General features: G+C 45.5%; 369 protein-coding genes, 5 tRNA genes and 4 pseudogenes (2 of these 378 running past the window's edge). 184 read left to right on the top strand and 194 right to left on the bottom strand.

Features of this window, described 5'->3' with window-relative positions; genetic code table 11:
• Together EHV08_RS08420 and topA are read right to left on the bottom strand one after the other, a co-directional pair.
• Window positions 1–255, bottom strand: the beginning of a protein-coding gene (locus EHV08_RS08420) for a shikimate kinase (RefSeq protein ID WP_126678882.1). 273 nt of this gene lie to the left of the window's left edge; 255 of the gene's 528 nt are visible here — the first part of the coding sequence; it begins with the start codon at window positions 253–255; the stop codon falls past the left edge of the window.
• Window positions 252–2,666 (bottom strand): type I DNA topoisomerase, encoded by a 2,415-nt coding sequence (topA, locus tag EHV08_RS08415; protein ID WP_126678881.1) that lies wholly within the window; start codon window positions 2,664–2,666, stop codon window positions 252–254. Before topA ends, EHV08_RS08420 begins: the two co-directional genes overlap by 4 nt.
• A gap of 706 nt (window positions 2,667–3,372) precedes the next feature.
• Here topA and EHV08_RS08410 point away from each other — a divergent pair.
• Entirely contained in the window at window positions 3,373–4,071 is a 699-nt protein-coding gene (locus EHV08_RS08410; protein ID WP_126678880.1) for a hypothetical protein, read from the top strand.
• 38 nt (window positions 4,072–4,109) lie between these two features.
• Window positions 4,110–4,931 (top strand): RsiV family protein, encoded by an 822-nt coding sequence (locus tag EHV08_RS08405; protein WP_126678879.1) that lies wholly within the window; start codon window positions 4,110–4,112, stop codon window positions 4,929–4,931.
• 34 nt (window positions 4,932–4,965) lie between these two features.
• Here EHV08_RS08405 and EHV08_RS08400 read toward each other — a convergent pair whose 3' ends face one another.
• From EHV08_RS08400 to EHV08_RS08390, 3 genes are all read right to left on the bottom strand, one after another.
• Window positions 4,966–5,520, bottom strand: a complete 555-nt coding sequence (locus EHV08_RS08400; protein WP_238988049.1) for an NUDIX domain-containing protein — start codon at window positions 5,518–5,520, stop codon at window positions 4,966–4,968.
• A 117-nt stretch (window positions 5,521–5,637) separates the two neighbouring features.
• Window positions 5,638–6,054: a GxxExxY protein gene (locus EHV08_RS08395; RefSeq protein WP_126678878.1), complete on the bottom strand. Its 417-nt coding sequence runs from the start codon at window positions 6,052–6,054 to the stop codon at window positions 5,638–5,640.
• A 194-nt stretch (window positions 6,055–6,248) separates the two neighbouring features.
• Window positions 6,249–7,400, bottom strand: coding sequence for a thioredoxin-like domain-containing protein (locus EHV08_RS08390; protein ID WP_126678877.1), 1,152 nt, complete (start codon window positions 7,398–7,400; stop codon window positions 6,249–6,251).
• Window positions 7,401–7,994: 594 nt separating this feature from the next.
• On the opposite strand from EHV08_RS08390, the gene EHV08_RS08385 reads away from it, so the two are divergent.
• From EHV08_RS08385 to EHV08_RS08370, 4 genes are all read left to right on the top strand, one after another.
• Window positions 7,995–8,984 (top strand): YitT family protein, encoded by a 990-nt coding sequence (locus EHV08_RS08385; RefSeq protein ID WP_126678876.1) that lies wholly within the window; start codon window positions 7,995–7,997, stop codon window positions 8,982–8,984.
• A 27-nt stretch (window positions 8,985–9,011) separates the two neighbouring features.
• Window positions 9,012–10,037, top strand: coding sequence for a porin (locus EHV08_RS08380; protein ID WP_126678875.1), 1,026 nt, complete (start codon window positions 9,012–9,014; stop codon window positions 10,035–10,037).
• Between the two features lie 292 nt (window positions 10,038–10,329).
• Window positions 10,330–11,418 carry a hypothetical protein gene (locus EHV08_RS08375; RefSeq protein WP_126678874.1) on the top strand — a complete coding sequence of 363 codons (1,089 nt, stop codon included), beginning with the start codon at window positions 10,330–10,332 and terminating at the stop codon, window positions 11,416–11,418.
• 19 nt (window positions 11,419–11,437) lie between these two features.
• Window positions 11,438–13,330 (top strand): hypothetical protein, encoded by a 1,893-nt coding sequence (locus tag EHV08_RS08370; RefSeq protein WP_126678873.1) that lies wholly within the window; start codon window positions 11,438–11,440, stop codon window positions 13,328–13,330.
• Window positions 13,331–13,741: 411 nt separating this feature from the next.
• Here the strand turns inward: EHV08_RS08370 and EHV08_RS08365 are convergent, their stop codons facing one another.
• Window positions 13,742–14,884 carry a hypothetical protein gene (locus tag EHV08_RS08365; protein WP_126678872.1) on the bottom strand — a complete coding sequence of 381 codons (1,143 nt, stop codon included), beginning with the start codon at window positions 14,882–14,884 and terminating at the stop codon, window positions 13,742–13,744.
• Window positions 14,881–15,270, bottom strand: coding sequence for a hypothetical protein (locus tag EHV08_RS08360; protein ID WP_126678871.1), 390 nt, complete (start codon window positions 15,268–15,270; stop codon window positions 14,881–14,883). The genes EHV08_RS08365 and EHV08_RS08360 overlap by 4 nt, the downstream gene beginning before the upstream one ends.
• 350 nt (window positions 15,271–15,620) lie before the next feature.
• Between EHV08_RS08360 and EHV08_RS08355 the strand changes: the two genes are divergently transcribed.
• From EHV08_RS08355 to EHV08_RS08305, 11 genes are all read left to right on the top strand, one after another.
• A complete protein-coding gene (locus EHV08_RS08355; RefSeq protein ID WP_126678870.1) occupies window positions 15,621–16,769 on the top strand; it encodes a fibrobacter succinogenes major paralogous domain-containing protein in 1,149 nt (382 codons plus the stop codon).
• An 18-nt stretch (window positions 16,770–16,787) separates the two neighbouring features.
• On the top strand, window positions 16,788–18,599 hold the full coding sequence (locus tag EHV08_RS08350) for a leucine-rich repeat domain-containing protein (RefSeq protein ID WP_126678869.1): 1,812 nt from the start codon (window positions 16,788–16,790) through the stop codon (window positions 18,597–18,599).
• A gap of 186 nt (window positions 18,600–18,785) precedes the next feature.
• Complete coding sequence (locus tag EHV08_RS08345; protein WP_126678868.1) at window positions 18,786–20,099, top strand: hypothetical protein; 1,314 nt, start codon at window positions 18,786–18,788, stop codon at window positions 20,097–20,099.
• A gap of 67 nt (window positions 20,100–20,166) precedes the next feature.
• Complete coding sequence (locus tag EHV08_RS08340) at window positions 20,167–21,495, top strand: imelysin family protein (RefSeq protein WP_126678867.1); 1,329 nt, start codon at window positions 20,167–20,169, stop codon at window positions 21,493–21,495.
• 134 nt (window positions 21,496–21,629) lie between these two features.
• On the top strand, window positions 21,630–23,342 hold the full coding sequence (locus tag EHV08_RS08335) for a di-heme oxidoredictase family protein (protein ID WP_126678866.1): 1,713 nt from the start codon (window positions 21,630–21,632) through the stop codon (window positions 23,340–23,342).
• 291 nt (window positions 23,343–23,633) lie between these two features.
• Window positions 23,634–25,820 carry a cytochrome c biogenesis protein CcsA gene (gene ccsA, locus EHV08_RS08330; protein WP_126679467.1) on the top strand — a complete coding sequence of 729 codons (2,187 nt, stop codon included), beginning with the start codon at window positions 23,634–23,636 and terminating at the stop codon, window positions 25,818–25,820.
• A gap of 208 nt (window positions 25,821–26,028) precedes the next feature.
• Window positions 26,029–28,383 carry a polyribonucleotide nucleotidyltransferase gene (gene pnp / locus EHV08_RS08325; protein ID WP_126678865.1) on the top strand — a complete coding sequence of 785 codons (2,355 nt, stop codon included), beginning with the start codon at window positions 26,029–26,031 and terminating at the stop codon, window positions 28,381–28,383.
• 103 nt (window positions 28,384–28,486) lie between these two features.
• A complete protein-coding gene (locus tag EHV08_RS08320; RefSeq protein WP_126678864.1) occupies window positions 28,487–28,762 on the top strand; it encodes a hypothetical protein in 276 nt (91 codons plus the stop codon).
• Window positions 28,763–28,767: 5 nt separating this feature from the next.
• Complete coding sequence (locus tag EHV08_RS08315) at window positions 28,768–29,175, top strand: hypothetical protein (RefSeq protein WP_126678863.1); 408 nt, start codon at window positions 28,768–28,770, stop codon at window positions 29,173–29,175.
• A 459-nt stretch (window positions 29,176–29,634) separates the two neighbouring features.
• A complete protein-coding gene (locus EHV08_RS08310) occupies window positions 29,635–30,474 on the top strand; it encodes a GLPGLI family protein (RefSeq protein WP_126678862.1) in 840 nt (279 codons plus the stop codon).
• A 42-nt stretch (window positions 30,475–30,516) separates the two neighbouring features.
• Window positions 30,517–33,033 (top strand): carboxypeptidase-like regulatory domain-containing protein, encoded by a 2,517-nt coding sequence (locus tag EHV08_RS08305; RefSeq protein WP_126678861.1) that lies wholly within the window; start codon window positions 30,517–30,519, stop codon window positions 33,031–33,033.
• Between the two features lie 50 nt (window positions 33,034–33,083).
• Here the strand turns inward: EHV08_RS08305 and EHV08_RS08300 are convergent, their stop codons facing one another.
• Genes EHV08_RS08300 through dut form a run of 4 tightly spaced genes read right to left on the bottom strand, consistent with a single transcriptional unit; the run spans window position 33,084 to window position 37,857 of the window.
• Entirely contained in the window at window positions 33,084–34,733 is a 1,650-nt protein-coding gene (locus tag EHV08_RS08300) for a murein hydrolase activator EnvC family protein (protein ID WP_126678860.1), read from the bottom strand.
• Complete coding sequence (locus tag EHV08_RS08295) at window positions 34,730–35,617, bottom strand: DUF4292 domain-containing protein (protein ID WP_126678859.1); 888 nt, start codon at window positions 35,615–35,617, stop codon at window positions 34,730–34,732. Before EHV08_RS08295 ends, EHV08_RS08300 begins: the two co-directional genes overlap by 4 nt.
• Window positions 35,614–37,392: a tetratricopeptide repeat protein gene (locus EHV08_RS08290; RefSeq protein ID WP_238988048.1), complete on the bottom strand. Its 1,779-nt coding sequence runs from the start codon at window positions 37,390–37,392 to the stop codon at window positions 35,614–35,616. The genes EHV08_RS08295 and EHV08_RS08290 overlap by 4 nt, the downstream gene beginning before the upstream one ends.
• Before the next feature lie 27 nt (window positions 37,393–37,419).
• On the bottom strand, window positions 37,420–37,857 hold the full coding sequence (dut, locus tag EHV08_RS08285; RefSeq protein ID WP_126678858.1) for a dUTP diphosphatase: 438 nt from the start codon (window positions 37,855–37,857) through the stop codon (window positions 37,420–37,422).
• A gap of 237 nt (window positions 37,858–38,094) precedes the next feature.
• Here dut and dgt point away from each other — a divergent pair, with 237 nt between their 5' ends.
• On the top strand, window positions 38,095–39,462 hold the full coding sequence (gene dgt / locus EHV08_RS08280; protein ID WP_126679465.1) for a dGTP triphosphohydrolase: 1,368 nt from the start codon (window positions 38,095–38,097) through the stop codon (window positions 39,460–39,462).
• Window positions 39,463–39,705: 243 nt separating this feature from the next.
• Here the strand turns inward: dgt and EHV08_RS08275 are convergent, their stop codons facing one another.
• Together EHV08_RS08275 and EHV08_RS08270 are read right to left on the bottom strand one after the other, a co-directional pair.
• Entirely contained in the window at window positions 39,706–40,695 is a 990-nt protein-coding gene (locus tag EHV08_RS08275; protein ID WP_126678857.1) for a GNAT family N-acetyltransferase, read from the bottom strand.
• A 21-nt stretch (window positions 40,696–40,716) separates the two neighbouring features.
• Window positions 40,717–41,544 carry a 1-acyl-sn-glycerol-3-phosphate acyltransferase gene (locus EHV08_RS08270; protein ID WP_126678856.1) on the bottom strand — a complete coding sequence of 276 codons (828 nt, stop codon included), beginning with the start codon at window positions 41,542–41,544 and terminating at the stop codon, window positions 40,717–40,719.
• 355 nt (window positions 41,545–41,899) lie between these two features.
• Here EHV08_RS08270 and EHV08_RS08265 point away from each other — a divergent pair, with 355 nt between their 5' ends.
• From EHV08_RS08265 to EHV08_RS08200, 14 genes are all read left to right on the top strand, one after another.
• Window positions 41,900–42,364, top strand: a complete 465-nt coding sequence (locus EHV08_RS08265) for a division/cell wall cluster transcriptional repressor MraZ (protein ID WP_126678855.1) — start codon at window positions 41,900–41,902, stop codon at window positions 42,362–42,364.
• Between the two features lie 39 nt (window positions 42,365–42,403).
• Complete coding sequence (gene rsmH, locus EHV08_RS08260; RefSeq protein WP_238988047.1) at window positions 42,404–43,435, top strand: 16S rRNA (cytosine(1402)-N(4))-methyltransferase RsmH; 1,032 nt, start codon at window positions 42,404–42,406, stop codon at window positions 43,433–43,435.
• Window positions 43,432–44,055: an FtsL-like putative cell division protein gene (locus tag EHV08_RS08255; RefSeq protein ID WP_126678854.1), complete on the top strand. Its 624-nt coding sequence runs from the start codon at window positions 43,432–43,434 to the stop codon at window positions 44,053–44,055. The genes rsmH and EHV08_RS08255 overlap by 4 nt, the downstream gene beginning before the upstream one ends.
• Entirely contained in the window at window positions 44,052–46,199 is a 2,148-nt protein-coding gene (locus EHV08_RS08250; protein WP_126678853.1) for a penicillin-binding protein, read from the top strand. Before EHV08_RS08255 ends, EHV08_RS08250 begins: the two co-directional genes overlap by 4 nt.
• Before the next feature lie 66 nt (window positions 46,200–46,265).
• Window positions 46,266–47,717, top strand: a complete 1,452-nt coding sequence (locus EHV08_RS08245; RefSeq protein ID WP_126678852.1) for a UDP-N-acetylmuramoyl-L-alanyl-D-glutamate--2,6-diaminopimelate ligase — start codon at window positions 46,266–46,268, stop codon at window positions 47,715–47,717.
• A gap of 15 nt (window positions 47,718–47,732) precedes the next feature.
• Complete coding sequence (locus tag EHV08_RS08240) at window positions 47,733–49,004, top strand: phospho-N-acetylmuramoyl-pentapeptide-transferase (RefSeq protein ID WP_126678851.1); 1,272 nt, start codon at window positions 47,733–47,735, stop codon at window positions 49,002–49,004.
• Between the two features lie 7 nt (window positions 49,005–49,011).
• Window positions 49,012–50,355, top strand: coding sequence for a UDP-N-acetylmuramoyl-L-alanine--D-glutamate ligase (gene murD, locus EHV08_RS08235; protein WP_126678850.1), 1,344 nt, complete (start codon window positions 49,012–49,014; stop codon window positions 50,353–50,355).
• Between the two features lie 64 nt (window positions 50,356–50,419).
• Window positions 50,420–51,706 carry an FtsW/RodA/SpoVE family cell cycle protein gene (locus EHV08_RS08230; protein ID WP_126678849.1) on the top strand — a complete coding sequence of 429 codons (1,287 nt, stop codon included), beginning with the start codon at window positions 50,420–50,422 and terminating at the stop codon, window positions 51,704–51,706.
• Between the two features lie 57 nt (window positions 51,707–51,763).
• Window positions 51,764–52,879 (top strand): undecaprenyldiphospho-muramoylpentapeptide beta-N-acetylglucosaminyltransferase, encoded by a 1,116-nt coding sequence (gene murG, locus EHV08_RS08225; protein ID WP_126678848.1) that lies wholly within the window; start codon window positions 51,764–51,766, stop codon window positions 52,877–52,879.
• Window positions 52,880–52,882: 3 nt separating this feature from the next.
• A complete protein-coding gene (murC, locus tag EHV08_RS08220) occupies window positions 52,883–54,283 on the top strand; it encodes a UDP-N-acetylmuramate--L-alanine ligase (RefSeq protein WP_126678847.1) in 1,401 nt (466 codons plus the stop codon).
• A gap of 57 nt (window positions 54,284–54,340) precedes the next feature.
• A complete protein-coding gene (locus EHV08_RS08215) occupies window positions 54,341–55,342 on the top strand; it encodes a cell division protein FtsQ (RefSeq protein ID WP_238988046.1) in 1,002 nt (333 codons plus the stop codon).
• Window positions 55,343–55,397: 55 nt separating this feature from the next.
• Window positions 55,398–56,858: a cell division protein FtsA gene (gene ftsA, locus EHV08_RS08210; RefSeq protein WP_126678846.1), complete on the top strand. Its 1,461-nt coding sequence runs from the start codon at window positions 55,398–55,400 to the stop codon at window positions 56,856–56,858.
• 41 nt (window positions 56,859–56,899) lie between these two features.
• The gene (gene ftsZ / locus EHV08_RS08205) at window positions 56,900–58,219 is read left to right on the top strand and encodes a cell division protein FtsZ (RefSeq protein ID WP_126678845.1); all 1,320 of its coding nucleotides are present in this window, start codon (window positions 56,900–56,902) and stop codon (window positions 58,217–58,219) included.
• Between the two features lie 9 nt (window positions 58,220–58,228).
• Entirely contained in the window at window positions 58,229–58,678 is a 450-nt protein-coding gene (locus EHV08_RS08200) for a GatB/YqeY domain-containing protein (protein ID WP_126678844.1), read from the top strand.
• Between the two features lie 426 nt (window positions 58,679–59,104).
• On the opposite strand, the gene EHV08_RS08195 is transcribed toward EHV08_RS08200, so the two are convergent.
• Complete coding sequence (locus EHV08_RS08195) at window positions 59,105–60,226, bottom strand: AAA family ATPase (protein WP_126678843.1); 1,122 nt, start codon at window positions 60,224–60,226, stop codon at window positions 59,105–59,107.
• Window positions 60,227–60,500: 274 nt separating this feature from the next.
• Entirely contained in the window at window positions 60,501–61,226 is a 726-nt protein-coding gene (recO, locus tag EHV08_RS08190; protein WP_126678842.1) for a DNA repair protein RecO, read from the bottom strand.
• 119 nt (window positions 61,227–61,345) lie between these two features.
• Here recO and EHV08_RS08185 point away from each other — a divergent pair.
• From EHV08_RS08185 to EHV08_RS08170, 4 genes are all read left to right on the top strand, one after another.
• A tRNA-Glu gene (locus EHV08_RS08185) sits at window positions 61,346–61,420 on the top strand.
• Between the two features lie 182 nt (window positions 61,421–61,602).
• On the top strand, window positions 61,603–61,857 hold the full coding sequence (gene rpsT, locus EHV08_RS08180) for a 30S ribosomal protein S20 (RefSeq protein ID WP_126678841.1): 255 nt from the start codon (window positions 61,603–61,605) through the stop codon (window positions 61,855–61,857).
• Window positions 61,858–62,012: 155 nt separating this feature from the next.
• Window positions 62,013–63,983, top strand: a complete 1,971-nt coding sequence (gene gyrB, locus EHV08_RS08175; protein ID WP_126678840.1) for a DNA topoisomerase (ATP-hydrolyzing) subunit B — start codon at window positions 62,013–62,015, stop codon at window positions 63,981–63,983.
• A 25-nt stretch (window positions 63,984–64,008) separates the two neighbouring features.
• Window positions 64,009–64,887 (top strand): helix-turn-helix domain-containing protein, encoded by an 879-nt coding sequence (locus tag EHV08_RS08170; protein WP_126678839.1) that lies wholly within the window; start codon window positions 64,009–64,011, stop codon window positions 64,885–64,887.
• Between the two features lie 81 nt (window positions 64,888–64,968).
• On the opposite strand, the gene EHV08_RS08165 is transcribed toward EHV08_RS08170, so the two are convergent.
• The 3 genes from EHV08_RS08165 to gpmI all read right to left on the bottom strand — a co-directional run bounded on the left by EHV08_RS08165 (window position 64,969) and on the right by gpmI (window position 67,958).
• Entirely contained in the window at window positions 64,969–65,589 is a 621-nt protein-coding gene (locus EHV08_RS08165; RefSeq protein WP_126678838.1) for a DUF3109 family protein, read from the bottom strand.
• Complete coding sequence (gene ung / locus EHV08_RS08160; protein ID WP_126678837.1) at window positions 65,583–66,248, bottom strand: uracil-DNA glycosylase; 666 nt, start codon at window positions 66,246–66,248, stop codon at window positions 65,583–65,585. Before ung ends, EHV08_RS08165 begins: the two co-directional genes overlap by 7 nt.
• 192 nt (window positions 66,249–66,440) lie before the next feature.
• The gene (gpmI, locus tag EHV08_RS08155) at window positions 66,441–67,958 is read right to left on the bottom strand and encodes a 2,3-bisphosphoglycerate-independent phosphoglycerate mutase (protein WP_126678836.1); all 1,518 of its coding nucleotides are present in this window, start codon (window positions 67,956–67,958) and stop codon (window positions 66,441–66,443) included.
• Between the two features lie 593 nt (window positions 67,959–68,551).
• Between gpmI and EHV08_RS08150 the strand changes: the two genes are divergently transcribed.
• Window positions 68,552–70,747 carry a M6 family metalloprotease domain-containing protein gene (locus EHV08_RS08150; RefSeq protein WP_126678835.1) on the top strand — a complete coding sequence of 732 codons (2,196 nt, stop codon included), beginning with the start codon at window positions 68,552–68,554 and terminating at the stop codon, window positions 70,745–70,747.
• A 146-nt stretch (window positions 70,748–70,893) separates the two neighbouring features.
• Here the strand turns inward: EHV08_RS08150 and dusB are convergent, their stop codons facing one another.
• From dusB to EHV08_RS08130, 4 genes are all read right to left on the bottom strand, one after another.
• On the bottom strand, window positions 70,894–71,943 hold the full coding sequence (gene dusB, locus EHV08_RS08145) for a tRNA dihydrouridine synthase DusB (RefSeq protein WP_126678834.1): 1,050 nt from the start codon (window positions 71,941–71,943) through the stop codon (window positions 70,894–70,896).
• Between the two features lie 33 nt (window positions 71,944–71,976).
• Complete coding sequence (dprA, locus tag EHV08_RS08140) at window positions 71,977–73,104, bottom strand: DNA-processing protein DprA (protein ID WP_126678833.1); 1,128 nt, start codon at window positions 73,102–73,104, stop codon at window positions 71,977–71,979.
• Window positions 73,105–73,273: 169 nt separating this feature from the next.
• Window positions 73,274–73,726 (bottom strand): acyl-CoA thioesterase, encoded by a 453-nt coding sequence (locus EHV08_RS08135; protein WP_238988045.1) that lies wholly within the window; start codon window positions 73,724–73,726, stop codon window positions 73,274–73,276.
• A gap of 36 nt (window positions 73,727–73,762) precedes the next feature.
• Complete coding sequence (locus tag EHV08_RS08130) at window positions 73,763–75,064, bottom strand: DUF2851 family protein (protein WP_126678832.1); 1,302 nt, start codon at window positions 75,062–75,064, stop codon at window positions 73,763–73,765.
• 427 nt (window positions 75,065–75,491) lie between these two features.
• Here EHV08_RS08130 and EHV08_RS08125 point away from each other — a divergent pair, with 427 nt between their 5' ends.
• The 3 genes from EHV08_RS08125 to coaD are packed head-to-tail and all read left to right on the top strand — an operon-like array spanning window position 75,492 to window position 79,104.
• A complete protein-coding gene (locus EHV08_RS08125) occupies window positions 75,492–76,640 on the top strand; it encodes an N-acetyltransferase (RefSeq protein WP_126678831.1) in 1,149 nt (382 codons plus the stop codon).
• Between the two features lie 60 nt (window positions 76,641–76,700).
• A complete protein-coding gene (locus EHV08_RS08120) occupies window positions 76,701–78,671 on the top strand; it encodes a DNA topoisomerase IV subunit B (RefSeq protein WP_394366041.1) in 1,971 nt (656 codons plus the stop codon).
• Complete coding sequence (gene coaD, locus EHV08_RS08115) at window positions 78,664–79,104, top strand: pantetheine-phosphate adenylyltransferase (protein ID WP_126678830.1); 441 nt, start codon at window positions 78,664–78,666, stop codon at window positions 79,102–79,104. Before EHV08_RS08120 ends, coaD begins: the two co-directional genes overlap by 8 nt.
• A 72-nt stretch (window positions 79,105–79,176) precedes the next feature.
• On the opposite strand, the gene ybeY is transcribed toward coaD, so the two are convergent.
• From ybeY to EHV08_RS08095, 4 genes are read right to left on the bottom strand one after another with little or no spacing between them, the layout of a single operon-like run.
• Window positions 79,177–79,587, bottom strand: a complete 411-nt coding sequence (gene ybeY, locus EHV08_RS08110; protein WP_126678829.1) for an rRNA maturation RNase YbeY — start codon at window positions 79,585–79,587, stop codon at window positions 79,177–79,179.
• Between the two features lie 41 nt (window positions 79,588–79,628).
• On the bottom strand, window positions 79,629–81,206 hold the full coding sequence (locus tag EHV08_RS08105) for a S41 family peptidase (RefSeq protein ID WP_126678828.1): 1,578 nt from the start codon (window positions 81,204–81,206) through the stop codon (window positions 79,629–79,631).
• A gap of 49 nt (window positions 81,207–81,255) precedes the next feature.
• Window positions 81,256–82,290, bottom strand: a complete 1,035-nt coding sequence (gene ruvB, locus EHV08_RS08100) for a Holliday junction branch migration DNA helicase RuvB (RefSeq protein ID WP_126678827.1) — start codon at window positions 82,288–82,290, stop codon at window positions 81,256–81,258.
• 14 nt (window positions 82,291–82,304) lie between these two features.
• On the bottom strand, window positions 82,305–83,522 hold the full coding sequence (locus tag EHV08_RS08095; protein ID WP_126678826.1) for an FprA family A-type flavoprotein: 1,218 nt from the start codon (window positions 83,520–83,522) through the stop codon (window positions 82,305–82,307).
• 83 nt (window positions 83,523–83,605) lie between these two features.
• Between EHV08_RS08095 and EHV08_RS08090 the strand changes: the two genes are divergently transcribed.
• Together EHV08_RS08090 and EHV08_RS08085 are read left to right on the top strand one after the other, a co-directional pair.
• Window positions 83,606–84,913, top strand: a complete 1,308-nt coding sequence (locus EHV08_RS08090) for a M16 family metallopeptidase (RefSeq protein ID WP_126678825.1) — start codon at window positions 83,606–83,608, stop codon at window positions 84,911–84,913.
• Window positions 84,914–85,142: 229 nt separating this feature from the next.
• Complete coding sequence (locus EHV08_RS08085; RefSeq protein WP_126678824.1) at window positions 85,143–86,510, top strand: ATP-binding protein; 1,368 nt, start codon at window positions 85,143–85,145, stop codon at window positions 86,508–86,510.
• Between the two features lie 59 nt (window positions 86,511–86,569).
• Here the strand turns inward: EHV08_RS08085 and EHV08_RS08080 are convergent.
• The 8 genes and pseudogenes from EHV08_RS08080 to EHV08_RS08045 all read right to left on the bottom strand — a co-directional run bounded on the left by EHV08_RS08080 (window position 86,570) and on the right by EHV08_RS08045 (window position 93,611).
• Window positions 86,570–87,485: pseudogene (locus EHV08_RS08080) on the bottom strand (IS982 family transposase).
• A 109-nt stretch (window positions 87,486–87,594) separates the two neighbouring features.
• Window positions 87,595–88,824: a site-specific DNA-methyltransferase gene (locus tag EHV08_RS08075; RefSeq protein WP_126678823.1), complete on the bottom strand. Its 1,230-nt coding sequence runs from the start codon at window positions 88,822–88,824 to the stop codon at window positions 87,595–87,597.
• A gap of 10 nt (window positions 88,825–88,834) precedes the next feature.
• A complete protein-coding gene (locus EHV08_RS08070) occupies window positions 88,835–89,698 on the bottom strand; it encodes a bstEII (RefSeq protein ID WP_126678822.1) in 864 nt (287 codons plus the stop codon).
• Between the two features lie 12 nt (window positions 89,699–89,710).
• A complete protein-coding gene (locus EHV08_RS08065) occupies window positions 89,711–90,487 on the bottom strand; it encodes a hypothetical protein (RefSeq protein WP_126678821.1) in 777 nt (258 codons plus the stop codon).
• Between the two features lie 6 nt (window positions 90,488–90,493).
• On the bottom strand, window positions 90,494–91,570 hold the full coding sequence (locus EHV08_RS08060; protein WP_126678820.1) for a helix-turn-helix domain-containing protein: 1,077 nt from the start codon (window positions 91,568–91,570) through the stop codon (window positions 90,494–90,496).
• A gap of 3 nt (window positions 91,571–91,573) precedes the next feature.
• Window positions 91,574–92,212 (bottom strand): hypothetical protein, encoded by a 639-nt coding sequence (locus EHV08_RS08055; protein ID WP_126678819.1) that lies wholly within the window; start codon window positions 92,210–92,212, stop codon window positions 91,574–91,576.
• A 474-nt stretch (window positions 92,213–92,686) separates the two neighbouring features.
• Window positions 92,687–92,760 (bottom strand) — tRNA-Ile (locus tag EHV08_RS08050).
• A gap of 164 nt (window positions 92,761–92,924) precedes the next feature.
• On the bottom strand, window positions 92,925–93,611 hold the full coding sequence (locus EHV08_RS08045) for a DUF4840 domain-containing protein (RefSeq protein ID WP_158676069.1): 687 nt from the start codon (window positions 93,609–93,611) through the stop codon (window positions 92,925–92,927).
• Between the two features lie 307 nt (window positions 93,612–93,918).
• Here EHV08_RS08045 and EHV08_RS08040 point away from each other — a divergent pair, with 307 nt between their 5' ends.
• The 5 genes from EHV08_RS08040 to aspA all read left to right on the top strand — a co-directional run bounded on the left by EHV08_RS08040 (window position 93,919) and on the right by aspA (window position 99,279).
• Window positions 93,919–94,404, top strand: coding sequence for a TlpA family protein disulfide reductase (locus EHV08_RS08040; protein WP_126678817.1), 486 nt, complete (start codon window positions 93,919–93,921; stop codon window positions 94,402–94,404).
• Between the two features lie 48 nt (window positions 94,405–94,452).
• The gene (locus tag EHV08_RS08035; RefSeq protein ID WP_126678816.1) at window positions 94,453–96,111 is read left to right on the top strand and encodes a DUF6029 family protein; all 1,659 of its coding nucleotides are present in this window, start codon (window positions 94,453–94,455) and stop codon (window positions 96,109–96,111) included.
• Window positions 96,112–96,158: 47 nt separating this feature from the next.
• Window positions 96,159–96,944, top strand: coding sequence for an Omp28 family outer membrane lipoprotein (locus tag EHV08_RS08030; RefSeq protein ID WP_126678815.1), 786 nt, complete (start codon window positions 96,159–96,161; stop codon window positions 96,942–96,944).
• 24 nt (window positions 96,945–96,968) lie between these two features.
• Window positions 96,969–97,607: a hypothetical protein gene (locus tag EHV08_RS08025; protein ID WP_126678814.1), complete on the top strand. Its 639-nt coding sequence runs from the start codon at window positions 96,969–96,971 to the stop codon at window positions 97,605–97,607.
• 253 nt (window positions 97,608–97,860) lie between these two features.
• Window positions 97,861–99,279, top strand: a complete 1,419-nt coding sequence (aspA, locus tag EHV08_RS08020; protein ID WP_126678813.1) for an aspartate ammonia-lyase — start codon at window positions 97,861–97,863, stop codon at window positions 99,277–99,279.
• A 253-nt stretch (window positions 99,280–99,532) separates the two neighbouring features.
• Here aspA and EHV08_RS08015 read toward each other — a convergent pair whose 3' ends face one another.
• A complete protein-coding gene (locus EHV08_RS08015; RefSeq protein ID WP_126678812.1) occupies window positions 99,533–100,258 on the bottom strand; it encodes a nitroreductase family protein in 726 nt (241 codons plus the stop codon).
• A 740-nt stretch (window positions 100,259–100,998) separates the two neighbouring features.
• Here EHV08_RS08015 and EHV08_RS08010 point away from each other — a divergent pair.
• From EHV08_RS08010 to EHV08_RS08000, 3 genes are all read left to right on the top strand, one after another.
• Window positions 100,999–101,751 (top strand): fibrobacter succinogenes major paralogous domain-containing protein, encoded by a 753-nt coding sequence (locus EHV08_RS08010; RefSeq protein ID WP_126678811.1) that lies wholly within the window; start codon window positions 100,999–101,001, stop codon window positions 101,749–101,751.
• Between the two features lie 105 nt (window positions 101,752–101,856).
• Entirely contained in the window at window positions 101,857–102,603 is a 747-nt protein-coding gene (locus EHV08_RS08005) for a hypothetical protein (RefSeq protein ID WP_126678810.1), read from the top strand.
• Window positions 102,604–103,041: 438 nt separating this feature from the next.
• Window positions 103,042–104,937 (top strand): Omp28-related outer membrane protein, encoded by a 1,896-nt coding sequence (locus EHV08_RS08000; protein WP_126679460.1) that lies wholly within the window; start codon window positions 103,042–103,044, stop codon window positions 104,935–104,937.
• A 127-nt stretch (window positions 104,938–105,064) separates the two neighbouring features.
• Here EHV08_RS08000 and EHV08_RS07995 read toward each other — a convergent pair.
• Window positions 105,065–105,138 (bottom strand) — tRNA-Asn (locus EHV08_RS07995).
• A 193-nt stretch (window positions 105,139–105,331) separates the two neighbouring features.
• On the opposite strand from EHV08_RS07995, the gene EHV08_RS07990 reads away from it, so the two are divergent.
• Window positions 105,332–107,029 carry a S41 family peptidase gene (locus EHV08_RS07990; RefSeq protein ID WP_394366040.1) on the top strand — a complete coding sequence of 566 codons (1,698 nt, stop codon included), beginning with the start codon at window positions 105,332–105,334 and terminating at the stop codon, window positions 107,027–107,029.
• Between the two features lie 608 nt (window positions 107,030–107,637).
• Here EHV08_RS07990 and EHV08_RS07985 read toward each other — a convergent pair.
• The 6 genes from EHV08_RS07985 to EHV08_RS07960 all read right to left on the bottom strand — a co-directional run bounded on the left by EHV08_RS07985 (window position 107,638) and on the right by EHV08_RS07960 (window position 116,653).
• Window positions 107,638–108,816 (bottom strand): hypothetical protein, encoded by a 1,179-nt coding sequence (locus EHV08_RS07985; RefSeq protein WP_126678809.1) that lies wholly within the window; start codon window positions 108,814–108,816, stop codon window positions 107,638–107,640.
• A 96-nt stretch (window positions 108,817–108,912) separates the two neighbouring features.
• Window positions 108,913–110,268 carry a DUF4302 domain-containing protein gene (locus EHV08_RS07980; protein WP_126678808.1) on the bottom strand — a complete coding sequence of 452 codons (1,356 nt, stop codon included), beginning with the start codon at window positions 110,266–110,268 and terminating at the stop codon, window positions 108,913–108,915.
• 29 nt (window positions 110,269–110,297) lie between these two features.
• Window positions 110,298–111,233 carry a zinc-binding metallopeptidase gene (locus EHV08_RS07975; RefSeq protein ID WP_126678807.1) on the bottom strand — a complete coding sequence of 312 codons (936 nt, stop codon included), beginning with the start codon at window positions 111,231–111,233 and terminating at the stop codon, window positions 110,298–110,300.
• A 21-nt stretch (window positions 111,234–111,254) separates the two neighbouring features.
• The gene (locus EHV08_RS07970) at window positions 111,255–112,820 is read right to left on the bottom strand and encodes a RagB/SusD family nutrient uptake outer membrane protein (RefSeq protein ID WP_126678806.1); all 1,566 of its coding nucleotides are present in this window, start codon (window positions 112,818–112,820) and stop codon (window positions 111,255–111,257) included.
• A gap of 20 nt (window positions 112,821–112,840) precedes the next feature.
• A complete protein-coding gene (locus EHV08_RS07965; RefSeq protein ID WP_126678805.1) occupies window positions 112,841–116,167 on the bottom strand; it encodes a SusC/RagA family TonB-linked outer membrane protein in 3,327 nt (1,108 codons plus the stop codon).
• A gap of 195 nt (window positions 116,168–116,362) precedes the next feature.
• Window positions 116,363–116,653, bottom strand: a complete 291-nt coding sequence (locus EHV08_RS07960) for a hypothetical protein (RefSeq protein ID WP_126678804.1) — start codon at window positions 116,651–116,653, stop codon at window positions 116,363–116,365.
• A gap of 101 nt (window positions 116,654–116,754) precedes the next feature.
• On the opposite strand from EHV08_RS07960, the gene EHV08_RS07955 reads away from it, so the two are divergent.
• Together EHV08_RS07955 and EHV08_RS07950 are read left to right on the top strand one after the other, a co-directional pair.
• Window positions 116,755–117,360, top strand: a complete 606-nt coding sequence (locus EHV08_RS07955; protein ID WP_126678803.1) for a ribonuclease HII — start codon at window positions 116,755–116,757, stop codon at window positions 117,358–117,360.
• A 204-nt stretch (window positions 117,361–117,564) separates the two neighbouring features.
• Window positions 117,565–118,461, top strand: a complete 897-nt coding sequence (locus EHV08_RS07950) for a helix-turn-helix transcriptional regulator (protein ID WP_126678802.1) — start codon at window positions 117,565–117,567, stop codon at window positions 118,459–118,461.
• Between the two features lie 100 nt (window positions 118,462–118,561).
• Here EHV08_RS07950 and EHV08_RS07945 read toward each other — a convergent pair whose 3' ends face one another.
• Window positions 118,562–121,363: an outer membrane beta-barrel protein gene (locus EHV08_RS07945; protein WP_126678801.1), complete on the bottom strand. Its 2,802-nt coding sequence runs from the start codon at window positions 121,361–121,363 to the stop codon at window positions 118,562–118,564.
• A 310-nt stretch (window positions 121,364–121,673) separates the two neighbouring features.
• On the opposite strand from EHV08_RS07945, the gene EHV08_RS07940 reads away from it, so the two are divergent.
• The 5 genes from EHV08_RS07940 (at window position 121,674) to EHV08_RS07920 (ending at window position 128,515) form a co-directional block, all read left to right on the top strand.
• The gene (locus EHV08_RS07940) at window positions 121,674–123,758 is read left to right on the top strand and encodes a M6 family metalloprotease domain-containing protein (RefSeq protein WP_126678800.1); all 2,085 of its coding nucleotides are present in this window, start codon (window positions 121,674–121,676) and stop codon (window positions 123,756–123,758) included.
• A gap of 297 nt (window positions 123,759–124,055) precedes the next feature.
• Window positions 124,056–125,126, top strand: coding sequence for an AAA family ATPase (locus EHV08_RS07935; protein WP_126678799.1), 1,071 nt, complete (start codon window positions 124,056–124,058; stop codon window positions 125,124–125,126).
• A 138-nt stretch (window positions 125,127–125,264) separates the two neighbouring features.
• Window positions 125,265–125,771, top strand: a complete 507-nt coding sequence (locus tag EHV08_RS07930; protein WP_126678798.1) for an SH3 domain-containing protein — start codon at window positions 125,265–125,267, stop codon at window positions 125,769–125,771.
• A 117-nt stretch (window positions 125,772–125,888) separates the two neighbouring features.
• Complete coding sequence (gene metG / locus EHV08_RS07925; RefSeq protein WP_126678797.1) at window positions 125,889–128,000, top strand: methionine--tRNA ligase; 2,112 nt, start codon at window positions 125,889–125,891, stop codon at window positions 127,998–128,000.
• Window positions 128,001–128,443: 443 nt separating this feature from the next.
• Window positions 128,444–128,515, top strand: a tRNA-Arg gene (locus EHV08_RS07920).
• Window positions 128,516–128,725: 210 nt separating this feature from the next.
• Here the strand turns inward: EHV08_RS07920 and EHV08_RS07915 are convergent.
• The 21 genes and pseudogenes from EHV08_RS07915 to EHV08_RS11940 form a co-directional block, all read right to left on the bottom strand.
• The gene (locus tag EHV08_RS07915) at window positions 128,726–129,175 is read right to left on the bottom strand and encodes a DUF4252 domain-containing protein (RefSeq protein ID WP_126678796.1); all 450 of its coding nucleotides are present in this window, start codon (window positions 129,173–129,175) and stop codon (window positions 128,726–128,728) included.
• The gene (locus EHV08_RS07910) at window positions 129,172–129,720 is read right to left on the bottom strand and encodes a hypothetical protein (protein WP_126678795.1); all 549 of its coding nucleotides are present in this window, start codon (window positions 129,718–129,720) and stop codon (window positions 129,172–129,174) included. The genes EHV08_RS07915 and EHV08_RS07910 overlap by 4 nt, the downstream gene beginning before the upstream one ends.
• Window positions 129,707–130,219 (bottom strand): RNA polymerase sigma factor, encoded by a 513-nt coding sequence (locus EHV08_RS07905; protein WP_126678794.1) that lies wholly within the window; start codon window positions 130,217–130,219, stop codon window positions 129,707–129,709. Before EHV08_RS07905 ends, EHV08_RS07910 begins: the two co-directional genes overlap by 14 nt.
• Window positions 130,220–130,232: 13 nt before the next feature.
• A complete protein-coding gene (locus EHV08_RS07900; protein WP_126678793.1) occupies window positions 130,233–130,703 on the bottom strand; it encodes a DUF4252 domain-containing protein in 471 nt (156 codons plus the stop codon).
• A gap of 152 nt (window positions 130,704–130,855) precedes the next feature.
• On the bottom strand, window positions 130,856–132,208 hold the full coding sequence (locus EHV08_RS07890; protein WP_238988044.1) for an aminotransferase class V-fold PLP-dependent enzyme: 1,353 nt from the start codon (window positions 132,206–132,208) through the stop codon (window positions 130,856–130,858).
• A 158-nt stretch (window positions 132,209–132,366) separates the two neighbouring features.
• The gene (locus EHV08_RS07885; protein WP_126678792.1) at window positions 132,367–138,105 is read right to left on the bottom strand and encodes an alpha-2-macroglobulin family protein; all 5,739 of its coding nucleotides are present in this window, start codon (window positions 138,103–138,105) and stop codon (window positions 132,367–132,369) included.
• A 277-nt stretch (window positions 138,106–138,382) separates the two neighbouring features.
• Complete coding sequence (locus EHV08_RS07880; protein ID WP_126678791.1) at window positions 138,383–138,790, bottom strand: putative toxin-antitoxin system toxin component, PIN family; 408 nt, start codon at window positions 138,788–138,790, stop codon at window positions 138,383–138,385.
• Window positions 138,791–139,009: a hypothetical protein gene (locus tag EHV08_RS07875; RefSeq protein ID WP_126678790.1), complete on the bottom strand. Its 219-nt coding sequence runs from the start codon at window positions 139,007–139,009 to the stop codon at window positions 138,791–138,793.
• Between the two features lie 194 nt (window positions 139,010–139,203).
• Complete coding sequence (locus EHV08_RS07870; RefSeq protein ID WP_126678789.1) at window positions 139,204–140,694, bottom strand: hypothetical protein; 1,491 nt, start codon at window positions 140,692–140,694, stop codon at window positions 139,204–139,206.
• A 272-nt stretch (window positions 140,695–140,966) separates the two neighbouring features.
• Complete coding sequence (sufD, locus tag EHV08_RS07865; protein ID WP_126678788.1) at window positions 140,967–142,331, bottom strand: Fe-S cluster assembly protein SufD; 1,365 nt, start codon at window positions 142,329–142,331, stop codon at window positions 140,967–140,969.
• 34 nt (window positions 142,332–142,365) lie between these two features.
• Window positions 142,366–143,121: a Fe-S cluster assembly ATPase SufC gene (sufC, locus tag EHV08_RS07860; protein WP_126678787.1), complete on the bottom strand. Its 756-nt coding sequence runs from the start codon at window positions 143,119–143,121 to the stop codon at window positions 142,366–142,368.
• A gap of 22 nt (window positions 143,122–143,143) precedes the next feature.
• Window positions 143,144–143,509, bottom strand: coding sequence for a hypothetical protein (locus EHV08_RS07855; RefSeq protein WP_126678786.1), 366 nt, complete (start codon window positions 143,507–143,509; stop codon window positions 143,144–143,146).
• 13 nt (window positions 143,510–143,522) lie between these two features.
• Window positions 143,523–144,980, bottom strand: coding sequence for a Fe-S cluster assembly protein SufB (sufB, locus tag EHV08_RS07850; protein ID WP_126678785.1), 1,458 nt, complete (start codon window positions 144,978–144,980; stop codon window positions 143,523–143,525).
• 170 nt (window positions 144,981–145,150) lie between these two features.
• A complete protein-coding gene (gene infB / locus EHV08_RS07845; protein WP_126678784.1) occupies window positions 145,151–148,018 on the bottom strand; it encodes a translation initiation factor IF-2 in 2,868 nt (955 codons plus the stop codon).
• Between the two features lie 181 nt (window positions 148,019–148,199).
• On the bottom strand, window positions 148,200–149,456 hold the full coding sequence (gene nusA / locus EHV08_RS07840; RefSeq protein ID WP_126678783.1) for a transcription termination factor NusA: 1,257 nt from the start codon (window positions 149,454–149,456) through the stop codon (window positions 148,200–148,202).
• A gap of 100 nt (window positions 149,457–149,556) precedes the next feature.
• Window positions 149,557–150,021 carry a ribosome assembly cofactor RimP gene (rimP, locus tag EHV08_RS07835; protein WP_126678782.1) on the bottom strand — a complete coding sequence of 155 codons (465 nt, stop codon included), beginning with the start codon at window positions 150,019–150,021 and terminating at the stop codon, window positions 149,557–149,559.
• A gap of 359 nt (window positions 150,022–150,380) precedes the next feature.
• A complete protein-coding gene (locus EHV08_RS07830) occupies window positions 150,381–150,920 on the bottom strand; it encodes a hypothetical protein (RefSeq protein ID WP_126678781.1) in 540 nt (179 codons plus the stop codon).
• A gap of 451 nt (window positions 150,921–151,371) precedes the next feature.
• Window positions 151,372–151,782, bottom strand: a complete 411-nt coding sequence (locus EHV08_RS07825; protein ID WP_126679458.1) for a Fur family transcriptional regulator — start codon at window positions 151,780–151,782, stop codon at window positions 151,372–151,374.
• A 295-nt stretch (window positions 151,783–152,077) separates the two neighbouring features.
• Window positions 152,078–154,081 carry an OPT family oligopeptide transporter gene (locus tag EHV08_RS07820; protein WP_126678780.1) on the bottom strand — a complete coding sequence of 668 codons (2,004 nt, stop codon included), beginning with the start codon at window positions 154,079–154,081 and terminating at the stop codon, window positions 152,078–152,080.
• A gap of 31 nt (window positions 154,082–154,112) precedes the next feature.
• The gene (locus EHV08_RS07815) at window positions 154,113–154,817 is read right to left on the bottom strand and encodes an SIR2 family NAD-dependent protein deacylase (RefSeq protein ID WP_126678779.1); all 705 of its coding nucleotides are present in this window, start codon (window positions 154,815–154,817) and stop codon (window positions 154,113–154,115) included.
• A 202-nt stretch (window positions 154,818–155,019) separates the two neighbouring features.
• A pseudogene (locus EHV08_RS11940) lies at window positions 155,020–155,172 on the bottom strand (IS982 family transposase); the annotation flags it as partial.
• 211 nt (window positions 155,173–155,383) lie between these two features.
• Here EHV08_RS11940 and EHV08_RS07810 point away from each other — a divergent pair.
• Window positions 155,384–156,106 carry a Fic family protein gene (locus tag EHV08_RS07810; protein WP_238988043.1) on the top strand — a complete coding sequence of 241 codons (723 nt, stop codon included), beginning with the start codon at window positions 155,384–155,386 and terminating at the stop codon, window positions 156,104–156,106.
• Between the two features lie 175 nt (window positions 156,107–156,281).
• Here the strand turns inward: EHV08_RS07810 and EHV08_RS07805 are convergent, their stop codons facing one another.
• The 4 genes from EHV08_RS07805 to EHV08_RS11550 all read right to left on the bottom strand — a co-directional run bounded on the left by EHV08_RS07805 (window position 156,282) and on the right by EHV08_RS11550 (window position 163,459).
• Entirely contained in the window at window positions 156,282–159,914 is a 3,633-nt protein-coding gene (locus EHV08_RS07805; RefSeq protein WP_126678778.1) for a choice-of-anchor J domain-containing protein, read from the bottom strand.
• Between the two features lie 370 nt (window positions 159,915–160,284).
• Window positions 160,285–161,202 (bottom strand): PDDEXK nuclease domain-containing protein, encoded by a 918-nt coding sequence (locus EHV08_RS07800; RefSeq protein ID WP_238988091.1) that lies wholly within the window; start codon window positions 161,200–161,202, stop codon window positions 160,285–160,287.
• Window positions 161,203–161,636: 434 nt separating this feature from the next.
• Window positions 161,637–163,049, bottom strand: a complete 1,413-nt coding sequence (locus tag EHV08_RS07795) for a peptidase (RefSeq protein WP_238988042.1) — start codon at window positions 163,047–163,049, stop codon at window positions 161,637–161,639.
• A gap of 32 nt (window positions 163,050–163,081) precedes the next feature.
• Window positions 163,082–163,459, bottom strand: coding sequence for a hypothetical protein (locus EHV08_RS11550; RefSeq protein ID WP_203227062.1), 378 nt, complete (start codon window positions 163,457–163,459; stop codon window positions 163,082–163,084).
• Between the two features lie 241 nt (window positions 163,460–163,700).
• On the opposite strand from EHV08_RS11550, the gene EHV08_RS07790 reads away from it, so the two are divergent.
• The 11 genes from EHV08_RS07790 to EHV08_RS07740 all read left to right on the top strand — a co-directional run bounded on the left by EHV08_RS07790 (window position 163,701) and on the right by EHV08_RS07740 (window position 176,665).
• Window positions 163,701–164,306, top strand: coding sequence for an FKBP-type peptidyl-prolyl cis-trans isomerase (locus EHV08_RS07790; RefSeq protein WP_126678777.1), 606 nt, complete (start codon window positions 163,701–163,703; stop codon window positions 164,304–164,306).
• A 116-nt stretch (window positions 164,307–164,422) separates the two neighbouring features.
• The gene (locus EHV08_RS07785; protein ID WP_126678776.1) at window positions 164,423–165,301 is read left to right on the top strand and encodes an FKBP-type peptidyl-prolyl cis-trans isomerase; all 879 of its coding nucleotides are present in this window, start codon (window positions 164,423–164,425) and stop codon (window positions 165,299–165,301) included.
• Between the two features lie 203 nt (window positions 165,302–165,504).
• Window positions 165,505–166,416 carry an FKBP-type peptidyl-prolyl cis-trans isomerase gene (locus EHV08_RS07780; protein ID WP_126678775.1) on the top strand — a complete coding sequence of 304 codons (912 nt, stop codon included), beginning with the start codon at window positions 165,505–165,507 and terminating at the stop codon, window positions 166,414–166,416.
• A gap of 3 nt (window positions 166,417–166,419) precedes the next feature.
• Window positions 166,420–166,887: an Lrp/AsnC family transcriptional regulator gene (locus tag EHV08_RS07775; protein ID WP_126678774.1), complete on the top strand. Its 468-nt coding sequence runs from the start codon at window positions 166,420–166,422 to the stop codon at window positions 166,885–166,887.
• Window positions 166,888–166,989: 102 nt separating this feature from the next.
• Window positions 166,990–168,744: a membrane dipeptidase gene (locus EHV08_RS07770; protein ID WP_126678773.1), complete on the top strand. Its 1,755-nt coding sequence runs from the start codon at window positions 166,990–166,992 to the stop codon at window positions 168,742–168,744.
• Window positions 168,745–168,815: 71 nt separating this feature from the next.
• Window positions 168,816–169,778 (top strand): M28 family peptidase, encoded by a 963-nt coding sequence (locus tag EHV08_RS07765; protein ID WP_126679455.1) that lies wholly within the window; start codon window positions 168,816–168,818, stop codon window positions 169,776–169,778.
• A 224-nt stretch (window positions 169,779–170,002) separates the two neighbouring features.
• On the top strand, window positions 170,003–171,235 hold the full coding sequence (locus EHV08_RS07760) for a nucleoside recognition domain-containing protein (protein ID WP_126678772.1): 1,233 nt from the start codon (window positions 170,003–170,005) through the stop codon (window positions 171,233–171,235).
• 57 nt (window positions 171,236–171,292) lie between these two features.
• Entirely contained in the window at window positions 171,293–172,765 is a 1,473-nt protein-coding gene (locus EHV08_RS07755; RefSeq protein WP_126678771.1) for a polysaccharide biosynthesis C-terminal domain-containing protein, read from the top strand.
• A 130-nt stretch (window positions 172,766–172,895) separates the two neighbouring features.
• Window positions 172,896–175,022: a S46 family peptidase gene (locus EHV08_RS07750; protein WP_126678770.1), complete on the top strand. Its 2,127-nt coding sequence runs from the start codon at window positions 172,896–172,898 to the stop codon at window positions 175,020–175,022.
• Between the two features lie 137 nt (window positions 175,023–175,159).
• On the top strand, window positions 175,160–175,876 hold the full coding sequence (locus EHV08_RS07745) for a hypothetical protein (RefSeq protein ID WP_126678769.1): 717 nt from the start codon (window positions 175,160–175,162) through the stop codon (window positions 175,874–175,876).
• Window positions 175,877–175,939: 63 nt separating this feature from the next.
• Window positions 175,940–176,665: a hypothetical protein gene (locus tag EHV08_RS07740; protein ID WP_126678768.1), complete on the top strand. Its 726-nt coding sequence runs from the start codon at window positions 175,940–175,942 to the stop codon at window positions 176,663–176,665.
• A gap of 63 nt (window positions 176,666–176,728) precedes the next feature.
• Here the strand turns inward: EHV08_RS07740 and EHV08_RS07735 are convergent, their stop codons facing one another.
• The 5 genes from EHV08_RS07735 to EHV08_RS07715 form a co-directional block, all read right to left on the bottom strand.
• Complete coding sequence (locus EHV08_RS07735; RefSeq protein ID WP_126678767.1) at window positions 176,729–176,935, bottom strand: hypothetical protein; 207 nt, start codon at window positions 176,933–176,935, stop codon at window positions 176,729–176,731.
• Window positions 176,936–176,937: 2 nt separating this feature from the next.
• Window positions 176,938–177,975 (bottom strand): galactofuranosyltransferase, encoded by a 1,038-nt coding sequence (locus tag EHV08_RS07730; RefSeq protein WP_126678766.1) that lies wholly within the window; start codon window positions 177,973–177,975, stop codon window positions 176,938–176,940.
• An 86-nt stretch (window positions 177,976–178,061) separates the two neighbouring features.
• On the bottom strand, window positions 178,062–178,913 hold the full coding sequence (locus EHV08_RS07725) for a hypothetical protein (RefSeq protein ID WP_126678765.1): 852 nt from the start codon (window positions 178,911–178,913) through the stop codon (window positions 178,062–178,064).
• Between the two features lie 144 nt (window positions 178,914–179,057).
• Window positions 179,058–179,900: a hypothetical protein gene (locus EHV08_RS07720; protein WP_126678764.1), complete on the bottom strand. Its 843-nt coding sequence runs from the start codon at window positions 179,898–179,900 to the stop codon at window positions 179,058–179,060.
• Between the two features lie 144 nt (window positions 179,901–180,044).
• Complete coding sequence (locus EHV08_RS07715) at window positions 180,045–180,887, bottom strand: hypothetical protein (protein ID WP_126678764.1); 843 nt, start codon at window positions 180,885–180,887, stop codon at window positions 180,045–180,047.
• 514 nt (window positions 180,888–181,401) lie between these two features.
• Between EHV08_RS07715 and EHV08_RS07710 the strand changes: the two genes are divergently transcribed.
• From EHV08_RS07710 to EHV08_RS07680, 8 genes are all read left to right on the top strand, one after another.
• Complete coding sequence (locus tag EHV08_RS07710; protein ID WP_126678763.1) at window positions 181,402–182,052, top strand: hypothetical protein; 651 nt, start codon at window positions 181,402–181,404, stop codon at window positions 182,050–182,052.
• A gap of 5 nt (window positions 182,053–182,057) precedes the next feature.
• Complete coding sequence (locus EHV08_RS07705) at window positions 182,058–182,348, top strand: winged helix-turn-helix domain-containing protein (protein WP_126678762.1); 291 nt, start codon at window positions 182,058–182,060, stop codon at window positions 182,346–182,348.
• Window positions 182,349–182,361: 13 nt separating this feature from the next.
• A complete protein-coding gene (locus EHV08_RS11470; RefSeq protein WP_158676068.1) occupies window positions 182,362–182,520 on the top strand; it encodes a hypothetical protein in 159 nt (52 codons plus the stop codon).
• A gap of 295 nt (window positions 182,521–182,815) precedes the next feature.
• Window positions 182,816–183,037, top strand: a complete 222-nt coding sequence (locus tag EHV08_RS07700; RefSeq protein ID WP_126678761.1) for a helix-turn-helix transcriptional regulator — start codon at window positions 182,816–182,818, stop codon at window positions 183,035–183,037.
• Between the two features lie 3 nt (window positions 183,038–183,040).
• Window positions 183,041–186,313, top strand: coding sequence for a helicase-related protein (locus tag EHV08_RS07695; protein ID WP_126678760.1), 3,273 nt, complete (start codon window positions 183,041–183,043; stop codon window positions 186,311–186,313).
• Window positions 186,314–186,319: 6 nt separating this feature from the next.
• Window positions 186,320–187,714 (top strand): RNA-binding domain-containing protein, encoded by a 1,395-nt coding sequence (locus tag EHV08_RS07690; protein ID WP_126678759.1) that lies wholly within the window; start codon window positions 186,320–186,322, stop codon window positions 187,712–187,714.
• A 9-nt stretch (window positions 187,715–187,723) separates the two neighbouring features.
• Window positions 187,724–191,242 carry an Eco57I restriction-modification methylase domain-containing protein gene (locus tag EHV08_RS07685; protein ID WP_126678758.1) on the top strand — a complete coding sequence of 1,173 codons (3,519 nt, stop codon included), beginning with the start codon at window positions 187,724–187,726 and terminating at the stop codon, window positions 191,240–191,242.
• A 1-nt stretch (window position 191,243) separates the two neighbouring features.
• Window positions 191,244–191,840 (top strand): AAA family ATPase, encoded by a 597-nt coding sequence (locus EHV08_RS07680; RefSeq protein ID WP_238988041.1) that lies wholly within the window; start codon window positions 191,244–191,246, stop codon window positions 191,838–191,840.
• Here EHV08_RS07680 and EHV08_RS07675 read toward each other — a convergent pair.
• The 5 genes from EHV08_RS07675 to EHV08_RS07655 form a co-directional block, all read right to left on the bottom strand.
• Window positions 191,756–192,955 carry a hypothetical protein gene (locus tag EHV08_RS07675; RefSeq protein ID WP_238988040.1) on the bottom strand — a complete coding sequence of 400 codons (1,200 nt, stop codon included), beginning with the start codon at window positions 192,953–192,955 and terminating at the stop codon, window positions 191,756–191,758. The two genes, EHV08_RS07680 and EHV08_RS07675, sit on opposite strands and share 85 nt — an antisense overlap.
• A 471-nt stretch (window positions 192,956–193,426) precedes the next feature.
• The gene (locus EHV08_RS07670; protein WP_126678757.1) at window positions 193,427–198,229 is read right to left on the bottom strand and encodes a carboxypeptidase regulatory-like domain-containing protein; all 4,803 of its coding nucleotides are present in this window, start codon (window positions 198,227–198,229) and stop codon (window positions 193,427–193,429) included.
• Between the two features lie 190 nt (window positions 198,230–198,419).
• A complete protein-coding gene (locus EHV08_RS07665; protein WP_126678756.1) occupies window positions 198,420–199,649 on the bottom strand; it encodes a hypothetical protein in 1,230 nt (409 codons plus the stop codon).
• Between the two features lie 123 nt (window positions 199,650–199,772).
• Complete coding sequence (locus tag EHV08_RS07660) at window positions 199,773–200,330, bottom strand: hypothetical protein (RefSeq protein ID WP_126678755.1); 558 nt, start codon at window positions 200,328–200,330, stop codon at window positions 199,773–199,775.
• A 106-nt stretch (window positions 200,331–200,436) separates the two neighbouring features.
• Window positions 200,437–201,264 carry a tRNA threonylcarbamoyladenosine dehydratase gene (locus tag EHV08_RS07655; protein WP_317125840.1) on the bottom strand — a complete coding sequence of 276 codons (828 nt, stop codon included), beginning with the start codon at window positions 201,262–201,264 and terminating at the stop codon, window positions 200,437–200,439.
• 171 nt (window positions 201,265–201,435) lie between these two features.
• On the opposite strand from EHV08_RS07655, the gene EHV08_RS07650 reads away from it, so the two are divergent.
• The 4 genes from EHV08_RS07650 (at window position 201,436) to nrdG (ending at window position 204,947) form a co-directional block, all read left to right on the top strand.
• Window positions 201,436–201,885: an HU family DNA-binding protein gene (locus EHV08_RS07650; protein ID WP_126678754.1), complete on the top strand. Its 450-nt coding sequence runs from the start codon at window positions 201,436–201,438 to the stop codon at window positions 201,883–201,885.
• A 10-nt stretch (window positions 201,886–201,895) separates the two neighbouring features.
• Window positions 201,896–201,997 carry a smalltalk protein gene (locus tag EHV08_RS11465; RefSeq protein ID WP_158676088.1) on the top strand — a complete coding sequence of 34 codons (102 nt, stop codon included), beginning with the start codon at window positions 201,896–201,898 and terminating at the stop codon, window positions 201,995–201,997.
• 352 nt (window positions 201,998–202,349) lie between these two features.
• A complete protein-coding gene (gene nrdD, locus EHV08_RS07645; protein WP_126678753.1) occupies window positions 202,350–204,464 on the top strand; it encodes an anaerobic ribonucleoside-triphosphate reductase in 2,115 nt (704 codons plus the stop codon).
• Between the two features lie 15 nt (window positions 204,465–204,479).
• Window positions 204,480–204,947 (top strand): anaerobic ribonucleoside-triphosphate reductase activating protein, encoded by a 468-nt coding sequence (gene nrdG / locus EHV08_RS07640; protein ID WP_126678752.1) that lies wholly within the window; start codon window positions 204,480–204,482, stop codon window positions 204,945–204,947.
• Window positions 204,948–205,066: 119 nt separating this feature from the next.
• On the opposite strand, the gene EHV08_RS07635 is transcribed toward nrdG, so the two are convergent.
• The 8 genes from EHV08_RS07635 to dapB all read right to left on the bottom strand — a co-directional run bounded on the left by EHV08_RS07635 (window position 205,067) and on the right by dapB (window position 214,036).
• Complete coding sequence (locus EHV08_RS07635; protein ID WP_126678751.1) at window positions 205,067–206,953, bottom strand: leucine-rich repeat domain-containing protein; 1,887 nt, start codon at window positions 206,951–206,953, stop codon at window positions 205,067–205,069.
• Window positions 206,954–207,103: 150 nt separating this feature from the next.
• A complete protein-coding gene (locus EHV08_RS07630; RefSeq protein WP_126678750.1) occupies window positions 207,104–208,399 on the bottom strand; it encodes an NCS2 family permease in 1,296 nt (431 codons plus the stop codon).
• Between the two features lie 22 nt (window positions 208,400–208,421).
• Entirely contained in the window at window positions 208,422–209,165 is a 744-nt protein-coding gene (locus EHV08_RS07625; RefSeq protein ID WP_126678749.1) for a nucleoside-specific channel-forming Tsx family protein, read from the bottom strand.
• Window positions 209,166–209,250: 85 nt separating this feature from the next.
• Window positions 209,251–210,468: a uracil-xanthine permease family protein gene (locus EHV08_RS07620; protein ID WP_126678748.1), complete on the bottom strand. Its 1,218-nt coding sequence runs from the start codon at window positions 210,466–210,468 to the stop codon at window positions 209,251–209,253.
• A gap of 151 nt (window positions 210,469–210,619) precedes the next feature.
• Entirely contained in the window at window positions 210,620–211,225 is a 606-nt protein-coding gene (locus EHV08_RS07615) for a WbqC family protein (RefSeq protein WP_126678747.1), read from the bottom strand.
• Window positions 211,222–211,620 (bottom strand): signal peptidase I, encoded by a 399-nt coding sequence (gene lepB, locus EHV08_RS07610; RefSeq protein WP_158676067.1) that lies wholly within the window; start codon window positions 211,618–211,620, stop codon window positions 211,222–211,224. Before lepB (EHV08_RS07610) ends, EHV08_RS07615 begins: the two co-directional genes overlap by 4 nt.
• 50 nt (window positions 211,621–211,670) lie before the next feature.
• On the bottom strand, window positions 211,671–213,110 hold the full coding sequence (gene lepB / locus EHV08_RS07605) for a signal peptidase I (RefSeq protein WP_126678745.1): 1,440 nt from the start codon (window positions 213,108–213,110) through the stop codon (window positions 211,671–211,673).
• Between the two features lie 149 nt (window positions 213,111–213,259).
• Window positions 213,260–214,036, bottom strand: coding sequence for a 4-hydroxy-tetrahydrodipicolinate reductase (gene dapB / locus EHV08_RS07600; protein ID WP_126678744.1), 777 nt, complete (start codon window positions 214,034–214,036; stop codon window positions 213,260–213,262).
• A 413-nt stretch (window positions 214,037–214,449) separates the two neighbouring features.
• On the opposite strand from dapB, the gene EHV08_RS07595 reads away from it, so the two are divergent.
• Window positions 214,450–214,875, top strand: coding sequence for an FMN-binding protein (locus EHV08_RS07595; protein ID WP_126678743.1), 426 nt, complete (start codon window positions 214,450–214,452; stop codon window positions 214,873–214,875).
• A gap of 147 nt (window positions 214,876–215,022) precedes the next feature.
• Here EHV08_RS07595 and serB read toward each other — a convergent pair whose 3' ends face one another.
• On the bottom strand, window positions 215,023–216,249 hold the full coding sequence (serB, locus tag EHV08_RS07590) for a phosphoserine phosphatase SerB (RefSeq protein WP_126678742.1): 1,227 nt from the start codon (window positions 216,247–216,249) through the stop codon (window positions 215,023–215,025).
• Between the two features lie 153 nt (window positions 216,250–216,402).
• Here serB and EHV08_RS07585 point away from each other — a divergent pair, with 153 nt between their 5' ends.
• The gene (locus tag EHV08_RS07585) at window positions 216,403–217,653 is read left to right on the top strand and encodes a THUMP-like domain-containing protein (RefSeq protein ID WP_126678741.1); all 1,251 of its coding nucleotides are present in this window, start codon (window positions 216,403–216,405) and stop codon (window positions 217,651–217,653) included.
• Window positions 217,654–217,749: 96 nt separating this feature from the next.
• On the opposite strand, the gene EHV08_RS07580 is transcribed toward EHV08_RS07585, so the two are convergent.
• Window positions 217,750–219,612 (bottom strand): DEAD/DEAH box helicase, encoded by a 1,863-nt coding sequence (locus EHV08_RS07580; RefSeq protein ID WP_126678740.1) that lies wholly within the window; start codon window positions 219,610–219,612, stop codon window positions 217,750–217,752.
• Between the two features lie 234 nt (window positions 219,613–219,846).
• On the opposite strand from EHV08_RS07580, the gene EHV08_RS07575 reads away from it, so the two are divergent.
• Window positions 219,847–220,383, top strand: coding sequence for an LOG family protein (locus EHV08_RS07575; protein WP_126678739.1), 537 nt, complete (start codon window positions 219,847–219,849; stop codon window positions 220,381–220,383).
• A 37-nt stretch (window positions 220,384–220,420) separates the two neighbouring features.
• Here EHV08_RS07575 and EHV08_RS07570 read toward each other — a convergent pair whose 3' ends face one another.
• The 5 genes from EHV08_RS07570 to EHV08_RS07550 all read right to left on the bottom strand — a co-directional run bounded on the left by EHV08_RS07570 (window position 220,421) and on the right by EHV08_RS07550 (window position 225,450).
• Entirely contained in the window at window positions 220,421–221,014 is a 594-nt protein-coding gene (locus tag EHV08_RS07570) for a LemA family protein (RefSeq protein ID WP_126678738.1), read from the bottom strand.
• 286 nt (window positions 221,015–221,300) lie between these two features.
• Complete coding sequence (locus EHV08_RS07565; RefSeq protein ID WP_126678737.1) at window positions 221,301–221,813, bottom strand: N-acetyltransferase; 513 nt, start codon at window positions 221,811–221,813, stop codon at window positions 221,301–221,303.
• A gap of 139 nt (window positions 221,814–221,952) precedes the next feature.
• Entirely contained in the window at window positions 221,953–222,708 is a 756-nt protein-coding gene (locus tag EHV08_RS07560; protein ID WP_126678736.1) for a succinate dehydrogenase/fumarate reductase iron-sulfur subunit, read from the bottom strand.
• A 4-nt stretch (window positions 222,709–222,712) separates the two neighbouring features.
• Window positions 222,713–224,695, bottom strand: a complete 1,983-nt coding sequence (locus tag EHV08_RS07555) for a fumarate reductase/succinate dehydrogenase flavoprotein subunit (RefSeq protein WP_126678735.1) — start codon at window positions 224,693–224,695, stop codon at window positions 222,713–222,715.
• Window positions 224,696–224,760: 65 nt separating this feature from the next.
• Complete coding sequence (locus EHV08_RS07550) at window positions 224,761–225,450, bottom strand: succinate dehydrogenase/fumarate reductase cytochrome b subunit (RefSeq protein ID WP_126678734.1); 690 nt, start codon at window positions 225,448–225,450, stop codon at window positions 224,761–224,763.
• 428 nt (window positions 225,451–225,878) lie between these two features.
• Between EHV08_RS07550 and mnmG the strand changes: the two genes are divergently transcribed.
• The 6 genes from mnmG to deoC all read left to right on the top strand — a co-directional run bounded on the left by mnmG (window position 225,879) and on the right by deoC (window position 232,423).
• Window positions 225,879–227,831 carry a tRNA uridine-5-carboxymethylaminomethyl(34) synthesis enzyme MnmG gene (mnmG, locus tag EHV08_RS07545; RefSeq protein WP_126678733.1) on the top strand — a complete coding sequence of 651 codons (1,953 nt, stop codon included), beginning with the start codon at window positions 225,879–225,881 and terminating at the stop codon, window positions 227,829–227,831.
• Window positions 227,832–227,957: 126 nt separating this feature from the next.
• Window positions 227,958–228,488 carry an adenine phosphoribosyltransferase gene (locus EHV08_RS07540; RefSeq protein ID WP_126678732.1) on the top strand — a complete coding sequence of 177 codons (531 nt, stop codon included), beginning with the start codon at window positions 227,958–227,960 and terminating at the stop codon, window positions 228,486–228,488.
• Window positions 228,489–228,568: 80 nt separating this feature from the next.
• Complete coding sequence (gene uvrC, locus EHV08_RS07535) at window positions 228,569–230,395, top strand: excinuclease ABC subunit UvrC (RefSeq protein ID WP_126678731.1); 1,827 nt, start codon at window positions 228,569–228,571, stop codon at window positions 230,393–230,395.
• Window positions 230,396–230,592: 197 nt separating this feature from the next.
• On the top strand, window positions 230,593–231,045 hold the full coding sequence (gene dtd, locus EHV08_RS07530) for a D-aminoacyl-tRNA deacylase (protein ID WP_126678730.1): 453 nt from the start codon (window positions 230,593–230,595) through the stop codon (window positions 231,043–231,045).
• A gap of 132 nt (window positions 231,046–231,177) precedes the next feature.
• Window positions 231,178–231,513 carry a nucleotide pyrophosphohydrolase gene (locus EHV08_RS07525; protein ID WP_126679453.1) on the top strand — a complete coding sequence of 112 codons (336 nt, stop codon included), beginning with the start codon at window positions 231,178–231,180 and terminating at the stop codon, window positions 231,511–231,513.
• A gap of 19 nt (window positions 231,514–231,532) precedes the next feature.
• The gene (deoC, locus tag EHV08_RS07520) at window positions 231,533–232,423 is read left to right on the top strand and encodes a deoxyribose-phosphate aldolase (RefSeq protein WP_126678729.1); all 891 of its coding nucleotides are present in this window, start codon (window positions 231,533–231,535) and stop codon (window positions 232,421–232,423) included.
• 221 nt (window positions 232,424–232,644) lie between these two features.
• On the opposite strand, the gene EHV08_RS07515 is transcribed toward deoC, so the two are convergent.
• Both EHV08_RS07515 and EHV08_RS07510 read right to left on the bottom strand, forming a co-directional pair.
• Window positions 232,645–233,250 carry a hypothetical protein gene (locus EHV08_RS07515; protein ID WP_126678728.1) on the bottom strand — a complete coding sequence of 202 codons (606 nt, stop codon included), beginning with the start codon at window positions 233,248–233,250 and terminating at the stop codon, window positions 232,645–232,647.
• Between the two features lie 79 nt (window positions 233,251–233,329).
• Window positions 233,330–234,307, bottom strand: a complete 978-nt coding sequence (locus EHV08_RS07510; protein WP_126678727.1) for a polyprenyl synthetase family protein — start codon at window positions 234,305–234,307, stop codon at window positions 233,330–233,332.
• Window positions 234,308–234,392: 85 nt separating this feature from the next.
• Here EHV08_RS07510 and polA point away from each other — a divergent pair, with 85 nt between their 5' ends.
• The gene (polA, locus tag EHV08_RS07505) at window positions 234,393–237,158 is read left to right on the top strand and encodes a DNA polymerase I (protein ID WP_126678726.1); all 2,766 of its coding nucleotides are present in this window, start codon (window positions 234,393–234,395) and stop codon (window positions 237,156–237,158) included.
• A gap of 41 nt (window positions 237,159–237,199) precedes the next feature.
• Here polA and EHV08_RS07500 read toward each other — a convergent pair whose 3' ends face one another.
• On the bottom strand, window positions 237,200–238,330 hold the full coding sequence (locus EHV08_RS07500; protein WP_126678725.1) for a CapA family protein: 1,131 nt from the start codon (window positions 238,328–238,330) through the stop codon (window positions 237,200–237,202).
• Between the two features lie 193 nt (window positions 238,331–238,523).
• Between EHV08_RS07500 and EHV08_RS07495 the strand changes: the two genes are divergently transcribed.
• Both EHV08_RS07495 and mutS read left to right on the top strand, forming a co-directional pair.
• Window positions 238,524–240,098, top strand: a complete 1,575-nt coding sequence (locus EHV08_RS07495; protein WP_126678724.1) for a beta-propeller fold lactonase family protein — start codon at window positions 238,524–238,526, stop codon at window positions 240,096–240,098.
• A gap of 330 nt (window positions 240,099–240,428) precedes the next feature.
• Window positions 240,429–243,056, top strand: a complete 2,628-nt coding sequence (gene mutS / locus EHV08_RS07490; protein WP_126678723.1) for a DNA mismatch repair protein MutS — start codon at window positions 240,429–240,431, stop codon at window positions 243,054–243,056.
• A gap of 83 nt (window positions 243,057–243,139) precedes the next feature.
• On the opposite strand, the gene lgt is transcribed toward mutS, so the two are convergent.
• From lgt to EHV08_RS07465, 5 genes are all read right to left on the bottom strand, one after another.
• A complete protein-coding gene (gene lgt, locus EHV08_RS07485; protein ID WP_126678722.1) occupies window positions 243,140–243,988 on the bottom strand; it encodes a prolipoprotein diacylglyceryl transferase in 849 nt (282 codons plus the stop codon).
• Between the two features lie 6 nt (window positions 243,989–243,994).
• The gene (gene ychF / locus EHV08_RS07480; RefSeq protein ID WP_126678721.1) at window positions 243,995–245,098 is read right to left on the bottom strand and encodes a redox-regulated ATPase YchF; all 1,104 of its coding nucleotides are present in this window, start codon (window positions 245,096–245,098) and stop codon (window positions 243,995–243,997) included.
• 102 nt (window positions 245,099–245,200) lie between these two features.
• Window positions 245,201–245,536 carry a DUF6922 domain-containing protein gene (locus EHV08_RS07475; RefSeq protein WP_126678720.1) on the bottom strand — a complete coding sequence of 112 codons (336 nt, stop codon included), beginning with the start codon at window positions 245,534–245,536 and terminating at the stop codon, window positions 245,201–245,203.
• A 67-nt stretch (window positions 245,537–245,603) separates the two neighbouring features.
• Window positions 245,604–246,236, bottom strand: a complete 633-nt coding sequence (locus EHV08_RS07470; RefSeq protein ID WP_126678719.1) for a radical SAM protein — start codon at window positions 246,234–246,236, stop codon at window positions 245,604–245,606.
• The gene (locus EHV08_RS07465) at window positions 246,226–246,867 is read right to left on the bottom strand and encodes an energy transducer TonB (RefSeq protein ID WP_126678718.1); all 642 of its coding nucleotides are present in this window, start codon (window positions 246,865–246,867) and stop codon (window positions 246,226–246,228) included. The genes EHV08_RS07470 and EHV08_RS07465 overlap by 11 nt, the downstream gene beginning before the upstream one ends.
• Before the next feature lie 645 nt (window positions 246,868–247,512).
• Between EHV08_RS07465 and leuS the strand changes: the two genes are divergently transcribed.
• Genes leuS through EHV08_RS07435 form a run of 6 tightly spaced genes read left to right on the top strand, consistent with a single transcriptional unit; the run spans window position 247,513 to window position 257,585 of the window.
• Window positions 247,513–250,389 carry a leucine--tRNA ligase gene (gene leuS, locus EHV08_RS07460; protein WP_126678717.1) on the top strand — a complete coding sequence of 959 codons (2,877 nt, stop codon included), beginning with the start codon at window positions 247,513–247,515 and terminating at the stop codon, window positions 250,387–250,389.
• A 58-nt stretch (window positions 250,390–250,447) separates the two neighbouring features.
• Window positions 250,448–251,416, top strand: coding sequence for a YitT family protein (locus tag EHV08_RS07455; protein ID WP_126678716.1), 969 nt, complete (start codon window positions 250,448–250,450; stop codon window positions 251,414–251,416).
• 14 nt (window positions 251,417–251,430) lie between these two features.
• Window positions 251,431–252,039, top strand: coding sequence for a non-canonical purine NTP diphosphatase (locus EHV08_RS07450; protein WP_126678715.1), 609 nt, complete (start codon window positions 251,431–251,433; stop codon window positions 252,037–252,039).
• A 60-nt stretch (window positions 252,040–252,099) separates the two neighbouring features.
• Window positions 252,100–252,996, top strand: a complete 897-nt coding sequence (locus EHV08_RS07445; RefSeq protein ID WP_126678714.1) for a glycosyltransferase family 2 protein — start codon at window positions 252,100–252,102, stop codon at window positions 252,994–252,996.
• 18 nt (window positions 252,997–253,014) lie between these two features.
• Window positions 253,015–255,153, top strand: coding sequence for a type IX secretion system anionic LPS delivery protein PorZ (gene porZ / locus EHV08_RS07440; protein WP_126678713.1), 2,139 nt, complete (start codon window positions 253,015–253,017; stop codon window positions 255,151–255,153).
• Between the two features lie 11 nt (window positions 255,154–255,164).
• A complete protein-coding gene (locus EHV08_RS07435) occupies window positions 255,165–257,585 on the top strand; it encodes a CotH kinase family protein (protein WP_126678712.1) in 2,421 nt (806 codons plus the stop codon).
• 76 nt (window positions 257,586–257,661) lie between these two features.
• On the opposite strand, the gene EHV08_RS07430 is transcribed toward EHV08_RS07435, so the two are convergent.
• On the bottom strand, window positions 257,662–259,056 hold the full coding sequence (locus tag EHV08_RS07430) for an ArnT family glycosyltransferase (RefSeq protein WP_126678711.1): 1,395 nt from the start codon (window positions 259,054–259,056) through the stop codon (window positions 257,662–257,664).
• Window positions 259,057–259,499: 443 nt separating this feature from the next.
• Between EHV08_RS07430 and nadA the strand changes: the two genes are divergently transcribed.
• From nadA to ispG, 7 genes are all read left to right on the top strand, one after another.
• Window positions 259,500–260,489 (top strand): quinolinate synthase NadA, encoded by a 990-nt coding sequence (gene nadA / locus EHV08_RS07425; protein ID WP_126678710.1) that lies wholly within the window; start codon window positions 259,500–259,502, stop codon window positions 260,487–260,489.
• A 19-nt stretch (window positions 260,490–260,508) separates the two neighbouring features.
• Window positions 260,509–261,597 (top strand): acyltransferase family protein, encoded by a 1,089-nt coding sequence (locus EHV08_RS07420; RefSeq protein ID WP_126678709.1) that lies wholly within the window; start codon window positions 260,509–260,511, stop codon window positions 261,595–261,597.
• A 94-nt stretch (window positions 261,598–261,691) separates the two neighbouring features.
• The gene (locus EHV08_RS07415) at window positions 261,692–262,336 is read left to right on the top strand and encodes a hypothetical protein (protein WP_126678708.1); all 645 of its coding nucleotides are present in this window, start codon (window positions 261,692–261,694) and stop codon (window positions 262,334–262,336) included.
• A 5-nt stretch (window positions 262,337–262,341) separates the two neighbouring features.
• Complete coding sequence (gene rpoN, locus EHV08_RS07410) at window positions 262,342–263,847, top strand: RNA polymerase factor sigma-54 (RefSeq protein ID WP_126678707.1); 1,506 nt, start codon at window positions 262,342–262,344, stop codon at window positions 263,845–263,847.
• On the top strand, window positions 263,844–264,473 hold the full coding sequence (locus tag EHV08_RS07405) for a phosphatase PAP2 family protein (RefSeq protein ID WP_126678706.1): 630 nt from the start codon (window positions 263,844–263,846) through the stop codon (window positions 264,471–264,473). Before rpoN ends, EHV08_RS07405 begins: the two co-directional genes overlap by 4 nt.
• A 34-nt stretch (window positions 264,474–264,507) precedes the next feature.
• Window positions 264,508–265,014 carry a 5-(carboxyamino)imidazole ribonucleotide mutase gene (gene purE, locus EHV08_RS07400; protein WP_126678705.1) on the top strand — a complete coding sequence of 169 codons (507 nt, stop codon included), beginning with the start codon at window positions 264,508–264,510 and terminating at the stop codon, window positions 265,012–265,014.
• Window position 265,015: 1 nt separating this feature from the next.
• Window positions 265,016–266,413 carry a (E)-4-hydroxy-3-methylbut-2-enyl-diphosphate synthase gene (gene ispG / locus EHV08_RS07395; protein ID WP_126678704.1) on the top strand — a complete coding sequence of 466 codons (1,398 nt, stop codon included), beginning with the start codon at window positions 265,016–265,018 and terminating at the stop codon, window positions 266,411–266,413.
• Here ispG and EHV08_RS07390 read toward each other — a convergent pair.
• From EHV08_RS07390 to EHV08_RS07330, 13 genes and pseudogenes are all read right to left on the bottom strand, one after another.
• Window positions 266,406–267,200, bottom strand: coding sequence for a hypothetical protein (locus EHV08_RS07390; protein WP_126678703.1), 795 nt, complete (start codon window positions 267,198–267,200; stop codon window positions 266,406–266,408). The two genes, ispG and EHV08_RS07390, sit on opposite strands and share 8 nt — an antisense overlap.
• A gap of 305 nt (window positions 267,201–267,505) precedes the next feature.
• A complete protein-coding gene (locus tag EHV08_RS07385) occupies window positions 267,506–270,370 on the bottom strand; it encodes an RNA-directed DNA polymerase (RefSeq protein ID WP_126678702.1) in 2,865 nt (954 codons plus the stop codon).
• 70 nt (window positions 270,371–270,440) lie between these two features.
• Window positions 270,441–271,328, bottom strand: coding sequence for a nucleotidyl transferase AbiEii/AbiGii toxin family protein (locus EHV08_RS07380; RefSeq protein ID WP_238988039.1), 888 nt, complete (start codon window positions 271,326–271,328; stop codon window positions 270,441–270,443).
• 73 nt (window positions 271,329–271,401) lie between these two features.
• Window positions 271,402–272,430, bottom strand: a complete 1,029-nt coding sequence (locus tag EHV08_RS07375; protein WP_115152983.1) for a site-specific integrase — start codon at window positions 272,428–272,430, stop codon at window positions 271,402–271,404.
• Window positions 272,417–273,424, bottom strand: a complete 1,008-nt coding sequence (locus tag EHV08_RS07370) for a tyrosine-type recombinase/integrase (protein ID WP_004343771.1) — start codon at window positions 273,422–273,424, stop codon at window positions 272,417–272,419. Before EHV08_RS07370 ends, EHV08_RS07375 begins: the two co-directional genes overlap by 14 nt.
• Window positions 273,417–274,091 (bottom strand): site-specific integrase, encoded by a 675-nt coding sequence (locus EHV08_RS11695; RefSeq protein WP_238988038.1) that lies wholly within the window; start codon window positions 274,089–274,091, stop codon window positions 273,417–273,419. Before EHV08_RS11695 ends, EHV08_RS07370 begins: the two co-directional genes overlap by 8 nt.
• Before the next feature lie 314 nt (window positions 274,092–274,405).
• The gene (locus EHV08_RS11690) at window positions 274,406–274,585 is read right to left on the bottom strand and encodes a hypothetical protein (RefSeq protein ID WP_238988037.1); all 180 of its coding nucleotides are present in this window, start codon (window positions 274,583–274,585) and stop codon (window positions 274,406–274,408) included.
• A 207-nt stretch (window positions 274,586–274,792) separates the two neighbouring features.
• Window positions 274,793–275,011 (bottom strand): annotated as a pseudogene (locus EHV08_RS07360) (nucleotidyl transferase AbiEii/AbiGii toxin family protein); the annotation flags it as partial.
• Window positions 275,012–275,015: 4 nt separating this feature from the next.
• A complete protein-coding gene (locus tag EHV08_RS07355; RefSeq protein ID WP_238988036.1) occupies window positions 275,016–275,657 on the bottom strand; it encodes a DUF6088 family protein in 642 nt (213 codons plus the stop codon).
• A gap of 610 nt (window positions 275,658–276,267) precedes the next feature.
• Entirely contained in the window at window positions 276,268–278,094 is a 1,827-nt protein-coding gene (locus tag EHV08_RS07345; protein ID WP_126678700.1) for an ABC transporter ATP-binding protein, read from the bottom strand.
• Between the two features lie 137 nt (window positions 278,095–278,231).
• The gene (locus tag EHV08_RS07340; protein ID WP_126678699.1) at window positions 278,232–278,609 is read right to left on the bottom strand and encodes a RidA family protein; all 378 of its coding nucleotides are present in this window, start codon (window positions 278,607–278,609) and stop codon (window positions 278,232–278,234) included.
• Between the two features lie 303 nt (window positions 278,610–278,912).
• Window positions 278,913–279,872 carry a phosphatase PAP2 family protein gene (locus tag EHV08_RS07335; protein ID WP_126678698.1) on the bottom strand — a complete coding sequence of 320 codons (960 nt, stop codon included), beginning with the start codon at window positions 279,870–279,872 and terminating at the stop codon, window positions 278,913–278,915.
• 72 nt (window positions 279,873–279,944) lie between these two features.
• Window positions 279,945–280,937, bottom strand: a complete 993-nt coding sequence (locus EHV08_RS07330; RefSeq protein WP_126678697.1) for an NAD-dependent epimerase/dehydratase family protein — start codon at window positions 280,935–280,937, stop codon at window positions 279,945–279,947.
• Window positions 280,938–281,175: 238 nt separating this feature from the next.
• Here EHV08_RS07330 and EHV08_RS07325 point away from each other — a divergent pair, with 238 nt between their 5' ends.
• From EHV08_RS07325 to EHV08_RS11935, 8 genes are all read left to right on the top strand, one after another.
• The gene (locus EHV08_RS07325; RefSeq protein WP_126678696.1) at window positions 281,176–283,413 is read left to right on the top strand and encodes a ribonuclease R family protein; all 2,238 of its coding nucleotides are present in this window, start codon (window positions 281,176–281,178) and stop codon (window positions 283,411–283,413) included.
• An 18-nt stretch (window positions 283,414–283,431) separates the two neighbouring features.
• Window positions 283,432–284,274, top strand: coding sequence for a hypothetical protein (locus EHV08_RS07320; protein WP_126678695.1), 843 nt, complete (start codon window positions 283,432–283,434; stop codon window positions 284,272–284,274).
• Window positions 284,271–284,924, top strand: coding sequence for a PAQR family membrane homeostasis protein TrhA (gene trhA, locus EHV08_RS07315; protein ID WP_126678694.1), 654 nt, complete (start codon window positions 284,271–284,273; stop codon window positions 284,922–284,924). Before EHV08_RS07320 ends, trhA begins: the two co-directional genes overlap by 4 nt.
• A 429-nt stretch (window positions 284,925–285,353) precedes the next feature.
• Window positions 285,354–286,391 carry a transposase gene (locus tag EHV08_RS07310; protein WP_126677588.1) on the top strand — a complete coding sequence of 346 codons (1,038 nt, stop codon included), beginning with the start codon at window positions 285,354–285,356 and terminating at the stop codon, window positions 286,389–286,391.
• Window positions 286,392–286,488: 97 nt separating this feature from the next.
• Window positions 286,489–287,592, top strand: coding sequence for a TonB-dependent receptor plug domain-containing protein (locus EHV08_RS07305; RefSeq protein ID WP_238988035.1), 1,104 nt, complete (start codon window positions 286,489–286,491; stop codon window positions 287,590–287,592).
• Window positions 287,593–287,662: 70 nt separating this feature from the next.
• Window positions 287,663–289,738, top strand: a complete 2,076-nt coding sequence (locus EHV08_RS07300; RefSeq protein ID WP_238988034.1) for a TonB-dependent receptor plug domain-containing protein — start codon at window positions 287,663–287,665, stop codon at window positions 289,736–289,738.
• A complete protein-coding gene (locus tag EHV08_RS07295; RefSeq protein WP_126678692.1) occupies window positions 289,722–290,861 on the top strand; it encodes a sirohydrochlorin cobaltochelatase in 1,140 nt (379 codons plus the stop codon). The genes EHV08_RS07300 and EHV08_RS07295 overlap by 17 nt, the downstream gene beginning before the upstream one ends.
• Window positions 290,862–291,087: 226 nt before the next feature.
• A complete protein-coding gene (locus tag EHV08_RS11935; RefSeq protein ID WP_455430456.1) occupies window positions 291,088–291,756 on the top strand; it encodes an IS256 family transposase, variant Zn-binding type in 669 nt (222 codons plus the stop codon).
• 494 nt (window positions 291,757–292,250) lie between these two features.
• On the opposite strand, the gene EHV08_RS07285 is transcribed toward EHV08_RS11935, so the two are convergent.
• Together EHV08_RS07285 and EHV08_RS07280 are read right to left on the bottom strand one after the other, a co-directional pair.
• Window positions 292,251–293,732 carry a leucine-rich repeat domain-containing protein gene (locus EHV08_RS07285; protein ID WP_126678691.1) on the bottom strand — a complete coding sequence of 494 codons (1,482 nt, stop codon included), beginning with the start codon at window positions 293,730–293,732 and terminating at the stop codon, window positions 292,251–292,253.
• A gap of 65 nt (window positions 293,733–293,797) precedes the next feature.
• Complete coding sequence (locus tag EHV08_RS07280) at window positions 293,798–293,995, bottom strand: hypothetical protein (RefSeq protein WP_126678690.1); 198 nt, start codon at window positions 293,993–293,995, stop codon at window positions 293,798–293,800.
• Between the two features lie 497 nt (window positions 293,996–294,492).
• On the opposite strand from EHV08_RS07280, the gene EHV08_RS07270 reads away from it, so the two are divergent.
• Together EHV08_RS07270 and EHV08_RS07265 are read left to right on the top strand one after the other, a co-directional pair.
• Window positions 294,493–295,728 carry a site-specific integrase gene (locus EHV08_RS07270; protein WP_007366539.1) on the top strand — a complete coding sequence of 412 codons (1,236 nt, stop codon included), beginning with the start codon at window positions 294,493–294,495 and terminating at the stop codon, window positions 295,726–295,728.
• Window positions 295,729–295,741: 13 nt separating this feature from the next.
• On the top strand, window positions 295,742–296,104 hold the full coding sequence (locus tag EHV08_RS07265; RefSeq protein ID WP_007366538.1) for a hypothetical protein: 363 nt from the start codon (window positions 295,742–295,744) through the stop codon (window positions 296,102–296,104).
• 91 nt (window positions 296,105–296,195) lie between these two features.
• Here the strand turns inward: EHV08_RS07265 and EHV08_RS07260 are convergent, their stop codons facing one another.
• Together EHV08_RS07260 and EHV08_RS07255 are read right to left on the bottom strand one after the other, a co-directional pair.
• Window positions 296,196–296,501 (bottom strand): helix-turn-helix domain-containing protein, encoded by a 306-nt coding sequence (locus EHV08_RS07260; RefSeq protein WP_014224629.1) that lies wholly within the window; start codon window positions 296,499–296,501, stop codon window positions 296,196–296,198.
• 39 nt (window positions 296,502–296,540) lie between these two features.
• Window positions 296,541–296,834, bottom strand: a complete 294-nt coding sequence (locus tag EHV08_RS07255) for a helix-turn-helix domain-containing protein (protein ID WP_007366536.1) — start codon at window positions 296,832–296,834, stop codon at window positions 296,541–296,543.
• 250 nt (window positions 296,835–297,084) lie between these two features.
• Between EHV08_RS07255 and EHV08_RS07250 the strand changes: the two genes are divergently transcribed.
• The 6 genes from EHV08_RS07250 (at window position 297,085) to EHV08_RS07225 (ending at window position 308,123) form a co-directional block, all read left to right on the top strand.
• Window positions 297,085–297,477: a helix-turn-helix domain-containing protein gene (locus tag EHV08_RS07250; RefSeq protein ID WP_014224631.1), complete on the top strand. Its 393-nt coding sequence runs from the start codon at window positions 297,085–297,087 to the stop codon at window positions 297,475–297,477.
• Between the two features lie 3 nt (window positions 297,478–297,480).
• Window positions 297,481–297,831 (top strand): helix-turn-helix domain-containing protein, encoded by a 351-nt coding sequence (locus EHV08_RS07245; RefSeq protein WP_007366534.1) that lies wholly within the window; start codon window positions 297,481–297,483, stop codon window positions 297,829–297,831.
• Between the two features lie 19 nt (window positions 297,832–297,850).
• Complete coding sequence (locus EHV08_RS07240; RefSeq protein ID WP_007366533.1) at window positions 297,851–299,428, top strand: DUF3945 domain-containing protein; 1,578 nt, start codon at window positions 297,851–297,853, stop codon at window positions 299,426–299,428.
• Window positions 299,429–299,487: 59 nt separating this feature from the next.
• On the top strand, window positions 299,488–301,578 hold the full coding sequence (locus tag EHV08_RS07235; RefSeq protein ID WP_007366532.1) for a type IA DNA topoisomerase: 2,091 nt from the start codon (window positions 299,488–299,490) through the stop codon (window positions 301,576–301,578).
• A 238-nt stretch (window positions 301,579–301,816) separates the two neighbouring features.
• Window positions 301,817–302,269 carry a DUF1896 domain-containing protein gene (locus EHV08_RS07230; protein ID WP_007366531.1) on the top strand — a complete coding sequence of 151 codons (453 nt, stop codon included), beginning with the start codon at window positions 301,817–301,819 and terminating at the stop codon, window positions 302,267–302,269.
• Window positions 302,259–308,123: an N-6 DNA methylase gene (locus EHV08_RS07225; RefSeq protein ID WP_007366530.1), complete on the top strand. Its 5,865-nt coding sequence runs from the start codon at window positions 302,259–302,261 to the stop codon at window positions 308,121–308,123. Before EHV08_RS07230 ends, EHV08_RS07225 begins: the two co-directional genes overlap by 11 nt.
• A gap of 187 nt (window positions 308,124–308,310) precedes the next feature.
• Here the strand turns inward: EHV08_RS07225 and EHV08_RS07220 are convergent.
• Window positions 308,311–308,589: pseudogene (locus EHV08_RS07220) on the bottom strand (DUF418 domain-containing protein); the annotation flags it as partial.
• A 117-nt stretch (window positions 308,590–308,706) separates the two neighbouring features.
• Here EHV08_RS07220 and EHV08_RS07215 point away from each other — a divergent pair.
• From EHV08_RS07215 to EHV08_RS07175, 9 genes are all read left to right on the top strand, one after another.
• Window positions 308,707–309,084: a nuclear transport factor 2 family protein gene (locus tag EHV08_RS07215; protein WP_007366528.1), complete on the top strand. Its 378-nt coding sequence runs from the start codon at window positions 308,707–308,709 to the stop codon at window positions 309,082–309,084.
• Window positions 309,085–309,095: 11 nt separating this feature from the next.
• Window positions 309,096–309,953: a GNAT family N-acetyltransferase gene (locus EHV08_RS07210; protein ID WP_007366527.1), complete on the top strand. Its 858-nt coding sequence runs from the start codon at window positions 309,096–309,098 to the stop codon at window positions 309,951–309,953.
• Between the two features lie 256 nt (window positions 309,954–310,209).
• On the top strand, window positions 310,210–312,135 hold the full coding sequence (gene tet / locus EHV08_RS07205) for a tetracycline resistance ribosomal protection protein (RefSeq protein WP_007366526.1): 1,926 nt from the start codon (window positions 310,210–310,212) through the stop codon (window positions 312,133–312,135).
• Window positions 312,135–314,453: a hybrid sensor histidine kinase/response regulator gene (locus tag EHV08_RS07200; protein WP_007366525.1), complete on the top strand. Its 2,319-nt coding sequence runs from the start codon at window positions 312,135–312,137 to the stop codon at window positions 314,451–314,453. Before tet ends, EHV08_RS07200 begins: the two co-directional genes overlap by 1 nt.
• Window positions 314,446–315,768, top strand: coding sequence for a sigma-54-dependent transcriptional regulator (locus tag EHV08_RS07195; RefSeq protein ID WP_007366524.1), 1,323 nt, complete (start codon window positions 314,446–314,448; stop codon window positions 315,766–315,768). Before EHV08_RS07200 ends, EHV08_RS07195 begins: the two co-directional genes overlap by 8 nt.
• 281 nt (window positions 315,769–316,049) lie before the next feature.
• On the top strand, window positions 316,050–316,463 hold the full coding sequence (locus tag EHV08_RS07190) for a dihydrofolate reductase family protein (RefSeq protein ID WP_007366523.1): 414 nt from the start codon (window positions 316,050–316,052) through the stop codon (window positions 316,461–316,463).
• Window positions 316,464–316,674: 211 nt separating this feature from the next.
• Complete coding sequence (locus EHV08_RS07185; protein ID WP_007366522.1) at window positions 316,675–317,292, top strand: RteC domain-containing protein; 618 nt, start codon at window positions 316,675–316,677, stop codon at window positions 317,290–317,292.
• Window positions 317,293–317,442: 150 nt separating this feature from the next.
• Window positions 317,443–318,906 (top strand): Fic family protein, encoded by a 1,464-nt coding sequence (locus EHV08_RS07180; protein WP_007366521.1) that lies wholly within the window; start codon window positions 317,443–317,445, stop codon window positions 318,904–318,906.
• A complete protein-coding gene (locus tag EHV08_RS07175; RefSeq protein WP_007366520.1) occupies window positions 318,899–319,291 on the top strand; it encodes a hypothetical protein in 393 nt (130 codons plus the stop codon). The genes EHV08_RS07180 and EHV08_RS07175 overlap by 8 nt, the downstream gene beginning before the upstream one ends.
• Before the next feature lie 41 nt (window positions 319,292–319,332).
• On the opposite strand, the gene mobC is transcribed toward EHV08_RS07175, so the two are convergent.
• From mobC to mobA, 3 genes are read right to left on the bottom strand one after another with little or no spacing between them, the layout of a single operon-like run.
• Window positions 319,333–321,342: a conjugal transfer protein MobC gene (gene mobC / locus EHV08_RS07170; protein WP_007366519.1), complete on the bottom strand. Its 2,010-nt coding sequence runs from the start codon at window positions 321,340–321,342 to the stop codon at window positions 319,333–319,335.
• Window positions 321,343–321,373: 31 nt separating this feature from the next.
• The gene (mobB, locus tag EHV08_RS07165; RefSeq protein WP_007366518.1) at window positions 321,374–322,624 is read right to left on the bottom strand and encodes a conjugal transfer protein MobB; all 1,251 of its coding nucleotides are present in this window, start codon (window positions 322,622–322,624) and stop codon (window positions 321,374–321,376) included.
• Window positions 322,603–323,028: a conjugal transfer protein MobA gene (gene mobA, locus EHV08_RS07160; protein ID WP_005944180.1), complete on the bottom strand. Its 426-nt coding sequence runs from the start codon at window positions 323,026–323,028 to the stop codon at window positions 322,603–322,605. Before mobA ends, mobB begins: the two co-directional genes overlap by 22 nt.
• Before the next feature lie 422 nt (window positions 323,029–323,450).
• Here mobA and EHV08_RS07150 point away from each other — a divergent pair, with 422 nt between their 5' ends.
• The 18 genes from EHV08_RS07150 (at window position 323,451) to EHV08_RS07065 (ending at window position 337,348) form a co-directional block, all read left to right on the top strand.
• Entirely contained in the window at window positions 323,451–324,500 is a 1,050-nt protein-coding gene (locus EHV08_RS07150) for a ParA family protein (protein ID WP_007366517.1), read from the top strand.
• A 2-nt stretch (window positions 324,501–324,502) separates the two neighbouring features.
• Complete coding sequence (locus EHV08_RS07145) at window positions 324,503–324,943, top strand: DUF3408 domain-containing protein (protein ID WP_007366516.1); 441 nt, start codon at window positions 324,503–324,505, stop codon at window positions 324,941–324,943.
• A 2-nt stretch (window positions 324,944–324,945) separates the two neighbouring features.
• Window positions 324,946–325,293, top strand: coding sequence for a DUF3408 domain-containing protein (locus tag EHV08_RS07140; protein WP_028899187.1), 348 nt, complete (start codon window positions 324,946–324,948; stop codon window positions 325,291–325,293).
• A gap of 20 nt (window positions 325,294–325,313) precedes the next feature.
• Window positions 325,314–326,048 (top strand): hypothetical protein, encoded by a 735-nt coding sequence (locus tag EHV08_RS07135; protein WP_007366514.1) that lies wholly within the window; start codon window positions 325,314–325,316, stop codon window positions 326,046–326,048.
• 202 nt (window positions 326,049–326,250) lie between these two features.
• Window positions 326,251–326,562, top strand: a complete 312-nt coding sequence (locus EHV08_RS07130; RefSeq protein WP_009016663.1) for a DUF4134 domain-containing protein — start codon at window positions 326,251–326,253, stop codon at window positions 326,560–326,562.
• Window positions 326,563–326,572: 10 nt separating this feature from the next.
• Window positions 326,573–326,905, top strand: a complete 333-nt coding sequence (locus EHV08_RS07125) for a DUF4133 domain-containing protein (RefSeq protein WP_007366512.1) — start codon at window positions 326,573–326,575, stop codon at window positions 326,903–326,905.
• A complete protein-coding gene (locus EHV08_RS07120; RefSeq protein WP_005850488.1) occupies window positions 326,902–329,406 on the top strand; it encodes a TraG family conjugative transposon ATPase in 2,505 nt (834 codons plus the stop codon). The genes EHV08_RS07125 and EHV08_RS07120 overlap by 4 nt, the downstream gene beginning before the upstream one ends.
• A gap of 49 nt (window positions 329,407–329,455) precedes the next feature.
• Window positions 329,456–329,836 (top strand): DUF3876 domain-containing protein, encoded by a 381-nt coding sequence (locus tag EHV08_RS07115; RefSeq protein WP_007366509.1) that lies wholly within the window; start codon window positions 329,456–329,458, stop codon window positions 329,834–329,836.
• 23 nt (window positions 329,837–329,859) lie between these two features.
• Entirely contained in the window at window positions 329,860–330,489 is a 630-nt protein-coding gene (locus EHV08_RS07110; protein ID WP_007366508.1) for a DUF4141 domain-containing protein, read from the top strand.
• 3 nt (window positions 330,490–330,492) lie between these two features.
• Window positions 330,493–331,497 carry a conjugative transposon protein TraJ gene (traJ, locus tag EHV08_RS07105; protein WP_007366507.1) on the top strand — a complete coding sequence of 335 codons (1,005 nt, stop codon included), beginning with the start codon at window positions 330,493–330,495 and terminating at the stop codon, window positions 331,495–331,497.
• 31 nt (window positions 331,498–331,528) lie between these two features.
• Window positions 331,529–332,152, top strand: a complete 624-nt coding sequence (gene traK / locus EHV08_RS07100) for a conjugative transposon protein TraK (RefSeq protein WP_007366506.1) — start codon at window positions 331,529–331,531, stop codon at window positions 332,150–332,152.
• A gap of 6 nt (window positions 332,153–332,158) precedes the next feature.
• Window positions 332,159–332,467, top strand: a complete 309-nt coding sequence (locus EHV08_RS07095) for a TraL conjugative transposon family protein (RefSeq protein ID WP_007366505.1) — start codon at window positions 332,159–332,161, stop codon at window positions 332,465–332,467.
• Window positions 332,448–333,797 carry a conjugative transposon protein TraM gene (traM, locus tag EHV08_RS07090; RefSeq protein WP_007366504.1) on the top strand — a complete coding sequence of 450 codons (1,350 nt, stop codon included), beginning with the start codon at window positions 332,448–332,450 and terminating at the stop codon, window positions 333,795–333,797. The genes EHV08_RS07095 and traM overlap by 20 nt, the downstream gene beginning before the upstream one ends.
• A gap of 55 nt (window positions 333,798–333,852) precedes the next feature.
• Entirely contained in the window at window positions 333,853–334,839 is a 987-nt protein-coding gene (traN, locus tag EHV08_RS07085) for a conjugative transposon protein TraN (protein WP_007366503.1), read from the top strand.
• A 2-nt stretch (window positions 334,840–334,841) separates the two neighbouring features.
• The gene (locus EHV08_RS07080; protein WP_007366502.1) at window positions 334,842–335,417 is read left to right on the top strand and encodes a conjugal transfer protein TraO; all 576 of its coding nucleotides are present in this window, start codon (window positions 334,842–334,844) and stop codon (window positions 335,415–335,417) included.
• A gap of 8 nt (window positions 335,418–335,425) precedes the next feature.
• Window positions 335,426–336,295, top strand: a complete 870-nt coding sequence (locus tag EHV08_RS11870) for a toprim domain-containing protein (RefSeq protein WP_007366501.1) — start codon at window positions 335,426–335,428, stop codon at window positions 336,293–336,295.
• Window positions 336,296–336,320: 25 nt separating this feature from the next.
• Window positions 336,321–336,824, top strand: coding sequence for a DUF3872 domain-containing protein (locus EHV08_RS07070; RefSeq protein WP_007366500.1), 504 nt, complete (start codon window positions 336,321–336,323; stop codon window positions 336,822–336,824).
• Entirely contained in the window at window positions 336,821–337,348 is a 528-nt protein-coding gene (locus tag EHV08_RS07065) for a glycoside hydrolase family protein (protein WP_007366499.1), read from the top strand. Before EHV08_RS07070 ends, EHV08_RS07065 begins: the two co-directional genes overlap by 4 nt.
• Before the next feature lie 63 nt (window positions 337,349–337,411).
• On the opposite strand, the gene EHV08_RS07060 is transcribed toward EHV08_RS07065, so the two are convergent.
• The 9 genes from EHV08_RS07060 to EHV08_RS07020 form a co-directional block, all read right to left on the bottom strand.
• Window positions 337,412–337,633: a DUF7688 family protein gene (locus EHV08_RS07060; RefSeq protein ID WP_007366498.1), complete on the bottom strand. Its 222-nt coding sequence runs from the start codon at window positions 337,631–337,633 to the stop codon at window positions 337,412–337,414.
• Window positions 337,634–337,750: 117 nt separating this feature from the next.
• Entirely contained in the window at window positions 337,751–338,059 is a 309-nt protein-coding gene (locus EHV08_RS07055) for a hypothetical protein (protein WP_007366497.1), read from the bottom strand.
• Between the two features lie 45 nt (window positions 338,060–338,104).
• Complete coding sequence (locus tag EHV08_RS07050) at window positions 338,105–338,350, bottom strand: DUF6956 domain-containing protein (RefSeq protein ID WP_007366496.1); 246 nt, start codon at window positions 338,348–338,350, stop codon at window positions 338,105–338,107.
• Window positions 338,347–338,580 (bottom strand): DUF3873 domain-containing protein, encoded by a 234-nt coding sequence (locus EHV08_RS07045; protein ID WP_007366495.1) that lies wholly within the window; start codon window positions 338,578–338,580, stop codon window positions 338,347–338,349. Before EHV08_RS07045 ends, EHV08_RS07050 begins: the two co-directional genes overlap by 4 nt.
• Window positions 338,581–338,600: 20 nt before the next feature.
• Window positions 338,601–338,858, bottom strand: coding sequence for a hypothetical protein (locus EHV08_RS07040; protein ID WP_007366494.1), 258 nt, complete (start codon window positions 338,856–338,858; stop codon window positions 338,601–338,603).
• 24 nt (window positions 338,859–338,882) lie between these two features.
• Window positions 338,883–340,172: a PcfJ domain-containing protein gene (locus EHV08_RS07035; protein ID WP_014224642.1), complete on the bottom strand. Its 1,290-nt coding sequence runs from the start codon at window positions 340,170–340,172 to the stop codon at window positions 338,883–338,885.
• 2 nt (window positions 340,173–340,174) lie between these two features.
• Entirely contained in the window at window positions 340,175–340,597 is a 423-nt protein-coding gene (locus EHV08_RS07030; RefSeq protein ID WP_007366492.1) for a PcfK-like family protein, read from the bottom strand.
• A gap of 13 nt (window positions 340,598–340,610) precedes the next feature.
• A complete protein-coding gene (locus EHV08_RS07025) occupies window positions 340,611–340,832 on the bottom strand; it encodes a hypothetical protein (RefSeq protein ID WP_007366491.1) in 222 nt (73 codons plus the stop codon).
• A gap of 11 nt (window positions 340,833–340,843) precedes the next feature.
• A complete protein-coding gene (locus EHV08_RS07020; RefSeq protein WP_007366490.1) occupies window positions 340,844–341,059 on the bottom strand; it encodes a hypothetical protein in 216 nt (71 codons plus the stop codon).
• Window positions 341,060–342,386: 1,327 nt separating this feature from the next.
• Here EHV08_RS07020 and cobJ point away from each other — a divergent pair.
• From cobJ to EHV08_RS11865, 8 genes are all read left to right on the top strand, one after another.
• Window positions 342,387–343,814: a precorrin-3B C(17)-methyltransferase gene (cobJ, locus tag EHV08_RS07005; protein WP_126678689.1), complete on the top strand. Its 1,428-nt coding sequence runs from the start codon at window positions 342,387–342,389 to the stop codon at window positions 343,812–343,814.
• The gene (gene cbiE / locus EHV08_RS07000) at window positions 343,811–345,043 is read left to right on the top strand and encodes a precorrin-6y C5,15-methyltransferase (decarboxylating) subunit CbiE (RefSeq protein ID WP_126678688.1); all 1,233 of its coding nucleotides are present in this window, start codon (window positions 343,811–343,813) and stop codon (window positions 345,041–345,043) included. The genes cobJ and cbiE overlap by 4 nt, the downstream gene beginning before the upstream one ends.
• A complete protein-coding gene (gene cobM, locus EHV08_RS06995; RefSeq protein ID WP_126678687.1) occupies window positions 345,040–346,806 on the top strand; it encodes a precorrin-4 C(11)-methyltransferase in 1,767 nt (588 codons plus the stop codon). The genes cbiE and cobM overlap by 4 nt, the downstream gene beginning before the upstream one ends.
• Before the next feature lie 74 nt (window positions 346,807–346,880).
• Window positions 346,881–348,890 carry a cobalt-precorrin-5B (C(1))-methyltransferase CbiD gene (gene cbiD / locus EHV08_RS06990; RefSeq protein ID WP_126678686.1) on the top strand — a complete coding sequence of 670 codons (2,010 nt, stop codon included), beginning with the start codon at window positions 346,881–346,883 and terminating at the stop codon, window positions 348,888–348,890.
• Window positions 348,887–350,023, top strand: a complete 1,137-nt coding sequence (locus EHV08_RS06985; protein ID WP_158676066.1) for an ABC transporter substrate-binding protein — start codon at window positions 348,887–348,889, stop codon at window positions 350,021–350,023. The genes cbiD and EHV08_RS06985 overlap by 4 nt, the downstream gene beginning before the upstream one ends.
• A 29-nt stretch (window positions 350,024–350,052) precedes the next feature.
• Window positions 350,053–351,042 carry an iron chelate uptake ABC transporter family permease subunit gene (locus EHV08_RS06980; protein WP_394366048.1) on the top strand — a complete coding sequence of 330 codons (990 nt, stop codon included), beginning with the start codon at window positions 350,053–350,055 and terminating at the stop codon, window positions 351,040–351,042.
• 221 nt (window positions 351,043–351,263) lie between these two features.
• Window positions 351,264–351,959 (top strand): outer membrane beta-barrel protein, encoded by a 696-nt coding sequence (locus tag EHV08_RS06975; RefSeq protein ID WP_126678683.1) that lies wholly within the window; start codon window positions 351,264–351,266, stop codon window positions 351,957–351,959.
• Between the two features lie 394 nt (window positions 351,960–352,353).
• A complete protein-coding gene (locus tag EHV08_RS11865) occupies window positions 352,354–354,459 on the top strand; it encodes an HRDC domain-containing protein (protein ID WP_126678682.1) in 2,106 nt (701 codons plus the stop codon).
• Window positions 354,460–354,808: 349 nt separating this feature from the next.
• Here EHV08_RS11865 and EHV08_RS06965 read toward each other — a convergent pair whose 3' ends face one another.
• From EHV08_RS06965 to pckA, 3 genes are all read right to left on the bottom strand, one after another.
• Window positions 354,809–355,810, bottom strand: a complete 1,002-nt coding sequence (locus tag EHV08_RS06965) for a 2-oxoacid:ferredoxin oxidoreductase subunit beta (RefSeq protein ID WP_390892069.1) — start codon at window positions 355,808–355,810, stop codon at window positions 354,809–354,811.
• A 5-nt stretch (window positions 355,811–355,815) separates the two neighbouring features.
• Window positions 355,816–357,666, bottom strand: coding sequence for a 2-oxoacid:acceptor oxidoreductase subunit alpha (locus tag EHV08_RS06960; RefSeq protein ID WP_126678680.1), 1,851 nt, complete (start codon window positions 357,664–357,666; stop codon window positions 355,816–355,818).
• Between the two features lie 218 nt (window positions 357,667–357,884).
• A complete protein-coding gene (pckA, locus tag EHV08_RS06955) occupies window positions 357,885–359,498 on the bottom strand; it encodes a phosphoenolpyruvate carboxykinase (ATP) (RefSeq protein WP_126678679.1) in 1,614 nt (537 codons plus the stop codon).
• 357 nt (window positions 359,499–359,855) lie between these two features.
• On the opposite strand from pckA, the gene upp reads away from it, so the two are divergent.
• Window positions 359,856–360,515, top strand: coding sequence for a uracil phosphoribosyltransferase (gene upp, locus EHV08_RS06950; protein ID WP_126678678.1), 660 nt, complete (start codon window positions 359,856–359,858; stop codon window positions 360,513–360,515).
• A 109-nt stretch (window positions 360,516–360,624) separates the two neighbouring features.
• On the opposite strand, the gene EHV08_RS06945 is transcribed toward upp, so the two are convergent.
• The 4 genes from EHV08_RS06945 to EHV08_RS06930 form a co-directional block, all read right to left on the bottom strand.
• The gene (locus EHV08_RS06945) at window positions 360,625–361,140 is read right to left on the bottom strand and encodes a Dps family protein (protein ID WP_126678677.1); all 516 of its coding nucleotides are present in this window, start codon (window positions 361,138–361,140) and stop codon (window positions 360,625–360,627) included.
• Between the two features lie 236 nt (window positions 361,141–361,376).
• Window positions 361,377–363,167: an ArnT family glycosyltransferase gene (locus EHV08_RS06940; protein ID WP_126678676.1), complete on the bottom strand. Its 1,791-nt coding sequence runs from the start codon at window positions 363,165–363,167 to the stop codon at window positions 361,377–361,379.
• A 64-nt stretch (window positions 363,168–363,231) separates the two neighbouring features.
• Window positions 363,232–365,208: an LTA synthase family protein gene (locus EHV08_RS06935; RefSeq protein WP_126678675.1), complete on the bottom strand. Its 1,977-nt coding sequence runs from the start codon at window positions 365,206–365,208 to the stop codon at window positions 363,232–363,234.
• A 361-nt stretch (window positions 365,209–365,569) separates the two neighbouring features.
• Window positions 365,570–366,121, bottom strand: coding sequence for a DUF3332 domain-containing protein (locus EHV08_RS06930; protein ID WP_126678674.1), 552 nt, complete (start codon window positions 366,119–366,121; stop codon window positions 365,570–365,572).
• Window positions 366,122–366,358: 237 nt separating this feature from the next.
• Between EHV08_RS06930 and EHV08_RS06925 the strand changes: the two genes are divergently transcribed.
• Genes EHV08_RS06925 through EHV08_RS06905 form a run of 5 tightly spaced genes read left to right on the top strand, consistent with a single transcriptional unit; the run spans window position 366,359 to window position 375,422 of the window.
• Complete coding sequence (locus EHV08_RS06925) at window positions 366,359–369,070, top strand: TonB-dependent receptor (protein ID WP_126678673.1); 2,712 nt, start codon at window positions 366,359–366,361, stop codon at window positions 369,068–369,070.
• 17 nt (window positions 369,071–369,087) lie between these two features.
• Window positions 369,088–370,542, top strand: coding sequence for a DUF4876 domain-containing protein (locus EHV08_RS06920; protein ID WP_158676065.1), 1,455 nt, complete (start codon window positions 369,088–369,090; stop codon window positions 370,540–370,542).
• Window positions 370,543–370,569: 27 nt separating this feature from the next.
• Complete coding sequence (locus EHV08_RS06915) at window positions 370,570–370,965, top strand: hypothetical protein (protein ID WP_126678672.1); 396 nt, start codon at window positions 370,570–370,572, stop codon at window positions 370,963–370,965.
• The gene (locus EHV08_RS06910) at window positions 370,962–372,602 is read left to right on the top strand and encodes a DUF6850 family outer membrane beta-barrel protein (RefSeq protein ID WP_126678671.1); all 1,641 of its coding nucleotides are present in this window, start codon (window positions 370,962–370,964) and stop codon (window positions 372,600–372,602) included. Before EHV08_RS06915 ends, EHV08_RS06910 begins: the two co-directional genes overlap by 4 nt.
• 18 nt (window positions 372,603–372,620) lie before the next feature.
• Window positions 372,621–375,422: a M16 family metallopeptidase gene (locus tag EHV08_RS06905; RefSeq protein ID WP_126678670.1), complete on the top strand. Its 2,802-nt coding sequence runs from the start codon at window positions 372,621–372,623 to the stop codon at window positions 375,420–375,422.
• Between the two features lie 300 nt (window positions 375,423–375,722).
• Here the strand turns inward: EHV08_RS06905 and EHV08_RS06900 are convergent, their stop codons facing one another.
• Complete coding sequence (locus EHV08_RS06900; RefSeq protein ID WP_126678669.1) at window positions 375,723–376,268, bottom strand: hypothetical protein; 546 nt, start codon at window positions 376,266–376,268, stop codon at window positions 375,723–375,725.
• Between the two features lie 384 nt (window positions 376,269–376,652).
• Here EHV08_RS06900 and EHV08_RS06895 point away from each other — a divergent pair, with 384 nt between their 5' ends.
• Together EHV08_RS06895 and EHV08_RS06890 are read left to right on the top strand one after the other, a co-directional pair.
• Window positions 376,653–377,411, top strand: a complete 759-nt coding sequence (locus tag EHV08_RS06895; protein ID WP_126678668.1) for a lipopolysaccharide kinase InaA family protein — start codon at window positions 376,653–376,655, stop codon at window positions 377,409–377,411.
• Between the two features lie 4 nt (window positions 377,412–377,415).
• Window positions 377,416–378,189, top strand: coding sequence for a DUF5672 family protein (locus EHV08_RS06890; protein ID WP_126678667.1), 774 nt, complete (start codon window positions 377,416–377,418; stop codon window positions 378,187–378,189).
• A gap of 23 nt (window positions 378,190–378,212) precedes the next feature.
• Here the strand turns inward: EHV08_RS06890 and EHV08_RS06885 are convergent, their stop codons facing one another.
• Both EHV08_RS06885 and EHV08_RS06880 read right to left on the bottom strand, forming a co-directional pair.
• Entirely contained in the window at window positions 378,213–379,265 is a 1,053-nt protein-coding gene (locus EHV08_RS06885) for a glycosyltransferase family 4 protein (protein ID WP_126678666.1), read from the bottom strand.
• A gap of 60 nt (window positions 379,266–379,325) precedes the next feature.
• Window positions 379,326–380,042, bottom strand: coding sequence for a glycosyltransferase family 32 protein (locus tag EHV08_RS06880; RefSeq protein ID WP_126678665.1), 717 nt, complete (start codon window positions 380,040–380,042; stop codon window positions 379,326–379,328).
• Between the two features lie 436 nt (window positions 380,043–380,478).
• On the opposite strand from EHV08_RS06880, the gene EHV08_RS06875 reads away from it, so the two are divergent.
• Window positions 380,479–382,827: a TonB-dependent receptor gene (locus EHV08_RS06875; protein WP_126678664.1), complete on the top strand. Its 2,349-nt coding sequence runs from the start codon at window positions 380,479–380,481 to the stop codon at window positions 382,825–382,827.
• Window positions 382,828–382,997: 170 nt separating this feature from the next.
• On the opposite strand, the gene EHV08_RS06870 is transcribed toward EHV08_RS06875, so the two are convergent.
• Window positions 382,998–384,350, bottom strand: coding sequence for a hypothetical protein (locus EHV08_RS06870; RefSeq protein WP_126678663.1), 1,353 nt, complete (start codon window positions 384,348–384,350; stop codon window positions 382,998–383,000).
• 497 nt (window positions 384,351–384,847) lie between these two features.
• Here EHV08_RS06870 and EHV08_RS06865 point away from each other — a divergent pair, with 497 nt between their 5' ends.
• The gene (locus EHV08_RS06865) at window positions 384,848–387,022 is read left to right on the top strand and encodes a leucine-rich repeat protein (protein WP_126678662.1); all 2,175 of its coding nucleotides are present in this window, start codon (window positions 384,848–384,850) and stop codon (window positions 387,020–387,022) included.
• A 121-nt stretch (window positions 387,023–387,143) separates the two neighbouring features.
• Here EHV08_RS06865 and EHV08_RS06860 read toward each other — a convergent pair whose 3' ends face one another.
• Window positions 387,144–391,628: a carboxypeptidase regulatory-like domain-containing protein gene (locus tag EHV08_RS06860; protein WP_126678661.1), complete on the bottom strand. Its 4,485-nt coding sequence runs from the start codon at window positions 391,626–391,628 to the stop codon at window positions 387,144–387,146.
• 220 nt (window positions 391,629–391,848) lie between these two features.
• On the opposite strand from EHV08_RS06860, the gene EHV08_RS06855 reads away from it, so the two are divergent.
• A complete protein-coding gene (locus EHV08_RS06855; RefSeq protein ID WP_238988032.1) occupies window positions 391,849–392,202 on the top strand; it encodes a PAS domain-containing protein in 354 nt (117 codons plus the stop codon).
• 36 nt (window positions 392,203–392,238) lie between these two features.
• On the opposite strand, the gene EHV08_RS06850 is transcribed toward EHV08_RS06855, so the two are convergent.
• The 3 genes from EHV08_RS06850 to EHV08_RS06840 all read right to left on the bottom strand — a co-directional run bounded on the left by EHV08_RS06850 (window position 392,239) and on the right by EHV08_RS06840 (window position 394,369).
• A complete protein-coding gene (locus EHV08_RS06850) occupies window positions 392,239–393,468 on the bottom strand; it encodes an FtsX-like permease family protein (protein WP_126678660.1) in 1,230 nt (409 codons plus the stop codon).
• Complete coding sequence (gene rbfA, locus EHV08_RS06845) at window positions 393,465–393,800, bottom strand: 30S ribosome-binding factor RbfA (protein WP_126678659.1); 336 nt, start codon at window positions 393,798–393,800, stop codon at window positions 393,465–393,467. The genes EHV08_RS06850 and rbfA overlap by 4 nt, the downstream gene beginning before the upstream one ends.
• Window positions 393,801–394,096: 296 nt before the next feature.
• Entirely contained in the window at window positions 394,097–394,369 is a 273-nt protein-coding gene (locus EHV08_RS06840) for an HU family DNA-binding protein (protein ID WP_126678658.1), read from the bottom strand.
• A 207-nt stretch (window positions 394,370–394,576) separates the two neighbouring features.
• On the opposite strand from EHV08_RS06840, the gene EHV08_RS06835 reads away from it, so the two are divergent.
• From EHV08_RS06835 to secDF, 3 genes are all read left to right on the top strand, one after another.
• Window positions 394,577–395,470, top strand: a complete 894-nt coding sequence (locus EHV08_RS06835; RefSeq protein WP_126678657.1) for a rhomboid family intramembrane serine protease — start codon at window positions 394,577–394,579, stop codon at window positions 395,468–395,470.
• Window positions 395,467–396,555 (top strand): endonuclease/exonuclease/phosphatase family protein, encoded by a 1,089-nt coding sequence (locus EHV08_RS06830; protein ID WP_126678656.1) that lies wholly within the window; start codon window positions 395,467–395,469, stop codon window positions 396,553–396,555. The genes EHV08_RS06835 and EHV08_RS06830 overlap by 4 nt, the downstream gene beginning before the upstream one ends.
• Before the next feature lie 106 nt (window positions 396,556–396,661).
• Entirely contained in the window at window positions 396,662–399,724 is a 3,063-nt protein-coding gene (gene secDF, locus EHV08_RS06825) for a protein translocase subunit SecDF (RefSeq protein ID WP_126678655.1), read from the top strand.
• A 544-nt stretch (window positions 399,725–400,268) separates the two neighbouring features.
• On the opposite strand, the gene EHV08_RS06820 is transcribed toward secDF, so the two are convergent.
• Entirely contained in the window at window positions 400,269–400,457 is a 189-nt protein-coding gene (locus EHV08_RS06820) for a hypothetical protein (RefSeq protein ID WP_126678654.1), read from the bottom strand.
• Between the two features lie 441 nt (window positions 400,458–400,898).
• On the opposite strand from EHV08_RS06820, the gene EHV08_RS06815 reads away from it, so the two are divergent.
• Together EHV08_RS06815 and EHV08_RS06810 are read left to right on the top strand one after the other, a co-directional pair.
• Window positions 400,899–403,697 (top strand): hybrid sensor histidine kinase/response regulator transcription factor, encoded by a 2,799-nt coding sequence (locus EHV08_RS06815; protein WP_238988031.1) that lies wholly within the window; start codon window positions 400,899–400,901, stop codon window positions 403,695–403,697.
• Between the two features lie 67 nt (window positions 403,698–403,764).
• A complete protein-coding gene (locus EHV08_RS06810; protein ID WP_126678653.1) occupies window positions 403,765–404,187 on the top strand; it encodes a hypothetical protein in 423 nt (140 codons plus the stop codon).
• Between the two features lie 110 nt (window positions 404,188–404,297).
• Here the strand turns inward: EHV08_RS06810 and EHV08_RS06805 are convergent, their stop codons facing one another.
• The 30 genes from EHV08_RS06805 to EHV08_RS06645 form a co-directional block, all read right to left on the bottom strand.
• Complete coding sequence (locus EHV08_RS06805; protein WP_126678652.1) at window positions 404,298–405,806, bottom strand: succinate CoA transferase; 1,509 nt, start codon at window positions 405,804–405,806, stop codon at window positions 404,298–404,300.
• A 249-nt stretch (window positions 405,807–406,055) separates the two neighbouring features.
• On the bottom strand, window positions 406,056–406,613 hold the full coding sequence (locus tag EHV08_RS06800) for a Fe-S-containing hydro-lyase (protein WP_126678651.1): 558 nt from the start codon (window positions 406,611–406,613) through the stop codon (window positions 406,056–406,058).
• Window positions 406,614–406,761: 148 nt separating this feature from the next.
• On the bottom strand, window positions 406,762–407,604 hold the full coding sequence (locus EHV08_RS06795) for a fumarate hydratase (RefSeq protein WP_126678650.1): 843 nt from the start codon (window positions 407,602–407,604) through the stop codon (window positions 406,762–406,764).
• A gap of 53 nt (window positions 407,605–407,657) precedes the next feature.
• On the bottom strand, window positions 407,658–408,602 hold the full coding sequence (locus tag EHV08_RS06790) for a P-loop NTPase family protein (RefSeq protein WP_126678649.1): 945 nt from the start codon (window positions 408,600–408,602) through the stop codon (window positions 407,658–407,660).
• 99 nt (window positions 408,603–408,701) lie between these two features.
• The gene (locus tag EHV08_RS06785) at window positions 408,702–409,022 is read right to left on the bottom strand and encodes a DUF4387 domain-containing protein (RefSeq protein WP_126678648.1); all 321 of its coding nucleotides are present in this window, start codon (window positions 409,020–409,022) and stop codon (window positions 408,702–408,704) included.
• 11 nt (window positions 409,023–409,033) lie between these two features.
• Window positions 409,034–410,413, bottom strand: coding sequence for an acyclic terpene utilization AtuA family protein (locus EHV08_RS06780; protein ID WP_126678647.1), 1,380 nt, complete (start codon window positions 410,411–410,413; stop codon window positions 409,034–409,036).
• Between the two features lie 61 nt (window positions 410,414–410,474).
• Window positions 410,475–411,713 carry a methylaspartate ammonia-lyase gene (locus EHV08_RS06775; RefSeq protein ID WP_126678646.1) on the bottom strand — a complete coding sequence of 413 codons (1,239 nt, stop codon included), beginning with the start codon at window positions 411,711–411,713 and terminating at the stop codon, window positions 410,475–410,477.
• 88 nt (window positions 411,714–411,801) lie between these two features.
• On the bottom strand, window positions 411,802–413,265 hold the full coding sequence (locus EHV08_RS06770) for a methylaspartate mutase subunit E (protein WP_126678645.1): 1,464 nt from the start codon (window positions 413,263–413,265) through the stop codon (window positions 411,802–411,804).
• A gap of 24 nt (window positions 413,266–413,289) precedes the next feature.
• Entirely contained in the window at window positions 413,290–414,672 is a 1,383-nt protein-coding gene (glmL, locus tag EHV08_RS06765) for a methylaspartate mutase accessory protein GlmL (protein WP_126678644.1), read from the bottom strand.
• Entirely contained in the window at window positions 414,669–415,082 is a 414-nt protein-coding gene (gene glmS / locus EHV08_RS06760) for a methylaspartate mutase subunit S (protein ID WP_126678643.1), read from the bottom strand. The genes glmL and glmS overlap by 4 nt, the downstream gene beginning before the upstream one ends.
• Window positions 415,083–415,338: 256 nt before the next feature.
• Window positions 415,339–416,082, bottom strand: coding sequence for a hypothetical protein (locus tag EHV08_RS06755; RefSeq protein ID WP_203227061.1), 744 nt, complete (start codon window positions 416,080–416,082; stop codon window positions 415,339–415,341).
• Window positions 416,083–416,155: 73 nt separating this feature from the next.
• Window positions 416,156–416,425: a hypothetical protein gene (locus tag EHV08_RS11545; protein ID WP_148108149.1), complete on the bottom strand. Its 270-nt coding sequence runs from the start codon at window positions 416,423–416,425 to the stop codon at window positions 416,156–416,158.
• 476 nt (window positions 416,426–416,901) lie between these two features.
• Window positions 416,902–417,411 (bottom strand): hypothetical protein, encoded by a 510-nt coding sequence (locus EHV08_RS06745; RefSeq protein WP_126678640.1) that lies wholly within the window; start codon window positions 417,409–417,411, stop codon window positions 416,902–416,904.
• Window positions 417,408–418,355 (bottom strand): RHS repeat domain-containing protein, encoded by a 948-nt coding sequence (locus tag EHV08_RS06740; RefSeq protein ID WP_126678639.1) that lies wholly within the window; start codon window positions 418,353–418,355, stop codon window positions 417,408–417,410. Before EHV08_RS06740 ends, EHV08_RS06745 begins: the two co-directional genes overlap by 4 nt.
• Window positions 418,356–418,493: 138 nt before the next feature.
• Window positions 418,494–418,964: a hypothetical protein gene (locus tag EHV08_RS06735; protein ID WP_126678638.1), complete on the bottom strand. Its 471-nt coding sequence runs from the start codon at window positions 418,962–418,964 to the stop codon at window positions 418,494–418,496.
• A 266-nt stretch (window positions 418,965–419,230) separates the two neighbouring features.
• Window positions 419,231–419,377 (bottom strand): integrase core domain-containing protein, encoded by a 147-nt coding sequence (locus EHV08_RS11660; protein WP_238988029.1) that lies wholly within the window; start codon window positions 419,375–419,377, stop codon window positions 419,231–419,233.
• Between the two features lie 270 nt (window positions 419,378–419,647).
• Window positions 419,648–420,100 (bottom strand): energy transducer TonB, encoded by a 453-nt coding sequence (locus tag EHV08_RS06720; protein ID WP_126678637.1) that lies wholly within the window; start codon window positions 420,098–420,100, stop codon window positions 419,648–419,650.
• Between the two features lie 51 nt (window positions 420,101–420,151).
• Complete coding sequence (locus tag EHV08_RS06715) at window positions 420,152–421,045, bottom strand: RHS repeat domain-containing protein (protein ID WP_126678636.1); 894 nt, start codon at window positions 421,043–421,045, stop codon at window positions 420,152–420,154.
• Between the two features lie 96 nt (window positions 421,046–421,141).
• Complete coding sequence (locus tag EHV08_RS06710) at window positions 421,142–421,804, bottom strand: hypothetical protein (RefSeq protein WP_126678635.1); 663 nt, start codon at window positions 421,802–421,804, stop codon at window positions 421,142–421,144.
• Window positions 421,805–421,833: 29 nt separating this feature from the next.
• The gene (locus tag EHV08_RS06705; protein WP_126678634.1) at window positions 421,834–422,307 is read right to left on the bottom strand and encodes a hypothetical protein; all 474 of its coding nucleotides are present in this window, start codon (window positions 422,305–422,307) and stop codon (window positions 421,834–421,836) included.
• Between the two features lies 1 nt (window position 422,308).
• Complete coding sequence (locus EHV08_RS06700; RefSeq protein WP_126678633.1) at window positions 422,309–423,028, bottom strand: hypothetical protein; 720 nt, start codon at window positions 423,026–423,028, stop codon at window positions 422,309–422,311.
• Window positions 423,029–423,098: 70 nt separating this feature from the next.
• Window positions 423,099–423,587, bottom strand: a complete 489-nt coding sequence (locus tag EHV08_RS06695) for a hypothetical protein (RefSeq protein WP_126678632.1) — start codon at window positions 423,585–423,587, stop codon at window positions 423,099–423,101.
• 99 nt (window positions 423,588–423,686) lie between these two features.
• Window positions 423,687–424,076 carry a hypothetical protein gene (locus tag EHV08_RS06690; protein WP_126678631.1) on the bottom strand — a complete coding sequence of 130 codons (390 nt, stop codon included), beginning with the start codon at window positions 424,074–424,076 and terminating at the stop codon, window positions 423,687–423,689.
• Window positions 424,077–424,168: 92 nt separating this feature from the next.
• The gene (locus EHV08_RS06685; protein WP_238988028.1) at window positions 424,169–425,869 is read right to left on the bottom strand and encodes an RHS repeat domain-containing protein; all 1,701 of its coding nucleotides are present in this window, start codon (window positions 425,867–425,869) and stop codon (window positions 424,169–424,171) included.
• Window positions 425,870–426,411: 542 nt separating this feature from the next.
• Window positions 426,412–427,017 carry a hypothetical protein gene (locus tag EHV08_RS06675; protein ID WP_126678629.1) on the bottom strand — a complete coding sequence of 202 codons (606 nt, stop codon included), beginning with the start codon at window positions 427,015–427,017 and terminating at the stop codon, window positions 426,412–426,414.
• A gap of 10 nt (window positions 427,018–427,027) precedes the next feature.
• Complete coding sequence (locus EHV08_RS06670; protein WP_238988027.1) at window positions 427,028–427,792, bottom strand: RHS repeat domain-containing protein; 765 nt, start codon at window positions 427,790–427,792, stop codon at window positions 427,028–427,030.
• Window positions 427,793–427,975: 183 nt separating this feature from the next.
• Window positions 427,976–428,668 carry a hypothetical protein gene (locus EHV08_RS06665; RefSeq protein WP_126678628.1) on the bottom strand — a complete coding sequence of 231 codons (693 nt, stop codon included), beginning with the start codon at window positions 428,666–428,668 and terminating at the stop codon, window positions 427,976–427,978.
• A gap of 5 nt (window positions 428,669–428,673) precedes the next feature.
• Window positions 428,674–429,432 carry an RHS repeat-associated core domain-containing protein gene (locus EHV08_RS06660; RefSeq protein WP_238988086.1) on the bottom strand — a complete coding sequence of 253 codons (759 nt, stop codon included), beginning with the start codon at window positions 429,430–429,432 and terminating at the stop codon, window positions 428,674–428,676.
• Window positions 429,433–430,204: 772 nt separating this feature from the next.
• Window positions 430,205–431,623, bottom strand: a complete 1,419-nt coding sequence (locus tag EHV08_RS06650) for a L7/L12-related protein (RefSeq protein ID WP_126678625.1) — start codon at window positions 431,621–431,623, stop codon at window positions 430,205–430,207.
• 655 nt (window positions 431,624–432,278) lie between these two features.
• Entirely contained in the window at window positions 432,279–435,164 is a 2,886-nt protein-coding gene (locus EHV08_RS06645; RefSeq protein ID WP_126678624.1) for a thiol protease/hemagglutinin PrtT, read from the bottom strand.
• A 195-nt stretch (window positions 435,165–435,359) separates the two neighbouring features.
• Here EHV08_RS06645 and miaB point away from each other — a divergent pair, with 195 nt between their 5' ends.
• From miaB to EHV08_RS06620, 5 genes are all read left to right on the top strand, one after another.
• On the top strand, window positions 435,360–436,718 hold the full coding sequence (gene miaB, locus EHV08_RS06640) for a tRNA (N6-isopentenyl adenosine(37)-C2)-methylthiotransferase MiaB (RefSeq protein WP_126678623.1): 1,359 nt from the start codon (window positions 435,360–435,362) through the stop codon (window positions 436,716–436,718).
• A gap of 32 nt (window positions 436,719–436,750) precedes the next feature.
• Window positions 436,751–437,662: a site-specific tyrosine recombinase XerD gene (gene xerD, locus EHV08_RS06635; RefSeq protein WP_126678622.1), complete on the top strand. Its 912-nt coding sequence runs from the start codon at window positions 436,751–436,753 to the stop codon at window positions 437,660–437,662.
• A gap of 56 nt (window positions 437,663–437,718) precedes the next feature.
• Window positions 437,719–438,966: a peptidase U32 family protein gene (locus tag EHV08_RS06630; RefSeq protein WP_394366047.1), complete on the top strand. Its 1,248-nt coding sequence runs from the start codon at window positions 437,719–437,721 to the stop codon at window positions 438,964–438,966.
• 4 nt (window positions 438,967–438,970) lie between these two features.
• Complete coding sequence (locus EHV08_RS06625; RefSeq protein WP_126678621.1) at window positions 438,971–439,399, top strand: SufE family protein; 429 nt, start codon at window positions 438,971–438,973, stop codon at window positions 439,397–439,399.
• Window positions 439,400–439,497: 98 nt separating this feature from the next.
• Window positions 439,498–440,055 (top strand): RNA methyltransferase, encoded by a 558-nt coding sequence (locus EHV08_RS06620; protein ID WP_126678620.1) that lies wholly within the window; start codon window positions 439,498–439,500, stop codon window positions 440,053–440,055.
• Window positions 440,056–440,218: 163 nt separating this feature from the next.
• Here the strand turns inward: EHV08_RS06620 and EHV08_RS06615 are convergent, their stop codons facing one another.
• Genes EHV08_RS06615 through EHV08_RS06605 form a run of 3 tightly spaced genes read right to left on the bottom strand, consistent with a single transcriptional unit; the run spans window position 440,219 to window position 442,223 of the window.
• Window positions 440,219–441,049 (bottom strand): hypothetical protein, encoded by an 831-nt coding sequence (locus EHV08_RS06615; RefSeq protein WP_126678619.1) that lies wholly within the window; start codon window positions 441,047–441,049, stop codon window positions 440,219–440,221.
• Window positions 441,046–441,726, bottom strand: a complete 681-nt coding sequence (locus EHV08_RS06610; protein WP_126678618.1) for a hotdog family protein — start codon at window positions 441,724–441,726, stop codon at window positions 441,046–441,048. The genes EHV08_RS06615 and EHV08_RS06610 overlap by 4 nt, the downstream gene beginning before the upstream one ends.
• Window positions 441,723–442,223 carry an RNA polymerase sigma factor gene (locus tag EHV08_RS06605; RefSeq protein ID WP_126678617.1) on the bottom strand — a complete coding sequence of 167 codons (501 nt, stop codon included), beginning with the start codon at window positions 442,221–442,223 and terminating at the stop codon, window positions 441,723–441,725. The genes EHV08_RS06610 and EHV08_RS06605 overlap by 4 nt, the downstream gene beginning before the upstream one ends.
• 194 nt (window positions 442,224–442,417) lie before the next feature.
• Here EHV08_RS06605 and EHV08_RS06600 point away from each other — a divergent pair, with 194 nt between their 5' ends.
• On the top strand, window positions 442,418–442,876 hold the full coding sequence (locus EHV08_RS06600; RefSeq protein WP_126678616.1) for an RNase H family protein: 459 nt from the start codon (window positions 442,418–442,420) through the stop codon (window positions 442,874–442,876).
• A 77-nt stretch (window positions 442,877–442,953) separates the two neighbouring features.
• Complete coding sequence (locus tag EHV08_RS06595; RefSeq protein ID WP_126678615.1) at window positions 442,954–443,649, top strand: ComF family protein; 696 nt, start codon at window positions 442,954–442,956, stop codon at window positions 443,647–443,649.
• A 188-nt stretch (window positions 443,650–443,837) separates the two neighbouring features.
• Here the strand turns inward: EHV08_RS06595 and EHV08_RS06590 are convergent, their stop codons facing one another.
• The 8 genes from EHV08_RS06590 to EHV08_RS06555 all read right to left on the bottom strand — a co-directional run bounded on the left by EHV08_RS06590 (window position 443,838) and on the right by EHV08_RS06555 (window position 450,591).
• Window positions 443,838–444,842, bottom strand: coding sequence for a DUF4369 domain-containing protein (locus tag EHV08_RS06590; protein ID WP_126678614.1), 1,005 nt, complete (start codon window positions 444,840–444,842; stop codon window positions 443,838–443,840).
• Between the two features lie 34 nt (window positions 444,843–444,876).
• On the bottom strand, window positions 444,877–446,571 hold the full coding sequence (locus EHV08_RS06585) for a tetratricopeptide repeat protein (protein ID WP_238988026.1): 1,695 nt from the start codon (window positions 446,569–446,571) through the stop codon (window positions 444,877–444,879).
• Between the two features lie 18 nt (window positions 446,572–446,589).
• Window positions 446,590–446,674 (bottom strand) — tRNA-Leu (locus EHV08_RS06580).
• Between the two features lie 387 nt (window positions 446,675–447,061).
• Window positions 447,062–447,625, bottom strand: a complete 564-nt coding sequence (locus EHV08_RS06575; RefSeq protein WP_126678613.1) for a hypothetical protein — start codon at window positions 447,623–447,625, stop codon at window positions 447,062–447,064.
• A 298-nt stretch (window positions 447,626–447,923) separates the two neighbouring features.
• Window positions 447,924–448,499: a hypothetical protein gene (locus EHV08_RS06570; protein WP_126678612.1), complete on the bottom strand. Its 576-nt coding sequence runs from the start codon at window positions 448,497–448,499 to the stop codon at window positions 447,924–447,926.
• 13 nt (window positions 448,500–448,512) lie between these two features.
• On the bottom strand, window positions 448,513–448,935 hold the full coding sequence (locus EHV08_RS06565; RefSeq protein ID WP_126678611.1) for an SRPBCC family protein: 423 nt from the start codon (window positions 448,933–448,935) through the stop codon (window positions 448,513–448,515).
• A gap of 26 nt (window positions 448,936–448,961) precedes the next feature.
• Entirely contained in the window at window positions 448,962–449,594 is a 633-nt protein-coding gene (pyrE, locus tag EHV08_RS06560) for an orotate phosphoribosyltransferase (protein ID WP_126678610.1), read from the bottom strand.
• A gap of 145 nt (window positions 449,595–449,739) precedes the next feature.
• Window positions 449,740–450,591 (bottom strand): DUF4595 domain-containing protein, encoded by an 852-nt coding sequence (locus tag EHV08_RS06555; protein ID WP_126678609.1) that lies wholly within the window; start codon window positions 450,589–450,591, stop codon window positions 449,740–449,742.
• Window positions 450,592–450,895: 304 nt separating this feature from the next.
• On the opposite strand from EHV08_RS06555, the gene EHV08_RS06550 reads away from it, so the two are divergent.
• From EHV08_RS06550 to EHV08_RS06540, 3 genes are all read left to right on the top strand, one after another.
• Window positions 450,896–452,680: a helix-turn-helix domain-containing protein gene (locus EHV08_RS06550; RefSeq protein ID WP_158676064.1), complete on the top strand. Its 1,785-nt coding sequence runs from the start codon at window positions 450,896–450,898 to the stop codon at window positions 452,678–452,680.
• A 149-nt stretch (window positions 452,681–452,829) separates the two neighbouring features.
• Window positions 452,830–453,321 (top strand): T9SS type A sorting domain-containing protein, encoded by a 492-nt coding sequence (locus EHV08_RS06545; RefSeq protein ID WP_126678607.1) that lies wholly within the window; start codon window positions 452,830–452,832, stop codon window positions 453,319–453,321.
• The gene (locus tag EHV08_RS06540; RefSeq protein ID WP_126678606.1) at window positions 453,318–454,631 is read left to right on the top strand and encodes a hypothetical protein; all 1,314 of its coding nucleotides are present in this window, start codon (window positions 453,318–453,320) and stop codon (window positions 454,629–454,631) included. The genes EHV08_RS06545 and EHV08_RS06540 overlap by 4 nt, the downstream gene beginning before the upstream one ends.
• A gap of 375 nt (window positions 454,632–455,006) precedes the next feature.
• On the opposite strand, the gene EHV08_RS06535 is transcribed toward EHV08_RS06540, so the two are convergent.
• The 5 genes from EHV08_RS06535 to EHV08_RS06515 form a co-directional block, all read right to left on the bottom strand.
• Window positions 455,007–455,507 carry a regulatory protein RecX gene (locus EHV08_RS06535; protein ID WP_126678605.1) on the bottom strand — a complete coding sequence of 167 codons (501 nt, stop codon included), beginning with the start codon at window positions 455,505–455,507 and terminating at the stop codon, window positions 455,007–455,009.
• Window positions 455,508–455,509: 2 nt separating this feature from the next.
• On the bottom strand, window positions 455,510–456,403 hold the full coding sequence (gene prmC / locus EHV08_RS06530; protein ID WP_126678604.1) for a peptide chain release factor N(5)-glutamine methyltransferase: 894 nt from the start codon (window positions 456,401–456,403) through the stop codon (window positions 455,510–455,512).
• Window positions 456,403–457,437: an iron ABC transporter permease gene (locus tag EHV08_RS06525; RefSeq protein ID WP_126678603.1), complete on the bottom strand. Its 1,035-nt coding sequence runs from the start codon at window positions 457,435–457,437 to the stop codon at window positions 456,403–456,405. Before EHV08_RS06525 ends, prmC begins: the two co-directional genes overlap by 1 nt.
• Window positions 457,434–458,606 (bottom strand): ABC transporter substrate-binding protein, encoded by a 1,173-nt coding sequence (locus EHV08_RS06520; protein WP_126678602.1) that lies wholly within the window; start codon window positions 458,604–458,606, stop codon window positions 457,434–457,436. The genes EHV08_RS06525 and EHV08_RS06520 overlap by 4 nt, the downstream gene beginning before the upstream one ends.
• Before the next feature lie 412 nt (window positions 458,607–459,018).
• A protein-coding gene (locus tag EHV08_RS06515; RefSeq protein ID WP_126678601.1) for a DUF4465 domain-containing protein crosses the window boundary here: on the bottom strand, window positions 459,019–461,373 show its final stretch. 4,209 nt of this gene lie beyond the right edge of the window; 2,355 of the gene's 6,564 nt are visible here — the last part of the coding sequence; its start codon lies beyond the right edge, outside the window; its stop codon occupies window positions 459,019–459,021.

Below are 461,373 nucleotides of genomic sequence, written 5' to 3'. Positions count from 1 at the left end.
GAGATAACACGGCGTTCCTCCGCCACAACTTATTATGACATTCTCAAACTCCGCCACTTCGTGCAGCATGTTATGCTCTATCTTCCGAAATCCTTCCTCGCCTTTCTCGGCAAAAATACGAGGAATGGAACTGTGCATACGGGTTTCGACATACCAGTCAAGGTCGTAGAACATCATACCGAGTTCCACCGAAAGAGCCTTGCCAATGGTGGTCTTCCCCGCCCCCATGTATCCGATGAGAATTATCCGTTTCATTTCTTGGCTTTGTTCACCACCTCCATACATTGTTCGAGAGTGAGTTCCGCAGCCTTGGCATGCAGGGCTTTGGGCAGGCGGTAGTTCTTACCATTATATGCGATATAAGGGCCGAATCTTCCGTTCATCACCTCCATGTCCGATTCTTCGTCGAACTTCTTAAGGTGGCGTTTTTCCTCCTGCTTGCGCTTGTCTTCTATCAGTGCCACAGCCTCTTCGAATGTTATTTCCATCGGGTCGATGGTCTTGGGCACAGAAACGTATTTGCGGTTGTTGAGCACGTATGGGCCAAAACGTCCCGCACCAATCACCACATCACTACCTTCAAACTGACCCAAGTTGCGCGGCAACTTGAACAGTTCGAGTGCTTCGTCGAGCGTTATCGTCTCAAGACTCTTGTCGGCGGGCAACTGTGCAAATCGCGGTTTCTCCTTATCGTCGGCCGTACCAATCTGAACCACCGGCCCGAAGCGTCCTATCTTCACGAATACCGGTTTGCCGCTGGCATTGTCAATGCCTAATTCACGTTCACCGGCCTTATGCTCTTCGCGCTTTTTCATTGCACTGTCAACAGTCGGTTCGAACTCGTTGTAGAACAGTTTCATCATGCTCTTCCACTCCTCATCGCCCTCCGCAATCTTGTCGAACTGCTGTTCCACGCGTGCAGTGAAGTTATAATCCATTATTCCGGGGAAATTCTTCTGTAAGAAGTCATTAACAACGATACCGATGTCTGTCGGCAACAACTTTCCTTTTTCGTTCCCCACCATCTCCTTTCGGTTCGTTTTCACAACGCTTATGCCGCGCAGTGTGAAGACGCTATACTGTCGTTCGTCGCCTTTCTTATCGCCTTTCTGCACATATTCGCGCTGCTGTATGGTAGATATTGTCGGTGCATAGGTTGACGGTCGGCCTATGCCGAGTTCCTCCATTTTATGCACCAGCGAGGCCTCGGTATATCTCATCGGCCCCTGACTGAATCGTTCGGTCGCCACAATCTCACGATGTTTCAGTTCTGCTCCCCGCTCCATTGCCGGCAACAGGTGCGATGTATCTTCCCCATTGTTGTCCTCGTCGCCATTGCTTTCACGATAGACTTTCAAGAAACCGTCAAACTTCACAACCTCACCGGTTGCTATGAAGTGGGGCATTTGACGTTGAGTGTTGAGGGTTGAGTGTTGAGGGTTGAGCGAGTTTTGTGCCTTATCGGCAGAAGCATCAACGTTCAACGTCCCTCCATTTTCGTTCAACGCTCCACCCTCAACACTCAACGAAATACTCACTGTTGTCTTTTCTATCTGCGCATCGGCCATCTGCGAGGCTGCCGTGCGTTTCCAAATGAGTTCATAGAGACGACGCTCCTGAAGCGTTCCCTCTACGGTATGATTGCTCATATATGTTGGACGGATAGCCTCGTGAGCCTCCTGTGCCCCTTTGGAATTTGTGCGATACTGGCGCGGATTTGAGTATTCCTGCCCCCAAAGTTTCCCTATCTCCTCCTTGGCGGTGTTTATGCACAGCGAAGAAAGATTAACAGAGTCGGTACGCATATATGTAATAAGTCCGTTCTCGTAGAGATGCTGCGCAACCATCATTGTCTGACTGACGGTGAAACCGAGTTTTCTTGCGGCTTCCTGTTGCAACGTAGAGGTGGTGAATGGCGGTGCCGGAACACGCCGTATCGGCTTTTTCTGTATTTCATTAACGATAAAATGGGCTTTTTTGCACATTTCAAGGAAATTCTTTACCTCCTCTTCTGTCTTGAAACGAGTGTCGAGTTCGGCCTTCACTTCACTCTGCGAACCATCGGCATTAAGATGTCCGAAAAGTGCGCTCACTCTGAAATACGGTTCGCTTTTGAAAGCATTTATCTCGCGTTCGCGCTCAACGATGAGTCTCACGGCAACGCTCTGCACCCTTCCGGCCGACAAAGCGGGCTTCACCTTGCGCCAAAGCAGGGGCGAGAGCGAGAATCCAACGAGACGGTCGAGCACACGACGTGCCTGCTGGGCGTTAACAAGGTTCATGTTGATATGGCGCGGAGCATCTATCGCAGCAAGTATGGCAGGCTTCGTAATCTCATGGAACACGATGCGGTTTGTCTTCTCCTCATCAAGTCCGAGCACCTCGCACAGATGCCAACTGATGGCCTCTCCCTCGCGGTCTTCATCGGAAGCGAGCCACACTTTCTCAACATTCTTGGCACTGCTTCTCAGTTCGCCCACAAGTTTTTTCTTATCTTCAGGTATCTCATAGTCAGGCTCCAGCGTCTTGGTGTCTATACTCAACTCTTTCTTTTTAAGGTCGCGTATATGACCAAAACTTGACATTACCTTGAAGTCTTTTCCCAAAAACTTCTCTATGGTCTTTGCCTTGGCAGGGCTCTCCACTATAACCAAATTCTTATACATAACTATATTGATGTTTTATTTTGGGCGACAAAATTAGAATAAAAAGTTTGCATGCACCTTATTATATATACTTATTTTTACTTTTTTAACCATAAACACAAAAAATGTGTCATTTTCCGACTCTCCGAAACAGATATTTCAGACAAACAAGATCTTTGCAAACAAAATATATCTGCATAAAAACAACTACCGGCATGATCAACATTCTACTTTTATCTTGTACCGTCCGTCGGCCCTACGCGCCGCAACAACCTGAAAAGCAGAGCAGTTACCGCAGATTCTCCTTCCCTCTCTTACACCAAAGGAGCAATCTGAATTAAAGAGAAAGAGACTGCTGTTGCTAAGTGTAAAGGTGCTTTTTATGTAAATACAGACTTCTTAATCCCGAACGGAATGAAATATAACTGAAAACAAAATGGGCGAAATTGGTCGGCAATCTCGCCCATTTTGCTGACCAAATTCGCCCATTTTGCATCACGAAAGATATGCTTTCAGAGTCCAATCCTTGCCTCATTGCGTGCATTATTCCGATGAAATGGCGAAAAAAAGAAAACAAAGACTACTACACAGTGAATTAAGCATATCAGATTGACCATACCGCATACTTACATTATTAGAAAAAAATAATGGCAAAAAGATTTTGTTATTCCAATTATTTAGTATCTTTGCCGCAAAAATAAAACAATCAAATAATAATATACGAAAAATGAAGAAATTATTGATTTTAACATTAGTGCTTTTCTCTTTGTCATCGTGCTCCAAAATAAAAGAAAAGATTAGCAGGGGCATATTTGAAGGAAAGAATAAAATAGAGCAATCAGACAACGATGAAATGGACGATTTCAACTATGATGACGACCATAATAGTAACGACGAAGACGACTCTTTAGATGATGAAGAGTTGATTGATTTCAACGATGCCGGATACTGCGGAACAATAGACCAAAAATTAATGTACAATAACATGACAACGGAGTTCGATTTCGACTTCGACCGAGACGGTATGGACGACACATTCGTGGTGGGTAATGACCATCCCAATGGGACACGTATCGTTTGGTTGAATAATAAGACAAATAACGCGGTGAACATTTTCTACGAACTCCCCGAAGACGAGACGACGAAAAGAAGTTTCGACGAGTTTGGTTTTCTGAAAGAAGGATTGATGATACAACTTTCTATTTCATCTGCAAACAATAAAAGACAAAATGCTGCGTTGATAAGTATCGGCAAAAAAGAAAAGTGGTCTCATACTTACGTTTTTGTGCATGACCCCAATAGTGAGTCGGCTGTGAAACTGGTAGATGACTTTGATTCGGGGAGCGACTGCGAGTTCAATCCCAAAGACCAAACTTTCTATGTGCGCTCAAACGGAACAGTAAAGAAACACAAGTTTAAAATATAATAAAATCATAACCGGTAATAATAATAGGAGAAGAAAAAATGAAAAAGATTATGTTTTTTGCTGCAGCAATAATGTTCTTGGCTGCATGCAGCAACGTAAAGGGTGACGGCAAAAATGCCAACAACGGAACTGTTGAGAAAGACAGCGTGAGTGATTCTGTCACATTCCGTGAAGGCAAGCAGGATATAACCGCCCAGGTAAAGATTGTTTTCCCCGTAGGTAACGAAGCCTTGGAGAAGAGTGTGAAAGAATTTATCAAAGAGAGCGTAGGGGCAAACGATAGCGTTGATTTGAAAGACGTGAGGGCAATGGCTCACTACTACGTAGAAACAAAGTCTAAGAAACTGAAAGGAGAAGCCGAGTACGAAGGTACTGACTCTGTAGGTCCGGCTCTTTACAGTTCACTGGAAATTGGTATTATGTATGAAAACGACCAGATTATAACCATGTCGGTGAAGGAAAACATCTACCTTGGCGGACCACACGGAGCATACACCGAGAAAGGTGTAACATTCAACAAGGCCGACGGTAAGGTGATTGGCATGAACATCTTGGCACAGGATAAACTCGGAGATGTGAAGAAAGCCGTAAACGACGAACTTGTGAACGTATTCAAGAGCATTATGGGCAAAGACTATAAAGAGGCCGAATCAATGTTGAAAGACGAGAACGGAAAGGAAAAACTTGCCGAACTGCCTAATTCAGGATTGTTCATCCAGAATGATAGCGTGGTATTCATTTACCAGCAATATGAGGTAGGGCCTTACTATTTCGGTACTCCTACAGTAAAAATCTCTTTGAAAGACATGAAGAAAAAAGGCTTGCTTGAGACCGAATTCGCAAAATCAGTAAAGGAATAAATATTTAGACAGACAAAGATTTCAAATATACCGGTTATGATTTCGACCTTGACAGGTGTTGGTCAAGAAGTCGTTTTACACCACTACTAATGCTTTGGAGCCCGAATTTTTCGGGCTTCAATTCGTTTATGGGAATCCATACGGCTTCGTCCACATCATCGTCGGGGACTAAAATGGCGGTGTCTGCGACCTCGCAACGGTAGAACATGTCGATGGTGGGGATTGTCATGCCGCTGTAATGGTAGGTGTTGGGAAGAGAAAATAGGAACTCTACCGATGTTATCGTCAAGCCCGTTTCTTCCTTAACTTCGCGGATGACAGTTTCTTCTGACGTTTCTCCGATGTCACTGAAACCTCCGGGGAGGTCGAGTGTACCTTTGGCCGGCTCCCGTCCGCGCCTGACAACAAGCACACGACCTTTGTTATCGAAGATAAAGGCTGCCGTGGCTGCCGATGGGTTCATGAACAACTCGAAATTACATGATGCGCACTTTTTGCTCTTTTCGGAAGATGACATGAAAGACGCGGAACCACATAAAGGACAATACTTGAATTTATCTAAAGGGTGGGACATCATTTGTTTGGACATAAAGACTTGTTTTTAGACAGAAAGACAGAAATTGTTTGGACATAAAGACAAAAATGTTTGGACATAAAGACAGAAATTTTTAGACGGAAAGACAAAAAGAGGGAGAGTTTTAAGAGGTTATTGGAAAGGGAGTTTATATTTTCTGAATTTACGTTTACACTCAAGTTTTTCACCTCCGAAGTTGATAAGGAGGCCGTTGTCTATGTGTAAGGCGTTTAGGTAGTTCACGAGTTGCACCTCGTTGGCAGGACATAGCGAATGGTTTGCTTTTAGTTCGATGATGACAACATTATTAACAATGATGTCCGCACGGTACTGTCCCACTATTATGTCATCGTAATATACGTTCACCGGAACCTCTGTTTTAACCTCCAACCCGCGCTTACCCATCTCTATACACATCGCATTCTTATATATTTTCTCCTCAAATCCCTGACTCAACTGCCCGCGAACATGATAGGCACAATCAACCACTTCCCTGATTGTTGCCTCCACATCAACACTTACCCCCTCTTCATTAATACCATTATACATTATATTTATATTTGATTTCTCCCATTTTTTCTTTCTATAAAACTTTTTTGTCTATCCCTCCAACAAATTATGTCTTTCTGTCTAAACATATTTGTCTTTCTGTCTAAACATATTTGTCTTTATGTCAAACAAAATTTGTATTTATGTCCAAACAATTTCTGTCTTTCTGTCAAACAACATTTTGTCTTCCTTTCCTAAAGAAGTGTCTGGAGTTCCTTCTCAAAATCATTCATCTGCACATCCCTCTTATAAAGAGCATTATTGCGATCTACAAGGAAGAACGTGGGAATATTTCTCACATTATATTTCATAAGGAGAGCCTCTGCTTCTTCTCCCGAGGCACGCACACTGATCCAAGGCAGTGCAGCAGTTTGTTGTTTCCAGAAGTGTTCATCCTCATCAAGACCAACTTGGAAAATCTCCAATCCACGCTCATGGTACTTATTATACAGTTCGCGCAGCATCATTATCCTCTCGGTGCTCTTCTCCGAGGAGAACAGATGAAAGTCGAGAAACACCACTTTGCCTTGCAGGTCGGTCAGTTGTCTCATCGTACCGCGGTTATCCACTAATGCAATATTTATGATATTAGAAGTATTCACTTTCGAGGCATCAATCTCCAAATCTCTATTCTTCAATATTCTTTGGTTCTTCATACCCTCAATGGTTATGTTATGAAGATTCTGTCCGCGCAGCGTATTAGGGTGATACGTGTCCCAACTTGTGGCAACCGCCCCGAACACCTTAACGTCGTCGGCATCATTCCGAGGGTTGAATATAAACACATTACCCAAAGTCTGGAACAGAGCGAAGTACGAGTAAGCCTTCATCGGTTCCTTGAATATATAATTCCTCTTAACATCTTCTTTGTAAGCATCTACCAAACTTTGTATCGAATCCTCGGTAGCCCTAACGCCCAACATAGGATTTTGACTGATTTCTATTACTTTCTGTTGCAGCGACATCTGTCGCAAAGCAAGTTCCTTTATCTTAGAACAGTTCTCCGAACCTTCCACAGTATATTGCGAAGCCATTTCCGGATAGCGTGCCTTCACCGTCACCGTTTCTGTTGAGTCGATGCTTATGTTTATTATCTGTGCAGCGATGCGAAGCCGGTAAAACTCCGGAGCCTCCGGTTTCTCACCACAGAAAGAAAATGCACCGTTCTCATCAAGTTTCACCGAGTCGGTCTTCACCGGTCCGTCAAGACTCATATTCTCAAGATAAAGCATAGAATCCTTGGCGTTAGCAATACTTCCTTCAATACGGAATTTACTTTCATTACACGCCGTGAAAGTTACTACAGCCATCGCGCAAATGGCTATTATAATGGAGTTACGTTTCATACCAATGTTATTTATTTCTCTTATTTTGATTGCAAAAGTACTGGAAAATGATTGTAACACAAAATAAAAAAGCATTTTTTTGCTCACGGCATAAGTAACGGATAGGGCATTTGAGTATTCACATCACAGCGTTGTTACTCTTTATGTTGCAAAAAAGTGACGTAACAACACATCATAACGTCAGAAACTGCATAGTTGTTTTTTAGAGCAAAAATATACAAAAAAGTAACACTTTAAAACCAATCTTGTTACACGGCAACAAAAAACGGCATACTGACATTATGAAAGGAATACAAAACACACTACAATACAGCAAATTACAAACAACAAAATCACAAACTTATAATTTGAAACCAAAATACAAAAACACCCCATAAAACGAGGTGTAAAGTGAATATTTTTGCACCTTCACATAGCAATAATTGATGATTTACACAAAAATATTAAAAATTTTCGGCCGAAACATTTTCCATTTCATAATAAAGCCTTAATTTTGCAGCGCCTAACGTGAAATTAACATAAATCGTATAAGGATGTGACATGTATTTGTCAACAATCATGAATGAAAAACAAATAAAAAACCACAAATAGAATATGGATAAAAAAATGAAAGGCAAGAACATTTTCTCTGCCGAAAACGTAAAATCGCAAGTGGCTCAAATAGGACACCTATTGACCACAAAGAAGTTCTGGGTAGAACTTATCATCATGACTGCGGGCATGTTCGTTGCTGCAGTGGGAGTACATTTCTTCCTTATCCCGAGTAAACTCATCGTTGGTTCTATCACCGGTCTCTCTCTGGTATTATCCCAACTGATGCCGTTCATCTCTGTCGGAACAACGATTTTCGTCATCAATGCCGTGTTGTTGGTAATGTCGTTCCTGCTCATAGGAAACGAGTTCGGAGCAAAGACCGTATATACCGCGCTGATACTTGGCCCTATGGTCGATATCCTTGCTAAAGTAGCACCGATAGACGAGTCGATGTTCACCGAACACATTGCCGGCCAAGCGTTAGCAAACCCTTGGTTCGACTTGCTCTGCTTCGTTGTGATTCTCAGTGCATCACAGAGCATCTTGTTCAGCATCAATGCCTCTACCGGCGGTCTTGACATTCTCGCAAAGATCCTGAACAAGTACACCGGCCTGAACCTTGGCACCGCTGTAACCATATCAGGAGGTGCAATCTGCTGTACCGCTTTTTCCATAAACCCGGTAAACCTCGTTATAATCGGACTCATCGGAACATGGCTCAACGGACTTATTCTCAACCGTTTCATGCTCGACATGCACTCAAAAGCCCGCGTGCTCATAATATCCAATGAATATGAGAAGATACGCGAATATGCCGTTAAGACAATTAAAAGAGGCGTAACGATGCACGAAGTGATGGGCGGATACAGCCATGAGAAGAAGATGCAACTTGAAATCATCATGACCGGCGACGACCTTTCAAAGATGATGGAATGGCTGGGAGAAAACAAGATTGATGCTTTCTGCACCACGGACAACATTCGCGAAGTGCACGGACTATGGGCAAAGAAAGGGAAACTGAACAAAGGTACAAACAAACAGGAGGCATAACGCATCTAAAAAACACATATAAATATAATGAAAATAAAAAGCATCTTGGCTCTGTTGTGCATCTGCGCATCTACGGCATACGCACAGGACAATAAACCTGTGAGCCTCGATTTCGAGGCAAGAGGCGACTACGAATATCGCGACATCGACGGAACGAAGATAAAGAATGACTGCGGATTCAAGGGCAACGTGGTGAACGTCATCATAAAAGGTGAAATATCGCCGCAGTTCTCATTCGCTTTCAGAAACCGCCTGAACGGTATTCACAAAGACTACTCGTTCTTTGATGCCACCGACTGGTTGTATCTGATTTACAAACCTACGAACAATTTCTCGGTCATGGCGGGTAAATTGATAGTGAATGTGGCAGGCAGGGAACTCTACCCTGCCCCCATCGACTGCTATTTCCTTTCAGAGTTCTGCTATAATTTCCCATGCTACCAATGGGGTATGACCGGACAATACACGACAAACAGCGGTAATGACTCTTTCTCTTTCCAAGTTTGTCAAAGCCCATATCAGAAGCGATACAACGCACTCGCAGGAAGAGGTGAGGACATGTATGCCTACAATCTGGAATGGACGGGCAGACACGGTTCATACGAACCGATGTGGTCGGCAAACCTATTGGAATATGCCCCGGGCAAATTTATCAACTACCTATCGCTCGGCAACCGTTTCCATGTCAGCGACAACGTGCAAGTGGAACTCGACTTCATGAACCGTGCTGCTTCAGGTCAGACATTTTTCGGCAAAGACTGCTCGGTGGTTTGCCAAGTGTCTTACCAACCAAGCGAGAAATTCAACATCTTTGCAAAGGCAAGTTACGAGGTGAACAAGTCGGGCACTGCTGCTGATGTGGCAGTGATGAACGGAACAGAACTGAAACGAATAAGCGGAGGCGTGGAGTTCTTCCCACTAAAAGACAAGAACGTCCGGATACATGGCAACTACGGTTATGCTTTCGGCAAAAATGGCAATCCGAACGGAACGGTACACGACAAAGAGTCGAACGTGAACATCGGAGTAACATGGAGAGCAAAGGTTCTTTAATACAAAGATAAAAAAGACGGGCAAAGGAAAACCCACAACGTTTCCTTTGTCCGTCTTTTTGTTTTGGCAACAGGCATAAAAACATTGAAGCAAACAAGTGCTTACATCACACGTTATACCTATTAATAGGTATTGCGTATTTATACAGACATCAGTAATTTTGCAGGCGAAAAAACTAATAAGAGGTTGTTTCAAAACGTATGATTTGAAGCATCCTTTTAAAATACGTCTAAAAAAAATAATGCCTAAAGGCATATTTATCGAACAATATTCAAATAAAAAAAATAAAAGTATGAAAACGAATTGTTTTGTTGCGTTTGCATTACTGGCAATTGCCGTTAATGCTAACGCACAGTTAAGTAAAGAAGTGAATAATGAAGGGGCGGCAGAACTGGCCAAACCTATTGTAAAACCTGCCACGACAATAACCGACAAGGGCTTCACGGCGAACTGGGAAAAAGTGGAAGGAGCAGAAGGCTATTCCGTAAGCGTGTATGAGAAATTCGTAATCGACAAGGCAGACGATTACAAACTGATTGACGAAGACTTCAACGGCATCACCAGCGGTTCGTTTCTGTCGCCACTGGGAGGCGAAGAGAATTACGTGAATTTCGATGACTACGGATATGCACACAGTGCCGGTTGGTCGGCATACGCATTCCCTACATTCGTACCAAGCATGGTGGCCGGAAAGGTTTACTCCCCATACATAAACCTGCAGCACAACAATGGGCGTTATAAACTAATCTTAACAACATACAGCAACAACAAGGATACAATACTGGTGGAGAGCCACGGCAAGGGCGAGAAACAGATTGTGAAATACGAGGTGTCGATAAGTGGCGGTGGAACAGGAAAATTCGAGAAAGAACTGGAGTTCGAGAACGGATGTGAAGACCTGTTCTTCAGCGTGATAAACATCACCGCAAAACCGGGAATGGGCGACTATCTCGACCGAGTGCGCGTGATTCAGCACCTTGAGAAAGGAGACATATTCTACTCACTCGTTGCCATTGATGAGAAAATAGATGCCCAGACACCGAGTGGTGAAGATGTAACGGCGAAGAAATTCATCGATGCAACAAAGTATGCTTCAAACGATGTGCGTGAACTTTACTACACCGTTCAAGCCGGAGCCTACAACTTCAAACCGGACGAGAACGGCGGCACGACATATCATTATGTGCAGTCGCCGAAGTCAGACATGGTAAGAGTGAATCTCGCTGACAAGACCTCGGAAATCGTGACAGGAATCAACCAACCCTCAACGACCATGCCGGAAATTTCGTCAGATATCATATACAACCTCAACGGACAGCGAATAGATACGCCGAAGTGTGGCATATACATAAAGAATGGCAAGAAGATAGTCATTAAATAACAATTAATCTTATAAAGGAATGAAAACAAAACATTTACTCACGGCACTGTTACTCGGTACCACATTCTGTACGGCATCGGCACAGAAACTATCACTCGGCAACTATGCCGAGTTGGAGGAGGGCGGAGAGAAACCCGAAAACCTCTATGAAACAGGGAACTACTACGAGATAGCACCCATAAATTACTATCTGGAGAATAGCGGTTCGCAAACGATTCTGCCAAAAGCCGACATCGCGGCAATGGCGGGAAAGAACATCACTACGCTGAATCTGAGAATGTATAACAACGGATATTACGGTGAAGACCTTACTCGCGACATCACGATATACATCGGTGAGACAAATAGGGAGGCTTTCAAGAAAGAAGAAAAAAGATTCAGATTCTTCGACACAAGTTGGCAACAGTCCGTATATCAAGGCACACTGACACTGAGCGAGATATACAACTGGGACGGTACAATGGGACCGGAGTTCACCATTACGTTCGACCGTCCGTTCTATTACAGCGGAGAGAACAACCTCGTGGTGACTGTGACAGCCACCGGTGAGACCTGCACCGATGGTGGATTCATTATTGATTTCCCAAAGGTAAAGAAAACATCTAAGAGCACATTGACTTTCCCGGAGAGCAGAAACCCGGCAGAAGTACTCAACGGAGACCTGAAACCGGCAGGAAACCTGGGACTGGTGGACATGCCGGCAGTGGCCTACGGATATGCCGATACTACTGCACCCGACAGCACTTGGAGAACATTCACGGCGAAGTATGACACCGATCTCAACATCGCCGGACTTGATGCGCTCAAGGTTACTGCCACAACAGATGGTAAGATAACTTACGAAAAAGTTACCGAAGCACCGACAGGGGCAAACCTTATAATTCGCTCGCTCGTGGCTCCGGTATTCTATTCGACTGACACAGAAGCCTCTCCCATTGCCGATAACCTGATAAAGGTAAGCGACGGAACAGTGGCTAACGGTGACACAATCTATGTATTCGGCGAGAAGGAAGGAAAATATGGATTCTATCATCAGGCAGAACCGGCAACGCTTGAGGCCGGAACGTTCTATGTGATAGTAAAGAAATCTACCGAACCAGACCCCGATCCGGACGGAGTGCTTACAATAGGCAACTTCTACGGAAAAGGCAACGACAAGGTGGCATACGATGGATTCAACAATCACAACTCGCCAATGACATTCAACTATAAGAACAGCGGTACGCAGACAATCTATCCTGCCGCATGGTTGGAAAAACTCAATGGCAAGGCCATAACATCACTCACGTTCTCAGGAATGTCCGGCGCATATACTCAAGATGCATATAAGAGCACGGTAAAAGTGTATATCACAGAAACCGACAAAGAAACATTCCCTTACAACGATGAGTTGTCTAAGTACGAGTGGATTCAGACCGAGTATGCAGAGCCTTCAACAACCTACGACATGACTGCAAACTTCGTGCAGGCATTCAATAACGGTGAAGACTTCCACCTCGCTTTGGACATCAAGGACAAGCCTTACAAATATAATGGCAAGTCGCTCGTGGTGACGATAACGAACGAGAGCGAGACTTATTTCGATCCATCTACAGACATTTTCCAGTTCTACTTCGTTTCGCGCGAGCCAAAAGAACCATACCGCTCGGCTATATTCGCCAGCGACAAGACTACTTTCATGGAGAATTATGCAAAAGACCACGTGTTAAATATTCATGATAACGAACTCCGTTGCGCTGAAGCCCCAGCAATACAGTTGACATATATCGATGCAACAGATATCCCTACCGGCATCAACATCGTAAATAACGAGACCACTGATAATGCTTGGTACAACCTGCAAGGACAGCGTGTGGCACAACCACAGCACGGACTGTTCATACACAAGGGAAAGAAAGTGTGGATAAAATAAGAATTAAAAGGCTCTATTATTCCCAAATCGGGAATTAGAGCCTTCATATTTTTTTTCAAAAAAAGAAATCAGGAATAGCCGAAATCAATAGGATGCAGAGAAACATCAGTATGATAACGGATTAGGATATAACATGAAACGCCTACCGGAGAACAGCACTTTGCATTGCAATTTCGCCCAAATTGGAAACCAAAATCGCCCATTTTACTCGGCAATTTCGCCCAATTTGCTCGGCAAAACAGCCTGTTTTGGTTTCGCATCTGATTCCTTTCGTCGCCCCAATCGGCCATTATTGCCTGATTGCCGATGAAGATTAAAGAAATGAAGAAAAAAATTTAAGGAGTTTAGTAGTGACTTTATAAACTATGTCACCACTAAACTCCTTAATACATTCTCCCCTATCTCTAATTTTCAGAAGGCCAATATCGGTCGTGCATAACAGTCTCCGTTATACCACTCCGCCATACATTCTATCAGCGACTTACCCTTATAGTTTCCCGATTTGTGCTTCGTGCCAACAATGAAAATATCCATTGCGTCTTCACTATAACGCGTACTGGTCCACAACGGACAATAGTTGTGGAAATCACTATCTAACTCAAGCAATTCCTTATCGATCTCAGCCACTTTATCAAGGGTGCTGTTGAAGTGCGACATCGGGTCGTCGTAGATATATGCCGTGCAGTTTATTGTGGCATCTTCAGTGACTGTACGCCACCCTTTCATGCGTTGTGCGGCAGTGTTGCCACACAAGTTTGCCAACACATCCCACATCTGTCCGGTGGAAGGGATAAACCACTCGCTTGATGTTGACGGATGAGCCATAATGTTGGTGTAGTAAACTGTGGGACATTGCGTCACGAGCGCGTTCCCATAATACGCGATTACTTTTCTGCAATGCTCACGACCTTCAATGTCTTCATACCACGACTTACCGGTTTTCCTCACTTTTATATCACACTCGAAATTGTCATCGAAAGAGAATTTCGTGGTTGCAAAAGGCTCTCCGTTGTTCGGATGCTTGTTGTTCGGGTCGTGTACAAACTTACTGCAAACCACATACCCATGCTTGAATCCTGCGTCACGATCGCTCTGTGCCATGCGCAATGTGTCGGTCACGGCCACTATACCAATCACCGTCTTCCCTTGAACAGGAGCAGGTTTCACCTCTGCCCACACCGGCTTTGTACCATCATCGTTGATACTTACAAGTCCGCCGTCACTCCATGTGCCGTCACTATAATAATAGTCGCCCACTTTGGGGGCTTTGTCTGGCAACACAACATTCTCTTTCACCTTCCGGAACACCACGTTCTTAATGTTCGAGAAATACATCCGGACATCCGCTCCGGTCTTTCTCTTCAGGTTTACATATTTATATTTCGGTGTTGTGGTTGTTGTACTGTCAATCGTTGCATACTCCAGTTCGTCTATATAAAACTTGGTAGAGTCATCGCTATGGTCAACAAAAATCACCTGTCGCCTCTCTTTCGGTTGAGCCATTGCCACACAACCGACGCTTAAAATAAGGCATAAAAACAAAAATCGTTTCATCGCTTTATGAATTTAGTGACCTTTGTTCCGTTCTTGATTATATACACACCGCCGGGAAGTTTATCGCCATTCATTCTATGTCCGGACAGGCTATACACCTCTGCCCCCTCGGCATCAATAGGAAGCGCGTCGAGAACAGGAACGGCATCCAGTCCGGTGGCAATATAATCGAATGTGATTTCGTTGATTACATCATATTCAAAAGGAGTTTCTTTGCCCGATTTCTCGACAAACGTGATTATATCCTCTCCGAATTTGATTTTCTCAATATCGTTTACTGCGAATTGCGTTGTCTGTGTCCCACTTGCCACAGTTACGAAATCGTCTGCATTGACTGACGCTGCCGAAAAGAACATGGCAGCAAAAGAAAGTAGTATTTTTTTCATGGTAATTAGTTGTTGAGAATCAAACGCAAAAATAATCATTTAAAACAAGTTTGCCAAATATAAACCCAAAAAACACTGTTTATTAAAATAAATTAATACGTTCATGTAACAAGGTAAACTTACATAGTATGATTTGCCCATTTTCTTCTAATTAATTATCAACGAAAAAGACTCATAACAATCCCAAGAAACAACAAAATAGTGAAGAACAAGGAGTAAAAACTGTGCATTGACAACGATATGGTTAGTTTTTAAAGGAAACTTGTTGTCTTATGAAATAATTTCACTACATTTGCATAAACGGATAAAAACATTATAAATTCTATTAAACCTGACAAGACCTACACCTTATGAAAAGAAACATTACAGCACTATTACTCCTCATGGTAATAACAATGGCATGGGGACAGACAGAGAAAAGGAAGATGATTCTCAACATGAAAGACGGCACAACGCACTCTTTCCATACCGAAGACATCGACTTTGTGAACTTCGTAAAGGTAGAAGACAACCCTACCGACGAACTGAACATTGAAGGGACGTTGAGCATCGAAATTCCGGAAAAGTTCAAAGAGAGTTATGTAATGAATGTGATGCAGGGTGAAAACAAGATTGCCGAGATTTGCCTTGAGTACATCAAACCAATAAAGAAACAAACGGTTGTGGTGTATCCTGTTGACAGAGCGACACGTAAAGTTGATCTCACAAAGGGAATTTCGGCCACAGATGGAGGTTCTGTGGTATGGGACGAGAATACAAACAAAGTAGTTTACACGGCAGGAACAACACCGCTCACCACTCTTTACATCAGCAACGAAGGACTGACTGCCACCACTCCGGCAGAGGTTACGGGTGCTGCAACGGTAAGTCCGGATCTTCTGAAAGACACTCGTGGCACTGAGGCGAACGAGTATAAGATTGTGAAAATCGGCACGCAATACTGGATGGCGGAAAATCTGAAAACAAAACGCTATGCCAACGGCATCGAGATAACACAATATTCGGCAACCGAGACTGTGGAATGGAACGCTAACACCACCGGAGCATGCCACATATATGCCGACAACGAGGAAAATTCATTGCCCTTGTACGGCAGACTATACAACGGACATGCCGTGCTAAGCGAAAACGGACTGGCACCGGAGGGTTGGGAAATACCATCAATAGACCAATGGAAAATGCTGAAAACCTACGCCGGTTCGAGTGCATTAATATATAAGGACAGTACGCCAATGTCATGGGTTGACGGTGGCGAAGGAACCAACCTCACCGGCTTCTCCGCATTGCCGGGCGGTTATTTCTCGTCAGCGACAGGCGACTCGCACGAAGGATTGGACGCTTACTTCTGGAGCAACACCATCATTTACGACCCATTGACAAAAACAAACTCGCTGTGCATGGCTCGTCTGAACAACAAAGCAACAGGATTCGCGATATATAAAAACAACGGACACGACTATAATTTCGGACATAGCGTGCGTTGCGTAAGAAAACAATAATAAAAGAAAGGAGTTAATATGAAAAAAATTTTATTATCATTGCTCATACTGGCAGGCATCAACGTGCAGGCACAGGATGCACAGGAGTTCACGGACGGGAAATACAAGTTCGTAAAAACAAGTGAGAATACAGCAGAGATAACAGGCTTTGCAACCGGAACGACCGAAGCAACAATAGTCATTCCGTCAACGGCGAACGACGGAAAAACCACCTACAATGTCACATCGATTGGCAACAGGGCATTCTCGGCATCCTATTCGGGAGGAGCCACTGAGGTCACTATTCCGTCATCGGTGAAGCGTATAGGCAATCAAGCGTTCTTTGGCTCTACATCGAAATTCTTCTTGAAGACACTGAACCTGAGCGAAGGACTGGAATATATAGGCGAATCGGCTTTCTATGGTAACGGCATAGAGCATCTCACCATACCGGCTTCGGTGGATACGATAGCGAAAAGTGCGTTCCTGTACAGTCCGAATTTGCAGACAATAAATTTCAACGAAGGACTAAAATACATCGGTAAAGGTGCTTTCACATCGGGAACATTCGCCTACGACACCAACAAAGTGCTAAAGAAAGTGACACTGCCATCAACGGTAGAGTATATCGGCGACGAGGCTTTTCTCAACAACGCGGCTCTCGAATCAATCAATCTTCCGAAAGCACTTACCTCACTCGGCGAATGCGTGATAGGCGGAACGGTGGTGAAAGACCTCACCATTGACAGCGGATGCGAGAACTTCGTGAGAGTGGGCGACGTGGTTTATAATAAGGAAAAGACCATTCTCTTCATCGCTCCGATTAAAGGTATAACGAAACTCGCGGTAGAACCGGGCACATTGGTAATCAACGGAGGCACGTTCTGGAACTCTGACATAGAAGAGGTGACACTCCCTGACGGTCTTCTGGGTATCGGCTATGGTGCGTTCGAAAAATCACAACTGCACTCTATCAATTTTCCCAAGTCGCTCATATTTATCGACGAACAGGTTTTTGCACAAACAAAACTGACGGAAGTGACACTTCCTGAGAACGTGCCATACATCAACGATGCTCAGTTCTACGGCTGCAAATTGCTCACAAAGGTTGTCATGCCATCTTGTGTAAAGCAAATCTACAACCGCGCTTTCAGAGATTGCAACGCACTGAAAAACATAGTGTGCCTATCGTCAGTGGCTCCGGAAATAATGGATATGTACGAAGAATACGACCATCCGTTCTACAACTTCACACCGTCAGTGCTCACAATAACTGTTCCTAAGGGAGCAACCGACGCATACAAAAGTGCCGGATACGACAATTACATGAAAATCGTGGAGGGCGATAAAGGTACAATACTTCCTTTAAGCATCACTCCGGAAAATGGAAGCAAATTATATGCACAAGGAAATCTAATGGAGTACACACTAACTTTCGACCGCAACGTGACTTTATTGGATGCCACCCCCGACATACATATTCGCAAAGGAACCAATTATAGCGTATCGCAGATATATGCAGAAGGCGGATGGACAGTAAAAGTTGATGGCAATAATGTCGTGATAAGAGGTCTTGGAACAAACGGTGACACCACCGCAACGTTCGACAGTGAGGCAGAAACAAATTACCACCTCATAATTCCGGAAGGCCTTTTGACCAATGATTTGGGAGAGAGAAGCGAGTGGCTCGACATCACTTATATCGGGTCTGATAAAGTGAATGCAATAAGAGACATCTCGACAGAAACCGAAAATCAAGACACACCGGCATACAACATTGCCGGACAACGTGTCACCCCGGACACTAAAGGCATCGTAATACAGAACGGAAAGAAACGCCTGAACAGATAAACGCACAACAATAATATTAGAACAACATCTTATTCGGAAGTCGCAACATACCTACATATTGCGACTTCTGTTTAATGACATCCATAATATCTGTACAAAAATACCCACTATTGGGTATTGCCATATATCAGGATTACATTTACCTTTGTCTTCATTAATAAAACACGTAAAAATCTCAATTCTTATATGAACAAATCTATCATGGCATTATGTCTGGGTGTTCTTGGTTGTATGTTGAATTTCAGCATTGCCAAAGCCCAGGTGTCGGCATCAGACAGCGTGATGATGCATGCTAAAGGCAACCGTCTCAGCGTAGGTGGTTATGGCGAAGTGGCTTACAGCCGCAATTTCTATAGTGACAACCAGTACCGTTATCGCAATCCGGCAAAATACAAAAAAGACCCGAGCAACGGGCGTTTCGACATTCCGCACGCCGTGATTTATTTAGGCTACGACTTCGGAAAAGGCTGGACTATGGGTACAGAAATAGAGTTCGAGCACACCGGAACAGGTAGCGCAATCGAAATAGAAGACGACGAGGGCGGCGAGTTTGAGCACGAAATAGAGAAAGGTGGAGAAGTGACATTGGAGCAATTCTGGATTCAAAAAAGTTTCTCCGGTGCTGCTAACCTGCGTTTCGGACACATCATCGTTCCCGTAGGTCTTAATAATGCTCACCACGAACCGCTGCATTTCTTCAGCGTTTACCGTTCGGAGGGCGAAAACACTATCCTCCCTTCTGCATGGCACGACACGGGAGTAAGTTTCTGGGGACGCTCGGGCGATTTCAGATACGAAGTGCAAATGACTGCCGGACTCAACGCAATGCTGTTCAGTCGCGACGGTTGGGCACACAATGCGGTAAGGTCGGCTTACGAGTTCAAGCCTGCCAACAAGTACGGCTTTGCCATGAGAGTTGACAACTACACCGTTCCTGGACTGCGCCTTGCAATAAGCGGATATTACGGACAGGCCATGCACAACACTTTCCCCAACGAAATGGAGGGCGAAGGAAAGACTTATAACAATGTGAAAGGCAATGTGTTCATCGGTTCTTTCGACTTCGACTACAACCGTCACAACTGGATAGTACGCGGACAAGCCGATTTCGGAAGCATTTCAGACACACCGATGCTTAACAGCGCCAAGACCAATGCGCCGAAGACTTCGCCTTACAACAAGACATACGTTGGCAAGAACGCGGTGGCCATGGGTATTGAAGCGGGCTACGACATCTTCTCACAATGTGCCAAAATGCGTGCAGACAACCGCAAACTATACATCTTCGGACGTTACGAATACTATAATTCTTACATAAAAGAGGAGTCGCAACCTTCTTACGACTTTACCGCAAGACAACGATTTGCATTCGGTGTAAACTATTATCCGATAAAACAAGTGGTTTTCAAAGCAGAATATGCTAACCGCATACTGAAAGGTAGATATAACAACGAACCGTCTATTAACATCGGTGTGGCCTACGAAGGATTCTTTATGTAGAACACCTTTGGGCATATTTAACAAGAATATTATTCACTAATTACAGAAAAGCATAACAACAATCAAGATGAAAAAGATTTTCAATTTCGCACTGTTATTTGCTGCAGCATGCACAGTGTCTGTCAACCTGACCTCATGTAGCAGTGACGACGACAAACCGATGATTACCATCACCGAACAAAACGATGCTATCAAAGCACTCTCCACCGACTATCTGAACGACGTGGTTTACCCTACTTACAGCAACTTGGCTAACGAAACCGAGAACTTATATCAAAAGATTAGTGCGCTGAAAAAGAAACTAAAGGCAGGTGAAGCCGTTTCTGACGCAGATATTGCAGCAATATGCGACTCGTATAAGACAGCACGCAAATACTGGGAACAGAGCGAGGCATTCTTGTTTGGCGCAGCAAGCGACTTCGAAATTGACCCGCACATAGACACATGGCCTCTCGACGTGGTAACACTCGCAAAGGACTTGCAGGACGACAACAAAATAAAGGCTTTGGACGCAGCCGAGTCTAACGGTGAAGCACGCAAGTATCTCACAAAGGAGAACCTTGGCTTCCACGGCATAGAGTTCATCTTCTTCCGTGATGGCAAGAACCGTTCGAAGGAGATATTCAACAACGATGCAGTGGAATCGTTCGAAGATTATTTCAAAGGTATGAACGTGACCGGCAAAGAGGAGGTTATCTTCGCTGCTGCCGTAGCTTGCGACTTGCGCGACAAGTGCTACCAACTTGAGGTGGCTTGGCTCGGCAACAAAGCCCCGAAGGCACACAGAGAACGCGTAGCCGAATGCGCGAAGAAGTTTGACGACTACAAGGTGACTGTGGCAAAGAACGGTTTGTCGTATGGAGAAGACATCTTGGCGGCTTCAACTCCGACAAGTACTCACACCACATGGAAGAAGGTTATGGAAACAATCTTCGTGTCTGGTTGCTCCGGTATCTGCGCAGAAGTTGCTGACCAGAAGATGGGACAGGCATATCGTTCTGCAGTAGGCAAACCCGAAGAACATAAAGACGAGGACGGTAATATAGTGAAAGACGACCCGAACTACATCGAGTCGCCATACAGCCACAACTCTTACAACGACTTTTACGACAACATAATGAGTATTCAGAACAGTCTTTACGGCAACATTGAGGCTCCAAGTGGCAAATGGGACAACACTTCGGCTATGGGTTATCTCGTGAAATACAATGCTACGGCTGCTGCTGAACTTAACAGCAAACTGCAGGCTGCATTAATGGCACTGAACAATTGCAGAACCAGTGGCAAGGCGTTTGTTCAGAACCCGGGCGACGGTATGGTGAAAGTGGCAATGGACGCGGTAAGCGAACTTGACGACTGTCTGAACGAAACATCTAAGTGGATTCTCGCTAACTAATACGTAACAGACACCGAGTTGCTTTGATGCAACTCGGTGTCTATGAACATTTGGGGAGCGAGCCTTTCGCTTTCGCAATCCCTCTTCTAAAAACTATACTACAATAATATATTTGAAATATTTTCAATAACATTATGAAGAATCACAAGATAACAGCACTGATGATGTTCGGACTACTGGCCGGAACAACTATTGTTTCGTGTACCGACGACAATATCGACATCATCAGCACTACAGGCGAAGACGATTACAAATACGTGGGTAAGCAGGTTGAGGGCTTCCTGCCGGAGGAATGGTATCCGGGAGGTGAACTCGGAACCACGATGAACACAACCGCATCTTGCTATGAAGATGAGGCTCCGGCTGTTCCAAAGTCTGACCTGATTTCGGCTTTCAAACGCGGAGAAATGCTCTTCGAGCACGACTTCACAGAGAAAAGCACCGCTTCGTTCAGCGGTCTGGGCCCTGCTTACGTGCGAACATCGTGTATTGACTGTCACCCGGGCTACGGACATGGTAAGCGCATGACCAAATACAATGCCGACCAACGCGGCAATGGTTACCTGCTCGTGGTGTATCACCCGGTAGATGGCGCTAACAGCGACGACGGCCCATACATCAAGGAGGTTACCGGCATGCCGCAAACAAGAGCCGTGTCGCCGTTCCTTCCACCAATCGACGAGTCCGGCATCAATATCAATTGGCAGAAAGTGACAGCAATGGAAAGCGGGCTGCCTCTTCAATTCCCCGATGGAGAGAAGTATGAGTTGATTTATCCGGAAGTGAATATCGACATCGCAGCATTCAACGTGGATCCGAAACCTACTAATCTTGCGTTCCGTCTGGAGTCAACGATTGGTATTTACGGTAGCGGATTGCTTGACGCTATTCCCGAAGACTCAATCAAAAAGCAATATCAGAGAGAGGCACGTTTCGTAGAACTGAACCCGGGAATGTGGGACAAGGCAAAGAACGACTGGGCCGGCGACCCTTCATTGGGAAAGACCAACGGAGCATGGTATCGTCTTGCTGATGGCACAATGAAGATAAAGCGATTCACATACGCCATGACTCGCGCATCACTACAAGACGGTGCAGGAGCCAACGCGATGTGGAACATTCCAAACGTGAGCCGCAGCGACCGCCGATTCCTTTACACCACGACGGCATGGGCTACTGCAATGTCGAAAAATCCGGACGTGATTGCAAAGATAAAGGCCGATCCTAAGTCGCCTTACTATAACGATGGAACCGACGAGGGAATAGCAGCAGCCGTAAAGACATTGCTCGACCCGACCACCGATCAGTTCAACAACCCTTATCATAAGTTTGCTCCGGAAATGACTGACAACAACTTCTGGCAGTTCATGGTATGGCATCGCGGACTGGCTGTGCCGAGAGCACGCGACCTGAACGATGCTACGGTGCAAAGAGGAAAGAAGGTGTTCAACGAGATTGGTTGCGCAACATGTCACCGTCCGAAATGGACAACAGGACCGGACAACTATTGGGCACCGTCAATGCTGATAAAGGAAAATCTCAGTCTGCCACGTTACCCATATCAGAACATATACCCATATACCGATATGGTGCAGCATCGTCTTTTCATGAAGAACGGTATTCACGGTTCATGGTGTCGTACCACACCTCTGTGGGGACGCGGACTGTCAATGCTGAACACCGGTGCTGAAGACCGACTGCACGACTGCCGAGCTCGTAACGAGATCGAGGCTATCATGTGGCACGGCTATAGCAAGAATTCTGATGCCTACCATTCGGCGGAAAAATTCTACAACCTGACCAAGAGCGACCGCGATGCAGTGGTCAAGTTCTTGCGCTCAATCTAACTACTTAACGATATATGCCCTCTTTCTGCGTCCGCTTTCATTTAACGCCAGCGGGAAGGAAAGAGGGCTTTTTAAATCGAATGGGTCATTAGAATCCTTGACTGATTTTGTCGATTGCCAGTCAGATGTGCCGACGTTTTATCTAAGGAATTGCACGTCACGTCAATATGCGATGTCATATCAGATGTCGGCGAACTGACTAAAGCAGTAAGCAGGCATACCGGTATAATAACAAATCTAAGCAAAAGTGTCATAATGGCCGATTGAGGTTTAATGAAACAGAAACAACAGATGCTGAAGAAAATTATTCTTTTTTTCTACCTCATGGTGCTGATATACATGGGTGTAGCGACGGTTATAGAAAAATATCATGGCACAGACTACGTTTCGCAACACGTCTATGGCTCGTGGTGGTTCACCACATTATGGGCGATACTGACTGCCGTAGCCGTTATTTACTTCGTAAGACGTAAAGTGAAGAAAGCCTACATCGTGCTTATGCATCTCTCGTTTGTCATCATCTTGGCAGGAGCATTGCTCACCCATATCACAGCACAACGCGGAGTGGTGCACCTAAGAATGGGCGAAACATCAAATGTATATATAGACAAAGGTGCTGACAACGGGTTAAAAGAAAAAACATTGCCGTTCTCTATAAGACTGAATCGCTTCAGCGTGAAATATAACGAAGGCACACGCGCTGCCACCGATTATGTTTCTGAAATCACAATCATCGACAATAGCGGAAAACGAGATGCCACCGTGTCGTTGAACAAAATCTATTCGCACTCTAATGTAAGAATCTATCAGAGCAGTTACGATGAGGATGCCGGAGGGAGTTATCTCTCAGTAAACAACGACCCCTATGGCATTCCCGTCACTTATCTCGGATATGCCCTGCTGTTCGTTACTCTTGTGTGGATGCTTCTATCGCCCAAAGGCACGTTCCGTAGCCTGCTCCGCACCACCACGACAAAGCGTGCCATGATGCTGCCGCTACTGATGTGCTCCACGCTTTTTATGCCCGCAGAGAGCGGTCAGACAGCCAATGCAGCACCGGTTCTGCCAAAGGAAAGCGCAGACAGATTCGGCAAACTCCTTATTCTATACAACGACCGCATCTGTCCTTTAGAAACTTTCGCCATAGACTTCACAAAGAAACTTTACGGAGAGCGACAATACAATGGCTACACTGCCGAGCAGGTGCTCACTGGTTTTATATTCTGGGGAGTGGAATGGAGCAAGGAGCCTATCATAAAAATAAAAAACGGTCCGCTGAAGGAGTCGTTACAACTGCCCGACTATTGTTCGGTGAACACTTTCTTCAATAACGACATGGGCGGATATATCATCGGTCCGTATCTGAACGAATACTACCACGGCAACAACGACAAGTTTCATCAGGACGTGGCACAGACCGACGAACGCCTGCAACTTATCATGGAAGTGAGGCAGGGAAAACTCATGAAACTCTTTCCATACACCAAAGGCAGCACCACATGGTATGCCCCAACCGACAAACTGCCCGATTATATTCCCGAAGAACAGAAGCAATACATACAGGACATATTCTCGCTGCTTTACGAAGACGCACTTGCCGCCAACTACGGACAGTTCGACGAGATAGTACAGAAGATGCAAAAATATCAGATACGCTACGGAGCTAAGTCTGTGCCGGCATCACACAGAGTGACAGCCGAGCATTTATACAATGCCGTGCCCATGCCCACAATACTCTTTATGATTAACCTAACCATGGGCATACTCTGCTTGTTTCTCACCATATTCAACCGCAAACAAAGGCTGCCGCTATTGGTCATGGCATTATCCTTTGCCGCTCTTACGTTCTTTATCATCTTGCGCTGGTTGGCAAGCGCGAGCATACCGTTATCCAACGGCTACGAAACGACACTTTTCATGGCATGGATAATCATGCTTGTCACGTTCGTCACCTACCGGCGTTTCAACATCATTCTCACCTTCGGATTTCTCATGTCGGGCTTCTTCCTCTTGGTGAGCCACATATCCTACATGGACCCGCAAATCACACCCACCATGCCGATACTTATTTCGCCGCTGCTCACGGCTCATGTCAGCATCATCATGATGTCATACGCCTTGCTGTCGTTGACATTCATCTGCGGTGTAATGGCGCTGTTTATGCGGTCAAGAGCCTCAGAGTTGCAATTGCTGTCACGCATTTTCCTCTACCCGGCAATAACATGTCTCGGACTTGGCATCTTCATCGGTGCCATTTGGGCAAACGTATCGTGGGGAACCTACTGGAGTTGGGACCCCAAAGAGGTGTGGGCACTGATCACGTTGATGTGCTATGCTGCAGCCCTGCACACCTCGTCAATACCAATGTTCCGCCGACCGATGCCTTACCACATCTTCATGATAGTGGCTTTCCTGACAATCATAATGACCTTCTTCGGCGTAAACTACTTTCTCGGCGGGATGCACTCATACGCATGACATCACAACATTCAGGAAAAGAAGATTCTGAAGTCGTGTAATCAAGTCAAACTTTTGAACCTCTGTTCAAAAGCAACCATTCATGTGCCTTCCGACTCGCAATCTTCATTTCATAAAAAAGAGTAAAAATACCCCACGTTATTCTTTTATTTATATAATAATGAGTACCTTTGTGCGAATTTTTATTTTATAGATGTTTATAAACAAGATGAACGTAATTACGAAAACAGTTCAATTGCCTGATGGAAGAGCCATCACTATTGAAACCGGGAAAGTTGCAAAACAAGCCGACGGTTCGGTCATGCTCCGAATGAACAACACCGTACTGCTCGCAACTGTTTGTGCAGCAAAGGATGCAGTTCCCGGAACAGATTTTATGCCTTTGCAAGTGGATTATCGCGAGCAGTATGCTGCCGCAGGACGTTTCCCCGGTGGATTTACAAAGCGCGAAGGCAAACCCTCCGACAATGAAATTCTTACATCACGCCTCGTTGACCGCGTGCTGCGTCCGCTGTTTCCGGCAGACTATCACGCCGAGGTATTCGTTAATGTGATGCTTTTATCTGCCGACGGCGTTGACCAGCCCGATGCCCTTGCAGGCCTCGCTGCCTCTGCTGCTCTGGCATGTTCAGATATTCCATTCGAATGTCCTATCTCTGAGGTGCGAGTGGCACGCGTGAACGGAGAATACGTTGTAAACCCGACCACGGAACAGATGAAGCATGCCGACATGGACATCATGGTAGGCGCAAGTGCCGAGAACATCATGATGGTGGAAGGAGAAATGAACGAAGTTTCCGAACAAGACCTCCTCGACGCACTGAAGGTGGCAATGAATGCCATCAAACCTATGTGCGAGGTTCAGGTGGAACTGAGCAAGGAACTCGGAAAAGACATAAAACGCGAATTCTGTCACGAAATAAACGACGACAACTTGCGCGAACTTGTACGCAAAGAATGCTACGCAAAGGCATACGAAGTCGTAGGTCAGGCTCTCGAAAAGCATGCACGTGCCGAAGCCTTCGAACAGATTGTGGCTGATTTCAAGGAAAAATATTTCGCAGAAAACGAAATCGCAGAGGACGCAGAGATTTCAAAAGAAGACACCGAGGCACTGATAGACAAATACTACCACGACGTGGAGCGCGACGCAATGCGCCGCTGCATTCTCGACGAGGGCAAGCGTCTTGATGGTCGCAAGACTGACGAGATACGCCCGATATGGTGCGAGGTAAGCCCACTGCCAATGCCTCATGGAAGCAGCATATTCACACGTGGCGAGACACAGAGCATCACAACATGTACGCTTGGCACAAAACTCGACGAGAAACTGGTTGACGACGTGCTCGACAAGAGTTACATGCGATTCCTCTTGCACTACAATTTCCCTCCGTTCTGCACCGGCGAGGCCAAGGCACAGCGTGGCGTTGGTCGTCGTGAGATTGGCCACGGCCATTTGGCATGGCGTGCACTGAAAGACCAGATTCCTGCAGAATACCCATACACGGTTCGCTTGGTGAGCCAAATATTGGAATCTAACGGTTCTTCGTCTATGGCAACGGTATGTGCAGGTACTCTCGCACTGCTCGATGCAGGTGTGCCGATGAAAAAGCCGGTCAGCGGTATTGCAATGGGGCTTATCAAGAATCCGGGAGAAGACAAATATGCCGTTCTCTCTGACATTCTCGGCGATGAGGACCACCTCGGCGACATGGACTTCAAGACAACAGGTACACGCGACGGACTCACCGCCACACAGATGGACATCAAGTGCGACGGACTGTCATTCGACATTCTCGAAAAGGCTCTCATGCAGGCCAAGGCCGGACGCGAGCACATTCTCGGAAAGATTACCGAAACAATGTCTGAACCGCGTGCAGAACTCAAGCCACAGGTTCCACGCATCGAACAGTTTGACATTCCGAAAGAATTTATCGGAGCCGTAATCGGCCCGGGCGGAAAAATCATTCAGCAGATGCAGGAGGACAGTGGCGCAACCATCACCATTGACGAGATTGACGGCAAGGGAGTGGTTCAGGTTTCTGCTCCTAACAAGGAGAGCATAGGTGCCGCAATAAGCAAGATTCGTGCTATCGTTGCCGTACCTGAAGTTGGTGAGGTTTACGAGGGAACGGTGCGTTCTATCATGCCTTACGGATGCTTCGTTGAGATACTCCCCGGCAAGGACGGTCTGCTGCACATCTCTGAGATTGACTGGAAACGCCTTGAGACTGTAGAGGAAGCCGGAATCAAAGAGGGTGACAAACTTACCGTAAAATTGCTCGAGATCGACCCGAAGACGGGCAAATATAAACTGTCTCACCGCTGTCTCATACCGAAACCGGAAGGATATGTTGAGCGCGAACGCCGTCCACGTCCCGAGCGCGGAGACAGAGGCGAACGCCGTCCACGTCCGGAGCGCAGTGACAGAGGTGACCGCGGAGAGCATCGCCAGCCAAGATTCAACGAGAATCGTCAGGACAGAGGCAACGATTTCTTTGACCCGATGGAAAACCGCGAGCCGAAAGGCTTCACTGATGCCCTTGACAACAAGGATTTCTAAAAACATAATAGTGAAGTGCCCCCCTAAAGTTTTTTGTCTAACTTTCGGGGTTCATATCACTAGGCACTACTTATTTATTCTATTCCGTAAATAAAAAAGACACATGAGTATATCTAGCAAGGATTTTGAGCAATTTCGAGAGGAATTACAAAATAAGATAGACGAAGTTTATAAGACATTTGAAGAAATGAAACAGAAGTATAACGAATGTGATGATTTTTCTAATAATGTGTTAAAACCAAATAACTGGCATATAAATAATAATCAAAAAGCCAAAGAAGAAAAGTTGCTCGAAGAGTACAAAGACACAATTGAAAAATGTCAGAAGGCAATTGATGATTTAACCATTTTCTATTATAAACATATAGGCATCAATTAGAGTTTATGCAAACATCAACTCTTGACTTCCTCCACAACGCCCGAACAACTTATACAGCAGTAAAGCATTTATTTGAGATGCGGCGGACAAAGTTTTCGAGCGTGAAACATGATGATGACTTGTTCATTGTTGAGGCAAGGCATGGCTCGTGGATTTCTCCTTTCTCGGAAAAAGTAAAGATGAAAGTGGTTGCAACAAGTAGTAATACATGTAAGGTGGTTGTGGAATCATCGTCACGTTCAATCCTTAACATTCTGAATTTCGGAGCAAACAAAGGAAACGTGTCTGACATAAGCGACTATATAAACAATGAGGTATATAGATTGTGCAACCCGGGGGAGATTGCTATGAAGCATCAACAGAATGAGCATTCTGAGATTAGGATTGCTGCACCGTCTATAAAATTCAAGTGAAGCATTCAACCCAGATTGTTCAACAAGACGCATTTGCTTGGTTTTGTTCTTGACGGACTGCTTCCTTACTGTTTTAGTCCGATTGCCGACATCTACGCTGCCATCACATCTCGACGTACTATGTTACGCCTTCGATGAGATGGCAGCACATCTTTTCGACAATCGAACAAAATCAGTCAAGGACTCTAATGAAGCGATTTGGATTAAAAAAAAATTTTATTGCTTCATATTACAATAATACAATACCGAGATACGTTCTTAGTATAAGAATGAATTTGCGACTATTCATTCATGATATTAAATCGCCGTGCAAGATTGTTTAAATATCATAAAGACAATGCTAAAACCTTTATTTTTACGCAAAATAATATCTTAGTAACTTTTTTTTGCAAGCCATGCGGCAACACTATTATGCTTTTTTCTTAACTTTGCGGCATAAACTTTCAAATTATAATATATATGAAAAATATTTTTTCAATTATCGCATTGCTTGCTGTCGGAGTTATTACTGCCAATGCACAGATTACTATTGTCACTGATGACGACTTCGTAAACCGTGACACTTGCGACATTATTAAATATGTGGTGAATTACGACATGGAGTTTGTTGAAAACTTAAACAAAGTTCCATACGAATATGAAAAGGATCGCATGGTGCTGCAAATAGGAGAGAAAGCCACACTTTTCTACAGTTATGATAAGTACCTCGCAGACTCTACCAACTTGGAAATAATAAAGCGCAACGGTACAGAGTACGTTGGAAGCCAAGGTGCATCATGGTTTCTGTATAAGAACTACCCAAAAGAAAAGTATTATTCGTATTTAGATCAGATAGTTCGCGACAGATATGTATGCCATGAAATGGTGGAAGAACCCGGCTGGCAGTTGTTGTCAGACAGCACAACAATCATAAAGGAACACCCATGCGTGCTGGCAGTGGCCGACTATCGCGGGCGCAAATGGTATGCGTGGTATGCAGAAGACATTCCTTTGAGCGAAGGTCCATGGAAACTATGCGGACTGCCCGGACTGATACTGCGAGCCTACGACTCAGAAAACCAATATCGCTTCGAACTTAGCGGAATAAGGAACGGTCGTCCCGAAGAGGTCATCACGTATATAGGTTCAGAATATGAGACGGTGGACAAGAAATCGCTTGACAAAATCTATGAGCGTTATTACAATGACCCGATAAGTTTTCTTACAACCAGTTCTAACGTGAAAATAACAATAATGGATAATAATGGGAATAAGATGGATAAAATGCCAGCCATTCCCAGAAACCCTATTGAAAGATAAGTCGATAAAAAAAACAAACGTATATCTTATTTCTTTTAACCCATGAAAAGACGTTTATCGACACTTTGCATCTGTCTTGTCTGCTTCCTCACTGTTCACGCACAATCCACAGTGAAGGGAACGGTGAGTGATTCAGTCACCGGAGAATATCTGAAAATGGCCAGCGTAATCCTTATGCGCCGTGGCAAGTCGCTGACATTCACCAAGACTGATGCTCACGGACGATTCTCGTTGCAAACGAAAAGCGTAGAGAGTGACGACCGTCTCGTAGTGACCTACATGGGGTACAAGAAATGCACGATGCCTATCGTTGTGGGAAAAGACTTGCACGTGAAGATGGAACCGGCGGAATTTGAACTTAAAGAGATTTTGGTGAAAAGCGGTCCGATAACGAACAAAGCCGATACCATAACCTATGACCTCACGAGATTTGCCGACTTGCGTGACAATTCTCTGAAAGATGTGCTGCAGAAACTGCCCGGAGTGTCGATTGACAAGGGCGGGACAATAAGCGTTAACGGCAAGCCTATCAATCGTTTTACGGTGGAGGGGCTTGACCTTACAGGCGGGAAATACGACAAGATAAACGAAACCCTGAAAGCAAAAGACGTGAAAAGCGCAGAGGTCATAGAGCACGACCAACCCGTTAAGGCCTTGCAGAAAAAGGTTTACTCGGACAATGTGGCTATGAACATCAACCTGAAAGACGATGCGAAGGACAAGTTCATGTTCACTATCTCGCCTACCGCACTCGTTAGTTTCCCGTTGAAAGAGTCTGCCGCAGGCGGAAAGGCCAATGCTTTGCAGATAGGAAAAGTCGGGCAGAAGATGTATGACGTGGAATATGACCATACCGGAAAAGACCTCTCGTCGTCTCACCAACGCCTCGTAACATTCTCGTTATCGGCACAGGACTCGGAAATATCCGCTCCACAGTGGTTTCATATTCCGTCGTTACAAACTCCTATCGATGACGAAAGACTGAGATTCAACAACTCGCACGACTGGAATTTCAGACGAATAGACAAGAACGATAATGACGAAGCGACGCGTATATCCGTGGGTTATCTGCACACAACAGAATATCAGACCACCTCAAACACCTCGCATTATTACATTAACGGCGAGAAACCTACAACAACCGAAGAGAAACGGAGACTGCATCTGAGCAACGACCGTTTGCTATTAGACTACAACCGCAATCTGAACAAGGAGAATATATACGGAAATCATTATATCTCGGCAGACGCTTCGCTTACCGATGCACTGGCCATTTTCAGCGGTTCGAAAGGCGACAGAATTTCACAACGCGTGAAATCGCCCGAAATACGCCTGCAACACACTCTTGACCGTATGTTCGTGCGCAACCGCTACTCGTTGGAACTACATTCCGACGCGGAATTCTTCCACTCGCCTTCAAAACTTATGGTAAACGATTGGGCGAATAAACTGAACACCACATTATGGTACACAAACAACCACCTCACATGGATGCGCAATCGCTCGTTCACAACAACATCGCTCAAGCTCGGATTCTCGGCAGAGCATCTCAACGTGAACGGCGGGAAATCGCATATTTCCCTTGAAGCCTCACCATATCATGAGATACGCAAGGGAAAGGTCACATTGCATTTATCTCTGCCAATAATGTGGGACATGTATGTCAACCACAAACGTTATTTCCTGAATCTGTCTCCCCAAATAAATCTTAACTTCAAGAAAAGCAATCGTTCACAATGGTATTTATACGCAATGATGTTGCAGAGAACAGGAAACATAAGCGATTTCGCACTTGACGAATACCGCTACGACTACCGCACAACGATGCGAAACAATGGTGTAATACCGCGCAACACAACACTTTCCACGTCGATGGACTACAACTACAAGCGCACCGTAAAGGAACTGTTCGGAAACTTCAAAATATACTATAACCACTCGTGGTCAAACGTAATGCAGGATTTGCAGATAAAGAGTGGGGAATATGTTTACAACAGCGTGGAGCGCAAACATCACAACAGCATATTCGGCATGAGTGGCAATTTGTCCAAAGGTTGGTATTCGCTGCATCTGAAAGCACAGGCAGGGGTGGAATACCGACACGTAAGAGGGCAACAACTGTCGGGCGAAACATTGACAGGATACAGGAATAACATAGTGACGATGAAGCCCAATATAATTTTCTCCCCCTCTTGGTGCAACATCTCTTATTTGGCTTCTTTCTCTGCATCGCGCACAAGTACCGATGCCGTTTCACTACAGACATTATGGAATTGGCGGCAAAGTCTTTCGCTAACCAAGACCTTCGACCGTATTGACCTTTCGCTCTCGGCAGTGCATTATCACAACGAACTGCAGTCCTCGCCCACCCTAAACACCATCATCGCCGACGCATCGGTGGTGTGGAGAATGAAAGGTGTAAGACTATCGGCAGAGTTGCGCAACATGTTCGACCGTCGCGAATATATCGTGACATCCTACAACGGCGCAGTTTCCTCAACGAGTTTCTACCATCTCCGTCCCCGCGAGGTGTTCCTTAAAGCACAAGTATCGTTATAAGGCATCGCTGCCTATCCGGTACGTCATAATGTATCAAGGTCTTTCCGGCACTATCTGCCGAGCCAAGACTCGGGATTGAGTTTCGCCGTTTCCTTGCGCAACTGGAACTGCAATATATTATCCGTACCCACGGTGCCGAGAGTCTGGCCGGTCTTCACTTTCTGTCCGCGATGCACGCTCACCGACCTCAGATTGCAATACACAGAGATATAGTTTCCGTGGCGCACCATAACCACATTCGAACCACTGAAACTGAACACCGCGCTCACCTCGCCATTGAATATACTTCTCACCGAAGCACCCGGTTGTCCTTGTATGTTTATACCCTTGTTGTCAAGCATCACGTTGCGCAGACCTTCCACGTTGTATTGTCCGAAACGGCTCACAATACGGCATCTTCCCGACAATGGCATAGGCAGTCGTCCTCGGTTCTGCTCGAAACTGCCGCTCAACTGGCGGTCAACTGTCGCCATGGTCACCGCAGCCTCATTCTCTTTCTTGGCACGTGCCACCTCTCTTGCCGAGCGTTCCTCGTCGGCCTTGGCCTTACGCTCTATTGCAATACGATTTTCCTCAGCCGCCTTTGCAGCACTTTCGGCACGCGCTTTCTCCTCTGCACTTTTCCTTTCGGCAGCCCGGCGTTCTGCCTTCGCCCTCTCTTCGGCAGCCTTTGCTTCTGCCAATCGGCGAGCATTTTCACGCGCGGCAGCCTCGGCAGCGGCTTTCTTTCGTGCCAACTCTTCCTCTCGTTTCTTCTTTGCGGCGGCAGCAGCGGCGGCCTTTCTGCGCGCCTCTTCTTCTGCCCTTGCCTTAGCCTTCGCCACCTCAATGGCCACAAGGTTATCTATCATGGCATTCAGTTGCGCGTCTTTCTGCTTCTGTTCTGCCAACACCGATTGTATTGTTTTCTGCTGCTGTTGTAACGAGGCAACCACTTTTTGCTGCTCCTGTTGCTGTCCTTCGAGTGCAGCATGCTCTTTCTTTCCTTTATACAACAGAGTGTTCTTGTCCTGCTTCTGTTTGGCAAGTTCCTGTTGCTTACTCGTAACCTGCTCCTGTTTCTCCCTCACCATCTCGCCTTGCGCTCTCTGATAAGCGGCATATTCGCGCATGAATCGCAGTCGGCGGTACATCTGCGGCAGATTACCTGCACTGAAAACAAACATCAGTTGCTCCTGTACCCCACGATGCCGTGCCACATATCTCATCGACTCCACATATTTCTTCTTGCGCTCTTCCAACTGTTCTTCAAGCGTTTTCAGTTGTGAGCGCAGCAAGTCCATGTTTCCTTCGATAGATGTTATCTCGCCTGTTATCTCTTCTATATTGCGCTTCCGCGTCTCTATCTCGCTGTTTATCTGCACCAGACTTTTCAGTCTGTTCTGAACATCGGCCTTGTTGGCACGCAACTTTTGCTCCTGCTCCTTTATGTTTTTCTGCACCTGCGAGCGTTGGTTCTGCAGTCCGCGTATCTCCGCCGTACTGTAGTTCTGCTTTTTTCCTTTCCCCTGCTGTTTCTTTTTTGTGGTATTACCACCTTTCCCCGACTGCTTTTTCTTCCCTTGTTGCTGTCGTTGGTTCTTTTTTCCGCCCTGTGTCTGTGTGGTGCGTGCCTTCCCTTTCTGCCCACTCCTTCGCTGTTGGGCGTATGGAGCGAGCGTGAAAGCCGCCATCATGACAATCAGTATCAGTCTTTTCATTTAATACTCATTATTTTGTTCAACACTTCCTCGGCTGTCACGGCAGAATATTTGCTTGACAGTTGTGTGCGCGACTCCCATTTTCCGTTGTTAGATAGTTTGTCGAGAATCAGTTCGATTGTTATGCGCTGTCCTCCTTTTAGTGCCGACGAAGCCCCTGTAATGGTTATCTGCGATGGAAATTTGCGTCCTCCGAAAGCCTGAAAAGCATCGTATTTCCATTCCAGCGAGGCATCGCTACCTTTGCTGTCAGAGTATGCCACGTCTGCCTGTTTTATCTCGAACGACCTATTGTCTGCCTGCCATTTGTAGTTCATCTTGTCACGCTTCAGTTCTATTACACTGCAAAGAGCCTGCGGTAGCAGTTTCACGTCGAAATCTTTCAGTTCCGAGTCGCGCATACGGTCGCTTCCGGGGATAAACAATTGATTCCAGAAAAGTGCCTGCAATGAATAGAAGTTCAGTCCGTTGCGTTTCAGGAAGTCCACCTCGTTATAGTCGGCTTTCAGGTATTGCTTGTTTATTCTGTCCACTATCATCACATAGTCTTTCGTGAGTTCTATGCGTCCGGCCTCGAAAAGCCCCATCGGAGTGAGCTGAATACGTATCACATCATCGCGTCTCATATACAGCGAACCTGCCACCGAGATGTCTTTAGACCCTTTCTTAACTCGGAATTTCAGTTTTGCCGTGATGTTATTCTGTAACACCGAGCGGTCGGAAACGCTTCGCACGAATTTCAGTCGTCCCGCCTCGGTGTCCACTACTGCTGTTGGCACGGTATTCTTGTCAGTGTTTACCACCGTCTTTGTTGTCCCACAGGCAGCCAACATCATCACCACCGCCACCGAGAGGGTATGTATAGTAAGTTTCCTCGTATTCATTTATTCAAATATTTTTTCTGTTTCAGTTTCTTTTTCAGCACACTGTCGCTGCCTCCCGCATCAACAGCCTTTTTCCAATATTCCACTGCGGCGTTCCTGTCTCCACATTTCCAGAATATGTCTCCGGCATGTTCTATCACATCGGCACTTGGCGTTTTATAGTTTTTCAGTGCCTGTTCTATATATATCTTTGCCTCCTCATATCGTCCCTGCATGAACAGAATCCATGCGTAAGTGTCGAGATACGTACCATTGTCAGGCTCTGCCTTCACCGTCTTATAACTCATCTGTTCGGCCTTTTGCAATCCGTTACCTGTCAGACTGAGATAATAAGCGTAGTTGTTCAGGCATCCTATGTTCTCGCTATTCCATATAAGACAACTGTCGTATGCGGCGAACGCTTCTTTGTCCATGCCCTTTTCGTGGTACATCTCGCCCATCAGTCCGTAGAGGTCTGACACGAGTTCCTTGTTGGTCTGTTCGTTGGCCACTGTCACTCCGCGGCGTATAGTCACCAATGCATCGTCTATGTTGTCCTGTTGGTTGTAAGCCATTGCCATGAAATAATAGAACGCCAATTCATCGGGATTATACTGCTGCGCCGGACGGGAGAGTTCTATCACACGGTCGAAGTCGCGCTTTCCCCATGCCGATTGTATCAGTTGCAGTCGCGCCCCTGCCTCATCGGGTGCAATTTCGAGCACTCTCTCAAGCACCACGTCTATCGAATCTTGCGGATATTCTTTCAGTTTCAGATAGGCTGCATATAGCGCTGCCATTTCGGGAGTTGTCTGTGGTTCTGCGAGTATGCGATTGAAGAGATGTATTATTTCCATGCTTCCGGCTCCGATATGCTCGTTTTCATCGACAACTTTTCTCAGAAGTTGAATCTTATCGGCAGACGGTGTCTTGTCGCTTATAAGTATTCTCTCCACCGTTGCCTGTGCCAGTGAGTCCTCACCCGACTTTTTATAGTAGTCGAGCATCGACATCTGGGCCGACACATTGTCGGGTTCTTGTTCCAGCACTGCATCATATTCGTCGAGAGCCTCGTCCTCACGTCCGTTCTTCAGCAGCCAGTTTCCCATCATCACACGATAGTTCAGGTCGTTGGGATATTTTTCCGCGAGTTGTTTCAAGGCGTTGAATTCGGCTTTTTTGTCCCCTTTCATCGAGTATGCATGCATCTTCAACAGCGTTATCTGCTCGTTGCTGCCCTCCACCTGCTCAATTTTCTCGAGCGTGCTCACCACCTTGTCGTAATTCTTCTTTTGGTTATACAGTTGCGCCAGCATGCTGAGCACATCGGTGCGGTCGAGGTTGTTGGCATAGAGACGTTCGTAAGTGTCTATCGCTTTGTCGAAATTTCCGGTGTTGATATATGACACAGCGAGCCTTTCGATATATCTGTCGTTCTTCGGACTAAGCACTGCGGCTCTTTCCATCGACTGCATCGCCATACTGTCCTGTCCCAATTCGGAATAATAGGAGGCAATGGTGAAATAAACCTCGGCAGCATTGGGATTGATTGTGAAGCAATGGCTCAACAAGTCGAAAGCAGCATCATAGTTGCCTTTGTTCTGCTGCGACACCGCCTCGAAGAAGAAATATTTCAGGCGTTGCTCGTCGTTGTGACTCAATTTCGGTATCACTACGTTCTTCTCTCCGCCTATCGCCTGCTTCACCGAAATTGTCTCCGGCCCTCCACAAGAAATATTCAGAGCGGTCAACATAGCCACCGCAATGACAAAAAATACGGATAGTGCTTTTCGCATTTTATTAATTTTGGAGTTTCTCATCTGTTATTTCACTCCCGTATGACCATAGCCTCCTTCGCCACGTTCTGTCTCATCGAGCATTTCCACTGCGATGAAATCGGCTGTTTCGTGCCTTGCTATCACCATTTGGGCTATACGTTCACCATCGTTTATCACAAAATCGCGGTCGCCGAGGTTAATCAACAACACCATCAACTCGCCACGATAGTCGGCATCTATTGTACCCGGACTGTTGAGTACCGTCAGCCCATGCTTCAGTGCAAGTCCGCTGCGCGGGCGCATCTGTGCTTCAAAACCGGCAGGAAGTGCTATATGCAGTCCCGTGGGAACAAGATGACGCTCCATTGGGCGCAATGTAATCGGTTCGTTGATATTTGCACGAATATCCATCCCGGCACTTTGCGGTGTGGCGTATGCGGGAAGTGGCTGATGCCCCTTATTCAAAACTTTTACCTGTATCATATCTTGTATTTTAGTATCTGTTCTTTTCAGAACAAAGTTTCTATCTTAATTATAACGTGCAAAAATACTAAATAAAGATTGTTTAATGAAATTTTCAATGCTAAATTAGTCGAAATTACTGCATTTTATATTACTTTTGCACCATCACGTGACATTTCCACCGGATTTGACAAACGGTCTGATTCTTCGGAATTTCCGACATCCGGGGCGGGAATGGCAAAAACACACAATGAAATCATGGAATGGACACAACTTCTCACAAACAAACGGCTCGGACAGGAACATCGTCACAGCGAGCGACACGATGACAGAACGGAATTCAAACGCGACTACGACCGCCTTATTTTCTCCGCTCCGTTCAGACGCTTGCAGAACAAAACGCAGGTATTCCCGCTCCCGGGCAGCATCTTCGTGCACAACCGACTCACCCACTCGCTCGAAGTGGCAAGCGTGGGAATGTCGCTCGGCAACGACGTGGCACGGCAAATATTGGCAAGAAATCCCGAATTCATCGAGACGATGCTACCCGAAATAGGCACCATTGTAAGTACTGCGTGCCTTGCTCACGACATGGGCAACCCACCATTCGGACACTCCGGCGAGAAAGCGATACAGTCATTCTTCACCGAAGGAAAAGGTATGCACCTGCAAGAGAAAGTCTCTCCGGAAACGTGGGCAGACATAACCCACTTTGAGGGTAATGCCAATGCCTTCCGACTGCTTGCTCATCGCTACAAAGGACGGCGCGAGGGCGGTTTCGTCATGACATATACCACACTGTCATCGATAGTGAAATATCCCATTTCATCGACATGTGCCGACAAGAAAGGTAAGTTCGGGTTCTTCCGAGAGGAACTACCCATCTATCGAAAAATTGCTTCAGAACTCGGAATTCCGCAACTGCCAATAGACAGCAATTCGGCAAACGGAACGCATGAGAACATCGAAAGATTGGCATACGCACGCCATCCATTGGTATATCTCGTGGAGGCTGCCGACGACATCTGCTATGAGATAATGGATATTGAAGATGCTCATAAACTGAAAATCCTGAGTTTTGAAGAAACAAGCGAACTGCTCTTGGGATTTTTCGACGACGAAACGCAGAATCTGATAAGGCAACGTATCACCGATGAAGGTATAACCGACGACAACGAAAAGGTGACTTATATGCGTGCAAGGGTTATCGGAGTGCTTGAGAAATGTTGCGTAGAAACTTTCATGGCCAATGAAACAAAAATCATGGAAGGCACATTCAATGGCTCTCTCATCGATGAAATCGCAGAAAAACAGCGATTGGCATACAAAAAATGCACCGAGACATCGCGCAGAAAGATATACAACAGCAAGCCTGTCCTCGATGTGGAACTGAGCGGTTTCAAGATAATGGACACCCTCATGGAAACATTCATCGAGGCGGCGAACTACCCCGAACGCTTCTATTCACGACAACTTATAGGTCGCGTAGGCAGTCAATACGACATCAACTCGCCCGACCTTGAAACACGAATCATGGCCGTAATCGACTATATCAGCGGAATGACCGATGTATATGCACTCGAAATATATCAGAAAATAAATGGTATCTCACTACCGATTGTATGATACGGAAAAACAATTTGGGCGAAATTGCTGACCAAAATCGCCCAAATTGCAAACCAAAATCGCCAAATATGAAAAACAATTTCGCCCAAATTGGTAAGTTAACATTTGCTACAATCAAAGTTGATGTTGTGTTATAACATTATGTTTTTATATTAAACCACAATTCGGTCATCAGATTCATTCTTATCGTAAAGGCATATAAAAATCGTAATTATCGAATTGTTATTAATGTCGAGAGCATTTTTATTTATCCTTGTAGATGATTTTATTTGCTCCGCTCGTTATATGCAACGCCTCCGGATGTTCTTTTATGAATGAGTCGATATGGCGGACGCGCTTCTGTTCAAGGATTTCGTCAACGGCTATCAGGATGCCTGTTTCCTCCACATCTCCGAAACCATTGTTGATGGCTGTGCCGAAAAGTTTCATCGTGGGACTCAGATTCATATAGGCATTTACAAGAGGCGGAATGTTATAGCCCATATTTCGCACCTCGCGATTAAGAATTTTATAGTCTTCACGGAAATCTTCCGCACAGAAGAGTTCTGCCAACTCTGTGGCATCGGTCTCAATAACGAGCGATTTCATCGGCGTAATAAGATTATCCTTGTCATGAAAATGCTTCTTCAGGAAAAACAGAATCATATCCCTGCCGCGACGGATATACGAGGGGTACATCGTCATTTTGCCAAAGAAATATTTCACGTTGGGCATTATCACGGTCAGTGCTCCAAGTCCGTCCCAAAGGTTATCGAGCGCGAATATGCTTTTGCTGTTCTGTTTCACGTTCTGATATTCGAGCGAAACAAACGAGCGTCCCAATTCTATGGTATATGGCATGTATTCCTTTAAGAAACGGTCGGAGAAATGGAACATGTGGCTCGTGGCAAGCAGAGGTTGTCCGTTGTCATCGAGTTTCCAATCGGTGCCACACATATAGCGGTAGCCTCCTATTATATCTTCGGCCTCCGGATTCCACACCACCAATTGTTTGTAGCAGTTCTCGCATGTATCGAAGTCATCGATGTCCATGCTTTTCCCTGTTCCACCACCAGCCTCACGGAAAGCAATCTCGCGCAAACGCCCTATCTCCCTCATTACATAAGGGGAATCGTGAGCCGTAATGATATATATTTCATTATGACTCTTGTTTGTCATTCTGAGTTGTTTATCCTGCGTAAACTCCGCTTTCAGCAGTTCGCGACTGACAGGTTGGATAATGTCTTGCTCCATCTTCAATTATTGAAAATTATTTCATAACTCATACACACGGTCGTAAACGAATTTCGCCCATTCCATCGGGGATTTTGATTTGTCGAATGTCTGCCAAGGGATAGGTTTCCCAAACTTCATCCGAAACTTTTTATGAACGTTTTTATACATTTCATCAACGAGGAAAAGCATTGCCACGTTGACTTTCTTCAGATAACTGTCGCTGAAATTTGCCAGTCGGTAGAAGAAGTCGGAGTTCTGCCCTCCGAAATGTATCGGCACCACATCACGATGATATTCCACACTCTTTGATATGAATGTTTTCTTCCAAGTGAGATCGCGTACAATTCCCTTCTTTCGTCGCGAACACAGTCCTGCGGGGAACATCAGCATGTGGTTATCGCTCTTGAAACCCGCCTCCACCATTGCCGGGAAATTGCGACTTTGGTTTCCGGTCTTGTTTATTGGTATGCAGAGAGGCGCAAGTCCGGGCAGATTCATCAGCAGGTCGTTCACGAGATAACGAAATTTGTCATCGTATTTCCGTCCGATTATCGAACCGAGAGCCACTCCGTCAATACCTCCCAAGGGGTGATTGCTCACGAAGGTATATAGTTTTCCGTCGTCTTTCGGCGGCAGATTCTCTTCTCCTTCGACCTCGAGCGTCATATCGAGATAGCGCATGCACTCCTCAAGCCACGGCGTTCCGACAAGTTCCCTGTTGTCCCAAAGAAACTTATTCACCTCGTCTTGATGCGCAATACGTTTGAGCCAAGAAACGAGTGGAGAGGGAACAAATCTTGCTTTCGCACCCATTTTGCTTCTAAGTATTTCGCCTACGTCTATCGTTTTCTCTGTTATTTCCCTCATTTTTTACAGAAAGTAATTGCAAAAATACACTTATTTTTTGGAATTGACGGCGTTTTTTACGAAAAAAATACAAAAAACATAAAAATGCAGAGTTATACAGTGGGACGGACTTTCAGAATATGGGTGTTTTGGCATGAATATAAAACCGCACACAGTGCCAAGGCAATATGATTCAGTAATAAAACCAAACAGTTTTCAGAGGCATAAACTATGTGGCCTACAAAGTCCTCATCAAGGATATCAGATGTTAAGAATTATTAAATTAAAAATATTTATTTACTTTTGTGGAGGAAAGTGGAGGAAAGTGGAGGAAAAATGTGTATCTTTGCCCCAAGGTATTTTTAAATAAGAACACATGAGGTTTTTAGGCAACATAGAGGCAAAGGTTGATGCAAAGGGAAGATCCTTTCTGCCGGCCGTTTTCCGCAAGGTGCTACAGGCATCGGGCGAGGAAAGTCTCGTGATGCGCATGGATCCTCACCAGAAGTGCATCGTGCTATATCCCGAAAGCGTATGGGATGCCGAAATGGACACGATGGAAAGCCGACTTGAGCGGTGGAATCGGGCAGAACAACAGATTTATCGACAATTCGTATCGATGGCAGAATTAGTGACGCTCGACGGCAACGGCCGCTTCCTTGTACCGAAACGTTATTTGCAAATGGCAGGTATCGGGCAACAAGTGAGGTTTATCGGTGTTCGCAACACCATAGAGATGTGGAACTTGGAAGAACTTGAAAGTCAGTTCATCGAACCAAAGGCTTTCTCTGAATTGTTCGGAAAGATGATGTCGGAAGACAACACAAGCACATCTGAATGATGAGTTGCGACAAGCCGCAAGAAAAAAGAAACATTTGGAATGACCTTCTCCGGAAATAGCAATCGCGACAAGCGAACAACAATACTAACAGCAACGTCAATGCAGGAAGAAAAAAAGAAAAACAGCAATGTCTTCACGGGCAATGCGAATGGTGAGGAGCATTGTGTGTCCTACCACATTCCTGTGCTGCTTACCGAGAGCATTGACGGACTGAACATTCACAGTGGCGGCATATATGTCGATGTGACCTTCGGAGGCGGGGGGCACAGTCGCGAGATACTGTCACGCTTCAACGGAGGCGAACATCTGTATAGTTTTGACCAAGATGCCGATGCGGAGAACAACATCGGGCACATCGACTCGGGGCAGTTCACGTTCGTGAGAAGCAATTTCAGGTATCTGAAGAACTGGATGAGATACCACGAAGTGGATTCTATAGACGGTCTGATAGCCGACCTCGGCGTGTCAAGCCACCATTTCGATGATGAAACACGCGGATTCTCTTTCCGCTTCGACGCGCCACTCGACATGAGAATGAACAAAAGAGCGGGCAAGACCGCCGCGGAGATAGTGAACAACGCCACAGAGGAGCAACTCGCCGACATCTTCTACATCTATGGCGAACTGAAAAACTCAAGGCGCATCGCTGCTGCGATAGTGAAAAGTCGCGCACAGAAAAGCATCGAAACAACTAACGACCTACTCTCTGTCGTGGAACCGATGTTCCGCAAAGAGCGCGAGAAAAAAGAAATGGCACGCTTGTTCCAGGCACTGCGCATAGAGGTGAATCACGAAATGGACGCACTGAAGGAGATGCTGAAAGCGGCAACAGAACTGCTCGCACAGGGCGGACGACTGTCGGTAATAACATATCACTCGCTGGAAGACCGCATAGTGAAAAACGTAATGAAAACCGGAAATGCCGAGGGCAAGATAGTTCAAGATTTCTTCGGAAGGATAGAAACTCCTTTCACGCTCGTAAACAACAGGGTGATAACACCACAGGAAAACGAGATTGAGAGCAACCCGCGCAGCAGAAGTGCAAAACTAAGAGTGGCAGAAAAGATATGAGGAACGAAGATATAGAGAAGAAAATCCTCGCAGAGGCAGAAGAAACGATAGTCAATACCAACGCGGAGGAAGGGGACATGACAGAAGAAGACTTGCCTGAAAGCGAGTCTCAACTTGCTATTGAAGAAAACAAAGAGGAAGATAAAGAGAAAAAAGAGAAAGAGGCGAAAGAGGAAAAAGAGAGGGAAGAAAAGGAGAAAAAGGAAAGAGAAAAGAGAGAAAAGGAGGCGAAGGAAATGCAGGCGTTTGCCTTGACGATACAGAGTCAGGCGCGCGAGGACGAGAAACCGCTCTCAAAGATATTGTCGCTAAGAATGATTCTCGGTGGCGATTTCTTCACTGCGGAGTTCATGAAGAAGAATGTGGGGCTTATACTGCTCATCGTGATTTTCACGCTTATCTATGTTGGCAACAGATACAGTTGCCAAAGCGGGCTGTTAGAGATTGACAAACTGAACAAGGAACTTCAGGACTCGAAATACAAAGCACTGTCTTCTGCCAGCGAACTGACAGAGAAATGCCGTGAGACGCACGTGCTCGAAATGTTGAAATACAACAAGGACAGTGTTCTGAAACAAGCCAGTCAGCCACCTTATATAATTAATGTAGAAGAGAAATGAGTAAGTTCAACAATAAGAAGATTCTTCCACGATATAAAATCATCGCATATTTCATTGTGCTGGTGAGTCTCGCCGTGCTGGTCAAAGCGGCATATATAGGCACGGTGAAGCGCGACTATTGGATGGCGGTGGCAGACCGACTGAAGAAAGACAGTGTGGAGGTGAAGCCTGTCAGGGGTAACATCTTGAGCAGCGACGGACAGTTGATGGCAAGTTCTCTACCGGAGTTCAAAATGTATATGGACTTCGAAGCGGGCGGCGAACATAAGGACTCCCTGCTTGTAGAGAAGATGGACAGTATCTGTGATGGACTGCATGAGATATTCCCCGAACGCTCTGCTGCACAATTCCGTAAAGATCTGGAGGAGGGACGGGCAAAGAAGTCGCGCCACTGGCCTATATGGAAATACCGCGTTGACTATAACACCTACACACGAGTAATGTCGTTGCCGGTGTTCTCGCTACCCCCGAACAAAGGAGGATTCCACAAAGAGGAGTTCAATGCACGACAGCACCCTTTCACATCACTTGCCTCAAGAACCGTGGGCGACCTGTACGGAGCGAAAGACTCGGCACGATTCGGACTGGAATTGTCGTTCGACTCGGTGCTGCGCGGTGAGTCGGGAAAGATGCAGAAGCAGAAAGTGAAGCGTCGCTTCATAGGTCTGATGCAGAAAGAGGCCATCGACGGCGCAGACATAGTTACTACAATTGACGTGCAGATGCAGGATATTGCCGAGCGTGCCGTGATAGAAGAACTGAAAGAAATAAACGGACAGGTGGGCGTGGCGATAGTCATGGATGTGCCAACGGGCGACATAAAGGCTATTGTGAACATGACACGATACCCCGACGGACGATTCCGCGAGGCTAAGAACAACGCCGTGAGCGACCTGTTGGAGCCGGGTTCGGTGTTCAAGACGGCATCGTTGATGGTGGCACTCGACGACGGAGTGGTTGACACTACGAAACTCATTAATACCGGAAACGGCAGAATGGATATGCACGGTGCTACGATGAAAGACCACAACTGGCATAAAGGCGGCTATGGCACCATATCATTTGCCAAGGCGCTTGAGGTGAGTTCGAACATCGGAATCAGTCGTGTAATAGACGAGAACTACGGCAAAAATCCGGAAAAATATATCGAAGGACTGAGACGAATAGGTATTGCGAGCGATTTGGAGATACCACTCGCCGGAGCAACTCCGCCACGAATAAGGATGCCTAAGAAGAACGCTAAGGGGCAGTATGTGAACTGGAGCAAGACCGCATTGCCGTGGATGAGTATAGGATATGAGACACAGATTCCGCCAATCTCCACCCTGACGTTTTACAACGCGATAGCCAACGGCGGAAAGATGATGCGCCCAAGATTCGTGAAACAGGTGGTGAAAAACGGGGAGGTGCTGCACTCTTACGAGCCTGTGGTGATGATACCGCAGATATGCAAGACTTCGACGTTGGAGAAAGTGAGAATTCTGCTCGAACACGTGGTGAGCCGAGGTACAGGAAAGGCGGCTCGTTCGCAACTCTTCCGTGTTGCCGGCAAGACCGGAACGGCGCAAATATCACATGGTACATCGGGCTATAAGAGTGGAGGTATGAAATATCTGCTAAGTTTCGTAGGCTTCTTTCCTGCCGACCAACCACGCTATAGTTGCATCGTATGCATACAGAAAAGCGGACATCCGGCATCGGGAGGCATGAGCGCGAAAGTGTTCCACAACATTTCGGAAGGCATAATGGCAAAAGATTTAAGGCTTGATGCCAGTGACTCGAGAGACTCTCTGTCGATAACAATGCCGGAAATAAAGAACGGAAACATGATTGCCGCATGGTTTGTACTGAAGCATTTCGGAATAGAAACGAATACCTCGTGGGACGGCAGTTACGCCAACGGCAACCCTATCTGGGGTAGGGCTACGCATAAGAACAACCGCATAGAAATGACGGAAACACCGAAATACGGCAACGATTTGGTGCCCGATGTCACGGGGATGGGTGCTCGAGATGCGGTATTTCTGCTGGAGAAACGCGGAGTGAAAGTAACTCTCGTTGGCAGAGGTAAGGTGAACTCGCAAAGTCTTCCTGCCGGACACAAGATAAGGAAAGGTGAGGCTTGCGTGCTAAGAATGAGTTGATACGGCTTACACTATGGCCGAAAATCTGAAACAGCAATCCCCGCAAGGGAATAAAAAGAAAAAGACATGAAACTCAACGAGTTGCTAAGGAACATCAAAAACGTCGCACTCACAGGCAGTGACAACGTAGAAATAACGGGAGTCAATATCGACTCGCGCCGCATTGGCACAGGACAATTGTTCGTTGCAATGAGGGGAACGCAGGTTGATGGTCACCGCTTCATAACAAAGGCAACAGAACAAGGGGCTGCGGCGGTGCTCTGTGAGGAACTGCCGGAGGTGCTTTCCGAAGGCGTGACATACGTAAAAGTGCCCTCAACAGAGGATGTCGTGGGTCACGTAGCCACCGCTTTCTACGGCAATCCGTCGGAGAAACTGAAACTGGTGGGTGCTACCGGCACAAACGGTAAAACCACAATCGCCACCTTATTATATAATATGTTCCGCAAGTTGGGATATAAGTGCGGTCTGTTGTCCACCGTGTGCAACTACATAGAGGAAGAAGTCGTGCCGGCAGACCATACCACGCCCGATCCTATTGAACTCAACCGACTGCTCGCGCAAATGGTGGATGCCGGTTGTCAGTATGTCTTCATGGAGTGCTCAAGTCACGCCATTGCACAGAAACGCATAGGCGGACTAAAGTTCTCCGTGGGAATATTCACCAATCTGACACGCGACCACCTCGACTATCACAAGACATTCGAGAACTATCGCGATGCAAAGAAAGCGTTCTTCGACATGCTGCCGAAGGGCAGTTATGCCATTATCAATGCCGATGACAAGAATGGCAGCGTAATGGTTCAGAACACCAAAGCCACGGTGAAGACATATTCCACAAGACAGATGGCCGACTATCGTGCCCGCCTTATAGAATGCCACTTCGAAGGAATGTATCTGGAAATAGACGGATATGAAGTCGGGGTGCAGTTCATCGGTAAATTCAATGTCAGCAACCTGCTTGCAGTATATGGCACGGCAAGGGTTCTCGGCGAAAAGCCGGAGGATATTCTCATTGCCTTGAGCACGCTGGGCAGCGTCAGCGGAAGACTCGAGCCAATCCGTTCGGCCGATGGCTTCACCGCCATCGTTGACTATGCGCACACTCCCGATGCGCTTGAGAACGTGCTGAATGCCATTCACGAGGTGCTCGATGGGCGCGGAAAGGTGATAACGGTATGCGGTGCAGGCGGTAATCGCGATAAAGGGAAACGACCGCTGATGGCAAAGGAGGCCGCAAGACAGAGCGACCGCGTCATCATAACGAGCGACAACCCCCGTTTTGAGGATCCGCAGGAGATAATAAACGACATGCTTGCCGGACTCGACCGACAACAGATGAAGAAAGTGTTGTGCATCGTCGATCGTCGCGAGGCTATCCGCACGGCGTGCATGATGGCACAGAAAGGCGACGTAATACTCATTGCCGGCAAAGGACATGAGGACTATCAGGAAATAAAAGGAGTGAAACACCACTTCGATGACAAGGAGGTGGTGCGCGAGTTTATAACAAATTAAAAAGAAATTCGAGATATGTTATACTATATTTTCAGATTTTTAGAACAGTTCAACATCCCCGGGGCACACCTCTGGTCGTATGTTTCGTTCCGCGCATTGCTCACTCTGATTCTGTCGTTGCTCATCTCTGCATGGTTCGGCGAGAAGTTTATCAAGTGGATGAGGCGCAGGAAAATTTCTGAGAAACAGCGCGATGTGAACATCGACCCATTCGGAGCAGATAAGAAAGGGGTGCCAACGATGGGCGGTATCATAATAATAGTATCCATTCTTCTGCCTGTGGTATTGTTGGGACGCATGCGCAACATATACCTCATACTGATGATAATAACCACCGTATGGCTCGGTTTCCTCGGTTTACTTGACGACTATATCAAGATATTCCGTAACAACAAGGAAGGACTGAAAGGGAAATACAAGATTGTGGGACAGGTGAGTATCGGGCTTATTGTGGGCTTGGTGTTATGGGCAAGTCCGGATGCCAAGATACGTGAGAACGTCGAGACGTTCAAGCAAGGACAGGAACTGGTGGTAACTCACAAGTCGGAACTGACAAAATCGCTGAAGACCACGATTCCATTCGTCAAAGATCACAACCTCGACTACTCGAAGATAATGGGATTCATGGGAGAATATGCCAATGCTGCAGGTTGGATTCTGTTTGTGATAATGACAATAGTAGTGGTGACGGCAGTGAGCAACGGTGCTAACCTCAACGACGGAATGGACGGTATGTGTGCCGGCAACTCGGCCATAATAGGTGTGGCATTGGGAATCTTTGCATATGTAAGTTCGCATCTTGAGTTTGCCTCATATCTTAATATAATGTATATTCCGGGGTCGCAAGAACTTGTGGTGTTCCTCTGTGCGTTCATCGGTGCGATGATAGGTTTCCTTTGGTATAACGCCTATCCGGCACAGATATTCATGGGTGACACCGGTTCTCTCACAATCGGTGGTATCATCGGTGTTTGTGCAGTGATAATACATAAGGAGTTGTTGGTGCCCATTCTCTGCGGCATTTTCCTCGTCGAGAGCCTCAGCGTTATGATTCAAACGTTCTGGTTCAAGACAATGAAACGCAAAGGGCAGCGCGTGCGAGTGTTCAGAGCCACGCCGATACACGACAATTTCCGCAAGTTGGACGAGCAACTCGACAAGACAAGCCGATATGTTTTCAAGAACTGGCCAAGACGACAGTTCCATGAATCCAAGATAACATTCCGCTTCTGGATTATAACTATAATCCTTGCGGCGATAACTATAATAACATTGAAGATCAGATAATCAGAAGATGAAAGACGAGAGAAGACGCATTGTGGTGCTTGGCGCAGCCGAAAGTGGTGCCGGTGCAGCCGTACTTGCAAAGAAGGAGGGATTCGATGTGTTCGTGTCTGACATGGGCATGATAAAGGATCGCTACAAGAAGATGCTCGATGACCATGACATAGAATGGGAGGAAGGACAGCATACGGAGGAGAAAATACTCTCTGCCGACGAGGTTATCAAGAGTCCCGGTATCCCCGACGAGGCTCCGATGGTGCAGAAAATAATTGCCAAAGGCATTCATATAATAAGCGAGATAGAGTTTGCAGGGCGTTACACCGACTCCAAGATGATTTGTATCACCGGCTCGAACGGCAAAACGACGACGACATCGCTGATATATCATATCTTCAAGGCGGCCGGCTACGATGCAGGACTGGCCGGGAACATCGGCAAATCATTGGCTCTGCAGGTTGCAGAAGACCCGCACAAGTACTACATAATAGAGTTGAGTTCGTTCCAACTCGACAATATGTACGACTTCCGTGCCAACGTTGCGGTGTTGCTAAATATAACCCCCGACCACCTCGACCGTTATGACAACTGCATGCAGAACTATGTTAACTCGAAGATGAGGATTGTGCAGAACCAGACGGCAGACGATGCTTTCATCTATTGGAACGATGACCCTATAATAAAAAACGAACTCGAAAAATACGACATAAAGGCCATAAAACTACCCTTCTCCGAACTGAAGGAGAGAGGTTCTATCGGATATATCGAGGAGGGAGAGTACAAACTTGAAGAGCCCACGCCGTTCAACATGGAACAAGAGGCTCTCTCGCTCACCGGCAAACACAACATATACAACTCTCTCGCGGCTGGACTGGCCTCTTCGGTTGCCGGAATAAAGAATGAAGTGATACGCAAGAGTCTTGGCGATTTCCCCGGTGTGGAGCACCGATTAGAGAAAGTGACGCGTGTGGCAGGTGTGGAATATATCAACGACTCGAAAGCAACCAACGTCGATGCGTGCTGGTATGCACTTGAGAGTATGAAGACACCGACCATCCTTATCATAGGAGGAAAGGACAAAGGGAATGACTACGAGCCGATAAAGGACTTGGTAAAGAAGAAGTGTGCGGGTATTGTGTATCTCGGAGCAGATAACACCAAACTGCACGAGAACTTCGACTCACTGGGCATTCCGGTGCGTGACACTCATTCGATGAAGGACTGCGTGGCTGCATGTTACGAGATGGCAGAGCCGGGAATGACCGTATTGCTATCGCCTTGCTGCGCAAGTTTCGACCTGTTCAAGAACATGGAGGATCGCGGAGAACAGTTCAAGCAACTCGTGCGCTCACTCTGAACACAAAGAATAGCCCCCAAGCGGGAAAAGAAATTTATCTCTATAGAATAAAAATAATACAGACATGGAAGAAGATAGCAAGAAGACAAAAGGCAGAATGAAGGGCGACACCATTATATGGACTGTCTTCTTCTTCCTGTGCATCGTGAGTATTGTCGAGGTGTTCAGTGCCGCGAGCGAACTCACGAACGACACCAGTTATCTTGATCCGATGATCAAACACACCATGCTGATTGGTGTGGGTGTGGTGTTTCTCGTCATCACAATGAACATCGACTGCCGATATTACAAGATAATATCACCTTTTGCATTGATTGTGTCGTTTATAATGCTACTGATTACGTCCCTAACAGGGGGCGAGATAAACGGTGCGTCACGATGGTTCGATATTGGTGGCATACAGTTCCAGCCCTCCGAATTGGCAAAGGGGGCAGTAGTTCTCGCAGAAGTGATGATACTCAGTGCATTGCAAGACGGCGACACAGTAGATAAAAGGGCATTCAAATATATCCTTATTATTTCCGTTCCGTTTATATTGCTAATCTTCCGCGAGAACTTTTCCACCGCGGCACTGCTCGGACTGGTGGTGATACTGATGATGTTTATTGGTCGTGTGCCAATGAAACAGATTGGAAAACTGCTCGGCGTGATAATGCTGATGGGACTGCTTGGCTTCGGTGCGATATGGACTTTGGGCGAGAACACCGAAGAAGAAGCACTCGCAAAGAACGACCCTCGCGTCAGAACGGAGACCATAGACAAACCGGAGAAAAAGAAAGGTGGCGGCATTCTACACCGCTTCGGCACATGGAAGAATCGCATAAAGAAATTTGTAAACGATGAGGAGGTGGCTCCGGAGAAGTTCGACCTCGATAAAGACGGACAGGTGGCGCATGCAAACATCGCCATTGCATCGAGCAATCTCGTCGGTAAAGGCCCCGGCAACTCGGTTCAACGCGACTGGTTGCCGCAGGCATTCAGCGACTTCATCTATGCCATAATCATCGAAGAGATGGGACTGTGGGGCGCGGTCGGGGTGTGTTTGCTATACCTCATACTGCTGTTCCGCACCGCAAAGATTGCCAACAGGTGTGCTTACTCCTTCCCCGCACTGCTCATCATGGGACTCGCACTGCTTATGGTGACGCAGGCCATATTCAATATGATGGTGGCAGTGGGACTCGCACCCGTTACCGGACAGCCGTTGCCGCTGATAAGCAAGGGCGGAACATCCACCATAATAAACTGCGTTTACATCGGAGTTATTATGAGTGTGAGCAGTAAGGCCAAAAAACGCGATGAGTGTTTGGCCTTGAACAATGATTGTTCAAGGTTGAGTGATGAGGAGTGAACGATGGAATGTGAGATGTGGAGAAGATGATAAAGTTAGAATATTAAAGGAAAAGATATGGACGAAGAACTTAGAATAATAATCAGCGGAGGCGGAACCGGCGGGCACATTTTCCCGGCCGTGTCCATCGCCAATGCCATACGACACAAGCGTCCCGATGCAAAGATTCTCTTTGTAGGCGCAGAAGGACGTATGGAGATGCAGCGAGTGCCGGCGGCAGGCTATGAAATAAAAGGCCTGCCTATATGCGGATTCGACCGCAAGAACATGCTGAAGAACATAAAAGTGCTGTATAAGATATGGAAAAGCCAGCGCATGGCGAAACAGATAATACAGCAATTCCGTCCTATGGCGGCAGTTGGCGTGGGAGGATATGCCAGCGGTCCGACACTGAACAAATGTGCAGCAATGGGCATTCCATGCCTTATACAGGAACAGAACTCATACGCCGGTGTCACCAACAAACTGCTCGCGAAGAAAGCAAGTAAGATTTGTGTGGCATACGAGGGCATGGAACGTTTCTTCCCTGCCGACAAAATAATGGTTACGGGAAACCCCGTAAGACAGCAACTGCTCGACTGCCGACTCTCACAAGAGGAAGCACGCAGCAAAATGGGACTCGACCCGCAACGCCCGGTGGTGCTGATAATCGGCGGAAGTCTCGGTGCACGAACCATCAACGAGAGCGTTATGGACAACCTCGAGATGATTTCGACCCACGACATTCAGTTCGTTTGGCAGACCGGAGGCTACTATTTCCAAAACATAATGGAATCTCTCAAAGCGAAAGGCTGCCCCGAAAATCTCAAGCCTACTGACTTTATAAGCAACATGGACGAGGCTTACCGCGCCGCCAACCTTGTAATCAGCCGTGCCGGAGCAAGTAGCATAAGCGAACTTTGTCTGTTGGGCAAGCCCTCGATACTCGTTCCTTCGCCTAACGTTGCAGAAGATCATCAGACACACAACGCAATGGCATTGGTAAACAAACAGGCCGCACTGATGGTAAAGGACAGCGAAGCACGACAGAAACTGATTCCGTTGGCAATAGAAACACTCACGGAGAAAAAAGCAGATTACATGAACCTTGGGACTAATGCCAAGAAAATGGCACTACCCGACTCTGCCGACATCATCGCCGACGAAGTGATAAAACTCGCATCAAGAAGATAGAACATGACAATAAAAGATATTAAATCGGTATATTTCATCGGTGTAGGAGGCATCGGAATGAGTGCCATAGCCCGATATTTCGTAAGCCGCGGATTCGTTGTGGCAGGCTACGACAAGACTCCTTCTGCACTGACACAGCAGTTAGAGAAAGAGGGTGTGCTGATACATTACGAAGAAAACACGGAGCAGATACCACATGCTTGTCGCAACAAGAATACGACACTCGTGGTATATACACCCGCAATACCCGATACTCACCGCGAACTCGAATACTTCAAACAGAACGATTTCACGGTGATGAAGCGCGCACAGGTGCTCGGAATACTCACCGAGGCACACAAAGGATTGTGCTTCGCCGGAACACACGGCAAGACAACAACATCGGCAATGTGTGCCCATATCATGCACCAAAGCCACACTGACTGCAACGCTTTCCTCGGAGGAATATCTAAGAACTATGCCACTAACTACATACTGAGCAAACAGAGCGACTATGTGGTAATAGAGGCCGACGAGTTCGACCGCTCTTTCCATTGGCTCAAACCTTGGATGACGGTAATCACAAGTACCGATGCCGACCATCTTGACATCTACGGCACGAAAGAGGCATATCTCGAAAGTTTCGAACACTACACCACGTTAATACAACAAGGTGGTGCACTGATAATGCGTCGCGGATTGGAAATGAAGCCAAAGGTGGCCGACGGTGTGCGCGTCTTTGAATACAGTATCGATGAGGGCGACTTCCATGCAGAGAACATACGCATAGACGACGGAGAAATTACGTTCGATTTTGTATCGCCAATAGAAAACGTGAAGGATGTGCGGCTCGGACAACCGGTGACGATAAACATCGAGAACGGAGTGGCAGCAATGGCAATGGCGCAACTGAACGGTTGCACGGCAGAGGAATTGCGCTACGGAATGGGGACATATAAGGGTGTTGACCGACGCTTCGATTTCAAACTGAAGACCGACAAAATTGTCTTCCTAAGCGACTACGCACATCATCCGAAAGAGATTTTCCACAGCGCAAAGAGCATGCGTGAACTCTATCGCAACCGTCGCATCACCGCAATCTTCCAGCCTCACCTGTACACTCGCACCCGCGATTTCTACAAAGACTTCGCCTCTGCACTAAGCCAACTCGACGAGGTGGTGCTGACAGAGATTTACCCTGCACGCGAATTGCCAATAGAGGGTGTCACATCAAAACTGATATACGACAACCTCGCCGCAGGAGTAGAGAAGCATCTGATATGCAAAGACAATGTACTGAAATTCATAAGCGAGCACGATTTCGAGGTTCTGTTGCTGCTCGGAGCAGGCGACCTGGACAATCAAGCATCCGAAATAGAGAAAATATTGAGGCAGAAATACGGCATTGCCGAGAAGAACAGATAAAATAACGAAAGTAAGGACGGCGATAAGCCGCCTGCAAAAATAAAGAAGGAGAAAAGTATGAAGATTCATATAAACTGGAAAAAGACCATAATCGCGACACTCGATGTGCTGCTCGCGATATATCTTGTCTTTGCCTTCACCTCTTTCAACGAGCCGGCAAATTCGGCAGTGGTGTGCCGCAAGTGCAACATAAGGATTGCCGATGAGAACACCAACGGCTTCCTTAAAGCCGAAGATGTGACCAAAATACTTACTTCTTCGAAAATGATGCCGGTGAACAAGAAGACCGGAGACATTAGCACACGCGCCATAGAGGAGAAACTAAAGAGTATGGCTTTCGTGAAAACGGCACAGTGTTTCAAGGCCGAAAACGGCGATGTGACTATCAATATCACGCAACGACTGCCTCTGTTGCGCGTCAAGAGCCAGAAAGGCGACGACTACTACATCGACGAGCGGGGAGGAGTGATGCCCAACTCAAACTATGTGTCAGACCTGATAATCGCCACCGGGAACATCGACAAGCGTTATGCCACCGACTATCTCATGCCGATGACAGAAATGCTGATGGACAACGAACTGTGGCGAAACCTTTTCGAGCAAATCAACGTGACCGAGAAAAGAGGCATAGAATTAGTGCCGCGACTGGGCGACCACATCATTTTCATCGGTCAGTTGCCGGTGGAGAGAATTTCTTCTGTACGCAAGCAGGCAATAAACAAGATGCTCGAAACCAAACTTTCACGACTTGAAAAGTTCTATCGGTACGGACTAAGCAAGGCCGGATGGAATCGGTACGACTACATCAACCTTGAGTTCGACAACCAGATAATATGCCACTACCGTAATTCTGCGCGGCAAATAAAGCCGGAAATGGCTGATGTGGAGAAGATTGAGGTGACGAAACCTGACTCCGTGGCGAAAGAAAAGAAAGAAAATACGGAGAAAACCACTCCGCAAAAAAAGGAAAAGAAGAAAGAGCCGGAGAAGAAAGAAGTAAAGAAAGAAAAGAAAGAGGTAAAGAAGGAAAAAGAGAAAAAGCCGGAAAAGAAGAAATAAGAAGCTTATATATATAATGTAATAGAAAAAAGAAATAATATAAATTGATAAGGGTATGTCAGCAAGGGAATTTATCGTAGCAATCGAATTGGGGTCGTCAAAGATGACCGGCATCGCGGGAAAGAAAAATCTCGACGGTAGCATCAGTGTACTTGCCATCGTGAAGGAAGACTCCTCGTCGTTCATTCACAAGGGCGTGGTTTATAAAATCGACAAGACGGCACAGTGTATCTCGAACATTGTGAAGAAACTCACTGCCACACTGAAACAGGAAATAACACATGTATATGTGGGAGTGGGAGGACAGTCGATAAGAAGCGTCAAGAATAACATCATCAAAACACTTCCCGCAGACACCATCGTCACACAGATGATGGTGAACGAACTGATGGATGCGAACCGTAACATGAGTTACCAAGACCAGGAAATCCTTGATGCTGCAACACAGGAATACAAGGTTGACAACCAACTTCAGATTGACCCTGTGGGCATACAGTGCAACCGTCTGGAAGGAAACTTCCTCAACATCTTATGGAGATATGAGTTCTATCGCCGTCTGAACAAATGTTTCGAAATGGCAGGAGTGGCCATCGCCGAGATGTATCTTGCACCGTTGGCTCTCGCCGATGCCGTTCTCACCGATGCGGAGAAACGCTCCGGATGTGTACTTGTTGACCTCGGTGCCGACACCACAACCGTTTCTGTTTACTACAAGAACATTCTGCGCCACCTCGCCGTTATTCCTCTCGGCAGCAACAACATCACCAAAGACATTGCGTCGTTGCAGGTAGAAGAAGACGTTGCCGAGAAAATGAAACTCGAACACGCAGTGGCCTTCACAGAGAACGGCGACATCGACAGCCAGACAACATACCCTCTCGATACAGACAGGAACGTTGACCAACGAAGGTTTGTGGAGATTGTGGAGGGCAGACTTGAAGAAATAATCGAGAACGTGTGGTATCAGGTGCCTTCAGAATTTGCCGAACGACTGCTCGGAGGACTGATTCTCACCGGTGGTGGCTCAAACATGCCCGGCATAGAAACGGCATTCGCAAACCATACACACATTGACAAGATACGCATTGCGAAGTCGGTAAACATATCAATAAACGCAAAAGACCCACTCATCACGACGCACAACGGTATGATGAACACTGTTCTCGGTATCCTTGCAAAAGGCGACATGAACTGCGCGGGCAAAGAGGTTGACCCGACAAAAGACTTGTTCGAGGAGCCGAAAGCCGACATCACTACCACTACCGTAGAACTTCATCGCGACCCACGACAACCTAACGAACTCGCCGAGGGAGTGGTTCTCACCGAAGCAGAGAAACGCAAGGCTCAGGAACTGCGCGAACAGCAGGAAGAGGAGGAGAGAATACAGCGAGAATTGGAACTGCAACAGCAAAAGGAAAAAGAAGAGGAGGAGAAGAAAGACAATGGTATAAAGAAGTTCGGAATGCGCGTAAAATCGCTCGTGAAGAAACTACTCTCTGAAGACGAAGAACAATAAGTGAAAATCGATTACTAACAAACATTTAAAAATAGAATAACATGCCAGACAATATGATATTGGATTTCGGTGAGCCCGAAAAAGATAACAGCATAATAAAAGTGATAGGCGTTGGCGGCGGTGGCGGCAACGCAGTGAACCACATGTACAGAGAAGGCATTCACGATGTGTCTTTCGTCCTTTGCAATACCGACAATCAGGCTCTCAACGACTCACCCGTGCCGGTGCACCTGCAACTCGGAAAAGAGGGACTCGGAGCCGGGAACAAGCCCGACAAGGCACGCGAGGCCGCAGAAGAGAGTCTCGCTGACGTGAAGAATATGCTCAGTGACGGCACTAAAATGGCATTCATCACGGCAGGAATGGGTGGTGGTACAGGCACCGGAGCAGCACCGGTGATTGCCCGAACAAGCAAGGAAATGGGCATACTCACCGTGGGCATCGTAACCATTCCGTTCCGTTTTGAAGGCGATCGCAAGATAGACCAGGCTCTCGACGGTGTTGAGGAGATGGCCAAACATGTAGATGCGCTTCTCGTTATCAACAACGAAAGACTGCGTGAGATATATCCCGAACTGACAGTGCTCGACGCTTTCGCCAAGGCCGACGACACTCTGAGCATTGCTGCGAAGTCGATAGCAGAGATTATCACCGTTCACGGACTGATAAACCTTGACTTCAACGATGTTAAGACGGTGCTGAAAGACGGTGGAGTCGCTATCATGTCAACAGGATATGGCGAAGGAGAAGGACGAGTGAAGAAAGCCATTGAGGATGCACTGAACTCTCCGTTGCTCAACGATAACGATGTCTTCAACTCAAAGAAGATACTGCTGTCTATCTCTTTCTGCTCTGACAAACAGAACAACGCAAGCCTTACGATGGAAGAAATGAATGATGTCAACGAGTTCATGGCTCGCTTCGGCACCGGATTTGAACTGAAATGGGGACTTGCCACCGACCCGGAACTGGGACCTAAGGTGAAAGTGACGATTCTCGCAACGGGCTTCGGCATAGAGAATGTGGACGGAATGGACGGCCACTTCAAGAAACGCACCATGGAAGAGCAGAACCGCATAGCAGAGGAAGAGGAGAAAGCGGCAGAACGACAAGACCGCCGAAACAGATACTACGGCAAAGACGGAAAGACATCGCAGTATAAACGTCGTCCGCACATATTTATCTTCCGTCACGAAGACCTCGACAACGACAACGTTATATCTGCCGTGGAACAGACTCCCACATACAAGCGCACGCGACAGATTCTCGACAACATTCGCTCACAGGCCACCGGTAAAGGCGATGGCGAAAAAGAAAGCGACGAACAGAAAATTGACGTAACAGGAAAAATAGTTTTTTAAATATCAATAATTATGCTATTCGATCAAATAAGTGAAGACATCAAGGCGGCAATGAAAGCCAGAGACAAAGTACGGCTTGAAACGCTGCGCAACATAAAGAAAGTATTCCTTGAGGCGAAGACTGCACCCGGTGCAAACGACACTCTCGAAGATGTTGATGCGCTGAAAATCATAGCCAAACTGGCAAAACAGGGTCGCGAGACTGCCACCACTTACACCGGTGCCGGCAGACAAGACCTTGCCGAAGCCGAATTGGCACAGGTGGAGGTGCTTGAAAGTTATCTGCCAAAACAACTTTCCGACAGCGAAATAGAGGAGGAAGTGAAGAAAATAATTGCTGAGACAGGTGCCACATCAATGAAAGATATGGGAAAAGTGATGGGCATTGCAAGCAAACAAATGGCCGGACGAGCCGAGGGCGGCAAGATTTCGGCAGTGGTGCGCAGCCTTTTGGCTTGAAGCAGTAGTTAAACCCAAATCAGTCCTTAGACCGCATTTGCTTATTTTTGCTATTGCCGGTATGCTTCCCTACTGCTTTTGTCCGCTTGCCGACATCTGCACTGCCATTACATCTCGACGTAGCCCGCTACGCCTTCGATGAAACGTCAGCACATCTGCCTGGCAATCGAACGAAATCAGATCAGGGTTCTAACGACCGATTGGGGTTTAAACTCACGTCAGGCATATATGCCGTGACAAACTCCTAAATCCTAAAACCGGCGAGATTGGTTTGCAAATTCGCCTAAATTGCAAACCAATCTCGCCTATTTTGTTCCTCAATTTCGCCCAAATTGCAAACCATAACATCTCCTTTCACATTGTTCTATGCGACTTATAAGGCTCTGAAACATTATATTGCGCACATCGGTTTGCACTTATCGGCTGTCACTGTCTCAACAACCAATCGGCAAAGAACTTGTCATATACGGTGAATGTGCCAAGGTCTGACGTTATAAAATCCTTTTCAAGCAAACCCTTTACAGCGGCCTGCACACTGCTTGCCGTGAGGTGGTGACGTTGCAAGAAATCCTTTGATGAAATGTTACGAGCCTTTCCCTCACGACAGATGGCAATCAATACCTCTTTCTGTTTTGCCGGCAACTGATAGAGAAGAGACGAATATGCAAAGCTCTGCTGCACCACAACCTGTTCTATCGCCTGCGAAACATCTCCGACATCACACCGACCACCAACCGGAGTGGTAGTGAAGAGAGAATTGAGAACCGACTGCACATACCATGTGATGCCCTCATAACGGTTATATATCTCAACAACCGCTTCACGGTCTATCGCCTTGTCGTATTCTTTGAAAAGACGTTGTGCAAAATCAACGTAACGGTCACATTCTATGGGAAGAATCGTTATCATCTTGGTGCTCTGATAGAACGGTCGCGAAGCACTAAGAAAAATCTCAGTCATCACATGTCGTTCCGACCCTGCAAAGATGAAATTGCAATTACGGCAGTGCTGAATATGGGTGCGCAACAAAGCCTCAACGTTTTTCTCGGGATATCCTGCTATGGCTTGAAACTCGTCTATCGCCACGATGCAACGGTTGTCTGCTCCTTCCAGATAGCGGAAAATCTCATCGAGAGTTACTATCGGCGTTGCTATCTCACCGAGGCTCATCGTCCATTCCGGTTTGCCATTCATATCGAATGACAGGCTGCCACGCAACGATGTGAGACAGTTAACAAACATTTCCCACGCCTTTCTGCCACGCGATTTGAGCACATCTACAACCGTTTTCCCAAGTTCGTAAACAAACTCTTGCAGGTTTTTCGTTGCGTAGATGTCAACAAGAAACGTGTAGTAATTCTCTTTTATTTGTTCCTGTTGCATACAATGACATATCAGTCCGGTCTTTCCCAAACGTCGCGGAGAAATCAACGCCACGTTATTTCCGTTGGTAAAAGCATTTGTGAGCAACTTTGTCTCCTCCTCACGATCGCAGAAATAATGAGGAGAGTGATAGCCATGTATTATGAAAGGATTTGTTAGTTCCATAACTCATATTATTATATAATCAGATGTTCACTATTAAACGTATTTCTTATTCTCTTCACTTGCCATCCCATAGAATTTATAACATTTAATTATGGACAACTGATTATGGTTACAATTTTATGCAAAGATAATTATAATATTATTATAATATTCTCTTTGCATCATATATTTAACTTAATTTTGACTATGAAAAGCATTGTAGAACATTTTCTGATGCCAATGGTAAAGAGATATAATAAAGGTAGAGCGTTGTGGAATAAGGCTCGACAGAGGGTTATCGCCACAATTCTTTCAGTACAGCCAAAGAGCGCAGTTCGGGAAAACCGGCAACGTGAAGACGGTAGTATCTTACGATACCCTCAGCAATACGCACACGGTCGGAATGTGACATACGGAACAGGTGCATAGTGTTATAGCCCATACGCACCAACTGCGACAACCTTTGGGCATCAGGAGCCGAGAGATAATCGCTGTGCCGAGGCGCATCACTCACGAACATGGCATCACGCAAGTCGAAGAAATCGCCCTCCATATAGTCCTCCACATTGGGATAGAAACCGATGAAGCGCGCCATACGCATCATAAATACAAGGTGAAAATTGGCAAAGGGAGGCTCGCATCCATCGAGCCATGTAATGCTGTTCTCAACATAGTCGAAGAGCAACTCGTTGCGCTGCTCGCCACGCGTGGCGTTATAAAGAAACTCGGAAATAAACAATGCTATCGACAATTTCTCGGCCGAGAAAGGAATGGAAGAGAATGGTAACGACATGCGAACATCTCGGAGATTCTGCAACTGCACGTTGGGGCGTATGTCAAGTTCCACATCAAGCAGAGTAAGTGGTTGCAATGCCTGCTTCTGTACCCTACCCTTCTGTGTCTTTGGCATCACAACGATACATGCGGTGCGTCCCGTCTCACGGCACAGCAGTTCCACAATCACCTTCCGCTCGCCATATTTCAGCGTATGCAATACTATCGCTTTTGTCTTTACTATCATACCTTCAGAGGACAAAAGTACGAATAAAAAAGATAAAAATGCGAATAAATCGAAAAAATATTGCAGAAAATTTGCAGGATATAAATAAAAGGAGTACCTTTGCACCCGCTAATAATGACGGTCCCTTCGTCTATCGGTTAGGACGAGAGATTTTCATTCTCTAAAGAGGAGTTCGACTCTCCTAGGGACTACCAAGAATATTCTGTCATCATCGCAGCGATGCGATAGCAAAGTTTCCTCAATGCAAGTGAGGTGCAAAGCGAAACGGTGGCAGAGGGTTTTCAGAAGCGGGCAACCGCAAAAAATCCGCCCAGGGCAGCCGTAGTGGCGCAAGACCCAAAGGCTATCAAAAAACTTTTAAAACAAGAAAAAAGAAATGGCAAACCACAAGTCGGCAGAGAAAAGAATACGTCAAACCAAGACTCGCACTCTGCACAACAAGTACTACGCTAAGACAATGCGTAACGCAGTGCGCAAATTGCGCGCAATGACAGACAAGGAAGAGGCTCTTCAACTGTTCCCAAAAGTACAGAAGATGCTTGACAAACTTGCTGTTAAAAATATCATTCATAAGAATAAGGCCGCAAACCTCAAGTCAGGTCTTATCAAGCATATCAATGGATTGGATTAAAAAGGCAAAATAATAAATAAAATTTTTCATAGGATTAGACTGAGACCGTTGCCCGTGAGGGTAGCGGTCTTTTATTTTATTATTTTTAGCAATTCGCATTTCGTTATATGAGTATTATTTATTAACTTTGCAAACTATAATATACGAAACAGAAAATGGCAGAAAATCAGAACAAGCAGAATAACTATTCAGCCAGTAACATACAGGTGTTAGAGGGTCTTGAGGCCGTCCGTAAACGCCCGGCGATGTATATCGGAGACATCTCCGACAAAGGTTTGCACCACTTGGTGAACGAGACTGTGGACAACTCCATCGACGAAGCGATGGCAGGATACTGCACACACATTGAAGTCACGATAAACGAAGACAACTCAATAACAGTACAGGACAACGGTCGAGGAATACCGGTCGATGAACACAAAAAACTGCACAAGTCTGCACTCGAAGTTGTAATGACGGTGCTACACGCCGGAGGTAAGTTCGACAAAGGCTCGTACAAGGTCAGTGGAGGTCTGCATGGCGTTGGTGTGAGTTGCGTTAACGCCCTTTCAAGCCGTATGAAGTCGCAAGTGTTCCGCGACGGAAAGATATACCAACAGGAATATGAGCGGGGAATACCGCTATACCCGGTAAAGGTGATTGGCGAGACCGACAAGACCGGAACACGACAGCAGTTCTGGCCGGATGCCACTGTTTTCACCACAACAGAATACAAATACGATGTCATTGCAAAGCGAATGAGAGAATTGGCATACCTCAATGCCGGTATCACAATTACGCTTACAGACCTGCGTCCCGATGAAGACGGAAAGACAAAGCAGGAGGTGTATCACGCAAAGGACGGACTGAAAGAGTTCGTGAGATACGTTGACCGTCACCGCACACATCTTTTCGACGATGTAATATACCTGAAGACCGAGAAACAGGGCATACCGATAGAAGTGGCAGTGATGTATAACACCGACTACACCGAGAACATTCACTCTTACGTGAACAATATAAACACCATCGAGGGCGGTACACACCTCACCGGTTTCCGTATGGCTCTCACACGCACACTGAAAACTTACGCCGACGCAGACCCGCAAATATCGAAGCAGATCGAGAAGGCAAAGATTGAGATTGCGGGTGAAGACTTCCGCGAAGGACTTACCGCCGTAATATCAATCAAAGTGGCAGAACCTCAGTTTGAGGGACAGACAAAAACAAAACTCGGCAACTCCGAGGTGTCGGGAGCAGTGCAACAAGCCGTAGGCGAAGCACTGGCATACTATCTCGAAGAGCACCCGAAAGAGGCCAAACTGATATGCGACAAGGTGGTGCTTGCTGCAACAGCACGTATCGCAGCGCGTAAGGCACGCGAGAGTGTGCAGCGTAAGAACCCGATGACGGGTGGCGGACTGCCCGGAAAACTTGCCGACTGCTCTAACAAAGACCCGAAAACAAGCGAGATTTTCCTTGTCGAGGGTGACTCCGCAGGCGGCTCGGCAAAACAGGGACGCGACCGATACACACAGGCCATTCTGCCTCTTCGCGGAAAGATTCTTAACGTGGAGAAAGTGCAATGGCACAAGGTATTCGAGGCCGAGTCGGTAATGAACATAATACAGAGCATCGGAGTGCGCTTCGGTGTGGAAGGAGAAGGCGACAAAGAAGCCAATATAGACAAACTGCGTTATGATAAAATAATCATCATGACCGATGCCGATGTCGATGGCTCACACATCGACACACTCATAATGACACTCTTCTACCGCTTCATGCCGCGCGTTGTGCAAGAAGGACACCTGTATATAGCTACACCGCCGCTCTACAAATGCACGTTCAAGAAAGTGAGCGAATACTGCTATACCGAGCAGCAACGCCAACAGTTCATAGACAAGTACGTGGCCGGCGACGAGAACAGCAACCTGTTGCACACTCAACGCTACAAGGGTTTGGGAGAAATGAACCCCGAACAACTTTGGGAAACGACAATGGATCCGAAGACACGATTGCTCAAGCAGGTGACAATAGAAGACGCAGCAGCAGCCGATGAGGTGTTCTCAATGCTGATGGGCGATGACGTTGAGCCGCGCCGTCAGTTCATAGAGAAGAACGCCACATACGCAAATATCGACGCATAAGCAGCGGTGTCACGACGATAAGCCAATGAAAATAAAAAACATCAACGACATAACAATCGATAGTGCGCGAAAAATTTACAATGGAAGCCACATCGACAACGATTTGTTGCTTATCGACAACATAGAGAACCTTCCGTTGCCAAACGAACCGCGGCGGATGAAGTGTATCCTTTTGGGAATCTGTCTGCACGGCAAGGTGCAGTATAGTGTTGATACAGAAGAGCATCTTGTCAAAGCCGGCGACGTGATAATAATAAACGAGGGCACCGTGACCGATAACTACATGCTATCGCCCGACTGCAAAGGTATTGCCATATTGATGTCGTATGACTTCTTCCGCGAGACTATAAAGGGCATGCACGAATTGTCGCAACTGTTCTTGTTCAGCCGTACTCACCCGGTATTCTCTCTCAGTCAGGACGAGATAACGGCGATAAAAGCATACTTCAGAGCTATCAAATATAAGGTTGACGATAATGCCCACCACTTCCGTGCAGACGTTGTACGCTCGCTGATGATGTCAATGATTTACGACATTAGTAACGTCATTTATCGCATACAGGCGGCAAACGACAAGCGACAGACGCGGGCAGAAGCAATCTTCGCATCGTTCATAAAACTTGTGGAAGATAATTTCAGACACGAGAGGCGCGTAGGTTGGTATGGAGAACAACTGTGCATAACACCCAAATACCTCTCCGAAACGGTGAAAATGGTGAGCAAGCGCACACCAATAGAGTGGATAGACAACTACGTGACACTCGAAATGCGAGTGCTGTTGAAGAACACCAACATGAGCATAAAGGAAATAGCACAGGAACTGCACTTCCCCAACCAATCGTTCCTCGGCAAATTCTTCAAGGAGCATGTCGGCATGTCGCCCACCGATTACAGGAAATCGTAGATACCACCGGCATCACCTTCCTTTGATGTATTTTCTTTTCAGAATAGTGATAACTGCCTGTCGCAAAGCCGACGGGCTTTATTATTTTGTCTTGAGCAGTTGCTCCGCGACCTCTTCCAGTTCTTTATACCACTTCTCTCCGAAGCGTTTTATCAGCGGCTCGCGCAAGAAACGATACACAGGAACATTCAGTTCCCTACCCTTTTCACGAGCGCAGTCGCACACATTCCAGCGATTATAGTTCAGTCCCACAAGTCCTCCATTGAACGTCTTAACACGAATAGGATAAAGTGCGCAACTCATCGGTTTACAGAACGACGACTTGCCGTCACGGTAAGCCTTCTCGAGTCGGCAAAGACAGCATCCGTTTACTTTTAAACCGTTATCCAAATCAATATCGTCATAGTAGGTAAACACACAATCCTTGCCGTCAACAATGCTCGTAACGAGGTCGCCCTCGCGGTCGTTATAGACCACTCCTTGCTCGAGAATCACCTCCTGCGCCTTTTCCGAAAGGTCTTCAAACACAATATCGAGCACATTCTCAATCTCCATCACCTCGTCCATAGTGACAGGAGCACCGGCATCTCCTTCCACGCAACACCGCCCCTTGCATTTCTCAAGGTCGCAACAGAAACGCTCGAAGATTATGTCGCTTGATATAAGAACACCGGAAACATCAATAATTCCTTGTCTCACCATTCTATTTCTTCTATTCCTTGTTGTCTCAAATATTCATTGCAACGCGAGAAATGGTGGTTGCCAAACCATCCGCCACGGTTAGCACTGAGTGGCGAAGGGTGAACACTCTGTAACACAAGATTAGCCTGCGAGTCTATAAGTTGCGCCTTGCTGCGAGCAAATCCGCCCCATAACATATACACGATATTCCGTCTGTCATGTGCCAATTTGCGTATGCAGGCATCGGTAAACTCCTCCCAGCCGTGACGCTGATGCGATGCTGCCTGATGAGCACGCACCGTCAAAGTGGCATTAAGCAACAACACGCCTTGCTCTGCCCAACGCCTGAGACTGCCATTGGCAGGTATCGGCCTGCCCAAATCTCCCTGTATCTCCTTGAAGATATTAACAAGCGAGGGCGGCGGCATCACCCCTTCCTTCACCGAGAAGCACAATCCTTCAGCCTGTTCCGGCTCATGATAAGGGTCTTGTCCTATTATCACCACCTTCACCTTGTCGAAAGGACAGAGGTTGAAGGCATTGAAAATCTCGTGTCCGGGCGGGTAACAGACAGTGGAAGAATATTCTCTACGCACAAAATCTACAAGACTTGCGAAATAAGGCTTGTCGAACTCCTCTCCCATACATGCCGCCCACGACGGTTCTATCTTCACATTCATTTCAATAAGGCCAATAAAATCATTCCTTCAAACGCAGAATATCAATAATTCAAAGAGTTTTGAGAGCATAAGAACAAACAAATACTGTTATCTAAACCCCATACTCCCAAAACTCCTATACTTATCAAAAGCATTCGGATTCAGAGCATGTTGCACAAAACAACAACACTCCCCCCTACTCCTAAATTACTCCTAAGAACAAATCAAATTCTCTCCCGTCATCTCACTTGGCTGTTCCAATCCCATGATATGAAGGATAGAAGGCGCAACATCGGCAAGTCGTCCGTTCTTCACCGTAGCCGAGTTATTATCGGTTACATAAATGAACGGCACCGGATTGAGCGAGTGTGCAGTGTTCGGTGTACCGTCGGCATTTATCGCATTATCTGCATTACCGTGATCGGCGATGATAATTGTCTCATAACCATTGGCCTTTGCAGCCTCCACAACCTCACGCACACAGTTATCAACAGCCCACACTGCCTTTGCAATAGCATTATAAACACCGGTATGTCCCACCATGTCGCCGTTAGCGAAATTCACCACAACGAAATCATACTCCTGTGTCTTTATCGCAGCAACGAGTTTGTCTTTCACCTCCGGTGCCGACATTTCGGGTTGCAGGTCGTAAGTCGCAACTTTCGGAGATGGTACGAGAATACGGTCTTCTCCATCATAAGGTTCCTCACGACCGCCATTGAAGAAGAACGTCACATGTGCATATTTCTCGGTTTCGGCCGTGTGCAACTGTCGCTTGCCCTGCTTAGAAAGATACTCGCCCAAAGTGTTCTCAACATTCTCTTTCGGGAAGAGTATGTGAACACCGGTGAACGAAGCATCGTATGGTGTCATGCAATAATATTGCAAGTCCTTTATCGTGTGCATACCCTCTTCCGGCATATCCTTCTGTGTGAGTACGGTGGTGAGTTCCTTTGCACGGTCGTTGCGGTAGTTGAAGAATATCACAACGTCGCCCTCCTGAATAGTTCCGTCAACACCTGAGTTCTTTATTGGCTTTATGAACTCATCCGTAACACCCTCTAAATAACTCTCCTCCATGGCTTTCACCATGTTGTCTGCCGCCTTTCCTTTAGCCTCAACGAGCAAGTCGTAGGCCTCTTTCACGCGCTCCCAACGTTTATCGCGATCCATGGCATAGAAACGTCCCACGATGTCGGCGATTGCCGCACCATTGGCATCACAATGCTCCTGAAGTTGTTTTATGAAACCGGCACCGCTCTTCGGGTCAGTGTCACGACCGTCCATGAAGCAATGCACGAAAACATTCTTCAATCCATACTCCTTACCAATCTCTATCAATCGGAAAAGATGTTCGAGCGAAGAGTGAACACCGCCATCGCTCGTCAGTCCCATAAGGTGCAGACGTTTGCCGGTCTTCTGTGCGTAACTGTATGCCGAAACAATTTCGGCGTTATTCATTATAGAACCGTCCTTGCATGCACGGTTTATCTTTACAAGGTCTTGATATACAATTCGTCCGGCCCCGATATTGAGATGTCCCACCTCCGAGTTACCCATCTGACCGTCGGGCAGACCAACGTCCTCGCCCGATGCCATGAGTACCGAGTGAGCCGATACTGCGTTAAGATAGTCGAGATAAGGCGTGGGAGTGTTATAAATAACGTCACCCTTGCCATGTTGTCCGATTCCCCAACCATCGAGAATCATAAGTAGTGCTTTCTTTGCCATATGTCTAAGTTATAATATATTATGTAAATTGAGTTTCATTATATCAGTTGCAAAATTACAAAGAAAACTGACAAAGACAAAGTTTTGCACCGTATAAATCACCTGAACACCCCAAAACTTGATTTTTATCTCCTCTTACTGTCACAACATGACACCCAATTGCCAGCCGGTTAATAACTGAGCACAAAACAATTTCGCCGAAATTGGTCAGCAAATTGGGCGAATTTGGTCAGCAATTTCGCCCAATTTGGTCTGCGAAATATGCCCTAATGCAGAGAATAAGGAAATGAATGACGATGCAGATGAAGGTATTGTAAGAAAAAGAACAAAACCAATAATATAATAACGCTTAGAAAAATAGGCACGATTAACCATACTTATTTTTCCAAGCGTTTCATAATCCGTATGCAATATGCGCATTTGTCAACATATTAATTATTTCATAACAACTTTCAAAACCCAAAAAGAAAACACCAAGAATGTATTTAACATTCACAAAATGAAATTTCTCATAAAATACACCAAGTAATAAAGAAACATTTCGTATATTTGCAGCAGAATATTCTTATAACAATCTTAAAATCAATTTTATAATGAAAAAATTTTTACTATTAACATTGGCCATTTTCTCAATGGCATGGAATGCACAGGCTATCCGACCGATAAGGAAAGCCGAACTGATCAAACAAAGCGACGGCACGACCGTACATGCGTTTAAGCACGGTGACCAATACTGTGCATACTATACAACTCTTGACGGAAAAGTACTTTATTCAAACATTGCCGGAGACCTCTGCTACGCAAGATTGGAGAAAGGAGAACTCGTGGCAACAGACATGATTGCACACGACCTGCAACTGCGCACAACAGAAGAAAAGGCGTTCATCGAATCACTACAGATAACCGAAAAAACTCCAGAAGTTACAAAACTGGCTATGAGAAAAGAGCCGAGAAAAATTATAAGCGCATCAACTCCTGACGGACTCGGCAAGAAAGGACAGAGCGCATTGGGTGCAGTGAACAGCATCGGAGAAATTAAAGTGCCTGTGATATTGGTATCATATACTGACGTTGATTTCATGCCGACATCGACAATAGAGAAATATGACAGATACTTCAACAAGGAAGGATACGACGAAGAACCTAACACCGTTGGCTCGGTAAGAGACTACTACCTCGCACAGAGTAACGGAATGTTCTCACCCAAGTTTGAAATCGTGGCAAAGGTGAAACTCTCACAAAATAGAGCATACTACGGAGCGAACAAAAACGGAAAGTCTGGAAATGACGTAAGAGCCGGCGAGATGATAAAAGAGGCCATAAAACTGGCTAAACAAGAGAAAGGCGACACATACTTTGACCAGTTTGTGGTGGATGGAGCAATTCAAAATGTGACAGTTCTGTATGCCGGAGAGGGAGAAGCGAATTACGGAGCACCGGCTGAAGCGATATGGCCGCACGAATTCGACATCAACCAAAACATAGAAGGATACCTCTTTAAGTCATACTTCGTAGGAAATGAGGTGGGAGCATCTGCAAATACCATGGCAGGTATTGGCGTATTCTGCCATGAGTTCGGACATGCACTCGGACTGCCCGACTTCTATCCTACAAACTACAACTATGACGATGATTTCGCATTCGGCTCATGGTCGCTTATGGAAGCGGGATGCTACGTACACGGAGGAAATGCTCCTATTGGCATGATGGCATACGAGAGAAGTTATCTTGGTTGGCTCGACATTCCGGCATTGCAGGAAGAGGGCAACATTTCACTTGACGATATCAACAAAAAAGACGGTGTGCCGGCAAGATTGATTCGCAATCCTAACAACCAAATGGAGTATTTCATCGTGGAGAACAGACAGGTAGGAACATGGTATCCGAAAGAATTCGGCAGCGGACTTATGCTGACTCATTTCTGCTACGACAAGTTCAAGTGGATGTCTAACACGGTTAACAATATCAAAAACAGCAAACGTGCACACATCGTAACAGCAGACGGAAGCAAAATAGGGCATCAATTACCCTCGCAAACCCACTTCTTCGGAAACGGAGTACCAAACATTGAAAGCGCAAGATATAAACTCTATTTCGGTTCTACACTTGCAAACAGCGAGATATACAAGGTGATGGAGCACGGAGACGGTACAATAACATTCAACTTCCGCAACAAAGACTTGGCTGACAGTTATGAAATTCTGGGCACAGAGATTTTCGAGAAGGTTACAGACGTGAACAATCTTAAGAACGATGACCGCATCATATTCGTAAACGAAGAGGCAAAGATGGCCATGACAACAAAAGATGTCACCGGGAAAAGAACTGCATCAACAATGAAAGTAAGCAACAACAGCAACTTTATCACTGACAATAACGCTGAAATACTTACTATCTCTGTAAACAATGATGTCTTCACGTTCAAGACAACCGAGAACAGATACCTTGGTATGAAGAGAACAGGAATGACCACTTCATCAAGCATCAACGAGAACAGCAAGGCTAAAATAGAAATAAATAACGGTGAGGCAACGGTGAAGTTTACCGGAAGATTCAAGAAATACATTGCATACGATTCTGACAAATACTTGTTCTTCGCTACCACAACCGAACCAGTGAAACTGCAAATCTATCGCTCTACAAACTATACCAACAGCATAGAGGGCATAGAGACTCAACCGGACAACAGCGTGGAAACAATATACAACCTGAACGGTCAGCGCGTTGAAAGGGAGAATATGCAGAGAGGCATATATATCATCAACGGCAAGAAGGTTATGGTGAAATAAATAATCCCTGAATAAACTCTGATAATTTCTTTCCGAAGCATTTACCGAAACAAAACGTAATGCTTATTAAAAATCGGAAAGAAATTATCAGTTTTTTTGTGCTATAACCTAAATGAGACATCATAGTTCTAATGTCCCACTGGGGTTTACAAAGAGGAACAGTCATTGCCGACACCTGTTCCGGACTCTTGTATATCGTTCAGTCGCTTGCGACATTCCTCCAATATCCCTATCAATTCTACCGATGTCTCCGCCCGGAGCATCTCGATGCGCGTCCGACGGAAGTCTGGGATACCCTTGAATATGGGCGACGAGGCGAGATGTCGGCGTGTGTGGAGTATGGCACGCAGTTCGTTGCGCGGGTCATCATCGCCTCTCTCCTTGCGTATGTGCTCCATATTGATGTGCAACTGTTCTATCAGAATGTCTATTTTATCGTCAATAGAGAGTTCAGGCATCTTGGGATAATCATTAATCTCTTTGAATATCCACGGTCTTCCGAAAGTGGCACGCCCTATCATCACAGCATCTACACCGTAACGATTGAACGCACGGTGCGCCTCTTCGGCCGATGTAATGTCGCCATTGCCAATTATCGGGATATTGATGCGCGGGTTATTCTTCAATTCTCCTATCAAAGTCCAGTCGGCATTGCCTGTGTACATCTGCGAGCGTGTCCTTCCGTGTATCGTCAACGCCTGTATTCCGCAGTCTTGTAATTGTTCGGCAAGAGTGGTTATTACAATCTGTTCGTTGTTCCAACCTAATCGGGTCTTCACCGTCACGGGAGTGTTCACCGCCTTTACCACCTCTCGCGTGATGTCGAGCAGCAAAGGAATGTTCTGCAACATACCGGCTCCCGCACCTTTTCCTGCCACTTTCTTCACCGGACAACCGAAATTAATGTCAATGACATCGGGATGAGCCGTTTCCTCAACGATTTTCGCAGCCTCGACCATCTGCGGCACATCTCGCCCATAAATCTGTATTCCCACCGGCCGTTCGGCATCGTCTATGGCGAGTTTGCTCACCGTACTCTTCACCGAGCGTACCAAAGCCTCTGCCGATACGAACTCGGTATATACCATTGCTGCGCCGAAACGCTTGCACAAACGTCTGAAACCGATGTCCGTAACATCCTCCATAGGAGCAAGGAACAACGGACGGTCGGCAAAATTTATATTACCTATTTTCATTAATTTACCTAAAAAGTCAAATACACTCCCATTTCAACCCAACAAATGATATACTCCTCCGGCCAGCGGTTTCAGCACCCCTTTCAGTTCCATTTCAAATAGAATGGCGGAGAGTCGGGCTATAGGCAGATTCGTCTTTACCGAAATCATGTTTATCTGCATATCGTTTTGCTGTCGCAGAGCGTCAACCACCACGGTCTCGTCGGGCGACAACGAGGGAAACAGTTGGCGTTCAATACCTTTCTGTCGCGCCTCACCCAGTTTTGCATCTACGCTCCACCCCATTATTTCCACAAAGTCTTGAGCCGATGAAATGAGTGCCGCACCGTTATTTCTGATAAGGTCGTTGCAACCCTCACTATACGTATCGCCCACCCGTCCGGGAAAAGCGAAGACATCACGGTTATAGTCACGCGACAGCCGAGCCGTTATAAGTCCGCCTCCTTTGGCAGCACTCTCCACAAGAATACAGGCATCACTCATTCCTGCCACTATGCGGTTGCGCCGCACAAAGTTCACTTTGTCGGCATTTGTCTGCGTGAAAAACTCTGTCAACAGACCGCCTTGGCCTATCATCTGCACCGCAGTGTCACGGTGTCGTGACGGATAGAGTTGGTCTAACCCATGAGCCAGCACACCCACGGTCTCGTAACCGTTTAGCAGAGCACTGCGATGAGCGTTAATGTCAATGCCATACGCCAGTCCGCTCACTATCAGCACCTTCGGACAAAGCCGTTTCAGGTCGCTGACAAACCTATTTATCAAGTCCTTGCCGTATGCCGTGCACCGTCGTGTCCCCACGATATTAACCACCCGTTGTTGGTTCAAGTCGGCATTGCCGCGATAGAAAAGCAACAGCGGAGCATCATCACACTCACGCAGTCGGGCAGGATAACGTTTGTCGTTCATTACCAACGGCTCTATGCCATGCTTCCGGCAGAACTCCATTTCCACCTCGGCACGCCTCATTGCCTCATCAAGTCCGCGCAGTCCGTTCACCAACTTGTCCGATGCTTCGGGAAACACCTCTTTTATATTGTTGCGATGCTCCACTATTACCTGCGCACTGCCCAGTTCTTGGTACATCAACGACAGTCCCGAAAGACTGAAATAGTTGATGCGCATAAGTGCAAGTGCCGACAGAATTTCTTTCTCGTCCATTACCTCTGTTGTTCTCTATCCATCTGTTTTCAAGCGAAGCAAGTAGCGTTCAACGATACATTGCAAACCAAATTAGCCTGTTTTGCAAAGCAATTTCGCCGAAATTACTCGACAAATTCGCCCAATTTGGTAATCAAATTCGCCCAATTTGCTTTACATAATAAACTAATTATTCTTCAAAATAGTCATTGAATGCCGCATCATATTCCGCAGACCGGCCTAATTTACCATCTATAAGACATACCAGTTCCACCTTTGCCCGCAGGCTGAGTTTGTTGTCCGAGGCGCGTATTATGTCTTGGTTAAAAACATATCTTACACCCTCTCTCGTTATGCTTAGTCGCGAAACGAACTCATCATCACAGCGCAACGGCACCTTGTACTGCAACGCCATTCGCGCCACCACAGCATCAACGCCCTTGCGGTGCATCTCGGCGAAACTCAATCCACACTGCTTCAAGAAAAGATGTCGCGTGTGTTCCAGATAATGCAGATAATTGGCATTGTTCACAATTCCCTCTATATCGCACTCGTAGTCGCGCACCTCCATGCGTGTCTCGAATATTTTACTTACTTTGTCCTGCTTTTGGGACTTTTCTTTTTCATTGAAATTGTTGTTCATAATTTTATGTTTTAAAGAACATATTTGTTCTCTCCTTCACTCCCCCACTCCTTTCAAATATTCATATCCTATTCTGCATCTCAGACAGTCTTTGCGGTCGCAATATTCCTTTTTCAGTTGTATCAGAGCCTGACTGTCACCGGCATTTGTCACTTCAATGCCGCACTCGCGCCACATTTTGGTAATGTGATTGTTCTCTGCCCGCATTTCTTCGAGCATTCTCATCGCCCTTTCGCAGTAGGCCTCTTTCTGTTTATGCCGACCGTAGGCAAAGAGCACCGGCACGGCGGTATTGATAATGAGCAGATTAAGCGATGCCTGTGACAATGCTTTCTCTGCCTTGCAACTGCTGCTGCCGAATGTGTAGTGCGTTTCCCAGTATGGTGTCACTCTCGTCTGAAGCATAGACAGGATTTCCTTTGACGTCTCACACTCAAGCAGTCGGCTAAGTTCCGACCGGCGTTCGTAGTAGAGCCGTGCCAGTTGGGAGAGTCTTATGTGTGGGAAATTCTGCGGGCGTAGTCTGAGGAAACGCCATAATGCGGCATCCATTGGCTGCAACGAGAACTTGCGTGAGAGGTATAGATATTCGTTGCGAAGCCTCGTGAAATAGTCTTCGGTTTCCACCTCGCCTTGTGAGTGCTCCGAAATGGCCGATTTTTCAAGCAGTCCGGCCTGCCCCATGAAGAACGCCTCTATCTGAAAAAGGTCGTCGCGATGGTGTCCTACCTGCGACAACGAGATGTTCTTTGCCCATGCCTCGAAAGTATCGCCATTCACTCCGAAGCCGAAATTGCGTGCAAGGGTTATGAAATAGGCGGCTTCCCACGAGCCGTCTGCCTGTTTCAATCGTTTCAGAATGGCTTGTGTCTTATGCTCGAGACGCTCTGTCTGTAAGGCACTCAGCCAACTGTGTATCATCAGGCGCGACAGGCGTGGCAATATCTTGTGGCATGGCGGGTATTTATCTATGCTCAACAGTTCTGAGTAGTGCTCACGAACATACTGCGGTATGGCGAGTTGTATTTGTGGAACAAGATTTCCGGAGGATGTTCTGACATCGCTGTTCGTCGTCTCTGCCACGTGAAGGATAACGTTGTTGTATGCCGCATCACTGTCATGACCATGCCGATACCAGTCTGACGAGCGGTCGTGTATCTCCACATTGCCCACCCATAGCGTGCCCCCAATTTTCATTTTGGCGTTGAAGAAGTCGGGACCGGCATTGCTGTTCGACAATCCCGGATCTATCACGTCAACGGTTTTTCCATCTGTCGTGACCAAATCTTTCAAAGGAAACAACTTATGCTTCCAGCAATAATGCAGCAATAACTCCATTTCTCCTTTTCTCTTTCTTGCGTTTTGCAGATACAAAGTTACGAAAATAAGACATAAAGACAAAACTCTTTAGACAAAAAGACGTGTTTTTAAGACATAAAGACACAAAACTTGAGACATAAATACAGAAAAGGTTGGACATAAAGACAGAAAAACATTAGACAGAAAGACATAAATATATTTTTTGTATAGTTGTTATTCTAATATATCAATGCGCTCACTACTCATTTTTGTCTTTATTTCACAGCCTTTTCTGTCTTTATGTCTCATATTTTTATGTATTTCTGTCTAAAAAACTTATGTCTTTATGTCCCCCAAAAGATGTCTTTATGTCCTAAAAACACGTCTTTTTGTCTAAAGAGTTTTGTCTTTATGTCTTATTTTCGTAACTTTGCAACCTATAATTATTCAATACTCATAAGACATTATGTCAAATGTAGAGATTAGGAAAGTTTCTTCAAAGAAAGAACTGGAGGCTTTTATCGACTTCCATTACGACCTTTATAAAGGCAACGCATACGACACACCGGCACTGTTCCTTGACGATATGAAAACTTTGAGCAAGGATAAAAATGCTGCTTTCGAGTTCTGCGAGGCAGAGTATTACCTTGCCTACAAAGACGGAAAGATTGTGGGAAGAGTGGCTGCCATCATCAACAAAAGGGCAAACGAGAAATGGGGTGATGATAGTGTAAGGTTCGGATGGATTGACTTTATCGACGACATAGAAGTGTCGGGAGCACTGCTCAAGGCCGTGGAAGACTATGGCAGGGAACGGGGCATGAAGAACATCGTGGGGCCGCTTGGGTTCACAGACATGGATCCGGAGGGCATGCTCACATGGGGATTCGACCAACTCGGCACGATGGCAACAATATACAACTACCCTTACTATCCGGAACACATGGAGAAGTTGGGTGGGTGGGAGAAAGATAACGACTACGTGGAGTTCAAACTGCCCATACCAAAGGATATTCCGGAGAAATACACCAAGGTGGCGCAGATGGTGGAGAAACGTTATAATCTGCACGTGAAAAAGTTCACGAAGAAAGATGTTTATAAAGGCGGCTACGGACTGAAGATGTTCCACCTTATAAACGAATCATTCAAAGATCTGTATGGATATAGTGAGATGAGCGACAGACAGATAAAACAATATATCGATATGTGGATGCCGCTTGTTGACTTCAACCTCGTGACAGGAATAGAGGATTGGAACACGCCCAATCACGAACTCATAGGAATCGGCATAACGATGCCTTCACTCGCAAGGGCTTTGCAGAAATGCCACCGCGGTCGCCTGCTGCCATTCGGATGGTGGCACGTGTTGAGAGCACTGAAATTCAGAAAAACCAAAATTGTCGATTTGCTACTAATCGGCGTTAAACCGGAATACCGCAACAAAGGAGCAAACGCTCTGATGTTCGCCGACCTCATTCCTTGGTATCAGAAATATGGTCTCGAATGGGGAGAGAGTCAGGTTGAAATGGAAACTAACGACAAGGTGCAGGGACAATGGCAGTACCTGGAACATGTTCACCACAAGAGCCGCAGATGTTATAAGAAGGTGTTATAACAGGAAAAGACAGATGCCACGGTGGGTAAAACCTAACCGTGGCATAAAAAAGGAAGTATAATGGAAGAGAAAATGAAAGAAAGCGACATGCCGATTACGGACAACGGCAATAATGTGCAGTATGACGAAGAGAACATCAGACATCTCTCCGACATGGAACATGTGCGCACCCGACCCGGCATGTATATCGGAAGACTTGGTGACGGATCGATGCCGGAAGATGGTATCTATGTTTTGCTGAAGGAGGTTATCGACAACTCTATCGACGAGTTCAAGATGAACGCAGGTAAAAGAATAGAGGTTGACATCGAGGACGGCCTGAGAGTGTCTATCCGTGACTATGGTCGAGGAATACCACAGGGTAAACTCGTCGAGGCGGTCAGCGTGCTCAACACCGGTGGAAAATACGACTCGAAGGCTTTCAAGAAGAGCGTGGGACTGAACGGAGTGGGTGTCAAGGCGGTCAATGCACTGAGCACACATTTCGAAGCAAGCAGTTATCGCGACGGAAAGGTGCGCTCTGTGGTGTTCAGAAAAGGCGAAATGCAGAACGACAGCACCGAGAAGACACAAGACGAGAACGGCACATATATATTCTTTGAACCGGACTCGACACTCTTCAAGAACTATCACTTCCATGACGACTTCGTGGAAACGATGCTTAGGAACTATACCTACTTGAACACCGGCCTTATAATAATGTATAACGGGCGCAGGATACAGAGCCGCAACGGACTAAAAGACCTGCTCACGGACAACATGACAAACGATGGGCTGTACCCGATAATCCACCTGAAAGGCGAGGATATAGAAATTGCTTTCACACATACAAACCAGTACGGAGAGGAATATCACTCGTTCGTAAACGGACAGCACACCACGCAGGGTGGTACACACCAGAGCGCGTTCAAGGAACATATAGCACGCACAATAAAAGAGTTCTCGAACAAGAACTTTGAGTATGGAGACATCAGAAACGGTATGGTGGCGGCCATTGCGGTGAATGTGGAGGAGCCGATGTTCGAGAGTCAGACAAAGATAAAACTCGGTTCGCTGACAATGAGTCCGAATGGCGTGAGCGTGAATAAATACATAGGAGACTTCATCAAGACCGAGGTGGATAACTTCTTGCACAAGAATCCCGACATCGCCGAGCAGATGTTGCAGAAAATTTCGGAAAGCGAGAAAGAGCGAAAGGCAATGGCAGGGGTAACGAAACTTGCCCGCGAACGTGCCAAGAAAGCAAACCTGCACAACAGAAAATTGCGCGATTGCCGCATACATTATAGCGACGCGAAGAACGATAGGAAGGAAGAAACCTGCATATTCATCACTGAGGGAGACTCGGCAAGTGGTAGCATAACCAAGAGTCGCGATGTTAACACACAGGCGGTGTTCTCGCTTCGCGGAAAGCCCCTTAACTCTTTCGGACTTACAAAGAAAGTGGTATATGAGAATGAGGAGTTCAATCTGTTGCAGGCCGCACTCGACATAGAGGAAGACCTTGATTCGCTGCGCTACAATAAAGTGATAGTGGCAACCGATGCCGATGTCGATGGCATGCACATACGTCTGCTCATAATTACCTTTCTGCTGCAATTCTTCCCAGAACTGATAAAGAAAGGGCACGTTTATGTGTTGCAAACACCACTGTTCAGGGTAAGAGCAAAACGCACCAAGATAAAAGACAAGGCGGTGATAGAAGAGGCCGACAACAAGGCTACGGGAAAGAAAAACGACTATATAACGCGCTATTGTTACAGTGACGACGAACGTCAGCAGGCCATAACAGATCTTGGTCCCGACCCGGAAATAACACGATTCAAGGGACTTGGTGAGATTTCACCCGACGAGTTCGCCGGATTCATTGGTCCCGATATGCGTCTTGAGCAGGTCACACTGCATAAGACGGATCAGGTACAGCGTCTTCTTGAATATTATATGGGCAAGAACACTATGGAAAGACAGAACTTCATAATAGATAACTTGGTAGTCGAGGAAGACAAACCGGAGGAGGATAAGTATGAATAGAAAAGGTATTTTCGTTGGCAGTTTCGACCCATTCACGATTGGTCATGCCGACATATTGAGCCGCGCCCTGCCGCTCTTCGACACCATTGTCATAGGAGTGGGCGTGAATGAGCGTAAGCAGTACATGCAGTCGGCAGAGGAAAGAAGTCGGAAGATAAAGGAAATATACAAGGACGAGCCAAGAATAGAAGTGCAGACATACGGCGACCTTACCGTGGATTTCGCACATCGCGTAGGTGCCAACTTCATAATAAAAGGGGCACGTACGATAAAAGACTTTGAGTATGAGCGCGAACAGGCTGTCATAAACCGCCGCATAGGCAACATTGAAACACTCCTGCTCTATGCCGACCCGCAGTATGACAGTATCTCTTCGAGCATGGTGCGCGAACTGATTCACTTCGGAAAAGACATCAAGGAATTTCTTCCTTAACAGCAATTCTTTTTGTTATGCATTGGGGGTTGATAATGTTCAATCCCGATAATGGTGTGCGCGGCATTACCGTCAGCGCATGGCAAGAGCCTTGTTTTCGGCCTGCTCCATTATCTCACGCTCTCCCGGCCCTTTGTCGTTGATACCACAAAGGTGCAGAATGCCGTGAATAATGACGCGATGAAGTTCTTCATCATAGTCTTTTCCGAACAGTTCGGCATTGCTGCGCACGGTGTCGAGGCTTATAACAAGGTCGCCGCTAATGGTATCACCCTCGCAATAGTCGAAGGTGATTATGTCGGTGTAATAGTCATGACCGAGGTATTCACGATTTGTCTCGAGAATACCCTCATCGCTGACAAACATATATCCTATATCGCCTACGGTCTTACCATAGGTCTTTGCCACGGCTTTTATCCATGCCGTTGTCTGTCGTTTCTTAATAGTCGGCATCTTAACGCCGTCAATATTGTAGGTTATCATAGCCGATTACACATATTTATTAATGTCCTGCGGAACGAATTTCAGAGTCCCAACGTTTTCAATCCCTCTTTAATAATGTCGCTGTTCTCGTTGACAATTCGGAAATACTCGTTCATGTCCCACAGGTCGCGAGCCACAAGACCCTTCAGTTGTATGCGCAGAACTTTTAGTGTTCGTTTCAGTTCGTCATCATCTTTCGGTTTCACCCCCTGCTTCTCTCCTTCGGCCACGATGCCGTCAATCATCTGTTGAGACACTTCGAACGATTTTTCAAACTGATCGAAAGTGTCATACTTACGCTTCAACGACTTGCGTTCGTTGTCGATATACTTCAACGATGCATTTATAATAATGTTCTTTGCTGCCAATTTGCGGTAATAATTGGAATATTGCAACGTATCGAGCGGCACGAACACATCCGGCATTATGCCTCCTCCACCATATACGGTGCGGTGTTCGCGCAGAGTGTAATAACGCAGCGAGTCGTTGAAATGAATGCTGTCGCGATTGGTCAGTTCGCCATGTTTCAGTCTCTTTTCAAAGTCAAGAGCATATTCTTCCGGCTCTCCCTTGCGGTAAGGTTTCTGTATGCAGCGACCTGCCGGCGTGTAATAATGAGCCACGGTGAGACGTATCATAGAACCGTCGCTGAAGTCCACCGGACGCTGAACGAGTCCTTTAGCAAAGGTACGGCGACCCACTATCACGCCTCTGTCTTGATCCTGTATCGCTCCCGATACTATCTCGGCGGCCGATGCCGTCAGTTCGTTAACCAACACCACCACCTTTCCCGATGCCATTATACCACCTCCGTGTGCGTTATACTCCATTCTTCTCACCGCACGTCCTTCGGTATAGACAATCAGGTCACCTTTACTCAGAAACTCATCGGCAATGTCCACCGCAGCCTGAAAATAGCCTCCGCCGTTGTCTTGCAGGTCAAGAATCATGTCGCGCATGCCTTGTTTTTCCAGCATCCGCGCTTTCTCAACGAACTCGCGATATGTCGTTGCTCCGAAACTTTCTATTCTGATGTAACCCACTCCGGGGCGAATCATGTAGGCTGCGTTGATTGTATGCAATGGTATTTTGTCGCGCTTCACACTGAATGATAGAACTCCGTTCACTCCGCGACGTATTATTCCCAACCTTACCGTTGTACCCTTGGGGCCTCGCAGGCGTTTCATTATGTCAGTACGCGACATCTTCACACCGGCAATGGTGGTATCGTTCACGCTCACTATGCGGTCGCCGGCCATAATTCCCACTTTTTCAGACGGACCGTTCACTACCGGTTGCATTACGAGCAAAGTATCTTCAATGATGTTGAATTGCACTCCGATGCCTTCAAAGTTGCCTTGCAGCGGTTCGTTCATGGCTTTCACCTCTGCTGCCGTGGCGTATGTGCTGTGTGGGTCGAGTTCTTTCAACATTCCGCGTATAGCACTCTCTACCAATGCACTCTCGTTCACGGTATCCACATAGAGATTTAAAATGGCCGCTTCTGCCATTTTTAACTTGTTCACCGGCCTGTCTCCGGAGAAGTTTATCTTTAATTGTGCCTGCGCAGCAATGCTTATCAGCATCAGCATCAACACGAAACCCTGTCTTTTAAACATTCTTATTACCAATCTTTCGTTTATTCTTATATTCTTTATCAACAACACTCTACCCGAACAAATCGGGCTGAGTGATGTTACTGCCGTGTATGTTTCTGCCGTAGTGACGGTATGCCAATTCGGTTGCCATACGTCCTCGCGGTGTTCGTTTTATGAAACCTTCCATAATGAGGAATGGTTCATAGACCTCCTCTATCGTACCGGTGTCTTCCCCTATGGCGGTGGCAATGGTTGACAATCCTACCGGACCGCCTCGGAACTTGTCTATTATCGTGAGCAGTATCTTGTTGTCTATCTCGTCAAGACCGTATTGGTCGATGTTCAGTGCGGTGAGTGCGATGCGCGTAATCTGCGTATCAATACGCCCTGTGCCTTTCACTTGTGCAAAATCGCGCACCCTGCGGAGCAACGCGTTGGCTATTCGAGGCGTACCGCGTGAACGCCTTGCTATCTCAATGGCTGCCTCATCGCTTATCGGGACATTCAGTATTGACGCGCTACGCTTCAATATTCTCATCAGTGTTTCCGGCTCGTAATATTCAAGGTGCATGTTGATACCGAAGCGTGCGCGCATTGGTGCTGTCAACATTCCGCTGCGCGTGGTGGCTCCTACGAGTGTGAACGGATTAAGGTCTATCTGTATGGAACGTGCCGAAGGCCCTTTGTCTATCATGATGTCAATGCGATAGTCTTCCATAGCCGAATAGAGGTATTCTTCTACCATGGGCGACAGGCGGTGTATCTCGTCGATGAAGAGCACATCGCGTGGTTCGAGCGAAGTGAGTATGCCTGCAAGGTCACCCGGACGGTCGAGCACCGGACCGCTTGTTATCTTGAAACCCACACCCAGTTCGTTGGCAATAATGTTTGAAAGAGTAGTCTTGCCAAGTCCCGGAGGACCATGAAGAAGAGTGTGGTCGAGCGGATCACCACGATATTTCGCAGCCTCTACGAACACCTCAAGGTTCTCCACAAGTGTTTTCTGACCGCTGAAATCCGAAAAATTCAGCGGTCTTAGTGCGTTCTCGAACTCTTTCTCTACGTTCGGCAGTTCCTGTTGTCTGATGTCAAATGTTTCGTCCATCTGGTATTGCAAAGTTATCTATCAGCAATAAGCCGTTCGGCCATAGCCTTTCCTAACGCTTCGCAATTTGCCTTTACCTCCGGAGTCATGGCCTGTTTCATGTCAACCGGCGTGCCCACCGGCTCGAATTTCAGTGCATTGTCATTCCATTCCTGTATCTTGCCAACGGCTTTCGATGCCCAACCATGCGAGCCGAACCAGCCTAAGTAGTGATTCTTTATGTCTTTACCTGCAAGTTCTGACAGTAGCACTTCCATTTCATGATACAACGCCGTATTGTATGTGGGAGCACCCACGATTAGCCCCTTGTAGCGGAACACGTCGCGAATGATGTACGAATGGTGTGTCTTGGATACGTTATACATCACGATGTTCTTGATTCCTGTTTTCGATGCGGCGGCGGCAATATGCTCTGCCATGCGCTCGGTGTTACCATACATCGTTCCGTAGCAAATCACAATTCCCTCTTGGGTTTCGTATCGGCTCATGCGGTCGTACTCAGCCACAACACGGTCGATATGCTCATGCCACACAGGCCCATGCGTAGAGCAGATGTAGTCGATGTCGATGCCTGCGAGTTTTTTCAACGCTCCCTGCACCGGAACACCATATTTACCAACGATATTGCTGTAATAACGCACCATTTCGAGCCAACATGTATCGCAGTTAATCTCCGAGTCAATGATACCTCCGTTCAAAGCACCGAAGCAACCGAAAGCATCACCACTGAACAGGGTTGAAGGTTGAGGGCTGGGGGTTGAAGATTGGGGTGTGCATAAGGTTACCATTGTCTCCGGCCAGTGAACCATTGGTGTGAACACAAACTTCAACTGATATGTGTCAAGGTCTATGGTGTCGCCATTGTTAACCTCAATGTCGTTATCGTCTTGCAAGCCATAGAACCCTGAAAGCATACCGAAAGTCTTCTTGTTGCCAATGACTTTCACATCAGGATAGTATTTTTTTATCAATGCTATCGAACCGCTGTGATCGGGCTCCATGTGGTTTATCACAAGATAATCTATCTTACGGTCGCCCAAAACTTCGCGTATATTTTCTATGAATTGAGTAAAAAAGTCAACCTCTACGGAATCTATAAGGCATACTTTATCGTCGTCGATAAGGTAAGAGTTATAACTCACGCCCTCCGGCAACGGCCACAAACCCTCGAAAAGAGACTTTACACGGTCGTTAACACCGACATAGTAAATTTTGCTTTTAATTTCTTTCATTATGTATTTGTTTTATATATCTGCCTACAAAATTACAAAAAAAATAGTTCTTATGAAAAAAAAGAACTACTTTTGTGCCCATAATGGAGTATAATACATATACATTAGACAACGGGCTACGTATAATACACCTGCCATCAGCGTCAAAAGTGGTTTATTGTGGCTATCAGATTGCAGTAGGCTCACGCGATGAAGAAAAAGGAGAAGAAGGGCTGGCGCATTTCTGTGAACACGTAACTTTCAAAGGAACGGAGCGTCGCAACTCGCTAAAAATAATAAAGGAACTGGAGTGCGTGGGCGGCGACATCAACGCTTTCACTAACAAGGAAGACACTGTGTATTATGCTGCAGTGTTGCGCGAACACATGCCAAAGGCCATAGACTTGCTTACCGACATCGTGTTCCACAGCACATACCCACAAACGGAAATAGAAAAAGAAGTGGAGGTAATCTGCGACGAGATAGAGAGTTATAACGATTCGCCGGCAGAATTAATATATGACGAGTTCGAGAACATTCTTTTCGGTGGTCATCCGCTTGGACATAACATTCTTGGTACGGCAGAACAGGTGCGCCGATTTACGTCTGATGATGCGCTACGTTTCACCCGCAAGCATTACAGACCCGACAACGCTGTGTTATTTATATACGGCGGAGAAAAACTACCGAAAGCCTTTAAATCGCACAAACTCATACCAAACCCACAAAAAAACAGAACGCCTGAATCTCATTCGGACAATAACACTGACGAAAGTTTGAAACGACATGACGGTCGTGATGACCACAACTCCATTACAGAGAATAACAACACGTGTCGCTCAGGAGAAACAGAGGCCTTATCCTCAGGCACTTTCACGATTTGTCGTAACACTCATCAGGCTCATGTGATGATAGGCAACAAGACATATAATGCAACCGACCCACGTCGATGGGCACTTTATCTGATGAACAATATAATAGGAGGGCCGGGCATGAACACCCGCCTGAACATTGCACTAAGAGAGCGTCGCGGTCTTGTTTACACGGTGGATAGTTCGATGGTGGCATACGGCGACACCGGAATGTGGTGCACATACTTCGGCTGCGACCCTGCGGATGTCAAGAAATGTCTTGGCATCGTCAGGCGAGAACTTGACCGCTTCATCACCAAACCGCTCTCCTCTGCACAACTTGCAGCCGCAAAGCGTCAGTTGAAAGGACAACTCGGAGTCGCTTCAGACAATCGTGAGAACTTCGCTTTGAGTTTCGGAAAAAGTTTCTTGCACTACGGCAGCGAACGCAATCTTGACCTCACTTTCCAATACATAGATAACGTTTCGGCCGAAGATATCCGGCAGGTTGCCTCCGAAATATTCGCTCCCGAGAAAATGACAACTCTTATATACAAATAAAACCTCGGCACAATCTCAACTTTTTTGCGAGATTACGCCAGATTATAAACTTTAAAAAGGAATAAGTGCATTTATTTAAAACCTAAAAAAAGGAATAAGTTGACTTATTGATATCTATAAAAAACAGAATAAGTTATTAAAAACACACTCAATAATACAGAAGAAGTGGTTTTTCTTTGTTAAACAAGGGAAATATTGTAACTTTGTATCGGAATTAAACAAAAGAATTATGCTTGAACGTAAATTCACACAATTTCTAGAACACTTCCTAATGGAAGAGCCTAATAAGATTCTGCTCGTTAATGGTGCGCGACAGATAGGTAAGTCTTATCTTATACGTTATGTAGGACAGAAACTTTTCTCGCATTTCGTTGAAATAAACTTAAGGGAAGACGTGGAAGGAGATCAGGTTTTTGCTGATGTGCATTCAAGCAATGATCTCTATATGCGTTTGAGCAATTATTACTCAAAACCTTTAGGTAATAAATCCAATACATTGGTGTTCTTGGACGAAATTCAAAGTTATCCACATTTGATGACAATGCTAAAATTTCTCAATCAGGAATCACGCTACCGGTTCATCGCAAGCGGGTCACAATTAGGCATTGCCTTATCGGAAACGCCATCGGTTCCACTTGGCAGCGTTACCATAGAACAGATGTATCCTCTCGACTTTGAGGAATTTCTCTGGGCCACAGGTATAGGTAAAGAGTGGATAGATAACATACGGGAACACTTCATTCACGAACAAGCCTTGGATGAGAGTACACATAACATTTTGCTTAAACGTTTCCAGTATTATTTGCTTGTAGGTGGATTGCCCGAAGCCATAAATAATTATCTGGCAGATAGGAATATGGTTCGTGTCAGACAGACTCATCGGGATATACACAATCTCTATCGCATTGATGCCTCACAATATGACGAAGAACATAAACTGAAGATTCGCAAGATATACGACCTAATCCCAAGCAATTTGGAAAACAAGAAAAAACGCATTGTATATAAGAATATTGAAGATAAGAAAGGAAAAACATTCTCTGATTATGCGGATGAATTTGAATACCTGACCAATTCAGGTGTGGCTTTAGAAGTGTCTGCCATCAGTAATCCTCGTTTTCCACTTGCAGAATCGGATCAAAAAAAGTTGGTGAAGTTATACCTTAACGATGTAGGGTTGCTGACCAATCTCCTATATGAATTGAACGTTAATGCGGTATTACAAGACATCAAGAGTATCAATCTTGGTACAGTGTATGAGTCCGTTGTTGCGCAGGAACTTGTTGCACATGGTTTCAAACTACATTATTATGACAACAAGAAAAAGGGTGAAGTTGATTTTCTTGTAGATGATCATGATAATTTGACAGTTCTTCCCTTGGAAATAAAATCAGGAAAGAACTATACTGAGCATAGTGCGCTCACCAATTTCCTCGAAACAGCAGATTACGAAATAAATCGGGCAGTTGTTTTCTCTAATGAACGGGAAATATTCAAGAAGAAAGGTGTAACCTACCTTCCTATCTATTATTGTATGTTTCTTAATAATAAACATAGCGACAAACCAGTAATACTGCCAGAATTGGACGTTATCTGATATACTTGTAAACTCATGAATGAAAAAACACTATTACAATACGCGAGTTCGGGATAATTTTAGCATGAAAAGAGTTCCAACTGCCTTGATTTAGGCAGTGCCTCCGGCTTATTCTCAAAAAAAGCAATATGCCGTAAGGGCAGAACATAAGTTCATGATAAAGTTATGTATGGAACGGTGTCTTGAGTGTACAAGGTTAACTTTGTTCTTGAGCAGTTCGTTAATGCACTCGATGATGTACCTTTTTCTCAGCATGATCTTGTCCCACATAGGCATAAGTTTATTCTTCATTCTTGCTTTAAGTCCATGCACAAGTTGAATACCTTGACTGAACAGATTCTCGAAGAGTTCCTGTTTGATGTATCCTCTGTCAGCAAAAACCTTTCCATAGAGAACCTTAGCAAATACCGTCCACACTCTGCTATCCCTGTCATCTACGTTTGCTCCTGTAAGACAGAATGTTATCACTTCACCAGAATCATTGCAAAGCAGATGCAGTTTGAATCCATGACACCAACCCATGGTACCCTTTCCACTCTTGGCGAACCCTGCAAAGACCTTGTTAAAGTATCGTCTTACATTGTGACATACCGGAATCATCGTACTGTCAACGAACGTTATACCTGTACATTTGCCGAAGGCATAGAGTTTCATGAACAACATCATCTTAAAGAACACACGGGGCATGAGTTCCACAAAACGATTATAGGAGACGGCAGCAGGGAATTCATGCCTGAGCCACCCACGGATACAGTTCCGGTAATACTCCTTGAAATTACGATATGTACCGAAGTGATAGCATACAAGGATGGTCATGATTTCACTCTCGGAAAGCCTTCCCTTACGATTCCTAAAACGTTTTCCATTGCTATTATAGGAAGGTAAACATAGGTTTTTACTCAGTTCAACATTCAAATTCTTGTCAAACTCATCAATAATACAGAAAATTTCTATAATTTTGTCCTTGGTAATCATCGCTTAGTTATTTTGTAAGTTTTTGATTTACAACTATAAAGTTACAAAAAACTAACGAGATTACCAACTTTTATAGAGACTTTCTTAACCCGAACTCGCGTAACAAATATTAAAGTTCTTCAAACATCTGATATTGAATATTACATTTAGTAATATTATTATCTAATGTGCTATCACCATTATCGGAATCTAGACCATCAAAAAGAGATTGTGATATGATGTCCTTCTTATTCTTTCGCTGTGAAACATAATCTCCAAGAGGTTTAGTCCCATTCACAAATCGATTTTGAATAATTTTTATTGCTTCTTCTCCAATATCAACACCTATCCATTGTCTGCCAAGTTCTTCGGCAGCTACTAAGGTTGTGCCTGATCCAGCAAAGCAATCAAGTACAATATCTCCTGGATTTGAAGAGGAATTGATAATTCGCTTCAACATATCAATATTTTTCTCTGTAGGATAACCTGTCAAATGAGTATTTTGATTATTCACATCTAGGAAATCTAGCCAAATGTCCTGTACAGCTATTCCTTTACTTTGATCCAAATAAACTTTTCTTCTGGGATTGCCATTTGAAGACCAATAAATTTCACCTTTAGCATCCATCTCATCAAGTTTGTCTGGTGTATATTGCCAATGCTTTCCCTCTGGAGGCATCATTCCACGCCAAGATCCACCCGTTGCACCATTACGTGTGCCAGGCGCATGGCATGGAACTCTTTTGTAACGTCGGCCTGTTCCTTCTTCTATGAATGGATATTCTTTAAGAATTTTCTCGTCATCCCACTGCTCATAGGGTCTATTCCATTTTGCGGAATCCGATTTTGTGTAGAAGAGTATATAGTCAGATATATTCCCGTAAGTTGTTCTTGTAAAATTCTTTGACTTACATTTCTTGCGAGTTATCATCCCCCTAAAGTTCTTCTCACCAAAAATCGAGTCCATCAAGATTTTTATATGGAAGACCATATTACTGTCTAAATGAACATAAATAGAACCTGAAGGAGATAATAATTTGTGCATCAGGCCAAGCCTGACTTCCATAAATTTAGTATATCCTTCGGTGGTAAAATTATCGTTATATGCGTGTTTCTGTTCTCTCGTTTCAAAGGCACCACCTGTATTGTATGGAGGGTCTATATATATCAAGTCTATCTTACCGCATACTCTTTCATCTTTAATAAGACAATTTAGTACGTCTAAATTATCTGCATGATATAGCCTTTTGATGAAATCTCCACTATAATCAGTTGTACATCTAAAACGAATTTTGTCTTGTGGAACAAGCGATATGGATGATACCGTTGAGCATGTGTTTGATGTTACGCCTACTGCCATTTCTAAAGAATTAAGATTTCAACCATTTTTCTGTCAACCGCTCATCAAGCATGCGAAGAGTCAGAACCATTATTCTATCAGAGTTTATTTTTTCCAGTTTTGAATAATCATCCCACATTGAACCAAGTAATAACCCTGGCCCATCATTCAGAAATATAACTTTTGTTTTAAGTTTTTTTGTGGATGTATATGCCAAAATCTCTTTAGCACAATTATTATAGCCACCAGTTCGGTCATCTTCTTGTGCACCGCCTCGGTCACTATCATATCTGGCTAAACCAATAGCTAAGACATTTTTGTTATTATCTCTAATAACAAAATCAACAGGTCTTGTAGGGTTGGGATAATCTGGAAAAACACTTTTCAACTGAACATCCGCTCCTGCTCTTTTAGGACCCTCTATAGTGTAATTCGGGAATTTTGACTGAAACATGTCGAAAAAAGTTTCTGTCAGTGAATATCCTTTTTGTCCTCTGTCTTTATATTCCCAAAGCACAGCACATAACGCTTCGTCTGGCAGCGGCCTTTCATTGAATTTCTTCTGTACAACATTGATTGGTCTAAAGTCTTTCCCAAATGTCGCGCAAACCATCGGAATTTTATTCTTTGATTTAAGCATTTCGACAGAAGTGTCTGGGGAAACGTATTTTCTGAATACACGCAGTAATTGTATTCTCATCCAAGTTTGGGTTAGCTTTGTTATCTCTTTCAGAAGCATTTCTGAAGAAGGAGAAACTTTAAGGAGTTGACCAAAATATACTAACACCGGCTTATATAGTTCACATGCTTGCGCCAAAATATCAGGATAAAACGCACCATTTGCCATGGTAATTTGATTTGGTGCGTCATTTTTATAATCTTCAAACAATTTCATTTTGCTAATATATCAGTTATTCAATTCTTGCTTCCAATGATTGTAATATTCTTTTAAATAAGTTTTCTGGCCCCCTTTAAAAGTTCTGCCATTTTTCAATCGTTGCAACAATTCACCTACTTCAGATGAATTGCGATTTTCCCATCCTAGTTCTGTTACTAAAATATCTTCAATGTCTGAAGGCATTACTTCAGGGAGATACTTATGAATAGTACGAATATAAGTCTTACATGTTTCTTCGTCATCTGAGTGAATTAAATTCTTTGAATTAAACATACGATTATCCATTTCACGAAGAGCAATTTGTAAGATTGGATTTATCTCACATTTAGAACTTTTATCAGTTTTCGATTCTAACACGTTCTTAGCATACCATCTTGTCTTCCATTTTTTTAATCCTTCCATAGTCCATGAAAGAGCAATAATGTATTTGGCTGTCATATAATCATCTACTTTAAAGACCGCCTTAGAATCCATATGGCAGCATATCACGACATCTTTTGGGGTATTTCTATACTCGCATTCTTTTTTATATGTAATTTCTGTTGCACATTTTATAGGTTTTGTACATTCATTAAACTTCATAGGACAAGAAAACATTTGTGTCACATTATCTGCACCAAATATTTTATCAACTTGCATGAAGTTGTTTTTAGTATAACTATATAAAACTACACGTTCCACTTCATCATCAGAATCAGCAAGTTCAAATGCTTTACGAATACATTCAGCTAAAGCCTTTGTGTCAGGGCCATATGCATCGGCATAATATCTTGTTTTTGAATTCATGTCATTTTAAAAATTAAGCATTATTTTATGTGGTTTTATTGATACAGAATTGTTTTCACTTAACAGTTCTGAATTAATCTCATCAGGCATTAACCCAACTATGTCTGATAGTTCATCCATTGAGTAGTTGAGTTCAGAAATGTGTAATTCTAACATTCTATTTACAATCTTAGGACTATCTATTGGAACTTGAACTGACTCATTTTTTCTTTCTCCATAACGTCCAAGAGTTACATATAGGTATTTTGATGTTTGATCTGAAATACATTTTAGTTCTTTAGCTCTATATATAATCGCAGCTTTCGAAACCTTCCAGTAATATTTCTTCATTCCTAAATCTTTGTATTTCAGATTAAAGAAATCTTCTTTGCATTGGCTTTCTGGCATTAAAAACTCTCCTGCAAATTCATTTGCTTCGATTTCTTTTTGTTTTTCTGGTTTCTCAAGGTCCTCCGAACGTAGATGCATAACAAGATGACCTAATTCATGGGCAATGCTAAACCGTTTTCTATCATTGGAGATGTTACTATTTATCCAAATCACAGGAGCCTGATTGGTTGTGAACATTGTTAGGCCATCAAACTTTTCCATATCATCAACGTCCAAGAACATTACGATAACACCATTCTTTTCAAGTAATGAAACTATATTATCAATTGGCCCTGCTGGGACGCCTAAATAATTCCTAATCTTATAAGCTATTTCTTGTGGACTATTTTCTGCTGTAGGCTCAACAGAGGGGATTCTCAAATCAGGAATATTTATTGACTCCAACATTTCGTCTATACTTTTGCTCAAAATACTAATTTTGCTTTCAAGAATAGAAAGATCTTTTACCGTCATTGACGCTCTTTTCCTATAAAAGAGACTGGTTTCGCCTGCAATACGAATGTCCTTTTCAAAAAACGATGCCGGATAGTTAAGTGCCTGAGCTATTTTGGAGACAAATTCTGGGGCAACTGTTAGTACACCCTTTTCGAATCTCGAAAGAGTAGCTTGGGTAACTCCCAATAATTCGGATAACTTACTTTGGGAAATACCACGACTTTCTCGTGCAATTTTTATACTTTTTCCGTTAATCATATTTTATATGACCTTCTTGCCTTTTTGTTTTTTTTGCTTCACTGTTACTATTGGTTCATCATTAGAAGAATTTGGTGTAATTAAGACTTGGTTAGAGGCTGCAATATCACCAAGATCTATAGGTGCCCAAAGATGTTGGTGCCCTTCCAAGTATAATATGTAAACATGTGAAATTCTCTCAATTTCATCTAATTGATATCCAAGAATTAGCATTGGCATTGTGTCTTCACCTTCTGCCTTTTGGTATATTCTCTTGGTAGAAGATTTCGTAATATTCACCCATGGCATTCCTTTTGTATCAAGTTTTTTTATCCATACTTTATAACTTCCTATCTCTAAAATAGAGTTGCCTTTGCTGATTTGAACTATCCGAATGCCTTCTACTTGTGATAAATATTCAATTATTAATCCATGCATATTACTTGCGCAAAATGTGTTTTCACGACGGGCGACAGCATGTTCATCTGCATACTGTAAGTAACAATCGCCTGCTTCAAGTATTTTAGCAATAAGATTATTAGCTAACGGGGTAAATGCTTTCGATACTTCGTCCCTATTGGCATCTTGACGGGGATTCATTTCCTCATCTGAAAAGAGAAATAACGACCGATTTCTCAACTGTGAAATGTTATTTCTTGTCATAACTCAATTTATTTTGAGTGCAAAGATACAAAAAACATCATAATCCGCATAATATTTTCAAATAAATGCGCATAAAAATATTAAAATTTTATGTATTTGTATTTCGGACTTATAGACAAAAGGCAAAAAAGGGTTTGCTTCTACGCAATATATATGGCATACGGACTAAATATATTCTTTAAGCTGCCAGTAGATGAATTGTTGTACTAACGAAAAAAGAAAACCATATTCATCTTTTATTGTTAGGTGAATTATCCGTTTTTATGATGTTGAAAGTATTGTCTTGCTAAAACATGCACTATGTTTTTTCAAAATAAGTCTGGTAGTAAGATAAAAATCCATAAAAATTCTCTGCAATCCCATGAAATTTCAAAAGGTCACTCTTGCTGAGTTTCGCTTCAAAAAGGTCACCTGAAGGTCACCAATAAAAGAAAAAGCACCTACGAACTGATTGTAAGTGCTTGATTTTTAGAGTGGACCAGCCTGGGCTTGAACCAGGGACCTCCAGATTATGAGTCTGTTGCTCTAACCAACTGAGCTACAAGTCCGGCAAAAACAGCATAGGGCTGTAATGTGGGTGCAAAGGTAAGTGTTTTTCACGTAATTTGCAAATAAAACGCGAATTTTATTTTTGTTTTTTGTTTTTTGTCCTTACTAAGTTCAATAATATGGGACGATTATATGGCCTCATGGTTAGTTTCAAGCAGTCGTTTCATTTTTCAATATCGAACGTCACATACATTCCATTGCCCTCCCAAATGTCAAATTTCTGCACGAGTTTTGCCCCGTCGTATATTGCCACTACATTCATTACTATATCGTTTGCAGACTTAAAGGCATATTGTTTTTCAAGGTCTTTTGGACTGAAACAATATACACGGTTGCTGTTATTGAGTTCAATTCGTATGTGATGGTCTGCTCCACGGTAATTCAAGGTAAGATATAACACATTGGGCTGTATGTAGAATAAAATGTCTGTGTAGTTGGTATCGTAAGTGATATGATACTTGGCAGAGAGATCCATGTCCTGCAATGATGCGAGAGCCTTGCTTAGGTCGGCATCAGCATCCACGATGTTCGAAAATATGCTTACTGGGAATTTATGCATCGCTATCGTCTTTAAATCGTAATCGCCGACAGACATCATGGCATTTTCTATTCTCACATCTTTCCCGGTCTTAGTCACCTTGCCGTTTTCATCAGTCGTGAAACCAGACTCCGCATCGGTATAATAAATAATGTATTTACCTTTATATTCACCCTTTATCGTATTTCCGAAATCCTCTTTCTGTTTTTCTGTAAGTTTTTTCTCAACGTGGTATTCATTATTGAGACAAGACGAGAATGCCAATGTCACAATCATCGCCACCATCACTCTCAGCAAACTGATATTTTTCATATTCATATAAAATTTGGAATTACTTAAATAACGCTTTATTATATGATATTATTGTGCATGTTCTTAATAATTATATAAGGTATTCAAATTTTCATTCCGACATGAAAAATCATAAAACATACGTCTTAATGTGATTTTTTTAGCCTTTTTTTTTGCTGTTACAAAAGAAAAAATTAAATTTGCAAACGAACTTGGATTTACCTTTACTGATTTGTAGGTGATAAAAGTATTGAATACTATATTAAAACCATTAATCGGTTCTTTGACTAACTATAATAAATTCTGACAAAAATAATTATTAACTACAATGAAACGTTACATTATCGCATTGATGCTGACTATATTGTTTGGCACAGCAGCAAAGGCACAACTGCCGAAAGTTAATCTCAAGAGTATGAACGGAAAAGAGGTTCGCACCGACACTATTAATAATCAAGGCAAGCCGATAATCATAAGTTTTTTTGCCACATGGTGCAAACCCTGCAACCGCGAACTGAAGGCAATCAACGAGGTATATGAAGACTGGGTAGAGGAAACCGGCGTGAAACTTATTGCCGTTTCAATAGACGAGGCTCAGAATGTAAATAAGGTGAAGCCATTGGTAGATTCTAACGGATGGCCTTACGAGGTATTGCTCGACCCGAACCGCGATTTCAGCCGTGCACTCGGTATTCAGACAATTCCTTTCACACTTATTGTTGACGGCAACGGCAACATTGCTTACAAGCACAACGGATATACCGATGGTGCAGAGACCGAACTGATAGAGAAAGTTCGCGAAATGGTAAAATAACATCTTTTGGATAACAACTAATTTAACAAGAATACGTTCACAATACCAATGAAACAATACAAGACATTATTCTTAGCCTGTTGTTTGGCTTCCTCTGCGTCCGGTGTTTGGGCACAGAGTGCCGACGACGGCAAGAAAGTAACCTTGAGTGGAAGTGTGCAGAGCGACATGCTCATCCCTACTACAAGCAAGCAGGATGATGGCTCCAACGAGGACTTCCGCACTAACACATACGTAGAGGCAAACGTGATGAACAAATACGTTGATGCAGGTCTGCGTTTCTCTTACCTTGACCACCCGCTTCCCGGCTTCGAAAAAGACTTCAAAGGCTGGGGCGTGCCTTTCTTCTACGTAAAAGGTAAAATAAAGAATGCCGAACTAACACTCGGACACTACTACGAACAGTTCGGCTCGGGATTCATTCTGCGCACTTACGAAGAGCGTTCGCTCGGCATTGATAACTCGTTGTTTGGTGCACGATTGGTAGTGAAACCGTTCAACGGTATTCAGATAAAGGCTGTCACCGGCAAGCAACGCCGCTACTGGTCGTTGAACAAGGCTTGGATGACAGGTGCCGACATGGAATTGAATCTCAATGAATGGTCTAAGGCAATGCAGGAGAGCGGCACATACGTGACACTCGGTGCATCGTGGATAAACAAACACGAGTCTGCCGGCTACGAGGAGGTATTTGTAGATGCAACCCACAAACTCAATTTCCCCGACTATGTCAACGCCTACGATTTCCGTGTGAACTTCCAAAAGGGCGGATTCAACGTACTGGCAGAATATGCCGGCAAGACACAAGACCCATCGTTCGACAACGGATATACATACAGAAAAGGATATGTGGCAATGCTTTCCACATCCTATTCCCAAAAAGGAATGAGTCTTCTGTTGCAGGCAAAGCGTTCTGACAATTTTGCATTCCGCAGCCGTCGCAGCATGACAGGAACTTCGTCGTTCCTCAACCACCTGCCGGCATTCACCGAAAGTCACACCTATGCCCTACCGGCCATTTACCCATACGCCACCAACCCGGCAGGCGAATGGGCATACCAGGCACAGTTCGGATATAAGTTTAAGCGTCACACCACATTCGGCGGACGATATGGCACAAGCATGAAAGTGAACTTCTCTCACGTTCATGGCATCGACCGCAACCCACATCTGCTCAACGGCACATTCACGAAAGGTTCAGACGGATACGGCTCAAGTTTCTGGAAATGGGGCGACCAGACCTACTATCAGGACTTGAACGTACAGATAGAAAAGCGCATCACCAAGGGATTCAAACTCACTGCGATGTATATGAACCAATTCTACAACAAGACAGTTGTTGAAGGAAAAGGTGGCATGATACACTCAGACATTTTCATCGCCGACGGTTTGTTCACATTCAGCCCTAAGATGTCATTGCGTGCCGAGGCACAATACCTCTCAACCAAGTACGATGAGGGCGACTGGCTATTCGGATTGCTCGAACTGTCTATTGCGCCAAACTGGATGATCACACTGTCAGACATGTATAACAGCGGCTCTACAAAGTCTCACTATTATCAGACATTCGTTACATATAACCGTGGTTCACATCGCGTACAGTTGGGTTGGGGACGCACCCGTGCAGGCTACAACTGTTCAGGCGGAGTTTGCCGATATGTTCCGGAGTCTAAAGGATTCACAGTGTCATATAACTATAATTTCTAAACAAATGTCATAACCTCCATCAACGTGGAGGATAAAAGAACATAACAATGATAAAGAGATTTGTATATATATTAATAGGTGTAGCGATGACTTTGGCATCGTGCAGCGAGATTGACGAGAACGACCGTCTGACGACGATAGACAAAGTCGAGGTGCGCAAAAAGGTTCTTATCGAAGATTTCACAGGACAGAAATGCATCAACTGTCCAAAGGCCGTTGAAACGATAGAAAGCATGCAAAAAGAATACGGCAAGGAGAATATCATTGCCGTGGGAATACATGCAGGACCACTCGCATATAAGGGCTCAAGTAGCAAAATAGGACTTTTCACCGAAACCGGACAGAAGTATTACGAGCACTGGGGCATTGAGGCACCGCCAATAGGACTTATCAACCGTCAAGGTGGCAAGTTGAACATTACCGATTGGCCTAAGGCTGTAAGAGAAGCCATATCTCAGACCGCTCCGATAAATATTGAGATAAGCAATACTTACGATGAAGCAACAAAGTCTGTAAAAATAGACATAAAAACAGTTGGTATCACAGATGCCACAACAGGAAAACTGCAGGTATGGGTGATAGAAAACAATATCACAGCCATGCAGTTGATGCCAGATGGCACAAACAATCCTAACTATGTTCACAACCATGTTTTCCGTGCAACGGTAAACGGATTGTGGGGTGACGATTTTGCGATAAACAAAGACGAGACAAAGACAAACCAATATACATTGACTTTAGATGAGAAATGGGTTGCCGACAATGTCTCAATAGTAGCATTTGTATATAATGACAATGGCGTACAACAAGTTGAGTGCAAACCAATAAAATAATAACAATAAAAAAGAAATAACAATATGAAAAAGATTTTTACTTTATTCTTAATGCTTGTTGCGGGAACAACATTTTCTTTCGCACAAGGGGTGGATAACATTTTACAATTCACAGACAAGGAAGGTAATGTGCTTGAAGACGGTAGCACTGTCACACGAAACGATGTTGTTTCTGACGGCTTCGACGAATCGATGATTAATGCCGACATATCTGTCATAAACACCTCAACAGAAGAGCAAACAGTTTATGTAAAGTGGAATATCACAAGAATTGATGGTGGTACTGTTCAGACATGTTTTGGATCATGCTGGAGACAGACTACTGTGGGAGAATATACAACATCTTCAGTTATACTTCAACCCGGCGAATCACTAAGTCTCGCCACAGAATGGATACTTCCTGAAGATGCAAAGGAAGGCCAAACTTGCATAGTTACCTACCAGATAGTAAGAGTAAAAGGCTTGACAGAACATCAGGGAAGTAAAGTTACCGTAAACTATGTGAACGGTAAATCTGCAAGTATCGACAATGCCGATGCAGACCGCAACGTGGAAGTAGTGGCACGCTACAATGCCAACGGACAGAGAGTGGACGCCAATACCAAGGGCGTGAACATCATTAAACTCTCTAATGGCAATACATTGAAATCAATAAATTATTAATTAGCCATCCCTATTAAACACTTTAAGCGGGAGACCATTTGAAAATGGTTTCTCGCTTAAAGTGTTTAATAACCCTGATAAGCCATTAACTCCCGAACTCCATATTATCCGCACTTACAGTTAAACATTGTTAAGTTGCAGGAAATGTCCTGCTTTTTCTATGCGAGTCATGTTTTATTGCTTAACTTTGCATCGTAACTTTATTAATACTATGGGCATCATTGATGTGCCGTAATTTAACTAATAACCAATCATGGCAAACGATTCAAAGAATTTCAGAGTAGAATCTGACTTGCTGGGCGAACTTCAAGTTCCCGCCAATGCTTATTATGGCGTGCAGACTCAGCGTGCAATCAACAATTATCAAATCTCTAACAGCAAGATGATGGACTATCCCGAGTTTGTCATCTCTATCGCTTACGTGAAGAAAGCCGCAGCAATGGCAAACGCAGAAGTAGGCGAACTCGACCCGAAAATAGCAGATGCCATCTGCCGCGCTGCCGATGAAATAATCGCCGGCAAGCATTGGGAGAACTTCCCTGTAGATATGATGCAGGGCGGTGCAGGTACTTCGGTGAACATGAACGCCAATGAGGTGCTTGCTAACCTCGCCTTAGACATCATGGGTTATGAGAGAGGCGACTATCAGCATTGCTCTCCTAACGACCACGTAAACTGCGGACAGTCAACAAACGACGCTTACCCCACAGCCATACACTATGCCGTAATCCGCATGAACAAGAGTTTGGTGAAGAGTCTTGAGAACCTAATCGCTGCAATACGTGTAAAGGCAGAAGAGTTCAAAGACGCAGTGAAGATGGGTCGCACACAGTTGCAGGATGCAGTGCCAATGACTTCCGGACAGGAGTTCAACGCCTACGCCAACACCTTGCAGGAAGAGATTGAAAACATTGAGCGCAACGTAATACTGCTCAACAAAATCAACATGGGTGCCACAGCAATCGGTACCGGCCTCAATGCTGCACCGGGCTACGACGACATCTGCACACAACGCCTGAGCGAACTCACCGGCGAGAAGTTCGAGAAAGCATCAGACATGATAGCAGCAACACCGGACACCGGAGCATTCGTAAGTTATTCTGCTGCGCTGAAGCGTCTGGCAGTGAAACTGTCGAAGATGTGCAACGACCTGCGTCTCATGGCTTCCGGTCCTCGTTGCGGTCTCCATGAAATAAACCTCCCACCGATGGCTCCGGGTTCGTCAATAATGCCGGGCAAGGTGAACCCTGTAATCCCCGAACTGATGAATCAGGTATGCTTCAAGGTTATCGGTAACGACACTACCGTTTGCTTCGCTGCAGAGGCCGGACAGTTGCAACTCAACGTTATGGAACCGGTAATTACCGAATGTCTGTTCGAGAGCATGACATGGCTCGAAAAAGCAATGGACACTCTTCGCGAGAAGTGTATCAAGGGCATCACCGTTAACGAGAAACATAACCTCGACATGGTGAAGAACTCAATCGGTATCGTTACCGCCCTTAACCCATACATCGGATATAAGAACAGCACCAAGATTGCTAAGGAAGCACTCGAGACCGGAAAGAGTCTTGAACAGGTGGCACTCGAAAAGAAACTCCTCACAAAGGAACAACTCGACGAGATGCTAGACCCGAAAGCAATGCTTGAGGTTCACAAGAAGGTAAACTAAAAATAACCACCACCCTATGTTCCTTATTAACAAAGAAACATAGGGTGGTTTTTTAGTGGCAGTTTTTACACTTTCGTCAAACAAGAGAAAGCGTTGATTAAACCAAAACAGAATCTGTAATATGAATTATACCGATGCAAATTGGGCGAATTTGAAAAGCAATTTCGCCCGTTTTGGTTTCCAAATTGGGCGAATTTGGTTTGCAAAACAGGCGAAATTACTTTCTAAAATGTTTTCTTTTTGTTGCTCATCGTCACACTTTATGGTAGAACTCCGATAGCGGCAGGCGGTAACGGTCGCCTCTTACCCCGCCTTTGGCACGCACTCCGCAGGTTATTACCATGTTGATACCACAGTCGTATGGCAGTCTGAGGACTTTCTTTACCCGCAAACTGTCGAAGCCTTCAAGCGGACAGGTGTCGTATCCCTGTTCACTCATGGCCAGCATGAAGGTCTGCGCTGCAAGTGCACAACTCTTATGAACAACAACTCTCATATCTGTCTCTGAAATCTGACGCTTAACGGGACGCTTCAAGCCTTTCAGCTGAATGAGAATCTTGCGGTAGAATCCGAATAGTCCGAACAGTCGTTTATAGTTATAGGGCATCAACTTGGCATAGTAATCCTCCTGCATTGCGATGCGGTGAGCCTTCCGTTCCTCCGGACTGTTAAGGTTTATTTCCTCTATATTTGCTTTCAGTACGGCCTCGGCATGGCTCTTCCATCTGTCTTGTCGTGTTACGAATACCACTATCTGACGTGCCGTTCTTGCCGAACCCTGACCCAGGCATGCCGTGGCCAACTGCTTCAGCACTTCCGGATTGGTGACATGAAAGCACTCCCAGAGTTGCATGTTAGAACTCGTGGGAGCCAACGTGGCAAGTCGTATGCACTCTTTCACCTTATCATCGTCGAGCGGTTTCGCCGCATCATATTGTCTTACGGCGCGCCTGTGCTCCAAAATCTCTTGTAATGACATTATTTTTCTATTATTTGATTTTATTATTAATCTTTTCCGGTAAATAACCGATACAAAGATATTGTTTTTTTATTAATTCATAACGACTCTCTATGTTATAAATATATAATTACATAGGTTCAGGATAAGCACCGATTCAAAAAATTTCTATCATACTCTATTTTTCCATTATACTGAACAAAAAAGATCCGGCATTTTTACGCTTTTGAAGGAAAATGTCCGATTAGAGCAACTTTTTGTCCGATTAGAGCAAGTCGCTTATGGACAATTTTACTTAACTTTGCAAAAAGAAATGGCAAAGCAATGACTGAAGAACATAAAGAAAAAGAAACGGGAAAAGTTTCACAGGAACAACAGTGGGGGGCAGAACTTTTTCGAGGATTGCTTCGAACGCTTGGAGTCCATTCGGGAAATGCTCGACTATGAATTAGAGTGCAGCACAGATGAGTTTTCTGCCCATCCCGAAATTGCGGATAAGAATCAGCCGAAAGATACTGTAGATGGAAACGAAAGCAGAACTCTCTGTGTACTTGAAGGGTGGCGATTACGCCATCATTATTCCCAAGTGAACGTATTAGAAGGAAATTCAATAAAAGAAAAAAATTGTAATACTCTCTTCTGTGCATCCTGTGCGCGACTAAATTTGTCTTGCCCCAATGGGCATAGCATGATAAGATAGCAACAAAACCAGAAATGCTGTGAGTAGAATAATCAATGTTTCACCAATAAAATAACAAGTAATGGAGACTAAAAATTTCAGGAAACAATATGTGGCATACAAGATGTTTGCCATTGCAACAGTAGTGATGATGAGCATGGCGTTCACCGCATGCTCGAGTGACGATGATGATTCGAAGCCCAACCCCGATGCAGTAGAATACGTAAATCTTGGCCTACCAAGCCGTATAAAGTGGGCAAAGTGTAACCTCGGTGCCAATAAGCCTGAAGAATATGGAAACTACTACGCTTGGGGAGAGACAAAGCCTAAGACTACTTACAATTGGAGCAACTACAAGTGGATGCAACAAGGAAAATACGAATGGATATACATTACCAAGTACACCATCAAAGACGGCAAGACTGAAGGTATATGGTATGACTCCGGTGGAAAGTTCATCGGAGACGGCAAGATACTCCTTGAACCCGGAGATGACGCAGCCACCGCCAAACTCGGCTCACCATGGCGTATGCCGACCCTCACTGATATGCAGGAACTTATAGATAACTGCAAATGGGAATGGACGGAGGTAAACGGTGTAAAAGGCTGTAAGGCAACAGGTCCTAACGGCAATTCCATATTTCTGCCTGCCGCAGGCTACTACGCCGATTCCAAACTGAATGACAAAGGAACAAGGGGTGCTTACTGGTCGAGTTCGCACTCTGGGAGCATCACTTATAACGCCAACGACCTCGACTTCTTTTCCAACAACCCGCCAAGTTTGAATCACGATAGCCGTATGTTTGGCTTATCTGTACGCCCGGTAAGCGACTAAATTTGTCCAGCCCCAATGGGATAGCATAATAAAAAGCAACAAGATTTGTAATGATGTTAATAGGATAATCAATAATTTGTATTTCACAATTAAAATAACAAAACTATGGAAATCAAAAAGTTCAGGAAACAACATCCGGCATACAAGATGTTTGCCATCGCAACAGTAATGATAATGGGTGTGACGTTCATCGCCTGCTCGAGTGACGACGACGATTCTAAGCCCATCCACGATGCCGTTAAATATGTAGATCTCGGTCTGCCCAGTGGCTTGAAGTGGGCAACCTGCAACCTTGGAGCCACGAAGCCCGAGGAATATGGCGACTACTATGCTTGGGGCGAGACCAAGACCAAGGCTACTTACGAATGGGGCAACTACGAGTGGATGCAACAGGGAAAATCCGAATGGAAGTACATTACCAAGTACACCATCGCTGACAGTTGGATTGAAGGTATCTGGTATAACGGTATGAAATTCATCGGCGACGGCAAGAGTGTCCTTGAACCCGGGGATGACGTTGCTACCGCCAAACTCGGCTCACAATGGCGTATGCCGACCATCGCTAATATTCGGGAACTTATAGATAACTGTACATGGGAATGGACGGAGGTAAACGGAGTAAAAGGCTGTAAGGGAACAGGTCCTAACGGCAAATCCATTTTTCTGCCTGCCGCCGGTTTCCGTACTGGTTCCAAACTCCTAAGTAAAGGCAATAGTGGCTCTTTCTGGTCGAGTGAACTCTCTGCGTACAGCCGTAGTGCCTACAACTTCGAGTTCCTTGTCAACGAATCGCCAACTATGCCTCACTGTATCCGTATGTTAGGCTTCTCTGTGCGCCCGGTACGCAAATAAATTTACCTTATCCCGAACTCGCGTATTAGATATTGGCAAGCCTACGGGCGTTTGTTGAAGATTCGGCATACATTGTCCCGATATTGGTTTCTATTGTTTCAAGTGCATATGTTAAACCCCAATCGATCATTATAACGCATTTTGCTTAGATTTGATATTGTCGGCATGCATACCTACTGTTTTAGTCCGCTTGCCGACATCTGCTCAACAATCTAACATAATCAGTTAAAGATGCTAATAAACGATTGAGGTTTAAAATGGAAAGAATACTACAAAAACAAGCATAAAAGTTAAAAAATAACGATAAATTTAAAATAACGTACCTGTTTGTTTGTTCTAAAAAAAAAAAGTATTATTTTTGTAGGGCAATGTAAACTGATAAATTCGGTCATAAAACAATAAATTAACAATATCTATTAACTTAAAAAATTAACCCTTATGTTTAAAAAATTACTTACATTGGTAGCAATAGCGTTGCCGTTGAGTATTAGTGCACAAGTTTCAAAACTTGAGCCGGTATTGAAAAGTTACAAACTTTCAAACAAACCACAATACGTGGAAACAATCAACAAAATAAACCCGACAGAAAACCAAATCTGGTGGGGATATGTTTCAGGAAATGAGGCTCGCGGAGCTTTGGGAGTCGAGGGAACGGGCTCATTGGATGCAGCAATCTTTGTTCCGGGAACAAACACACTGGCTGTTGGAAAGACAATAAAAGCCGTTCGTTTCTATCTGCGTGACAAATCAGTCCTTGCAAATCTCAAAATCTGGGTATCCAAGAAATTGCCAAATAAAGGTTCAGCCGCTGATGTTCTTGTACAGAATGTAGATCTTGCCACACTGCAAGGTGGTGACGAGGCCAACAATAATCTTGGAAAAGTGAACGATGTGGAATTAACCACTCCTTACATGATTACCGGAGAAGGTGTATATGTAGGTTATTCTTTCGATGTCACTTCTGCTTCAACAAGCGCAGGCAAGTACCCTTGGTGTACTGTAGAAGGCTCTGATAAGAACGCTTTGTTCGCCGGCTGGGGAAAAGGTATCCAAGATATTTCCGGAGGTAAATATGGAAACCTCGCTTTCCAGTTGCTGCTTGAGGGTGATTTCATCGAATGCGGTGCAACTCCGTCTGATTTCGGGCTGATTGGAAGCGGCGTTGGAACAGTGAACAAAATAGATGTAAATATCATGAATGTCGGCCAAAAAGACATCTCAAATATAGATTATACTTTAACTATTGACGGAACTACAGGCGAAGAAAAACATGAAACATTTGCTACTCCTATCAAAGCAGGACAAAGCGGACAGATAAAAGTGACGCTCCCCGCTTACGATGAGGCAGGAAATCATAACATTGCAGTGACCGTAACTAAAGTTAACGGAAAAGACAATGGTGCAGAAGACAAAGTTGGCGAAGGCACTCTGAACGTTGTTACAGACTTCTTCTCACGCAATGTAACCATAGAAGAATTCACCACAGAAAAATGTCCGAACTGTCCGCGTGTTGCAGGATTCCTCCACGAATATCTTAAAAATGCAGATCGCGATCGCGTATTTGCCGTTTGCCACCATTCAGGATATTATACCGATTGGTTGACCACAAAGGCAGACCAAGATCTGGAATATTTGTACAATGATGGTGGTTCTACTTATGCTCCGGCATTTATGTTCAACCGTCAGCCTTATTTCACTGCATCATATCCTCAAGGTACAACCAACAAGGACAACGTGTACATTCCAAGTTCTGCCGGTGATATCAAGAGAATTGTCAATGAAGAATTAGGCAAGTTCTCTAACATGGAATTGAGTATCGATGTGGCTCCTAATGCCGATAATACACAGGCTGTGCTTACAATTAAAGGAAAATGTAATGACGCTTTTGACAAGACAAAAGGCCTGCTCACAGTATATGCTACAGAGGATGACGTGAAGGCCAGAGCACAGGCCGGCGCATCAGGTACATACTATCATCAGCACGTAATCCGCTACAACAACAGCACATGGGGTGACAATATCACATGGAACGGCAATGAATTCACTACAACTTACACTGTGACTCTGGATGCGAAATGGAAAAAGAACAAGATGTGGTTCGTAGCATTTGTGAACAAGCACAACACTTCTAACAAACTTGACAACATGATTGAAAACTCAATCGGTAAACAACTTCCAGTAAGCACAGGTGTGGAAGGCGTTACTAACGATGCCGAGAATGTTATAATGACAGACTGCTACACAATTGACGGTCGCCAGGTTTCTGCTCCGCAGAAGGGTCTTAACATCATCAAGATGTCTGACGGTACAACCAAGAAGGTTGTTATCAAATAATCGGAACTTCTTAAAAACAACAAACAGGGGCATTCTTCACGGATGCCCCTGTTGCTTATATATAAAAATAACGATATATATAAAAAAGAAGTCCCCACAAACCGAATGATTTGTGGGGACTTTTCTGCGCTCCAGGATGGGCTTGAACCAACGACCCCCTGATTAACAGTCAGGTGCTCTAACCAACTGAGCTACTGAAGCAGTGTTATAAACATTCCTCCGAATGCGGATGCAAAGGTAGAAAGTTTTTTGATAACTTGCAAATTTTTCCTTGTTTTTTTTGCATCAAAGGCAAAAAAGAATAAAAAAGAATGTGAAATGAGATTGTTTCACATTATAATAATGTATCTTTGCATCTATGTTTTTTACCTATTATTTGAACAATATTATTAATATGAAGATAAATACAAAGATGATTGCCCACGGGTTAAGAAGTATGGTACTGATGTTGGTGTTACTGCTCCCTACTGTCGGCATGGCACAAGACTCTCGGGATCATAATTTCCAAGTAGCAAAGAACCTTGAAATTTTCAATGCAATATATCGCAACCTCGACATGATGTATGTTGATACGCTGAATGCCGACGAGGTAATCGGAACGGGAGTGAATGCCATGCTGCGCTCGCTCGATCCATATACCGTTTACTATCCGGAATCGGAAGTAAAAGATTTGAAGATGATGATTACCGGCAAATATGCGGGAATAGGTGCGCTGATAAGATATAACGCAAAACTGAAGCGGGTGGTCATAGACGAACCATACGCCAACACACCAGCCGCTGATGCCGGCCTGAAGAAAGGAGACATCATTCTGAGCATAGACGATTCGATAACGGTGAATAAGGATGTGGCATACGTCAGCAGCCACTTGCGTGGCGATGCAGGCACAACATTCGCCTTGAAGATACTGCGTCCGAGCACAGGCAAGACGCTCACAAAGAAGATAACACGCCGCCCGATACAGATGCCGGTCATACCTTACTATGGAGTGATGGAGGGCAACATCGGTTATATTAACCTGAACAGTTTCACGGAGGGTTGCTCGAAAGACATGCGCCGTGCATTTGTCGAACTGCGCGAGCAAGGTATAAGCGGCCTGCTGCTTGACCTGCGCGGCAACGGTGGTGGCTCACTTGATGAGGCTGTGCATATTGTAAACATGTTCGTGCCAAAGAATATTACGCTGGTAACGACAAAAGGAAAACTGGTAAGAGCCAACCGTGAGTATAAAACAACAAAAGAACCGATAGACACCGAGATGCCGATAGTGGTTCTCGTGAACGGAGAGACGGCATCATCGAGCGAGATAACGGCAGGTTCGCTGCAAGACCTTGATCGTGCTGTGGTGCTTGGAACACGTACCTACGGCAAGGGATTGGTGCAAACACCGCTCGAACTGCCGTATAACGCTAATCTGAAAATAACAACAAGCAAGTACTACATACCCAGCGGACGATGTATTCAGGCCATAAACTACAAACATTCGCGCGGCGGATATACCGAGCATATTGCCGACTCACTTACAAAGGTGTTCCATACATCGTGCGGAAGAGAGGTTCGCGATGGTGGCGGAATCAAGCCTGACGTGGAGATACAACCGGACTCTCTGCCCAACATCGCATTCTATCTCGGCTCAACAGGACGCGACACAACAGAAGTAATGTTCGAATACGTACTCGATTATATCAACAGCCATCCCACGATAGCACCTGCGGGAGAGTTCGATCTCACTGACAGCGACTATGAGGAGTTTAAGCAGCGCGTCATAAAAAGCGGCTTCACTTACGACCCTGAAACAGAAAAAGCACTCAACTCACTAAAGAAACTTGCCACCTTTGAGGGATATTACGAGGGCGCAAAAGCAGAGTTCGATGCACTTGAAGCCAAACTGAAGCACGACATCGGGCGCGACCTCGACCGCAACAAGGAAGTGCTGAAGAACTTGATGCGTGCCGACATCGTGGCAGCATACTATTTCCAAGCAGGCGCAATAGAAAATTCCCTGCCAACAGACAAGCAACTCAAAGAAGCAATTGCCCTACTGCGCAATACCGAGAGATACAAATCTATACTCGGCAAACCCGCGAAATAGAATCAATCATCTGAATATTTTATACCAACTTACCCTTTTGTTGGTAATGCATAATAATCAGGAAAGGGATACATTTACGACAGAACTTACTGCCTATGCTATGCAAACTCAGAAAGAACTGACAAAACCACAAATCTCTTTGCCGCTGAAATAAAATTAGATGCAAAGAGATGTGTGGTTTCCTAAATGAAAGGGATTGTCAAGTCTGGCAGTGTCGGACTTAATAACATCTACACCCATGAGGTCAGACGTTATGCACAGAGATTATAAACCCCAATCTGTCATTAGAACGCATTTGCTTAGATTTGTTATTAACGACATGCTTCCTTACTGCTTTAGTCAGCTTGTACCGACATCTGCGCTGCCATTACATCTCTACGTAACTCGCTACGTCTTCAATGAAACGGCTGCACATCTGCTCAACAATCGAACAAAATCACTCAATGACTCTAATGAACCGATAGGGATAAAGGAATATAGATGAATTATGAACTCCTTTATTAATGCCTACAAAATTCCTTTTACTCTTTCCCCTTCATCTCCTAAAAACAAAAAGAGCCGCGACACTACTGTCGCGACTCTCATAATTGAAATTGATTGAAGAAAGATTACTTCTGAATCTTTTTAACACCATTCTGAATAACGATGCCCTTATAGTCATTGCCAACCTGCTGACCTGCGAGGTTAAAGATGCGGTTGTCTTTCTTAGAAGCGTCTGTAGCAACGTCCTCGATACCTGCAGGATTATTACCATAATTTATAATTACGTTTAAGAAATAACCGTAACCATAACGACCGCCATCTGCAGCAGCAGAAGTTACGATCTGATAAACACCGCTGTAATCACCTTCCTGAGGAACATTGAAAGTGATGAGGTTTTCTGTCCAAGTACCTTTCACAGGAACATTATCCTGGAAATAACCGTTATTGTCGGTACCACGGATGTAGTAATACTTTCCGTAACCCTCGTCCTGTAGTTTCTTTGATGTAGCAGCAACGTTCTGAGGAGTCGTGATTTTGAAAGTACCGGCAGCCTTATCAACTTCGAGAGTCATTTTCAGATTAATGAATGCATTGTATATACCATAGTTACCTTCCTCATCTTTTACGAATACCGGCAGGTTAAAGTCTTCTTCACCACTTTGACCAAAGCGACGAGTACCGGTCATTGTACCGTTTGAACGGTTCCATTCCGGATCAACACCAAGATCCCATCCCTTGCCTTGATAAGTGCCTTCGGTCATGTAAATGTACCAACCAGAATACGCTTCCTCCGGAACAAGAGCACCATCTTCATTAACAGTCATTTCATACTTGTCGTTGTCAAGGTTCTGTCCGTCAGCCTTTATACCACAGAAATACATTTGGCTGTTAACAACTTGTGTTTCCTTAGCACCATCGCTAACCAACTGACCGGGGATAGTAAGTTTGCCATCAGCAAAAGTACCATATACCCAAATCGGGAATTTATATTCACCCAATGTAATCTTTACATTTGCATCAGGCATATTATTAACATTGCTTGCTGCTTCAATTTTCACAAGCTTGCAACTAAACAACTCTGTTTCCTCAGAGTATGTGCGCTCAATCCAAGATCCAACTGCACCATCACCGGGAGCGTGCAAGATAGGAGCATTTGCCTTTGATGTGTTGTTGAAACTAAGATTTTCAACTCGGTTGGTGTTTGACTTAACCGAGTTGTCAAGATCAATCTTTGCGAACTTAACCTGTGCGTTTGCAGAGAAAGAAATCATGGCTACAAAGGCCAAAAGTAATGATTTTTTCATAACTGAAATAATTTATTAATTAGTAAATAAAAAAATGTTTTAAAAAATTTTATACTCTCCTGCCCAACTTCGAGGCAGGAGAGTTAATAGTCCGTATTAATGATTGAACGGATAGTTCACCTGTTCAGCAGACAATGTGAATACGTTCGTAGGCTCGTTCAAGTCAGTAAATTTAATGAACGTAGGTTTACGTTTATTGTCTGTTTCGAGTTTGAAACGACGTGGATTTGAACCTGTACCTGCAAAAGCCTCAACGATTGGCTTCAAAGCATGCTTCTTCATGTAGTCCTTACCTGTACGGTTGGTAGGCTTTTCGAGCGTATATTTCACTGAAATCTCGTTACCCTCTTCATTTGGATCTGTGAACTGGAACGAAATAAAGCCCTGTTCACCACCGGCAAAGAAGTGGAAGCCTGTCTTGTTCTCATATCTACCAATAAACACGTTGTAAAGCGTAGCCTCTTTACCATTAGCTCCTGCAGTCTTCAAAGCCTCTTTGAAAGCATCCCAAAGCGGCATCTGATACTGGCCTATCTGTGAATATGCAGCAAACCACATACCATCGCGAAGTGTTTCCCACAATGGAGGCTCTTCTGTCTCAAGCCAAACATTTTTATTATTGGCAAGATAGAAACGCTCATAAGTGTCACCCTTTGCGAAGTCACCAATCTTAACACCTCTCACAGTAAGAGTGTCATAAAGAACAAATCCTGCCGGTGTCACGATGAACGGGGCAGCAACAGCATGTGCGTCACCTTTTTCATCAAGATATTGGAATACCAAAGAACGATAACTCTGACGAACTTTGATTTTTACTGTGTCAGGAATTCCCTCACCCATAAGAGTGTAAGAGCGTGAAGACATGTACTTTTCGGTTTCCATAATAGTATTAAGATAATCTTGCCACTGAAGATCAGCAGGCATAGCATACATAACAATTCTGCGGCCATGCTTACGTCCCTTAAGTTCAATCTTTTCAGAAGAAGCAGAAAGAACGCGGAACTCGAAGTCTCCGGCAAATCCATCACCGGCCTGACCGTAATCATCGTTCTTGGGCTTAGAGAAATAGTGGAACACTTCGTTGTATCCATCGAAAGACAGCACAGTACCCATGCTCTGGATAAGTCTGTAACTTGACTGCTGGTTAACACCTACAAGGTTACCGGAATCATCAAGACCGGCATTATGAGTCTTACCAACTTTCTCTGAAGCGAAAGTTACCTGACCGTTTTCAAACTTACAAAGCACGTTGTATCCACCATACGTCAAGTTTCCGTAATATTCAATACGCCAACCATTAGGTGCGGAAGTGAGAATCTTCTGTACCTTCTCTATATCTTTTGCCGAACGCTCTGAGGAACTTTCGGGAAAATAATTATCCACCTCACTAGTGCAGGATGACAATGCCAAAAGCGACACTATGAGTGTTAGAAAATAATTCAACTTTTTCATTTCTTAATTACTAGTGTTAAAGCGTTCAATTAATTTTTTGACAAATCACGCAAGTCCAAGCCACCTACCTCTGAAGAACGACGGAGAACGATAGTACGGAAAGCATCCAAATCAAGTCCCCATTGCTCACTAAAGTATTTACGTATCAATTCCAACTTCTTCTCAAGAAGCGGTTTACCCGTATCACCTGCGGTTTCCAGAATCATATTCCAAGCCTCAGGAGACATTGTTACGTAAGTTGAGAACATCTCGGCAAAGTCTTCATTATACTCACTTGAACCGTAAGCAGTAACAAATCCTTCTTTCTGAACTTTATCATTCTTGAGATTTATCCAGTCTTGAGAGTGATAACTACCTGCCGTGATTGTCTGATAATCTGTAGAGTAGTTCTTTATCTGAGTCAGAATATGACAGAACTCATGATGCACGGTATGGAACATCCAATGGTTCAAGTCGGCCGGTGTAAGACCGGGATCAGCATATGGGTCGTCAACATTGATACGAGGATTGTCAATATCAAATTCGTTAACTCCGTAAAGCATAATCTTCAGACCGCCCTCAGCAGTTCCGAGAATTACAGAACCATTTGGTCCATACTCGCGAGAACCGATAAGTTGTATTTGACGCGGAGAGTATTTTTTAAGGAAGTCAGCACCAAGAGCCTCTTTGTAAGCATCAAGCCATATATGTTTGAACATAATGCAGAGAGCCACAGAGTGATCATACCTTGCAGGAACTACGTTATACACCAAGTCAGTAAGACGGTCGTTATAACGATATTGCAAGTCTATGTTATACTCCTGCAAGTAGTGCTTATCAATCCACTGGTCAAGTTCATTCTTTGGTTCAGCCTGTTCACCATCGAATACACTTCTGCTGCTAAGTTCATCATCATTTCCACAACTTGTTAGTCCGAGACTTGCACAAGCCAAAAGTATGGACGCAAATAAATATATCTTTTTCATTTTACTTCTATTTTAAAAGGTTTAGCGAGGATTCTTTTGCATACCGGCTTTAACAACATCGGAAGGAATCTGTATGGCACCTCTAAGGTCACCGGCCTTGAAAACAGCCGGCTCTTCACCAGTCAAGAAGTGAGCATACTCGATACCGTAACGCTTAACATCGTAGAAGCGATAGCCCTGCTGACGCACTTCAAGACGGCGCATGTGAAGAATGAGCTGAATTATATTCTCCTGCGTATTCACTTCGTTCGGAGCCACTGTATTAAGTTTAAATCCTTGCGGATGGAAGATCTTGCGGATAGAACGGTCGCGGTCTCCATCAGGAATTACCGGAGCATAATCCAACTTTGTATAGAAAGTATCAACAAGTGCGGTTGTCAGCACAGGACGCAGGTTTTTGCCTGCTTTCTCCTTACAGTGAGATACAACCCAGATGTTCATATCCTCAAGAGCCTTTGAGATATCATTCTTAAGAGCGTAAGCCTCTGCACGAACAAGCAGTGTCTCATCTCCTGTGAACGCCTGGTCGATAACGTGAACGTAACCTATACCGGCCACCTTATCAGTATATTCAAAGAACTCGTACATCTTCGGGTATGTTACACCAGACTGGTTTCCATACATTTTGTTACTCCAATAGAGAGGATTGTCATCAGAACCACTTCCCCAAGGTGCACGAGCCCAATAAGTCTCATAAGAGCACATTGTTGCGTTGTGGCCATAACGCTGGTTGAACACATAGCGTGAAGCACTTGAGTAACTCGGTATCAACAGGAAGTTTGCAGCCTCAGAAGCACGGTTGTACAAGTTGTTAATATCTACAGCACCAAGTGGTTCGTAGTTAGCATAGTTGCGCAATACAGTCTGAGGGTTAGTACCAAGAGCCTTGTCAGCATATTCAATTGCCTTGTCGTAGTTCATGTAATACAAGTTGAAACGAGCGGCGAAAGCGTATGCAGCACGATAGTTCCAGTGATACTTAGGCTGAGTGTAGATACCGTCATTAACGTTGGGGAGAGCCTCCTCAATGTCACGATTGATTGTTTCATACAACTGGCGCAGTGTTCCACGGGCATTAGAAGCCTCACCCGTTTTAAGAGGATAAGGCAATCCAAGATATTCGTCTGCCTTGTCCGGATTCCATGCCATACAGAAAACGTTTGCGAGCATGAACATACTGTATGCACGACAAAGTTTTGCCTCTGCAATCTGTGCGCTCAATCCCTTCGGATCGTTGAGTCTTTCAGCAGCACCCAATGCCTCATTTGATTTAGCGACTGCACGATAATAGTGATCCCACAAATAATAAGGAGTCTCATTACCGGTTACGTCAACATCCTGGAAACGATAGAGTTGGTCAAGCATGATGTCTGCATTATACGTTCTACCGTTGTTACCCATGTTGTCAGAACTTGTCTCTCCTACTACAGAAATGTTGCAGGAAGGATAACAAGATGTCAGGAACTGGGTAAGTTTTTCTTTATCAGAAAGTTCAGCACGGTCGTCTGGTGACTTGTCCAGATAGCTATCACAAGAAGTAAAAGCCAATGAAACCGCTGCCCCTAAAATTAAATATTTGAATTTCATATTGTTTGTCTATTAAAAGTTTAGATTCCAAGACGTACTGTGAATGTAAATTGACGTGCCATAGGAACGGCAACACCACCAGAGTTAGCAAACTCAGGATCCTGTCCGTAGAGTTTCTTGTCTGAGTAAATCAAGAAGAGGTTAGTTCCCTGGAGTTTCAGACTTGCAGAAGAAAGGCCAAGATGTCTTGCGAAGGCCTGTGGAACCTCATAGCCCAAAGAAATCTCCTTCATGCGAACAAAGTCACCCTTTGCAACGCGGTTCTGCGAGTAGTTATAAGCACTGTATGCGCGAGAGAGATAAGGATCGCTCTGCATCTGACGGAAGTCAGCGATGGCAGGGATGTCTGTCTTAGCCTCGTCTCCTGGCACAGTCCAACGGTTCTTGAACTCCTTCGGCATAGCGGTGAGGTCAGAGTAACCAAGACCGAATGTCGGATCAAGACGAACCTTGTTGCCTGCAGCGTAGGTTATGAACACATTAAGGGTAAGTCCTTTGTATGTGAACACGTTACCAAGAGAACCTGTAATAGTCGGGTCAACCGGACCATTGTATATCAAGCGGCTCAGATTATAAGACTGGAAATCCAAACTCTTGTAGCCGGTATCGCTTGTTACCAACTCGCCATCCTGATTGATGAATGTTGGCAGACCTTTGTTGTCCAATCCACGGAAATCCATTGAGAACAATGCGCGGTAAGGATAACCTTCACCGGTAAAACCGGAACCACCGAGCATATCGATGATACGTGTACGTGAGTCAAGAGATGTAACCTTGCTCGTGTTGTGAGAGAAGATGAAGTCAGTGCTCCAAGTGAAATCTTTTTTCACGATGTTGCGTGAAGAAAGTGTGAGCTCGAAACCACTTGAACTCATCGAAGCGACGTTTGCATATTTGATAACACCACCTTCGATACCGGTTGTACGCTTCGGACCGATAAGGTCATAGTTGTTACGCTTGTAGTAAGCCAACTCAAGGTTCAATCTGTTGTTCAAGAAACCAAGATCGAGACCAAGGTTAAACTCATGCTTCTTCTCGTAAGTCAAATTCGGGTTAGCGAAATCATCAACATCAAGACCTGACTCTCTATCATTGCTGAATGGACGCCATGGGTTATAACTTGAGATGATTACCTCGGCATTTGTAATAGCAGGCTTATCACCGGTCAGCGAGTAACTGGTTTTAAGTGTTGCGTGAGTGAGGTACGGATTCAACTTAGAAAACCAAGGCTCTTCATGAGCGTTCCATGCGCCTGACAAGTTCCATGTAGGCAACCAGCGTGCGCTGCGAGCCTTACCCAGGCGGTTGCTACCTTCGTAACGTGCTGTACCGTTAACAGTGTAACGACCCTTCCAAGAGTATGTTGCTGTTCCGAAGAACGAAGCCTCACGGCTGTAACCATTGTTCAGAGAGTAGTAGATAGAGTTTTCCTCTGCTGCCTGCTTGAAGTACTTATAGTCATAACTTCCGAGCAGACCCATACCAAACTGCATACCTACACCGTTGAAGTAAGAACGGCTACGCTTAACGTTGTTCACCTCCATACCTCCGTAAAGGTTCAAGATGTGACGATCGTTGAATACATCATTATAAGAAGCAGTGGCACGGAAGTCCCAACTGTTCATCTTATACTTTGTTTCGCGGTAGAAACCTCCCTTAGGAAGTACGCTCTGACGGAGTGAGTTAGGCACATCCGGGTCAAGATAGAGCCATGGGTTGGCATCACGCATTGTAGCATCGTCCATCATACGGAAAGCGATGGCCTGATTACTCTTCTCTGTGATGCTGTGGCTCTGAGTAGTTGTAGAGAACTTGTAAGCACCGAGTACGCTCAACTCGACCTTAGAGATAGGCTTGTATTTCAACTCTGCCTGGAATTTCATGTCAACAACATCATAGTTCATGTAGTTGTTATTCAACTCATTGAAGATGTTGAACGGAGCATAACTACGTACATAGAATTCGTTAGGATCGAGTGTACGTGAAGAGTTCAACGAGTAAGAGTACGGGTTGATATCAAAGTCACGAGATACAACACCGTTCACTACGTCGGTTGCACGGTTTGTAGTACCCGGAGACTGCTGCTTACGATAACTTGCGTTACCAATCATGTTCATAGTAACCTTATTGTTCAGGTTATAACTTGCATTGATATTTGCAGTATATCTCTGAACGCGGCTCTTCTTTGTCCATCCCGGGTCATCGAGCATAGAGAAAGAAGTATAGTACTGCGCTTTGTCAGAACCACCACTCATACTGATAGAATGGTTCATCTGTATAGAGTTAGAGAACAACTGATCGAACCAATCAGTATTACGATACTCTGCCTGACGCAGATAAGAAGCCATAGCCTCCGGAGTGTTAGCCAGCAAGAACTGACCTGTTGACGGATCTAATGTATTCATCAAGTGGTACATCTTACCAAATACACCACTGTTAGATGCACGGAACGCGCTTGTGAAAGAGAAGAACCCGCTCTTCATCATTTCGCGATAAACCGACATCTGCTCCTGCGAGTTCATTATATTGAACTGTGAGTAGTTCGGCTTCATGCGCATTGTGAACTCACCTGTATATGAAATACGAGAAGAACCCGCCTTACCACGTTTTGTAGTAACAACGATCACACCCGCCATAGCGCGTGCACCATAGATAGAAGTAGCAGAACCGTCTTTCAAGATATCGAAACTGGCGATGTCATCAGCGTTCAAACCTGCGATGGCATTTGAAATCACTGTCGCAGCGTCACCGGAAGAAAGAGCATCGGCATCAACCTCTGTAACATCTTCCATGATTACACCATCAACCACCCAAAGTGGCTTAGACGAACCATAGATAGAGGTGGCACCACGCACACGAATCTTCGGTGCAGTACCGAAAGTACCTGACACGTTCTGCACACTGACACCGGCTGCGCGGCCTTCGAGCGAACGAGAGATGTCAGAGACACCATCGAGTTTTGCTTTTTCGGCATCAACCTTGGTGGCAGCACCGGTGAACAATCGCTTGTCCATCTTCTGCATACCGGTCACAATGACCTCACCAATCTGCTGAGCCTTGTCTGGGTTAAGCACTACCTTCATGTTACGTCCACCCTTGAGGGTAGCAGTTTCCATGCCGATAAAGCTAACTACGATTTGAGGGTTACTAACTTGCGTGGTAATTGAGAAATTACCATCAAAATCGGTTGTAGTACCAACTTTTGTACCCTTAATCATTACAGAGGCACCAATCAGTGGTTCGCCATCCTCTGCCGAGGTGACAGTACCAGAAACAACCGTTTGCGCATTGGCCATTCCCAAGAATAATGTCAGGCTGACCAAAATCATACAAAGTCTTAATTTCATAAAAAGTTGACTTTTCAGTGTTTTTTAATTAATAAAATTAACTTTTTCACGTTCCGATTGCAAATTTAAGATATTTTTTTGTTACGAACAAAGGAAATATAACAAAAATGTTTCAAAAAGCCCCATTTTTAACAAAATCACCTTAATAAGTATGTTTTCGACTGCCGTTCCTACATTTTCACTCACCAACGAAAATCACGTACCCAGCCTACGGCGGCATCGAGCGACCGCCACAACGGTCCAAATGGTGAAAAACAAGCGCAAAAGAATGGGCATATCCATCGGCATAATGCCAAAAAGGAAGGCCGTCTGTGCTTCAAGAAGGGCGATAGTTTGCGACCTGTCAATCCTGCGCTCCAACATGCTGCTGTAGAAATCTGCTATGATGTCTGTCATCTTGCCGAAAACATTTGCAGCGTTTCTTACTGCCGTTGCGAGACCCTTCAATAAGACAGAGCCGTCGCGCGTAATCATAATATTATTCATATCTTTCTTGTTTCTTTTATTTTTCCTGTTGCAAAATTATCCCTATTCTGTGCACAATAAGTTCAATATATGTGCGTTTTTAGTTAAAAGAACAAAAGGATATGCTTAAGGAATACTACAAAGAGGGTGTGACGGAGGCAGGATGCGACGAGGCCGGGCGTGGCTGTCTGGCAGGAAGCGTGTATGCGGCGGCGGTTATTTTCCCTGCCGGTTACACCAACGAGGAACTCAACGACTCGAAACAACTAACCGACCGCAGACGCAAACGATTGCGTGAAATAATCGAACGCGACGCGCTCGCATGGGCAGTGGGCATAGTTACGCCCGAAGAAATAGACCGTATCAACATTCTCAACGCTTCAATACTTGCCATGCACCGCGCCCTCGACATGCTGAAGGTAAGGCCGGAGTCGATAATAGTTGACGGCAATCGTTTCAAACCATACCACGACATTGAGCATACGTGCGTAGTGAAAGGTGATGCGAAATATCTTTCGATAGCAGCGGCAAGCATCTTGGCAAAGACTTATCGCGATGACTATATGGACAGTCTCGCAAAGGAATACCCGCAATACGACTGGACAAACAACAAGGGCTATCCCACCAAGAAGCACCGCGAGGCTCTGCGCCTATATGGCATCACGCCTTATCACCGCAAGAGTTACAACCTGCTCGGCAACGGTCAGTTGGAATTGGATTTCACTTGAGCATAAGCAACTTACGAAATAAAGAAATCATTTTCAAGCCGATTTCATTACGACAGACAACCATAAGACGAACAAAACATGCTGAATTGCCGACCAATTTCGCCCAATTTGCCGACCAATTTCGGCGAAATTGCAGACCAAAACAGGCGAAATTGGTTTGCGAAACAATATTCAACGTTCAATATTCAACTTCTGAACAAAGACATGAGGCACGACAAACTCGAACGCGAACTGAACCTGCTGCTACTGCTTGCGGGAAACAGGGGCTACACATTGGAACAGATATGCGACAGAATGGAAATCAGTCGCCGTAACCTATACTACTATCTGGAGTTCTTCCGCGACTGCGGATTCATCGTGGAGAAACGCGGAAGGATATACAGCATAGACCGACAGTCGCCTTTCTTCACAAGATTACAGGAGCGCATCGACTTCACCGAAGACGAGATACTTACCATGAGGCGACTGCTCGAGGCTGCGAACAAGCACGATGCGGTGGCAGCAAACCTGATGAAAAAACTCGACCGGTTCTACGATTTCAACATTCTTGCCGACAGCGACCTGCGCGAACACGTTGCTCATAACGTGTCGGCTCTCTACAAGGCGATAAAGTTTAAGCGCATGACCGTGCTGCGAAACTATCACTCACCTCACAGTCAGACGGAGAAAGACCGCCTCGTGGAACCGTTCATGCTGATGAACAACAACAATGAGGTGCGTTGCTACGAACCGAGGTCGCAGATGAACAAGACTTTCAAGGTGTCGAGGATCGGCGATGTCGATGTGCTTGACGAGGAGTGGCTCAACGAAAAGCAGCACCGAACCGTGCATACCGACATCTTTATGTTCTCGGACGAGGAACAGCATACGGTGGAAATGACTCTCGGCACGTTGTCGTATAACATGATTAGGGAAGAATACCCTTCCTCCCATATATATATTAATAAGGTGTCGGAACGGCAATGGCTGCTACGGTTGCCCGTTTGCAGTTATGTCGGCATCGGTCGTTTCGTGCTCGGACTATATGACGACATCAAGGTTACGGGCGATGATGGATTCAAGGAATACCTGCGAGGGAAGATTGAGAAAATGAGAAAATGAAAATATTCAATACAATAAAAAAAGGGTTTCGCCACGAATGACGAAACCCAAATAGTATTCTTTTTTGTAGTGCAGACTACACATTAACTCCCCACAAGCATCATTTCCCCTTCGGCATGATATCTATCTTATACGCAGCGGTGAGCATAAAGTAGCGGGGTATGCAGTTGGTCCAACTCTCGGTTCTGCCTTGCGCGTTCACCACATACTCTTTGTTGCTCAACTGTCGGAGAATGTCGAAGGCCTGAAATTTCAATGTGAGATGTTCTTTCATGAACGAACGTGACAGTTGTGCATTCCAAACGAGGTCGCTGGTGTTCATCTCACGAGTGAAATATCCACGGCGGCAGAACATCTTTATGTCGGTGGCAAGGCTCATATTTATCAGCGGAATCTTATATTGCAGCGTCGCACCGTAACTAAAGTCAGTAGCGTTGAGCGTAAGGAACGTTGCTTCGCTACCTTTTGAACGCCGCCAAGCCACCTGCCCGGACACACTCGTAGTGAGGTCGCCAACGGAATATGAGAGTTGTCCTTTTTCAGTAAACCTCAGCGTAGTGACCCTGCTCAGTGACGCGGGGTTATTATCATAGACAATGCCGAAATCCACACTGCGGTTAATCAAGACAACAGATGCGACATCGTATCTTAGTTTTTTGCTCTTGCCTATCGACCCTTCAATCCCTGCATTCATACTACAGGTCAGGTTTCCGTTCACGTTGTCGTTCATATATGTGTATGCGCCGGTAGTGCTGTTGTATGTAGTCCGTGTGCCCCACGCATTCCTCGCCAGCAGCAAATGCCCCGCCACATTCCACTGTAAGTCTATACTGTCGCATGAATGCGTCCGACTCAGAAAAAGATTATATGTTTCCGACGGCTTCAGACGCGGATTATTCAACCTTATCTGCAACGGATTTACCGAATTTACGGCGGGCATAAGGCTGGCGAATGGCGGCTGAGAAATATTCACATTGAATTCAAAGTACTGATGAGACTTGCCCCATTTCAGCCATATCATAGATGGTGAGAACTCCACATAACGCCGCCTTGCCACGGTATCTACAACCGCACTGTTGTAACACATTCTCTCATTCTTGAAATGAACGGGCAAAACCACATGAAAATAACCTCCTTCGCCGTTGATAAAGTATTGCAATTGTGTCGATACCCCTCTCGTAAGATTGCGGTGACAGTTGCTGTTCTCTGCGTCTATGGCCATATTCAGAGCCTCCTTAGTAGAAGGCAGCCAGCCTATTTCGTGCGGCGTGGCACCGCCGAGGAGATCGAGCCGATAGTTGCTTTGCCGCTCGTCCTTCCACTCTTGCGAATATTCCAACTTTAAAGAAAGTCCCATATTGGTGGCCAGACTGTATCGGTAACTCAACGAAGTATTGTATTGGTATCCCGATGTGCTTAGGTCGGAGTATTGCTCCCGCCTCTCATCGCTCGCTGTGGTATAGCGTATGTTGGTGTTGTTGAAAATCTCGTTGGGTATTGTTCTGTCGTAAGACAGCCCCGCTTCGAGCGACAAATGGTCGCCCCACGGCATTTTTCTAATTGCATACAGTCGTGCAGAGGTGTTCAGCGTGGAGTAATTTACCATGCCGGTCTGTTCTCTGAGGTTTATGAGATGTTGCCTGAAGGTGCTGTCTTTACTGAATGTACTGTGCTTTCCGTTGGTGTAATCCACACCCAGTTGAAGCGAAATATTTGTCGGTGCAATCTCAAGTTCGAATTCGTTAGTGGCATTCAATCTAAAGTTTTTCTGCCTTACGTTAGAAAACGAGCCTCCGAAGATATTCCCGTCTGTGGCAAAGGATTCTTTTGACGAGCGCGTGATGTTCTCACTGTCAGTCCATTCGAGCACCCCTTCTAATTTCTCCTTGTATTTCTCATCAGGGTGTTCGTTATGTAAGAGCATACCTATCTGTTTCGTAGTCTGCGTTCCCTGCGGCATGTTAGACGGCGACCAGTCGCCCTTTTCGCCCGGTTTTCGCGACTCGTTCACATTATTCGCGTTGGCATATACCGACATTTTGTTGTGGTCGTCGAAGTAAAGCGCGAACAGTCGCGACATATATCTTTCGCGCGTCCCACCGCCTGCTTCCACGTTAGCCATAATTCCTCGGTTGTATTCTCGTTTCAGACTCACGTCCATAACATAATCCTTCCGTTCCACATCCTTGCCGAGTTTGCGACTCAATTCCGTGCTTTTGTGATAAACCTTCAGGTCTTTCACCGTGTAATATGGCAGGTTGTCGAGCATCACGCGGTTCTTTCCCTTGAAGAAGTCTTTGCCGTTAAGTGTCAGGTAATCAACCTTCGTTCCGTTCACGTATATGTCTCCGTTGTCTTTCAGTTCTGCCCCCGGCAACTGCTTCACCAGCGCATCGAGCATCGACCCTTCCGGAAGTTTGAATGCCGAGGCATTATACACTATCGTGTCGCCACGGTATGCTATCTTCACTCGCGTTCCGGTTATCATCACTTCGTCAAGTTCTGCCGCTCCCGCAGTATCGTCACCCTTACGTTTCATCAGTATTTTTGGCACATCAAAATAGGAGTTGCGTGCCAATGGGGGCATTTCGTAGTTAAGGAAAGTATCCTCATAACCGTCGAGAGTGGCCTTGAAGATGTATTTCTCGCGCCGCGACGGTACGCCGATATAGAATGAGGAACTATCGAATATCCTGCAACTCGTGGTGTCCACCACCGTAGAGTCGGTATTCATCAGTGTTATCTTTGCTGCCAGTTTTGCCTTTGTGAAAGAGTCGAAAGCACCGCCACAAAGCCATATTTTCTTCTCTTTTTTCTTTTTTTGAGACTTGCCCTGCTCCTGAGAACTTGCCGACAACATCCCGACTACACACACAAGAATCAAAAGAATACTTTTTTTCATGATAAGATAGATTAAAGGATTTATCAAGACGAACACGATGCCGTGTCGCAGAAAACTGCAGACGTGCAAATATACATCATCTTTTTTAAAGACGCAAGAAATCCAACAAGCATATAAAAAATTAAAATAAAATAATCTTTTTTATACAAATTAACAAATAGTTAAACGTAATTCGACTTTAAATCAGCGACTTCGAAAATGTTATAAAATCATAATTTCAAAAAGAAACACTATCGACTTTTAATGGAAAGTGTTACCTTTGTGACCTTGAATATTATTTTGATTATAACAAAACCATAAAAAAAGAGATATGAAAAAATTATTATTTTCGCTGGTAATGGTGCTGACAGCACTTACAGCGGCGGCCATCCCTGCAAAGAAAGGGGTGAAGGTCACATTGACATTAACAGACGGCACGCAGGTCGTTACCGAACTGCGAGGCGATGAGTTCGGACATTTCTACGAGGCCGAAGATGGCAGAATATTCGTGGAATCAGAAACCCCGAACGTTTTCATGCTTGCCGACAAAATGCAAGTAATAAAAAAAGCGAACTCAAGAAGGGAAGCGCGCAACATGAATCGCAGCAAGCGTCGCAAGGAGTTCGGCGTACCAACGTCATACACCGGACAGAAAAAAGGAATCATCATACTTGTCAACTATACCGACAAAAGTTTTTTGTCTGAAAACGACAAGCCACGTTTCGACAAAATCGTAAACACCGTTAATTACTCTGAAGGCAAATTCACCGGTTCGGTACACGACTATTTCCATGCACAGAGCAATGGCCAGTTCGACCTTACATTCGATGTTGTGGGTCCTGTAACAGTATCACACGGACATGCATACTATGGAGGAAACGACGCTTATGGCAACGACAAGCGTCCGCAAGACATGATTGTAGAGGCTTGTAACCTCGTGGCAGACAGTGTTAATTTCAAAGATTACGACTGGGATAACAACGGAGAGGTTGACCAAGTATATGTAATCTATGCAGGCAAAGGCGAGGCTGACTCAGGTATCGCCAATACTATCTGGCCTCACGAATGGGAACTTTCTGCAACCGGTAATGTAATAACCATAGATGGTGTGCGCATCAATACATACGCCTGTGGCCCTGAGTTGAACGGCGGTGGCAGTATAAACGGCATCGGAACTATATGCCATGAGTTCACACACTGTCTCGGACTACCTGATTTCTACGATACCAGAGGTCAGAACAATTTCGGTCTTGATTCATGGTCGGTAATGGACTATGGATGCTATAACAACAACGGTTTCACACCGTGTAACTATACCGGCTACGAGCGTATGTTCTGCGGTTGGGTAAAGCCTACCGAACTGAAGAATAACACTACAGTAACAGACATGAAGTCATTGGCTGACTTCGGCGAAGTTTTCATCATGAGAAACCCTGCTCACGCAGACGAATACTACATTCTGCAAAACGTTCAGCAGAAGGGTTGGGACATCTATGCCGGTGGCAAAGGACTGCTCATCATGCACGTTGACTATGACAAATCAGTATGGCAGAACAACTCTGTAAACACTACATCGACCCGTCAGCGCTGCACTATCTTCCCTGCAGACAACAAACTTTCGCATTATTCTGTTTCAGGTGACCCATTCCCATACGGTGCGAAAAAAAGTTTTGGCAACACCACTTCACCCGCTGCGAAACTGTACAACTTTAATACCGACGGAAAAAAACTGATGAACATCGAGATTACAGATATCAAGAATAACAGCGACGGGACAGTTTCGTTCAACTTCGTGAACAACAACGACGGTGGCAACGACCCTGAAGAACCGGAAGGTGACATTATTTTCAAGGAGACATTCGACAAGTGTAACGGCACCGGAGGTAACGACAACAGTTGGGATGGCACGGTAGCAAGTGCTGCATTCACGCCGGACAACAAGGACTGGACTTCTACAAGTTCGTTCGGTGGAAACAAGTGCGCACGCTTCGGCACAAGCAATATTGCCGGTTCGGCAACAACACCACAGATAGCAATAAACGGTATGACCACCATGACATTCAAGGCAGCACCTTGGAGCAACGACCAAAGCACTTTGGAAGTGACATCCTCGAACGAGAATGTTGTCGTATCAAAAACCGATTTCGCAATGAACAACAACGTATGGAACGAAATTACCGTAACACTGACCGGAAACGGCGACACCAAACTAACGTTCGCAGTTAAAGGAAAGCGTTTCTTCCTTGACGACATCACCCTGATTAAAGAAGCCACAACAGGTATAAACATCATCAACACCATGAAAGACGACAAGAGCATGCGCGTATATAGCATCGACGGCCGCTATCTCGGCAATGACATTAACGCTCTCGGCAGAGGACTTTATATCGTTGGCGGAAAGAAAATCGTGAAATAAGAAAACGGTAAAAGCATGGTGTTAAATGAAACGTCACTTATCAAAACCTATATATCATCGGGCTCGACACTCTGTCGGGTCCGATGTTTTTTATCATCATTCCTGCTATCTTGCCATAGCATATCACTACACCTCCATCACAATTCATTAATCAGACGAAACCAACTGCAACTCCGCAGACACACATATCTTACCACGTAAAACGCAACAAGACAAAAAAATAACGCGCTATGTTTTCTTTCTATCAAAAGAAATCACTATATTTGCGAAAAATTTCGCAACAAACATCTTCGCAATATGAGAAATCCATTTAAGTTCGGTACCGTGGTTGACGGCGAGTTCTTCACCGACAGGGTGAACGAACTGGAGCAGATAAGGCATATATTGCAGAGCGATAATCATCTCGTACTCATCAGTCCGCGCAGATATGGCAAGACAAGTTTGGTGATGAAAGCCGTTAAACTGTCAGAGATGCCATACATCATGCTCAATATGCAAGACGTTGTGAGCACGGAAGACCTATCAGCCAAACTGATAAAGGCTGTCTTCAAAATCTATCCTTGGGAACACCTCAAACACCTTATGACGCACTTTCGTGTAACGCCGACAATCTCGGTAAATCCCGTAAGCAACGCAATAGATGTGTCGTTCCAACCAAGAATAAACTCTGATACAGTTCTTGAAGATGCCATGTCGATGCTCGCAAAAGTGGCCGACAAAGACAAACGACTTGTAGTGGTACTTGATGAGTTTCAGGAAATAACATCAATAGATAAAGGACTCGACAAAAAACTGCGTAGCATAATGCAGTTACAACAAAACATAAACTACATTTTCCTTGGAAGTCAGGAGTCGATGATGGCAGAGATTTTCGAGCATAAGAAATCTCCTTTCTATCATTTTGGTATGTTGATGCGACTGAACAATATACCCGAAAGCGATTTCCAAGAATATCTCACGACAAGGTTAAAACCCATTTTAGAAGAAAAAGCGGATGCCGTAACACACAATATAATAGAAACAACAAGATGTCATCCGTACTATACTCAGCAACTTGCATCCAGAGTATGGGAATTGGCGGAATACCAAGGAATAGAAGATAACGTCGCAGAAGAGGCCGTAAAGGGCATTGTATTGGCACATGACTTAGACTTCGAGCGTCTTTGGATGGCACTGAACAAGACCGACAGGCACACAATGATTGAAATATGCCAAGGAAAAAACCCCATACATTCACTCGATAAAGCAACAAGCACAACTTTCAGCAGTTTGAAACGACTACTGAAAAGCGGTTTTATTATCCGTGAAAATCGTTACGACATAGAAGACCCGTTCTTTAAACAGTGGATTACAGAAAGACAAAAATAATAACAACAGACAGTAATATAAATCCCACATCTCATTAATTGCGAAATTTTTCGCAACGAAATTTTTCGCAACGAACAACATTTTGAAAATCAAAGAAATATATAACGAATAATATTAAAACAAATAAACATTTTATTTATGAAAACTATCGGATTAGTATTTACATTCATGCTTATTGCCATTTGTGGCAAGGCACAGTCATTAACAGTTTTTATTCACGACACCAACGGAAAATACACTAACCTCAGAAGTACTCCTAACGGAAAGATAGTGAAGAAATTGAGTACCAAAGGAACATTTATTCTCGAAGTGGAAGACCCGCGAAACGGCTGGTGGGAGATAGATGACGACATATTCGACTGCGATGAAGAGAAAGAGATAGATCTTGATAACTCGAATCACGATTACTTTATCCACTACTCCACAATTGCTGTAGGTACGCGCAACTATGGAGGGCAACGTCTCTATCTGCGTAAAGCGGCAAACGAAAAATCGGCTGTGGTATATACTTTCAACGAAGAAATAGAACTGCGACCAATGGATATAAAAAACGGTTGGGTGAAAGTACAGACACTCGACAAGAAACATACGGGATGGATAGAGGAGGAATGGCTGTGCGGCAACCCGTTTACAAACTGCTGTTGAACGCGCAATCGCCTTATTTCAGAATATAATTATTCCGAATTTCAGAATTTCTTTACTCTCAAGGACACTATTTTTCATAGTAATTTCGTATCTTTGCGCACAAATATTTTAATTGCAATGGAACAGAAGAAAAACTTTAAGCGCACAACGGTAACATCGGCATTGCCCTATGCAAATGGCGGAGTGCACATCGGACACTTGGCCGGAGTGTATGTACCGGCCGACATTTATGTGCGCTATCTCAGGCTGAAAAAAGAAGAAGTGGTGTTCATCGGAGGCTCGGACGAGCACGGTGTACCGGTGACAATGCGCGCAAGAAAAGAGGGCATTACACCGCAAGATGTGGTTGACCGCTACCACAAAATGATAAAAGACTCATTCGAGCAGTTCGGCATATCATTCGATGTGTATAGCCGCACAACAAGCAAGACGCACCATAAGTTCGCCTCAGAGTTTTTCAAAAAACTGTATAACGAGGGCAAACTGATAGAGGAGACAACAAAACAATACTATGACGAGGAAACCCGTCAGTTCCTTGCTGACAGATACATCATAGGTGAGTGTCCATACTGCCACAGCGAGGGGGCTTATGGCGACCAGTGTGAGAAATGCGGACGCGACCTGTCGCCGACAGAACTCATCAATCCCAAGAGTACGATAAGTGGCTCGGAACCGGTGCTTAAAGACACCAAGAACTGGTATCTGCCGCTCGACAAGTATCAGGACTGGCTCAGAAAGTGGATTTTGGAAGGACATAAGGAATGGCGACCGAACGTTTACGGACAGTGCAAGTCATGGCTCGATATGGACTTACAGCCGCGAGCAATGACGCGCGACCTCGACTGGGGCATTCCGGTTCCGGTGGAAGGGGCTGAAGGTAAAGTGCTATACGTATGGTTCGATGCGCCTATCGGTTACGTATCAAACACCAAAGAACTCTGCGAAAGCAACCCTGACAAGTGGGGAACATGGCAGAAATGGTGGCAGGATAAGGATACACGACTCGTGCATTTCATCGGAAAAGACAACATTGTGTTCCATTGTATCATCTTCCCGACAATGATGAAGGCGCACGGCAAGTATATCATGCCCGACAACGTGCCGTCAAACGAGTTCCTGAACCTTGAGAACGACAAGATAAGCACAAGCCGCAACTGGGCCGTATGGCTGCATGAGTATCTTGTGGAAATGCCCGACAAACAAGATGTGCTGCGCTATGTGCTAACAGCAAACGCTCCGGAGACGAAAGACAACAACTTCATGTGGAAGGACTTTCAGGAGCACAACAACTCGGAGTTGGTGGCGATCTATGGCAACTTCGTGAATCGCGCATTGCAACTCACCAAAAAATATTTCGATGGTGTGGTGCCGGAGCGTGGCGAGTTGCTCGACATAGACAAGACTACTCTCGAAGAACTCGGTTGCGTGAAAGCAAAAATCGAAACGTTGCTCGACCAGTTCAAGTTCCGCGAAGCACAGTTCGAGGCAATGAATCTTGCACGTCTCGGCAACCGTTATATCACGGAATGTGAACCATGGAAAGTGTGGAAATCTGACCCGAAACGCGTGGAGACGGTACTTAATATCTGTCTGCAACTCACTGCAAACCTATCCATCGCCTTCGAACCGTTCCTGCCGTTCTCGTCAAAGAAACTTCAGGACATGTTGAACATCGACATGGCCGACTCTTCTGCCACAACACAAGCAACGACAACGGAGACACAACTCACATGGGAATGTCTCGGAAGCGCCGACATTTTGAAGCCAGGACATCGCTTGGCAGAACCTGCTCTGCTCTTCGAGAAAATAGAAGATGAGACCATAGAAAAACAAATCCGGAAACTCGAAGATACAAAGAAGGCCAACGAGGCTGCCGAATATAAGGCCGAACCGATAAAGGCTGACGTTGACTTCGACACTTTCGAGAAGATGGACATACGTGTAGGAAAGGTTTTGAGATGCGAGAAAGTGAAGAAGTCCAAGAAACTTCTGCAGTTCGCAATAGACGATGGCAGTGGCGTGGAGCGCACCATTCTCAGTGGTATTGCTGCCTACTACGAACCGGAACAACTCATAGGGAAACAGGTGTTGTTCGTTGCCAACTTCGCACCGCGCAAGATGATGGGCATCGAAAGTCAAGGCATGATTCTCTCTGCTGTAAATGCTGATGGTTCGCTACATGTGACAACGGTTCATGATGAGGTGAAGCCGGGTAGTCAGGTAGGGTAGTTTGGTTGAGCGGTAAGTGTTGAGCGTTGAGCGTTGAGCGATGAATGTTTAGCGTTCTTTCTCCGCTTCGCTTTGAAAGCGTTTCCTGTCGGAAACGAGTGGAGTGATGAACGGTGAGCGGATTAACCTCTTATTTGCCAACGACTTATGCCACAAAAGCAAACCAAGAAGCAACTTATATAATGCAAAACAGGCGAAATTGCTCATCAATTTCGCCTGTTTTGGTTTTCAAATTCGCCCAAATTGATTTGCAATTTCGCCCATTTTGTTCTGCGATTTATGGCAGATAGTATTTTCCACGATATTCAAGCACTTTCATATCCACAAACTTTTGGAAAATAAAAGTGTAGCAAATTTGGATATAAAGCATAAAAACAGTAACTTTGCAAGCGCAAATGCAACATTTTTTATTTATGCCACGGTTGCAGTTGCAAAGTCATAACGGTCCCATAGTTCAATGGATAGAACAAGTCTCTCCTAAAGATTAGATCCGAGTTCGATTCTCGGTGGGACTACTATATAACAAAAGTTATGAGTAATATCACTGCATACCATCTGCTATTTTCTTGCCCAAAATATCAAAAATGGGGCTTGATATTGAATAATCCTTGGACTTATGTATTACATACCTCACACACAATCGTAGTAACTGATGCTCTGAAGAAAGGCATTAGCATATTCTACGAATGTGTGTGAGAATAATCAGATCAATGGTGCAAACATCACTATTGATTGAAAGCCTGGATGTCCTGAAGCGAAACTGTGCCCGACATGTTTATCACCGTGACTTCATCACTTTCAACGTTCAGCAGATAGAAGTCGTTCTTATTTCCCGGCAGGGACTTATGATAGATTGTAACGTCTTCGCCATCGTCGTTGACAGTCATCGCAACCTCATATTTGTTTCGTTTCATGTAAGAAACCACATACGCCTTGATTTCTCCTAACAGTCTCTTTTTCTCGCAATCCAAAATGTATATTTTGTCTATCCCGGAACTGATTTTCCCTGCGTCATATTCGCCGATTTTTTTGTTTTTCATCATCGACAACATCGCCTTACCTATGTAAACAACAGATACGTCTTTGTTGTTCTTATACTTGTCAAACACAGTTGCCTGCGCGAATGTCATGCTGCAAATCATTGCAAGCATTGCAATAACCATTATTCTTTTCATTGTTTTACGTTTTTATTAGTTGTTTTATCCATTATGTCAAACCCTTTGTTGATACAGTCAGAGAATTTTGCGAGTGCTTTCTCCGCCTCTCTCTGTGCCATTTCGGGGTCGTTATATGTTTCCTGTTCCTCGGCATACTTCACGGCATCGGGTTCACGTAGTGTCGGAATGGCTATTCCAACGATGAGGGCGATACCGGCGGCAATGCCTATCGTCCAGCGCATTACTGCTATTCTGACACGCTTTTCCGACCTTCTCTCAATGCTGTTCCATTGGTCTATCTGTCTTGAAAGTCGATGTTCCAGTCCGAGGGGAACCTCAGGTTGGGGGGTGAGGGATTGGAGGAGCGATGAGCGGTGAGCGTTGAGTGTTGAGCGTTGAGCGATGAGCGATGAATGTTCTTTCTCCGCTTCGCTTTGAAAGAGTTTCCTATCAGAGCCGAGAGGAGCGTTGAGCGATGCTTCATGAAGCAGTTTTTCCTCCTCTTCGGTAGTTTCTCCGTTGAAGAATTTCTCTACCAGTATGTCCGTTTCAGATTTTTTCATCTTCATTGTTTGTTTTGAATTGTTGTCTTATGGTTTGTCGTGCGCGGCTCAGCGAAGTCCTCACCCCTGCCTCAGACAGTCCTATCTGCTGTGCTATCTGCTCGAACGTATAGCCTTCGAGGTCTTTCATCGTTATTATCCGGCGCTGCTGTTCGGGCAGTTTTTCTATCAATAGGAGTACGCGTTGCATCGTTTCCGCCGCAATCATATTGCTGTCGGGAGTGCTGTTCTCCTTTACTACGATGCTTGCCGGGTCGCAGTCTCGTTCTTCAATATGCCTTCTCCGTTGCTTGTCAAGGAATATGTTGCGCATTGTACGTATGCCAAAAGAGAGCGGACTCTCAAGGTCATGAATATCGTTGCGCTTCAGCCACAACCTCATAAAAGCCTCCTGCACCAAGTCTTCAGCCTCTGCAGTATTAGCGGTGAGACGCATTGCTACCCAATACATCTGCTTATGACAGGGCAGGAAAAGGTATTTAAAATCTGAAGCGGTCATCAGATGAATGGTTCTATTGGTTCATCAAACTTTCAAGATTCATCTTGCCGCACATCCTGACCACCGTAAACGATTCGTCTTCCTTGTCTGTAGCGATGACCACGAACTCATTAGCATCGTTCATTTCTCCGCGTGCAAGAATCCTTACGTAATCTCCATCGCTAATAGTATTTATTACTTCGCTGTAGCCATCGGCCTCAATATTGAGTTTCTTGGCATCTTTAACGAACTTCTTAACGCGCTTTCCGGCTTTTTCCATAGTAAGAATATTAATGGAATCGAGCCTCACCATTCCCGGCATTTTGTCTATCGGACCTATATTGATACCACTTTTACTAAAGCCGTTTTTAAGCATTTCCGGGCCTAAATTCACTAATTCCACTCCAGATATGGCACTGTATTTGTCGATAAATTTCTGTATGCTCTGCGCCATCATAGGCATTGCCAAGACCATAATCACCAAAGTTACAAATAGTTTCTTCATTGTTTTTCTTTTTTTCAGTTAATAAAAATACGTTGTTTGAAGCGCTTTCTATATCAAGGACGCATTTTTTCGGATTTTGTTTCAGTAAAAACAATAAAAAAATCCTTTCCTTACAAGAAATCGTATGGAAAGGATTTGTAATGCTGTCAATGTCAGAACATTTTAGCCACTCTGGCTATTCCCGCCGCAAGTATATCTACCTCGTCTTTCGTATTATAGAGTGCGAAAGAAGCACGCACGGTTCCGAGTATGCCGAGACGAACCATGATAGGCTGCGCGCAGTGGTGTCCGGTGCGCACAGCGATGCCGAGACGGTCAAGGAGGGTGCCGATGTCGAGGTGGTGGATGAGGGTTGAGCGTTGAGCGTTGAGCGTTGAGCGTTGTTTCTCTGCTTCACTGTTAAAGCGTCCATTGTCGGAGCCGAGCGGAGCGTTGAGGGATGATGGTTGAGCGTTGAGGGATGAGGTGGGGTTGAATAAATTGAAAGAGACTACGGCATCGTGAGTTCCCGCAGGTGCGGAAAGTGGCAGACCGTAGATTTGCAAGCCTTCAATCTCGCTCAGTTTTTCCATCGCATAGCGTGTCAGTTCGTGCTCATGGGCAGAGATATTGTCCATGCCGAGAGTCTCGATATAGTCGATTGCACGCGACAGTCCATGCGTAGCGATATAGTCGGGAGTGCCGGCCTCAAACTTGAAAGGCAACCGCTCGAAAGTGGTATGCTCGAAAGTGACACGGTCTATCATCTCTCCCCCACCCTGATAAGGCGGCATCTGCTCAAGCCACCGCTCCTTTCCGTAGAGCACGCCGATACCGGTGGGGCCATACATCTTATGTCCGGAAAATGCGAAGAAGTCGCAATCGAGTTCCCTGACATCAATCTTGAAGTGCGGAGCACTCTGCGCACCGTCTATCATCACCGGCACATCATGTTCGTGGGCAATGCGTATTATTTCGGCAACAGGGTTAACCGTGCCCAGAGCATTGCTCACATGGGCCACGCTCACTATCTTAGTGCGATTAGTGAACAGCCGTTCGTATTCGTCAATTACCAGTTGTCCGTCGTCGGTCATTGGTATGACGCGCAGTTTTATACCGCGTTTCGCAGCCTGAAGTTGCCACGGAACGATGTTGGAATGGTGTTCCATTGTCGATACTATCACCTCATCGCCCTCTTTCATGAACTGCTCAGAGAACGACGAAGCCACAAGATTAAGACTCTCTGTGGTGCCGCGGGTGAAGATAACCTCCTCTATCTTTTCTGCATTGATGAACTTACGAACATTTTCACGGGCAGCCTCATGCAGGTCGGTGGCCTGCTGCGAGAGGTAATGCACACCGCGGTGAACATTCGCATTGACGTTGTAGTATTCTTCAGTCATCGCATCCACCACCATACGCGGCTTCTGCGTGGTAGCCGCATTGTCGAGATATACCAGCGGTTTGCCATACACCTCGCGGCTCAATATCGGGAAATCTTCCCGCACTTTATTTATATCGTACACTTGCTATATTAAAAATAAAATGTTAAACACTAAATGTTGAATATCAAAAGACGAAGAGACGGCAATATCATTCGCTGTATCTCTTTGCACTTATCATGACTGCAAATTTAATACTTTTCAGCGAAAAAGGCAACAATGCACCATATTTTTACGCTCCGTCATTCGTCAACTACCACCGTTACAGCCGTCCCCGTGCCGGTGTATTCGGGAGCATAGGCGCACTGTGCGGTCACTGTTCCCGACTTGTAAGTTCCGACACGGTCAACATAGAACATCTTCTCTATCACCCACTCGCCACGTGGCATTTGGGCAATGAAATAGTCCGTACGTGTATCGCGCGAACTCACATAGCATCTCAGAGTATAGTCGTAACCACTGGTCTGCATCACCGGTTCGAGACAAGCGGGCCTACGGTCGGACACTTGCACGAAATCGAAGTCGCGCACGGCTTTCACCGTGATGCGCACCGTAACCCTGTCGCCAAGTCGCAGATGGTCTGCAGGCTTTCCGTCTTTCAATATCTCTCGCTTCACCGTTATGTCACTGCCTGACGATTCCACATCATCGACATCGCATATCATCTGTGCATACACCGCTCCCCACGATGTTCCGTCAGCCGGTTTGTCTATAACAACCTGCCGCTTCCCCTCTGCCGGCATCGTAACTTTCACATAACCCTCGGCACGTGTGACACCCTCCATCGGCAATGGGTCGCCATCCACGGTGATGCTTGCCGGCGAACCACCCAATCCAAAGGCATTTTCACGACCTGTAATGAAAGCATTCACTGCATCTACTGCGGCAATCGACGACTCCCACATCTGTGTACGCTTCTCTTGCAACAGCCAGCGTTGCATCTCGCCAATGGTCTCACGGTCGTCGGGTGTTATCAATGCGAGAGCCTCTATAGCCTTTGTCTGCGTCGGAATCTTATAACTACGCCATGAATACAACGCCTTTCCGGTATCGAAATAACGACCTCGCTCCGGATCTGATATGGAATATTGTTTCACACTCTCGGCATAGTCGCGCGCCAAAGAGTCCTTACCCATGTCATGGAATATTATAGCACAGAGCGCACGTTCGTATATAGAACCGTGTCGGAAGCATCCGTCGAGCAGCGAGACAAGATAGTCCTTGTCTTCGTTCTGTTGCTGCGTTAGTTGCGGTTTTGCCTTGGCACAAAGATAAAGATATTCCACCATGAAGCGCGATGGTACCTGCCGTTCCTCCTTTTTCAATGCCTTGACATGCTCTTCCATTGCCGAGGCGAGATAGGCGAACGCTTTAGTTTGCATCGTATTCATCTTTATTTTATTGTCTGTGAGACCTACCATCTGTGCGTTTACAAGCGCATCGAGTGTCAGCAGAGTTATGCTCTCACTGCCATTCATTCCCGGGAACCACCCCCACGAACCGTCTTCATTTTGCCTATCGTCTATACGTTCCATGTCTTTATCTATTTTCTTCGTCAGCGACCTGACATTCAGGAATTCGGCAAGACGGCGTTTCTGTTCCGTCTCGTTCTTTGCCGCCATTGCCCAAGGTGTTTCTTGCAGCACAATGTTTAACAGTTGTTCGTTGCGTTGCAGGTTTCCGGTCGGTGTGTCTGCCTCGCTATCGGCCTTGTTCCATGCCACGAGCGAGTCGGCAAGTGCCGGATTTTCGGTAACAAGACGCTTTCCGAAACTGTTCACGAACAACGCTCCGCTCTGACAAAGTATGCAATCGTCAAACGGAGTGGTATAAGCATGAAGAGACTGTAGCATTAACATCGATGGGTTATTAGTGTATTCGATTGAGAGTGATGCGTCGAGTGATGAAGGAGAGAGTAAAGAGGCGATGTCAATAGTCTTCTTTCCGCTGCCATACATAGTGAAAGGCCGTGTACGCATAACGAGTTCGCGACGACTGAGCAACGGCAGATAGTGTTGCTCGCCGTCTGAAGAAATGCCATCGGAGGCCATCATCTTACAAATAAGCAATGTAGGATCGTCAGCCTGCGGGGCATAATGGAACGTTGCTACTGCGGTCTGCTCGGCCGCTGCGTCAAACTCCACATCCTCCGTATAGACCTCACGTTCCGTCTCCGGATCTATGAGCACGAGGCGCGCTGTGCCCTTTACGTTGCGGTCGGAGATATTGAGGATGCGGGCAGAGAGGTGCGCATCGTCGCCTACACGCAAGAATCGCGGCATGTTAGGCTGTAGCATGAAGTCCTTGGCCGCCACAATACTGCAATCCATATTACCGACATATAGATCCTTGGTATGTGCGAACATTTTCAGTTGCCATTTTGTCAGACTTTCCGGCATGGTGAATCCTATTGCCACATTGCCACGGTCATCGGTGCGCAGGTTGGGATAACAGAATGCAAGTTCGTTGAGATTTTCACGCACCGGAACTGCACTGAAATCGGTTGAGGCAGTCTTATCCGGCGCGGATTTTGTCGGTTCGAAAGACACTAAATTGCTAATGGCTATACCGGCAGTGGCTCCGAAAAGGGCAGATTCTATTTCATCGTTGCTATAACAGCCATATACACCATCTGCAACGATAGATGATCTGCCCCGAACACGCACTTCACTTCCTTTGAAACTCTTATTTGTGGCAATTGCATAAGCCGACACCACCACTTCATCTATCGGAACTCCATCGTTGTCAAGACGAATGAGCATATTGTTGGGAGTGCTGATTCCCGTCCAAGTTGCACACCCTATAAACTTCACCATAAAAGGCGTTCCCACAGGAATATCAATCTTGAAATTACCGTCTATATCTGTAAAGGTACCGACTTTTTCGTCCATCGACATCACTGTGGCACCAATCACTGGCTCTTTATTTATATCTATTACCTTTCCATAAACGTAAGGTCTCACGCTGTTCACCATCAGAGCCGTTCCATGAAGAAAATGTTCGGGCAACAGCACTAACGGCAATGCGTATGAAAACATGTTCTCGCCTACCAATATCTCACTTGAAATGACACTAATATTAGGAACATCATGACTATTGTTTTCCAAATAATGCGGCCACCAATGACTCTCTATCAAGTCGAGCGCAGCATCATACATCGTTGCAAAGACATTGGCTCGTGCTGCAGTACCGTCGGGCTTCGTCACGTTGAGCATCCATTGTTCGGTCTGTCCGGGCTGCAATCTGTCGCGGAAGGTTTCCCATTTCATTTTCAGATGGTAATCGTCTTTCTTCTTCGTAATCCTGAAATTATGCTCGTAGAGTTTTCCGTCACGATACCACATCACAGCCACCAGTATTCCGTCGCCATAACGTTTCTGATAGTATATATCCCGACTCACTATGCTGTCTGTCATATCAAAGCGCCCTTCCTCAAGGACTTTATTGCCGGAAAATATTGCGTATGCAACGCTGACATCGGCATCGCTCGAACCAATCTGTATCGTTACGGGGGTCTTTCCGGTCGGGTCTAAAACGGAGCTCGTGGCATAGAACCATGAACGAGTGTCGTAACAAGGGCGTTTGTTGGCAATGTCGAACACTATCACTTCGCGCTTCAGGGTGTCGCCCATACAAGTGGCATAGAGCCAATACTTGCCGTCGGGCACCTCTGCCGGTATTTCCACGCTCACCTTTTTATTACCCTGCTTTGTCACGGAATATTTCTCATAGCCCTCGAACCAATAGGTAATTGGCAGCGACTGCACAACCTTGTTGCCGTTGACACTCCACAATTTGAGGTTGCCGATGCTCTTACGTTCATACACATTGTCGTAAAAGATATTGCACATCATGCTTACCGGCTTCTCGGAAAGCGTCATCTGATAATATCTTTGGCTGTGCGTTTCGCCTGCCCTGTCGGTCACTTTCGCCGTGACATTAATATATATTGGCGACTTATCATCGCTTTCCTTACTATATATGGCGGGAGTCACCACGGCATTAAAGCACCCTTTAGAATCGGTGACTACCGTAATCAGCGTATCATTTTTACATACTTTACTCTCACTCGACATACTGATACAACTCAATTCAAGCACCACCGTAGCGTCCTGTACCGGCGAGCCCATCAGCGTTTCGGTTTTTCCCGACAAGTGTATCGTGTCACCGAGGACATAGGGAGCAGATTCTTCGTCAAGCGAAACGATGAAAGTGGGCCGTTTGTATTCCTCCACAGAGAACGATTTATATTCTTCCTCATCTTCCGTCTCTACACAAATATCATATTTTCCTGTCGTTCCTGACTTAGGTATAGTGAATTTAACGCTGCAGCAACCATACTCGTCGGTCTTCCCCTTTGCCTTAAAAATTTCCTTACCATTGGTGTCTTCCACTGTAAACACTACCTTTTCTCCCTTTATCGCTTTGGCATTAGGATACTCGAAATTTCGGTATATCAATGCCGTTACATTTACTTCCTGTCCCGGACGATATATGTCACGGTCGGTGAGAACGAGCAGTTTCTGATCATTGTCACGCTCCGCTTCGGTGAAAATATACATGTGACATAATGTTGACCAGCGGTCGGTGGTGGTCTGTGGCATAATGGGCGACTGCATTTTATATTCCACCTTTGCCTCCCCTTTACTGTCGGTCACAGCAACTTGCGTCTGCACATCATCTTCAAAAGCAATCAAACTGACACCGGAAACGGGCTTGCCACTATTAGCATCAACCGCCATAATTCGCGCCACATCATGTGGATAACTCATCATAATAAGTCGCAAGTCGCTGACCCTCACCGGAATTTTGAACGCTTTAAGCGTGTCGGCCATTATCTCCAAGACATATCCGCCCAACGGCAAGGGCGGCATACACAGTTTAGTCTTTCCCCTAAGGTATGGCTCCAACGAAGGAAGCGTGAAAACATTCTCTGCTGCAATCTGTCCTTTCGTTATATTATCAAAATCATAATCGCTTTCAAGAGTCTTGACATTGAGTGACTCGTCAATCTTGTATAACGTAATCTTCACTTCCTTGACATTGACATATTCCATGTTAAGTTCGATGGAATCGCGCGACGAGAACAACGACTTGTCGAGTTTGTAATATACGCTCGGAACGGTAATTGCCGACAATATGTTGCGCAGAACATCCATACGAGGATAGGTAGCATTGCGATTGATGGTCTCTACTATGGCATCATAAGTTTCTTTCACAGAGTATATTTTGTCGCTTCGCATCTTTATACACCGGCGAATGTCAATCTCCGGTGCTATACTCAAATCTCCATATAAGTTCTGCAAAGAATCAAGTATTTCGTATGTTGATAGGCTGGCGTGTCTTCCCTGAGTAGTTTCGGTAGCGTTTCCTGCCGTAACCGAGCGAGGAGCAGACGTGGATTCGTCTAAAATATCGAGTGCGGTGAGTAGTGCTGCCCTGCGGTTTCCTTTCCTTGTATAGTAGTCGTTAAGGAAACGAGTCTTGCCAACGGCGTTGCCGATGAGATAAAGCAGGTCGTCACTCCCTGAAACATTATCCGCTTCACGCAATATATTCACCAGCGGTTGATAGTCTGACGCTTTCTTGCTTGCGAGCAAGTCGGGATTGGCAAGTGCCTGTCGCGAATACACAGTGTCGCCAATTATCGACTGATGCAGGAAAACACAGTAGAAAGCCGATGCCACACCATCTTTCTCTCTCCACTTCAGTTCTTCTTTCTTCATGTACTCCAGAACGTCGTTTACAACTTCCGGACTGAGCAACACACGACAAGAGGCGATGTCGAAATCGGCTTTCAGCAGTTGCGGCATATTGCCTTCCCTCTCTGCTTTCGCCTTTATTTTCTCCATTGTTGCAATATACGACTGCGGTTTGAAACCTCGCTCCTTCTCTACCTCGCCCCACAACTCATCATAACTCTGCGCCGATGCCGACAGACAAGAAACCGTCAGCAACACCAACAATATAAACTTCCTCATATCAACAAAAATTCAATGTTACTCTTTTTTATACTTGCATTCCCTGCATAACATGTGCAAATATAAAATATTTAAACAATAAAACCAATAGTACGCCACACTTTTCTGAACAAGAAACCTAATACAAGCCAATCATTAATACCGTCTTAGTTTCTCATACATCACCTTTACCTCAGCAATCTCGCCCAATTTGCAGACCAATTTCGGCGAATTTACTTTTCAAAATCGCCGAAATTAAAAAGAAGTTCTTAGCAAATAGCAACGAAAACGATTATGTTCACAAACCACACAACAATTTAAAATCCATAAGTTTTATCATTTTTGTCTGTCCATGACGTTCCAAAACCAATAGATATTTATCGCCGGACACGATATAATCTGCCCCGACCGTTTCTGACAATGACAGAAGATATAAGTCTTTTGCATCTCTTATCTGACTTGCAGCAACATGCTGTATTTCTGCATAAATGCAAAAGTCATGAATTAAATTCAATAAATCATCAATATCAGATATGTCTATGTATTTGCGTATTTTTTCCCTGCTGGCCACGTCCTTTATCTCTGTTAGAAGTTCATGACATACAAAGATATCAAACGTCGGGTTTATCAAAATCTTTCGCACAAGAAAAGTTTGATGACCCAGCAGGAATGAAATCCAAATATTACAATCAATGATAACTTTCATTTACTTGCCATATCTTATAGCATTTACCTCGTTCATGATGTCGTCTTCAGACAGTTCCAATGCTTTCGGACGACTCTTAACAAATGCGTCTAATCGCTGTTCACTTGTTTCTGCCTGCCAACCTAATTTCTTAGAAAGGTCTTTCAACAGTTGCCAATCGCTCCGTGGTATATTTAGATACACGAATTGTGTATTTCCATTTTTTGTTGTAGTATTCATATTTTACCTCCTTATCCATTAATATTGTTTCGGTGCAAATATACAACTTTTCATTGGCAACTCCAAATATCAGCACAAATTTTCATTTTTGTCAAATATTACGCGGGTTACATATACCTAACTCACATTAAACCTCAATCGGTCATTAGCTTGTGAACTAATGACCGATTGAGGTTTAATCTCTTATTTGATGCTTATTTTATTATTACTTTTGAGCCTTTTGAACCTTGCTTTTTGATGTATATGCCAGGTTTTAAAGATTCTTTCTCTACTTTCATGCCTTCGAGAGTGAAAAACTCAATTGGAGATGTATTGTCATTATCTACAGCAGATATATCGGCAGTTACATCTACGGGAAGAACGAGTTTGAATGATCCTTTAAGATTTGCCTTATACCATACATCCCTAACATCAATAAAATTGATGCACAAAGCCCCATTCGGGAACGTTATCACCTTGCCATTACATTTACCGTAAAGATTCATTTCCTCCACCTCTTGCTTTGTTTTCAGTCCCTCGGTAATGTATCTGTCTGCCCTGCTCCAAAGTAGCATTTTTCCAACATTAAAAACAAGACCACAGCCATCTTCCATTTTATGAATTACAACACGTTCGGGATCGGTCACATCAATCTCCATATAATAAGGACGGCTGGTGTCATAGTTTTGCACTGTGGAATATGGATAGTTCAAGCCATAGGGGTCAATAAGGCGGAACAAACGCGGATGCTCTGTACTTTCCTGAACTTGGACTTCTGTGGTTACAACATCTACGCCAATTCCAACTTCAGAATCTGCAAGGAAACCATCGGTATAAGATGCGGTACCGATATCTTTCCATCCTGCATGGAAGAATGATAATTCCTTGGTTAAATATACTGCCTCCATAGCATTTCCTTTATAATAAGGAACAGCCACAAACGTAAATAATCCGTCTTTATCTAATGGGAAAAGATGATCGCCACTTGCTGTCATCTCGGAAGATTCGATAGTACCATTAACTATGCCAACAGCCATATTTTGTTCATATTCGCCTTCAAACATCGCTATTTTTATCTTCTCCAGATCTTTGCCAATCGTGAAATTAACATTTACGTACGACTTGTCTCCTTCATCAACCTTGCCTTTTATGGTAGGCACGACATCAAGATCAGGAGTTCCGGGAAGTTTCAGGCGAAACTTGTTGTTGGCATTGGCAATTTTATAATTATTTTCACCGGCCACTGTTTCGTCTTTTACAAGCAAAGTACGCTCCGGGAAAGTGATAATACCATCTTTGAGGACACCGCAAAGTCCCTCTTCTTTGGCTTCATCAAACCTTCCTGAAACATAATAGTCACCGGCTATGGAATTGATAATGATATTTCCATTACCCCAGTTCATACCGGTGTCATATCTACGGAAGAAGACATGATCCGGATCTGTCGCGTCAACTTCCATATAAGTATCGGTGGTAAGCGTTGCCGGATTCGTCGGGTAATTTTTGTAAGGTGTTACCAAACGATAAAGTCCCGGGGTGGACAAACTTTCTTCCATATCCACCTCAAACTCGTAATTATCCACCAAGTACAAAGCGGTTACCATGTCGTCACGGAACAATCCCTTACCAAGAGGTTTCCACCCTCCTTCTTGGCCTTTCACTGTCTTTTTCCGTGCAGCACAGACATAAGAGTCTGTTTCCGCCATGTGCTTTCTTACAGGGTTTTCTTGTGCGCCGACTGCTTGAAACATGAAAACAGCCAACACGAGCATTAAATTTTTAAGTAAAAAGTGATTCATTAGTACTACGAATTTAAATATGATTAATCTTGTTAACTTTTAAATTAATATAGTCATTAAAACCAGGTGGTAAAAGTATTTAATATGATTTTCTTTTGCGACTAAAAATATATCTTTTTATTTCTAATTCGAGAAATCGTAACTGTTTTTAGGAAACATGTTTTTTTATTACTTGATTCCTATCGGCACAGATTACAGCCGGAGCATTTGCCCAACTGTCCTCTAAAACGCTGTTCCACAAGATGATGCAAGCGATCGCGTAGTGGCTCGAGTTCCATTTTATCAATTACTTCGTTTATAAAAGCGAGTTCGAGTAAGAGTTTCGCTTCATTTAAAGGAATACCACGCTGACGCATGTAGAACAATGCTGCATCGTTGAGTTGGCCTACGGTGCTGCCGTGGGCGCACTTCACATCATCGGCATAAATCTCCAACATCGGTTGCGAGTACATGCGTGCCGTTTTCGATGCACACAGGTTTTGGTTTGTTTCCTGTGATATTGTCTTCTGTGCTCCGTGTTCAACGAGAATCAGACCGGCGAATGCTCCTACGGCATTGTCGTCAAGAACATATTTATATAGTTCGTTGCTAATGCAATGAGCGGCACGATGGTCAATGACCGTATTGTTGTCCACATGCTGACGCTTGTCGGCTATGACACACCCGCAAAGGTTACATTCCGCCCCTTCACCGTTGAAAACGAGATCGGTACGATTGCGTGTGACACCGTTGTGCAGCGTTATGACGTTGTGATTGACGCTGCTGTTGGCCTGCTGGTCGATATACACATTGCTCACTCTGACATTCTTTGCATGAGTTTCCTCAAGGCAATAGAACTCCAGATGCGCACCCTCGGCCACACTTGCCTCCACAACCTGTGTGGTAAGGAAATTGCTATCATCGGCAGTATGGTCGCAGAAGAGCAGTTTAATCTCGGCGTTTTCCTCCACAACTATAAGCACACGGCGGTTTATCATGAAGTTCATTGACGACGAGCCAGTGCCCGAAGGCGATTTCAACATGTTTATAACCTGTATTGCACGCTCCACTTTTACGCCCCGTGGCACATAAACGAAGAGACCGTCTTGTGCCAGCATGGTGTTAAGAGCGGTAATACCGTCCTCGGAAGACTTCGCCATCTTGCCGTAATATTTTGCCACCAAATCAGAATGTTCGGCAGCAACCTTCGACAAACTATTGACTATCACTCCTTCCGGAAGATGGCTCTTTGGCAATGCCTTGTCGTAAAAGCCGTCGTTCAGCACGAAATATAGTGATGTGCTGAGGTTAGGAACATCGCAGCGGAAAGCATCATACGGATTAACCGAAATGCCTAAGCGTTTCAAGTTCAGTCCGTAGTCAGGTTCGAATAGCGACGGTATGTCAGTATATTTATATCTCTCCACCTTCTTGGTGGGAAATCCCAATCGTTGGAAATCGCCGAAAGCCTCATCTCGCAGGCTGTTCATCACATCGGTGCTGTAAGCCTTTATGAGGTCGGCAGACTGTCGATACAGGTCTATGTATTGCTGTTCGCTTCTCATAATTGTCAATCCTTTATTTTAAATTGTCAATTATTCAGTCTTCTCCAACTTCTTCCTTTATCCAGTCGTAGCCATGTTCCTGAATGGCTCGCGCCAGTTCAGGACCGGCGGTCTTCACGATTTTTCCCTTATAGAGCACGTGTACGAACTGCGGACGAATCATTTCGAGCAGGCGGTCGTAGTGGGTTATCACTATGCACGAACTCTCCGGAGTTGCCAGTTTGTTCACTCCCTCTGCCACAATGCGCATGGCATCGACATCAAGACCCGAATCTGTCTCGTCGAGAATGCTCATCTTGGGTTCGAGCATAGCCATCTGGAAAATCTCGTTACGCTTCTTCTCACCGCCGCTGAAGCCCTCGTTGACCGAGCGACTTGACAGTTTCGAGTCAAGGTCAACGACCTTTCGCTTCTCTCGCATCATCTTTAAAAACTCGGCAGCGTTCAACGGTTCTTCGCCGAGATACTTGCGTTTCTCGTTCACCGCAGCTCTCATGAAGTTTGTCATTGACACTCCGGGGATTTCCACCGGATACTGAAACGAGAGAAATATTCCCTCGTGTGCGCGGTCTTCGGGCTTCATTTCAAGCAAATTCTTTCCGTTGAAGAAAGCCGAACCCTCTGTAACTTCATACAGCGGATTGCCTACGAGCACCGCACTGAGCGTTGATTTTCCTGACCCGTTAGGCCCCATTATGGCATGAGTCTCACCATCGTTTATAACGAGGTCAACGCCTCTAAGTATTTCTTTGTCGCCGATACGGGCGTGTAAGTTTCTTACCTCTAACATCTATTGATTTGTTTTATATCCATTATAATAAAAGCATATTAACCAATGTTTCAAAAATGCACTCTCCAAGCGACTGATTTCTCGACATGCGATAGTACCTATCTTCCTCCTCGAACAATGAAGGCGGGTCGGGAACCCAGAACGGCCCGGCAATGAACTGCCGTGTATTGACTTTCGGACACATCTTCTTTCCCGCAAACATTACCGACTGCTGCATACCACCGTCGGTCTTGGGGACATAAAGGCGGTAAGGGTCGAAGCGTATTCGGAGCATTGTCATGGCAGAATCTGTTGCGTTCGCTGTGGGCTCAAACACTCTCGGCATTTGTGCAAAGGAAAGCGTTATCACGTTGAACCATACGAAACAAATGGCAATAACTTTTTTCATTCTCTGTTATTCTTTATCCTACCGTGCCCTCGAGCGATACAGATAGCAGTTTCTGCGCTTCCACTGCAAACTCCATCGGCAGTTTGTTGAGCACCTCCTTGGTATATCCGTTGACTATCAATCCTACGGCTTGCTCGGTCGTTATGCCTCGCTGGTTGCAATAGAAGAGTTGGTCTTCCGATATTTTGCTTGTCGTTGCCTCGTGCTCGAAGATGGCGGTATCGTTATGCACATCCATATAAGGGAATGTGTGAGCACCGCAGTCGCTACCCAGCAGCAGTGAGTCGCACGAACTGTAATTACGTGCATTCTCGGCCGTTGATGCCGCACGGACAAGTCCTCGGTAAGAGTTCTGCGAGTGTCCGGCAGAAATTCCTTTTGATATTATCGTGGATTTGGTGTTCCGTCCGAGATGTATCATCTTCGTTCCGGTGTCTGCCTCCTGATAGTTATTTGTCACTGCGACACTGTAAAACTCGGCTTGAGAGTTATCACCACGCAATATGCACGATGGATATTTCCACGTTATGGCACTACCTGTCTCAACTTGCGTCCACGAAAGTTTCGCCCCTTCGCCACGCAGGTCACCTCGTTTGGTGACAAGGTTGAGCACTCCGCCCTTTCCGTTCTCATCTCCCGGATACCAGTTCTGCACCGTGGAGTATTTCACTTCGGCACGGTCTTTCACTATTATTTCCACTATTGCGGCATGGAGTTGGTTCTCATCGCGCATCGGAGCGGTGCAACCTTCAAGATAAGACACGTAGGCATCATCATCTGCAATAATCAATGTTCGTTCGAACTGACCCGTATTGCGGGCATTGATGCGGAAATAACTGCTCAGTTCCATCGGCGAACGCACCCCTTTCGGGATATATACGAACGAACCATCGCTGAACACCGCACTGTTAAGAGCGGCAAAGAAGTTATCACGATACGGCACCACCGTCCCAAGATATTGCTTTACGAGGTCGGGATGTTCCTTTACTGCCTCGCCTATCGAGCAGAATATTATGCCTTTCTCGGCAAGTTTCTCTTTAAAAGTGGTCTTCACAGACACCGAGTCCATTATGGCATCGACGGCTGTCCCGCTAAGTGCGAGACGTTCTTCGAGCGGAATGCCCAGTTTGTCGAACGTCTTCATCAGTTCCGGGTCAATGTCATCAATGGTTTCAGGCCCTTTCTTTTTCGGCTTTGCTAATGGGTCGGCGTAGTAAGAAATGGCCTGATAGTCAATCGGTGGCAGATGCAGATGCCCCCATTCCGGCTGCTTCATCGTCTGCCAATGGCGGAAAGCCTTCAGTCGGAAGTCGAGCATCCAGTCGGGTTCGCCTTTCTTTCCTGAGATAAGACGCACCACATCTTCGTTAAGTCCCCTTTCTATTATATCCGTATGCACATCGGTGGTGAAGCCGAATTCATATTTCCGCTCCGCCACCTCGCGCACAAATTCATTATTATTTGGACTCACAATGTTTTTATTAACAATTAAAATTTATAAGTAGTTGTCCACAATATAAAGTATAATGGTGAACGCCTACTTAATTGACAAATTAAAAATGGATAATCCACAACTGTTGTCTGCCCTGCAATTCATGCCCGACAAAACTTTCGGTTGTCAACTACCCATTTCCAATTATACTAAAGTTTCTGTTCAACTTCTATCTCAGTGAACGTCTCTATGATGTCACCGGTCTGAATATCGTTGAAATTAACGAGTGAGATACCACACTCCAATCCTGTAGCAACCTCCTTGACATCGTCTTTATAACGCTTCAAAGCATCGATAGGAGCGGTGTGTACCACGATTCCATCGCGAACAACACGTGCCTTGTCCTTGCTGTGCACCTTGCCCTCGATTACGAGTCCGCCGGCTACGGTACCAACCTTTGAAATCTTGAACACCTGCTTAACCTCTATCTCTCCGGTCACAATCTCTTTCATAACCTTGTCGAGCATACCCTCCATCGTAGATCTCACCTCATCGATAGCATCGTATATAATAGAGTAGGTATTGATTTCCACGCCTTCACGCTCGGCAACTCTGCGAGCATCGGCAGAAGGACGCACTTGGAATCCCACGATAATGGCATCTGACGCACTTGCCAGCATAACGTCGTTCTCGCTGATTTGTCCCACGGCTTTGTTGATCACGTTCACCTGAACTTTCTCGGTTGAGAGTTTTATGAACGAGTCAGAGAGAGCCTCGATACTACCGTCGGTATCACCCTTGACGATAATATTAAGTTCGTGGAACTCGCCAAGAGCAATGCGGTGACTGATATCGTCGAGTCCGAGTGTCTTGGTTGTGCGCAGACTTTGTTCACGCTGCAACTGTGTTCGCTTGTTGGTAATGTCACGTGCTTCCTGTTCAGAGCCCATCACATGGAACAAGTCGCCGGCTGTCGGCGCACCGTTAAGACCAAGTATTATTGCCGGTGCGGCAGGTCCTGCCTCCTGAATGCGCTGGTTGCGCTCGTTGAACATGGCCTTGATGCGTCCGTATGAAGTTCCGGCCAGCACCACATCGCCAATCTTCAGCGTACCGTTAGACACAAGTACCGTGCTGACATATCCACGACCTTTGTCGAGAGATGACTCTATAATAGAACCTGATGCGTTGCGGTTGGGGTTTGCCTTGAGGTCGAGCATCTCGGCTTCGAGAAGCACTTTCTCAAGCAGTTCATCGACACCGATACCTTTCTTTGCCGATATTTCCTGACACTGGTATTTTCCACCCCACTCTTCCACAAGCAGGTTCATGTTCGCAAGGTCTTCTCGTATCTTGTCCGGATTGGCTCCGGGCTTATCTATCTTGTTTATCGCAAACACCATCGGCACATTGGCAGCCTGTGCATGGGCGATTGCCTCCTTAGTGGTGGGCATCACCGAGTCGTCTGCCGAAATGATGATGATTGCGATGTCGGTTACCTGAGCACCACGAGCACGCATGGCCGTGAAGGCCTCATGTCCCGGAGTATCGAGGAATGTGATTTCTCTTCCGTCGCTAAGCGTCACACTGTATGCACCGATGTGCTGCGTTATACCTCCCGCCTCACCGGCAATAACGTTCGCTTTGCGGATATAGTCGAGCAGAGAAGTCTTTCCGTGGTCAACGTGTCCCATCACCGTAACGATAGGAGCACGCGACACAAGGTCGTTCTCGTCGTCCACCTCTTCTGTGATAGCCTCCTGTACTTCGGCACTTACATACTCGGTCTTGAAACCGAACTCTTCGGCAACAATGTTGATTGTCTCGGCATCAAGACGCTGGTTGATACTAACCATTATGCCGATTGACATACAAGTACCGATTACCTGGTTCACACCAACGTCCATCATCGTGGCGAGTTCGCTCACGGTAACAAACTCCGTTAGTTTCAGAACCTTGCTCTCTGCGCGTGCCTCTGCCTTCTGTGCATCAATCTTTTCCTGCACGGCATCACGTTTCTCCTTACGGTATTTCGCGCCTTTCTTGTTCTGGGTCTTCGATGTCAGACGTGCCAAGGTCTCCTTTACCTGACGTGCTACGTCTTCCTCGTTTACCTCAAGTGGCTTCTGCGGACGGTTTCTCTTCTTTTTCTTGCCTGCGCCTTGCTGTTGTTTATTGCCGCCACCCTGCTGTCCTTTGCCTCCACCGCTTTGCTGCTGTGAGGCCTGACGTGCTGCGGCATCTATATCCACACGCTCTTTGGTGATGCGCTGACGTTTCTTTTTCTCGCCATTCTGTGGTTTTGCCTGCGCGGCTTTTTCCTCACGTTCACGACGTTTCTCCTCCTTAGTTTTCTTCTTAGGACGAGTGCTTTGGTTTATTTCATCGAGGTTTATTGATCCGAGAACCTTAACCTGCGGTGCAAGTTTCTTCTCGCTCTTCAGCGTGAATATTCCGCTGTCCTCGCGTTCCTCCTTCTTATTTTCCGGTTCGGCAACAATTGGTTGCTCTACCTTTGGCTGTTCTTTCTCTGCATGATGCTTATCATGCTTCTTCTGTTCCGGTTGTGCAATCTTATGTTGCTTCGGAGTCTCATTATGCTTGGGTTCCTCCACGGTCTTTGTTTCCGTTTTAGGCATGACCTTTTCTTCAGCCTTCGGTTTGTTCTCTGGCTGTCCCACCGGTTTCTCCACCGCCACTGCCGATTCTTTCTTCTCTTCCACAGGCTTCTCCGGTTTCTCCTGCTTAGGTGCAGGCTTACCGATACTGTCGAGATCTATTTTTCCGAGCGGCGTATATTTCTGATGCTTTGCCGGCTCTGCCTTAGGTTCAGCACGGTGTTCGCTTTTCCGCTTTTCTTTTTCTTTCGACTTCTTCGGGAACAGTTTGTTGGCATCCACTTTCACTTCCTTGTCTTTCTTAAAAGCCTCAACTAATGCACTATATTGCGCATCACTCAGTTTGAAACTCATTTCGGGTTTCACTTCACCGAGGTTGGGCTTTTTCTCAAGGAATTCAACTGCCGTTTGAAGCCCTATGTTTAATTCTCTTATTGCCTTATTTAATCTTACGCTCATCTATACTTATCAGGTTTCTTGTTCTTTTTTGTTCTTCGCTATTTACACTTGAGCCGTTCTTCGCGGCCGTTGTCCCTTGAGAGGTATAAAGTTCCATTTCCGAAATGCTCGACATTCTGCCACTCTCCACCGGGAGAGTATTTCATGACGAAACACGGAAAGAATGCTCTACATTCAACGCTTACTGCTCGAACTCGGCCTTCAGTATGCGCACAACATTATCAACGGTCTCTTCCTCAAGGTCTGCTTTTTCGATAAGCATTTCTCGCGGAGCATTTATAACCGCTTTCGCCGTGTCAAGACCAATTCCCTTTATGGCTTCGATAACCCACTGGTCTATTTCGTCAGAGAACTCGTCCAAGTAGATATCCTCATCGGCCTCATTCTCATCTACTTCACGGAATACGTCGATTGTATATCCCGTAAGCATCGAAGCAAGTTTGATGTTCAGACCGCCACGACCTATGGCAAGTGACACTTCCTCCGGCTTCAGATAAACTTCGGCTTTCAAGTTCTCGTCGTCGAGATTGAGACTTGACACCTTTGCCGGACTGAGCGAACGCTGTATGAACAGTTTGGTGTTCGCCGTGAAGTTGATAACGTCAATGTTTTCATTGCAAAGTTCACGAACAATTCCGCGAACGCGACCGCCATTCACGCCGACACATGCGCCGACCGGATCGATACGTTCATCGTAACTCTCCACTGCAACCTTTGCTCTCTCTCCCGGCATACGTGCCACACGGCGTATTGTTATCAGTCCGTCGGCAATCTCCGGTACCTCTGCCTCAAGCAGACGCTCAAGGAAAATCGGACTGGTACGGCTCAGTATAATCTTCGGATTGTTGTTTTCGTTATCCACACGAAGTATCACGGCACGCACCGTCTCTCCTTTGCGATACGTATCTTTCTGTATCTGTTCGCTCTTAGGGAGCACCAATTCATTGTTCTCATCGTCAACAAGCAGCACCTCACGCTTCCAAATCTGATAGACTTCGGCACTTATCACCTGTCCGACACGATCCTTATACTTATTATATAATGAGTCGTGCTCCAGTTCGAGAATCTTGGATGCGAGGGTCTGACGCAGGTTCAGTATCGCACGACGGCCGAACTTGGCAAAATCCACAGGCTCTGATACATCCTCACCGACCTCATAGTCAGCCTCTATCTTGCGTGCCTCGGTGAGAGCAATCTCCTTGTTCTCGTCCTGAACCTCGCCATCTGCAACCACCACGCGATTGCGGTAAATCTCAAAGTCGCCCTTGTCGGGGTTTACGATGACATCGAAATTCTCGTCAGAACCGAAAATCTTCGCTATCACATTGCGGAAACTCTCCTCAAGCACGCTAACAAGAGTTGTACGGTCTATGTGTTTCGACTCGTTGAACTCTTTAAAAGTATCGACCATGCTGATGGTCTCTTTCTTTATTGCCATTGTATATTTGTTTTTATTTTATCTTTATCATTTGCCACGCGAACCGCCGTGCGTTTATCATACCGACAGCACCCGCGCCTTTACAAGGAAAGTCCGGGCTTCAGAACTTTATCAGATACTTGCAGTATTTCACCTCGTCCATGCAGTATTCATGATCCACATCCTGCAACACGGGGCGTTTCTTGCCCTCAACTTTCACTTTCTCCTGAACGCTCACGGTGAACTTTCTACCGTCAACAGCCTTCAACACTCCTTTAATTTTCTTACCATCGGCAGTAAGAACCTCTACTTCCTTGCCAATGAAGTTCAGATACTGCTGCTCAACCTTGAACGGCTGACCCAGCCCAGCCGAACCAACCTCAAGTTCGTAGTCCTCGTCATCACGACTCAGATGACTCTCTATGAAACGGCTAAGTTCCACACAGTCCTCAATCCACACGCCATCGGCATGGTCTATCTCAACCACAATCTTGTCGCTGGCATTCACATCAATGTCCACAAGGAAATACTCCTTACCTTCCAACCATTGGTTTACAAGTTCTTCTACAATCTTCTTGTCAATCATTCTCTTGTTTTACAATCTGTTATTTAAATGAAAATGTGGGACTCCGAGAAGTCCCACATTCCACCGAACGGGTGCAAAGGTACAAAATTATTTCTTATTAACCAAGAATTTCTGTAAAATATTGCTATTGAACGGTTAAACTATTAACCTCCAATCGTTCATTATAACGCATTTGCTTAGATTTTCTATTGCCGGAATGCCTGCTTATTGCTTCACTCCGCTTGCCGAAATCTACTCAACAATCGAACAAAATCTGCCAAGGAATCTAATGCCGGTTGGGGGTTTAATAAGTAGAAATATAATAGCACGGGGGTATGCCCATGTATCATAAATCACAAATAAAATGTATATTCGTTTCTTTACATCTTAGCTGATTTGGCTGTTTCTATCATCTTCTTTATGATTGAAATCCTTGCGCTTGACTCTTCAACCAAAATAGGATAAACATCTGTTGTAAAGCCAATCGCAGTAGCAATCTTAACAGCCTTTAGTGGGTTCTTGTTTTCTTTTGATGACTTAATCGCCGCTTCTGCGCCTTTGCCCGCCTTTGCAATAGATGCAGCTTCTTCTGTCAGAGTTTCACCCAAGGCCACCAATTCTTCTACTGTAGGCTGATTACTGTTTGCGTCAGTCACACCATCCTTCGTTTCGCCAATCTGACGATAATAAAGATTATGGAGAAGTTCAGAAGATTTTAATGAAGCAATAGCGGCTTTGTAAACACCCGATACGTATGCATCTACATCAGAAACACCTGTTTCCTTTGGCTGCTTGGCACATAATTTTTGCAATTTGGCATTACGGTCAACGCTTGCCTGAATCTCTGCCTTTGTTTGGGCAAAACTGAATGATACCGACATTGTGAATAATGCGACGGTTAAGAATAAAAACTTTTTCATCTTCTACTTGATTATTAAGATGACAGTACGGCTACCACAACTGAAAAACAATTTAATTTGTAATATACAAAACGCAAGAACGTGGAGCCAATCTGCCACTCGTTCTACGATCATAGACTTCCTCATCACCTATTTATTGAAATGAGTTTGTAAAGTTCATAAATCGTCAAAAGCAAAGTGTCAGAACGCCTTTTATTATGTATATGCCTACCCAGCCTTTACCATCTTAGGAGTTCGTTACGAGTATGACGCGGCAAAAATACATTATATATATTATATATCACTCCTCTCTTTGTTAATAAGCATTAATATAGTTGCAATTTGTGTATATAATTTAAATATTGGATGACAAAACCATTAAAAACAGAAAGAATTTCAGGATACTATGGGAGACCTATTGCAAAAAATATTTTCTCAAATAATAAATAAGGAGGGGGAGGCAGAATGTGGATTATTTGTATTGGGACTTCATACTACATTCGGGGCAGATGCCTTTGAGTACATAATTGATGCTTTGCAATTGGAAACCGTTGGGGAGTTCTACTATCGGCACATGAATCTTCGTAAGACAGAAAGCGCGGTGACAGATAGTGCAGTAGAAATGCGTGTGCTCGTCCTCTATAACCTCTTCACATTCGCAATCGACAGGACAAACATTATACTTTATCGAGCCGCTTCCATCGTCAACGGCATGTATGAGTCCATGTGCAAGAAAGAGATTGAGAGCACGCGAGATAGTGCTTTTGTCAACAGTTGGCAGCAACCGCTCTAATTCGGGCAGCGAAACCATTTCATCACCACGATACATCTGACGAAGAATGAGGATACGGGTGGCGGTGGGGTTTATGTTACGGCGGAGCATAATCTCCTCTATACCAAACCCATGCCTTGCCGAACCTTTAACATGTTCATTGTAAGAAGACGTTTTCTTTTCACACACATGTTCTGCTCTCGTTAAATCCTTGTTGTTTCTATCGTTATTCATCTTTTTCTTTCTGCAACTCTTGATATTGCTAACCTGTGGGGATATGTTCACGGCGCGTGTCAGTTATAATACATTCTTTCAGACACGCGGGGCGTGTGTCCCTACAAGTTAGCAGACTGTCAAAGTATAACAGGACGTGCCGTGACACGTCCTGTTGATGGATTTCATATTATTATTTCTTTGTTGCCCTGATGAAATAGACTATCAGACAGATATATGCCGCAAGCGAAAGAACCTCCGACAGACTATTCTGAAGCCATTCATTGTTTAGCATATTCAGACCGGCAAAACGCATCAATGCACTCACAACGCCCATAAGCGCACCACCGGCGATGAATCCGGAGGCAATGAGTGTTCCTTTCTCGCCGCGTTCTTTGTTCACGTCCTCATTCTTCGAACGTGACGTAACGTACCAGTTTACGGCACCGCCCACGAGCAAAGGGATGTTCAACTGTATAGGAATGAACATACCAAGGGCGAACGGCAGAGCCGGTATCTTGCAGAAAGTGAGCACTATGGCTATCACTGCACCAATGGCATAGAGCACCCAAGGAGCACCAACGCCGCTCATAAGTGGCTCTATCACAGCAGCCATGGCATTTGCCTGCGGTGCTGCGAGTTCGCCTGATGCGAAGTTATAGGTTTGATTAAGCACTATCATCACACCGCCTACGGTAGCCGCAGAAACCAATGTGCCGAGGAATTTCCAAGTCTCTTGTTTCTTTGGAGTGGTACCAAGCCAGTATCCTATCTTAAGGTCGGTAATGAAAGAGCCGGCAACCGAGAGTGCGGTACATACCACACCACCCATTATCAATGCCGCAAGCATACCACCCGGGCCTTCCATTCCCACGGCAACCATCACCACGGAGGCAAGGATAAGCGTCATGAGTGTCATGCCGGAAACGGGGTTAGAGCCGACAATGGCAATGGCGTTTGCCGCAACAGTAGTGAAAAGGAACGCGATGACAGCGACGAGCAATATACCCACAACTGCGAAGAGGAGATTGTTCATTACACCTAACCAGAAGAATATGAACGTAACGATAAGCGTCAATACCGTACCAACAGCGATTATCTTAAATGGAAGATCCTTGTCTGTTCTCATCTCTTCGGCAGTCTCGGCACTCTTGCCGACTTCGTTCTGTACCATTGCCGTTGCGCTGTTCTTCGGATTAAGTCGCATTATCGCAGCCTTTATTATAGACCAACTCTTTATTATGCCAATCACTCCCGACATCGCAATGCCACCGATACCGATACTCTTGCCATAGGCTTTGAATATATCTTCGGGAGACATATCCCCCACTGCGACAGAAATGGTTGGATCCCACTGATTAAGGACGGTGTCAGGGAAGAGCAATGCCATACCCGGCACAATAATCCACCATACCGCAAGTGAACCGATACAGATAATGAACGAATACTTCAGACCGATAATAAAACCAAGACCGAGAACCGCTGCACCCGTATTCACCTTAAATACGAGTTTTGCTTTCTCTGCCAATGTTTCACCAAAGCCTACCACGCGGGTTGTGAAATTCTCATTCCACCAACCGAATGTACTTACGATGAAGTCATAAAGACCACCGATAATTCCGGCCAAAAGCAACGGTTTGGCCTGCGAACCACCTTTCTCACCGCTCACAAGCACCTGTGTTGTGGCCGTGGCTTCGGGGAAAGGATACTTTCCGTGCATGTCTTTCACGAAATATTTGCGGAACGGAATGAGGAACAGTATTCCCAATATACCACCGAGAAGTGATGCGAAGAATACTTTGAAGAACGATGCACTCATCGCATCACCATACTTGGCCTGAAGTATATAGATAGCCGGCAGGGTGAATATTGCACCCGCAACTACTGCTCCGGAACATGCTCCGATGCTCTGTATTATGACATTCTCGCCCAAGCCTTGCTTGCGTTTGGCTGCCGTACTCACTCCCACGGCAATGATAGCGATCGGTATTGCCGCTTCGAACACCTGACCTACCTTCAGTCCGAGGTATGCCGCAGCAGCCGAGAACAGCACCGCCATCACGATACCCCATGTCACGCTCCACGCATTTACCTCCGGATATTGGCGGTCGGGAGACATCAACGGTTTATACTCCTCACCCTCTTTCAGTTCCCGAAAGGCATTTTCGGGAAGTTGTGTTTGCTCTTTTTTGTTCATGGTTTTTATTGGTAATTATTTGTTTTATCTTTTATTGCCCTTCCATAAGTTCCGCAAAAAGTTGCTCCATTCCTGCCGTTGCTCCTTTCTTTATATGCGTTATTTCGCACTTTCTTCTACCCATCACATCGTTAGGGTCGATGAGATAGATTGGCACATCGCGGCGTGCATGCTGCACCAAACCTGCGGCGGGATATACCACCATAGATGTTCCGATGATAATGACAATGTCGGCATCGGCAACTATTCCGGCAGCGATGCTGATATTAGGCACGGCTTCGCCGAAGAACACGATGTACGGGCGCAACAACGAACCATCGCCGGCACGTTCTCCGGGCTTTATTTCGAGTCGTTCCGCTGACAGTTTCACGTGGTAACGCGGGTCGTCAACGTCCCTACAAGAGCATGCTTTCATCAATTCACCATGCAGATGAACCACCTTTGTGCTACCCGCCATTTCGTGCAGATTGTCCACATTCTGTGTTATCACCGTCACGTCATACTGTTCTTCGAGTTTAGCCACGAGCAAATGTCCTTTATTCGGAGCAACATCCGAGTATTTTTTGCGCAGCATGTTATAGAAAGCATTCACGTATTCAGGATCGCTCTCCCACGCCTCATGCGTTGCCACACGAGACACCGGATTGTTCTCCCAAAGCCCATCCTCGCTGCGGAACGTGCTCAATCCGCTTTCCACAGACATTCCGGCACCTGTCAATACAACTATCTTTTTCATATCATCAGAATTAACTTGGCTTATTCGGTATGTTTCCCACGCTCCTCGCGTAGTTTATTATCATGTTTTTCCGTTTGCAAAAATAACGATAAATTTTATTAATAGCAAACAAACCACCGCATTATTTCGCATAAATAAAGAAAACAAAGCCGTGTGTCAGCGGAAGTCCGAAATGACAACATATCATAATGGTCATTATTCAACTTTCTGACATTTGACTTTTGCGGTTACGATAACGTCTGCCGATGCCATCTAACGATGGTAAAAACAGATTTTTATCAAGTTCGGCATTAAAATTCTTGTTAAATTCGTTGATAATACAGAAAAAATCTATAATTTTGTCCTCGCTAATCATAGCGGATTTTGTTTATATTTTGCTGACTTATAACACTATAAAGTGCACAACAATTTCTGCAGATTACCAAATTTATGATGAGTTTTATCCCGAACTCACGTAATGATAATGTTCAAACAATGAAAGAATCTGATGATTAATATAATGTCATTTTCAATTCTATGATAACAAATAAATATGAGAGAGTCAATTGCATTTATTAATCAGACATGTGAATATTTATAAAATATATGTCAACATCACACAAGAGCGAGAGTTCAGTTACAAGGATATTTCATCAGATGAGATGGTACAGCACGTCACTCGCTTCGTGTCTAAATTGTGGCAGATACATGCTTTTGGTGAGGGCAATACCCGGACAACAGCAGTTTTCACAATACTCTATTTTCGTTCAATTGGATTTGAGGTAAGCAATGATCTCTTTGCTCGCCACTCATGGTACTTCAGAAATGCTTTAGTTCGTGCGAACTACAAAAACGCAAGACTGGGTATAGACTATACGATTGTATATCTTGAGCGCTTCTTCCGAAATCTTCTGTTAGGAGAGCAATGGGATCTTCGTAATAGGTATCTTCATATCAACGCTACAGAAGAGTGGAAAATGCAGCCAAACCTTGCAAGCCAATCAACCAGAACAAAAGTAGAGCATAAGTGCAAGACAAGTACAGGACAAGTACAAGACAACTTCCATACAGACAATGCCAATATCAAGCGTTTGGTCATTGCCATCGGCAATCAGCAGTTGTCGGTAAAAAATATGATGAATGCTTTGGAACTAAAGGGAAGAGACAACTTTATCAACCTTTATCTTAAGCCTGCTGTGACTGAAGGCTATGTTCGTTTGCTTTATCCAAAATCTCCTCGACATCCTCGACAGAAATATCTGTTGACAGAGAAAGGGTTGGCTGTGTATAACGGATTGAGTTGTATCTAAAATGTTGGCTTAAGTGACAAAAGTGTGCTTATTTGGCTTATATGACAAAAATGTGCTTATTTTAGAGATGTTCGCTATATATACGCCTTATTTCCTACTTTACACAACACAATAATGCCCGACCATTTTCACGGCCGGGCATTATTTCATGTGTTTTCGAGTGTCTGTCCCTTACTTATTTCAGTTGGAACGCGAACGATTTGGTGCCTTCTTCGGTAACGAGTTGCAGTATTGCGACGCCTCCGGTGAGTCCAAGAGTACTTATGTTCTCCTGATAGCTGCCCTGCTTCAACAGTTGTCCTGCTGCAGAGTAGATGCGGAAAGTCTTGTACTTGCCGTTGATGCGGATGCCATCGGTGGTAAATACAGGTGCGAGAGCGTCATTGCTGTCGCCTGCTGCAGTATCAACACCGTTTGTACCAACAAGTTGTGCAAGCAACTTTATAATCACAGGTTCTGCACCACGTGTCTGAACCAGCAGTGCCGCAGCACGAGTGTTATTATCTTCGCTCTTGAATCTCACATCAACAAAACCTCCCTCTTTTGGAAGTTGTTCATTGTTGAACTTGAAGTAACTCTTCATCTTCGATGGCAACAGCGTAACGGTAACAGGAGCAGTGGCACGTTCTGTTGTGATGTTCACTCCCTGCGGATCTGTTGTGATACCGGTCTGGAAAGAGAAACTGAGAAGATTCTTGTCAACGTTTATCTTCGGAAGGTCTGTACGTCCGAACGTAAAGTCGTCAATCATGAAGTTGAGTGATGTCTCATTTCCGCCCACCGGACTGTAGAACGAGTATGCAACGTGGAATTTATCGTCAATCTGCAAACCATTTATTTTTGACAGGTCTATGCGATAGTCATACCATGTTTCAGGTTCTATGGTCACTCCGATCGGACCATGGTCAACGAGATTGATATAGTGCTGCTTAGCCTGACCATCCTTCTCGGTGATCACATAGAGTCCGAAAGCCTCCTGAGCATCCTGTGTCGGATTGTTGAAGCGCAGGCTGAAGGTCAGCACCTTGCTCTCGGCGTTGTTGTATGAGAGTGTCGGAGAGATGAGCCATGTCTCGTGTTCGCGTCTGTCGGTAGTAGCCCAGCGGAAGAAAGAAATCTGTGCAACTTCATTCTCTATTTCTGTCTGTGCCTGATTCTTCTGCTGCCATGCATAGAATGGGCGTTCGCCTCTCACTGCAATGTTCTGCCATCCTTCAAGACCAAGTACGCGGGTGTGACGCAGTCCGTTGAATGTCTCCGTGATGAGAGCCTTAGCCTCAGCATCAGCCGACTTAATCATAGCGTCTTCAATCTTGCTGAATTCCTCTCTGTCCTCAGCCTTATTGAGGTTGAATGAAACAGATGTAACGTTGATTTCGTTGTTGGCAACGAAGCGAATGAAAGTAGGACGGTGAGTGTTCACGGTGAACTTTCCTTCGGCATCGGCACTACCGGCATCCATCCAGTGTCCGCCACCATCTATTGAGTACTGCGCTTTGCAGTCAGCAGCGTTTGCGGCAGGTTCCAAAATTATGTTGTTCACACCGTTTGCGAAAATTTCGTCAAGGTACAGAACGCCGTCCTTGTTGAGTGTTACGTTGTTTGCGGCATTCCATTTTCCGTCGAGTTTCCAGTATCCGAGATCGAATTTGTGATAGTTTTTCCATGCCTCACCTGTGTAACGAGGATCCATTTTTTGGTCTTCACCGAATTTCTCTATCACATCTGCATCCGGATTAGCACTGCAAACACCCTTCAAACTGATTCTCAGAGTATCTGCCAATGCGCTTGTAAGCATCAGTGTGGCATTGAATTCACCGGCCTTCTTAGGTTTGAATGTAACCTTTACCGGACCATTATAGAGTTGTTCTTTAGGTTGTGAATAATAGAACTGTGACTTATCTATAATGAACGTACCTGCAACATCCTGAACAACGGCAAGATTTACGCTTGTTATAACATCATTTATATCGAACTCAAGAGTCTGCTCGTCGGTCTTTCCCTGTGCTGCCTTCATTTCACGTACAGTAACTCCTTCTTTCAATGCGATTTTAGGAGTAGCGCCTTGTCCCTTGAAGTAAGCCATAAGTGTGAGCGAACCACTGTTCTCTGCCTCTGCTCCACTGAATTTCATCGAGTACGAATCACTTCCCACGAATGCTCCTTTCTTTGTCGGAGTCATTGTCAGTGTTGCCTTTTTAGTGCCGTTATCCGGCAGTTTTGCAACGCTCAGTTTCATTACATTGTCTGCATCGGTACCGCCGAAGTTAGGCTCTTGCTCTGCACCGAGGTGCATTCCTTGTATTGCCACAGGGTATTCTGCCGGCACGCCGACCTCTCCCATGATTGTGCGATACTGCGGAAGGATAGCAACGAGCGGAGTCTTGTCTTTGTTAGCCAGACGTGTCACGCTGAAATCGTCCATGCGCACCTTGCTATTAGGTGCCACAACAATGTTGAATACGAGTTTCTCCGCACCTGCCGGACAGATTGTGCGGAACTTCAATTCGCCCCAAGCCTTCCTTCTTCCGAAGTAAATGTCAGGGTTGCAGATGAAGTCTTTCTCTGCACTTTCTATGATATTGCCGGAAGCGTCCAGCCAGTTCAGCGCAAGACGGAACGGCCCTTCTTCGCGTGCAGACTCAACGGTGAGGTAGTGTATGAGACATTCCAGTTCGTCACCCTGTACTACGGCCTTTCCTTCTGCCTTGAGATCAATTTCCTGTTTCAGGAATCCCATAATGGCATCGGTTTCGATACCCACTCCGAAACCGGTGTCGGAATTATATCTTTCCACGCCTTCGAGTTTCGTCACAGTGCCTGCTGTCTGCCATTTTTCGGGTGTATTGCCATTGAAATTGTAGAAGAACTGGTCTTCGAGAAGTTGCACGGTCGGGCCGTCAGGTGCAGCTCCGCCAACAGCCGAGCCTGTCAGCGTAACGGTAGCAACGGCATCGCCTGCGGTTATGTTAATCGTAGCGTTCTTTGTTCCATTGGATTTCGGTGTCAGATAAACGTCTATTGTTCCGCCGGTAGAGGTCAGAGCATCGGCCACGATGGTGAAATCGGTAGCATTGTTTCCTGCAAGTGTTGCGGTGGGAGTCTCTGTGAAGTTTGCTATCAACACGTTCACACTCTTCTTGTAACTTGTCTCTCCTACGTTTGTCTCGCTAAATTCGAGTTCCTGCGGAGTAACCGATACCGTAACAGGAAGAGCACCTGCCACAGTCTGTATGTTTCTAACTCGGAACTGCGCACGGTTGGCATTGTTTCCCGATGTGGCAAAAGCAACGAAGCCCACGCCACTCAAGTCTGCCGGTATGGTGGCGTCGAACACTTTCCAGTCGCCCGGCTTCGAGCCAACCACTCCTGTTATCTCGCCGATAGTGGCCTTGGTTGCGCCGGTCTTGTCGATAACAAGCATCTGCAACTTGATGTCTCCCTTAACCAAAGTGGCCTCATACTCGAACGTGAGTTTCTTACCGGAAATATCACTAAGTGTCAATGCCGGCGAAACAAGGTAACTCGTATAGGCATTCTTGTCTATTGCAGAGTTCGATTGTTGGAAATAAATATTCTTATACGGTGCCATCCATTTCTTTCCGGCATACGTGAATATTGATTTCCAAAGATTCCCATCGAGAGCCTCCTTGTAATTTTCGTTTATCGAGATGCCGGACTGCGGATTATCTTCGCTTAGCGACGAAAAGTCCAACGTCTCTTGTGCCTGTGCTTTTACCAGACCAAAAAGGCATAGCCACAGGCATAGTGCCAACACCTTTGTTGTCATTGAATTTAATTGTTTCATTATAATTTTTTAATTTAGATTTAAAAAATCATTAGATGATGCAGCCTTTTTTACACACAAAAATACTCTCCGAACAATTTAAAAAATAGTGCGGAGGGCATACCCAAACAAAGATGTTGCCATTTAGAGCTGCAATACTAATAAAGGTAAATCCTTGATAGGGGGAGCAAAGTTAGCAATAAATCATTACAATTCAAGACGGTTTTACCCATTTTAACACTTTTCAGAACACGTTATATTCCACAATCAAATGTTAAGCTACACTTTTTCGATTTACTTAGGAAGTATCTCAAAAACCTTCAGAAAAATACAACTATTTTATTATCAAGGCAATATGTTACGTAAGTTCCGGATAAGAACTCGAGTATATTCATTTCTTTTCTTTTGTGTTATCAAGCAACAAATCTAATTGAGTTTGAAGTTCTTCGCGATTAGGCAGGTAGAGTTGATAACGTGCAGCAAATAATTGGTTATCTATGTCTTGAAGAGCATATTCCATCAACAACTCATCTTTCTTTGCTCCCAAAACAATACCAATTGGTGGGTTATCGTCTGGCTGACAAATCTCATTTTTAAAATAGTTCAGATACAGATTCATCTGACCTATATCTCCATGCTTTATTTCTGCTCGTTTCAAATCAATCAAAACATAGCATTTCAGAATCGCATTATAGAAAACCAAATCAATCTTAAACCGCCTACTTCCTATCAGTATGACATACTGGCGTCCCATGAATGCAAAGCCTCTTCCCAACTCTAACAGGAATTTCTCCATATTAACTTTCAAAGCCTCCTCGAGTTCTGACTCTTTATAGTGTTTCTGTTGTGGAATGCCAGTAAACTCTAATATATATGGATCGCGTATAATATCAGATGCCGACAGAACTTGATGTCCTTCATTTGCTAAAGCAAGTACACCTTCTTTGTCTGTACTGAGAGCAAGCCTCTGAAAGAGAGAAGAGTTAATCTGACGCTTCAGGTCTCGGACTTTCCAACCCTCTTTGATACATTCTTTCATATAGAAATGCATCTCCATAGGGTCATCACATTTGAGAAGTTCAAAGTAATGACTCCAAGTCAATTTGTGAGACAGCGTCTCACATTTTGGGAACAACAGATATAACTTACGCATGTATGTAAGATTCGAGCGACTGAATCCACGACCTTTTAGCCGTGTTAAGTCCTTGGATAGATTAGCCAATAACCTATCTCCATACTTTGCCTTAACGTTACCCCCTTGCTCAAACTCAACAATATACTGACCGGTTAGCCAGTTTGCAACGAGCAGTTCTGCATTTACCGCATATACAGCCTTATTCTTTGCATTCCCCCAAGATCTGAGATTTGTGAGACAAGTATCACATATTCGGGATCATTGGCTTGCAGTTGACCTAACGTTTGCTTTATTATATCATTATTCTCCATATCGAGTCTTATAAAATATACGCGAGTCGAGATAAAAACTCATCATAAAATTTGGTAATCTATGGAAATCATTGTACACTTTATAGTGTTCTAAATCAATAAAACACAAACAAAATTCGCTATGATTACCGAGGACAAAGATATACAAATTTTCTGTATTATCTACGGATTTTACAAGAATTTTAATCCTAAACCGGTCATTAGAGCCCCAAACTGACTTTGTTCGATTGTTGAGCAGATGTGCTGACATTTCATAGAGTCTAAGAATTCGATGTTCCGTACCCCTGCAAGCCTTATCTATGGCTTCACTACTTTCTTACCGTTCACGATGTAAACGCCCTTTGGAAGGTCTTCCGGTTCACCGGACAGGCGGATACCGCTAAGGGTATATGTGCCTTGTACGCCTGTATTGTCGGAAACAGGAGTTTCAACGCCGGCAGGAATTTCATCAATCACCACCTTGCTCTTTACTATTTCTCCATTCAGAACTACAGCGTGCTTTGATTTACTGAACCATGCTCCCATAGGCTCGGTGATGCAACAGCCTATCATATTGAGTTCGGAGAAGTCGCGGATAGAACCTTTTTCTGTACCTAAGGCTGTTACCTTGGCATTTCTGATGGTCAACTTCTCGTTTTCTCCCTCTAATCCTGCTATGCCGCAATCTATACCCTCAGCATTCACGGTACAGTTTTCGATTGTAAGATCGGTTCCTTCTACATAAATAGCACATTCGGCATTGCTCTTCACATTAAGAACTCCGCTGCCTATGATACTCATCGGCTTATAGGCTTTAACAGTTGAACTGTTTTCTGTTGTAATGTTGTTTGTACCAATAATCTTTATCGTCAAGCCGTCAATGTTAGAATGAATGGCATCGCCGCTATAACAACTGATTGTAGCATCATGCAGCGTAAGAACCCTGGCAATCGGGTCATACTTCACTGTTCCGCTGACACCGTCAATCACAGAAAGGTCGTTAAAATTTACATAAGTTACATACTCGCCATAGATTTTAAGGTTATATACCATATAATTCAGTATCATCACCTCGCTTTTTACTATTTCTCCGTTCATAACTACAGCGTGCTCTGATTCATTAAACCATGCTATTGAAGGCTCAAAAATATTACAGTCCTCCAGATATAACTCGGCGATGTGGCAGATAGAACCGCATTCTTTTCCTATGGCTTTTACCATAGCATTTATGACAGACAATTTCTCGTTATTGCCATACTTTCCCGCTATGCCCCATTTCCCACCTTCAGCATTCACGGCACAGTCTTGGATGGTGAGGTTGGTGCTCTCTAAAATAATAGCACTGTCGTCAACGCTTCTCACTTCAAGTAATCCGTCACCTGTGATACTCAGCGGCTTATAGGCAATGACAGTTGTTTTGTCTGTAGTTTCAAGGTGGTTTCTGTCAATAACCTTTATCGTCAAGTCGTCGATGAACGAAACAATGGCATTGTAGTCAGAACTACTGATTGTAGCATCTTGCAGCGTAAGAACCTTGTTGACCGGGTCGTACTTTACCGTTCCTCTTACACCTTCAATCACGGAAAGGTCGTTACAGTTGTCAGAAGTTACAGCCGTGCCACAAATTTTAAGGTCGTAAGTCTCTGCCTGCACCATGGTGGGCATGGCGAACAGTGCGATGAACAGTGCAGCGATGGTTGCATACACATTCTTTAGTATTTTTGATTTCATTGTTAGTAATATCTCACTATTGAAACTACCCATTAAAGCCAACGCCAAATCGGAGGATCGGGCATTTGTTTGCTGATTAGGATATTTGTTTTTCTGTATAGATTAATGTATCTAACTTTTGCAAATATAGTAAATTTATTTCTTAATACCAAATATTTCTTAATGTATTTCTTTGATGGTGCGATTAGAAGAGCAAGGACATGAATTGCTAACGCTCCTGCCATAGTTTCTATTACCTGATGTTTAATTATAACACATTTACTTAGATTTGCTATTGATGTAATGCTTCCATAATTCTTTTGTTCGATTGCCGGCAGATGTGCTGCCGGCAATCGAACAAAATCAGTCAAGGCTCTAATGACTAATTTGGGTTTAAAGAAAACCAAATGGTTTCTCTTCGGGTTTCCCAAAGCATATGTTTAGCAGAGCAAAATGGGCGAAATTGCTGACCAAAATGGGCGAAATTACTTTTCAAATTCGCCCATTTTGCTTTGCAATTTCGCCCGGATTGGTTTTCCATGGCATATCTTTCGTCATAGAAAAGATTGCTAAATGATTATAATAAACAGATTATTGTTTGCATGTAATGAATTTTATTACTACTTTTGCAACCTATATTTATATTAACAATCTTATTTTTAAAGCAAAAGAATGAACAAACTTAGTTATGGGCTCGGACTCGGTATAGGCCGACAGTTGGCACAGATGAACATAGAAGGCTTGAACATCGACGACTTTGCAGACGCAATCAGAGATGTAATAGAGAACAAACCACTGAAGATGGAACACCGCGAGGCACAAGAAATCGTGCAGAAACACTTTGCGGCACAGGAGCAGAAATTGCAGGCTGAGCGTGCAGAGAAAGGCAAGGTGGCAAAGGCAGAGGGTGAGAAATATCTCGCAGAGAATGCCAAGAAAGAAGGAGTGACAACCACAGAAAGCGGCTTGCAGTACACCGTACTGAAAGAAGGCACCGGCAAGCAGCCGAAGGCTACCGACCAAGTGCGCTGCCACTATGAGGGATTCCTAATCGACGGAACAGTGTTCGACTCGAGCGTTCAGCGCGGCGAGCCGGCAGTATTCCCACTCGACGGTGTGATTGTGGGCTGGACCGAGGGACTGCAGTTGATGAAAGAGGGTGGAAAAACACGTTTCTTCATTCCTTACAGACTGGCATACGGCGAAAACGGAGCAGGTGCAAGCATTCCTCCATTCGCAACACTCGTGTTCGATGTAGAACTGCTTGAGGTGCTGTAACGCCTACGGCATACTGTTCACATATCGTGGCTGCTGACGGCCGGCATATTAATGTCAGTCAGAAATCCATCGGAAACAAAAGAAAATAAACCAATAAAAATAAAAAAAACAGAACAATGAAAAAATTATCTTTCGTGGCTGTAATTGCCATTGCTGCCGCTTCTTTTACGGCTTGTGACAACGCGGCACCAAAAGCCGACCTCAAAACAGACCTCGACACTCTGAGTTATGCCATCGGTATGGCACAGACAAACGGTCTGAAGGACTATCTCGTAATGCGCCTCGGCGTTGACACCGCTTATATGGACGACTTCCTCAAGGGTGTGAACGAGGGTGTGAATGCCGGTGACGACAAGAAAAAGAATGCCTATATGGCAGGTCTGCAGATTGGTCAGCAGATCAGCAACCAAATGGTGAAGGGCATCAATCAGGAACTCTTCGGCGACGACTCCACACAGACAATCTCTCTGAAGAACTTCATGGCAGGTTTTGCCACAGCCGTTCAGGGTGGCAAGGGACTCATGACCCAAGAGCAGGCTATGCAGGCCGTGCAGGTAAAGATGGACAAAATCAAGGCCGTGAGCATGGAGAAGCAGTATGGCGACAACAAGAAAAAGAGCGAAGAGTTTGTTGCCAAATATGCAAAGAAAGAGGGTGTGAAGAAACTCAACAAGGGTATCTACTACACCGTTATCAAAGAGGGCAACGGTCCTCTGCCTAAAGACACCTCTTTAGTCACTCTGCAATATGAGGGAAAACTCATCGACGGAACAGTATTCGACAGTTCTTACCAGCGCGGACAGGCAGTGCCGATGCGCGTAAATCAGGTAATCCCCGGATTTACCGAGGCTTTGCTCCACATGCCTGTGGGCAGCGTATGGGAGGTTTGCATACCTCAGGATCAGGCTTACGGACCACGTGAGGCCGGCCAGATAAAGCCATTCTCGGCTCTCGTTTTCAAGATTGAACTCGTTTCGCTGGGAGAAAAGAAATAAGAAAACACTAATTTAACCCAAATCGGTCATTAGAGTCCTTAACTGCTTTAGTCCGCTTACCGGCATCTTCGCTGCCATTACATCTCGCCGTAGCCCGCTACGCTTTCGATGAAACGGCTGCACATCTGCTCAACAATCGAACAAAATCAGTCAAAGACTCAAATGACCGATTTGAGTTTAACAATAAAAAACGAAATAGAAACATGAAAAAGACATTACTTTTGGCAATGCTCATCATTGCCGGTGCGACCGTCACAACGGCGACAGCAGCCAAGAAAGACAAGAAAAACAAGAACTGCAAGACTACGACATTGCAACCGGTGATTCTGACAAACGGCATCGACTCTCTGTGCTATGCACTGGGATTCTCACAGAGCAATGGACTGAAATCGTACATCTCAAACCAACTAAAGGTGGATACTACATATATGGACGCTTTCATCGAGGGATTCCTGAGTGTGGCAAACACACAACTCACAGAGGAGGAAGCGGCACGCTTTGCAGGCCATTCGATAGGATTACAGGTGTCAAAAACAATGATTCCATCGATGGAGAAAGACATCAAGGCTGCCGACGCGACACTCGTTTTCGACCGCAACGCATTCCTCTCGGCATTCGTAAGCGGAATAAGCGATAAACAGGCACTGATTACAAACGAACAGGCACAGCAGATTTCGCGCGAGAAGATGATGCAGTTGAAAGAGCAAGCAAACGAAAGAGTAAAGAAAGCAGGCGAAGACTTCCTTGCCGAGAATGCCAAGAAAGAAGGTGTGGTGGTTCTGCCAAGCGGACTGCAATACAAGGTGTTGAAGGAAGGAACGGGCATTGTGCCGAAGGAAGACGACAAGGTGCGCGTAACCTATGAGGGACGACTCATCGACGGAACAGTGTTCGATGCCAGTGCAAGACATGATGCCACAGGCGTTACTTTCAAACCAAATCAGGTGATAAAAGGCTGGACAGAGGCTCTCACAATGATGCCGGTAGGCTCTAAGTGGCAGTTGTTCATTCCTCAGAACCTTGCTTACGGACAGCGCGGTGCAGGCCAAGACATCAAGCCTTATGCCACGCTCATCTTCGACGTAGAGATATTGGGCATCGAGAACAACGATTAAGGAATGGAGAAAATAGATGCGCTCGATACTAAGATATTGAGCCTCCTCTCAAGCAATGCACGCATGCCATTCAAGGATGTGGCAGCAGAGTGTGGCGTGAGTCGTGCCGCCATTCACCAACGCGTTCAACACATGATTGAAAACGGGGTGATTACAGGCAGTGGTTTCGACGTGAACCCGAAGTCGCTCGGCTACAACACATGCACCTACGTGGGCATTACGCTCGAACGCGGGAGTATGTATAAGACGGTGGTTGAGCGACTGCTGCATATCCCGGAGATAGTGGAGTGTCACTTCACTACGGGGCCTTACACAATGCTTGTGAAACTATACGCACGCGACAACGGACAACTCATGGACTTGCTCAACAACAAGATGCAGAGCATTGACGGAGTTGTGGCTACGGAAACGCTCATTTCGCTCGAACAAAGCATCAAGAGGGAAGTGCCGGTAGTAACCGAGGGAAAATAAATTCCAATCGGTAATTAGAACGTCAGCACATCTGCTCAACAAGCGAACAAAATCAGTCAAGGACTCTGATGAACGATTTGGGTTAAACAAAACAAAGAAAACATGCGCACATACGACTTGAAATGCCATTTGGAGAAATTCTATGCGCAGTATCCGGAGGGCAAACGCCGGCCTGTGATAGGCATCACGACAAACTATGCAGAGCGTGATGCGCGACTTGCAGACCGTTATTACCTGTCTGTTGTGGAAGCAGGCGGAACACCGGTGCTGATACCTCCGGTGGATGACAGAGATGTTATAGTGTCAACACTGGAACATATCGACGGACTGATGCTTACCGGCGGGGCCGACATCAACCCGCTATGGGCAGGAGAAGAGCCGGTGACGAATCTGAGCAACATCAACAGCATGCGCGACCTTCCGGAACTTCTCATCACCCGACTGGCATACAACAGACAGATACCGATACTCGGAATATGCCGCGGCATACAGACATTGGTGGTGGCACTCGACGGGAAAGTGCAGCAGCATGTGATCTCGAACATAAAACATTCGCAAGATGCGCCGCGCGAAGAACTGACACATAGTGTGAATGTGGAGCCGGGAACAGTGTTGCAGCGGATATTCGATGGCGAGAAAAAGTTGTTCGTAAACAGTATTCATCATCAGGCAGTGGCCGACCCGGGTAAGCGTTTCTACGTGTCGGCACGTGCCGCCGACGGTGTGATAGAGGCGATAGAGAGCAGCGAATACAAACCGATACTCGGTGTGCAGTGGCATCCCGAATGGCTGCCGGAGGGCGCACCGCTGTTCAGGTGGCTTGTAGAAGAGGCCGAGAATTTCTATCTCGCCAAACAGATACACAGCCGCGTGCTTACGCTCGACACCCATTGCGACACCCCGATGTTCTTCCCGAAAGGAATAAACTTCGGACAACGCGACCCAAGAATACTCTACGACCTGCATAAGATGACCGAGGGCAGGCAGGACGCGGTGATAATGGCGGCCTATCTTCCACAGCCCAAGATTGGGGAGATGTTCTCGCAAAAGGTGGCTTTCGATGTGGCAGGTCCTACGCAATATGCCGACCTTATCTTCGACAAGATAGAAGAGATAGTGAAGAACAACCGCAATTATCTGAGTATTGCACGCACCGCTGCCGACCTTTACGAAGATAAGCGGAAGGGCAGACGGTCGGTGATGTTCGGCATAGAGAACGGATTGGCACTCAGTCACGACCTTCAGAACGTGCGTCACTTCGCACAGCGTGGCGTGGTATATATTACCCTTTGCCATAATGGGGACAATGACATCTGCGATTCAGCCAAAGGATGCAACACGCATGGCGGCCTGAGCAAGTTCGGTAGAGATGTTGTGAGGGAGATGAACGACTACGGACTGATGATAGACCTTTCGCATGCCGGCGAGAAGACATTCTATGATGTGGCAGAATTGAGTCGCCTGCCGGTGGTGTGCAGTCACAGCAACTGTCGCGCATTGTGCGATCATCCGCGCAATCTCACCGACGACCAGTTGCGCGTGCTTGCCGACAAGGGTGGCGTGGCACAGATAACGCTCTATCCGGGATTCCTCCGTTCGCAGGGCGAGGCCACCGTGACAGATGCTCTCAGGCATCTTGAACATGCCATTGATGTAATGGGGATAGACCATGTAGGAATAGGAACCGACTTCGATGGCGACGGTGGAGTGCGCGGTATGGCAGATGCGTCGGAGATGATAAACTTCACCCGCCACCTCATGGCACACCGATACAGCGAACGCGACATACAGAAGATATGGGGCGGAAACTGGATCAGGGTGATGACACAAGTACAATCAGCAGCAACAAAGAAATGAACACCATGTATATATGTAATAAGTTAAAAACAGCAGGGCTTGCTTTCGCCGTGTGTGTGGTAATCATATTCATGCCATTGATGTACGGATGCAGCACCAACAAGCAGACCAATGATGGGGAAACACTCGTGAAACAGACACCGGTGGGACCCGACTTCAACGCCGACAGTGCCTATAACTTCTGCAAGGTTCAGTGCGACTTCGGGCCGAGAACGATGAACTCGGAGGCGCATGACAAATGCGGGAAATGGATAGCAGACCGGTTCCGGCAGTACGGTTGCACCGTGACAGAACAGAAGTTCGACATCAAAGCATGGGATGGGAAGACTCTTAAATGCACCAACATCATTGCTTCCTACAAACCGGAGAACAGCACTCGCGTGTTGCTGTGCGCACATTGGGACAGCAGGCCGTGGGCTGACAACGACCCTGACTCTGCCAACCGGCATACGCCGGTGATGGCAGCAAACGACGGAGCATCGGGAGTGGCGATGATGTTAGAGATAGCACGTATAGTGAACAAGGCCGACTCGCTCAACATGGGCATAGACTTTGTCTGCTTCGATGCCGAAGATTATGGCATGCCGCAGTGGAGTGACGTACCCGATCCTGGCGACACATGGGCATTGGGGGCGCAGTACTGGTCGAAGAATCCGCATCGTAGCGGTTATGAAGCGACGTATGGCATATTGCTCGACATGGTAGGCGGACAAGGTGCACAGTTCTACCAAGAGGGCATGTCGATAAATTTTGCACCTATGATAGTGAAGAAGATACATGCCGCATCAAAGGTTGTGGGCTTTGGAAGTTATTTCCCCGACAAGGTCGGTGGTTACGTAACCGACGACCATATACCCGTGAATGAAAACATGAAGATACCGACTGCCGACATCATTGCTCATTATCCCGACTGCGAACAGAGTTCCTTCGGCCCGACGTGGCATACCATCAGCGATGACATGAGCCACATCGACCACAACACTCTCAAAGCGGTTGGCCAGACATTGATTCAAGTCTTGTTTTCAGACAACTGAACATCATGAAGCATAGAATTAAGAGCAGAGATGTAGCACACATCCCTGCTCTTAATCTTTATATATTTACGCGTCAATGACCTATTGTGGTTTAAGTCGGATTGGAGTTTTACAACGTTTACCTTGAAATAGCAATTGCAGGCCGAGTCTTTACTTCGCGACAAACAAAAAAACATGATATTTTCTTTTTTATTTGCTTGTCTTGCAGTATCTTTGCACTCGGTATGGTGCTTAATTACATTTGGATTGCATTTTTTATCATTGCTTTCGTCATAGGAATAGTAAAATTATTGTTCTTTGGCGATGTTGAAGTATTCCCTGCAATGATGGATTCCACATTCTCATCGTCCAAGACCGCCTTCGAGATTTCACTCGGACTGACCGGGGTATTATCGCTTTGGCTCGGCATTATGAAGATTGGTGAGAAGGGCGGAGTTATCAATGCCTTCGCCCGTGTGCTGTCACCGGTATTCTGCAAGTTGTTCCCTGACGTTCCGAAAGGGCACCCCGTGACGGGAAGCATATTCATGAACATTGCGGCGAATATGCTGGGACTTGACAATGCCGCAACTCCATTGGGACTGAAAGCAATGGAACAGTTGCAGGTACTGAACACAAAGAAGGATACGGCGAGCAACCCGATGATTATGTTCTTGGTGCTGAACACGTCAGGGCTGACAATCATCCCGGTGTCGGTGATGGTGTATCGCGCACAACTTGGGGCTGCACAGCCCACCGATATATTCGTGCCCATACTGCTTGCCACATTCTTTTCGACACTTACCGGTGTTATCGTGACATCGCTCTATCAAAGGATAAACCTGCTGAACAAAGTAATGCTGCTGACACTCGGCGGACTGTCGCTTGTCGTGGCCGCAATAATATGGGGATTCTCTACCATCGATAAGGCCGCGATGAACACCATAAGCACGTCGGCTGCCAATATTCTGCTCATGACAATCATTGTGGTGTTTATCATAGCGGGCATTGTTAAGAAAACAAACGTATATGAATCGTTCATCGAAGGGGCAAAAGACGGCTTCTCGACTGCCGTGAGAATCATTCCTTATCTTGTGGCAATACTCGTTGCCATCGGGGTGTTCCGCGCATCGGGAGCAATGGATCTGGTCATCGACGGCATCGGATGGCTCATCGGTTTATGCGGAATAGACAGCGACTTCGTGGCGGCACTGCCCACGGCTATCATGAAACCGCTCTCCGGAAGTGGTGCACGCGGCATGATGGTGGACACGATGACCACTTACGGAGCCGACTCTTTCGTGGGTCGATTATCGTGCATTTTCCAAGGTTCCACCGACACCACGTTCTATATACTTGCAGTATATTTCGGTAGTGTGGCGGTAAAAAACACCCGACATGCCGTTACATGCGGACTGCTTGCAGACCTTGCAGGTATTATTGCGGCGATATTCATCGGGTATATGTTCTTTGGATGAGGAGCGAGAAACAAGGACTGAAGGAGTTTTGGAGTACTGAAAAAAAGACAAAGGGAAATGGCTAATCTGAAATCACTGGCAAAAGATACTGCCATATACGGACTTCCGAGTATCGTGGCACGCTTCATCAACTATTTGTTGGTGCCCATACAGACGGAATGTTTTGCCGCGTCGGGTGGCGAATATGGTATCATAACCAACGTATATGCCTATGTGTCGCTGATAATAATACTGCTCACATACGGCATGGAGACTGCTTTCTTCCGCTTTATGACAAAGGAGGGGGAGTCGCCCGGACGTATATATTCCACGACATTGCGCATGGTGGGCTTCACTTCGCTCACTTCAACGGCACTCGTTTTGCTGTTCCTGACACCCATTGCATCAGCTGTGGGATATGCCGACCACCCCGAATACGTCGCCGTGATGTATGCAACGGTGGCAATGGATGCCTTCACTGCTATTCCGTTCGCCTATCTGAGAATAAAGCACAGACCGATTAAGTTTGCCGTACTGAAGATTGCCAACATCGGCATGAACATCATTCTCAACCTGTTATACCTTGTTGTCTTACCGGCATTGGAGTTGAATCCGTTCGGGATTTACGACAGTAATTTCACGCTCGATGTGGCTTTCGTGTTCTATATCAATATCTTATGCTCGGCGTTCACACTGCTGTTGCTATATAAAGAACTGCGCGGCATAACAGTAGGGTTCGACAAGGGAGCGTGCCTCAGAATGCTTTCATACGCTTGGCCATTGCTCGTGATGGGACTGGCAGGGCAACTCAATCAAGCAGCATCGCAGATATTGTTCCCGCATTTTTATGACGGCAGCGTGGCAGAAGCACGCACACAACTCGGAATATACGGCGCAAGCATAAAGATTGCGATGATAATGGTGATGATAACGCAGGCATTCCGCTTCGCTTACGAGCCTTTCGTATTCGGTAATAAGGATGCCGATAAGCGCGAAACATACGCCAAGGCCATGAAATATTACGTCATATTCACCCTACTTGCATTCCTTGCCGTAATGGGTTATATGGATGTGCTGAGGTTCATCATCGGCAAGACTTACTGGGAAGGACTGCGTGTGGTGCCCATAGTTATGGCTGCCGAGATAATGTTCGGCGTGTTCTTCAACCTCTCGTTCTGGTATAAACTCACCGACCGCACCATTTGGGGGGCTTATTTCTCCGGCATAGGGGCAGTGGTGCTCATAACGATAGACATACTGCTGATACCCCACTTCGGTTACATGGCATGCGCATGGGCCGGTTTTGCGGCTTACGCAGTGTCGATGCTCTTGTCTTATTTCATCGGACAGAAGTACTACCCCATCAACTATCCGGTGGGCGAGATACTCTTATACGTCGGCATTGCAATAGTGCTATATGCCGCAATAAGCGTCAGCAACAGTAATCTGAATATGTGGGCAGCACTTTCGGTGAACACCATCTTAGTGCTTATCTTCACAGCAATGGTGGTGAAAAGGGATTTGCCACTAAGAAAAAGGAGGAAGAATTGAGGAGCAGGAGAGAATAAGAGAGAATGAACGTAGTGGTGGAGAGAATCGGACAATACCTAAATACCATACTCCCCTACTCATAAACTCCTTTAATAAAGATTCATCATTAATAATAAATAACAATAAAAAAATGAAGAAATTATTCTTATTAATCTCAATGGTAACCATGTTCTCATGGCAGCAAGCACGCGCCGATGAAGGAATGTGGACATTGTACAACCTGCCATCGGCAGTGTATGAACAGATGAAGGCCGAGGGATTCGAAATGCCTTACAATGCCTTGTATCAAGGACCGGACGCACTGAAAGGCTGCGTTGTCAATTTCTCCGGCTTTTGCTCGGGTGTTGTGGTAAGCCCGGACGGTCTGGTTTTCACCAATCACCACTGCGGTTTCGAGAGCATACGCAGCCATTCGACTTTAGAACATGACTATATGCTGAACGGATTCTATGCAGAGAAACCGGAAGACGAACTCCCGAACAAAGGAATGTTCGTGAGTTTCATGATTGACCAGCGTGACATCACCGACCAACTCAATGCAATTGCCAAAGCGAAAGGCATCGCAGAGAACAAATGGGACGAAATGATTGACTCGCTGCAGAACGCCATGACTGACTCGGTGAAGAAAATAGACAGTTCATACCACATGGAAATCGATGCTTTCTACGAGGGAAACAAATACTACGCAACGACATATCAGATGTTTACCGACCTGCGTTTGGTGTTCACAATCCCGAAGTCTATGGGTAAGTTCGGAGGTGAAACAGACAACTGGATGTATCCACGCCAGACGTGTGACTACGCCGTTTTCCGCATCTATGCCGACCCAAAGACAAACAAACCGGCCGAATACAGCAAAGATAACGTGCCTTACAAGCCAAAACGTTGGGCAAAGGTGTCTATGGACGGATATAAAGAAGGCGACTTCGCCATGACAATAGGCTATCCGGGAACAACACATCGCTATCTGTCAAGTTTCGGAATACAGGAAATGCGCGATGCAGAGAATGCCGTGAGAGCACAGGTGCGCGGTGTGAAACAGAAGATAATGAAGAGACACATGGACGCATCGGAGGCTGTGAGAATCAAGTATGACTCAAAATATGCACAGAGTTCTAACTACTGGAAGAACTCTATCGGCATGAACAAATGTATCGACTCGGTGGGCATCGTGAACCTCAAGCAGCAGCATGAGGCAAAAATACGCGACTTCCAAGAGAGAACCGGCTACCTGAAAGGAGAACTCGACATCGACGAACTGGGCAATCTCTACAAGCAACGCTTCGAGACAAAACGCGCGATGAACTACTTCATCGAAACATTCTACCGCTCTAACGAACTCGTATCGCGCTCACTGAACGTAAATTCAGGTCATGTTGAGATGCAGGGACCGGCCGACAAACCCCAAAAACAATATTGCGTATTGGAAGATAACAGCGAACAATGGGATGCCGCACTCGACAAAGAGGTGCTGGCTGCACTGATGAAAAACTATCGCGAGAACGTGAAACCGGACTATCTGCCCGACTTCTACGAAACGATAGACAAGAAATTCGGTGGCAACTACAACAAGTATGTTGATTATCTGTATAGCAAGTCTATCCTTATGAAGAGCGGCAAGAAACTCTATCCTAACAAAAAGAACTTCGTGAATGACCCGGGTGTGAACATGGGAATCGACCTCTTGGCCGAACTGGGATTAATGTATGCTGACATGGGAGATGTCAATGACAAGATTCAGAAGCAGGAGAAACTGCTCTGTGCAGCAAAACTGCGCATGGAAGAGGAGATGCCTCACTACTCTGACGCTAACTTCACCATGCGACTCAGTTACGGCCAAGTGGGCGGATTCATGCTCAACGGCTCGCCTTCGGGCTACTACACCACAGCCGAGAGTCTTCTCGCAAAGATGAAGCGTGCCAACGAGGTGGAAGACTATTATGCCGAACCTATAATGCACGAGTTGTTCAGCAAGACCGATTACGCGCCTTATTCTGACAAACGAACAGGCAAAATGCAACTGTGCTTCCTAACAAACAACGACATCACGGGCGGAAACAGCGGTTCGCCGATGTTCAACGGCAAGGGAGAACTCATAGGACTGGCTTTCGATGGCAACTGGGACAGCCTGTCGAGCGATATCTTCTTCGACACAAAACTGGCTCGTTGCATCGGTGCCGACATTCGCTACGTGCTCTATATGATGGACAAGTGGGGACATGCCGACAGACTGCTGAAAGAAATTAACGCTCAATAAGAACCATCTTTCTCACGGATTCTGACAATTCGGTATCACAGAGAACGTTCCTTATAGGTTTTACCGCCTTTGTAAAGGCTATTTTATGAAGGCGGTAAAACTAAAAATTAACACAAATCTTAAAATACAATGCAACTATGAAGAAAATTATTTTTTTAGGGCTTTGTTTGGGAATTATGATTTCATGCAATACCAACAAGAAAGGGGAAAATGATAAGTCTAAGTCTGATAGTCTCTCAAACATTAACGGCAAGGCCATATTAGCCTTTCTCGACGATGCCGAATTCATTACCTCTGACCTTTTGCTATTCGAGGTGAAAGGCCATGTCAAGGAGGTAAAATATCATCGTGAAAACCCATACGTCATTACTTTCGACAAGAATGGTATGCTTGCTTCATGCAATTATAATAACGAATACAAGGACTTCAAGTTCGAGAACGGAAAGGCTGTGGGCAAATATTTCTCGTCTAAGCGCAACAACAAAGGCCAACTTACAGAATATGCTTACAGACCGGAAGGCGAATTATGCTACTTCCTTGATGTAAAGGAAATAACTTATAATGCCGACGGACGAGTTTCTAAACTTCTAACTTCCGGCTGGGAAAGCATGTGCGAAACTGAATATAAATATAATAACGAAGGCCTTTGCATCGAAGAAGTAGATGATGCACAAATGGAATCATTAGTCTATAAGGCTACGACAACTTACACTTACACCAAATTCGACGAACAAGGCAACTGGACAGAACGCAAGTGCAAGCAACACAGTGAGGAATGGACATTCGATGAAGAAGACGACAAGACAATAACCAATGAGGAAAAGATAGAGAAACGAACAATCACCTACTACTGATTATAAATCATACAGGCATTAGCAACCTACCAAATAACACCAATATATAAATTTAAAGTAACTATGAAGAGAATTATTTTTTTAGGGCTTTGTATGGCGGTTATGACTTCATGCAATCTCAACAAGAAAGTGGAAAATGACGGCTCAAAGTCGGATAGTATTTCAAACAAAAACGACAAGGTGGCAAAAAGTGCTACCGACAACGCCAAATTCGTTAGCCCTGACCTTATGCTCTTCGATGTGAAAGGTCATGTCAAGACAGTGAAATACGATGGAGAAGAAACATATACCGTGACCTTCGATGAGAATGGCATGCTTGTTTCATGCCCGTGCAATGACGAAGAAAAGGACTTCAAATTCGAGAACGGAAACGCTGTGGGCAAATATTTCTCGTCTAAGCGGAATGCAAAAGGACAACTTATCAGATATGCTTACGAACCGAAATTAGATGATAGGCACTGGTTTCTCGATATCAAGGAAATTACTTATAACGCCAATGGGCAAGTTATTAAACTTTTGAGCAATGGCTGGGAAACCGGAAGCGAAATTGAATATAAATATAATAGCGATGGTCTTTGCATCAAACAAGTAGAAGATTGGCTAATGTCTGCGGATATCGGGAAGTTTACGAGAACTTACACTTACACCAAATTCGACAAGCAAGGCAACTGGATAGAGCGCAAGTGCAAGCAACACAGTGAGCAATGGGAAGAAGGCGAGGAAAAGAACAAGACAATAACCAATGAGGAAGAGGTAGAGAAACGTACTATAACCTATTACTCATTATAGAAAATACAGGTATTAAAAGAATTCTACCAAAGGGCTGTAACATGGATTTTTTCACGTTGCAGCCTATTTTATTGCCGTTCCATCAATCTCTGCCATGACATTTCCTAAAGCCCAAATCGGTTCGTTAGAGTCCTTGACTGATTTTGTTAGATTGTTGAACAGATGTGCTGACGTTTCATCGAAGGCGTAGCGGGCTACGGCGAGATGTAATGGCAGCGCAGATGTCGGCAAGCGGACTAAAGCAGTAAGGAAGCATACCGATAATAACAAATCTAAGCAAATGCGTCCAAACAACCGATTTGGGCTAATGCCCTTCGCATCGACATTCCGTTGGCAAGGTCGCGCGAGACGCGCTCCACGTTGTCGCGCATCAGCCTCATATCATTCACCGTGAGGCTTCCAAGAACGTCTTCGATATTATCTATCCTATCCACAACGATGCCGATACCCTCGCGTTCCACTATCTGTGCTATGGCAGAACCGCTCCAAACAATCAGCGGCAAGCCTGCACGCAGGTAGAACGATGCCTTGTGTGGAGTGTTCACACGCAGATACTCACCGAAATCACCGGTGCAACCGGTAAGTGAGCCGCCGTCCCATACAAGTCCGAAATCGCCTGTTGCCGTTGCTATAAAGTCGTCAGACTCCATCGCACTGTGAAGAATAAGATTCTCAGAAGGTTTCAGGTCGGCGATATGGTTGCTCCCATAAACGTGTATCTCGCAATGTTTTATAACTCCTGACAACTTCACAAGAAACATATTCTTACGCTCTGCAATTGAACCGGCATAGACAATCTTACTCGGAGCAGACTCATACTGCCGCTTCTTAGGCTCCGACTCCGAGCGATAGTCATGCAGTCCGAGCCCTATGCAGGGTTGCTTCAGCCCTTTTTTCTTCAGCCATTGAGCCATCACATCGTTTGCCGCTATTATGTAGTCGGCGTTCGACAAGCGGCGCAGTTCCTGTTCTACGCTGAGACGCTTGCGGCGGAACGAGCCGAGGTCGTGTATGAAAGCCACCGTGCTCGCGCCGCGCCATCGTGCAATTCGGCATATAAACGAGAAATATTTCTTTATCGGATATTGCAGAAACACCACATCGTCCTTCCTCACCGAGAACGTATATACCACTATTCCGGCTAAGTCTATCAGGAAAGCAAGAATCTTTTCCTTGCAGTAAGTGCGTCGAAGACCCAAGTTATGCGCTCCGGCCTGCGCCACTATATCCTCATAATCCCCTTTAGCCTTGTTTCCGGCACTATGCCGTCCTTTATAATTGCGCGATATGTAGCAAAGTCTTCTTTCCATTGCTATATAAACCCGATTTATCGGATATTATTGTTTTTTCCTACATACAGTTTATTCGCGAATTTAAAAAACCTCCGCTCCAAACACTACTTCACCACAAACTTCTTTCCATTGCGGATATATATTCCACGTGGCAGTGATTGCATATCGCTCGCATCAACCTCTGTTCCATATACCGTGTATGTCTTCCCGCACTTCTGTCCGTCGTCGTTTTCAACCTTATCAATACCCAATATCTTGTCCACATCACGATCCCATTTATATATCAACTGATCATTTCGGGTGAAACTGATAAGTTTGTAATCTCTATACCGTAAGGAAAGAAAAAAACCATCGGCACCATCAAAAATCCCTTCGTATAGTCCATCGTAACCGGTGTAACCAATTCCATTTATCTGGAATATATCCGTACGTTCCGGAGCACCCTCAACTTGATATCTAATGTAAGCATAAGTGTTACCATCAAGCAATTTGACCTTATAGATTTTTTTTAATTTCTCATAATAATATTTATTTTCATACCAATCATAATATATAGGAATCTGTTTTCCTATATGCCAGTCGAAATCATAGCGCAGGGCTTCATGGTCTTTTCCCGGCCTAATATAGTATATCGAATCGCCTTGTTCGCGAATGAGAATTTTCGGCTGTTCAATCCAATTCCATGTTTCAATAGGGTCGTAATAGTCTTCCGAATTGGCCAACTTACGATAATCCACATTGATTATCTTATATTTCTTTCCGTTGAAATCCGTTCCCCCATCCACCCTGTATTTACGGAATTCGGAAAAGAATCCATCATTATATGTAACGTAGAATTTCTCTTCAATCCATGTTGTTCCTTGTGGATAATACTCCCCATGCTCCTGACCATTAGCATGAGACAATGGCAAAAATGCTGAAAATAAAAACAACAAATAAAATTTCAAATGTTTCATTACCCAATCTCCTATATATAAATTAGTAAACACACAACTTCTTTGAATCCGTATCTTGACCATCGGAACCACGAACTACATAAACCTCAGTTCCAAACACCATGTAAATGCTACCTGCAAAAGCACAATAGATAACTAAAAAGCCTACTTCACCACAAACTTCTTTCCGTTGCGGATATATATTCCACGTGGCAGTGATTGCATATCGCTCGCATCAACCTCTGTTCCATACGCCGTGTATGTCTTCCCGCACTTCTGTCCGTCGTCGTTTCCAACCTTATCAATTCCAAGAATTTTGTCCACATCACGATCCCATTTATATATTATCTTACCATTGCGGATGAAAATTCTTACTTTGTAATCTAGGTATTTTAAGGAAAATGAATAACCTCCGGGGACATCAAAAATACCTCTAAAATTATCAACAAAACCGACTCCTTTTATCTGGTATAATTTAAAGGAAACAGAATCTGTCAATGTATGATACCCTATGCAATCATACATCTGACCATCATATAACACAACCTGATGTATATCTTTTATTTCCTCATACTGATATTCTCTTGACCACCAATCATAATATGTGGGAATTTTTTTTCCTATACTCCAGTTGAAATCATAGCGCAATGCTTCATGATTCTTTCTCCATCTGGTATAGAATATAGAATCGCCTTGTTCGCGAAAGAGAATTTTCGGCTGTTCAACCCAATTCCATGTATCCATTGGGTTGAAATAGGTTCTCTCATCAAGAAGATTGGAATAGGTCACTTTGATTGTCTTATATATCTTTCCATTGAAAGTCGTAACGCCATCCACTTTATATTTCCGGTATTCGGCAAAGAGCCTACCATCGTCTGTAACATAGAATTTCTCTTCTTCCCATGTTGTTCCTTGTGGATAATACTCCTCATGCTCCTGAGCATTGGCATGAGACAATGGCAAAACTGCAGAAAACAAAAACAACAAATAAAATTTCAAATGTTTCATAACCAAATCTCCTATATATAAATTAGTAAACACACAACTTCTTTGAATCCGTATCTTGACCATCGGAACCACGAACTACATAAACCTCAGTTCCAAACACCATGTAAATGCTACCTGCAAAAGCACAATAGATAACTAAAAAGCCTACTTCACCACAAACTTCTTTCCGTTGCGGATATATATTCCACGTGGCAGTGATTGCATATCGCTCGCATCAACCTCTGTTCCATACGCCGTGTATGTCTTCCCGCACTTCTGTCCGTCGTCGTTTCCAACCTTATCAATTCCAAGAATTTTGTCCACATCACGATCCCATTTATATATTATCTTACCATTGCGGATGAAAATTCTTACTTTGTAATCTAGGTATTTTAAGGAAAATGAATAACCTCCGGGGACATCAAAAATACCTCTAAAATTATCAACAAAACCGACTCCTTTTATCTGGTATAATTTAAAGGAAACAGAATCTGTCAATGTATGATACCCTATGCAATCATACATCTGACCATCATATAACACAACCTGATGTATATCTTTTATTTCCTCATACTGATATTCTCTTGACCACCAATCATAATATGTGGGAATTTTTTTTCCTATACTCCAGTTGAAATCATAGCGCAATGCTTCATGATTCTTTCTCCATCTGGTATAGAATATAGAATCGCCTTGTTCGCGAAAGAGAATTTTCGGCTGTTCAACCCAATTCCATGTATCCATTGGGTTGAAATAGGTTCTCTCATCAAGAAGATTGGAATAGGTCACTTTGATTGTCTTATATATCTTTCCATTGAAAGTCGTAACGCCATCCACTTTATATTTCCGGTATTCGGCAAAGAGCCTACCATCGTCTGTAACATAGAATTTCTCTTCTTCCCATGTTGTTCCTTGTGGATAATACTCCTCATGCTCCTGAGCATTGGCATGAGACAATGGCAAAACTGCAGAAAACAAAAACAACAAATAAAATTTCAAATGTTTCATAACCAAATCTCCTATATATAAATTAGTAAACACACAACTTCTTTGAATCCGTATCTTGACCATCGGAACCACGAACTACATAAACCTCAGTTCCAAACACCATGTAAATGCTACCTGCAAAAGCACAATAGATAACTAAAAAATAACACGCGAGTCTTTTTACTTTCTGCAACAAACAGAGTTAAGATAATTCATTGAATTTCTCATAATCATTAGTGTTATTATGTTATTTTCACAAAAATAGTCTTTTTATTTTAAACGAACAAATATTTTGAAGAAAAAATAACAAACAAGTTGTTTTGGTAAAGCAAACATCTAACGGTCAGGCACATGACGTAACGACTATGCCTGTATAAAACCGACAAGGAACATACAAAAATGCTATGCGAAATGTTAAAATTAATGGGTTCAAGCAAAATATTTATGAAATAATTTGGTTTATATCATAAACTTATTTACTTTTGCAACGTGATCACAATCTGAATAGTAGAAAACCTTTTAAAAAACAAGAATTATGGAAGAACAAAACAACATGACTGCAGAACGCAGTTTGGAGATTATAACCCGCAGTATAGAACAGGCTCGACGTGATATTGAGCGCGGAAGTTGGAAATTCATGCTACTATGGGGCGTGGCAGTAACCATCATCGCACTAATAGTGGGACATCTGTGGGCACACTATCCTATGGGACCGGCGGCCAACGGACTGTGGGGAGCGTTGGGAATAATTGGGCTCGTGGACAATTTTATGAGGAAAAGAGAGAAGAAGAAACCTTCCACTTTCTTAGGAAAGAACATTACCTATGTGTGGACATGCCTTGGAGTAATGACTGGAGCCATGGGACTCACCACAGGTATTATCGCCGGGTTCAACCACATTCTACCACAAGCCGTGCAGGTTGTCTTCGCCGAAGGATTAACGAGAATCAGCCACTTCCCTATCACTTGCATCATTATTTTTTCAATGGGAATAGCAGGGATGATAACCGGCTGCATGCTCAAAAGCAAGATAATAATAATAAGTTGCTTACTTGCCGGAGGCGTTGGCAGCATTCTCTCGATAATTTATGCCGGTCCGTCTGAAATGATAGTATTCGCGGCGTCATCTGTAGTGGCACTTATTATCCCGGCACTGATAATAAGAATGAAAGAAAACGAAATTTAAAGCGTATGTTTGAGAAATTGGACCCGCTGTTACACAGCGAATTAAGATTAGCGGTAATGTCGATACTGATAAACGTGGGGGAAGCCGATTTCACGTATATTCGCGAACATACAGATGCTACCGCGGGCAACCTTAGCGTACAAATAGACAAACTGCAACAGGCAGGATACATCGATGTGACAAAGGGTTTTGAAGGGAAACGCCCCAAAACTTCCTGCAAAATCACAAAGAAAGGCCTGAAAGCGTTTGAGGAATATGTAGAGGCTTTGAAAGGATATATTATCGGTATCAAGTAACATTTGCAGTTTTTTGGGACAGAAAGACAGAAAGTTTAGGACAGAAAGACAGGTTCCGGGGACAGAAAAACAAAAAGGACATAAAGTTAAAAAACAAATCGGTCATTACAATCCTTATGAGATTTATGCAATGTTAATGCGTAACCGGAATGAAAAAGATATTGAATGGTAAATCAAAACAGGCGAAATTGCTCACCAATTTCGCCTGTTTTGGTTTGCAAATTCGCCCATTTTGGTCAGCAAATTCGCCTATTTTGGTTTTCATTGTAATACGGTAAAAAAAACAGTTAGAATGTAGTTGAATGGGAAATAAGCTCTACTACCCTCTTGACTACAATCTAAGCTTGCCAAATGCACTATACATTAAAGTGATGCAATGCAAAAAACGGATTATAAAACAATTTAAGTACAAAACTTGTATTTTTTCAAATAGTTTATTATCTTTGTAAGCAATATATTGTGATAAAATGTCAAATAATGAACATACAAGCGTTGCAAATCGCTTAAAAATTGTCCTTGTTGAACAAGGAAGAACAAACAGATGGCTTGCAGAGCAATTAGGTAAGACAGAACATACTGTTTCCCGTTGGTGTCAAAATAAAACACAGCCATCAATTTCTATATTGGTGCAAATCGCACAGATATTGGATGTGGATGTAAGAGTACTGATTAAATCAACAAAACAATAAGCCATGGTAACTAACTTTTTTACCAATGAGGGACAAAATACGCTTTTGAAGAAAATCGAAGGAGTATTCAAGTATAAGAAAGTGCATTTTTTTGATGTGCTTGTTGGCTATTTCCGTGCTTCCGGCTATTTTAAAATTAGAAAGTTCATAGAGCAAACACCCAAGATTAGGTTTCTCGTGGGTATCAATGTTGATAAACTTACGACACAAGCCAATCTGCAAGGGCTTCTTTTTAATCCAAACGAAGAAGAAATCCAGGAAGAATTCTTTCATGAATTGAAAAAGAACATACAAGAAGCACAATATGATAAGGATGTAGAAGAGGGTATGTATCAATTCATAGAAGACATTGTGTCTGGCAAAATAGAAATGCGTATTCACCCCAAGCAAAATATCCATGCTAAAATCTATATTTTCAGGGAAGAAGAATATCATCCGCACGGATATGGTTCTGTCATAACGGGATCAAGCAATCTTACTGACGCCGGACTTGAAAAGAATTTTGAGTTCAACGTAGAACTGCGCTATGATGACGACATTCAATTTGCTACCGAGACTTTCGAAAAGTTATGGAACGAAGCTGTGGAAATAGACTTGTCGCACATAGAATCCATAAGGAAAAAATCCTATCTGAACCCAAACTTTACACCTTATGAAGTGTATCTGAAGTTTTTGTTGGAATACTTTGGAAAGAGCATCGACTTTGATCCTAATTCTGTCTCTGATTTACCGAAAGGCTTTAAGAAGTTGTCCTATCAGGTCGATGCTGTAAACGATGGTTTTTCCAAGATGATGAAACATAATGGTTTTTTCCTCTCGGATGTCGTTGGATTGGGGAAAACCGTAGTAGCAGCCTTGATAGCCAAGAAGTTTTTCTTTGCCAATGATTTTCCTACATATCGCTCCAATACATTGGTTATAGTTCCACCTGCATTGAAAGAAAGTTGGGACGAAACCCTGTCTAAATTCAAGATAGATAATTATAGTATTATTACAAATGGAAGTCTACACAAGATAAAAGATGCTTCTCTTTACGACTTGATAATTGTTGATGAAGCACATAAGTTCCGTACTGACACTGCAACTATGTATAACGAACTCCAAAAGTTATGCAAGACTCCCACTCGACACCTGCGTACAGACGGAACCCCATACGATAAAAAAATAATTCTCGTCTCGGCAACACCATTGAACAACAGGCCCGAAGATATTGCTAACCTTGTATATCTGTTTCAAGATTCTAAGGACAGTACACTCGAAGAAGGAAACCTGCAACGTTTCTTCAGGGAGCAGATTGATGCTTATAAGAAAGTGAAAGCTGAGAAAAACAGTTCAGTCATTGCAAATAAAGTAAGGAGCATCTACGAGAAGATACGTATAAAAGTGGTAGAGCCATTGACAGTTCGCCGTACACGCACAGATCTGTTGGAAAACGAAGCCTACAAAAAAGATTTGGATGAACAAGGGATTGAATTCCCGACAGTGCATCAGCCACAGCCATTGTATTATGAATTGGAAAAAAATTTGAGTGCCCTTTACGACAAGACCATCAACGTGTTGAGCAATAAGAAAGAAGGTCTGACATATTTCCGATACCAAGCCATTAAATATCTTAACGAGGATAAAAAAAAGAAATATAAAAAAGCCGATCAAATCTCGATTCAGCTGACAGGAATTATGAAGACCTTGCTCGTTAAACGACTCGACAGTAGCTTTTACGCTTTCAAGCAGTCGTTGAAACGATACTATGAGGCAAACTGTGTGATGCTCAAAATGTTTGAGAAAGGAACTATCTACATAGCTCCTAATTTGAAGGTAAACGAACTATTGAGCAATGGGAAGGAAGACGAACTGATTAAATTAATTGAACAGTCGGCATATACAGACCCCACGATAGAAGTATGTACGCCAGACGATTTTGTCAAACCAATTTATCTAGATGGGTTGAAGCAAGATGATGCTTTATTGAAGAATTTGGTAGCCGAATGGGACAAGATAGACTATGATCCGAAGTTGGATGTATTTCTTGATAAACTGAAGAATCAATTATTCGATAAATCTATTAATTTTGAAGGGAAATTGGTAGTATTCTCTGAAAGCAAGGAAACTACGAAATATCTCTCAGAAAAGTTAAAACAACAAGGATACAACAAGGTCTTATCGGTCGGAAGCAACAACCGTACAGAAAACATGCCTTTGCTGAACGCCAATTTTGATGCAAACTATAAAGGAAATAAGAAAAACGATTATAATATTGTACTGACAACAGAAGTCTTGGCAGAAGGTGTCAATTTGCATCGAGCCAATATCGTTGTGAATTATGATACTCCTTGGAACTCCACACGCCTAATGCAGCGCATAGGTCGTGTGAACCGCATTGGAAGTGTTGCAAAAGATATCTATGTTTACAACTTTTTTCCTACGGAAAAGGTGAACAATGATATAGAACTTGTGAAAAAAGCCAAGATGAAACTTTTTGCTTTCCATGCTGCCTTGGGAGAGGATAGTCAGATATATTCTGATGAAGAAACCCCAGAAAGCTTTGGTTTGTTTGACAAGAGCCTTGAAGAAGAACGCGATGAGAAGTTAAGCTATTTAATGTGGTTGAGGAAACAAAAAGAAGAATATCCCGATTTATTGAAAGCAATAGCAAAAATGCCTTTGCGTGCCCGTGTAGGCAGACGAACCGCTAATACAGACAAATCAACATTGGCATTTATTCGTAACAACAAAAGAGATGCCTTCACACTTGTTCATAAAGATGGAAAAATGGAAGAACTTACTTTCCTTGAAGCAGTAAAAATATTTAAGGCAGATGTGAATGAGCAAGCGATTCCGCTGCATGAACTTCATCATTTCCAAATTGGTAAAGCACTTGAAAATTTTTCTGAGGGAGCAGAAGCAGAAAAAGGGAATACACTTAAAGTTAATCCCACACAGGGACCAAACGAGAAAAAGGCTATAGCCTATCTTGACAGTTTCTTGACCATACCAAATATTGCAGAAAAGGAAATTGAACTAATCCGACAAGCGAAGAGAGCGATTACAACAGGTAAGTTCCAACAGCTGCAACGAGAAGTGAACAAACTGAAAACAGCAACAAAGAATACGCCTGTAAAGTTGCCTGTCCTTCTAGAACAAATGATAAAAATTCTTTCATCGTACCCTTTATTAGCAGATCAGAATATTACCTCTGACGATGTTACAGTAAATAAACAACAGCAAAGAGAATTGTTTAATCCCGAAGTTATAATTTCTGAAAGTTTCTGTTCTTGATAGATTATGAGTGAAACTAATCGTATAGAATACAAGTTGGAGTTTACCCCCGATTTGGATATAGAGAAAGAAGTGATAGCCTTTCTGAATTACAAGGAAGGGGGCTACATATATATAGGTGTTGATAAAAACGGAAACACAGTAGGAGTCGATGACGTAGATACCTGTATGTTACGATTGAAAGATCGCATCAAAAACAACATCTCACCCTCGGTTATGGGACTTTTCGATATATCAGCAGAAGACCGAAACGGCTGCCCAGTCGTGAAGATTACCATTGCAAGTGGTATAGAAAAACCTTATTTTAAGTCCAAGTATGGTATGACTTCCAAAGGAACTTTCATTCGGATAGGTACTTCTGCAGAGCCCATGCAGCAACAACAGATTGATCGTCTGTTTGCTATGCGTACACGAAATTCCATTGGGAGGATTATCTCCAATAGGCAGGATTTATCTTTCGAGCAACTTCGTATTTATTACGACGAGCGTGGCAAACGGCTGAACGAGAATTTCAAGCATAGCTTGGAACTATTGACAGAGGACGGAAGACTTAACTATGTGGCTTATTTGCTGGCCGACGAAAACAACAACTCTATAAAACTTGCCAAATATTCAAGCCTTGACAGATGCGACTTAATAGAGAACAACGAATACGGATATTGTTCATTGATAAAGGCAACAAAAAGTGTATTGGCAAAATTAGATATAGAGAATAAAGTCTTTGCAACCATCACCTCCGCAGAACGAACCGAAAGCCCTTTATGGGATAAGATAGCTTTGCGCGAGGCTGTTGTCAACGCCATTGTACATAATGACTATTCGTTTGAGACACCACCCAAGTTTGAAATTTTCCCAGACCGCATTGAGATAACTTCTGCCGGAAGACTTCCAGAATCGCTAAGCCGTGAAGAGTTCTTTAACGGAATATCTATTCCGCGAAATAAAGAATTAATGCGCATCTATCGTGATTTGGAGTTAGTAGAGTCGTTGGGGTCAGGAGTTCCTCGCATACTCAGAGCATACGGTGAAGATCGCTTTACATTTACAGATAATTTTGTCCGTATTACTTTCCCCGTCTCCAAGAAAACTAAGCAACAGGTTACCACTATTGATGTTGACGAAAGTGTACAAGTTAGCGGACAAGTTAAATCACTGATAATCAGTATAAGTAAGCAGGTTCTATCTGTTGATGAAATCTTGCAAGTGTATAAGCAAGTGTATAAGCAAGTGTATAAGTCGCACTGGTATTTCAAAAAGAAATTCATTTTCCCGGCTATGCAGCAAGGCTGGATAGAGATGCAATATCCCGACAAGCCCAATCACCCCCAACAGAAATATAGGCTTACGGAAAGGGGGATGCTGTTGCTCAACACTTTTATTCAACAAAACGAACAAAAATAAAGAAGATATATGGATAAGACTGAACTAAGAAATAAATTGAAAGAGAATTTCAATCTTGAAACGTGGAAAAACATTCTTGGCAAAATGTTTCATAAGATTGACTATCTTTCTGTTCCGAACTCGATAGAAGACAAGTCTGTAAAAAGTGGCGGACAAATAGGAACGATACGTCTTGACAACAACCGTTCGTTGGCACTCTTTGCAATAGAAGTTGCCGACAATATCGACATTGCCCGCAACAGAAAAGGACTACGCAATATAGCCATAAGATATATTGACCAAGACATCATTCACGGCATATTGGTTTTCTATTATTCGAAGAAACAGATTGACTATCGCCTCACTTTCATCTCAAAGGAAACTACACTCAATGAGATGGGAGAGTTTCAAACAAAAGAAACGGCTCCTAAACGTTACACTTTCTTACTGGGCGGGAACGAGCCATGCACTACTGCAGCCATCCGCTTATATGAATTGGTGAAGAAAGAAAACATACTGTTATCGGATATTGCCGATACTTTCTCAGTAGAGCGACTCAACAAAGACTTCTTCAAAGGGTACAAAGACCGTTATAAGAAATTCTGTGATTTCCTTACAGGAAACGCAAAGAACAACCGCGACTATGTGAAAAAACTACTCGGTCGTCTTGTATTCCTACAATTCTTACAGAAAAAAGGCTGGATGGGCGTACCTGTAGGTAGCAAAGCATGGGAAGGTGGAGAAAAAGCATATATGCAAAAACTTGTCGAGCATTATAAGAACAACAACAGATTATTGAGCGATGTACTGGAACCTCTTTTCTTCAATACGCTAAACGAAGCCAGACCCAACGACATTGCCGACGCACGTCTTGGCGACAACATCAAGATACCTTACTTGAATGGCGGTCTTTTCGACAAGGATGCTTTGGATAATAGGGATATAGATTTTCCTTACTCTTATTTTCAGGACTTGATGGAATTCTTTTCAGAATACAATTTCACCATTGACGAAAACGATCCCGATGATGCAGAAGTAGGCATCGACCCAGAGATGTTGGGACATATCTTCGAAAACCTGTTGGAGGACAACAAAGACAAGGGAGCATTCTATACGCCAAAGGAAATAGTACAGTATATGTGCCGTGAAACCATTGTGCAGTATCTGAAATCTCATGTTGCTGAACAATTATACCCAGCTGTTGAAACACTGATTAAAAAGGGAGTAGTTAATGCCGAACTTCAAAACAAGACTAATGCAAATAAAATATACAACCTTCTTAAGACAGTAAAGGTATGCGACCCAGCCATCGGCTCAGGTGCTTTTCCTATGGGCGTACTCAATGTGCTTTATCATGCTCGTATGCAACTATACGGCTTTCTAAAGTCCACCGAAGACTTTTCTCATGCAAAGGTGAAACGAGACATTATACAGAATAATATCTTTGGAGTAGATATAGAACAAGGTGCTGTAGATATAGCGCGCCTTCGCTTCTGGCTGGCTTTGGTGGTCGACGAAACAGAACCACAACCATTGCCCAACCTTGACTATAAGATTATGTGTGGAAATTCACAACTATGTCGCTATCCTCTTGATATGCCCATAGAAGGTGTCTTTGTAGAATATAATCGTAAAGGGAAAGAAAAAGCATCTAAGGAGGGGCAGCAATGGGAAAACTTTACACTTGATACTTACAAAAGTTTGGTAGCATCATATACAGAAGAGCATCTGAACAAAACAACTCTGCGTTCTAAAATAGCGGAAATAAAAGATTGCTTTAAGACAACACTTGCTCGTGGTGACATAAAGAAGCGACAGGCAGCAGAACGGTTAGTCTCTGAATATGAAGAAACTCCTATGTTTGGAGAATGCAAAGCAATACTTGATCCAGATGGTTACAAGAAAGCCAAAAGCAGTCTTGCCAGAATGAAAAAGATGGAAGAGGAGGTGTTGAATAATAAATACTATCAAAACTCTTTTGAATGGAGATTTGAATATCCACAGTTGCTTGATGACCAAGGCTACTTTACTGGATTTGATATAATTATTGCAAATCCTCCCTATATCAAAGAAGGAAGAATGTCTAAAACTTTCTTTGAACCTTACAAGAAATCCCCTTATTACAAAGGCAAAATGGATATATGGTATCTTTTTGCATGTAATTGTATAGACTTGTTGAAAGATAACGGCTCGTTATGTTTTATTGCCACCAACAACTGGACTACAAGTTTTGGGGCAAGCATCTTGCGTAATAAAGTAATAAAAGAAACGCGCATTTGTAAACTTATTGATTTCGGAGCTGTAATGATGTTTGAAAGTGCTAGCATTCAAACAATGATTATGCTGTTTAATAAAGATAAGGTTACAGATGATTATTCCTTCGATTATAGAAAACTTACGACAAACAATGCAACAGAAAAAGACGCTATTGAATTATTAGACGGAACTTCTTCTAACTCAGTATCCTTTCAGCCAGTTGTTAGAAGGGGAAATTATATAAATAGTTCTCTAACTTTTTCCATGAATAATGATATTTTTACTTTACTTAGCAGTATAAATGATAAAATTTATTTGCAAAGAAAAGAGATAGCCCAAGGTATAGTATTTCCACAAGACGCATTAAATGCAAAAAGCCAAAGATTATTAGGTAACCAATATCGTGTTGGGCAAGGTGTCTTTGTATTATCTGACACAGAAATAGAAGAACTTGATTTAAGTGATATTGAATGTGACCTAATTAAACCTTATTATACAACAGAACAAATTGAACGGTATCGAGTGAATCCTCATAATATTTTATGGACTATATATACAAATTCTTCATATAAAAGTATCCATAGTTTAGATAATATGCCCCATATCAAAAATCATTTAGATCAATTTCAAGAAATTATCACTTCAGACAATAAACCTTATGGCCTGCATAGAGCTCGTGAGGAACACTTCTTTGTAAATGAAAAAATTATTGCATTAAGAAAATCTGTAGATAGACCGAAATTTGCTTTCTGTAATTTTCCATGTTATGTTTCACAAACATTCAATATTATCCAGACAGATAGAGTAGATATGAAATACCTAACAGGTCTTCTAAACTCTAAGCTGATAGAATTTTGGCTAAAAAACAAAGGCAAGATGCAAGGTTCAAACTTCCAATTGGATAAGGAACCGTTGTTGCAAATCCCTATAGCTGTGCCATCAATAGAAATGCAAAGTTTAATTGCTAAGTTGGTGGATTGCATTATCCTTATCAATAATGTTCATGATGTACGTATCAACAAGTTTGTCTCAAATGAGTATTTAGCCAAGATGTTTGAACAACTCATTGATGGATGCGTTTATGACATCTATTTGGCTAAAGAACTACAACGCATAGGTATTTATGTGTTCGATGCGATAAGAAATATTGTTGAGAATTGCAATTTAGATAAAGATAATTTGGTATCTGTATCTGAGTTGTATGAATCTATTAAAAAAACAGGTATTTTACAGAAATTAGACAACTTAGAATATTTAAATCCCGATATTTTCAAACCTATAATAATGAACTAATATGGCAAGTATTCAAGAAATAGAGATAGAAGGTTTCAAGGCTTTTCCTAATAAATTTAATCTTGCATTAGATAAGCATCTACTGCTGTATGGTGAAAATGGAAGTGGCAAATCTTCTATTTATTATGCACTCCACTCTTTGTTGCAAAGTGTCTATAAATCAGACCAAGGAGCAAAGTATTTTAACCATGAAGATAGCGAAGAAAATCTCATCAATATATTTAAGCTGGGTGAAATTGGGAATAATGGGTTTATGCCTCATGTGAAAATAACACTTGATAATGGTCATCAGTGGAAACTTAACCGCAATGGCCTTTCATGTATTCCTAACACTGATGATGATTCAGAACTGCGATTACTAAATAAAACAAGTGCATTCATTAATTATTCTTATATATCTCGGTTTCGTTCTGCAAGAAATTCCGAAACAATGGATTTGTGGAATGTTTTTATTAAGGACATTCTACCTTTCTATGTTCCTTCTGGTAAAGATAAAACACTTGCCGATACCTATTATGAACTTGTGTCAAATCGATACCCATATAGAGTACAAAAAGATATATCCAAGTTTAATGAAAATTTATCAGATTTCTCATAGTTTTTCTCATAAAACTTCTTAAGTGTCGTATTATCTGTTTTTTTAGGAGAACTTGTCCCATTATTATCGACAGTAAATTCTATCTTACCTTTTGAAACATAAGAAGGTTTCCCCTCTATTTGTATTAAGTACACATCTTCACATAAAGTTATGTTGAACTTATATGATATTTTTTCTACTGTACTTAACTCTATTCTGACTTTTTGACCTTTTGAAAGGAGCGGGCGAAGTGATATTTGTGTCAAGGAAAGTAAAGTTTTATAACATTGCTTAATCTCGTATTCGTATTTTCCAATATCATAGCTATCGTGGCTGGCAGGATTCAATATAAATTTACGATGATTATCAAGTTCATCGAATAAAGTTGTATCAGATATTCCACTTTCCTCTGCAAATTTCTTACTATTATTTATCAATCCATTTAAATCTAAAAGACAGTATTCCTTTGTGTATTGCCACTTTAAAGGAAGGAAACGTTTACAGAAAGCTTCTGCTTCTTTCCTCAAGAAATTGCCCGCAATTTCGTATTTATGTTGCTTAATATAATGGTCAGCTTCTTCTAGATACGTTCTGCTTATTCTTATGTATGGTTCTTTGGAATCTTGCATATAAAGTTCCCTATATGACCATTTGGAAGATGATTTTTTACTTTTATGCTTCAAGTATTCAAAAAACAATTTATCATGTGTAAAAAGATATATTTTATATTTATCAGCCATATCATCCAATAAATATCGAATCACTTTCATGCGGTTACTCATATCAAGGCTGATAAGCATATCATCAAGAGCAAGAAATTGTCCATCTTGTGGATTGCCGCCTTGTAGGCAGGCAAAACGAATAGCTAAAGCTATTGCTGTCAAACGTGCTTCATTGAAGAAGGATTGAGGTTTCTGAATAATGATATTATTAACTTCTATATGAAGACCTATTTTTGGATAACGCCAATCATAAGCACTCTTTTGGGTTCGCCTTTTAAAAGACAGTCGAAATTCTTCATTATGCGGATTATTTGGTTTATCATCATCCTCTGCATATTTGACTTGTATTACTATATCCGCTTCATCATTTTCCTTGAAATATTGATTATATATATCAGATGCTTTACTGTTCACCCTATCAATGAAATCTGATAAAACAAATGATAAAAATTTTTTAGTTTCTATTAGACTAGATGACGGAAGACCTATAGGAAACTTACTTTAATAAGAAGCGAGATATGAAGATAGAAGACTTCTCACAATTTCTCCAGATAACAGATAGGATTATCCTTTCTGCCAAGTTTGGAGATGGGAAGACTTAGCGGCTGAATGATGGAGGAAGATAAATAATTATTGCTGTCCGGTAAAACTTAAATTGCATAGAAATCCTTGCGGAATTGCCTTCAAATAGTCCTTCCTTAAAAAGCCCACTTCACCGAAAAGTTATCCCGTTTAGACATTTCGTTGAAGTGGGCTTTTTAAGGAAGGACTAATTATCGATTAACTTTTTTATTAGAAATCGGTCATTCGGATTTCTCACTGCCATACAAAACCGAGAAATCCAAATGACCGATTAAGGATTACGATGTTCTGATGTTAAATGATTTACTTCAGAACTACTTTCTTACCATTTACGATATATACCTGACCACGTTTCAGATTCCGTGTGTCGCCGTTAATATTAACGAGACGACCATTGAGGTCGTAGATTTTGGATTTGGTGATTTCATCAGTATCAACAGAGTCTATGCCATCAGCCAGTTGCTCCAATTCAAAGTTATATTCCATATCCTCAAAGAATGGTTGCATCACAACAAAATCAGATAAGTAGCCCTTTAACCTTGCACCGAGTGTGAAAGGAAGAGAGGTATCCTCCATCAGCAGTTCATACTTACCATCGGCATCGGTATGTACTATCATCTGATCTTCTTTACCTCTTGAATAGAACACTTCGGCACCGGCCAAAGGCTGCATTGTATTCATGTCACGCACAACGCCGTATATCCTCTTGGCAATGGTTTCAAGAGCGAAGTTCTTCTCGACATTTGCAACGAGTGCTGTTATCTCGGCCTCAGCCTTAACGAACTTGTCTGCCTCTACAGTGATTTTATAATCGGCATCGAGGAGCCTTACATTGAAACTATACATACCATCTTCGGCTGTCGTTGCCGTTGCCACCACCTTCTCTGCGGCATCTGTCAGAGTGACCGTAGCACCCGATACGATGCTTTCGTCGCGAGCAGAAGTAATTTTACCACTGACGGTGGCAGCCTTGCGCAGAGCAGCGTCCTTGACCATTCCTTCCAGAATCTTACCAACAGAGACTGTTCTCATCTCGTACTCGTCGGTAGCCTCAACCTCCATTACATAGTCTTCTATTTGAAGTTGGTTTACTCTGATGTCATATTTTCCATCATTACCTGTGGTCGCACTATACAGAACGTCACCGCTCTTCAACTTGACCGAAGCACCGGCCAGCGGTTCTGATGTCACGGCATCGGTCACCGTTCCCGTAACATTTGTACCAACTTTAATGGTGAAATAAGCCACCGGTGTAGATACCGACGTAGTTGTGCCCAAGCCTTCCGGAACTACATTGTCGTTCCTGTTGACGTAAGCGGTTTTGTATTTACTGTCGTACGCGAAATTACATCCGCCTACCCATGAAGAAGACGACTTCTCAATAATCACTCTTACACTGTGCAAGCCATCGAATACTATCGGATTTTCTGACAGGTCAATCTCTATCTCCGTCATTGCAGGCTCTGTGGCACTAATTCCGTCTGGCGTGAAATTGTCGTATGTCTTATCCACAACGGCGTGAGTGAGAGATTCTTTTGCAGCAGTCTTTTCTTCCGCAGTTATCGCCTTGATATTTGCAGGGTCACCATCTGTCGTTCCTACCCATGCGTTCAGAGTGAAATCTATATTCTTCTTAGGAGACGAAGCCCACATCTTATACATTATCTTAGTAATAGTACCTCCTACGGGAACACCGAATGCCGTCAGCATTTCAGGTGTGTAATAGACATCGCTAACCGAATTATTATAGTAAAGGTTTATCGGAGCATCGGTGGTCTTCGCCGTACTATCGCAAACCTGTATAATACCTCCAACGCTTTCTGCGCTGATTACGATGTTCTGTATCTCGGTAGCAGTGGTATTCTCTCCCTGTACGAACTCGATGTATGCAGGGAATGTACCCTCGGCATGCGGTGTGAATGAGAATTTAAAATCTGCGCTTGCGCCTTTCTTCATCTCCACGGCCTCTGCTTCGGCCACAGCCTCGTTATTTACATAGAGTTTTGCGGTGTAACTTCCGGCAGCAAAGTCATTCATTGTATAGTTAGTGGCCTTTGCCTTAGCGTTGTATTTGAAATTCACCATACCATTCCGGTCAATCTCCGAACTCTCGATGAACAGTCCTTTGGCCTCCTGCAATTCGATATTCTTATTCTCTATAGAACCTGCGCTAACGTTGATGTTCTCCTTTTTTGGAGCATATCCTTCGGCATGAACCCTGAGTTCGTAATCCAGTACGGGTTGTAAGATGCTGATAGAATACTTACCCTCGTCGTTGGTTGTGGTTTCATATATCACATCACCTGAAGTTGCCGTAACTTGAGCACCATTTATTTTTTGTCCGTCGGCCTTGTCGGAAACGACACCACTTATTACGGGTGCTTCTGCCAAAACTCCAAAATAGACAACAGGCAGCGTCTTCGGTGTTGTGGTGTATGCGCCTGATGACGATACCGTCCACGCTTTACTATCCAAATCCCCGTTATCTACACCACGACGTATTGACTTGGTAGTCTCGCAAACGCTGTAACCTATACCGAACGACATATTGTAACTCTCGGCTTCTGTTCGCACACCCACAACGATGTTGCCACCTTGATAAATGTATGGTTCGGCAAAAGTGAACACCATAAGGTCGTCATTATCTTCAGAAGTCTGTGTCTGGTTAGGTTTTATTTTACCGTCAAACACTTTTTTGAGAGTGGACTTGTCAACCGGTTCCAATGTTGCGAACTCATTGAGTGTAGTCTCGCCAATCCATACCTGTGTATCATATTCTGAATCGCCCACCTTGGTATTATGACCACGATATGTTATGCTCGTAATCTTGCTACCCGATGTAAGTCCTTTCAGGTCGGCAGGAAGATATATCGACTGCGATTCGCTCTTCTTGTAGTATGTTCCGAAAGGTGCAAGATAACTCTTGCCTGTTGCCGGTCCGCCTGCTTCAAGCACAGAAGAGAATGTTTCCTCGGCTATTGTTACGCTTTTCGTTTCAGACTTCGCCTCGTTGCCATCGGCAAATACGAATTTCACCACTGCATCGAATGTTCCGACCACATGCGGAGTAACGTCGATATTGAAATTAACGTTTCCGCCTGCCGGAATCGTTATTCCCGGCATTTCCTTAACAACCTTGTCGCCAAAGAGCACCTTTGCAACATAGCCACTCCCGCTTTCCGACTTGCCGAGCAGGTTAAACGCATTGACAGTTATTGTCATTTTGCCATTTACCATTCCGCTTTCAGGTATCGTGGCATTGATTTTCACATCGTGAGCAACATCAACCCTCTTGTATCCAAGAATATTGTCTATGAATACCGGCTTATTGTTTCCGCCCTCGAAAGCGACATACCATTCTCCTGCCGGGATATTGTTGATGGTGTAGCGTAGGAACTTCTTTCCGTACTTCGGTGCATTCTCGTCAGAGAACATGTCTTCAGGTGCGGTGCCCTCGGCAGTGCTCAGGGTGCGCACAAGATTCCATGTGCTGCGGTCGGCAGAGTAATAAACCTTAAGTTCGGCCTGTTGTACATAGTAACGTGCGGCCTCAAAACTCAGAGTTTCTCCGTCAGCAACCTTAAGCAACGGCGTGATCAGTTTGAAAGGACCTTGTGCCTTTTCGCTCACATCCGTCTTCAAGAACGCATTTTTCTCATTGCCCGGATAGCCGGCTTCGTTTGTATTGTTCGTAATCCAGCCGTATGAGTAGAATCCGTCGGCAATCTTTTCGGCAATCATACCGACAGCGGAATCATCGGTTTCGAAGTTCACGAAATACTTATCTGCCGCTGCAATGACGGCACTCATCTTCAGCGTGAAGTCTCCAGCATTGCTTTTGATTACGAGATTGCCCTCTTTCACTCCGGCACTTTCGGTTGTTGCGATGTTGAACGCAATGCGGTTGTGCGGAGCAATGTTTTGTGCTGTCAGCGTTGTTGTGAACCCTTCAGGAACGGTCACGCCCGTAATTTCCAACGGTGCACCACCGCTGTTGACGATTTCCATATCTTGAGACAATGCCGACAGCGAAGTTCCCAAATAAAACTCCTCACCGTCAACATAGGTCTTTGTTGAGTTGCCTATCTTTGTCTGCAAACTAAGAATCGGCACGTATGGCACAACCTTCACTGACTTTGTTGATTTATATGTCCCCGAAATATTTTCGTAGATACGGAAACTTATGCCGTTAGTCATCGCAGTCTCATAGTCTGACGTGTTCAGTGTTGCTGTCAGTGTGAGTTCTCCGGAAGTTGCTTTCCGTGCCAAGTCCTCTGTAATGGGCACAGTGACAAGGTGAACATGATCGGCCTTGTCTGCACTTCCTCCGGCATTATATTTATACAGCGACACGCTAAAGTTTTCTGTACCTGCCGCGATGTCGAAGTCTCCATTATTGGTTACAGTAGTGGTGAATGTGACATCGAACTTTCCTTCTGCGTCAGCATCTACCGTAGTGTCGGTGTTAGGCGATATGTTGTTTATCTTCAGGCTCGACATTTTCTTGAAATTCGCTGTCGTGGCTTTGAAATTATCAACATAGCAATGCACCATTCTGATACCTATGTAGGTATATTTTGTCAGTTCGGGAAGGGTGTATGTTACGAAATTCTCAGTGTTCGGCAGAACAATTGCCGTGGCATTTAGCAGCACACCGACTTCCCATTTGTCGCCATTTTTCTGCATTGTGCAGAACTCAATAAAACCATTTGCATTCGCTTTTTTCATGCTGATGGTTACCGTACCTTTTACGAGAGGTGTTACAAGATAGTCCCAGATGTTAACATAGTCCTCGTTCCATGAGTCATAAACAGAACCGGCACCGGCCTGCAGACATCCGCTATCATCCACTCCGCCTGTGGCATTGTAGGTGTAAGGCACGTATGTCGGTACATTTCCGGCACCTATTTCCTGCATTCCTACCAAATGCCCCCATCCCGAACTAACGATAAAATCACGGTTTTCGACACCATGTGGACTCGTGTTCGTTGTTATGGGGGAATTGAAATCCACCATGTAGTCGTTTACAATGTCATCTTGGGCAACGACAGGAATATTTGCCAACAGTCCAAGAATCAATAACAAAAAGATTTTTAGATTCTTCATAAGCAAAAGATTTAGGATTAATATAAAAATAAAAAAGGATTTGTCTAAAAAGGATGTGAGGTGTGACAGTCAGACATGATTGTTTGAAGTCAATTTGAAACAGATGTTCAGAAAACATCTACTCATAATAATCAAAAGGGAAACTCTCCGTTATCGAAGATTGTTTCCCTTTTGATTTCAGTGTCGTGTATTATTTTAGTACGTATTTTTTTCCGTTACGGATGTAGATGCCCTTAACGGCCTTCTCTACGCGCTGACCTGCGATGTTGTAAACAGGTGCATTGTTGTCATACTCTGCGCTGATGTCGCTGATAGAGTTTGTTCCGTTCTTCTCGAATGCTGTAACAGCAACTACCGGGACATTTTTACGGAAAACAACAATACCGGTCACAGTCGCATTATCACCTGCTACGAGAGTAGAGATGTCAGTACCTTCGAGTTTTTCCCACTTGCGGTAGAACTGAACAGTGTTCTGATCCCCATCCTCAAGGAAATAATTGGTGCGTTTTTTAGTTTCACCGTTCTTATCTTGATATTCTTCCTCTGCTGTTGTCACCTTTCCTGAAACCTTAACGAGTTTGCAAGCCATAGCCTCGCTTACGCTCTCGATAGAAACCTCGTTTGGTGTAACCTCACCTTCGGTAGCAACAAGATTGTTGTCGGCAATCACGGTTACTTCAGGCAATTTGTAGTAGAGTTTGTACTCTTTTACCTTTATGGTTCCGTTGAGTTTCTGACCTGCAGTATATGTGAGTCCACAGTCATAGAAATTGATTGCACCTGTAGCATCCTCAATAAATACATCTTTGCCATTAGCGAAATTGACATGAGCATCGGTCAATGTAAGTATGGCTTTCGCACCAACACCAAGAGCCTTCAGTGCAGCAATGTTCGCTACTTCCGGATAAACTTCTTCTGCTGCACCGGCTACGAGCTTGATGTCGTCGATACGGCCGTTGAAAGTAATAGTGTTTTTAAATGTAAGAACAAGGTTTGCTGTTCCTTCCGGAACATTGATTTTCGCTCCTGTCTTACTAACCTCAGTAATAGTTACACCGGCGGTTGAACTTGTGATTTCAAGTCCATCCTTATTGTAAGCGAATGTAAGAGTAAGATCACCGCTCTTGCCTTTCAAATCGTTGATTGTTGCAGTCCAAGTTTCTTTATTACCCTTCTTAGGAAGGAGTAACTCAAGGTTTTCTGTGCTACCGGTCTTGTAATACAACTTGGTGAACTTAGGAGCTGCACCACCCTCTGTGTTGATAGTGTAAACAGCATTTGGATTCTGTACTTCATTGACAAGTGTCTTTTCTGCTGAAGACTGCCAATTCTCCTCCCAAAGAACAGTCTCCTGTGCGTATGCACCAAGTGTCAATGTTGAAAATAACGCCACGAGGGCAATGTGTAAAACTTTTCTCATAATCATTTATTTTTAAATTAGCAAATATATTGACTTGCAAAGGTAGTCAAAAAAACTCATAACAACAGGTATGCCATGAGTTTTTTAGTTATCTTTAAGTTATTTGTAACGAAACAATTATCTTTAGTCGATATAATTATAGTTAGCCACCATTTTCTTTACAGACTCTGCTATCGAAATTATTTCTTTAGGAGTTCTGATATAATAACTTTTCACGTTGTTGGGAACGGCTTTTATTAGTTTCCCATTGTCATAATAAAAGCGCACTTCTCCGACATCACCATTTGATAATGGAGCACGCTGATAACAAAAAAGGAGTTTGCCCGTGACCTTGTCAAATAGCATCTCGCGATAGATTCCGGCAGAATAAACGATATTCTCACGGGTCAACCACGGTCTGAAAGTATTGAAATCATCAGTATTCTCGTTAGTCTCGGCGGCACGCGTGAGCAACATTTTCGTATCATGCTCCACCTTTCCTCTGCCGGCATAGTTTATCTTTGACTTAAAAGTCAGCGTATGGCATTCGTTTTCCATCCACTCGTCATCGTTCATGAATTTTGCAATTTCTTGTGCCGAGTTATACTGTTCGCGTATGCGGCTGACTTTCTTCTCTGTTGACTGCGCCAAGGCAAACTGCGATATAGATATTGCCATGGCTATAAAAATCATTTTCTTCATGACTCATTATTTTGTTTAAGTTTGACTAATGCTTTATGTGTTAAAGTACTCAGTTTGCAAATATATATATAAATAATGAAAAGAGAAAATAATACGTTATAATTTATCAAATAATTTTATCCCGGTCTTTTTGTGAAACTATGTCTTTGATGACAAGTCCGGCAAGAGTGAAGCCGAAGATTGCGGTAATGTGAGCCACCGCTCCGTTGGTCTGTGCCTTACGGAATGTGGTTGTTTCTATGGCATCGGCTGCGTTATTGCCAAGATTTGGCAGGAGTTCATCGCTATACACACAGAGGAATTTTCGTGTAGGATGACGGCCAAGAGACTTAAAACGCTTACGCAGGGCACGAGCCAACGGACAACCTTCCACTTTCATGAACTCCTTGACACCGATGCGCGTGGGATCCATCTTAAGCGCAGCACCCATCGAGGAGAAAAGGGTTGCACGGCTCTCGCATACCTTATATATTAATAACACCTTATCTTTAAGTGAATCTATCGCATCTATGACATAGTCGTAATCGTCGAAACGGTATTCCGGAAGTGTCTCTTCGCAGAACACCTGTCTGCGAGCGACTATATCAGCCGTTGGGTTTATCGAAAGAAGACGTTCGCGCAAAGCCTCAACCTTGGGGCGGCCTATCGTTTGTGTGGTGGCCATGAGTTGACGATTGATGTTTGAGACACACACCTCATCGCTATCGACAATGGTAAGGTGGGTTATGCCTGAGCGCACAAGGCTCTCTGCACACCATGAACCGACACCGCCGACACCGAAAATAATGACGCGCCGTGCGGATATGTCGGCAATAGCATCATCTCCGACAAGCAGTCGGGTGCGCGTAAGGAAGTCGTTATTATCAGTCATTTCGAATGCAAAGATAAGCATAAGATGTTTAAGAAACAAGCAAAGTAGCATATATGTAGCCATATAAAGTTTGATTTCGCCTTTCTTATGCAGTACCTTTGCAACCGCAATCACGGAGACGAGGCTGCGGCTCGAGACACGGTAACGACGAAGTGAAGGCACACCGCGCGGTAAAAATATTTCAGTGATAACAAAAAAACATTAACCATTAATTAAAAAAGAAAGGAAAAAACAATGGCAGTATTTTATAAACTTTATCAGGACAACAGAAAGAACAGTAAGCACAAGGGCTCATGGTATGGCAGGGCAAAGCACATAGACACCGTTAGCACAGAGCAACTCTCAGAGGAAATGCAAGAGAACTGTACGGTGAAGCGTGCCGACATCTTGGCGGTAATCTCGGAGTTGGTGACCACAATGCAGAGAAAACTTCAACAGAGCATGAGTGTAAAGATTGACCGCCTCGGAACATTCAAGATCGGAATCAGTACTACATCGGCATCAAGCGTGAAGGAGTTCAGCGCACAGAAAAACGTGAAAGGAACTCACCTTCTGTTCCGCCCGGAGACGAAGATAGACAAGAACGGCTATCGACATCGTGCAATGCTTAGCGGCGTAGCGGTCAAAGAACTCCCGAAAAACGACGTGAAAAAAGAAGATGAAAAAGAAACAGAAACACCTTAACAGAAAAAATATGAACAAAGAAAACTGGAAAACAATATTAAAAATTGTAGTAGCCGTGGCAACAGCATTGCTCGGTGTGTTTGGAGCGAATGCCGCAATGGGGGCTTTTTAAGGCAACGTGGCGTGAATGGTTCTCCCCTATAACCATCACTGCTTAAAACCCAATCGGCAATTAGAACGCAACAGAATCAGTCAAGGACTCTAATTACCGATTTGGACAAAAAAAAGAATGTTCTCGCACCATGCGGAGAAAAAATCTCCGGAAATGATGCAAGGACATTTTTTTTCATTTTTTATTTGTTCAATTAGAAATAATTTGTATCTTTGCAGCACTAAAACTTTTCCAAAACGGAAAACTTTTTAAGAAGCAAAATAAAAAATGTTTTCCAAAAAAGAGAACTTTGATGATACACAGGGGTAAATAAGAGAACTATTGAAATTATGATATACTAAATAAAATACTAATGGAAAGTAAACTTTTCTCTATTACCAAACGCGACGGACAAAAGGTCCGTTTTTCGTTAGATAAGATTATGAACGCCATTATAAAGGCGTTCGAATCAGTAAACGAACCCGTTGATTTGACGGTACTTAGCAAAGTACTGGCTCACCTTGACATCCATGAGGACATCAAGGTAGAGGAAATCCAGAACCAAGTGGAGGAATCTCTGATGAAAGAAGGATTCTACCATGTGGCGAAGTCGTTCATGCTCTATCGTCAGCGCCACACGGAAGATCGCGAGACAATGGAGAAGTTGAACTTTTTGGTTGACTACTGTCAAGCAGAGAATGCTGCAACAGGTTCAAAGTATGATGCCAATGCCAACGTGGAACACAAGAACATTGCAACGCTTATCGGCGAACTTCCAAAGGCAAGTTTCATACGTCTGAATCGCCGTCTTCTCACCGACAGGATAAAGAAGATGTATGGCAAGGAACTATCAACCAAATACATCGACCTGCTAAACAAACATTTCATATATAAGAACGATGAAACGAGTCTTGCGAACTATTGCGCCAGCATAACGATGTATCCGTGGCTTATAGGAGGAACAGCATCAATCGGAGGAAATTCCACTGCACCGACAAACCTGAAATCGTTCTGCGGAGGATTCGCAAACATGGTGTTCATGGTGAGTTCGATGCTCAGCGGTGCATGTGCAACGCCGGAGTTCCTTATGTATATGAACTACTTCATCGGACTTGAATATGGCAAAGACTATTGGCAGAATACAGACAAGGTAGTGGATCTTAGCCTTAAAAATCGCACGATAGATAAAGTGATAACCGACTGTTTCGAGCAAATTGTATATACATTGAACCAGCCTACCGGTGCACGTAACTATCAAGCGGTGTTCTGGAACGTGGCATACTATGACAAATACTATTTCCAAAGCCTGTTCGGAGAGTTCTATTTCCCCGATGGAAGCCAGCCCGACTGGAACGGATTGTCTTGGTTGCAGAAGCGTTTCATGAAATGGTTCAACAAAGAGCGCACAAAGGCTGTGCTGACATTCCCCGTGGAGACTATGGCTCTACTCACTAAAGACGGTGACTGCATGGACAAGGAATGGGGCGACTTCACCGCCGAAATGTATGCCGAAGGACACTCATTCTTCACTTATATGAGCGACAACGCCGACTCGTTGAGTTCGTGCTGCCGACTGCGCAACGAGATACAGGACAACGGTTTCAGTTATACTCTTGGTGCAGGAGGAGTATCGACCGGCTCTAAGAGTGTGCTGACGATAAATCTCAATCGCTGCATACAGTATGCCGTTAACAATAAAATGGTATATACCGAGTTCCTAAGCGAGATAATAGACCTTTGCCACAAGGTGCAGATAGCATATAACGAGAATCTGAAAGAACTACAGAAGTCGGGCATGCTGCCACTGTTCGATGCCGGATATATAAACATCAGCCGACAGTATCTCACCATAGGAGTTAACGGTCTGGTGGAAGCCGCTGAATTCCTGGGAATAAAAATCAGCGATAATCCGGAATATCTGCGTTATGTGCAGACGGTGCTCGGACTGATAGAAAAATACAACAAGCAATATCGCACGAAAGACCTGCTCTTCAACTGCGAAATGATACCGGCAGAGAATGTCGGCGTGAAACATTCAAAGTGGGATCGTGAGGACGGATATTTCGTGCCGCGTGACTGCTACAACAGTTATTTCTACATCGTAGAGGATGACTCGCTGAACATAATAGACAAGTTCAAGATGCACGGAGCACCGTATATAGAACACTTGACAGGTGGCTCGGCACTGCACATGAACCTTGAAGAACATCTCACAACGCAGCAATATCGCAACCTGCTGAAAGTGGCGGCAAAGGAGGGATGCAACTACTTCACGTTCAATATTCCAAATACTATATGCAACGAGTGTGGTACGATAGACAAGAGATACATTAAGGAATGTCCGCACTGCCATAGTCGCAACGTGGACTATATGACACGCATAATAGGTTATCTGAAGCGAGTGAGCAACTTCAGCGAGCCTCGACAGGAAGAGGCAAAACGCCGCTTCTACTATGAAACAGAACCTAAAGAACTCATCGAGACATAAACAGGATTTACAGTAATGCTGAAATATGTAAATACAGGCGTGGTCTTTCAGGAAATTCCTGACGAGACCACGCTTTCAATAAACATTTCAGGATGCCCCAACAGGTGTCCCGGTTGTCACAGCCGCTATCTATGGGAAAACATAGGTACGGTGCTTGATACGGACGCTATAGATGCGTTTGTGGAGGAATATCACGGTGACTTCACTTGCGTATGCTTCATGGGAGGAGACAACGATCCGGAAGAGGTGGAGCGACTCGCCCTATACATACGTCATCATCACCCACGATTCAAAGTGGGCTGGTACAGCGGCAAGCAATATTTCCCACATCATATAGACCGAAATTCGTTCGATTATATAAAACTCGGTCCCTACATCGCTCATCTCGGAAGCCTTAAAGAACGCACCACAAACCAGCGCATTTATAGAAAAACCGCTACCGACGACTTCGATGACATAACCGAGCGGTTCTGGAAAAAATAATAAATTAAAGATTTTGGTCATCATAGACTATCCATTAAGAACAGTCTATGATGACCAATAAATTTGCTTTAAAAATCAATTCACTGCAAAATTATACTCAAATTGCAGATTGATATTTATCAGAACACTATTTTTTCCTTTACCGAGGAGCCATCATTATATTGCTTAACAACGATGTTTAGACCTTTGAAAGGTTTTTCGCTCTCAATACCTTGAGAATTGAAATAAGATGTTTTAATGGTTTTGTCTGTGTTTTCCAATGTATCGATAGCGGTAACAATGCCTCCGTATGGGTTATATCCTCCATTCTCATTTCCACAATAGTCATATACATTCCAGTTAGCATTCATTGCGGTTTCCACATCTACGGAAGTACATTCATTGCCTTCGTCAACGCCTTTCGTATCAACAACAAACAAAGCCCCTTTCTTGTCTGCATTGCGCACAGGCAGGTTTCTGCAAACTTCTGACATTGCCTCGCCTTTCAACTGATTTCCGAAGCAATACACAGATGAGAGCATCGGACTATTGGGCAGTTTCAAAGATTGAATTTTGTTGTTCTCGCAGGATAGGGTAACGATTGCGTTGAGGGCAGAGAGGTTCAGTGCAGAAAGATTGTTTCCTTTGCAGTAGAGAGTTTCGAGTTTGGTATTTCCGGAAAGGTTTATTTCCTCTATTTTGTTGTTTTCAAAAGCCAGAGCAGCAAGTTCTGTGCATGCTGAAACATCAAGCGTCGATAGTTGGTTTTTAGACACGAACAGTACGGAAAGTTTGTTATTGTTAGAAAGTGAGATGTTTTCGAGTTTGTTACTGTTGAGTGAAACATTTGAAAGCAACACATTGGCTGAAAGGTCAATATTATTGATTTGATTTTCATAAGCAAACAGGTTGGTAAGTTTGGTGTTCTTACTCAAATTCAGTTCGCTGATAGCGTTATGTGAACAGTCTAACATCTGCAGGTTTTCCATTCCTTCAACATTGAGAGATGTCAGCATAAGTTTCTTGCAGACGAGTTTATTAAGGTCGCCATATATATTAACCACATTATTGGTAACAGGGAAATGTACTTCCTCATCGAATATTGCCTGCTCCTCACCATAGTCATAAAGGTCGTTTCCATTAAAGTCAATCCACACCTTATCGCGGTTTTCGTCATCAGCATTTAATACAAATGCCCATTCTGCACCATCTTTCAGCGAGGTAGCCAGGGACGCTTTTGGCAAAGTAGTGACATAGCGGCTATGGTCAGAGCCTTCATAATCGGTCTGTCCATTGAAATACTTAACGTCCCAATTCTTTTTCTTTGCCAATAATACCGTACTCTTTAGTATCTCGTTCTCCTCCGGCTGGCCGACACTCTTTAATACAAACATCTGCCCTTTCTTTTCCATTCCTGAACGATCCACGAGTCCGTCAACGATATTCTGCATTGCAGGTGCCGCTAATTTATTGGAGAAACAGAAAATCTTTTCAAGTTTCGGGCATCCGTTCACATCAATGGCAGTAAGTTCGTTATCATTCACATCAAGCATTTCGAGTTCCGCATCACTTTCCGGTAGTTTCACCAAATTAAGTTTGCAGCCATATAGACTAACTTTCTTCAGGCTTTTATTGGCAGAAAGATCTATACTTGTGAGACCCTTACTGTATGTACATTCTAATTCCTTAATTGTAGAGTTATTCTCTAATTTTATCTCTATGATGTCATTGAAACTGCATGACAGTTTACTTATCGGACCATAAATTTTCAATCTATCACCATTGCGGGGTTTGCTGTAACTGTACCATTCCCACATTCCGATAGACTCATCCTCCTCTCTCGTACCATTATTGTTCAGGTCAACCCAAACCAATGGTTTTTCTTCGTCATCTTCAACGTTAAGAGTAATTCTCCAATCTCCTGTTGACTTTGAAGAAACAATCTCTACGAATTGTTCCGATTGTGCATTTGCTGCATTCGCACATAGTGCCATTGATGCAACTGTAACAAGTAAAGTTTTTTTCATAATAGTTTAAAATAAAATAACGTAATTCTAAAAAGGTTCGTAAAAATACAAAAAAAATCAGCATGGTAGATAACGTCCATGCCGATTTTATATATTTTAACCTAACTTCACACATTAACACGTGTGCTACCGTATTGGTTTAACTAACATTTATTTGAATAAGAAGTTGATTATGAATAGTAGCGAAAGCACTATGAGTGTAGGATTGAGAGCCTTCCATTGTGCGGTGCATACCTTTATTATTACGAAACTAAGTATTCCGAGACAAATGCCATCGGCAATGGAATAGCACAGAACCATTGTTATCATGGTGATGAAGGCAGGGAATGCTTCACTGACATCACTTAGGTCAATCTTCTTAACAGAGTCGAGCATCAATACTCCTACCAATACCAATGCACCACTGGTTGCCGAACCCGGAATAAGCAAAAAGAGCGGTGACAGCAATAATGAAACCACAAAGAGCATTCCCGTAACAAAGGATGTCATTCCCGAACGTCCTCCCTCGGCTATTCCCGATGCACTCTCAACGTATGTAGTAATGGTGCTGCTGCCAAGTACTGCGCCACAGGTGGTGCCGATTGCATCACTCATCATTGCCTCGCTGACACGCGGTATACTACCATCGGGTTTCACAATGCCGGTCTTTTCGGCAAGACCGACAAGTGTTCCTATCGTGTCGAAGATGTTTACCATAAGCAACGAGAACACTACGAGTACGGTTTGCAAAGAAAAGAATCCGTTGAAATCAAACTGGCAGAAGATTGGTGAGAGCGAATGTGGTGCCGAAACAGGCAGCCAGCCCTCAGGAATATTGGTCACTCCCATAGGTATTCCGGCAATCGTTGCGATTATAATCGCATAGAACAATGCGCCTTTCACGCGTCGTGCCATAAATACACCACTCAAAACAATGGCAATTATACCAAGTGTTGCCGTGGGGGTGAATTTGCCCAGCGTCACGAAAGTAGCTTCGTTTGATACGATGATACCGGAGTTTTTCAGTCCGATGAACGCGATAAACATTCCGATACCAGCCGAAACTGCAAACCTAAGATTCTTTGGAATGCTGTTGAGTATCAGTTCACGCACATTAAAGAATGTAATTATTATGAACAGTACTCCCTCGATGAGCATTATCGCCAGCGACTGTTGCCACGAATACCCCATTGCCTGACACAATGTGTAGGCAAAGAAAGCATTCAAACCCATTGATGGTGCCTGTGCAAAAGGCAGTTTTGCCATGAATGCCAGCAGCAGTGTTGCTATGGCAGAGGCTATGGCCGTAGCGGTGAACAGTGCACCCTTATCCATTCCTGTGGAAGAAAGAATAGCCGGATTCACCGCGAGAATATAACTCATCGTGAGAAAAGTAGTTGCGCCGGCAACTATTTCCGTGCGCATCTTCATTGTTTTCGGGTCAAAACCCAGTAGTTTTGTCAACATAACCTATTGATGTGTTTGATTATCAGAATGTCCATTTTGCCGCAATCGTAGGTATGGCATAGAACTTATCGTTACGTCCTTTATCGTTCCACACGAAATTGTTTGAGATTTCAACCTCGGTACCAAGACTAAGATTTACTCCCTCCATTCCTTTTAATGCGTTAAGATTCAGCCATAGTTGTGGCTCTGAAAGGAATATAAGTTTTCCTCTTACGTTCGGGTCGTACCATGTATCACAGAATCCGTTGAACGTGATCAAATTGTCTGCCATCTGTATTCCCCACACTCCAGTAATCTGAAATCCGCTGAAAGGGTTGGCATTATAGTGTCTGTTCTTGAAGTGATACTTATACATTGCCTGCAAAGAGAAGGTCTTGGAGAAGTCGGCAGAGTGCCAGTTCCATGCTCCACCGGCAAGGAACGCATGACGGAAACGAGTGGCGTTCCATGTTTCTTCATGCGATGTCAGGCCACCGTTATACTCAATATGAGCAACCCACTGCTTGTTGGAAGTGAGATTGAACTCACGGGAGATTTCCCAATAGGCACCCGCAACGCCGTCGCGCTGATAGTCGATGTCTGTGAAGAGGAACGTACTACCCCATTTGTCGGGCTTGAACATCTCAACGGTTGTGGTCACACTTGGGCGCGATGAAAGTTCTTGGTTAATCGAATGACCCAAATCATAATGCAACTGCACATTCTGAGCACGACCGATTCCCGCCGATGCGAGAACGATTGTGCAAGTAAGTAAGAAACGATTCATGATTTTATTTTATTAAAAGTAAAGGTTTACGGCACATGCATAAGCATATACCTGATGATGGATTATTTAATATGATTAAGTTTTTCTACTTCTCTTGAGCCTCTTCCTTGGTGGTTTTCGTCTTCGGCAGAAGCAGATTGAGCACCACTCCGATGATAGCCGAGAGACCTATTCCCGACAAAGTGAAGCCGTTCGAAGAAAGCACTGCACCACCAATGCCCATTGTCAGCGTAACAGATATGATGATAACATTGCGCGTATCGCTCATATTCACCTTATGCTGAACGAGGTTTTGAATACCAACGCTGGCGATGGTTCCGAACAACAGCAACATTATTCCGCCCAACACGGCCTTCGGGATAGACTGAAGCAGTGCGCTCAACTTGCCGATTACCGAGAAAACGATAGCCGTTGCTGCAGATATTCTGATTACGGCTGGACTTGTAACCTTGGTTATAGACATCGCACCGGTCACCTCAGAATAGGTCGTTTCGGGAGGACCTCCGAGGAAAGCGGAAGCCAAACATGCCAAACCATCACCCAACATGGTGCGATGAAGACCCGGCTCCTTGATGAAATCTTTCTCTGCCACCGCACTCACAACATAGACATCGCCGATGTGTTCAATAACAGGTGCCACGGCAACAGGAATCATATAAAGGAACGGTGCCCACTGAAAATGAGTGATTGTGGTGAAAGACACTGGATTAGTAAACCACGGTGCGGCAACAACAGGATCAAAATTCACCTCTTTCATAAAAACTGCAGCGATATATCCTGTGATGATTCCACAAATAACAGGAACCAATTTCAGCAGTCCGCGAGCAAAGGTAAGCACGAGAATAGCCGTAACAAGTGCAATAAAAGCAAGCGTCCAATTAGACTTTGCCATATCAACAGCACTGCCCGAAAGCGATAGTCCGATGAGAATTATTACCGGACCGATTACTACCGGTGGGAAAACGCGGTTGAGGAAATGCCTTCCCTGCCATTTCACGAGTGCACTCATCAGGAAATATACCAACGAAACGCTCGTCAGTCCTGCCAATGTACCGGGCAGTCCCCACTCTTTAGTGGCTTCAATGATTGGTGCGATGAAAGCAAAAGAACTCCCCAGAAAAATAGGAACCTTGCCTTTTGTTACCAGATGGAAGATAAATGTACCAATGCCTGCGGTGAAAAGAGCGGTAGAAGGATTGATGCCTACGAGCAGCGGTACGAGCACTGTTGCACCAAAGGCAACGAAAAGGAATTGCACTCCGACAATTGTCTTTTTGGAACTTGTAAGTGTTTCTGTTCTCATTTCTTTATTATAAGATGATAATTTTCTCTGAACAGGGATACCGTTTAAACGGCACAAAATTACAAAGAAAAGTTGAAACAACAATATTCCATTTATATATTTATAACATTTGTAGTAAAAAAATGTTTTATTATCGCCGGCGTTGGCATTTTTAAAGGTAGAAAACAGCCTCGTTTCCCATATTGAAAAGCAAGTCAAGAATGCTTAGATTGGGAATGAAACCGTGTCGTTGACGATATACCTGATAATACTGAACAGGTTCGAAATCTCTATCCGGCAGCGGGTGTTTCGGCCGAATGGCATCGCGGAAATCATTCTCAGCCTCATCTACATAACTTGTAGTGAGGCTTATTTTTGGTCGTATATCAAGCAGTTCGCACAACACCTCGGTCATCTCCATGTTGAAATCGAAAAGAAACTCTCGCTTTTTCGCGAAGAGAGGATGCAGGTCATCAACATAATAGTCGAAAAAAGGACTGTCACCGTATGCCGTTGCCAATGCGTTCCAATGCAGTCGTCGCCAGTTCCCGTGGTCACTGATACGCACATCGCGCATCAGACATTTCTCCCCGACAGGCCTCTCCACAGGTATTGTCAAAGCCTGCGTACCATTGGCCGTGGCTATTATACATCGGTTGCGATAGGTTTGTTTCTGGAAATTGTCATATTGCTCCACCATCACCATGTCATAGCGGTTGAGTTTCTGAAACCACTGCACCGGCGCACAGTAAGCAGAAGAAAGCAATGCTGTGGTCATCGTTTTGTTAGTGATAGTCTGTAAGCCTTCCCGATTATATCATCCTTGTGTATCAACGCTCGTTTACTGCCTTGCCATACAAGGAATACCGCTCTCTCACTACAACCGCAACGCTGACAACCGCAACGCTCAGGCAACACATAATGCTTGCCGTCGAGCATCACTGTATCGCCGGGGATATTGCCTATCACACCAAGATACGACGAGTCGGCGGCAAACACCACAATGTCTCCACGCGATAAACGCCCACAGTACAACTTGTTTACCACTATACGGTCGTTTTTTTTCAACACAGGTTCAAGGCTTGAGTTCGACACTTTATATATGGTAAACGCGTATGTCCTCACGACCAACATCAAAACCAATGCGATCGCTACGGCCAATATGAACTTCACGGCGTTACGCATATTTAATTACCTCCCTACTCCCAAACTCCCAATTAAAATCATTTTATATCATCAACCCATCTGAACAGCCTGCTCCAGCGAATACCGGAGAAGAAACTGCGGTCAGGGTCGCTACTCCACCAGATGAATATAGGCTTTCCTACGATGTGGTCTTCGGGCACAAATCCCCAGTATCGTGAGTCGGCAGAGTTATGCCTGTTGTCACCCATCATCCAGTAATAATCCATCTTGAAGGTGTATTCCTTTGCTTCCTTGCCATTTATGAATATTTTTCCGTTCCGCACCTCGAGTTCGTTTCCCTCATATACACGTATCGGACGCTCATAAATGGCGATATTATCCATTGTCAGTTTTATGCTCTTGCCCTTCTGCGGAATCCATATCGGGCCATAATTATCACGTGTCCATCCATAATGTCCGTTCAAAGGATACATATACATATCGCCGTTTACATCGGTATTTATGGTGACACTCTCCGCTATTTCCTTATGTTTGCGCAACTCATCGGCAGCATGTTTCGTCAGTGGCATATATCCGTTCTGATTCAGACTTATCTTGTCTTCCATGCTTATTCCGAGTTCATACATCATTGCCTCGGGAATATCGGCCTTTTTCTTGATGTTATAAGTGTACTGCACATTGTCCGGTTCCTTGTTTGCCTTGCCGTTAATGTAAACGATACGGTTCTTTATCTGCAATGTCTGTCCGGGCAATCCTACGCAACGTTTAACGTAGTTTTCACGGCGATCCACAGGTCGAGAATCAATATCACCGTATGTGCTACGGTTCTGTCGGATATATTCACGTCCCAGTGAGAATATCTTCCGGTCGTAGTCCCACCGCTGTTGGGCAGTAAGCGAATCTACGTTCATTTGACTGTTATATACCTGACTGCCGTAAGAATAGCACATCTGATAATAGTCTTGAGCCTGCCATTGCGATGAAGAGCAGATTGTGTCGCCTGCCGGATAGTTGAAAACAACGATGTCGTTGAGTTCTACTTTACCCAATCCTTTCACTCTTCGGTAGTCCCATTGCGGAAACTCAATATACGATTTGCACTCGAAAAGTGGCAGCGTGTGCTGTGTGAGTGGCAGCGTGAGCGGTGTCTGAGGGATGCGCGGGCCGTAACTTATCTTTGAAACGAAAAGATAGTCGCCCGTGAGCAACGACTTCTCAAGAGACGATGACGGTATGACATAGTTCTGAAAGAAGAACAGATTGATGAAATAAACTGCCACAAGAGCGAACATCAACGCATCGACCCACGACATGATGAAGCGCGTAGGCCCTTCAGAGTCTTTCCACCATTGCCATTTTATCTTCTTGCTAATATAGATGTCGAAAATGAACGGCACCACAAGTAGTCCCAACCAACTCTCTACCCAGAAGAGAAAGAGCAGATAAAGCACCGTTACCACAATGAACTTGGTCCATTGCAATTTCATGTTAAGTTTCTTCTTTGACTTGTCAATCATATCTTTTCTTTAATTAAATTTCTCTTTTTTCAAGGAATTCCATTTCTTTTTCTATCCAATGTCCGGACAACATATACATCAATTTGTTGTCTGGACATTTTTTTCGACACCTCTCATCTCAAAAAACTTTCTCGAGGTCTCTGCCCTAATCATTTTTTCATCCAATCGAACATATCCTCGATTGTCAGCAATCCACTGTGATTCTTGGTATATTCGGCAGCAAGCACAGCACCCATTGCAAAGCCCTTGCGCGAGTGTGCATCATGACTTATCGTTATGCAGTCGGCCTCCGAGTCGTACCTCACGGTGTGTATTCCCGGCACTTCGCCACGTCGCAACGAGTCTATGCGCAGCAAATTCGCATCGTAAGGCTGATTCTCCTGCCCTTTCACCCAACCATCCTTACGGTCAAGTTCGCCAATAATACCTTCTGCCAGCGTTATTGCCGTACCGCTCGGTGCATCAATCTTATGCACATGGTGGGTCTCCTCAAGGTGAACATCATACTGTGAGAAACCATTCATCAACTTCGCAAGATAACGATTAACGGCAGAGAAAATCGCAACTCCAACAGAGAAATTGCTCGCCCAGAACAGTGTACGACCGCTCATAGTCCCATTTTCTGCTCCCGACTGCACCAATGACGAGCCACTGCACATGCGTTTCACGTCATCGCCATGCTCTTTCTGCCAACCGGTGCTCCCGCTAACCACTTTCACATTCTTCTCGAAAGCACGCAGGATATTACCGTATGCTGACTGCGGATTGGTGAACTCTATGGCAACATCGGCACTCGCGAAAGCCTCGCTGTCAAAATCCTCTTGGTTATCAACATCGATAATACTCACTATCTCGTGGCCACGACTCAGCGCAATCTGTTCTATCATCTTGCCCATCTTGCCATAACCTATCAATGCAATTTTCATATCATTACGAATTAAAACTCTGCAAAGGTAAAAAAAAATATGCATATACGATTGGTTTTCAACTTAAAATAACATTTCAAACATGTCTTCACAATCAATTATCATAATATTCATGTTTCTTTTTCAATTAATCAGACGGACAGTAAACGGCATATTATAGCCTATTAAAAATAATAGTGCGGTGCAAAATGGGCGAAATTGCTCACCAATTTGGGCGAAATTGCTGAGTAAAATGGGCGAAATTGGTTTGCAAATTGGGCGAGATTGCAGTTCTCTATACGACTTCTTAAATTATCACTGATGCCTACTTATAAAAAAAACTAAAATCCTTTGCTGTGAGTTTTATTTCGACTAATTTTGCAGTCGATAATAAACCACGCATCGCAAAATGCGTCGTAAAAATAAAAACGCAGATGAAGAAAGTTTTCATTAACACGGCAACGGCGGCTATATTGCTGTTGTCATCGGTGGTTGTGTTGCAGAATGCACACGCAACAGAAGTACAAGATGGTGTCATGACGAAAATGGCTGATGGCACATACGTAGTAAACACCACATCATTGGCAAATGATGTGAAGGGCTATAAATCAGCAACTCCGCTGAACATACACATAAAAAACAACAAGGTGGTTAAGATAGAGGCTTTAAGCAACCGCGAAACACCAAAATATTTCGCCATTGTGAAAAGTCAGGTTATGCCGAAATGGGAAGGCAAAACGGTGGCAAAGGCACGCAAACTTAAAGTTGATACAAAAACAGGTGCAACAATCTCCGGCAATGCAGTGGTAGAGAACGTGCACCGCGGACTCGACTATTATGTGAAGAACGTGAAGCGATGAGGGTTGAGGGTTGAAAGTTGAGCGATGAATGTTGAGCGTTGAGCGATTAGTGTGTTCTGTTAAAAGTGGACACATTATCTTCGCTCAACTTTCAACATTCAACGCTCAACTTTCAACCCTCAACGCTCAACATTCAACGATAATCGTTCAATCGAGGTATGAATCCTTGAACCCAAGGAAGTACAGAACGCCATCAAGACCAATGGTATTAATGCTCTGCTCGGCATTTGCCACAACTCTCGGCTTGGCATGGAAAGCAATGCCGAGTCCCGACTCTGTGAGCATGGGCAGGTCGTTGGCACCATCGCCCACGGCGATTGTCTGTGCAATGTTCACCTTTTCCACCTGTGCAATGATGCGCAGCAGTTCGCGCTTGCGCTGACCATCCACTATGTCGCCGGTGTAACGTCCCGTTAGTTTACTTTCGTTGTCAATCTCCAGTTCGTTGGCATACACATAATCCACCCCCCAACGCTTTTGCAGATATTCACCAAAATAGGTGAATCCACCGCTGAGAATGGCTATCTTATACCCATATCGTTTCAAAACGCTCATCAGACGGTCGGCTCCTTCGGTAATAGGGAGATTCTCCGCAATGTCTTTCATCACATTCACATCAAGCCCCTTCAGCAGTGCTACGCGTTCTGTAAAACTCTGCTTGAAGTCTATCTCGCCACGCATTGCACGCGCCGTTATCTCCTTCACCTCGTCACCAACACCTGCTCGTATGGCCAGTTCGTCGATACATTCGGTCTGAATTAGAGTAGAGTCCATGTCGAAACATATCAGTCGGCGCATACGGCGGAACATGGTGTCCTCTTGAAACGAGAAATCCATCTCCATCGTGTTAGACAGTTCCATGAGTTTTGCCTGCATTGCATTGCGATCCTTGGCGTTTCCTCGCAACGAAAACTCTATACATGCACGTGCGTCCTTGCGGGGATTGCGAATAGAAGGACGACCCGTGAGTCGGCGTATATAGTCGATGTTGAAACCCTGTTCGGATATTACCTGCGTTGCAGCCTCTATCTTACGCGCCTCAAGATACTTTCCGAGTATAGTCAGGATATATCGGTTCTTTCCCTGGCGGTTCACCCACTCTTCATACTCATCATCGCTAATGGGCGAAAAGCCGATGTTCACTCCGAGTTCGGTGGCCTTGAAAAGCAGTTCTTTCATAACATGACCGGAATTCTGTTCGTCAATCCTGAACATCACTCCGAGCGACAATGAGTTATGTATGTCTGCCTGACCGATGTCGAGAACCGTAGCATCATATTTCGCCAAAATGCTCATTATCGAGGTCGTCAGTCCCGGCAGGTCGCTACCGGTGATGTTAGCCACTATCTGTTCCTTGCGTCCTGTTTGTTTCATTATTCTTGTTTTTTATGTGTATTTTTAATGCACAAAGATAGAAAAAAAAGTGTATATATCGTCATTCGTGTATCGTCGTTTAACAATTTTTGTTCTCAATGCCGCTTTTTAATCCCCGAAAATGCCTATCTTTGTGGTGTACAGAGTAGAGCAATGATAAACCAAGCGACTTTAGAATTTTCACTTCAACACCGCAATGACGACCCGAAGAGTCTGGCATTGAGCGTCAGACCGCCGGCCGATGTTGACTTTGCCGCCGCACTACAACAGATTACAGGGTGGCAAGCGGCACGCAAAAAACTGCCTTCTTGGGCAGAATGTGACGATATAATATATCCTCATCATCTCGCAATGGAACAATGTTCGTCTGAACATACTGCACGATACAAGGCGCAGGTGGTGGCACGACTGTTGGGCAAACGTGCTAAAGAGGGCACGATGTATGACCTTACGGGCGGTCTGGGCGTTGATTTCTCTTTTCTGTCACCGCTTTTCGGCAAGGCTGTCTATGTGGAACAGCAGCACGAACTGTCTGAAGTGGCGAGCCATAATTTCAAGATGCTCGGACTGAAAAATGTTGAAGCAAGATGCGCCACTGCAGCAGAAACTCTCCATTCCATCGAACATGCTACGATGATATACCTCGACCCGGCGCGGCGTGATGCCCACGGCGGGCGCACTTTCGCACTGAGTGACTGCACTCCCGATGTGCTGTCAATGAAATCGGAACTGCTTGAAAAGGCAGATATGGTGATGATAAAACTTTCGCCCATGCTCGATTGGCACGAGGTGGTACGACAGTTGGGCGACGTGAGGGAGTTGCACATAATATCAATAAAAAACGAGTGCAAGGAGATTACACCCGTTCTGTTGTCTGCCTCTTGCCGTGACAACTTACAGAGAACGGCAGACAGTAGGACACCGGAAACAAAGATATATTGCATCAACGACAATCAGGAATTTTCATTCACATTTTCTGTCACAACCGCAAATAACGACACTCGGAATGAAAGAGCCGTTGATGACCAAGCAGACTGCGTAGCGGGCGATTTTCTTTTTGTCCCCAATGCCTCTGTAATGAAAGCCGGGTGTTTCGAGGAAATGTCTTCGCGTTATGGCATAAGACAGATTTCGGACAACAGTCATTTGTTTGTTTCGCCCCGTTTCATCGACGACTTCCCCGGTAGGGCATTCCGCATTTCCGCCATTTCATCGATGAATAAGCGCGAACTGCGCCAAACGTTGGGTAATATCACCAAAGCCAACATCGCCGTGAGGAATTTCCCAATGACAGCCGAACAACTACGGAAACGACTCAGGTTGTCTGACGGTGGCGAAGACTATATATTCGCAACGACAGATGACAAAGGCAAGCACATTCTCTTAGTCTGCAAAAAACCTTGACAAAACAATAATGGCACTGACCGCGCTACTTATTGAAGTATAAATATACTTGCGCGATTAGTGCCATTAATGTAAATCAAAGATAAGAATCGTTGATTATTTCTTCTTCTTCGGTCGGCGACGTGCCCAACCTTCTTCGAAGCCGGCATCGTTGCTGTTTATGCTGCCAGGATTAAGAAACTTCATCCAGTCGTTTTTGCTGAATTTTGTCTGCTTCTCATGCTTAGGTTGCTGTCTGTCATCACGGCTGCGATTAGGTCTCAAGTCGCGTTTCCTTCCTTGAGGTTCGAACTGTTTCTTTCCCGAAGAACCGGACTTGCCACCCGTATCGGCATCGTTGCAACGCACTTCGCGGCCTTTGAACATCACGCCGGAGAGTCCGCGCATCACCCGCTCGGCATCTTCGCTCGGCACCTCGATGAAAGAAATGGTGCTTTGCAGGTCGATATGACCTACTTCCACGCGGCCTTTCACGTTGCGGTTGATGAACTGCATCACCTCGCCGGGGAAGAATCCGTCTTTCTTTCCAAGATTTATGAAGAGTCGGCTGTAGCCTTCCTCTGCCTGCCTGCGGCCGCCCTTTCCGCGTTCCTTGCGGTCTCTGCGTTGCTCACCGTTCCCTTTCTTTCCTGACTCGATGCGCACTTCCGGAGCATCGGCATAGTAAGCAAGGAACTTACCGAACTCCACGCTGACGATTTTCTTTATCAAGTCGTCTTTTTCCACGAACTCGAAGAATCGGTTTATGTCCTGCATGAAAGGAGCAATCTGGTTCTCATCGACATCTGTCTTGACTATTTGATCCATCACCTTGAATAGTTGTTTCTTGCAGATTTCCTGCGGTGAGGGCATTTCTCCCACCACAAATTCTTTTCCAAGTTGACGCTCCACCTGTCTTATCTTTCCCTTCTCGCGAGTATGAACGATAGCGATGCTCGTTCCTTTCTTGCCTGCACGTCCTGTTCTTCCCGAACGGTGTATATAGTTCTCGATGTCATCGGGCATTCCGTAGTTGATGACATGTGTCAGGTCGTCAACGTCAAGACCACGTGCTGCCACGTCTGTCGCCACGAGGAGTTGCGTCATGTGGTGTCTGAATTTCTGCATCGTGAGGTCGCGTTGCTGCTGCGACAGGTCGCCATGCAGCGATTCGGCGTTGTATCCGTCCTTTATCAGTTTGTCGGCAATATCCTGTGTCTCTATCTTTGTACGACAGAAAATTATCGCAAAGATGCGGGGGTGGAAGTCAACGATGCGCTTCAGGGCAAGATATTTGTCCTTTGCGCTCACCATATAGTAGATATGGTTTACGTTCTCTGCACCCTCATTACGGCTTCCGACTACTATTTCTTTCGGTTCGCGCAGGTATGTACGCGCTATTTTATCAATCTCCTTGCTCATCGTTGCAGAGAAAAGCAGAGTGTTACGCTCTTCCGGCACGCCGGCAAGTATGGTGTTCAGGTCTTCTGAAAATCCCATGTTGAGCATCTCATCGGCCTCGTCGAGCACTACATTGCTCACTGCTCCGAGTTTTGCCACGCCTCTTTTCATAAGGTCGATGAGTCGTCCCGGAGTGGCAACGATGATATGCACACCTTTCTTCAATGCGCGAATCTGTGTTTCGATGTTTGCACCGCCATACACCGGTATGACATGCACGTCGGGGATATACTTTGAGAAGTCTTTCAGGTCATCGGCAATCTGCAAGCAGAGTTCGCGTGTCGGCGATAGTACTATTGCCTGTGTCTGTTGGATACGGGTATCAATGCGTTGCAACAAAGGTATTCCGAATGCGGCGGTCTTTCCTGTGCCGGTCTGCGCGAGGGCAATTACATCATTTCTTGTTCCCAATAAATAAGGGATAACTTCTTCCTGAACGGGCATCGGTTTTTCGAAACCCATCTCTTCGATGGCGTGGCGAATCTCTTCGCTAACGCCCAATTCTTCAAATGTCTTCATTATAAATTTTACGTAATCATTAGAAGTTTAGGAGTAAAGAAATTCAATAGTTCAGACACCGCCATGCTGCATTACCACATAGGAAATCACTTCCTATCAATGCTAAAATTGCCTAAACTTCTGCTCTTCTTAAATCCTGAACATATAATTTATGGGTGCAAAGTTACTGATTTTTTTGCATTTACGGAATTTTTAAGTAAATATTTTGTATTTTTGCGCATATTTTTTCTGATTATGAACATAGGAATATTCTGCAGTGCTAACAACAATATCGAAAAGACTTATTTCGATATGACGCGCGAATTGGGTGAATGGATAGGCAAAAACGGGCACGAAGTGGTGTTCGGCGGTTGCGACATGGGACTTATGGAACACATAGCGCGTGCCTGTCACGATGCCGGGGGACGGAACATCGGTGTAATCCCATCAATAATAGAGGAGAATGGACATGTGAGCAGGTACGTCGATGTGGCGATACACTGCGACAATCTGAGCGACAGAAAGGACTTGCTGCTGGCTCACAGCGATGTAATCGTGGCTCTGCCCGGCGGTATCGGTACGCTCGACGAGGTGTTTACGGTTGCCGCAGCGGGCACAATAGGCTACCACGGCAAACAGGTAATACTATACAACATGAATGGTTTCTGGGACAAACTCGTGGAATGTCTCGATGATTTGCAACAGAAAGGAATGATAAGAGGCTGTTACGGCAAGCAAATAAAAACCGTTAGCAGTCTTGAAGAACTTGTAACGGTTATCAACTCCTTATAAATCGGGGGTTACGGACAGACGGTATGATGTATTACATTCATTGATTGTTGCTGAACAAATCAGGATTTCCCTGCTTTTGTTCCTCGTCGGTCTCAAGGTACTCGCGCTCCTCGAAATGCAGAAGAGAGGCTATAAAGGACGATGGCCAACTGCGCACTTTACGGTTCATCATCGTTACGGTGTCGTTATATACCATACGACTGAAGCGTACATTTTCCTCATACTCTTTCACACTTTCCTGCATATTGCTGAAGAGTCCCGATGCTTTAAGTTCGGGATAAGCCTCTCTGACCACCATTAAGCGACTCATCACTTCGGCCAACCCTGCCTGTTGGTTGTTGATATTCTTTGCCGTGGGCATCATACCACCCTCTTGTCGGCGTGCCTGAATGGTCTGTATTATTGTGTCTCCTTCGTGTTTGGCATACGTGGACACGGTCTTGGCGAGCGAAAGGAGTGCATCCCAACGGCTGTTCAGTTGTACCTTTATCGTGCTGAGCGAGTTTTTGCATTTCTCGTCCATATCGACCAACTGACGTTGCATATAAAAAACATAACCTATCGCAGCCAATATCATGGCAATAACAATAAGCACCAAGAAACTAATTATCATTAGGAAAATTAAAGTCATAAATTAATCAAGTTTTCTATGTTAAATAATAAAGTTTAAAAGTTTGGCATTCATGAACCTGTTGGCAAAGATAATAACTTTATGCGGAACTGCAAAATTAAACTGAGAAAAACTTATTGTCGCGATTAATCGATCTATAATATTTGCGAACCCGAAGTTTGAAATGATTAATGAAAGTGGCAAAATGCTCTTTTCTCAGTTTCTTTTTATCCGAAAAATCCGACACATGGGTACATAAAACGGATTACGGGAATTATAAAACATGATGTTTTTTTAGCCAAAATGTTTATTTATTAGGACATAACACGCGCTGATAGGCGAGCCGTTCGGCACCGTCAAGAAGATAGATTATGCCACAATAGAGGAAACCATTCGACTTTAAAGCCTGCCGCATTATGGTGTTTTGACGGTGGGTGTCCACGCGTATGTTATTAGTGCGGCACGAACACCAGTCGAGTATGGTTCTCATGATGCCGTGAACGGACGGCACAGAGGCGGCACGATGTATCACATGATAAGGCGTGACGCTGTCTATCCATCGGCCTTCATAAATCTCACGATAGGTAATATCAGGCCCTTCAACAAAGGCGAAAGTGGCGATTGCAACGCCATTTTCGATGACGAGATAACTATTACCGTTTTCGATGTCTTGCATTATGACCTCTTCTTTCGGGTATCCGTCGGCCCATTGCTCAATGTTTCCCATCGCACGCATCTTCTGCCTGCCACATTCTATCAGTTGCATTATGCGTGGCAGTTCGTGCTCTTCGGCCTTTCGTATGTGTCTGTCGCTTCCCATAGTTGCAAATTTAGCAATTTATTCTGATGTTGCAAGAGTCTGTTTGAGAAAAATTTCGTTATATGTTACGAGCAAAAATATATGGGTTCCCGTGATGAGAACCCATATATTATATATGTCTGAATATCCAAGTATTCGATTAATCCTTGAACTTGGCACAGATGAACTCGCGGTTCAGGCGTGCGATGTTGGATATTGACTCGTTCTTCGGGCACTCTGCCTCGCATGCGCGAGTGTTTGTGCAGTTTCCGAATCCGAGTTCTTCCATCTTCATAACCATTGCCTTGGCACGCTTTGCAGCCTCCGGACGACCCTGTGGGAGCAGTGCAAGTTGGCTGACCTTTGAACTCACGAAGAGCATAGCAGAACCATTCTTACATGCTGCAACACAGCAACCGCAACCGATACAACTTGCAGCATCCATTGCTTCATCAGCATCGGGCTTCGGAATGAGTATTGCGTTAGCATCCTGAGCCTGTCCTGTGCGGATAGTGGTATATCCACCCGCAGCGATTATCTTGTCGAAAGCGGTGCGATCTACCATACAGTCCTTGATAACAGGGAATGCAGCAGAACGCCAAGGTTCTACCCAAATGTCCTGTCCATCCTCGAAACGGCGCATGTAGAGTTGGCAAGTGGTTGCACCAACGCCCGGTCCGTGTGGGTGACCATTAATATATAGCGAGCACATACCGCAAATACCCTCGCGGCAGTCGTGGTCGAACACGAACGGTTCTTTACCTTCGCTGATGAGTTCCTCGTTGAGAATATCGAGCATTTCGAGGAAAGAGGTGTCATCCGGAATATCCTTCATTTGACGGGTATCAAAGTGCCCTTCCTCTTTTGGACCGTTCTGACGCCAGAAATGTAAAGTGAATGAAATATTTTTTGCCATGATATTAATTCTTGTAATTACGTGTTTGTACCTTTATCGCTTCATACTCCAGAGGCTCTTTCACCAACTCGGGAGCGGTGGTGTCGTCGCCTTTGTATTCCCAACAACCAACGTAGAAGAAGTTTTCATCGTCGCGTTTTGCCTCACCTTCCTCTGTCTGATACTCCTCACGGAAGTGACCGCCACACGACTCGTTACGGTGGAGTGCATCGTAAGCCACGAGCTGACCCATCAAGATGAAGTCGCGCAGGTGGATTGCCTTGTCAAGTTCCACGTTGAGTCCTTCTTTACTGCCCGGCACGAAGAGGTTGGTGTCAAACTCTTTCTTAAGTTTCTTCATAAGTTCGATACCTTCTTTCAGACCCTCGGCGGTGCGTCCCATACCTACGTGTTCCCACATAATGTGACCCAATTCCTTATGTAATGAATCTACAGAACGCTTGCCCTGAATACCCATCAGACGGTCGATTTCTTTCTGTACGGCATTCTCTGCCTCTTCAAACTCCTTAAGGTCGGTTGATACTCGAGGCCAGATTTCCTGATTTGAAAGGTAATTCTGTATGGTATAAGGCAGCACGAAGTAACCGTCTGCAAGTCCTTGCATAAGAGCAGATGCACCAAGACGGTTGGCACCATGGTCAGAGAAGTTACACTCGCCGATAGCGAACAAACCGTCGATTGTGGTCTGAAGTTCATAGTCAACCCATATACCACCCATAGTATAGTGGATAGCAGGGAATATCATCATCGGGTTATAGTACTTAACGCCGTTTATTTCGTTTGCCATTTCACCCGGATTAACGTCGGTGATTTCCTCATACATATCGAAGAGGTTGCCATAACGCTGGAGAACCACATCGATACCGAGACGTTCGATAGACTCGGAGAAGTCGAGGAATACGGCAAGACCTGTATTGTTTACGCCGAAGCCCTTGTCGCAACGCTCCTTTGCTGCGCGGCTCGCAACGTCACGAGGCACGAGGTTTCCGAATGCTGGATAACGACGCTCCAAATAATAGTCGCGGTCTTCCTCCGGAATATCCGAGCCTTTCTTTGTGCCGGCCTGCAATGCCTTGGCATCTTCAATCTTCTTCGGAACCCAGATGCGTCCGTCATTACGCAGCGACTCGGACATCAATGTCAGTTTAGACTGCTTGTCACCATGCACCGGAATACATGTTGGGTGTATCTGAACATAAGAAGGATTAGCAAAGTATGCTCCCTTACGATAGCACTGAACGGCTGCCGTACAGTTACAACCCATAGCGTTTGTAGAGAGGAAGTAAGCATTGCCATATCCACCGGTAGCAATTACAACGGCATTGGCAGAGAATCGTTCCAGTTTTCCTGTTACGAGGTTCTTTGCAATAATACCGCGTGCTTTGCCGTCAACGATAACCACATCTTCCATCTCGTAGCGAGTGTAGAGTTTCACCTTGTTGGCATTAACCTGACACATCAGAGAAGAATAGGCACCGAGCAACAACTGCTGACCTGTCTGTCCCTTTGCATAGAAGGTACGACTCACCTGCGCTCCACCGAAAGAACGGTTGGCAAGCATGCCGCCATATTCGCGTGCGAAAGGTACTCCCTGAGCCACACACTGGTCAATGATACTGTTTGAAACCTCTGCCAAACGATACACATTTGCCTCACGAGCACGGTAGTCGCCACCTTTCACGGTGTCATAGAACAGACGATAGATCGAGTCTCCGTCGTTCTGATAGTTCTTTGCTGCGTTAATACCGCCCTGTGCCGCGATAGAGTGAGCGCGACGCGGAGAGTCCTGAATACAGAAATTAAGCACATTGAAGCCCATCTCACCAAGAGAAGCGGCTGCACTGGCACCGGCCAAACCCGTACCTACGACGATAACATCGAGTTTAAGTTTGTTCTTTGGGTTTACAAGGCGCTGGTGTGCTTTATAATTAGTCCATTTCTCGGCAACTGAGCCTTCTGGAATCCTTGAATTTAATGTCTTTGTCATAATGTAATCTACGATTTTCGAATTTACAATCTACAATAGTTCATAATCTTCACGCCGGCATATTATCAGCACATTCCGCAGCAAAGGCTCGGAGCAACACCGAAAGCAAAGGCGAGAACAACAATCAGGAACGCTAGCATGAGGACGGTAGTATATACAATACCGATAACCTTCCAGCGATTGAACCATACCCTACCGTTGATACCGAGGGTCTGCATGGCACTCCAGAAACCGTGAGAGAGATGAAACCAGATAGCAATAAGCCAGATAACATAGAGCACAACATAAACAGGATTCTTGAAAGTCTCCTTAATCCAACCGAAACCATCGGTAGGACCGGGAACTGTGTGCATGCCTACTATCTCGGCAAACATCATGTTGTACCAGAAGTTGAAGAGGTGAAGGAGCAAGCCCAAACCAATGATGATACCCAAAACGAGCATGTTCTGAGAAGCCCAAGACACCTCACTTCTGCGTGCTGTCTCGTGATAACGCTCAGGACCGCGAGCACGGCGGTTCTGCATAGTCAACCAGAAAGCATAGAAAATGTGAAGCAATGCCAAACCGGCCAGACCACAGGTGGCGGCTACGGCATACCAATTGGAACCCAACAGTTCGCAGATAGTGTTATAAGCCGCTCCGGAAAAGAGAGCCACAACATTCATTGCACCGTGGAAAGTCAAGAATAGGATAAGGGAGACGCCCGTGACAGACATGACAACCTTCCTTCCAATAGATGAATTAGTTAACCACATAAATGATTGATTTTGAATTATTTAATATTAAAATTATTTTAGATTCAAATTTAACTTACACACTTATAATAGCGTTTTTTAACAGCCCAATACCTTGTTTTAGGTATCGCAAGGCTCGTTTTAGGCTGCAAATATACCATAAATTAATGATATTTCAAACATTTAACAGAGAAAAATGAAAAAATAAATAAATACTCATACCTAATCGACATTATCTTTATGTTTCTATCTACCATGTCGGTATGAAGAATTTAAGAAGAAGCATGGTTGGATTACCACTTCCCCACCCCGATATTTACTATATAGCGAAAAAAATATAACCGTTTACCATTCGTTAACACTTTCGTCTGAATTGTTCAAAAAATGAGAATAAAATGCTTATTTACAAAACTTTTAGTAATTTTGCACGGCATAAGGCTTAAGCAAATATGATTTTAAGATATGATGTTATTGTCATAGGCGGTGGGCACGCCGGCTGTGAGGCGGCGTGTGCAAGTGCTAATATGGGAGCGAAGACGTGCCTCGTGACAATGGAGATGAACAACATTGCACAGATGAGTTGCAACCCCGCAGTAGGCGGGATTGCGAAAGGACAGATTGTGCGAGAAATTGACGCTTTGGGTGGACAGATGGGACGCGTGACCGATGCCACCGCAATACAATTCCGCATGCTGAACCGTTCTAAAGGGCCGGCAATGTGGAGCCCGCGTGCACAATGCGATCGAGGGAAATTCATCTGGCAGTGGAGAACAATCCTTGACAATACCCCTAACCTTGACATTTGGCAAGACCAGGCAGACGAACTGATTGTCGAAGAAATCAAAAGAAACCATGCTCAAATTCAATCGGAATCATCGGTAAGCACCACCCTACCCACCAAAAGAGTTATAGGGGTGCGCACAATATGGGGAGTGGAACTGCAAGCAAAAGCGGTAATAATCACCGCAGGCACTTTCCTCAACGGATTAATGCACATTGGAAACAAGATGGTGGCAGGAGGTAGGATTGCAGAGCCTGCAGTGGAACGTTTCACCGAGAGTATAACGCGCCACGGAATAACATCGGCACGCATGAAAACCGGCACGCCGGTGCGTATAGATAGCCGTTCGGTACACTTTGAGGACACGGAAATGCAACCCGGAGAAACCGACTTCCATAAGTTTTCTTACATGGGCGAAGCGCGACAACTACCACAACTGCCATGCTGGACATTCTCCACAAACGCCGCAGTGAACGAGGTGTTGCGACGCGGACTGAAAGAGTCACCATTATATAATGGACAGATAAACAGCATCGGACCACGCTACTGTCCTTCAATAGAGACAAAACTGATGACATTCCCTGACCGCGAGAGTCATCCGCTTTTCCTCGAACCGGAGGGCACAGACACCAACGAGATGTATCTCAACGGATTCTCTTCGAGCATGCCGATAGAACTACAGATAGAGGCTTTGAAGCAGATTCCGGCACTGAGAGACGTAAAAGTGTATCGTCCGGGATATGCAATAGAATACGACTTCTTCGACCCCACACAACTGAAACACTCGTTGGAATCGAAAAAAATAGAAGGTTTATTCTTCGCCGGACAGGTAAACGGTACTACCGGATATGAGGAAGCGGCAGGACAAGGACTTGTTGCCGGCGCGAATGCTGCACTGCTTGCAGGTTCTGACAAGAGCATTTCGGCAGAAAACAGCCAATTCATCATGCACCGAGACGAATCTTATATCGGCGTGCTTATCGATGACTTGGTGACAAAAGGGGTTGATGAACCGTATCGCATGTTCACGTCAAGAGCAGAATATCGCATACTTCTCAGACAAGATGATGCCGATGCACGACTGACAAAGCGGGCATACGAATTAGGAATAGCAAAACGCGACCGTATGGAATGGTGGGAAGAAAAGAGCCGTCACATCGAACATATAATAGAAATATGTAAGAACACATCGCTGAAACCAAAAGAAACAGAAAGTGCTCTCGAATCATTCGACACCACTCCACTGCGCACCGGTTGCAAGGCAATAGAACTTTTAGGACGACCACAACTCGACATAAATAAACTCGCAACAATCATCCCTGCATTACAAGAGGCCCTCGAAGCTCCCGAAAACCGAAAAGAGGAGATTGCAGAGGCCGCAGAAGTAAGAATGAAATATGCCGGATATATCGAGCGCGAACGAGAGGTGGCCGACAAGATGCACAGACTTGAGAATATCAGAATAAAAGGAAAGTTCGACTACATGTCAATGAACCATATTTCAATAGAGGCTCGGCAGAAACTCTCAAGCATCGACCCGGAAACCCTCGCACAAGCATCGCGCATACCGGGGGTTTCGCCCAGCGACATTAACGTGCTGCTTGTGCTGATGGGAAGGTAATGGGGTTGAGCGATGAGCGTTGAGCGATGAGTGTTGAGTGTTGAGCGATGTGGAAAGATATATAATGTTTCACGTGAAACAAAGAGGCTGCAAACAATTAAATATCAATAATATATAAGATTATTTATGAACAACAAATTATTAATGGACAACCTGCGGTGCATTCCCGATTTCCCTGTTAAGGGTGTGAATTTTCGCGATGTCACCACACTGTTTAAGAGTCCTGAATGTCTGAAAGAGATGGTAGAAGAAATGTACGAACTCTACAAAGACAAGGGAATAACAAAAGTTGTAGGTATCGAAAGTCGCGGATTCGTACTGGCATCTGCCCTTGCACTGCGTCTCGGTGCGGGTGTGATACTGTGTCGTAAGCCCGGCAAACTACCCACAGAGACAATCCAAGAGAGTTACGAAAAGGAATATGGCACCGATACCATTGAGATTCACAAGGACGCTATCACACCGGACGATGTGGTATTGCTCCACGACGACCTTCTCGCAACAGGTGGAACCATGAAGGCATCATGCAATCTCGTGAAGAAATTTCATCCGAAAAAGGTATATGCAAACTTCATCATAGAACTCGTTAACGAGGGTTTCGAGGGTCGCAACATCTTTGACAAGGATATCGAAGTAAGTACTCTTATACAAGTTTAGTACCTGCAAATCATGTCTATGGTTGCGTAAAAGCGACAGAAACAAGATATGTTCCACGTGAAACGAGCGCAAAACATCTGATGAAGAAAGAAGAAAACGAAGCCAGATTGGCTCATCTCAAAAGCATAGTGTCATCCCTCCCTTCTCAGCCTGGTAGTTACCAGTATTACGACAGGGAGGGAACAGTTATCTATGTAGGTAAAGCCAAGAATCTGAAAAATCGCGTTTCGTCTTATTTCCACAAAGAAGTAGATCGTTTCAAGACAAAAGTACTCGTGAGCAAGATATGGAACATCACCTACACCGTAGTGAATACAGAGGAAGATGCCCTGCTGCTTGAGAACTCCCTGATAAAGAAATACCAACCGAAATATAACATTCTGCTGAAAGACGGGAAGACTTATCCGAGCATCTGTATCACAAAAGAACTGTTTCCAAGAATATTTTCCACACGAAACATTAATAAGAAATGGGGGCAGTACTACGGACCATATTCAAGTATCAGCACCATGTACGGCCTGCTTGACATCATCAAGGAACTGTGTCGCCCCCGCACTTGTCGCTTCCCTATCACACACGAGGGAATAAGAGAAGGAAAATACAAGCCTTGTCTCGAATATCATATACACAACTGCGCGGCGCCATGCGTGGGAAAACAGACCTACGAAGACTATAATCAAAACATTCTTCAGGCACACGAAATACTGAAAGGGAATACGCGAGAGGTTCAGAAACTGATATACGAAAAGATGATGCAGGCCGCAGAAGAACTGCGTTTTGAGGAAGCAGAAACACTGAAACGCCGATACTCTTTGCTTGAAAAATTCGCTGCAAAGAGCGAGGTGGTGAGCCACAGCATTACCAACGTCGATGTATTCACCTTAACAAACGATGAGACAAAGGCGTATATCAACTATATGCACGTGACTAATGGTGCTATAAATCAAGCCCTTACATTCGAGTTCAAGAAGAAACTCGATGAGAGCGAAGACGACATTCTTACCACCGGAATAATGCAGATACGCGAACAGGTGGGCAGTGATGCAACCGAGATAATATTGCCTTTCAAGCCAGAAACACAAATACCTAATGCCACTATTACCGTGCCACAGCGCGGCGAAAAGAAGCACCTGTTGGAACTGTCGGCAATGAACGGAAAACAGTATCGTTTCGACCGATTGAAACGTGCAGAAAAACTGAACCCCGAACAGAAACAGACACGACTCATGAAGGAACTGCAGAAGGCTCTCGGAATGCAGAAAATGCCATATCATATAGAGTGCTTCGACAACTCAAACATTTCCGGAACCGATGCCGTGGCAGGTTGCGTGGTATTCAAAGGAATGAAACCAAGCAAGAAAGATTACCGGAAATATAACATCAAAAGCGTAGAAGGACCGGACGACTACGCCTCAATGAAAGAGGTTGTGCGTCGCCGATACAGTCGCATGATAGAAGAAGAACAACCACTACCCGACCTCATCGTCACAGACGGAGGTAAGGGACAGATGGAGGTGGTGAGACAGGTGGTGGAGGACGAACTGAACCTTGCAATACCAATAGCAGGCCTTGCAAAAGACAATCGCCATAGAACCAACGAACTGCTCTACGGTTTCCCACCGGCCACCATTGGCATGAAACCCGACTCGGAATTGTTCCACATCCTCACACGGATACAAGACGAAGTGCACCGCTATGCCATAACATTCCACCGCGACAAACGCTCAAAACATGCACTACATTCGGAACTCGACAACATACATGGCATAGGATCGAAAACAAAAGATATTCTGATAAAGAAACTTAAAAGCGTCAAGCAAATAAAATCCGCTGATTTACAGATACTTACAGATATTATCGGACAAAAGAAAGCCAATATCATATATGTACATTTTCATAAGCAATAGTTCGTATAATACTCTATAAATCAACATTTTATACTAAACAAGCAATCAAAGGATGAAATAATAAAAAGCAAAATGGGCGAAATTACCTTGCAATTTGGGCTAATTTGCAGTGATATTCAGAATCTTCGGGAAAGAGAAAAGAGAGAAAAGACAATCTAAAAATTGCACAATCAGATAAAAAGCAGTAACTTTGCACTATGAGAATAGTTATACAGAGGGTCAGTCGTGCGAGCGTTACCATTGACGGTAACATTAAGTCTGCTATCGGGAAGGGTTATCTGATACTTGTCGGCGTGGAAGAAACCGACTCCGAGGCCGATGCGGAATGGTTGGTGAAGAAAATCATCGGACTGCGTGTTTTCGACGATGAAAACGGCGTAATGAACCTCAACATCGGTCAGATTGGCGGAGACATACTCGTTGTAAGCCAATTTACGCTATTTGCAAGCGTCAAGAAAGGCAATCGTCCGTCATGGCTTAGAGCAGCCCGCCACGAGATTTCCGTGCCCTTATACGAGTTCTTTTGCCGCCGATTAGAGGAAGAAACCGGCAAGAGAGTGGGTACCGGCGAGTTCGGCGCCGACATGAAAGTGGAACTTGTGAACGATGGACCGGTAACTATTTGCATGGACACGAAGAAAAATGAATGAGGAAACAATAGTCCTTCGAGGGCATTTTCCCTGCTTTCAAACGTGTTTCACACGCATTATACAAACATCATACGCATGGAATATAAGGAACAAGAAACGCAGCATATTGCCGATTTTATTGACGGTAAGAACATGTCTCTCACTCTTGACCAAGTGCAAGCAGCAGTAGATGAGTGGATTAAGAAATATGGCGTGCGCTATTTTTCAGAACTTACCAATATGGCTTGTCTTACCGAAGAAGTGGGAGAATTGGCACGTGTTATGGCGAGACGATATGGCGACCAGAGTTTCAAAGAGGGCGAGAAACCTAATCTCGGCGAAGAAATGGCCGACGTGTTGTGGGTATTGGTGTGTCTTGCAAACCAGACCGGGGTTGACCTTAATGATGAGTTGAGAAAGAGTTTCATCAAAAAGACAGCCCGCGACAATATGCGTCACAGACAAAATCCGAAACTGAAAGAACAATAATTTATTAAATATACAGACAATGAACCAGGAAAATAAGTATGAGCAGGCACTGGCAAAGTATAACTGCAACATCAGTGATGCTGAGGTAAAAGAAGCGGTAAAGAAGATTATCGAAGAGAAGGTACATGAGAATGACACACTTGAGGTGAAGAAATTCCTCTTTGGAAGTATCGAACTGACAACACTTAAAACCACCGACTCGGAGGAGAGTGTTATGGCATTTACCGAGAGAGTGAACAAATTCGACGAGGAATATGTTGATATGCCGCACGTTGCGACAATTTGTGTATATCCATGTTTTGCCAAGACAGTGGCTGAAACACTTGAGGTGGAAGGCGTTGAGGTTGCTTGCGTGAGCGGCAGTTTCCCCTCTTCACAGGCTCGTATCGAGGTGAAAGTGGCAGAGACGGCACTCGCAATAAAGGACGGTGCAACCGAGATAGATATGGTTATGTCGGTTGGTAAGTTCCTCTCCGGCGACTATGAGGGCGTTTGCGACGATATACAGGAGATGAAGAGTGCCTGCAACGGCCACGACCTGAAGGTTATCCTCGAAACCGGAGACATCGTTACGGCATCCAATATCAAGAAAGCATCTATTCTGTCGATGTATGCAGGTGCAGACTACATCAAGACTTCCACCGGCAAGGAGAAGATTTCTGCCACTCCCGAGGCTGCTTACGTGATGTGTCAGGCAATAAAAGAATACTACGAAGAGACAGGCATCCAGATTGGTTTCAAGCCTGCAGGGGGCATCAACACCGTCATGGACGCTATGACTTACTATACCATAGTGAAGGAAGTGCTTGGAGAGAAATGGCTCACAAACAAGTGGTTCCGTCTCGGTACAAGCCGTCTTGCCAACCTTCTGCTTAGCGAAATAGAAGGACGAGAGGTTAAGTTCTTCTAATTTAATGAGGATTTTAACTCAAACATATATAAAAGCCATTTTATATTTGTTTGGGTTTAATGGAGTTTGGACAACACACCTGTTTATTATGATAATAAATCGTGATGCTATCAGCAAAGGTGTTGTCCAAACTCCTAAATCTTTTTAATAATAAAATCATTAAGAAATCCCCACACATCGCCAAATAAATCAAGGAAAAAAACATAAGGGATTCACCTTCGTCAAGCGTCAATCTTCTCAAAAGACCACCCTGTATTCGCACTGATTCTCCCTACCGTATCATCGCTCCCAATAGCGATAAGAACAAACAAGGCGAAGGTAAGCATTGTGAGAAACAGTTTCAGCGAACTCGTACGTCGCCGCCCTACCCTATTCACATTCTTAAATCCAAGCCTGTCAACAACATAAACATACGCACACCCTACCAAAATAGCGAGTATATAAGCAAAGACATCGTTAGGATCGTAGGTACCATGCATAATACCCAAGCCCTGCATAAACTCATGAGAGATTGATATTAAAGGCATTACAAGAATAAACATCCAACAGTCTTTTATCTTGAAATTCCATATACAGCCGATTATTATAGAGTAGGCAAACAACCAAACACCATCAGGAAGATTATAAAGCACCCACGAATAAAGAATTGAAGGGTCGCGTTTCATGTTCTCCAACATATCGAGAACACCGATATACTTAAAGAAATGGAACATCTTCAGTGTGTCCGGACGAAAATAAACATACATCATTCCACAGACAGACACACACAGGAAGGCTATAACAATGGTTATAGTCTTAAATAGGCTAACTTTTCTCTTCGCTGTCATCTTGTATTATTGTGATGCACAAAGATAGGCATTTTTTGTAAAACAACAACGCGAGAGATACTAAAATTCTACGTTTTTGCTATTTATTGCGCTGCACAATGAAGTCGATATATGCCGTCAGCGCGTTCTTTATATCCTCTTGTTGCACATTACGGTTAATGAATTGCTGCGCCAGACTGCGGAAATGTTCCATCTTCTGCTCCGCATACTCCATGCCTCCGTTTTCCTTTGTGAAGGCCACCAAAGTGGCGATTTCATCGGTTGTAACGGTGCGTTGTTTCACTTTTCTTGCCAATTCGAGCATCTCGGCATTACCGGTGGAATTGAGAGCATAAATCACCGGCAACGTAAGTTTACCCTCCGCCATATCATTTCCTGTCGGCTTACCAATCTCCGCAGAGTCGTAATAGTCGAAAATATCGTCCCTTATCTGGAATGCAAGACCTATGTTGCGGCCAAAATCTCTCACTTCGGCTATCTCTTCCTCTCCCATTCCTGCCGAAAGCGCACCCATTTCGCAACAAGACTCGAACAGTGCGGCCGTTTTCTGCATAATCACCTGATAATAAACCTCTTCAGATATTTCATTATTATCAATATTAATCAACTGCAACACCTCTCCGGCAGATAATGTCTGACCGAGTCGTGCGAGGTTTCGTATGATGAGTTCGTTGTTTGTTTCCGATACCCTAAGCAGTGCCGACGAGAGTATAAAGTCGCCCACAAGCACCGCCACCTTATTGTTATATGTTGCATTCACCGATGCCTGACCGCGACGCTCGTTGCTTTCATCCACCACATCATCATGAACAAGACTCGCTGTGTGCAGCAATTCCAGTCCGACGGCAGCATTTTGAGTCACTGCATTCACTCCACCGTAATTCTTGGCAATGAGCAATATAAGCATCGGACGCATGCGTTTGCCACCACGCTGACGTATGTGGTCAAGCACGTTCTGCAACAGTTCATAGTCATGCTCCAATGTAGAATTGAACAATTCTACAAAGACATCAAGTTCGTTACTGATAGGTTGTTTTATGATTGACAAGAAGTCCATAAATATTAAATTTGCGACAAAATTAGTGTTTTTATCGCATTTATGGAAAAGTTTTTGTAATTTTGAACTTAAAATAAGTAGATTTATGGAGAAATTGTTTCTTTTAGACGCATACGCACTTATCTATCGGGCATATTACGCCTTTATTAAAAATCCGAGAATCAACTCAAAAGGCCTCAACACATCAGCCATATTAGGCTTTTGCAACACCCTTCACGAGGTGATTGAAAAGGAAAAACCGACACATCTTGGCGTGGCATTCGACCCTCACGGACCAACATTCCGTTCAGAAACATTCCCGGAATACAAGGCACAACGCGAGGCAACACCGGAGGATATACGTGCTTCGGTTCCTATCATAAAGAACATTCTCACCGCAATGAACATCCCCATACTCGAAGCAGAAGGCTTTGAGGCAGACGACGTAATAGGCACATTGGCACTGAAAAGCGGAGAAGCAGGTATAAAAACATATATGCTCACACCCGACAAGGATTACGGTCAACTTGTTAGCAACAATGTCTTCATGTACCGTCCGCGACATGGCGGAGGCTATGAGGTGATGGACTCTGAGGCCGTCTGCAACAAATACGGCATCACTACCCCACTCCAAGTCATAGACTTATTAGCACTAATGGGCGACAGTGCCGATAACTTCCCCGGCTGTCCGGGTGTCGGTGAGAAGACTGCGGTGAAACTAATCGCCCAGTTCGGCAATGTCGAGGAATTGCTGCAACGAACAAACGAACTGAAAGGGGCATTAAAACAAAAAGTAGAGTCGGCCGTTGATGACATACGGATGTCGAAGTTCCTCGCAACGATACGTACCGATGTCCCAATCGCTTTGGATTTGGAAAAACTGAAAACCGTGGAGCCTGACGAAACCGCTCTGTGCAAAATTTTCGACGAACTGGAATTTCGCAGCCTTTCAAAGAAGTTTTTGAAAGACCAAATAAAACCGAAAAAAAATAACATTATACAGCAAGATTTATTCGGCTTTTTCACGGACGAAACTACGGGAACAGAAAAAATATCGCAGAAATCGCAGTTAAATTCCGTTAAAACAGATTACCAACTCATTGAAGATGAGGATAAAGCACGCGAAATTTGTGATTTTTTATTAACACACAAGATATTAAGTTTAGACACAGAAACCACATCTACCAACGCCATTGTGGCCGAATTGGTGGGTTTGAGTTTCTCTGTCGAGCCAAACAAGGCATTTTACGTTGCGATACCTGACGACAGAGAAAAGGCTCAAAGACTCGTTGATATTTTCAAACCTCTATACGAAAATCCCGACATACTGAAGATAGGACAGAACATAAAGTACGACCTTGAGGTGCTGGCCGGTTATGGTGTCACCCTCGCCGGTGATATGTGGGACACCATGATTGCCCATTATCTCATTCAACCGGAACTGCGTCATAACATGGACTACATGGCAGAGGTCTATCTTAACTATAAAACGATACACATAGACGAACTCATCGGGCCGAAAGGCAAGAACCAACGCTCTATGCGTTCACTGCCTCCGAAAGACGTTTATTTATATGCCTGCGAAGATGCCGACATCACATTGCAGTTGAAGAACGTGCTTGAACCGAAACTGAAGGAGGCCGGCGTTGACAAACTTTTCCATGAAATAGAGATGCCTTTGGTAAGGGTGCTCGCCGACATGGAAATCAATGGCGTGAGAATAGATACCGACTCACTCGCCGAAACATCACTGGCTTTCTCTAAAAGAATGCACGAACTAGAACAGAAAATATACGCCTTGGCGGGCGAAGAATTCAATATCGCTTCGCCGAAGCAGGTGGGCGATATCTTGTTCAGCAAGATGAAGATAGTGGAAAAACCAAAGAAGACAAAGACCGGACAGTTCGTCACCGGCGAAGAGGTGTTGCAAACGCTGAGACACAAACATGAAATAGTGGATAATATCCTGCAACACAGAGGTTTGAAGAAACTCCTCGGCACTTATATCGACGCTCTTCCTAAGTTGATAAACAAGAAAACCGGACACATACATACGTCTTTCAATCAGACTATTACAGCCACCGGACGACTCTCATCGTCAGAACCTAACCTGCAGAATATCCCGGTGCGTGGCGAGGACGGAAAGGAAATCCGCAAGGCTTTCATTCCCGACCCGGGCTGTCTGTTCTTCTCTGCCGACTACAGTCAGATAGAACTGCGCGTAATGGCACATCTGTCGGGCGACCAGAACATGATAAACGTGTTCAAAGAGGGTAAAGACCTGCACACAGCAACAGCAGCAACGATATACAAAAAGGAAATAGGCGATGTGACACGCGACGAGCGAACGAAGTCGAAACGTGCTAATTTCGGCATCATCTACGGCATCACGGTATTCGGACTTGCCGAGCGATTGGAGATAGAACGCGGAGAGGCGAAAATGCTCATAGACGGATTTTTCGAGACATTCCCACAGGTTCACGACTACATGGAACAATCGAAACAAATGGCACGCGAGAACGGATATGCCGAGACAGTGTTCCATCGGCGACGCTATCTTTCCGACATCAACTCACAGAATGCTGTGGTGCGCAATTTTGCCGAGCGCAATGCCATAAACGCTCCGATACAAGGCTCTGCCGCAGACATTATAAAGGTTGCCATGATACGCATTTACAGGCGTTTCCAAGAACTCGGACTGAAGAGCAAAATGATTCTTCAGGTGCACGACGAACTCAACTTCAACGTCTTTCCGGAGGAGAAAGAAACGGTAGAAAAAATCGTTCTTGAGGAGATGCAAAATGCTTATCAACTCCGTGTTCCCCTCATTGCCGACTGCGGTTGGGGAGAAAACTGGTTGGAGGCGCACTGATATAAACTACCCCCTTCCCTGCATCGGGAAGGGGGTTATTTTTATTTCAACTCCCCTACTCCTTTATTATACTTGTCGTACAAGGCTTTCATGTTGTTATAGAAGAGGTTACGCTTTGCTCGTTCGGTTGCGTTCAGCATACTGTCGGGCACGTGAATGGGATATATTCTGAAGTTTTTATGCCCCGAAATTGCAGGCCTTGACACCCATACAAAACTGTAACCGCAGTCTTCGAGAGTGACCACCCTACCCCGTTTTTTGAAATCCAAACGTACCATTGCACCACCATCAGTGTTCGTCTTCGCCATATTGCTGACATAGTTTCCAAGCGAATAAGCCACCAAGTTACCACCTCGTTTCTCCTTGTTGAGCAATTCCATCGGTTGCAACACATGAGGATGTGCGCCAATGACATGGTCAACGCCTTTTCTCAACAGCCATGCCGCGATGTCACGCTGCTGCTGATTGGGTTGCAACACATATTCTATACCCCAGTGAGGCATTGCTATTATGATGTCCGGATTCATCGACTTTGCTTTCTTTATGTCGCGTGCTATCTCTGTGGTATCCATATAGTTAACCACATTAGGAGCCTGCACTTTCAGTCCGTTTGTGCCGTATGTGAAGTTCAGAAGCACCACCCTGAATCCGTTTTTCTCTACAAGCAACGGATAATCCTTATCCCTTGCAGCCTTATTCTTATATGTTCCGAGATGCGGAACACCGGCCTTGTTCATCATGTCAATGGTGCGCTCCAATCCTTTCTGCCGCGAATCAAGACAATGGTTGTTGGCTGTGAGCAACACATCGAACCCCGCATCTATTGTTGCTGCCAGGTATTCATCGGGCGCAGAGAAGCATGGATAACCCTTGTATGGCTGTCCGCCGAGAGTCACTTCAAAATTGGCTATGGCCAAATCGGCACTGCTCACCTCCTCTTTTACATATCTGAAAGTTTCTTCATAACTGTATGTACCGTTGCCGTTGCTTGCCGCATTTATCTGTCCTTGGTGCTGCATGAGGTCACCTGCCACAAGTATCGAAAGGGTATATTCCGCCGAGTCTTCATCGGGAGTCTGCCCATTCATGGCGTTCGGACGTGCATTGGTGGTACAGGCACATGCCATTATGAGCATCGCCCCGAACAATGTAGTGGATAAAAATTTCTTCATTATAATAATTGTTTTTATAGTTTTGCGGCCGTAAAATTACAAAAAAGAAACGTAACAGTCATTATTTCGTATAAAAAATTTTGCCATTTCCCTTTTTTAAGGTACTTTTGCAACATTGTCACTATCATTTGCGATACATTCGCAACAATAAAAACAGACAAGACATATTAGCAAAAACAAAACTATTCACACAATGAAAAAAACACTTGCAACAGCATTCGCACTTGCCATTGCCGCACTATCGTTCGCCGATGTATCACCGGTTTCGCACCCAAAGATTGGCACCACCGCTCAATCTACCGATGGAGCACTGACAATGACACTGATAGCAAAGAAACAAAACTATGGCGGCGGAGCAGACATACGCGACACCGACATAAACAGTCCGAAGTCAATCAACATCCATCCTGACGGCTCAAAGTACTACGTCAACTCGCTTGAGGGCTGTACAACAATAAGTTACGATTTCCGCACACACAAGAAACTGGCTGTGATAAACCATAATTTCAAGGACGGACGCGACGATCATCTGTGGTCGAAACCATCGGGACTATACCCGTGGAGGCATTACCATCACAACGTGAACACATTCTCGGGAAAACCGGTGGAAAGCACTTTCAGCCACAATGGACGCTACCTCTGGGTGCCTTACTACCGCCGTACTTTCGACATCAATGCCCAAGATCCGTCGGCAGTGGCAGTTATAGACACCAAAACAGACAAGGTGGTGCGACTCATGGAAACCGGTCCGCTGCCAAAAATGGTAAGCACATCGCCCGATGGCAAGATTGTGGCCATTTCACACTGGGGAAACAACACCATCGGACTTATCGACATATCGTCTGAAAAGCCTGAAGAGTGGCATCATAAGATGGTGCTCGTGGTTGACAAACAACTCGAACTCAACTATCCGCTGAACCGTGCCGTTGACCGTGACAGTGGCAGCGGATATGCCCTTCGCGGCACGGTATTCACTCCGGACAACCGATATCTCATCGTGGGTTGCATGGGGGGCGGAGGAGGCATCGCCGTAATCGACATACAGCAGCAGAAATATCTCGGCAGGGTACTTGGCATGATGAGCAATGTGAGGCATCTTGTAATCTCGAACGGATACCTCTATCTCAGCATCAACGGTGGTGGAATGGTGCAGCGAATGCCACTGAAAGATTTCATGGCAGTGGCAAAAAGCATGGACGGAACAACAAAGAAAACCGCCACGGCAAGCAACTGGGAAAATTGCAAGGTTGGTACCGGTGCACGCACCATAAGCATCTCGCCCGACGGACGATATATCTTCGCTGCTTGTAATAATGTAAGTCAGGTGTATGTGGTTGATACCAAGACGATGAAAACCATCTGTCAGATAGCCGTTGACAGTTATCCCGTAGGACTCGACCTCTCTTCCGATGGCCGTTATGTCTTCGTGACATCGCAAGGTCGCAGCAACCGCGGAGGAAATGCGGTGAATATCTACGAAGTGGAATACAAGAACCCGCCCACCGCGCGCTTCTGTCCGGCATGCGGAGCAACGCGAAACAACGACATGAAAAAGTGTCCGGAATGCGGACTACAATACGAAGGGATGACCGTTATGAACGATTCGACAGACTCTCCCAACTCTCCATTTGACCCTGAAAAGGGACTCTTCGGTGGAGGTTTGGCAAAATGCCTTTCAACCACAAATACACTATACTATGCCGGAGGAGCACTTGTTGCAGTGCTCGCCGGCACATTTTTCTTTGTACGCTCACGCCGAAAGAAATAACATCCGCCAACATTCCGCCCACACGCAACTCTCCCCTATCCACGCAAAGGCACACTTTCCGCACACACATCGCAACATCGTAGAGAGTAATTTCGCCCAATTTGTTCACCAATTTCGCCCAAATTGCAGAGCAAAATCGCCCAATTTACTTTCCAATTTCGCCTGTTTTGCTCTCCACATCATCACAAAATGCAATAAAGACAAATAAAAAACATAGCGCATAAAGAGAAAAAACGGAAAACGAAAACCGTCCGGAATGAAAAAACGACTTATCTTTTGGCATTCTCAAAGGAAAAAAGTATCTTTGCATGTTACAAAAAAGCAAAGACAATGGCTACCAAAAAGGAAGAGTTGACACCGATGATGAAGCAGTTCTTCTCGTTCAAAGCGAAGCATCCTGACGCACTACTACTGTTCCGATGCGGCGATTTCTACGAGACATACTGCGATGATGCCATAGCATCAAGCAAGATTCTTGGCATCACACTCACCAGACGCAACAACGGTGCAAGCGAAAAACCACCCATCGAAATGGCAGGATTTCCGCACCATGCACTTGACACCTATCTGCCGAAACTTATCAGAGCGGGTAGGAGAGTGGCCATTTGCGACCAACTGGAAGACCCGAAACTCACAAAGAAACTTGTCAAGCGAGGCATTACAGAACTCGTCACGCCGGGCGTGGCAATGAGCGATAACGTGCTGAATTACAAGGAAAACAACTTCCTTGCATCGGTACATTTCGGCAAAGGCAGTTGCGGTGTAGCATTCCTCGACATCTCTACGGGAGAATTTCTCACCGGAGAGGGAACACCGGACTATGTAGAGAAATTGCTCGGAAACTTCCAACCGAAAGAGGTTCTGTATGAACGTGGGCGCAAGAATGATTTCGAACGTGCTTTCGGTTCTAAGTTTTTCACTTTTGAAATGGAAGACTGGGTGTTCACAGAACAGACCGCACGACAGAAACTGCTGCGCCACTTCGAGGTGAAAAACCTGAAAGGCTTCGGCGTGGACAATATGCACAACGGTATCACGGCAAGCGGAGCGATACTGCAATACCTTGAGATGACACAGCACACGCAGATTGGTCATGTAACATCTTTGGCACGCATTGACGAAGAGAGGTATGTAAGGCTCGACAAATTTACCATACGTTCGCTCGAACTGCTGCATCCGATGCAGGATGACGGAGCAAGTCTGATGGACGTTATCGACCGCACCGTGTCGCCGATGGGGGCACGACTGCTGAAGCGATGGACAGTGTTCCCACTGAAAGAGGAACGTGCCATCAACGAACGATTAGACATAGTGGAATATTTCTTCCGCCAACCGGAATTCCGCATGCTCGTAGATGAGAAGTTCCATAGCGTTGGCGACCTCGAACGCATCATATCAAAGGTGGCCGCAGGGCGTGTCACTCCGCGCGAGGTGGTGCAACTGAAAGTGGCTCTGCAAGCACTGCAACCGGTGAAGGCTGCGTGCATGCAGGCGGAGAACGAGGCTCTAAGAAGGGTAGGGGAACAACTCAACCTGTGCGAAGAATTGCGCGACCGCATAGGGCGCGAAATAGAAAACGACCCTCCGCAAATGATAAACAAAGGCGGAGTGGTGAGAAACGGTGTGAACAGCGAACTCGACGAACTGCGCAAAATAGCTTACAGCGGAAAAGACTATCTGCTGAAAATACAGGAGCGAGAGACCCAAGAGACCGGCATTTCGTCGCTGAAGATAGGCTATAACAACGTCTTCGGATATTATCTTGAGGTAAGAAACACATACAAAGACAAAGTTCCGCAGAGTTGGGTACGCAAGCAGACACTCGCCCAAGCAGAGCGATACATCACTCAGGAACTCAAAGAGTATGAGGAAAAAATACTTGGGGCAGAAGACAAGATACTGTCACTTGAGGCACGGATATTCGGTGAATTGGTGGCTTCGATGCAGGAAGACATACCCGCGATACAGATAAATGCCAACCTCATAGCGCGTCTCGACTGCCTTCTGTCGTTCGCAAAGGCCGCCGAGGAGCATCGCTACGTGCGACCGGTAATCGACCAAAGCGACGTGCTGGAGATAAGTCAGGGGCGACATGCCGTAATAGAGACGCAACTGCCTTTAGGCGAAACATACGTGCCGAACGACATCTTTCTCGACACCGAGAAGCAGCAGATAATAATAATAACAGGTCCCAACATGGCCGGAAAGTCTGCCTTGCTGCGCCAGACCGCACTCATAGTGCTGATGGCTCAGATAGGTTGTTTCGTGCCGGCAGAGAGTGCCCGCATCGGTATGGTGGACAAAATATTCACCAGAGTGGGTGCGTCTGATAATATATCTCTCGGCGAATCTACATTCATGGTGGAGATGACGGAGGCCTCAAACATACTAAATAACGTCACCCCACGCTCGCTTGTGCTATTCGATGAACTGGGACGCGGCACGTCAACCTACGACGGTATCAGCATCGCGTGGGCCATAGTGGAATACCTGCACGAACATAAGAAAGCACAGGCACGCACACTCTTCGCCACCCATTATCACGAACTGAACGAAATGGAGAAGAACTTCAGTAGGATAAAGAATTACAACGTGTCGGTGAAAGAGGTTGACAACAAAGTTATTTTCATGCGTAAACTGCAGCGTGGAGGCTCTGAACACTCTTTCGGTATTCATGTGGCGCAGATTGCCGGAATGCCTAAGAGCATCGTGAAGCGTGCCAACAGCATACTGAAACAGTTGGAGAATGACAACAGTGGGGTAGGGACGGTAGGCAAACCGTCGGCAGAACAACTCAACAAAAGCCGCGACGGTTTCCAACTTTCGTTCTTCCAACTCGACGACCCGGTGCTTTCGCAGGTGCGCGACGAAATTCTCAACATCGATGTAAACAACCTCACACCACTCGAAGCACTGAATAAACTCAACGAGATAAAGAAGATTGTGAAAGGCAAATAAGGGCTTTACCGGCCGCTTATAATAAAAAGAACACGGATAATGTCATGCCGGCATTATCCGTGTTCTTTATTTTTAAATTCATTTCAGTTCTTTACTACCTTGAAACTGCGCCAGATACAGAAGATACCGATTATCACGAACGGTATGCTCAGTTGCTGTCCGAGGTTAAGGGTCATGGTCGCTTCTTTCGCCACTTGTATGTCTTTGGTGTATTCAACAAAGAAACGGAAAGTGAAGATCAGCGTCAGGCACAGTCCGAAGAAGAACCCGGTGCCCACACGTCCGGGATATTTGCGATAGAAATACCAGCCGATGGGGAAGAACAAGGCGTATGCTATGGCCTCGTAGAGTTGTCCCGGGTGGCGCGGACTCATATCAACACGCTCGAAAATAAATGCCCAAGGCACGTCTGTCACCTTGCCTATTATCTCTGAATTTACAAGATTTCCGAGTCGTATGAAGCACGCAGTGATGGGCGTTACTATGGCAATGTTGTCAAGTATCTGCCATATACCAAGACCTTCTTTGCGCACTCTGAGCCAGTAAATGAAAAGCGCCAAGGTCAGTCCTATGGTGCCTCCGTGACTTGCAAGTCCCTCATATCCTATGTATTTCCAACTGCCATCGGCCATAAATCGGATAGGTACGAAAATCTCTAATACGTGTTCCGGCGAACTAAGCCAATATTCCCGCTCGTAGAAAAGGCAATGGCCGAGTCGCGCACCAATCAATATTCCGAAGAAACAATATATGAGAAGCGGGTCGAAGAGTCCTTCTTTCACCTTCTGTTCCTTATACAGTTTCTTCACGAGGAAGTATGCAAGAGCCACTCCCACGAGCCAACACATAGAATACCAGCGCACCGCCAAGCCTCCGATACGGAAAATCTCGGAATCGGGATTCCATGTTATGTAACCTAAAATATCTGTCATAAGTCTTTATACATTAAATCTGAAGTGCATTATATCACCGTCCTGCACCACATATTCTTTTCCTTCTATTCCCATTTTTCCGGCCTCACGCACCGCCGATTCAGAGCCATATTTGATATAGTCGTCATACTTTATCACCTCTGCACGAATGAAACCCTTCTCGAAGTCGGTGTGTATCACTCCGGCACACTGCGGTGCTTTCCATCCCTTATGGTATGTCCATGCCTTCACTTCCATTTCTCCTGCGGTTATGAATGTTTCAAGATTCAGCAGGGCATACGCTTTCTTGATGAGTCGATTGACACCACTCTCCGTCAGTCCCAGTTCTTCAAGGAACATCTGTTTGTCCTCGTAGGTCTCCAACGAAGCAATGTCTTCCTCGGTCTTCGCCGCAATCACCATCGCCTCGGCATCTTCCTGACGCGCTATTTCCTCCACCTTCTTACTGTATTCGTTGCCTTCCTTGGCCGAAGCCTCATCAACATTGCATACGTAGAGCACCGGTTTTGCGGTGAGCAAGAACAGGTCGTGCGCCGCTTTTTGTTCCTCCTTGCTGTCGAAAGTCACCGTGCGGGCGTTCTTACCCTGCTCCAACACCTCCTTATAAGCCAGAAGAACGGTCATCAACACCTTTGCATCCTTATTGCCTGCGGCGGCTGTTTTCTGTGTCTTTGCCAGTTGTCCCTCTATTGTTTCGAGGTCTTTCAGTTGCAGTTCGGTATCTATTATCTCCTTGTCTTGCACCGGATTCACTGCCGCTCCGCCCTCTCTCACGATATTATCATCATTGAAGCATCGCAGCACATGTATTATAGCGTCGGTCTCACGGATATTTCCGAGGAACTTATTTCCCAGTCCTTCACCTTTAGATGCTCCTTTCACGAGTCCTGCTATATCCACAATCTCACACGTGGCAGGCACTATACGCCCCGGGTTAACAATCTCCGCGAGGCGTGTAAGCCGCTCGTCGGGCACTGTTATCACACCCACGTTAGGTTCTATTGTGCAAAAGGGGAAGTTTGCCGCCTGTGCCTTCGCACTCGACAGACAGTTAAAAAGCGTTGACTTGCCCACATTAGGCAGTCCTACAATACCACATTTCAATGCCATCTTATTATCTTTCTGTTTTTTGTCTATTTCTTAACTGCGTGCAAATTTACGCAATTTATTTAGAATATTGGCTATGTATCGGAATAAAAAGAACAACAACGGTTACTCCGATAATATATAATTGATACGTTTTTCAGTGTTCCAAAGTGTCGGGAACGACTGTCTCGTATGATAACATCTGTATTCTTCCTCCTTAGTATTTGACTTAGCACAAATGAAAGCGAGACATATAGGGTCAAGAGTTCTCATCTGTTTACATTCTTCGACAATCTTATCAAGACCATAATAAGAATGTATTATCCTCCAATCCTCAAGTGTACCATATTCCAAGACACGCTGAATGATATGACGCGGATACTTATCCATATCAGCCTGTTCCATATCCATATCCCAGAATAGCATCTTTGACAATCTTGATATACACTCTTTGCTGCTCATTATTAAATTCTTTTCGGTTGCAAAGTTAGTACAAATTAGGCGGATAACAAAAAGATTTATATCATTTTTATTCTCTTTTCGGAATGATATAAGAGAACTCATCAAAGTTTTTCACACCCATTTCTGTAAGTTGTTCACGGCTGCAGGCGATGTCTTCAGGAGTATTATAGTCGGGGATATGAGGCAGGCGCACGGTTATTTTCTCCGCCATTCCTTCATGGGACAGAAGCCACTGCAGGTTAGAGAGCATTCGACCGATTGGGCGCGAGGTGTATCTCTCGTAAATTTCGGCATTCAAATCCTTCACGTCGATGAAGTAATGGTCTATGTATGGCAGCAACCTTTCTATATCATGTCGCTCCACATTGAGTGCGGTTTCGAGCGTTATGTTCCACTCCTTCGGCATAATACGACAGAAATTCTCTATGAACACGCTCCTCAGACACGGCTCACCACCGCCGAAAGTGACACCACCCCCGGAGGCAAGAAAATAGAGGTTGTCCTGCATCACTTCACTAAGCAGTTCTTCGGGTGTGATCTTCTTGAACACACCATCAGCACGAAGACACTCCACATTGAGACAATAGCGACAAGCAAGCGTACACCCATGAAATGCCACGAGCGTCACAACACCCTTACCATCAATGCCGAGCCTATGGCGGCAGATGCCTATCAGAGGTGCTTGAGCATCACTCATCATGTAAATTTATTTTGTATGGCAAATTATATGTACAACGAATCTTCTCTCCAAGACGCGTACCCGGTATCCATTTCGGCATTCCTTTCACCATTTCCACAACAGCCTTGTCAATAGGAGGATATACTGATTTCACCACCTTTATATCAGAAAGAGAGCCGTCTTTCTCAACAATAAAACTCACGACAACCTTTCCTTCCCCATTAAATTCATTCAAAACAGAATTGTCTATACGGACATTCTCAGATATATACTTCATGAATGCTTCATAACCTCCGGGAAACTTAGGCTTCGTTTCAGACACTTTACCTAAAACCATGTCCTTCATAAATGTCGAATCGGGTTCTTGATTTGGCACGAGTCCGCTCAAACGATTGTCTTTATTAAGACCCGACCCGCACGACAACGCAGTCAGACTGGCACCAAGTCCGGCCACAACAACAGCCTTTCCGAGCATACGTCTGATGCTGAGTTGTTGCTCGATATACTTCACTTCCTCTTCGCATTTGGGGCATGTTCCGGCGCAGTCGCCCTCAAAGTTACACACTTCCGGCTCATACTTAATATCGTTCGCATCGGCTATCCGCTTGCGTATATCCTTCAGCGTCTTGCATATTCCTTTTCCTTTGTTCATCGTTCTGTTATTTTAAACAATCGCACTTTACAAACGCAAATTTATAAAAAAAATCGCATTAGTCCAAATATCCGTACAAAAAACGATGCGGTGCCAACCGCTGTCGACACCGCTTTCTTAATCAAAAGAGAAATCTAACCTAATCATAATCATTCATCAGTCGTCATTTAGTTAAATGTGCCATACGGTTTTTCTTATTTGCGAGTTTCGTAATAATCTTAAACCATCTTTGTTTCTTGATGCAAAGATAGTGATTTTTATGTTCGGTAGCAATAGGGAAGTTCCTATACTATAAGGGGATTTTCCCTATTTGTATAGATGAGAGACTAAAAATCTACATTCAGATAACAACATACTTGCAAGCATTATATAACAACCGGTAGAACAAAACGGCCGAATTTGCAAAGCAATTTGGGCGAATTTGCTGACCAATTTCGGCGAAATTGCAGAGCAAATTGGGCGAGATTGGTTTCCAATAAGCCAACTAATGGAGAAAAAAAAGATGCCGTCAGGGCGTAATAATGATGTGAATTTGTTTACAGAATGCTTGAAATTAAGAATGATTTTCTTTTGTTTTTTTCCTTATTTGCAGTATCTTTGCAGGCAGATTCATTCAGAACAATAGAAAAATCATAACGAAATATAATGGAATACGATTTCAGAGCCATTGAAAAGAAATGGCAGGCGCGTTGGGTGGAGCAAAAAACCTACCGCGTTACAGAGGATAAGAAGAAGAAAAAACTATATGTGCTCAATATGTTCCCATACCCTTCAGGGGCCGGACTGCATGTTGGTCACCCTTTAGGATATATAGCCAGCGACATCTATGCACGCTTCAAGCGACTCGAAGGATTCAACGTACTCAACCCGATGGGGTATGATGCCTACGGACTTCCGGCCGAGCAATACGCCATACAGACCGGACAACATCCGGCAAAAACAACGGAAACGAACATCAAACGCTATCGCGAACAACTCGACAAGTTGGGATTCTGTTTCGATTGGGAGCGCGAGGTGCGCACCTGCGAGCCGAATTACTACAAGTGGACGCAGTGGGCATTCATGAAGATGTTCGGCTCTTTCTACAGCAACCGCTCTCTCTCGGCAACCGACGGTGAGGACAAACCGAAAGCAAGGAGCATCGACGAACTCGCAGAATATTTTCGCCTGAATGGTACCGACGGACTCGACCGTTACGGAGTGGCATGCTCGGAAGAACTTACGTTCACCGCCAAAGAGTGGAACTCATGGGACGAGAAACGCCAACAGGAAACATTGATGAACTACCGCATTGCCTATCTCGGCGAAACGATGGTGAACTGGTGTGCCGAACTGGGCACGGTGCTCGCCAACGATGAAGTTGTTGACGGCGTGAGTGTGCGCGGTGGTTATCCTGTGGTGCAGAAAAAGATGCGCCAATGGTGTCTGCGCGTGTCGGCATACGCACAGCGTTTGCTCGATGGTCTCAACACCGTAGATTGGACAGAGTCGCTGAAAGAGACACAGAAGAACTGGATAGGGCGCAGCGAAGGAGCAGAAGTGGAGTTCCGGGTGAAAGATTCTGATAAGTCTTTCACAATCTTCACCACCCGCGCAGATACCATGTTCGGCGTTACGTTCATGGTTCTGGCACCGGAGAGCGACCTCGTAAGCATGCTCACCACCGACAACCAACGAAAGGAAGTGGAAGATTATGTGGCATACGTGAAGAAACGTACCGAACGCGACCGCATCTCCGATAAGAAAGTGACGGGAGTGTTCTCCGGCTCGTATGCCATAAATCCGCTCACCGACGAACCTGTGCCGATATGGATTTCGGAGTATGTGCTGGCCGGTTACGGTACCGGTGCGATTATGGCCGTGCCTGCTCACGACTCACGCGACTATGCTTTCGCCCGCCATTTCGGACTTCCGGTTATTCCGCTTATCGAAGGTGCTGACGTTTCGGAAGAAAGTTTCGATGCAAAGGAAGGAATCGTTTGCAACTCCGAATCGAAAAAACTCTCGCTCAACGGACTCACCGTGAAGGATGCGATTGAAAAGACAAAGCAATATGTTACGGAACAAGGATTGGGACGCGTAAAGGTGAACTTCCGTCTGCGTGATGCCATTTTCTCGCGTCAGAGATACTGGGGCGAACCGTTCCCGGTGTATTATAAAGACAACATGCCATACATGATACCGGAGGAATGTCTGCCACTGGAACTGCCGGAGATAGACCAATATAAACCCACCGAAGACGGACAGCCGCCATTGGGACACGCAAAACTATGGGCATGGGACACCAAGACAAACAGTGTTGTGGAAAAGACTCTCGTAGATAACACCACCGTGTTCCCGTTAGAACTTAACACCATGCCCGGATTTGCCGGTTCAAGCGCATACTATCTGCGATATATGGACCCCAAGAACAACAACGCATTGGTGGGCAAGGAAGCCGACGAATACTGGCAGAATGTTGATCTCTATGTGGGCGGAACGGAACATGCCACCGGTCACTTGATATATTCCCGATTCTGGAACAAGTTCCTTTTCGACATGGGAGTATCGTGCAAGGAAGAGCCATACGAGAAACTTGTGAACCAAGGAATGATACAAGGACGAAGCAACTTTGTTTATCGTGACAACATCGCCACGGCCGAAAAGGGACATCCGGTGTTCGTTTCGCTCAACCTGAAGAAGGAATGCAAGGATGTAACTCCAATCCATGTGGATGTGAACATCGTATCTAACGATGTGCTCGATATAGATGCTTTCAAGTCATGGCGACCCGAATACAGCGATGCCGAGTTCGTGACAGAAAACGGAAAATACATCTGCGGATGGGCAATAGAGAAGATGTCAAAGTCGATGTTCAACGTTGTAAACCCAGACATGATTGTCGAGAAGTACGGCGCAGACACTTTACGACTCTACGAGATGTTCCTCGGACCGGTTGAACAGTCGAAACCTTGGGACACCAACGGTATTGACGGGTGTCATCGTTTCTTGAAAAAACTATGGAATCTGTTCGACAATGCCATTAACGCAACAGGGCCGTCGGCAGCAACGAAAGAATCGCTGAAGAGCCTGCACAAACTCATAAAGAAAGTGACACAGGACATTCCGCTGTTTTCTTACAACACAAGCATCTCGGCATTCATGATATGTGTGAACGAACTCTCGCAACAGAAGTGTAACGACCGCGAAGTTATGAAGACCCTCAGCATACTCATCGCACCATTCGCACCACACATTGCGGAAGAACTATGGGAGCGTATAGGAGGGCTGGGAAGCGTATGCGATGCTGCATGGCCGGCTTTCGACGAGAAATATATGACTGAAAGCAGCATTATGATGGGCGTGGCTTTCAATGGTAAACGACGCTTCGAAATGGAGTTTGCGGCCGATGCTGACAACAAAACCATAGAAGAAACGGTGAAAAACGATGAGCGCACGACGAAATATACCGATGGAAAGAAAATAGTGAAGGTAATAATCGTGCCGAAAAGAATGGTGAACATCGTTCTCGGAGGATTATGAGAACAGATGAAAATACAATAAAACAAATAGTGAATCACTGAAAAATCATTTGTCAACAATGAAAATGAACAAAACATTAATAAGGGCTGAGTTGAGGGATTACATAGGAATTACCCTCGCACTCATATTGTATTCTTTCGGGTTTACATTCTTCCTGATGCCATACAATATCGTTACCGGTGGCGTGGCAGGTATCGCAGCGATTGTGTATTATGCCACATCGTTCCCCAACTCATACACCTACTTCCTTATCAATGCCTCACTTCTTATAATGGCACTGAAGATATTGGGTGTGAAGTTCCTTATGAAAACGATTTATGCCACATTCATGTTGTCGTTCCTTCTGTGGCTGATGAAGGACATAGCACCGGTCGATGATGTCGGGAATATGGTAAAGATACTTGGAGAGGGACAGGATTTCATGTCACTGCTCGTGGGCTGTTTGATGACGGGAACTGCTCTCGGACTAACATTCCTGTATAATGGTAGTACGGGAGGAACCGACATTATCGCTGCGTCTGTGAACAAATACCGTGATTTCTCGTTAGGAACAGTACTTATATTCGTAGATTTCATAATCATCGGAAGTTGTCTTTTCATACCAAAGTTCGGTCCTTTCATCGACCGCATGACAATGGTAGTGTTCGGTTTCTGTACGATGATTATCGAAAACTTCATGCTCGACTATATCATGAATCGTCAGCGACAATCGGTACAGTTCATGATTTTCTCGAAGAAATATAATGAGATTTCCAAAGCACTTGCAGAGGAAACAGACCATACCATGACAATTCTCGATGGCCACGGATGGTACACCGGCAAGGAAATGAAGGTGATAGTGATGCTCGCCAAGAAACGTGAGAGCGCGATAATATTCCGCATCGTGAAGATGATAGACCCCAATGCTTTCGTCAGTCAGAGTGCTGTAATAGGCGTATTCGGTGAAGGATTTGACAAGATAAAGGTGAAAATAAAGAAAAAACATCTTGAAAAGGCAAACAAAACGCTCGAACAACAAATTGAATAAGGAGAGAGAAAAAGATGAAAATAGTATTCGCCACGAACAACAAGAACAAACTGTCGGAGATACGCGGAATACTCGGAGCAGGCTTCGAGGTTGTATCGCTTGCCGAGATAGGGTGTAACGATGACATTCCGGAGACAGGGGCTACACTGATTGACAATGCCATTCAGAAAGCACAATATGTGTTCGACAAATATGGTTACAGTTGTTTTGCCGATGATACGGGTCTTGAGGTGGATGCACTCGGTGGCGAACCGGGCGTACACAGCGCACGATATGCCGAAGGAACCGACCACGACAGTAATGCCAATATGGAAAAACTGTTGCGTAAGTTGGGCGATAACACCAATCGCAAAGCACGTTTCCGCACCGTTATAGCACTGCTTGAGAAACAAGAAAATAAAGAGGGGGGGGTAGGAATTGCCACATTACATACCTTTGAAGGAAAAGTAGAAGGTACTATAATAACCGAAAAACGAGGCAATGAGGGTTTCGGATATGACCCGATTTTTATGCCGGAAGGCTACGATAAGACATTCGCCGAACTCGGTATAGACATGAAGAATATAATTTCTCACCGTGCAAGAGCAGTAAAGAAACTTGCCGGTTATCTTATGAAAAATTAGAAATTCAAAAATAGAAAAAGAGAATATTTCAACGGAAGAACAGAAAAGTATCTTGAATAAATGAAGCATGAACTATCCGTTTTGATACCAATATTCAACTGCCGATGCCGAGATTTGGTTGAATCTCTGCATCGGCAGTTGCGTGTTTTGTCTGTTGATTATGAGATAATCGTTGCGGACGATGGTTCCACAGACGATGATATAATGGGAGAAAACCGGAGCATCACATCATTGGAAAACGTGATACTCATAGAACGTGGTTTCAATTCAGGACGTGCAGTAATAAGGAACTTTCTTGTTAAAAAAGCGCGGTATAACAATCTTTTGTTTCTCGACGGAGACATGAGTTTGAGAAAAGAGGATTTCATAGAATGTTATCTAAACCATAATTCACCCGTCGTTTATGGCGGCTACGACATCATTCACGATGATAATAGGATGATGTCGAACCTGCGATACAGATATGAACGGAAAGCAGAGGGGAACCACAGTGCTGCGATACGAAGCAGAAAACCATATCAAGACTTCCACACGAGTAATTTCATGGCTTCAAAGGAGGTGATGATGCGTTTCCCTTTCGACGAGCGTTTCAGACATTACGGCTATGAGGATGTGCTCTGGGGTAAGACACTTCGCGACAATGACATTGCCATTAAGCATATAGACAACCCGCTGACCTTTGCCGATTTTGAAACAAACCCACAATTCGTGCATAAGACCGAAGAGGCAATGCGGACACTGCGGACATTCTCAAACGAACTGAAAGGATATTCTTCATTGCTCGAATACGAACAAAAGATACGAAAGTTTCATCTCACTCCACTCATGCGAAGCATATACAAACTTCTGCATAAACCATTATTACGCAACTTGGAAAGCAATAATCCGAGCATTTTAAAGTTTAATCTATATAAACTTCTTTACTTCATCGGTGAAGAGAAGCGAAATATTAAATAACATCCAAACCACATTTTTATGAGGAAATACATATTATTGGTTGTCGGAATGATTTTATCGGCAACGCCAAATGCAGCAAGCACAGGACAATGGAATGCCTATATGTCATACAGTAAAATCACTGATATAGAACCGGCAGGTAACAAGATTTATGTACTTGCAAGTGATGACCTCTTCTCCTACAACCTCAATGATAACAGTATCGAGACATACGACAAAGTGAAATCTCTCTCAGATTCAGGAATTTCGTATATAGCATGGTGCAAAGCAGCAAAGAAACTTGTTGTTGTATATAGCAATCAGAACATCGATCTCGTGCATAACGATGGTACTGTGGAGAACAACAGCAGTTTCTATAGAAAGATAATGACCGAAAACAAGAAAGTGTTCTGTCTAATTCTGAATGGTAAATATGCTTATCTCGGCACCGATTTCGGTATCGTTAAATTTGATGTTCAGAACAATGAAATAACCGCTACCTATAACATCGGGCATAAAGTAGAAAAGATAGAGGTGATAAACAATGTCATATTCTGTGAAACAGAAATCGGTATAAGGCGCGGAGACATGAAAGATAACCTGCTCGACCCTGCCAAATGGACAGGTCTGATAAGCGGAGATAATCCTACATTCAAGGACGATAATGGAATAACAACAAACACTGAACAGGGATATACCGAACTGATTGCCTACGACGAGAAGAACAAGTGCTATTGGAGCACTCAGAAAGACGGAAAACTACAGTCGTGGAAACTTGACAACAATGGCAACAGAACAATCACTGTGAGTGGTATTCTGCCGGAAGGTCCTGCATATAATTATTTCACCACGATGCGCTTCTATGGCGACAAACTATATAGTTGCGGAGGAAGTTTTACACGTTGGGGAGACCTGTATCGTCCCGGGTGCATACAGACATTCGACGGAAAAGAATGGTTCAATTATGAAGACAATCTCGAACAGAAAACAGGAATAAAGTATATCGACATTATGGACTTCGACATTGACCCTACATATAAGGACGGTGTTCGTCTCATGGCCGGTGGAAGAACAGGAATGTATGAGTTTATAGATGGAAAATTCGTGAAACTATACAACACCGACAATTCTTTGTTGCAGTCTGCCTATACCGTTTTGAAAAATTCTTTCGTAATAGTATCGGGACTGAATTACGACAAAAAAGGAAATCTCTGGGTACTCAACGGAATGACATATAATACATGTCTGCTGAAATACGGAGCGGATAAGAAATGGGAAAGAATTATTAAACCTCAGTTGATACAGGAATCGGATAAAAACGTTGCACTTCACTATCCGTCACATTCGTTTATAGACAGTAACGGACTGCTGTGGTTCACGAACGACTTCTGGCAACTGCCAAGTTTCTATTGTTTCAATCCTGAGAATAATGCACTCTTACAATATAAAGAAGAATTCAAAAATCAAGATGGAACAAAATATAATGTAAACGCCATAGAGTCGATAATGGAGAGCAGAGACGGTAATATATGGATTGGAAGTAGCGGAGGACCGGCATATCTTCCGAAAGATCTGATTGGAAAACAAGGCCAAGTACTCGTACAAATGAAAGTACCGCGCAACGATGGAAGTAATCTTGCCGACTACCTGCTCAACGGAGTAAACATAAACTGCATGGCAGAAGATCCTGCCGGACGTAAATGGTTTGGCACTTTCTCTGACGGAGTGTATCTCATTGACAGCGACAACATCACCGAACTGAAGCACTTCACTGCCGAAAACAGCAGTCTTCTTGACAATGCGATAGAGTCAATAGCTATAAACAACAGAACCGGAGAAGTGTTCTTCGGAACGCCAAAGGGTCTTTGTTCGTACATGAGTAATGCTTCGCAGAGCAACGACGAAATGGACGAAGACAAAGTATATGCCTATCCAAATCCTGTTAAGCCTGACTACAACGGACTGATAAGTGTGGTAGGGCTTACGTTTAATGCTGATGTGAAGATAACAACAAGCAATGGTGTACTCGTCAATCAAGGGCGAAGCAACGGAGGTATGTACACTTGGGATGGTCGCGATCTTAACGGTAAACGTGTGGCATCTGGCATCTATATGGTACAGACGGCAACTGCCAGTGGCGAGGTGGGCACGGTGTGCAAAATTGCCATTGTCAACTGACAGACATTTTCATGGAAAGGAAACAATGGATTGATACGTTACGAGGACTCTGTATGATTGCTATTCTGCTGTATCATACGGAGATTTACTATTCCGGTAACTACATCATTCCATACCAATGCTATGTCCATAATGCGCTGACTGTATTCTTTTTCGTCTCCGGTTATCTGTTCTGCGGTAATATTTCAGGCGGTTTCAAGTTCTCTTTTACCAATAAAATAAGGTCGATATTCAAGACATTTATCGTCCCTTATTTCATTTTTACGACTCTAATCGGCATTATGAAAATTGCGGTAGGCAACGAAGAACCGCTCGAAGTATTTCTGAAAATAATTCTCGGAAAGGCTTCATGGTTTGTCGCTGCCCTCATTGTGGCAGAATTGTTGCTCTCGGTCACGATGTTGATAACGCGTGGAAAAATCATTCTGTTATCAATAGTTGTCGCTCTATCATTTGCCATGGCATTCATTCTCGGTAATAAACACATGCCAAGTCCACTATTCTATGAACAGAACTTATGGTATATAAACGATGCCTTTCTTGCTTTAGGGATAATGATTTGTGGGATATTCTATCATCGGTATGAAGCACTTTTCAACCGTTTCAACAATATATTATATACATCATTACTATTTATTATTTCATTAATATCAAAAATTATTATTATGTACTATGATTTAAACACAGTTATCGGAAGTATTGAAATATCTAACATTCCGTTATTCATTGCAGATATAGGTATCGTTACATTATTCCTTGTGAATATCAGTAAATTATTGGGCAAACTTAATATTATAAGTTGGACGGGAGCACATTCTCTGGTTTATTATTTCTTTTGTGGTGCAATACCATTTGCAGTAACCATGGTTTTCAATAAAATAGGATTCGAATATCATAACTATTGGCAGATACCGATTGCATTTTTTACCATATACTCCCTCTGTACCATTGTTGCATTTATCATATACAGATATTTTCCGGTATTGGTAGGTAAAAACAAGAAGGGAATTTTGGCTATTATTGTACTTATGTTTACATTCTCTACAGAAATATCAGCACAGACTTTCGATGAAATGAAAGCAAACATAAACGAAAATTCATTGCCACTGATAAATATTAAAGTAGATGTGAACAATATAAAAAAAGAGACATACACAGATGGAGAAATAGAAATTTTTGATCCTAAAGGAAATTTCTCCCAAAGTCATAAATGCAAGTTACGTTATCGTGGTTCGTCTTCTTTGAAATACGAAAAGAAATCGTTTGCCGTGAAAATGATTGACGAAAAAGGCGAAGATTTGGACTGTAATCTCTTCGATATTCGTGAAAAAGGAAACAGTTGGATTCTTGATGCAATGGCAATTGATAAACTACGCATGCGCAATATTCTATGTTTCACTATATGGAATGAGTTTGGAAAAACACCATACGAAACAAAATTTGACAACCGTAACGGCATAAAAGGAAGATATGTTGAGGTTTGTCTGAATGGAAACTACCATGGTTTATATTGTCTTTCTGATAAAATAGACCGAAAACTCTTAGGTCTAAAAAAATATAAGAAGAAAGACAATAAAATTCATGGCCTACTTTATAAAGGTATTTCATGGGGAAGTTCTAGCAATCTTGAGTCGTATGATGAGGCTCCTACAGATCAAGTAAAATGGAATACATGGGAACTTAAATATCCTGAAGACATGCCTTCTGAACTTACATGGCAACCACTTATCGATTTCATAAATTTTAATTCTAAGTCAACAAGTGATGAAGATTTTCTTAGTAATTATAATGATTATTTTTATGTGGATAACTTTCTTGATTATCTCATATTCATAAATACTCTCGGAATTACAGATAATTTATACAAGAATTCCTACCTTTCACTGAAAGATATTGACGAAGACCATAAAATTATGATTACTCCATGGGATATGGACAGCAGTCTTAGAAGGCTTTATAACAGTGAAGAAAACAATAATGTATTTGATGTTGTCTCGTGTATAAAGAACGTTTCTCCTACGAAAAGACTTTATAAATATAATAAAGATAATTTCTTGAACAAGATGACAAATCGTTGGAATGAATTGTCAGAGACTTCTCTGAAACCTGAACATGTGAAAAGTTTGATGGAGAGCAATGCTGAAATACTAAACAAATCTATGGCATGGCAACGCGAAAGAACGAAATGGAACAATAATCCTGTGGAACTTTCAACAACTATTCAAGACGAGATAAATTTTATAATGGAGTGGTATACAATGAACTACCATATTGTCAATTCTACAATGAAAAACATTATAACAGGAATTGAAGAAAAAATTACTGAGCAGGAACAAAAAAATAATGCAATTTTTGACATGCAAGGAAGGAAAGTAACAAATCCGAAACATGGTATATATATAAAGGATAACAGTAAATTTGTAGTAAAATAACTGTTTTTGAAAAAATAATTTTCACTTAAATATTTCCTTAAATAGCTAGACTGTAATATCGCAGTCTAGCTATTTTTCATTTATTTTTCTGAGAAAATACGGTGTATTGCCTTTTCTTATACAACTCTGTTCTGACTCCCATTTTGCTGAACTGCTTCACCATTCGATAGTCACGATTGATGAGTTCTATTTCTTCATCCGATAGATTGAAAACGTTGGAATAGAATACATATTGCTCCTTTCCGGTAAAATCGGCCCATTGTCGATGGTCATTGTTCAAATCTACACCGTCTATTTCTCCGTTGTTGGGAAAGAAAGTAGCGACATTCTTGACATCAATTTTTCTATCATCTATATAGTCTATCATATCACGACGAACATCCCAGTAATTTAATTGTGCCAAAGAAGAATCCCATCCTTGCGCCATTTTATCGGGATAAACAATGAAATTGCCTGCTATTAAGGCCAAGAGCATAAAGAAATAAATCGCTTTACGGTGCACATATTCGCGCAACATCATAACAGCAAGCAATGCCAACAGCAAATAACTAACCGTGAAATAACGGTGACCAATGGGATTCACTATAAACAAACTTATACCCCAAACCACAGAAGTGGAACCGATGGCGACAACCAATATATTGCGATATTGAATGTTCTTCCAACCTCGACGCAACAGAAGAGTAATTACTATGAACAATAATGGTACAATCCTACCAAAATCAATAAACCGCTGAACAACAACAGCAATATTCCAAGAGAAATTCTTGAAAAATCCGATGAGAGAGCCATAACCGGTAGCATCACCCCAAGTGCTTTCAGGATTTGATATTATCCAACCTTTGAATATCAGTCGCCAAACAATGAAAATAAGCGCAGGCAAAGAACCAATTACGTATGATTTCCACTTGATAAAACCTCGATGAAGAAAAATATCAACTAAAAACAGTCCTCCACATAGCATCATTCCACGCAAGGATACAATGCCGAGAAAAGCCAGTCCCAATGATTTCTTCCACATACAACCACGTAACATTCCGTTCAAGGCAAGCAGAAAAAAGAATATAAGTGGCACTTCTGTCGTTACAAGTGTCATCTGAGACAGCAGCGTAGCATCGGCAATGACAAACAAAAATGCTGCAATAGCATCACTTCTCCTATTGAAATAATAACTACATAGATCCCAAACCTGCCATAATATACCGAAAACAAATGGTAAGAGAACAAGATGAGAAACCATTAACGACCTCCCAAAAATACTCCATGAAGCAGCCATTAACGTCGCAATGAACGGTGGATGACCCGGATCGGTAGCCGTAGGAATACTTCCCCAAGTAAATATCCCGTTTTCATATAAAGCGTTTCCCATCGCAGACACAAACGTTGTGTTGTCCCAGAATATTCCTGTCTGTAAACCTGCAATACCTATCAATAATGTGAGTAGTCCGAATATCAATATCTTTTTTGTCATCTCTTTCTTCTATAACGCAAATGCAAAAATAATAAAAGAATTCCTTAAACCTACCAATATCATAAAAAATATGTGTTGATAACCATGTGGAAAACCATGTTAATAACTTATCTTATATCCACACATATAACATAGCACTATTAATTATGCGTATAACTGTGGTTTTATTTACGCTTTTTGAAAAACTTTTCCACAGAAAATTGATAGAAAAAGATATAAACTTATTAAATTTGCAGACAGAAAATAAAATTGTGGATAAACCACTTAAATTACTAATAAATAAAGAATAATACTCTTGATAAACTGTTTATAAAAGCGAGCAAGGTGTTGAAAACAAAATAACAGAAAACAAACTGAAAAGTTTTCCACATTTTCCACACCATATCATACTCATATTCTATCTTATTTTGAAGAAAAAAAGAAAAAGATAAAATAATAATGTTATGTTGAAAAACGAATGGAAGGAGAAAGGGTTCGTTGACGAACCGATAGCAGAAGGAACTGATTTGAAGACTGAGATAAGACGTCTTTGCAAAGAAAAAGATGCTGTGATTCTTGCTCATTACTATACTGTGGGCGAGATACAGGAGGTTGCCGATTTTATCGGTGATTCGTTGGCATTGGCTCAGAAGGCTGCAAAGACTGACGCTAAAATAATAGTGATGTGTGGAGTGCATTTCATGGCAGAGACCTGTAAGATACTTTGTCCTGAGAAAATGGTTCTATGTCCTGATCTTAATGCCGGTTGTTCGCTTGCCGATTCATGTAAGGCAGAAGACCTTAAGAAATACAAAGAGGAACATCCGGGATATAAAGTGGTGAGTTATGTAAATACAACCGCTGACGTGAAAGCACTGACAGACATTGTTGTTACAAGCGGAAATGCCAAGAAGATAGTTGACAGTATGCCGAAAGATGAAAAGATTATTTTCGGTCCCGACTATAATCTTGGGTCTTATATCAATTCTGTAACCGGTAGGGAAATGTTGTTGTGGAATGGCGGTTGCCATGTGCATGAGCGTTTCTCGGTGGAAGGTATAATAAGATTGAAGAAAGAACATCCGGATGCTTTGGTACTTGCACATCCCGAATGTAAAGGTTCGGTGCTTACACTTGCCGATGTTGTTGGTTCCACTGCGGTTATATTGAAGCATTGTATAGAGAGTGATAAGAAAGAGTTTATCATTGCTACGGAGTCAGGAATACTTCATGAAATAGAACGTCAGTGTGAAGGAAAAACATTCTATCCCGTTCCTCCGGAAATGAGTGAAGACACTATCGGATGTTCTTGCAATGAATGTAATTACATGAAACTAAATTCTCTCAGTAAGATATATAATGCTTTGAAATACGAGTGGCCTACGGTTGATGTTCCTGAAGATATACGCAAAGAGGCCGTGAAGCCTATTGAGCGTATGCTGGAATTGAGTTGAAACAGCATTTATATCATATATGGGAAAACGTATAGAAAGCCTTGATTTTCTTAAGGCTTTTCTTGTTCTTACCGTACTTACCGAACATTATTTCGGAACTTCGTGTTTCGATAATGTCGGTAAGCACGATTTCCCCATGCTTTTTTGGTTCTGTGAAATTACGAATGCTTTCTTCAGAGGACAGAGTGTTCCTGTTTATTTCTTCATTTCAGGTTATCTGTTTTTCCTTGGAGGTAATTTTTCTTTTGATAAATACTTCAAGAAAATAAAGAGTAGGGTAAAATCATTGTTGTTTCCTTATATAATATGGAATACTATTGCCGTAATAATGTTGGTCGCTGTACTTTCTTCCACATTAATATCAATGATGAAATTCGGCAATCATATTGATTTTTCTATACTTAATTTGCTGTCATGCTATTGGATATATGATGGCCATCTCGCAGGAGTTGATATTCCTTCATCTAATGCTCCTCTGAATATGCCGTTATGGTATATCCGTGACCTGATAGTAATGGTTGTTATATCACCTGCAATCGGTTGGCTTTTAAGAAAGGTCGGAGTCATATTTCTTCTTATTGTGTTCGGATTATGGATATATACTTCGATAGAAATACCTTTTATATATTACCCGAAAGAAGCGATGTTTTTCTTTTCATTGGGTGCTTTCTTTTCTTTAAAAGGAAAAGACATTATGCTTTTTTCTACTTGCTGGTTCAAGTTTTTATTGTTAATATATATTCTTATAAGTATTTTATTGACAATAGGAGGATATTACGAGATAAAGAATATATTCCTTCTGAAATTCTTGAATATAATGGTTGGTCTGTTGTTATCAATTTCATTTGCTTCATATATTTCCAAAGGAAAGTTAATTACAGGTACGAAAAAATATTTTGGCAGTGCTTTATTCATATATCTTTCACACGGACTAATAAACAGCAAGATAATAAAAATATTCATCTTGCTTATCAATCCGGATAGCGACATGGGATATATAACGTTGCTGCTTCTTTCTTATTTTTCGAGCATATTGCTCCTTTATTCGCTATATAAAGCACTTGACAGATTTGTTCCTCGTGTGTTATCGGTATGCATAGGACGGTGAGTGGTTATGAAAAGAATTGGCAAGAGATTTTTTTCTCATATTATTTTATTGTTATCTGATTTTTGTATATCTTTGTATTCAAAAGAAAAAGGTTATGGCAAGGGATTATTTATGGCGTGATGAATACTGGCTTTTGCTGATGCAACTATATCTTAAGAAGCCGGCGGGAGTGAAGCCTTTGTATAGCAAACCGCTTGTTGACTTGAGTATAGAATTGCACATACCGCCTAAGGTGTTGCATGAAAAGATGTTCAGGCTGCGCAGTATTGACACTCCGAGAATAGAAAGGCTTTGGAGTACCTATGGTAACAGTCCCCAGAAACTTGCCAAGGGAGTGAGAATGTTGCGCCAGATGAACGGATTCAGCAATGCAGAAGAATTCTATGACGGCGTTGAGGTGAATGAAAGTTTTGAGAAATATTTTCGTCCGATAGACGGAAGACCGGATTTAAAACCGGTGATGTTGGTGATGATTCTAAATCTTTATTTCCGATTAACACCGATAACTATGGTTGAGGACACACCGGAGATACAGCATTTGGCAAAAAAAATGAAGATAAAACCGAGTGTGGTGGTTGAAGTGATGGATATATTCCGGATATTCGACCCATACTTGAAAAACGAAGAAATGATATTCAGCAATCTTCTCAACCCATGTCAACAAGTGTGGCAACGGTTCGGGAATGATAATTTGGAAGAACTGTCGGCATTGTCGGCACTATTGGTGGAGTATTTTTAATCATTATGTCGCAAAGATTAATACAGACTCAGGAACAAAAACTGGTGCAGCAACAGAAACTTACGCAACAGCAAATGTTGCAGGTGAAGTTGCTGGAGATGCCTATTGCCGAACTCGAACAGAGTGTTCAAGCCGAAATAGACGATAATCCGGCATTGGAAACGGCCTCTACCGATAACGAAGAATATGCTGATGAATCATCTCCTATCGATATAGAAGAAGATGATGAGAATTTTGAACAGCGCACGGAGAGGGAGGAAAGAAAAGACGAACTCGACAATGTGCTGCAGAATATGGTTGGTGATGATGAGATGCCGGAAGCGAGTGGTCCGTCGATTGGGAGTTATGCAAATGCAGATTATGAGGAGATAACCTACGGCGATCGTACTTCTTTCTACGACAAACTGAAAGAACAGATGGGTGAACTTGACCTCAACGACCAACAACGGGAAATAATGGAGTATATCGTGGGGTCTCTCGACAACGACGGATTACTGAGAAAAAAGACAGATATTATAGTTGACGAACTTGCCATATACCATAATATATATACTTCTGAAAATGAAGTAAACGAGATATTGGAGGAAATACAGGAGTTCGATCCTGCCGGAATAGGGGCGCGAACACTGAAAGAATGTTTGCTGATACAGATAGAACGCAAGCAAGCGAATCCTATAAGACTGATATTGCGCGACATAATAGACAACCACTATGACGACTTCATCGGCAAGCGTTGGGACAAAATAGCGCATACAATGGGCATCAGCGATGATGATATGGCACGTATTCACGAGGAAGTACAGCGTCTTAACCCGAAACCCGGTGCATCTTTGGGAGAGGCAGAGGGACGAAACATGCAGCAGATAACGCCCGACTTCATCGTAGATACTTCCGATGACGGCACTATAACATTCTCGATAACGAAAGGAAGAGTGCCCGAACTCTATGTGAGCGACTCTTTCTCAGACCTCGTAAAGATGTATCAGAAAGACAAGGGCAGTTTGAACACCAAAGAGAAAGAGGCTTTGATTTATGCAAAAGAGAAAATAGATAGGGCACAAGGCTTCATTGAGGCTATAAAACAACGTCGCAATACGTTGTATGTTACCATGCGTGCAATCATCGATATACAGAGAAAATATTTCAGAGATGGCGATGAAGGCGACCTCAAGCCGATGATACTGAAAGATGTTGCCGACCGAACGGGACTTGACATAAGCACCGTATCGAGGGTGAGCAATCGTAAATATGCACAGACAAGATGGGGTACGTTCAGACTCAGACACTTCTTTAGTGACAGCATAAAGACCGAAAGCGGCGAAGAACTGTCCACAAGGAAACTGAAAACAATTCTCCGTGAGATAATCGATGGTGAGGATAAGCGCAAACCATTGGGTGATGAGGCTCTTAGCAAAGAGATGAAACGACGTGGATTTCCCATTGCACGACGCACGGTTTCGAAATATCGTGAACAGATGGGAATACCGGTAGCAAGATTGAGAAAGTCATGACAGAGAAGAGATTGATACTTGCTTCTAGGGTGATAAGTTCCATTATATCACCGTTCTATCTGCCTGTATTCGGCATGATAGTACTGTTCATGTTCACATATCTCGGCATGCTCGATACTTGGATAAAGTTGCGCGTGCTGTTCATTGTCTATCTATTCACGGTGGCAATTCCCACGTATCTTATTCGTTTGTATCACTATTACCACGGCTGGACACCCATTCAGATAGGTTCTAAGGAACGACGCATGGTGCCATACGTTATAGCAATCGTTTGTTACTTTATATGTTATTACATCTTAAACCTGCTCCACATGCCGCATTTCATCGGTACGGTGATTGTTGCGGCACTCGTTTTGCAGGTGGTGTGTGCTCTCGTCAATCTTCGTTGGAAGGTATCCACCCATTCTGCAGCCATTGGCGGCGTGATAGGTGCGCTCATAGCGTTCTCGTTCCTTTTCACTTTCAATCCCACATGGTGGCTGTTTTTCCTGTTCTTCATGGCGGGATTGGTGGGCACGAGTCGCATGATACTCCGCCAGCACACTCTTTTAGAGGTGTCTATGGGTTTCCTAATTGGTATAGTGGTGGCTTTCCTCGCAGTGATGTATTACAGAAATATAGTATAGAATATAATTTTAATGAAATAGAAATATATAACTTATGAATCCACAGGTAAGTATAATAATGGGCAGCACGAGTGATATGCCTGTTATGGAAAAGGCAATGAAGTTTCTCGATGAGATGGAAATACCGTTCGAGGTGAATGCTCTCTCGGCTCACCGCACACCGAAAGCAGTAGAAGATTTTGCACTAAATGCCGCCTCTCGTGGCATAAAGGTTATTATTGCCGGTGCAGGCATGGCTGCGGCTTTGCCCGGTGTCATCGCGGCACAGACCACATTGCCGGTAATCGGTGTGCCTATAAAAGGTTCGGTGCTCGACGGTGTCGATGCGTTATACAGTATTCTACAGATGCCCCCGGGCATTCCGGTAGCCACGGTTGCCATAAATGGTGCTATGAATGCCGCAATACTTGCAATGCAGATGATTGCACTCGACGATGAAGTGGTTGCAAAGAGATTTGCTGATTATAAGTCGGGACTTGGCAAGAAGATTGAAAAGGCAAACAAGGAACTGGAGGAAGTAAAGTTTAAGTATAGAGTTTAGTATGGGTTCTAATCGTAGATTAACTTCTGTAACTAAAGTCGGTAAGGTTGCTATCGGTGGTGATAATCCTATCCGTATTCAGTCGATGGCAACCACAGACACCAACGATACTGAGGCATCGGTGGCGCAGGCAAAGCGTATTATTGATGCCGGAGGCGAACTGGTGCGCTTCACCACGCAGGGTGTTCGTGAGGCAGAGAACATGAAGAATATATCTGCCGCACTGCGCACAGAGGGATATGACACTCCTCTTGTTGCCGATGTTCACTTCACTGCGCATACTGCCGATGTTGCGGCGCAGTACTGCGAGAAGGTGAGAATCAATCCCGGAAACTATGTTGACCCGGGTCGCACGTTCAAACATCTTGAATATACGGATGAAGAATATGCCGACGAACTGAAAAAGATAGAGCGTAAACTCGTTCCGTTCCTGAACATCTGTAAGCAACATCATACGGCAGTGCGCATCGGAGTGAATCATGGTTCGCTGTCAGACCGCATCATGTCGCGCTACGGAGATACTCCTGCGGGAATTGTGGAGAGTTGTATGGAGTTTCTGAGAATATGCCGACGTGAGGATTTCAACGATATTGTAATATCCATCAAGGCATCTAACACGGTGGTGATGGTGACTACCGTGCGGTTGCTCGTGGAAACAATGGACAAGGAAGATATGCACTATCCGTTGCATCTCGGTGTAACCGAGGCGGGCGAAGGTGAGGATGGGCGCATAAAGAGTGCAGTAGGCATAGGTGCTTTGCTTACTGAAGGAATCGGAGACACTATCCGTGTGTCGCTCTCTGAAGAACCGGAGGCTGAAATTCCTGTTGCCCGTAGTCTTGTGGAACTTGTGCCTGAGTGTGCAGAACTGCGCCGTAATGCCATTATAAAAGATGACACTCTATTCCTTGACATCACAGCAAAGACGTGGGAGGAACTGCAACTTAAAGCATCAATGGCTTCCGGAGCAATACTGATAGACAAACGTGCACACAATCTTTGCATATCGTGTGGGGCATTCGCCGACGGAAACAACGCTCCTACGAAAGATGAACTTATCTCTCTTCAGGATTCTATCCTACAAGCGGCACGCATCAAATTCACCAAGACAGAATATATCTCATGCCCGGGTTGCGGTAGAACGCTCTATGACTTGCGTTCCACAATAGCACGAATAAAGGAGGCTACCAAGGGCATGGTGGGTGTGAAGATTGGCATAATGGGCTGCATCGTGAACGGCCCGGGTGAGATGGCGGATGCCGATTACGGATATGTCGGTGCAGGACGTGGCAAAATAAGCCTCTATAAAAATAAAGAGTGCGTATTGAAAAACATTCCTGAAGAGGAGGCCGTTGACCGTCTTCTTGAACTGATTGCTGCCGACCGAACTACTACTTAAACAACATTTGAATAAAGGTATGGCTGCCCATCACTTCTTTCACTTTGGCAAGCGAACCGCGAAGTGATACGAACTCGCTCAGTCCGACATGTGTATCGGTGGGCGAATGCCAGTCGTATGTATATCCGAGTTGTGTCCAAGGATATGGATTTTCCGGTTTATAGGCGAGTGAGAGGTTATACTCAAACCAGTCACGATGATTTTCCGACACTCCTTCGGGGTATGTCAGTTGTGCTGTGTTGTCGTTAGTTTCCGGGTCGCGCGATGGTCTGAACAGTGTTTTTGCGTCAATATACATCAGCACCACTTGCGTGTTCTGCGACTCCATAGGCAGTCCCAGCATCTGAATCATTCTCATTCTGCTCTCCACAGAGTCCATTTCCGCAAAGCACCCTGCTTTCTTTTTCCATTCCGAAGGCACCGTAACCCACGATTCGTTTGCTGCAAGGCGGAACGTATCGGTGGAGTTTCTATACAAAGCAGCATATTTTTCTTTCATGAATGAGGCAACGAGCACCATATCGGTATCGCCAATCCTTATCCATTCTTGCCCGTTATTGTCATCTGTTTTGTTGATAATCACCAGCGTGTTGACCAATTTTTCAGGTGTCGGTGTTGATGCATCTTCCACTGCTTGCTTGTAAAGTGCATGCAGTGTTACCGTATCTTCATGCCAAACGCTCTTCTTCTGCTGCCTCTCTTCACCATTACTTGCCAAGCAATAACTAACCGACAGCATCAGCATAACCGATAAAACAAAACTCTTTTCAATTCTTTTCGTTTTCATAATCTTCATAAATCATTTAGTTTTCATTTCAATTTCGTGTTCACACCAATATTAGTTTCCACGTTACAAAGATACAAAATAAAAAAACCGAAAGCAAGGAAATATTATTTTTTCTCCATTTTTTATTATGACACATATTATTAGGCATAATGAACATTTTATATGCTAAAAAGCTCTCTAATGTCTATTACGCCTCTTTTTTTGGTTGTTTTTCCTCTTTCGATTATCTTTAAAATGTATCTTATCGTTATTTTATTGAATTGTACTGATTTGAGTAAATTAGGCTCAACGGATAATTATAGTCGTTAATAAATGAATCTTTTTTTTGATCTTGTATCTACCATTTTCTTTTTATAATCTGGTGGTGTCTTCTTAAAGTTCTTATCATTTTTTTGTTGACTCATTCTCTTCTTTTGGAAATGTCTTAGTGAGTCAATGTCAAGCGTTGCTGACAAAACCACAGCTTTGTTATCAACCGTATTTCCTCCCTTCGCCTTCAGAAGGTCCATCTTCATATGAGGGCCTGGCATCGTTACACGACTGTCACCAAAATGCGACACATTACTCAATATAAAGTAGCAGTGCATATCACGAGCCATTGATTCTGCAATATTGTTAAAATAATAAGTATCTTTATTGAATACTGGACTATATATGGCATCTATTTTTGAATAGAAGTACGATCGTTCCACTATGCTCGCCAACTCAAAGCAATAATAACTAGTAAATACATGCCCATGCCAATGATACAGATTTTGCCACGCTTTTGTAGAATTAGGTATCTTTAGTTTCTTTTTATTAACTATACAATCTATCTCATCGGGTGCATAGTGGTTCTTTAGTCTAATTACAGGCACAGCATCCCTTTGCCCAAAAAGCGTTATCGGCAAACAAGTTATTACATAGTTATAAACTACACGCTTTCTCACAACATATTCTATACCAGAAACAAATGCTACTTCATGATTAGCAGAATAAAGGCAATATCCCATAAGTTCGTAGATTGGCAATGCAAGTTCTGGCAAGACAAAAATATCAGTCTTGTATATTTTAGTTATCTGGTCTAAAATATTGTCAAAAATATCAAACTTTTTGGTATCAACAATACCATATTTGTCAATAACATCTATAGCATCTTTTTCCTTAATATCCATTTCCACTACTGACACAGTTTGTTGATTATTTTTCTGTGATGTAGGGGAGAAATCAACATTGAATTCCGTCACTTTATCATCATAACTTTTAGGCGGTCGGCAGAATTCCTTCCAATAGGATTTTTTCTCAACATGATTTAGTTCACAATATATTTCAAATGCCCGTTTATAAACATAATCTGGTTTATATACTTCGCCCAAACTCAATGCACTCACTATGGCATAATACTTCACATAATATGGCATCCATCGGTAACTCTGCAACTCTTCCCGATACTTTAAATTATTTATGGTCAACCTTACACCCTCATAAGTAAAACGATCTGCAAATTCCTGAAGCGGTAGTTGGTTATAGTGCATACGCACCATAAATGTTTCAAGATAAACGGAATCTACCTTTTGACTAACTCGGTGTAAACTCATGGCCAAATTACGTGATTGTTCCAAATGGAACGTTAGGCTTTTCTTTAAACACTCCATCCCAGCTTCTTTGTCTTCTCCAAACAAACCATTTTCTGACTCTAATAATTCAATCTGCCGTTGTACGTTTTTTACAAAGTCTGAAACATATTCTTCCCTGTCTGCTAATACGAATACTGTCATCAGTCGTTCCCACAACTGATAATGTTTTATCAGATATCCTTCTTTGAAGTAGTTATAAACTTTCTCTACCTCTTCAAAATGCTTGTAATCCTTACCATATTTCGCTAATCTGGAAGCCAGTTTTGCAAGATAAATGGCCAGTTTATACCTGTTCTCTTCTAGAATGTTGAATCTGCGTCCTGGTTCCTCTTCTGAATCAAAGGTATTAACCAGAGTCACAAATTCCAAGTTCACATTGCCTGTATCAACGTCGTCTGTCAAGAATCGGAATTCACTACTTCGCTCCATCTGTCCTTGTGCAAATTCGTCAAGTGACGATTGAGACAACAAACAGTTAAAGCGGTAAACATATAGTTTGTCTTTTTGTAGTTCAAATGTGCGTAACCGTTTATATTCTTTTTTAGACGCAAAAGCAAATATGAACTTACCGTCTTTGTCTTCTATTAGATCAGGAAGTTCATTATTAACATTATCTATCAAAGTTTCTGCTGCAGGTTTGGATTTTAGAACAACCATACAGTCATCAACATATCTTCCGTAATAATATGGTTTTTTTTCATTTTTGGTAATAAAATCATCAAGCGGACTTAGATACCAATTGGCTAACACATGGGCACTCATCAGCGTTAATGGCAAAGTTCTTTTTTCATCATTATTACCCTTAAACACATCTATATCCGTTTCTTGGACGATTTCCCAATATCTTTGATAAACCTTGACAATGGCTTTTGTCAGCATATTTTCACTTAGTTTGTCATCTGGCCAGTACTTGTCATAATAAGAAAAGAATTCATTAAAGTCGAAATCAATGGAATGATAGCAATTGCTAATATCAAAATTGATAATTGTTATATTTTCTTTATTTTTAATATGTTTGTTAGCTTCCTTGATACCATTCCCCCACCATTTTTTATATTGACCATGATACTTTATGAACAAAGCATTTCCATTCCGTACTCTACTATTATTGTGTGTGAGATCCATTCTATTACCATAACTATGGCTATAAAGTTTACTATCAACCTTAAATCCATATAACAGAAGCCATGCAACATCAAGTATACAGAGTTCAACAGGAATATTTGCCTTCACCAATAATTTCTCAACTTTCATTATATGGGGCGGGATATTAGTTATAACATGGTTGTCTATATTTTTATTATTGTTTGAAACTTTTTTAGGATAGAATGACAGTTCCATCTCATCGAGCCAACTATTAAGAATATTGTCGTTATTCCCTTTTGCCACACTCAACAAGTTATTAAAAATGCGTTTTTCTTCATTCTTAGAAGATATTTTTTTTGCAAATGTAGCTACGCGATACCGCATTACCATGTCCGTCTTATCGAAATAAGTGGCTGTAAGAAGCTTTCTGAAAGCTGTTTTTAAAATAGCAGTGGTTATTGTTGTCATAATCGTTACTTTTCTATTATATTATAGTTTCCACGTGAAGGCATGTCTTCATTATTTTTTCGCTTTATTATTAGCCAATTTTCTTTTTGTATAGATATTTTGCCATGTTTCTTACTCTTTCTTGCAACTCAATCATCTTTTGCATCAATTCTTCGAAATTTAACGAGTTACCATAGATGAAAAAGCGTCGCATGTCTGTATAGTCGGCTTTCCATGCTTCTATTTCTTGCTTAGGTATCATAAAATTAATTGTTAAAGGATGATGAAGGTCGTAATTTACATATTTCAAAGCATAGTATGCTCTGCGATGCTCGACTATGGCCTCATAGAGCGCATGGTCAGCCAGCGCATCTTTTCCATATTCGGTATCCATAAGTTTCTCCAAATCGTACAAATGGCGAGACATACGAACACTTCTAGGTTTTTCTTTTTGGAATTCTTCAGCTAGTAAGAATAACTTTTCCAAGAACGTGCGGGTTGGAATCACGGTTCTTATTGTACAATTAGTATCAGTATCTTCATCTTCAAACGTATCTCCAATTAGTGAACGGATTTGACGTTCCTCGGTTGGTTCGTCCATTGAAAGACAACTGATTTCAATCTTAACACGAGGTGGAATATAGTTAATAGTATCTTCTAAGATGGAAGGATAATGCAGTATAATTACCGTAGGATCTTTGTCTGAGTCAAATGGCTTCCATTCCCCATTTTTATCCTGTAATTGGGTGACATTCTTAATGGTATATCCCTTGATACCCATTTTTTTTAATTGTGTATCTAGTTGAAGAGAAAGAGTCTCTTGGATGTACTTTCGAGATAATTTCTTTAATTTGTCACGCTGATTTTTGTTTGTCTTTTCAATTCCGAAGAATGAGTGGCTAATAGCCAGGTCGATGTCTTCAGAAATTTTATCACAACTTGCGATAATTTTTCTTATCGCAAGTAAAATATTATCCAAAGTACGACTTTTGCATGACTGATTATTAATTGCTTATCAGGGATACTTTTTGCCATCACTTTGGATAATATTACTACCGTCCTAAGTTTTTTAACCAACTTTTCAGTTCAGAATCAGATTCCCATGAAGGTTTGTTATCTTCCTCTTGTGGAAGGATTGAAGTATATGTTTTCTCCAAAGCTTCCCGCTTTTGTTTGGAGTCTGCACGTGCATATACTTCAGTTGTCTGGATTGACACATGACCTAAAATATCTCTTATATAAACGAGATTCACTCCTGCCTGTAACAGATGCATAGCTTTACTATGGCGAAGACAGTGAGGACTGATTTTTTCAGGGATGAGATTTTCTGAGGCAGTTCTGGCCATCGTTGCATAGTTTTTTAAGATATAGGTTATGCCTGCTCCTGTCAGTTTTCCTCCACGACCATTCTGAAAGAGAGGGCGCTGATTCATTCTCAGTTCAAGCAGATGGTTTTCTTCCATATATTTGCGTAGGATTGATACTTGGGCATCTTGGATGGGCACCAATCTTTTCTTGTTTCCTTTGCCAAAGAGTGTTACATAGTATGGCTTGGACAAACAGACATCAACCGGTCTAAGGTCTATGAGTTCCTGTACTCTGGCTCCGGTTTCATACAGCAGGGAGAGCATGGCGAGGTCTCTACGCCCCCGCATGGTAGTCTGCGGTATATGCGCTAACAATTCTTTGACAGCATCCATCGTCAGATAATTCATGGTACCCTTGATTGCCTTTTTCATCTTGACACCAAGTATTTCCTGCCATTGATATAGGCGCGTGACATCCTCGTACTGCATATATCGGCAAAAAGCATGGATTGCAGCCAGCCTCTGATTCCTGGTCGATACAGAACTGGACTTGTCAGTTTGCAACCAGTCCAAATAGTCAAGGACATTTTTGCGGCCCATATGTTCAAGTGTAAGTTTCTCAGCATCCACTTCTCTCTTAACCCTCATAAAGTCAAGATAAGAAGCGAATGCGGTTCCATATGAACGCAATGTATTGGAGCTTACACCCCGTTCAGCCGAGAGATATTCAGTAAAGAATCCCTTCAGAAATTTAGCAAAGTCATTCTTCGTCATATTCTCTTACCATTTTTTCAAGTGAGGGGAATACATAAGATGATATGGCACCGATTTGCAGGTTCAGTTCAGGGAACATCTCAGAGGTTAGACGTATATAGGACTCTGTTCCCAATAAGGTTTTATGCCCCATGAACACGGAAAGGATCGGGAGCAGGCAATACATGTCCTTACCAGACTTTACCTGCTTCATTAGAGAATGGACTGCAAAAGTGTGTCGCAAATCATGAACTCTTGGACCACGGTTTCCTCCAATAAAAGGAATATCACACAATTTGAGTATTTTCCTGAACCACTTGTAAGCAGTACCTTTCAGTACCCTTCCTCCTGTATGTGAAATGAACAATGGTGATTCTTTGTGCCGTATGCTCTTGAGAGGCATTCTGTCTCTGTAGGATATATACTGGTGTAGTACAGCGTCCAAAGAAGGCGTAATGGGAACAATACGTTGCCGTTGGTTTTTTGATTTTCTGATGAGTATCGTACCCTTTTCAAGGTTGACATCCTCAATGTTCAAATTCAGAGCCTCGCCTATCCTGATTCCGGTAGCATATAATACACGGAATAAGGTGGGCATGGAAAACAGACATAAGGTGGGTTGAATGTTATGGAAGCGGAGGCTGTCTGCTGCAATGAAAAAACGTTCTATCTCCTCATGGGTGAAAACCCTTGGGATAAAGGACTTGTCTTTCTGCCTTGGCATGGGAGGAACATAGCAGACAAATCCGCAATGACACATATACCGGGAAAACTGACTTATTATGGACCATTTATCATACAACGTCCTCTCGCTGTCATTCAACCGGCTTTCACGCCATGCCTTCACCAGTTCTTTAGTCAAGACTGGTTCGTGTAGGGGCATGATACGATAAATTTCGTCAAGCTCTTTGAATATGTACTCTATCTTGGATATTGTAAACCCCATCGCTGCTTTCATTTTCACAAAACTTGTAAAATAAGGAGCGAAGATACTCTTGAAGGTATAATTAATCATAGAATGCCCCTCCTTTCTGTAAATAAAAAGCTTCGTCAACTAAAGGGGTATCAAGAACACATTCACGCAAGTTCACAATGTCCACCCGGAGATATTCCATTGTGGTCTGCGTACTCTCGTGCCCTAATATACCTGATATGACAGGTAAGGATGTCCCTTGGCGGAGCATATTGCTGGCAAGTGAATGACGCATGGAGTGAGGCCCGAACCTGCGACTGGATATGTCAATTCCCGAGGACTGCATTATTCTTGTAATCACACCATTCAGACTGATGCGTGTCATCGGACGGTATGGTGCCGATGCCGTTAAGAAGACTTCTTTTAGATGGGATTTCGGACGGGAGTCTCTTGCATAGGTGACCAATGCCTCTCCAATTTCCCTCAGAAGTGGAAGTTCCATTGGGGCTTTAGTTTTGTATTGGTAAAGGGTGATTTTGCCATTGTCCCAATCTATATTGTCCCATGTCAATGAGGCTATGTCTGAGACCCTCAATCCCAGTCGTGAAGCAAGGAGGAAGATTGCGTAATCACGTTTACCGACTGCCGATGACTGTTCTATAGAACCTTCTATTTGCTTGATTTCATCGCAACTGTAAACAGAAGGCAGTTTCTCGTGTTGCGGAAAATTGCTTCTTGTAAGCACATAACTAAGATTTGTTGATGTCATCCCTCTTTCATATAGAAAGGAGCAAAACTGCCGGATGGCATAGAAGTGTTCGCTTTTACATGTCTGCGCATGATCAACAAATTCCACAATGACTTTCTCTGTTATACCACATATGCTATCAATTCCTTTTTGACTGAGACCAGCTATGAAGTAACTCAATAGACGCCTGTGGTTATGGATTGTCGGCTCGCACCGTCGCTGTTCCCGTAAAAAGTCGAGATGTTGGAGAACTGCGTTGCCTATTTCTCCATCAAGAGGAAATTCGTGAAGCTTGACTATTCTTCGGCGAATTATTCCCGTTTGCATAAATTCCGTCAAAAGATGTATGCTCCTGCGATGGGCTCGTTGCGTAGAAGCTGCCAATCCCGGCAAGACATCTGCGAGAAATGACGTTCCAACTTCTGGAGAAAACAGGGTTGTCCCAGTTTTGTGCATGTACGTGACAATACCTTTCTGCCACCTTCGTTGATGCGTTTCAATACATTTCTCATCATAGCCATCCAAACGCATCTGCAAAACGCAATTGGCTATTAGAGAGTTGATTTCTGTACTTTTCATGTTACATTGAGAACACCATTTGAGGTGCACAAGTACAAAGTAACACAAATATTATCTGATAATATTATCAAAAGTGTTATTGATAATCAAATAAATGGAAATATATATCTATTAGCACTTTGGATAATATTTTACTTGTGATAAGAAAAACGCTCGATAATGTTGAAGCCTTTAGAGAGCGATGTGCCACCTTTGAATGTCAGTAATTCATGACAGTCAGTCTGAAATAGGGCTTTTAGAGTGACTGTTACCCACCAGTCCTTTTCTATTGCCAATTGATTTATTTTAGGATGATTTATTTCTGTCTGTTGCAACATTGCAAGACGATCAACAAGTTCATTGTTTAACCACAGTTTACCCATTGTCTTAACTTTGTTTAATTATTGGTTTAACAATTCGTTTCATCCATGCAGGCATCAAATCCACGTCCCTCATCAAAGAATCTTTATCAGGCTCCTTTGATATTAGTGAACGTATCGTCTGTATTTCCTCGCTATTAACATTCTCTTGTTTTAAAGTTCTAAGAGCCTGCACTAATAGTGCAATAAGGCGGGTCTCATAACAAAAATTCTTAGGCACTCCACGTTTTAATGTAACCTGACAATTTGCAAGTTTGACCATTCTCTCACTACCTGTAGTCAGATATGTGTAATTCATTGGCACTTGAGTAGATAGCCCCAAAACATTTAACGCAGTAATGCCCGAGGGTAGCACTTCTGCATTGTCGCGGGTAGCGATAGCTTGTACTACCTTGTCAACCGTAGGGAATAACACTCCAAAACGGCTTTTTCGAGGTTTTACATAGATGCCTTGTGCAATTTTTGTCAGGAAGCCCTTAGTAACTAGTTCTGACAAAGTGCCACCAACAAACTCAGAGTTATACTCAGGAAAGTCAGAACGGAAGAGAATGCTATCCTCTGGTAATGTTTCTATTTTATGTCTTAGAGTATTTCTATCATTAGAATGCGCATTTATCATACTACCTTTGAAATTTTGATGATTTTTCAAGTGCAAAGATAAGAAATCTTTTTAATATAAAGCAAAAAGTCGGAACAAGTTTACAACTATAAAGTATATTCTTCTTGGACGGCTGTATAATATACGCCAGTTCGGGATAAGTTTAGTATGCAAATAGTTCTAACTTCCTTGATTTTCCACATATACTGTCAGTGCCTCCGGCTTATTCTCAAAAAAGAAAATGCCTTAAAAGGTAGATGATATATACCTTTAAGCGAGAAATCCTCCAAATAGAACAATATAACAATGGATTAGATACAATAAATAATGGCACGTTAGAATGCTCTGCAACCTCTCTATGACAGAGACAGGGAATTGCCTAAACATCGATTTATTATTGACTTCAACTATAACAGCAATCATATAGAGAGCAATATACTGACATACGGCAAAACAGAGATTCTTTTCTGTTCCTGACATTACAATTCAGTAACTATCAAGTGAAGAGGGTATCTACTTTGTGGCTGTTAATAAACAACTGAAACAGTTAACTACTAAGGGCTACAAGGAGTAGAGAAAGATAGCACATGGTGAGTTATTATCACACCATCAGTTTAACCCAAATCGTTCATTATAGTCCTCAACTCATGCATCCTCATCCTCAACTCTGCATCTCATGCAGTTTCTTATAATACCCGTTTTTAGCGAGAAGTTGTTCGTGGGTGCCGCGTTCAACGATTTTTCCCTCGTGGAGCACGCATATCTCGTCGCTGTTTTTTATTGTTGACAGGCGGTGAGCGATGGCGATTGTAGTTCGTGTTTTCATCAGACGTTCGAGTGCGTCCTGCACCAATCGTTCGCTCTCGGTGTCGAGAGCCGACGTTGCTTCGTCGAGAATAAGGATGGGTGGGTTCTTCAGTATGGCGCGGGCGATGCTCAGACGCTGTCTCTGTCCACCCGAAAGGCGGCCGCCACGGTCGCCGATGTTGGTTTCGTAACCGTTTTCCGAATTTTCTATAAACTCATGAGCATTGGCAATCTTTGCCGCTTTCACTATCTCCTCTGTTGTGGCGTTGTCAACGCCGAAAGTTATGTTGTTTGCGAAAGTGTCGTTGAATAGGATTGCCTCTTGGTTCACGTTTCCGATTAGTTGTCGCAGGTCGTGTAGGCCAAGGTCTTTCACGTTGATTCCATCGATGAGCACCTCGCCCTCCTGTACGTCGTAGTAGCGCGGAATGAGGTCAACCATTGTAGATTTTCCGCCACCGCTCTGTCCCACGAGAGCCACCGTCTTTCCTTTCGGTATAGTGAGGTTTATGTTTCGCAGCACCCATTTCTCGCCATATCTGAACGACACATTGCGGAACTCAATCTCTCGTTCGAACGACGAAATATGCTTCGGATTTTCTGCCTCCACGATGTTATTCTCTGCCAGCAGAATCTTATCCACGCGCTCCATCGATGCCAATCCTTTCGGTATGTTATAACTTGCCTTTGAAAATTCCTTAAGAGGATTGATGATAGAGTATAGTATCACCATATAATATATGAACACCGGCCCTGACAATGCCATGTCATTCAGCACAAGGACACCACCGAACCACAGCACTATTACTATCATCAGTGTGCCGAGAAACTCGCTCATGGGGTGAGCCATAGACTGCCTTATGTTCACCCGCATTATGTTGTTGCGGTAATCGGAGTTCACCTTGTCGAACCTATTGTTCATCTTCTCCTCGGCATTGAAAGCCTTGATGATGCGCAGTCCGCCGAGAGTTTCCTCCACTTGGCTCATCGTGTCGCTCCACAGTCCTTGTGCCTTGATGGAGTTCTGTTTAAGTTTTCGCCCCACAAAGCCCATAAACCAACCGAATATCGGCACGAAAACTATTGCGAAGAGCGTGAGTTGCCACGAGGTAACAATCAGCGTTATGAAATAGGTAAGTATCAGAATAGGATTTTTGAAAAGCATGTCGAGGCTCGACATTATCGAACTTTCTATCTCCTGAACGTCCCCGCTCATGCGTGCTATGATGTCTCCCTTGCGCTCTTCGCTGAAAAATCCCAGCGGCAGCGAGTTTATTTTCTCATACAGTTGGTTTCGTATGTCGCGCACAATACCTGTTCTTATCGGCACAATCGTTGCCGACGATAGGAAATAAGAGCCGGTTTTCAGTGCTGTCATCAGTGCGAGAAACAGTCCTATTACGAGTAGTGTGGCAGTGGGGCCGAGACTGTTTATCATTTCTTGCATGTAGTAGTTCATGTTGTTCATGAACACATCTTTCACCTCTCCGCTGTCCCATGCCATGCGTTCGAAGTGTTCTGCCGTTTCTTTCGTTTGGAAAAGGATTTGCAGTATCGGCACCAGAGCCATGAATGAGAATATGTTGAGCACAGCCGACAAGGTGTTGAATGTCACCGTCAGCATCAGATATTTCTTATAGGGTGGCACGAATCGCCTCAATACATGTAAGAATTCTCTCATTGTGTGTTATTATAATGCTTCTCTGCAAATCTTGTTTCTATGAATAGCGTATGTAATACGGCAAAAATCACCTTTGCAGACAGAAATTCGTTTCTGCCTGCAAAAGTAACCAATAAATAGTTTCTTACAAAACTTTTTCAGATTTTCTTTGCCGCGATGCACTCTATCTCTACCAGTGCTCCCTTTGGAACCGACTTCACGGCGAATGCGCTGCGTGCCGGATATGGCTCGCTGAAGAACTCGGCATAAACCTCGTTCATCTCGGCGAAGTCAGCGATGTCGGCGAGCAGAACAGTGGTTTTTACCACGTCGTTGAGGCTCAGTCCTGCCGCTTCCATGATAGCCTTGGCATTGAGCAGTGATTGGCGTGTCTGTGCCTTGATGCCCTCCGGGAAAGTTCCTGTTGCAGGGTCGAGCGGAAGTTGTCCGCTGGCATATACAAAACCGTTTACTTCAATGCCCTGGCTGTATGGCCCGATGGCTGCCGGAGCGTTCTTTGTGCTTATTGCTTTCATAAATGTCAGATTTTTATTTTTAACAAAAAAATTATTTTTCTCTCGTTGCAAAGTTATGCAAAAATCCCATAACGGCCAACAATAATCACTTATTTTGTTGGCATTAAAGGATATTTTTCCGATTGTTTTATCCTCGGCTTACCATTGTTTAACTCTAACCGCTCATTAGAACGCATTTGATTTATAATGTAAATTGGGCGAGATTGCAGAACAATTTCGCCCAATTTGGTTTCCAATTTCGCCGAAATTGCTTTGCAAAACAGGCTATTTTACTTTTAGGGATGTGGTGTTTGGGGTTACATTTCACTTGCAAACGCGCTTTGAGAGGGCGTAAAGCATGAAATAGAAGACGATACCGGTTGCGAGTCCGGCAAAGGCATCGATGGCGTAATGTGCCTGTATATACACCGTTGCGAAGCAAAGCAGCACATAGAGCGGCATCAGCGTCCAAACGAGCCAGCGTTTTTTGGTGTGCCATGCGAGAAACATCAGCACCGTGCTGCAACCAACGTGGCTGCTTGGGAATGCTGCCGTGGGGCGTTCGCCGGCTTGCTTGGCCGATTCTACAAGATGATAGAACACGCCGTTGGGGTCGCCAGGCGATGGCAGGCACTCTTGGTTGCTGCTGAAATACGAACCCATGTCGGGGAATATGCCTTGCGAAATGGTGTCAATACCTACGGCGTGGAAGTAGAAAGTGGGTCCCACTACCGGCACGAAGATAAAAATGACGTAGTACAGGAAGAACGAACCGAGCACCACGAAAGCCGCATGGTGAAACTCCTCATATCGTGCGATGAAATAGAACACCACCACGAGTGCTATCATCGGATAGTATGCCGCATATCCGAGATCCATAAGTTCGCTGAAGATATGGCTCGGCATGGCCTGCGAGAACAGCAGTGCGGGTTGGTAACCGAAGAGAGACTGCTCCCATGAGGCGAACAAGTGGTCGAGGTTAGGGAACATACGGTTGATTTCGTAGGTGTCGGGATACCACCATGAGAGCAATGCCAACTGTCCGGCAACGCGCAGAAGACGTGTCACGCGGCACGGCCACATGCGATAGACAAGCCACAGTGCAATCGTCATTGCCACCACTCTGGCGCGTCCCCAGAGCATTGCCTTGGGGTTTACGGCATCGGTGTAGCAGAAGAGAATCACTATTGTGGTGAGTACGAGGTAGGCCATAACGACCCATTCCACGGCCATAAGCCCTTTCAGAGGTTTCTCTGAAGAGAAATATTTCTTTATATTTTTCATTTCCTTTGTTTTGTTTCTCGGAGCGAGAAGAGAGGTTTTAAAATTCTGTTCGCCAAATCCACTCTTCTCAAACTAAATCCATTTGTTCTTCTTATACCACTCCACCGAGCGGCGCACGCCCTCTTCCAGTTCCACGGTAGGCTTATATCCGAGTTCCTCGCGTGCCGGATTGATGTCGCACAGCCAGTTGCGCTGGCGCATGATGTTGTATTTATCATCGTTCAGGGCGGTTATCTTTCGTGTTATTCGGCTGTATCTCTCGCCTATGAAAGTCACTGCGCGTAGCACTGCCAATGGTGCCTTGATGCGCAGAAGCAGTCCCACGCCAAGGTGTTTTTTTAGCAGGTTGCTGAACATCTGCGAGGAGTAACTGCGTCCGTCGGTAAGGAAATAACGTCCTCCCACGCGTCCACGTTCCATTGCGAGGAACACAGCCCGGACAACATCATCGACATATACAAACGTGAGAATCTGCGGGCGGTAGCCCACGGAGAAGTCGATGTGGTTCTTTATGCTCTTCGCCATCATGAAATAGTCGCGCTCGCGCGGCCCATAAACCCCTGTCGGGCGCAGTATGACGTATGGCAGCGACTGTTGTTCTTTGAGGAAATTCTCTGCCGCCAGTTTGCTTTGTCCGTATGCCGTGTTAGGTACGGGGGTATCGTTATCGGTTATCTCGCTGTATGGCATATTCTCCCGAGCCGGTCCGAAGATGCTAAGACTGCTGAGATATACGAATTTCTTTATCGGCATTTCAAGCGATAACAGTGCGCGTACAAGATTTTTTGTGCCTTCTGTGTTTACTCGAAAGAAGTCGTTTTGGTTTATACACTTTGTCACTCCTGCGGCATGAACCACGAAGTCGAATTTATGTGGCGCGAGAGCATCTCGCATTTGTTTCTCGCTGTCGAGATCAAGTTTTATGAGGTTGATGCGCGGGTCGGCAAGGTATTTTGTCGAACTGCTACCTCTCACGGCCGCCCATGTCTCCATGCCTCGCTTCAATGCCTCTTCGGCAATGAAACTTCCGATGAACCCGGAGGCTCCTGTTATGAGAATTTTCATGGGTGCAAAGTTACTTAGAAAAAATGAGTTGGAAAATAAAAAGTGTGGAATTTTTAAAGTAGTAGAGGGTGGAAACCTTTTCAGAGAATATACTTTTGCGCCCATATTCCTAAAAATATTCCACCATCGGACAGTGTATGCCACGCTTTGAATTAAAAAAGTGAAATAAATTAAGTATTTTACTCTAAATTCAGGAAAAATCGTTATCTTCGCAGTTGATAATCAACTCTATCGGCTTATGGCAAAGGGAAAAAACAAAGGCAAACGCCTTACTAAGAAAAGATTAGTGGAAATGCTTTCCACATTGTTCCAAGCAAATCCTAACGAGACATTCAGTTTCAAACAGATTTTTAAGCAACTGCATCTCACCAACCACCCTGAGAAGATGCTCGCCATCGACATCATGGAGACAATGGCGTGGGACGACTATCTCAGTAAGGTGTCGGACAAATCATACAGGCTGAACACTCATGGACAGACCATGGAGGGAAGGTTTATCAGAAAGGCAAACGGAAAGAACTCTTTCATTCCAGATGGTTCGGACAAGGCCGTGTTCGTGGCAGAGCGAAACTCTCTCTTCGCACTCACGGGCGACCGTGTCAAGGTGACGATGATGGCTCGACGCGAGAAGCATATAAAAGAGGCGATGGTGATAGAGATAATTGAACGGGCACGCGACCAGTTCGTAGGGCAACTCAAGGTGGAACGGGATTTCGCGTTCCTGATAAGCGACTCCAACATCTTCGTGCATGACATATTCATACCGAAGCGCAAACTGAAAGGCGGAAAGAGCGGCGACAAGGCCGTGGTGCGCATCACACACTGGCCTTCGAAAGACGACAAGAACCTTGTGGGAGAGGTTGTCGATGTGCTCGGAAAGATGGGTGAGAACAACACCGAGATGCATGCCATACTTGCACAGTATGGACTTCCGTATAAATATCCTAAGATTGTGGAGACTGCGGCAGAGAAAATCAATGCCACGATAAGTGCCGAAGAGATAGCACGCCGCGAGGACTTCCGCGATGTGATGACATGCACCATTGACCCGTATGATGCCAAGGACTTCGATGATGCGCTGAGTATCAGGCAGGTGGGCAGCGACTGGGAGGTGGGTGTGCATATCGCCGATGTGTCACACTATGTGAAAGAAGGTTCGATAATAGACAAAGAGGCTTACAAGCGGGCAACAAGCGTATATCTCGTTGACCGCACCATACCGATGCTACCGGAACGTCTGTGCAACTTTATCTGCTCGTTGCGACCCGACGAGGAGAAACTCTGTTACAGTGCAGTGTTCGTAATGGATGACGAGGCGAACATAAAGTCGTGGCGGTTGGTGCACACGGTGATAAAAAGCGACAGGCGTTTCGCCTATGAGGAGGTGCAGGACATTCTGGAAAAAAACGGCGTGAAAGAAGGCACGGGCGAACCATCGCCCATCCGTGTGAAGAGTCTGGCGGAGGCAAAAACCAACAAACCCGTGAACTGTGGTGATGCAAAGGTATCGCCTCAACTTGCTTGCGGACTGCTGGTGCTCGATGCTCTGGCAAAGAAACTGCGCGACAAGAGATTCAAAGGAGGTGCGGTGAAGTTCGACCGTGAGGAACTTCACTTCGATGTTGACGAGAAAGGAAAGCCCACAAGGGCATTCTACAAGAAATCGAAAGATGCCAACAAACTCATCGAGGAGTTCATGTTGCTTGCCAACCGTAATGTGGCAGAGAGCATAGGAAAGGTGGAAAAGGGCAAAAAAGCAAAGACGCTGCCTTATAGAATACACGACCGGCCGGATCCGATAAAACTGGATAATCTCTCGAAATTCATCGCACGGTTCGGATATAGGATAAATACCGCCGGCACAAAAGGGCAAATATCGCGCTCGCTCAACAAACTTATGGACGATATTAACGGCAAACGAGAGCAGAACGTGATAGAGATGGTGGCTCTGAGGGCAATGATGAAGGCCAAATACAGCGTGCACAACATAGGGCATTATGGTTTGGCGTTCGACTACTATACGCATTTCACGTCGCCCATACGCCGCTTCCCCGATATGATGGTTCACCGATTGCTCACACGTTATCAAGATGGTATGCGCTCGGCAAACAAAGACCACTATGAGGAAATGTGCGAACACTCGAGCGACATGGAGGCTCTGGCACAGCAGGCGGAACGCGATTCCATTAAATATAAGATGGTAGAGTTCATGGGAGACAAAATAGGTAACGAGTATGATGCGCACATCAGTGGAATAACGAGTTACGGAATATATGCCGAGATTGACGAGAACCATTGCGAGGGAATGATTTCGATGCACGACCTTGACGATGACTACTACGACTTCGACGAGAAAAACTACGTGCTTATAGGCCGTCGCCGACATAATAAATATCAACTTGGTGACCCGATACGCATTGTGGTGGCACGAGCGAATATAGAGAAGCGTCAACTCGACTTCACTATAGCCGACTGACATCAACAATCAAAATAAATGGACACAAGACAAATTATTAATTCACTAAAAGAGCAACGACTGTGGGTTCTCGCCACAGCGGTTGCTCTGTGCCTGATTATCGCCATATTAACGGTTTCGTTATCGAAATGCTCTTCGGGAGGTTCGTATGACGAGAAGTCGCTCGCCGTGGCCGAAGCACTCGACAGTATGGAGCAGAGATTGCCCGGAGGAACGGGTTTCGTGGTGAAGTTTCCGTGCGAACGCCGTCACTGTCTGTTCTATCTTAACGGCGGACATTTGTATAAGTTCGATGGTATAACTAAACGGCTCGATGAGGTTGTATTCACCGGTCTTACAGAAGAAACGGCGATATACTATAACGATGATGATCTCAATGCCGGTATTCGTGAAGCGGTGTTGTCGCCAGACAAGGAGTATATCATGCTTACTGCTGCGGTGTCGCCTACCGGAGCGGACGGTAAGGCGAATACCGTAAATCTCACCATTGATGCTCTTGCGCAGGGATATGTGAGTCGTGAGGGCGACCTCTTCTTCGTTTCCGTGATTGATAAAGTGAGCGGAAAACCGCGTGCAATGCTTGGTTTCGACAAGTGGGGAAAACAAATCTCGCGCGAGAAACAACAGGCAATTCTTAGGAAAAATAATTCTGATGTGGCACAGGAAAGCGGTGTGGAGAGTACGGAAGGCGACAATTCCGGCACTTCCGGCGATTCCGACAATGCCACTCCGACAGGAAATAACGGTGCGGGAACGGTTTCTTCTACAGACGCATCGAAATCGGATGCTCAGGAGTCGCATGCAAAACCTACCCCTCCTCCTGCCACAACAACACCAACATCGGTATCTGATAAAGAATGAAAAAGATTTTCTATAGCCATAAAGAGGAAATATGGAACAGTTGGAGCCATGCCGGTGGCATTTTCATAGGTGTCATCATTGGCTCGATATTTTTATATATGTGCTTTGCGAAGGGCAACGGTTGGGCAACGGCAGGTATAATACTATATCTTTTCGGTATGCTGATGTCGTACATCGCGAGTACCGTATATCATAGTGTTAGTGCTTGGTCGAAGTGGAAAGAGCGGTTAAGGAAATGGGATCATGCCGCAATCTACTGGCACATCGCCGGCAGTTATTCGCCCATAACACTTGTTGCCTTGCGACAAGAAGATTATTGGGGGTGGTCATTGTTCTCGTTTATATGGCTTGCTGCGATAGCAGGGACGATAGTGAGTTTCTGTAAGTTGAAGGAACACAGTATTGTTGAAACTATTTGTTTTGTGCTTATGGGGCTTTCGGTAATCGTTGCTTTCGGACCGCTTCTGCGCAGCGTGAGTACCGCTTCGGTTGTATGGCTGCTTGCTGAAGGTGTTGCTTATATCACCGGTGCTGTGTTTTATTGTATTAATAAGCGGAGATATATGCACACGGTGTTCCATTTCTTTGTGCTCTTAGGATCTGTTTGCCATATCGTGGCGGTCTGGGATATGTTGATTGACTATCTTTGAGAGAGTGAAAGGAAGGAGTTGCCGGTAGTTGTTCGGGTTTTTTATGTAGGTCTTTGGAAGATATAAGGATATAAAGAAAGGAGTTCAGAAAAACTCGTTAATGGTTTTCTGAACTCCTTTAACCCCAATCTCTAAGTTTGCAATATGAATTGCAATAAATAAAGAGATTGCATCGAATAAAAAGTTTATCAATTTATAAAAGTAAACTTTTATTCCGGGATTAATTTTCTTACCTTTGTTGTAAAAAGGAGAAAATTAACCTGACAAGGAACAAGACAAGAACCCCAAATGGGCTTAAAAGCCCTATGACTGTATTTGTCCCCTTGTCAAAGCTGCATAGACCGGATAGAATGCTTAGTCTTCGAGACTATTTAGAGTTGTTGAGTCAAGCTGCTTCCGGTTAATCTCTCCATTTATAACTACAAAGATATGAAAAAAATTATTATTGGAATTGATTTTTCGAAAGAAACTTTCGATGCGACCTTATTGGACTGTCGCAACTCAGAACTTTCAGAAGCAGTGCAATCTGCTGTCCATGAAAAGTTTACCAACAAGAAAGAGGGTTTTAAAGCATTTGTCACATGGATAAAGTCATCTGTAAAGAAGATAAACGCTGATGAACTACTCTTGTGTGGAGAAAAGACCGGTAAATACTCTTTGCCTTTAAGCAACTTCTTGTACGCCAAAGGTTATTCAATATGGCTCGACAGCGGACTTCGCATCAAGAGATCTTTGGGTATCAGCAGAGGTAAGAGTGATAAGGCTGACTCGTTAAAGATAGCCCTCTATGCTTATCGTTATCAAGATATGGCAGTATGTTACGTTCCTTTATCAAAGAATGTTTCCCGACTCAAAGAGTTGTTTCTGTTCCGCCAGCATTTGGTATCTCAAATGAAAGCAATGGCTGTTCGTAAAAATATCACGGATGACTTCAAGAAAGAATTAGGCGATGTAAGATTCATTGTTGATAGTTCAACCAAGATAATTAAACAGATAAAAGCCATCATTAAAAAATGCGAGGAAAAGATGCAGGAACTTATCGAAGAGGATGAGGAACTCAAGACAACCCACGATAGTATTACTTCTGTCAAAGGAATATCTTTGATTAATGCCGCAGCCTTTATCGCTTACACAAATAACTTTAAGGACTTTGGAGGCAATGCAAAGAAGATAGCCACATATTGGGGAGTAGCAGCATTTGCACAAGAGTCCGGAACAAGTGTACATAAGGTGGCAAGAGTAAGTAAGATTGCAAACAAAATGCTCAAATCCTTACTCACACAGGCTGCAAGAATTGCTGTTAGATGGGAACCCAAGTTCAGGCAATATTTTGAACATCTCATCAGCAGAGGAAAACATCAAGGGGTAGCACTGAATAATGTAAAAAACAAACTCATACACGTAATAACGGCATTAGCCGTATCAAAGGAAAAGTATAATCCCGAATACGAATGTATCAACAGATAAATGTAATAAAAAAATGAATAAAATGAATGGATAGAGAATAATCGGAATTCTTGGAACGCAACTGTTAAAAGTAACGTTAAAAACAAGATTTTATTTGGTGGGAAACATAGAATGCTCTAAGTACGATTATTTCGTTGATGTAAAAAACAAGAAAGGCGAAATAACTATACCGAATGGAACATCGCTGCTGAGAAAGCGCACACGATTCCACGAGGCTACACTCAAGGGAGTGTTCATTCTTGGCGAAGGAAACAAAATGTCTGTAGGTGTTGACTATCAGATTGATGCTCTCAAGAGCGCGACTGATAACATCAGAAAAAAGATGGCAAGCACATTCGCCCTGTTCGTTCAGGACGAGATGAAGATATCCGGCGGACTGCATGCGCTGCTCGGAGTGAGATACATCTATCATCAGAACTTCCACAACTACGCCACACCGAACGTGGCACTTATGTACAGAGTGGGCGGATTAAACCTGCGTGCAAACTACGCAATGGGTTACAAAGCACCGACACTGAGCGAAATCTTTGCCACAGACATAGCCAAGAACACCGATCGCCTGACGATTGGTAACAGTGCATTGAAGCCGGAGAAGAACAACTATTACGGACTGAATGCAGAATACCAGACTTCATGGCTCACGGTTTCGGGCAACGTTTTCCTGAACAAGGTGCGCGACATGATTGACTATGTTACCATTGCACAGGGTGCTGATGCTATTGCGAAGTATGGACACAAAACCGTCAGACAGCGTCAGAACATCGACCGCGCATCTGTGCTCGGTACAACTCTCTCTATGAATGCCAACCTCGGATACGGTTTCTCGCTCAACGCTGCATACACACACTTGAAAGCAAAGGACGATGAAACCGAGAAAACTCTCGACAAAACAATAAAGAACGCATGGACAATGGGAGCACAATGGGCACGCTCATGGGGTCTATATACACTGCATGCAAACTTCAATGGTCGCATATACAGCCGCCGCTTCAGCGAAAGTTACGGTTATGCGCCAAACTATAACATGTGGGACTTCTCTACTCGCCACGCATTCAACCTCAAAAAACTTGTCGTAGAACCAGGCTTCGGCGTGGAGAACCTGCTCGACTGGACAGACGACCGTCCATACAACAGCAACTACGCAACACTTAGCCCGGGTCGTACTTTCTACGTAAGTTGTGCAATCAAATTCAAATATTGATAATAAAAGATAAATGCGCAAGCAAAGATTAATAATATTAATAACGTTCTTCGTCTTGGCAATAACCGCCATGGCACAAGTCGAGAGTGACAAGGAAGTCACCCTCGACGAGGTGGTTATTACCGGTACGGGAACAGAACATCTGCTGAAAAACGCACCTGTGCAAACAGAAGTGATAAGCGGAAAGCAGTTACGCAACTACGGAGCACGCAGCATAGAGGACATACTCGGAATGTTGTCGGCATCGTTCGATTTCAGCGAGAGCGACATGGGGTCGAGAATGCAGATTAACGGACTGGGAAACTCCTACATACTGATACTCATCGACGGAAAGAGAATACACGGCGACAACGGCGGAGAGAACGACCTTGGGTTGATAGACCCGCAAAACATCGACCACATTGAGATTGTGAAAGGTGCGTCGTCGGCTCTCTATGGCAGTGATGCAATAGCGGGAGTGGTGAACATCATAACCAAGAAACGTAGCGAGGGAATGCTTATGGAGAACTCCACCAGAGTGGGAAGTTACGGCGATGTGAGACAACACAACGGCTTGGGACTCACTCTTGGCAAACTGCAGTCGTTCACCAACTTCCAATGGCAGCACAGCGATGGTTGGCAGAACACTTCGGTAGAGGATATACACCAAACGGAGTTCCTCATTACCGACTCGCGAAACAAGACCGTAAACCGTCACACGAATTGGCAGATTTCCGAAAGACTGACATATCAGGCCGGCAGAAATCTGCAACTCTACGCTGACGGAAGTTTCTATTGGAAACGAATATACAGACCGTCAGGCAAGTACGCTTCGACAGATGTCCATACCTACGACCTCATGTATCGCAACGCTTCGGCCGGAGCAGGAGCCAAACTGAACTTGTCTAAGACAGATTATATCACGTTCGATGTTAATTGGAATCGTCACGCATACTATTATCTGTTTACCGATACCACGCTGACAGACGGATATTACAAGGGAAAACTTACGCATTACTACCCATATTTCCCGACGCAACAGTTGTTGCAGAGCGACCAACAGCGCACAATAGTCGATCTTAAAGGCGTGTTCGCTGTGCCTTACAACAATCGACTGTCGGCGGGAATGGAATACAGATACGATTGGCTGAAAGCACCCGTAAGAGTGAAAGGCGGACGAGCAAGCGCAAACCACGAAGCGATATACGTGCAAGACGAGTTCGACATGATACGGTGGATTAACATCAGCGCAGGACTGCGACTGAACCATAACCACATGTTCGGATTCAGACTGACACCGAAACTCTCGGCAATGATACACACGGGCGAACGGTTCAGGTGGCGAGCCACATGGAGTCAGGGCTTCAAAGTGCCGACAATCAAGGAGATGTACTACCAATATGTGAGAAAAATGGTGGGCACATATCTGTATCTCGGAAACACCGAACTGAAACCGCAGACAAGCAACTACTTCTCGCTCGGAGGAGAATATAACGGCCACGGACTGTCAATTACGCTTACGGCTTACCACAACAGCGTGGATAATATGATTACATTGGTAACGATTCCAAAGTCTGAAGCACCCGGAGAATACATCGTAGAGTATGACCCCATTGCCGTAAGGCAATTCAGGAATGTAGAAGATGCCAAGACAATGGGCATCGACTTCACCGCAAGATACCGCATTCGTGAGGTCAGCATGGGCATGGGATATAGTTATCTCAACACCCGCGCAAACCTATATGACACCGAAGAGAACACGCTAAAACGCGTTGTAATAGACGGCATGGCACGCCACAAGGCCAATCTGTTTGCCACATGGAACCACAGGTTCACGCCCGGCTACGCATTCGGAATAGGACTTTACGCAAAGATGTCGTCCAAACGTTACTACCAAATCAATGGTGACGGAAAGGGATATAACATTTGGAGAATTAATACCACACACGATTTCGGACGCAGCAAGAGCATGGGTTACAGCCTTGAGGCCGGAATAGACAATATCTTCAACTATGTTGACCGGACACCGCACGGCCTGCATCTCGGCACGACCACGCCCGGTACTACGATATATGCCAAGTTTACTATAAAATTCTCTAAAGGTAAGAGAACCTCTAATAAATTCAATTCTAATTTAAAACAAAATTATTATGATGAAGAAGATTAAGTTTTTGATGATTGCCATGATGGCGATTATCGGTTCAGTGTCTTTCACTGCTTGTAGTGATGACGATGACAACACCGGTGGACAGTCTAACTACGACCGTTACCAGAAAGTAGTAAACGAAACCGTAAAGAAACACAAGAAGAGTGACAAGGTGATTCTTCTCGTGGCATTCGGTGCTACATGGCAGCAGGCTTTCGACACATTCGACCATGTAAAGAGCGAATACGAAAAAAGCTTCAAGGATTATGACGTTTATCTCTCATTCTCTTCTGCTATCTGTATCAACAATGCACGTGCCGGAGAGCACAAGGCTGAGGGAGCAGAGGTGCGCGAATACTTCGACCCGGAGCACTGGCTTACCGCTATCGGTATGGCAGGTTACAAGCAGATTGTTGTTCAGTCATTGCAGGTTACACCGGGTGAGGAATATCGTCGTGTGCGCGACTCTTACGTGAAAGACTTCATGAACAACCGCAACAACGACTTCACCAAGGAGTACATGAAGAGCCTTGACAAACAGGTAGTGGTAGGAACACCGCTGATGGCAGAAGGTGGAGACGTTCAGAAACTCGCACAAGTACTCGTTAATGAGCCGGATATCTTAGAAGCACTCAATTCAGGAGCAGTTGCTTTCATGGGTCATGGTAACCCTGAAGGATACGACTATTTCGGCGCGAACATACGTTACACCGAACTTGAGAATGTTCTTCAGATGATTAAACCGAAAAAAATGTTTGTTGGTACGGTAGATATGGAAAACAACTTGGTTGCTGATGTTTACGACCGCATGATTAAAGCAGGTCTTAAGAAAGGCGATAAGGTTCAACTTTATCCGTTGATGTTCATCGCAGGTGACCACGCTCACAACGATATGGCCGACCCGGAAGACAAAGCAAGTTGGTTCTCTTTCCTCAATGACAAGGGTCTCAATGCTTCTGCATACGTGAAAAATTATCCTAAGTCAGAGGCTTGCTGGAAGAAATACAAAGAAGGAGAAGACTATATTCCGGCTCTCGGTGAACGCTCTGCTGTCCTCAAGTTGTGGATAGAACACACCAAGGATGCTATCAAGAAACTCGGAACAGAGGATGCTATGTCAACTCCTACAACAGCAGGTGATTAATCTCATCCCACAACATTTCACGCCGCTCATGACGTAGGCAGTGAAATGGAATGAATAATAATCCGCATCGGGAAGTTCGAAAGAACATAAATATCTCCCGATGCGGATTTCTTATCCCAAATCGGTATAATGGACATTTGAGAGATTTATGCCTGCCAAATGTCCATTACACCTAAAGTTCGGGCTTATATGACAAAAATGTGCTTAAAATCCTTGCAACTGTCTAATAATCATTATCTTTGTTCTATTTATATTTTTATGGCAAAAAATCTGCTTTTATTGTGGCTCAAAATCGACTATAAAACGTGGTCATCTTAATGGTTGTCAACGCTGGTATTGTAAGTGCTGTAAGAGGAGCTTTGTCGGACATAAGCGTCTTACAAATACCATTGTTAACAATCGTTATTCCAAGGGTAATCTTACAATCAAAGATCTATCAGAGGAGTACGGAGTTTCAACCAGGACTATTTATAGGAAGCTCACCAAATCTTATAAAGAAGACCTGCCCAACCTTCTTGTTCGTCCGGTAGTGGTTTTAATGGATGTCACCTATTGGGGACGTAATTTTGGTGTAGTTATTATGAAGGATTCATTGTCTGGTGATGTACTTTGGTTTAAGTTTATCAATAGGCATGAACGTCTTGAAGATTACAAAGAGGGCATAAACTACTTGGAATTACTTGGATATACCATTCAAGGTCTTGTATGCGATGGTTTTAAGGGACTTAGACAAGCTTTCCCCAATTATAAATTCCAATTATGCCAGTTCCATCAAGTAATGACTATAAAGACAAAACTAACCTCAAGACCCAAACTTGAGGCTTCTAAAGAACTGCTTGCAATATCCAAGATGTTATGTCATACGGACAAAGAGTCCTTTATTGGGGCTTTATAAGAATGGTATACTAAATGGGAGGATTTTCTTAAGGAACGAACAACAACAGAAGATGGTAAATCACATTATACTCATAAAACTCTACGTAGTGCTTTTTTGAGCCTTAAAAGGAATATGTCGTGTTTGTGGACATACTATGATTACCCTGAGTTGGAGATACCAAATACCAACAATGCTATTGAATCACTTAATGCAGATTTAAAGACAAAATTGAACCTACACAAGGGAATCAGTACGGAAAGAAGAAAGATCTTCATTCAGGACTTTATAAAGTCCCATTCCCCTAAAAAATAAAAGGGGAATGGGAGTTTTTAAGCACATTTTTGTCACATAAGAGAGAACGACTCTAAAATAAGCACATTTTTGTCATATAAGCCAAAGTTCTGATAAACCACAAAATAATTCACGTCTCATTCACGGCAATAGCGTTCATATTATATCAAGAATGCCGACAACCGTGAATGGGACGTGAATTATTTTATATCATTACCATTTTACAATGATACTTTATGAGCCGTCTTTCCCACACGAACAATATATAAGCCTTTTGGCAATGATATTGATACGTTGTCTGTGATACGTCCATTCCAATATGATGCTCCGCCGATGTTACATACATTTACAATCACAGGTTCTCCACTTTCATTGCCGTCAGACTCAATATGCAACATGCCGTTGCTACAATAAACACGATACCGGTCGGTCTGACTCATCGGAGTATCAACAGAAGACGGCCATTGCCAAGACTCCAATTCTACGATATTCTCGAACTCCGAGAACACCATGGATTTGCGGTAGGCTTCGGCAGAACCCTTTGGAACATAGAGAATAGCAGTTTCAGTCGCACTAGAATGGAATGGCAAATATGGGCCTTCACCATCTCCGTCAGTGGTCACTGGTGGCACAATTGGGCGACAATATACCTTTTTTAGATGATCATTATTCCAAAATGCATTTCTGCCTATAAATGTTACACCGGCCGGTATGTCAATGGAATCCAAAGGATCACTGTCGAAAGCTTTCGCCTCTATACGTGTGACCGTAGAAGGAATTTTCGCTTTACGAAGTCTTAAATTCCAAAAGAAAGCACTTTTGCCGATACGAGTGATTCCGTCGGGAATATTTACTTCTTCAAGGGCACTGCACCATTCAAAGGCAAAATCACCTATCTCCGTCAATTTATCGGTAAGAATCGTAGCTTTGCGTAATCCAGGCATTCCGGAAAAAGCATCTCTTAACACTTTTACATTGGGCGGAACTACCACTTCTTCAATTGTATTAATCCCATAATATGCTGCACCATCCAATATTTCAACCGTTTCGGGTAAGATGGCGACAGTAGGTGTAACTTTAGTGCAATAAATAAAAACTCCGTCATGCATTTCTCTAAGTTTAGAAGGGATATTTACTTCTTTCAGCTTGCTACAACATGCAAATAACAAATCATTGAGCACTTTAAGATTGTCAGGAAGTTTAACCTTCTCAATTTTTACACAGTAATAAAGCAAATTCTCTCCAATTTCCTCGACGCTTTCAGGTATAATCAACTCTTTGAGCAACACGTTGTAACTAAAGGCCGAGGCACCTATTTTCTTGAGTGTTTTGGGTAATTTTATCTCTTCTAGGAAACTTCCGGCAAAGGCTCGATTTGGCAAGGCATCGTTAACCATTCGTGCATCCTCAAAGTCAAGATGTCGAAGGTTTCCTCTAACGTTATCTTTCTTCTCCATCATTAATTTCACATAGGTTTCGTCTTTCATACTTGCAGGCTTTGGGAAGTTAAGAGAGCAAAGGTAATGTAGAAAGTCAATGTCTCGACCGTTAAGAGTTCCGGTCACCCGAATATGGGTTAATTCCTCGGCACCTTCGCCAACAACCTCTTGTAGTGTTCCCGGAGTTTCCACATGATACTCTTGTCCCTTGGCAGAGACAAAACACAGCAGCAACAATGTTGCAAAGTAAAATCTTAATCTCATACTCATTATCTCCTTATTATTATGTTTAAATAATTCCTTATTATATAGATGAGTCACAAGCAGGCTCAATGTCCCTTGGAAGACAAGAAACCTACGTTTCCGCTTGCAAAGATGCCCGAAATGTTCGTGCCCTCGTCATTATCGAAAGTAAGAATTGTTTCGTCTTGCGACAACACATTCGCAACTGTAGTCTCAAAACTTTGAGCCTGCATGGAAAAAACGCAGACAATAATAAGGAATAAAATAATAAAATTTTTTTTCATAATAATATGATTTCATTATGTTAGACATTTACGAAACTACACCGTGGCAAAATTTCCTCCTTTCTTAGCCGATGGATTAAGGTTTTAGAAATAAAACAAAGCCAAAATATTCATTATAGAACATCTTTTATTCTTTGCAGAATATTACGTATTAGATATTTGCTGGCACAAAGTTACTACAAAAAAGTGAAATGCGGAAAGATATAGTGATAGAATTGAGTTACAAGGGTTTCAGTTGTGCTTCCGATTATTCGTGAAGCCATCGCAATCACCCCTAAAGCCAAATCAGGACGCCGCTACGTTACTTGTCCGTAACCATGCCCGAAAAGGCGACAAACGGACACGGATAACGAAACAAGGCGTTAAGGATTAGTGAGTTATTGACAACCCACGCAACAAATCCGGTTACGGAAAAAGATTGCGCCGTTCCTCCCCGTTTTGCGTACCGGCGACGGACTCTTCACCGACTAATTTTGAACCTAAAAAAATTAAGGACGATGAAGAGTACATTTTCAGTAATCTACTACCTCAAACGTCAGGTAGTGAAAAAGGACGGGACAGTACCCGTCATGGGACGCATCACGGTGGACGGCAGCCAGACGCAGTTCAGTTGCAAACTGACCGTCGATCCCAAGCTGTGGGACACCAAAGGGGGACGTGTCACGGGCAGAAGCACGGCGGCACTCGAAACGAACCGCATGCTCGACAAGATGCGTGTGCGCATCAACAGACATTATCAGGAAATCATGGAGCGTGACAATTTCGTCACGGCGGAGAAGGTCAAGAACGCCTTTCTCGGACTGGAACACCGCTACCACACGCTGATGCAGGTGTTCCGCCAGCACAACGAGGACTACGAGAAACAGGTGGAGGCTGGCATGAAAGCCAAAGGCACGCTCCTGAAGTACAAGACCGTTTACAAGCACCTGCAAGAATTCCTCACCATCCGCTACCGCGTGAAGGACATCGCGCTGAAAGAGCTTACGCCCGCTTTCATCTCCGACTTCGAGATGTTCCTACGCACGGACAAGCACTGCTGCACCAATACCGTGTGGCTGTATGTCTGCCCCTTGCGGACGATGGTGTTCATCGCCATCAACAACGAGTGGCTCACACGCGACCCGTTCCGGGAGTATGAAATCAAGAAGGAGGAAACGACACGCAGTTTCCTGACGAAAGAGGAAATCCGGCTGCTGATGGAGGGCAGGCTGAAAAACGCCAAGCAGGAGCTTTACCGCGACCTCTACCTGTTCTGCGCCTTCACGGGCTTGTCGTTCGCCGACATGCGCAACCTGACGGAAGAGAACATCCATACCTACTTCGACGAACACGAGTGGATAAACATCAACCGCCAGAAGACGGGCGTGGTGTCCAATATCCGCCTGCTCGACATCGCAAAGCGCATCATCGACAAATACCGGGGTCTGTGCGGGAACGGCAGGATTTTCCCCGTTCCCCACTACAACACGTGCCTTGCCGGAATCCGTTCCGTCGCCAAGCGTTGCGGTATCACCAAGCATATCACGTGGCATCAGAGCCGCCACACGGCAGCCACGACGGTGTTCCTCTCCAACGGCGTACCCATCGAAACGGTGAGTTCCATGCTGGGACACAAGAGCATAAAGACGACGCAGATATACGCGAAAATCACCAAAGAGAAGCTCAACCAAGACATGGAGAACCTTGCCGCAAGGTTGAACGGCATCGAGGAATTTTCATGTTGCACCATCTAAAAACAGAGAAGCCATGACACGAGGAACCATCATCATAGAGGACAACACGGTCAGCGTAACCGGTAACGAGATATGGATGACCGCCACAGAAATCGCCGGACTGTTCCACACGGGCGTCCCGGCTGTGAACGCCGCCATCAGAGCCGTCCGCAAGCCGGACGTGCTGAACGACTACGAGGTGTGCCGCTACATGCGGCTTGAAAACGGGCTGCACGCGGATGTTTACTCGCTTGAAATCATCATCCCCGTTGCCTTCCGGCTGAACACCTACCATGCACACGTGTTCCGCACGTGGCTGGTAGAGAAAGCACTCTCGAAGGAAAAGCGGCAGGCATACGTGATGTTCATACAGAACGGAAAAGCCGGGTATTGCTGAAAACGCAGAAGACATATAATAATAAGAATAAAAAGGAAACGGACAGCCCCGTGAAGGAGTTGCCCGTTTCCTTTTTTTTCATGCAGCCGCCTTATTCCATCGGCTTGCGGTAGTTCGCCTCCAGCAGCTCACGCAACCCCGATTCGGGGTAAAGCACCTTCCCTCCCAAAAGGATAAAGGGCAGCACCCTGTTGTTGCGGTACTCCTGCAAGGTGCGGCGGCTGACACGGAGCAGTTCCGCCACCTCCCTGTCCGTCAGGTAACGTTCCCCGTCCAACGGCGGGCGGTAACTTTCCAGAAAGGCGGAGAGCCATTTCGAGCCTTTGCGCATGTTCTGCACGACGGAGGCAAGCGGCTCGTCCTCCATTGTAAACACTTCATTGTTCTCGTTCATCATCATTTCGGATTCAGTGGGTTGTGAATAATAAAAATCAAATCATTTCCCGCAGGGATAGAGCGTGCCGACAAGCGGAATGAGCTTTTTGACCTCCTCCGGCTTGTAATAGAACCTGCGGTTAATCTGCGAGTAGCCGATAAGCCGCCTGTCACGCAAGGTCTGCAACGTGCGCGGGCTGATCCTCAACTGCCCGCAGACCTCCTCGCCCGTGAGCCACCTTTCCATCCGCCCGCCGTCGCTCCTGCGCCTCAGGGCGGCTACCTTCTCCGCGAGGGCGTTGAAGGACGCCACCATCATCTCGAAGGTCTTTTTCTCGATAGATACTATTTCCATAAGCAAAACATTTCAGAGTTTGCCGCAAAGGTAACGAAGCCGCCTTGAACACGTGCCGTTTCCCACTAAAAGGCAGCTTGTTGCGTCGTCTGTCCGGGTTACGGAGCCATTATCCGTAAAAATCTTACGTGAGCCACGTAGTGAGCTGTTAAAGCCCCTTTGGTTTATTGCCGAATTTTGTCGCAGAAACATAGCGCAAGCCGAGCGCAGCACGTCAAGCTCGCTTGAACGGTATGCCGAGGCGCAGCCTATGTTCATGCAAATAAACCAAAAGAAAGGACTGAATATGAAAGTGATAACGATGGAAAGTTCCGCCTTCACCGCATTGACGGAACAGATAGCCGAGATAGCGGCACACGTGCGTGCCGTTTCCGGCGGTAGGAAGGAAGAATCCCCCGACAGGCTGCTCACCACCCGCGAGGCGGCGCACCTGCTGAACGTGAGTTGCCGCACCCTCCAGCGCATGCGCAGCGAACAGCGCATCGCCTATGTCGTGCTGCGCGGCAAGTGCCGCTACCGGCAGTCTGAAATAGACCGCCTGCTCGAAGACAGCACCGTCACGGGCGAAGCCGCGACACCGGAACAGCTGAAACGCAACCACACGCTGCGCACGGGCGGCAGACCCAAAGGAAGGAGGACGTAGGACATGGAACTGCTTACCCGCAACAATTTCGAGAACTGGATGCAGAAGGTGATGGAACGGCTCGACCGTCAGGACGAGATGCTGCTCTCCATGCAGCCGTCCGGCAAAGCCCCGAACCCGATGAACGGGATCAGGCTTTTCGACAACCAAGACCTGTGCATGCTGCTCCAAATCAGCAAGCGCACCCTGCAACGCTACCGCAGCATCGGCGCGCTGCCTTACAAGACGCTCGGCAAAAAGACCTATTACAGCGAGGCGGACGTGCTGACGTTCCTCTCCGAACATGTAAAGGACTTCCGCAAGGAAGATATAGCCTTCTACAAGGCCCGTATCCATAATTTCTTTCAAAAATAACCATTAAAACATTTTTCAGATGGCAAAGAAAAAAGACGAAAAGGACGTGCTGGTTGTCCGTGACGAGAAGACGGGCGAAATCAGCGTGGTAGCCGGGCTGAACGCCGACGGCTCCCCCAAGCGCATCCCCGCGAAAGCGGAGAACGCGCAGAGTTTCCTGCAATTCGACCGGCACGGCGACGTGCTGGACAACTTCTTCAAGAACTTCTTCCGGCAGTGCAAGGAACCCAGCCGCTTCGGTTTCTACCGTGTCGCGGCGGACCAAGCCGACAAGCTGCTGGAGGTTATCAAGGACTTGCTGAAAGACCCCGACGGCAACAAGGAACTGCTTGCGCCCCACAAGGTGGACACCTCCGGCTACGAAAAGAAAGTACAGGAGGAGCAGTCCGCCGAAAAGCAGGAACAACCGGAACAGAAACAAGATGACGAACCTAAAAAACAGGAAGAGATGGAACAGAAAAACGAACAGAATCAGGAAAGCCCGCAGCAGACGCAGGGCAACCGGGGCTACCAGCCCATCGACGAGAGCAAGATCAACTGGCAGGAGTTGGAGGAGAAATGGGGCGTGAAGCGCGACGACCTTGAAAAGTCGGGCGACCTTAACAGAATGCTCAACTACGGCAAGTCCGACTTGGTGAGGGTGTCGCCCAATTTCGGCGGAGAGGCTTTCGAGCTGGACGCCCGCCTCTCCTTCAAGAAGGACGGCGAGGGCAATGTCAGCCTTGTGCCGCACTTCATCCGCAAGGAGCAGAAGCTCGACGAGTACAAGGAACACAAGTTCTCCGACGACGACCGGAAGAACCTGCGCGAAACAGGCAACCTCGGCAGGGTCGTGGACCTCGTGGACAGGGAAACGGGCGAGATCATCCCCTCGTTCGTCAGTATTGACCGCAAGACGAACGAAATCACGGATGTCCCGACGAACAAGGTGCGCATACCGGAACGCATCGGCAAGACGGAAATCACCAAGCAGGAGCAGGACATGCTGCGTGCCGGGCTGCCCGTGCGCGACAAGCTCATCGAGCGCAAGGACGGCAGGAAGTTCGTCACCACCCTGCAAGTGAACGTGGAGCAGCGCGGCGTGGAGTTCGTGCCGGGAACCGGCAGGTCGCCCCGTACCGCCCGGACGCAGGAAACGAAGAACACCCCCGCACAGGGACAGGCGCAGGGTACGGAGAATGCCGGAGGCACGAACAAGGAGCAACGCCGCAACACGTGGACGAACGCCGACGGCAGCATCCGCCCCATCAGCAAATGGAGCGGCGTGGACTTCACCGAACAGCAGAAAGCCGACTACGTGGCTGGCAAAGCCGTGAAATTAGAGAACGTGACCGACAAGCAGGGCTTCCACGCCACGATGTACATCAAGTTCAACCCGGAGAAGGGACGCCCGTACCGCTACGACACCAACCCCGACAACGCGCAGAAGGTCGCCCCTTCCAACGAGAGCCGCACGCAGGTGGCGGTGAACAGCGAGGGCAAGACCAACGAGGCTACCAAGAACCTGAAAGAGCCGTTGCGGAAGGGACAGACCGCCCCGAAGGACACCGCACAGCAACAGCAGCAGAAAAGAAACAACAAGGGCATGAAGATGTAATCCCGTGTCCGCCACTAAATCCGAAGTAACATTTGTAAAATTCAAAACGACAGAAGAATATGAAGACAATCATTGCAGAAAAGCCGTCTGTGGCACGTGAGATCGCCCGTATCGTGGGCGCGACAAAGAGAGAGGAAGGATATTTCGAGGGAGGCGGCTACGCCGTGACTTGGGCGTTCGGACACCTTGTGCAGCTTGCCATGCCCGACGGCTACGGCATACGCGGTTTCGTCCGTGACAATCTGCCCGTCATTCCCGACACCTTCACGCTCGTCCCCCGTCAGGTAAAGACGGAGAAGGGCTACAAGCCCGACAGCGGCGTGGTGGCGCAGATCAAGACCGTTGCCCGGCTATTCAAGGAAAGCGAACAGATCATCGTGGCGACCGATGCAGGGCGCGAGGGTGAGCTTATCTTCCGCTACCTCTACCATTATACCGGATGCACCACCCCGTTCGTCCGCCTCTGGATAAGCTCGCTTACCGACAAGGCTATCCGCGAGGGACTGCGCAACCTCGAAGCGGGCGGCAAATACGACAACCTCTATCTTGCCGCCAAAGCGCGGAGCGAATCAGACTGGCTCGTGGGCATCAACGGCACGCAGGCACTCTCCATCGCCGCCGGACACGGCACGTACTCCATCGGGCGGGTGCAGACACCCACGTTGGCGATGGTGTGCGCACGCTATTGGGAGAACCGCCGCTTCACGCCCGAAGCCTTCTGGCAGCTCCATATCGCAACGGACGGCTGCGATGAAGGAACGGTGAAGTTTTCCTCTTCCGAAAAGTGGAAAGAGAAAGAGCCTGCGACGGAACTATATAATAAGGTGAAGTCGGCAGGCACAGCCACCGTCACGAAAGCCGAACGCAAGGAGAAGACGGAGGAAACACCGCTGCTGTACGACCTGACGACGCTCCAGAAGGAAGCCAACGCCAAGCACGGCTTCACGGCGGAACAGACGCTTGAAATCGCGCAGAAGCTTTACGAGAAGAAGCTCATCACCTATCCGCGAACCGGAAGCCGCTACATACCCGAAGACGTGTTCGCCGAAATCCCCAAGCTGCTCGCCTTCATCGGGGCTTTGCCCGAATGGAAAGGCAAGGTGCAGCCGAAATGCGTCCCGACACGCAGAAGCGTGGACGGCGGCAAGGTGACGGACCACCACGCCCTGCTCGTCACGGGCGAGAAGCCACTATTCCTCTCCAAAGAGGACAGCACCGTCTATCAGATGGTTGCCGGACGCATGATCGAGGCTTTCTCCGAAAAATGCGTCAAGGACACCGCCACCGTCACGGCGGAGTGTGCCGGAGTGGAGTTCACGGTGAAAGGCAGCGTCATCAGGCAAGCCGGATGGCGTGCCGTCTATAGCGTGGAGGACAAGGAAGAAACCTCCATCCCCGATTGGCGGGAAGGCGACACGCTGACGCTGAAAGGCTGCTCCATCACGGAGGGAAAGACCAAACCCAAGCCGCTGCATACAGAAGCGACACTGTTGTCGGCAATGGAAACGGCGGGCAAGGACATAGAGGACGATGCACTCCGTCAGGCGTTGAAGGACTGCGGCATCGGCACGCCCGCCACCCGTGCGGCGATTATCGAAACGCTCTTCAAGCGCGGCTACATGGAACGCTGCAAGAAATCGCTTGTGCCGACTGAAAAAGGGCTTGCCCTCTATTCGGTCGTGAAGACGATGCGCATCGCCGACGTAACCATGACGGGCGAATGGGAGAAGAATCTGGCACGCATCGAGCGCGGGGAAATGCCCGCCGAAACCTTCCGCAGGGAGATAGAGGCGTACACACGCGAAATCACCTCCGAACTGCTCTCGTGCGACAAACTGTTCGCCCGCAGGGATTCCGGCTGCAAGTGTCCCAAGTGCGGGACGGGCAGCATGCAGTTCTACGGCAAGGTGGTACGCTGCGACAACGCGGAGTGCGGGCTGCCCGTGTTCCGCCTGAAAGCGAACCGCACCCTTTCCGATGACGAGATCAAAGACCTGCTCACCGACGGGCATACGAAGCTGCTCAAAGGCTTCAAGAGCAAGCAGGGCAAGAGCTTCGACGCCATAGTCGCCTTTGACGGGGACTATAACACGACTTTCGTGTTCCCCGAAAGGAACACGAGCAGGAAATTTTCAGGACGGAAGAAATAGTATTAACTTTTGAGAAAGTAGGCTGCACCTCAACAATAGAAATAAACGGGTTTATTTCGTATTGTCTTCGATTTGCACTACCTTTGCCACTTGTTCAGAGTAATGAATTGTTCTTCGATACCGGATTACACTCATACTTTGGATTTAGTGGTGGCACTCGGAGGGATACCGAGTGCCTTTTCTTTCTCCTTTTCAGACGACTATCCCCGTCATTATCAATCCACTAAATTCCAAAGTAATGAACAACAAGAAGAAAAACGAGGGTCAGACCGACTTTTCCTATTACGGTCTGTACCTGCTGGACTACCTCCGCACGAACAGGTTTGAACAGGCTTCCGACGATGCCTTCATCCGGGAGCGTGCCGACCGTGCCGCCGAAACGTATGAGCGTGCGCGGCTCGAAGGCTATCCGCCCGAAGGGGCGCAGGAGTTGGCGATGGACACGCTCCTGCGGGGGCTTCGCTATTCCAAGTACGCCATCCTCCGCGAAGTCGTGGAAAACGAGTTTGCCGACGAAGTGCCGGGAAAGAAACGCGAAGCCTTCATCCGAAAGTTGCTGCCGCCGGTCGGCAACGTATTCTCCGCCTATGACCTTTCGGACGACAATTTCGCCCTGTCGCCCGAATACGACCTGCTCTACACGGAGCTGACGGGAGCCGCCGTCCTTTATATCGGGGAATATGGCGTTTAACCGCAAACAACGGCTGCGGGACAACATCGAGGCGATACGGACGGCATTCATCCTTGACAGGGAACGGAGGACGGCAACCGCCGAGGAACAAGCCATACTTCGGAAGTATTGCGGTTTCGGCGGGTTGAAGTGCATACTGAATCCTGCAAAGGAACTGACGGATGCCGTGCATTGGGCGAAATCGGACCTCGAACTGTTTACCCCTACGGTAGAACTGCACAGGCTGGTGCGTGAAAACAGCAAGGACGATACGGAGTACAAGCGGTACGTGGATGCCATGAAGCAGTCCGTGCTGACCGCTTTCTACACCCCGCCGGAGATAACCGGCACGATTGCGGAGGCTCTGCATGAACACGGCATACGTCCCGACCGTGTGCTGGAGCCGTCGGCGGGCGTGGGCGCATTCGTGGATGCCGTGCTGGAAAACAAGCCGGACGCGGACATCATGGCTTTCGAGAAAGACCTGATGACGGGCAAGATATTGGGACACCTGCATCCCGACCAAAAGGTAAGGGTGCAGGGATTCGAGAAGATAGAGAAGCCCTTCACGGACTATTTCGACCTTGCCATCTCGAACATCCCGTTCGGCGACGTGGCTGTGTTCGACCCGGAATTTACAGGAAGCCAAGACCCGGCAAGGCGTTCCGCACCGAAGGCAATACACAACTACTTCTTCCTGAAAAGCCTTGACGCGGTGCGTGAGGGCGGCATCGTGGCGTTCATCACCTCTCAAGGGGTACTGGACGCACCGTCCAACGCGCCCATACGCGAGTATATGATGCGTAATGCCAATCTGGTGGGAGTCGCACGCCTGCCGAACAACCTCTTCACGGACAACGCGGGTACGGAAGTGGGCAGCGACCTGATTATCCTGCAAAAGAACAGCGGCAAGAAACGGGAGCTGTACGATTATGAAGAGTTGTTCGTGCAGACGGAAAAGACACCGATAGGCAGTTTCCAGAACGGGTATGTCGGCAGCATCGGCATGATTCCCCACTCGGATCTGATAAGCGGCACAGACCCTTACGGGAAACCAGCCTATAAAGTCATGCACCGGGACGGCATCGGGCAAATGGCGGAGGATTTGCGGGAACATATGGATATTGAGCTGTATAAGTTGGACAAAAAGCTGTATGAAATGCACAGCCTGCATCCGGCACAGGGGAAAAGCACGGTAACAGAAACCATTTCCACACCGGTTGTCACTCCTGAGATACAGCCACGTCATGAAATGGCAGCGAAGCCCGAAGCGGCAACACCGCAGCCGGAGGAAGAAAAGTCGGAGATAGAGCCGCGCCGCCCCGATTATTCGGAGGGCGTGCAGCTCTCCCTGCTCGACCTCTGGGGCATGACCGAGGAAGTACGCAAGCAGGAAGCCCCCGCCAAGAAGAAAAAGACGGCGAAAAAGGAAAGCCCGGCAAGGCGTATGCCTCCCAAACCGCAGGCGCAGGTTACGCCGAAGGTTACGACTGCACCGCCACAGCCGTCTGTTGCACCACTGACGGAGAAGAGGGACAGCCATGAAACAAAGCCGGTGAGTTTCGCAGCCAAAGGCGATCTGGATGATATTTACGCCTCTTTGGATTGGGACACCAATCCGCCCATCAACGGTTTCTATGAAATGATGATGGACCTCACGCCGGAGCGACGCAAGGAACTTCGCAGGCTGGCGGCACAGCATCAGGAGAAGCAACGGGTGGACGGGACGGCGGTGAAAGCCGCTCCCGCCATTGACATGCCGGAAAAGGAAGCGACAAAACGCCCCGAAGCACAGACGGAAGTCGCAACCGTTCCCGTTACGGACAATAACGCAAGTGAGACAACAACTTCCCTTTTCCCTGAATTTGAAACGGAAAAGCCGAAGGAGGAACCTCTCGACCTTTCTCCCCGTCCGTTCAACGGTATGCTGGAGCCGCACTACCGTGACGGCTCTATGGTACTGGATGCTTCACGCAATCTCGGTTATTTGAAGGGCCTCACGCCTTACGGCGCGACATTCCAACCGCTTGACCTGACCGGCTACCAGAAGGAGAAAGCGATGTTGTATGTGTCACTCCGTGACGCATACGAGCGGCTTTACCGCTACGAGGCGGAGTATCACGATGAAGGGTCTGCGCAACGCGGAGCGTTGAACACCTGCTACGATGAGTTTGTCATGCGCTACGGCAACCTCAATGCCAAGCATAACGTGAAACTGTTGATGATGGATGTCGCCGGACGCGACATCCTTTCGCTGGAACGGGCGGAGGACGGCAGGTTCGTCAAGGCGGACATTTTCGAGCGTCCCGTTTCCTTCTCTGTGGAGAGCCATGCCAACGTAAGCTCTCCCGAAGAGGCACTCTCCGCGTCGCTCAACAAGTTCGGCACGGTCAATCTCGACTATATGCGGGAGATAACCGACAGCACGGAGGAGGGATTGCTTGACGCCCTCAAAGGACGCATCTTCTACAACCCGCTCGTAACCGGTTACGAGATAAAGGACAGGTTCATCGCCGGGAATGTGATAGAAAAGGCGGAGCGCATCGAGGCATGGATGGGCGACAACCCCGAAAACGGACGTATGCCGGAAGTGAAGCAGGCGTTGGAGGCTCTGAAAGAAGCCGAGCCGCCGCGCATCGCCTTTGAGGACCTCGACTTCAATTTCGGGGAACGCTGGATTCCGACGGGCGTGTATGCCGCCTATATGAGCCATCTTTTCGACACGGACGTGAAAATCGCCTACTCCGCAAGCATGGATGAGTTTTCGGTGGCGTGCGGCTGCCGCACCATGAAAATCACGGACGAGTTTTTAGTGAAGGGCTATTACCGGAACTATGACGGCATGCACCTGTTGAAACACGCCCTGCACAACACCTGCCCGGACATGATGAAATCCATCGGTAAGGATGAGCATGGCAATGACATCAAGGTGCGTGACAGCGAGGGCATACAGCTCGCCAACGCCAAGATTGATGAAATCCGCAACGGGTTCTCGGAATGGCTGGAAGAGCAGTCGCCGCAGTTCAAGGAACGGCTGACGACGATGTACAACCGCAAGTTCAACTGTTTCGTGCGCCCAAAGTATGACGGCTCTCACCAGACATTTCCCGACCTCAACCTCAAAGGGCTGGCAAGCCGGGGTATCAAGAGCGTCTATCCGTCACAGATGGATTGCGTCTGGATGCTCAAACAGAATGGCGGTGGCATTTGTGACCACGAGGTGGGAACCGGTAAAACGCTGATAATGTGTATTGCAGCGCATGAGATGAAGCGCCTGAACTTGGCGCACAAACCGATGATTATCGGGCTGAAAGCCAATGTCGCGGAGATTGCCGCCACCTATCAGGCGGCATATCCCAACGCGCGGATTCTCTATGCCTCGGAGAAGGACTTCTCGACCGCCAACCGCGTGCGTTTCTTCAACAACATCAAGAACAACGACTACGATTGCGTCATCATGTCGCACGACCAGTTCGGCAAGATTCCGCAGTCGCCGGAGTTGCAGCAGCGCATCCTGCAAGCGGAGCTTGACACGGTGGAGGAAAATCTCGAAGTCCTGCGGCAACAGGGCAAGAACGTGTCGAGGGCGATGCTGAAAGGGCTGGAAAAGCGCAAGCACAACCTTGAAGCGAAGTTGGAGAAGGTGGAACATGCCATCCAATCGCGCACGGATGATGTGGTGGACTTCAAGCAGATGGGCATCGACCATATCTTCATTGACGAGAGCCATCAATTCAAGAACCTGACTTTCAACACGCGGCACGACCGTGTGGCGGGATTGGGAAACTCGGAAGGAAGCCAGAAAGCCCTGAACATGCTCTTTGCCATACGTACCATACAGGAACGCACGGGCAAGGACTTGGGGGCTACGTTCCTGTCCGGTACGACCATCAGCAACTCGCTGACGGAGCTGTACCTGCTCTTCAAGTACCTTCGCCCTAAGGAACTGGAACGGCAGGATATTCGTTGCTTTGACGCTTGGGCGGCTATCTTTGCCAAGAAGACGACCGACTTCGAGTTCAACGTGACGAACAACGTGGTGCAGAAGGAGCGTTTCCGCTACTTCATCAAAGTGCCGGAGCTTGCCGCCTTCTACAACGAGATAACCGACTACCGCACGGCGGAGGACGTGGGCGTGGACCGTCCGCACAAGAACGAGATACTGCACCACATACCGCCGACGCCGGAGCAGGAGGACTTCATCCAAAAGCTGATGCAGTTCGCCAAGACGGGTGACGCCACGCTGCTGGGCAGACCACCCCTGTCGGAAACGGAGGAGAAGGCGAAGATGCTTATCGCCACCGACTACGCCCGCAAGATGGCTCTCGATATGCGCATGATAGACCCGCATTACGAAGACCACCCCGACAACAAGGCTTCGCACTGCGCCAAGACGATTGCGGAGTATTACCACAGGTATGACGCGCAGAAAGGCACGCAGTTCGTGTTCTCGGATCTGGGAACGTACCAGCCGGGCGACGGGTGGAACGTGTACAGCGAGATAAAGCGGAAACTGACGGAGGACTACGGCATCCCGGCAGGCGAGGTGCGCTTCATTCAGGAGTGCAAGACCGACAAGGCACGCAAGGGGGTGATAGACGCCATGAACGCCGGAACGGTGCGCGTGCTGTTCGGCTCCACCTCCATGCTCGGAACGGGTGTGAACGCGCAGAAACGGTGTGTCGCAATCCATCATTTGGATACGCCGTGGCGTCCGTCCGACCTACAACAGCGTGACGGACGGGGAGTCAGGGCAGGCAACGAGATTGCCAAGCATTTTGCCGGGAACAACGTGGATGTCATCATCTACGCTGTGGAAAAGTCGCTGGACAGCTACAAGTTCAACCTGCTGCACTGCAAGCAGACATTCATCTCGCAGCTCAAAAGCGGGGCGATGGGCGCGCGTACCATCGACGAGGGGGCTATGGACGAGAAATCGGGCATGAACTTCTCGGAGTACATGGCGTTGCTCTCCGGCAATACCGACCTTTTGGACAAGGCGAAACTGGAAAAGCGTATCGCCTCGCTCGAAGGGGAACGCAAGTCGTTCAACAAGGGCAAGCGCGATTCGGAGTTCAAGCTGGAAGCCAAGACGGGGGAACTGCGCAACAATACGGCGGTAATCGAAGCCATGACGGAAGATTGGAACCGCTTTCTTTCCGTTGTCAAGACCGATAAGGAGGGCAATCGCCAGAATGCTGTCAAGGTGGACGGTGTGGATTCTACCGATGAAAAGGTTATCGGAAAGCGTTTGCAGGAAATCGCCAAGAACGCCACGACGGGCGGTTTGTACAAGCCTGTCGGGGAACTTTACGGTTTTCCGATAAAGGTGGTCAGCGAGAGAATACTCAAAGAGGGGCTGGAGTTTACCGACAACCGTTTCGTGGTGGAGGGAAACTACAAGTACACTTACAATAACGGGCATCTGGCGATGGCTGATCCGGTAGCCGCCGCACGTAATTTCCTGAACGCATTGGAGAGGATTCCGTCCATCATCGACCAGTATAAGGGAAAGAACGAGGTGCTGGAAAAGGAAGTCCCACAGTTGCAGGAGATAGCAAGTAAGGTATGGAAAAAGGAGGACGAACTGAAACAGTTGAAGTCCGAACTTGCCGCGCTTGACCGCAAAATACAGTTAGAGCTTGCGCCGCCTACACCCGATGTCGCCGAAAAGGAGAACGACGGACAGGAGGTCAAGCCTGTTTCGGAAGGTGTACGGAGCATATCGCCACAACAAACCGATGATGCACCACCGATACGCAGCCCGATGGATAAACGAAGTCCGTCTGGCAATTTCATTGCCAATCATATCATTATCGGGCGTCCGGGTTTTCAGTTTAAGGATGAAAACCGATCGAAAGGGATAAAAATTTAAAATTATGAATTTTATATAAAATATTAATAGGGGCTATCCAAAAGGTCTAAAAGTAAATCTTATCCCCTCTGCAAGTATCTGTAGAAGAGTGATTGTAAGGATTTCTTTCTTTTTGGGCAGCCTCTATTAAATTTATTTATTCTTTCTTGATTTATGTTTATAAACATTATACCAAAAAATATTCCAACTAACCTTGTTTATGTTTTGTCAGCCACCATTTGCACAACCATATTTGACTCCCAAAGAGAGTGAATTCGATAAGATAACTTGCTGCATACCCACAATAAGGGGCTAAATAGAATACGAATGGGAAATAGATAACAGTACCGACAACAGATTGCGTTATGTAGTTGGTTAAACTCATTTTACCATAAAGCTGTAATGTGGAAACCGCTTTTTTGACACGTTCCTTATGACACAATAATATGAACGAGAATATTTCTACAGAATCATCAGTAAAACAGAAAAAAATACTAATTTTGTTTTTGATGATCATTTCAAAAGGAATTAGAAAAATATCTAATTCTAACTTATAGAGGAAAAAGCAACAATTAAATATTAAAGAATAAAAGATACGAAAAATATGACGCCAAAAGAGATACTACAAGAATGGATTGACTGCTTCAACGCCGCCGATGCAGTCGCTTTGGCAAACTTATACGCTCAGGATGCCATAAACCATCAAGTCGCAAACACCCCGGTTATAGGAAAAACAGCTATCCATAAAATGTTTGTAAATGAATTTGCAACCTCAAAAATGGTTTGTATTGTTGAGCATATATTCGAGGATGGAGAATGGGCTATCATGGAATGGAAAGATCCGCTCGGGTTGCGAGGATGCGGATTCTTCCATGTGCAAAACGATAAAATCGTTTTCCAAAGAGGTTATTGGGATAAGCTCAGCTTTCTCAAACAGCACGGTTTAACCGTAGAGAATAGTGATAAAAATCCAAACACATAACACCGTCCGATATGGGAATCATCATTCATTCTTTAGAGTCCGTTTCTTTCAAAGATTTGTATGCGGCATTCTCATCCGCATTCAAAGATTATGATTTCTCTTTGAATGCGGATGAATTGCGACGCATGCTCGACCGACGAGGATACAATCCACAACTATCTTTCGGAGCATTTTTCGAAGGACGGCTGATTTCTTTTGTGTTTAACGGAACAGGCATGTACAACAACATCTTGACGGCTTATGACACAGGGACGGGAACCGTACCTTCATTCCGGGGATTACACCTAACCCAAAAAATATTCACTTTCAGCCTCGAATTGATATATCAACAAGGAGTTCGGCAATATGTACTGGAAGTTTTGCAACACAATCACAAAGCAATAAAAATATATCGCAAATTAGGCTTTGAAACACAGAGAAATTTCAACTACTACTCTGCCAAACTGAGCGATATTGTTCCTGTATTGCAAGTAAACCATACTGCATGTCGCATACTCCCATCGGATTTAAAAAACTGCCTTAACCAAACGGCCTGGTTCGATTTTCATCCTTCATGGCAAAATGACAGGGCTTCACTGGAACGCGGAATCGACAATTTGGACATATTGGGAGCTTATGAAAGAGAAGAACTTGTCGGATTTGTTATCTTTGAACCGGCATCAGGCGATATTTCATCCCTCGCAGTTGCAAAAGATTACCGGCGTAAAGGAATAGGCAAGTCCTTGCTTAAAAGTGCTGTCAGTCATTTTCAAAGCGATGTACTCAAATTTACTAATGTTGATTGCGATTGTGAATCAGTCACTGGTTTCTTGTCATCATTAGGACTTACCCCAAAAGGACAACAGTTTGAAATGGTCAGAAAAATTTAACCTACATTTATATGAATAGCCCTCATCATCAAATAACAAATTAATAATACCAAATAAAAATACGTATAGATTAAAAAAGTTCTTTGTGCTTTTGTCAGGGAACTTTTTTTTCGTAAATTTGCGTTCAATTATGCGGCAGTAATAATATACATATTAATACGAGTTAAGAATCCTGTAGTTTTCCACATGCTACGAGGAGGTATTAAAAGGTGCGTTTCGGCAATGCATCTATTGTAGTATATTATTGCTTAATCAAATGAACATTATAAATTTAGGAATTCTTGCTCACATTGATGCAGGAAAAACTTCCGTAACCGAAAATCTGCTATTTGCCTGCGGAGCAACGGAAAAGCGCGGCAGTGTTGATAAAGGTGACACCATAACAGACTCTATGGATATAGAAAAACGTAGAGGAATTACTATTCGGGCTTCTACGACATCTATTGTTTGGAATGGTGTGAAATGCAATATCATTGACACTCCGGGACACATGGATTTTATTGCAGAGGTGGAGCGGACATTCAAAATGCTTGATGGAGCAGTCCTCATATTATCGGCAAAGGAAGGCATACAAGCACAAACAAAGTTGCTGTTCAAGACTTTGCAAAAACTGCAAATCCCGACAATTATATTTATCAATAAGATTGATCGTGCCGGCGTAAATCTTGAGCGTTTATATCTGGACATAAAAACAAATCTGTCGCAAGACGTCTTGTTTATGCAAACGGTTGTCGATGGAGTAGTTTACCCGATTTGCACCTCAACAGATATAAGGGCAGAACACAAAGAATTTGTATGCAACCATGACGACGATATATTAGAACTATATTTGGCGGATAAAGAAATCTTACCGGCAGATTATTGGAATGCGATAATCGCTCTTGTGGCAAAAGCCAAAGCCTATCCGGTCTTGCATGGATCAGCAATGTGCAATATTGGCATCAATGAGTTGTTAGACGCCATCATTTCTTTTATATTTCCTCCGGCATCAGTCCCAAATAGACTTTCAGCTTATCTTTATAAAATAGAACATGACCCCAAAGGGCATAAAAGAAGTTTTCTAAAAATTATTGACGGAAGTCTGAGACTTCGAACCGTTATAAAAGTCAATGATTCGGAAAAATTCATCAAGATTAAAAATCTAAAAACCATTTATCAGGGCAAAGAGATAAATGTTGATGAAGTGGTTGCTAATGATATCGCAATTATAGAAGATATAGAAGAATTAAGAATCGGAGATTATTTAGGTGTTAAACCTTGTCTGATTCAAGGATTATCTCATCAGCATCCCGCCCTCAAATCTTCTGTCCGACCAGACAAGCCCGAAGAGAGAAGCAAGTTGATATCCGCTCTAAATGTATTGTTTATTGAAGACCCGTCTCTGTCCTTTTCCATAAATTCATATAGTGATGAATTGGAAATCTCGTTATATGGTTTAACCCAAAAAGAAATCATACAAACATTGCTGGAAGAACGATTCTCCGTAAAGACCCATTTTGATGAAATCAAGACTATCTACAAAGAACGACCTAAAAAGAAGGTGAATAAGATTATCCATATCGAAGTCCCTCCCAACCCTTACTGGGCCTCAATAGGACTGACTCTGGAACCTTTACCGATAGGGTCAGGGGTGCAAATCGAAAGTGAAATCTCCTTTGGTTATCTGAACCATTCTTTTCAAAATGCCGTTTTTGAAGGAATCCGTATGTCTTGCCAATCGGGATTGCATGGATGGGAAGTGACGGATTTGAAAGTAACCTTTACTTATGCCCTTTATTATAGTCCGATAAGTACCCCTGCCGATTTTAGACAATTGTCTCCTTATGTCTTCAGGTTGGCTTTGCAACAATCAGGAGTGGATATTCTCGAACCGATGCTCTATTTTGAGTTACAGATACCACAAGTAGCAAGTTCCAAAGCTATTACAGATCTGCAAAAAATGATGTCTGAGATTAAAGGTATCAGTTGTAATAAAGAGTGGTGTCTTATTGAAGGGAAAGTTCCATTAAATACAAGTAAAGACTATGCTTCAGAAGTAAGTTCATACACTAAAGGCTTAGGCACTTTTATGGTTAAGCCGTGTGGGTATCAAATAACAAAAGGCGGTTATTCTGATAATACCCGTATGGAAGAAAAGGATAAACTTTTATTCATGTTTGAAAAATCAGTATCATCAAAATAATGGAACGATCCAGGAATTTCTATAAGACAATACGGTTGGGGTATATACTTATCTCCGTTCTTATCGGATGTATAGCATATAATAGCTTCTATGAATGGCAGGAGATAGAAGCATTAGAACTTGACAATAAAAAAATAGACGAGTTCCGAAAAGAGATAAACAATATCAATATTCAAATGATAAAATTTTCTCTATTTGGTGAAACAATACTGGAATGGAACGATAAAGATATCGAACATTACCATGCACAGCGTATGGCAATGGATAGTATGCTCTGCCGTTTCAAAGCTACCTATCCGGCAGAGCGTATAGACAGCGTACGCCATCTTCTCGAAGATAAGGAACGGCAGATGTGCCAAATCGTTCAAATACTTGAACAACAACAAGCCATCAACGATAAGATAACCAGTCAAGTACCTGTAATCGTGCAGAAGAGTGTGCAGGAACAGCCCAAGAAGTCCAAGCGCAAAGGTTTCTTGGGCATCTTCGGCAAAAAGGAAGAAGCGAAACCAACTGTGACTACCACGATGCACCGTTCCTTTAACCGGAATATGAGAACCGAACAACAGGCGCAAAGCCGCCGCTTATCGGTTCATGCCGATAGCCTTGCCGCACGAAATGCGGAACTTAACAGGCAACTGCAAGGACTGGTTGTTCAAATAGACGGGAAAGTACAAACTGACCTACAAAAGCGGGAAGCCGAGATAACAGCCATGCGGGAACGGTCGTTCATTCAGATTGGGGGCTTGACAGGGTTCGTTATACTGCTACTGGTCATATCATATATCATCATACACCGAAATGCCAACCGCATCAAGCGATATAAACAGGAAACCGCAGATTTAATCGAGCGACTGCAACAAATGGCAAAGCGAAACGAGGCACTGATAACCTCCCGCAAGAAAGCCGTACATACCATTACCCATGAATTACGCACACCGCTGACTGCAATAACGGGCTATGCCGGACTGATACAAAAAAACTTCAATGCGGATAAAACCGGGATGTATATCCGAAATATTCAGCAATCCTCCGACCGTATGCGTGAAATGCTTAATACTCTTCTGAGTTTCTTCCGGCTGGACGACGGCAAGGAACAACCTAATTTCTCCACGTGTAGGATTTCATCAATAGCGCATACGCTCGAATCAGAGTTTATGCCAATTGCCATAAACAAGGGACTTGCTCTTACTGTGACGAATCACACGGATGCTGTTGTACTGACCGATAAGGAACGCATTCTACAAATTGGAAATAACCTGCTGTCAAACGCCATCAAGTTCACTGAGAACGGTGCCGTTTCTCTGACAATGGGGTATGATAACGGTATGCTGAAACTTATCGTCAAAGATACGGGTTCGGGTATGACCGAAGAGGAACAGCAACGTGTGTTCGGTGCGTTTGAACGTTTGTCAAACGCTGCCGCAAAGGACGGCTTCGGATTAGGTCTTTCCATTGTTCAGCGCATTGTGACAATGCTCGGCGGCACAATCCAGCTGAAGAGCGAGAAAGGCAAGGGCAGCCGTTTCACGGTGGAGATACCCATGCAGTCAGCCGAGGAATTGCCGGAACGGATAAATAAAACACAGATTCATCATAACCGAACACTCCATGATATTGTTGCCATCGACAATGACAAGGTACTTCTCCTAATGCTGAAAGAAATGTATGCACAAGAAGGGATACATTGCGATACCTGTACCAATGCGGCGGAACTGATGGAAATGATACGCCGGAAAGAATACAGTCTGCTTCTGACCGATTTGAATATGCCGGATATAAACGGCTTCGAGCTGTTGGAACTGCTACGCACCTCCAATGTGGGCAATTCAAGGATCATTCCGATTATTGTAACAACCGCTTCGGGCAGTTGCAACAGAGAGGAACTTTTAGAACGTGGATTTTCTGATTGCCTTCTCAAGCCGTTTTCCATATCGGAGCTGATGGAAGTTTCCGACAAGTGCGCCATGAAAGGTAAACAAAATGAAAAGCCTGATTTCTCCTCCCTACTGTCTTACGGCAATGAATCCGTCATGTTGGATAAACTGATAGCGGAAACCGAAAAGGAAATGCAGTCGGTCAGGGATGGGGAACAACGGAAAGACTTTCAAGAACTGGACGCCCTGACACACCACCTACGTAGTTCGTGGGAGATACTGCGTGCCGACCAACCATTAAGGGAACTTTATAAACAGCTTCATGGGAGTGCCGTTCCCGATTATGAAGCATTGAACAACGCCGTGACTGCCGTATTGGATAAGGGTTCGGAGATAATCCGGCTGGCAAAAGAAGAAAGGAGAAAATACGAAAATGGATAAAACAAAAATCATCGTGGTGGAGGACAACATCGTATATTGCGAGTTTGTCTGCAACCTGCTGGCACGGGAGAAATTCCGTACCGTGCAGGCTTTCCACCTCTCGACAGCGAAGAAACTTCTGCAACAAGCCGCTGACAATGATATAGTAGTTTCTGATTTGCGTTTGCCTGACGGTGACGGCATCGACCTATTGCGCTGGATGCGCAAAGAAGGCATGACGCAGCCGTTCATCATCATGACCGACTATGCCGAAGTACATACGGCGGTTGAAAGCATGAAACTCGGTTCGCTGGACTACATACCCAAGCAACTCGTGGAGGACAAACTCGTGCCTTTGCTCCGCACCATACTGAAAGAGCGGAATATCGGGCGAAGCCGCATGCCCGTATTTGCCCGTGACGGTTCAGCCTTTCAGAAAATCATGCACCGGATAAGGCTGGTAGCTCCTACCGACATGAGCGTACTGATATTCGGGGAGAACGGTACTGGCAAAGAGCATATTGCCCATCTACTGCACGATAAAAGCAAGCGTTCAGGCAAGCCTTTCGTGGCGGTGGACTGCGGCTCACTCACCAAAGAACTTGCGCCATCGGCGTTCTTCGGACACGTTAAAGGAGCGTTCACTGGTGCTGAAAACACAAAGAAAGGCTATTTCCACGAGGCGGAAGGCGGCACATTGTTTTTGGATGAAGTGGGTAATCTCGCACCGGAAACCCAACAGATGTTACTCCGTGCCATACAGGAACGGCGGTTCCGTCCCGTTGGCGACAAGTCCGACCGCAGTTTCAACGTCCGCATCATCGCCGCCACCAACGAGGATCTGGAAAAGGCGGTCAATGAAAAGCGTTTCCGACAGGATTTGTTATACCGCCTACATGACTTCGAGATAACCGTTCTGCCCTTACGTGACTGTCAGGAGGACATCATGCCGCTGGCGGAGTTCTTCCGTGAGATTGCCAATAAGGAATTGGAATGCAATGTTAGTGGCTTCAGTTCCGAAGCGCGGAAAGTGTTACTGATCCATTCATGGCCGGGTAACGTGCGCGAACTTCGGCAGAAAATCATGGGTGCGGTGTTGCAGGCTCAGACGGGACTTGTCACGAAAGAGCATCTGGAACTTGGAATAACCGAAACAACCTCTGTTGTCGGCTTCTCCCTACGCAACGAAGAGGAAGATAAAGAGCGGATTATACGTGCTTTGAAGCAGGCTGGCGGGAACCGGAAGGTTGCTGCCGAATTGCTTGGAATAGGCAGGACAACACTCTATAATAAACTGGAAGAATATGGATTGAAGTATAAATTTGAGCAACCATAGCCCGCAATTCGCTGAAAATGGCTATCTTTGCATGACATATTAGAAGGTAACGGCGACTGGCAGAGCCTTTTGCCGCCTATATATAACATAAGACCGCAAGGCGTTTCGAGCGAAAATCTGGTAAATTGACACTACGGAGACGATTGCGTGATGCTTATGCTATGCCTACGCATAGCGTGCATTCACGTACTCTCCGTAAAAGGCTTTACCAGAGCCGTCGCTTGAAAGTAGTGTGATTTGCACGCTACTTTTTTGCCCTTGCCCAACGAAAGGAAACGATAATGGGTAAAGTACAGATTCTTGCCGTCCTCACGATAGACGGTTGTCAAAGCTCCGAGTTATATTGCAAAGCGTATAAGGAACTGCGCCTTGAAGATTGCGGCATCAATGAGATAAGGGAAAACGCCCTTTATCATATCACACCGGATTATTCCATCTCCATGCTTGACGAATGGCGGAAATCCACAACAGACATCTGCTATCTGGCGGAAGTCACTCCTGAAAAAGCGGACTACATCAACGGGCTGCTGCGTATGCGTGTGGTGGATGAAATCATACTTTACACGATTCCTTTCATTGCCGGAACGGGAAAGCGTTTCTTCCAATCCGCCTTGCCGCAGGAACAATGGACGCTGACCTCACAGAAGGTGTACCGCAACGGAGTGGTCCGCCATATCTATAAAGCGTGCGTTTGATGTCCATAAAATGGACGAATGTTCAGTAAATGAACACTTTAAGCTGAATACAATTCCTTTCAGATAAATAAATCGCGAAATTATCACTCTGAAATCCAGCACCTTGCAGAGAGCGTGCCGGATTTTTTATTTTATGGACACGCTTTTTGCCAATCATATTCATGTGCGCATACCGAAAAAACAGAGTGTAAAATTTCAAAATTGACAGGACATGAATTATTTCTTATTGACGGAAACAGAGTTCTTCCGCCGTATAAACGAAGCCGGGGACTGCAATATGGAAACGGCATACACGGCTTTCGCCACGCAAGTGATCGAACTATGCAACGGCAATGTGGACACCACCCGCACCATCATCGCGCTGGCTTACATTGAAATCGAGTTGCAGCACCATCCCGTGCGCAATCTTCCCGAAGAAAAGAGGGAGGTTGCAGCCTACATCAGCAAGGCACTCTCTTTCGTTAGGAAGATGCAGAAGTTCCTTGCCGCTCCCCAAGTGTCACCACTAATCCCCATCCGTACATCCTCCGACAACACAACCGAAAATCCCGCCTCACCCCTGCAATGGACGGGCAACGCCATCGACCTCGTGGAACTTATCTACGGCATCAACGAGATGGGCTGCATCAATAACGGCAACATGCCGCTCAAACAGCTCGCCCCGCTCCTCTACAAGATTTTCGGTGTCGAATCAAAGGACTGCTACCGCTTCTATATCGACATCAAACGACGGAAGAACGAAAGCCGCACCTACTTCCTTGACAGGATGCAGGAGAAACTGAACGAGAAGATGCTCCGCGACGAGGAAATGGAACGTTTGAGAAAATAATCCTGTACCAATGATGAATCAGGGGGTGACGTTATGCCACTCTCTGATTTTTTGTAGGTTTTGTACCTGCCGTGCAGATACATTTCGTTATCTATTCGCCCGAAAACCAGCGAAAAGCACTATCTTTGTACCCACCTTACAGAATTGTATATGAGCATAGACAACCTCGACATAGTAAAACGGCTGATAGCCGAAAAAGAATGCGGACGGGTGGAGTTCAAGGAAACCACCGGACAGTTGGAGCGTGGCATGGAAACGCTTTGCGCTTTCCTTAACGGAGAAGGCGGCACGGTATTGTTCGGTGTTACCGACAAGGAAAAAATCATCGGACAAGACGTGAGCGACAAGACCAAGAGGGATATAGCGGACGCGATCAACCGGTTGGAGCCTGTGGCAATGGTACAAATATCTTATGCACCGCTGCCGGACAGTGAGAAGAAAGTAATTGTTTTTCGTGTTGAAGATTCAAGGCTCAACCGTCCGTTCTGCTATAAAGGAAGACCATATATGCGGGTGGAAAGTGCGACCACAACGATGCCACAATCAAAGTATAATGAACTTCTTTTGCAGCATGAAAAAGTCTGGCATAGCTGGGAAACCTACCCGAATACCGATTTGAAGATTACGGATTTGGATGAAGAGGAAATCCACAAGACGGTACGTTTAGGAATAGAGTACGGACGTTTACCCGAATCGACAGGTGACGAAGTTCCTATCATACTTGAAAAACTGAATCTTCTTGAAGGCGGTGTACTTAAAAATGCAGCCGCCGTATTGTTCGCCAAAAAGAAACTGGTACATTATCCGCAGAACTTGCTGCGACTTGCCCGATTCAGAGGTACAGACAAAACCGTATTTATAGACAACAAACGGGTACACGGGAACTTGTTCCATCTGCTTGACGAGGCAATGGCTTTTGTGTTCAGACATCTTTCATTATCCGGAACAACGGACGCATTGGAGCGTGAGGAACATTTGGAAATACCGCATAAGGCTATACGAGAAGCTGTAATCAACTCCCTATGTCACAGGAGTTACCGTGATATTGGAGGTTCGGTAGCCATAGCCATCTATGATGACCGTGTTGAAATAGAGAATCCCGGTTCGTTTCCGTCCGAATGGGATATGAATAAAATCAAATCCGAACATGGTTCAAAGCCCCATAATCCTTTAATTGCAGACACGCTTTATGTGCGAAAAGTATTGGAGAGCTGGGGACGCGGCATAAATCTCATAATAGAAGAATGTCAAAAGGTTAATTTGCCGGAGCCTGAATATCAAATAACAACCAATGAAGTGAAACTTGTCTTCAGATATAAGGTGGCAGGACAAGAAACAGGACAAGAAACAGGACAAGTAGCAGGACAAGTAGCAGGACAAGTAATGTCGCTTGTATCAGCTTTGGGAAATGATATTTTGCCGTTGAAAGAAATCATGGAGCGTTTATCTTTGAGGGGACGTGATAATTTCCTTACCAGTTACCTAAATCCTGCATTGAGAGAGGGACTTGTCGAACAAACCCATCCGGAAAATCCCAAGCACCGCAACCAAAAATACAGGCTTACTGAAGCTGGAAAAATCATTTTGTCAAAAGGCAACAGGAAGGATGGCTAAGAAGAAACATAAGAAAGATTCAGATGCAGACTTGCCTGTAATCATGGATTACGGCATCGGTTGCATATCCATTTATGACCCGGTTGATATGATGCCATACAATGACCCGCCTGTCACCGAGCAAACCCGTTTCAAGAAACTCCGCAAGGAAATGAAAGCGGAGTTCAAATGGTTGGCGTCTTCTATAACAATAGAGTATTGGAAAGAAAACCGGCAGATACCTTTCGGTGAGGAAATGTCGAAACTCAGAATCCGACTGTTGAGAATCTTCGCCGAAGAATACAGCATACTACTAAAAGATGATACAGAACTGAAAAACTATCTGCTCATGCTTGTCATTACCACCATCAACAAGCATCTCCAATCTGAAAATAAAAATCCGTAACCGGTCGTCGGCTACGGATTTTCCATATATAAACGGATATACTATTTCTGCTGCAACAGATGTTTCAGATTTTCGTCACCCGCGATGCGTTCCAGCTCGTCGGCGACAATCTGTTTCACCTCCTCCTTGATACGCCTGTAATTCGCCTGCACTGTTTCCTTCATGCAGTCTTTGCCATCCTCGTCCGTGAAGTCAGTAATTACGGGTATCGGCTTGTAGGCTTTCTCCTCGCGCTTGACCTTCTCGGCATCCACGACAATCTCACAGTGGAAAATCTTCTGTTCTATACGTTCGTTGAAGTTGTCGGACACCGAACCGACAAACATTCCCTGCGTCAAGCCGGAAATCTTGCTCGGCGGGATAAGCGCGTCCATCTGCGTGTTGATGGAGGTGGAAACATCCTGCCTGTTGATGGAAATGGACTGCCGTTTCTGCAACACCTTTCCGAACCGTTCCGAGAGCGTCTTGGCGGTTTCGCCCACCACCTGACCGGAGAAAATATTGCCGACGGTGTTCATCACCACTTTCGCCTCCTTGTCCCCGTAGTCACGCACCAACTGGCTGAAATCCTGAAATCCCAGACATACGGCAACCTTGTTGCTTCGTGCGGTGGCGATAAGGTTGTCCAGCCCCTTGAAATATATCGTCGGAAGCTCGTCGATGATAACTGACGACTTCAACATCCCTTTCTTGTTGATGAGCTTCACGATACGGGAATTATACAGACCGAGAGCCGCCCCGTAAATGTTCTGACGGTCCGGATTGTTGCCCACGCAGAGTATTTTCGGCTCTTTGGGATTGTTGATGTCCAGCGTGAACTCACTGTCCGACATCACCCAATAGAGCTGCGGGGAAATCATGCGTGACAGCGGGATTTTCGCCGATGCAATCTGCCCCATCAACTGCTCGGCAGCCCCTCCGAGCCACGCGTCCATGAACGGTGAGAGATAGTTCTCCAATTCCGGGTAAGATGTCAGTATCGGGAAGATATCCTCGTAACGGCGGTTCAGGAACTCGATGGCATGGGGGAACGTGCAATACTTGCCATTTTGGAAAATTTTAAGATACCAGATGATAGCCGCGAAGAGGATGATGGGCGATTCCACAAAGAAGTCGCCCTGCTTCTGCACCCAACTCTTGTTTAAGTTGAGCATGATGGTGTACGCGCTTTCGTAAGCGTCCGTAATATCCTCCATGAAGTCCGGGTGAATGGGATTGCAACGGTGCGAGCGTCGCGGGTCATCGAAGTTTATCACGTAGAACTTCGGCTTCACCTTGTATCCCTCCGGGTGGTTGAGCAGATGATTATAGGCTATCGTGGACAAGTCGCTGAATTTGAAGTCGTAAACATACATCGAGAAGCCCTTCTCAATCTGCTGCTTGATAAAATTGTTTACCACCGCGTATGACTTTCCGCTGCCCGGCGTACCCAATACGATGGAAGCCCTGAAGGGATTCACTACGTTAATCCAGCCGTTGTTCCAACGTTTCCTGTAATAAAAGCGGGTGGGCAGATTGACCGAATACTCGCTTTCGATGAGCCGTGTTTCCTGCATGAAGCTCTCGTTCTCGTTGTTGAACACGTCATCCATGAGGTTGTGTTTCAACAGGCGGCTCATCCACAGACCGCCCATCAGCAGGCATACATAGCCCGTGCCTACGGTCAGCACGTAAAGCCCCGTCACCGCTTCAACCGGTAGCGGCAACGCCAGTATCCACCAGTTGAGGAAGAACAGTACGAACCCTGCGGCAAGAGCCGTCCAGATCCGTCCCCAAGTAATTTTCTCTCCCTTGACGCCCTTCGTTCCCAGACAGGACAGGGCAAGGAGGAGGACGGCAAACAGTTTCGTGTAGAGGATGGAACGGAACAGCCCCGCCGTGCGGTTGAAATTCATCAGGATTCTGTCCACCACGCCGATGTCCACGCTCCAGAGCCGTATGGCTTCATAGCAGAACCAGTACACGTTCATGACCACTAAAATAATACTCACGGCACGCAGAAAATCCATGATTTTCGCCAATGCCCTCAAATCGTCTTCTTGTTGTGACATAGATTGAAAAATTTTGATGTTGATACCTCGATTACATTCCCAAACCCTTGCGCCTTTTCTTTTTCTTCTTGCGCTGCATCGCCCGGATAAAGGCTTCCTCCTCGGCATCCACAGCCGGACCTTCGGGAGTGAGCAGACCGATACCTCCCGCCGTGTTCTCGTGGTCGGATGCTGTCTGTTCGCGCATATCCTCTACTGTTTCCACCGGAACGGAAAGCGGAATCGGTGGCTGTCCGGCATAAGGCAGCGTGAAGTGTTCCTGCAAAGCGTTGGCGGAAAGTTCCTTGCCCATGCGCGAGCCGTTCAGCACGCAGCCCGTGCGATGGTCGATAAACGTGGCTCCGTAGATGCGCCCTTCCTCCGTGTAGCGCAGCACGGTGTCGATACCCTTCTCCCTGAGCCGCGAAACGAACTTCTCCTTGTCATACGTGCCTTCAAGCACGGAAAGGACGGTGCGTTTTGTCATGTCGGCGAGTTTCCGGTCCTTAATCTCCTGCTTGGAACGGGCAAACTTCTTCTGCACGGCTTCATAGCCTGCGGACTTCCCGAAAAGCGAGGACTTGAACGGGTTGCCCGTCTTGTTCCCGGCATCATCGGTGACGGAATAGACCAGCCCGTGATACTCACGCCCGCACACGTTTCCCCGCGCTTCCTCCACCGTCATATTATATAAGGAAAGGAGGGCGCGATATTCGCCCATCGTCTGGAAACGGTACTGTCCACTCAGAGCCTTGACGGTATTCCCGACCTGCCTTTTCACGTCGCCCGCCGAAGCGTCCACCTTTCGCAGAGGGTTCTCTATCCGTTGATTCTTACGTTCCGCCGGGTGCAGCCCGTACTTTTGTTCCAGTTCCCGCCGGATGCGGTCGCTGCGGCGGAAAAGGAAATCCTGATTGAGCCGCCTGCCTTTCTCGTCCACATTGATTGTCACGATGTGCAGGTGGTGGCGGTCTATGTCCTCGTGCTTTACAATAAGATACGGCTGGTCCCCGTAGCCGAGTTTTTCCAGATACTCGCGTGCGATGTCCTGCAATTCCGTATCGGTCAGCACATCGTCGGGATGCGGGTTGAGCGAGATATGGAGTACCGGTTTCTCCACCCTCGTATGCTCCGGCATACAGGCGAGAAAACCCTCCATCGCCTTGCGTATGTCCACCGTCCCCGTGCCGTCATTGTAGATGCGGTTGGTGGTGAGCAGACGCCCTTTCGCCTCGTTGATCTTTTCCCCGTTGTAGGCAAGTGCGCCGTACAGCGACTTTCCTACACTGATTTTTGCGACCATTTCGCCTCCATTTCCCTTGAAAGTTCCACAATCTGACGGCTCAGTTTCACGAGTTCGACGGTCTGTTGCTCCAGCTTGTAGAGCAACGCCATTGCCTTTTTCTCGGAAAAATGCAGCCTGAGTTCCTTCACGACTTGGTTGTAGTTCGTGCCTACCGCGCGGAACTGCGCATGGAAATCGGACAGTCTGGTGTAGTAATCCACCAGCGTCCTGTCCACTTTCAGCACCCTGAACGGCTGCCCGAAGAAGTGCGCCTTGATGAAAACCGACTTGGCGTAAACGCCCGACTTCTCGAACATGGCGAGGAAACGGTTGTGTTCCTCCTCGTTGAAACGGACGGTGTAGCGGAATACCGCCGGATCAAGTTTGGGATTTCTCCCGGTCTTGTTTCTTTTCTCTTTCATATAAACTTTGGATTTAGCGGATGGACGGCATAAGCCGCCGCTTGGGGTCACAGACACCGCAGGTTTGAAAAGCTTCCCGACTTCGGAGAGGAAGCCCGCCCCCTGCAAGGGCAAGTGCTTTTCGTGGCTGCTCAAAACGTTTTGAGCGGCTGAAAAGACATCTTGCTATGTTCAGGCGAACATAAAAATCCGTCGGGGCCGGATTGGGGGAATGCCTTTCAAACTCCGGGCTGCGCCACCTGCGGCGAACCCTGCCGTTCGGGTGCAAAGTTACGCCCTTAAAGCGGTATCGGACAGAGGCTTGACCCGGACAATCAGTGCCAACCGGCGCAACATGCCGCCACTTGTCGGGGAAGTGATACAGGTTCAAAAATATCCTTGTTTATTTGCAGCATGATTCAAGAAACGAACGATTTGAAGATATGAAAAATGAGGCTTTCAAATACCCGGCAAACCGCTTCGGCGGCTATTTGCCTGACCGGATACCCGAACCTTCGGATACCCGGTTTTACAATGACGCGGTGATTCACGGATTCAATGACTTCATGACGCAATGTCGTCATTCATCAGTTATCCGAATCCCTGCCCCACCGTTGAAGCGGATACGTGACGAACCGGACAGTCAGAGATTCGCGGACGCGGATATACATGTCACCGATTCCGTATCGGAGCAGGAAAACAATTCATCAACCATTAAAACCAACAGAACCATGAGTAATGAAACATTCGTTGCATTCGCAACACAGAAAGGGGGTATCGGCAAATCCACCGTCACGGCACTTGCCGCCAACTACCTCCACAACGTGAAAGGACACAATGTCGCAGTCATAGACTGCGACACCCCGCAGCACAGCATACACGGGTTGCGTGAACGTGAAACGGGACTTATCGGCGGGAGCCTCTATTTCAAGGCACTCGCGTGTGACCACTTCCGCAAGATAAGGAAGAACGCCTACCCGGTCATCGCAAGCGACGCCCTTAACGCCCTCGATGATGCCGAAAGGATGCTTGCCGAAGAAGAGGTGAAACCCGACATCGTGTTTTTCGACATGCCGGGAACCCTGAAAAGCAACGGCGTGGTCAAGACCCTCTCGCAGATGGACTACATCTTCGCGCCCATGAGTGCCGACCGTTTTGTCGTGGAAAGCACCCTGCAATTCGCTGTGATGTTCCGTGACAACCTCATGACGACGGGACAGGCGAAAACAAAAGGGCTGTACCTGTTCTGGACGATGGTGGACGGCAGGGAGAAGAACGGGCTTTACGACCTGTATGAGGATGTGATCGCCGAGATGGGGCTGCCGGTGCTGTCCACCCGCCTGCCCGACAGCAAGAAGTTCCGGCGCGACCTCTCGGAAGAGCGCAAGAGCGTGTTCCGCTCGACCATCTTCCCGATGGATGCGTCCCTGCTGAAAGGGAGCGGCATCCGTGAGTTCTCGGAAGAGATAAGCCGTATCATCAGACCTCAATAATCATGGGCAGCAGGAAAGTGAACACCGAAGGCATTGACGAGGAACTGTTGATAGCCTCCATCGGCAGACGCAGGCAGGACGGGACCCTGTACCACGCGCAGGAGCCGCCCGCGCCTGCTCCCGAAGAAAAAAGCGTCCCTGAAACGGAACCGCCGCCCGCGCAATACACGGCAAAGGAAAAACCGCAGAGGGACACTGTCCGCCGCAAACGGCAGGAGGACGACTATTCCGGGCTGTTCCTCCGCCGCAACGAGATAAAGACGCGCCAGTGCGTCTATATCAGCCGCGATGTCCACAGCAAGATTCTCAAAATCGTGAACGACATCGCCGGGCGTGAAATCTCGGTAGGCGGCTACGTGGACACCGTGCTGCGCCAACATCTGGAACAGCACAAGGAGAAAATAAACGAACTGTACAAGAAACAACGTGAAGACTTGATTTGAATATGGAAAAGAACCAGAAAAACAGAAGTCCGCAGCATGACGGCGGCGGTATGCTTGCCCAAGTGCAGGCGAGTGTGGAAATCCTATCCCCCGTGCCGTTAGGCGGCAAATGCGGTGAAAAGGACTATGAACGGCTGTTCATCCGTGAAGCCGAAGTGAAGGCACGCGAGGGAAAGATGGCGTATGTGCGTCCGGAGTACCACGACCGCATCATGCGCATCACCCGTGTGATCGGGCATGACAAATTGTCGCTGTCCGCCTACATCGACCATGTGCTTACGCACCACTTCAACCAGTGCGAGGAGGCGATAAAGAGCCTTTACGCCCAGAATTACGACGCAGTATTTTAACCCTCAAAAAGAGAACGTGCATGAGTGAAACAATAAGCATGACTGATATTCTGCTGACCGTATCGGTCGGCTGCAACCTGTGGTTCCTGTTCCTGCTCCTTTATGACAGGATCATGGAAACCAGACTTGTCCGCTTCCTAAGAAGCATAGCCGGAGTGTGGCGGTCGTTGGGCGGCACGGCGGCAAAGCCCGAAACGGTAAGGGACACACCGCCCGCAGACACCCCGGACATCATCGGCAAGAGCCGTTTCAGGATGGCATCGCCCCGGACAACCGCTGCCATACCGACGCAAGAAGCCGCCACTTCGGAAAAAGGCATTGAGCTGACGGAGGAAGAGACTACTTTTGACGACGGAAACACGGAAACCGTGTCCCGTCCCGCACAAGTCCCGGAGGATAAACTCGACGAAACCTTCACGAGCCTCACGCCTTCGGAACTGGAGTTCGGGGAGGACGAGCCGGAGGAAGAAACGCCCGACGCGCCGAGGGCATCGGGAAGCAGTTTCGACGAGATAGACGATGCGGTCAGAACCGCCAAGAACCCGGAAGCGACAACGACGGAACGGGAGCGGGCGGCAAAGGTCTTCACCGACATGGAAGGGACGGAGCTGTACGAGAAGCTGATGACCGGCTCGTCTGAAATGAGCATCCGCATCAAGGGACTTATCGAAATCCGGCTGAAGAAGAATAAACCGAAAAAGGATTTTGTCGTCCCGGACAGTATTGAGAACTTCGACATCCGCAACTATGTATAACGACTAAAAAAGAATGAGAATGAAAACGTAAGACGGCATCACCCACGCGCACGGCGGTACAAGGTACAGCCAATTCGCAACGGACACACCCAAGTCCGTAGAAACAAACGGGCAACCCACTAAACCAAAGTAAAGTAATCGAGTATCAACCGCCCGACAAAGGACCATCCACCCTTTGGACGGCACAAAACAAGAACAGTTTATGAACAAGAACAACAGACAGAAACTTATCCTCTCTGCGGCACTTCTGGTTGCCGCAACCGCCTCCGCCTTCGCGCAGGGAAACGGCATCGCGGGCATCAACGAAGCCACCTCTATGGTGAGTTCGTACTTCGACCCCGGCACGAAACTCATCTACGCCATCGGCGCGGTAGTCGGGCTTATCGGGGGCGTGAAAGTGTATGGGAAATTCTCGTCCGGCGATCCCGACACATCCAAGACTGCCGCCTCGTGGTTCGGGGCGTGCATCTTCCTGATTGTCGCCGCCACCATCCTGCGCTCATTCTTCCTTTAATAAACAATGTATGGCTGAATACCCGATAAACAAGGGTATCGGCCGTCCGGTAGAGTTCAAGGGTTTGAAGGCTCAGTACCTCTTCATCTTCTGCGGAGGTCTGCTGGCTCTCTTCGTCCTGTTCGTCATCCTCTACATGGTCGGCATCGACCAGTGGGTATGTATCGGCTTCGGCGTGGCATCGTCTTCCATCCTCGTATGGCAGACCTTCGCGCTGAACGCCCGGTACGGCGAACACGGACTGATGAAATTAGGGGCAACAAGGAGCCATCCCCGATACCTTATCAACCGGCGGCGGATCACCCGATTATTCAAACGGAAACGAAAGGAAGAAACGACATGAGGAATACATCCAAAATGACAACACTGGAAAACAAGTTCCCGCTATTGGCGGTGGAGCAAGGTTGCATCATCTCCAAAGACGCCGACATCACGGTGGCTTTCGAGGTGGAACTGCCGGAGCTTTATACCGTGACGGGTGCGGAGTACGAGGCTATACACGGCTGCTGGTGCAAGGCGATCAAGGTGCTGCCGGACTTCTCCGTCGTCCACAAGCAGGACTGGTTCATCAAGGAGAAGTACACGCCGGAACTTCACAAGGACGACATGAGTTTTTTGAGCCGCTCTTTCGAGCGGCACTTCAACGAGCGACCGTACCTGAAGCACACGTGCTACCTCTACCTGACCAAGACGACGAAGGAGCGTAACCGGATGCAGAGCAATTTCAGCACGCTGTGCCGGGGGCATATCATCCCGAAGGAACTGGACAAGGAAACAGCCGCGAAGTTCATGGAGGCTGCGGAACAGTTCGAGCGCATCATCAACGACAGCGGCTTTGTCAGGCTGCGCCGCCTCTCCACCGACGAGATCGTGGGGACAGACGGCAAAGCCGGACTGATAGAGCGTTACTTCTCGCTCATGCCCGAAGGCGACGCCACGTTACAGGACATAGACCTCTCGGCACGGGAGATGCGCATCGGCGACAATCGCCTGTGCCTGCACACCCTGTCCGACGCGGAAGACCTTCCCGGCACGGTGGCTACCGACACACGGTATGAGAAACTCTCCACCGACCGCTCGGACTGCCGCCTCTCCTTCGCCTCCCCGGTGGGGCTGCTGCTCTCCTGCAACCACATTTACAACCAGTACGTGATTATCGACAACAGCGAGGAGAACCTTCAAAAATTCGAGAAGTCCGCAAGGAATATGCAGTCGTTATCCCGATACAGCCGGAGCAACAGCATCAACCGCGAGTGGATAGACCGCTACCTGAACGAGGCGCACTCCTACGGGCTGACCTCGGTGCGGGCGCACTTCAACGTCATGGCGTGGAGCGACGACGCGGAAGAGCTGAAGCACATAAAGAACGACGTGGGCAGCCAGCTGGCAAGCATGGAGTGCGTGCCGCGCCACAACACCATCGACTGCCCGACACTTTATTGGGCGGCTATGCCCGGCAACGCGGCGGACTTTCCGGCGGAAGAGAGTTTCCACACCTTCATCGAACAGGCGGTGTGCCTCTTCACGGAGGAAACCAACTACCGCAGCTCGCTCTCGCCCTTCGGCATCAAGATGGTGGACAGGCTCACGGGAAAACCGCTGCACCTCGACATCAGTGACCTGCCGATGAAGCGGGGCATCACCACGAACCGTAACAAGTTCGTATTAGGTCCTTCGGGCAGTGGCAAGTCGTTCTTCATGAACCACCTCGTGCGGCAATACTACGAGCAGGGCGCGCATGTGGTATTGGTGGACACGGGAAACTCCTATCAAGGGCTATGCGAGATGATACGGCGCAAGACGGGCGGCACGGACGGCGTGTATTTTACCTACACGGAGGAGAAGCCCATCAGCTTCAACCCGTTCTATACCGACGACTACGTGTTCGACGTGGAGAAAAAGGACAGCATAAAGACGCTGCTGCTGACGCTCTGGAAGTCGGAGGACGACAAGGTGACGAAAACCGAAAGCGGGGAATTGGGCAGTGCCGTGAGTGCCTACATCGAGCGCATCAGGGCTGACCGGAGCATCGTCCCCTCGTTCAACACCTTCTACGAGTACATGCGCGACGACTACCGCAGGGAACTGGCGGAACGCGACATCAAGGTGGAGAAGGAGGACTTCAACATCGACAACATGCTCACCACCATGCGGCAGTATTACCGGGGCGGACGCTACGACTTCCTGCTCAACTCGGCGGAGAACATCGACCTGCTGGGCAAACGGTTCATCGTCTTCGAGATCGATTCCATCAAGGACAACCGCGAACTGTTCCCGGTAGTGACCATCATCATCATGGAAGCCTTCATCAACAAGATGCGGCGTCTGAAAGGTGTGAGAAAGCAGCTTATCGTGGAAGAGGCTTGGAAGGCTCTCTCGTCGGCGAACATGGCTGATTACCTGCGCTATATGTACAAGACGGTGCGCAAATACTTCGGTGAGGCAATCGTGGTGACGCAGGAGGTGGACGACATCATTTCCTCGCCCGTCGTCAAGGAGAGCATCATCAACAACTCGGACTGTAAAATCCTGCTTGACCAGCGCAAGTACATGAACAAGTTCGACCAGATTCAGGCGTTGCTCGGACTGACGGAGAAGGAGAAGTCGCAGATACTCTCCATCAACATGGCGAACAACCCCTCACGGCTCTACAAGGAGGTGTGGATAGGCTTGGGCGGCACGCAGTCGGCGGTCTATGCCACCGAGGTGAGCGCGGAAGAGTATCTGGCGTACACCACCGAGGAAACGGAAAAGGTGGAGGTGTACCGTCTGGCGGAGCAATTGGGCGGCGACATCGAAGCCGCCATCCGACAGCTTGCCGAAAGACGGAGAAACAAGCAGTAAGTAATCAATAATCGGTAAAACAGATTTATCAACGAAAAAAGAAAAGCGTATGAGCATATCAAGAATGAAGATGCTGCAAGTCAGCAAGTGTCTGATCGGATTGGCGGTCATGGTGCTGCAATCCTGCGACGTGGCGGAGAACCGCCGCGACCTGCTGTGCGGGAATTGGGAAAGCGTGGAGGGCAAGCCCGACGTGCTTATCTACAAGGAGGGCGAAGCCTACAAGGTGACGGTATTCAAACGGAGCGGCATCCGCCGCAGGCTGAAACCGGAAACCTACCTCTTGCAGGAGGAGAACGGCAACCTGTTCATGAACACCGGCTTCCGCATCGACGTGGCGTATAACGAAGCCACCGACGTGCTGACCTTCTCACCGAACGGGGACTACGTGCGTGTGAAGCCGCAGCCGGAAACTCCGGCAGGAAAATAAGAACCGCTAAAATCCAAAGAAACATGAGAACAAGAATAACATTCGTCATCTGCCTGTGCCTGCTTCTCGCGGGCAGGGCTTCCGCCCAATGGGTCGTGAGCGATCCGGGCAATCTGGCGCAGGGCATCATCAATGCCTCGAAGAACATCATCCACACCTCGAAGACCGCCACGAACATGGTGAATAACTTTCAGGAAACGGTGAAAATCTACGAGCAGGGCAAGAAGTATTACGACGCCCTCAAATCCGTGAACAATCTGGTCAAGGACGCCCGCAAGGTGCAGCAGACCATACTGATGGTAGGCGACATCACGGACATCTACGTGACCAGCTTCCAGAAGATGCTGCGCGACGACAACTTCACGGTGGAGGAACTCGGAGCCATCGCCTTCGGGTACACGAAGCTGCTGGAGGAATCCAATGACGTGCTTACGGAGTTGAAGAACGTGGTGAACATCACCACGCTCTCCATGACGGACAAGGAGCGCATGGACGTGGTGGAACGCTGCCACTCCAAGATGAAGCGTTACCGCAACCTCGTGAGCTACTACACCAACAAGAATATCAGCGTGAGCTACCTGCGTGCGAAGAAGAAAAACGACCTTGACCGCATCATGGGGCTGTACGGGAGCATGAACGAAAGATACTGGTAGCCTATGGAGTTCGACAACCTTCACCAGATTCTCCGCTCGCTCTACGAGCAGATGATGCCGCTGTGCGCCGACATGGCGGGCGTGGCGAAAGGCATCGCCGGGCTGGGCGCGCTCTTCTATGTCGCCTACCGGGTATGGCAGTCGTTGGCGAGAGCCGAACCGATAGACGTCTTCCCGATGCTCCGTCCCTTTGCCGTCGGTCTGTGCATCATGTTCTTCCCTACGGTGGTGCTTGGCACGATAAACAGCGTCCTCTCGCCCGTCGTGCAGGGTACGGCGAAACTGCTCGAAACGCAGACTTTGGACATGAACAAGTACCGGGAGCAGAAGGACAGGCTGGAATACGAGGCGATGGTGCGCAACCCCGAAACCGCCTACCTCGTGTCCAACGAGGAGTTTGACAAGCAACTGGAGGAATTGGGCTGGTCGCCCTCCGACATGGTGACGATGGCGGGGATGTATATCGACCGGGGGATGTACAAGATGAAGAAGGGCATCCGCGACTTCTTCCGCGAGATACTGGAACTGATGTTCCAAGCCGCCGCCCTCGTGATAGACACCATCCGCACCTTCTTCCTCGTGGTGCTGGCGATACTCGGTCCGATAGCCTTCGCCATATCGGTGTGGGACGGCTTCCAAAGCACGCTCACGCAGTGGATATGCCGCTACATTCAGGTCTATCTGTGGCTGCCCGTGTCGGACATATTCAGCACCATACTCGCCAAGATTCAGGTGTTGATGCTCCAGAGCGACATCGAGCGCATGCAGACCGACCCCAACTTCTCGCTGGATTCCAGCGACGGGGTGTATATCGTGTTCATGATAATCGGCATCATCGGCTACTTCACCATTCCGACGGTGGCGGGCTGGATCATCCAAGCCGGGGGCATGGGCGGCTACGGGCGCAACGTGAACCAGATGGCGGGACGCGCCGGAGGCATGGCGGGAAGCGTGGCGGGTGCTACCGCAGGCAACATGGTCGGACGTGCCGGGAAACTGCTGAAATAATCAATGTGGAATTATAAACGGAAAAAGTAAAATGGAATTCAAGTCACTCAAAAACATCGAATCATCGTTCAGGCAGATACGCCTGTTCGGTATCGTCTTCCTCTCGCTGTGCGCAGTGATAACGGTATGGAGCGTGTGGAGTTCCTACCGCTTCGCGGAGCGGCAGCGGGAAAAGATCTATGTGCTGGACAACGGCAAGTCGCTGATGCTGGCACTCTCGCAGGACCTCTCGCAGAACCGTCCGGCGGAAGCGAGGGAGCATGTGCGCCGCTTCCACGAGCTGTTCTTCACGCTCTCGCCCGAAAAGAGCGCGATAGAACACAACGTGAAGCGTGCGTTGCTGCTGGCAGACAAGAGCGTGTACAACTACTATTCGGACTTCGCCGAGAAGGGGTACTACAACCGCATCATCGCCGGTAACATCAACCAAGTGCTGAAGGTGGACAGCGTGGTGTGCGACTTCAACGGCTATCCCTACCGCACCGTGACCTACGCCACGCAGAAAATCATCCGGCAGAGCAACGTCACAGAGCGCAGCCTCGTGACCACGTGCCGCCTCTTGAACTCGTCCCGTTCGGACGACAACCCCAACGGGTTCACCATCGAGGGATTCACCATCATCGAGAACAAAGATTTACAAACCATCAAAAGGTAAACGGACATGAAGAAAATCAAGAAATCACTGTGGAGTGCGTACTGGAAACTCCACGACAAAAAGAAAATGCTGGTGGAACGGCTCAAAGGGTATCTGGACGGCTTGCCGCCGAAGACACGCAGGCGCATCGTGCTGGCGATGCTCATCGCATTCGCCGCACTTGCCCTCTACACCTTCGGTAAAGCCGTCTATGACATCGGCAGGAATGACGGCAGCCGGATGGAGATAGACCATGCCGGACAGGTGGAACTGTCCGTGAAGCCGGATAACAATCACAATGTAATACCTTATTTATATGGAACAGACGAAGAATGAACCCAAGAACGAAAACAAGGCGGCTCCCGGCAACGACAAGCCGAAAAAGGAGCGCAAGCCGCTGACCGAAGCCCAACGGCTGAAACGCCAGAAAATGATAGTGCTTCCCGCTATGGTGCTGGTATTCATCGGGGCTATGTGGCTGATATTCGCCCCGTCCTCCGGCAAGGAGCAGGAGCCGGGAACAAGCGGCTACAACATCGAGATGCCCGATGCGGACAAGGAGAACCGCCGGATTATCGGTGACAAGGCGAAAGCCTACGAGCAGGGGGCAATGGAGGAACGGCAGGAGAACCGCAGCCGCGCCATGCAGCAGTTGGGCGACCTGTTCGACCGCGAAACGGTGGAAGCGGATGGGGACAGCGACTTCGACCTTGCCAATCCCGGCGGAACGGAAGAGGCGGTGAAGCCAGCACCGAAGACCATCCAGTCCTCGGCAGCCGCCTACCGTGACCTCAATGCCACGCTCGGCAACTTCTACGAGCAGCCGAAGAACGACAATGCGGAGATGGACGAGCTGCTGGAACGCATCGCCACCCTCGAATCCGAACTGGAAAGCGGAAAAGAGAGAAGCTCCACGATGGACGAGCAGGTGGCACTCATGGAAAAATCCTACGAACTGGCGGCGAAGTACATGGGCGGTCAGAACGGCACGCAGGCGGCAGCGGGACAGACCGCAGAGCCGTCCCCCGTGCAGAAAACCGGAAAGAACACGGCAAAACCCGTCAGGCAAGTGACGCATCAGGTGGTGTCCTCGCTCGGACAGCCCATGAGCAATGCCGAATTTGTCGCTTCCTTCTCGCAGGAACGCAACCGCAGTTTCAACACGGCGGTGGGCGTTACAACCGTACCGGACAGGAACACCATACCGGCATGCGTCTATGGGGCGCAGAGCGTGACGGACGGGCAGGCGGTCAGGTTGCGGCTGTTGGAGCCGATGGCGGTAGCAGACCGGATCATCCCCCGTAATGCGGTGGTGGTCGGCGCAGCCAAGATTCAGGGTGAACGGCTCGGCATCGAAATCACCTCGCTGGAACACGACGGTACGGTTATCCCGGTGGAGTTGGAGGTCTATGACACGGACGGGCAGCCCGGCATATTCATCCCCAACTCGATGGAGATGAACGCCGTCAGGGAGGTTGCCGCCAACATGGGCGGTTCGCTCGGCAGTAGCATCAACATCTCCACCAATGCCGGGGCGCAGCTCGCCTCCGACTTGGGCAAGGGGCTGATACAAGGCACGAGCCAGTACATTGCCAAGAAGATGCGCACCGTCAAAGTGCATCTGAAAGCCGGGTACAGGGTCATGCTCTATCAGGAGAAGAACTGATGTATAATCATAAGAAATCCAATCAATAACAACAACCCACTAAATTCAAAGTAAAATGAGAAAAGTAATCATGATGTTTGCCCTCGCTATGGGCATCGCAACTGCCAACGCGCAGGAAAACGTAACCGTTGAAACGACCAACGGAAGTGAAGAACTGACCTTGACAAAAGAGGTCTATCCGCAGAAGGAGGCGGACGGCGACCTGTATCACGGTCTGACGAGAAAGCTGGGCTTTGACCGCATGGTTCCCCCGCACGGCTTGGAAGTGACCTACGACAAGACCGTGCATGTCATCTTCCCGGCGGAGGTGCGCTATGTCGATTTAGGCTCGCCCGACCTGATTGCGGGCAAAGCCGACGGAGCGGAGAACGTCATCCGTGTGAAGGCTACCGTGAGGAATTTCCCGAACGAAACCAACATGTCCGTCATCACGGAGGACGGGAGTTTCTACACCTTCAACGTGAAATACGCCGCCGAACCGCTGCTGCTCAACGTGGAGATGTGCGACTTCATCCATGACGGCGAGGCGGTGAACCGTCCGAACAACGCGCAGGAAATCTACCTGAAAGAATTAGGCAGCGAAAGTCCGATGCTGGTGCGCCTTATCATGAAGTCCATCCACAAGCAGAACAAACGTGAGGTGAAGCATATCGGCTGCAAGCGTTTCGGCATCCAGTACCTTCTGAAAGGCATCTACACGCACAACGGGCTTCTGTATTTCCACACGGAAATCAAGAACCAGAGCAACGTGCCTTTCGATGTGGACTACATCACATGGAAAATCGTGGACAAGAAGGTGGCGAAGCGTACCGCCGTGCAGGAGCGTATCATCCTGCCGCTCCGCGCGCAGAACTACGCCACGCTCGTGCCGGGCAAAAAAAGCGAACGCACGGTCTTCACGATGGCGAAGTTCACCATACCCGACGGCAAGTGCCTCGTGGTGGAGCTGAACGAGAAGAACGGCGGCCGTCACCAGTCCTTCGTGATCGAGAACGAGGACTTGGTGCGCGCCAATACCATCAACGAACTTCAAGTGCGCTGACCATGAGAAAGTACATCGCAATAATCATCGCGTCGCTTGCCCTGTTCACGGGGCAGGCGCACGCCCAGCGATGCCTGCCGAAGATGCAGGGCATCGAGGTCAGGGCGAATCTGGCGGACGGCTTCAAACCCGGCGGCAACGACGGCGGGTACAGTTTCGGGGCGGCTCTCTCCACCTACACGAAGAAGGGGAACAAATGGGTGTTCGGAGGTGAGTATCTCCTGAAAAACAACCCGTACAAGGACACCGCCATACCTGTGGCGCAGTTCACGGCGGAAGGCGGCTACTATTTCAAGATACTTTCCGATGCCCGTAAAATCGTGTTCGTCTATGCGGGGGCTTCGGCTCTCGCCGGGTATGAATCGGTGAATTGGGGCGAAAAAGTGCTGCATGACGGTTCGACACTGCACGACCGGGACGCCTTCATCTACGGCGGTGCGCTGACGCTCGATGTAGAGTTTTACGTGGCTGACCGTATCGCCCTGCTCGCCAACCTCCGGGAGCGTTGCCTGTGGGGTGGCGACACGAAGAAGTTCCATACCCAATTCGGGGTGGGCATCAAGTTCGTCATCAACTGACACGCGGCATGGAACGGACGGATATAGACACCATGAGGCAAATATCCCTCGCGGACTTTCTCGCGCGGTTGGGGCATGAGCCTGTCCGAAGGAGCGGAAACGAACTTTGGTATCGTGCGCCGTACCGCAGTGAGCGCACGCCCTCTTTCCGTGTGAACGTGGCGAAACGGCTCTGGTACGACTTCGGTTTGGGCAAGGGCGGTGACATCTTCACGCTTGCCGGGGAGTTTGCCCGAAGCGGTGACTTCATGGCGCAGGCAAGATTCATAGCGGAAACCGCCCGTATGCCGTTTGTCGCATCGGAAAAGCCGTTGTACCTGCCGGAACCGTCCGAACCTGCCTTTGAGGGGGTGGAAGCCGTCCCACTGCTCCGCTCACCATTAACAGAGTATCTGGCGGAACGGGGCATCCCTTATGCCGTTGCATCCCGTCACTGCTGCCGCTTGAACTACGGCGTGCGTGGAAAACGGTATTTCGCAATCGGTTTCCAGAACGTGGTTGGCGGCTATGAAATCCGGAGCCGTTATTTCAAGGGTTGCGTGCCGCCGAAGGATGTGTCGCTGGTCAAAATGGAAAGTTCTCCGACTGGCGTGTGCAGTTTATTTGAAGGATTTATGGACTTCCTTTCCGCTGCCACGCTTGGATTGGAAACAGGCGACAGCCTTGTGCTGAACTCCGTCGCCAACGTGGGTAAGGCGGTAAAACACTTAGACGGGTACGGGCGCATCGACTGCTTCCTCGACCGTGACGAAGCCGGGCGGAGGACGCTGGAAGCCCTCAAAGGACACTACGGCGGACGTGTCTGTAACTGTTCCGCACTCTATGACGGTTGCAAGGACTTGAACGAGTATCTGCAACTGACAGCAAAAAAGAAATGAACAATAACTTAAAAATCAAAGGACAATGAACATACTGAACAACAAGAACAAGAGAATATCCATCTTCAAGGCGTTGGCACTCTGCCTGTTCGCCGCCGTGTCGCTCACGCTCGCATCGTGTGACGATGACATGGACATCCAGCAATCCTATCCGTTCACGGTGGAAACGATGCCCGTACCGAACAAGGTCACAAAGGGGCAGACGGTGGAAATCCGCTGTGAACTGAAAAGGACGGGCGATTACGCCAACACGCTCTACACCATCCGGTATTTCCAGTTCGAAGGGGAAGGCACGCTGAAAATGGCGGGCGGCATTACTTTTCTGCCCAATGACCGCTACCTGCTCGAAAACGAGAAGTTCCGGCTGTACTATACGGCTGAGGGCGACGAGGCGCACAACTTCATCGTGGTGGTGGAGGACAATTTCAAAAATTCCTACGAATTGGAATTTGACTTCAACAACCGGAACGTGAAGGACGACATTCAGACCGTCATCCCCATAGGCAATTACAAACCTCTGCCAAGATGATGCGTGTATTCATGGCTATCCTCTGTTCGCTGCTGGCGGTCTGCTCCGTGTCCGCACGGGACAGCCGTCGGAAGGGGACGGACAGGCAGGCGGCAATCTACCGCCTGCCGCCTTTTGAGCGGGCGGTTCGCTGTACGAAGTATTTTGAAGGCTGGCACTCGGAGAAACACCACCCATACGTGGGCTGGGGTCATCAGGTGCAGCCGGGGGAAAGGTATTCGGCACGCACCATGACGAAGCGGCAGGCGGACGCACTCCTGCGGAAAGACTTGCGTAAGTTCTGCGCCATGTTCCGTAAGTTCGGGCGTGACAGTCTGCTCCTTGCCACGCTCGCCTACAATGTCGGTCCATACCGGCTTTTGGGGAGCGGGAAGATACCCAAAAGCACGCTGATCCGAAAATTGGAGGCGGGCGACAGGAACATTTACCGGGAATATATCGCTTTCTGCAACTACAAGGGGAAACGGCACGCCATGCTGCTCAAACGGAGAAAGGCGGAGTTTGCGCTGCTGTACATTCCGTAACATGGCAAATGCCTGACAAATGAAACTCCGATGAAGCCGCAACTTCATCGGAGTTTCCGCTTTTCATACATTCGGGATTTTTCCTTTGCCGATTACTTCACCGTCCCTGCAATGCTCTATGATGCCGGGCGAAAATCCCATCTCCCCGATTGCGATATGCCGGATATACTCCACATATTCCTGACCTTGAAAAATCCTGCCCGTGAGGTTTTTGAAAATCATCCTTATGCTTGTTCCGTCATCGCTGTGCAGGATGATTTTTCCGTTCTGTCTGATTTCTTCCATGATTGAAACTTGTTTTTGTGAATACTATCGTAGATTGGGACAGCGGTTTCTTTGCTACTTTCTTTGTCCGCCGTCATGCTCACCGAAAGAAAGTAGGGCGGCTTTGTCCGCCGCCACTCAAAAATGGGTGTAGAGTCCTGTTACCATCGTGAACATTTCTTCCAGCATATCGCAATATATGCCATCGTGTGTTTCGATGTCCTTCGTCTTGCACTCGAATGTCTTTTTGCTGAACGTCCTGCGGTAGAAACGCATATTGTAGAGGTCTAAGCCGGCATCGTAGATGATGTCAAGGCGGTTGGCACTCGTCTTGTTCCTCGCAAGGCTCATGCGCAGTCCGTTACCCATATCTATAAAGTCCTTGCTTCCCGTCATGGCGGCAAAGCGTCTGCCGCCTATCTGCTGTAAAATAGTCTTCGCTATCATGCTTTTCTTGGTTGTAGGTTGGCGGTGCGGACACCGCCAACTTGTTTAACATTCTGTTATCTCGGCAATGGGTGTGTTTCGTTTCAACCATTCCATCAGGCACTCCATATTGTACTCGCTTGTGATGACTGCCGTATGGCTGTTGATGGCGGTAAACCTGCTGCTCTCGTAGTCGTCTATCCACCCTTTTAGGGTATCAACTCCCCACGCTTCGGCATCGTCAAAGATGCCGTCCAATACTTTGATAGGCTCACTGAACTTCACTATCAGCGTTTGATAGGCTGCGTTCATCGTCTGTCCTCCTTTCCTTCCTTTGCCGTGAGCCACTCATCCCGTGCTTCTCGGCACTCGTCCAATGTGGGTTTGACACAAGAGAACAACTCTCCGTCTGTGGGGTGGCGGTAGTCGTACTGCACAAGTGTCCGCTTGCGTCTGCCGATACCTAATTGGAAACGCTCGTATTTCTCCGTACCTGCTTCCGTGCAGGTGCTTACTCCGTTGATGGTCATCCGTGTTGCCATAATCGTTGATTTTAGGGTGGTTAAAAATGTACTGACAAAACTCTGTTCTTCATCACCATTTCGGGGTCGCTCGTGTAGCGTTGGTGCAGGTAGAAATGGTGGGAACCGAAGCCGTAAAGGAAAAACCTGTCAAGTCCGTGCTTCTCGGCAAAGTTCTTTACACTCCGTCTTAACTGCTCCTCACTCGTTGCAAGAGTGAGGAGGTTCACAAATTCAAGGAACATCGTGGGGATTTTATCGTCCCACAGACAAACCATGCTTTCAATTTTTACTTCCATACTATTGGGTATTATAGGTTGATACTATGCCGCTTCCATCCGCTGGCGGATAAGGTTCACGTTGCTGTTCACAAGGTTTACAATGCGGTCGTGGTACTCGGTATTGGAATTGTGCAAGCCACGACTTTGCACCACTTCCAATGTCTTCAAGGAAACCTCCACCGTTTCTATGCGCTTGCCGTCAATGGTAGCGGATAGGATAAGAGAGTTCTTTTCAAGGAAATAGGAGTTGGAAAACACGCAATGGTGCAGTTCCGTCCCTTCCGCTGCAAACTCCGCAACGCTCTCCAACACACGCACCTGCAAAGTGCCGTCCGTGAAGGCGATGCCGAAGAATATGCCTTTGAGTTTGCGGTATGCCTTCTCGTGTTTCTTCGCTTGGCGGATGCGTTCCTCCAACTTCTTGCGTTCTATCTCCTTGTTGCGCTTGTGCATAAGTCTGTCGTGTTCGGCTTTGAGGTCGGAGGGACAGACGTACTTCGGGCTGTTCGTGTCCTTGCCGAAATGCCGCAGGAGGTCTATGGTGTCACGCCACATGGAGCCGTCAGCAATGGTGTAGCCGTTGCGGATACATATCTTTACGGATGCCCAATACCTCTCTATGTCAAAGGAACTGCGGATATAGTGGCGCAACATGGGGTATTGCCCTGCCTTCAACAGCGTTTCGGCTCGGCTGTCGGAAAGGATAGCCGTGAAAAGGTCGTAAGGCAGTATGTTGTGGTATTCGCCATTGAAGCCGTTGCGTTTCAGTTCGGGTATGAAACGCTGTCGGGGATAGGTGCAGACGGGGTTTATATCGTATGCACGGAGTTTGTTGTTCTTGCGTACCTCCATGTCGCTGTATTCCGCCCATAGGTCGTAGTAAAGTATGGACATTCCACGCAGTCGGGCAATGGTGACGGTTGTGCCTTTGGGCGAAATCCACCTTTGCACCACTTCATAAATGGAATACCCGGCTGCCTGCCCTGCCTTGTATTGGGACTTGACGAAGAAGAAGCGTATCACTTGGTACTGCTTGCAGGTGGTGATGATGCAGAAATACTCGTTCTCGCTGAACACGCTCTTTCGGGTGCGCAACGCTTCCAACTCCATGCCGCAATGCGGGCAGGTGCATCCGCAAACGGTGTCCGCAAGGTTGTGTTCACTCCTCCACGAATGTCCGCACTCGGTGCAGATGTTCGTGCCGTCCGCCCTCTTGATGGCGTAATGTTTGAAGCAATGGCGGAAAGCGTAAGCCCTCTGTGTGGCGGTCAATTTCGGCAGTCGCTCGCTCAATCGTGCGACTTCCTGCTGTATGGGTGTTCTCGGTTTCATAATCAGAAATTGAATAGGTTGGGTTGTTGTACTTCTTGTGCGGTCGCTTTGGTGGCGGTTCTCGGCTTGCTGCGGTTCTGCAACTTGCGGAGTTCCTCCTCTTGGTATCTGCGGACTGCGTTCTGCCGTGCTTCCGCCTTTTCCTCTGCCGTGAGTTCCACAACGTGGTTCACCGCCACTTGGCACTGAATGGGCTTGCCTACCTCTATCTCGTTCTCGTCATAGTAGTGGACGGCTTGCCCGAATATCTCCCCGTCCGTGAAGCCGTTGCAACCGCTCCGCTGCACGTAGTTGAGAATGTAGGTGACACAATCGTCTATGTTCTTGGCAGGGTTGCGGTAGTTCCTCGCAAAGAGCGTATCTTCCGCTGCACGCTGCTCCAGATACATCTGTATCGTTCTCTTGAAATGTTCTGTTCCTTTCATATCGCTGTCTTTTTTAGATTGTCTGTTTCAGTATTTCTCTCCAATAGGTCGGCTCTACCTCGCTCAGAAGGAAGTCTGTAAAGTCCCTCCGTGCGTCCTTGTTCAGTTCTCGGTAGAGTTCACGGAACACGGATATGTTGCCGTTGATGTACGTTTCCACCATGTACACGAAGATGTTGTCCACCTCGTAGTATCTGCACTGCTGCGCTGCCGTTTTGCTGCTTCTCTTTGCCATGTCAGTAGGGGTTAAAGGGTGAATAACCAAAGGATGAAGCCGAAGAAGGCAATAGTGGAAAGGATAGCCACGATTACACCTATCGCCACTCGGAACACTCCGTTTACAATCTCTCTAATAATGCCCCAAAAGATGCCGAACATCCCGAAGGCGGTGCGTACCATCAAGCCGCATATCGCAAGCCCTATGTACTGCGCCATTTGTCTGAAATTTGCCGTTGCCGTCATATCTTCGCTGTTTTTGATTTTTTTGTTTTTTAATGCGGATTCAAGAGCTGAGGGAGTTGAGTTTCAAACTATCTTATCTGCCTCTCGTTTATCCGACATTTTTTTTATGCGTCTTTCTGTCGCATCGGTCGTTTTCGTTTCGGGTGCTTGAAAAGGTAGGGATTAGGGAATGCAAGGTTTTTCGGGAAAAATACTACCCGCAGGGCTGGAGATTTTTTCCGAAAACAGGAGGCTTGACCTTGCATTCCCGTCCAATCCCGGAATTACCTTTGCGCCCAGAACGGAAATGACTATCTGATGCGGCTCACTGAAAGACGCGAAAATGGAGGTAAACGGAAGTGGAGGCAGATTGGACAGGAAAACTTCAAAAGAGAAATCCGTAAAAAAGGGAAAACGCCAAAAGGAAAAGGGACATAGCCGGAGGCGTGAAACCGGGCAAACCACCGGCAAGGAAGTATGATTTTATATGTCTGGCCGAGCGTGTACGGTCGGACGGATAAAATCATTCTTCCCGGTTTGCCTGCCGTGTGTGACGGCTTGTTCCATTTATGGATCGGGCGGTCAGACACGGCTTTCCGCTTACGGCTCAAAGGAACAGTGGAAAAAGAAAAATCGTCAGAAACCCGTAAAAGCACCTCTTTGGCATAAGCACAAAAGAAATGGGCCTTGCATCATTAGTCTAAACTGTTGTTTAGGCGTGAGGCAAAGCCCTTTTCTCCGCTTATGCGTAGTCGGCATACGTTCGACCAAAATCCTTTTGGGCGATGGTGTGCCGACGGACAAAACCGCTTTTACGGAAAAACTTGTATGAGAAGAAAAAATTAGGGAGATTCATTTCAAAATCTCCCGTTTTATTGTTACTTTTGCATACGAAGAGTTCTTTGAAGGTTACGCAACGCGCAGAAGGATGATGCAGTAGATAACTAACTAAATCGTAACCTATTACTATCATGAGCAATTAACCTACGCTCAGTTCCAATAAATTACACTCTTTTCGTAACTTCATGCCACAAATATACAATTATTTTTTCTAAACGCAAGACAATTTTACTTTATTTTTCAAAAAATAATCAAAAAACCACTCAAAGGCAAACAATCTTGTCACAACAGATTATTGTCAGCGATACAAAATGGGCGAAATTGGTCAGCAATCTCGCCCATTTTGCATTGCAATTTCGCCTGTTTTGTTTTTCAATTTAGCCCAAATTGCTGATATTTACAACGCCGAACTCGTTATAAATAAAAAAGATTTGAGAAATAAAACATGCTTGGACTTTTTTTTGTATTTTTGCATTCGGATAAACAGATAGGAATTTAATCAAGAAATATGGGTAAGGCAAGGATTACCGTTGCAGGTATAGGACCGGGCAGCGAGGCCGACATCACGCCGGCAGTGATAAAGGCCATCAGCGAGGCTGACGTGGTGGTGGGATATAAATACTATTTCCGCTTCATAGAGAATTATGTAAAGGAAGGGTGTCGGTGCATAGACACGGGAATGAAACGTGAACGCGACCGTGCACAACAGGCATTCGACATGGCGATGAAGGGCCGGCATGTGGTGGTGATAAGCAGTGGCGATGCCGCCATTTATGGCATGACACCACTCATCTACGAGATGAAACGGCAGTATGCCGATGCCGACATAGAGATTGTTTCGCTGCCCGGCATATCGGCTTTCCAGAAAGCGGCTTCACTGCTTGGTGCTCCGGTAGGTCATGACTTCTGCGTAATCTCTCTCAGCGACCTGATGACCCCTTGGGCAACGATAGAGAAACGCATCGCTGCGGCTGCCGAAGCAGACTTCGTCACTGCCATCTACAACCCCAAAAGCAATGGCAGATACTGGCAATTGTACCGCCTTCAGGAGATATTCCTCATGCACCGCTCACCTGAAACACCTGTGGGATATGTGCGTCAGGCAGGCCGTCCGGAAGAGGAAGTGTTCCGAACGACACTCGGAGAGTTTGACCCGGAAAAGATAGATATGTTCACCGTGGTGATAATCGGCAACAGCCAGAGTTACATTCACGACGGTTCGATGATAACGCCGCGCGGATATTACCGTGAGACCGATGCTGCCAATGCCGGCGAAAAGAAAGAGATGGGCGTGGGACAGGAGATAATGATGGAGAGTTTCCGCACCATACATTCGGAGATGAGCAACCCCGACATTCCGCTCTATCGTCTTTGGCCGATGCTGCATGCCATTCATACAACTGCCGATTTCTCTATGGAAGAGGTTGTATATACCACCGAGAAGGCCGTGCCACGAATGTTCGAGGAGATGAAAAAAGGCCGACTGAACACCATCATCACCGACGTTACGATGGCGGCGGCAGGCATTCGCAAGGTGGCTTGCAGCAGAATGGGAATAGAGGTGAAATGCTATCTCGCCGACCCTCGTGTGGCAGAAATGGCAAAAGAGAAAGGCATCACACGCACTCAGGCAGGCATAAGACTCGCAGCAGAGGAGCATCCCGATGCGCTGTTCGTATTCGGTAATGCCCCTACGGCACTCATGGAACTATGCGCCCTGATGCGACAAGGCAAGGCAAAGCCCACAGGCATCATCGCCGCACCGGTGGGTTTTGTGCATGTGTGCGAGTCGAAGCACATGGTGAAGGTGTTCCGCGACGTTCCGAAAATAATAGTTGAAGGGCGCAAGGGAGGAAGTAACCTCGCCGCAACATTGGTAAACAGCATCTTGGCATGGGACGATGCACAACAGTTAATGCCCGGCAGAGACGTATGACACAAGGAAAAACCGACTATATAGTAATAGGCATAGACGACCACCGCGAGCCGTCATTGTCGAAGGAAGCACTGCTTGCGATTTCCTCCGGCAATGTTTTCTCGGGCGGAAAGCGTCACCACGACATCGTTGCCCATCTGCTTCCGCAGCATGCAAGGTGGATAGACATAACGGTGCCGCTCGATGATGTGTTTGCCGAATATGCAAAGATAGACGAGACCATAGTGGTGTTTGCCTCCGGCGACCCGCTCTTTTTCGGCTTCGCCGCTACGATACAACGGCGCATTCCGGAGGCCGTGATAAAGACAATGCCCACACTCAACTTGCTGCAAACACTTGCACACCGATTGCTTTTGCCTTATCACGATATGCACACGGTGACACTGACAGGTCGCCCGTGGCACGAATTTGACGCTGCACTGATAAGGAGGACACCGAAAATAGGAATCCTCACCGACAGAAATCACACACCGGCGGCCATAGCACGGCGAATGTTGGAGTATGGGTATGACAACTACGTGATGCACATAGGCGAACTGCTCGGCAATGACAGTGGTGAGCGGGTGTGCTCGGTATCGCTCGATGAGGCTGCCGAATATGATGCCGCCATGCCAAACTGCGTTATTATAACGGCCGTAAAGGAGCGCGAAAAGATAATGCCTATTCCCGATGCAGAGTTTGTTCCGCTGCCCGGCAGACCGCTGATGATAACCAAGGCGGCGATACGTCACCTCACACTCGCCGCCCTCGAACTGCAACAACGACACTCGCTGTGGGACATCGGGTTCTGCACCGGCTCGGTTTCGATAGAGGCACGGCAGCAATTCCCTCACCTGCACGTTACGTCTTTTGAGACACGAAGCGAATGTGAAGACATCATAAACACCAATGCACGACGTTTCGGGACACCGGGAATAAACATCTCGATGGGCGATTTCCTCGCTGCCGACACGTCGCAATGGCCCGCACCTGATGCCGTATTCATTGGCGGACATGGCGGACACCTGCGCGAAATGGTGCTGAAAGCAGCGCGGGAGATGATTGCAGGAGGAGTGATGGTGTATAACTGCGTGGCGGTGGAAACCACTACCGACCCGCGCATTCCGCGCGACAGCATCGAGATATTCAACAACGCTGCCGCAGAAGCGGGAATGAGCGTGGAACAACCCATGCGCGTTACCATAGATTCATATCACCCGATAAACATTCTTAAAGCAAGAAAAAAATGAGAATATCAATCATAACCGTTACCCAAGAGGGTGACAACATAGCCGAAACCTTGAAAAAGACAATCGGCGGAGACATTGACATGATAAGTCGTCAGGATGTTGAACGACTCTTTACCGAGCGCGAGGCGTTTATATTCATCGGTGCAATGGGCATCTGTGTGAGAACGATAGCACCGCTCATCGGCGACAAACACACCGACCCGGCTGTGATATGCATTGACAGTACGGGGCGCAACGTTATCTCGGTGTTGTCGGGACACGTGGGAGGAGCAAACCAACTGACGCGCGAGGTGGCTGCCGCAATAGGTGCTATGCCTGTCATCACCACGCAGAGTGACAACCAAGGGCTGTGGGCTCTCGATACCATTGGCGAGGACTTCGGCTGGAAAGCGGTGCCCAATAACGGTATGAACGATATTATAACGACATTCGTAAACAGGCGGCCAACGGCTCTATGGCTTGAAACACGCGACCGCGGAACAGACCATTTGGAGGAAACACGCCCCGAACATGTCACCATAGTGAGCAGTGAGGAGGAACTCTCGCAACAGGATTTCGCGCTGTGCATCATCGTTTCGCCATTCCGTCATGCCGTGCCGGATGGTATGCTGTGCCTACATTTCGTTCCAAGTGCAGTTTCGGTGGGCATCGGATTGGCACATCAGGCAGGACCGACAGAGGAGGTTATCGATAATATACGCTCGGTGATTGCTGCAAAGGGTATAATGAATGAGTCCTGCCGATATGCCACGATAGACATAAAAAGCGATGAACCGGTGGTGAAACGACTTATTGCCGACGGCGAAAATTTCACCTTTTTCACAGCAGAACAACTTTCAGAGATTACTGTCCCCACGCCAAGTGATGTCGTGGCGAAGCATGTGGGAACGCCAAGTGTCAGCGAGGCTGCGGCATTGCTGATGTCGAATGGTGGCGAAATGTTGATGGAAAAGCAGAAAGGAAGCAACTTCACCGTTGCCGCAGCGATTGACCGCAAGTGGCTTAGGCGCGGACATATCGAGATTGTCGGTGCCGGTCCGGGCGACCCTGACCTCGTTTCTGTGCGTGGAAGGAGAATGCTCGAGCGTGCCGACCTTATATTATATGCCGGCTCGTTGGTGCCGCGCGAACTCACTCTCTGCGCCAAAGACGGTGCCACGGTGCGTTCGTCGGCAGACATGAACCTCGACGAGCAGTGCTCGCTGATGAAGAGTTTCTATGACCGCGGTGCGTTCATAGTGCGCCTACACACCGGCGACCCCTGCATTTTCGGGGCGATACAGGAGCAGATGGCTTTCTTCGATGAGCACGGAATGAGTTATCATATCACGCCCGGAATATCGTCATTCCTTGCCGCCGCCGCCGAACTGCGGTCGCAATTCACGATTCCGGAGCGATGTCAAACAATAATACTGACACGCGGTGAGGGGCGCACACCGATGCCGGAGCGTGAGAAACTGCACCTGCTGGCTCGCTCGCAAAGTACGATGTGCATTTTCCTCAGTGCGTCGATAGTGGACGATGTGCAGGCGCAGTTGCTGGAAGAATATCCCGAAGACACACCCGTTGCCGCCTGTTATCATCTCACATGGAAAGATCAGGCGATATATCGCGGTAAGTTGAAGAACCTCGCAGAGATAGTAAAGAGTCACGACCTCACGCTGACAACGATGATTGTGGTGGGCGATGCGATAGATAACCGCTCAAATACGTCGTTGCTATATGACAGGAAATTCACACATTTGTTCAGGGAGGGGGTATAAGTAGTGTGCTCCTCGATTGCTAAACTTGCGTAACACTATCATTTGAGAGAAATATAAAACAGTAAAAAATAGGTATGATTCTGGTTTTCGGTGGCACAACAGAGGGACGGAAAGCGGCCATTGCGTTGGAAGATGCGGGCAAGACTTTCTACTATTCCACTCGTGGAAGCGAGCAGGAAATAGACCTCGTGCACGGTATTCGCACCACAGGAGGAATGGATGTCGATGACATTACACGCTTCTGTGACGAGAAAGGTATTGCCCTTCTCATTGATGCCGCTCATCCGTTTGCCGAAAATCTGCATAGCAATATAATAGAAGCGGCACGCCGAAAACAGTTGCCGGTGATAAGATATGAACGGCAATATCCTCCGCGAAGCGACGATATGATTTGGTGTGACGACTATAACGATGCCGTGGAGAGGATGGAACGGCATGGTGTTGAGCGACTTCTCGCCCTTACCGGTGTGCAGACGATAGGAAAACTAAAACCTTTCTGGGAACAACATCTCACTTGGTTCCGCATATTGAACCGTGCCTCGTCTGTGGAATTGGCGTTACGCAGCGGTTTCCCGAAGGAATATCTGACCTTCTATGACGACGAACCTACAGCGGCAACGATAGAAACACTGCACCCCGATGCCATTATAACAAAGGAGAGCGGCGAGAGTGGAGGCTTTGATGAGAAAGTGGAAGCGGCGCGTAAGGCCGACATTCCTGTCTTCGTTGTCTGCCGACCGGTGATTGATACCGCGCAAGTGGATTTCAAGAAAGTGAACGGTCCGCATGGTCTGCGACTTAAAACTCAGGAAATATTGCCCGACTTCTACGAACTGAAGACCGGCATAACCACCGGGACGTGTGCCACTGCGGCCGCTGTTGCGGCACTCACAAGACAGGAAACGGTGACCGTACGTATCCCCGACGGAGAAGATATTGAGGTGCGTATCACCGCTCTCGGTGAAAATTCCGCTACCGTTACGAAGACCGCAGGCGACGACCCCGACATCACCGACGGCCTTGACATCGTGGCAAAGATAGAGTTGTATAATACCACAGAGGAAGAAACTGAAGAAACTCAGCCCCACACTCACCCCTCATCGCTCCCCATTCCCCGCTCCGCTCGGCTCCGACAGGAGACGCTTTCGGAGCAAAGCGAAGAAAGAACGCTCATCGCTCAACGCTCATCGCTCATCCCTCCGCTCGGCTCCGACAGGAGACGCTTTCGAAGCGAAGCGAAGAAAGAACGCTCATCGCTCATCCCTCATCCCTCATCGCTCAACATAACAGGAGGCGAGGGAGTAGGCAGAGTAACTCTTCCGGGTCTCGGTCTGCCTATCGGTAGTGCCGCAATAAACGAGGTTCCGCAGCGAATGATACGCCACAATGTGCTCCCATTGCTCCCGAAAGGCATGTCAGCCACGGTCACTATCAGCGTTCCCGACGGTCGTGAGACAGGCAAGCGCACATTCAATCCGCGCATCGGAGTGGTAGATGGCATAAGCATCATTGGCACGAGTGGCATCGTTAAGCCTTTCTCATCAGAGGCTTGGATAAGTTCCATACGCAAAGAGATGTCGGTAGGCTTCTCCATCACCTCCCCCAATCGCTCAACTCTCACCGCTCATCGCTCCGCCCAACCCCCTCAAATCGTAATAAACAGCGGTGCAAAGAGCGAGCGTTACATGCGTCAACTCTACCCCGAACTGCCCGAACAAGCATTCATCCACTACGGCAATTTCATCGGTGAGACGATAACCATAGCCCGCGAACTGGGTGTTGAGAGGCTGGCAATGGGAGTTATGATAGGTAAGGCGGTGAAACTGGCAGAGGGAAAACTCGACACCCACAGCCATAAGACAACGATGAACATAGCCTTCCTGAAGCAGATGTTGTCAGAAGCAGAGGTGCAAAAAGACATCGAAGGCTTGAACATGGCACGCCAACTATGGTCTATTCTGACATCCGAAGAGATGCAACGGTTGGAAAAAATAATAATAAAACACTGTCACGAGCACTGCGATCCGCTGCTGCCCGATGGCAATATAGACATAATATTAATATCGGAAAACGTAACGAAATGAAGAAAATCATTATCTTCGTTTGTCTCGCGACATTACTTGTGGGATGCGGACAGACAACAGGAAACGGTAAAGAAAATGCTGAAAACGGTAACGACACGGCAACAGTGGCAGTGAGATATGCACAGGGATTCAGTGTGGAAGAGAAGCAAGGATTCCGACTGTTGGAAATAAAAGACCCACAGAGAACAGACAGTGCGGCGGTTTATAAATTCGCACTCGTACCACGCGGAACATCGCCGGAAGGAATACCGGATGGCTACGCAAAGATAGAAACACCGGTGAAGAGCGTCATCTGCATGACCACACAGCAACTCGGAGGATTCATAAAACTCAATGCCCTCGACTTCGTGACCGGCATAGCGAGCGCAAAAAGACTCTTCGACAAGGAACTGAAACAGCGCATCGAAGACAAACGTATAGTGAAGATTGGCAAAGAAGGAAACTTTGACGAGGAACTGATACTGGCCTCACAGCCTGACGTGATACTCATATCTCTCTCGAAACGCGGAGGATTTGAGAAACTACAAGATTCCGGAGCACCGCTTATGCCATATATGGGATATGAAGAAGTGTCACCTCTTGCACAAGCCGAATGGATAAAGTTCGTAGGTCTTCTCATAGGTAAGACAGCCGAGGCGAACGCCATTTTCGCTGAGGTGGAGCGCAACTATAACGATGCTATGGCGATGCTTCCCAAGTATGAAACGCTGCCGCAGGTGCTTTACGGAAAGATGCACGGAGACAACTGGTATGCAATGGGTGGCAAGAGTTTCATCGCAACGATAGTGAATGATGCCGCAGGGCAGTATTTCATGACTGAAGACAACCGTGCCGGCGGTGTCAATCTCGACTTTGAGGAGGTGTACTCAAAGGCCGAAAAGGCCGATTTCTGGATAATACAGAACAAGGAAAAAGAGAAATTCTCCTACCAATCGCTCATTGCCGATGACCCTCGATATGCCGACTTCAGTGCCTGCAAGAATAAAAAGGTGGTGTGCTGCGACATGAACAGTACGCCGCTTAACGAACTATCGGCAATGGAACCGGACATCCTTCTGAAGGATTTTATCCAAGCCTTTCACCCCGGAGTATTGAAAGATCATACCTCGAAATATTATAAACTGATAGAATGAACAATAAGCACCTTCATTTCTTCCTACTGATGACGTTGGTCATCGTTGCGATGTTCTTAGTCAACCTAATGCTCGGAACGGTTCATATACCCGTTGCCGACCTTTGGAACATTCTCGCCGGCGGTGATGATGAGCCGGTGATATGGCAGAACATCATACTGAAATCGCGCCTGCCGCAGGCTCTCACCGCAACGGTTGCCGGTGCAGGACTTGCCATTGCCGGTCTGCAGATGCAGACGGTGTTCCACAATCCGCTGGCAGGGCCGTCTGTACTGGGTATCAGCAACGGTGCTTCGCTTGGGGTGGGACTCATGGTTCTCGCCTCCGGGAGTATCGGCGGAGTGGCCATGAGCAGCCTTGGCATCGCCGGAAACGCGGCCTTGTCGGTCGGTGCCATTGTCGGTTCGCTCTCCGTGATGTCGCTGATTGTCTATGTGGCGCAGAAAGTAAAGGGCAATGTCACACTGCTCATCATAGGCGTAATGATAGGCTATGTCGCAACGGCGATAATCGGCGTGCTGAAATATTTTGCCGCCGAGGAGGACATCAGGGCATACGTGGTGTGGGGACTGGGCAGTTTCTCGCGCGTCTCGGCCGGTCAGGTATGGCTCTTTGTCGGTCTTATGACGGTGCTGATACCGCTGTCCATGCTTCTTGTCAAGACCATGAACCTGTTGCTTTTGGGAGAAGACTATGCCCGCAACCTCGGTCTTAACATACGGCGCGCGCGTCTTATGGTAATCGGTTGCAGCGGTGTACTCGTGGCAATCGTCACCGCCTATTGCGGTCCGGTAATGTTCCTCGGGCTTGCCGTGCCGCATCTCTGCCGCTCGATATGGCGCACCGGCGACCACCGAGTGCTCATGCCGGCCACCATGCTCACCGGTTCGGCTCTTGCTCTTGCCTGCTGCATCATTGCCCGCATGCCCGGTTTCGAGGGTGCTTTGCCAATCAACTCGGTCACTGCACTCGTCGGTGCACCCATCGTAGCAATGGTTTTGTTTAAAAGGAAGGGATGAGACACCCAATAATACAGAAAAGCAACATCTCTGCCGGTGTTGCTTTTTGTATTCATAAAACATCCAAAGAAACACCATAATAGTGTATAATTATCTTATAAACTTGTATGTTTCTGTCAAAAGTAGGGAATTTCCTACAACAAATGGGTGTTATCCCTTTGCCGTTTGCAGGAAAAACAATATCTTTGCGGCATAGTTCTAATCTTAAAAACGTTTTTGATATGAAGAAAATCATTGCAACAATCGCATTGGCGGCATTTGTTATGATGCCGTCATACGCACAGAGTTACAAGCGAAGCAAGTATTATAACCGCAATACGCGACACCTTGATTATGGTAGCAGAACACGTGGTGGATTTGGTAACAATGACGTTTACTACGGCTTCCGCGTAGGACCGGCATTCACAACGGTAAATTCTGATAATGCGTTGCTTGACGGAGGAAAGACAAAGACCGGACTCAACGTGGGATTCGCTGTCGGCGTAGAACTTACCGACCGTGCTCCGCTATATTTCGAGACGGGAGCCTACTATATCGAGAAGGGTGGAAAGAATCAGAAAGGACCTCTCGATTTCACCTATAACTTGGGATATTTGGAATTGCCGTTCGTGATTAAATATATCTATAGCATTGATAACACCTTCTCCATACAGCCGTTCTTCGGAGGCTATTTCTCATGTGGCGTGGCGGGAAAGATAAAGAACTATCAGAACCGCAAGGCGTATAGTTCGTTTGACGGAGATTATGATGGTGCTTTCGAACGTCTTGATGCCGGTTTGAGAATGGGTGTAGGCTTAGGAATAGATATGTTCTATACCGATTTGACCTACGACCTCGGCCTTTCAAATATCGGTCACGACGCATTCGATGAGTGCAACAACAGTGCCGTAATGCTTACTTTCGGTGTAAACTTCTGATATATACGATAATGCAAAATGGGCGAAATTGGTCGGCAATTTCGCCCATTTTGCTTTTCAATTTCGCCCATTTTGGTCAGCAAAATGGGCTGTTTTGCTTTACACAAGGATTTCAATCAAAAACGGTTATTAGCCCGCAAAGACTGTAATTCCTTATTTGTAGTTTTGCTTCCTGACATCTTTTATTTTCTTGTCGCCATCTTGTCTGTCTTTCCAACTCATCGTAGCCCGCTACGTTTTAGGTTCAATATTACTCTTTTCGACGTTTTTCGCTTTGCCGAAAGGAAATAAATAGTTATCTTTGCCATCACGGACAATGCTGCCTACCTACTGCGGTATTTGTCTTGCGTGCTGCGATTGTGTTGCGGCATTTGAACGAAAGCAAGAAAAAAGAATGGAAGAGAACAGAGAACTGCAACTGGCATGGGACTTCGTTGAGAACACCGGTGTGAGCATTTTCCTGACGGGAAAGGCCGGGACGGGTAAGACTACGTTCTTGCGCGAAGTGAAAAGTCGCTCGCCGAAGCGCATGGTGGTGGTGGCACCGACCGGCGTTGCAGCGATAAATGCCGGTGGGCAGACAATCCATTCTTTCTTCCAATTGCCGCTGTCGCCATACGTTCCGGAGGCACGCTACAAGAAACGTTTCGACTTCTCGAAAGAAAAGAAAAAACTGTTGCGCACGCTCGACCTGCTGGTAATAGACGAAATATCAATGGTGAGGGGCGACTTGCTTGATGCCATTGATGACGTGATGCGCAGATTTCGCGACCCGCGCCGGCCGTTTGGGGGTGCGCAACTGTTGATGATTGGCGACCTGCAACAACTCACGCCGGTAGTGACGGCGGCCGATATGCCCTTGTTGCAGGCTTACTATGACACGCCTTATTTCTTCGGTTCGAAGGCTTTGCAGCAGACACCGTATGTCACGCTGGAACTGAAACACGTATATCGGCAACAAGACCCTGTGTTCATCGGTCTGCTGAATCATATCCGCGAGGGGCAGGTTACCGGACAAGACATCGCCCTGCTGAACCAACGCTGCAACCCGAACTTCCATCCACGACCTGAAGAGGGATATATCCGACTGACAACACACAATCATCTCGCCGACTCGTATAACGAGAGCGAACTCGCAGGTATTCATTCAGAGGCGTACCGTTTCAAAGCCGAGGTGGAGGGAACATTCCCCGAATATGCCTATCCCACGGATGTGGAACTGACTCTGAAGGAGGGTGCGCAGGTGATGTTCGTGAAGAACGACCCCGCAGGGAAATTCTACAACGGACGCATAGGGCGCATAACGAGCATTGACGAAAGGCACGTCAGCGTGTTGTGTCCGGGCGATGACTGTGAGATTGAGGTGGAATATACGGAGTGGGAGAATGCGAAATATGAACTGAACGCGAAGACAAAGGAGATAGAGAGCATAGTGCAGGGCGTGTTCAGACAACTCCCGCTGCGCCTCGCTTGGGCCATAACGATACACAAGAGTCAGGGACTCACTTTCGAGCATGCCATAATAGATGCTGCTTTCTCGTTCGCGGCAGGGCAGGTTTATGTGGCACTGAGCCGGTGTAAGTCGCTCGACGGACTGGTTCTGGCGAAGCCGGTGATGAAAGAAAGCATAATGAACGACCATAGAGTGGGCAGTTACATTGCACAACAAGGAGAGGCGGCGCGGCAGAGTATCGATATGTTGCCGGTGCTGAAGGAGCAATACCACATTGAGCAACTGCGCCAACTGTTCGACTTCAGCGACCTGCAACTCAGCGACAATCAACTGTCGCGCGTGCTCGAAGAGCATTTCTCTTCGTCCTATCCGCGCCTTGTGGCTGCGCATAGGCAGGCACGCACCGACATCGGGGATAAGATTGTGGAGGTGTCGCGCAAATGGATGGCGGTGTTTATGGGTATGAACGGTGAGCAACTCCGCGACCCGCAGTTTGTGGAACGTGTGAAACGCAGTGCCACTTACTTTCTCGATACCGTGACAGATGTGCTCGGCGATTTGCTGCCTGCCACCGTTGCCGATAGCGACAGTAAACCGGTGAAGAAGCGTTTTGAAGATGCCTTGGCCGATATGTGTATTATATATGAAATAAAAACGGCAATTCTGAAGGAGGTCGCGATGAACGGTTTCGACCCTGTAACGTTCATGCGGCTGAAGCAGAAAGTGACGCTCGGAGTGCTGGACGGAAGTAAGGAGAAACCGTTGAAGCGCAGCAGAGGCAGCAAACGCGAGTCGGAGAAAGCGGAAGTGAATAACGAGGATGTGCAGAATCAGGAACTCTTCGAGTTGCTTCGCAAGTGGCGGTGGCGCAAAAGCGTAGAACTTTCTCTCCCGCCTTACACCATAATAAAACAGAAAGCACTCATCGGGATAGCGAACAGTAGTCCGCAGACTATCAAAGAACTGATTGCGATTCCTTATTTTGGAAAGAAATCGGCAGAGATGTATGGTGAGGAGATATTGGAGGTGGTGAGTAAAGGAGTTTAGAAGACAATGAGAGATAGGGAGGATTTTTGTTTATTATGAGGTGGTGCGCGTTATTCTCCGTCATGCCGGTATAGCAATTCTTTTATTTACCCAGTGCCTGCTCTACCTCCGAGAGGTTTGTTTTTTCGTTAATTCGTCGCCTCCGCCTTTACGATAAGCAAAGATGCACTTTGTCTTCGCTTGGAGAAATGCGGTTTCCTTTTACCGGACACCAATAATTTAGTATATGGTTTTCCGTACTATGGAGAGGCCGGTAGCATAAGAGGGGTAAAGAAAGAGGGGACATGAGAATCCGATTCTCTTGTCCCCTCGCATCTTTTTTATAATGCTTTCGCGATGTAGGTGAGGCTTATTTCACCTCCCAAATATCGTTAGTTTCGAGCAATTCGTTGAAATTGTGATACTTCTTCTTTGCCGAAACCTCTTCTATCTGAGCATATACAGAGTCGTTGTAGGTCGGTGCTTCAACGTCACGGATAACTCCGAGGGCAACGGGGAAGCCGTTCTCGTTGGACATCTCGGCAATTTTCAGTTGCAAGGTGTTGTCCTCGCAGTGTGCGTCATGCACCAGAATATCGTCGAGCGTATAGCCATCTTTACCGATTTCCACAACCTTCAGACCGAATCCCTGCTGTACGAGGCCGAACTCATTGTTCTCTCCGAACACTAATTTCTCGCCGTGACGCACGTAGATACAGTTCTTCTTGCGCCCCTCGTTGGTATATACCGAGTCATATACGCCGTTGTTGAAGATGACACAGTTCTGCAGAATCTCACATACCGCAACACCTTTGTGCAACTTAGCAGCCTTCAGAATTTCCTGAGTACCCTTTGCATCGGTGGCAACCGAGCGTGCAAAGAAGTGTCCGCGTGCACCGAAGCATAGTTCGGCAGGGCGGAACGGGTCTTCAACTGTTCCGTAAGGTGATGACTTCGACACGAAACCGCGCGGCGAAGTGGGACTGTACTGACCCTTTGTAAGACCGTAGATGCGGTTGTTAAGGAGTATGATATTGATGTCGATGTTACGTCTCATGGCGTGGATGAAGTGGTTACCGCCAATGGCAAGTCCGTCGCCATCACCCGAAACCTGCCATACGGTGAGGTTCGGATTGACAACCTTTGCGCCTGTTGAGATAGCCGCTGCACGTCCGTGAACGGTCTGCATTGCGTATGTATTAACGTAATAAGGCAGTCGGCTTGAGCAGCCGATTCCCGATATTACTGCTGTTTCGTGTGGTGCAACGCCTATTTCTGCCATTGCCTTATGAAGCGATGCAAGGAAAAAGTGGTCTCCGCAACCCGGACACCAACGGGGTTGTCCCTTTTTATAATCGTTTGCTGTGTACATTTTGATTAGAATTTTTGGGTTACGTAATCTACTATTTCATTCACTTGGAACGGCTGTCCCTTCACTTCATTATATTGATAAGGTACGAAGCCGTCAATCTTTGTGCGCAGATAAGAAGCGAACTGTCCGAGGTTCTGTTCTGCCACCAATACTTTCGGGTAGCGTCTCATCACCTCTTCGGTGTTCTTTGGCAACGGGTTGATGTATCGGAACTGTGCGAGAGCAACCTTTCTGCCCATCTTCTGCAGTTGTTCCATAGCAGAATAGAGATGTCCGAAAGTAGAACCGAAGCCCACGAGGAGCAGTTCGGCATCGTCTTTGTCGCCGAATACCTCTACATCGGGCACTTCTATGCGTGCCACTTTCTCTGCACGCAGGCGGCACATCATGCTGTGATTTTCCGGGTCTGTTGATATGGCACCGGTCTTACCGTCCTTCTCCAATCCTCCGAGGATGTGTGTGTAACCCTCCGTTCCCGGTATTGCCCAATAGCGTGCGCCTGTTTTCGGGTCGCGTTCGTATGGGGTATATTTGCCTTTTTGCTCCGGCAGGGCATAGTGAGGCTTAATTTCCGGCAACTTGTTGATGTCGGGAAGCATCCATGCCGCCGAACCGTTTGCTATGAATGCATCGGTAAGCAGTATCACCGGAGTGAGGTGCTCAACGGCAATTCTCGATGCATCGTAGGCCGCATCGAAACAGTCGGTGGGTGAAAGTGCGGCGATGACGGGCATAGGACTTTCTCCGTTTCGGCCGTAGAGAGCCTGTAGCAGGTCGGTCTGTTCGCTCTTCGTGGGCAAACCTGTTGATGGACCGCCGCGTTGAACGTCAACGATGACGAGCGGAAGTTCGTCGATTACGGCGAGGTTCATTGCTTCGCTCTTGAGACATATACCGGGTCCTGATGTCGATGTCACGGCAAGGGCACCGGCGAAAGAAGCACCAATCGCTGTTGCGCAGCCTGAGATTTCGTCCTCACACTGCACCGTTATCACTCCGAGAGACTTATGCTTCGACAGTTCGTGCAGAATGTCGGTGGCGGGAGTGATGGGGTAAGAACCGAGGAACAGGCGCATGCCGGCCTTTTCGGCAGCGGCAATGAGTCCGTAGGCTGTTGCCTTGTTGCCGGTGATGTCCATGTATCGGCCTGCAACCTTGTGCTTCGACTCAATGCGGTATGTTGCCGGTACGCTTGCATGAACGTTGTGTCCATAGTCATAACCAGCCTGCACCACTTTGATGTTGTTCTCAGCTATTTCCGGTTTCTTCGCGAATTTCTCGCGCAGGAAATTGTTCACGAGACTGATGTCACGATTGAACAGCCAGCACACTATGCCCAGAGCGAACATGTTGCGACACTTCAGTTGTGCCTTGTTGTCCATTCCGGTGTCCTTCAGACAGTCTTTCACCATCTTTGTCAGCGGGCATTGGATTACGCGGTCGGGGTCTATGCCCATCTCGCCGAGATAGTCCTCTGTCTGGAAAGCGGCTTTTTTCAGGTCGCTTGCGCCGAAAGAATCGGTGTCGATGATGATAGTAGCCTGTGGTTTGGCATACTTGTACTGTGTTTTCAGTGCTGCTGCATTCATTGCCACGAGCACATCGCACTTGTCGCCGGGGGTGTAAACCTTACCCTCTCCGATGTGGACTTGGAATCCTGAAACACCGGTGAGTGAGCCTTGCGGGGCGCGAATGTCTGCAGGGTAGTCCGGGAACGTGCTTATGCCGTTGCCCACTGTAGCAGAAACTGTAGAGAAAATGTTACCGGCGAGTTGCATGCCATCGCCGGAGTCTCCGGAAAATCGAACCACTACCTGTTCGAGTTCCTTGACTTCTAATTTGCCTTGTTCAGCCATTTTAATTGTTTGACGTTTACTTAGATTTAAAGAATATAGTGCTTGCAAAGGTCTGAAAAACAATTCAAATAACAAAATAAAAACGCATAATTTTCTACTTTTATTGATTTTCTTGGGAAATAGTGATGTATAATATGCAATTTGTGGTGTGGATGTAAAATAAAAAGTCCCACAGACAAAGGTCTGCAGGACTTTTCGTTTCTATATTTATTCCTTATTTAGAGTTTCGGACCGGCTGCTACAAGAGCCTTTCCGGATTCGTTTGTTTCGTACTTCTTGAAGTTCTTTATGAAACGTCCGGCGAGGTCTTTTGCCTTCTCATCCCACTGTGATGCGTCAGTGTAAGTGTCGCGTGGGTCAAGAATTGCAGGGTCAACACCTTCGAGTTGTGTAGGAACTGTGAAGTTGAAATAAGGTATTTTCTTGGTCGGAGCCTCATCGATAGAGTGGTTGAGGATAGCATCAATGATGCCACGTGTGTCCTTGATGGATATACGTTTGCCTGTTCCATTCCAGCCTGTGTTCACCAAGTAAGCCTTGGCACCGCTCTTCTGCATCCTCTTTACCAGTTCCTCTGCATACTTTGTTGGGTGCAATTCGAGGAAAGCCTGACCGAAGCAAGCAGAGAAAGTAGGAGTAGGCTCGGTGATTCCGCGCTCTGTCCCGGCAAGTTTTGCTGTGAAGCCTGAGAGGAAGTAGTACTTCGTCTGTTCCGGATCGAGGATAGAAACCGGAGGAAGCACGCCGAAAGCGTCTGCGCTAAGGAAGATAACTTGCTTTGCAGCAGGGCCTGCGCTCTTGCCGTTCACCTTCTTCACGATGTTTGTAATATGCTCTATCGGGTAAGAAACGCGGGTATTCTCTGTTACGCTCTTGTCTGCGAAGTCTATCTTGCCGTCTTCTGCAACGGTAACGTTCTCAAGCAGTGCGTTACGCTTGATGGCGTTGTAGATGTCAGGTTCGCTCTCTTTGTCGAGGTTGATAACCTTTGCATAGCAACCACCTTCGAGGTTGAACACGCCCTCATCGTCCCATCCGTGCTCATCGTCACCGATAAGAAGACGCTTCGGGTCGGTAGAGAGTGTGGTCTTTCCTGTTCCTGACAGACCGAAGAAGATAGCGGTGTTCTCACCATTCTTGTCGGTATTTGCCGAACAGTGCATTGATGCGATGCCCTGCAATGGCAGGTAGTAGTTCTGCATTGAGAACATACCTTTCTTCATCTCGCCACCATACCATGTGTTTATGATTACCTGTTCGCGGTTTGTGGTGTTGAAAGCAACGCAGGTTTCAGAGTTCAGTCCGAGTTCCTTATAGTTTTCCACCTTTGCCTTTGAAGCGTTGTAGATAACGAAATTAGGCTTGAAATTCTCCAGTTCTTCTGCGGTAGGGCGGATGAACATGTTTGTTACGAAGTGTGCCTGCCATGCCACTTCCACAATGAAGCGCACTGAAAGACGTGTCGCCTCGTTAGCGCCACAGAATGCATCAACCACGTAGAGATTCTTGTTACAAAGTTCCTTGATAGCGATGTCCTTTACCTTGCCCCATACTTCTTCGCTCATGGGGTGGTTGTCATTCTTGTATTCTTCCGTTGTCCACCATACCTTGTCGTGGCTCTGTGCATCGTCAACGATGTACTTGTCCTTAGGAGAGCGGCCGGTATAGATTCCAGTCATAACGTTTACAGCGTCTAATTCGGTTACTTGTCCCTTGTCATAGCCTGTGAGTTCGGGTTTCATCTCTTCATTGAAGAGTGTTTCAAAAGACGGATTGTGGGCAATTACCGTACTTCCGGTTATGCCATACTGTGTCAAATCTAACTTTGCCATAAATAAAATAAAAATTTAAATGTTCGTTGTTTCCTTAAAACCAAGTTTTAAATATACTTTAATCTTTCGGGCACAAAGGTACTTTATTTTTTCTTAACGAGCAGTTTTTGGCACAATAAAAAAGTTCTTGGCTTACAATTTTTGGTTAAAATGTGTAAAAAACGCTCGTGCAAAACATTTTTGCAACACGGAGTTGGCAAAAAAAACGTAATTATTCGTATATTTGCGCACTGATTACTTAACCATAAGATTATGAAGACATTAACGACAAGTGGAATGGCTTTGTCTTGTTGTACGTGTCTTCTAAGAACGTGTGTGGATATTAATTAATAATATAAGTATAATAACATATATACAATGGAAATAATAAATCTTAGTGAGCAGCAGAGTATTCTCGGGCAATATCTTGCAGAAATTCGTGACAAGGACTATCAGAAAAACCGCACTTTGTTCCGAAGAAACATCCAAAGAATAGGCGAAATAATGGCTTTCAACATCTCCAGACTGCTTACCTACGCCCCCATTCAGGTGGAAACTCCGCTGGGAACAGCCACGGTGGAAGTGCCTGAAGACAAAATAGTTATTGCTACGGTGCTGCGTGCCGGACTTCCGTTCCATGAGGGATTTCTGCATGTTTTCGACCATGCCGAGAACGGTTTCGTGTCGGCGTTCCGCATGTACACCAACCGTGAGCACACCGAGGTGGGCGTACATACCGAATACATGGCATGCCCTTCTTTAGAGGGTAAGACCCTTATCATTGTCGATCCGATGCTTGCCACGGGCGGTTCTATGGCTGCTGCCTACGAGGCTCTTATCAAGAACGGCAAGCCAAAGCAGGTTCATGTGGCATGTGTCATTGCCACTCCCGAAGGACTTGAAGTCTTGAAGCAATCGCTTCCGCCGGAGAACACCACCGTATGGGCCGCTTCTGTTGACCCCGGAATGGACGAGCACAAATACATCGTGCCCGGATTCGGCGATGCCGGAGACCTTTGTTACGGCGAGAAAATCTGATATAATGGTGCCGTATGTAACCGATTTGAGTTGAAAAAATCATTGAAAACAAAAATAATCCCCCGAAAGTTCATCGTCAAACTTGCGGGGGATTTCTGTTTTTGTATAATTATTTGTTGCCGCAACCGCAACTTCCGCTGTCTTGTCCGTGTCGTTTGCTGTATGCAACGAGCATCCATACTGCTTTTTCCTGTCCTTTCAGGTAGTCGCTCATCAGTGATACCGTAACATCATCTCCGGCTTCTGTTGCCAGTGCAAGCACCTTACGCTCCTTCTCAATCAGAGATTTCAGCCAACCGAGCAGCATGTCGCGTGCCTCACCACCGCATCCGATACCGGCAACTTCCTTAATATCCGAAACCTTGAGATACTCGCTGAAGCGGCTCTCAGGCACTCCGCCAAGTTGCAGCATACGCTCAGCCACCTCGTCGATTTTCTCTGCCGCGTCATTATAAAACTCTTCATACTTCTGGTGCATGATATAGAAATTACGACCGCTCACATTCCAGTGGAAACCGCGAAGATTGGTATAATAAACCTGAAGGTCGGCAAGCAGTCCCGAAAGACCATTCACTACGTTCTGAACTTTTTTCTCATCTAACCCTAAAAAATCTAATGTTCTCATAACTTTTCTATTATTTAATTGTTATACTTTTTTTATTTCTGATGCAAAGGTAGCAGTTAATACAACAATAAACAACAGAAAAAAACTATCCTCGGATAGGTTTCTTCTATATTTTAGGTTAAACTTTTGAAAATCAGTACTTTTCTTCCGCAAAACATATTTCCTCAAAATCAATAATTATAGGTCTGTTCCTATCCTGTCTTTTATATCTTCATGTCTGTCCTGCCCTCGTTAAATCACTTGGCATTAAACTCATAAAAATAAATTATCTGTTTAAGTTCAGTCGCAGGATGCTCCGTTCGGCTAACCTCCTTGAACTCATATTCCTTATGTCGTGCAAAGAAATCGGTGCGGTCGCCATCGGCAATCATCAGATATCCGGCATCGGGTCGTGACTTCTCAAACTGTTTGATTCGGTCTCCGAGATAGAAATTTGTGCAAAAGAAGTGCAGCATCGGCTCTGCAACAAAAGAATAAAGTCTGTCTGTGGGCAGTGTACGGCTGATCTTTTCTGCAAGCGGGCGATCGCTCTTCACGTTCTGTATTGCCGGAAGAATCAAGCCGTATAGACAGAAGTATAAGGCGATGAGCGGTATTAGCGTTGGGTGTCCTTGCTCCGCTTCGATATGAAAGAGATTCCTGTCGGAGTCGAGTGAAGAATTGATTATTCTTTCTGAGTGAGACGAAGAAAGAGTATTCCGTTGCGGTTGGGTTTCACGACGCATTAGTTTTGCCAACGTAAATACACCGGCAGCAATGGTAAAGAGCATCAGAGCGATGCTTATCGGAGTGAAACCGATGTCCTGAAGTGCCGCAAAAATCTGTTGATTCTGCCACGCATGCTTCCCATGAAAAGAGTCAAGAGCCACAGGGTGGAACTGCAACACCACGCAAGTAACGCCCAAAAGCAATGCTGCGACACCAAGAATACCGGAAAATATTTTCATTACAACAGGTTTCCAGTACTTAATCCGCATCATCCATTCTGCCAACAGCCACGCCATGAACGGATAGGCCGGCAGCAGATAGACGCTGCGCTTGCTTTTAGGAACGCAATAGAATGCAACAACGATAATGAACGCAAGCCAAGTGTAGAGTTCCAACGGCTCCATACCGCGCACTCTGTTCAGCCAACCGCGCGGTTTGTTGCAGAACTTTCGCAACGCACCGAAGTGCCTTCTCCGAAGGAAAAAGAGTGAAATGAGTGGCAACAGCGACCAAGGCAGCCACCCCACTATCAATGTCTGGAAATTATAGAACGCGTTATGCACATGACTTTCATACGGCATCTTGCCCAACATTCGCAATACGTTCTCCTCATAAACAAGAGCAAGGAACTCATCACCACCCTGCCGGTAGGCCGCGAAATACCAGCACAGAGGCAGTACAAGGGCGAGAAGCGATGATAAAAAGATGTAAAGCAGCGGAACGATTTTCTTTTCGCGAAGCATAACGAACACTCCCGCAACCACACAGGGCAGTATTATCCCAACAGGACCTTTCGTCAGCGTGGCACCACTCATAAAGAGCACCGCCAACAAGGGTATGCCACGACACCCTCGTTCTATCCAACGATAGAAAAACAGCATAGCAAGCACGATGAACATAGTGAGCAACATGTCCACCCGACAGTTCACACCGGAGCGATAAACCTCAAAAGATGTCAGCGTGAGCATGGCGGCGAGGAATGCCGTAGAGGTGTCCCTGCGCTTGGAGTAGAATAGAAACATCACACCGATCATCACTATCAGCGACAGTGCGGAGGGCATTCGCGATGTTGCCTCGCTGACATATCCCTGTGGCAGCGAGCACAAGGCCACCGCCCAATGGAAAAGTGGTGGTTTGTAAGCGATGTCGCCTCCGTTGTTCACAGGCAATATCCAGTTGCCGGTGTTCAGCATCGTCACTGCCACTATTGCCTCGCGCGGCTCTCCTTTCGAGTTATATTCCGTCAACGGAAGAAACGTAATGAGCATTGCGGCACATATCGCCACCACCATTGCAAGTATCGTTTTCCTGCTCTTCATATATTTTATTGTATCGTTCTTTATTATCTTCTTATTTCAATCCGATTCTCCTTTCAACCCTAAATCATCGGTTTCGGCTCTGTCGTTCGTTAAACTCCGCCGTTTCTATCATCGCGAAAACATAACGCTTCAGCAGTTGGGTGCTTTCCACCGGCTTCATTTCGGCAAGTTGCCGACCCGGCATCACACCATATACGAAACTCTTCTGAAGTTCGGGAGAATAGATAAAAACCTGTTCTTTACTGCGCGCCACAATCTGATTGTCGGCACTGTAGAACACCATCTCGCGCGGTTGCCGCAACAAGTCCTGACCGAACCCGTCGAACGTATATCCTATTCCCATCATTCCGAGCAATGTCGGCATCACGTCTATCTGGCATCCCAACCCCTCATACACCTGCGGCTGTATGCCTTTACCGAATATCATCAGCGGTATATGGTTGTAACTCTGTGGCAGTTCGGCATCTGCCTTGCCCACAAGTTTTCCGTGGTCGGCGAGGACAACGAATATCGTGTTGTCATACCATGCCTGTCGGCGTGCCGCTTTAATGAAGTCGCCGATGCAACGGTCGGCATATTCCACTATCTGCATTTCCGGCTCCTTGCTCTTACACTTGAACCCTTCGGGTATCACGTATGGCGGATGATTGCTTATCGTAAGCACCGTTGCCATGAACGGTCTGCCTGTCTTCGCCTGAAGATTTATCTTTTCGAGGGCGAAATCGAACAGGAAACCATCGCTCACACCGAACGCATTTACCACCTTATTGGCCGGATAGTCCTCCTGTGCGTAGATGTCATCGTAACCATTCTGCGCGAAGAAAGCCTTCATGTTGTCGTATTGCGACTCGTGTGTCATGAAGAACATGTTGTGATAACCGTTCTCCTTCAGTACCGTAGGGAGTCCGTTGCGTCGCGGTGTCACCGTTCCTTTCATCAGGTTGCGCTTCATTATTGCCGGGCATGAATACAGCGTTCCCGTCATGCCCATATTCGTGTGTATTCCGGTGCTGTAAAAATTGCTGAACGATAGCGAATTGCGATACATCTCATCAAGTACCGGTGTGAGTTCCTCGCGTGCCCCGAAACTCTTCATGAAGTTTGCCGACATCGACTCCATCAGTATTATCACCACGTTTGGGCGCGAATGTTTTCCATCTTCTCCGTCCTCGTTCTCCGCTCCCTTTATCTCTCTTCTCAGCACGTAGAGGCTGTCCACGTTGTCGCCTACTATGCCAAGACTGCGGCGTGCAATGCTCACGGCCTCGGCGGTGGGCATGAGATTGAGCGAGCGGTTCTCCTTTCGCATATCATCGAGAGTACTCGTCAGCAGGTTGAAAGCAGGGTTTATTCCGAGTTGGTTGAGGAATGAGTCGTTGCAATAGTATGCCGCGCTTATCTTTATCGGGTTATATCCTGTGCGCCCTCTGATGCCGAAGAAACACAGACCGAGCAACATTGATGTCACTATCAACCGCAAAGCGATGCCCAACGGACGGCGTGTGCTGCCCTTGGCCACCTGAATATCAATGAATGCCCGCTTCTCTGCATACCACAGCAGGCGTATGAATATTGCCGTGACGACGATGAAAATGATGATATAAAGCCACCAACTGCTCTCCTGAAACATCATTCCCGCCGTGGTACCGGTATATCCGAACCACTCGAAGATGCTCGAATTGATGTTCTTGAAAAAGAAAGCGAAGTATGGTATATTGGCTGCCGAAACGGCGAATGCCAAGGGATAGAGTATCGAAAACCACCATACGGCAAACCGCCGCCACCCTCTGTGATGACTGTTGAAACATGCCGCAAGCATCACAACAAGCATTGGCACCACCATGATATAACAGGCTATCACATTGTCGAACCACAAGCCGCGCACGAACGCTCCCATCTGCAACCATGTCTCGCCTTTCACCGCAGGTGTCAGCATGTCTTTCAGTGTCACGAACTCTATCATACGGAACAGACTTAACACAGCCAATCCCAACACATGTATCTTTAACAAGAATTTTATAGCCTTTCTAAAACGTTTCATTAAGTACTATATTAAGTCCTACATCAAGGACTACATTCATTCCACAAAGGTAATAAAATATCTGTATATGCAAAGGAATTTGCATCTCGTTTTTCAAGTAATTTTTCTTTTTGACACAATTTTGAGGACATAAGGACATAAACTTTTATGGGAAGAAAAGGAGGGGGAGCATGAGTTTTGAATACAAAAAGAGGTGTGTATTGTTTACTATGTGTCAGAGAAATATATGGGTGTGTAATTCAATTTGGGCGAAATTGCGTTGCAATTTGGGCGAATTTGTAAAGCAAAACAGGCGAAATTGGTGAGCAATTTCGCCTGTTTTGGTTATCGTTATATGACATAACTGCGTGTATGCAGTGGTTTATCGTGTTGCGAAATAATAGCCTTCGCCCAATGCCATGCGTGCCTCGAACATTCCTTGTTCGTTGAGCGACACGTCTTTTGTCTCGCCGTTGGGGAGCATTATCTCTGCCGTGTCTTTGTCTTTCATCTTGAGCAGCACCTGTTTCGTGCCCTCTGCTTCGACCGACCATGTCTGCTCTTTCTCGTCGAAGGTGAAGTTCATCTGCTTACCGTCGGCATCCTTGATTTCATACCCGTCTTTCAGAGTTGTAACGGCATACATCTTGCCGTCGCTTCCCATCACGTTCTCTGTTTTGCCAGCGTTTGATGCGAGTGGATTCTCGCCCGACCAGAACTCTATTGTGTTGAGAACGAGCAGGTCGGCAGTGCCGCAGATGGCGTATGCAGGTGATATGATGATGAATATAAGTTCGTTAAGGAACTTGTTGTCTGTGGCTGTCATATTCCATGAGAGCATCTTATTGAACAAGCCGAACGACCCGATACATGAGTTGAGCGTGATTGCCGCTACGCAAAGACACACGAATAATTTAATACTTTTCTTGAACATAGTCTGTGATTTTTAATATGAATATGTTGCAAAAGTAAGTAATTCCATTGCAATATGCAAGTAAAAATATGTTTTTTAACGTTCTGTCATTTCGTTCCACAGTTTAAAAAATACCAATTTTTGGGTATTGCCGAAATCGGGAGAAACCGATACCTTTGCCGCCACATTATGATAATAAGAAACAAAACAGATAAAACCGGCTTCGTTTTGCTAAATTTTCACTCCTTATTAATATATATGGCACTCCTGCTAATGGCCATGCCGGCGAGTGCTCAAGTCACGGCAAGGGCGCGGGTGACCGACAGACTGACGGGAGAACCGCTGCCGGGGGCGTGGATAAGAGTGGCAGGCAGTTCGCGGAATGCTGTTGTGGCCGATGCCGAAGGCTTCTTCACGCTGCACACCGACAGTGCAACGACCAATATCATAATATCTTTCTTGGGCTACAACGAACTGAAAGAAAGACTTAGAAACAATGCCACATATCGCCTCACGCCATCGACCACAATGCTGAAAGAGGTTGTGGTGACGGCAACAGAGCGACGTGGACTCACCTCGTCGTCGGTAATAGGAAAGCAGGCCATGAAGCATCTGCAACCATCGAGCATGAGTGACCTTATGGAACTGCTGCCGGGAGGAATGGCGAGCGACCCGAACCTGACCTCGCCCAACATAATAAAACTACGAGAAACAGGACGACCGGCAGGGAAATACAACACATCATCGCTGGGAACAAGTTTCGTGATAGATGGTGCACCGATGTCAACAAACGCCGATATGCAGCATGCCAACGGAGCGTGGGACAGTAAAACTACCAGCCGTGACTTTACCAATTCGGGAGTGGATATGCGCTCCATATCTACCGATGACGTGGAACAGGTGGAAGTGGTGCGAGGTATTCCGGGTGTGGAGTATGGCGACCTGACCAGCGGACTTGTGAAAGTGAAACGCCGTAGAGGAGGGCACGGTCTGCAAGCGCGTTTCAAGGCCGACATGGAGAGCAAACTGCTACACGTGTCGAAAGGCTTGGAATGGGGAGAAAAGCGGTGGACTCTGAACCTGAGTGCCGACTGGCTGAAAGCCAATGGCGACCCACGCAATGTGTTGGAGACATATCAACGACTGTCGTTCTCGGTTCGCGGAGGTCACCAGTGGCAGTCTCGGCGCAGGCAATGGAGCGCGGCTCTTAACCTCGATTACTCCGGTTCGTTCGACGATGACGACATAGACCCGGAACTCAACTATGGCGGTGTGGACTCGTATAAGAGCGACCGAAACCGCTGGGCGGCAAATTTCAGTCTGCGACAGGACAGCCGCAGCGAGGACGACTGGTGGCGTTCGGCAGAACTATTGGCATCGGTGAATTTCGAGAAGAACATACTTGACAGGCAGCGTCTGGTGCAGATAGACCACGGTCAGCCTGCCGCAGTCACCCGCGAAGAGGGCGAAAGCAAAGCAGTAATTATCTATCCGTACAAATATACGGGACGACATAAGGTCGATGGACGGCCGATAGGCATCTTCGTGAAGGCTCAAGCCGACTTCTCATTGCCTTCATCGTGGATGAGCAACCGCCTGAAAGCGGGTGTTGACTGGCAATACGACAAGAACCTTGGCAAGGGACAGTTGTTCGACCCGATGTTCCCGCTATACGTGGGATTGTCAACAAGGCAACGTAAATACAGTGACGTGCCTGCCGAGATGCAGTTGTCGGGCTTTGCCGAGGCAGACATTACCATCCCCATGGGTCGTCACCAACTGCAGTTGGTGGCCGGTCTGCGCAATTCGTCTATGATGAACCTCAGCAGCCGTTACGACCTTTGCGGCAAGGTTTATGCAGATCCGAGAATCAACGCAGGCTGGAGTCTGCCCCCAATATCATTGGGAGGGACACCGCTGAACCTGCAACTGCGGGGCGGTTGGGGCAAGCATACAAAGATGCCTACTATCAACCAACTATACCCCGAAACCTTATTCATAGACATGGTGGAGATGAACTATTGGCACGAGAAGCGCGAACTGCGCTCAGTATGGCTGCAAACATATATAAAAGACCCTACCAATTATCATCTTCATGCGGCTCGTAACAACAAATGGGAGATGAGCATCGATGCTTCATGGCGAGGCCATCGGCTTATCGTGACATACTTCGAGGAGGATATGAAGTCGGGATTCCGTCCGATGACCGACTATCATTCGTATGCCTACAAATGGTATGACACGTCAGGCATAGACCACAACTCCATTACCACCGCACCCGATCCGCACACTCTTCCCTACGAGGTGAGACACTCATTGCGCAGCACCGGGCAGACCGGTAACGGCAGTAGGACGCAGAAACGAGGCGTGGAATACACCTACTCGTCGCCGCGCTGGCCGCTGCTGGCCACCCGACTTACCGTGACAGGAGCGTGGCTGAAGTCGCAATACCGCAACTCGATGGTGGTGCAGGAACATGTGTCGCGCACGGTGGGAGGACGCAATATTGAGTTGGTGGGTTTCTACAATGACGACGACGGATATATACGTGAGATGTGGAACACAAACTTCACATTCGATACCGACGTGCCACGACTGGCATTGGGATTCTCGGTATCGGCGCAGTGTATGTGGTACACCGCTCGAGAGCACATGCACAAGGAAGCCAGACCGGTGAGTTATATGACCGCCGATGGTTCGTTGCACCCCTTTACAGAAGCCGATGCCACCGATATAGAGCGTCAGTTCCTCGTGCGTACATATAATAGTGGTATCGAGAAGCGACAGACGGTGCCCTTCTACATGAACCTTAATCTCAAGGCAACGAAACGATTGCTTGCCGACCACTTGATGGTGGCACTCTTCGTGAACAAGATATTCGACCTTCATCCTGACTATACGCGCAACAACTATACCACTCGCAGGTATGTAACGCCGTATTTCGGACTTGAAATAAACTTCAATTTATAATTCTAACAATTAATTTTATGATCAAAACATTTACCCGATTTGCACTCTGTGCAATCACAGCCTTTGCAGCAAACGATGCAATGGCATTCGACTTCCAGGCCGGTAATGTGTTCTACAACATCATCGGCGGTAACAACGTTGAGGTGACTTACGCCACCGATCAATACAACTCTTATACAGGAAACGTAACACTGCCTGCCAAGGTGACTAACAACGGAACCACTTACAACGTTACCACAATCGGCAAGAAAGCGTTCTACGGTTCTAAGACAGTGACCAACGTGCGTATTCCTTCATCGGTTACATTCATCAACGAGGAGGCTTTCAAGGAGTGTGGAAATCTTACTACGGCCTACATGGCAGAGCCGGCAGAACTGTCGGAGAACTCATTCGAGTTTGCAAACGTTACTCTCTACGTTCCCGAACTGATGAAACAGGGCTTCCTTAACGAAGATTTCTATCACCGCTTCAAGGATATCATAGAGACGGCAGAGTTTGATGTGCCCGTAGGTTCACAGACTCTCGTCATCAGCGAGATATTCTTCACCGGTACTACAACACCCGAAGGAAAGCAATATAGCGATGACCAATACGTGAAAATCGGTAACAACAGCAACGAGACCCTATATCTTGACGGCTACGCTTTTGCCGAGACAGCGTTCTTGTCGGTGGACAAACAGGACTACACTCCAAACATAATGGCAGACACGACGACAATAGATGCAATCTATATTTTCCCCGGCAACGGACAGGATTACCCCATCGCACCGGGCGAGGAGGTGCTGATTGCTGTGAATGCCATAAACCATAAGGAGGTGAATCCTAAGTCGTTCGACCTCTCAAATGCAAATTTCGAGTTCTACGATGAGTCTGACAATCCTAATTTCCAGGACTCTGATAACCCAAATGTTACAAACATGGTGAACTGGTATGATTACAGTAAGTCATACTGGAGCATGCACAACCGTGGCTTCAAGTCGTATGTTCTGGCAAAACCGGAGGTAAACATGAATGAGTATGTAAGCGGTTACAAATATACATACACATATATTTTCAGTTTTAACGGCAACTCATACCCTATGAGCGGTGACGGATATAAACTTCCCAACTCATGGATTACAGACGCAGTGGGACTCAGCGTTGCTTCCGAATGGGAATGGAACGTATTTGCTCCGACACTTGACTCAGGCTGGGCACACTGCGGTAGCGTTGACCACGACAAGTCAAGATATGGTCTTTCGGTGATTCGTAAGAAGAACGAGCAGGGCAAATGGATTGATACCAATAACTCTTCAGAGGACTTCATATCTGATGCCATTGCATCAATGCTTAATGGTACCACCGGTATCGACAACGTAAGAAACAATGACACAAAGGCAATGAGAGTATATCGCATCGACGGTGTACGTGTGAACGGTGTCAGCAAGCCGGGTCTTTACATCATCAATGGCCGCAAGGTGCTGGTGAAGTGATGCGGGAAAGAATCCTAAGCATATAGCATGATATTGAAAAGAAACATATCAACAGTAATCTTATGTCTCTGGCTCACGGCTCTGTTCAATGCCTGTGAGCCGGAGCATAACGATGATGTGACGACATCTGTGCAGGTGACATTGGCCGCTCCTGACACCATCGAGGTGCTGCAAGCAAAGGGAACGGTGTCGATGCAGTGCCTTACTAACAAATTCACATGGACCGAAGACCGGTGGGACAGCATCAGCGTGATATTCCCGGAGGTGATGCGCGGACCGTATAACATAACGGTCGATGGTAAAGTGGCAGTGAAAATAAATGGCGGGCGACGCAAGGTATATCGCTTTCGCGCAGCAAACAGTTACGTGGAGGTGCTCGACAAACCGTCAAAAGTGAAAATGGACATACAGTTATTCAAATGACAACACGAAATCTATGCCTTGCATTACTCGTCACTGCCGTCATTCCGGCAAGTTCTTCGGTTGCTGGGGAACAGGTTTTCGGAGTGCCCGACTCAGTTGTTTGCAGTCCCGAACATTCCGCAGAACATCACAACCTTTTCATTAACACACAAAACTCTTGGTTCCATAACTCTGCGCTTCACTTCGACGACTATGGCTCAACATACGGAAACTTGGGCATATATGCCGACAAACGGCGTGAGGATGAGGCTTTCGTGATGCAGGAAGGAAATGCTCTATACAACATTGGCATAAGGGCGGCGAGTTACCGAAGACTCTATGGCAAAGACAATGCCGCCGAACGATTGCGCCGTTCGATGACGGTGGTATGGGGCGAGGCATCTTATCAGAATGGTCGTCGTGACAATGTGGAATGGAATACGTCGTCAGACTGGAGCACCATTTATCCTTATGTGCTGGCCGATACCATACGCAGTGACCGCAACACCGAGCGTTATGCCTTTAAAGGTGGGTGTGCAACGCGCTTCGGACAATGGACGATAGGCGAGGAATTGACATTCAGGGCAGAGCACGAATGGAGTGTCAGCGACCCGCGAATGCGCGGAATAGTGACCGACCTGAATGCCCGAATCGGAATAAGTCGCAGCATAATGAACCACATTCTGGCACTCGGAACAACGCTGAAACTATACAAGCAGACAAACTCTGTTGAGTTTTTCCGCGAGGAAGGGGCTGTTCCCGAATATCAGATGTCGGGACTTGGCAACTGGTATGAGCGTTTTTCGGGCACGAACAACAAGGCATATTACAAGGCGACAGGCTGCGGAACAGACTTCGCCATAAGACCCGCAGCGAGGAAAGGGGGCGTGATACTCGCGGCAAGTTACGAATATACACCTTACAGACGCATACTGTCGAGCCTCAATGCCCTGCCCATCAGCCGTCTTTATGTCACCCGATGGCAAGCGAGGGTGGGATGGAAGAGCATGATGAAAGGCTCGTCCATGAGCCAGACCGGCATGGCCTTATGGCTCGGAATGAATGGTGAGAAACGACGAGGAGACGAAATTATAGGCGGAGAATCTATCGCCAACGAGTATGTTGTGCGTGGTTATCTTACGATGTATGGCAATCGTTTCACCGACATTTATCTCGGAACAATGGCAAACATCGCGTTAGGGAGCAACCATATACTCGCCCTTATTATTCAAGGAGGGCATCAACGCCACTCTTCATCGTATGCCTATCCGCACAGCGAACTCAACTTCGGCCGTAATCATTTCGGTGCAACGCTTCAATGGCAGGCAAAAGGCAGACGATGGCTCGTGGTAGCAGACGTGGAAGGCAGGTATGATAAGAATGTTTCAGGGTCGTTCACAACAACCACGGATTATTCTTATATCTCACCCCTGAAAGACAATGTGGCGGCAGCAAAGAAAAGAATGACAGAGCGATGCGTGGCACATGCGCTGGCTTCCTACACCCAACTTTCATTCGGATTGCACGCAGAATGGATGCCGAAGTTCATGAACGGAATGGGACTCTTTGCCGAAACGCGGACAGAATACAGAAAAAACAACGTGGGAGGCAGCAACAACGGCTACGCACTGCATGCCTCAATGGGAATAACTTTTTAAAACAACAAAATAAGCATTATGAAGAAACTACTTTTATTGCTTGCCGTAGCAACGGCCACGCTGACCGCAAAGGCACAGCAATTGCCACAAGATCCTACCATACGTAAGGGTAAATTGTCGAACGGATTGACATATTACATACGTCACAACAAGCAGACGGCCAACGTGGCTGACTTCTATATCGCGCAACGAGTGGGCTCGATACTCGAAGAACCGCGGCAAAGAGGACTGGCACACTTCCTCGAGCACATGGCATTCAACGGCACGGAGCACTTTCCGGGGGCTGAGAAAGGCGGACTGAGGGAGTGGTGCGAGCGTAAAGGAATAAAGTTCGGAGCCAATCTTAACGCATATACCAGTGTGGACGAGACAGTGTATAACATATCTGCTGCGCCTGTGGATAAGGCCGGAGTGGCCGACACATGCCTGTTGATACTGCACGACTGGAGTCACTCGTTGTTGCTGCGCGACGATGAGATTGACAAAGAGCGAGGAGTGATACACGAGGAATGGCGCACACGGCGAGCAGGAATGGCAATGCAACGCTTGATGGAAGAGGCGCAGCCGGTGATATATAAAGGTACGAAATATGAGGACTGTCTGCCCATTGGCTCAATGGACGTGGTGGATAACTTCGCATATCAAGACCTGCGCGACTACTACCACAAATGGTATCGACCCGACTTGCAGGCAGTAATCGTGGTTGGCGACATAGACGTTGACATGATAGAGAAGAAAATAAAAGAACTCTTCTCGCCCATTCCGATGCCTGAGAACCCCGCAGAGCGTGTGTATTATCCCGTGAACGACAACGAGAAGATGATTGTTTTCCGTAAACAGGATGCCGAACAACCCATAACGCTCTTCACGCTCTACATGAAGCGCGATGTGACACCGCGCGAAGAACGTAACACTGAGGCTTACTACCGCGATGGTTATCTCACAGACATAGTGAAGCATGCGCTCAACGAGCGTCTACAGGAACTGACCGAGCAGGTTGACCCTCCGTTTATGTCGGCATCATTGCGCGATGGTTCGTTCTTCCTTTCAAGAACCAAGGACGCAACAAACGGCTTCGTATCGTGCAAACAGGACAACGTTATAGGTGGAATAACGGCATTGGTGGCAGAAATGGAGCGTGCACGCCAACATGGTTTCACACAAAGCGAGATAGACAGGGCTAAGGCCGAACTGATGAGATGGGCGGAAAATACTTATGCCGAGCGCAACAAAGAGCGCAACGGTAGATATGTGAGACGCTGCCTTAGCAACTTCACCAACGGCGAACCACTGCTCTCGCCCGAACAGGAACTGCAAATCGTGAAGCGTCTCGATAAGAGTGTGACTGTGGAAGATGTCAACCGAATGGTGCTTGAGATGATAAGCGACAAGAATCAGGTGGTGACGCTGTACGGCCCGGACAAAGATGGCTTCGTTCTTCCTACTGAAGAGGAGATAGAGACTGCCGTACTCGCAGCACAGGCAAAGAAATATGATGCACCGAAAGAGGAGCGAGTACCGACAAAACTGATGACAAAACTGCCGAAAAGCGGAAAGATAGTGTCAGAGAAAGAGGTGAGCAACGGTTATCGGGAGTTCGTTCTGTCTAACGGCATGCGTGTATATGCCCGCAGCACCGACTTCGAGGCAGACAACATCTCCATGAAACTGTTTTCTTTGGGTGGTCGAAATGTCTATCCGGACAGCGACGTTCCGTCGATGCAATACTTGGAGTCGGTTATAGAAAGTTCGGGCGTGGCAGACTTCAGCGAGCGTGTTCTCGACAAGATGCTTGCCGGAAAACAGGCCAACGTGAAACCTTTCGTGGCCGATAATACGGAGGGTATGAGAGGTTCGAGCAGCATAAAAGACTTCGAGACAATGCTCCAACTCACTCACTTGTATTTCACTGCTCCGCGACGCGATGATGCTGCGTTCAAGAGTTTGATGAATAGACAGGTTTCGTTCCTCGCAAACCGCGATGCCAACCCGAGCGTGCAGTATAATGACTCCGTTGTAAGCATTCTCTATGGCAACCACCCTCGACAGATTCCCATGAGGAAAGAGGATCTCGGAAAAGTGAGTCACGACCGCATAATGCAGATTTACAGTGAACGGTTTGCCAATGCCGGTGACTTCTGTATGATACTGACGGGCAACATCGAGATGAAGAAACTGCGCCCGCTGCTGTGCCGTTATCTTGCTTCACTGCCGGCAAACGACACCCGCGAGCAACTCATAGACCGCGGAGTGAACATACGTAAGGTGAACGAAACACATGTATTCACAAAGCAACAGGCCACACCCTCGGCTCTTACAAATATCTATCTGACGGCTCCGATGGAATATAACGCAGACAACGACATGCGCATCGATGTGCTCTGTCAGTTGATGAGAATGGTATATACCGAGAAAGTTCGTGAGGAGAAAGGTGGTACATACGGTGTCAGCATACGAGGTTCGATGCAGCAATTCCCTGTAAACGAGGCTTTCGTGCACATCAATTTCCGCACCGACCCGGAGAAATATGACGACTTGATTCCTATAATCTATGAACAACTGTATGCTATGGCTGCCAACGGTCCGGACGAAAAGGATTTGCAGAAAGTAAAGGAATATGAACTGAAAACATACGGACAAGCCAAAGTAATGAATGGTTATTGGGAAGACGTGAAATACAACGAACTGCGTTACGGCATCGACTCAGACCGCGACTACTGCAAACGCATAGAGGCACTGACAACCGAAGACATACGACTATTGTGCCGCCAACTCATGGCGAGCAACCGTTGCATACAGGTGACAATGCTTCCGGAATAGTCGCTCCGTAACCTTAAACACTGTAATAGGATATAAAGCATAAAACAAATTGGGCGAAATTGCTGACCAATTTCGCCCAATTTGCTTTTCAATTTCGCCCAATTTGCGTGGCAATTTAGGCTATTTTGAAGAGGAGAGGGGGATTTTTAGGAGTATAAAAATGAAGGAGTATGGGAGTTTATAGAACATAATCATTGATTGTAACCTTTTATAGCAATCATTTAACTTGACTATTGTCTAAACTACTCTACTCCTTCACTCCTTAATTCCTTAAAAATTAAAGTCTATGGCAATATGATTTTATTCCTCTACCTCACCTTCTTGGGCATCCTCTTGAGCGCCTTCTTGAGCATCTTCTGAAACTTCTTCTGAAGCCTCATTGCCCTGCTCCTGAGCTGGTTGGAGTTGTGCCTCAGGCAGAGTACCGTCAACAAGTTTCTTCAGTACAGTGCTATCATAAGACAGTTCGATAGGAGCGTCAGTTCCTTCAGTCTTATAGGTGAACTTGAGATTACCATTGACATCAAGAAGAAGTTTGGCAAGTGCTTTCAGAGAAGCATCATCTTTCTTGGAATAGATAAAGACATCTTTGTAGTTTTCTTGAGCGGCAATATTCTGGAATTGCTTGAAAACTTCCATTGGTAATTCGCAGACATACTCAACAGTGTTGGTTGCCTCGTTGAAACGGATGTCTGCAATGGTTACACCATTTTCTGTTTTAGGAATACCGGCTTCTTGTTTTGCCTTTTCCACTGCATCTTTCAATACTTGGGACTTGTTGCTGCAAGCACTGAATAATACCACACTCATCATGATGGCCATAAAACTAAAAATAACTTTTCTCATAATTTTTTTAATTAATTAGGGTTAATAATTAGGGTTAATAATTAGGGTTTACATACAATATACGCGAGTTTTGGATAAAAAATTCATCATGAAATTTGGTAACATGCGGAAATTATTGCACCTTTTTGTTAGTTTGAAATCAACAAAATATAAACAAAATCCGCTTTAGTTAACGGTGACAAAATTACTAAAATTTTCTATACTATCGATGTATTTGACAAAATTTAACGCAAAATTCAATAAAAATCTTAATCTGTCAACGATAGTTTTGTCTGAACTCCTATACTTCTTTACGTCTAAACTCCCTGTCTTCTTCCACCCGAATTCCTTAATTTTTCCACATTAATTTTTGTTTTCTCTCTCGTTTCCTTTACCTTTGCAGTCATGAAGACAACAATGCTCATAAATCCGAAGTACGAAGGACTGCGCCAATGGCTCGAAACTATGCCCGGAAAGTTCTGTGACGAGGGTTGTGAGATTTACAATCTGCGTAATGTAATAAAGGTGATGGATGCGCCCGGAGGACTTGTTCTCAACGTGAAGCGTTACCATAAACCGCATTTCCCCAATTCGCTGATTTACTCATTGGGTCTTCGTAAGGCAAAGGGCAGACGTGCGTTCGAATATCCCGAACGTCTGTTGTCGGCAGGTATCGACACCCCCGAACCGGTGGCATATATCGAACAGCGTGTTGCCGGATTGATAGATTTCTCGTTCTTCGTGAGCATACAGTGCCGCGACTGTCACACAATGTACGAGGTGGCAAACAAGAGCACCGCAGAATGTGCATCACTTATGGAAGCATTAGGTAGTTTCACGGCGCGGCTTCACGATGCCCGGATAATGCATCTTGACTACACTCCGGGCAATATCCTGTGGTTTGTTGACGCTGATGGCACTTTCCATTTCAGTTTGGTGGACATTAACCGCATGCGCTTCGGTCATGTGAGTATGACGGAAGGCTGCCGGAACATGAAGAAAATGTGGGGTTCGCGCGAACTCATTGCCATAATGGTGCGCAGTTATGCACGCTCACGCGGTTTTGATGAAGATACCTGCGAAAAAGAAATAATGCAACAGCGCCGCAGTTTTTGGATACATTACAAGGATAAGGACAAACTTCCTTTCAAGATAGACGTATAATAACATGAATAAACTGAAGATAATAATACCTGTTTACCGCGCCACACTGAAACCCGAAGAGGAGGGCGCAATGGATAACAACATACGCATGTTGAGCCGTTGGACGGTGGTATTGCTGAAACCCAAGGGCCTTGACATTTCGTGGATGGAAAAGAAATATCCGCAGGCAGAGGTAGTGGAAGTGAGCGATGAGTGGTTAGGTACGAAGCGTGGGGTTGCCGGATACAATGCCATGATGATGTCGGCAGACTTCTATCGCATATTTTCAGACTGCGAGTTCATTCTCATCTGCCAAACCGATGCTTGGATATTCCGCGACGAAATGGACAAATGGATATCGCGTCCCTTTGACCATGTCGCCGCGCCTTGGGTTACTTGGCCGGTTTTTTCGTATTTCCCATTCAGCACTTTTACAGCACTGCGCCGCAGACTGACATCCCCAAGCAAAATGCTAAACAGCGATCTCTACGGACATGTAGGCAACGGTGGCTTGTCGCTTCGTCGTGTTGCTTCGTTCATATCGGCATGCGAGAATCACGCCAAGACAGTAGATGAGTTTCTTAAGAAACCCATGGCGTTGCACAACGAAGATGTTTTCTTCGCTCTCGTAGCCACCGAATTGAGGGTTCCAACGGCCAAAGAGGCCGTGACTTTCTCAATAGACGTGAAGCCAACGGTGTGTTATAGGAAACTCGGCAAACGCCTCCCGATGGGCTGTCACGGTTATCGGCAACGCAGCAGGTGGGGTTTCTGGAAACGTTTCATCAAAGATTGCTGAACGTTGGCCTTTACTCAACGCAACTACTTATTGCACAATATATTTTTATAAAGTTGGATATACTCTGCCGTATATTTGTCATAATTGAAACGGTGGGCATATTCCTTGCGCTCATTAGCAAGATGTTGATCATCCTTTGACAAGCCCTCTTTCACCACCTTTGCCATGTCGGCAGCATCGAAGTTGTCCCAATAAGTGGCATGCGGGCCGCATATCTCCGGCAGGCTCGTCAGTTTGGAAGAGAAAACCTTGCATCCCTGTTGCATTGCCTCTATCACCGGGATACCGAATCCCTCTGCCTTGCTTGGGAAAAGGAATGCGTCACAATGGCGGTACAGCCATGTTTTCTCGTCTTCAGACACTCGTCCGGTCAGTTTCACGCGGTCGATACCTAACTTGCTGATGAGTTTGCGTATCTCTTTGGCATATCTGAACTCGTCGTCACCGCAGATATATAGGTTGTGTTCGGGGAAATGCTGCATCATCGGAACGAGTGTATGGAAATTCTTTTTACGGCGTATCTGACTTATTGCGAAGAAGAATTTACCGTCCTCATGTTCCACAAATGCCGGCTTCACACCCTCTTTGTCGCCCACAGGAGTGATGCCGTTGTATATCACGCAGTGAGGTTTGTCTTTCAAACCATATATACGATCCACATCGTTTTCTGCAAAATGCGATATGAACGATATGTAGTCGGCCTCCTTGACACGTCTTCTGAAACGCCACATACGTTTCCAACGGTGGAAATGTTTCTTCTCATAGAGGAAGTTAAGGTCGTGTATGGTGAGCAGGTGAGTGCATTCGGGTGATTTATAATAGTATTCATACATCTGGTCAGTGCTGTGCCAAAGGTCAATTTTCAGTCCCTTGTCGATGATGTCCTGTTCCGGATTCTCGGATGAGATGTATGACACAGAGTCTCCGAACGTACCGATATGTGCTTCGGGAATCATGAAAATGAAATGCAAGTCAGGGTCGTTGACAGCGGCAAGACGGCGCGCATAGTTGCGGCAGATGTCTCCAAAACCGGTGTAATAGTCGAGGAACCTTAAATCTACGGCTATATTCTTCATCTTTATCTTATTGTATGTTTTAATGTTTGTAGAATAGGATTGAGTACCTGTAAGATGCAATCAATACCTCTTTAAGAGTAAATATTTCATTTCATGGTACTTGTGCTTGATATATTTCTCTATCTTTCGTCCGAGTTTCTGGTCGTTTTTCCAACTATGGTTCACAAGATGTCGCGCGAAAGTTACATCTTTTCGCTCATATCTTTTACGCGGTGCAACATAGTCGGTGGGATAGACCGTGAAACCGGCGAGGCGCAATATGTCAAGCGAATGTTTTGCTCCATACTTCTCGGCAACGGCGGCCATGATCATTGGCGATACGGTCTGGTCTATCGTTCCGTCCTCGCGTTCGAAATGATGTGTGCGGTAATAATCCGTCATTTCCTTGCAATATTCATTGCCTTTTTCTGCCATGAAGAATGCGGCTTGCAGCGAGAAAGGCGTGTCCTCATGGTCAATCTTCTCATTGAAAGTGGCAAAGCCGTGCTCCGGTATCAGTTCTTGGAAACCCCGATAGAGCAAAATGTCGCTGTCCATGTAGATTCCGCCCTCGGTATATACTGCATAGAAGCGCACCGCATCGGCAGCGAACGCCCACTTGCGGTGTTTCAAAGCCTCGTTTATGAAGTCGAAACCGATAGCCTTGGCATCTGCCATTGTCCATCGCCGGATTTCATATTCGGGCATGTGCTTCTGCCATGAGCGTATGCATGCTTTTATTTCGGCAGGGAAAGGGTTATCACTGAACCAGCACAAGTGGATTTTTTGGGGTATCATGGTGTTGCTTTATCGTACACTTTTAATTTATCGGCTGCAAAATTACATAATCTTTCGCACATTACAAACTTGTTTTATCGAAAAATAAAGCCTATCCACATATATAGGTATGTCGTGTTTTGAAAATCACATTATATAAGTATTGCGTGGGCTGAAAGAATGCTTTATCTTTGATAAAAGGTAATAGAGGCGATATCTTTTGTGCTCCAAATTATCATTATTCGCAGATATACAGTGCTTTATATTATTTGGAGAGATGTTGAAAGCAATAAGGAAATGTATCCTGAAATGGTGTTTGGAAAAACTTCAAAAATTGTCAATCACAAATAATAGGCATCGGAGAATGAATACTGTTACCAATAAAATATTAATAAAAATTAGTGAGACAGACACTTGTACGACAAGAAAAAGACTCACACAAACTTAATAAATAAAAATGGAAAAAAGAACAAATAAAACGAAACAAGGCAAAATGAAAAGTATCATTTCTGCCATCTTCTGCTGCCTGTTCATTGCCACAGCAACAGCAAAACCTGTAATGAACGAAGTGACAGGAACCGTGACCGACAAGGAAACCGGAAATACCCTGCCACACATCACCGTGACAGTGAGAGGAACGATGCTCGCATGCGAGACCGACATCAATGGTAAGTTCTCATTGCGAGGACTCCCTGTGGGCGAACAGACCTTGGAAGTAAGAGCCGTGGGCTATAGAAGCAAGGAACAGAAAATCAATATTACCACTACGTCAAATCATGTTTTCGACTTCGTTCTCGAAGCAGACGAAATATCGCTCGATGAGGTTGTGGTATCGGCAAACCGCAATCTGTCATTGCGGCGCAATGCTCCGACGCTTGTGAGCGTTATTGACAATCATATCTTCGACCTAACACATTCGGTGTGTCTTGCTCAAGGGCTCAACTTTCAGCCCGGTGTGCGCACCGAAGACAACTGTCAGAACTGTGGATTTTCACAAGTGCGCATCAACGGTCTCGATGGTCATTACTCGCAAATTCTAATTGATTCGCGCCCGGTGTTCTCGGCATTGCAGGGTGTTTACGGACTGGAGCAGATACCGGCGAATATGATAGAACGCGTGGAAGTGGTGAGAGGAGGTGGTTCTGCACTGTATGGCTCGTCGGCAATAGGCGGAACAATTAATATCATCACAAAGGAACCGAGGGGCAACTCTGCCGACCTGTCGCACTCGTTCAGTGCTTTCGAGGGCTTTAATGCTTTCGAGAACAATACAACGGCAAACGTATCGATAGTGGCCGACAATAATAAGGCGGGAATGTCTATCTACGGACACAGCAGACAACGAGGCGGTTACGACCGTGACAACGACGGATTCACCGACCTGCCGAAACTTATCAATAAGACCATCGGACTGAGTTCGTTCCTGCGATTGAGCACTTATTCTAAACTCTCGCTACACTATCATTCTCAGAGCGAGTTCCGACGTGGTGGTAACAAACTGTATCTGCCGGCACACGAGGCCAATATCGCCGAGCAACTCGATCATAATATAAACGGCGGAAGTCTTGGTTACGACCTATTTACGAACGACGGAGACAATCATCTTTCTGTCTTTGCATCGTTCGAAACGGTGTCGCGAAAGAGTTACTACGGCGGCACAGGCGATGATTCTGAAGAAAAACGAGCAGAGGCTTTGAAGGCTTACAGCAAGACACACGACTGCAATATCATGACAGGAATACAGTTTGTGCATAATTTTTCACGACTACTATTCATGCCGGCAGGACTCACCGTTGGAGCAGAATATAGTCATGACAACCTCACAGACCGCTCTCTTGGCTACGGAACGCTGACAAAACAGAAAGCAAGTACGGCAAGCATGTTCTTGCAAAACGAATGGAAAACAGAACAATGGAGTCTGTTGCTGGGCGGACGGTTTGACAAACACAACCTAATAAGACACCTCATATTCAGCCCTCGCGTGAATTTGCGATACAATCCCACGCAAGACATCAACCTCAGACTCACCTATGCCGGTGGATTTCGTGCTCCGCAGGCTTTCGATGAGGACTTACACACTACTCTCGCAGGTGGAGAACGCATCAAGACGGTTCTCAGCAAAGATCTGAAAGAAGAGCGATCGAACAGCATAAGCCTTTCTGCCGACACATATCATAGTTTCGGAAAAGTACAAACAAACCTCCTCGTGGAAGGATTCTTCACAGTATTAGATGATGTTTTTGCAACGCGAAAACTCGATAAGGCCGACGAAAACGGCATCGGTATCATCGAGCGATATAACGCAAACCGTGCAACCGTGATAGGAGTAAACCTTGAAGGAAAGGCCGTTTTCAACCGATGGCTTCAACTTCAGGCCGGACTTACTTTACAGAAAAGCGAATATCGAGAGGCTGTGGTGTGGGATGAGAACGCGCCGGCCGAGAAAAGATTTCTCAGAACGCCTGATGTATATGGATATTTCACGGCCAATATCACTCCTGTGAAGAATTTCTCTGCTGCCATAACGGGCAACTATACCGGAGGAATGCTCGTTGGTCATGCCGCAGGGTCGGGTGTAAGTGCCCCTGTTGCGGTAAATACTCCAAGTTTTACGGTGCTGAATATCAAACTGGCATACGACTTGAAGTTGTATAAAACCATAAATGCGGAAATAAACTGCGGTGTGAGAAACATCACGAACGCATATCAGAAAGACATTGATAAGGGTTGGGAACGCGATGCGGCATATATCTATGGGCCGTCTTCACCACGCTGCTACTTCGTCGGAATGAAGATTTCGTATTGATATTCTTTTACCCCTTACCAATTGGTTCAGGAAACAAGTTTATTAATAAGGAGCCATTTCCTTAGTAGTTAAATAACCGATTTGGGTTCGAGCCCAAATCGGTTATTAGTTCAGTAATCAAGACCATAAATAAGAAATTGTTTACTTTGTGGTCTGTTAATTGCTTTGCTTTATTTCACTATTACCTTTTTGGTTGTTCCGTCTGTCATGCGAATGATGTTCAATCCGCATCGCATCTGGCTTTGACGGCGACCATCGGCAGAGTAGATCTCTGACACGGCAGCGGGTTGGTATGTATTAATTGTCTCTACACCGGTCGGATTGAAATTTGAAGTACTACTAAATATTACCTTATCTGTTATAACATTGCCGTTGGCATCGCATAATGCGTGCTTATCTTTATCAAAATACGCTCCTTCAGGTTCTTCTATCTTGCAATTACATATCTCGAAATTTTCGATATTTGTGATTACTCCCGACCCTGCTTCCTCTGCTTTCACTATGCCTGATGATAGGCTTATGGTTAGGGTTGGTCGTTCGCGGTCTTCATACCTGTTTCCACGTATTCCTGAAGACAATCCTTTGAATTTAAAGTTGAGGCAATGAATATTTAAGAAACCACTATTTATGTGTGTATAACCATCTACTTTTCTTGATGTCCAATCCAAGTATATGGCGCAATCATATAAACTTGTTGCCTCAAGTTTACTATCTTTTTGACCTTCTATAAAGACGGCACCATTCACATGTATTGCCGGGTGCATAGTGGTAATAGTAGAAGTGCCAAATATAAAGATTTTTGGAGAAGGTAAATCAATGTTTGGTATACTGCGATAACAGTCCGCTCGTATGCCGTAGGTCTTTTTTGCGTTTGAACCCGTAGATATATGTGAGTTTTCGAGTGTAAGTTCCAAGAAATTTGCTACGGCAGACTTGTTATCTCCTGTTCCAAAACAAGTAATATCTACATTTTTTAGTGCCAGTGACTCCTGAGCATCGCCAAGTATAGCATGATTCTTGGCAGATTCTGTCTTAATATAAAGATTTTCTATAGTAACCTGCGAATTGTTCTCTATGTATATTGCTTCATACTCATTTGAGCCTGCATATATTTCGGGTTTTGGGTTTTCTTTATCTCCCTTTAGTGTTGTACTACTTTCCAAACGTATTGCCTTGGAGTTTTCTGATCTGAAATAGCATTTGCCGATGAACATGATAGTAAGTCCTTCGTTGGTTTCGTTCTCTATACATTGCTTGCTACCTCCCGTACGTTCTATGCGTGTGTTTTTGACGTAGAGCGTGTTAGTGGTGGGGTCGTACCACACGGCATTGTCGGTGGTGTTTTCGTCGTAGGGTTTGATGTCGTTTCCGGTGATATTGGTGTAGTTGTCTGATGTGACATACACTCCTCCTACATGGAATCCGTACTTGGTGGCTGCCTGTGTCGTTTGAGGCATGCCGAACATTGTGATTAACATTGCGGTAATAGCCACAAGCATGTTCTTAAGTTGTTTTTGTTTCATAACTTTTCATGTCCCTCTTTGTTCCTCTTTCATGTGAGAGGGAAGTCGTATCAGGGGCTTAGACTTTGGTTTAACTTTATTTATTGTTTTTAAAACGAATCGCCAACTTGAATGCCATGTCTTACCGTTATCTTCGGTATTGGTGTCATCGTATTCTTTTGTTTAGTTCTGAATTCCGGATTGTTTGTTCTCCTGCAAAGATAATGATTTTTTTAAAACACAAGAGATAGAGAGTGATTTTTTTGGAAGTTCTGATGAAAAAAACTATATTTGCAACGACATATAATATATATAATAAGGAGACAAGATAATGGTAACTTTGAATATTGAACCTACACAGGTACACATTATGATTTTCTTTTTTATATATTTTTTTCTGTCTCTACACTCTATGTTGTTCGAATTGTTGCCCTATTACTTTTCTTTCATTATGATTTATTCTTACTGAACACTTACTTATAAAATACCAAATTATTAACTTTAAAACTTAAATTAAAATGAGAAAAATCTACATGTTGTTTGTGCTACTTATGGTGGCGATTACCAGCGGTGCACAGAGTTCTAAGACAGTGAATGTCACAACGCCCGGAACATTGGGCACTCTTTTGGGAGAAGACCTGTCGGAAATAACCGACCTGACAGTGACCGGAAAAATGAATAATACCGATTTTATGGTGTTTTCAAATATAACGAACCTCACGAATCTCGACTTGGCGGGAGTAACAATCGTTGATGCCGACGGAAACGAGACCGGCACAATACCTGACTACTCGATGAGTCTTAACAGAACATTGAAGAAAATCGTGATGCCTTCAAGCCTTTTGAAGGTTGGCGAAAGAGCGTTCTTTAAGTGTAAGGTGCTTGAAAAAGTGATTTTCTATGAAGGATTGCAAAGCATTGGCAAGTCTGCCTTCATGAGTTGTGCGGTTCTTGAATCGGTGAATTTCCCCGCTTCTCTTGAGAAGATAGACGACAGGGCTTTCTACAAAACTGTTATCAAGGAGTTTGTTGCCCCAGAGTCTCTTAAGTCTCTCGGTGTATCTTCGTTTTATGGTACCGCCCTTACCAAGGTAAGCATCAACGAAAAGACGGAGAAGATTGGTGAGAGTGCGTTCGGTGGTTGCGTTGACCTTGCATCGTTCGAGGTTGACGAGAAGAGCACAAACTTCAAAGTGATTGACGGTGTACTATTAACTTATGATGCAACGGCACTCGTGGCATACCCGCAAGCAGACCCTCGTGCGAAGTATATCATACCGCAAACCGTTACCACTGTATATATGTCGGCATTCGACTGTGCGGAGAAACTGAAGGTGTTGAGAATAAACAATGGTGTGGCAACGCTGCCTGTGAGCATGTGCTACGGAGCAAAGAACCTGCAAAAGATCTATATTCCCGCATCGGCAACATTGCTGAAAGCAGGCTGTCTGGATAACTGTAAGAGCCTGACAGAAGTGCACGTAAGGGCTACCACACCGCCGGAAGCAGAAACGGGTGCCTTCGGTGTGATGTTCCCAAACTATAAAATGAATCTCTATGTGCCGACAGGTCACCTCGACAAGTATAAGGAGGCAGCTGAATGGAAAGACGCTTTCCTCTCATATAACGAGGAAGATATTCCGCAGGTAACGATGACTACATCGCGCGAAATAGGCGAATACATCTCGCTCAGCATCAAGACAGAGGAGCCTTTGGAAATAATCGGAGCAGAGTATGACTCTCCGGGGGCTTTCAAAATCACCGACAAGAATATCGTTATCAAGGGAGCAATCTCTAAACTGGAGTGTTCGTCAGACAGTCTTACGAGTCTTGACGTGTCTAAGTCGCCACTGCTTGAAGAACTTTTCTGCGACGACAACGCTCTCACCGAACTGGTGCTCGGCAATAACAGTGCGTTGAAAACAATATATTGCGGCGGCAACAAAATCAACAACTTGAATCTTGAGAACCTGCCTGCACTGATAGATTTTAGTTGTTGGGGCAACCAGTTGGAGGCTATTGACTTGTCTCACAACTCCGAACTCGCATCACTCGTATGCCGAGACAACATGATTGCGGGAACGCTCGACCTCTCGGCCAACGCGAAAGTTCGCGAAGTTAACTGCTACAACAATGCTCTCACGGCAATAAAACTTGCTGCCAATTCCGAGTTGAGGCACATTGAGTTGCAGCGCAACAACATCAACGGTGAGAACATGACCGCCTTCATGGAGGCATTGCCCACCTATGTGGCTTATTCTGCGGATGAGTGGGACGACTGGTTCGGTATGAACTTGCAGGGACTTTACCTGATAGAGAAAGACCCTACGCTTGAACAGAACGCTGCAACAGCGGCTGATATTAAGATTGCAAAGGACAAGGGATGGCCTATTTTCGCAATGAATATCGAAGACTACGGAGTGGTTAAGCCTACGCCATACGATGAGTTTGTCAGCAGTGTGCAGACCATTAACGAGAGTAATGCCGGCGTGTCGTTCACGGTTTCTTCTTCTGCAATCGAAGTTAAAGGTCTTGCCGGTGGCGAGAACGTGGTGCTGTATGATGCAAATGCTCGTGTTGTGGGCAAGAAACAGGCCTCTGCAAGTGCGGTTTCTTTTGACGCAACCGGTCTTGCAAAGGGTGTATATGTAGTGAGTACATCTGCCGAAAAACGTAAAATCGTTGTGAAATAAGGCGTTTTGGCATAAATAAAAAAGCCATATCTGCGCTTCATGACGAAGTGAAGATATGGCTTTTATCATGCCCTTTCTTATACACGGGGCGATGTGTGAAAGTTATAGGACTACAGCAAACCTATTTCCTGACTATCTTAATGCTCTCACTGACAGTCTTGCCGTTGAGTTGCATTATGTAGATGCCTGCCGGCAGGGTGCTCAAGTCGATGTCGTGTTCGTTTCCTTTCTTGATGAGTGAACCCTTGAAGTCGTATATAGCCCAAGATGTTATGGCATCGCCGGTGTGAACATGATTGCCGTTGTTGCTGATATATGCTTCCGGATGCTTGTCATTACCAATCTCATCAATGCCGGACACGCCCTCTGTTTCGAACGTTATGCTCTTGGTCTGCGAGCGTCCCGACTCGTAAACGGCGGTCACTTCGGCAGTGTGTTTGCCTTTTGGCAATGCTGTCAGCATCACGTTCTTATTGCTTTGATTGACACCGTTCACGATGTTTCCGTCAAGTTTCACCTCGTATGTGGCACGGTCTTCAATAGGTTTCTTTACCGTTCCGTCGGCATACGGAGTCTCTTCTCCCACGAAGAGATTGTCAATCATCAGGAAATATCCCTTTTGGGTTTCGTTCAGCAGCACCATGCGTTTTGCATTTTCCGGTACGTCGAATGTCATTTCCTGCCAGTTCTTGTCAGAAACGTTTATCGACCGGCTTATCCATACTATGTCGTTCAATGTCTTGGGATATTCCTGTTCGGTGTATCCCACCTTGATTGTTGCCGCTCCGAGAGCGTTGGTGAAGTTCTTTATGACAAACTTGAACGAGGCCTTGCCCGTGAAATTGAGTATCGGCGAGAAGATGAAGTCGTTGTTTGCTTGTCCGCGATTGCCGAAAGACACCAAGTATTGTCTTCCCGAATAAGGCAGTGAGCCGGCATCGAATAATGCAAGTGATGGCGTTGTCTGATACGGATTGAAAGCCATGTAGGACATAGGAATGCCCATGTGTTTGAACGTGAGGTTGTCAAATTCCACCGTCTGTGCTTTGTCCATGTCCCAATATATCCAGTTCATCTCCTTTGTTGCCGGTTCCACGGTGAAAGGTTCGTATGACTCGAAGCCATCGAAAATGAAGTTGTCGGTGTTCCATGAGAGCAAGCACTTGTCTGCTTCGTCCTGTTTTTCGGCCTTGAGGTTATATGCAGGGAGCAGTCTTTCGATGAAATTGAGTTCGTGGTCGAACTCTGTTTCTTCGCCCTCGATGGTCAGTGTTTCATCGATGTCGTCGAAGCCGTCGAGTTCTGCATGCAGCAAATACTTCTTCTTTGCCACTCCGCCGATTGTCCATGTTTCCCCGTCTTTTTTCGTTGCGGTGAATGTTGCGTTGTCGTTGTCTGCTGCCTTAATTGTTATCAACGGTGAAGAGTTGCGTGGTTTGGCGTTTGTCTTGACTTTGAAATTCACGTCGGCAAGCAGATTTCTTCCTATACGACCGGATGTTGCCATACCCGATTCTTTCTCTGAAGCGAGAACGCTCGTTACGGCATATCTGTAATAACCCATAGGCAACGTGCCGAATTGTGCGTCATTGTACTCACGCACGGCAACGTCTGTTGATGCCAGATACTGCCAGTTCTCGCCCTCTTTCTCAAGTTTTCTGTAAACCTTGTATTGCTTTTGGCGTTGCAGGGTGTTTGCAATGGCCGTGCCATCGGCATTGAGCATGGCGTAGTCGATACCGATGAGAAGGTTCTTCTTCATGTCGTGCTGGTCGAGATACTCGAATGCGGCATTCGCATAGTCGGTGTTCATGACATGAACGTTAGGCTCGAACTCAAGTCCGTTGTTCACACCGGCATCGGCAAGCATGCTCAAGAATCCGTTATAGCGGAATGCCACGAGAGCACCTCCTTTCACAACGAGCGGCTGAGGCAGTTCGTAGCGACACCATGTGTTGTCGGTATTGGCAATGCCTTTCTGTTCGTAGAGAATGGTATTGGTGGGATTACCCTCGCTGTTGAGTGCAAAAATAACCAAATCCACGTTCTTGTGAGGACCGCGGAACTCATCGGTCTGCCACTTCACGGCTGTTATTGCAATGTCTTTGCGGAACACTGTGCCCACAATGCTGCGCTCGGTGTATGAGAAAACGCCTATGTGAGCCACTCCCGCACCTTTATGATATGAAATAGAGTCCACGTCTATCGGTGCTTCCCATTTAACGTTTCCTGCGTTATCCTGTGCGGTAACAGTGACCAAGCGGGGTGCCACGGCCTTATCTTTCAGTTCGATGACAGGCAGTGTTGTCGCGTCTTTCGTTATCGCAACTTGCTCCTGTTCGCTGATGAGGCCGGGGTGTTGTGCCGTGAGTTGATATGTACCTTCGTAGATGTTCGCCACCGTGTATTTACCCTCATTGTCGGTATAGGCCACATACTTGGTTGTTTCTGCGGTGCCGTTTATGGCGGTCATCACCACCTTCGCGTCTTTCAGCGCAGCCCCATCGGAGAATGTTACTTTACCTGTTGCAGTGAGTTTCTCGATCTTGTTCAGTGTTATATTAATGTCAATGTCTTCTTCAGACGACACCTGTACCGGTTGTGTATGCAGTGCATAGCCTTCTTTTCGTGCCTCAAGGGTATAGTCGGCTTCGGGTATGTTCGTCATTGTCCATTGGCCTTGGGCGTTTGTTTTTGTAGAGAAGTCGGTGTCTTTGAGAGATATTTCAACATTCTGCAATGCTGCTCCGTCATGCTTTACGGTGCCATGCAACGAACCCTCCGATGCCTCTTTTATCGTGATGCCGAAGACTTCGAGTTGGAATTTATTCGGGTCAGAGTTCATTCTGATTGCGAAATTCTCATTGTTGTCGGCTGTCGGAGTATAGTAGGCCACGTAGTTGGCACGCTGACCTTCCTCATTGGCAACCTCAAACTTACCTATCTCCTTAAATCCTGTGAGGTCTTCCTCCTTGTCTCCTTTACCGAAATAGAGGCTCATTTTCTCAATCAGTTCGAGGTTTGCGGCCGAAGCAGTAACCATTATTTTATACTTGGTGTTGCCTTTCAGCGCGATCGGACGTGAAATAATCCAGTCGTCGCCGGCCATTTTTTCGTTATAACTGCAGTATATACCCTCGCTTGCCATGCGTCTTTTCCATGTCGTACCGTCGTGGTTGCGGTCGATGATAGTCCACAAAGGCATGTCATCGTTGGTGAATTTACATTGGTATGGCGCGAGATGAGACGTTCCAAGTATGATAAATTCAGACATTGCCGCCTTTCCTTTCTCGCGACCCACCGGTGTTATTCTGTACCGGTAGTTGGCAAGCAGTGTCACGGTGTTGTCTGTAAAGGTTGTTTCCTGTATTCCTTCGGCTATTGTGGCGTTGTCCGGCAGGCGTGTAATGTCATATTTTATGCCGGCAGGGATATATCCGCCGTTGATACCTTTTGCTGGCGATGTCCATGACATTTTGCAACTTCTGCCATCAGTCTGCTTTTCAAGTTGAATATTTGTGACCGCATCGGGAATGTCCTCGCCGATATATACCTGCTTCACTGTCTCTTCACCGTTGCCCTCACTGTTTGAAGCATACGCTTTATAGGTGTATAGGTCGTTGGCGGTCAGTGTTTCGTTGGTGGTTATCAGTTCGCCTGCCGTTGCGTTGTCTTTCGAGAAAATCTCCTTGTTTCCGCGCAGCAGGTGTATCTTGAATGTTCCGAGAGTGCCGCCTCCCACAGTGTTTTGAGGTGCTTTAACGGTGATATTAACCTCTTTTGCGCCATCGCTGACAGGTGTTATCTCAAGTTTTTCAACCTTTCCCGGCGCTCCCTCCTTTACATTTGAGTATGGGAAATCGAGTCCTACGATTTGCTTTTCGCCCGTAAGTTCCACGTTAGTGTCATAATATCCGCTTTTCAAGTCAATGTTCAGGAGTTGCGTTCCCTCTCTGCTTGTGGGTATTGCCCACCATAGTCTGCCGGTCTTGTGGTCTATTCCCATCGACTGCAGTTCGCTTTTGGCCGAGTAGTCGCAACTGTTCAGAGTCTCCTCGTTGCCGTCAAGTTCGAGTTTTACGAGTTCGCTGTACGGATTTTCAGCATAGATTTGCCCTTGCAGGTCGATTGCGATTGCCACGAACTCTTGGTATAGTTCGGCAACTTCGGTCACTTCGCCATTGCTGAGGTCGATTTTCAACAGCCTGCTCACACGTCCGGCGTTGCCCAGTGCGTACATAATGCCGTTCTTGTAGTCGTAGGCCATGTCGTAGAACTTGTCATCGCTGTTGCAGGTGGCAATCTTAGTGAACGTACCAGTGTCAAAGTCGTAAGTTCCGAACGCCATCGGCGATGGGTCGTTGCCCGACTTATCGCAAGTCTGCACGTAGTACTTCTTGCCTGCAAACGCTCCGGCACGTATGCCGTAGTCGTGGGTTCGCAGCAGTTGGAAACCCGATGGATTGCCCACATCAAACTTGCACGGGCCGATGTTCTCCGGCGTTTGCGAGTCGTTGCGGTTCCATCCGTAAGCCACTTGTGCGTCTGCTCTCGAACCAATCATCAAGAGACACATAAGAAGCATGAAAAAAGTAGATTTCTTCATTGTAGAAAATGGTTTAGATTAATAAATGTGTAAATATATAATTTAATTCTCTCAAATAGATATTTTTCATTATTTGTATAGTAACGTTGCACTCCTTTTTAAATTGGATTGCGGTATGTGCGTTTGTGAAATCTTATTATATATTTGCAATTATTTGCGTATTACATTATTTATTTGTAATATTGCAGATGAAAATTTGGATTTTAATATATAATCATTTATGAAAGAAATAGAACAGTTTTCTTGGGCAGAAGATATAGAGGGAGCAGTGACGGTGAGCGACACCGAGGGTAAGGTAATATTTATGAACAAGCGTTCGCGCGAAACATTTAACAAACCCGGCGAGACAATGGTGGGAAAGAGCATGATACCATGCCACAGCGAGAAGTCGCAAAGCATAATACGCGAGATGCTCGAGAAGAACATCCCTCACTGCTATACAATCACAAAACGCGGTAAACGCAAACTTATCTATCAGACACCGTGGCGTGAGAATGGTGAAGTTCGCGGACTGGTGGAGTTCTCGTTCGTTCTCCCCGACGATATGCCGCACTACGATCGCGATAAAGAATAATTGTGATTTGAAAGATAATACGCAGTTATAGATCCATCACTTCAAGAGTCTTTTTGAGAAGTAATGAACCGGATACCACACTGAAAGGAAACTCACAACGAGGACGGTGACGAATACTAGCAGAATGTCTGTCAAGTGAACGCTGACGGGATAGGCATCGACAATGAACGAACCGCTACTGCTTCCTAATTTCACAATCCCGAAAACCTGTTGTAGAAAGCAAAGGAACAGTCCGAGAAGTATGCCCGCCACAGCACCTACGGCAGCAATCATGCGCCCTTCGAGCAAGAAAATGCGCGTTATCTGTCGGTCGCTTGCTCCGAGGTTTCGCAGCGTCACCACATCGTCTTTCTTGTCGATGATGAGCATTGAGAGCGAACCGATGATGTTGAAGCATGCCACGGCGAGAATGAATGTAAGGAAGATATACGCTATCAGTTTCTCTATCTTCATGATATTGAACGTGTCTTCCTGTTGCTCATACCTGTCGAGCACATTATATTTGCTGCCTGCTATTTCTGTGATATTATCCTTCACACTACCGATATTGCTGCCATCCTTCAGTCGCAGTTCAAGACCGGTGACCATGCCATACTGGTCGAACAGTTCGCGTGCGAATGAAATAGGCGTTATGATATAGTTGGCATCATATTTAGCCTGCTTCACATAGAACACCACACCGGGCGATAGTAGTGAGTCTTCCACAAAACCCTCGGTGGGGTTTGCCATGTCTATCTGTCCCTCACGCTTCGGAGCAAACACCTTCAGGAAACCATCCCAGCGGGCTGTAGTCCCCAAAGTCTCGGCAAGTCGTATTCCCACGATGCCGTATTGCAGATTTGCCGCTTGCAGTTCGAATTCTCCGTCACCGTAGAGGATGTCTTTTATTTGTGTCAGTTCGGCAAAACTATTCTCCACTCCCTTTATTTTTACCATTGCCTGTCGGTCTTTATAAACGGCGAGTGCGTTATCTTCCACGCAGTCCATTGCCACCTTTACCTCCGGCATTTTGCGTATTTTGTCGAGCATCGGGTCGTCGGCAGGTACGCTCTTTCCCTCTTTCGGCACCACTACCAGTTCCGGATCCATTGCCGTGAACAGCGAGGCCACGAGGTCATGGAATCCGTTGAACACACTAAGAGTGATGATGAGTGCCATCGAAGCCACGGCAACGCCCACCATAGAGATGAAACTTATGACGTTAATAGCGTTCGTACTCTTCTTTGAGAAGAGGTAACGGCGTGCGATGTAGAATGGGAAACTCATGCCCTAAGCAGTTCGTCGATACGTTCGATATAGTCGAGGGAATCGTCTATGAAGAACCGTAGTTCGGGTATGATGCGCAGTTGGTTGCGCACGCGTGTTCCGAGTTCGTAGCGTATTGTTTTCTCGTTCGCCGTGATATTCTTCAGCAGTTCCTCGCTTTTCTCGCTTGGGAAGATGCTCAAGTAGGCCGTGCAGATGCCGAGATCGGGGCTCACTTTCACCCTCGTCACGCTCACCATCGTGCCGTGCATCATTCGAGTCTGACTTTGAAATATGAGGCTCAGTTCTTTCTGCAACAGTCTTGCTATACGGTTTTGTCTTGTCTCTTGCATGTTGTTTTCTCCTTTTTATTTCGTGCAAAGGTAGTTTTTTTCATAGAGATCGCAAAATAAAACTGAAATGTTTTTATCCTGTCGCCGTTCAAAAACAGACATATAGGCATAAATTCTCTGTCATATTCTGTTGTCTTTGCGTCTTTCTTTTCGCAAGATTTATAATGATATTCACTATAATATAATGGTTATCAGTAATCGACAACGTCTTCCGATATGCCGAAGTCTATATTTATGGTAACAAAAAAAGAGGGCTCTTCTTTCAGAGTCCTCTCTCTTATTACTTTCTTGGAAAATTATTTCAAAGCGTCAACAAGTTCTGCACCGGCCTTGAACTTAGCAACTTTCTTTGCCGGAATCTGAATCTTCTGCTTTGTAGCAGGGTTAATTCCCTCATGTGCTTCACGTGTAACAACGCTGAAAGTACCGAATCCAACGAGTGCAACTTTGTCTTCTTTTGCCAATGCGTCCTTGATTGCTTCTATCGTTGCATCAAGAGCCTTCTTTGCTTCAACCTGGCTGATAGCAGCGTTTTCAGCAATCTTCTTTACTAATTCTGTTTTATTCATAATTAGGGTTGATTAAATTATTAATTTTATTGAATGCTTTCACGATTTCAACCGCAAATATACTTTAATCCTTTTAAAAAACAAACAAAAAACCAAAAAAAATGAAGAATTTGATAAAAAAAACTCTCCAAGACCCTGTTTTTGTGCCATTTGAAGGATATTTTTCGTAATTTTGCCGTGATTTTACAATAAAAATATACAAATTATATGCGTGCAATTCCAACGATAACAAAGAACTTGTTGATTATAAATGTGCTCATGTTTCTGGCTACATGGGTGTTTGGTTTGAAAGGGATAGAACTCAGCGACTATCTCGGTCTGCATTTCTTCATGGCCGGCGATTTCAGAATCTACCAATTCATTACCTATATGTTTATGCACGGAGGTTTCCAGCATATTTTCTTCAATATGTTTGCGTTGTGGATGTTCGGCGTTGTGGTGGAGAATACGTGGGGGCCAAAGAAGTTCCTTTTTTATTATATAGTGTGCGGAATAGGTGCAGGCTTGGTGCAGGAACTTGTGCAATACAGCAATTATGTCATCGAAGGAATGGCTTCGTTCCAGACTGTGAACACCGGCGATGCCGTGTTGCCGATGGATCAATACCTCAATCTGTGGAACACTGTGGGTGCTTCGGGTGCGGTGTATGGCATCCTGCTCGCTTTCGGAATGCTCTATCCGGAGCAGCGTATATTCATTTTCCCACTGCCGGTGCCTATCAAAGCCAAGTGGTTCGTGATGATATATGTTGCGATAGAACTCTTTTCCGCGCTCGGAACGAGGGGGGACGGTATTGCCCATTTTGCCCACCTCGGCGGTATGTTGTTCGGTTGGCTTATAATAAAATATTGGAAACTACATCCCGGCTCCGACTATTACGGAGGTCGTGGAGAGCAGTTCTTCGACAACATGAAACGCAAATGGGAGATGCGAAAGGGCAAGGATGCGCAGAAAGACAACAATCCCGACCGGAAACATGACACGAGAAAAAAAGAGAACGATGAGGAAATAGACCGTATCCTCGACAAGATAAAACGCTCAGGATATGACAGTCTGACCGCGGAAGAGAAGCGCAGACTGTTCGACAATGGAAACAGATGATGCTCAAAAAGGTAAAGTCGCTACTGATAAGAATCATCGGCGGAGCCAACATTTCCACCATCCTGATTGCCATATTGACAGGATACAGCGACCGTTTCGATGCCGAAACCAGTCCTTTGCTTTCGTGTTCGGGTCTGGCTTTTCCTCTTTTTGCACTTATCAACGGGCTCTTTCTCCTGTTCTGGGTGTTTTTCTGGTGGCGCGGAGCGATAATCCCCGTGCTCGGATTCTTAGCATGCTATTTTCCGATGCGTGCGTTCTGTCCGGTCAATCTGTCTTCCGATTCGCCCCACGATGCTATCCAATTGGTTAGCATGAACGTGATGCGCTTAGAATATCCTATGCCCCAAGACAGTGCCGATGCACAGCACACCATAAAGCAATTTCTTGACATGGCAAAGCCAGACATCGTTTGCTTGCAAGAGGTTCCGCCAATAGTGGATGAGTGGAAGGTGCTTTGTGACAAATACAAAAACATAGAATATGTTGACCACAACGGCAACTTGCTCCTCACCATGAGCCGTTTTCCCATTATCGGGAAAGAACGCATACCATACGAGTCTGCCGGCAACCTCAGTGCGGCATTCCATCTGCTCATAGATGGTGACACGGTGACATTGGTTTCCAACCACTTTCAGAGTTTCAGCCTTAGCAAAGAAGAACGCTCGGAGGTGGGCAAAATAATTGACGGCAGTGGCGACCGCAACCCGCGCAGCACGGGAAACCGGCTGCTGATAAGCAAGATAGTCAACGTTACACGTCACAGGGCACCGCAGATAAAAGCCGTGACGCACTATATAGACAGCATCCGCTCAAAAGGGAGGAGTGTCATCGTGTGTGGCGATTTCAACGAAACGCCAATATCATTCTCTCACAGACAAATGGAAAAACGCCTCACCGACTGTTATTCATCCACCGCCACCGGCCCGGGATTCACATTCGAGCAGAATGGCATGCACTTCCGTATCGACCATATTTTCTGCTCGCCCGACTGGACACCATACCGCTGTCAAGTGGTTGACGGATTGCGTGCATCAGACCATTATCCCTTGCGTTGTTGGTTGAAAAAAGACACTAAGCGATAAAAAATGAATAATAATCAGTCTGAAATTTTTCCAAATGTGAAAAAATAATTATCTTTGCACCCTATTATAACCGAGAAATTATAACATCAAAAGTAAAATAATAAAAATGCAAAACAAAGGAATTGTAATTACAGTAGCCATTCTGCTGACCTTGGCAAGCGTATTCTACTTGTCTTTCTCAGTAGCGACCGGTTATTATGACAGTCAGGCTGCCAAAATCTCAGACCCTATTGCGCAGCAAGACTACAAGGACTCTGTCCGCTATCTCAAGTTGCCTTTCGGTATCAATGACGGTTACACCTATCAGGAGTGTCTTGAAACGCAAATCGGTCTCGGACTCGACCTCAAGGGTGGTATGAACGTAATTCTCGAAATCTCGGTGCCGGACGTGGTTGATCTCCTTGCCGACCATAAGCAGGATGCAGCCTATCGCAAGGCTCTCGAAGAGGCAAAGAAGCAGGAAGAGACAAGTCAGAGCGACTTCATCTCGCTCTTCATCGCTGCCTACCAAAAGGCTGCGCCGGGACATCGTCTGGCTGAAATCTTCGCCACACAGCAACTCAAAGGAAAAATTTCCACACAGAGTTCTGACAAGGAAGTAGAAAATGCGCTGCGTGCAGCAGTCGATGATGCTGTGAAAAACTCATTCAACGTGGTGCGCACACGTATCGACAAGTTCGGAGTTATACAGCCAAACATTCAGGAACTCGAAGGACAGCAGGGACGACTGATGGTGGAAATGCCCGGTGTTCGTGAGCCGGAACGCATCAGAAAGTTGCTTCAGGGTTCGGCAAACCTCGAATTCTGGGAGACATACAACAACGAGGAGATAACACCGCTGCTCTCTCAACTCGACCGCCGTTTCGCCACAGGAGCCACAACTGCTGACACTGCCGCTACCGCAAAGGCTGACACATTGCAGAACAAACAGGTGGCACAGGCAGGAAAACCGGAAGAAGCAAAGGCACAGCCTAAGTTCCAGATAAAGAAGGATGCCAACACCGCACAGGAAGCAGAAAAGAATGCCACGGCAAGCGCAGAACTCGCTGCTGCCAAGAAGCAGAACCCTCTGCTCGCAGTGCTGCAGTTAGCACAGCGCGGTTCGCTATCTCTCGTTGGATATGCTAATATTCGTGACACCGCAGACATCAATAAAATCATTTATAGCGAGGTTGCAAAGCAGATTCTTCCGGGCGACTTGAGACTCATGTGGAGTTCAAAGGCTGCCGACGGAACAAAGAATATCTACGAACTCTACGCTCTGAAGGCTACCGGCAGCAACGGACGCGCACCGCTTGAGGGCGATGTCATCACTGATGCCAAGGACGACTTCCAGCCTGTTACAGGCCGTCCGTGCGTAAGCATGCAGATGAACACCGACGGCGCACGTCGCTGGGCAGAACTCACAAAGGCTAATGTGGGTAAGGAAATAGCCATCGTTCTTGATGGTGTGGTATATTCTGCACCGCGCATCAACGAGCAAATCTCAGGTGGTAATTCACAGATTACCGGTACGTTCACCATCGAAGACACCAAAGACCTTGCCAACACTCTCAAGTCGGGACGTATGCCGGCTCCGGCACGCATCGTGCAGGAAGAGGTGGTTGGTCCTACACTCGGAGCACAGTCAATCCAGCAGGGACTTATGTCCTTCGTAGTGGCATTCGTTCTACTTATGATATATATGGTGATGATGTATAACTTCATCCCGGGTATGCTCGCAAACTGCGCTCTGCTTATCAACCTCTTCTTCACGCTCGGTATCATGGCTTCGTTCCAATCGGCACTATCGATGCCGGGTATTGCCGGTATCGTGCTCACGCTCGGTATGGCAGTCGATGCCAACGTGCTTATATATGAGCGTATAAAGGAGGAACTCCGCAAGGGCAAGGGAATGAAAGAGGCTGTGCGTGAAGGCTACAGCAACGCTTTCTCTGCTATCTTCGACTCTAACCTTACATCTTTGATAACTGCCATAATCCTTGGCGTAATCGGTACAGGTCCTATCCGCGGCTTCGCCATAACACTGGGTATCGGTATCTGCTGCTCGTTCTTCACCGCAGTGTTCCTTACTCGTCTTATTTATGAAAACCGTCTTGAGAAGGGACATTGGCAGAACCTTAAGTTCTTCACCGGCATATCAAAGAACCTCCTTCAGAATACTCACTTCCACTTCATGTCTAACTTCAAGAAGTCGTTCACAATCTTCGGAGTGATAGCATTGCTCTTCGTGGTTAGTTTCGCAGTTCGTGGTCTGAGTCGTTCTATCGACTTCACCGGTGGTCGCAACTACGTTATCACACTGAACAAACCAACCCATGTTGAGGATGTTCGTAAGGTGCTCTCAGGTGCTTTCACAAACACCGTGGGCGAACAGGCAGGCAAGGTGGCAAATACCAATGTCATTGCACTCGGTACCGACGGCAAGACAATACGCGTGTCAACCAACTATAACATCGAGAGCAACTCTCCCGATGAAGATGACAAAGCTGAGACAATACTCTACGAAGCACTCAAGAAGGGCGGTTTCGTAAGTCAGGCAAATGTTGAGTCGTTCAAGAACCCGGACATACGTGAGGGTGGTTCGATAATCAGCAGTACAAAGGTGGGTCCGAGCATCGCGAAGAACATCACATACAACGCGATATTCTCGCTCGTGATTGCTCTCTTGGCTATCTTCCTTTACATCCTTGTGCGTTTCCGTAACGTTGCTTTCTCTATCGGCTCAATCGTGGCTTTGACAGTTGATACGATAATCGTTATCGGATTCTTCTCGGCACTTTACAACATCGTTCCGTTCTCTCTTGAGATAGACCAGACGTTCATCGGTGCCATACTTACCGTTATCGGTTACTCTATCAACGACAAGGTGGTTGTGTTCGACCGTATTCGTGAGAACCTCGGACTGTATAAGAAGCGCGATATGCAGGATAACTTCAACAACTCTATCAACGAAACGTTGGCACGTACCGTGAACACCTCGGCTTCTACGTTACTCGTTCTGCTGTGTATCTTCTTCCTCGGAGGTGAGAGCATACGCTCGTTCTCGTTCGCGATGATACTCGGTGTGATATTCGGTACTCTCTCTTCAATCTTCATTGCTTCGCCTGTGGCATACCTTGTTATGGGTCGCAAGATTAAGAATGCTGAGGTAGAGGAGCAGAAATAATCACTCATCATAACCCTTTGCTGCCACGTGCAGCAAACGTAAAGACTGGACTGTCGGTTGCAGATGTTGCAATCGGGAGTCCGGTTTCTTTGTTATATGTTAGCAATACTCATCTCTTGGGAAAGCAAATTGGGCGAAATTGCAAACCAAATTGGGCGAAATTGAAAAGTAAAATCGCCCAAATTGCAGAGCAAATTCGCCCAATTTGGAAATATGAAGTTCTCTAAAGGTTGCTTGTTAGCCTATATATAAACCCCAATCTGTCATTAGACCGCATTTGCTTAGATTTTCTATTGCCGGCATGCTTCCCTACTGCTTTAGTTTGCTTGCCGACATCTGCGCAGCCATTACATCTTGCCGTAGCCCGCTACGCCTTCGATGAAACGTCAGCACATTTGCTCAACAATCGAATAAAATCAGTCAAGGGCTCTAATGATCGATTTGAGATAAAGTTATAAAGGAAAGGCTTCGGATGTGGGTGCCGGCAAATGGTGCCGACACCCTATGTTCATAGTAAGATATATATATATTGGTTGTGAATGGTTCATTTAAAGCAATTTCTGTTTATATCATCATGCCATTTATTGTTGCGAGCCAGATCTTTCATACGTTTGTCAACCTCATTTTTTACCATTTCTTTGATGGTTTCGAGCAGTTGCATCCGTTCTTCCATTATCTTCTGCATTTCTTCGTCAGCATAAAGTTGCTTTCTGTTTCGCTTCTCTTTTTGCATGATTACACAGATTTTCTCCTTATGGCAACAAAGTTAGTCATGAAACCACCTTTTTCACTTGCTTAAATCTGCCAAAAACTTGCTTAAATCAGACATTCGTTATTTGTCAAAGTTGCTCAAATCTGCCATTTGTACCGTGTAACTATCTGAGCATCAAAGAATAATAGGTGGCGTTTTTACATATTTTAAGAAGTGTTTTTTCTTGTCTGAATTTTATTTTTTTTCGGTGTTCTTTCTCATTTTTTTAGAAAATAAAAAGTAGTTCGGATTGTTTTTTACTCTAAAAAAACGTTTTTTTTCTTGTTTATACTCAGTGAAATTAGTATCTTTGTGCCGTTTTCATTGAAATATAATAATAACTTTATGACAACCGAAATACCATGTAGTTTCATTATATATATAAAATGTATATGGAATGGATATTGTGGCAAGGGGAAGAGAATGGCATTATTATTCTCGATTGTTGCAGCCATGTTGCTCTCTTCGTGTAACGATTCCATACATTATGCCACGCCTGAGGAACGTCGTACAACAGACAGTATAGTAAAGGCAATTCCAACAGAAGACTCGCTTAACGAGATGCGCCGACACTTCGACAGTGAGGGAAACCAACTCGGAAGCATCACGGTATTGAGAGAACTCGGCAAGCGGCAACGCAATGAAAGCCGTTTCGATGATGCTCTGAAGAGTCACAGTGAGGGACTGAGGCTGGCAGAAATAGCAAAGGACACACTCGAGACGGTGCAGGCTCTGAACAATATCGGTACCAATTACAGGCGACTGGGCATTTATGACGTGGCTACGAGTTATCATTACAGGGCACTGAGACTGAATGAGGAGGCTGCCGACAATACCGTAATAGGTAAGAAAAACAGGATGGTATCGCTGAACGGACTCGGAAATATCTATATGGCAACCGGTAACTACGAACGTGCCGACAGTGTGTTAAGGCTTGCATTGGCCGGCGAGCAGCAGTTGGGCAGTTCCTTGGGAATGGCGATAAACTATGCAAACATTGGCAGTATATTCAAGCAAAAGAACAATATTGACTCGGCATGGTTCTACTATAGACGCTCTATGGCGTGCAACGAGGAAGCCCATAGCGTGCTCGGTGTGTCGCTCTGCCATACATATTTCGGTTCGCTCTACGAGAAAGAGAAGAAATACGATAAGGCCATCGAGGAATACAACAAGGCTTTTCTGCTTATGCAGGCTTCGAAAGACGAGTGGCATTCACTTGGTTCGCTGCTCGCCTTGGCTCATATCTACATCGAAATGGGGGATTATGCGGAAGCCATTGGTAGGTTGGAGAAAGCCGAGGAGGTGGCTCGGCGCATAAAGTCGAAAGAGCATCTTGCCGAAATACGACAGCAATATTATCTCATATACAAGCATCAGGGCGACTGGCGCAGGGCTTTGGACAACTATGTCACTGCTTCCGAGATACAAGACAGTCTTGTGGACATAAAAAAACTGAACCAGATACAGAATATCAGCCTCGGAATAGAGCGCAATCGGCAGGCGATAGAGATGAGTGATGCCAGACAACGGTATGAGTCTGAACGTACCACGCGCCGCGTCAGTATTGCCGTATTCTCGGTGATACTCATCTTGCTGGCAGGTGTGCTTGCAATGATGTTCTATATTCTGCGAACACGTGCACGCAATCATCGCATGCTGAAGCAACTCAGCGAACTGCGTGAGACATTCTTCACGAACATTACACACGAATTCCGCACTCCTCTCACGCTGATTCTCGGAATGAGTCACGATATAGGAAACAATGAGTCACTGCCCGAAAAAACGCGTGAGATGGGACTCGTTATGGAGCGGCAGGGCAACAGTCTGCTGACGCTCATCAACCAACTGCTCGACATATCCAAAGTGAAGTCGGCCGTGGGAGAACCTGATTGGCGGCATGGCGACATCGCATTGTATATCTCAATGATTGTGGATGCTCATAGAGAGCATGCGAGCAGGAAAAACATCAATCTGCAATTCTTCTCTGACAGAAGTGTGGAGATGGACTTTGTGCCCGACTTCGTGAACAAGGCGCTGAACAATCTGCTCGCAAACTCAATGAAATTCACACCGGAAGGTGGCAAAGTGAGCGTTCGTGTGGAGAAAGCAGATGCCGAGCAGGTAAGAATCAGTGTTTCGGACAATGGTGTGGGGATAAAACCGGAAAGTCTTGAGCATATCTTCAAACCATTCTATCAGGAGGAGGGAGAGAGCAGACTTCTCGGAACAGGTGTCGGACTGGCTCTTGTAAAACAGATAGTGAGTTCGGTGAAAGGAGAGATAAGAGTGGAAAGTACTGTAGGGCGTGGCACAAAATTCATCATTGACGTACCAATTAAGCATGGTGACGGAAAGTGGACGATGCTCGAAAAGCCGGACTCTGTCAATGTTGTGCCGGAGGTGGGAGACGATGGCGTGAAACCGGAGGATACCATGTGCTCAAACGATGACAGCACGCGCATTCTCATTATCGAGGATAACCGTGACGTGGCACGGTATATCGGAAGCAGGTTATCGACGATGTATGATATATGCTATGCCTTTAACGGCCGAGAGGGAATAGAGAAGGCGCGCGATGTGATGCCTGACCTCATCATCACCGACCTTATGATGCCGGAAATGAACGGACTGGAGGTGTGCCGACAGGTGCGCAATGACGAGATAATCAGTCATGTGCCGATAATCGTTATCACGGCAAAAGTGAGCGAGGCCGAGCGTATTGAAGGATTGGAAGCAGGTGCCGATGCATATCTCTGCAAACCTTTTAACGATACGGAACTGCGTGTTCGAGTGGAGAAACTTTTGGAACAGCGACAACATTTGCGCGAGAAATTCTCACAGTTGCTCAGTGAGGGCAAGGAGTCGGAGGTGGAACTGTGTGATGCCGACCGCCGTTTCCTCGCCAAGATGGTGGATGTGGTTTATCTGCTTATGGACAAACGGCAGGCTGATGTGAATACCCTTGCCGAGAAACTCTGCATGAGTTCGCGACAACTTCACCGTAAGATACAGGCTCTGACAGGAGAAACGCCGGCAGCATATATTCTGCAAATAAAGATGAAGAAAGCGAAAATACTGCTCGACACGAAACCGGAAATGAGTCTTGAGGAAATCTCCGACCGTTGCAGTTTTGAGCATTATTCCGGTTTCTATCATGCTTTCAAGAAACTCCACGGCATTACTCCAAAGCAGTATAAGCGACGTGTAGAAGATGTTTGATTTTTGATATTGAAATGTGGGAATGATTCCCGATTTATGAACTTATATAAATTTAAGATTATTTTTTATGCTAAAGATTTCAAAGTTTTTGCTGCTTGTATTGGCTTTGTTGACAGTGTCTTGCAATGGTAAGGACGAGTTTGAGGAAAGGTGGGATAAGATGGAGTGGCAGAAGGTTACTTACGGGAGTATATCCAAGAAAGGGCGGAAATATGTACAGATACCAAAAGAGGGTGGTACTTGCACTTTCAAATGTAAGAATTACAAAAAATTCTGGCTTTCTCATGTGGCAATAACAAAAGATGGAAGCAGTATTGTGCACCACGATATTTCAGACGACAGGTTCTCATTCACCGATAAGACTATTCAGGTTTATATTAATGGAGATGTCATGACAGTGCATTTTCCGGCTTCAGACGGAAACGAACGGGAGTTTGAAATTCTCGTCACTGCCGGCAATATATTCTATTATTTCTATTTGACACAGTAGGAACATTGGGTTTAAGACCCTATAATAATAACAAACACGGATTTCTCAATCTATATGACTGAAAAATCCGTGTTTGTTTTTATTCTAATGCGTGAAGCGATTATGACTTATTACTTCACGTATTCTGCATAGTCGGTGAGGTGCATATCGCCTTTGCGTGCCAGTGTGTCGTGCATTGCGAATGCTGCCGGCAGGTTGTGGCGAGTCTGTCCCATCTTTGCAATCTTCAGGTAGTCCCAAAGCAGTTGCTTATAGTCAGGGTGAGCACAGTTTTCGATGATAGCCTGTGCGCGTTCGTAAGGACTCTTGCCGCGCAGGTCGGCCACACCCTGTTCTGTTGCAATTATGTTCACGTCGTGCTCGGTGTGGTCGAGGTGAGAGCAGAAAGGCACGATAGAAGAAATCATACCGTTCTTTGCCGTTGACGGACATGTGAATATGCTTAGGAAAGCATTGCGCTCGAAGTCGCCCGAACCTCCAATACCGTTCATCATCTTTGTTCCGCTGATGTGCGTTGAGTTGGCGTTGCCGTAGAGATCGACCTCTATTGCTGTGTTAATGGCAATCACTCCGAGTCGGCGAATCACCTCCGGAGAGTTTGAAATCTCGCTCTGACGCAGTGTCAGGTGCTTGCGGCAGTAATCCATATTATCGTAAATCTGCATCAGACACTCGTTTGATACGGTGAGCGAACATGCCGAAGCATCTTTCACTCGTCCGGTGAGGAGCATATCTACTACAGAGTCTTGAATAACCTCGGTATATACATTGAAATCGGGCACTTGCTTGTTCTGTGCCAGTGCACCGAGAATGGCGTTGGCCGTAGAACCCACACCGCTCTGTAATGGCAGGAAGGTGGGTGGGATAATGCCGCGGTTCATGTCGGCGATAAGGAATTCGGCAACGTTGTTTCCGATTTGGTCGGTGATAGGGTCGCTATCCTTGAACGCTCTTGCTTCGTCAGGAAGGTTGCATTCAACGACACCGGTCAGTCGGCTTGCGTCGAACTCTATGTATGGTGTTCCTATGCGGTCGCCTACGTTTTCTATTGGAATAGGCTTGCGGTAAGGTGGATCCAGCGGTTCGTAAACGTCATGTATAAACTTGGCGTTAGGGTTGTGGAAACTGTTCAGTTCGAGTATTACACCCTTCTTTGCAAGGCGTACCACTGTAGGTGAGATACCTCCGGCTGCAGTGAGGTAGCAGCGAATCTTGTCGCCAACCTCTTCTATATCACAAACTTCGATTATAGCCCAGTCGATGTCTCCATAGAAACCGTATCGCAGTTCCTGTGCCATGTGAGAGAGGTGGAGGTCGTTGTATGCAATCTCACCGGCATTTACGCTCTTGCGGAAATCGCCGTTTGTGGTGTATGGAGCGCGGTATTTGATGGCTTGAGCAATTGACATTACTCCGTCAGTGCTCTGTCCTGTTGATGCGCCGGTGAAGATTCCTACCTGGAATGGTCTGCCTGCGGTATGTTCTGCCTCGGCTTTCTTTGCCAACTCTCTTGTTACTGCCTTTGCGGTGCCTGCCGGCGTGAATCCGCTCATGCCGATGTTATCGTCATTTTTGATAAGGGCAGCGGCTTCTGCTGCCGTGATACGTGTATATGCCATAAATAAGGTTAGGTTAATATTAGCAGGTGCAAAGTTAATAAAAATAATGGAAAACCAACAAGTTATACCGAAAAGTTTTTAATATATGGATATGAGATATGGAATATATTATTGTGAAAATGCCTACTTTTGTATTCTGATGACAGATTTGGGATAATGAAAACAAGGAGCGGAAATAAACAAAAAAACAAGTGTTCAAAACCAATATACGATGGATATTGATTTTGAACACTTGCAGATATTATAGGATTATTGTTGCATGTATCGGCTTACACCCATTTTATACATGTCGTTCCCCTCGCAGTCTATTGCCACAATAACGGGCAGTTCTTCTACTGTAAGGCGGCGTATTGCCTCGGTGCCGAGTTCGTCGAAGGCTATTACTTCGGCATGCTTCACGCATTTTGCCATTAATGCGGCGGCTCCTCCGATAGCAGCGAAATATACACCGGTGTGCTCTTTCAAAGCCTCTATTACCTCGTTGCTTCTGGAACCCTTGCCAATCATTACCCTAAGACCTTTGCCGATGAGTGTCGGTGAGTAGGCATCCATGCGCCCACCGGTGGTAGGTCCGACAGAACCTATGGGCTGTCCGGGCTTTGCCGGGCATGGTCCGGCATAGTAAACCACCTGTCCTTCAAAGTCGAACGGCATTGGTTCGCCGGCTTCCAACATCTCGCACAGGCGTTTATGTGCAGCATCGCGTGCCGTGTATATCGTGCCTGAAATATATAGCATGTCGCCTGCTTTCAGCGATTTGATCTTCTCGTCAGTGAAAGGGGCTTGCATTATTCTTTTCTCTTCCATCTCTTGTTCTGTTTTATTTTGTTATTGAGAGTTTAGGAGTTGGGGAGTTTGGAAGTTTAGACATAAACCTTACGATTTAAAACTTTCACACATTTTTTTATCTTAACTTCTTTTCTCCCCGCGCCCTTAACTCACAATGTTGTATCTGTTAAAGTTCGCCCTCGGCATGTCTCGTGGCGTGGCAACCGATGTTCACAGACACGGGTAGTCCCGCGATGTGGGTAGCATTGGTGAGTATGTTGACGGTCAATGCTGTTGTCGTGCCGCCGAATCCGCAAGGACCGATTCCCAGTCGGTTGATTTCTTCGAGCAGTTCGGTCTCTAATTGTGCCACAGTCTCGTTCTTGCTGTGACTTCCTACGGGGCGCAACAAAGCCTTCTTGCTGAGATAAGCCGCACGTTCCATTGTTCCACCGATGCCCACTCCCACTATTATTGGTGGGCAAGGATTGCCCCCGGCTGTGGCAACGGTGTCGATAATGAATTTCTTTATGCCCGGAATACCGGCACTTGGGGTGAGCATCTTCAGTCCGCTCTTGTTCTCGCTGCCGAATCCTTTGGGCGAAACTACGATGCGGAAGCAGTCGCCCTCTACAATCTCGTAGTGTATTATGGCCGGTGTGTTATCGTTTGTGTTCACGCGGTCGATAGGGTCTTTTACCACCGATTTGCGCAGATAGCCCTTTGTATAACCCTGTCTTACGCCTTGATTTATGGCATCTTCGATGAAGCCTTCGGTCACATGGACATCCTGTCCCATTTCTACGAAGACAACCGTCATGCCCGTATCCTGACAGATAGGGCACCGCTCGTTGCGTGCTATGTCTGCATTCTGTACGATAGTGTCGATTATCTGTTTCCCCAATGGCGATTTTTCTACTGCCGAACGGTTTTTCAGTCCGCAGTAAATATCGTCAGACAACACGTAGCAAGCCTCTATGCAGAGTTTCTCTACGAGTTGTGTTATCTCTGTTGCTCTTATTTCTCTCATTCTGTTTTTGTTTAAAGTGATAGCCAATGCCTGCCGCCCGCGGCCTGCGTGTGCTAATCTTCTCTTGTAAGGAAATACTGAGTATTCCTGTTCATAATGTTTTCGGTGTTCTTATCCACCAGACCTATGAGACAATAGGTATTGGTTTCGGGGTCGTGGATGAGTTCCTTTACCAATGAGAAATTCTTTATTTCTGACGTGTTCTTCACCTGTAGGCGCGGTCCGTCACAATCTACGATATTCTCTCCTATCTTTATGTGGTCTTCGTCATAATATGCAATGGGCAGTGACTGTTCGATGATATTTTTCACTTTTGACTCAAGCAATTCGATGTCGATGTCATTTTTCTTGTAGAACTTCATCACGAAACCGTTGCGCACATCAGAGAAATAATATTGGTCGTGCATGATGTTGAAATCCTCTTGCAGCACGAGTCGTGTTATTTCCTCTGCCGAATGAGCCATTTTCCTGTACTTTAGTGATTTATGCACAATCTCGTAAATGCTTTCCGGCAGTGGTCCGAAAACGCTTGGTCGCGTAACGATTATTTCCTCTCCGATGCCTATGATGATGTCGGCATTGATGCCGAGGGTTTGGTGTATGAGGTTGAAATGCTCTATGATCACCCTCTTCTTGTGGTCGAGCAGTGTTCTTATGAACTGTGCTATCTCGTACATCTGCAAGAATCCCTGCATGAAACGTATGTCGAGATGAAAAGATGCGGCTTCGCGAACCTCGTTGAGCGCGATGGTGTCTCGTGCCAGCATTATCTTTCGTGGGTTGATTATGTCGTCATCATTTGACAATTCGAGTCCCGGGAACATTCCCTTTATGAGCGACGATTTGCCCGAACCGGCATCACCCACTATGCCTATGAGCCTGTCTGAAAACTGCAAATGGCGTTGTGATATGTGTTCGCCGAGGAATATGAGACGTTCCTTTCCGCGTGGCGCATAGTACTGCGATACGATGAGATATTTCTGAAGAGGGTTTATCATAAGCCGTTAATCTCAAGTAATGATGGAGCGAAAAAAGCCTTCCCTCCGGCAATGCTAACAAGGCAAAAGCATAAAGACCGAGGAAAGGCTTTGAAAGTATTAAAGTTCAAACGAACTCTTCATGAGGGGCACATGTTGCTGTGCGCCATACACGTCTGTCTCACCAAGGGCTCCTGATGGGATAGGACGTACTATCGTAATCTTGATTGCCTTTGCAGGGTCGAAGTGTACGATGTTGATGATGTCTTCCTCTTTTATTTTGTATAAGTCGGCGAACATCTTGTTATTGAAGATTTGAGCAGCCTTCACTTTCCCGTAAATGTCGAAATCCTTGAAAATGACATCGAATGTCAGTTCGTATGGTCCCGAGTTCTTACTCCTTATGACGGATGCCACGTCTATCAAATTATATTTCTGCATAATCGTTGCTTTTAACAGTTGCTTACTCCGTTATTGAATGTCTCGTAGCATATCGGGAAGAGGCTTACGGGGTCGTCCACCTGTAATAAGTGGTAGATATTGAACTCGAACACCTCGCCCATCTTACAGTCGGACGGTGAGAACGGGAATGCCAGATTGCCGGCAGTGGAGATGCGTCCCTCGTAACCGAAGTGGAGCATCGTGCTGCGTGCGAAACTGCAAATGGTGTTGGCAGTTTCCTGAGTGTCGGCAACGGCTTCGATGATTATGAGCAACTCGTCAGAGTGTGATTCCTCAGAGCCTTCAAACATAGCCATTACACCTTTCTTTCCGTATATCTTGAAGTCGAGGAAGAAGTCGGTAATGCCATATTTCTCGAAGTTGTTCTCAACGCGTTCCCTCACGCTCTTCACGATACTGTCAATCTTGGAAATCATCACAGGATCCTTGACTGCAGCGGGAGACATGGTGCGATAGCCTACACGACGCACGCCTTCAAGTTTCACGAAATACTGTTCCGTTGGTACGAACTTGCTGCCTGATACGCGCACTTTGTTGTCGTCAATCTGCTCGAATTTTGACTCGTGCAGGTTGATTGCACCTCCCGGGCCTGGCAAGATGTATGGGTTTGTCTTCTCGTAGAGAGTGTGTGCTGCGATTGACAGTGTGGTACACTTGCGCAGTGGAGACAATGGTTCGAGCACGAAGTCGTCCTTATGGAGGTAGCCGAACATGCAATCGCTGCCGCTTCCGGGCAGAGCGCATATCGCAGCACATTCCAATATCTTACCCAAGTGTATGGCAAGACCTTTGTCGAAGCCCTCTTTTATGGCGAGTGCGGCAAATACCGAAGGGTCGTAAGAACGTCCGGCGATAATCACGTCGGCACCTTCTTCGAGAGCATTGATATAAGGTTGTTCGCCAATCTGAGCCACTATGTGAACCGCTTCGTCAACATCCTTCTCTGTGATAGGCTTTGCCGGAGCAAGCGGAGTAACCTTTCCGTTGCGCAGGTTTTCCTTAATGAAATCCTTTTCGAACTCCGACTGAATTACAGCCATTTTGAAAGAAAGTTTCTTCTCGGCAGCAATCTCACGCACAATGTCGAGCACGAACTCAACGTGTGGTCTCGCACCACTTCCGCCTGCCGTTCCCACTATCACGGGAATCTTTGCCTCGATGCCTGCGGGTATCATTATTTCGAGGTCTCTCTTCACTGAGTTGCGGTCGGTGAATGATATTCCTGCGCCGAGATAATAAGGTCCCGGGTCTGACGAGCCGGCATCAACGGCTATCACGTGCGGCTTGCGTTTCATTCCCTCCACGAACGACTCCAAAGGAAATCCGTATCCGAGTATCGCGGTGGGGGAGAGTATTCTCATCTCTTCCATTTCTTCTTGTGCTTTAATATTGTTTGGTTTTACCATTCGCTCAATTTGTCACTGAGCCATGTTATTTTGTCAATGCGAGTATGCGGCTCATCTCGTTGAACACTATCATGTAACCCTCATCAACGCCCATACCCGGTTTTGCCAGATACTGAACAGGCGATGTGGCCATTGCGATGTGTGCGCATACCTCTGCCGAGCGGTTGGTCTCGTTGCATGTACCGCCGAGATAAGCACCCATGTTGTTCTGTTTGCAGTAGATAACAGCCTCGATAGTGTTGTTTATACCTCCGAGGTCAGGAGTCTTTATCTGTGCCATGTGGCTGGCCTTGCTTGCGGTGAAGTCCTTGATGTCTTCCAATGTGTTGCACCATTCGTCGGCAACGATTTCTGCATCGATGCCATCGCGGTCCATTGCAGCGCGTATTGCGGCAAGTGCTTCTATCTGAGCCTTCTTCTCGCCCATATCAACAGGGCCTTCAACTCTCAGGTGGAACGGTTTTGCTATCTCTGCAACCTCACCTATATATTTTGCGATAGCCTCGAAATCATTGTTGAAAACGATGCCCAATGTGCCATATACGTCAATGTGGATTGTCGGGTTGTAGCACTCGCATGGACGCAGTTTGATGATGCGGTTGCGCAGCCATTCTACATACTCCTTAATCTTTTCGCCTTTCAGACCTACCTTTGTCTCCACGTGATTGAAGAGAGCGTGTGGCAACACGTCTGCCGCTTTCATTATCATCTTGTCGGCATTCATGTAGCGGTCGTCTCCCGACTGTGAGAATATCGGTATGATGGTCTTTGAAATTTCGGTGCCATACTCTTCGGCTATTACCTGTGCCATGAGTTTTGAATTGCTTTTTGCAACAGCGTCGAGACATGCCTGTGTAACGCCATAGCGGATAGCCGTGTGATATATCTTGCCTGTTGAGGGACTGATACTCTTATCAACGATGTCTGCCATTTCGCGGAAAGAGGTGATTTCCTTACCTTCATAGAGAGGAGCAATCTCCTTTTCGATAACCGGAATGAAGTCGGCAGCGAGGAACAGAGGGTCGCGACCGCCTGCACCGGAGTACTGCACTGCGGCGCAGTCGCCGTATGCAATGGCTCCATTCTCTAATACGAACATCACACAAATTGACTCACCCGCCTGTCTTACTGCCGTGAAACCGGGAGTTACAGGTGTGCCTTCATAGAAAGCACCGTCGTTCTTTGCGCCTGACTTGATGGCCTTTTGGTCGTCGAAGAAGAAACCGGTTTTTCCCGGTGCGCACACTACTTTTTGAATTTTCATATTCAGATATTTAAGGGTTTACTATTCTTTAATCCACTATATTCTTTGTTTTTTTCACTATATTCTTAAAATCCAAGCCCGTCTTGTGTTATTCGTCTGCGGCTTTTGGTCTTCCAACAAGGTTTCCTTTGCCAATGGCATAGACATCATCTATCACCATCTGGAAACTAACGGGACGGTTTTCGAACTTGGCGCGCTCTTCCAACTTGCTCCGGTGGAAATCTATAAGATCTTGAGTGAACGGCATGTGACCGAGGTCGAGTATTCTCACAGCACCCAAGTTGTCGCGTGCCGGCATCACTTTGCCTGCATTGAACTTGCTCGGAGCGAATGGAACGTCGATTACGCCGGCCTCGAATGCTGCCACAGTACCTACGGCATAGTCGCCCTTACCCAGTTCTTCTACCTTGTCGAGGATACATTTCATCTCGGCCATGATTATCTCGCTTTCTTCTACAACAGCAGGAATTTCGCGGAAATTCTGGTCTTTAAGCATGCTGATAACCTGCTTCGTTGCACGCAGTCCGGCAGCATTGGCCTCCTTTGTCGGAACACCCATTGCCTCGTGTGGCGTTTTCACGATAACCTTTGTGGCCTTTGCCAGTGCAGCAGCGGCAGCACCCCATGAGATAACTCCGAACGATTTTGCCTCGTCCTGTGGGAAACCTCCCATCCACTGGTGGAATACGGTAGTGATGCGGGCATCTGTGAAGCCGAAACGGTCTAAGTATTTGCGTGTCATTATGTCGAGGGCGCGAATGGCGGCAACGTCCTGCATGAGGTTTCCGCACTGTCCGTAACCCACCGTGAGGTCTTTCACTCCCTGTGTGGCAGCGAGCAATGCCTCGATTACGGCAACGACATTAGAGATACATGGAGGAATAAGTGTACCGGTGAGCGGGCCGAACGGCTCTCTGTTTATCGACACTCCGGCCTCTTCATACATACCCACGAGACGGTCGGTGTACTGCCAGTGGGCAATAACTTTGTCTATTGGGTGATTCTTGGAATATGGTACATTATATGATATGCCACCGCCTTCATACGAGGTGAAGCCACCGGCGATTGAAATCTCGGTCAGCAGACGAGCGTCGGGGGTTCCGTGACGCACCTGAACAGGACTTTTCAGTGCCGAAGTTACTCTGCGGCAAATGTCCACACCGTAGTTCACGATGGGGAAACCATTGAGCATCGACCTGCCCGTTTCGCGGCTTTTCTGTATTCCTGTCTCTGCTTCGTGGTAGCGATTCAGACGGGTGTAACTGTCCACCGTTGATGGCAGAAGGTCGGCCTCGCCCTCTTCTTCAAGAAATTTCAGCAGTTTCGTGTGCTCTTCATAGAGCGCAACACCTGCACGAGGCTGTATCAGCGTAGTCTTTTCTTCTACGGCTTTAGCCAGTTTTGCAGAGAAACGTTTCTCGGGTGCTATGCTCTTCTGATAAGCCACAGCCTCTTCGAAATCTACTCCCTTACCTGTTTCCCATTGTGCCAGCACTTCTTTTCTTTCGGCAAAGAACTGGTCTTCTGAAATTTTCTGGTTTTTTAATTCCATAGGTTGTTCTGAGGAATTTATTAATTATATAAGTTTTATTTCTTCTTTCAATATCTTTAATGCCAGTTTCGGCTCCACGGTGCTTAGCAGTCCCATCGATGCGAAGATGTATTTCTTGTCGAGCATGTACTTGGGATTCTTGGGTTTTGCATACATGGCGGTTGCCGCTGTTGTGCTCTCAGCCCCCCTAAGTATGTTCTCCGGGTTGTCGCTGTTTATTATCGAACCGCCTATACCTACTATGTATGGCACCTGTGTGAGGTCTTTTCCTGTCAGTGTGAAAATCTGTCCGAGTGGAGTGTATGCTTGTTCGAAATATCCGCAGTGGCGTTCCACCGCCATTCTCACCGCATTCCGTGCCAGTCCCTGCTCGATTTTCGCCTCTTCCTCGCACGTCGGAAGTGTGGCGGGGTGGGCTGAGCACCTCTCAATCCACGCTTCTATCTTCTCCTGTTGCACACCGATTTCCTGTGCGAAGACCTCCATATTGAGTTCATCGGCCAGTGAAGTCAGGCTATATCTCATTCCGAGGTCGCCTTCCACCGATCGTTTGCTGTATGGTTCGGGCAAGCCTTTCACCAGAACGTTTTCTATAGTCGGTGCACCGTCTGCCATTGAATAAACGTCTGTCGTGGCACCGCCAAGGTCAACAGCCATCAGGTCGCCTATTCCGGGATCCACGCCGTGACCCTTGCTGAGCAGTTCGCAGCCTGTCAGTACGGCCAATGGTGTCGGTACGATTTGGTTTTCGCACATCTTCTGTACCTTCGACAGTCCTTTGGCATCTATTATTCTGCTGATGAAGAGTTCTTTTATTTTCTGTTTTGCAGGCAAGATGTTAATCTTGTTGAACTGCGGCATCACGTTCTCCGTTATCACGCATTCCCTTCCCGAACTCTTGAAAATCTCTTCCAGTTCATACGATGCACTCTTGTTGCCGGCCGCAATGATAGCGAAATTGCGCTTTATGTCGCACAAACGTTTGGCATTGGCAAGTATCACCTCCTTGTTGCCGCCGTCGGTACCTCCGCATAGCAGCACAAGGTCGGGGTTGATGTCGTATATTTCCTGTTGCTCGGCCTGTGATATTTCGAATGCGTATGTCTTTACCACCTTTGCTCCGGCACTCGATGCCGCCATCTTCGCAGCCTTTGCGGTAAGTTCGGGAACAAGTCCCAGTGCCACCATCTTCAGTCCGCCGGCAGCACTGCTGCAGCAAAGGAGTTTGTCATATTTGAACTCTCTGATTTCAGTTTCCAACTTCTGTAGTGCATTGCGCAGTCCTTCCATCACGTCGGTCTCAATGGTGGTGAAGGCTGCAGCCGTTCCCACCACCTTGCACGACACCGAGTCGATGGCCGTGACCTTCGTGTATGTGCTGCCGAAGTCAACTGTCAGGTAGTTCATGACTTTGATAATATCTCTTCTAAGTCTGCTATTGTTGTCTCACAAGGAGTTCCGGGAGGATAAACTTTCGTGAATCCCATTGCCATGAAACGCTTTTCCACGTCTTCGAAATTCTGTTTTCCGACAACGAGATTACCTCCTGCCAGAATGGGTATATCTTTCAGACCGGCCTCTTCACATTTTTCACGCAGTCCGTTACAGTCAATCTCTCCGTGACCATACATTGATGACACGAGGATTGCGTCTGCATTTGTCTCGAGCGCTGCGGCGATATACTCTTCCTGAGCCACCATTACACCGAGATTAACAACGTTAAATCCTGCCTGCTCCAAAGCATAGCACAAGATTTTGTTACCGACGGCATGCACGTCAGCACCGATTACACCGGTCACTACAGTTTTCTTGTCCATAGTACAATTCTGTGTATTATTATTTAAAGGTTAAAAATTCCTTTTTATATAAATATAAGGTGTTGCCACCTACGCTGTATTATAAGTTTACGCAAAAGTACATATAATTATGTATCTAAAAGTTATTATAAACATTAATTAACTTTATTAACCATCTTTGTGTAATGGACTGGACAGAAAGACAGAAAGTTTGAGAACAAAAAGACAAAAAGAATATAAGGTTAAATCACAATCAGTCATTTTTTGTCCACAATTATTAAAAAATGATTCTTATTGGTATCCTGTCCGTTTTCATACGTTCCTTGTCAGGAGTCCATTTTATCGTTTTTTTATAAATATCCTCTATCTTTTCAATATAGCATTGAGGTATTTTCGTACCAGAGTCTTTCTGTCTAAAAGATATTTTTATTATGTTTCCCTCTTTATCCGCAATACAATAACCGCGCAACTCTTCCGGCTGATGTAAATTCAAAATGTCTGATATGGAATCCATGTAATTTATTAAAACTGTTTTGTCAGAAACTATTGAGTCTTCCACGACAGCCTTTGGTACTATATCATATCTTACCTCTTTCTCCATAATATTATTTATCAAAGCCAACAACTTCTTGGATGTTTTATAATACTTGCCATCATACAGTGCATGAAACCTATCAAGACACATAGTTGCCAGAAGTTCGCCCGAAAAATAAAAATAAATCTTGCATCGAACATCTATCACGGGATTTCCAGACGGCTTAAGTCTTTCAATTCTTCTCTGCAACTTATCTATAATTGAAATATCTGTTGAAATATATCCTGTTGATTTGAAAGCCTTTTCAAATGATTTACATGAAACATTCACATCTGTCTCCTTATACCAACCTGCATATAAAACAACTATGCTGTCCACCTTATTAATATCCTTCCCCAAACAGGTGAATGGGAGGATCCATAGTATCAGTATGATTATCTGTTCCATATATTTATCTATTCTATAACGATTTCTTCTTATTTCCATATATTATCACATTTTTTACTTCTTCCTTTGGCTTATTCTTTGTCAGGACCTACCCTTTCTACTATAATGCCCATTACTGTTTAATCTTTTGTATGGGAAGTATTATAGAATTTCCGGAATAAAATATATTAGGACTAAAAGCCTTAATACCTTCTAATTGTTTGCAAATAACCTCTTCATCGCAAATAACTAAAAGGTTTCTTAAATATTCAACAATATTAAAATCTTTATCATTGTTATTATAACCTTCTTGTAGTAACTGAATTGTAAATTGCTTGCCGGGAGATAGTTTTACCGTAAATGTTGAAAATATCTCATGGATAATTGTAATGTCACATTCCATACCTATTTCAAAGAGGCTTGAACTATAAGCACCGTCTCTTGTTAAGAAATGCTTAAGAATCTGTTCTTTCTCTGTCTCGTTGTGAGAAGTGTCTTTATTAAACCATATATAAAAGGTGTTGTTCGATTGATTGGTCAGATTAATGTTGTATGTGATTATTTTCTCGTTCCTAATAAAATACTTTATGGTATCACAACTAAGGGTTATACCAAAGAGATTTTTTGCCGAACATATCGAGCAAAATAAAGTAAAAAGGAGTGTAACAAAAAACTTAAGTGCCATATATTCCGTATTAATGTTTACTAATATTATCAACAGTTTCTTTTCTTGCACGAAGTATTTCACGGACTAATCGCTCATTAGTATCACGTTGCCCGACAAAAAAATGTCCTGATATATTTCGATCCCTTGTAAGTACATATAAAAAAGCATGTCCATATCTTTCGTGACTAAAGGATTCTGCCTTTTCAAATAAATTATTTTTCAATTAAAAAAATGTCCGACAATTGATAAAAATACTTTTTATCAATTGTCATTTTTAGGTACTGCTCTACTTCTTTTTTCTTTATAATAACAATTCTTTCTCGATAAAAATTTGATTCCGTTTCATTTTTGACGATAAAATATGAAAATGTTGTACCTGCTGTAATGTTTTTTACAAATGAATATCCTATATTTATTGGTTGATTTTCCAATAAATTTTCACACATCATTTCAATTAAATTGAAGTCTCCTTTTCTTTTTTTAAAGTAATCGTGCATCAATTCAATATTAGTTCTGTTATTTATTGGTACTAATGATACCCAAGTTAAATAATCCTCATCCGAGTTGTTTATTATATGGTATTTATCTATTATTTCTTTTTTTTCAGTAATTCCATTGAAATAATTAACCGAGATAGGATCAACATGTATCTGATATTGGGCATTTAACTTTATAGTATAAAACAGAAAAGTTAGAGAAAGTATACTAATTTTTATTTTCATCTCTCTTGCATATTTTTTATAGTTTCTTTTTTAGAATTTATAATCATTTCCATTAAAGTTTTGTTCCCTTCAACCCATAGTTCATTAACAGGTTGATGACTTGCTCCTTTATGGTTTCCACCATTCTTAATATACAATAAAGCGTGTCCATTCGCTTCGTGACTATAAATTTCAGCTGCTCCTGCGGGCGATAAATTTTTATTGACAACAACAATAATGCTGTTGTTTGGCGAGTTTTGTATGCCGTCTTTATCAGGAAATAGGGTTTTCCCTATGAAACCGCTTTCTCCTGTGGAAAGTCCACTCATTGTTTCTCCTGTTAAATCTTTATCAGACTCTGAATCATATTTAGGGTCAAATTCATTATATGACAACGTTGCAGTAACTAAATTCCCATCTTGCCCCATAAATGTAAATTTGTCGTCTAACACGACTTCGACCATTATATCTGAATTAACCATTGTTTTTAGATTGTTAAAATTCAAACTTTTTCCATCGTATGAGTTTAATAGTTTTCGGTCAATTAATCCATTTTTATCTAAACTCACGTAATTACGAGCATCTTTAGGTAATGTATTTTGTATCATTACTAATTCAGCAATTCTCGCAGGCTTTACGTCTCTTCCAGCCAGATCGATATATCTCACCGGATTATTCACACAATACGCATAAGGACTTGTCGAGTAATATTTCTCTGCCAGCGGATCCATCGTGGTGAAGCGGCAGGTGGCGGCATCGTAGCGTCTTGCCCCATAGTCATAGATGTCGAGACCGATTTGGCGTTCGAGTTCCTTGCCGTTGTATTTGTAGGATTGGAAATCGCCGTTCAAGCCCTTGCCCATCAAGCAGCCGAAAGGGTAATAGTCGTTGCGTTCCTCCAATTTACCATTCCCACACGACGTGCCGTAAGCGTATTTCACAAATATGTTCTCGCTTATAATCATTTTATGCGGCAAATTTAATACATTATATCCTATTTCGCAAATTTAACTGTTCAAATCTTTATGTTACATTTTATTTGACAAAAATATCTGACATTCAAATCATTAAAATAATATACATCATATATTGTTTTGTTATATTTAATTATTTAAGTCAATATGTATTGTCATTGTTATTAATACATTGACTAATTTATTATTATGCATGCCTGCTTGCCAATCTTGCATTAAATTTAGTGCTTTTAACCCGGATTTTTCAAAATTAGATAATTCGTCCATGGTCTTGTTGTAAATTCTCGCACCGATTAAATGTCCTTTATCATCAATAACGAATTGAAATTGCAATTTTGTTTGTATATCTTCGTTTTTAGAAAAAGTGTATTGAAAATTTTTGCTGAAATCATTCAGAAAAGCAACTTTACCACCATTGTATTCTGGCATTCTTTCAACATAAATATATACATTTTTCTGCGTTACACTATCGTATTGTACGTTTTCTTGTTCACATTTCACAGAATGACAAGAGAATAAACAAAACATTATTATAAATAACAGGTTGTATTTATTTATTTCTAACAGGCGTTCCATGCGTATTTTTCCAATAGTTTTCATAATACTTTTTGAATAAATTAGTGTATTGTTCGAGAGTTAATGAAGGATTGTATTGTGGTTTAAAACCATATCCTTGATTTTGCAAGTCTGTACGTTGTCAAACAAAAGTGCACAACTACAAATATAGTTATTTATTCTGATATTTCATTCTTTTATTATCAAAAATTCTTTTGTTGATTGAATTTTGCTTTATTGTTTCTCGTATTTTCTTGATTTTCTCCCCTTGTCCTAAATATACGTCTCTGGGTGTTAGATTATCCAACGATTCATGAAACTTTTTCTCCATTATAGTATTTCACCCATTGCTCGATAGCATTTTCCAGTTCAGAGGGACATAAATGATGATTTAGTTTTATCACATTCTTCATCGATCTGTGATATCGTTCTATCTTTCCTTGCGTCTGCGGATGCAAGGGCTTACCATGGATATGCCTGATATTATATTCCTTACAAATACACTGTTTGAGAGAGGATGCAATATAACATGGTCCATTACGACGAATATCCTTTAATAAGGATTCTGTAGAACCATGCTTAGGATTTACTTAAAAACTCTTTTTTGTTGTCATTGTTCAAATATACCATTTTATTTATAATTCATACTAAAACTCCAAACTTAATTGGAGTTCAAGTTGTGCACTTTTATTTGACAACGTACAAGTAGTAATGAAAGAATAGAAAATTCAATCTACACACTTAGTAAAATCCAATCGTAAATAAAATGTTGACTGGCAAACTATTGCTCTGCCATTTAACCTTGCTGGAATAAAATGAATACTTTTTATAATTCTTTTTGTTTCTGTCCAAGCTATCATATTATTCTTGAAACTACTTTGGTTTAGTAAACGTATATTTTTTACCTTTCCTTTTTTACTTATTTCGATAAAAACAAGAAAACGAAACGAACTTGAGTCATACCTCATTATTGATAATTTTTGCTCAACATATTTACTTAAAACCACATCTATACTATATCCTTTTTGAGACGAAGGTAAAATATGGTATTTACCATTTAGAATGCAAACTGGCATTTGCAAACTATCACATTTATTTATAGCAGCGACAATTATCGTACTATTCCCAAAGAATATAAGCATAAACGCAACTTTAATAACTAAAATTCTTATCCGTTTCATTTGCCCTATTTATTAACCAGTTTTCTAATTTTATATTATCAGTTTGTCGATTTACTCCATGACAGGAATCCCATCCTCTAAACATAAATAAGATATGCCCATAAAGTTCATGGGTCGTAGCCAGTGCGCCATTTTTAACGTTTCTTTTTGGCTAAACATAGATTTATTTATTTGTACTTGATAATTTTTATTAGGTGAGAATTTCATTTGATCGATGGAATGTTTTGATCTTTGTAATAAATCCCACTCTGTCCTTTTATGATTCTTAGGAGCTAAACTTATACCTGTACTGCCTTGGGTTATCCACTCTGCTTTATTCCCAAAAGCATCTTCTGGAAAGAATTCTGTCTGTCCAAAATTTATTAAATCTTTAGAAGGCTTTCCACTTGAATTAACCGCATTGATTTTCTCTGTAATTGAAAATTCTACAGTCCTTTTGTCTGAAACAATTTCGTATAATGCTTTATAATTCTCACTTGGATTATCTGCAATGACACTAATTCCTTTTTTCATAATGTCCACATCAATAAAGTTATCTTTGAGTGTTATAAATTCCCGCAAATTTTGTGGTAGAGTGGATTTTATAGCATTTAGTGCCAAGTCTACATCACTTGTTAATTTTACTTTTTTTCCATCAGTATCAACAAACCGCATCGGATTATTCACACAATACGCATAAGGACTTGTGGAGTAATATTTCTCCGCCAGTGGATCCATAGTAGTGAAGCGGCAGGTGGCGGCATCGTAGCGTCTTGCCCCATAGTCGTATATGTCGAGACCGATTTGGCGTTCGAGTTCCTTGCCGTTGTATTTATAGGATTGAAAATCGCCGTTCAAGCCTTTGACCATCAGACCACCGAAAGGGTAATAGTCGTTGCGTTCCTCCAATTTGCCATTCGCACACGAGTCGCTGTAAGTGTATTTCACAAATCTGTTATTAGACATCGTAACTTTCTGTGGCAAATTTAGCACATTATATTCTATTTTGCAAATTTCTTACTCATACTTTTTAATTGAGTTTACATATAGAACAAGATATTATTATTGTTTGTCCGGCTTATATGTTGTGTATTGCATCCAATTCTGAACATTCTTTATTTTATAATTTTGGTCATATATCATTTTAATGCGAATAGTATCGTTTATTGATATGGACGTTGCGATTAAAGAATCTCCTACATTCTCAATGTATATCACATAATGCTGATATTTACCAGACTTATTATATTTATTGTTCATTTTCACATGCTCTGAAATGACGAGTTTCCTATTGGAATCATGGTGAAAACATTGGATTTTATTTCCTGACACATTTCCGTATTTATAAGTCATGGTATCGTTTGAAAGCAATGCCGATTCTATTACAGAAGCCTCCTTATTTCCAATATTTGTTTTATTGTCTTGATACAAGCCAGTTTTTGCATCATTTGCGCCAGACATTAAATAGTTCGACATTACAAGTATTCTTTTCCCATCAGAATTGGCAAGGTAATAATACTGTTCTTTTTTATAAAATTTCCATAAGAGTTTTTCTTGTCTGTCTTCGCGTCCCACTTCACATATTGATATGGTATCTCTGTCTTCTATTACGGAAATACTTTCAGCACCATTTGATGGTCGGTATAACTTTGTATTTACAGTATCATTACATGCACATAATGTCATTATTGCACACAATACTATTGATATTTTGATTTTCTTCATAGTGTCTATTCATTTTTTCAATGTGAATATTATTCTGGGACAGGCGTGTATGTGATATACGGACTCCAGTCTTGAATATATTTTATGTCATAGTTTATATCATAAACCAACTTTAATTCCAAATATGTGTTTACGTCTTCATTAAATATAGATGATGACATTAAATTGTTGCCGGCATTCTCAACTACTATTCTGTGAGGGAGATTCCTCATGTTATCACTATATAGTGTGTCAAACTCCATACTGTTTGACATTACCATTTTTCTATCCTCTCCCATGTCATCTGTGTAATAATTACCTTGAAATTTATATAATTTTATCACAAGTTTTGACTGTGTTTTTTCACGGTCAACTTTATATATAAATATTGTATCATCGCTATACGTCGTGACGAACTCTTTCGTCCAGTCTGAAGGATAAAATCTTGTCCTCTTAACAGAATTACCACATCCTACAAACAGAATAATGAAAAACGATGCCATTATTATTTTACAAATTCTCATACTATTTCCTTGCATTATAAAAAGTTTCCTTTAAATCCGGATATTTTTTGATAAGTTCGTCTCTTGTGTTATTGTAATTTATAGTACCACGTAATTGTTTCTTTTTGTCTGTTTCCCGTAAATTTTCATGTTCTTCACTTTGTGTATAACGATTCCAAATTCGTTTGGACTCATCGGAATTACCTGTTCTCAAATACGCATCAAAGATGTCATAAATATTAGATAAATGAACTGTAAATTCATGTGTTATGGTTTCAACCAACTCTGCTTCTGAATAATCCAAATCAAATATTATCGTGAACTTAGGTCTTCCATAATCGTCCACACCCATTTGTGTTTGAGTTGCAAGCCAATGATTCCCAACGTGAAATTTTGCAGTCCTTGTTTGTTGATCGTAAATCTTCTCTTCTTGTAACACAAAGTTGAACTCTGCATATTTTCCATTCCCCGCTACTCCAAATAAATGTGACCCCTTAGGGGTTAGATCTGCAATGACCTGCTTGCCAAAAGAGGTTTTAGCAAACATAAACATTGCGTTTCTAAAATTTATTGGGCTATTATAATAGCTTGTAGGATCATTACTATTATTTATATATAAAATAGTCTTAATCTTTTTCCCATCAGTATCAACAAACCGCATCGGATTATTCACACAATACGCATAAGGACTTGTGGAGTAATATTTCTCCGCCAGCTGATATATCATAGTATCGCGTGCCATAATCATATATTTCAGATCTATTTGGTGTTCGACCACCTCACTATTGTACTTGTATGGCTGGAAATTTATGTTATAAATCATTGTTTCTCAAATTATCTTTAACATATATATTTACGAAATCATATGTGTCAATAGCAATGGAAGGATAAAGTATATAGTATTGATCTTTTCTTTTACGAATGTTTTCACGTTTCCTATAATGAGAATTAGGATCTTCAATTGGAGCATAATAAAATAAGCCATCGGCTCTTCTTTTGTAATTTGGCTGTGGAAATACTTGACAATTAAAACTATTAATTTTACAGTTTAAAGTATCACTACTCTCAAAAAAACACAACATAGTTTTTTCATCTTTTAAAAATATTGTCAGGCCTCCCCGATTAGAGAAAATTATATAATCATCTTTCGGATGAAACAATCCCAAATATACATACGGCATGACATAACAGCCTTCAGTTGTGTTCCATACAGTGAAAGTGATACCATTTACGGTTTGAAAATTTCTGTACCTCGTAGATAAAAAGCCTAAGAATATCAAAAACAGTACTATAATTACCAATCTCTTATTGCTATACTTGTCTATCATCAACAAGCCGAGGGCAACGAAGATAAAACAAAAAACAATCAAAACCAATACTACCATAATTATCAATATTTATCATTCTAACAAAATACTTTCAGGAGGTGAAGTCGGTCTGCCCAGAATCTTGTTTAAAAAACCATTTACTTTACTTAATTTAGATTTTTTCATACCGTCATCATAGCCGAGCCGTTGCGCCCTTTGAGACATCATTCCTTCTGTTGATATTTTACCTTTTTGATAACTTTCTAAAAAATCAAAGCCCATTCTTGCTGTTCTCCAATTCAACCCATTTCTTCCCGCAATATACCCTGCACCATAATTTCCAATATCACGAGCAGAAGCATAAACAGTTTTACCATCATGAAGTTTAAATGGCATCCCCCTGTAATTGTATATATTTTTATCATTTTCTATTAAGCCTCTTGTTTTGAAATCATATTTCTTCCCACTTGTTGCATTTGCCATATAGTATATTATAAAAGGATCCTCACCTATTATTTCGTTGTCAATAAAATCTTGTCCTGACTTGTCGTTAGGATTAATTATTGCATCAGAGACTATTTCGTTTTTTTCATCAAAAAAGAATATTCAGTAAATGTTTGTCCAAGCACTTCGCCTGTTCTCTTACCGTATTTCATAACATAAATATTTCTGTCGTAATTTAAAGTCCCTCCAGTTATCTTATACGTACCATCTCCATTCAAAACAACTTCAATATGACTACCATCCGGATCAACAAACCGCATCGGATTATTCACACAATACGCATAAGGACTTGTCGAGTAATATTTCTCTGCCAGCGGATCCATCGTCGTGAATCGGCAGGTGGCGGCATCGTAGCGTCTTGCCCCATAGTCGTATATGTCGAGACCGATTTGGCGTTCGAGTTCCTTGCCGTTGTATTTGTAGGATTGAAAATCGCCGTTCAAGCCCTTGCCCATAAGACCACCGAAAGGGTAATAGTCGTTGCGTTCCTCCAATTTACCATTAGCGTCTGCAACCACAAGTACGTTGCCGAGATGATCGCGAAGGAAGAAATGGTAAGTGGGGACACCTTTCTTAATACTGACATATCCTCCGTCAAAAAGAATCTTAACGGGTTCCTTGTCGCTATAAACGATGTTGCCGCAGTAGTCCAACACAGGAAGACCATATATGTTTTGACTTGAACCCGACGTACTCGGGTCTGCGAAAGAGTCGTACAACGACGCACCCAAATTTATATCAGACGATGAAAGGGTGTCGTCATTTCCGGAACGGTCTGACATTACTTTGCTCATGGGCTGAATCAGTTTCAGTCCGCTCACGCTGTAAATGGCCTGTAGTTTGTTGCCTGTCGCGCTGTATTTGTATTTCACAAATCTGTTATTAGACATCGTAACTTTCTGTGGCAAATTTAGCACATTATATTCTATTTTGCAAATTTCCTTGTTCAAATCTTTTGTCATGTTGCCGTTGCGGTCATAGGAATATTCAAAGGCCTCGTCTGAACCATCACGGAAATGGAAAGCGCCTTTGTAAAGAGGACCCTCTCCGGATATGTCTGTGGCACAGACAAGCCGGTTGCCATCATATTCGAGCACGAGATTATCAACAAGACCGTATTCTCCGTCGTCAAGAAGTCCCTTTCGCGTGAGTGAAATGATGTTTCCCATTCTATCGTATTCGTAGGAAGTATTAAATCTGGAGTTTTCAGAACCGTCGTAGGTTTTGTATTCGGCCTTTTCCAAACGACCAACACCATCGTAATGGAAATCGTATTTTCCGACGTTGCCTTTAAACCAATCCATGGAGGATATGTCACCGTTGTATCTCGGAGTTGACGATTCGTTGTAATACAGATGGTATGAGTGGAGACCGCTTTCAACCTCTTTCTGCCATGACCGAACATTATATGTATAGGTCGTGCGCAGATTTCCATTGCCGTTTACCGCATCTGCCGACAATCGACCAAGTTCATCGTATGAATTGTTTTTCAATGTCACAGGTGCATTTCCATCAACAGAGTGAGTGACGGTAAGCAACCGTCCGGCATGGTCATAGGAATAGTTGTAATCCTCTTGTATCTTCTTGTGAAATTTAGACGAATGCAAATGACGGTGTTTCAGCACGGCACCGGTAAAATCATAGAGAAAATAGTCGCTGTCATAACCGCCGAGATGGTTTGTGGAATGCGTCTGCACAGGTCGGGAAAAACGGTCATAATAGGTAACATGGTAGTCGTAACCGGCTGACATTCCGCCGTCTATACGTTTCACGACAAAGCCTGTTACAAGACCACGAGGAGTGAACGTTCTTTCGTCGAACCCACGTTAACAATATGCTCTTGTTACTTTAGCGTTAGAGTGAGTTATTTGTTTCCTAAGTTATAGACGGTATTAATAAACTCATTAGTTTTATCTATAGGAAGCAATAATAGAATAAAAACTTTTTATTAAGAGTATCAATAACAACTGTTTCTATATTGTCATCTTTCCATATTGTCTTATAGAAACCTGCACCGTTATTAATAAATTTACTATATTCACTATTTCTAAGTTCATCGTTCTTTTTATTGCAATTAAAGGATTTAAGATGCGATTTCTCAGACATATTCCTTATATAGTTCATATCTAAAATATTATAAACTTCTATCCTGAAGCCATTACCATTGAACTCATTCCAATAATCATATTTCTGTAGAAAGCACACACTATTATTGAGAGGAAAATTAAGTACATTCTCTGCTCTTTTTAGAGATGACCTCTCACAAGCTATGAAAATAATACATAAAATAAATAAGGTGAAATTTCTCATAAATCTATCTTTTCGAATATCCATATCTAATCTTAAAATCCTTAGCCTCTGAAGGGGAAAATGTTTCTACTGCTCTTGTTATAAGTTCATTTTTAACACTTCTTTCACCCCATGGTTTCGAGTCAAAATCATAATGGTCAAAGAAGCCAATTATATTACCTTTAGAATTATAATATAAGGTTGCAGTGCCGAAAGCTTTATCATATTCAGAACTTGAATAAAAACTAACAACTCTTTTAGTACCATGGCCTACAACTTTTCCATTATTGGCATCTATAAAAATGGCAGGCATCTGATTTGAATATTTGGGAGCATTCTCTTTTACATAAAGCAAAATACCTGCAAATCTCTCCCCCGATAATTCAAAATCTCCATTTCCATTCCAATAATTCTCAAATAAGTTTTTACTAAATTCAGAACCAGCTCTTTTTCTTATATTATTTCCTAAGAATCCTAAATCCATTCTTTCTTTGGGTTTAGGACTTTCTCGTTCGACTTTGAAAATATCACCAACTTTTAAATTCAAAATACCTTCCTCATTTATAGAATATCCCTGACAATTTAACATTTTTGTTGAGATTTCGGCAGATGTATTAAGATATTTAGCCAAAGTCCATGCATTATCTCCTTTTTTCTGCTACAAGATTCCCATTAGCATCTTCTACCCATTTCCCATCAGTATCGACAAACCGCACCGGATCATTCACACAATACGCATAAGGACTTGTGGAGTAATATTTCTCCGCCAGTGGATCCATCGTAGTGAAGCGGCAGGTGGCGGCATCGTAGCGCCGTGCCCCATAGTCATAAATGTCGAGACCGATTTGACGTTCGAGTTCCTTTCCGTTGTATTTATAGGATTGAAAATCGCCGTTCAAGCCCTTACCCATCAGACCACCGAAAGGGTAATAGTCGTTGCGTTCCTCCAATTTACCATTAGCGTCTGCAACCACACGTACGTTGCCGAGATGATCGCGAAGGAAGAAATGGTAAGTGGGGACACCCTTCTTGATACTGACATATCCTCCGTCAAAAAGAATCTTAACGGGCTCCTTGTCACTGTAAACGATATTACCGCAGTAGTCCAACACAGGAAGGCCATATATGTTTTGATTTGATTCCGACGGATATGGGGTTATGAGAGAGTCGGAAAACGACGCGCCCAAATTTATATCAGACGATGAAAGGGTGCCGTCATTTCCTGAACGGTCTGACATTACTTCGCTCATGGGCTGAATCAATTTCAGTCCGCTCACGCTGTAAATGGCCTGTAGTTTGTCGCCTGTCGCGCTGTATTTGTATTTCACAAATCTGTTATTAGACATCGTAACTTTCTGTGGCAAATTTAGCACATTATATTCTATTTTGCAAATTTCCTTGTTCAAATCTTTAAAAAAACATATGCTAGTTCGGGATAATTATAATCTCAAAAGAGTTTTATTAGTCTCAACTTTTCCATATGTACGAGCAATGCCTCCGATTTATTGCCGAAGAAACCATCAATGAACATAGAAATCATTTATAAAAACAGACTAATTGCATAGAGCTTATATCGAATTCACGGAGTTTTATTTCTTTTTCAATTTTATTCCCTTAAAAAACAATGTGTTTCCATTTAACTTCAAACTGTCCTGCAATGGTTTGTAATGGAATATATTATTATCAAATAATTGAGAGAAAGAGATATGATACAAATTATTGCATTTGTTCTTTACTTTATACCTTTCGCTTTGTATGGTATTTTGCAACGGGAAAGGTACTATGCCGTATGTACTATCTTCGAGTGCTATATATCCTGTTAAATGAAAGTTTTCAACAACAATTTCTTTCTCCAATACCAAACTGTCAGTATTTAGGGGATAATCTGTATCATTCACGTTCAATACCCATTTTACCGAAGTATCTAATTTCAAGGGATTATCAAAAACAAATACGGGTAATGAATTGTTGTTACTTTTCATTTCTGTTACGACAATAGGGATGTTTTGAATGTCTTGTATAGAACTATTTATTATAACTCGTTTGTTGTCTTCATCCTTCCTCCAAAATCCTGCCGAATTTTCTCCGCGAAAACCATTCCGATAGTTATAAGAGAATGTACTGTCGCTATTTAATTCAATACAAAGAGTAATAGGGATAATCTCAGGATATTTTCCTCGTTGAATTACCGTATATTTTCCAAATACATTTTGTTGAATTTGACAAGAACAAAATAACGAAACTCCCCAAAATAACAATACTGATTTTAATGTTAACTGCATATCATCTATAATTTGGTATATATGTAAATTCCTGTATTTGGATCTTTTATTCCCCATAACCATTCACGATTTATTCCAAAAACTGTACGAGGAGACCCTGCAGTAGAAGCCGGGACAATTCCATTTGTAATTGAATATTCTGTCATATAGGACAGTCTCTCCAACATATCCGGATTTTGCATTCGGGTATTATTAGTGCCTAATATATTGAATGTTATTTTGCCATTATCATACTGAATAGCATGAGTAACTTCGTGTGCCCTGCTACCTATTGTACCATAATTATTTATAACAACAGTCCCGTCTGTTAAAGAAGATAAAGTTGCAGTTGTCCCCGATTTAACAGTATTAAAAGTATAGACAGTTTTAGATTCACCTAATTGTGTTATACCTTTGTATAGATTAGATAAAAGTTTTCTTTGCATCTGCACATCTTCTAATTTTTCTTGCTGTTTGGTTATCTGTTTGTCTCTCTTCTCTACACTTAATTTCGTATTATTTCCTATTGTATTAATTTGTGCATTTATTTTTTGTTCTTGTTCTGCCAATGATTTATCACGATCGGCAACTTTTTCTTGCAATCGCGTTGCAATTTCTTTGTCTTGCGTATTCTTCCATTCTCTACCATCCGAATCGACAAACCGCATCGGATTATTCACACAATACGCATAAGGACTTGTGGAGTAATATTTCTCCGCCAGCGGATCCATCGTGGTGAAGCGGCAGGTGGCGGCATCGTAGCGTCTTGCCCCATAGTCGTATATGTCGAGACCGATTTGACGTTCGAGTTCCTTGCCGTTGTATTATATTCCTTGTAAATAATTACTGGGGAGTTTTTCATTATCTTTAATTAAGCAGCACTTTGATTTAATAATTTTCATAAGTTATTGAGCAACGATACATCGCGCGGTATTATGTCATGCAGGAAATTTCAATTGACTTAGGCCACATAAGATGTCAAACAAAATTCCGAAAGACATGGCTAAGATACAAATAAAATCAGAAATACGTACATGTTTCGGCGAAAAGATCTATTTTTTAGAAAATATTAACACACACTTTGTTGCACTTCTAATTTGAATTCACATCTTTGTGTAATGGTTTGGACAGAAAGACATAATGGAGGCGACATAAAGACAGAAAGTTTGAGGACAAAAAGACAAAAAGAACATAAGGTTAAACGAAAAGGATATAAGGTTAAACCGCAATCGGTTATTAAAACTCATTTGCTTAGAGTTGCTATTGATTTGGTGCTTCCCTACTATTTTAGTCCGCTTGTTGGCAAATGTGCAGACATTACATCTCGTCGTAGCCTGCTACGCCTTCGATGAAACGTCGGCCATTTGCTAAACAATCGAACGAACTCGCGTCAACAAGATGTTTTCTAAATTCTATATTATTGAAAACAAATAAGCAACCTTGCTGCACAAACCAAAACAAGTAATGAGGGGGTATCTGTTTGTGAAGTGCCCCCTCATTATCGTTGATTGTGATGCGCACGCGAGGCATGTTTTGCCTCACTGCGCACACTTAATATCAGTTCTTTACCTTCTTCTTACCGTCAACGACATACACTCCCTTAGGCATACTCTCCCATTCTCCGTCCATCTTCATTCCGTTGATGTTGTATATGCCTTTCCGTGCAACGGTCTTGTTATCGGACGTTACCGTCTCTATGCCCGTGGCGGTACCTTTTATTATTCTGACGTTGTCAATCAGGATGTAATTGTTGTCTTTGCTGTCGCAGTGTCTGAATGCAACATACTTTGTTCCGGCAGGCAGAGGCAGAGTCCGCTCATACCATATTGATTGATTTGCACTGCCAATTTTTACTAGTCCTTCCGGTTTCTCGTCTATCAGCACTTGCGTGAAATCAGCAATATCATTACCTGTTGTTGAGACAACTACCTTATAGTGATCCGGAAAGTTTACATGCATGGCAAACCAATAATTTAACTCTGCGGCATCTGAAAGCAACGGAGATATTAAATAGTTGTCAGGGTCAAATGCTTCGCCATTCCATGACCAACTACTGATTACTTGTTTACCGAACAAAGGAATTATCCAAGTTCCTTCTTTATTTATTATTTCCCATGCCCGTCCGTCATTGTCCGCATCCACGGTTGTCCATCCTTCGGGTATCCCTTCTTCCTCGAAACTTTCGAACAGAGAAACGAACTCAGGGTCGTACATTCCCGACGGTGTCATTTTGGCCTGTCCTCCCGCAGCTTTGATTGCATTGGCGAAATCCTTGGCATCATCCATCGTGGTTAACTTTTTCAATATGCAGGGGGCGCTTTCCACAAGATTTTTTGCGGCATCGTATCCTATGCCCAACTTTTCTTTTACCACATTGATGACCTGTGTTTTTTTGCCCTTGTAACTCTCCAGCACCACGTCACATAAAGACTCAACGTTGCTAACCGTTACGTCATCGATGCACCAAGCATAGTAAAGCCCATTTCCGTTATTATCGTATGCATGCCATGAGATATTCACGGTTTCTCCCGAGTATGCACCGAGATCTAACGTTATTGCGCTCTCATATTTGTTTCCTTTGGTAACACTCCATAACTCGTTCCATGTTGCTCCGTTGTCTGTGGATATTTCCACTTTGTAAAATGAACCATTAGTCACATCGTAATCGCTAATATAATTCCAAAACGTAAGAGTTGCATTGTTTCCGAGTTTAATTTCGGGCGAAACAAGCCTTTCGTCTTGCTTGCTGTAAGACCAATGCAAGCACATCTGCTTCTTCCCATCGTGAGGGGATGTAAACGTTGTTGAAACATCCTGATTCCATGTTTCCGAGTAGTTTGTTGTCTCCACTCTCCATCCGTCAGCGATCACATCTCCTTCGAAACTGTACTTGTAATCTGTCTGTGCGTTCGCACCGGTAGTCCATAATGCCGCCATTGCGGTAAGAACTGCTAAAAGTAAATTCTTATTTTTCATGTTGTTAATGCCTCTCTCCTTTACCCCTTCCGGGGAATGCTTACAGAGGCGTGGGCATTTGTGTTAATATTAAAGATTAGTCAACTATTAGTTAAACAATATTTGCTGTTCGTGTGCTTTTTCTTAACTGTGATTGTTTTAAATATTCGATGTGAAGATAATAATAATTTCTTTACAAACGTTTTTATTTTGTTCTTTTTAATATATTTTATGAATACGGCGAATTTCGGAAGCATTACCGTTATCTGTGGGAAAAACGATACTGTTAGAACTCTTTTTTAAAAGATATTATCCCGAACTAACGTAGTCAATGATTCTGATGGCCGATTTGGGTTAATGTGATTTCAAATTGGGCGAAATTGCAGACCAAAATGGGCGAGATTGAAAAGTAAAACAGGCGAAATTGCTCACCAATTTCGCCTGTTTTGTTGTGCCGCTTAATATCATCTTGATTCTGATTGCGCATTATCATCGCGGCGAATCCATGTTATCATTGCATCAGTCTCATGCTTTTATTAAGCCTCTTTGTCATTTCATTTCCTCTTTTTGGGTCTTCAACCTTATGTCTTTTTTGTCTTTTTGTCCTAAAACTTTCTGTCTTTCTGTCAAAAACTCTTATGTCTTTCTGTCAAAAACATTTGTGTCTTTCTGTCCACTATCTTACAATGAATTTCCGAGAAACAACCCCTTTCCCGGTCTCTACTTTCAGAACATAGACCCCATTGGTCAAAGGCAGGTTTATTGTTTCGGATGTCGGTACGACAGAGAGCACCTTTGCGCCTGACAGACTGAACACCTCCACCTTTCCGGCAATGCCCTTCTCGCCGTCACGTCCTATCGTCACGTTGCGTCCGTTGTCATGGAATGAGATTTGCATATCCTCATCCACGGCCTTGCTTTCGTCAATTCCTGACACCCCACCGATGGTATATATCTTTCCGTAGTTCGTGTATTTGCCAACCGTCTCGAACGTATTCTTGTCTTTCAGTGTCTCCATCATGATGATATAATTACCATCAGCCACAGCCGGAGTGTAGTTCTTGGTGATGGTCTTTGTCTCACCGGCCTTCATCTTCAGGTTGAACTCGATGTGTATGGCCTCTCCGCCCTTTCCTGTGAGTTGCCTGATGCGGATATAGAACTTGCGGGTGAAGTTCTGTTTTGCTTTCACTGTGACGCTGAACGGCACTTTCACGCCTTTCTGCATTTGTGTGGGAAGCGTGAATTGCTCGCATTCCAGAGCCAGTTCGGGATTCTCCTTCACGTCTATTATGCAATCTTCGAAAGTTCCCTCCACGGCTTTCTCTGTGCCATCGGCGATATAGTATGTCCTTATCTTATACTGTCCCGGATCCGGATAGACCGTATTATAATATTTAATGCTGCGTGCCTCGCCCGTTTTGAACGTCTCTTCCGACATTATGAAGGGATAAGATACCATTGTGTCATCGGCCTTTTCAAGTTTCATCAGCATACCAACGCTTCCGGCGATACCATAGTTTCTCACGTCTTGTGATGCCAACACCTTCTCGCCCTGTTTCACTTCCTGCGAGTAACTTGGTGAAGCGAGCCATACATACTGTTTTGTCTGTCTTATGACAGGCGTTGTTGCGGCAGCCTTCACCTCTACCACCGTTTTCCCTACGACATCATCCTTGAACGGATGAGCCTCGTGTTTGTCCTCGAAAGCCGTCACCTGATACATTCCCGGTTGCATTTCTTCGGGGAGGTTTACTATCATTGTTATTTCCTTCTCACTGTTGTCGTAGATGCGATTGGTAACTCCACCCTGCTCGCCGGCTACATACGACTTCTCCGGAGTGTCCACCGATGTGAATTTCAGCATCACTTTGCCCAAATAGAAGTCGTTGCTGTTGTTCTTGATGTTCAGGTGGAAGGCGCCGCTACCCTTTGCATACAAGTCGCCATCGGTGGTAATCTGCTCCAGTAACGTAACGTCCGGTTCCGGAGTATGTATCGTTGCGGTCATCTTTCCGTTGTTTACGGTCACGTCGGCGTATGCCGGCAGACAGTTGGGCTGGCGAAGTACGGTGTAGTTTGTTTCTCCTTCGGGCTTGATTGCGAACATTGTGCGGTATTGTCCGTCTGCAACGTCCGGCACTTTTTCCGAGATGTCCTGCATCTTATATTGTATTGCGGTGACGAGTTGCTTTGCTTCCGGGTCAACGCCTTTGATGCTGATGTTGTCTTCTTTAAGCACTTTCACTATCTGACCGTCCTTTTCGAGCACCGCAGCGACCTTTCCTTTGAAGTTTTCGGTGTCGTTGTTCTCGATGAACGTCATGTATTGATACTTGATGTCTGTCACACCATACGAAAACACCGCAAGACGTGTGCAGCCATACACCGGCCATTCGCTCTTCTTGTTTGCTGCCGTGGCCGGCTTGATGCCAACGATGATTTCCTGTCCGAGGTTGAAACCGCCACCATTTGCCCCGATGCCGAGATCGTAAGGATTCATTGCGTTCACCATGAAGTAGCCGTTGCTCTTTCCGTACCACCCCCAGTTGATGTGCACGAAATCGTTAGAGTCGTATCCGTCGCACACAAAAGCGTGTCCTCCTTGTCCGTCCTCGTTTGACGCACTGTAATAAACAGGGCGGCCGGCCTGCAGTTCGTCTTTTATCATCTTTATCCACTCCGGTGTGCTGTAATAGTCGCGCACTTTATAACTCATGCCTTTGTCGTAGCCGAAGAACTTTGTCATTGCTCCCGTAACCATCTGCGAGTATGCGCCACTGCCTCCGGGCATGTAGGTCATGTTCACCGAAATGCCGATATGGCTGCACAGCGTTGCCACGGCGTTGTTCTGCTCTTCGTCGGCATTGTCTTTCTCAAGACGCGGCGGCATCTTGCTCCAGTCGTATGTGGCAGAGCCGAAGTCGGCAGTCAGTTGTCCCACGTTCGAGGTGTAAGTGTAGGTTCCTGTTCCGTGCTCCGGATATTTGTGAAACTGCATTATCTGAGCCATTGCCGTGGCAACGCAGCCCACGTAGTAGTTCACCTCTTTCCCGTCGGTGTCCTTGTAGGTAGGGCATTTCCCGTTGAAAGGCGCATCCTGTCCCCATTCCGTGCCTGCCAACAACGGGTGTATGACAGGAGTGCCCGGTTCGTTGGCAAATCTTCTGTTCGCAGATGTTTCGTAATTGCCATTCTCTATCACGTCGGCATAGAATTGCATCCATGCCACGATGTTGTCGGGTGCGTTCTCAAAGTTGAACGAACTCTCTGTTGAGTAGGCCAGAATATCAGCCACGTCGTCATCGCCCGAAACGATTACGAAGCCTTTTCCGTTACCCGCGTTGTATATGTAATAAGGGGCGTAGCCCTGTCGCGGCGACTGCCTTATGTTCAGATGTTGCGGAATTTCAAGCAGTTTCGCCTTTGCGCCTCTCGAAATGTTTGCGTTGAGGAATCGCTGTGCCAGTTGCAGTGCTTCTGTCTGCGACACTTTTTTCGCAAATACAGATACTGACAGCATCGACATCAGTAGAAACAAGATAGGTAATGTCTTTTTCATAAGTTAAATTATTTAAGTTAGGTTATGTTTGTCATGGGTCATGTCGTCATATTAAGGCATGGTGTGTGTTTTTCTTCAGACAGAGTGCAAAATTAATATAATATTTTCATTCTCCGTAATATTTACATTTTAATTTGATGTTTTGACACAAAAAATGGTTTTTTCTCACTACCTTTGCACCCAAATTAAATTCTGATGAAGAAACTTTTTATTGAGACATACGGCTGTCAGATGAATGTTGCCGACTCTGAAGTGGTGGCTTCGGTGATGAAAATGGCGGGATATGACGTGTGCGAAGACATTATGGAGGCCGACGCGGTGTTCCTGAATACATGCTCGGTGCGCGACAATGCGGAGCAGAAAATTTATCATCGCTTGGAGGAACTGAATGCAATGAGACGCAACAGGGCGACCAATCGTGACTCTCGTCGCGCGTTGTCGGATGCCCGACCGCTTATAATCGGCGTGCTCGGATGTATGGCGGAACGAACCAAAGACGACCTGCTGCATAACCATCACACCGATCTCGTGGCCGGTCCCGATGCTTATCTCACTCTGCCCGACCTCATGGCGCAGGCCGAAATGGGGAACAAGGCAATAAACATAGAACTATCCACTACCGAGACCTATCGCGACATAGTGCCCAAGAGACTGTTCGGCGCGAAGATAGGAGGATTTGTAAGCATAATGAGAGGTTGCAATAACTTCTGCCATTACTGCATTGTGCCTTATACGAGAGGGCGCGAACGGAGTCGTGACATCAACAGCATACTGCGTGAAGTGGGCGACCTGAGAGACCGCGGTTACCGCGAAGTGACGCTGCTCGGACAGAATGTGAACAGTTACAGATATGAGGAAAACGAACAGAAAGTGGATTTCCCCACACTTCTGCGTCGCGTTGCAGAGGAGGTTCCGAGCATGAGGGTGCGCTTCACTACGTCGCACCCGAAGGATATGAGCGATGAAACGCTGCGCGTGATAGCAGAAATGCCCAACGTGTGCAAGCATATCCACCTGCCGGTGCAGAGCGGAAGCAACAGCATTCTGAAACTGATGAACCGCAAATACACCCGCGAATGGTATCTCGACCGCGTGGCAGCGATACGCAGGATAGTGCCCGATTGCGGACTGTCCACCGACATCTTCGTGGGCTATCACGGAGAAACGGAGGAAGATCATCAACTGTCGCTCTCGCTGATGCGTGAGGTTGGCTACGATTCTGCGTTCATGTTCAAGTATTCGGAACGCCCCGGCACCTATGCCTCTAAGCACCTTCCCGACAATATTCCGGAAGAAGTGAAGTTGCAAAGACTCTCCGAACTCATCGCTCTGCAGACGCAAATTTCGGCCGAACAGAACCGGAAGGATGTGGGCAAGGAGTTTGATGTGCTTGTGGAGAACTTCTCAAAACGCTCGCGTGAGCAACTATGCGGACGCAACGAACAGAACAAAATGGTGGTATTCCCGAAAGGAAACCATCATATCGGAGAAACGGTGCGCGTAAGAATAACCGACTCGTCGAGCGCAACATTGCTCGGAGAACTCGCCGAGTAGCGAATTGAGGGTGAATTGAAAAGGAGAAACGAATGAGCGATAACGGCAATGCTGCCCTCATGAAGGCGTACAACAGATACCTGCGACTGCAACGCGGGTTCTCGCCAAACACATTAGAGGCTTATCAGCGCGATGTGAAGAAACTGACCGACTATCTCGACGGAGAGGGTATCAGACTGACCAACGTGACCCTTGAGCACCTCCAATCTTTCGCCGCATCGCTACACGACCTCGGTATCGGGGCAAAGTCGCAGTGCCGAATACTCAGCGGAGTGCGCTCGTTCTGCAACTTCATGGTGAGAGACGGACGGATAGAAGACGACCCGTCGGAACTTCTTGAGAGTCCGCAGACGGGCAAACACCTGCCGGAGGTGCTGTCGATAGAGGAGGTGGATATGCTTGAGGCGGCCATCGACTGCTCCAAATGGGAAGGACAGCGCAACCGTGCGATGATAGAAATGCTGTTCTCTTGCGGACTCAGAGTGAGCGAACTGGTGAACCTGAAACTATCCGACCTGTATCTCGATGAGCGCTTCATACGCGTCTTGGGAAAGGGAAACAAGGAACGACTTGTGCCTATCTCGCCCCGCGCCATCGACGAACTGTATACGTGGTTCGACAAAAGAAACGCGATGAAGATAAAGCCCGGAGAGGAGGATTACGTCTTCCTGAACCGCCGCGGAGCACATTTGACGCGCACAATGGTGCTGATATTCATAAAAGATTACGCCCGCGATGCCGGCATACGGAAGACCATCTCGCCCCACACGCTGCGCCACTCTTTCGCAACATCACTGCTCGAAGGCGGTGCCGACCTGCGTGCCATACAGGCAATGCTCGGGCATGAGAGCATCGGAACGACCGAAATATACACTCATGTGAGCACCAAGACTCTGCGAGAGGAGATTTTGCAACATCATCCGAGAAACAAAACTCATGCGTAAGAAGGATGATGGGACTGATAGAACAAAATGAACTACTTAAAGAATATAAAGACATGATGAATATGAATTATAACGATTTCGAGGTAATGGCTCCTGTGGGAAGCCGTGAGAGTCTTGCCGCTGCGATACAGGCGGGGGCCGACTCGGTGTATTTCGGAATCGGACAACTGAACATGCGCTCGCATAGTGCCAATAAGTTCGGCATCGACGACCTGCGCGACATTGCCCGTGAATGTGATGCCAACGGCATAAAGACCTATCTCACGGTGAACACCATCATCTATGATGAGGACATCGAGACGATGCACCGGATAGTGGATGCGGCGCGAGAGGCAGGCATCACAGCGGTGATAGCGAGCGATGTGGCCGTTATGACCTATTGTCGCAGCATCGGACAGGAGGTGCATCTTTCCACACAACTGAACATTTCAAACGTTGAGGCGTTGCGTTTCTATGCGCAATTTGCCGATGTCGTGGTGCTTGCACGAGAACTGAATATGGAGCAGGTGGCCGAGATTTACCGCGCTATTGAGGAACAGAACATCTGCGGACCGAGCGGAAAACAGGTGCGCATAGAGATGTTCTGTCACGGTGCATTGTGCATGGCGGTGAGCGGAAAGTGCTATCTTTCGCTCGACAACGCTACACGCAGTGCCAACAGGGGTGAGTGCATGCAACTATGCCGACGCTCATACATCGTGACCGACCGCGAAACGGGAACCGAATTGGAGGTGGACAACAAATACATAATGAGCCCGAAAGACCTGAAAACGCTGCGCTTCATAGACCGTATGATGAACGCCGGAGTGAGGGTTTTCAAGATAGAAGGACGCGCACGCAGTGCCGAGTATGTATATACGGTGGTGAAGTGCTATAAAGAAGCGATACGTGCGGTGATCGACGGTACGTTCACCGAGGCAAGGAAAGACGAGTGGGACGAGCGTCTCGCCACTGTCTTCAACCGCGGTTTCTGGGACGGTTACTACCTCGGACAGCAACTCGGAGAGTGGAACTCGGAGTATGGCAGCAGCGCGACGGAGCGCAAGCAGTATGTGGGTAAGGGTATGAAATATTTCTCTAAACTCGGAGTGGCTGAGTTCGCAGTCGAGGCTTGCGAGTTTGAAGTAGGCGACCGTATGCTCATCACGGGTCCTACCACAGGCGTTCTATACGTCACACCCGAAGAGATTCACGGCGACAACGGCCCTGTCAGTATTGCCCAAAAGGGCACACGAGTGAGCATCGCCGTGCCGGAAAAGATAAGACCGAGCGACAAATTGTATAAACTGATAAAAGTAAAATAAAGATATGGCAACAATAAACGAACTGCAAGACGAGGTAATAGAGGAGTTTTCCGACTTCGACGACTGGATGGACAGATACCAGTTGCTGATTGACCTTGGTAACGAACAGGAGGCTCTCGACAATAAATACAAGACCGAGAGCAACCTCATTGATGGCTGTCAGAGCCGAGTGTGGCTGCAAGCCGACTATGTTGACGGACTGCTGCACTTCTCGGCAGAGAGCGACGCGCTGATAGTGAAGGGCATCGTGGCTCTGCTTATACGTGTGCTCGACGGTCATACACCGCAAGAGATTCTCGATGCCGAACTCTATTTCATCGACCGTATCGGTCTGCGCGATCATCTTTCGCCAACTCGCTCGAACGGCTTGCTGGCAATGATAAAGCAGATTAAGGCCTACGCGCTGGCGTATAAGATGAAAGGTGAGGCATAATCCCTAATCGGCCGTTAAGACGTATTTGCTTGGATTTGTTATAATTGGCATGCTTCCTTACTGCTATAACATTCATTTTTCGTTCACATTTCCCCGTCATGCCCCAGAAACTTCGCACCATCGAAATCTCCCGCCTATCGCTGAAAGACTTCCGCGAGGCGGAAAAATTACCTCTCACGGTAGTGCTCGACGATGTTCGCTCGATGTATAACATTGGCTCAGTATTCCGCACCTGCGACGCTTTCCGTGTTGAGGAAGTGTTGCTGTGCGGCATCACGGCCACTCCGCCACACCCGGAGATACACAAAACCGCGCTCGGAGGGGAGGACAGCGTGGCGTGGAAATATTTCCCCACGACACTCGAAGCCATCGACTATCTCCGCTCCAAGCACCGCATGATATATTCCATAGAACAGTGCGAAGGCTCGGTGATGCTCGGCGACATCGACTCCTTGCCTGTGTTCAGTGCCGACAGTGGGGCGTCGGGTTGCGCAGTGGTATTCGGTAACGAGGTGAAAGGTGTGCATCAGGAAGTGATAGATCGCTCCGATGGTTGCATTGAGATACCGCAATACGGCACTAAGCACTCCCTCAATGTTTCCGTCACTGCCGGCATTTTGATATGGGAGTTTGCCCGTCGGTTCTTCGATATGTAACCATTGTGCTATATATAGAAAAGTAAAATCGCCTGTTTTGCTGACCAAATTCGCCGAATTTGCAAAGCAAAATGGGCGATTTTGTCAACTAAAACAGGCGAAATTGCCAAACGGTGAGATTTCAAATACCTGGCGTTAACGGCATTTATGGAACGTAAAAGGTTTATTTCTTCTTAATGTTTTCTATTGATGCCTGCAGCATTCCGCGCAACATCTTGTCGGAAGTTTGTTTCAACATCTCTTCGAGCACTTCTGTCACCATCTTTACTTCGGCCTCGTCAAGGCAACTTGCGTTCTTGCACAGTTCGTAGATTTGTGATACAAAACCGTGGGCAGAGTTACTGTTAGGCTTGAGCATGAAGTTGTTGCGGAAGACGTTGAACCGTGCCAACCAATGTGATGCATTGTCTTTGGTTTTCTGGTTGATATTGTTTTGGGAGAAGAATTGGTCGAAAGAGTTGTCCAATTTCAGTATCTCTTGCTTTTTGAATTGCGGAATCCGGGCATACGAAATTATGATACGACCTGTCACCATATCCTTTTCCGGCTCGTTCCACTCCACTGCATAGGCATATCTGAAGTCCTTGTTGGCCTCGTCAATGAAGTTCACATTGACGTAGTTTACATACTCAAGACCTAGGACAATGCCCTCTTTGTCGTTATACATCAACGTGCGACGCTTGTAGTTTGCATCCTCCGCTATTGCACTCTCCCAGTTTTCCGAATACGCTTTTTCACTGTCGCGACGTATGGCCGACTTCAGTTCGTCTATCAGTTTCATATCGCTCGCTTTGATAGTGAATGTGTATGAGTCCATTTTTCCCACTATTTCGTTCGTTTCCGGGTTGCGTGTCTTGGAGTGAGACTCTTTCGACTGCACTCTGTTATTGTTTATAAAGTTCTCGAATGCGCGCTTTATGTTCTGCTGCGCAAGCATCACCTGCGGCATGAGAAGCAGGCAAATGCTGATGGTAAATGTTCTTATTTGTTTCATAACTCTGTGATTATTTGATTGTTGTTATTAGTGAAATCAATACTTCCGTCTTCCATATATACTGCAGTGTAACCATTTGCTTCCATCTGTGAAACCACGAGTTGCTTTTTCATTTCGACCATCTCTTCCTCCATTTTTCGTAGTTCCTCGTCCAACTTCGTGTTTTCCTCCATTATTATTTTTATGCTTTTCTCTGCCGAGATGTATTCTGTGGTGCTACCGGAGGCTTGCCGTTTGAGGTGGGGAGAAGGTGTTTTTGTCCGAGAGTTTGTCGTTTCCAACGTATTCTCATTGCCATTCGCCGTCTCTGACGTAATCGTTACCTCGCTCTTTGTGTCCTTTTCCCTATCCGTATTTATTGATGCCACTGCCACTTCGGTTGTTTTTCGTGGCGTTGTTTGCAATATAGTAAAGGTAGCGGTGACAATGAACAACACCGATGCGGCCGCAACCCACCATCTCTTTCCCGACTTTCTGCACATATTTTTCTCCTTTGTCGTGCCGTCTGTTGTGCCACACTCTAACCATCTGAATATTTCCTTATAGTCGGAGAGAGCATCAGGCACATCGTCACGGCGGAAATATTGTGCCAGCAACTGTTCCTCTTCGAGTGTCGTCTTGCCGTCCATGAATTTCTTCAGCAAGTCCTCTATGGTTTTCATTGAATATACTTTCATCTTTTGTTCCTCCTTCTTATTTCTTCGAGTAGCGAATGGCGTGCCCGCGATAACAGTGTAGATACCGAGGATACCGTTATGCCCAATCGTCGTGCAATGTCCTCATGGCTCATCTGTTCGTCCTGTCGCATACGCAGAATGGCATGCTGGGTTGGTGGCAACTGTTCTAATTTTCTCATCAACCATAGTTCCTCCTCGTCGGCCTCTATCCTTTCGGCCGGTGTTGCGGATGTCGCAGTGATGTTTCGTTCCTTGTCATCGAGCGGCACGGTACGTGTCCGTCGTTTACGGTCGATGGTCATGTTCCGAGCCATTATTCCTGCGAGGTTAGTCAGATTGCCGTTTTCATGGAGTTCGTTCCGCATCTGCCATAGCCTCAACATCACCTCTTGTGCAACGTCTTCAGCCTCGGCATTGCCTGCTCCGAGACTCATGCTTACCTGCAAAGCCCTCGTGCGCAGCCCCATCGCCATCTGTTCGTATGCTTTTATCTCCATCGCTGTAAATATAACGCATCCTCTTTCAATTTTCAAACGTGTTTAACATAAAATAACTTTCATGAAAGTGTCATCTGTTGCACAATCTTTGCCAATACACACCGGCATGTTTTTTTATCGCTTTTTAATTTTGTCATATATTCATTTTGCATTACCTTTGCAGATGGAAAGTGTGGGGAAGAGAGTGAGTGTATATGCAGAATCCGCCTGATTACAGACATGATACGGTGCTACCGCTGCCAATGGAGGTGACGGCAGACGCTTGGGCAGTTGATGCAGGCTGCTCAGGGAATCCCGGACCTATGGAATATCAGGGGATTGACTTGGCGACCGGAGAACGGATTTTCCATTTCGGGCCGATGAAAGGAACGAATAACATCGGCGAGTTCCTTGCAATAGTGCATGCGTTGGCATTGTGCCGGCAGCGCGGACTTCACAACAAGACGATATATAGCGACTCGTATAATGCGATATTGTGGGTGAAGAACAGGAAGTGCAAGACCAAGATGGAACGCACTCCGGAAACGGAGAAGTTGCACGAAATAATCCTTCGCGCAGAGAGATGGCTTGCCACTAACGATTTCCGTAATCCGATAGTGAAATGGGAGACTGCTAAGTGGGGCGAGATACCGGCTGACTTCGGGAGAAAGTAGGGGAGAGATGACCTGTGAGAGACAATGGATAATCGACAATTACCACGCGTAATTGATAATCAACGGAGAGATTGGGTATGAGGTTATTACGCAGAATACTTGATGTTATCGCACCGCGACAGTGCTGTGTTTGCAGCAGGCGGCTTGCGATAGACGAGGAACTGATGTGCGCGGCTTGTAATATGCACTTGCCGCGTACGTTTTTTTCTGCCCATGCTTATGACAATCCGATGGCCCAACTGTTCTGGGGGCAGATACCGATAGAGCGTGCTGCGGCATGGTTTTTCTTCGAACCACACTCCGAAGTGTCGGCAATGATTTACAGATTGAAGTATGGCGACCACCCGGAATATGGTTATCTGTTGGGACAATATATTGCCGAGGATTTTGCCACCGATGGCTTTTTCGAGGGTATTGATGCCATTGTGCCAATGCCGATAGCGCGGAAACGGCGGCGCAGACGCGGATATAACCAGAGCGAATATATAGCAAAGGGTATTGCCGAGGTTACAAAACTACCGGTGCGTACAGACCTCGTTGGGCGTAAGGATTTCCGTGGCAGTCAGACACAGAAGAACTGGTGGGAGCGGCATGGAAACGTGGAAGACGCTTTCTCGCTGAAAAACGGAGAATGGGTGCGCGGCAAGCATCTGCTTGTGGTTGACGATATTCTTACTACGGGAGCAACGGTACTGGAATGTTCGCGCGAACTTTGCCGTGCGGGAAATGTCAAGATAAGCATTCTTACGATAGGTTTTGCGGGAAAGAAATAAATTCAAATCGCTCATCAGACCGCATTTGCTTAGATTTGTTATTGCCGATATGCTTCCCTACTGCTTTAGTCCGCTTGCTGGCGTAACCATCATATCTCGCCGTAACTCGCTACGTTTTCGTCATAAAGGCAAATAATCTGCTCAATAATCAAACAAAATCGGTTCGGAATCTGATAATCTGTGTGAGATTATTTCAGCATATCGTCAATCTTCTTGAGAAGTTCCTGTGTTTCGAGATTGCGTTCCACCACGTGTCCCTGTTTGTTGTAAACCACGTTGCCGGGAACTTTATACAGACCGAGTTGTTCTACGAGTTTCCCCTCGAACATCATTCCGTCACATGCAATGCGCAATGATACGGAGTCGTTTGCCAATTCTTTTTTTATCCCATCGGTATTCGCATCAAGACAAATGCCTACCACTTTGAGAGCCTTTCCTTTCTCTTTCATTTTCTGTTTCAGCATTCTCATTTGATTGATGCTCTCATACTGCCATGTGGCGCAGGTCATTATCACAGTCACTTGGCCTTTCAGTTCGTTGCTGTTTATCGTTCCGCCGCCGCTTGCAGGCACCGAGAAACTTGGTATTTTGGCTCCGATGCCCCATTCTTTGAGTCTTTTCACGTCATTCTTCAGTCGCAACAGTCTGCCGTTATCCTTTTGTTCGGCAATCATTTTGTCGAGCAGAGTGTTTGCTTTGCCGTATTCCGGTTTTGGCGAGAGTATAAAGTATCGGCGCAAGAGATATTCGCTCACGGCCGATTCGGGATGGTCGCCGATGAATAATTCGGCATGATGACTCACATCGGGCGGTGACATCTGTGCCGTTTGCTTGCGGAAGTCGGTCATGAGTTCGTTCTCCTCCGTGCCTGTTATTTCCATTTCTTTCAGGTGCGAAACATCTGCGCTGAGGTCAACGCTCCCTCCCGACTCTGCGAATACCGGTTGTTCGGAAAAGTTAGGGAACACAATCATCAGCGTTCCGGGTTCGTTGCACGGTATTTCGTATGAGAACCGGCCTCCCGATATGTTTATGGTATCGATGCCGTTTATAATGCCGTCGTTGCTATATACCAGAAGCCGGCCTTGGTTCATGTGCAGGAAATGTCCCTCCATGCGAAACCGTCCGCGTCGCGACGAGCACGACACGAACAGCAAAGCGCATATTGCGATAAGGTATAATCTCCACTTCATAAGGCCGAAAAGCCGTTTCCCGTTCTCTTCTCGCTTATTTCTTAACGTTATTCATCTCAATATCACCATCGCCGTATGTGGCGAAGAATGGGTCGGCGTGTGTCGCCTTGATGAGATATTCGGATGCTTTATTGTTCTGTCCGGTGCGCACCATGAGCAGTGCATTGAGATAATGAGTCAGTGCGTCAGGCTTTTCAATCTCTGCCAAAGTCTGAGTTGCGGCACTGTAGTTCTTGTTAAGAATCTGAGAGAGCAGGGCAAGGTTGTTGTTTTCGCCCTTGAGGTTCTGTTCTGCCAGCATATAGTTGCCCTTTGCAATGTTCAGTGCGCCCAGCACCTTTGCCATTCCTGTGGCTCCTGTGGCATTGGCCAGATAGCGTTCGGCCATATCAATATCGCCGTGTTGCAGCACAATCATAGCCATGTTGGCGTATGCTTCGGGCAGTTTCGCGCGTTCCATTGCCTCTTGGAAGTTGTCTATTGCTTCGAGTTCCTTTCCGCTCATCATCTCCATCACGCCGATGTTGTTCTTTGCGCGATAGTCATTGGGATATATTTCAGCAGTCTTGGCATATATTGCCTTGCGTTTTGCGATGTCGTTTTCGAGTGTTGCGGTGTAGAGGAGTTCGTCGGCCGATAGTTTTTTGGGGTCGGCGGCATACTGTGCTTTCAGTTGTTCGTCGCTGCGTCCCACCGTTTCATAGTTTATTATCATTCGTGCGCGACGCAGTTCTGGCAATATGCCGTCTGCCAATTCGCGGAATCCCTCGCTCATGTTGCGTATCTGCTGTTCGCGCTGTTCCGGGTCTTGATACATGGACAGCACTCGCAGTATCACGTCCTTGTCCTGAATGTTGCTTGCAGCCACAAGTTTACGGAAGCCTTCCCAGTCTTCTGCCGTGTAGCGTGCCGACACATTTCCCGACACGCGCGCCTGTTTCATCTGTCCTTTCACGTAGTCTTCAGACACCGTCTGTCTTCGGTTGGCAAGGCGGTCGTTCACCGCCAGACTGCCTTCGGGCGATGCGTATGCGAGCACCTCAACGTTCTTCAGGTTCAGACTCTCGCTCTCGCGGTTTATCTTGCGCAGCATTTCGACAAAGTCTTTCACCGAATTGCTTGCCAGTTCGCTCTTTCTAAGGTTCGCCTGATTGACGAGGAACTTCACCTGTGCCTCCATTTTGCGGTTATTCACGCGGCGGAAAGAGTCGGGAGCGATGCATGGCGATTCGTTCTCTAACGCTTTCTGATAGAGTTCGGCCGTTGTTATTATGCCCGATGCCACCCTCACCAGCGGTTGTTTGGTTTCTTTGTTACCCTTGCGTGTCACGATGTTCAGATATAGTTCGCTGCGGTGGAATGCTTCGTTATAGTCGAAAGTCTGGCGCATAGTGAAGTTTCCACCGTTTTCGTAAGATATTACCTGATGGTTGTTTCGTGCTTTCTCTCCTTGGAACGATGTGCCCTCTTCGGCGCGAACTACCATTCCTTTGCTGCCGCGCAGTTCCGGAGTGATTGTCACTACGGCGTTTTTCTTCATGAACTTGGCTGGGAATTTGCCGTTTATGGTCACTGTTACCTGTCCTGCCTGTGTCTCCATCGGGTTTGGTGTGACATCGAAATTGGATGCGTTAAGTTGTCCCATCTTCGATGAGCATGAAGCGGTTACGACTAAGACTGAGGCTGTTAGTAGATAGAAAAGATTTTTACGCATAATCAAAAAAATCATGTTTTTTATAAAAAAAGGTGCCGCGAGCGGGACTCGAACCCGCACAGCCATTCCTGGCCAAGGGATTTTAAGTCCCTCGTGTCTACCATTCCACCATCGCGGCATAAAGGTTTTTTGCGCTTGCAAAGATACACCGATTATTCCTAACTGCCAAATCATTTGGCATTTTTTTGCGTTGTGCGACAAGTGATTGCCGCCGTTGTAGAGTCAACCAGCAAGTGCAAAATTAGAAAACTTGTTTGAAGAACTCGTACTTTGGTGTAGAAAAGTTTAATTTTTCTCTCGGCGAGAACCACTTTTTTATTGCACTTCGTTTTGGAACTTACACCCCAAGCGTGATATAGGAAACTGCTGTTCATCTTTGTACATTTGTTTGTGGGTATTCAAATATACAATATTTACAGCAGTTTCTTTTTTTATTTTATATATTTATCACTTCAAATTCCGGAAGAACCATAGTTTTTTCTATTTCATAAGATATTTCTTTAATTTATGTAATGATGCTAAACACGCTATTTAAAAGCATCACCACTATCAGTATGTTTGATTTAATTTTCTCCGTGTAAATGCACATTATGAGATTGAAAAAAGCGAAGAAAACCCATAAAGGAATGTATTCGCCCTTCACATAAGACACTAAGTTCAAGTAATAAACTGAACTTTTCTCTCGCTGCCCAGAGTAAACAAAGGGAGTGTATTTCCCTTGCTTCTCTCTAAAATCAGGCTCCAGATAGCATTGCAATGATTTTGGGTGGGATTCTATTATATTATCAAAAGAGCGTTGTGGATAAGGAAGGGACATATAATATGTTGCATCAAATTCTTTGTCTGGAAAACTATCCGACTTAAAATTAACAGTATGTTTTCCTCTACTTCCCGTAATTGTAATCCCATATTCTTTCCTTATAAAATCATCTTTTGTGTATTTTACTGGAATATCAACGAACACCAACTTCTTGTCAGCTTTATAGGTTAGATAGACAAAGCAGCCTATATAGCTGAAGAATGCAAATAATTGTAGAAAAATTATTAGTATCTTATATCTTGTTTTCATACTGTATGAGTCATACCAGCAAGTGCAAAACTACAAAACTTGTTTGAAAAACTCGCCTTTTGGTGTTGAAAAGTTTAATTGTTTTCTCGGCGAGGATCACTTTTTTATTGCACTTCGTTTTGGAACTTACACCGTGCGGTAACGCCTTTTATCTTTTCAGTCTTTGCAATATAAATGAAACAGTCAACCAATTTCGCCCAATTTGCAATGCAATTTCGGCGAAATTGGTCAGCAAAATGGGCGAAATTGGTCGGCAAAAGGTGATGTTTTGCACGATGTTTCTCCGTATATGGCATTTTCAGTTGTTTACTTTCAGCACTTTGGCAATGCCCGTATCGGTATAAGAGGTGCGGTAACGTATAAGTTTCTTGTCGTTCCCGCGCCCGTTTTCGGTCACTATGCCACCGTTGTTCATGTCGTAAACGCGCTTGCAGGTTTTGCATTTTGCCTGCCCGATGTCTGTCATGGAGAGCAGATAGCGAGGCATGTTGCTTTCGGCATAGCAGTTCGGGCACTGCGCGTCGTAGGCATACAGTTCGCCGCCGAGCGTTCCGTAGCCCACGATGACTCCGCTTTCGTTATACACTCCGAGAATACAGGTGCGCAGAGCGTCCTTGGCATTCATCTGAGTTTCGCTCTCCAATCCCCTGTTACTATGAAATCCGAACTTCTTTTCGCCTTTTATGTAGATACGACAGAATGTTCCGGGCGATGCCGCTATCAGTGCACTCGCCAGTGTCGGGTCGTTATGCTCGGCATTATCGAAGATGAAGAAGCAACGGTATTTGCTGAATTCGAACTCGCTGTTGCTGCACGATGTCAGTACGAGTGCCAGCAATGCCGATAGCAGTAGTATCCTGCAAGGTTGTCTCATAGGCTTCAGTGACTTATGGTTCTGTTGTATCGTAAGGTATCATTGCCAGAGCCTCGGCTATTTTCTCCACGCCTTCCTCCAGCGGTTTCTTTGCCATTGCTGCCATAAAGAAAGGCAGGTCGGCACTGATTGTCACTTTCAGTTTCGACTCTGTTTCGCTCGTTGGCAGCATCTGTATCCACAGGTTCATCGGTACGGGCGACTTTTCGGTTTCAAACTTGATGCACTTCGGCTCTTCGCGTTCCACCACTCGCAGCGTTACCGGTCCCATGGGTGATGATATGGAAACGCTGTCGGAGTCGAACTTGAGGTCTTTTATCTTGTCCTCCGGGATGCGGTCGCGCACCCGCTCGATGTTGTTGAGATCGCTCAGCATGTCGAAGACGCTCTTTTGCGAGTAAGGCACCTGCTTTATTTTGCTTTCAAATTTGCTCATAATAATAAAACATCAATTCCGAATTGTTATTTTTTCCAGTCGGCAGGCGCCTTTCTCCACTCGTTCAGCACTACCACATCGGCATCGGAGATGTATCCCGTTTCGAGTGCTTCGGCCACCACGTGCTCGTAGTCGGTGAGTGTGATGAGTTCCACTTTCGCGTCGTCGAAAGCCTGTTTTGCTATTGGGAAACCGTAAGTGTAACTTGCAATCATGCCTATTACCTCGCTTCCGGCGCGACGTATAGCGTCAACGGCCTTTAGCGAACTGCCGCCGGTTGATATGAGGTCTTCTATCACCACCACTTTCGTTCCGGGCTTCAGTTCGCCCTCGATGAGGTTTTCCATTCCGTGGTCTTTCGCTTTCGAGCGCACATAAACGAACGGCAGCCCCAAAGCATCGGCAACCAATGCGCCCTGGGCGATTGCTCCTGTGGCTACACCTGCTATCGCCTCTACCTCAGGGAAGTGCTCCAGAACGGCGTGTGTGAGTTCGAGTTTCACATAGTTGCGCAGTTCGGGGAATGATAGAGTCTTGCGATTATCGCAGTAGAATGGCGATTTCCAGCCCGAAGCCCATGTGAAAGGGTTGTCCGGTTGCAACTTTATGGCCTTGATTTTCAATAATTTTGAGGCAAAAGCCTTTTTCATTTTATCCATGTCTTAATTGTTTTTAATTTCCAAAAAACGTTATGTTACGAAATGTTTTGGCAACAAATATAGTGAATGATTTTGAAACATACAAAATAACAGGGTGGAAAATCACACCCTGTTGTTAATTATTCGTTTGAAACGTCACTGTTGATTACCAATGGATATCATAGGCTTGGTGATGCTCATTGTTGTTGTAGATGTTGACAAGTGTCGGATATGCCTGTGCGTTCAGAACCCATGCGTATTTTCCTACAATGTCTCCGTCTTCATCAATTCTTTTCTGTGGCAAGTTCTTTGTGGCTGTTCCGAGAAGTCCTGCATAGTATGTGAAATCCAACTCGTCCAGATCTATGTCGAATATTGGCTTGTAGAACATGATGCAACCGATGTTTACCATAGGTTTGGTGACTTCTTTCGAAGTGTAGTAAATACTATATGATTTGTTCTTTGGTACGCCTAATGCATAGTCATGTTTAACCTCTACAATATTGCCATCTTCGTATTTTAATGTACTTGTGACATTCTTTTTAGAGTAATATGCCTTTATCAAGTGTCCGTCTTTGTCATATTCGAAATCCCATGTGCGTTTATTCAACTCGTCTTCATTATCTTTTCTTCCCATGTTGTAAGCGTGCTTTATGAATCCGTTGCTGCCAACGGTCATGTAGAAGTCCTGTGCCCCATCCTTGTCATGGATTGTCATCAATACGTCAACATTCTTTTTCTTGGCTTCATAGTCTTTTGGAGCGTAATAAAAAACAACCACTATGTTTTCAATATCAGAATAAATTTTCTCTACAAGACCTTCCTGGTTTACCTGAAATTTGCGTCCTATGATTTCTTTTGGCAATCCCCCCTTGAATACATTTTGGGGATTTATCTGGGCATTGCCATTGTTACCATTGTTGTCGGATCCGTTCTCATCGCTTCCACATGAAGTGAATAATGTTGCGGTTCCCATTATCATTATTGCAAGGAACGCCAAATTGATAATTCTTTTCATTTCTTTTCTTTTTTAGATGTATTTATAAAAACAATGTTTTTGTCGTGCATTAGTCATGTAAAAACATTTTTATGCCGGCAAAGGTAACCTAAAAAATCCGATTGATGGGATTAAGTTGCTTAAAAATTTTTAAAAAACGATAATGTATAAGTGCTTTTTTGGATTCTTATGACAAAGAATATTACGTATTAAAAAAAACAAAGTGATGTGGTTTGCAGTGCGAGAAATATTTTATATATTTGCAGTTAATTTCACAGGATATTATTGAAGTGAGGATAATTTAGAAGTGCGGAAAATGAAAAAAATGAATAGATATTGTATTTTACACTTTATACTGACCCTTATTTTTTTAACAACAACGACAGAGACAGATGCCGGCGTGGTGGCGGGGAAAGGTGCAGACTTGAGTAAGATGACGGATGGCGAACTGCTGAAGTATGGCGAGGAACTGATGACGAAAGAACGTTCGGACAGTGCCCTGTTGTGTTTCGAGTTGATAAACAAGCACACACCGGCCGACATAAAACTCTATGCGAAGAGTCTGTTGTCAACAGGTAAGGCTTATTATGCTCGCAATTCGTATGCAAAGGCTATGGAAAACTACATGACGAGCCTGCATATCTGTGAGGAACAGAATATCGAGGAACTGCTGCCGGAGATTTATAAGGATATCGGTAACATATACAGCATGTTCAATGACTTCCGCCAGAGTAGCGAACTTTACACCAAGTCTCTTGACATTGCACGCAAGAGGGGAGACAGGACGTTTGTTAATAAACTGCTCAGTAACCTTATCTGTGCCTATACTCCGCAGACTCCGGTGAAGAAATATTGGGAGTATTACAAGGAGTTGAGCAGTTATAAGGAAGACCGTCCGCGCTATAAGTACGACCTGCTCATGGACAAGGGGCTTATACTTACTTATGAGAAGAAATATGAAGAGGCCATAGATTATTTCAGAAAGGCAATAGCCTTTTCCAAGGAAAACGACATTTCGTTATTAGGATTGGCATCGGTATATACAAGTATGGCCGACGCGTATCAGACATTGGGCAAGCGAGACTCGTCGCTACACTACCTGATGAAGAACAAAGAAATTGCCGAACGGATAAAGTATCCGGCACTTATGATTATAACTCTGAAGAACTTGTCGGAGATTTATCACAATGTTGACGAGCGCAAATCGCTCGAATACAAGTCGGAATATCTTGCTTTGAGCGACTCGATATTCAACATGAACGAGTTCAACGGTATCAGGAATGCGCTGTATTACTATGAAATGGACAACAAACTGAAAACAATCAGTTCGCTATCCGAGACAAATCGTGCCCATGACCATGAGATAGCAATGCAGCGACGGTGGCTCATCACGCTCACCATATTCTGTGTTGTCGTGGTGTTTCTCGTGATTATGGTGTATATTCAGAAGAGGCGGTTGAGCCGTTCTTATTACCATCTGTTCTATAAAAATCAGGAAGAACTTGCCGTTGACAAGATTTATGCACGCCGAATAAAGGAGATGCAGAAACGCATGGATATGCTGCAACGCAACGAGAAAGCACCGGCAGAAACGCCTTTGGAGGTCGCGGAGAATGAGAATGACGTGATTGCGGAAGACATAAAGCAAGAGTTTGAGGAGAAAGAAAGTGATGGGGCAGAAGCAATAGCCGACATCTCACGTCCACAGGCAAAGTTGTCAGAGGGGCAGAGAGACTCCTTGCTCGATGCCATAATGCAGGTTATGGAGCACGGAGAGGAATTTTGCGACAGCGATTTCGGCATCGAACGGCTTGCAACATTGGTGGGGTCGAACTCGAAATACGTATCGCAGGTAATCAATGATGTGTATTCAAAGAACTTCAGAACGTTCCTTAACGAGTTCAGAGTGAAGAAAGCAATGATGAGAATGAACGATACCGAGCACTACGGACAGTACACTATAAAGGCTATCGCAGAAAGTGTGGGATATAAATCGCAGTCGAATTTCATCAATGTTTTCACAAAGCAGACGGGAATTAAGCCGTCGGTGTTCCAGAAAATGTCACGCGAGAAAACTGTGGTGACAGACGATAAGGACGATACGGAATAGCGAAAATATTAGTGTTTTTTACTGAAATCGGTTACTATTTCACGAATTAGAAATCGAAATGAAGGCGTTTTTATTCATAAAAGCGTCTTTTTTTATATTTTTGCCCTCGTAATTTTTAAACCTTTAATATCGATCAAACATTACACATTATGAGTAAAAGACAAATTATCTTGGTCTTGACGGTTATAATGACAATGGCAATCTCTACGGCGCAAGCACAGGTGAAATTGGTTGTTACTCCGAAAAACGGAGGTAAAGCAACCGAATATACCTTGCAAGACATCCGTAAGATTACTTTTGACAATGACGGTATGCACATCATCGGAACAAATATTACTCCTGAACCGGTGTGGGCTCTGTCAGACATTAAAACCATTACATTTGACGGTGTCGTAACAGGCATTGGAGATGTTGTTAACAATGCGACAGGCAATATCAGCATCTCGCGCAACGGTGACATGCTGTACGTTCACGGACTGGAATCAGGTCTGCGTGCCGACGCTGCAATTTTCGACCTTAGCGGCAAGTCATTACTCCGCACAAAGGTAGCCGATGGCGAGGCGATAGACATCGCAGCACTCCGCCAAGGCGTTTACATTATTAAAATAAATAACGCAACATACAAATTCGTAAAACAATGAAAAAAATAATAACCTTGTGCCTCATGGCACTCATCAGTATCTCTGCCCTCGCGCAGACAAAACCAAACCGTATGCTCGTGGTTGAGAAGAACGGTTCTTATAAAGGCTTTTTGGTAGAAAGAGTGGACAGTGTCTTCTTCACATCAATCGAAGGTCGCGTGGCAGCAGATGTCACTTTCCAGAAATATAACACCGGAGAATCAGGCGATACTGTATGGGTTACCGTTACGAAAACACCTGAATGCAAGAATTTCCGCATCAATTGTATTCCTAAGAATATTGCCGACAAACTTGTAGATGATGCTACGGCAGCAAGATATTTCGAACATATCGGTGGCGCATTATACAGCGAAGACTTCACAAACGGCCAGATGACAGGTTTCGATAAACCGATGGCAGTAAATGCCGATTACTCAATCGTTACAATAGGATACGACCAATACGGCATTGCATGCAACATGGCGAGAGCAGATTTCAAGACTCCTAACAAGCCACTCATCGGCAATCCTAATGTGGAATGCACGGTATTGTCTGTTGGTACAACTTCAGTAAGTATCAAGTTTACACCTAACAACGACGTTAAGGCTTACGCTTACTGCATTTTCCCGAAGGGTACTGCCTATGATCAGTTCGCACAGTGGGGTCCTATGATGGGCTACTCAACATTCGGTGACATGATAAAGGGCTTCTGCCAGAAAGAACTCACCGGAGAAGTGGTAAACGAATGGAAAGACCTTGAGCCGGGAAAGGAATATGAAGTTGTTGTTCAGGCATGGGATAAGGCAGATACTTATGCAGAGCCAATCTTCTGCTATGTTACAATGAATAAACTCGGAGGCAATGGTGTAGCAACCGTAACAATTGAAATTAAGGAGTTTGGAGGCACAGACAACAACTATTACCAGCGCGTTATTTACACTCCGAACGACCAGGCTGCATTGCATCGCGACATCATTATTACAAAAGAAGCATTCGATTCTGAAACATTTAATGGCGACGAGGGTGTGATAAACTTCCTCAAAGAAGACCGTCCGAACGATCCTTACTGGAATCAGTATGGTGTAGATGATGTAAAATGGAACGCAGAACCGTCAACAACTTACTACGCATGCTCAATCGCAATGAACGCGAACGACGAATGGGGACCATTAGCGAAGGTTGAGTTCACAACCCCGAACTCGGCACCGGCACCTGCTAACGCACCTGCTTTTGGCAAGCGTATCAACTGGCAGGTTGTAAGCGGAGCGGCTAATTTCAATGCCGTGAAGATGAACACCAATAAAGGTGTTATGAAACTGGAACAGAAGTAAGCATATTGCAAAAGTGATTTTGCTGCTTATTTCTCAAAATAATAAAATATAAGTTGGGTAATATAAAAATGCTTTTATGGTATTTGTCTTTTAATTAAGTTAAAGATTCCTTTCTCTTCCGGTTGCATGGAATACTGTGTGACCGGAAGGACAGGAAGAAAATACCGGAGAGAGGATAACAATATGTAAAGAGCCAGTACTCATAATGAATGAGCGAAAGGGGCGAATGATTTAAGAAATACACCCCCAACTTGAAACACCATATAAGGACTATAACTATTATCAACGATCCCGAGGGCAGCGATAGAAAAGATTCGGTCTCTGTCTTCGGGATCTATCTTTTTATGCTTTGAAGAAGAATAATCCTCCAATCGATTAGGGATAATCTTCAGGAGCATCAATACATTGCCGTATTTGGTCTATTGTGAAACCGCGTGAGGCGGCGAAGCGCATCAGTTTCATTGTCATTTCATATTCCGATTTGGCCTTCGTCTGACGGCGTTTCGCAGCAATCAGGGGGCGCAATATGGCAACGAAAGCATCGTCATCGATTTCGTCCAGTGCCGCATTTCGCGTTTCGCGGTTGATGTGTTTGGCGTACAGAGCCTGTTCAATCTTACGTCTTCCCCATTGACAATACTCCATCTTGTCGCGCACAAAAGCACGGCAGTAACGCTCGTCGTCCACATACCTATTATTAATAAGGTGTTGCATGATGCGTGCCTGTGCCTCCTCGCCAAGCCCCCACCGATTCATTTTGTCGAGCATCTCTCCCGAACAGTGCTCTGCATTGGCACATAGTGTGGTAAGTCGTGCCAAGGCCTGTTCCTCGCTTACTGCCGATGGTTGTCTGTTAGTTGGCGTTTGTCTTCTCATATTCATACTGGTTTTGTTGCCGTTGCAAACCTCTTGCGCCCGAATCGGTCGTAACAGAAAGTGACATCGGCAAACCCTAAGCCGGTAAGCAATGTTTCGAGTTGGTCACAGAAAAGCGGATTAATCTCGAAAAAGAGTTTGCCGTGAGGGTTTAATGTTTGTTTCGCGTAAATGGCAATGGCATTATAGAAGAGCAGCGGATTGTCTTGTGGGGCGAAAAGAGCAATGCCCGGCTCGTGCTCCAATACTTGTTCTGCCATTTCCTTTGACTCGGAAGGGACGATGTAAGGCGGGTTAGAAACTATTATATCCCAACCTTTCGTGCTGTCATTGTTGCTGAAATGCTCATCACAATGCGCTCCGTTACCGGTTTCTTGTTGCAGAAAGGGTTGTTCGGATAGTATATCAACGTTTCTGAATACTATGTCGGCATTGTGCCTCTTGGCGTTCTCCTGTGCTATTGCCAGTGCTTCGTTGCTTATATCCCATGCCTCCACTCGTGCACCCGGAATGTTCAACGCAAGTGTAATGGCAATACATCCCGAACCGGTTCCTATGTCAAGAATATGCCGTATTCCTTCTCCTTCCGCCCTATCTTCCTCCACAAGTCGGCAAAGTTCCTCTGTTTCCGGTCGCGGTATCAGCACTCCGGGGGCTACATGGAAACGTCGGGCGCAGAACTCCGCCGTACCCACAACATATTGCACAGGCTCGCCGGCGAGCAGGCGATTTGTTTTTCGCTGCAGTTCGTCGGCAGGCAGGCGTTCCGTTGCGCCGCAAATAATGTCTGTCATCTGTAGTCCGTAGCCCACTTCCAGCAGGTAGCGCGCCACGGCACGTGCCTCGCCATCTTCATATCGTTGGCGCAACAGCAGACAAATGTCGTTATATGTCATCAAGAACGTTGTTTCAGTAATACGTAGATTATCACCGGTGCGCCCATTATCGGGGTTACGGCATTGAGCGGAATTATGCCTCGACTGCCCGGAAGCACACATGCAATGTTGCACAGAAGTGCCGTGGCAGCACCGCATAAGAGCGTTGCCGGCAGCAGTCGCCGATGATTTTCGGTGCCGAGAATCATACGTGCGATGTGCGGAACGGCAAGTCCGATGAAAGCCACAGGGCCACAAAAGGCGGTACTGATGGCAGTAAGTATGCCGGTAACGAAAAGCAGACTGTTGCGAACACGTTTTATGTTGAAGCCCAAATTCTCTGCATATTGGTCGCCGAGAAGCAGGGCGTTGAGCGGTTTCACGAGCAGTAGCGATGCTATGAGTCCGAAAATCGTTACAGAAGCGAATGCCGGCATTTGCTGCATGGTAACGCCACCGAAGTTGCCCAATCCCCATATCATATACGACTGCACCCCCTCTTCGGTGGCGAAGAAATTGAGCAGGGATATTGCCGATGATGTGATATATCCTATCATGATGCCGATTATGAGCAGCATGATATTGCTTTTTACAAGTGTAGAGAACAGCATGATGAGAGCCATAACCGTCATTGCTCCGATGAATGCCGCCACGAGTATGGCGACAAAGCCTGTGAGCGAGAATGTTCCGGTGGTGATGCTACCGCCGAGCAGCAGCATGACGAGAGCCACACCGAGCGAGGCACCGCTGTTGATGCCGAAGATGCTCGGGCCGGCGAGAGGGTTGCGGAATGCCGTTTGCAGCATCAGACCGCTCACGGCGAGCGAAGAGCCGCACAGCATTGCGGTGAGTGCCTGCGGCAGTCGGTTCTGAAGAATGATATATCTCCATGATGCCGGTATGTGTGAGTCTGCACCCGCCGCGCCATCAGAGCCGAAAATAATCGACATGACATCAACAGCCGGTATATCGACAGCACCCACGAACAAATTGACAGCGAAAAGAATCACTATCAACAGAAACATGGACGGCACAATGGTTATCCCTTTTCTCATTCCACCTTAATGAAATATTTCGGTGCACCGAGACCCAAGTCGGGGTGCATAATTGTGAGGAAATCGCGCAAAAGTAGTTCAGGGTGGAAAGGAGTGTCCTCATAGAACGTACTCGTGGCGGTGTTACAGCCGTAGAGTTCGCCGTTCTTGTAGGCTTTGAACTGTTCGTAGCCCCTATTTTCCGAGAGCAGAACATTGCGTGTGATGGCCTGCGGAGAGTTGTAACGGAACATCCACACATCGGCCTCCGCACCTTTTTCGAGCACCGTCTCGAACGACAATGAGAGCGAACCGGCACTCCGATCGTCTTGCCACGGATAACTGCATGCGGCATCTTTCAACATCTTTCCAATGGTGCTGCCACCTCCGGGAACATACCATACGGAACCTACGAGTTTGTCCATTATCACCGACTTCTGCTTCGTTTGTTTCGTTTGTTTGTTGTTATCGGTGGTATATTCGCGTCCTTTCTCTTTCAGTTCGTTGTAGTTTTTCTCAACTTCGGCGAACAGGGCGCTCGCTTTCTCTTCCGCGCCGAACAACATACCGTAGAACTTCATCCACTCGGCGCGTCCCAAGGCCGATGTCTCCATGTAGTCGGCCATTTCTATAATAGGTATGCCGAGATTCTCTATGCGTCCGTATCCGCCGCTGTTCTGGAACGGAGAGAGGAAAATAGCGTCGGGCGCGAGGTCGATAATCGTCTCGATGGTAGGAGCCATTGTGCTGCCGCAGTCGCGAATCTTGCCTGCCTTGACGCGCTCTTTCACCCACGGCAGGTTTATGTATTGCAGGTCGCAAACACCGGCAACAGCATTGCTGCAGCCCAATTCATCGGCGAGCGCACAATGCACGCTGGTCGTTATGAGAGTCTTTTTCAGTGGTGTGCGGACAATCGTTGCATTAGGGTGCAGGCTCGTCAGACTGTCGTCTGTGAGTTCCTTTGCGCTGCTTGGCACGAGGATATAAGTGTGCAGCACGTTACCTGTTTCCCACGGGTCGGCAAGTGTCACGGTGTTGTATCCCTCATATTCCACGATTTTTATTCGTTCGGCATACCCCAATCGCAGCGTGTCACCACTGCCGGAGCCTGTCGTCACGCCGTTACACCCTGTGCCTAAAACAAGCATCAGTACCGCTGTCGAAACAATAAGAAGTAATTTTCTCATAGCGTTATTTTCTCTTTAAATGTTCTGTAAGATATGAAGTGCTGTTCAAAACAGCCTGTTTTGTTTTGCAAATTCGCCGAAATTGTTTTGCAATCCTGCCGAATTTGGTCAGCAATTTCGCCCATTTTGCAGTGCCAAAACATTCCTTGACCGCAAAGATACGAAATATATTTAAGAACGTACAATGGAAAAGTGGAAAATTGCTGCCGTTGATGTGTTGTTTTTCTAAACCCAAATCAGTTCAGGAGTTAATGATCGATTAGGGATTAAAGATGTCGGGAAGCAAGACAATGAGTAAGGATTTATCGACTATGTGGGATAATGGCCGATTGGTGTTAAGGATTAAAAGAAAAGGGGTCAGAGAGTCGTTGCAGACTCCATAACCCCTTTTTCTTTTGTCATTTATTGTCGATTATTTTACGACAACCTTGCGAACCGTACCGTCTTTCATGCGTTGCAACTGTACGCCGCGCTGCTTTCCCGAGATGCGTTGTCCGCTTACGCCGTAGCGTGCTTCAATGCTCTCGTCGTCGCTGTCGATACTTTTGATACCGCTTACCTTGATTACGGTCACAGGAATCTTCACATATTGTGTCTTACCCTTTTGGGTCATGGCAACGATAATGTTGAATGTTTCGTCCTTGCTGCCGTCGATTGTTATTGTACCACCGGCTGCATCGAAATTGATTGTTGCTTCAACGCCCTCCGGCATTCCGTCAGGTGCGGTATATACAACTGTTCCCGATGCGTCGAGAGTGAACAATTCGGCGAGTTGTATCACCTTGTTGCCCTCCACAGTCACCATTTCAACCTCTTTCTCAGCACGTTTGCCGTTGAAGTTATCCACGCAGAAATAGCCCGGAGTAACCATTCCCCACTGGTTGTTACGTGAACTTGTGACTTTGAACGAAAGATTCTTCACTGTGCCGAGTTCGCGCAAATCAACCCATTCCCATGTACTTACGTAGTAATGGTTCTCGGCGTTTTCATCGCGATAGTCGGCAAGGTAGTAATCCTTTGTTTTGCCGTTGTCTGCGGTAATGGTGATTTTACACCAATCGCCGATACCAAATTGTCTCTCGTTTGTTGTCGGATTGGAGGTAGAACCATCGTCCACGGTGTAAGCAAAAACGTTCCAAGCGTCGTTGGTAATATAGAAACCGCGCAGTTGGTCGCCTTCATCGTTGTTCATCACAGTTATCTTTCCGCCCTGCGGGTATGCCACCATGTAGTTCTCCGAACCGTCATATCCTCCACCGACAGCATTGTTCCACTGATCTATGAAGTAGTCAGAGTTATCGAATTTTGTAGAAGTACTGTTTGCGTAAGCAAAGTTACCCCAGTAAGGAGAGGTTGGTTGGCCATTCCACATGTTGCTTGCATAGTTGTCGAACTTGTAAGAGCCGCTAACGAACGAGCCGCCTGCAGTTCCTTTCGACAAGTTGCCCATCCAGAAACTGTTCTCTGCGAGATACAGGTTCTCGAATGTTGCAGTCTGTGCAGTACCCTTCACTATTACGCGTATGGTGTCAGAAGCCGACAGGTTGTTTGCATCAACAACCGTAACAACATAGTCATCGCACTCGGTAGGAGTGACATCGCATGTCAGAGAAGTTGTTGGGAGTTCGGTAAGGTTCTCACTCTTCAGTTGAGTATGCTTGCCATTTATCCATGTCACGGTGTAAGGTGCCGTGCCTACTGTCAGCGTTGCTTCGAGTTTTACGGTCTCGCCCTCGTTGATTGTCTTATCATCGACAGCCACAACAACCGGTGGTTCCGGTGCCGGAGGAGTTTCGGTCATGGTGAACTCGACGTTCTTTGCATCGCCGTCGATATTGCGGAGGCTCACGAGTTGGAAGTAAACCTTATACGTAATATCGGTTTCAAGGTTCTCGAAGTTGATGGTGTTCTCGGTGTTAGCCACCAATGTCACCTTCTTTTCGCTTCCTTTCAGTTGCTCTGTTGTAGGTGCTTCCTCTTCGGCTTTCTTCAGAATGTAGTAGGCGGTGGCAGCAATGTCGGCCTTGATGGCGATGCTTGCCTTTCCGTCTATCGATGATTTCACTTCCGGATAGCCCTCAACGAATTGAGGAGCAGACATTGCGTTCGGGTCGTACTCGTATGCACCGATTGATATATTCTCGTTCGGGCGAGCCTTACCGTTGATGTCTGTTGTCACATAGTCGAGTTTAACGGCTGTCAGCAGGTCGCCTCCAAGGTCGTTCTCCGGCTCAAGCACATCTTCCGTCAGGAAGTTCACCATCTTGTTTATACTTCCGGTCTCGCCACTTGCAGCAACCCATTCGTCAAACTTGTACTTCTTGTTTTTTCCGCATCGTGCAATTTCCTGTGATGTAGAAGTGGTGTAGATGATGTTGTGTGACAAAGAAACCTTGCCGAAATTGTTTTCATTCTTTAAGTCGTAAACGACACCCTTCGACATGCTTTGCAGCACGTTGTTGGTGATGTTGTAATTGCCATCCACAATCTTTTCAAACATTACTGCCGGTCCGCTGTTCTCCATCATCTTGACAGAGTTGTGAGCGATGTTTACATATTGTCCCGGAGAAACAACATTGAAACCATAACTTGTCGAAGAAGTATGCTTGATAATAATCTCGTTGTTTGTGATTATCACCGGTTTCTCGGCTGTTCCCACGAGTTCGCGCAGGTATATACCGTAGCAATATGCTTGCGGTGCCATGTAGATGCGGTTGCCGTTGATAACAGTCTGGTGCTCGCTTGCCTCTCTCACTACGATGTCCAT

The sequence above is a fragment of the Prevotella koreensis genome, from assembly GCF_003977605.1.
GTDB classification, from domain to species: Bacteria; Bacteroidota; Bacteroidia; order Bacteroidales; family Bacteroidaceae; genus Prevotella; species Prevotella koreensis.
Note: the sequence above shows the minus strand (reverse complement) of the source record. Positions and strands in the feature narration are given on the sequence as shown.

Excerpts from the sequence above, each read along its gene's own strand:
- sufD (WP_126678788.1), bottom strand. The coding sequence starts at position 142,331 with ATGAGAAGCGAACAGCAATACATAGACCTGTATCGACAGTCTGCCGAC.
- EHV08_RS06700 (WP_126678633.1), bottom strand. The coding sequence starts at position 423,028 with ATGGCACGCGATACTATGATATATCAGCTGGCGGAGAAATATTACTCC.
- EHV08_RS07750 (WP_126678770.1), top strand. The coding sequence starts at position 172,896 with ATGAAGAAATTATTCTTATTAATCTCAATGGTAACCATGTTCTCATGG.
- EHV08_RS07445 (WP_126678714.1), top strand. The coding sequence starts at position 252,100 with ATGAAGCATGAACTATCCGTTTTGATACCAATATTCAACTGCCGATGC.
- EHV08_RS06965 (WP_390892069.1), bottom strand. The coding sequence starts at position 355,810 with ATGTACACAGCAAACGATTATAAAAAGGGACAACCCCGTTGGTGTCCG.
- EHV08_RS06535 (WP_126678605.1), bottom strand. The coding sequence starts at position 455,507 with ATGAGAAGACAAACGCCAACTAACAGACAACCATCGGCAGTAAGCGAG.
- EHV08_RS06940 (WP_126678676.1), bottom strand. The coding sequence starts at position 363,167 with ATGAAGAGCAGGAAAACGATACTTGCAATGGTGGTGGCGATATGTGCC.
- EHV08_RS06815 (WP_238988031.1), top strand. The coding sequence starts at position 400,899 with ATGGCATTATTATTCTCGATTGTTGCAGCCATGTTGCTCTCTTCGTGT.
- glmS (WP_126678643.1), bottom strand. The coding sequence starts at position 415,082 with ATGGACAAGAAAACTGTAGTGACCGGTGTAATCGGTGCTGACGTGCAT.
- EHV08_RS07690 (WP_126678759.1), top strand. The coding sequence starts at position 186,320 with ATGAGTGAAACTAATCGTATAGAATACAAGTTGGAGTTTACCCCCGAT.
- dgt (WP_126679465.1), top strand. The coding sequence starts at position 38,095 with ATGGAATGGACACAACTTCTCACAAACAAACGGCTCGGACAGGAACAT.
- nrdD (WP_126678753.1), top strand. The coding sequence starts at position 202,350 with ATGGAAAGTAAACTTTTCTCTATTACCAAACGCGACGGACAAAAGGTC.
- EHV08_RS07335 (WP_126678698.1), bottom strand. The coding sequence starts at position 279,872 with ATGAAAAATATAAAGAAATATTTCTCTTCAGAGAAACCTCTGAAAGGG.
- dapB (WP_126678744.1), bottom strand. The coding sequence starts at position 214,036 with ATGAAAATTGCATTGATAGGTTATGGCAAGATGGGCAAGATGATAGAA.
- EHV08_RS06840 (WP_126678658.1), bottom strand. The coding sequence starts at position 394,369 with ATGAATAAAACAGAATTAGTAAAGAAGATTGCTGAAAACGCTGCTATC.
- EHV08_RS07070 (WP_007366500.1), top strand. The coding sequence starts at position 336,321 with ATGAACATACTGAACAACAAGAACAAGAGAATATCCATCTTCAAGGCG.
- EHV08_RS07045 (WP_007366495.1), bottom strand. The coding sequence starts at position 338,580 with ATGGCAACACGGATGACCATCAACGGAGTAAGCACCTGCACGGAAGCA.
- EHV08_RS08035 (WP_126678816.1), top strand. The coding sequence starts at position 94,453 with ATGAAACAATACAAGACATTATTCTTAGCCTGTTGTTTGGCTTCCTCT.
- EHV08_RS07615 (WP_126678747.1), bottom strand. The coding sequence starts at position 211,225 with ATGACCACAGCATTGCTTTCTTCTGCTTACTGTGCGCCGGTGCAGTGG.
- EHV08_RS07990 (WP_394366040.1), top strand. The coding sequence starts at position 105,332 with ATGAAGATAAATACAAAGATGATTGCCCACGGGTTAAGAAGTATGGTA.
- EHV08_RS08410 (WP_126678880.1), top strand. The coding sequence starts at position 3,373 with ATGAAGAAATTATTGATTTTAACATTAGTGCTTTTCTCTTTGTCATCG.
- EHV08_RS07430 (WP_126678711.1), bottom strand. The coding sequence starts at position 259,056 with ATGACAAAAAAGATATTGATATTCGGACTACTCACATTATTGATAGGT.
- EHV08_RS06755 (WP_203227061.1), bottom strand. The coding sequence starts at position 416,082 with ATGGAAATAAGAAGAAATCGTTATAGAATAGATAAATATATGGAACAG.
- EHV08_RS07790 (WP_126678777.1), top strand. The coding sequence starts at position 163,701 with ATGAACAAACTTAGTTATGGGCTCGGACTCGGTATAGGCCGACAGTTG.
- EHV08_RS06975 (WP_126678683.1), top strand. The coding sequence starts at position 351,264 with ATGAAGAAAATCATTGCAACAATCGCATTGGCGGCATTTGTTATGATG.
- EHV08_RS07295 (WP_126678692.1), top strand. The coding sequence starts at position 289,722 with ATGATGAAGAAGATTAAGTTTTTGATGATTGCCATGATGGCGATTATC.
- EHV08_RS07270 (WP_007366539.1), top strand. The coding sequence starts at position 294,493 with ATGAAGAGTACATTTTCAGTAATCTACTACCTCAAACGTCAGGTAGTG.
- EHV08_RS07195 (WP_007366524.1), top strand. The coding sequence starts at position 314,446 with ATGGATAAAACAAAAATCATCGTGGTGGAGGACAACATCGTATATTGC.
- EHV08_RS07635 (WP_126678751.1), bottom strand. The coding sequence starts at position 206,953 with ATGAAAAAAACTTTACTTGTTACAGTTGCATCAATGGCACTATGTGCG.
- EHV08_RS07255 (WP_007366536.1), bottom strand. The coding sequence starts at position 296,834 with ATGGAAATAGTATCTATCGAGAAAAAGACCTTCGAGATGATGGTGGCG.
- polA (WP_126678726.1), top strand. The coding sequence starts at position 234,393 with ATGGAGAAATTGTTTCTTTTAGACGCATACGCACTTATCTATCGGGCA.
- EHV08_RS08045 (WP_158676069.1), bottom strand. The coding sequence starts at position 93,611 with ATGAAAAATATCAGTTTGCTGAGAGTGATGGTGGCGATGATTGTGACA.
- EHV08_RS07450 (WP_126678715.1), top strand. The coding sequence starts at position 251,431 with ATGAAAATAGTATTCGCCACGAACAACAAGAACAAACTGTCGGAGATA.
- EHV08_RS06855 (WP_238988032.1), top strand. The coding sequence starts at position 391,849 with ATGAAAGAAATAGAACAGTTTTCTTGGGCAGAAGATATAGAGGGAGCA.
- rpsT (WP_126678841.1), top strand. The coding sequence starts at position 61,603 with ATGGCAAACCACAAGTCGGCAGAGAAAAGAATACGTCAAACCAAGACT.
- EHV08_RS07660 (WP_126678755.1), bottom strand. The coding sequence starts at position 200,330 with ATGAAGAAAATGATTTTTATAGCCATGGCAATATCTATATCGCAGTTT.
- EHV08_RS08040 (WP_126678817.1), top strand. The coding sequence starts at position 93,919 with ATGAAACGTTACATTATCGCATTGATGCTGACTATATTGTTTGGCACA.
- ung (WP_126678837.1), bottom strand. The coding sequence starts at position 66,248 with ATGAATGTGAAGATAGAACCGTCGTGGGCGGCATGTATGGGAGAGGAG.
- EHV08_RS06875 (WP_126678664.1), top strand. The coding sequence starts at position 380,479 with ATGGAAAAAAGAACAAATAAAACGAAACAAGGCAAAATGAAAAGTATC.
- EHV08_RS07345 (WP_126678700.1), bottom strand. The coding sequence starts at position 278,094 with ATGAGAGAATTCTTACATGTATTGAGGCGATTCGTGCCACCCTATAAG.
- EHV08_RS07940 (WP_126678800.1), top strand. The coding sequence starts at position 121,674 with ATGAAAAAATTATTATTTTCGCTGGTAATGGTGCTGACAGCACTTACA.
- EHV08_RS08290 (WP_238988048.1), bottom strand. The coding sequence starts at position 37,392 with ATGCGAAAAGCACTATCCGTATTTTTTGTCATTGCGGTGGCTATGTTG.
- ftsZ (WP_126678845.1), top strand. The coding sequence starts at position 56,900 with ATGCCAGACAATATGATATTGGATTTCGGTGAGCCCGAAAAAGATAAC.
- EHV08_RS07580 (WP_126678740.1), bottom strand. The coding sequence starts at position 219,612 with ATGAAGACATTTGAAGAATTGGGCGTTAGCGAAGAGATTCGCCACGCC.
- EHV08_RS08360 (WP_126678871.1), bottom strand. The coding sequence starts at position 15,270 with ATGAAAAAAATACTACTTTCTTTTGCTGCCATGTTCTTTTCGGCAGCG.
- rimP (WP_126678782.1), bottom strand. The coding sequence starts at position 150,021 with ATGATTGACAAGAAGATTGTAGAAGAACTTGTAAACCAATGGTTGGAA.
- EHV08_RS08340 (WP_126678867.1), top strand. The coding sequence starts at position 20,167 with ATGAAAAAGATTTTCAATTTCGCACTGTTATTTGCTGCAGCATGCACA.
- coaD (WP_126678830.1), top strand. The coding sequence starts at position 78,664 with ATGAATAGAAAAGGTATTTTCGTTGGCAGTTTCGACCCATTCACGATT.
- EHV08_RS08125 (WP_126678831.1), top strand. The coding sequence starts at position 75,492 with ATGTCAAATGTAGAGATTAGGAAAGTTTCTTCAAAGAAAGAACTGGAG.
- EHV08_RS08300 (WP_126678860.1), bottom strand. The coding sequence starts at position 34,733 with ATGAAAAGACTGATACTGATTGTCATGATGGCGGCTTTCACGCTCGCT.
- EHV08_RS07955 (WP_126678803.1), top strand. The coding sequence starts at position 116,755 with ATGCTTAAGGAATACTACAAAGAGGGTGTGACGGAGGCAGGATGCGAC.
- deoC (WP_126678729.1), top strand. The coding sequence starts at position 231,533 with ATGAACCAGGAAAATAAGTATGAGCAGGCACTGGCAAAGTATAACTGC.
- EHV08_RS08120 (WP_394366041.1), top strand. The coding sequence starts at position 76,701 with ATGGAAGAGAAAATGAAAGAAAGCGACATGCCGATTACGGACAACGGC.
- EHV08_RS07390 (WP_126678703.1), bottom strand. The coding sequence starts at position 267,200 with ATGAAAACGAAAAGAATTGAAAAGAGTTTTGTTTTATCGGTTATGCTG.
- EHV08_RS07285 (WP_126678691.1), bottom strand. The coding sequence starts at position 293,732 with ATGAGATTAAGATTTTACTTTGCAACATTGTTGCTGCTGTGTTTTGTC.
- serB (WP_126678742.1), bottom strand. The coding sequence starts at position 216,249 with ATGAAACAAACAGGACGCAAGGAACAGATAGTGGCTAACATCACCGGT.
- EHV08_RS07980 (WP_126678808.1), bottom strand. The coding sequence starts at position 110,268 with ATGAAAAAGTTGAATTATTTTCTAACACTCATAGTGTCGCTTTTGGCA.
- EHV08_RS07910 (WP_126678795.1), bottom strand. The coding sequence starts at position 129,720 with ATGAAAAAATCTGAAACGGACATACTGGTAGAGAAATTCTTCAACGGA.
- EHV08_RS06720 (WP_126678637.1), bottom strand. The coding sequence starts at position 420,100 with ATGAAACGGATAAGAATTTTAGTTATTAAAGTTGCGTTTATGCTTATA.
- EHV08_RS08070 (WP_126678822.1), bottom strand. The coding sequence starts at position 89,698 with ATGAAATTGTTTGAAGATTATAAAAATGACGCACCAAATCAAATTACC.
- traK (WP_007366506.1), top strand. The coding sequence starts at position 331,529 with ATGGAATTCAAGTCACTCAAAAACATCGAATCATCGTTCAGGCAGATA.
- dut (WP_126678858.1), bottom strand. The coding sequence starts at position 37,857 with ATGATACAGGTAAAAGTTTTGAATAAGGGGCATCAGCCACTTCCCGCA.
- EHV08_RS07740 (WP_126678768.1), top strand. The coding sequence starts at position 175,940 with ATGAAGAGAATTATTTTTTTAGGGCTTTGTATGGCGGTTATGACTTCA.
- recO (WP_126678842.1), bottom strand. The coding sequence starts at position 61,226 with ATGATAGTAAAGACAAAAGCGATAGTATTGCATACGCTGAAATATGGC.
- nrdG (WP_126678752.1), top strand. The coding sequence starts at position 204,480 with ATGCTGAAATATGTAAATACAGGCGTGGTCTTTCAGGAAATTCCTGAC.
- purE (WP_126678705.1), top strand. The coding sequence starts at position 264,508 with ATGAATCCACAGGTAAGTATAATAATGGGCAGCACGAGTGATATGCCT.
- uvrC (WP_126678731.1), top strand. The coding sequence starts at position 228,569 with ATGAAGAAAGAAGAAAACGAAGCCAGATTGGCTCATCTCAAAAGCATA.
- EHV08_RS07065 (WP_007366499.1), top strand. The coding sequence starts at position 336,821 with ATGATGCGTGTATTCATGGCTATCCTCTGTTCGCTGCTGGCGGTCTGC.
- EHV08_RS07525 (WP_126679453.1), top strand. The coding sequence starts at position 231,178 with ATGTCTCTCACTCTTGACCAAGTGCAAGCAGCAGTAGATGAGTGGATT.
- EHV08_RS07540 (WP_126678732.1), top strand. The coding sequence starts at position 227,958 with ATGAACAACAAATTATTAATGGACAACCTGCGGTGCATTCCCGATTTC.
- EHV08_RS06790 (WP_126678649.1), bottom strand. The coding sequence starts at position 408,602 with ATGATAAACCCTCTTCAGAAATATCTCATCGTATCGCAGTACTATGCG.
- infB (WP_126678784.1), bottom strand. The coding sequence starts at position 148,018 with ATGAGCGTAAGATTAAATAAGGCAATAAGAGAATTAAACATAGGGCTT.
- EHV08_RS07475 (WP_126678720.1), bottom strand. The coding sequence starts at position 245,536 with ATGAGCAGCAAAGAGTGTATATCAAGATTGTCAAAGATGCTATTCTGG.
- EHV08_RS06890 (WP_126678667.1), top strand. The coding sequence starts at position 377,416 with ATGAATAAACTGAAGATAATAATACCTGTTTACCGCGCCACACTGAAA.
- EHV08_RS08370 (WP_126678873.1), top strand. The coding sequence starts at position 11,438 with ATGAAAACAAAACATTTACTCACGGCACTGTTACTCGGTACCACATTC.
- ftsA (WP_126678846.1), top strand. The coding sequence starts at position 55,398 with ATGTCAGCAAGGGAATTTATCGTAGCAATCGAATTGGGGTCGTCAAAG.
- EHV08_RS07625 (WP_126678749.1), bottom strand. The coding sequence starts at position 209,165 with ATGAATCGTTTCTTACTTACTTGCACAATCGTTCTCGCATCGGCGGGA.
- EHV08_RS07135 (WP_007366514.1), top strand. The coding sequence starts at position 325,314 with ATGAGTGAAACAATAAGCATGACTGATATTCTGCTGACCGTATCGGTC.
- EHV08_RS08245 (WP_126678852.1), top strand. The coding sequence starts at position 46,266 with ATGAAACTCAACGAGTTGCTAAGGAACATCAAAAACGTCGCACTCACA.
- tet (WP_007366526.1), top strand. The coding sequence starts at position 310,210 with ATGAACATTATAAATTTAGGAATTCTTGCTCACATTGATGCAGGAAAA.
- cobM (WP_126678687.1), top strand. The coding sequence starts at position 345,040 with ATGAGAATATCAATCATAACCGTTACCCAAGAGGGTGACAACATAGCC.
- EHV08_RS07705 (WP_126678762.1), top strand. The coding sequence starts at position 182,058 with ATGTTTGAGAAATTGGACCCGCTGTTACACAGCGAATTAAGATTAGCG.
- EHV08_RS06770 (WP_126678645.1), bottom strand. The coding sequence starts at position 413,265 with ATGGAATTAAAAAACCAGAAAATTTCAGAAGACCAGTTCTTTGCCGAA.
- EHV08_RS11870 (WP_007366501.1), top strand. The coding sequence starts at position 335,426 with ATGGAACGGACGGATATAGACACCATGAGGCAAATATCCCTCGCGGAC.
- EHV08_RS07150 (WP_007366517.1), top strand. The coding sequence starts at position 323,451 with ATGAAAAATGAGGCTTTCAAATACCCGGCAAACCGCTTCGGCGGCTAT.
- mutS (WP_126678723.1), top strand. The coding sequence starts at position 240,429 with ATGGCTACCAAAAAGGAAGAGTTGACACCGATGATGAAGCAGTTCTTC.
- EHV08_RS08345 (WP_126678868.1), top strand. The coding sequence starts at position 18,786 with ATGAACAAATCTATCATGGCATTATGTCTGGGTGTTCTTGGTTGTATG.
- EHV08_RS08365 (WP_126678872.1), bottom strand. The coding sequence starts at position 14,884 with ATGAAACGATTTTTGTTTTTATGCCTTATTTTAAGCGTCGGTTGTGTG.
- EHV08_RS07225 (WP_007366530.1), top strand. The coding sequence starts at position 302,259 with ATGGCGTTTAACCGCAAACAACGGCTGCGGGACAACATCGAGGCGATA.
- EHV08_RS07210 (WP_007366527.1), top strand. The coding sequence starts at position 309,096 with ATGGGAATCATCATTCATTCTTTAGAGTCCGTTTCTTTCAAAGATTTG.
- EHV08_RS08250 (WP_126678853.1), top strand. The coding sequence starts at position 44,052 with ATGAGTAAGTTCAACAATAAGAAGATTCTTCCACGATATAAAATCATC.
- EHV08_RS07775 (WP_126678774.1), top strand. The coding sequence starts at position 166,420 with ATGGAGAAAATAGATGCGCTCGATACTAAGATATTGAGCCTCCTCTCA.
- EHV08_RS06605 (WP_126678617.1), bottom strand. The coding sequence starts at position 442,223 with ATGGAGATAAAAGCATACGAACAGATGGCGATGGGGCTGCGCACGAGG.
- EHV08_RS08030 (WP_126678815.1), top strand. The coding sequence starts at position 96,159 with ATGATAAAGAGATTTGTATATATATTAATAGGTGTAGCGATGACTTTG.
- EHV08_RS07110 (WP_007366508.1), top strand. The coding sequence starts at position 329,860 with ATGAGAACAAGAATAACATTCGTCATCTGCCTGTGCCTGCTTCTCGCG.
- EHV08_RS07815 (WP_126678779.1), bottom strand. The coding sequence starts at position 154,817 with ATGAAAAAGATAGTTGTATTGACAGGTGCCGGAATGTCTGTGGAAAGC.
- EHV08_RS07760 (WP_126678772.1), top strand. The coding sequence starts at position 170,003 with ATGGTGCTTAATTACATTTGGATTGCATTTTTTATCATTGCTTTCGTC.
- EHV08_RS07930 (WP_126678798.1), top strand. The coding sequence starts at position 125,265 with ATGAAAACTATCGGATTAGTATTTACATTCATGCTTATTGCCATTTGT.
- EHV08_RS08390 (WP_126678877.1), bottom strand. The coding sequence starts at position 7,400 with ATGAAACGTAACTCCATTATAATAGCCATTTGCGCGATGGCTGTAGTA.
- traM (WP_007366504.1), top strand. The coding sequence starts at position 332,448 with ATGGAACAGACGAAGAATGAACCCAAGAACGAAAACAAGGCGGCTCCC.
- EHV08_RS06850 (WP_126678660.1), bottom strand. The coding sequence starts at position 393,468 with ATGAGTTTCCCATTCTACATCGCACGCCGTTACCTCTTCTCAAAGAAG.
- murD (WP_126678850.1), top strand. The coding sequence starts at position 49,012 with ATGAAAGACGAGAGAAGACGCATTGTGGTGCTTGGCGCAGCCGAAAGT.
- EHV08_RS07630 (WP_126678750.1), bottom strand. The coding sequence starts at position 208,399 with ATGTTGACAAAACTACTGGGTTTTGACCCGAAAACAATGAAGATGCGC.
- rsmH (WP_238988047.1), top strand. The coding sequence starts at position 42,404 with ATGACCTTCTCCGGAAATAGCAATCGCGACAAGCGAACAACAATACTA.
- ybeY (WP_126678829.1), bottom strand. The coding sequence starts at position 79,587 with ATGATAACCTACAATATTGACGGCGTTAAGATGCCGACTATTAAGAAA.
- EHV08_RS06740 (WP_126678639.1), bottom strand. The coding sequence starts at position 418,355 with ATGATTATAAGCGAGAACATATTTGTGAAATACGCTTACGGCACGTCG.
- EHV08_RS08135 (WP_238988045.1), bottom strand. The coding sequence starts at position 73,726 with ATGAACAACAATTTCAATGAAAAAGAAAAGTCCCAAAAGCAGGACAAA.
- EHV08_RS06620 (WP_126678620.1), top strand. The coding sequence starts at position 439,498 with ATGCCCCAGAAACTTCGCACCATCGAAATCTCCCGCCTATCGCTGAAA.
- EHV08_RS07340 (WP_126678699.1), bottom strand. The coding sequence starts at position 278,609 with ATGAAAGCAATAAGCACAAAGAACGCTCCGGCAGCCATCGGGCCATAC.
- EHV08_RS07900 (WP_126678793.1), bottom strand. The coding sequence starts at position 130,703 with ATGAAGAAACTATTTGTAACTTTGGTGATTATGGTCTTGGCAATGCCT.
- EHV08_RS06540 (WP_126678606.1), top strand. The coding sequence starts at position 453,318 with ATGAAAAAAATAATAACCTTGTGCCTCATGGCACTCATCAGTATCTCT.
- EHV08_RS07185 (WP_007366522.1), top strand. The coding sequence starts at position 316,675 with ATGAATTATTTCTTATTGACGGAAACAGAGTTCTTCCGCCGTATAAAC.
- EHV08_RS07805 (WP_126678778.1), bottom strand. The coding sequence starts at position 159,914 with ATGAAACAATTAAATTCAATGACAACAAAGGTGTTGGCACTATGCCTG.
- nusA (WP_126678783.1), bottom strand. The coding sequence starts at position 149,456 with ATGGCAATAAAGAAAGAGACCATCAGCATGGTCGATACTTTTAAAGAG.
- aspA (WP_126678813.1), top strand. The coding sequence starts at position 97,861 with ATGGCAAACGATTCAAAGAATTTCAGAGTAGAATCTGACTTGCTGGGC.
- EHV08_RS06610 (WP_126678618.1), bottom strand. The coding sequence starts at position 441,726 with ATGAAAGTATATTCAATGAAAACCATAGAGGACTTGCTGAAGAAATTC.
- EHV08_RS08195 (WP_126678843.1), bottom strand. The coding sequence starts at position 60,226 with ATGGAACTAACAAATCCTTTCATAATACATGGCTATCACTCTCCTCAT.
- EHV08_RS08010 (WP_126678811.1), top strand. The coding sequence starts at position 100,999 with ATGGAGACTAAAAATTTCAGGAAACAATATGTGGCATACAAGATGTTT.
- EHV08_RS07680 (WP_238988041.1), top strand. The coding sequence starts at position 191,244 with ATGGCAAGTATTCAAGAAATAGAGATAGAAGGTTTCAAGGCTTTTCCT.
- EHV08_RS08105 (WP_126678828.1), bottom strand. The coding sequence starts at position 81,206 with ATGTTTAAAAGACAGGGTTTCGTGTTGATGCTGATGCTGATAAGCATT.
- EHV08_RS08005 (WP_126678810.1), top strand. The coding sequence starts at position 101,857 with ATGGAAATCAAAAAGTTCAGGAAACAACATCCGGCATACAAGATGTTT.
- EHV08_RS07830 (WP_126678781.1), bottom strand. The coding sequence starts at position 150,920 with ATGAAAAAGTTTTTATTCTTAACCGTCGCATTATTCACAATGTCGGTA.
- EHV08_RS07665 (WP_126678756.1), bottom strand. The coding sequence starts at position 199,649 with ATGAGAAAAGTTTTACACATTGCCCTCGTGGCGTTATTTTCAACATTG.
- EHV08_RS06795 (WP_126678650.1), bottom strand. The coding sequence starts at position 407,604 with ATGAGAGAAATAAGAGCAACAGAGATAACACAACTCGTAGAGAAACTC.
- EHV08_RS06925 (WP_126678673.1), top strand. The coding sequence starts at position 366,359 with ATGGCACTCCTGCTAATGGCCATGCCGGCGAGTGCTCAAGTCACGGCA.
- EHV08_RS07935 (WP_126678799.1), top strand. The coding sequence starts at position 124,056 with ATGAGAAATCCATTTAAGTTCGGTACCGTGGTTGACGGCGAGTTCTTC.
- EHV08_RS07870 (WP_126678789.1), bottom strand. The coding sequence starts at position 140,694 with ATGGCGGAAACAGACTCTTATGTCTGTGCTGCACGGAAAAAGACAGTG.
- EHV08_RS06805 (WP_126678652.1), bottom strand. The coding sequence starts at position 405,806 with ATGGCATATACACGTATCACGGCAGCAGAAGCCGCTGCCCTTATCAAA.
- pyrE (WP_126678610.1), bottom strand. The coding sequence starts at position 449,594 with ATGGATAAAATGAAAAAGGCTTTTGCCTCAAAATTATTGAAAATCAAG.
- EHV08_RS06600 (WP_126678616.1), top strand. The coding sequence starts at position 442,418 with ATGCAGAATCCGCCTGATTACAGACATGATACGGTGCTACCGCTGCCA.
- EHV08_RS06650 (WP_126678625.1), bottom strand. The coding sequence starts at position 431,623 with ATGAAAAATAAGAATTTACTTTTAGCAGTTCTTACCGCAATGGCGGCA.
- EHV08_RS07825 (WP_126679458.1), bottom strand. The coding sequence starts at position 151,782 with ATGCTCCGCCGTAACATAAACCCCACCGCCACCCGTATCCTCATTCTT.
- leuS (WP_126678717.1), top strand. The coding sequence starts at position 247,513 with ATGGAATACGATTTCAGAGCCATTGAAAAGAAATGGCAGGCGCGTTGG.
- cbiE (WP_126678688.1), top strand. The coding sequence starts at position 343,811 with ATGACACAAGGAAAAACCGACTATATAGTAATAGGCATAGACGACCAC.
- EHV08_RS08025 (WP_126678814.1), top strand. The coding sequence starts at position 96,969 with ATGAAAAAGATTTTTACTTTATTCTTAATGCTTGTTGCGGGAACAACA.
- EHV08_RS08000 (WP_126679460.1), top strand. The coding sequence starts at position 103,042 with ATGTTTAAAAAATTACTTACATTGGTAGCAATAGCGTTGCCGTTGAGT.
- EHV08_RS08065 (WP_126678821.1), bottom strand. The coding sequence starts at position 90,487 with ATGAATTCAAAAACAAGATATTATGCCGATGCATATGGCCCTGACACA.
- EHV08_RS07455 (WP_126678716.1), top strand. The coding sequence starts at position 250,448 with ATGAAAATGAACAAAACATTAATAAGGGCTGAGTTGAGGGATTACATA.
- EHV08_RS06630 (WP_394366047.1), top strand. The coding sequence starts at position 437,719 with ATGAATATGAATTATAACGATTTCGAGGTAATGGCTCCTGTGGGAAGC.
- EHV08_RS06565 (WP_126678611.1), bottom strand. The coding sequence starts at position 448,935 with ATGAGCAAATTTGAAAGCAAAATAAAGCAGGTGCCTTACTCGCAAAAG.
- pckA (WP_126678679.1), bottom strand. The coding sequence starts at position 359,498 with ATGGCAAAGTTAGATTTGACACAGTATGGCATAACCGGAAGTACGGTA.
- EHV08_RS07510 (WP_126678727.1), bottom strand. The coding sequence starts at position 234,307 with ATGGACTTCTTGTCAATCATAAAACAACCTATCAGTAACGAACTTGAT.
- EHV08_RS07375 (WP_115152983.1), bottom strand. The coding sequence starts at position 272,430 with ATGACGAAGAATGACTTTGCTAAATTTCTGAAGGGATTCTTTACTGAA.
- dprA (WP_126678833.1), bottom strand. The coding sequence starts at position 73,104 with ATGGACGAGAAAGAAATTCTGTCGGCACTTGCACTTATGCGCATCAAC.
- EHV08_RS07915 (WP_126678796.1), bottom strand. The coding sequence starts at position 129,175 with ATGAAAAGAATAATGGTTATTGCAATGCTTGCAATGATTTGCAGCATG.
- EHV08_RS08095 (WP_126678826.1), bottom strand. The coding sequence starts at position 83,522 with ATGAAAGAAATTAAAAGCAAAATTTACTATGTCGGTGTTAACGACCGT.
- EHV08_RS07695 (WP_126678760.1), top strand. The coding sequence starts at position 183,041 with ATGGTAACTAACTTTTTTACCAATGAGGGACAAAATACGCTTTTGAAG.
- EHV08_RS07670 (WP_126678757.1), bottom strand. The coding sequence starts at position 198,229 with ATGAAGAATCTAAAAATCTTTTTGTTATTGATTCTTGGACTGTTGGCA.
- EHV08_RS06865 (WP_126678662.1), top strand. The coding sequence starts at position 384,848 with ATGAGAAAAATCTACATGTTGTTTGTGCTACTTATGGTGGCGATTACC.
- lgt (WP_126678722.1), bottom strand. The coding sequence starts at position 243,988 with ATGACAGATATTTTAGGTTACATAACATGGAATCCCGATTCCGAGATT.
- EHV08_RS06735 (WP_126678638.1), bottom strand. The coding sequence starts at position 418,964 with ATGAAAACTATTGGAAAAATACGCATGGAACGCCTGTTAGAAATAAAT.
- EHV08_RS07795 (WP_238988042.1), bottom strand. The coding sequence starts at position 163,049 with ATGAAATCAAAAATACTAAAGAATGTGTATGCAACCATCGCTGCACTG.
- EHV08_RS07405 (WP_126678706.1), top strand. The coding sequence starts at position 263,844 with ATGACAGAGAAGAGATTGATACTTGCTTCTAGGGTGATAAGTTCCATT.
- rpoN (WP_126678707.1), top strand. The coding sequence starts at position 262,342 with ATGTCGCAAAGATTAATACAGACTCAGGAACAAAAACTGGTGCAGCAA.
- EHV08_RS06775 (WP_126678646.1), bottom strand. The coding sequence starts at position 411,713 with ATGAAAATTCAAAAAGTAGTGTGCGCACCGGGAAAAACCGGTTTCTTC.
- EHV08_RS07055 (WP_007366497.1), bottom strand. The coding sequence starts at position 338,059 with ATGATAGCGAAGACTATTTTACAGCAGATAGGCGGCAGACGCTTTGCC.
- prmC (WP_126678604.1), bottom strand. The coding sequence starts at position 456,403 with ATGACATATAACGACATTTGTCTGCTGTTGCGCCAACGATATGAAGAT.
- EHV08_RS07585 (WP_126678741.1), top strand. The coding sequence starts at position 216,403 with ATGATAAACCAAGCGACTTTAGAATTTTCACTTCAACACCGCAATGAC.
- EHV08_RS07515 (WP_126678728.1), bottom strand. The coding sequence starts at position 233,250 with ATGACAGCGAAGAGAAAAGTTAGCCTATTTAAGACTATAACCATTGTT.
- EHV08_RS06575 (WP_126678613.1), bottom strand. The coding sequence starts at position 447,625 with ATGAAAACAAGATATAAGATACTAATAATTTTTCTACAATTATTTGCA.
- EHV08_RS06870 (WP_126678663.1), bottom strand. The coding sequence starts at position 384,350 with ATGAAACAAAAACAACTTAAGAACATGCTTGTGGCTATTACCGCAATG.
- EHV08_RS07415 (WP_126678708.1), top strand. The coding sequence starts at position 261,692 with ATGGCAAGGGATTATTTATGGCGTGATGAATACTGGCTTTTGCTGATG.
- EHV08_RS08375 (WP_126678874.1), top strand. The coding sequence starts at position 10,330 with ATGAAAACGAATTGTTTTGTTGCGTTTGCATTACTGGCAATTGCCGTT.
- EHV08_RS07030 (WP_007366492.1), bottom strand. The coding sequence starts at position 340,597 with ATGAAAGGAACAGAACATTTCAAGAGAACGATACAGATGTATCTGGAG.
- EHV08_RS06595 (WP_126678615.1), top strand. The coding sequence starts at position 442,954 with ATGAGGTTATTACGCAGAATACTTGATGTTATCGCACCGCGACAGTGC.
- EHV08_RS07985 (WP_126678809.1), bottom strand. The coding sequence starts at position 108,816 with ATGAAAAAATCATTACTTTTGGCCTTTGTAGCCATGATTTCTTTCTCT.
- EHV08_RS06915 (WP_126678672.1), top strand. The coding sequence starts at position 370,570 with ATGATATTGAAAAGAAACATATCAACAGTAATCTTATGTCTCTGGCTC.
- EHV08_RS06625 (WP_126678621.1), top strand. The coding sequence starts at position 438,971 with ATGGCAACAATAAACGAACTGCAAGACGAGGTAATAGAGGAGTTTTCC.
- EHV08_RS07715 (WP_126678764.1), bottom strand. The coding sequence starts at position 180,887 with ATGAAACATTTGAAATTTTATTTGTTGTTTTTGTTTTCTGCAGTTTTG.
- EHV08_RS08310 (WP_126678862.1), top strand. The coding sequence starts at position 29,635 with ATGAAAAATATTTTTTCAATTATCGCATTGCTTGCTGTCGGAGTTATT.
- EHV08_RS08170 (WP_126678839.1), top strand. The coding sequence starts at position 64,009 with ATGAAAATAAAAAACATCAACGACATAACAATCGATAGTGCGCGAAAA.
- EHV08_RS07265 (WP_007366538.1), top strand. The coding sequence starts at position 295,742 with ATGACACGAGGAACCATCATCATAGAGGACAACACGGTCAGCGTAACC.
- EHV08_RS07880 (WP_126678791.1), bottom strand. The coding sequence starts at position 138,790 with ATGAAAGTTATCATTGATTGTAATATTTGGATTTCATTCCTGCTGGGT.
- EHV08_RS07720 (WP_126678764.1), bottom strand. The coding sequence starts at position 179,900 with ATGAAACATTTGAAATTTTATTTGTTGTTTTTGTTTTCTGCAGTTTTG.
- EHV08_RS06835 (WP_126678657.1), top strand. The coding sequence starts at position 394,577 with ATGCGTGCAATTCCAACGATAACAAAGAACTTGTTGATTATAAATGTG.
- EHV08_RS08320 (WP_126678864.1), top strand. The coding sequence starts at position 28,487 with ATGAGTATATCTAGCAAGGATTTTGAGCAATTTCGAGAGGAATTACAA.
- EHV08_RS07570 (WP_126678738.1), bottom strand. The coding sequence starts at position 221,014 with ATGACTTTAATTTTCCTAATGATAATTAGTTTCTTGGTGCTTATTGTT.
- EHV08_RS06645 (WP_126678624.1), bottom strand. The coding sequence starts at position 435,164 with ATGAAAAAGACATTACCTATCTTGTTTCTACTGATGTCGATGCTGTCA.
- mobB (WP_007366518.1), bottom strand. The coding sequence starts at position 322,624 with ATGGTCGCAAAAATCAGTGTAGGAAAGTCGCTGTACGGCGCACTTGCC.
- EHV08_RS07700 (WP_126678761.1), top strand. The coding sequence starts at position 182,816 with ATGTCAAATAATGAACATACAAGCGTTGCAAATCGCTTAAAAATTGTC.
- EHV08_RS07310 (WP_126677588.1), top strand. The coding sequence starts at position 285,354 with ATGAAAAAAATTATTATTGGAATTGATTTTTCGAAAGAAACTTTCGAT.
- EHV08_RS07325 (WP_126678696.1), top strand. The coding sequence starts at position 281,176 with ATGGCAAAGGGAAAAAACAAAGGCAAACGCCTTACTAAGAAAAGATTA.
- EHV08_RS08085 (WP_126678824.1), top strand. The coding sequence starts at position 85,143 with ATGCTTGAACGTAAATTCACACAATTTCTAGAACACTTCCTAATGGAA.
- EHV08_RS07025 (WP_007366491.1), bottom strand. The coding sequence starts at position 340,832 with ATGGCAAAGAGAAGCAGCAAAACGGCAGCGCAGCAGTGCAGATACTAC.
- EHV08_RS08295 (WP_126678859.1), bottom strand. The coding sequence starts at position 35,617 with ATGAATACGAGGAAACTTACTATACATACCCTCTCGGTGGCGGTGGTG.
- EHV08_RS07685 (WP_126678758.1), top strand. The coding sequence starts at position 187,724 with ATGGATAAGACTGAACTAAGAAATAAATTGAAAGAGAATTTCAATCTT.
- EHV08_RS06860 (WP_126678661.1), bottom strand. The coding sequence starts at position 391,628 with ATGAAGAAATCTACTTTTTTCATGCTTCTTATGTGTCTCTTGATGATT.
- EHV08_RS08215 (WP_238988046.1), top strand. The coding sequence starts at position 54,341 with ATGAAGATTCATATAAACTGGAAAAAGACCATAATCGCGACACTCGAT.
- EHV08_RS07950 (WP_126678802.1), top strand. The coding sequence starts at position 117,565 with ATGAGGCACGACAAACTCGAACGCGAACTGAACCTGCTGCTACTGCTT.
- EHV08_RS06810 (WP_126678653.1), top strand. The coding sequence starts at position 403,765 with ATGCTAAAGATTTCAAAGTTTTTGCTGCTTGTATTGGCTTTGTTGACA.
- EHV08_RS07470 (WP_126678719.1), bottom strand. The coding sequence starts at position 246,236 with ATGATGAGTGATGCTCAAGCACCTCTGATAGGCATCTGCCGCCATAGG.
- EHV08_RS08015 (WP_126678812.1), bottom strand. The coding sequence starts at position 100,258 with ATGTCATTACAAGAGATTTTGGAGCACAGGCGCGCCGTAAGACAATAT.
- EHV08_RS08385 (WP_126678876.1), top strand. The coding sequence starts at position 7,995 with ATGGATAAAAAAATGAAAGGCAAGAACATTTTCTCTGCCGAAAACGTA.
- EHV08_RS06900 (WP_126678669.1), bottom strand. The coding sequence starts at position 376,268 with ATGAGAAAAGTTATTTTTAGTTTTATGGCCATCATGATGAGTGTGGTA.
- EHV08_RS07095 (WP_007366505.1), top strand. The coding sequence starts at position 332,159 with ATGAAGAAAATCAAGAAATCACTGTGGAGTGCGTACTGGAAACTCCAC.
- EHV08_RS07500 (WP_126678725.1), bottom strand. The coding sequence starts at position 238,330 with ATGAAGAAATTTTTATCCACTACATTGTTCGGGGCGATGCTCATAATG.
- EHV08_RS07655 (WP_317125840.1), bottom strand. The coding sequence starts at position 201,264 with ATGGCTACATATATGCTACTTTGCTTGTTTCTTAAACATCTTATGCTT.
- EHV08_RS06715 (WP_126678636.1), bottom strand. The coding sequence starts at position 421,045 with ATGTCTAATAACAGATTTGTGAAATACACTTACAGCGACTCGTGTGCG.
- EHV08_RS07240 (WP_007366533.1), top strand. The coding sequence starts at position 297,851 with ATGGCAAAGAAAAAAGACGAAAAGGACGTGCTGGTTGTCCGTGACGAG.
- gpmI (WP_126678836.1), bottom strand. The coding sequence starts at position 67,958 with ATGGCAAAGAAAGCACTACTTATGATTCTCGATGGTTGGGGAATCGGA.
- traJ (WP_007366507.1), top strand. The coding sequence starts at position 330,493 with ATGGAGTTCGACAACCTTCACCAGATTCTCCGCTCGCTCTACGAGCAG.
- EHV08_RS07905 (WP_126678794.1), bottom strand. The coding sequence starts at position 130,219 with ATGACCGCTTCAGATTTTAAATACCTTTTCCTGCCCTGTCATAAGCAG.
- murC (WP_126678847.1), top strand. The coding sequence starts at position 52,883 with ATGACAATAAAAGATATTAAATCGGTATATTTCATCGGTGTAGGAGGC.
- EHV08_RS06710 (WP_126678635.1), bottom strand. The coding sequence starts at position 421,804 with ATGAAGAAAATCAAAATATCAATAGTATTGTGTGCAATAATGACATTA.
- EHV08_RS07550 (WP_126678734.1), bottom strand. The coding sequence starts at position 225,450 with ATGTGGTTAACTAATTCATCTATTGGAAGGAAGGTTGTCATGTCTGTC.
- EHV08_RS06905 (WP_126678670.1), top strand. The coding sequence starts at position 372,621 with ATGAAGAAACTACTTTTATTGCTTGCCGTAGCAACGGCCACGCTGACC.
- EHV08_RS11695 (WP_238988038.1), bottom strand. The coding sequence starts at position 274,091 with ATGACATCAACAAATCTTAGTTATGTGCTTACAAGAAGCAATTTTCCG.
- EHV08_RS07970 (WP_126678806.1), bottom strand. The coding sequence starts at position 112,820 with ATGAAATTCAAATATTTAATTTTAGGGGCAGCGGTTTCATTGGCTTTT.
- EHV08_RS07495 (WP_126678724.1), top strand. The coding sequence starts at position 238,524 with ATGAAAAAAACACTTGCAACAGCATTCGCACTTGCCATTGCCGCACTA.
- EHV08_RS06785 (WP_126678648.1), bottom strand. The coding sequence starts at position 409,022 with ATGCAGAAATATAATTTGATAGACGTGGCATCCGTCATAAGGAGTAAG.
- EHV08_RS06930 (WP_126678674.1), bottom strand. The coding sequence starts at position 366,121 with ATGTTCAAGAAAAGTATTAAATTATTCGTGTGTCTTTGCGTAGCGGCA.
- EHV08_RS06920 (WP_158676065.1), top strand. The coding sequence starts at position 369,088 with ATGATCAAAACATTTACCCGATTTGCACTCTGTGCAATCACAGCCTTT.
- EHV08_RS08395 (WP_126678878.1), bottom strand. The coding sequence starts at position 6,054 with ATGTATAATGGTATTAATGAAGAGGGGGTAAGTGTTGATGTGGAGGCA.
- EHV08_RS06665 (WP_126678628.1), bottom strand. The coding sequence starts at position 428,668 with ATGCAGTTAACATTAAAATCAGTATTGTTATTTTGGGGAGTTTCGTTA.
- EHV08_RS07385 (WP_126678702.1), bottom strand. The coding sequence starts at position 270,370 with ATGACAACAATAACCACTGCTATTTTAAAAACAGCTTTCAGAAAGCTT.
- EHV08_RS06980 (WP_394366048.1), top strand. The coding sequence starts at position 350,053 with ATGACGTTGGTCATCGTTGCGATGTTCTTAGTCAACCTAATGCTCGGA.
- EHV08_RS07780 (WP_126678775.1), top strand. The coding sequence starts at position 165,505 with ATGAAAAAGACATTACTTTTGGCAATGCTCATCATTGCCGGTGCGACC.
- EHV08_RS06945 (WP_126678677.1), bottom strand. The coding sequence starts at position 361,140 with ATGAGAACATTAGATTTTTTAGGGTTAGATGAGAAAAAAGTTCAGAAC.
- EHV08_RS07130 (WP_009016663.1), top strand. The coding sequence starts at position 326,251 with ATGAACAAGAACAACAGACAGAAACTTATCCTCTCTGCGGCACTTCTG.
- cbiD (WP_126678686.1), top strand. The coding sequence starts at position 346,881 with ATGATTCTGGTTTTCGGTGGCACAACAGAGGGACGGAAAGCGGCCATT.
- EHV08_RS07125 (WP_007366512.1), top strand. The coding sequence starts at position 326,573 with ATGGCTGAATACCCGATAAACAAGGGTATCGGCCGTCCGGTAGAGTTC.
- EHV08_RS07035 (WP_014224642.1), bottom strand. The coding sequence starts at position 340,172 with ATGAAACCGAGAACACCCATACAGCAGGAAGTCGCACGATTGAGCGAG.
- sufC (WP_126678787.1), bottom strand. The coding sequence starts at position 143,121 with ATGTTAGAGGTAAGAAACTTACACGCCCGTATCGGCGACAAAGAAATA.
- EHV08_RS06590 (WP_126678614.1), bottom strand. The coding sequence starts at position 444,842 with ATGAAGTGGAGATTATACCTTATCGCAATATGCGCTTTGCTGTTCGTG.
- EHV08_RS07960 (WP_126678804.1), bottom strand. The coding sequence starts at position 116,653 with ATGAATAATATTATGATTACGCGCGACGGCTCTGTCTTATTGAAGGGT.
- EHV08_RS08350 (WP_126678869.1), top strand. The coding sequence starts at position 16,788 with ATGAAAAAAATTTTATTATCATTGCTCATACTGGCAGGCATCAACGTG.
- EHV08_RS08165 (WP_126678838.1), bottom strand. The coding sequence starts at position 65,589 with ATGGTGAGACAAGGAATTATTGATGTTTCCGGTGTTCTTATATCAAGC.
- EHV08_RS06585 (WP_238988026.1), bottom strand. The coding sequence starts at position 446,571 with ATGATTTTTTTGATTATGCGTAAAAATCTTTTCTATCTACTAACAGCC.
- EHV08_RS07120 (WP_005850488.1), top strand. The coding sequence starts at position 326,902 with ATGAGGAATACATCCAAAATGACAACACTGGAAAACAAGTTCCCGCTA.
- murG (WP_126678848.1), top strand. The coding sequence starts at position 51,764 with ATGGACGAAGAACTTAGAATAATAATCAGCGGAGGCGGAACCGGCGGG.
- EHV08_RS07755 (WP_126678771.1), top strand. The coding sequence starts at position 171,293 with ATGGCTAATCTGAAATCACTGGCAAAAGATACTGCCATATACGGACTT.
- EHV08_RS06885 (WP_126678666.1), bottom strand. The coding sequence starts at position 379,265 with ATGAAGAATATAGCCGTAGATTTAAGGTTCCTCGACTATTACACCGGT.
- EHV08_RS07245 (WP_007366534.1), top strand. The coding sequence starts at position 297,481 with ATGGAACTGCTTACCCGCAACAATTTCGAGAACTGGATGCAGAAGGTG.
- EHV08_RS07320 (WP_126678695.1), top strand. The coding sequence starts at position 283,432 with ATGGACACAAGACAAATTATTAATTCACTAAAAGAGCAACGACTGTGG.
- EHV08_RS06550 (WP_158676064.1), top strand. The coding sequence starts at position 450,896 with ATGAATAGATATTGTATTTTACACTTTATACTGACCCTTATTTTTTTA.
- EHV08_RS08075 (WP_126678823.1), bottom strand. The coding sequence starts at position 88,824 with ATGGCAGTAGGCGTAACATCAAACACATGCTCAACGGTATCATCCATA.
- dtd (WP_126678730.1), top strand. The coding sequence starts at position 230,593 with ATGAGAATAGTTATACAGAGGGTCAGTCGTGCGAGCGTTACCATTGAC.
- EHV08_RS08255 (WP_126678854.1), top strand. The coding sequence starts at position 43,432 with ATGAGGAACGAAGATATAGAGAAGAAAATCCTCGCAGAGGCAGAAGAA.
- mobC (WP_007366519.1), bottom strand. The coding sequence starts at position 321,342 with ATGTCACAACAAGAAGACGATTTGAGGGCATTGGCGAAAATCATGGAT.
- EHV08_RS07260 (WP_014224629.1), bottom strand. The coding sequence starts at position 296,501 with ATGATGAACGAGAACAATGAAGTGTTTACAATGGAGGACGAGCCGCTT.
- EHV08_RS06880 (WP_126678665.1), bottom strand. The coding sequence starts at position 380,042 with ATGATACCCCAAAAAATCCACTTGTGCTGGTTCAGTGATAACCCTTTC.
- EHV08_RS06690 (WP_126678631.1), bottom strand. The coding sequence starts at position 424,076 with ATGGCAAATGCAACAAGTGGGAAGAAATATGATTTCAAAACAAGAGGC.
- EHV08_RS06895 (WP_126678668.1), top strand. The coding sequence starts at position 376,653 with ATGAAGACAACAATGCTCATAAATCCGAAGTACGAAGGACTGCGCCAA.
- EHV08_RS07250 (WP_014224631.1), top strand. The coding sequence starts at position 297,085 with ATGTTCATGCAAATAAACCAAAAGAAAGGACTGAATATGAAAGTGATA.
- EHV08_RS06910 (WP_126678671.1), top strand. The coding sequence starts at position 370,962 with ATGACAACACGAAATCTATGCCTTGCATTACTCGTCACTGCCGTCATT.
- EHV08_RS06985 (WP_158676066.1), top strand. The coding sequence starts at position 348,887 with ATGAAGAAAATCATTATCTTCGTTTGTCTCGCGACATTACTTGTGGGA.
- metG (WP_126678797.1), top strand. The coding sequence starts at position 125,889 with ATGGAACAGAAGAAAAACTTTAAGCGCACAACGGTAACATCGGCATTG.
- pnp (WP_126678865.1), top strand. The coding sequence starts at position 26,029 with ATGAACGTAATTACGAAAACAGTTCAATTGCCTGATGGAAGAGCCATC.
- EHV08_RS08400 (WP_238988049.1), bottom strand. The coding sequence starts at position 5,520 with ATGTCCAAACAAATGATGTCCCACCCTTTAGATAAATTCAAGTATTGT.
- EHV08_RS07820 (WP_126678780.1), bottom strand. The coding sequence starts at position 154,081 with ATGAACAAAAAAGAGCAAACACAACTTCCCGAAAATGCCTTTCGGGAA.
- EHV08_RS07180 (WP_007366521.1), top strand. The coding sequence starts at position 317,443 with ATGAGCATAGACAACCTCGACATAGTAAAACGGCTGATAGCCGAAAAA.
- EHV08_RS07560 (WP_126678736.1), bottom strand. The coding sequence starts at position 222,708 with ATGGCAAAAAATATTTCATTCACTTTACATTTCTGGCGTCAGAACGGT.
- EHV08_RS07595 (WP_126678743.1), top strand. The coding sequence starts at position 214,450 with ATGAAGAAAGTTTTCATTAACACGGCAACGGCGGCTATATTGCTGTTG.
- EHV08_RS06780 (WP_126678647.1), bottom strand. The coding sequence starts at position 410,413 with ATGGAAGAGATGAGAATACTCTCCCCCACCGCGATACTCGGATACGGA.
- EHV08_RS06570 (WP_126678612.1), bottom strand. The coding sequence starts at position 448,499 with ATGAGACAACCTTGCAGGATACTACTGCTATCGGCATTGCTGGCACTC.
- EHV08_RS08265 (WP_126678855.1), top strand. The coding sequence starts at position 41,900 with ATGAGGTTTTTAGGCAACATAGAGGCAAAGGTTGATGCAAAGGGAAGA.
- cobJ (WP_126678689.1), top strand. The coding sequence starts at position 342,387 with ATGGGTAAGGCAAGGATTACCGTTGCAGGTATAGGACCGGGCAGCGAG.
- EHV08_RS07765 (WP_126679455.1), top strand. The coding sequence starts at position 168,816 with ATGCCATTGATGTACGGATGCAGCACCAACAAGCAGACCAATGATGGG.
- EHV08_RS07945 (WP_126678801.1), bottom strand. The coding sequence starts at position 121,363 with ATGAAAAAAAGTATTCTTTTGATTCTTGTGTGTGTAGTCGGGATGTTG.
- EHV08_RS07710 (WP_126678763.1), top strand. The coding sequence starts at position 181,402 with ATGGAAGAACAAAACAACATGACTGCAGAACGCAGTTTGGAGATTATA.
- ychF (WP_126678721.1), bottom strand. The coding sequence starts at position 245,098 with ATGGCATTGAAATGTGGTATTGTAGGACTGCCTAATGTGGGCAAGTCA.
- EHV08_RS11865 (WP_126678682.1), top strand. The coding sequence starts at position 352,354 with ATGGAAGAGAACAGAGAACTGCAACTGGCATGGGACTTCGTTGAGAAC.
- EHV08_RS07855 (WP_126678786.1), bottom strand. The coding sequence starts at position 143,509 with ATGAAAAAAGTTATTGCCATTTGTTTCGTATGGTTCAACGTGATAACG.
- secDF (WP_126678655.1), top strand. The coding sequence starts at position 396,662 with ATGCAAAACAAAGGAATTGTAATTACAGTAGCCATTCTGCTGACCTTG.
- EHV08_RS08055 (WP_126678819.1), bottom strand. The coding sequence starts at position 92,212 with ATGACAAGAAATAACATTTCACAGTTGAGAAATCGGTCGTTATTTCTC.
- dusB (WP_126678834.1), bottom strand. The coding sequence starts at position 71,943 with ATGAAAATAGGTAATATAAATTTTGCCGACCGTCCGTTGTTCCTTGCT.
- EHV08_RS08275 (WP_126678857.1), bottom strand. The coding sequence starts at position 40,695 with ATGGAGCAAGACATTATCCAACCTGTCAGTCGCGAACTGCTGAAAGCG.
- EHV08_RS07725 (WP_126678765.1), bottom strand. The coding sequence starts at position 178,913 with ATGAAACATTTGAAATTTTATTTGTTGTTTTTATTTTCAGCATTTTTG.
- EHV08_RS07975 (WP_126678807.1), bottom strand. The coding sequence starts at position 111,233 with ATGAAAAAGATATATTTATTTGCGTCCATACTTTTGGCTTGTGCAAGT.
- topA (WP_126678881.1), bottom strand. The coding sequence starts at position 2,666 with ATGTATAAGAATTTGGTTATAGTGGAGAGCCCTGCCAAGGCAAAGACC.
- EHV08_RS06800 (WP_126678651.1), bottom strand. The coding sequence starts at position 406,613 with ATGGAAGAGAAAAGAATAATGCAAGCCCCTTTCACTGACGAGAAGATC.
- EHV08_RS07770 (WP_126678773.1), top strand. The coding sequence starts at position 166,990 with ATGCGCACATACGACTTGAAATGCCATTTGGAGAAATTCTATGCGCAG.
- EHV08_RS07575 (WP_126678739.1), top strand. The coding sequence starts at position 219,847 with ATGAACATAGGAATATTCTGCAGTGCTAACAACAATATCGAAAAGACT.
- EHV08_RS06520 (WP_126678602.1), bottom strand. The coding sequence starts at position 458,606 with ATGAGAAAATTACTTCTTATTGTTTCGACAGCGGTACTGATGCTTGTT.
- EHV08_RS07465 (WP_126678718.1), bottom strand. The coding sequence starts at position 246,867 with ATGAACAAAGGAAAAGGAATATGCAAGACGCTGAAGGATATACGCAAG.
- EHV08_RS06960 (WP_126678680.1), bottom strand. The coding sequence starts at position 357,666 with ATGGCTGAACAAGGCAAATTAGAAGTCAAGGAACTCGAACAGGTAGTG.
- EHV08_RS07555 (WP_126678735.1), bottom strand. The coding sequence starts at position 224,695 with ATGACAAAGACATTAAATTCAAGGATTCCAGAAGGCTCAGTTGCCGAG.
- EHV08_RS07235 (WP_007366532.1), top strand. The coding sequence starts at position 299,488 with ATGAAGACAATCATTGCAGAAAAGCCGTCTGTGGCACGTGAGATCGCC.
- EHV08_RS07650 (WP_126678754.1), top strand. The coding sequence starts at position 201,436 with ATGGCAGTATTTTATAAACTTTATCAGGACAACAGAAAGAACAGTAAG.
- EHV08_RS07330 (WP_126678697.1), bottom strand. The coding sequence starts at position 280,937 with ATGAAAATTCTCATAACAGGAGCCTCCGGGTTCATCGGAAGTTTCATT.
- EHV08_RS07965 (WP_126678805.1), bottom strand. The coding sequence starts at position 116,167 with ATGAAATTAAGACTTTGTATGATTTTGGTCAGCCTGACATTATTCTTG.
- upp (WP_126678678.1), top strand. The coding sequence starts at position 359,856 with ATGGAAATAATAAATCTTAGTGAGCAGCAGAGTATTCTCGGGCAATAT.
- nadA (WP_126678710.1), top strand. The coding sequence starts at position 259,500 with ATGTTGAAAAACGAATGGAAGGAGAAAGGGTTCGTTGACGAACCGATA.
- mobA (WP_005944180.1), bottom strand. The coding sequence starts at position 323,028 with ATGAAAGAGAAAAGAAACAAGACCGGGAGAAATCCCAAACTTGATCCG.
- EHV08_RS08060 (WP_126678820.1), bottom strand. The coding sequence starts at position 91,570 with ATGATTAACGGAAAAAGTATAAAAATTGCACGAGAAAGTCGTGGTATT.
- EHV08_RS11465 (WP_158676088.1), top strand. The coding sequence starts at position 201,896 with ATGAACAAAGAAAACTGGAAAACAATATTAAAAATTGTAGTAGCCGTG.
- EHV08_RS08270 (WP_126678856.1), bottom strand. The coding sequence starts at position 41,544 with ATGAGGGAAATAACAGAGAAAACGATAGACGTAGGCGAAATACTTAGA.
- EHV08_RS08130 (WP_126678832.1), bottom strand. The coding sequence starts at position 75,064 with ATGGAGTTATTGCTGCATTATTGCTGGAAGCATAAGTTGTTTCCTTTG.
- EHV08_RS07280 (WP_126678690.1), bottom strand. The coding sequence starts at position 293,995 with ATGAAAAAAAATTTTATTATTTTATTCCTTATTATTGTCTGCGTTTTT.
- EHV08_RS08315 (WP_126678863.1), top strand. The coding sequence starts at position 28,768 with ATGCAAACATCAACTCTTGACTTCCTCCACAACGCCCGAACAACTTAT.
- EHV08_RS07300 (WP_238988034.1), top strand. The coding sequence starts at position 287,663 with ATGGCACAAGTCGAGAGTGACAAGGAAGTCACCCTCGACGAGGTGGTT.
- EHV08_RS07435 (WP_126678712.1), top strand. The coding sequence starts at position 255,165 with ATGGAAAGGAAACAATGGATTGATACGTTACGAGGACTCTGTATGATT.
- lepB (WP_126678745.1), bottom strand. The coding sequence starts at position 213,110 with ATGATTGACAAGTCAAAGAAGAAACTTAACATGAAATTGCAATGGACC.
- EHV08_RS07730 (WP_126678766.1), bottom strand. The coding sequence starts at position 177,975 with ATGGAAAGAAGACTTTGCTACATATCGCGCAATTATAAAGGACGGCAT.
- rbfA (WP_126678659.1), bottom strand. The coding sequence starts at position 393,800 with ATGCAAGAGACAAGACAAAACCGTATAGCAAGACTGTTGCAGAAAGAA.
- miaB (WP_126678623.1), top strand. The coding sequence starts at position 435,360 with ATGAAGAAACTTTTTATTGAGACATACGGCTGTCAGATGAATGTTGCC.
- ruvB (WP_126678827.1), bottom strand. The coding sequence starts at position 82,290 with ATGGACGAAACATTTGACATCAGACAACAGGAACTGCCGAACGTAGAG.
- EHV08_RS07230 (WP_007366531.1), top strand. The coding sequence starts at position 301,817 with ATGAACAACAAGAAGAAAAACGAGGGTCAGACCGACTTTTCCTATTAC.
- EHV08_RS06525 (WP_126678603.1), bottom strand. The coding sequence starts at position 457,437 with ATGAGAAAAGGGATAACCATTGTGCCGTCCATGTTTCTGTTGATAGTG.
- EHV08_RS07060 (WP_007366498.1), bottom strand. The coding sequence starts at position 337,633 with ATGGAAGAAATCAGACAGAACGGAAAAATCATCCTGCACAGCGATGAC.
- EHV08_RS07370 (WP_004343771.1), bottom strand. The coding sequence starts at position 273,424 with ATGATTAATTATACCTTCAAGAGTATCTTCGCTCCTTATTTTACAAGT.
- EHV08_RS07565 (WP_126678737.1), bottom strand. The coding sequence starts at position 221,813 with ATGGGAAGCGACAGACACATACGAAAGGCCGAAGAGCACGAACTGCCA.
- EHV08_RS07200 (WP_007366525.1), top strand. The coding sequence starts at position 312,135 with ATGGAACGATCCAGGAATTTCTATAAGACAATACGGTTGGGGTATATA.
- EHV08_RS08335 (WP_126678866.1), top strand. The coding sequence starts at position 21,630 with ATGAAGAATCACAAGATAACAGCACTGATGATGTTCGGACTACTGGCC.
- EHV08_RS06615 (WP_126678619.1), bottom strand. The coding sequence starts at position 441,049 with ATGAAACAAATAAGAACATTTACCATCAGCATTTGCCTGCTTCTCATG.
- traN (WP_007366503.1), top strand. The coding sequence starts at position 333,853 with ATGAGAAAAGTAATCATGATGTTTGCCCTCGCTATGGGCATCGCAACT.
- EHV08_RS07175 (WP_007366520.1), top strand. The coding sequence starts at position 318,899 with ATGGCTAAGAAGAAACATAAGAAAGATTCAGATGCAGACTTGCCTGTA.
- EHV08_RS07140 (WP_028899187.1), top strand. The coding sequence starts at position 324,946 with ATGGAAAAGAACCAGAAAAACAGAAGTCCGCAGCATGACGGCGGCGGT.
- ccsA (WP_126679467.1), top strand. The coding sequence starts at position 23,634 with ATGCTGAAGAAAATTATTCTTTTTTTCTACCTCATGGTGCTGATATAC.
- trhA (WP_126678694.1), top strand. The coding sequence starts at position 284,271 with ATGAAAAAGATTTTCTATAGCCATAAAGAGGAAATATGGAACAGTTGG.
- EHV08_RS07885 (WP_126678792.1), bottom strand. The coding sequence starts at position 138,105 with ATGAGGAAGTTTATATTGTTGGTGTTGCTGACGGTTTCTTGTCTGTCG.
- EHV08_RS08380 (WP_126678875.1), top strand. The coding sequence starts at position 9,012 with ATGAAAATAAAAAGCATCTTGGCTCTGTTGTGCATCTGCGCATCTACG.
- EHV08_RS07020 (WP_007366490.1), bottom strand. The coding sequence starts at position 341,059 with ATGACGGCAACGGCAAATTTCAGACAAATGGCGCAGTACATAGGGCTT.
- EHV08_RS08230 (WP_126678849.1), top strand. The coding sequence starts at position 50,420 with ATGGAAGAAGATAGCAAGAAGACAAAAGGCAGAATGAAGGGCGACACC.
- EHV08_RS08405 (WP_126678879.1), top strand. The coding sequence starts at position 4,110 with ATGAAAAAGATTATGTTTTTTGCTGCAGCAATAATGTTCTTGGCTGCA.
- EHV08_RS07190 (WP_007366523.1), top strand. The coding sequence starts at position 316,050 with ATGGGTAAAGTACAGATTCTTGCCGTCCTCACGATAGACGGTTGTCAA.
- EHV08_RS08240 (WP_126678851.1), top strand. The coding sequence starts at position 47,733 with ATGTTATACTATATTTTCAGATTTTTAGAACAGTTCAACATCCCCGGG.
- EHV08_RS07745 (WP_126678769.1), top strand. The coding sequence starts at position 175,160 with ATGAAGAAAATTATTTTTTTAGGGCTTTGTTTGGGAATTATGATTTCA.
- EHV08_RS06935 (WP_126678675.1), bottom strand. The coding sequence starts at position 365,208 with ATGAAACGTTTTAGAAAGGCTATAAAATTCTTGTTAAAGATACATGTG.
- EHV08_RS11690 (WP_238988037.1), bottom strand. The coding sequence starts at position 274,585 with ATGATGAGAAATGTATTGAAACGCATCAACGAAGGTGGCAGAAAGGTA.
- EHV08_RS06545 (WP_126678607.1), top strand. The coding sequence starts at position 452,830 with ATGAGTAAAAGACAAATTATCTTGGTCTTGACGGTTATAATGACAATG.
- EHV08_RS07115 (WP_007366509.1), top strand. The coding sequence starts at position 329,456 with ATGAGCATATCAAGAATGAAGATGCTGCAAGTCAGCAAGTGTCTGATC.
- glmL (WP_126678644.1), bottom strand. The coding sequence starts at position 414,672 with ATGAACTACCTGACAGTTGACTTCGGCAGCACATACACGAAGGTCACG.
- EHV08_RS11545 (WP_148108149.1), bottom strand. The coding sequence starts at position 416,425 with ATGGAATGTGACATTACAATTATCCATGAGATATTTTCAACATTTACG.
- gyrB (WP_126678840.1), top strand. The coding sequence starts at position 62,013 with ATGGCAGAAAATCAGAACAAGCAGAATAACTATTCAGCCAGTAACATA.
- EHV08_RS08305 (WP_126678861.1), top strand. The coding sequence starts at position 30,517 with ATGAAAAGACGTTTATCGACACTTTGCATCTGTCTTGTCTGCTTCCTC.
- EHV08_RS07080 (WP_007366502.1), top strand. The coding sequence starts at position 334,842 with ATGAGAAAGTACATCGCAATAATCATCGCGTCGCTTGCCCTGTTCACG.
- EHV08_RS06830 (WP_126678656.1), top strand. The coding sequence starts at position 395,467 with ATGATGCTCAAAAAGGTAAAGTCGCTACTGATAAGAATCATCGGCGGA.
- EHV08_RS08355 (WP_126678870.1), top strand. The coding sequence starts at position 15,621 with ATGAAAAGAAACATTACAGCACTATTACTCCTCATGGTAATAACAATG.
- EHV08_RS06745 (WP_126678640.1), bottom strand. The coding sequence starts at position 417,411 with ATGAAAATAAAAATTAGTATACTTTCTCTAACTTTTCTGTTTTATACT.
- EHV08_RS07620 (WP_126678748.1), bottom strand. The coding sequence starts at position 210,468 with ATGAGAACAGAAACACTTACAAGTTCCAAAAAGACAATTGTCGGAGTG.
- mnmG (WP_126678733.1), top strand. The coding sequence starts at position 225,879 with ATGATTTTAAGATATGATGTTATTGTCATAGGCGGTGGGCACGCCGGC.
- EHV08_RS07420 (WP_126678709.1), top strand. The coding sequence starts at position 260,509 with ATGGGAAAACGTATAGAAAGCCTTGATTTTCTTAAGGCTTTTCTTGTT.
- EHV08_RS07215 (WP_007366528.1), top strand. The coding sequence starts at position 308,707 with ATGACGCCAAAAGAGATACTACAAGAATGGATTGACTGCTTCAACGCC.
- xerD (WP_126678622.1), top strand. The coding sequence starts at position 436,751 with ATGAGCGATAACGGCAATGCTGCCCTCATGAAGGCGTACAACAGATAC.
- EHV08_RS07040 (WP_007366494.1), bottom strand. The coding sequence starts at position 338,858 with ATGGAAGTAAAAATTGAAAGCATGGTTTGTCTGTGGGACGATAAAATC.
- EHV08_RS07785 (WP_126678776.1), top strand. The coding sequence starts at position 164,423 with ATGAAAAAATTATCTTTCGTGGCTGTAATTGCCATTGCTGCCGCTTCT.
- EHV08_RS07145 (WP_007366516.1), top strand. The coding sequence starts at position 324,503 with ATGGGCAGCAGGAAAGTGAACACCGAAGGCATTGACGAGGAACTGTTG.
- EHV08_RS06705 (WP_126678634.1), bottom strand. The coding sequence starts at position 422,307 with ATGAGAATTTGTAAAATAATAATGGCATCGTTTTTCATTATTCTGTTT.
- EHV08_RS06820 (WP_126678654.1), bottom strand. The coding sequence starts at position 400,457 with ATGCAAAAAGAGAAGCGAAACAGAAAGCAACTTTATGCTGACGAAGAA.
- EHV08_RS06555 (WP_126678609.1), bottom strand. The coding sequence starts at position 450,591 with ATGAAAAGAATTATCAATTTGGCGTTCCTTGCAATAATGATAATGGGA.
- EHV08_RS07875 (WP_126678790.1), bottom strand. The coding sequence starts at position 139,009 with ATGAATACTACAACAAAAAATGGAAATACACAATTCGTGTATCTAAAT.
- ispG (WP_126678704.1), top strand. The coding sequence starts at position 265,016 with ATGGGTTCTAATCGTAGATTAACTTCTGTAACTAAAGTCGGTAAGGTT.
- EHV08_RS08150 (WP_126678835.1), top strand. The coding sequence starts at position 68,552 with ATGAAAAAATTTTTACTATTAACATTGGCCATTTTCTCAATGGCATGG.
- EHV08_RS07050 (WP_007366496.1), bottom strand. The coding sequence starts at position 338,350 with ATGAACGCAGCCTATCAAACGCTGATAGTGAAGTTCAGTGAGCCTATC.
- EHV08_RS08090 (WP_126678825.1), top strand. The coding sequence starts at position 83,606 with ATGGAGTATAATACATATACATTAGACAACGGGCTACGTATAATACAC.
- porZ (WP_126678713.1), top strand. The coding sequence starts at position 253,015 with ATGAGGAAATACATATTATTGGTTGTCGGAATGATTTTATCGGCAACG.